The organism is Flagellimonas hymeniacidonis (assembly GCF_008040165.1).
Taxonomy (GTDB): Bacteria; Bacteroidota; Bacteroidia; order Flavobacteriales; family Flavobacteriaceae; genus Flagellimonas; species Flagellimonas hymeniacidonis.
Genome location: NZ_VRUR01000002.1, coordinates 1 through 461373 on the forward strand (window position 1 = coordinate 1; position 461373 = coordinate 461373).

Below are 461373 nucleotides of genomic sequence, written 5' to 3' on the forward strand. Positions count from 1 at the left end.
TTTCCATTCCGAACAGGGAAGTTAAGCCCGTTTGCGCCGATGGTACTGCTATACCAAGTGGGAGAGTAGGTCGCCGCCTTCCTTGAACGCCCTTTACATCACGTAAAGGGCGTTTTTTTTGTTCAGTAAATCAATTAAGTAAGAATTTACTTACAAAACACTTATATTTGAAATGCCTCAAGTGTAATTTTATTTCTTCAACTTATGCACATTATGATTATCTGGCAGATTCGCTATGGTATTTGGATTTGTAACCATTAAAACTAAATACTATGAGGAAACTATTACTATTGTTTATTTTATTCCTATCAATTTCATTGGCAAGAGCACAGTCATGTAATTGTGATGTTACGCTTACCGGACTATCAACATCAACCTTGAATCTAGTTTGGGCATCAAATGTCAGCTATTCTCCTGGGGACACAATCTGTATACCAGCTGGCAATTATGCTGGCATACGTTTTTATGATTTTGAAGGAACAGCGACCAACCCAGTAACATTTAAGAATTGTGGCGGGCAGGTTGTTCTAAATGAAACTGCTTATTCAGCCCTCGAATTTAAAAATAGCAAATACATTCATCTAACGGGTACAGGTGATGTGAACCATAATTATGGCATCAAGATAGAAGGAACCGGACCTTGGGCTATGGGCATGGTTTTAAGTGCGCTAAGTACAGATGTTGAAATAGATCATATAGAGGTTGCTCATGCTGGTTTTGCAGGGTTAATGGCAAAGACTGATCCCGATTGTAACAATACTGATACATGGAGGGTCAACGGTTTTGTAATGAAAAATTTAAATATTCATCATAACTATATTCACAATACTCACGGTGAGGGTATTTACATCGGTTTTACTTTAGGTTATAAACTGGATTCCGGGCGGAACTGTAGTGGTACCAAAGTCTATGGGCATTGGTTGGAAAATGTGGATATACATCATAATATAGTTGAAGATACTGGTTGGGACGCTATTCAATTAAATCTTGCCCACATTAATAGTAAGGTGAGAGATAATACAATTTATGATTATGGGACCAGAGGAAATTGGGGGCAAGCTTTTGCCTTGAGTCTAGGGGGTGGTGCTTATGAAGTTTTCAATAATCATATCGTCAATGGCCCTTTGGAAAAAGGATGGGGAATGCAAATAATTAATGGCGAAAGCGGGACAAAGGTTTATAATAATGTATTTGTAAAACCCAAAATGCACGGGATCTTTCTCCATAACAGACACGAATTTGAAGATTTAAATGTGGGTTATTATGTGGCAAACAATACTATAGTAGAACCGGAAAGAGCCGGAGTGCATTATAACACGACAGTTTTGCACCCTGTTGATCCAGCTGATTTATATAGGAATCAGAGTGAAGTTCCATCGTATTTTGTAAATAATTTGGTGGTTGATCCAGGATATGATTTTGAGGGAGGAAACACTTGGAAACAAAATCAGGAAAGTTATTTTGACTTCAATGAAAGGGATACAAGGGATAGTTTGTTAACCAATATCTATTCAAACATTATGACTCGTCAAATAGATACTTTAGGATTAACGGATGTCTTGAACAACGATTTTAGCCCCTCTTCTTCAGGTTCGGCTGTTGTTGATATGGGGTCGAGCATTACTTCATGGGGAATCACTTTTGATATGGATAATGCATCGCGACCTTCTGGCAGTGCTTTTGATGTGGGGGCCTATGAATTTCAATCTAGTGGAACTCCTTTGAAAGCGCAATTGCCTGAAGATGTTGAATTGTTTGATGTACTTGATGAAAAGCAAGCAGGGACATTATTCTACCCAAATCCAACAAGTTCATCGTTTAGATTGGAAAATAGTAAGTATCAAGATGCAATTATTCAATTAATAAATATGGAAGGAAGAATTGTTCATACAGCTAGTTATAAGATGGGTACCTCTTTTAATGTTGAAGAATACACTGCTGGGCTGTATTTTTTGAAATTAATTACCTTAGATGAAACCGAGGTACATCGCTTAATAATTAGATGATTAAAAACAAAAACTCCCCAAAATAATTCTTTGGGGAGTTTTCTATAAAGGGTTTGGTTGGGTATTTAATTTTAAATTCTTGGTAAATCACCATCACCTTTTAAAGGTAAATTTGATTTTCCCATCAGGAAGTTGTCTACATGGTGAGCGGCCTCTCTTCCTTCAGATATTGCCCAAACGATTAAGGACTGTCCTCTCCTTTGGTCACCAGCAACAAAAATACCTGGAACATTGGTTTTGTAATCTTTTACTGAGGCGCTAATATTGGTTCTGGCATCCATTTGTAAACCTAACTGTTCGGCTATAGTGGTTTCAGAACCTGTAAATCCTAGAGCTAGTAAAGCCAAATCGCAATCCCATTCTTTTTCCGTTCCTGCTACTTCTTTTAAGATAGGTCTTTGTCCTGGTACTTTTTCCCAGAAAACCTCAGATGTAACAAGGCCTTTTAAGTTGCCATTTTTATCTCCAACAAACTTTTTGGTTGAAATACTAAAGACACGTTCAGCACCTTCTTTGTGGGATGTGCTTGTTCTCAAGCGCATAGGCCAAAATGGCCATGGCTGCCCCTCAGGTCTTGCTGTGGTTGACTTGGGCATAATCTCAAAATTGGTTACTGAATCTGCTCCATGGCGAATTGAGGTCCCAATACAGTCGGAACCGGTATCTCCACCACCAATGACAATAACTTTTTTCCCTTTCGCTGAAAGCTCTTCACCTTTATATGGAATACCATCAACTTTTCTATTGTTTTGCGGAAGAAAATCCATGGCTTGTACAACGCCTTTTAAATCAGCTCCTGGTATGGGAAGTTTTCTTCTGACTGTGGCACCACCGCAAAGCACAATGCTGTCATATTCTTTCTGAAGCTCATCGGCTTTAATATCGACCCCTACATGCACACCGGTTTTGAAGGTAATCCCTTCTTTTTTCATGACTTTCAGCCGCCTGTCGATAACATTTTTTTCCATTTTGAAATCAGGAATACCATAACGCAACAACCCTCCAATTTTTTCATCACGTTCCAAAACAGTGACGGAGTGCCCTGCTCTATTTAATTGTTGGGCCGCAGCGAGACCTGCAGGGCCAGATCCTATCACAGCGACTTTTTTGCCAGTTCGGCTAATAGGTGGCTCAGGTTTTATCCAGCCGTTTTTAAACGCTGTTTCCACAATATTTTTCTCAATATTTTCTATGGATACTGGGTCTTCATTGATGCCCAGTACACAGGCTTCCTCACATGGAGCTGGGCATAACCTGCCCGTAAACTCTGGGAAGTTATTGGTTGAATGTAGAATCTTGGTTGCTTTCTCCCACTTTCCTTGATATACGGCATCATTAAAATCTGGAATGAGATTGCCTAATGGACAACCACTATGGCAGAATGGGATACCACAATCCATACACCGTGCACCTTGGTCTTTTAGTTCCTTTTCTTTTAAGGGAACTGTAAATTCCTTATAGTTTTTGATTCTCTCTTTAACAGGTGCATAGGCTTCATCCTTCCTGTCAAACTCCATAAATCCTGTCGTCTTTCCCATGGCTCAAATTATAAGGTTTGTAATTTTTCTTTTTCTAATCGTATCAATGCCTGGCGGTATTCCTCTGGAAAGACTTTTACAAATTTTGGCAAACAGTCTTCCCAATTTTCAAGAATATCTTGTGCCAGAGGGCTTAATGTGGCATTATAGTGATTTTCGATAAGCTCTTTTAACTGCTTAATATCATTGTCTTCTTCAACAGCCAATAAATTGAGCGTTTCCCCATTACATCTTCTCTCAAACAAATTATCCTTATCAAAAACATAGGCTATTCCGCCGCTCATTCCTGCACCAAAGTTTCTTCCAACAGCTCCTAAAATAACAGCAACTCCACCAGTCATATATTCACATCCATGATCACCAATACCTTCTACTACAGCTTTTGCTCCTGAATTTCTAACACAAAAACGCTCTCCAGCTTTACCATTTATATATGCTTCTCCAGATGTTGCACCATACAAGGTCACATTGCCGGTGATAATATTGTCTTCGGGCTTTAGTGTAGATTTATAAGGCACTTTAATAATCAATTTTGCTCCTGAAAGGCCTTTTCCAAGATAGTCATTGGTGTTTCCGTTAACAATCATGGTAAGTCCTTTTGTGGCAAAAGCCCCAAAACTTTGCCCGGCAGAACCGGTAAAATTCAGTTTTAATGTGTTGTCTGGTAATCCATCGGCACCATAAATTTTTGATATTTCATTACTCACAATGGCTCCTACGGCTCTATCCGTATTGTAAATTGGGAAATCCAAAGAAATTTTTTCTTTCCTGAACAACGCTGGATGGGCCTGAGCTATAATGTCAAACTCTATGGATTTTTCAATATTGTGAACTTGTTTCTGGGTGTTGTAGAATTTGGTTCCTTCGGGAACATCTACTTGATAAAGAATTGGACTTAAGTCGATACCGGCAGCTTTGTAGTGTTCAATAGCTTTTTTTCTATCCAATTTTTGTACTTGACCTACCATTTCATCAATGGTTCTAAAACCAAGTTTGGCCATAATTTCTCTAAGTTCCTGAGCTACAAAATACATGTAGTTGACTACATGTTCTGGTTTTCCTTTGAATTTTTTGCGTAGCTCTGGATTTTGAGTGGCGATGCCTACAGGACAGGTATTTAAATGACATACACGCATCATTATGCATCCTGATGCTACTAAAGGAGCTGTGGCAAATCCGAATTCTTCTGCTCCTAAAAGACAGGCTATGGCAACATCTCTTCCTGTTTTTAATTGCCCATCACATTCCAAAACTATCCGGTTTCTTAAATCGTTCAAAACCAGTGTTTGTTGTGCTTCGGCAATTCCCAATTCCCATGGAAGTCCTGCATGTTTTAATGAGGTTAGCGGTGATGCTCCTGTACCTCCATCAAATCCAGATATAAGAATAACATCTGCTTTTGCTTTTGAAACTCCAGCAGCAACGGTTCCAACACCTACTTCCGAAACTAATTTCACATTAATTCTTGCTTCTCTATTGGCTGATTTTAAATCATAAATCAATTGGGACAAATCCTCAATGGAATAAATATCATGATGTGGCGGTGGTGATATTAAACCGACATATGGAGTGGAATTCCTTGTCTTGGCTATGGCAGGATTCACCTTTGGACCTGGCAGTTGACCGCCTTCGCCCGGTTTGGCTCCTTGGGCCATTTTAATCTGAATTTCTTTTGCATTGGTCAGGTAGTCAGAGGTTACTCCAAATCTGCCTGAGGCAACCTGTTTAATAGCGCTGTTTTTCCAGTCACCTGTTTGATTTTTATAAAAACGAGCCGAATCTTCACCACCTTCACCAGAGTTACTCTTTCCACCAATTCGGTTCATGGCAATCGCTAAATTTTCATGGGCTTCCTTACTTATGCTTCCGTAGGACATGGCGCCGGTCTTGAATCTTTTTACAATTTCGGTCCATGGTTCTACTTCCTCAATAGGAATTGGGTCATAGTTTGAAAATTCAAACAACCCGCGGATGGTCATCAAGTTTTTTGATTGCTCATTAACCAATTTGGAATACTCTTTATAAGTATCCGGCTCGTTATTGCGTACCGATTTTTGAAGTTTGGCAATACTTAATGGATTGAACATATGTTTTTCACCATCCCTTCTCCAACGATACTCTCCGCCAATCTCAATATCAAGATTAGCTGCTAACTCCTGAGTTTTGAATGCTTTTTTGTGGCGTTTTGCTATCTCCTTTTCAATTTCATACAAACCTATTCCTTGAATACGAGTTGGCGTATTGGGGAAGTATTTGTCCACCACTTTGGTATTTATACCTATACATTCGAATAATTGGGAACCTCGATAAGAATTTAGGGTTGAGATTCCGATTTTGTTCATCACTTTTAAGATGCCTTTTCCGATAGCTTTGTTGTAATTCTTTATAGCTTCATCAAAAGTGTATTCTGTTATGTCGTTTTCTTCAATTTGTTCTCCAATGATTTCATTCACCAAGTAAGGGTTTATGGCACTGGCACCAAAACCGAAGAGCAATGCAAAATGATGTACTTCCCTTGGCTCTGCGGATTCAATAATAATACTGAGCTTAGAACGCTTGCCTAACCTGCTTAGCCCACTATTTACATACGAACATGCCAATAAAGCGGGAATTGCGGCCATTTCAGTACTCACCATTCTATCTGACAGGATTATGATATTGGCACCTTCATCGATAGCCGATGAAGCTTGGGTTAAAATAGCATCCAGTGCTTCTTCCAAGCCATTATGGCCTTTTCCAATTTCATACAGCATTGAAATAGAGACTACTTTGTAGTCTGGACTGGCATCGTAGTTTTTTATCTTATCCAAATCCTCTTTAGAGATAACAGGATTTTGAATCTTCAGTTTTCTGCAATGGTACTCTGATGTATCGAAAAGGTTTTGGTCACTTCCAAGTGTTAAACTAATATCTGTAATTAGTTCTTCCCTAATTCCATCCAAAGGAGGGTTCGTTACTTGTGCGAATAATTGCTTAAAGTAATTATAGATAAGCTGAGGCCTCTCCGACAATACTGCAATAGGGGTATCAGAACCCATAGAACCTATTGGTTCTTTAGCATACTTAGCCATGGGTAAGATGATGGTATTGATATCTTCCAAGGTATAACCAAAAGCAGCTCTTCTAGTTTCTATTGGGAATTCTCCATAAAAAACTGGGCAATCGTTATAAGGAATGTCCTTTAAATGAACGAGGTTGTTCTTTAGCCATTTTTTATATGGATGTTTTTTGGCTATAGTTTCTTTTATCTCCTCATCATTAATGATACGACCCTCTTCCATATTGACCAAGAACATTCTTCCCGGCTCAAGTCTGCCATGGAATTCAATATCTTCTGGTTCCAATTCGACCACACCTGTTTCTGAGGACATGATTACATATCCTTTTTTAGTGACAGAATACCTTGATGGGCGCAGTCCATTTCTATCTAAAACAGCACCTATGTAGTTCCCGTCGGTAAATGGAATTGAAGCAGGACCGTCCCAAGGCTCCATTAAACAGGAGTTATATTCATAAAATGCCCTTTTGGATTCTGACATTTCTGTATTCTTTTCCCAAGCTTCTGGAACAAGCATCATCATTACTTCTGGAAGGGAGCGGCCTGTCATTAAAAGTAGCTCCACGACCATATCCATACTTGCAGAATCCGATTTTCTAGGCAATACTACTGGAAGTATTTTTTTGATGTCTTCACCAAACCAATCACTTTTTAAAAGTTCTTCTCGGGATCGCATTCTGGATACGTTTCCTCTCAAGGTGTTTATTTCACCATTGTGGCACATGTAGCGGAAGGGTTGTGCCAAATCCCATGTTGGAAATGTATTGGTGGAAAAGCGTTGATGAACAAGCGCCAAACGTGTAACCACTCTTGAATCTAAGAGGTCTTCATAATACCTGCTGATATCGTGTGGAACCAAAAGCCCTTTAAAAATGATGATTTTGGTTGAAAGGCTTGGTAGGTAAAAGAACTGACTTTGTGAAAGTTTACTTTTAATAATGGCATGCTCGGTGATCTTTCTTGCAATGAAGAGCTTCAGATTAAATTGAAAATCATCAATAGCCTCACCTTTACCAACAAATACTTGTTTTACAAAAGGCTCCGTTTCGGCAGCAATTCTTCCAGGTACTGAACGGTTTACTGGGGCATCACGCCATCCTAATAGTTGTAATCCTTGGCTCTCAATATTTTCTTCGAAGGTTGAAATACAGAAATTTCGTTGATTTTCCTTTTGTGGAAGAAAAACATTGCTAACAGCATAATTCCCTGCTTCAGGTAAACTGAAGTCACATACTTCCGTAAAAAAATCATGTGGAATATCGATAAGGATTCCGGCGCCATCTCCTGTTTTACCATCAGAACTAACAGCACCTCTATGTTCTAGTTTGTCTAGTATTTCGAGGGCCTTATGAATAATGTCATTGGATTTTTTTCCTTTTAGGCTACAGATAAAGCCCGCACCACAGTTATCATGCTCAAATTCTGGGAGGTATAAACCTTGTTTTTCTAACGTCATCATTATGGTATTTCCTCAAAAATATCATTTTATATGAGTTATGTATAAGGTTTTTAAACTATTGTAATTAAATCATCAACGTATGGAATGAAACGTTAAAAAATATTCAAATCGAAAATTTAGGGAACATCAAATTGTGATAATCTCAAAAATATATGTTGAAAAAATAGTTTTAGCTCACTAACAGGGGTGGAAGTCTTGAAAGGTCAAATATTGCTATACAAAGCACCAAAAGTATAGGGAGGTAGTCAGCTAAAAACAAAAAATTTTAAATCAAGCCCTAATTTTTATAGGGTAAGATTTCACTAATCTTTTAGGATACTTCTGGAAATAACAATTTTTTGAATTTCAGAAGTGCCTTCATAAATCTGAGTAATTTTTGCATCACGCATCATTCTTTCGACATGATAGTCTTTAACGAAACCATTTCCACCATGTATTTGAACCGCTTCAACTGCAGTTTCCATAGCAACTTCGGAGGCATATAATTTAGCCATGGCCCCTGAAAGTGTGTAATCGTTTCCGTTGTCTTTATCACAGGCTGCTTGATACACCAAATGGCGTGCTGCTTGAATTTTGGTATGCATATCTGCCAATTTAAAGGCAATGGCCTGATGATTTGCAATTTCTGTTCCGAACGCTTTGCGCTCTTTTGAATATTTCTTGGCAAGTTCGTAGGCCCCGGTTGCAATACCAAGTGCCTGTGCTGCAATTCCTATTCTTCCTCCAGCAAGGGTTTTCATGGCAAATTTAAACCCGAAACCATCTTCACCGATGCGATTTTCCTTTGGTACTTTAACATCATTGAACAATAAAGAATGCGTATCACTTCCTCTAATTCCCAATTTGTTTTCTTTAGGCCCAATTTCAAAGCCTTCCATCCCTTTTTCAACAATAAGGGCATTGATTCCTTTATGTCCTTTTTCAACATCCGTCTGAGCTATGACTAAATAAACTTCCGCAGTTCCACCGTTGGTGATCCAGTTTTTTGTTCCATTAATAACATAGTGGTCCCCTTTGTCAATCGCAGTTGTTTTTTGAGAAGTAGCGTCACTTCCTGCTTCAGGTTCAGAAAGGCAAAAAGCACCTATTATTTCTCCAGATGCCAAACGAGTTAAATATTTTTGCTTTTGATTTTCAGACCCAAAAGTTTCCAAGCCCCAACAAACTAAAGAGTTGTTTACGGATACCACAACGGATGCTGATGCATCAACTTTTGATAGTTCTTCCATAACTAGGACATAGGAAAGTGTGTCAAGACCGCTGCCCCCATATTTTTCATCAACCATCATTCCTAAGAAGCCAAGTTCACCCATGCTCTTTACTTGCTCCGCTGGAAACTTTTGCGCATCATCCCGTTCTATTACTTCAGGTAATAATTCATTTTGAGCAAAATCTTTTGCAGCTTGTTGTATCATTAACTGCTCTTCGGAAAGTGTAAAGTCCATAAAATTGAGAAATAAATAAAAATACGATGCAAATATAGCTCTATGCTGGGATTTTTTTAGGAAATGGCACTAAAAATTGAGAATGATATAATGTTACTTGTCGATTTCTTGGGGAATAAAATTTTCTTAATATATTTCTAGGATTAAGATTATGTGGGAAAACTCATTTTGAATATCTTTAGCAAAGTAGATTGTTTTTTACAGACAATAAGTTTCACCTAAATTAACCAACTCACATGGAAACCATCCTCATTGCCATATTTGTAATTGGATACCTAGCGATTACCCTTGAACATAACCTTAAAATTGATAAGCTTATCCCTGCCTTGGCTATGATGGCTATTCTGTGGGCTATGATGGCTTTCGGCATCGATGGCTTTACAACTTGGTTTGATTCTGGTAAACATGCTTTAATGGATGGATTTTCCGCTCTGGGGCATGAAGATAAAATGCATGTTTTGGAGGAGACCTTACTGCATCATTTAGGAAAGACCTCAGAAATACTGGTATTCCTATTGGGAGCCATGACCATTGTTGAGATTATTGATTATTTTGATGGTTTTGCCACCATAAAATCTTTTGTTAAGACAAGAAGTAAAAGAAAGATACTTTGGATTTTTGCTTTCTTGGCCTTTATTCTTTCCGCTATTATAGATAATCTTACGGCGACTATTGTATTAATCTCCATCCTTCAGAAAATCGTTAAAGTAAGAAATGATAGATTATGGTATGCTGGTTTAATCATTATTGCTGCTAATGCAGGTGGGGCGTGGTCGCCAATTGGAGACGTTACCACCACCATGCTATGGATAGGAAATAAAGTAACCACAGGTAAATTAATTGGCTATCTATTAGTACCTTCATTAATATGTATGTTGGTTCCGACTTTTATTGCCTCCTTTTTACCGGCCTTTAAAGGAAGCATTGATGTAGAGGAAGCAGAGCCTGCCAAATCTAGATTTGGTGCAACAATGTTATATTTAGGCCTTGCTGCTATAGTTTTTGTGCCTATTTTCAAGACAATCACCCATTTGCCTCCATACGTGGGTATGATGTTATCCTTGGCCGTTGTTGCAACTTTTGCTGAAATCTACAGTAGTACTAAAATTACTATTTCGTCTGTTGATCAGGAAAGCGATGCGGAATCGCATCATAGTCCTGTGCATAGTGCTTTGACCAAGATTGAACTACCGAGTATTTTATTCTTCCTTGGAATTTTAATGGCTGTAGCTGCGCTTGAATCTTTAGGATTGCTATTTAATTTTGCAGAAGGATTAAAACAAGGTATTGGATTGTTGGGTACAGAGCTTCCTGGCACCGAGATTTCAGATTTGGTGGTCATCATTCTTGGTATTGGTTCTGCTGTAATAGATAATGTACCTTTGGTTGCTGCCAGTTTAGGGATGTTTTCCGAGCCAATAGATAATCCATTATGGCATTTTATTGCCTACTCTGCAGGAACTGGAGGAAGCATGCTTATTATCGGTTCTGCTGCTGGAGTTGTGGCCATGGGAATGGAGAAAATAGACTTCTTTTGGTATCTTAAAAAAATAGCATGGCTGGCATTCCTTGGATTTATAGCAGGGGCTATTTGCTTTGTTGTGATGCGATATTTTTTCTAAAAAATACTTTAGCTTAAAAATCTCCGTTATTATTGCAACTTAAATTGGGGATTTTATATGATTACTTTTCAAGATTTAGAAGAAGGGGCTGAGATGGGTGTATCTATTTCAGAAGAAAAAACCCTTTCCGTTATTGATTTAATTGTTAGTGGAGGAACGGGTAGTATCGTTATTATCATGGTACTTTTTGTACTTCTCTTTGTAGCCATGTACATTTATTTTGAACGCATTTTTGCTATTAAGGCGGCTTCAAAAATTGACAAAAACTTCATGAATCAAATTCGTGACCATGTCATGAATGGTAAACTGGACGCAGCTAAAATTTTGTGTGCACAAACAGACTCACCCGTAGCAAGATTAACGGAAAAAGGAGTATCTAGAATCGGGAAACCTTTGGATGACATAAACACTGCAATTGAGAATGCGGGTACTTTAGAGGTTTACAAACTAGAAAAAAATGTTAGTGTTTTAGCTACTGTCGCTGGAGCTGCTCCAATGATTGGTTTCTTGGGAACCGTAATTGGTATGATTTTGGCGTTCCATGAAATGGCAAGTAGTGGCGGACAAGCGGAAATGGGATCATTAGCATCTGGAATTTATACCGCAATGACCACTACCGTTGCAGGATTGGTAGTAGGTATTATAGCCTATATTGGATACAATCATTTGGTAAACAGAACAGATAAGGTGGTACATAAAATGGAAGCCAATGCGGTTGAGTTTTTGGATTTATTGAATGAACCTATTTAGAATTTCAGTATGAAACTAAAAGGAAGAAATAAGGTAAGCCCAGAATTTAGTATGTCATCGATGACGGATATTGTATTTCTGTTATTGGTATTTTTTATGCTGACTTCCAACGCGCCCAATGCTTTGGATTTACTGTTGCCAAAAGCTAAAGGGAAATCCACCAACACACAAAATGTTTCAGTAACCATAAACAAGAATCTGGAGTATTTTGTGAACAACGAACAGATAAACGAGGAATACATTGAAATTGAACTAAAAAAGGCACTTGAAGGTCAAGAAAAGCCAACAATCATTTTAAGGGCAGAGGAAAGCGTGGCTATTAAAGAGGCCGTAAACGTGATGGACATTGCCAACAGAAATAGTTACAAGGTTATCTTGGCTGTGCGGCCAAAATGATGTCATTTTTAGATACGAGACACAAGAAAAAATCATTTACGCTTACAACACTTCTGTTAAGCGTGCTATTGCTATTGCTATTTTATATTGGACTTACTTACTTAGATCCGCCCATTGAAAATGGAATTGCGGTCAATTTCGGCACCATGGATTTTGGCAGTGGTAAAGTACAACCCAAAGAAAAAGTTCGCTCCGAACCAAAAAAAGAAATAACCAAACCGGTAGAGCAGGTGCAGGAACAAGTTCAGCCCAAAGAAACAACTCCAGAAGCACCAGTTGAAAAGGTGCTAACCAGCGAAAACGAGGAGACAATCAAAATAAATCAGCAAAAAGAAGCCAAGCGCAAAGCAGATGAAGCTGCCAAAAAAGCCAAGGCTGAAACTGAGCGGATTGCTAGAGAGAAAAAACAAGCTGAGGACCGAAAAAGACAAGAACAAGAAGCAAAGAAAAAGAGTCTTGATGCCTTAATCGGTGGTATAGGAAAGTCTGATGGAAAAACTACTGGAAGTGAAGGAGATGATAACAAGGCTGGTGACAAAGGTAAACCCGACGGAGATCCTTATGCTACAAGTTCTTATGGAAGCCCAGGAAGTGGTAGTGGTACAGGAGGATATGGACTTAACGGCCGTTCTTTGGTAAACAAAGGCAAAGTGCAGCAAGAATGTAATGAAGACGGTACCGTTGTGGTTAGAATTGTAGTGGACCGGAATGGTAAAGTAATTAAGGCTACCCCTGGAGTTAAAGGGACTACCAATAATGCTCCCTGTTTATTGGCACCTGCGCGAAAAACTGCGTTTCTTCACAAATGGAATTTAGACTCAAATGCCCCATCACAACAAATAGGCTTTGTAGTAGTCAACTTTAAGCTCGGTCAGTAATTCTATGACTTATAAGGAAACTTTAAATTGGATGTTTCAACAACTTCCAATGTACCAGCAAAAAGGAGCTTCAGCACTTAAGGATAAATTAGATAATATCATTTATTTTTCTGAAGTCCTTGGGAGGCCTGAAAAGAAATTTAAAAGCATTCATGTTGCTGGGACCAACGGAAAAGGCTCAAGTAGTCATATGTTGGCTTCAATTCTTCAAGAGGCAGGATATAAGGTTGGACTCTATACCTCTCCCCATTTAAAAGATTTTAGAGAGCGTATTAAAATCAATGGGGAACCTATTGGCAAAAGGTGTGTAAAAGACTTTATAAGCAAGCACAAGGCATTTTTAGAGTATAATGAACTTTCCTTTTTTGAAATGACCGTAGGGATGGCGTTTCATTATTTTGCGGAGGAAAAAGTAGATATTGCTGTGATTGAAGTGGGCTTAGGAGGTAGGTTGGACTCCACAAACATTATAATTCCTGAAATTTCATTAATTACCAACATTGGATTAGATCATACTCAAATTCTGGGAGATACTTTAGAAAAAATTGCTTTAGAAAAGGCTGGAATTATTAAAAGAGACGTCCCAGTGGTCATAAGTGAATCGAAACCTGAGACGGAAGGAATATTTAAATTGATAGCGGCCCAGAAAAGTGCTAAAATAGTTTTTGCTGAAGAACTTCCAAATGAAAACTATGAAACAGATTTGAAAGGGAGTTATCAGAAAAAAAATATGAACGGTGTGGTTACTGTCTTAAAAGAACTGAAAGGCTTTGGGATAGAATCAATGCATATAAAAAATGGGCTTTTAAACTGTATTAAGAACACTGGCCTTTTAGGTAGATGGCAGGTTTTAGGAGAAAAACCTATGACGGTTTGTGATACGGCACATAATACTGAAGGGTTACGAATGATTTTGAGCCAGATAGACAAATATGGCGCGAAACAGATACATTTTGTCCTTGGTTTTGTTAATGATAAGGATTTAAAGGATGTGCTTGCATTGTTTCCAAAGAATGCTAAGTACTATTTTACACGACCAAATATCCCAAGAGGCTTGGAGGCGGAAAAATTAAAGCAGGCAGCAAGTGAATTTGGACTAAAAGGGAAAACCTATAAATCTGTCAAAGTTGGCCTTAAAAAGGCGTTGAACAATGCAAGGCTAGATGACTTTGTTTATATCGGAGGCAGTACTTTTGTGGTTTCTGAAGTGGTTTAAAGATTTTGTGTTTTTTTCTTTTTGCTAAACAAAAAATGATGCTATATTTGCACTCCCATTCAGAAAATGGAATGGGCGCGTAGCTCAGTTGGTTCAGAGCACCTGGTTTACACCCAGGGGGTCAGGGGTTCGAATCCCTTCGCGCCCACTAAAAAAAGGAGGCTTCAAAAAATTGAAGCCTCCTTTTTTTATATAAACGCTCACTTGATTTGGAAGTGATGTCTTTGTTGGCCATTTTGATTGATAATGTAGGCCTAAGTAAATATTTCAAGAGAGATGTATTGCAAAAAGTGCTGAAGAGATAATCATAACAAGGAGAAATTAAAATCAGAAAAACACCATTTATCTATCCTAATAAAATTAATAGATAAAGCAAATATTATACAAAAAAGGGTAAAGCTTCCCGAAGACATTTTACGTAAATCCTTATCGGATAGAACCGGAATCATTGGTTTTTATGGTAACTAGATGTAGTAAATAAATTTTAGAATGTCATGAAAAAGCTTTTTAGACATTTTTTTTCTACATACAATACTCAACCAGAGGAGTTTGGGAATACATCGGCAAACAAATATGTAAAGTCAGGTTTGTCACTGCAGGAAGCTTCCGAAATTAAGGAAAAAATTAAGCAGGCTTTTGAAAGAGATAAACTATATAAAAGCAATGCCATCGGCCTTAATGATCTTTCCTTACACATAGCAAAAGACCGATATAAAGTCTCCCAGGTACTCAATGAATACTTGGCGAAGAATTTTTATTCCCTGTTAAATCATTACAGAATACAAGAGGCCAAAGATTTATTGGTGTCTCAACCGTTCCTTAGCGTAAAAGCAGTAATGTATGAAGTAGGCTTCAACAGTAAAACTAGTTTTTATAGTGCTTTTAAAAAGGAAACAGGATTATGTCCCAACGACTTTCGTGTTTTGACCTCCTACGCTTCCTAACTTAAATAGGATTTTCTCTTCCTTTTCCTCTTAATTATGCTACTTAGAGGATTGTAAATTACAAATCAGTTTTTGGGAATTTAGCGTATAGTTTTTTGTGCTATTTAAAGCTACCAAACTTCACTCTCTTTATGCATTGCTATAGAGATTTGTTAAAATTTAAGAAACCTTTTTACTTAGAATTTGGGAATAAACAATTGTTAAAAACGGTACTCCCCGTTGGGCTAGTATTTTTTTGTTGTTCGGCCCGTTTTAGAAGTACCCTTTATGTTCAATCTTATAATTGTTTTGTTGTTGCAATTGTAAAGGTAAGGCGGTGAGAGGCCTTACTACCTTAAAATAGAGACTTTCCAATAAGTTTTGTTTTCGTAATAGGGAGTATTATTTGAATTAGCTATCAAACACCTTCTTCCGCCTGCCTTTCTCAGTTGCGCTAACTCATTAATTACTAACAAAACTTTTAACTCTATGAAAGTAAAGAAGCTATTTGGGACCCTCGTCTTAATGTTATTTTGTATAGCATTTGCCCGGTCTCAAGAAAAAACGATTACCGGTACAATCATTGACCAGACAGGAATACCACTACCTGGAGTCAATATTGTAGTCGATGGTACTACCAATGGGACACAATCTGACTTTGATGGTAATTATTCCATTGTAGCAAGTGTTGGTCAAACACTGGTGTACACTTATCTCGGTCAAAGGCCAGCAAGAAGACTTGTTGGTGCACAAAGTGTTATAGATATCCAAATGGAGGAAGATGCACAAGCCTTGGAAGAGGTTGTAGTGACGGCATTGGGTATTAAAAGAGAAAAACAAGCTTTGGGATACGCAGTTGCCGAAGTTTCTTCTGAACAACTGGAAGAAAAGGCCGAAGGAGATTTGGGAAGAGTCCTGATCGGTAAAGCATCTGGGGTTAATATCACTCAGCAAAGTGGTCTTTCGGGCTCTGGTACAAATATCGTTATTAGAGGATATAATTCTTTTAGTCAAAGTAACCAACCTTTATTCATTGTTGATGGAGTTCCTTTTAATGGAGATACTAACTCCTCGGGCAGACAAGGATCTAGACAGGATTTCATTAATGGGAACAACGGATCCAGCAGGTTTTTGGATTTAGACCCTAACAGTATAGAAAGTGTAAACGTGCTAAAAGGTTTGGCCGCATCTACACTTTATGGTTCTTTAGGTAGAAATGGTGTTATTCTAATAACAACTAAAGCAGGTTCTGGAGGGCAGGGTGCAAAGAAGACAGAGATCACTGTAAACAGTTCTTTGTTTTTTAATGAAATTGCCTCAACTCCAGAATATCAAAACCAATTTGGTAACGGTTTCGACCAGTCCTTTGGATGGTTCTTCAGCAACTGGGGACCTAGTTTTGATAGAGACGGAATCTCTGGTTGGGGAAACAGTACAGCTTTTGATGCCAATGGAACACTTCCACACCCATATTCAATTTCTGCTGCGGGACAACAGGCATTCCCAGAATTCGCTAACGCAAGATATGAATGGAGACCTTATGATAGCTTTGGAGATTTCTTTAAAACAGGAACGGTTACCAATCTATCTATAAATGCAAGTGGTAGCTCAGACGATGGTAAAGTATCCTACAATGCCAATTATGGCCATTTAAAAGATATTGGTTTTACACCTGGAAACAGCTTAAACAGGAACAATTTTGGTATCGGTGGTCGTGCTGTTCTTAGTAACAAATTCACCATATCTGGAGCATTAAATTTTGCAAGAACAAAGTTTATATCGCCTCCAGTGGCCTTGAGTCAAGGTAATGGAGCAACAGGCTCTGGTTCTTCCGTATTTGGAGATTTGTTCTTTACGCCTAGAAGTATTGATGTCGTTGGGCTTCCTTTTCAAAGCCCCATTGATGGAAGTAGTATTTATTATAGAAATGGTAATGATATTCAACACCCCTTATGGACCGCAAATAATGCGGGAACAAGGCAAGAAACCAATAGAGTTTTTGGTAATATGGGAATCCAATACCAGTTTAATGACAATCTAAACCTTATCTATAGGGTTGGTATTGACGTTTATAGTGAAAACAACGTGAATTTTCAAAATAAAGGAGGAATCAACGGAAATGTTCCACAACCTAGATTGGCCAGCGGTATTTATGAAACATGGAACAATACCAATACCATTTGGGATCATAATATTGCGTTCAATGGCGATTATGACATTACTGAGAAAGTTGGAACAACATTTAATGTTGGTGTTAATGGTAGACGGGAAATCTTTGACCAGAATGGTATCGCAAGTGACGCACAGCAAGTATTTGGAGTTTTAAGACACTTTAACTTCTTAAATCAGAATGAGATACAACAAACCTCTGAAAGAAATCTTGTTGGATTCTATGGTCAGGTAGAATTGGATTACGATAACTACGTATACCTAACCTTGGCCGGAAGAAACGATTGGGTTTCCAACCTTTCAACTGCTAACAGGTCACTTTTTTATCCTAGTGCAAGTGTTTCTTTTGTGCCAACAAAAGCTTTTGATGGCCTAAAGAGTGAAAATGTACTCAACTATTTAAAAATAAGAGCAGGATATGGTACTTCGGCTGGATTCCCAGATGCGAATTCTGATAATTTCCCAGTTTCTAACCGATTAGTGTTAGATACCCAAGATTTTCAAGATGCAACAGGAACCAATGTGGTGACCAATACGAGTCCATTAACACTTGGAAATCCAGATTTGAAACCTGAGCAAGTTTCCGAAATAGAACTTGGAGTTGAAACAAGATGGTGGGATGGTAGAATCACTTTAGATGCTTCGGTTTACGAACGAACTACCACAGATTTGATTGTTCAGCAGCCGTTAGATCCATCCTCTGGTTTCTTTAGAACCAATACTAACGTAGGTGAGATTAAGGGAGAGGGGATAGAAATAGATCTTGGACTTAACTTTTTTAGAAGTGCGGAAGAAGGTGGTTTTGACTGGAGCACAAACATCAACTTTACTGCTAATGAGTCTGAGGTTACCGACTTGGGACAAGAAACAGATTTGATAGTATACTCTGGTTTTGGCAACTTAGGAAATGCCGCAATAGAAGGGCAGCCTTTAGGAGTAATATACGGAACTCGTATTCTAAGAGATGCCAATGGTCAATTTGTGGTCAATAGTATTGGGGACTTTGTTCAAGATCCACAAGATGGGGTGATTGGTGATCCAAATCCAGATTTTGTGGCAAACATCAACAACACTTTTTCCTATAAAAATTTCAGTTTTGGATTCCAGTTTAACTGGACACAAGGAGGTGATATTTGGTCCAGTACAATTTCCACCCTACTGGGTAGAGGTCTTATTGTTGAAACACTTGATCGTGAAAATACATTTGTATTACCAGGTGTTCAAAGTGATGGTAGAGTCAATGACGTACAGATAAACAACTCAGATTATTTTTTCAATAACATTTTAGGGACTATTTCAGAACTGCAGGTGTTTGATGCTACAGTGCTTCGTTTACAGGAAGTTACATTAGGCTACTCTTTGCCCAAGAAGTATTTGAAAGACACGCCTTTTGGAGCACTTTCTTTTACTGTTTCTGGATTCAATCTTTGGTATGATGCGATTAACACTCCCAATGGTGCCAATTTTGATCCTAACACTTCTGGTACAGGGGTGGGTAACGGATTTGGTTTCGATTTCCTTAATGGACCAAGTTCAAGAAGATATGGATTCAGTGTAAAAGCAACATTCTAAGATGACAAAAAAAGATAGAAAAATGAAAATAAGAAGCAAACATATAGCAATGAGTCTATTTACTGGACTCTTGATGATGACCTCTTGCGAAGTCACTGAGCTAGATATAACAAACGATCCAAACTTTCTAACGCCTGATTTAGCAGCTCCAGATTTCTTTATTACTTCTATACAAGAAGATTTTGCTAGACAATTGGACGGTGATGTTTCAGGTGATCCAAATGATAATTTTGTGACCGGTGGTTTTCAATTCGGAGATGGCCTTTCACCTTTGGGTATGGAACTTACCAGAATAATGCAAATGTCCAGTAGAGATTATGAAAGTACCTACCAGGATAGTGATGTTGATGATGAATGGGATAATGCTTACCGAGGGATTCTTTTCGATATTAGATTGATGACCCCCTTGGCAGAAGAAGCGGGTCAAACACGTCATTTAGGGATTGCTCAATTTATTGAAGCATATACAATATCTTCTTTAGTAGACTTTTTTGGTGACATACCTTATACCGAGGCAGTTCAAGCTCCAGAGATTGTTAATGCAACTTTAGATAGTGGTGCATCCGTATATGAGGCAGCACTTGCACTTTTGGATCAAGCAATAATCAATTTTACCAATACGGCATCTGCCACACCTCCAACAGAGCTTTTTTACGGCAATGACTACACCAAGTGGGTTAAGGCAGCCAATACATTAAAAATGAAGCTTTACCTACAGACAAGGCTAGTGGACCCAGGCGCTATAGATGCCTTTAATGCAATAGTCAATTCTGGAGATTATATTACAGATACTGCAGATGATTTTGATTTTGTTTGGCCAGGTACAAGTGCTGCACAGCCAGATAATAGACACCCAAGATATGGACTGAACTACGTTTCCAATGGCCCTGGGGATTATGCTTCAAACTGGTTGATAAATAAAATGCAAACAACCAATGACCCAAGGATTAGGTACTATTTTTATAGACAGACCAATGAAGTTCCTGGGCAGGAGATTCCCGCAGATGAGCAAACGTTGAGATGTTCGTTGCAAACCCCACCATTGCATTACACTACGGGAGGCTTTACATTTTGTAATCTGCCAAATGGATACTGGGGTAGAGATCACGGAGATGATGAAGGTGCTCCACCAGATGGCCCCTTAAGAACAACTTGGGGGGTATATCCAGCAGGTGGTCGTTTTGACGATGATAGCTTTAGTCCTGTAGCACAGCCTACAGATCCATTATCTAATGGTGGCGGTGGTGCCGGTGTAACGCCAATCTTAAATGCTTTTATGGTTGATTTTTGGAGAGCGGAAATAGAATTGGCTCAAGGTAATGCCGCATTGGCACAAGGTTTCTTGGAAGCGGGAATGACAAAACAGATAGCAAAAGCAAGAAGTTTCGTATCAGTCGATCCTAATGCTGACCTTTCTTTTGAACCGTTGGCAACCGATGTAACAGACTTTATTAATGGAGTGGTTTCAGACTTTGGAGCAGCTTCTGGAGATGACCAATGGAATATTTTGGCAGAAAGTTACTTTGTAGCTCACTACGGAAATGGGATTGAGACATATAACTTCTACAGAAGAACAGGGTTTCCAAATAGTTTGCAGCCTAATAGGGAACTAGATCCAGGAAGTTTTCCGAGGTCTATGTTTTACCCTAACCAAGCAGTGACTTCTAATTCCAACATTACGCAAAAAGCAAATCTTGCGGTACAGGTATTTTGGGATAATAATCCAGCAGGACCTTCATTCCCTAATTCGAACTAATTAAAGCAATGACTGATAAAAATAATATTATGAAAAAAATAAGAACATACATATTATTCGCTATAGGGTTGATGACAGCTGTTTCCTGTTCGGAGGAAAAAATAGTGGATGACGTACAGGCAACCGTTGGACGTGGATTGGTACTTAGAACAGTTGCTAATTTAAGTACCACATATAACCTTCTCGAGCCTACCTCAACCTTTGGGGTAACTCTGGAAGCCCAGGATAGTGAAAATGGAGATTTACTGCAAGAGGTAAGAGTATTTGTTCAATTTGTGGATAACACCGTTGTTGGAGATAATGACCTCTCATCTGAGGAGGCATTGGCAAGTACAATTCCAGCTTCAGCCTTTAGTGATGGACCATTTGGTTTTCCTAGGGCAGATTTAGTGGTCACGTTGAGCGATGCATTAACCGCTGCCGGAACGGATTTTTCCATAGTTGATGGAGGAGACGCCATCAGTTTTAGGTTGGAAGCACAACTTACCGACGGTCGGGTTTTTACGAACAGAGCAGCAGGAACGGTAGCTAATGGATCTTTTTTTTCATCACCATTTGCCTACAGTGCTGGTATAAATTGTATTCCAACTTCCCCTGTTATTGGTGATTATGAACTTAATTTGGCAGATGAATTTGCAGATACATGGGATGGTGCATTTATTACGGTAACCATAGATGGAGTAGACACTGATTATACCATGGCCAACGGTTTGGCCACAGTTTCGTTCACTATCTCAGTACCAGCGGGGACAACTGAGCTCATATTTACCTATGTTGCCGGTGCTTTTGAAGAGGAACACACTTTTGAATTAATAGCACCTTCTGGTGAAACTGCTGCTTCTGGGGGTCCAGGCCCAACTCCAGGAGAGATTGTTTTAAATATTTGTTCATAGGGGTAGTACCTATTATATCATTAAAAAAAGGGTTGCTATAAGGCAACTCTTTTTTTTGTATATAAAACTGTGCTGAGTCCTATCTTTTTATTTGCTTTGTGGTATGATTTCCACAATTTGTAGAAAAGCCCATTTTAATGCAGCCCATAGACTGCACAATCCTAATTGGAGTGATGAGAAGAATGTAGAGATTTTTGGAAAATGCAATAGTCGCAACTATCATGGGCATAATTTTGATCTTGAAGTTAGAATTAGAGGAGAGATTGATCCAAATACTGGCTTTGTAATGGATTTGGCAGTGTTAGGAGCGCTTATAGCAGATGAAATAGAGGAGCGGTTTGATCATAAGAATTTAAATGAGGACTGTCCAGAATTTAAGGAATTGTTGCCAACAACCGAATACTTTGTAAAAGTGATTTATGATATCCTAAAACCTAAGTTGGACAAAGAACAATTACTTCATATTACATTGCATGAAACGCAAAAGAATTCTGCCGAATATGGAGATTGGTAACAATTTTACGATATTGCAGCCCTTTTGTTAATGGGATATTAGCTCAGTTGGTTTAGAGCGCTGCCTTGACAGGGCAGAGGTCACTGGTTCGAATCCAGTATGTCCCACAATTTCTTAGAAACTTACCGTACAGGTTTGGGATTTTCCAAACCATTTTACCCTATTTCTAGATGCTATTTTATAAATCGTATCCCTCACAATTCTTGGTACAAAGGCCAATAGGGCAGCGGGTAATCTCCATTTTGGGATTTTGGAGATAATCTTTAAAAAGCCATCTGAATGAGTGTGCTTTCCGTTTTCGTCAAACAAAATAACTGTTTCCAAATGACTTGTAGGGAAATCATATTGCTTAAGCAAATCTTGTCCTTGAGGCGATTGAAAGGGAACGAATTGAAAAATGTCCACGGGAGCAAACTTTAAGAGCCAACCTACCACACCATTGCATAAGTTGCATTCTCCATCAAAAACAATTACACTTTTTTCCATGACCTGTTTAGTTTTGTTTGTTATTGTGTCGAACAAAACCCGAAGACATTTCAAGTAATCTTGCTATAAACAATTGATATGTTGAATATTGTGATTTTTTTATGATTTTATCATAAAATATCCAAAACTCGTTCTAATGCCATCCCTCTAGAACCTTTAATAAGCAAAGCGCCCTTTTTAAGCCTGTTTTGATTCAGATGTTCTTTTAAATCATGAAAGGATTTGAACTTTTCATAGGAGGTTTTAGCTGCGAAGAAATTTTCACCCACAAAGAAAACATCATTAAAACTTAAATTTTTGGTCATATCAGCTATGGATTGATGCTCTTTTAAAGCATCTCTACCAAGTTCAAACATATCTCCAAGAATTAGTGTCTTGTTTTTGGCTTCCATGATTGCAAAATTCTCCAAAGCTGCCTTCATACTGGTAGGATTGGCATTGTAGGCGTCTAAAATTATCTCGAACCCTTTTTTATTTATTATCTGAGATCGATTATTCTTGGGTTGATAGGATTCAATGGCCACTTTGATTGCTTCCATGGGTACATTAAAGTATTTCCCCATAAGAATGGCAGCACTGCAATTGGTAAAATTATATTTGCCAATAAGTTGTGTTTCAATCGGAATACTTTCAACCTCAAGAGCGACAAATGGGTTGGCATCGATAAATTTGATGTTGTAAAATTGGTGGTCACTCTGACTAAAACCAATTCTTTTAGTGTAAGAACCCAGTTTTTGAAATTGAATAGGGTCATCGGCATTTAAAAAAACATGTTTTTTATTGGCAATGAGGTAATCGTAGAGTTCGCTTTTTCCTTTGATTACACCTTCAACACCCCCAAAACCCTCTAGGTGGGCTTTACCAAAGTTGGTGATGTATCCAAAATCTGGTTGTGCAATACTACTTAAAAATGCGATTTCCTTTTGATGGTTAGCTCCCATTTCCACGATTGCTATTTCAGTTGTATTTGTAATGGATAAAAGCGTCAAAGGCACTCCAATATGGTTGTTTAGATTCCCTTTTGTAGCGATGGTCCTATATTTTTTAGAAAGAACCATGTTTATTAGTTCCTTTGTTGTGGTCTTGCCATTGCTCCCTGTAATGGAAATGACCTTTGCGTTGCTATAGTTTCTATGAAATGTGGATAGTTTTTGAAGTGTTTGCAACACATCGTTTACAAGAATGCATTGTTCAGAAACCCTATGGTCTTCCTCGTCTATAATTACATAGGCAGCCCCTTTGGTTAATGCTTCCTTTGCAAATTTATTGCCATTAAAGTTGGGACCTTTTAAAGCAAAGAATAGACAGCTTTCAGTAATTTTTCGCGTATCGGTACAAATCGTAGGGTATGCTAAGAATAGTGCGTGCAGTTGTTCCAATGTCATAAATCGAAGATAAAAAAAAGCCTGATGCTAAATTAAGGTATCCATAAAATTGTTGGAAACCCTCATGATGAATTGTAATAGAAAATCAATTGATTTCCACAAACTGGAGTATGTCAGCATTTTTGGCCAAAACAACATAGTTCTTTTTTGAGATTTGCATAATGGACATATCTTTTACGTCGCCTGGAGCAAAGAAACCACTGTGTTTGGCTAAAATGGGATTAAAATTTCCTTTTCCATCTCCTTTTAGAAATAGGCCATGGCTTGCATCATTTCTTGGAGTTTCCACCTCCGAATTAAACAGATTGCCAGCAATTAATGCATCCAAATTTTCATCATGATCAAAGTCCTTAACTATAATTTGGTTGATTGATGACAATTGTGCAAGGTTTGGCAGTTTGTGCGGAATCATTTTTCCATTTTCGTTTTCGAGATAGATACTAGAGAATGATTTTACCTGATAATGCAAAGAATTGTCCAGCGTTTCTTTTGCATAAACGTCTTCCAAGGTTGCGTTTGAGAAAGATTCATAATCCTTGAATTTCTCTTTTATCGCCGGCATTTGTTGCGAAGTACATTCTCTTCCCCTTACTGGAAATTTTTCACCATAATTGTAATAACTTAGGACAATGTCGTTGGTGCTGTTTTTGTCAAAATCGTTAAAATAAACATCAAAAGTCTCTTCTTCGCTCGCTTTATACTTAAAGTTTTCTCCAAGATTTCCCACCAAATAATCCATATCACCATCTTGGTCAAAGTCACCTTGACTAATACTGAACCACCATCCTGAAGTATCACCAGTATTCCAACTGTCTGACACTTCGGAGAAGTAACCACCATCATTTTTTAATAGGGTGATAGGCATCCATTCACCGACTAAAATTAAATCTGACCAAGAATCGCCATCAAAATCTGTCCAAACAGCATCTGTAACCATTCCAACCTTATTCAGCATTGGAGCTATTTTTTGGGTCGCGTTCACAAATTGCACTTTTCCATGGTCGCTTTTGTTTTCAAGGATATAACTGTTGGCGGGGGATGGGTAATTGCCGGGCACCAAACGCCCACCTACAAAAAGGTCCAAATCACCATCTTTATCATAGTCGTGGCTATGCACTCTTGAACTACTGGTAATCATTGGAGGCAAAGCCTGAGTAGCTTTTTCGAAATCCCCTTTACCATTGTTAAGATATAATCTGTCTTGCAACTGGTCGGAATTGGGTGAAAATTCGTTTCCGCCACTGGCTATATAAATATCGTTGTCCCCATCGTTATCCGCATCGAAAATATGGATGCCCATATCCTCCGAACCACTGTCGATTGCGAAGGGTGAGGAATCCATTTTAAGAAAATGACCTTTTTTTTGTTGCAAATACAATGCGGTAGTGTTTTGTGAGGAACTACCCACTACAATATCATCCAATCCATCATTGTTTAGGTCGCCCGTTGCAATATTGGGTCCTAGCATAGATGTTTGATGAGGAAGTAATATTTCTTTTTCAAAATCATCGTAATAATTTTCGATATGAGCATGTTCCAAGATTGGTTTACTTTGAAAAAGTAGCGTTTTTTTTGTTTTTGAGTCAAAACTTTCAGAATCTAAAGCATTGGAGTATTCTACGATTAGATTTGAGTTGATATTTGCATTGCTCAATAATTCTTTCTTGGAATCTGGCCATACCACTATTATGGAATCAATACTTTTCGCCTTGCCCAATCCAAAATGAAGTTCAGGTGCCACGGAGGACTGAAATCCCCGGGTCAATGTCAATTCTTGATATTGTTGGGAGCCATTGGAAAATAGGGTCACTTTGGTACCCAATCCATATAGATTCTTTTCTGGGCCTTTTAATTTAATGGTGATATAGTTATTTTGGTCTGAGCTTTTGTTTTCGAATACTGAAGCAAAATCATCAATATTGTTGGTTACAATTTCCAAGTCTCCATCATTATCTAGGTCTACGTAAACGCAGCCGTTTGAAAAACCTTCAAATTCAATACCCCATTCCTTGTTTTTTCGCGATAAGGTTAGATCGCCATTGTTTTGGAATACATAGTTGTCGATTCTTTCGGAAGGTATGGCAAGACTTTTGGCGAGCATACTGTCTTTAGGGATTCCCTTTTTTTCAATTTCCAGAAAATAATCCCTATTGTTTATTTCCCGACGTGTACCGTTAGAAATGAAGAGGTCTTTCCAGCCGTCATTGTCCAAGTCTGCAAATAGGGGCCCCCAACTCCAATCCGTAGAAGATATTCCTGCAAATCTTGATATGTTGCTGAAATCAGGAAGTGAGTCATTTAGGTTTCCATTGTTCAACTGCAGAGTGTTTTGCATATACTGATAATGGAACCCGGCATTTACGGTGCTCCAAAACAGTTGCGGGTTCATACTTGCCATATTGGCTTTCGCTCTCCTATTGATGCTGGCTGTCATATCGACCTGCATGATATCTAATAATAAATCGTTGTTGAAATCGGCAATATCTGTTCCCATACCATAGAAGGAGTTGTTTTTGGTAGTTCTTCTCACTTGCTCCGAAAATGTTCCATTTTTGTTATTGATGAACATGTAATCGGGTGAACTAAAATCATTGGATACATATAGATCTGGCCACCCATCTTGATTTAGGTCTCCCACGGTGGCACTCAGAGATAGGCCGAATGTTTTTAGACCTGCCTCCTCCGTTACGTCGATAAATGTTCCGTTTTCATTTTTGAACAGCCTATCGGTTTCCAAAGGTTTGGGAAATTTTTGTTTGAATGCATAATGAAAATTAGGGGCGTTGAAAGGAGTGGGGGGGTAATTGGCTACATATAAATCCAAATCCCCATCTAAATCATAATCAAAAAAAGTACTTTGTACGCTATTGCTTGGGTCGTCAATTCCAAATTCTTCGGCTTTTTCAGTAAATGTATTATCCCCGTTGTTGATAAACAATTGATTCCTTTTGGGGCCAAATTTCCCGCCTACTGAGCAATAAATATCCAAAAGGCCATCATGGTTAACGTCTACCATGGTTGTGCCAGTATACCAACGGTTATCGCCCGATACTCCAGCTGTTTCAGATATGTCTTCAAATTGCAGGTTTCCTTTGTTCAAATACAATTTGTTAGGGACCATGTTTCCGGTAAAATATAAATCTACCAAACCATCATTGTTGATGTCTCCAGCTGATACACCGCCGCCCATATAAATGTAGGCATAGGTGAAGTAATTGAGAGAATCGTTTTCGATGAGATTGTTTGCAAAATCAATTCCTGATTTTTTACTTGTGACTTTTGAAAATAGCTTTGGCCCTACATCTTCCTGCTTTTTAGAGCACGAAAAAAATAAAAGAATTACCAAACTAAAATGTAAAAATTTCTTACCGTCAACTTTCTTCATCGAATTAACTATATTAAATTGGAAAACAGGGTTTTCACACCCTGTTTTCCCAATCAACTTAAACTTAATTAACTATTTAAAACTAACTCAAACTATTCTCTTACAATTAAAACCCTGGGTTTTGCTCAAGCACGCCACCACTTAAATCTATAGCATTGATAGGGATTGGAATTAAATCCATATTTGGTGCATAGGTACCTGCTTTAGTTCCAAAATTAGCAATGACACGAGCTTCATTGGTCACATAATTGTTGATTACATCTGGTGCAACTCCCCATCGTCTCAAATCGAACAAACGATGTCCTTCCATTGCCAATTCCAGACGTCTTTCAAAGCGAACCGCATTTCTGGCAAAGTCCTGATCTGGAAAAGAAGCATATGGCTCTATTTCATAATTTGCCGCATCTTGGAAAACTCCAGCTGAAACTTCTTCTTTAATGTATGTCATTGCCTTGGCTCTATTCCTCACTTCGTTTACATATCCGAGTGCCTTTGGCAAATCATTGTTTTCAACTGCAACTTCAGCAGCCATCAACAGTAAATCTGCATAGCGCATAATATGATAATTGATTCCGGAATGCTGTTGTCCCCAAGCTCCAGTGCCCACATTGCCATTCTCACCGGATTGGTACACATTTTTCTTAGGTAGATAAGGTCCAGAAATATCAGCAAAACTAGCTCTAATCCAATCTTTCCCAATATGAGGTCCATAACCGTTATAATCAATCCCTCTTCTACCTACTGTGTAATCCAATCTTGGATCTAGTGGTCCTGTATGTGGTGTAAATGCATCTTCACTTTCCACACCATAGTCATTATCCACATCGGTTTGATTGAAGGTATCTAACAATGGAAGTCCAGTACCATCTGTTTGGTATGCATTTACCAAATCTTGGGTAGGCTGATAGAATCCGCAGCAAGATCCAAAGGGTCCTGGGTTTGGAAAATTCAGTGTTCCTCCTCTGTTTCCGTTCAATGATTGCCCTGAATCCGTAGTAAACTGAATGGCAAAAATGGATTCTGTGCCATTATCACCGGTCAAACTAAAATTGTCTAAAAATTCAGTGTTCAAATCATATGGTCCATTTGCGATTACATCTTCAAACAAAGGTCCAGCTTGAGCAAAATCTGATTGAAACAGATGTGCTTTACCTAAAAATGCTTTAGCAGTCCATGAAGTTGGTCTACCGGCATCGCCTTGCGTAGCGGGTAAATTATCTACTGCATATTGAAGGTCTGCTTCAATTTGGTCCCAAATTGCGCCAGGATTAGGCTGGTTAAATTCCTTTGCATCAAAATTCTCATCGGAGATGTAAGGAACATTTCCATAAATTTTTTGAAGCTCAAAATTGAAATGTCCTCTTAAGAAACGGGCTTCAGCTAATTGCGCTGCAAAATCACCACCTTCAATAGAGTTGATCAAGGAGATTACCGCATTTGATCTATTAACTCCTGCAAACAAGCCATTCCATTTACCAAATATGTATGGATTTGCACTAGTCCAATCAAAGGTTTCAAGTAAAAACAAATCAGCTTGGTCACCATCTGTACTTCCTTTGTGAGCATCATCTGCAATAACATCGAACCACCAGTTGTCTCCACTTGCGGTCCACTCTGATGCACCTTGATTGTTACGAATTCCATCCAAAGTTGAATAGGCGCTGGCTAGCAACAAGCTAACACCTTGGGCATTTTTAAGGTCATCATCACTTAATGCCCCTACCGCCGGCACGTCGGTAAAACTATCACTACAACCCAATGCCAGTGCTATTAGGGTTGCAAAATAAAACAATCTCTTTTTCATTTTTTTAGAATTTTGTATTAACACCTATAGTAAAAATCTGTGATACTGGGAATGTTTGAAAATCAATTCCCAAGGATAGGTTATCATTTGAAATTACTTCGGGATCAAATCCTTCATAATCAGTTATGGTAAACAGGTTAGTTCCTTGTAAATAAAGTCTGAACATGTCCATACCCAATGCACCTGCAACCTTTTCTGGGAAGGTGTATCCTACTTGTAGATTCTTCAAACGTAAAAAGGATGCGTCCTCAACAAAATATGAATTGGGCTGTGTTTCCGCATTGGTAATGGTTTGACTCAATGCCGGTAATGTGGCATTAGTATTTGAAGGGGTCCATGAATCCAGTACCCTTGTACTTCTATTTCCATTGAAGAAGGTCGGGAAATCAGTAAATATCTTTTCATAGTTATACACATCGTTCCCTTGCGAACCTGAGAAGAAAAGTGAGATATCGAAATTCTTATAATCCGCATTTAAATTAATACCATAGGTAAAATCTGGATGCGGCGAACCTATAAAGGTACGATCGTTTTCATCATCTATAGACCCATCACCATTTACATCTCTATAGGTAAAGCGACCATTACCATCGAAACCGGTAACCTCTCTACCGTAAAAAGACGATATGGCCCTACCTACTTCTGTTCTGGTAACTGCACCTCCTCTAAGGTTGGTTCGTCCCACTTGAAAATCACTAATCAAGCTTTGTACTTCATTTTTGTATCTTGAAATGTTAGCTTGAATTCCATAGTTTAAACCATAACCTGTGGAATGCCTATACGTAATACCAAGATCAAATCCTGTGTTTTGAACATCTCCTAAGTTTACCAATGGAGCCGCAGCATCAATAGCTGTTGTGCTTATAAGACTGTTGTCTCTGGTAATTAAATCTTTCGTGTCTATATCATAAACTTCAAAAGAAATAGACAAGTCGTTGTCGAACAACCCTAATTCCACACCAAAGTTTGTGGCCTGGCTAGTTTCCCATTTTAAATCTGGGTTTCCAACCTGACTAAATAATACCCCAGTTGATATGGTGCTTCCATTAAAGGAATAATTGGCCAAACCTTCATTCAAGAAAGAACTATTGATGGTTGGATTGGCTATGGGTAAGGATTGGTTACCTAATTGCCCCCAAGAACCAATTACCTTTAAGCGGCTAACAATACCATCCTTAGGAAAGAAATCTTCATTGCTAATCAACCAACCTGCACTAAAAGATGGAAAAGTCTGGCTTTGGTTTTCCCCTAGGAAACGTGATGATTTATCGCGTCTAACCGTAACCGTACCAAAATACTTTCCTGCATAGGAATAGGTAGTTGTTCCAAAAACGGAGAACAAAGTCGTGCCCGCATCAAATGCAGTATCAACATTTGGAGTTCCTGTACCGTTGCTGATCAAATAGAAATCTGGAGACTCAAAAATGTATCCGTTACGACTAATTTGTTGTCCCTTACTTCCATCTTCAACAGCTTCTACACCTACAAGGACATTAAGGTTATGATCACCGAATGCCTTGGAGTAGTTTAGGGTATTGTTCCATGTCCAGTTGAAATTTTCAACTTTTTGAACTGCAAGGGTATTCGTACTCAACGGCTCAACGTGTTCTGGATCCAAAGCTTGGAAACGTCTACTATCGAATGTTTCAATATTTCCACTTATCGTTGTCTTAAAAGTAAGTCCATCATAGATTTCAGCGGATAGATAAACATCTCCAAAAACTCTAAGAATCTTGTTGAAGTCATCTCTTGCCCTTTCCAAGGTGGCCAATGGACTTCTGGAGTTACCTAATCCACCTGCTCCTGTACCAGCGATATTTCCGTTGTCATCTCTGGCAGGGATTAGTGGACTACTACGTAAGGCTTGGTTCACGGGAGTAAAAGCACCTGGGAACTCATCAATATTTCCTGCTGTATTAGTTCTTGCTCCGAATACACCGCGTTGAGTGTTAGAGAAGGAGGCACTTAAATGCTCACCAATAACTACTTTGTCGCTAATCTTAAATTCAGAGTTCAAACGGGTTGTTCCTTGTTTAAAACCTGTATTGATAAATACACCCTCCCTGTTCAGGTAGTTTGCAGATAAAAAGTACTTTCCGGTTTCATTTCCATTTTGAATAGAGATTGACGCGTTTTGTGTTTTCCCGTTTTGAGTAATCACATCAAACCAGTCTGTTCCGCCTGGAGCTACAGTTGCACTCACAGGTTCTCTAACTATGGGGTCGTATGAAGCTACTCTAGTATATCCCTGCAGTGCAGAAGGTACTACAGCGGATGCTCCACTTCCATACTGAGGGTGTGTAACGTCTGCGCCATCATTTGCCAAACTCTGGAAAATCATGTCTCCATGTTGTTGGGCATTTAACAGTTCAGGCACATTGGCCGCTCTTGAAATACCCGAATAAAAATCGAAGCTAACAATTGGCTTATCTTGATTATACCCGCCACTTTTGGTGGTTACAATAACAACTCCATTGGAGGCCCTTGCCCCATAAATAGCTGCAGCACCATCTTTCAGAACATTAATTTGATCAATGTCTGCTGGGTTGATACTATTCAAAACCGTAGGATTCTCAGTTTGAACCCCATCTATAATATATAATGGACTAGTATTATTGCTTGTACCAAAACCACGAATGGTAATCTTTGGAGCTGCTCCTGGACTACCGGAATTGGTGACCGAGACTCCTGTTACCCTACCTTCCAATGCTTCTGCGGCATTTACGATAGGTGCTTTGGTCGCTTCAGAAACATCTACGGAAGCAACTGACCCAGTAAGGTCGCCTCTAGTTTGAGAGGCATACCCAAGAACAACAACTTCCTCTAACAAACTGGCGTCTTCGGCCAAGGAAACATTGATAGAAGTTTGTCCGTTTACAGAGATTTCTTGTGCTGCAAAACCTATATAACTGAATACCAAAACGGCATTAGAGGCAGCATTTATGGTGTAATTTCCATCAAAGTCTGTTTGGGTACCATTGGAGGTGCCTTTTTCTATAACATTGGCACCAGGTAAAGGAGAACCTTGGTTGTCTCTAACCATACCTGTTATGGTAACCTGTAGTTCTTTGTTCTCAGTGTTTGTTTCGACAGACTTTAAAGGTTTCTTTACGATTACAACTTGTCTATCATCAATTTTAAAGCTCAAATCGGTTTTATTAAAAACCTTATTTAATATCTGTGATAGTTCAACATTTTTTAAGTTAAGTGTAACCTTCTTTTGCGAATCGATAATATCATCCTTATAGAAAAAGATGAACTCACTTTTGGATTGTATCTCTTTGAACAAATCCTCAAGTGTGGCGTCGTTAACGTCAATATTTATTTTGGTCTGTGCATAGCTTGTGTTCGCGTAAGCCGAACTAAGGCCTATGGCAATAAATAGAAGAAAAACTCTCATAATAGTCCAGAGATAAAACCTCAATGATATTATTCTCCCTAAAGGCTTAGGGTCATCAATTTTATTCATAATTTAGTTATTTGTTATTAATAATGTTGCTGAGAGGTCTTTTCAGCAATGTTTTTACTTTACCAGAAGGTGTTGGCGCATCTTCTGGTTTTTTTGTGTTAGTTTTTCATTTCATATACTTTTCGGTTTTTTTTAGTTTATTAATATTTGGTTGTCATTTAAGCTATATTCAAAATCCGATGTTTCTTTAATAATACGGATTACATTTTCTACATTTTCTTTTAAGTCGAGATAGCCAGAAAAAGTATGGCCTAACAATTCATTGTTATTGACCACTATTTCGATATTGTAGTAGCGAGAGAGTCTTTTCATAATGTATTCTAAGTCATCATTCTTAAAGATGAAAACTCCTTCTCGCCATGAAAAATATTTATCAACATCTACATTTTTGCTAAAAATGGAATTGGCACTTTTCCTGTAAACACTTTGGGTCCCAGGTAAGATCTTTAATGTTTCATTGCCTTTAAAAAAGGAATCTGTCTTATACTTTATCTGTACACTACCATTTTTAAGCGTAGTACTGATATTGTCATCATCATTATAGTTGCTCACATTAAAAAGAGTACCTAATACCTCAATTTCATGATTTTTGGAAAGAACTATAAATGGTTGTCGTTTGTTATGGGTGACATCAAAAATTCCCTCACCTTCCAAGTATACTTCCCTTCTTTTTTCATTAAAAACCACCGGATATACTAGTTTAGAACCAGAGTTTAGCCATACTTTGGTGCCATCAGCTAATTGGATTTGTGATCTTTTGCCATACGGCACTATAAGCGTATTGTATACAACTTCGTTATTCTTTGTATTTGCTTGGTTTAGTTTGCCTTCCTTTCCAATGATCACTTTTTCCCCAGTAGCGGAATATTTAATATTCGAATTATCTCCATCGATATTGACACTTTCACCTTCTTCGAGCACTAAAATAACATTGTCTGTTTGCTCGTCAATAGATATGTTTGAGTTCTCCACATAGCTTTCAATGGAGGCTGTCTGATAATTATAAGTGTAGGTGTAAATGCCAAATGCGAATAGGATTGCAATAGCAATTCCGGCGGACCTAAATCCGTATCGGGTATTTTTTTTATACCGTTGATATTTGAAAATAGAAGCTGTGATTCTTTTTTTCAAATGTTCTCGTTCTTCGATATTTAATTCGTGAGTCTTATTTTTTTGCTCCATGGTTGGTTTTGTCCTTTTAGATAGTCTAAACAGGCATATATGGTCCGAGTATAAATCGGGTACATATTAATATAAGCACCGTTTTATTGGTTTATAGACAATTTTTATTCATTTTTTTTGATAGAACCGTAATTACTGGATATTTTTTATTTAAAAAACATAATGTATAGTAATAAGGTTTTAGATGAAATTTTAATGAACCGAACAAATCAGGAGGTAATTTACCAGACGAAAGCAATTCGGAAATTCTAGGTAAAGAAAAGCACATGAACTATTTTTCCAAAGAAAAGAAGGATGGGCATTACCATGTTTTTACGTAGAGATTTTATAGCCCTGTAGATAATAGTTCTTGAGGTTTCGACGGAGACATCCATGATTTCCGCAATTTCTTCGTAAGGTCTTTCTTCCTTGTACCTGAGTTGGAGGCCTTTTAATTGTGTTTTGGTTAAAAAATCTGTGGCTTTTTGCCATACGGTGTTCTTTTTGGAATCATTCTCCATTGCAATCAACTTTTCTTCTGGTGATAAAACATACCGGACTGTGTTCAAATGATTTTCCAACGTTGCATTCTCAGCAAAATGAACTAAATTTTGCTTGTACTTTTTATTTACTTTCCTTCTAAGTGATTTTAATAAGTAGTATTTAATGTTGTCTGTTTCAGAAAGCTTTTCCCGGTATTTGTATAGGTCTAGGAAAAGATCGTGAATGCAGTCCATGACATAATCCTTGTTATGGGATATTTGGAAGCCGTAAGAAAAGAGCGTCTTTATGTATAGGTCATATAATTGACCCAAGGCAATTACATTGCCCTTTTTCATTTCACTCCAAAGTAGTTGTTCTTCCTTTTTTTGAGTCTCCAAAATCGGTTTAATTACGGATTAAGCCCTGAATATTTGTTCACGGATGTCTAAAAATATTTTAGATATCTAAACACTTAACTCCTATAAAAATTTTTATAAGAGTGATGCAGAATTGTGAAATTTGTATTGTTGTGGGATTAATCCATTTTAAGGATAGTGGACCGATCTGAATAGAATGTGTTTCTGATTTTTAATCATTTTGAGTTTGAGTTTAGTTTTGTAACCGTTTTAATATTCAAACAATCGAATTTTAGTTCAGAATAATTCGAAAATTTGATAGTAATAATACTAAAATTATGCAAAAAATGATATAATTGGCGCTTGATTTTGTTAAATTTTCAATACCTGTCAGCTGTTGAGCAACTCATGGATGTATGGTAAATCAGCCTTTGGAGTTTGTAATTTTGCTATTGTATTAACGGATATTCTATGTTTTTTAGGACAAAAAAAGCCCTGATTAAAATCAGGGCTTTTACTAAAAACTCTTTCAAGTCTTATTTTGCTTTTTTGTGTCTAATCGTTTTGTTTTTGGTTTTCGATTTAGATCCAACTCTAGACATTGCGCATCTAAACCCAACATCATCAGTAGCCATATATTGAGGCAGATATCTTCGTTGCGCTGGATCTAACCAGAACGCTCTATCTCTCCAAGAACCACCTTTGTATACACGTACTTCATCATTAATCAAAGAAGTTCTGTAGTTTGAGGTGTCATACTGACGGAGAATTTTACCTGTAGAATCCCGCTCAACTTTGTGTTTTGGTGAATCGTACATTTTTCTATTATCCGATTCATCACTGAACCTTTCAAAAAACCTTGAAGATCCTGGATCACCATCACGGTAACCACGGTTATCACTAGAATCGAAATTAGTTCTTAAGTAGGTTTCTTCTTCTGTTACAGCAACCATTTCTATTTCTCCTGGCAGATTCAAGGCAACGATTTTACCATTTGGAAGGGTGTCATACACAATTTCATCACTTTGTAAAACATTTACCTTTCCGTCTTCGCCTATCGCTTTTTTCAAGAAAATATTTCCACGATAATAGTTGAAGTCACTTACTTCATCATCAACAATTGGACGATAGACGTCAGCTACCCATTCGGATACATTACCGGCCATATCATACAAACCAAAATCATTAGGCTTATAAGATTTTACTTCAGCGGTTATATCAGCGCCATCATCCGACCATCCTGCGATTCCGCCATAGTCACCTTTGGCTTGTTTAAAGTTAGCCAACTGGTCACCACGACCTACACGCTGTCCATTTCTGGTATAATCACCTTCCCATGGATATTTTTTTCTACCTCTATAGTTATTGTATTCTCTTGAACCAATAAGAGCTTGTGCGGCATATTCCCACTCCGTTTCCGTTGGAAGTCTATATTCCGGCATAATGATGCCGCTACTTCTTTTGGCAAAGGAATTTATGGAATCTTTTTTCTGCTTCCCTTGTAAGGAATCTATTTGTCCACCATAAACAGACTCTGGATTGTTCAAATACGCTTCGGTGCTAAATGTTCCACCAATTTCGCCATTCAATACTTTATATTTTGCATCTTGAGCTAAGTAGCCTTCCTTTTCCAACATAGCCTCATTAACCCTATCGGTCCTCCATTCGGCATATTGAGAAGCTTGAACCCAATTTACACCTACTACTGGATATTCAGCATACGCTGGATGCCTCAAATAGCTATTGGTCATCGTTTCATTAAAGCCCAATCTGTTTCTCCAAACCAATGTATCTGGCAAAGCACCATGATAAATATTTTTATAGTTGGGGTTTTCTGGCGGATATACGGATTTTAAGTAATCCAAATATTCTAGATACATAACATTGGTAACTTCCGTCTCATCCATATAGAACGATTGCACATGCTGTTGCGTTGGAGTGTTGTTCCAATCATGCATAATATCATCTTGGACCTTACCTTTGGTAAATGTTCCACCTTCAATGAACACAGTTCCAGGAGGGGTTACCTGTTCCTTAAAATCAGAATTGTATTGGAATCCACCTTCTTTGGCATTTATCTTCCATCCTGTGGCTCTTGAAACATTCTTGGAAGAAGAGGACGAGGAATTTTTACAACTAGAAAAACTTCCTACTATAATAGCGAAAGAAAGTACAACTTTGATAAAGTGTTTTTTCATAATTTGGGCTTGAGTACTTTAAAAATTAGGGATTTTACCTCCTAAATACTTTAACTTGATTTGATTTTTAAATCCTTGTAATGGCATTAAAACGATGTTTTTACCATTATATTTTGTGCTAATAAAATAATTGTGATTACCACCATACAGTAACCAGCTACACTTTTAAACGCGAATGGATATAAAATAGTATGATAAAAGGGAGTTTTAACGATTTTATACTTCTGGTTAAGCCAATATTTACAGCATCATAGGAGTGCTCTCTTAAGAATTGGTTAAAAAAAAAGAGTTCCGTTACAAGAATTCATGGAAAAGTTCGTTTACATGTAATACGTCTAAGGATATTTTATGCTTTAGAATATTTTGGACCTCAACTTTTACTAAACGCTAAACGCTTAAAATGAAAAAGTTACTAATATTGGTAGTGTTTCTTATTGTGGCCCCACAAGTAAGTGCACAACAAGAAAGAGTAATTACAACAGCAGTCCCATTTTTAACCATAGCTGCGGATGCAAGAGCATCTGGTATGGGAGATATGGGAGTGGCAACATCTTTTGATGTATTCTCGCAGCAGTGGAATCCAGCAAAATTTGCTTTCGCAAACCAAAAAACAGGAGTAGGGGTCAGTTACACACCATATTTGGAGAGCATCGTTAACGATGTGTCCCTTTTAAATGCTAATTTTTATAACAAAGTCAACGATCGTAGCGCATTTGCTTTTAGTTTGCGCTATTTTGGTTTAGGCGAAATAGAACTTCGTCAGACAATTGATGAAGATGCTACTTTGGTAAAACCAAACGAGTTTTCAATTGATGGGTCGTATTCTTTAAAATTGAGCCAAACCTTTTCGATGGCTGTAGGTGGACGATTTATCAGTTCAAACCTTAGATTCCAGGATGGAACACAAGATTCGCAAGCGGCTAATGCCTTTGCTGTGGATATAGCAGGTTTTTTCAGATCAAGGGAAATCGCCTACAATAGTTTTGATGGTCGCTGGAGAGCTGGCTTCAATATTTCTAATCTTGGAGGTAAAATTCAATATGATGCTGGAGGACAAGAAAACTTTTTGCCCACTAATTTAAAGTTTGGTGCTGGTTTTGATTTTATTCTAGATCAAGATAATATTCTAGGACTTCATACAGAGTTTAATAAACTTTTGGTGCCTACCCCAAGAGATTTTACGGGAGACGGAGCCATTACGGCTGAAGATAACAATGAATACCAGCAAATAGGTTTCTTAAGCGGAGCCTTTGAATCATTTGGAGATGCTCCAGATGGTTTTGCAGAAGAATTAAAAGAAGTTACATGGGCACTAGGTGCGGAATATAAATATCAAGAGGCTTTTATGCTTCGTGCTGGGTATTTTAATGAAAATGAAGAAAAAGGAGCAAGACAGTTTTTCACTCTAGGAGCTGGATTTCAGTTTAAAGCAGCACAGATAGACCTTTCGTATTTATTTTCTACCTCACAAGTTAGAAATCCGTTGGAAAACACATTACGCTTTTCACTTACCTTTAATTTTGGTGAAGAATTTGTCAACGATTAGGTATATAAAACATAAAAGAAATAAGAAAACCTGTCAATTGACAGGTTTTCTTATTTTTGGTTAATACCATCAAACTGAATGAAAAAACAAAAAATTGGCTTTGAACTTTCTGTTTACGATAGAAAGGAAGATCTGTCACAAATAGAGCAAAAATTGTTAAGTGAAGCTGAAGAAGCCAGAGAGAATGCATATGCTCCCTATTCAAATTTTAAGGTAGGAGCTGCTGTTTTACTTGAAAATGGAGAAATTGTTATTGGTAACAATCAAGAAAATGCCTCGTATCCTTCCGGACTTTGTGCAGAGCGTGTTGCCATATTTCAGACAGGAGCAAAATATCCAGGTGTTACCATAAAGTCCATTGCTATAAGTGCTACTTCGAACGATTACGTGGTAGATAAGCCTGCCGGACCATGTGGTAATTGCAGACAATCTATCATAGAATATGAGCAAAAACAAAAATCCCCTATTTCCCTATTGCTTAGTGGGGAAAAAGGTCAAATTTTCAAATGTGATTCGGTCGCCGATATTTTGCCATTGGCGTTTAGTAATTCATTTTTGACCGATTCTTAAACCAAATCTTTTTACAAAACAGATATATATGTATTTTTGCTTTTCTCCGACGCTGGGGAATTTCATATAATACAACTGTTGATGAGAAAAATTACCAAAGAAGTTTACTTAAAATGGTATGAGGACATGTTGTTCTGGAGAAAGTTCGAGGACAAACTAGCCGCAGTATATATACAACAAAAAGTTAGGGGCTTCCTTCACTTATATAATGGTCAAGAAGCTGTTTTGGCGGGTTCATTGCATGCAATGGATTTAACCAAAGATAGAATGATTACGGCCTACAGAAACCATGTGCAACCTATTGGTATGGGGGTAGACCCAAAAAAGGTAATGGCAGAGCTTTTTGGAAAAGTGACCGGTACATCCAAAGGGAATGGTGGTTCCATGCATATCTTTTCCAAAGAACATCGTTTTTATGGAGGCCATGGAATAGTTGGAGGACAGATACCTTTAGGAGCAGGATTGGCCTTTGCTGATAAATATTTTAAGAGAGACGCTGTAACCCTCTGTTATATGGGAGATGGCGCCGTTCGTCAAGGTTCGTTGCACGAAGCTTTTAATTTGGCTATGCTGTGGCAATTGCCAGTAGTTTTTATTTGTGAGAACAATGGCTATGCTATGGGGACCTCAGTAGCACGTACATCTTACTCTACCGAAATTTGGAAGCTTGGATTGGGGTATGAAATGCCATGTACCGATGTTGATGGAATGGATCCTTCAATAGTTGCCAAAGAGGTAGATAAAGCTATTGAACGTGCCCGTACAGGAGGTGGCCCAACATTCTTGGAGATGAAAACGTACCGCTATCGAGGACACTCCATGTCCGATGCACAGCATTATCGTACCAAAGAAGAGGTTGAAGAATACAAAAAAATTGATCCTATAACTCAGGTAAAAGATGTGATTCTTGAAAAAGGCTATGCCTCAGAAGATCAGATTAAGGAAATTGATAAAAGAGTAAAGGATTTGGTGTTAGAGTGTGAGAAATTTGCAGAAGAGTCAGATTACCCTCCATTGGAGCAGATGTACGACACCGTTTACGAACAAGAAGATTATCCATTTTTACAACATAAACTATAAAGTAGATGGCAGAAGTAATCAACATGCCTAGATTGAGTGATACCATGGAAGAAGGAACCGTGGCAAAATGGCTCAAAAAAGTGGGAGACAAAGTAGAAGAAGGCGATATCTTGGCTGAAATTGAAACCGATAAGGCTACAATGGAATTTGAATCCTTCCATGAAGGAACATTGCTTCATATTGGCATTGAGGAGGGAGATGGAGCCCCTGTTGATTCACTTTTAGCTATTATTGGTGATGCAGGAGAGGATATTTCTGCATTATTGAGTGGTGGTGGGGCCCAACCTGCTGCTGAAGAAGTGGTAAAATCTGCTGAAACAGCAACTGCTCAAGAAAGCGCTCCCGTAGCCGTAGCGGCAAGCGTTGCAGATATTCCTGAAGGTGTAGAGATTATTACCATGCCGAGGTTGAGCGATACTATGGAAGAAGGAACTGTGGCTTCTTGGTTGAAAAAAGTAGGAGATGCTGTAGAAGAAGGAGATATTCTTGCGGAAATAGAGACCGATAAGGCTACAATGGAGTTTGAGTCTTTTTATTCAGGAACATTATTATATATAGGAATACAAGAAGGGGAGTCCGCTCCAGTTGATGAAGTATTGGCGGTGATAGGCCCTGAAGGCACAGATGTAAATGCGGTGCTAAGTGCTTCTTCGAGTGCTGGATCAGCCGAAAGTACATCTTCGACAAGTGTGGAGACTGCAGAGGCACCAAAGGAGCAAGAAAGTGCTCCTGCGGTAACTGCTTCACAAAATGGACAACGTATTTTAGCATCACCTTTAGCTAAGAAAATAGCAAGCGATAAAGGAATCAATTTAGCTAACGTTGCTGGTTCTGGTGATCAAGGTAGAATTGTAAAACGTGATGTTGAAAACTATCAACCTTCGCAAGCTCCTTCGACACCTGCAGTAGAAGCACCTGTTGAAACAGCAACGGCAACACCAATGGCACCTATCAGCCTTCCTGTTGGTGAAGAAAGTATGGAAGAAGTGAAAAACTCTTCAATGCGTAAGGCCATAACCAAACATTTAGGAGCTTCTAAGTTCAGCGCACCTCATTTCTACCTTACTATTGAGGTGGATATGGATAACGCAAAAGCATCTCGAGCTCAAATCAATAACTTACCAGATACTAAAGTATCTTTCAATGATATGGTGTTGAAGGCTTGCGCCATGGCACTAAAAAAACATCCGCAAGTAAATACTACTTGGACAGATGATGCAACGATTTATAAGCATCATATTCATATGGGTGTTGCCGTGGCTGTTGATGAAGGTTTGGTGGTACCGGTGATAAAATTTGCCGATCAACTTACGCTTACCCAACTTGGGGCTTCAGTAAAAGATTTAGCAGGAAGAGCAAGATCAAAGAAAATAAAACCAGATGAGATGGATGGTAGTACATTTACCGTATCCAATTTGGGAATGTTCGGTATCCTGGAATTCACCTCGATTATTAATAAGCCAAATTCAGCAATTCTATCCGTAGGAGCAATAGTAGAAAAACCAGTGGTTAAAAACGGTGAAATTGTTGTTGGAAATACTATGAAGGTAACTTTAGCCTGTGATCACAGAACTGTAGATGGTGCTGTTGGAGCCCAATTCTTACAAACGCTTAGGGCGTATCTAGAGAATCCAGTGACCATGTTGGCATAGCTGTATTTTCAATATGGTTTAGTACATAAATTATAAGCATCCTTTTAAGGATGCTTTTTTTATCTTTAGAAACATAAATCAAGAAAAATGAATAAAGCTTTAAGCTTCTTAGTGATAATATTACTGCTAGGATGTGGTTCGGCGCGAAGAGCTAACACTGTTGCTGTCTCACAACCAAAATTGCCACAAGCTCCAGAAGGTGTCAAAGGAAGTATCGCAGAAGAATCTTCAAAAAAAGTTGGAAGCTCATTTTCAGATACTGAACGGATTGGAGCACTAATGAATTATTTAGCTTCGGACGATTTAAAAGGCCGAGATTCTGGTAGTGAAGGCATAGAAATGGCTGCCAAATACATTGAAGAGTATTTCAAATCCTATGGCATTGCACCGTATTTTGAATCGTACAGGGATACTCTTTCCAATTATAAAAAAGCATCCTATAATATTGTTGGGTTTGTTGAAGGAAGTGACCCAACGTTGAAAAATGAATATATTCTAATTGGGGCTCATTATGATCATATAGGAATCATCACTCTGGACAAAGGAGATGCCATTGCCAATGGAGCCAACGATAATGCATCTGGAACGTCAACTGTGATGGAATTGGCTCGTTATTTTGGGACAAAAAAGTCAAACAAGCGAAGCTTGATTTTTGCCTTGTTCAGTGCTGAAGAAAAAGGGTTGTTGGGTTCTGAGCATCTGGCTAAAAAACTGAAGGCGAAGGATTTGAATTTGTATACAATGCTCAATTTTGAAATGACTGGAGTTCCTTTAAAAGGAAAAGATTATTTTGTCTACATCACCGGTTATAAGAAATCCAATCTGGCTGAAATTAGCAACGGTTATGCTAAAGAAAACCTTGTAGGATTTTTGCCAACAGCAAGAGAGTATAGTTTGTTTCAACGATCGGATAATTACCCTTTCCATAAAGAATTTGGAGTGCCATCCCACACCTATTGCACTTTTGATTTTACCAATTTTGACCATTACCATAAGGTTGGAGATGAAAATAGTCTGATGGATTTTGACCATATGGCGACCTTGGTCAATAAGATGGTACCTGTTTTGGAAGGCATTGCGAATGCGCCTACACAAGAAATAAAGGTAAATTAATTTATCATCCTAAGCTTGTCGAAGGAGTAAAACAGAGACTTTTTGCATGGCAAATATTATCATAACAGGAACAAGCAGAGGAATAGGGTTGGAAATGGTCCGCCTGTTTGCCCAAGAGGGACATCAGGTTTTGGCACTTTCCCGAAATGAAAGGCCTGTAACAGATCTAAAGCTACCCAGTGTACATGCTTTTTCTTTTGATTTAGGGGCGCCTAATGACTTTCAGAAAGTAACACATTTTCTAGAAGATTGGGATACTGTAGATGTACTTATCAATAATGCTGGAAGTTTGCTAAACAAACCTTTTTTGGAGACGTCCCAAGAGGAATTTGAGGCAGTTTACAAAGTAAATGTATTTGGGGTTGCTGAAATGACCAAAACCGTATTGCCAAAGATGGGAAAAATGGGACATGTGGTTACCATTAGTTCCATGGGAGGCGTGCAGGGCAGTATGAAATTTCCAGGGTTATCCGCATATAGTTCAAGCAAAGCTGCTGTTATTACTCTTACGGAGCTCTGGGCAGAAGAATTTAAAGAGTCCGGCCCTAGTTTTAATGTATTGGCCTTGGGAGCAGTACAAACAGAAATGCTGGAAGAAGCCTTTCCTGGGTATCAGGCTCCGGTAACCGCTTTGGAAATGGCCACCTATATCAAAGATTTTGCCTTAACTGGGCATAAATTATACAATGGGAAGCTATTGCAAGTGTCCTCTTCAACACCTTAGTTTTTATTTCACTTCTTTTTTCTTATAGATATAAAAATCAGCAAACGAAGTTATTTTTTTATTTTTTTCGTCGAAAGGAAATTTATTTGGAATATGCTCGGTCAACTCAAAATCAGGCTTGTTTTGGGTTACCCAATCCGTAAACTTTCTATGTTTTACATGTACCGCTGCTTTTTCATTTTCTGAGGTATTGGAAGAGTAGACAATAACATATTTTGAAGATGCATTGAATAGATTGTTCATGTATTGAAAAAAGGTTTCATCTTCAATTAAGTGATAGATTACATCTAGACTAAGCGAAAGGTCAAAGGTTTGTTGCTTGTATTCACTAACATGAAAGAACGAGCTGGAAGTATCATCTTTGAACATTTCCTTGCACTTTTCAATAATAGTGTTGCTTACATCATAAGCGGTATAAGATTTAAATTTGAAAAGCTTCAATTGGTTTCCATCGCCACAGCCAAATTCCACAATGGTTTCTATATTGTTCTCAGCAACAAACGAATTAATAATTTCCGCTTTAAATTCTGCTAGTCTGTTGTAAGATCCTGCTCCTGAATTGCCGCCAATCTTGTAACGGTCTTCCCAGTATTGTTTGGAAGTTTCAAATTCAATGTTGGTTGGATCTTTTTTTTTTCAGAAGAGAAGAAAGCACTCGTGATATTTTGCTCATGTTTTTTGGAACTTTCCGATTTGGGGTTACTTGAGGCAAAGTAGCTATACTTATTATCCCTTGCAAATAGATTTCTTGTTATTTTCAATGCAACTTAGGTTGTAAGATGATTCGTAAATGAACTATTTTTGACTTGATGGATAACGTCCTGCAAAAATACCTTCCCGAGAGAGCGATAGCTCCTTGTTTTCATTTAATTCAACAAAATGAGGTACACCTTAAGATTGTCAACCATAGGGTAACAAGGCATGGGGATTATAGAAGATTGCCCAATGGATTGCACCAAATAACGGTTAATGCTTCGCTGAACAAATACCGATTTTTAATTACGTTGGTGCACGAAATTGCCCATCTGGTGGCTTTTGAAAAATACGGGCGTAGAATTAAACCCCATGGATTGGAATGGAAACGTACTTTTCAGCATTTAATGGTTCCTTTTATTCGCCCAGAGATTTTCCCATCCCAATTATTACCGATAATAGCCAGCCATTTTAAAAACCCCAAGGCGAGCAGTAGTACGGACGCACGTTTATCCATAGCATTAAAAGCTTTTGATCCAGAAGAAAGAAAAGGTAAATATGTTTACGAATTGCCTATTGGAAGCACTTTTAGATTGTATAATGGACGCTTGTTTAAAAAAGGAAAAAAAAGAGTAAAGCGATATGAGTGCATCGAATTATCCACGGGTAGATTATATTTGTTCCAACCCAATGCGGAGGTCGAATTGATTCAAGATGCGCATATAGAGCCACCATTTTAAAATAAAAGACACAAGACTAGCATGAACAAGAATTATTATGCCGTTTTAATGGCCGGGGGTGTAGGTTCCCGATTTTGGCCGGTGAGCACATCAGCATATCCCAAACAATTTCATGATATGTTGGGAACAGGAAAGACATTGATTCAGAAAACTTTTGATCGCCTAAATCGATTCATTCCAACAGAGAATATCCTTATCCTTACCAATGAAAGGTATAATGGTTTGGTATTGGAACAATTGCCAATGGTAAAACAGGAGCAGGTTGTTTTGGAACCTGAAATGCGGAATACGGCACCCTGTATTTTATATGCCTCACTAAAAATCCAGAAAATGAATCCGAATGGTGTTATGATCGTGGCCCCTAGCGATCATTGGATTGAGGACGAACTGGCTTTTGAAGAGGACGTGAAAGCTTGTTTTAATAAATGTGAAAAAGAGGAAGTGCTTTGCACGCTGGGAATTCAGCCAACATTTCCAAATACTGGATTTGGATACATAGAATTTGAAAAAGGAAGTGACGAGAAACTAAAAAAAGTGTCTCAATTTCGTGAGAAACCTGACTATGAAACCGCTAAAGAGTTCCTTGCTCAAGGTAATTTTCTTTGGAATGCAGGGATATTTATGTGGAGCGTAGCTACTATTGTAAATGCTTTTAAAAACTATCAACCTGATCAATATAAACTGTTTCAAGATGGAATTTCATGCTATAACACTGCTGAAGAGCAGTCTTTTATACAGGAAAACTATGCCAAGGCAGAAAACATTTCAATAGATTATGCTATATTGGAACAGTCCAAATCTATTTATACGCTGCCTGCTACTTTTGATTGGAATGATTTGGGAACATGGGGTGCTTTATATGATAAATTGGATAAAGATGATGCCGACAATGCTGTTGTAAACAGCAAAGCCCTTTTACAAGATGCCAAAGGAAATATGATTAGATCTCCCAAAGACAAAATTGTTGTGGTGGACGGATTGGAAGATTATATTATTGTAGATAAGGAAGAGGTTTTACTCATCTACCCAAAATCCAAACAACAAGATATTAAAAAAGTGCTAGTCCAAGTTAAAGATGAATTTGGAGAGCAGTATACATAACATATGAGTGAATATTTGTTTGATGGGGACAAGACACCCAATCAAGATAGTGGCGAAGAAGTAAAAAAGGATTTTAAGGGCCTTTTGGGAAGCGTTAGAAGGTTTCTTTCGGACCTTTTGGAAATACGTACCAATACGGATGCTGCCGCTACAAAAGAATCCATAATTGCAGATATTCCCTTTAAAGGGCATACCTCTTGGATTCTTATCTGTTCCATTTTTATAGCCTCTATTGGGCTTAATGCCAATTCTACTGCAGTTGTTATTGGAGCGATGTTAATTTCACCCCTGATGGGCCCTATTTTGGGCATGGGGCTTTCTTTGGCCATAAATGATATTGATACGCTGCGGAGGTCTCTTAAGAATTTTACTGTGATGGTGGTCTTAAGTGTGGTTACGGCATTCTTGTTTTTCTATTTGTTTCCACTTCGCGATGAATCCTCAGAGCTTTTAGCAAGAACTAAACCAGATATCCGTGATGTTTTAATTGCCTTTTGTGGGGGTCTGGCCCTTGTAATTGCTCGTGCCAAAAAGGGAACTATTGCCAGTGTTATCTTCGGGGTTGCTATTGCAACAGCACTTATGCCTCCCCTTTGTACGGTAGGTTTTGGTCTCGCCATTGGTAAGCCTTGGTATGCGGCAGGGGCTATGTACCTGTTTACTATAAACACCATCTTTATTGGTTTAGCGACCTTTTTGGTCATTAAATTCTTACGATTCCCTATGGTGCGCTATGCCAATTCACAACGAAGGCGATTCATAGCCAGAGTAGCTTCCATAACAGGGATTTTGGTTATGATTCCGGCAGGATTTACATTTTATCAGGTTTTTCAGGAGTCATTGTTTAAAAAGCAGGCACAGGAATTTTTAAGGGAGACCATTGAAGTGTATCAGTTTAATTCTTCAGGGCGATATGTAGATAATTTGACCAAATTGGAGTACGTACAAGATGGAACACCATTAATAGAACTGGTCTGTATGGGAGATGAATTGATTCCTGAGAATATCATCAATACTTGGCGGGTTCAAAAAAATGAATACTCTAGGTTGAAAGATGCTGAGTTTCGAATTTTGCAAGGAGGGAAGGATGATTCGGAGGAGAAATTTAATTATGTAAGTGAGCTTTATGAGAAAAATAAGGCCGAATTATTAAACAAAGACGAGCAAATACGTTTATTGGAAGAAGAACTGGCCAGTTTAACCAAGAATGCCGGAAAACAGATTCCGTTTAACAATATTAGTGCCGAGACTAAAGCAAATTATACAAATATTGAAGGCTTGGGCTTTTCGTATCAAATACAGACCGACTTTAAAAAGCAAGATACCGTTCCTGTTTTTGAAGTGAAATGGAAAGATGGAATCAGACAAAATCAGAAAGAGGCGGATGTCAAAAAAATGACGGCTTGGCTAAAACTGAGACTTCAGGACTCTACCCTTGTGGTTAAGGAAGTAGAGTAAATATCAATTTCGTTCCTCAATATACATCTGGCGCACTTTTTTAAAGAGTTCCGAAGAGTATACAAAATTGGTCACAGCCTCATTGTCGGTTTTAAAAATTTCTTTATTTGTGCCCTCCCATTCCTTGAAACCATCTTTTAAAAAAATAATCTTTTCACCAATTTCCATTACAGAATTCATATCATGGGTATTGATAATGGTAGTGATGTTGTATTCCTTGGTAATCTCTTGAATTAGATTATCTATTAAAATAGCTGTCTTAGGGTCTAAACCTGAGTTGGGTTCATCGCAAAACAGATATTTGGGATTCATAACAATGGCTCTTGCAATGGCAACCCTTTTTTTCATCCCCCCAGAGATTTCCGAAGGAAACTTTTTATGGGCATCAATAAGATTCACCCGTTCCAGTACAAAATCTACACGATCTTGCATTTCTGCCTTAGATTGTTTGGTAAACATGTCTAATGGGAACATCACATTTCCTTCAACCGTCATCGAATCAAACAATGCGCTTCCTTGAAAAACCATGCCCATTTCTTGTCTTAAATCGCGCCGTTCACTGTTAGAAAGCTCAGAATAAAATTGGCCATTATAACAAATCTGGCCTTCTTCAGGTTCAAATAATCCCAAAAGACATTTTAAAAAGACTGTTTTTCCCGAACCGCTCTGCCCAATGACCAAATTGGTCTTTCCGTCTTCAAAAGTGGTGCTAATGCCCTTAAGTACATGGGTATCTCCAAACGATTTATGAACATTTTCGACTTCAATCATCAGCCTAACATTAATTGTGTAAGTATATAATTAAGAATAATGATGATAACACTGGTCCAAACAAATGAGGTGGTACTGGCTTTCCCAACTTCCAAAGCTCCCCCACGCATGTAAAAACCATGATACGATGGAACCGTGGCAATCACAAATGCAAATACAAGCGTTTTGATAAATGCGTAGGTTACATGGAACGACTCAAAGTCTAGCTGTAATCCCTTAATAAATTCTCCGCTGGGAGCATAGCCACCAAAAACTGCAGCAACCCATCCACCTAAAATACCAACATACATAGCAATTGCAACGGCAAAAGGATACATGAACATGGCGATTATCTTAGGAAAAACCAGATAGTTTAATGAATTTACACCCATGACCTCCAAGGCATCTATCTGCTCCGTAACCCGCATAGTGCCAATACTTGAAGTGATATACGAGCCTACTTTTCCCGCCATAATGATGGAAGTGAAGGTGGGCGCGAATTCTAATATTACAGATTGTCTTGTAGCAAAACCGATAAGACTTTTGGGCAAGAACGGGCTATTTAGATTTAAAGCAGTCTGTATGGTAACAACTCCTCCAATAAAAAAGGCGATAAAAATGATAATACCCAGAGAGCCGAATATCAACTCATCGATTTCTTTTAAAATCCGGGATCTCATGATTGGCCATTTGGTTGGTTTTTTAAATACTTCCCATACCATGATGAAGTATTTTCCAATCGCTTCAAGATAATTCATGCACTAAAAATAGACTTGCGACCATAAAAGTAAGAATATTGCAGTGCATTTAACCTTCATTTAAAAGATTAAAAGGTATAAATGAATAGTTTTGCTTTTGTTTATTCAAATATTATTCATGAAAAGAATCGACCTATTATCTCTTTTGTTAACCCTTCTAGTGGCAGGGACATCTGTAGCACAGCGTAAAGGGAAGAATTTACCAACACAGAAACCAGTAGAAATTGCGCAATCCCCTAAATTGGTAGTGGGAATTGTTGTAGACCAAATGCGATATGATTATTTGACCCGATTTTGGAACCACTATGGGCAGGGCGGATTTAAACGTTTAGTGGGTGATGGATTTAATTGTAAAGACCATCATTTTAATTATGCCCCAACAAGTACGGGACCGGGCCATGCTTCTGTTTATACTGGGACAACGCCAGCAACCCATGGAATTATTGGAAATGATTGGTATGATAAAATCCAGGATAAAGAGGTCTATTGTGCTGGTGATGATAACTACAAATCTATAGGCACCTTCTCCGATGCTGGAAAAATGTCTCCACATCGTTTAATCACTACTACCATAACAGATCAATTGCGATTGCATACTCAGAAAAGAGGGAAAGTCATTGCAATTGCTTTAAAGGATCGAGGTGCTGTATTACCAGGGGGACATACTGCCAATGCGGCTTATTGGTTTGAAGGAGGAGACTCCGGCCAATGGATCAGTAGTTCCTTTTATATGCAACAACTTCCAAAATGGGTGGTTGATTTTAATGCTTCTACCAAGGTAGAGGATTATAAAAAACCATGGACAACCCTGAAAGATATTAATCTGTATTTGGAAAGCGGACCAGATAACAATAGGTATGAAGGGGTGTTTGAAGATGAAACCACACCTACATTTCCGCATAGTACTCCAAATCTGTTGAGCAAAACCAAGGATTTTGAAATTTTAAAATATACGCCCTATGGAAATAGTATTACCGCAGATTTTGCTTTAGAAGCGCTTGAAAAAGAAGATTTAGGTACAGACGCAATAACCGATTTTTTGGCTATCAGTTTTTCTAGCACTGATTATATTGGACACAAATTTGGGGTGAATTCCAAGGAAGTTCAAGATGCGTATTTACGATTGGATCTTGATTTGGAAAGAATACTAAAAACATTGGATGCAAAAGTTGGGGTTGGACAATATACCGTCTTCTTAACGGCAGATCATGGTGCTGTTCATGTGCCAGCTTACCTAAAGGATCAAAAAATACCAGCTGGGTACCTTGATCAGGAGGCGGTAAGAACGAAATTCAATGAATTTTTAAAGTATAAATATGGTACTACGGATGTAGTAAAAAGAATAAGTGATTTTCAAATTTTTCTAGATAGAAAAGTGATTCATAATCTAGACATGGATTTGGATGATGCCCAGGAAGAAATTGCTTTTGAATTGTTGGGTTACGAAGGCGTAAATGAAGTCTATACGGCATATCAACTGTGGAAGAACGAGTATACCTCAGGCATTCCATATTTATTGCAGAACGGTTATAATCAAAAGAGGTCTGGGGATGTGTTAATGGTACAAGCTCCTGGGTTTGCACATTATGCATCAACCGGATCTACCCACGGCTCCCCTATGATCTATGATACACATGTGCCTTTATTGTTTTATGGAAAAGGAATAAAAAAGGGTAGTACAGCCAACCGTACGGAAATTCCTGATATTGCTCCTACTGTTGCCACTTTATTGGGGATAGCATTTCCAAATGGAACTACCGGAAAGCCTATTGCTGAGGTGTTGGAGTAAAAGACCACTACTTTGACTTACACATGTCCAATTAGTTTTGCTTCAATCCATTTTTTATAGATGAAAAACTCAACTAATGGTAAACCCATAATTCCTAATAATAGGATGAGAAGTGATTTTATCATTGATTGATATTGATAATCTAACAAAGAGACAAACCATATTGTTAGTCTGTCTTTTATGGCCAATTCAATATCGTTATGTCCGATGTCAAGCAAAAAATCTATTGCTGTACTAAACTCTTCATAAGATATTGATTCCATAATCGCATAATCGCCTGTTTTATGATGACTAAGCAGTCCATAAACACATATTTTGTAAATGTCTTTCTGGTATTTTTCGACCAGATAGGTAGTGGTTTTGTTGTTGCTTTTGTCTATTGGAGAAATCCCACTATCTGGATCCAATAGTTTATTTTTCATAGATTCGGCAAACCAGTTGGAGCCTTTCGTGGCATCTTTTGCCGCTATTTGCATCCATTTTAGAAATTCACTTTTACTTTGTTCTGATTCAAAAGCTAAACCAAGAGTTTGTTCATATATACTCGTTACAATCCGGGATTTTTCTTTATTTAAAACCACATATACTCCTCTTAAAAAACCAATTTGGCCAAAAACGTAAAGACATACACCAATGAGTATTGGGATGTATAGTTTAACTGCCCAATTGTAATATTTGGGTATTCTTTTGAAAACTCTTTTCTTGGATAAAAGAATAACGAAAATAATGGATAGAAGAAATCCGACGATTACAAATAGAATCGTATTTAACACTAATGTGCCCATGTGGGGGAGTATGGTATCTTTGGTAATTTCCCAAATTAAGCCCCATTCAATTTTTCCTATGTCATCCACATTTTACTTTTAGGCTATCGAGATGCAATCTTAAGATGCGGTTCTATTCTCAAGCATCCTTGCAGTTGTAAGTTAATCCTCTGTTCAATCTTTAAATCAAAACTAAGATGATCTTTGAGCCTAGTGTTTTTGGCATAAAGAAATATTTAATCTTGCTTGACCTAAAACCTTTGGATAAAACTAGTACCATCTCAGAAAATATTTCCCCAAAGTTTATGGATTATTGTTTTGGATTTACCAATGGTCAATTTTGAAAATGGTGTTCCTAATGGAACTACAGGGAAGCCTATTGTGAAGGTGTTGGAATAAAAAAGATTTTTAGCACCCCGAGGGAAGTGTAAATTTTATTATTTTGGATGTAATTTGACCAGTTTTATCTGTCAGATTAATTTTTAAGAATATCCTGCTTATGGATACTCCACTTGGATATTCGTTCACGTCTTTAATATCAGAGATTAGATTGCTCCATCGCTCCCCACATTTTTCACGTACCACGGCTTTTAATTCGGACATATCTATGGGAATGAATTTATCCTCATTTATCCATGGATATTTTAACGTCGTAAAACTTTGGCCAGTTTTATTGTAAGGAATTTTTATCCATTCGGAATAATAATGCTTCCATTCCGTTAAGTCGCAATATGCGCCTTCATTACCTTCACCCATAATAAAGACACTGTTTTCGTATTGCTGAAAAATTTCGATTGATTTATAGTTATGGGTTATAATTTTTATGCGTTTGTTTTGAGGATTGCCTCCAAATTCAAAATCCAAATAAACATGGGCTATATCCTTATGGGTTTCCTCAAATGCTTCAAAATATATGTCTTCCATCACCAAGGTAAAATCTTCAAACATAATCACCCCTTTTTTGGTTAAATAACCACTGAATACATAACCGGACAAAGATTCTGAATTTGCTTCAATACCCACTACTTTAAGCCATTGTCCGTAAATAGCTTCACCATTGTCCCAAATGGTGAGTCGAATTCTAGTATGTTCCAACACTTCAACCTTTTCATCATAATCAAATTTGCCTAGTCTTTCGGATTCTTTATCAGGACTTTTCCTTACAATTAAGCCATTGGGTGCATCAACATGAAATATGTCTTGTCCGTAAAAGGTACAGGAAAAGAGTATTACATATAATTGTACTGCTAATTTTCTCATTGTAAATAAAAGTACTTTCTTTTATGGTCATCAAGTGTGAAAATTGATGGATGCCTATTTTGGGCTGATTGATGCCCATTTAGGGCAATGCCCTATATGAATAGATTCTAAAATTGAAGAGAAGAATTTATAGCACCTCAGGATTAACTATAAAAGGCACCTCTCCTTTTTCATAAAAACTGATAATGTTAGTAGCTGCCATTTTAGCCATTTCTTCCCGTGCAGTAATAGTAGCAGAGCCAATATGGGGCAGTACACATACATTTTCCATAGTCAGAAGCGGATTATTCGGTTTCATGGGTTCTGGATTGGTCACATCCAGACCAGCTCCCCAAATATTGCCATTATTTAGCGCATCGATTAAATCTTTTTCGTTATGAACTCCTCCACGGGCTGTATTTATAAATAATGATGTGGGCTTCATTTTTTCAAAAACCGATTTATTGAAAATGCCTTGAGTTGAAGGTGTTAGGGCACAGTGAACAGAAATCACATCACTTTGGGATATCAATGTATCAAAATCAACCAATTTAGCTTCTATTTGGTCTTCTGCATTTGGATTGGCAGTTCTGTTATGGTACAGGATTTCCATATTATATGCCCCTTTGCATCGTTGAGCCATAGCCATGCCAATTCGTCCCAACCCCAAAATTCCAAGTGTTTTATCTTTTAGTTCCAAACCCAGATGTCCTACAGGATCAAAGTAACCCCATTTGCCATTCTTTATTTTTTGGTTCATAAAAAACATTTTGCGTGCGGTTGCAATCATCAATCCAAAGGCGATATCTGCGGTGGCTTCAGTCATGGCATTGGGGGCATAACCAATGGGAATTCCCAATTTTGTAGCCTGTTCAACGTCTATATTGTCATAACCAACAGCATATTGAGTGATGATATCCAAATGCGAGCAGGCATTTAGAAAAGTACTGTCAATCTTATCTGTTAAAGTGCAGAAAAGCGCATTGCAACTTTGGGCAGCTTCAATCATCTGACCATATGGCATGGGCTGTTCTTTGTCCCAAGCTATGACTTCATAACCAGCATCTTCTAAAAGTTGTGTTGCCAGTTTTGGAAAAATTCGGGTTAGGAGTACTTTTTTCTTGGTCATTCTTTTTTTGGATGGATTTTAGTCTAAAGGTATCAACTAGAATTTTTAAAAGCGCTTTTACATGATATTTTTAAATAGAAGAACTTTTTAATACTATTTTGGTAGTTCAAAAGCATTTTCCAGTAAGTCTGGGGTCAAAGTATATTCATAAACACGAGTGTCAATTTCTGAGAAAATAGTTTTTTCTTTATCTAGTCTTGTGAAAATTTTAGCATCCTCAATAAAGCAAAGTCCCTCTACATGAACAATCGAACCATGGCAACGGTAACCTTGGTTTGTGTTGGGAATTCTAATTTCAAGAAACCCTCCGCAGAGACCTGTAGGGATACTTGGAGAAGTGCTATATGAACATTCAAATGTACCGTTATTTGGCACTAATTCTGTTCGCCCAAAATCTGAAGTGATCTCAATTAAAGTACCAGTTTTATTTTTCAGAATGTACGTATAAATATATGTTTCATCCGAAGTATCTATTATAATACCACATGAGAGGTAAAGGACCATTTTGGTTAATATGATATATTTCTTGATCATTTTATATGGGTTTTATACTATTTCTACCAAGAAGATATTCATACAAACAAAAGAAATGACCAAGAATTGACGAATGAGTGGTTTAGACTGATTGATGTAAGAAACAAGTTGGATTTTCCAACAGAGCTAAAAGGAAATCAAATTATTTTAGTAAAAATTCCTTTCCACCGATATTTTCGGATAAAAGCGCCCTCATTCTTAGTGACAAATCTTGGAATCCGTCGTATCATAGCTCTTAGGTAACCCAAAATTATTTGAAGATATAGTCTTAGACTTTTTGCCTGCCATGCCATTTTTAGGGCAGCTATTTTGGTCAAAACAATGCCATAACGCATTTTGTAGAGTGCTTTACCTTTAGTTTGGTAGTTTTTGGTGCTGTATCCGTGACCAGTAGGGCGTAGGTGCTTTATTTTTAATGTGGGGTCGGTTAAGGTCTCAAAATCATGATACTTGGCAAGTAGAATGTCTACCGTATCCCATCCAACACCAGGGCGTAGTCCCTCAATTTTATTAAAACAGGCTTTGTGGTATAGTTTTATGGGCCCCCTAATATGGTTCTTGTCCGCAATGGCTTCATACACCCAATCATCATCCTTTTTAATATAGAGTAGACCAGAACACATGCCCAGTTTCCAATTGCTTTGAAAATGGTTCAGGATAGATTCAAAATAATTTGGAGGCAGTATAATATCAGCATCAAACTTGCCTATCAAGTCATAATCCGAAACGTGCCGCAGGCCAAAATTGAAAGTATCCACTACTTTTTTACCAGGAATATGTTCATCCACTGAACTTCTTTGTAATACTGTTATCCAACTATACTTTTTTGCATAATCGGATGCAATTTCAAATGTGCGATCACTAGAATTATCATCTACCACAATGACTTCATCTGGAATATGAGTTTGGTCAGCAAAAGAGTCTAAGCATGCCGAAAGATAGGATGCTTCGTTATGGGCAGGGATGATAATACTTATTCGCATATGCTAGCGCTCTGCATAAACAATATAATATCTTGGAGTAAAGAGGCGCAATAAGGGCCTTATGCCTATCTTTTTGGTAGGGTTGGTCCATTTGGCTGAATCTTTAATAGTCCAACCAGCTTTTTCCAGAAGCCAGTCAAACTGCCAATCCTCAAACTCATGGTAGTGTCTGTCCCATGGGTCTGTTTTACTTCTGTATGCTGACGAAAACCATAGTCTCATGGGAATGCTGGCTACGAGCTTCTTTGCTTTTGCGTCCTTCAATACATTAAAAGGAGCTATTAAATGTTCAAAAATTTCGAAAGCAGTTATTACCTCAGCATCGGAAGCGCTAACTTTTTCAAAATCGATATCCAAGTCTTCCCCACCAGTATTCTCCACCTGATATCCATGGGATTTCATAATCTCAGAAAATGGATTTTCTACCCCTAAATCCAAAATAGATTCGGAAGTGGAGATATGTTTTTGCAAAAATGCTAGGGTATGTCGGTATCTTTTATTGGGAAAATTGTTTTCGTACATCTAATATTTGTAAACCATGGCATTGATATTCATACCAGCGCCAACGCTTGCAAATATAATAACATCTCCCTTTTGTAGTTGGTGATTTTCAAGTTCTCCGTTCCTAACCAAATCATATAGGGTGGGTATGGTAGCCACAGAACTGTTACCCAATTTATGAATGCTCATGGGCATAATGTCCTCTGGGATGGCTTTCCCGTATAATCGGTAAAATCGTTTAACAATCGCTTCATCCATTTTTTCATTGGCTTGGTGAATAAAGATTTTTTTCACTTCATCAATGGGAACACCACTTTCATTTAAACAGTCCGCCATGGCCTGAGGCACATGGGTACAAGCAAATTCATAGATTTTACGGCCGTGCATCTTTATATAGCGGGTGTTCGGACAGCCTTCGTTATTATAGGTTTTATCAAAATATAAGTAAAATGCTTCCCCATTGGCATGGGTGACCGAGTCGTGGGATAAAATTTCACCTGAATCAGGATTGGCTTGTAAAATGCATGCACCAGCTCCATCGGAATAGATCATGCTATCACGATCGTGTTGATCTATGACTCTGGAAAGTGTTTCTCCACCAATGATTAAGCATTTTTTAGCCATTCCACTTTTGATGAACGCATACCCTTGAATGACTCCCTCTATCCAGCCTGGACACCCAAAAATCATGTCATAAGCGACACATCTTGGATTTTTGATTTTCAGCAAATGCTTAACCCTCGTAGCCAAACTTGGCAAGGTGTCTCCTTGAATTTCACCATGATTGAGGTCGCCGAAATTATGAGCGAAGATGATATAATCCAATTCTTCCTTGTCTATTCCAGCATCTTCAATGGCTTTTTCAGCAGCAAGGTACCCTAAATCCGAATTTTTAAGCTCTGGCTTTGCGTACCGTCGTTCTGCAATTCCGGTTATGGATTTGAATTTTTCAATGATAACTGTATTGTCATGACCAAAGGCAGTACCATCCGTTCCCAAAAAATCATGCTCTAAAAAAGCTTCATTTTTTGTAACAATAGATGGAATATAGCTTCCTGTGCCCGAGATGCCAATTTTCATGTGGAGGTTTTAAGGGTACAATTTAAGGTATAAAAAGGCTAGCTGTTATGCATGCATAATATACCCTACGATGTCCAAGCTAACTTTTATTTCAGATTGCATATAAAAGCGCCTTGGTCTGTAGTGCAAATCAAGGCGCTTTAGTAGTATGAATAGGGGCTTAGCTATACTTCTGCGTAGGCTTCAATTGGGGCACAGGTACAGATTAAATTACGATCCCCAAAGGCTTCATCCGTTCTCCGTATGGTAGGCCAGAATTTGTTCTCCAGAACATAAGGTAACGGAAATGCAGCTTTTTGTCTGCTATAGGGGTAATTCCATGAATCGCTTGTAATCATTTCCAAAGTATGAGGTGCATTTTTGAGCACATTATTTGGCTCATCCTGGCTAGCTTCATCAATTTCTTCACGGATAGAAAGCATGGCGTTACAAAACCTATCTAATTCTGCAAGACTTTCACTTTCTGTCGGTTCTATCATAATGGTTCCAGCCACGGGAAAAGATACCGTTGGAGCGTGAAATCCATAATCCATTAGTCGTTTGGCTATATCTGTTACCTCAACGCCATGGGCCTTAAAGGGTCTGCAATCAATAATCATCTCATGTGCTGCTCTTCCTTTTTCACCAGCATAGAGCACATCAAATTTTCCTTTGAGTTTGTCTTTGATGTAGTTGGCATTTAAAATGGCAATTTTAGTGGCATCTGTTAACCCTTCTGCCCCAAGCATTTTAATATATCCGTAGGAAATTAAACAAGCCAAAGCGCTTCCCCAAGGAGCTGCTGAGATGGCCGTAATGGCTTTTTCTCCACCAGTTTCTACCACTGGATTGGTGGGGAGAAATGGTTTTAATTGCTCAGCTACACAAATAGGTCCTACTCCGGGGCCACCACCACCATGAGGAATAGCAAAAGTCTTATGAAGGTTTAAGTGACAAACATCAGCTCCAATAGTTGCGGGATTAGTCAGTCCTACTTGGGCGTTCATATTGGCACCGTCCATATACACCTGTCCACCGTGTTCGTGAATCAATTTGGTGACATGAACTATAGAGGATTCAAAAACCCCGTGTGTTGAAGGGTACGTTACCATCAGCGCGGCAAGATTTTCAGAATGGAGCTGCACTTTTTCTTCTAAATCTGCGACGTCAATGTTTCCTTTTTCATCCGTTTTGGTCACCACTACTTTCATGCCGGCCATTACAGCCGAAGCTGGATTGGTACCATGTGCAGATGCTGGAATGATACAGATATTTCGATGATCTTCGCCTCTAGATTCGTGATAAGCTCTAATGGTCATTAAGCCTGCATATTCACCTTGCGCTCCAGAATTTGGCTGTAAGGAAGTAGCTGCAAAACCGGTAATGGTGGTCAATTGTGATTCAAGTTCTTTAAGAACTTCTTGATATCCTTCAGCTTGATTTAAGGGCACGAAAGGGTGAATATTGCCCCAATTTGCCCAGCTTAAGGGAAGCATCTCCGAAGCCGCATTAAGCTTCATGGTGCAACTTCCCAAAGAAATCATGGAGTGGTTCAATGCCAAATCCTTACGTTCTAATTTTTTGATATAACGCATCAATTCTGTCTCGGAATGATAAGAATTGAAAACTTCATGTTCCAAAAAAGGCGTTTGGCGTTGAAGTGTAACCGGAATCGCTTCTTTAAGTTGAGTGGTCTGCGATATATCCTTTGAAATACCCTGAGATTCTGTAAAACAGGAAATCAGAAGTTTTAAATCATTATTCGAGAAAGCTTCATTCAAGGAAATAGATACTGTTTCCGCATCGATATAATTTAAATTTATTCCTTTGTTCTCCGAAACTTGTTTTAGTTGTTCAGCATTGGAAATATTAACTTCTATAGTATCAAAAAAAGCAGAGTTAGTTTGTTTAAAACCAAATGTTTCAAGGGTTTGGGCTAGTGCCTTAGTCTGAGTGTGAACTTTATTTGCAATATATTTTAAGCCATTTGGACCATGATACACAGCATACATGCCTGCCATGACTGCCAATAAAACCTGAGATGTACAAATATTGGAAGTGGCTTTATCTCTTTTTATATGTTGTTCCCTAGTTTGAAGGGCCATACGGAGGGCAGGATTACCATCAGTATCTTTTGTTACCCCAATAATTCTTCCGGGAATACTTCTTTTATAGTCTTCTTTTGTGGCAAAAAAGGCTGCGTGAGGGCCGCCATATCCTAATGGAATTCCAAAGCGTTGTGTGGTACCCACGACTACATCAACGCCCCATTCCCCAGGTGGGGTTAGCAATACCAAACTTAAAATGTCTGCAGCTACCGCTACTTTTATATCATTGGCCTTCGCTTTTTGAACAAACTCAGCATAATCATGAACTTGGCCATGCTTCCCTGGATATTGTAACAGCGCTCCATAAAACTCGCTCGAAAAATCAAAATCTTCGTGATTTCCCACCACCAGTTCTATATTCAAGGGTGTTGAACGTGTCTGTAATAAACTGAGGGTTTGTGGAAGCACTTCTTCGGAAACAAAAAACTTAAGGGCTCCGTCTTTTTTCTGTTGTCTGGATCTAATATCGAACAGCATGGTCATTGCCTCAGCTGCTGCGGTACTCTCATCCAATAAGGAGGCATTTGCCAATTCCATTCCCGTTAAATCGCAAACCATGGTTTGAAAATTTAACAACGCTTCTAGTCGCCCTTGAGCAATTTCAGCTTGGTAAGGAGTATAAGCCGTGTACCAGCCCGGATTTTCAAGGATATTTCTTTTGATTACAGAAGGTGTAAGGCTTTCGTGGTACCCTAAACCTATATAGGTTTTGTACACCTTGTTTTTTTCTGATAACCCTTGAATGTGGTTCAAAAACTGATGCTCGCTAATACCTGGAGGCAGTTGTAACGGAGCTTTTAGTCTGATGTCATCTGGGATGGTTTCAAAAATCAATTGCTCCATGTTTTCCACTCCAACGATTTCGTACATGCGTTGGAAGTCTTTTGCTGTAATGCCAATATGCCGAGAGGCAAACACTTCTGTATTCATATTAAATCTAATAAAGTGCACAAAATTAGGGATAAATTCAATGAAAATTGACAATTTTGATTGTTGTCAAATCAAAGTTGTTAACTACAAATGAACCTTTTTTGGCAATAGGAATATTTTGTTCAATGAATGGTTTAAAAGTTTTATTCAATTTTTATCTGGACGCCAGTATTCATGTGGCTTTATCAGTGATTTCCCTGGCAGCAATTACCTCTGTATTGTTAAACATTCCAGTTAATTTATTTCTAATTGGCTTCATTTTTTTTAGCACGATTGTGTGCTATAATTTTGTGAAATATGGTGTGGAAGCCGAAAAGTATCTCATTGTATCCAATGTTTACCATAAAAACATTCAAGTTTTCAGCTTTATCAGCTTTTTGTTGGCAATATATTTCTTAGCGAATCTTGATAGAAAAACATGGCTTGTTGTAGCTGGATTGGGATTAATATCAACACTATATGCCATTCCATTTTTACCTAAGGCCAAGAATTTAAGGAGTCTTGGAGGGTTTAAAATTTATGTTGTGGCTGTGGTATGGGTAGGATTTACTTCATTCTTGCCAGTATTGGACTTTAAAATGCCTCTTACGTATGATTTGTGGGTGCTGTTTGCTCAAAGATTTATCTTAGTGTTAATCCTCATTCTACCTTTTGAAATTAGGGATTTACAGTGGGATGATAAGAAACTAAAGACTTTGCCGCAAGTATTGGGCATTCAAAAAACAAAGATGATAGGGTTTGTATTGATTGCCCTATTTTGCCTCCTTACGTTTTTAAGAGATGAGGTTGCCCCATTGGAAATTATCATGCGATTATTTCTTGGAAGTCTTTTGATGGCAGTCTTTCTTTTGAACAATACCTTCAAAACCAATTACCTAGTTTCCTTCTGGATAGAAGGAATACCGATACTATGGTTTGGAATATTCTATAGTTTGGAAACGTTTTTTTAAAGATGCTTTTTTAAGTCTTTACGCATACTCTCTTTATCACTTTCTGAAAGCGTATTGAGATTTGCACGGTCGCAAAGAGAGGTCAACATAGTATTTTGTTTCGTGAATTTTGCACAAGTCCTGCACATTAAGATATGCACTCGAAGCTTAAAAAGTTCCCAAGAACCAGCTTCTTTGTATTGTGATCTGTTACATATATTCGAGGCCTCCTCGCATGAAATCTTCATAATTAATACCAATTTTGATTTAGACAGCCCATAAGGGCAGTTCGCGCCCTATGGATCATCACCCATAAGTTGGACGGATTAATTCCTAATTCATTACAAATATCTTCAGTGCTCATTCCTTGAATGGTTTTCATGTTAAAAACCAATGACTGCTTCTTGGGTAATTTCGAAATACATTCTTGAATGGCCAACCCTAATTCTTCATTTTCCAGCGTATTGTCACCATCTCTGCTAAAAGGGTCCGCAACTTGCTCCTCTAACCAATCCCCATCAGAGTCTGTGTTCGCATTATAATTCATGCGGACTTCAGCTTTTCCCTTTTTAGAGTTTATTTTTCTGTAATGATCAATCACTTTTCTTTTTAAGATAGCGATAAGCCATGTGCGTTCTGCTGCATCCCCTTTGTAATTTTTTGCGGAGTTTAGTCCTGCAAAAAAAGTTTCTTGCACTAAGTCCTTTGCAATTTCTGCATCACTCACACGTGCTACCGCATAGTTGAACAGATAATCTGCATATTGGTCTACCCAAGTTTCGGGTTTAAGTTCGTACGCTGCCATATTTTTTTCAAGAAGTACCAAATGTAATAGATTTTAGTTAATGATTTCATGCTTTGTCTATTACAAACGACCTTAAAAAGTATCACGAAAAGTTCATGATCTTATACTTTAAACAAAGATTAACAAAATGAAAATCAATATAATTGGGTTTATCCAGCCTTTTTGATCAAACCAGCACGCTCCAATAATGGCTCAATTCTAGGCTCAGCACCCCTAAAACGTTTGTAAAGCGTCATCGGATTTTCTGTTCCCCCTTTGGAAAGCACATGCTCTTTAAATTTAGCGGCAATTTTCTTATTGAAGATTCCATTTTCCTTAAAATAAGCGAAGGCGTCCGCATCTAAGACCTCAGCCCATTTATAACTGTAGTACCCTGAGGAATATCCACCTTGAAAAATATGTGAAAAAGCGGTGCTCATACAAGTTTCAGGAGTTTCTGGGAATAGATTTGTCCCTTCAAATGCTTTTATTTCATAAGCTTTCACGTTTTTAATTTCAGATGGATTGGTGCCATGCCAAGCCATGTCCAAAAAACTAAAACTTAGTTGCCGAAGTGTTGCCGTACCTTCTTGAAAAGCAGCAGATTCCTTTATTTTTTGAACCAGTTCCATTGGAATTAATTCCCCCGTTTCATAATGAAAGGCAAACAATTCCAAAGCTTCTTTTTCATAACACCAATTTTCCATAATCTGGCTGGGTAATTCTACAAAATCCCAATAAACTGATGTTCCAGAAATACTCGGATAGGTTGTATTGGCCAACATTCCATGTAAACCATGTCCAAATTCATGAAAAAGTGTGGTTACCTCATTAAAAGTGAGCAAGGAAGGCTTTGTGGTCGTAGGCTTTGTAAAATTACAGACGTTGGAAATATGGGGTCGATTATTTTTTCCATTTAAAGTGTACTGGGGTTTGTATGAGGTCATCCATGCCCCACCTCTTTTTCCTGGTCTAGGATGAAAATCAGCATAAAAGAGTGAGACCAAATTTTCAGCATTGTCATACACTTCGAAGGTTTTTACCTCATCATGATATTTTTCAACATCAAAAACCTCTTTAAACGTAAGACCAAAAAGTTTTTCAGCTACTTTAAAAACGCCATCAATTACATTTTCCAGTTTAAAGTAAGGTTTCAATTTTTCGTCATCCAAGTTGAACAACTTTTGTTTCAGCTTTTCCGAATAATAAGCACTGTCCCATTTTTCCAATTGCTGAATACCGTCCAGTTCTTTCGCAAACTCTTCTAACTCTACAAACTCTCTTTCAGCAGCAGGTTTAGCTTTTTCCATAAGTTCCGTTAAAAAGGTCTGAACCTTCTCTGGAGTTTCAGCCATGCGTTCCTCCAAAACAAAATGGGCATGAGTTTCATACCCAAGCAAATTAGCACGCTCGTGTCGAAGAGAGACAATTTTCAATACGTTTTCTTGATTGTCCAGTTCGTCTGCATGAAATCCTTTGCTCCCAAAGGCAAGCGATAATTTTTTGCGGAGGGCCCTTTTCTTTGCATATTTCATAAAAGGAATATAGCTTGGGTAGTCTAGGGTAATCAACCAGCCTTCCTTGTTTTTTGATTTGGCCAATTGGGCAGCTGCTTCTTTCGACCCTTCAGGTAAACCATCCAAGTCTTCTTCCTGGGCCAATAACAACTCATATTTGTTGGTTTCAGCTAATACATTTTTTCCAAACTGAAGTTTTAATTTGGATAGTTCTGCATCAATTTCACGAAGGCGTTTTTTTTCAGAATCGTCCAAATTAGCACCATTTCTACTAAAACTCTTATATCTTTTTTCCAGTAAGGTTTTTTGCTCTGGGTTAAGTGACAAGGTATTTCTTTGCTCGTAAACTGTTTTGACACGTTTAAAAAGCGCTTCATTAAGCGTGATGTCATTACTGAACTCTGATAGCAGGGGAGAGACTTCTTGCGCTATTTTTTGAATTTCTTCATTGGTTTCCGCGGAATTCAAATTGAAAAACACACTGGAAATACGATCTAATTGTTGTCCTGAAAAATCCAAAGCCTCCAACGTATTCTCAAAAGTGGGAGCTTCAGGATTTTCTACAATGAGATCTATTTCCTTTCTAGCGTTTTCTATAGCCTCAAGAAAAGCAGGTTTAAAATGTGAATTGTTGATCTGTTCAAATGGGGCTTTGTCAAAAGGGATAAGTAGGGGATTGTTCATTGTATTCTAAGCTATTTTTTATTTCGGATTTCTTCAGCGCCTTTAATGACCTTTTCTTTGAGGCCTTGTTTGTAGACTTCAATTTTGTCCAAAACACATTTATCTGCACTTCCAATAATTTGAGCAGCCAAAATACCAGCGTTTTTGGCGCCATTCAATGCAACTGTGGCCACGGGAACACCTCCGGGCATCTGAAGAATGGACAGAATGGAATCCCATCCATCAATGGAGTTGCTGCTTTTTACAGGAACTCCAATAACAGGCAAAGGAGATAGCGAAGCAACCATTCCGGGAAGGTGTGCCGCGCCTCCAGCACCGGCAATAATGACGGAATAGCCATTTTTATGGGCGTTTTTACTAAAATCAAACAGCTTTTCCGGGGTTCTGTGTGCAGAAACAATATCTACATCAACCTCAATATCAAAACCTTTTAAAATATCCACTGCATCTTGCATAACGGGAAGGTCACTGGTACTGCCCATCACTACGGCTACTTTGCTCATATGGTATTGTTTTTATTTCTGTTAAGAATGCTAATAACTAATCTTTTTACGGTTTCCATTTCTTCTGCATTGCTCGAAGCGATAAATAAAGTCAAACTTGCTAATGCTTCATTGCTTATAATAATTTCTCCTTCTTCGTTGAACAACAACTTGTTAGATTCTAAAAACATTAAAAAACATGCTGCTGCAATCCTTTTGTTTCCATCGGTAAAAGCATGATTTTTGACAATCAAGTATAGTAAAGTTGCGGCTTTTTCCTCAAGACTTGGATAAAAATCTGTTTCTCCAAATCCTTTTGATATTTGTGCTAATGCACTTTTGAAACTTTCATCCTTTTCAAAACCAAAAATATCAGAATTAAATTCAGTTTTCATTTTATTCACTAAATCTTGATATTCGGATTCTTTGGGATAAATAGGTGTTCGTTTGGTGAGACCTTTACTATCAAGATTTTCATGGTCATAATCATCTAATAATAGCAGTCCTTTAGAGAACAGATTCAGATATTCGTAACCTTTTTTACCAGCTTTTTCTTCAATGGCTCTTGTTACTATCCGAATACTAGAGCGTAAAAAATGAATTTCTTCTTCTTTTTCGGCAAGTCTTCTTTGGTTGATGGCATAACCTTTTATTAAATAATCTTTTAATTTCTGATTTGCCCATTGCCTAAATTGTGTGCCACGATTCGATTTTACTCGGTACCCAACAGAAATGATTACATCAAGATTGTAAAGATCAATTTTTCTTTCTACTACTCTTCCCCCTTCATTTTGAGGAACTGTTGCATTTTTTGCAACAGTTGAATTGAAAAGAAGTTCTTTTTCAGAAAATATATTCTTAATGTGTCTTGAAATAACAGATTTATCTCGTTCGAATAATTTGGCAAGTTGATTAATGGAAAGCCACACAGTATCTTTCTCAAGATTCACCTGAATCTCAGATTTACCATCTTCAGTTTTGTAAATCTCAATATTGTAAGACATCAACTATGATGAAATAACTTTAATCGTTTCTTTTACTTGTTGGGCAACTTTTCTGGCCCTATTCATATCCTCATCAACAATGGTAACATGACCCATTTTTCTAAAAGGACGGGTCTGTTTTTTTCCATATATGTGTGGGGTTACACCTTCCATTTGCAGAATGGAATCTATATTTTGATAGGAAACAGCTCCTGTATGGCCTTCGGCACCAACCAAGTTCACCATTACTCCGGCTACTTTACTGTTCGTTTTTCCTAAAGGCAAACCTAGAATGGCTCTTATGTGTTGTTCAAATTGATTGGTATAACTAGCTTCAATACTGCAGTGACCACTATTATGAGGTCTTGGTGCTACTTCGTTGACCAAAATTTGGTTGTCTTTGGTCTGAAATAATTCTACAGCAAGCAGTCCTATATGTTCTAAATGTTCTGAAACTTTTAAGGCTACCGCCACTGCCTTTTGCGCAATAGAGTCCTCAATACGAGCTGGACATATCACATATTCCACCTGATTCGCTTCAGGATGGAATTCCATTTCTACAACAGGGTATGTACGTACCTCTCCATTCGTGCTTCGCACAACAATAACGGCCAATTCGTTTTTAAAATCGACCATTTCCTCGGCAATACATTCCAGATTGGGCAGTCCTTTTAAATCCTCAATTTTGCGGACTACTTTAACCCCTTGCCCATCATAGCCAAACTGTGCACTTTTCCATACAAATGGAAACTGTAAGCCTCCATTGGAGATGCTATCTTCAATTTCTGAAGTATATGCGAATCGGGTAAACGGAGAAGTGGGAATGTCATTATCTGTGTAAAACAGCTTTTGTGTTGCCTTGTTTTGAATGGTACGCAGTGTTTTTGTGGGGGGATACACTTTTACACCTTCTTGCTCCAATTTCTCTAAGGCGTCCACATTTACATTCTCAATTTCAATGGTCAAAACATCTACATCCTTTCCAAAGTTGTAAACGGTATCAAAATCTAACAAACTGCCCAAGACAAATTCATTGCAAGCTATTTTGCAAGGGGCTTCGTTAGAGGCATCCAATACTTTGGTTTGAATGTCCCATTTTCGGGTCTCGTAGAGCAACATTTTGCCCAATTGTCCACCACCTAAAATACCTAGTTTAAAATTGGAAGAGAAAAAATGCATCTATCAGTAAATTGGAATGAAAGCAAAAATACATGAATTCCCCGAAGGGATAAAAGCTTAGCGGGTAAAGCGCCACTAAAATGTTATCTTTGCCAACCTAATAAAATTGATGATAAGTTGATTAAGCTTCATGACAAGGTTTTTAAACCGTATTTAGGGGAGGATGAAATTTTGGGAGCCGTGAAAAAAATGGCTACCGAAATAGCTGAGGATTATAAGAATGAAGTTCCCATTTTTGTAGGAGTGCTCAATGGCGCGTTTATGTTTGTTTCAGATTTTTTGAAAGCATACCAGCACCCTTGTGAGGTTTCCTTTGTTCGTCTAAGTTCCTATCACGGTCTTACCTCCACAGGGATTGTAGAAACCTTATTGGATGTTCCTGAAAATATTGAGGGGAGAAGTGTCATTATTTTAGAGGATGTTATTGATACGGGAAGAACTTTAAAGCAGTTAGTGCATTTGTTCTCCCAAACCAATGTAAAAGAATTTAAGGTAGCTTCCCTTTTTTATAAGTCAGAGGTATACTCAGGGGAATATTCCATTGACTATATAGGGCTGGAAATCCCAGATAATTTTATTGTGGGATATGGCCTGGATTATAATGAATTGGGAAGAAATTTAAGAGAAGTTTATCAACTAAACCAGACAGATATGATCAACCTAGTGCTTTTTGGAAAGCCAGGAGCGGGTAAGGGGACCCAAGCAGGGTTTTTAAAGGAAAAATACAATTTAAAGCATATTTCCACCGGGGATGTTTTTAGGTACAACATAAAAAATGGAACAGAATTGGGTCTATTGGCCAAGTCTTATATGGATCGCGGGGATTTGGTTCCAGATGAGGTTACCATTGATATGTTAAAGGATGAAGTTGAGAAAAATCCAGAAGCCGCGGGCTTTATTTTTGACGGTTTTCCAAGAACCGCTGCCCAGGCAGAAGCTTTGGACAACTTTTTGCAATCTAAGGATATGCAGGTAAATGCTACCATTGCTTTGGAAGCTGAGGATGATATCTTAGTGTCTCGCTTATTGGAACGTGGAAAGGAAAGTGGTCGTACAGATGATCAAGATGAGAGTAAAATTCGCAATAGGTTTGATGAATACAATCAAAAAACGGCGCCTTTAAAAGCGTATTACGAAAAACAAGGAAAGTTTCATTCGGTAAATGGAATAGGGGAAATTGAAGAGATAACGGGACGGTTGAGTGTAGTGATTGATGGACTTTCTTGATTTTGGACTAAAAATCGAAAGTAGGTTTGGATTTACAACCAATTTTAAAAAATGATTTGGTCCGTATAAGGCCACTATCACCCAAAGATTTTAAGAAGCTTTACCAAGCTGCTTCTGATGATTTGATTTGGGAACAGCATCCAGATCGGGATAGAGGAACTTTGTCGGGATTCGTAAGTTTTTTCAGCGAATCATTGAAATCCAAAGGAGCCCTTTTAATTGAAGATCAAAAAACTGGAATCACCATTGGAAGTTCTAGGTATAAAATATTACTCGATTACAATGGGGCAGTCGAGATAGGATGGACATTTTTGTCCCGAAAGTATTGGGGAGGAACATATAATGCTTCCATTAAGGAATTAATGGTGCATCATGCCTTTAAATTTGTGTCTCAGGTTATACTTTTTGTAGATAGCGATAATCTTCGTTCCCAAAAAGCGATAGAAAAATTGGATTTCATCCGTAAAGATCAGCTGATCATCAACAGAGGTTCTGGGCAAGCAAAAAATGATATGGTTTATAGTATAAATAGAGTGCAATAACTAAGGAAAAAGAACGTGACTGAAGGTAATTTTGTTGATTATGTAAAAGTACAAGTGGCCTCAGGTAATGGGGGCAAGGGCTCTGTGCACCTACATCGGGAAAAATATATTACCAAAGGAGGACCAGATGGAGGGGACGGTGGCCGTGGCGGTCATGTTATTGTTAGGGGCAACAGCAATCTTTGGACGCTCGTCACCTTTAAATTTAAAAAGCATTTCAAGGCAGGTCACGGAGAACACGGCAGTAAAAACCGAAGCACAGGAGCCGATGGTAAGGATGTATACATGGATGTCCCGCTAGGAACTGTGGTAAGAGATACTGAAACCAATGAAATTCTATTTGAGATTACGGAACAGGGAGAGGAAAAAATAGTAGCTCAAGGTGGAATGGGAGGCCGTGGCAATTGGCATTTTAAGAGTGCCACAAACCAAACGCCAAGATATGCACAACCTGGAATTCCAGGTGAAGAAGCCCAAGTTACCTTGGAACTTAAAGTGTTGGCAGATGTTGGGCTGGTTGGCTTCCCAAATGCTGGAAAGTCAACACTACTTTCTGTAATAACTTCAGCAAAACCTAAGATTGCAGACTATGAGTTTACCACGCTAAAGCCCAATTTAGGAATCGTAGAACATAGAAATTTTACAAGTTTTGTGATGGCTGATATTCCTGGGATTATCGAAGGAGCTGCTGAAGGAAAAGGCTTAGGCCATTATTTTTTGAGACATATTGAACGCAACGCTTCCTTACTTTTTCTAATTCCTGCGGATAGTAAGGACATTTCCAAAGAATACGAAATATTGTTGGATGAACTAAGACGTTACAATCCAGAGTTGCTGGACAAAGAAAGATTGGTGGCCATTTCTAAAAGCGATATGCTGGATGAGGAACTTATGGCTGAAATGAAGGTGGAATTGGACAAAGATTTAAAAGGCACCTCTTATCTTTTTATTTCATCCGTTGCGCTACAGGGCATCCAAGAACTCAAGGATAAACTGTGGGCACTTTTGAACGAATAATCCTTCAAATCCTGCTTCTGAAACCAATTATTCATTAATTTTAAAGGGATACTTTAATTGAAATGAGATATCTTTTTTTAATACCACTCTTCCTTTTACTCAGCTCTTGTAGTGGGGTTAGGGTGAATTATGACTATGATAAGGCTACTGATTTTTCTAATTATACAAGCTATAACTACTTTTCAGATATTTCATCCGGTCTTAGTGAACTGGATGAGAAACGATTGATGCGGGTTTTGGATTCCACACTACAGGCAAAAGGGTATCTTTTGGCGGAGGAACCAGACTTTTTTATCAATATTCTTAGTAATGAGTATAGAAACGCTCCCAATAATGCTGTAGGAGTTGGGGTTGGTGGAACGGGCAGGAATGTTGGTGGTGGGGTTTCTGTCGGATTACCTTTAGGTAATTCTGGAATTCAACGGCGAATACAATTCGATTTTGTAGATGCCCAAAAAGACGCACTTTTTTGGCAAGCTTCCAGTGAAAGTGGATTCAGGGAAAATGCTTCTCCCAGTGTGCGTGAAGATAGGCTGAAAGCTGTGGTGAAAAAGGTATTCTCCAAGTTTCCTCCGGAAAGGAAATAGTCTCCGCTTACCTAGACCAATTTACCGCTCGTCATATTCTACAATCAAGGAATTTTTCCTTCAACTATTTTTGGTGTGATTAAAATGTAACAAATGCTTTTTAATTGAGTCTTATTTAGAAGATTAACTTCTATTATTCAATCAGAAACTATTAATTCAAACACTTATGAAAACAACATTAAATTTTAGCACCATTTGTGGAGCAGCCCTGTTTTTACTGATGGGGGCAACCACACATGCGCAAGAAAAAACACTTCCTGGGAATCCGAGCTTGGTAAGTTCAGATGATGAACTTATCTCACTTGCTTCCTTGGATGAAGGAGATTATAGATACACTGTTTCGGACTATTTTGCCAATCCAAAGGCATTTACGTTCAGGTTTTCACCAGATGGTAAATATTTATCGTATCGTGAAAGTGATGAAAATGGAAAACAACATATTTACGTTAAAAGCCTTGCAACAAATCAAATTAAAAGAGCCATTGAAGAAAAGGATGAACTGGTAAGATCGTATGGCTGGTTAAACAATGAAAGACTGTTCTATTCCATGGATAAGGGTGGTGATGAAAACTATCATATTTATGCGGTGGATTTAGACGGAAGCGATTTAAAAGACCTAACTCCTTTTGATGGGGTTCGGGCTCAATTTACAGAATTGCTCAAGGAGGACAAAAATCACATTATTGTTTCTCTCAATAAAAATAACCCACAGGTATTTGAGCCTTACAAAGTGAATCTGGATAATGGAGAGCTCACTCAACTTTACACCAATGAGGATGCTGCCAACCCGATAGCGGGATATAATTTTGATAAAGATGGAAACCTTAAGGCATTTGCTAAAATCAGAGATGGTGTGGAGCAAGATATATACTATGAAGATGGGACTGGTGGGTATACGACAATTAAAAATCTGAATTGGAAAGATGCCTTTAACATTCTTGACTTCAACTATGGTACTGAGAACCCTCACGATGCCTATATTCTATCAAACCTAAGCAGTGATAAATCGGAAATAGTGCTTTATGATTTAAAGGAGGATAAAGTAATTGAGAAGATCTTCAGCAATGATCAGTATGATGTTCAAAATATGGGGCTTTCCAGAAAGAGAAACTATGAAATAGATTATTTCTCCTATGAAGGTGAGAAAAGTATTATGGTTCCTGTTAGCGATGCATTTAAAAAGTTGGATGCCAAGGTCAAAAAGGAACTTCCAGGTAAACAATATAGCGTTTTGGATACCACAGATGATGAAAACCTATATATGGTCTACGTGGACAGTGATCGATTGTATGGAGTGTATTATTCATACAATGTATCGAAAGATGAACTTACGGAGTTGTATAATACCATGCCACAGCTTAAGGAAGAAGACATGTCCGAAATGCGACCCATTACCTTTAAAAGTAGGGATGGAATAACATTGCATGGCTACATTACGCTACCAAAAGCGTCGTTGGCAGGAGAAAAAGTGCCTGTTATTGTGAATCCTCACGGAGGACCACAAGGAATACGTGACTCATGGGGTTTTAACCCAGAATCACAATTATTTGCTAGCAGAGGATATGCAACGCTACAAGTCAATTTCAGAATTTCTGGAGGTTATGGACGAGAATTTTTGGAATCTGGTTTCAAACAAATTGGGAGAAAAGCGATGGATGATGTGGAAGATGGCTTAAAATATGTCATAGATCAAGGCTGGGTGGATGCAGATAAAGCAGCCATATATGGAGGTAGCCACGGCGGATATGCAGTGCTAAGAGGTTTGACCAAAACACCAGATTTATATGCTTGCGGAGTGGATTATGTTGGCGTTTCCAATCTTTTCACCTTTATGAAGACCATTCCACCATATTGGAAGCCCTATTTAAAGATTATAAAGGAAATTTGGTATGATGAGGATGTGGCCGAGGAAAAAGTAATTATGGAAGAAGTATCTCCGGTGTACCAGATAGAAAAGATTAAAAAGCCTTTGTTTGTAGTTCAAGGGGCTAATGACCCAAGGGTTAATATAGACGAATCGGATCAAATTGTGAGTGCTTTGAGGGGTAAAGGCTATGATGTACCTTATATGGTTAGATATGATGAAGGCCATGGTTTTGGTAAGGAAGAGAACCGAATAGCGCTATATAAAGCTATGATGGGCTTCTATGCAAAACATTTAGGGAAACAAGAGATACCTACTCCACTTAAAGACTAGCAGAAATTGTATATAAAGAATTAATGAAAGGAGCTTTTAAAAGCTCCTTTTTTTGTTTGGTAAAAGGCTATAGAAGTCAGAATTACCGTTCGAGCTTTCAATTTTACCACTGGTCATAATCTACTTTATTTCTGTAGGAATGCAAGGTATTTTTGGGGTATAACAAACAAAACAAATACCAAATGATAGCTCTAGCAAAATTAATTATCACATTACTCGTAAATATTCTTGTTTAATTAAATCACAAGTTCAAGCTTAAATATATCAACAATGAAAAAATTAAACACATCACAAAAAATAGTATTGATTTCAGGAATTATAGGAGTGCTCATTGGCATTTACGGAAAATATGATGGTTGGTTATATGATGACTATTTTATATTCTTTTACACGGGCATATCGCTTATATGGGTAGCTTTTTTAAGAACAGACAGAAGATGTCACAAAAACTCTAGAAAAGCATCAAGAGAAATAGCTGAATAGGAATCATGGAGCCATTTGCCATGAAAGAAGAACAAAGGCTTACCACCCTATGGCAAAAAACTATATTTGAAAAAAATATTGATACACGTTAATGGAATTAACCCGTAAAAAAAGTAATTACAGTTTTTGGATTCTTCAACTTCTTGGTTGGGGATTCATCAATATGATTTCAATTTTTGCCCTAAAGAAAATAAGTACTGAGTTGCTTATATATTCCATAGTATTTGGCATGTTCATCGGGATTTTTTCAACTTCCATTTTACGTTGGTATTTAAAAAGGAATATTCAATTCGATTCTTTTGGTATTAAAGAGCTCATAAAAATAGTTGTCTCTTTTTTACTTGTGGCTGCACTCTTTGGGGCGATGAACTATGGGTTTGGTTATTTCTATGCCAAATTTGGGCCGGAACTATCAGAAGCCGAAATTCAGATGTTCAATAATTATGATAAAGTCTGGATACAGGTATTCAATGCTCTTTTCCTAATAGGAGCATGGACTGTTACATATTTAGCAATTAAGCTATTATTGAAATTAAATAAAAACCGAATTGAAAGGTTAGAACTAAATACCCATCTTAAACAGGCCCAACTTAATACCCTAAAAGGACAGATCAATCCGCATTTTATGTTCAATAGCCTTAACAATATAAGAGGGCTAATGTTGGAAGATGTAGATAAATCTCGGGAAATGTTGACCAAACTTTCTGAAATACTCCGGTATTCTTTGAGCAAGAATAATATTAATGCCATTGCAGTCGAAGAAGAGCTGGAAATGGTTGACAATTATATAGATCTATCAAAAATTCAGTTTGAAAACCGATTGGAGTTTGTGAAAGAGGTAGATAAAGATGTATTACAGCTTCAAATACCACCCATGATCATACAGTTGTTGATAGAGAATGCCGCTAAGCATGGTATTGCTAACTTAAAACAAGGAGGTCGAATCGTTTTAAGCTTAAAACAAGAGGGTGAACTTTTGGTCATAGAAGTTAGAAATACAGGAAAACTCCAAATTGGAAAAAATACGACCCAGTTAGGGCTAAAAAACATTCGGCAACGATTAAAATTACTATATGCTGATAAGGCATCCTTTAGCTTAAATGAGATTGCCGATGAGGTGGTGGCGAACATAAAAATCCCGCTGGCATGAAAATTAAAGCAGTAATTGTTGAAGATTCCAGGTTGGCCAGAAATGAGTTAAAAGAACTCATTAAAAAGCACGAAGAAATTGAACTGGTTGGAGAGGCAGAAAATGTGGACTCAGGATATGAACTCATACAGAAGGAGCATCCAGATTTGTTGTTTCTGGATATAAACATGCCAGAAAAAGACGGTTTTGAGCTACTTGAAATGCTTGATGAGGTTCCCATTACCGTTTTTACCACAGCCTTTGATGAATACGCCATTAAATCATTTGAATACAATGCGTTGGATTATCTACTTAAACCTGTGAACGAAAAACGGTTTGCAAAAGCATTGGAAAAAGTTACGACCCAGCTAAGTGGAAATAAAGAAGAAGTTGCCACTACCAAAAAATTGTCCGAAAACAGTCAAATCTTCATTAAAGATGGAGAATCTTGTTGGTTGGTAAAAGTTGGGGATATTTCTCATTTTGAGATTGTTGGAAATTATACCAGAGTATTTTTCGATAAGAAAAAACCATTGTTATATAAATCACTTAATCAGGTTGAGGAAAAACTGCCAGAACAGTCTTTTTTTAGAGCCAATCGCCAGCAAATTGTAAATACCAACTTTATTGAAAATGTAATGCCATGGTTCAATGGCAAGCTGAAACTTCAGATGAAAAATGGGGAAGAAGTGGAAGTGTCCAGACGGCAATCTTATATTTTTAAGGATAAGATGAGTTTATAATCAAAAAACGGAGTAGAAAAAAGGCCTTCTTAAGAAGGCCTTTTAAATTTAAGCTCTTAAGAGTTCCTTATATCTGTCTTTATATCCCATAAGAACAGCAATATTCAAGACAAGTAATATTAGAGCTCCCATAATATCTGCTGGGGCCAATGTTGCATGAAACAGTACAGCATTTACAGAAACACTCATAAGAATAACGGCCATTAGTGCGCCATACTTATTCAGAATAAAAGCCAGTCCAGCCAAAATTTCTATAATACCTACGATTTTAAGAAGATGGGTTGGGCCAATGCCAGCAAAGTAGTTGCCAGCTAGTTCAGGCATTTCCCCAAATGGGATAAACCCAAAGAATTTATTTAAACCAAATACTAGGACAAATAGCCCTAAAAGAATACGGGCTACTAGGAAAACTTTTGAATTCATGTGTTTGAATTTAGTGGTTAAGCAATAAAATTAACCAAAAATTAGGAATTTGATAATTTATACAGAGCAAAATTCGATAATTGACAGATATTGAATTACAGTGATTTAAGCAATCCTCCGTCAATGGGGATATTGATTCCTGTAATGTATGCAGCTTGCTCTGAAGCCAAAAAAGCTACCAAAAAGCCATATTCCTTAGGATCTCCAATGCGTTTCATTGGCACTTGGGCTTCCATGTTAGCTTTTACCTCTGAAGCAGATATTCCTAGTTTTTCAGCTTTTTTGCTGTTCAGTTGCGCTATTCTATCCGTATCAAAGTATCCCGTAAGAACGTTGTTGACGGTAATTCCGTCTTTGGCTACATCAAAAGCCAAGCTTTTTGCCCAAGTCACTACTGCTGCTCTAATAGAATTTGATAATGCCAAATAATTCAAAGGTTCTTTAACAGAAATGGATGCCACATTGATTATTCTTCCCCATCCCTTTTTTTGCATGTTTTCTACAGCAAGCGCTGTGGTATAAACAACAGACTTGAATAAAAGATCAAAAGCTTGTTGATAATCCTCTACCTTTTTTTCCAAAGCTCCGCCGGCTGCAGGCCCCTGCGTATTATTTACTAAAATATCAATGGAATGTTGATTAAAAAAAGAGCGCATGGTGCTCTTATATGTTTCAAAATTGGAAAAATCTACAACGAGATATTGATGTTTTTGACCTTGATCAGATGGTAACAGTGAGATTATGGCCTTCATTTTTTCTTCGTTCCTAGCCATAAGGGTTACGTTTGCCCCGCTAGCGGCCAATTGTTTTGTAATGGCTTCACCAATTCCTTTGCTGCTACCCCCAACCAATGCGTTTTTGCCTAAAAGTGTAATATTCATAACTACTTATATTCTTCTCTTGCAGGACTAAAAATATCCATCAATTTACATGGGGTGAGTGCCTTTCCACTGTGTGGCACATTAGACGGAATTATGACGATGTCGCCGGGGTAATAAATGGCCGTTTTTCCTCCAAGGGTAAATTCAAAATTCCCTTCCAGAACATGCATAATTTGTTCGTGCACATGGTTATGCTCAGGTACTTCTGCATCTTTTTCAACATCCCAAAATGCCCAGGTCATAGTTTCACTATGAACCATTTTTCCATGGTATCCCGGCATAATTTCTTTTGATTGAATTTCAGATAAGTTCATTGCATTCAATTTTGTTCTAAGATAGAGATTAATAAGATGAAATCTTAGTTTGTATTGACTTTGCCAATGTCTATTTTTGAGATATAAATTGTAACAATGAAAATCCACTTTATTGCCATTGGCGGAAGCGCTATGCACAATCTAGCCCTTGCTTTGGAACACAAAGGATATACTATTACGGGAAGTGATGACGTAATTTTTGAACCGTCAAGAAGTAGATTGGAAGACAAAGGATTGTTGCCCACTGAATTTGGATGGTATCCGGAAAAAATTCACGGGCAATTGGATGCGGTTATTCTTGGGATGCATGCCAAACCGGATAACCCTGAGTTACTAAAAGCACAAGATTTGGGTCTAAAGATTTACTCTTATCCTGAGTTTTTGTATGAGCAGTCTAAATATAAGACAAGGGTAGTAATTGGTGGCAGTCACGGTAAGACCACTATTACCTCAATGATTCTTCATGTGTTGGATTATAATGACATTAGTGTGGATTATATGGTAGGTGCACAATTGGATGGTTTTGACAGAATGGTGCACCTTACTGAAGAAAACGATTTTATTGTTTTGGAAGGGGATGAATATTTATCCTCTCCTATAGATAGAAGACCTAAATTTCATCTATACCAACCTAACATTGCTTTGTTGAGTGGTATTGCATGGGATCACATTAATGTGTTTCCCACTTTTGAGAATTATGTGGAACAGTTTCAGGTTTTTGTAGACAGTATTGTACGTGGAGGCAGCATTACATATAATGAAGAAGATGCAGAGGTGAAAAAAGTGGTAGAGGCTACAGAAAATCAGATTCGGAAATTTCCATATGGTACTCCCAACTATAATGTTGTGGATGGAACAACATTTTTGGACACTCCTGAAGGGGAAATGCCTATGGCTGTCTTCGGAAAGCACAATCTAAATAATTTAGCCGGAGCCAAATGGATATGTCAGAACATGGGGGTAGATGAGGCAGATTTTTATGAGGCAATAGCTTCTTTTAAAGGAGCTTCAAAAAGAATGGAAAAAATTGCTGAAGGAAAGGGAAAGGTTGCTTTCAAAGATTTTGCACATTCTCCAAGCAAGGTTAGAGCTACTGCAATGGCAGTTAAGGAACAATATCCCAAACGCAAATTAATAGCATGTTTAGAATTACATACCTATAGCAGCCTCAATTCTGAGTTTTTAAAAGAATATGATGGCGCCATGGACGCTGCTGATGAAGCCGTTGTTTTTTACTCTCCAGATGCCGTAAAGATCAAGCAATTAGAAACGGTTACAACTGGACAAATTAGGCAAGCGCTAAACAGGGAGGATGTTACCATTTTTACGGACCCTGCTCTGTTTCAGGGTTATCTGTTTAATCAAAATTTTGACAATGTAGCACTACTTTTAATGAGCTCTGGTAACTACGGAGGGTTGGATTTTGAAAGGGTAAAGTCTGTTTTTCAATAAGTACCTTTTTAAGGATTAATCCGCAAATACCTCGTAGTGCGTTACTTTTTTAGGAAAATCCAATAAATAATCTTTGTCTTCGGGATAGTATTTTGCTTTTTCATAATCTTGTCCGGCAAAGTTTCTAATAACTTCCATGTTTTCCCAAAAAGTTATCAGATTGAAATAGGCGTGATTTTCGTCGGTTCTTTTTAAAAAAGTAAGCTTTATAAAACCATCTGTTTTTGAATAGTCGGGTATGGCCCGCGCCTTCATGAAATCTGTATATTCTTCCAAATGTTCAAGCTTTGTATGTCCTTTCCAAATTCTAGCAATCATTTATTTAGTTTTTATAAGTAATCTACTGAGATAGTTTGACCTTAGTTTAATTGATGCCTTTTTTAAAATCCTCTAAGATTACATCAAGTTCTAGGTCATTCAGAATTTCATTTTTATCAAAACCTAAAGATACTGCTTGGTTTAATAGGTCAATAGCTTTTTTAGACATGTGTTTCTTAACATAGAACAAGGAAAACTGATAATAGCTCCATGAGTAGTAGGGGTCAAAAATGACTAATTCATCAAATATTTTTTGTGCCATATCATACTTTTCCAAATGAATATAACACCTGATAAGGTTGGCATAAGGAACTATCCAATGATGAACCTCAAAACTCTTGTTGAAACATTCAATTGCTTTTTGATAGGACTTCAATCCAGCGTAACAACATCCTTTAAGATTATACAATCCTTGAGGGTTTTCCTTTGCTCTGGCAAAAGAGGCATACTTTTCTAGGCAGTTGAGCGCTATGGCATAGTGCTTTGCGTTGATCAATTCCAAAGCAATGTTTTCATACGGGACAGCTTCTTCCTCTTTTTTGATTTGAACCAGTTTTTCAATCAAGATGTATATCTGTTCCCCATCATCTAATTTCGCATAGGTATAGATAAGCGTAAGATGTATAAAGGGTAGATACTTCTGATTCTCCTTTTCTTTTTTGAATAATTTCCAGCTCAGAATTAACTGACCCAATGCTTCAACCGTTTCATAGTCCTTATAAAGATTGTACAGTTCACCTAATAGCGCTATGGCGTTATGAACATCTGGAATATCATCTTGAGGGGTAATTGTTTGCAAAGCTCTTTTAGGTTGGTTCAGTTTTAATAGGCAATAAGCGAGTAATCTTGTGAATTCATAATCAAGTTTAGGCTCATTTCCGCATTCTATAGCTTTTTCAAAACTTGCAAGTGCCTGCTTAAAATTGCCAAGACCCACTAAAGCTTTTCCTTTTAAGGAGAGCCATTCCTTTAATGGCCTTTCTTTAAAATTTGAAGCTCCTTTTTTAATAAACTTAAGAGCTAATTCATAGTCTGCGTGTTCGGATTGATTTAAAGTGTAGTCGATACATTTAGTTAAGGTTTTGTATGGCAGGGCATCGCCCTTAAGCAAATCCCGAAATACCTTTTTTATAGGCTGTTTGTCTTTTACATCTTTAAATTCATGGATAAGGGATGTCAGTTCCTCCAAATTCTGGGGCAGAAATGAATGTTTGGAGTATTGGGAAAGAATGCGCTCAATGGCAACATTCTTTTCTTCTACCTGCTGTATCTTTTTGCTTAACCACGCCTCATACCATTCAAGGAAGTTGTTGGCCTTAAACAAGAATCCCTCATCGTCTACGGTTAGATTTATCCAGATCTGCCCTTTATTCTTGCCACATACTATCAATCCATAGTATGTACCACATCCCCCATTTCCAACACATAACAACCCATTTTCCGATGCATCATAAAGTAAGCTAGCTTCTGTATCCTCTTCATCAAGAATCTTATCCACTCTATCAGTAAAGGCATCAAAGTCCTCTTCTTGACTGTTATGTTTAAATATGCTATTGAACTCATCTGGGTCTACCCAAGGCATATGCAACTCTGGATACGTACTATTCACCTTAAGTGGTAAAACACCGGTTCCTGGGCCTAAACCTCCATTGCCAATTTGCAATAAAAAACCTCTATATCCCTCTGGTAAAGTAATGCGATGTCGTTCTTCAAATGCGAGAACTTCTTTTTCTTTTAAAGGTAGGTATTGATAGTTTTCAATTTTATACAAGTATTGCGAGTTTGCAAAAATCAGTTTTCTTAAATAGTCAATTTTTTGTTTTATTTCGAGGGTCATTTGTTGGGGTGATGTAATTAATATGAGTGATGATATAAATGTTCTTCTCCATTGCTTTTCAATAGATAGATTTTGTTCTTTCTTTGGGCAACTAGCCCATTTTTAGCGATAAAATCATAAGATTTTCTAGATGTAGCCCCATTTTTAAACAACAGCTTGAATCGCTTTTTTTTTCGGAAAACTCCCATTGCATTTGGTAGAGAAATGTCAAAACGAATACAGGCAAAACGGCTTTCTTGTATTTTTTTCCCGTCTTCAAAGTAATGCCATTGCCTTCCTTTTTTAAGGGCTGTTATGGGGTATATATAATGCGGATATTTTTCTGAATAATATGCTTTCTCGAAAATGGGATCGACTAAAACATTGCCTAGCAAATCAATAATTCCAATTTTTTCTTTTTCAACCACGAGTATAAATTTTGGATTTATGGCAATGATATCGTCATAGGCAGGTGCTATCTGTACCTTCTCTTTATTTTTGATACCATACTTCCCATTTTCACCTTTAAAAATCTGAAGCTTGGGAAGTGAAGGTTCTTCATTCTTTAGATAATTATTGGATGCTGTCCCAGTTTTTAAATCAAAGGCTAGGTCTTCAAAGATTACAATATGACACTCTTCAGGAAAAGGAGCCAATTCAAAAGTCTTATATGTTGGCTGTATTAGAAACTTGCCATATCTATCAATAATGCCATATTTTCCATCCAATTTTACCAAAGCGCCTGATTTAAAAAATGGATAGGCAATGTCAAATCCTTTGGGAAACAATTTTTTATTTTTATTTACATCCAAGAAGTACATTTCCCCTTCTTGTTGAATAGGAAGGATGCCCTTGTCGGCAAGCAAGAATTGGGCATCCAATGCTTCTACGTTTATTTGGCTATTCCATTGCGCTTTCATAAGCGTCACCATTGAAAGAAGAATTATTAAGCTTATCCTTTTTTTCATTTTTTGGCGAATACCATGTTTTATGCTGTTAGTTGATTTGCCAACATCTGAGGCTGTATGGCAAGATGTTTTGAAAATAAGAAAAGCAACAAGGCAAAAAAAGAGTGATCTGACAGGTGATAGTTGCCAGTTGACGAAAGGTCTTTGTTATCAGCTAAAGGTGGTGAAGATAAAATACTATAAAGAAGATACTCTAATCAATAAGTTTTGAAAAAACTGAGCTAAGCTCCAAATTGTCTTAAATGATGATCTAGATGTTTGTACTGCATTTGACCCCATTGCTCATGTGTAAAATGCCCAAAACCTGGGTGTGGTTCCCAACTTTTTCTGTTTTTTTCAAGATGAAAATCACTTACCGCAACTACAAGCTTGGTTTTTTCTGGAGTAAAATCTTTTTTGTCGACAACCTTAAAAGGTTTGGCAGTAGGTAGGTTGGGCTTCCATAATTTGTCGTCATACATTCCTTTTTTAAAACTTTTAAATAGTATCTTCATCAACAGATTTGGCTTTTTCATTGTATACCTGCCCAAGGCAAGATTTAATGGAAATTGACAATGGTGCAACATTTGTCCAACCTCCATTTTACCCCATTGTCCAGTACTAGATTCAGACAATTTATCTATTCGGTTTAATATTTCGGAGTGGGTCTCACTATCAAAAAGAGATTTCATTTTGGAAAGGATTAGAATAGAAAATTACATAAATTAATCAGCTATATTTAAAGCATGCAAGAAAAAATAGCTTCTTTTTCCATTAAAAATTGGGCGGATGATGATAGGCCACGGGAAAAATTGGTTCAAAAGGGACGTTCAGTACTTTCAGATGCAGAATTAATTGCCATTTTGATAGGGTCTGGCAGCAAAACTGAAAGTGCGGTACAATTATCTAAACGCATTCTTGCATCGGTAAACCATAACTTAAATGAACTTGGTAAACTTTCCATAAGTCAATTAATGCAGTTTAAAGGAATTGGAGAGGCCAAGGCAGTATCCATTGCTGCAGCCTTGGAAGTGGGCAGGCGTAGAAGGGGTGGCGATACCCGAAAAATAGCTAAAATCTCTGGAAGTAGGGATGCATTTGAACTATTGTATCCATTAATGGGTGAATTAGAGCATGAAGAATTTTGGATTGTTTATCTTAACAATTCCAACAAGGTGATTCACAAATCCCAATTGAGTAAGGGGGGGATCACAGGAACCTTGGTGGATGTGCGTTTGGTACTAAAACAAGCACTGGAACTTGGGGCAATAGGAATTGTTTTGGCTCATAATCACCCTTCCGGAGCGTTAAAGCCTAGTGCCGCCGACAAACAGATCACTCAAAAACTTAAAATAGCCTCTGAAGCATTGGATATTAAAATTTTAGATCATTTAATTTTAACCCAACATGATTATTTAAGCTTTGCAGACCAAGGAATTCTTTAGTTGACCAACCCATGTTATTAATTTTTACGCATAAAATCACAAACCGCCTCACCTATACCGCAAAGCAGATTTTCGGAAGGATTCTTGGCATTGAAATCACATTTACCACTAAGGTTGAAGATTTTATTAAACATACCGGCCCCAAAATAACGTATTCCAAACAACCTTTACAGAACGAGTTTTTTATACGTAGCAACGACCTGCTTTTTGAACAGGGAATCAATGATTTGGACATTAAAATTGGTGATTGGGATGGAATCCCATGCTTTTTTTCTTCTGGTGAAAAAAGTGCTATTCCCTATGATGTTTTCTCGGCGAGCTTTTTTCTTTTAAGTAGGTATGAGGAATATCTTCCACACGTAAAGGACAGTGTTGGTCGGTTTCCTGCTAAAGAGAGTTTGGCTTATCAGCATAAATTTTTAGAGCTTCCGGTGGTTGATCTATGGGCATACAAACTACTGAAGTTGCTTAAGGAACGTTTTCCTGACTTACAGCACAAAAAACGAGCATATAATTTTACTTCCATTATAAATGTAACTACCTCTCATTGTTATGCGCTTCGAGGCTTTATACGAAGCTTGGGAGGATTCTTTATGGATGTGGGCAACTTCAAGTTTAGACGCATGTTCCGACGGATATCGGTGGTTTTGGGGGCAAGAAAAGATCCTTATGATAATTTTCAGGAATTGATAGAGATTCATAAAAAGTTTCCGATAAAAACGATGTTTTTCTTTCAATTTGCCAAGTATTCCGCTCATGACAAAAACATTTCTCCAAACAATAACAAGTTCGGATATCTCATTAAGTCGGTTGCAGATTATAGTGAAGTATCATTGAGTACTTCGTTTTTATCCTCAACGGATAAAGTGGTTTTAAAAGAGGAGAAGAGATTACTTGGCAATCTGATTAACAGACCGATTAACTACTCAAGATTAAGATATAATCGCGTAAATGTTCCGAGTACATATAGAAATCTTATAGAAACTGAATTTACAGATGATTTTTCTATGGGATATACCCATGAAATAGGATTTAGAGCAGGTACGTGTACTCCGTTTTATTTTTATGATATTAATATGGAGGTAAGGCAGCCACTAAAAGTTCATCCGTTTGCGGTACACGATTATGCTTTGGTAAACAGCAAAAAGAAGGAAGAGATTTTTGCAAAAATGGACAAGGTGTACGAACTGGTACAACAGGTAAATGGAAGTTTGATCACTGTTTTCTCCAACGAATTGTTGGGAGGAAATCATAAACTAAACTGGTTGGAACTTTATCAATCCTTTTTAAGGCGTTATTATGTTTAAAGGAAGGATTACGGATATTTTCTTTGATTTAGATCATACCCTTTGGGACTTTGAAAAGAACTCAGCGCTTACTTTTGAAAAAATTTTAAAAGAAAACAGGATAGATGTTCCTTTAGAGGATTTTCTTAAAACCTATATCCCCATAAATCTCGAATATTGGAAATTATATCGTGAAGATCAAATAACGAAATCAGAATTAAGATTCCAGCGCTTGAAGAAAACTTTTGATGCCATTGATGCTCCGGTTTCAAATTCATCAATAGATAAATTAGCACATGAATATATCGCACATTTATCCTCTTTTTCATATTTGTTTCCTCATACGATTGAAGTTTTGGACTACTTAACCCCAAACTATGCACTTCACATCATCACTAATGGATTCCAAGAAATTCAAGAAAAGAAACTTAAAGGTTCAAATATTCATCATTACTTTGAGCATATAATAAATTCCGAAACAGCAGGGGTGAAAAAACCTCATCCGTATATCTTTGAATTGGCACTTTCAAAGGCCAATGTTGCTGCAAATAATGCACTCATGATTGGAGACAGCATAGAGGCTGATATTATAGGAGCAAAATCGGTAGGATTCCACGTACTTCATTTCAATGCGCATAAAGAATCGAAACACGATTTATGCAAAATCATAGATAATCTTATTGAAATAAAAAGCATTTTATAGAGTTATAATAGGGTGCAGTATTGGCCCCGATGTTTTTATTGCAAAATGTTTTTGAACCTATGAAAAGATTACTTGTGCGCCATATTTTGGCAGCCACCATACTGGCTATGTCGCTATCATGCTCCGAGGAACAGGATTTTGACCAGTTTGATGATTTAAGCATAACACCCACTGTTGCTTCCAGTCTTTTATATTTAGAATCAGATGAGGAATTCATTAACGATGCGTCTGTAGCTACCACATTCTATTCTCAAACCTTCAATTTTGATGCCTTTAGCGAACAATTTGTTGCAGAAAGATTGTTAGAAGGAACAATATTCTATGAATTGGAGAATACCACTAGTAAAAGATTGAATATTGCAATTGAATTTTTAGATGAAGCTGGGAATGTTTTGGATACAGAGATATTTAATATCGACCCTGAACCTACACCAACACAATCCATAGCAATAGTATATGGATCTGGAGGCAAAAGTTTAGATATTTTAACAACTACTTCAGCATTAAGAGTAATAGGCTCCAATTTAGGGGATTCCACTAGTGTTTCTAACCAGCAGGACCCTAAAGTAATAGTAAGGTCAGCGGCCGAATTTTTATTTCGTCTTAAATGAGGTTAGGCAGGATATTTATTTTAACCACGATTTTTGGGGTGACTTCTTTGTGGTCACAAAATAAACAATTGCTGTATGATTTCTATGAGATACCACAATCATTGATGGTTAATCCTGGTGTTAAAACTTCAGAGAAATGGCATACAGGAATACCGTTCATATCTGGGCTTGCATTTCAAGTGGGAACTAGCGGAGTTACTGTAAACGATCTATTTGCCAATGATGGAGTGGATTTTACCACCAAGGTTAGGGAACGTCTCATAGATGGTATGCGACGGAAAGATGATTTCAGTACCACAAGTCAGATAGAAGGCTTCAATATTGGATTCAGAGGCAAAAACAGGCCAGATGATTATTATTCCTTTGGAATATATGGAGAAACGGACATCATCGTCTATTGGCCAAAAGATTTGGCAATTTTAGCGTTTGAAGGGAATGGCGGAGATAATATTGGAAGAAGTTTTGACCTTGGAGATTTAAGCCTAAGAGGGGAGATGGTCAATGTTTTCCATTTTGGAATTAACCGAAAAATGAGCAACACGCTTACAGTAGGGGCACGAGCAAAAGTATATTCCAGCATTTTTCAATTTCAATCCACCAAAAATTCAGGGTCTTTCAGAACCACGCAAGGTCAGGATAATATCTTCAATACAAGTATAGTTGCTGATATGCAGCTTCAAACGTCAGGTGTTGAAGGTATTGTGGATATCTTGGAAGAAGACACATCGACTACCCAGAAAGATTTAACGAGCTTATTTGCTAAAAGAGTGTTGTTGGGAGGCAATCTGGGGCTTGGCTTTGATGCAGGATTTAGTTATAAACTTAATCCACAAACAACGATTACTGGAAGTGTGTTGGATGTTGGATTTATTTATAATTCCAAAGATGTTAAAAATTACACCTTAAGAGGAAATGCAAGCAATGAAGGGATTACGGTCATCTTACCAGAAGACATTACAAGTCTGGGGAACGATTTGTGGCAAGATTTAATAGATGATATTGAAGAATCGGTGCCTTATGAGGAGAACGATTCCGGATACATTTCTTTTAGGCCTGTTAAAGCGTATGGGTCTATACGTTATGATTTTGGTCAAGATGAAGGTTCCAATAAAGACTGTGCATGTCCTGTTAACATTAGTAGTGGCCAAAATGATGATTTTTATAGAAACAGTGTAGGGGGGCAGCTATTTATGATGAAAAGACCTAGGGGAGTGCAAGCGGCTTTAACTGGTTTTTATCAAAAAAGGCTTGGTAGAACAATGTCTCTTAAAGCAACATATACAGCAGATAAATATTCGCTGACAAACATTGGACTGGGCTTAAATCTACAGGCTGGACCAGTTAATTTTTACATTTTAGGAGATAATCTTTTAGGATATAGAAATATCGCCGATAGCCATTATGCTTCTTTACAGTTTGGATTTAATATTATATCTTGGAACGATAATTGATTATCTGTTCTATATGAAATCTAGACTATTATTTTTATTGGTATTATCAGTGTGTTTAAGCGGTTCTGTATACAGTCAAATGAATGATTATAAGTATATCATAATCCCAAAGAAGTTTGATGCATATAAAACACCAAACAAGTACCAAACAAGCACTACTATAAAGTATCTTTTTAAACAAAGAGGCTTCAATGCTGTATATGATGATGCCCTGCCTGATGATTTAAGCAATAACAGATGCCTTGGGCTATTGGTAAACCTAGAAGATACTTCAACCCTTTTCAATACCAAAACTACGTTGGTTCTTAGAGATTGTCAGTCTATTGAGATTTTTAGAACCACTGAAGGTAGGAGCAAGATTAAGGAGTTTAGAGCTGCTTATACAGATGCGCTTAAAAAATCTTTTAGCTCTTTTGATGGTATGGAATACAAATACACTCCAAAAGAGAAAGAGGAGAAAAAAGAAGTTGTTGAAGAGCCGATTACCGTGAGTTTTAAAAATGATGTAAAATCGTTGGAAGAAAAACCAAAGGAAAAAATGGAGGTGCAAGTTGCAACACCAGAAAACCAAAGTTTTAAAAGTATGGAACCCGTTTCGTCCAACATTAAAAGAGCAGATGAAGTAGCAGAACCAATATCTTCTGACATTTTATATGCACAGCCTATTGAAAATGGCTACCAACTGGTGGATAGTACCCCTAAGGTTAGATTGAAACTGATTAACACTTCCGTTGAGAATGTCTTTTTGGTAGACTATGAAGGGAAAAATGGCGTGGTTTTAAAGAAAGGAGAAAAGTGGTATCTGGAATATTCGGAAAACGGCAGTAAAAAATTGGAAGAGCTTAATATCAAGTTTTAAAACTGATATTTACCTTTCCACCGGTTCTTTAAAAAATCTTTCATTGCCTTTTCTCTAGGATTTTCACCTGGTCTATAGAATGTGGTTCCAGAGATTTCTTCTGGTAAAAATTCAAAATCAATGAAATTGTTTTCATGGTCGTGCGCATAATCGTACCCCTTGCCATACCCTAAATCTTTCATCAATTTTGTAGGAGCATTTCTAATAGCCAATGGTACGGATAAATCTCCTGTCTCCCTTACTTTTTGTTGTGCTTCCTTAATGGCAACGTAACTTGCATTGCTTTTTGCGGAACTTGCTAAATACGTAGCACATTGACTAAGAATTATGCGTGCCTCGGGGTATCCAATGGTATTTACAGCTTGAAAAGCCGAAGTAGCCAGCACCAGTGCGGTAGGATTGGCATTTCCAATATCCTCAGAAGCCAAAATGACCATTCTACGTGCAATGAATTTCACATCTTCACCACCCTCAATCATCCGTGCAAGCCAATATACAGCAGCATTGGGGTCACTTCCTCTAATAGATTTAATAAAAGCTGAAATAATATCATAGTGCTGTTCCCCAGTCTTGTCATAGAGCACAGTGTTCTTTTGTACCTTACTTATGACTAGGTCGTTTGTAATCGTTATTTTTTCTGATGTTTCAGAATTGATGATAAGCTCAAAAATATTAAGCAACTTTCTTCCGTCCCCACCAGATAACCGTAATAAAGCCTCGGTTTCCTTCAGAGTTATTTTTTTTGACTTAAGGGTGCTGTCCGTTTGCATTGCCCTTTCCAAAAGTGCTTCTAAATCTTCCTTTTCAAACGGATTTAAAATGTACACTTGACATCTGGATAAAAGCGCGGGGATAACCTCAAAGCTTGGATTTTCTGTAGTAGCGCCAATAAGGGTTACCCACCCTTTTTCAACGGCTCCCAATAAAGAATCTTGTTGGGATTTGCTGAACCGATGGATTTCATCAATAAACAAAATTGGATTTTTCGAAGTGAAAAGCCCACCGCTTTTTTTCGCTTTTTCAATAACCTCTCTTACATCCTTTACACCGCTACTTATAGCACTTAGCGTATAGAAAGGTCTTTCACTTTCGTTGGCAATAATATTGGCTAAAGTGGTCTTTCCTGTACCAGGAGGACCCCATAAAATCAAAGAAGGAATTATTCCCTTTTTAATTTGATGCGTTAAAGAGCCATGCTCACCTACCAAATGGTTTTGGCTTATATAGTCCTCTAGGGTTTTGGGACGGATGCGCTCTGCAAGAGGTTCATTCATACAGATAAAAATAAGACAAAATTATAGGATGAAAAGACTATGTTGATGATCTTTCATTTTGTAAGTAAGTTGCATAGAACCTGACAATTTGTGTAAATTCATCTGTATGGACAGGAAATTGTAGATAAAACACTGTTATGTCAGAAAATAGTCATTTCAAATTTTCCAATTGGATTTTACTAGCCCCTTTGTTGGCTATGTTGCTTATTTGGACAGTATTCTGGATTGAGGTTCAATTTGGACTTAATTTGAATGAATATGGTATTTATCCAAGAAGATTTTCTGGTTTAAAAGGGATTCTGTTTAGTCCATTTATTCACGGATCGGTGGAACATTTATACAACAACACCATTCCGTTGGCTGTTTTAACAGGATTCTTGGTCTATTTTTATAGACAAGCCGCTTTACAGACACTTGTTTTGGGTCTTTTTATTTCTGGACTTTTAACCTGGTTGATTGGTAGGCCATCATATCACATAGGTGCAAGTGGTATTATCTATGTCTTAGCCAGTTTTATATTTTTTAAAGGCGTCTTTGCTAAGCACTTTAGGCTAATTGCCCTGTCCCTTGTGGTAGTTTTTGTATATGGGAGTATGATATGGTACATTTTTCCTGTAAAAGACAATATTTCTTGGGAAGGACATCTTTCAGGTTTTATAACGGGGTTTTTACTGGCATTAACTACAAAAATTCGCGTTCCAGCTGAAAAAAAGTACACCTGGGAAAGGGAAGATTATAATGAAGAAGAAGATCCGTTTTTAAAACATTTTGATGCGGATGGAAATTTTATCGAAGCAGAAATGGATGAAACACCCACTCAAGAAGGAATAAAAATTACGTACCACTACAAAAAAGACGAGAACAGATAAATAGTTATTGCATTCGCTGTCGCACCACTTCGTATAAAAATACCCCGCAGGCCACTGATACATTAAGGGAGCCTATTTCTCCCAAAAGAGGAAGTTTTGCTTTAAAATCCACCAGATTAAGCACAGAAGCTGAAATTCCCCTATCCTCTGCACCCATGATAATAGCACAAGGCGTATTAAAATCCAGTGTATAAATAGTGTCCTCAGTTTTTTCAGTTGCGGCTATCACTTTTATGTCTGAAGATTGCAAATAGAATATGGCATCTTTAAGATGATCTACTTTGGCTATAGGCACTTTAAATGCCGCCCCAGCTGATGTTTTTACCGTGTCATCGGTAATTGGTGCCGCCCCACTTTTAGGGATGATAATGCCATCAACACCGCTGCATTCTGCGGTTCTAATTATGGCGCCAAAGTTTCTAACATCTGAAACCTGGTCTAAAAGCAGGAACAATGGATTTTTCTTCTCTTGAAGTATCTTCTCAACCAAATCCTCAAATTTTTGAAATGCTACTGGCGAAATATTGGCAACTGCGCCCTGGTGGTTGTTTTTGGTTAGTCTATTTAATTTTTCAATAGGGACGTAGGAACAGCTAATGCCATTTTTACGAATGACTGTTTCCAATTCTTTGAACAAATCTCCGCCAAGCCCTTTTTGAAGAAATATCTTGTTTATGGGCTGTTGCGCTTCAATGGCCTCAATTACTGCCCGAATTCCATAAATTTGGTTGTTCATAGTGTAGCTTTAAATAAACTCAAGATTAAGGTTGAGCAGTATGTTATAAAGAGATTTTATGAATGGCCAAAGGACCATTGTTCGCTGTATTAATTAAAAAACGCTCCTTTTTGGCGTTTGAAATGATTTCAATGCTTTTGACATTTCCTTCTAAAAATAGACCAGACTCTTGGTGCGAAAGCACCTCATAGCCGTCTTTGCCATTTGATAAAAGAATTAAGCCAGAAATGGCATCTAGTCTAGGGGTTTCTACCTCTGTTTCATAAATATTCCCAGCAGTGATTACATCCTCAACCCCATCGTTATTTACATCAAGAAATACACAATCTAATAGGGGGAAAGACTGGATTTTGGCAGGCAACACCTTTTTTTCAAAACTAAGGCCTCCTTTATTAATCAAAATCACCGATTGAAATTCAGTAACGCTGCTTTCATAGGATGTATTTAATTTTTCTCCATAGATGTCAACCAAACTAGCATTGGCAAATTCTGTATAGGTTTCAAATTTTTCCTTTATAAATGGCATTTGTTGGGAGGAACATTCCCTACCACGTACCGGCACGTAGGTACCATTGTATTTTTTGCTGAGTACAATATCATTTGTGCCATTCTCATCAAAATCGGCAGCGTAAATTTTAAACGGTTTTTCTGCGGAAGCCTTAAATTTTATATTTAATCCAGCATTTCCAATAATGTAATCTTTTAAGCCATCGTTATTGACATCTGTTTCATTTACCGAAAACCACCAACCTTTTTCTTTTAAAGTAGTATTGTCTTCAGTTATGTTTGAAAAAACACCCTGATTGTTTACAAAAACACCAATTCCTGTCCATTCACCCACCACAATAAAATCTTCCCAGCCATCATTATTGATATCTGTGGTTTGTATGTCATTGATAATCCCGAAATCTTGCAATGCGGGTGCGATTTTTTCGGTGGCATCTATAAGCTCACCATCGATATTTTCAAAAAGAGCGGATGATTGGTGATTTGGATACTTCTTTGGTATAACCCTATTTCCTATCAATATGTCGCTGTCCCCATCCTTATCAAAATCGATGATAGAGACAACTTTTCCGTTTTTGGGAAATGAACTTAAAGCGTCGCTTTCCAACCTTGAAAATTGCCCTGAACCGTCATTGATATAAATTCTATCCGTGTGATATGATGAATGCTCTGCAAATTCATTTCCGCCACTTACTACATAAAGGTCTAAATCTTGATCCCCATCAAAATCAAAGAAGAGGGACTCCATATCCTCATAATTAGCGTCATTGGCTAGGGAAGGGGTATTTAGATTTTTAAAACCAGTTTTTGTCTGTAAATAAATCTGTCCAGGTTGCCCGGATGCACCACCCACATGAATATCCATTAAACCGTCTCCATTAATGTCTCCCTTGGTTATGAAAGGACCTAAATTGGACTGCTTATATGGAAGCAGGATCTCCTCTTCAAAATCGTCATATGCGTTCTCTTTGTGCACAAAGTCCAGACCAATAGTTTTGGTATTGATTTTTTCAAACAATTTTCCAGGTTGTTTTCTTGTATTTTCATAGGAAACAGCATCACTTTCCAAAAAAGAAATAACTGTGTTGCTAGGCACATTAAACTTCTGCTCCATTTTCCCAGATTTCCAATATACGGTAACGGTGTCTATGGTTTTGTGGTCGCCAATTCCGAAAAGTGCATTGTTTTCTTGTGATGACCGATACCCTCGAACTCTTTTTATTTCGATTGTTTGAGAGTTGTTGGCATATGCTATTTGCACTTTGGCAAATTCTTCAGATGAATCACCATTAGCGTTAACTTTTAAATAGTTGCCACGTTTTTCTTCAACGGATTGGTTTTGATAAAGAAAGGCAGTTTCATCCATATTGTTAATCACCAAATCCAGGTCGCCGTCATTGTCTAAATCCCCAGAGGCTGCTCCATTGCTAAAAGAGAAATCACCCAAGCCCCAATCGGAAGAAATGTTACTGTAACTCAAATCAGATGTTCTTTTGTACATGATGTTCGGCAACTTTTCCGAAGGCATAGATTCATATAAACGGCGCTTTACATCTAAAGGAACTCTGGAACCATATTTTTGACGAGCTTCAAATACTTGCCTTTGTAAGTCGTTATCCAACGCATAACGTCTGTACCCATTTGTAATGTGAATTTCCTTATAGCCATCCAAATCAAAATCGTTCATTAAAACAGACCAACTCCAATCGGTGTTGGCAACCCCAGAGAGCTGGGAAATATTATTGAATTTTGCTCCTCCAATGTTCTTTTGCAGGGAGTTATACATATACTGGTATTGAAAATCGGCTTTGTTCACTAAATAATCAAACCTTCCTGTGCTCATGGAAGCCATTAAAGTTTTAGATCTTACGTGATCATTGGCAGCCATATCCAATACAAAGATGTCTTGCAAATTATCATTATCCAGATCGGCAATATCTATACCCATCCCATAAAAGGAAATTTGATTGGTGGACTCCTTTATTTTGTCTGAGAACGTACCATTTTTATTGTTGATGTAAAGCACATCTGGAAGATAATAGTCGCTAGCCATGTAAATATCCATCCACCCATCTTCATTGATATCTGAAATGGATAATCCCAGTCCAAAAATTGGTTTTTCCAAGCCAGCATTTTTTGTGATATCTACAAACTTTCCATGATCATTGCGATAGAGATGGGAAGAATTAAAATAGACGTTATCCTGATTGATTTTGACGTATTTGTTGAGACTAATGGGGTCAAGTCCGTAAAGTTCGTTTTCATTCATGACCAGGCAATCTAAATCACCATCTTTGTCGAAATCGAAAAATGCGGATTGTGTACTGATTCCCATATCTGCAAGTCCATATTCTTCTGCTTTTTCCTCAAAAGCTCCATTCTTTTGATTAATAAAAAGTAAGTTCTTACGGTTCTCTCGAGTATTTGGACCTCCTTGGGACACATAAATATCCATCCATCCATCATTATTGATGTCAACAAAGGTGATGCCGTTGGACCATTTTTTACCATCATTTATATTAGCACCCTGCGTAGCATCTGTAAATTTCAGATTTCCTTCATTGAGGTATAATTTGTTGGGCACTTGATTACCACAGAAGAAAATATCTAGAAGGCCATCATTGTTTAGATCTTCGAGGCCAACACCTGCCCCGTTGTAGAAATAATCATAATCAAAAAGGTTTTCCATGCTACCCACATCATGGGTAATGGTATTTGAGAAGTTAACGCCACTTATATCAGAGGACACCTTTTTAAATAATGGATGTTCTTTTAGGGTTTTGCTAGTAGTGTTTGAAAGTGTGTTGTTCTTTTCAACCTTACCGCAACTAATCACCAGGAGTACTAGAAATACTATGGAAAACGACTTGACCATCGGCAAATATAATTTTTTGAATGAAATATAATACATTAATTCCTATGAGAATAGTAATAGGAAGATTGCATTTTGTTAAATGATGTGCAAACTGAGAGCACTATAATTTAAGTCGGTCGTGAACTGGAAAACTAATCGTATTCATGTTGAAAAATAGCGTTAAAATGTATAACAAAAAAAATGGGCATCTTTAAAGATGCCCATTTTTGGATACTTAAAAAATAGTATTATTCACAAACAGCTATACCAACTGTTCCAACTACTGGTCCTAAAGGACCACCAGCATCAGCTGCAGCTTGGTTTCCATTTGGATCAGCTATGTTGTAAGAATGCTCTTCTTCAAAGTTACCTGGTGTATAGGTAACTTCCAATGAGGTAGCACCTTCAGGCACAGTGAATTTAGCATTTCCTGAGGACCCGTTAAGGATTGTATAAGATGTGGCACTACCACCATCAATAGATACATCAATAGAGGCTCCATCCCATCCATCACCAAAGCTATCAAAGAAGTTGATAGTGTATTCTCCTGGGAATGGTGCAGTAGCGTTCAATAGTGTACATTCCAATACATTGATCTGAGCATAGTACTCTGTACCGGGCTCATCTGTAGTAATCAGTCTACCGTCTGCTGTTTCAATTTCAAAACGAAGGTTAAATTCATCGTTAAGTCCTAAATCAGCAAAAGTCAATGTAGCTCCATAAAGCTGAGCAAGCGTACGTGTGAAATCCACAGTCCTTACACCATCTTCAGAGGTAAGGCTAGAAATATCATAAGTAGCTTCCACAGTTTCCGCTTCAGAAAGGTCTGGATCACCTTCTAAAATAGTCCTGTCCACAAACTCTCTGTAGATAGTCAAAGTATTAAGCAAAGCTCCATCCGCTCCATCATCTATTCTTATTTGAACAGAGTAATCATCATTAGTAGCGGTAGGCGCGATATTGATACCGGTCTTATCCGCAACGTTGATACCATCGTTCAAGAATGGTAATAGAAAGCTTACACCATCACTAACAGTCTCTGTGTAACGGTAAGGAGAACTAAAGAAAGATCCACCACTAACGTTACCGGTAGTATCTTCATTTTTAAATGATCTACCATCGGTAAGGAAAAGTTCCATATCCACAACAAACTGATCACCAGGCAATACTTGGGTAATGTCTAATCCCAGAGCGGTAAGAAACTCTGCCAACGTAAGGCTATATTCAAAACTTGGAAGCCCATCAGTTTCACCAAACTCTGTAATAGTAGTTAGTGCTCCAGAAGTAGAATCATCATCACCATTGTTGTCTACAAAACTTCCTGTAATCTCAACACGATCTAAAAGGTCTCCACCTTCAGCGTCTTGTTCTTGAATACTAAAGGATATAGGGGCAGTGGTATCAAACATATCCAATGAACCAGTTTGAGACAAGGTTCTTAAGATAGCTCCACTCGTTACGTCTTCCTGCACCCCTATGGTGATCTTGTCGTCCTCCTCACATGAGGCAACCAAGATAGCCAAGGCAAACAGGGCGTACATCTTAAAATTTTTCATGAAATTAAATTTTATATTCATTGCTCTTTTTTTTTAGTTTGCTGCAGGGGCAGTTGCGTTCGTATCCCAGAATACTGGTTGCGTCTGATCCGTTTTTTGCGTGATATTGGAGTTGTTGTTCACCGCGTTAGCTGGATAGTACATAGATCGGATAAACACTCCTGGATCTGGCTCCAAGTTAGGCTGTAAGGTAGTAGGGAAACCTGTTCTTCTGTAGAAGTTATAAGGTTCAACACCGTTACCAAAGTGCGCTATAAAAGTTTGCTCTCCAAGAATATCCCACTTACCACTAGTGTCGGCATCATCAAAATCGATACCAAGTTGCGTGCTATAAGCAGTAATATCACCAGCAGAAGGCTCAAAAGATGTATCTGCACCAGCTGTTCTTCCTGAAAGGAAAGCTTGAACTTTAGCAACAGACTTATCCAAACCAGCTAACATAAACGTACGAGCACCTGGCTCATCACCAGCTACCATTGCCATTTCAGCTCTCATAAAGTCAACACCAAAGGCTGTCAATAGGTTTGTGATACCAGTTCCACCACCACCTGAAGATGGACCAATAGCCTGGAAACTGTCATCATCAAATCTACCACCTACTGGGTAAGTACCATAGGTTGTTCTTAAAAGACCATCTGGTGGAATACCATCAGCCTCACCGTGAGCTCTACCCCAGAATCCGTTTGGTAGGTAACAGAAGTCACCACCAAAACCTGCATCTAGATAGTGCTGAGGAGGAGTTTCCAAAGAACAGTTCAATAATTCTTCATTAGGAGCGATACCAGCACCTGGAACCGCATCTGTCTGTCTGTAGAAATAGTAACGAATTCTTGGGTCACTTGAAGTGTCCATCAATTGCATTAACCAGTTTGACATATATTCTCCAGCACCAGCAGCTTGATAGTTGATACCATATCTTGGATGTCTTGTATCTGGCTGCGTAGCACTAGTTGCTGGCCAAGCCCAAAGGAAGTCATCCGCGGTACTTTGAATATAGTTGCCGCTGTTTATGATTGCATTAAAGCTAGCAGCAGCACCTGAATCTACCAATCTACGTTGAACATAGATTTTCAACTTCAGCGTATTTGCAGCTCTTTCCCATTTGTCGTAATCATTTCCATAAAAGAAATCTACGGCAGGATCTGCAGATGGAGTGCTATTAAAATTCGCAATAGCATCATCTAAAAGAAGCAACATGGCATCGTAGATGCTAGCTCCAGAATCCACTGCTGGATTGAAGTTTGCTTCTGCTCCCTGAACTATTTCAGAATAAGGAACATCACCAAAGAAATCAACCATGCTGACCATAAGGTATGCTTCAATAAACTGTGCAATACCAATATGTCTGGTTTGTTCCGCTTCAATTGCTAAAGGAGTCATCGCACGAATATCTGCAAGAACACCTCTATAGGCATTAATCCACTCATCGTTCATGTCACTGTCTTGGTAAACACTGGTATAGTTTCTACCATTCATGTTTACAACACGTGTCATTTCCATCCCTAACTCATTGAAACCATCACCTGTGGTGTTACCACCAGATGCCCAGTTATCGTTAAGGTCAAAATCTGCATCCCCTTCAAACTGTCTTACAAAGTCTTCCTGAATAGAATTTAAGAAGAAATCGACACCCGCTTGGTCTGGGGTCAGCGCATTTGGATCCGCTGTAATGTCGAGCTCTGTGGTCTCGCAGGAAGTGAATGCAAGCAATCCTCCCAAGACCGTCAAAGTCATATATCTGTTTATGTTTTTCATTATTTTCATTATTATTTTTCTTTTTCTTAGAATGATGCTTTTACACTAAGTCCGTATCTTCTTGAACTTGGTCCATTAAGGAAATCAAATCCAAAACCGTTACCTACACCAGTACCTGATGTATTTGGATCAAAGTTTGCTCCTTTAGGAGTATTGATAGCTCTGTACCATAGGTTGTTACCAGATACCGTGAACGAAAGAGATCCAAATGGTGTTTTGTCCAAAAATTTAGATGGAAGGCTGTAGCTTAAAGAAGCTTCTTGTAACCTAACTGTTGTAGCGTCATACACTTGCAATTCGCTAGGACCAAATAAAAGGTTACTAAAGAAATAAGTAGAGTTGTTGATCTGTCTGTTGTTGACATTGCCATTGGCATCAACACCAGGAAGGATAAACGTGTTTTCTCTATCTATAGTTTCAGTGATCAATCCTCTACCTAACAATGTTGAAATTGTAGAAGAATAAATATCACCACCTTGGGTATAGTTCCACTGGAACGCTAGGGTGAAGTTCTTATAAGAAAGACTGTTTCTTACGTTTGCTACCCAGTCTGGGTTTGGATCACCAATGATACCATCGTTTGGTGCTTGAACGTAGTTACCATCTGCACCTACAACAAAATCACCGTTAGCATCAGTTAAAATCTTACTACCGAAGAATACCCCTAATGGCTCTCCTTCAATAGCAGCGTTACCTAAGTTAGAAAAACCAGAGTAAACCACCTGATCTGTATCCAATCCTAAATCCACTACGGTAGTTTCATAGGCAGTGAAATTCAAGTTGGTCGACCAATCAAAACCACCTTCTTCTTTGGCTCTGATCCAGTTAACACCTAAATCAATTTCCACACCTTCTGATTCAATCTCACCAATATTGGTTGCAGTTACTGTAAATCCAGTTGCTGGATCAAGAGGTCTGTCCAATATCAAATCATTGGTTTTTCTTTGGTAAATAGAAGCATCTAATGTGATTCTGCTATCCCACCATCTAGATTCGATACCAATTTCAATCTCTTCCAGTGTTTCTGGTTGTAGATCTGGATTACCAAGGCGAATACCTGTAGTATTGGTTACAATGTTTCTTCCAGATGAATCTTGAGCATCTTGAGTATCCAATGTTAATGTACTTGCAATTGGATAATTGGAAGTACCATCAAAGTTTGCAGAAACTCCTATACCACCACGAATCTTCAAGTAGTTTAATACGTTTTCGGATTTAAGCCCATCAATGGCTGCAGTCGGAATAAAAGACAAACTAGCAGAAGGGTAGAACTGAGAACGGTTCTCTGTTGAGAAGTTGGATACCCAGTCATTTCTACCAGCAAGTGTTACGTATAAGAAGTTGTCGTAATCGAAATCTGCTTGAGCATAAACCCCTGCAATGTTTCTTTCATTAAATGTTTGAATCTCATTTTGGTTCAAGAAGTTGAAGTGTCTCAACACTCCAAATACTTGCTGACCATCACTGGCAACACCATTTTGATCGAATATCTCACGTCTTGTGGTTGCACCAACGTTGAACGTTGAACCAATTTTTTCAGTGATATCAAAATCACCGTTCAATACCAAGTTATGGTCCCAAATAGTATTGGTGTTGTTCCATGTTTCATAAACACCACTAGCAAGTCTTACATCTCCAGAGTTACTGTTGATTCCTCCTTTATTTTGGAAGTTGGTGTTGTTCTCACTATAGACATCGATACCAGCACGGTAAACAAGATTAAGATTATCATTGATCTCATATTGAACAGTAGCCTGACCAAAGACCCTGTTGGTCTCTTGGTTTGTTTCCGCATTGTTCACTGTCCAAAGTGGATGCTGTATAGAGTTGTTCTGTCTGTAGTAAACACTACCTCCAGTAATAGGATCCTGGAAAGGAAGTCCCACAACATCGATACTCCTTGGAGTAAACCAAAGATCACCAAATATAGAAGAACCTGTACCCGTAGCACCATTACCTTGACTTAAGGCAACTGGAGGCGATACAAACTTGGTTCTTGCAAAGTTCAACGTACCATTTACAGTAAACTTGTTAGATAATATTGCTCTACCACCTACGGATAGTGTATTACGAGTAACACCGTTGTTAGGAGTAAAACCATTATCCTTTAAGTAACCGTAGTTCATGTTATATCCAATCTTTCCATCATCAGATGTTCCTCTTACGTTTACAGAGGTATTGGCAACAGTACCTGTTTTAAAGAAATTCTTTACACTGTCATATGGTCTCCACTCGTACAATGCTCCCTGAAATTCTGGGAAAGCTGCTTGAATGGCAGCAGTTGATGTAGAATATGGGTGCTGTAAGAATCCTGGAGTACCAGAAGCCGTACCGTTGATGGCGTTTTGTTGCCCCCAACCTGAAGGACCACCTTCTTCGAAAGCAGGACCCCAGTTACTGAAGAACCATCCGAAGGACTGGTCAAAACCATTACCATAAACATCTTGATATTCTGGCAACGAAGCAATTTCGTTGAAGAACATTGAAGAGTTAACAGTGATTTCTGTCTTTTTTGGACCTTGCTGGGTTGAACCACCTTTGGTAGTAATAAGGATTACCCCGTTACGACCTTGAGATCCATATAGTGTTGCAGCTGCAAGTCCTTTAAGAACGTTTACGCTTTCAATACTGTTAGGATCCAAATCCAAGAATCTACTGGAACCGTTGTTACCGTTAATGAAATCTTGACGAGATCCATTTCTACCCGAAGGGTTGGTATCAGTACTAAAAGGAACACCATCAACAATAAATAACGCCTGGTTACTACCACTAAATGTTGTTTGACCTCTAATAATGATATTGGTACCAGAACCAGAAAGACCACTCTGCTGTGTAATCTGAACCCCAGAAGCTTTTCCTTGAAGAACACGCGCAACATCACCTTCAGGACGTTGTTCTAAATCTTCGGAACCAACTTCGGTTACAGCGTAACCCAATGCTTGTTTCTCCCTTTTGATACCAAGAGCTGTTACCACAAACTTCTTCTAGGGCCTGTGCATCTTCTTCCATTTGAACGTTAATAACGCTCTCCGCACCAATAGTCCTTCTTGCAGGCTTTTGCCCGATGTAAGTAAAAAGTAGTGCTTGACCTTGACTTGCGCTGATAGCGTAATTTCCGTCAAAATCTGTTTGAGTACCGTTAGTGGTACCTTCAACGACAATATTAACCCCAGGCAACGGAAGACCATCGGAATCCGTAACTGTACCTGAAATCGTCTTGTCTTGCGCAAACGAAATTTGCACAACAAACGCCAATAACAGCGTTAACAATCCATTAAGTTTTGTTCTCATTTTAAAATTATTTGAATTAGCTAGGCGCTAAAATCATAATTTCATGTTAATAATCCAAACTAATTTTACTAAAATTTTAAGACAAGGTTTGTAAATGCACTATCCGCAAAATGAATATCCATAATTATTAACCTCTTAATTGATGAGATGTAAAATTGTTAAGAATGCAAATATTGCAGCAACAAATGTTAGAAATAATACACGAATGAGTTTGTTTATGGGGTTTAATGCCTTGGAATCTACGTTGGATAAATTTTGAAGACCAACAGTGTAACCTCGATTTTTGAAAAGATTTATATGTGGGTATAGAATGCCAAATTTTATTTGTAATTTATACCTTAATATATTATAAAGTGATTATGAAGACTTTTTTAGTGGGAATTACTTCCTTTTTTTGGTGCATTGGCCTAATTGCCCAGCAAAGTGCAAATGTGCAACCAGGTGTTGTTAGTTCATATCAAAAAGGGTTACAGGGAATCGGGCCCGACTTTGGAAATAATCCGGCTTCAGAGAATTTTTATAATCAAATGCGGGATAAGCTGGCCAATATGGGGATAGAGCAACGTATTGCATTGGACGATATTGAAGGCTCAATATATTTAAATGAAGACTTTGTTCTTGGTAAAGTTTTTTTCAACACCGATGAGGAGGCCAAGATGTATTTGCGTTATAATGCATTTAACGATGAATTTGAAATTAAAAAAACACAGCTCGAGGAAGAGGTGACCCGAGCGTTATTAAAGAGTGAAGAAATATCTTGTTCTCTAGGGAACAATACCTATAATTACTTTTCATTGGTGAATGAAAAAGGTGAAAAATCTATGGGGTATCTAAAAACGATTTACACCACCACCAACTACAAATTATTAGAGCAAAGAAATAAGTTGTTCAAAGAAGGTAAGCAAGCTAAAACCTCACATGCGGTTTCTTTTCCACATAGATTTGTAGATGAAACCAATTATTACATTTCTGTTGATGGTAGTGCTCCAGTTTATGTCAGTTCCAAGAAAAAGGAATTGATCTTTTTATTTAAGGCAGAACATCAAGAGGAGGTTAAGGGGTTTTTAAAGAAGAAAAATATTGATTTAAAAAGTAAAGATGGCCTTATTAACCTAGTCGCCTTTAGTGGAACATTGTAACAAAGGGCAGTGGCTTTTTAATTTTTCAATAGCTTAAAATGAGGGTGAATTGACCCTTAGTATTCAACTCTATTTTAGTTTTTTAAGATTGATTGGAAATTTAATCTATCAAGATTTGAATTATTCCGAAATATCACTACATTTGCAGCCCTCAAAAAGAGGGTTGTTTACATTTTTAATAGAAATTTTAATGCCAACAATTTCACAATTAGTACGAAAAGGAAGAGTCACAATTACCAAGAAGAGTAAATCGGCTGCTTTGGATTCGTGTCCTCAAAGACGAGGGGTATGTACGCGTGTTTATACGACTACACCAAAAAAACCAAACTCTGCAATGCGTAAAGTTGCAAGGGTGAGGTTAACAAATGGTAAAGAAGTTAACGCATATATCCCTGGTGAAGGTCACAACCTCCAAGAGCACTCGATAGTATTGGTTAGAGGTGGTAGAGTAAAGGATTTGCCAGGAGTTAGATATCATATCGTCCGTGGCGCATTGGATACTGCAGGTGTTGCAGGAAGAACACAACGTAGATCTAAATACGGTGCAAAACGTCCTAAAAAATAAGAAGAGATGAGAAAAAGACAGGCGAAGAAAAGACCATTGTTGCCAGATCCAAGATTTAACGATCAGCTGGTAACGCGTTTCGTGAACATGATGATGTGGGATGGTAAGAAATCAGTTGCTTTCAAAGTTTTTTATGATGCAATTGATATCGTTGAAGAGAAAAATACTGACGAAGAAAAAACTGCTTTGGAGTTATGGAAAGATGCACTTTCCAATGTAATGCCACATGTTGAAGTAAGAAGTAGAAGAGTAGGTGGTGCTACATTTCAAATTCCAATGCAAATCCGTCCAGATAGAAAGATTTCTACTGCAATGAAATGGTTGATTAGTTACTCTAGAAAGCGTAATGAAAAATCTATGGCGCAAAAATTAGCTGCGGAAGTTTTGGCTGCTGCAAAAGAAGAAGGCGCGGCGGTTAAGAAAAGAGTAGATACTCATAAGATGGCGGAAGCCAATAAAGCATTCTCTCACTTTAGATTCTAGTTGGTAAAATGTCAAGAGATTTAAAATTTACAAGGAATATAGGTATTGCAGCGCATATTGATGCTGGAAAAACCACTACTACAGAGCGTATTCTTTTTTATACCGGTGTAAGTCACAAAATAGGTGAAGTACATGATGGCGCTGCCACTATGGACTGGATGGAGCAGGAGCAGGAGCGTGGTATTACCATTACCTCTGCTGCAACTACTTGTACATGGGAATTTCCTATAGAAAATGGAAAGCCTACAGAAGATACAAAAGGATACCACTTTAATATAATTGATACTCCCGGACACGTTGATTTTACCGTAGAGGTGAATCGTTCATTACGTGTTTTGGATGGTTTAGTTTTCTTATTTAGTGCTGTTGATGGTGTTGAACCTCAATCGGAAACAAACTGGAGGCTAGCTGATAACTATAAAGTTCCACGTATTGGCTTCGTAAATAAAATGGACCGTCAAGGATCTAACTTCTTAATGGTTTGTAATCAGGTGAAAACAATGCTTGGTTCTAATGCAGTTCCAATTGTATTACCGATAGGAGACGAGGCCGATTTTAGAGGAATTGTTGACTTGGCAAAGAATAGAGCAATTGTATGGCACGATGAGAACTTTGGTTCCACATTTGATGTTATCGATATCCCTGAGGAGATGCAAGCGGAAGTTAAGGAGTATAGAGCTGCCTTAATTGAAGCTGTTGCAGAATATGATGAGGAGTTGATGGAGAAATTCTTCGAAGATGAAGATTCTATCACCGAAGAAGAAGTGCATGCTGCACTTAGGGCTGCTGTTATGGATAGGGCTATCATTCCTATGGTATGTGGTTCTTCATTCAAAAACAAAGGAGTTCAATTCTTATTAGATGCTGTTTGTCGTTACTTGCCATCTCCCGTAGATAAGGATGATATTGTAGGTACCGATCCAAATACTGGTAATGAGATTACTAGAAAACCAGATCCAAAAGAGCCATTTTCAGCTTTGGCGTTTAAAATTGCTACGGATCCTTTTGTGGGTCGTTTGGCATTCTTTAGAGCATATTCTGGCCGTTTGGATGCAGGTTCATATATATTGAATAACCGTTCAGGTAAAAAAGAACGTATTTCCCGTATTTACCAAATGCATTCCAATAAGCAAAATGCTATTGATTACATTGAAGCTGGTGATATTGGTGCTGCTGTAGGATTTAAGGATATCAAGACTGGTGATACCATGTCTGCGGAAAAACACCCAATTGTGTTAGAGAGTATGGATTTCCCTGATCCTGTAATCGGTATTGCAGTTGAGCCTAAAACTAAGGCTGATGTGGATAAATTAGGGATGTCTTTGGCAAAATTGGCTGAAGAAGATCCTACATTCCAAGTAAAAACAGATGAAGCATCGGGTCAGACTATTATTTCTGGTATGGGTGAGCTTCACTTAGATATTATCGTTGACCGTTTACGTCGCGAATTTAAGGTTGAGGTTAACCAAGGTCAACCTCAAGTGGAATACAAGGAAGCGATTACGCAATCTGCTGATCATAGAGAAGTCTACAAGAAGCAGTCCGGTGGTCGTGGTAAATTCGCGGATATTGTCTTTACTATGGAGCCAGCTGGTGATGAAGTAGTAGGATTGGAGTTTGTAAACACAATTAAAGGAGGTAATATTCCTAAAGAATATATTCCATCAGTAGAAAAAGGATTTAAGGAAGCCATGAAGAATGGTCCTTTAGCTGGATTCGAAATGGATAGTATGAAGGTTACTTTAAAGGACGGTTCTTTCCACCCTGTGGATTCAGATTCATTATCCTTTGAATTGGCTGCAAAAATGGGATACAAGGCTGCTGCTAAGTCTGCAAGATCAGTGTTGATGGAACCTATCATGAAAATTGAGGTGTTAACACCTGAAGAAAACATGGGTGATATTGTTGGTGACTTGAATAGACGTAGAGGAACTATTAGCGATATGAGTGATAGGGCTGGTTCTAAAGTGGTTAAAGGTGAGGTGCCTTTATCAGAAATGTTTGGTTATGTTACATCATTGAGAACATTGTCTTCTGGTAGAGCAACATCAACTATGGAATTTTCGCACTATGCAGAAACTCCAACCAATATTGCAGAAGAAGTTATTAAATCAGTAAAAGGAGTAACCGCTTAATTTTTCAGCAAGATGAGTCAAAAAATTAGAATAAAACTTAAATCTTACGATCACAATTTGGTGGATAAGTCTGCTGAAAAAATTGTAAAGACAGTTAAGACAACAGGTGCTGTGGTTACGGGTCCAATTCCATTGCCAACGCACAAAAAGATATTTACAGTTTTGCGTTCACCTCACGTGAACAAGAAATCTAGAGAACAGTTCCAATTAAGTTCTTACAAAAGACTATTGGATATCTATAGCTCTTCATCAAAAACTATTGATGCTCTTATGAAGCTTGAGCTTCCTAGCGGTGTTGAGGTTGAGATAAAAGTGTAAGTTATTAAACTGCCTTGTTAAAAAGGTGGTGGACATGTCCTGAGCGTTTCGCGAGGGAAAAATGGTGAAAGAAAAAAATCTGGGTCAGAGGATTTTCTTGGCCCAATTTTTTTGCCAAGAAATTGGCGTAACAAAAAGTAAACAATTAATAATTATAAATATGTCTGGGTTAATAGGAAGAAAAATCGGTATGACCAGCATCTTCGACGAGAATGGAAAGAATGTTCCATGTACCGTTATTGAGGCTGGACCATGCGTGGTTACCCAAGTCAGAACCGAAGAGGTCGACGGGTATAGTGCCCTTCAGCTTGGTTTCGATGACAAGGCAGAAAAACGTGCAAACAAGGCTGAGTTAGGCCATGTTAAAAAAGCAGGTGCTTCTCCTAAAAAGAAAGTCGTTGAGTTCCGAGATTTTGAAGGTGAGTTTAAATTGGGAGATACTTTAAATGTAGAGCTTTTCACTGAAGGAGAGTTTGTTGATGTTATTGGTACATCAAAAGGTAAAGGTTTCCAAGGTGTTGTTAAAAGACACGGCTTTGCCGGTGTTGGTCAAGCAACCCACGGTCAGCACAACAGATTAAGAGCCCCTGGTTCTATCGGTGCAGCATCGTATCCTGCTAGAGTTTTCAAAGGAATGAAGATGGCAGGTAGAATGGGTGGTGAAAGAGTAACAGTTCAAAACTTGAGAGTATTGAAAGTGGTTCCTGAGAAAAACCTTATCGTAGTAAAAGGTGCGGTTCCAGGCCATAAGAATGCTTACGTAACAATTGAGAAGTAATGAAGGTTGCAGTTTTAGATATTAAAGGAAAAGAAACAGGGAGAAAGGTTGACCTTTCTGACGATGTTTTCGCTATAGAACCTAATGAGCATGCCATCTATTTAGATGTGAAGCAATATTTAGCGCACCAAAGACAAGGTACTCACAAAGCAAAAGAAAGAGCTGAGATTGTAGGGAGTACCCGAAAGATCAAAAAACAGAAGGGAACTGGTACTGCAAGAGCTGGTAGTATTAAATCTCCAATTTTTAGAGGTGGTGGTAGAATTTTTGGCCCAAGACCAAAAGATTATGTCCAAAAATTGAACAAAAATGTGAAGCGTTTGGCTCGTAAATCAGCCTTGACATTAAAGTCAAAAGAGAAAGCTTTGGTAGTGGTTGAGGACTTCAATTTTGAAGCGCCAAAGACCAAGGATTTTAAAGCATTTTTAGCCTCTCTTGGAATAGAAAATAAAAAGTCTCTTATAGTGTTGGGCGATTCAAATAATAATGTATATTTGTCGTCGCGCAATTTGGAGCGTTCCGAAGTTGTAACTAGCTCAGAATTAAGTACTTACAAGATAGTTAACGCTGGAAATGTAGTATTGACTGAAAGTGCTTTGGAGGGAATAGAATCGAACCTAAAGAAATAAGAAAATCATGAGTGTGTTGATAAAACCAATCATTACGGAAAAAATGACCGCGGACAGCGAGCTTTTCAATCGTTATGGTTTCTACGTTGACCCAACGGCCAACAAGCTTCAAATTAAGGAAGCTGTTGAGACTACTTATGGTGTTTCTGTGGAAAAGGTGAGAACCATGAACTATGGTCCAAATCGTAAGAGTCGTTATACAAAAACAGGAATCCAACACGGAAAAACAAATGCTTTGAAGAAAGCAATTGTTGACGTAGCGGAAGGTGATATTATTGATTTTTACAGTAATCTATAAAGACGAGAAATGTCAGTTAGAAAATTAAAACCGATAACCCCTGGACAGCGTTTTAGAGTAGTGAACGGATTTGACGCGATCACTACTGATAAGCCGGAGAAAAGCTTGCTTGCTCCGATAAAAAAGTCAGGTGGTAGGAACAGTCAAGGAAAAATGACCATTCGCCATAGAGGTGGTGGGCATAAAAGAAGGTATCGTGTTATCGATTTTAAAAGAGATAAGCAAGGTGTTGATGCTAAAATTGTATCAATCCAGTACGATCCCAATAGAACTGCATTTATCGCTTTGGTTGAATACAAAGATGGTGAAAAGAGATATGTAGTGGCTCAAAATGGAATGCAAGTAGGTCAGAAAATATCTTCTGGTACAAAAGCAGCTCCAGAAATTGGAAATGCACTGCCTTTAAGTGAAATTCCATTGGGTACTATTATTTCATGTATCGAATTAAGACCTGGTCAAGGAGCTGTAATGGCAAGAAGTGCAGGTACGTTTGCGCAGTTAATGGCAAAGGACGGAAAGTTTGTTACCATTAAATTGCCATCTGGAGAAACTCGTATGATTTTAGCCAATTGTTTGGCTACTATTGGAGCTGTTTCCAATTCTGACCACCAATTGTTGGTATCTGGTAAAGCGGGTAGAAGCAGATGGTTGGGTAGAAGACCAAGAACTAGACCAGTAGCCATGAACCCTGTTGATCACCCAATGGGTGGTGGTGAAGGAAGGGCTTCTGGAGGTCACCCAAGATCTAAGAACGGTATTCCTGCTAAAGGATTTAGAACACGTTCCAAGACTAAAGACACCAATAGATATATCATAGAACGTAGAAAGAAATAAAAGAAAAGTAAATGGCACGTTCATTAAAAAAAGGACCTTACGTTCATCATAGTCTGGAAAAGAAAGTCCAGAATAATATAGATTCAGGTAAGAAATCAGTTATCAAAACATGGTCTAGAGCCTCAATGATAACTCCAGATTTCGTAGGACAAACCATAGCGGTACACAACGGGAGACAATTTGTTCCTGTTTATGTAACAGAAAACATGGTAGGTCACAAGCTTGGAGAATTTTCACCTACGCGATCTTTTAGAGGTCATGCAGGAGCTAAAAACAAAGGTAAAAAGTAAGTAAGCTATGGGAGTTCGTAAAAGACAAATGGCCGAAAGGTTAAAGGAAGAGAAAAAACAGCTTGCTATTGCAAAGTTGAACAACTGCCCAACGTCACCAAGAAAAATGCGTTTGGTCGCTGACTTGGTAAGAGGAAAGCAGGTAGAAATGGCACTTGCAATTTTGAGGTTCAATCCAAAAGAAGCTTCAAGAAAGTTGGAGAAATTATTACTTTCTGCAATTGCTAACTGGGAAGCTAAAAATGAAGAAGCTAGCATTGAAGATGCTGACCTTATCATTAAAGAAATCCGTGTGGACGGAGGAACCATGTTGAAAAGACTACGTCCTGCACCACAAGGAAGAGCACACAGAATTAGAAAACGTTCCAACCATGTTACCATGATCTTGGAAGCTAATAACAACGTTCAAAGCTAGAGTATAATATGGGACAAAAGACCAATCCGATAGGAAATCGCTTAGGAATAATCAGAGGATGGGAATCTAACTGGTACGGCGGTAAAGATTACGGCGATAAGCTGGCTGAGGATGATAAAATAAGAAAATATATCCACGCACGTTTGGCAAAAGCCAGTGTGTCTAGGGTAATTATTGAGAGAACCTTAAAATTGATTACCATTACCATTACTACGGCTAGACCTGGTATTATTATTGGTAAAGGTGGACAGGAAGTTGATAAACTTAAGGAAGAGCTTAAGAAAATCACCAACAAAGAGGTTCAAATCAATATTCATGAAATAAAGAGACCTGAGCTTGATGCCAATTTGGTTGCTGCAAGTGTTGCAAGGCAAATTGAAAGCAGAATTTCATACAGAAGAGCTATTAAGATGGCCATTGCAGCTGCAATACGTATGAATGCTGAGGGAATCAAAATTCAGATTTCTGGACGTTTGAACGGAGCTGAAATGGCGCGTTCCGAGTCTTACAAAGAAGGAAGGATTCCATTATCAACCTTCCGTGCGGATGTAGATTATGCTTTGCATGAAGCGCATACGACTTACGGGAGATTGGGAATCAAAGTTTGGATCATGAAGGGTGAGGTTTATGGTAAGAGAGAGCTTTCCCCATTAGTAGGATTGTCCAAAGGTCAAGGAAAAGGCGACAAACGAGATGGTAAGAAGCCACAACGTCGTAGAAAGTAATAAGATAAAGTAAAGGTAAAATGTTACAGCCAAAAAGAACAAAATTTCGTAAAGCCCAGAAGGGGCGTATGAAAGGGAATTCCCAAAGAGGACACCAGCTTTCCAATGGAATGTTCGGTATCAAATCCTTGGATTCACATTTCATTACTTCCCGTCAAATAGAGGCTGCGCGTATTGCTGCGACAAGGTATATGAAAAGGCAAGGTCAGTTGTGGATCAAGATATTCCCGGACAAGCCTATCACAAAAAAGCCTCTTGAAGTACGTATGGGTAAAGGTAAAGGTGCTCCAGAATATTGGGTGGCCGTTGTTAAGCCCGGAAGAATCATGTTTGAGGTAGCAGGTGTCCCTATGGACATTGCAAAGGAAGCCTTAAGGCTTGCTGCGCAGAAGTTACCAGTGAAAACTAAGTTTATTGTAGCTAGGGATTATTCCGCTTAATTTTTAATTGAAAAGAAGATGAAACAAGCAGAAATAAAAGAACTTTCAATTGAAGAGCTAAAGGAAAGGTTGACTGAGTTTAAAAAGCAGCATGCAGATTTAAAAATTGCGCATTCAGTTACGCCATTGGAAAATCCTTTGCAGATAAGAAAGACAAGAAAGACGGTGGCAAGACTTGCAACAGAATTAACAAAAAGGGAATTACAATAATTGGTTCTGCCTTATGGAAGAAAAAAGAAATTTAAGAAAAGAAAGAATTGGCGTTGTTACCAGCAACAAAATGGAGAAATCAATAGTGGTTTCTGAGGTAAAGCGTGTAAAACACCCAATGTACGGGAAGTTCGTTCTTAAGACCAAGAAATATGTTGCCCATGATGAAAAGAATGATTGCAACGAAGGTGATACCGTTAAAATAATGGAAACCAGACCATTGAGTAAGACAAAATGTTGGAGACTGGTTGAAATCCTTGAAAGAGCTAAATAATTATGTTACAGCAAGAATCTAGATTAAAGGTAGCGGACAATACAGGGGCAAAAGAAGTTTTGACCATCCGTGTACTTGGAGGAACAAAAAGAAGATATGCTTCATTGGGTGATAAGATTGTGGTTACCGTTAAGGAAGCTGCTCCCAATGGAACAGTAAAAAAAGGTTCTGTTTCTACAGCTGTTGTGGTGAGAACAAAGAAAGAAGTAAGAAGACCAGATGGTTCTTACATCCGTTTTGACGACAACGCTTGTGTTTTGCTGAATCCGACAGGAGAAATGAGAGGAACTAGGGTTTTTGGACCAGTGGCCAGAGAGCTTAGGGACAAACAGTTCATGAAAATTGTTTCACTAGCTCCAGAGGTGCTTTAAAAGAAATTTCAGAAAGATGAAGTTGAAAATAAAAACAGGGGATACGGTTAAAGTCATTGCGGGAGACCACAAAGGCACTGAAGGCAAAGTACTTCAGGTTGACCGTGAAAAGAACAAAGCTATCGTGGAAGGGGTAAATACCGTTTCAAAACACGAGAAGCCAAGTGCAAAAAACCCTCAAGGTGGAATTGTAAAGAAGGAAGCTCCCATACATATCTCCAACCTATCGTTGCTTGATCCAAAATCTGGTGAGACTACGCGTATAGGATATGAGGTAAGAGATGGAAAGAAAGTTAGGCTTGCCAAAAAATCCAATGAAGTAATTTAGTTATGAGTTACATTCCAAGATTAAAAACAGAGTATAAGGAGCGTGTGGTAAAAGCACTATCCGAGGAATTTGGTTATAAAAATGTAATGCAAGTTCCTAAATTGGAAAAGATAGTAGTTAGCCGTGGAGTTGGTGCTGCTGTATCTGACAAGAAACTTATTGATCACGCTGTGGACGAATTGACCAATATTACTGGTCAAAAAGCAATAGCTACTCTTTCTAAAAAGGATGTCGCAACATTCAAACTAAGAAAAGGTATGCCAATTGGTGCCAAAGTAACCTTAAGAGGAGAGCGTATGTATGAGTTCTTGGATAGATTGATTACATCTGCGTTGCCTAGGGTACGTGATTTTCAAGGGATAAGGGCTACAGGTTTCGACGGAAGAGGAAATTATAACCTTGGTGTTACTGAGCAAATCATTTTCCCTGAAATCAATATTGATAAAATCAACAGAATTAACGGAATGGATATCACATTTGTTACTTCTGCCGATACAGATAAAGAAGCAAAATCATTGTTAACCGAATTGGGATTACCCTTTAAAAAGAACTAGTATGGCTAAGGAATCAATGAAAGCCCGTGAGGTAAAAAGGGCTAAAACGGTAGCAAAATATGCTGAAAAGAGAAAAGCTTTAAAAGAGGCTGGTGATTATGAGGCTTTACAAAAGCTTCCTAAAAACGCATCTCCAGTGCGTATGCGAAACCGTTGCAAACTAACTGGAAGACCAAGAGGATATATGAGAACATTTGGTATATCTAGGGTTACTTTTAGGGAAATGGCCAATCAGGGCTTGATTCCAGGTGTTAAAAAGGCAAGTTGGTAAACAGATAAAGAAAAGAAATGCTTACAGATCCAATTTCAGATTATTTGACCAGAATTAGAAATGCCAGTAGTGCAGGTCATAGGGTAGTGGATATTCCCGCTTCCAATCTAAAAAGACAGATTACCAAAATATTGTTCGATCAAGGATATATTTTGAGCTACAAGTTCGAGGATAACAAAGTTCAGGGGAACATAAAAATTGCCTTGAAGTATGATAAGTTTACCAAAGAGCCAGTGATTAAAAAATTGCAAAGGGTAAGTAAACCTGGATTGCGTAAATATGCAGGTTCAGATGAATTGCCAAGAGTTCTTAACGGATTGGGCGTTGCTATAGTTTCAACATCCCATGGTGTTATGACAAGCAAACAAGCAAAGCAAGATAACGTAGGTGGCGAAGTATTGTGCTACGTTTATTAATTGAGTAAAGAGAAAAAAAATGTCTAGAATAGGTAACAATCCAATTACAATTCCAGAAGGTGTCACTGTAGAAGTGAACGAGAATGTAGTTACCGTAAAAGGTAAATTGGGAGAACTTTCCCAAGAATTTTCAGGGATTGCGATAAAGGTTGAAGATGGAAGTGTTCAATTGAGCAGATCTTCTGATTCTAAAGAGCATAAAGCAAAGCATGGACTTTACCGTTCATTGGTCAACAATATGGTTGATGGTGTGTCTAAAGGATGGACCAAAGAGTTGGAACTAGTTGGTGTAGGATATAGAGCAAGTAACCAAGGACAAAAATTGGATTTGGCTTTAGGTTTCTCACACAATATTGTGTTGAATATTGCTCCAGAAGTAAAAATTGAGACGGTTTCTGAAAAAGGTAAGAACCCAATCGTAAAGTTAACGTCTCATGACAAACAATTGGTAGGTCAAGTTGCTGCCAAGATCAGAGCTTTCCGCAAGCCAGAACCGTACAAAGGAAAAGGTATCAAGTTTGTTGGTGAGCAATTAAGAAGAAAAGCAGGTAAATCAGCATAATAAGTAGCACTATGGGATTATCTAAAACGGATAGAAGATTACGAATCAGAAGAAGAATACGAAAGATTTCTACTGGTACTGAAGCAAGACCAAGATTGTCTGTTTTCAGAAGTAACAAAGAGATATATGCTCAATTGATAGATGACAACAAAGGAGTTACTTTGGCTGCTGCATCATCAAGAGACAAAGATGTAGAAGCAAAAGGGACCAAAAGCGAAGTAGCTACCCAAGTTGGAAAAGCGATTGCAGAAAAAGCAATAAAACTTGGTTTTGAAGCTGTAGCTTTTGACAGAGGTGGAAACCTTTATCACGGTAGAGTAAAATCATTGGCTGAAGGAGCTAGGGAAGCAGGACTTAAATTCTAATATAACTATGTACCAGAAATACAAAAACGTAGAAATAGTTAAGCCAGGTGGACTGGAGTTGAAAGATCGTTTGGTTGGAGTCCAAAGGGTTACTAAAGTTACCAAAGGTGGTAGAGCATTCGGATTTTCAGCAATTGTTGTTGTTGGGGATGAGAATGGTGTAGTAGGGCATGGTTTAGGAAAGTCTAAAGAAGTTGCTACAGCGATTGCTAAAGCAATTGAAGATGCAAAAAAGAATTTGGTTCGTATTCCTTTAAATAAGGGTACGCTACCGCATGAGCAAAAAGGAAAATATGGTGGAGCAAGAGTTTTCATTAAGCCTGCTTCACATGGTACCGGGGTTATCGCCGGTGGAGCTGTAAGAGCGGTATTGGAAGCGGTTGGAGTACATGATGTATTGTCAAAATCCCAAGGATCTTCCAATCCACATAATGTTGTTAAAGCTACTTTTGATGCCCTTTTACAATTAAGAGGAGCACAAACTGTGGCCAATCAAAGAGGTATTTCTTTAGAAAAAGTCTTTAAGGGATAAAAAATAGGTTGACAGTCTATAGTCGATAGTAAATAGTGGCTTTTCCAACCGAAAGTGAAACCAGAGATAACTAAAGACTAAAGACTAAGGACTAAACACTGATAAAATGTCAAAGATTAAGGTTAAACAAGTAAAGAGCGCTATCAAGAGGACTCAAAACCAAAAAAGGACTTTAGAAGCTCTTGGTTTGCGCAAGATTGGGCATGTTGTTGAGCATGATGCAACGCCTAATATCCTTGGAATGATAAATAAGGTAAAACATTTAGTTTCCACAGAGGAAGCTTAAAATATAACGGTACATGGATTTACACAATCTTAAACCAGCAGAAGGCGCTGTTAACAGAGATGGAAAACGTTTAGGACGAGGAGAAGGTTCTGGAAAAGGTGGAACTTCTGCAAGAGGTCATAAAGGTGCAAAGTCTAGATCTGGATATTCCAAAAAACTTGGTTTTGAAGGCGGACAAATGCCTTTACAACGTCGTGTTCCTAAATTTGGTTTTAAGAACATCAATAGAAAAGAATATCAAGGTATCAATTTGGGCAAATTGCAAGAATTGGTAGACAATGGTACTATTAAGAAAGAAGTAACCTTGGATATTCTTGTGGAGAACCGATTGGCACATAAGAATGATTTGGTGAAAATTTTGGGAGATGGTGAATTAAAAGCACCCCTAAAAATTTCAGTACATAAATTTACTGCTTCTGCTAAAGCAGCAATTGAAGCCGCAGGCGGTGAAGCAATAAGTTTATAAGAAGAATAGCATGAAGAAATTTGTTGAGACCATATCAAATATTTGGAAAATTGAAGAACTAAGACAGCGTATAATTATTACGTTAGGGCTGTTATTGGTTTATCGTTTTGGTGCCCAAGTGGTGCTTCCAGGTATTGATACTTCCCAATTGGCGCAATTAACCTCTAATACCGAGCAAGGTATTTTAGGGATTCTTAATGCTTTTACAGGAGGGGCCTTTGCAAATGCTTCAGTATTTGCACTTGGTATTATGCCGTATATCTCTGCATCTATTGTGGTGCAGTTGATGGGAATTGCAATTCCATACCTGCAAAAATTGCAGAAAGAAGGAGAAAGTGGAAGAAAAACAATAAATCAGATTACACGATGGTTGACCATTGCAATCTGTATCGTTCAAGCTCCTGCGTATTTGTTTGGTCTTGGTGCACTTGGTGTTCCAGATAGTGCCTTCATATTAGGAAAAGGTTTGGATTTCATCATTCCTGCAGTAATTATATTGGTGACCGGTTGTGTGTTTGCCATGTGGTTGGGAGAGAAGATTACAGATAAGGGTATCGGTAACGGTATTTCCCTCTTGATCATGATAGGTATTATAGCAACAATGCCACAGTCTTTTGTTCAAGAATTTATTTCAAGAACTGCCAATAACACTGGGGGTATCATGTTCATACTAATCGAAGTGATCATATGGTTCTTGGTTATTTTGGCAAGTGTACTTTTGGTAATGGCTATTCGCCAGATTCCAGTACAATATGCGAGAAGAACTGCTTCAGGCGGATATGAGAAAAACGTTATGGGTTCTAGGCAGTACATTCCACTTAAGCTTAATGCTTCTGGGGTAATGCCAATCATTTTTGCACAAGCAATTATGTTTGCACCTAGTTTACTGGGTAGAACTTTTAATGATACAGCAGTAGGGCAATGGATGGAAGTGCAGTTTGCGGATATCTTCGGATTGGCGTACAACATCTTATTTGCAGTTTTAATTATCATATTTACCTACTTCTATACCGCTATTACGGTTCCTACGAACAAAATGGCAGATGATTTAAAAAGAAGTGGTGGTTTCATACCGGGTATTAGACCAGGAAAAGAAACTGGAGATTATTTAGATAAAATCATGTCATTGATAACCTTGCCCGGTTCCGTTTTCTTGGCACTCTTGGCAGTATTACCTGCTGTTGTGGTAAAGTTGATGGATGTACAAGCAGGTTGGGCATTGTTTTATGGAGGTACATCACTATTAATTATGGTGGGTGTTGCAATTGACACGGTACAGCAAGTAAATTCTTATTTGTTGAACAGGCATTACGATGGTTTGATGAAAACCGGAAAAAATAGAAAAGTAGCATAATTTATGGCAAAGCAGCCAGCAATAGAACAAGACGGAACTATAATTGAAGCATTGTCAAACGCGATGTTTAGAGTTGAATTAGAGAACGGTCATGTTGTTACGGCACATATCTCTGGGAAGATGCGTATGCACTATATTAAATTACTTCCTGGCGACAAGGTAAAACTTGAAATGAGCCCATATGATTTAACAAAAGCAAGAATTACTTACAGATACTAATACGATGAAAGTTAGAGCATCAGTTAAGAAAAGAAGTGCCGAATGCAAGATAGTACGCAGAAAAGGCAGATTATACGTAATCAACAAAAAGAATCCTAGATTTAAACAAAGACAAGGGTAATTATGGCAAGAATCGCAGGTGTAGATATACCTAAACAAAAGCGTGGAGTTATTTCACTTACCTACATTTACGGAATTGGTAGAAGTAGGGCCCAAGAGATTTTGGAGAAAGCCCAAGTAAGTGAGGATACTAAAGTTTCAGATTGGAATGATGATGAAATAGGAAGAATCAGGGAAGCTGTTTCCTCTTTCACTATTGAAGGTGAACTTCGTTCAGAAACACAATTGAACATCAAACGTTTGATGGACATTGGATGTTACCGAGGAATTCGTCATAGATCTGGCTTGCCACTTAGAGGTCAACGTACCAAAAACAACTCTAGGACTAGAAAAGGAAAAAGAAAAACAGTTGCTAACAAGAAAAAGGCAACTAAATAATAATTAAGTAGTCATTAGTATTTAGACGTTAGAAGAATCTGTTTGAAATGTAAAAGTCTAGGATTCCAATAACTAAGAACTAACACTAGAAACTAAAAAAATATGGCAAAGGCAAGTACTAAAACAACAAAGAAGCGCAAAGTAGTTGTAGAATCTACAGGTGAAGCACACGTTACCGCGTCATTTAACAATATTATTATTTCTTTGACCAATAAAAAAGGAGATGTGATCTCTTGGTCTTCTGCTGGTAAACTGGGCTTTAGAGGTTCTAAAAAGAATACTCCTTACGCTGCTCAAGTTGCCGCTGAAGATTGTGCTAAAGTTGCACATGAAGCAGGTCTTAGAAAAGTAAAGGTTTTTGTAAAAGGACCTGGAAATGGTAGAGAATCTGCTATCCGTTCTATCCACAATGCAGGAATAGAAGTTACAGAAATAGTTGATGTTACTCCGTTACCACACAACGGTTGTAGACCTCCAAAAAGAAGAAGAGTTTAATTATTAATTATAATGGCCCAAAAGGGTCTTCACACGAAAGTGTACTAGAGATTATCGAAGGATAAGCCTTAATTCATAATCACACTTTCAAAACTAAAGAAGATGGCAAGATATACAGGACCAAAATCAAAAATCGCTAGAAAGTTTGGAGAAGCGATTTTCGGAGACGATAAAGCCTTCGAAAAGAAAAGTTACCCTCCAGGACAACACGGAAACAACAGACGCCGTGGTAAAAAGTCTGAATACGCAATCCAGTTAATGGAAAAGCAAAAAGCCAAGTATACCTACGGTATTTTGGAAAAACAATTTAGAAACCTTTTTGACAAAGCCAACCGTAGCAAAGGAGTTACTGGTGAGGTTTTACTTCAGTTATGTGAATCCCGTTTGGACAATGTGGTTTATAGAATGGGACTTTCTTCAACAAGAAGCGGTGCTAGACAATTGGTTTCGCACAGACATATCATTGTAAATGGTGAAATAGTAAACATTCCTTCATACTCCCTAAAAGCTGGTGATGTAGTTGGAGTTAGAGAAAAATCTAAGTCCGTACAAGCTATACTAGATTCATTGGCCAATAACAGCAGTGTTTACGAATGGATTACCTGGAATACTGAAAAGCAAGAAGGTTCTTTTGTAGCCGTTCCAGAAAGAATGCAGATTCCTGAAAATATCAAGGAACAATTAATCGTCGAGTTATACTCTAAATAAAATCAACATTAATCCAATATGGCATTACTAAATTTTCAGAAGCCCGATAAAGTTATAATGATAGATTCAACCGATTTCGAAGGGAAATTTGAATTTCGCCCTTTGGAACCCGGTTACGGATTAACAGTTGGAAATGCGCTAAGAAGAGTTTTACTTTCCTCTTTGGAAGGTTTTGCAATTACTTCTGTTCGTATAGATGGAGTTGAACATGAGTTTTCTGTTATTCCTGGCGTTGTTGAAGACGTTACAGAAATGATATTGAATCTTAAGCAGGTTCGTTTCAAAAGACAGATTGATGATGTTGAGAGCGAAACAGTTTCTGTTTCCGTTAGCGGAAAAGAACAATTGACTGCCGGAGATTTCCAGAAGTTCATTTCAGGATACCAAGTATTGAATCCAGATTTAGTGATCTGCAACATGGATCCTAAAGTAAATATTAACCTAGAGGTTATTATCGAAAAAGGACGTGGATATGTTCCAGCAGAAGAAAACAAAAAATCCAATGCCCCATTGGGAAGCATTGCGGTTGATTCTGTTTACACTCCAGTAAAGAATGTAAAATACAGCATCGAAAACTTTAGGGTAGAGCAAAAGACCGATTATGAAAAATTGGTTTTTGAAATCTTAACAGATGGTTCTATCAATCCTAAAGATGCATTGACCGAAGCTGCTAAAGTTTTAATTCACCACTTCATGTTGTTCTCCGATGAGCGTATTACATTAGAAGCTGATGAAATCGCACAGACGGAAACATACGATGAGGAATCATTGCATATGCGTCAATTGTTGAAAACCAAATTGGTAGACATGGACTTGTCCGTAAGAGCTTTGAACTGCCTTAAAGCTGCTGAAGTAGATACTTTGGGAGATTTGGTTTCTTTCAACAAAAATGATTTAATGAAGTTCAGAAACTTTGGTAAAAAATCATTGACCGAACTAGAAGAGTTGGTTATCAACAAAGGTCTTCAGTTTGGAATGGATTTATCCAAATATAAATTGGACAAAGATTAAGTAATCATATTTTGCTCCTCGTTTTTACGAGTCAGGTAGCAAGATGATAAAACAAAAACATGAGACACGGAAAGAAATTTAATCACCTAGGAAGAACAGCTGCCCACAGAAAGGCAATGTTGGCCAATATGGCATGCTCCCTAATAGAACATAAAAGAATCAACACCACGGTTGCCAAAGCAAAAGCATTGAAGCAATTTATAGAACCGTTGATTACCAAGGCCAAAACAGAGAATAATCAGACTACAGAAAAAGGCACGCACAACAGAAGGATTGTTTTTAGCAACCTTAGAAGTAAGTATGCCATCACCGAATTGTTCGGAACTGTAGCTGAAAAGGTTGGAGAAAGGCCTGGAGGATATACTAGAATCATCAAGTTGGGTAACCGTCTTGGAGATAACGCCGATATGGCGATGATAGAGTTGGTCGATTTTAACGAACTCTACAATGCTGGCAAACCTGCCAAGAAAACGACTCGAAGAAGTAGAAGAGGCGGAGGTAAAAAAGTTGAAGCAGCTGCTCCAGTTGCTGAAACAAAAACAGCAGATGATTCAGAAGAATAACAAGATGTTATTAACTATTAGATAATTAGAAAAAGGATAAGTGAAAACTTATCCTTTTTTTATGTTTTTTTGTCAAACTCGAAATTAAAAATCGCAATGAAGTATCACACAAAGAAAAAAGCACTGTTATTATTGGCTGATGGTACAATTTTCTATGGCAAGGCCATTGGGAACAAAGAAGGTACCGCAGTGGGCGAAGTATGTTTCAATACTGGAATGACAGGCTATCAAGAAATTTTCACAGATCCATCCTACTTTGGACAGTTAATGGTGGCCACCAATGCCCATATTGGTAATTACGGAACCAATGTAGACGAAGTGGAATCAGATTCCATTAAAATTGCCGGACTCATCGTAAAAAACTTCAGTTATGAGTATTCTAGACCGAGTGCAGATATGAGCCTGTTAGAGTTTTTGGATAAAAATAACCTATTCGCCATTTCTGATGTGGATACCAGAGCTTTGGTAAGCTACATACGTGATAATGGAGCTATGAACGCTTTAATTTCTACACGGGTGGATGATATAGATGCGTTAAAAGAAGAGTTGAAAAAAGTACCTAGTATGGAGGGATTGGAACTTGCATCAAAAGTTTCAGCCAAAGAACCATATTATTATGGTGAAGAAAATGCTCAATACAAGATTTCTGCCTTGGATATTGGCATCAAAAAGAACATACTTAGAAACTTGGCCAAAAGAGGCGCATACATCAAAGTGTTCCCATACAATACCCCATTTGAAGAAATGAAAGAATGGAATCCTGATGGGTATTTTGTTTCAAATGGACCTGGGGATCCAGAACCGTTAACCGATGCTATTGAAACAACTAAAGGAATGATAGATTCCAACAAGCCTTTATTTGGAATATGTCTTGGCCATCAAGTATTGGCCCTTGCCAATGGCGTTTCTACGTATAAAATGCATAACGGACACAGGGGAATCAACCATCCAATTTTAAATTTAGTAACTGGTAAGGGAGAAATAACATCCCAAAATCATGGTTTCGCAGTCAATAGGAAAGAAACTGAAGCCAATAAAGATTTAGAAATTACACATGTACACCTTAATGATAAAACGGTGGCAGGGATAAAAATGAAAGATAAAGATGTGTTTTCGGTACAGTACCATCCAGAAGCGAGTCCTGGACCACATGATGCAGACTACTTGTTCGACCAATTTTTTGAAGCAATCAAGACTAGTCGTAACTAAAACGTTGTAGTGGATTTTTAGGTAATTATCAGTGTTTTATGCGTAATATCATAGAGCAAAGAGGGTCTCCTTTTGTATCTTTGCCGAATTAATTTCAACCATAAACATTAAGTTCAGATGAGCATTATTATCAATATTCATGCAAGACAAATTTTAGACTCAAGAGGTAATCCAACAGTAGAGGTAGATGTAATCACCGAAAATGGAATTTTGGGAAGAGCTGCAGTGCCATCTGGCGCTTCTACAGGAGAGCATGAGGCTGTTGAGCTCAGAGATGGAGGTGACACTTTTATGGGAAAAGGAGTTGGCCACGCAGTGAACAATGTCAATACAACGATAGCGGAAGAATTGGTGGGCACGTCTGTGTTTGAGCAAAATCATATAGATGAGACTATGATTGCTTTGGACGGAACTCCAAATAAATCCAAATTGGGAGCTAACGCCATCTTAGGAGTTTCACTTGCAGTTGCAAAAGCTGCTGCAAATGAATTGGGAATGCCGTTATACAGATATGTAGGAGGTGTGAGCGCCAATACGCTACCAGTTCCTATGATGAATATCATCAATGGAGGGTCACACTCAGATGCTCCAATTGCATTCCAAGAATTTATGGTCATGCCGGTTAAAGCAAATGACTTTAGCCATTCCATGCAAATGGGGACTGAAATTTTCCATAACCTAAAAAAAGTACTTCATGACAGAGGATTAAGTACAGCAGTAGGAGATGAAGGTGGATTTGCGCCAAATTTGGAAGGTGGAACAGAAGATGCTTTAGATACCATTGCAAAAGCTGTTGCCAAAGCAGGTTACAAATTAGGGGATGATGTAATGATTGCATTGGATTGTGCATCAGCAGAGTTTTTTGTAGATGGTAAATACGATTACACCAAATTTGAAGGGGATAAAGGAAAAGTAAGAACATCCGAAGAGCAAGCTCAATACTTAGCTGACCTTTGCGAAAAATATCCAATCATATCCATCGAAGATGGAATGGATGAAAATGATTGGGACGGTTGGAAAATGTTGACAGATAAAGTTGGTGACAAAGTACAATTGGTTGGTGACGACTTATTTGTGACCAATGTAGAAAGACTATCCAGAGGAATTGAAAATGGCATAGCCAACTCAATCCTTATCAAAGTAAACCAAATTGGAACTTTAACAGAGACCATAGCTGCCGTAAACATGGCGAAAAATGCAGGTTATACTTCCGTGATGTCTCACCGTTCTGGAGAAACAGAAGATAATACTATTGCAGATTTGGCCGTAGCGTTAAATACAGGACAGATTAAAACAGGTTCTGCGTCACGAAGTGATAGAATGGCAAAATACAATCAATTACTCAGAATAGAAGAAGAGCTGGGGAGCACTGCATATTACCCTCAAGAAAAAGCATTCAAAATCAACTAATTTTTAATGATTTTTTAGCATTATAAAAGCCTTTCCAAAATGAGAAAGGCTTTTTTTTGTTCACTAATAAACTTTGGTTAACTTGATTGGATAAACCAAATTGCCTAATAAGACTTGCCTAATGAATAATTTCCTTTTTGTTGCCGCTGAAAATGATGCCTTGGCCAATTGTAAAGCGGGGGGTATGGGTGATGTGGTCCGGGATGTGCCCAGGCAAATTTCGGAGCGAGGAGATAGGGTTCATGTAGTAGTGCCTTCTTATAGCAGGCTTCACCAAGATGGTGTCTTTAAAACCACCTTAAACTTTAGTTTAAGGGGATTGGCATATACAGCAGAACTCTATGAGGTAAAACCAAAGAAGGAATACCCCAATATTATTCATTATGTCATACATCATCCAGAAATTGAAGCAGGTGATATTGCCCATATTTATCATAACGACCCAGAAGAGCCCTTTTTCACAGATGCCGTAAAATACTTCATTTTTTGCACTGCGGTGGCTGAAGCCATAAAAGAAAAAGCTTTTGGAAAGTTGGATATTGTTCATTTGCATGATTGGCATTCCAGTTTATTTCTTTTTTTAAGAGCGTACCACAAGGACTATAAAAAAATCAAGGACATTCGTGTTGTGTATAGTATTCACAACCTCGCAATTCAGGGGATACGCCCGTTTAAAGACAATTACTCATCCCTACAGAACTGGTTTCCTGATATAACCATTGATTATATGGCCTTAATGGATTATCGCTACCAAGATTGTATCAATCTTATGGCGGTAGGAATTCGCTTGGCAGATGCAGTTCACACGGTTTCCCCTTCCTATAAAGATGATGTGCTACTGCCTAGTTCCCCTCCAGAATTTATTGGCGGAGAAAGTCTTGAAAAGGATTTGCAAAAGGCGGAAGAAGAAGGAAGGCTCTTCGGAATTTTAAACGGCTGCAATTACAAAAATATCAATAAAGAAGAAAAAGGGTTTATCTACAGAAATACGGTAAAGGCACTTTTTAGATGGTTGCAGGAAGAATCGAAAAAGTACAAGGCGGATTTTCTTGCTCATACTGGCGAGAAAACCATGGAATATGTGGATAACAGACCCAAATTTATTGTTTCAAGTGTTGCTAGGTTAACAGAGCAAAAGTTTTACTTTTTCAAAAGATCACCAGAAGCGTTTGTGGCTATCTTGGAAAAATTGAAGAAAGTAGACGGCATTTTCATGCTTTTAGGCACGGGAGCTCCAGAATATGAAGAACTCTTTAGAGAATTGAGTTATAAACATAAAAACTTCATTTTCACGAATGGCCAATCGGAAAACCTGATAGATTCCATTTATTTGGAATCTGATCTTTACTTCATGCCAAGTCTTTTTGAACCATGTGGAATAAGTCAAATGTTGGCAATGCGTAATGGAAATCCATGTTTAGTACATCATACAGGAGGATTAAAGGATACTGTAACACATATGAAAACAGGATTCAGTTTTGATGGGGATACCTACGACGAAAAAATTAAAAACATGTTAGAGTGTTTTGATGTAGCACTCGATGTGTATGCGAATGACAAGCCGACTTGGAAAAAAATGCAAACAGCTGCAAAAAAAATGCGGTTTACATGGGAAAAATCTGTAGACAACTACTATAAATATTTATATAATTTTAGTTAGCTACAAGCATCATTTGCGACCTATATAACTTATGGTAAAGTACACCATAATTGAGGTTTGGAAAATTGTTAATGGCAGTGCTTTTTCGTAATTTTCCGTTTCTATTTTATTAATCTATTAAATCATACAATGTCTGACAAAGCGATACTTGAATATGGAGGTGAAAAATACGAACTGCCTGTTATCAAAGGTACTGAGAATGAACTGGCTATAGATATAAAAACCCTTAGGGCAGCTAGTGGAATTGTAACTATTGATCCAGGATATAAGAATACAGGTTCGTGTGAGAGTGCAATTACTTTTTTAGACGGAGAAAAGGGAATTTTACGTTATCGTGGTTATTCCATTGAGGATTTGGCAGAGAAGGCCGATTTTTTAGAGGTAGCCTACCTTTTGATTTTTGGAGAATTACCTAACAAGGAACAGCTTACTACCTTTCATAATGATATTAAAGAAGAATCTCATGTAGATGAGGAGATGAAAAAGATTTTGGATGGTTTTCCGAAGTCAGCGCATCCTATGGGAGTGCTTTCCTCCTTAACAAGTGCTTTGGTTGCTTTTAACCCAACTTCTGTTGACGTTTCTTCGGAAAGTGCGATGTACAAATCCATTGTGCGTATTCTGGCTAAATTTCCAGTCCTAGTAGCTTGGGCACAACGAAAAAAGAAAGGATTGCCACTGGACTATGGTGATGATACTTTGGGTTATGTGGAAAACATCCATAAAATGATGTTTAAAAAGCCGAATCAAGAGTATAAGAAGGATACCATAGCCATCGACGCATTGGATAAGCTATTAATTTTACATGCAGATCATGAGCAAAACTGTTCTACGTCCACAGTGCGGATAGTGGGGTCTTCCCATGCAGGTCTTTTTGCATCGCTTTCTGCGGGCATTTCTGCACTTTGGGGACCATTGCATGGTGGTGCAAACCAAGCTGTATTGGAAATGTTGGAAGCCATTCAAGAAGATGGTGGCGATACCAAAAAGTATATGGCAAAAGCCAAGGACAAGAACGATCCATTTAGATTAATGGGCTTTGGTCACCGTGTATATAAGAATTTTGACCCAAGAGCTAAGATCATTAAAAAATCAGCTGATGAAGTACTAGGAAGCCTAGGAATTGAAGACCCCATTTTGGACATAGCCAAGGGACTGGAAAAGGAGGCTTTGGAAGATGAATATTTCGTAAAAAGAAAGCTGTATCCCAATGTGGATTTTTACTCTGGGATCATTTATCGTGCATTAGGAATTCCTACAGAAATGTTTACGGTAATGTTTGCTTTGGGAAGATTACCTGGTTGGATTGCCCAATGGCGTGAGATGCGTCTTCGTGGGGAACCCATAGGAAGACCAAGACAGATATACATTGGTGAAAACCTTAGACCTTTTGTAAAAGTCGATAAGAGGTAAACAGAGGTACTGAATACACATTATAAAAAAGAGTGGCTATTTAATAAATAGCCACTCTTTTTAGGTATTACAACTTTGCAACATTGTCAGAATCCAAATTCAGGGATTTATCTTGGTCATAACATATTTGCATAATTCCTAAATGGTAATATATTTCAATTTCAGATAAGGATTTATCACTGATTTTGGTTTTACAGCGCTCATATTCCTTATGCAAGAATTCATGGGCATCAATAGTACTTAGATTTTTGACCGTAGAATCTAAAGACAGTCGGTACTTTTTTAAGCACCCATTTACTTCATCTATAAAAGCATTTTGATCTATTAAGGCTAGTTCGGCTTTACTTTTTGAGAACCTGGGGGAATTCTCCATATTAATACAATCGGAGTATTTTGTAGCATAGTCAGCGTCTTCATTTTCATTAATATCAGACTTCTGCAAAAAATAGTTTTTACCAGAAAAAGAGTTCATAGATACCAGTCCAACACCAATCATCGCAACAAGAAGAAAAGGGAGAATAGCTTTTTTCATTCTAGAGGTTTTTGCTTGAACTAAAAGTAATAATATCTTATTAAATTGCATTACTTTTCCATACAAATTGATAAAATATTTTTAATATAAAATACTAATAACCAGATACTTATTAAAATTATGGGAATTCATAATTTCATTTGTAAAAAGCCCTATTTTGATTGACTTTTTTTATGCTTTTCTAAATGGAAAATATCTAGTAAAGCACTAGTTTTGCCATAGAATTTTTAAGGTTTTCCTCCAATTACAAATTGGATGACACTTTTGGTTTGAAAACAGAAGATATGATGCAATTGCATATTGTAGATGAAACAAGTCCGCTTAAGGCGGTAGTTTTAGGAACTGCAGAAAGCTGTGGTCCAACCCCCACTGTTGAGGAAGCGTATGATCCAAAATCATTGGAACATATCCTTGCGGGAACATATCCCAAAGAAGCTGATATGGTGAAAGAGATGCATGCTTTTGCCAAGGTTTTTGAAAAACATGGAGTTGAGGTCTTTAGGCCCTCAATTTTAAAGGATTGCAATCAAATTTTTTCTAGGGACATTGCCTTTGTAATAGAGGATAAACTATTTCACTCCAATATTTTGCCCGATCGTGAAAAGGAATTTGAAGCCATTCAATATATCTTGGATAAAATCGACCCAAACAAGATCATTCGCCCACCGGAGGAGGTGCATATTGAAGGAGGCGATGTTATGCCTTGGAACGATTATATTTTTATCGGTACTTATACGGGGGAAGATTATCCAGACTATATTACGGCCAGGACCAATAAAGAAGCAGTGGACTATATAAGAGAGCAGTTTCCCAATAAAAAAGTAAAGTCTTTCGAACTGCGAAAATCCAATACCATTGCCAAAGAAAACGCTTTGCACTTAGATTGTTGCTTCCAACCTATTGGAAAAAACAAAGCTATTTTACACAAGAATGGTTTTTTGGTAGAAGAAGAATACCAATGGTTGGTTGATTATTTTGGAAAAGAAAACATATTTGAAATCACCAAAGATGAGATGTACCATATGTTCAGCAATGTGTTTTCAATTTCTCCAGAAGTGGTTGTTTCAGAAAAGAATTTTACCCGTTTGAACCATTGGCTAAGAGCACAAGGCTTTACTGTTGAGGAAATTCCATACGCCGAAATCGCCAAACAAGAAGGACTTCTTCGCTGCAGTACTTTACCATTAATAAGAGCATAAATTAATCGTTTCGATGCAAGTAACCAATACCATTTTAATGATTAGGCCCGTCAATTTTAGAATGAACGAGCAGACGGCCGTAAACAATTATTTTCAAGAAGAATTAAGTATAAATAATGACGAAATCAACATGAAAGCTCAAAAAGAGTTTGATGATTTTGTGACCAAGCTTAGAGATTATGGGGTAAATGTTATCGTGGTTGATGATAAAAAAGAGCCAGACACCCCAGATTCTATATTTCCAAACAACTGGATTTCGTTTCATAACAGTGGAACCGTTTGTGTGTACCCCATGTTTGCAGAGAATCGCAGAAAAGAGCGTAGAGAGGATATTTTCGATATTTTGGAAGAACACGGTTTTAACATAAATAATGTTGTGGACTACACCGCTGCTGAGGAAGAAGATGTGTTTTTGGAGGGCACGGGCAGTATTTTAAAGGATAGGATAAACCAAAAAGCATATTGTGCACTGTCGGAAAGAGCCCATGAGGAGCTTTTTATCGAATTTTGTGAAGATTTTGATTGTTTTCCGGTCATATTTACTGCAAATCAAACTGTAGATGGGGAGCGACTACCTATCTATCATACCAATGTAATGATGGCTATGGCTGAGACTTTCGCCGTAATCTGCTTGGATACCATTGACGATAAAAAGGAGCGAAAAAATGTGGTGGAGCATTTAAAAAAAGACGGTAAGGAAATCATTGACATTACCGAAGAACAGATGTACCATTTTGCAGGAAATATGCTTCAAGTTATTGGGGCAAATGATGAGCGTTTTATGGTAATGAGTTCCGCGGCGTACCATAGTTTGGACAAGTCCCGAAGGGAAGCCATCGAAAGGCATTGTAACATTATCCATAGTCCTTTGGATACCATTGAAACCTGTGGAGGAGGTTCTGCCCGTTGCATGATGGCGGAGGTGTTCTTGCCAAAGACTTAAGCCGTTACCTTGAACTGGTTCAAGTCTCATTTTTATCGAATGCCGAAACAAGTTCGGTATGATAGCAAGGGAAAATTTTGAAACCGTTCCTTTGTTGATTGATGGGCGGCTGTCATTTTGAGTGGAATTGAAAATGGTAATTACTTGCCTTAATCAAATCAAGCTGTCATCCTGAACCTGTCAAATAAAATTACTCCCCCTCAACCACAAATTCCCGTATGGCCTGGTTGGGTTCCATAATGGTATAGCCTTTCCAGAACTCAGGATTATAGGCTGATAAATAGGTAGCCTTTATGGTTTCATCCTCTTTTAAGGCTTCAAAATTGGCTTTGGACAATACATCAGAATCAAAAACTACCAGTTCGTATTTTTCAGTATTATAGTTGACGATATCCAAGGCAAGGGAGAGTTCGTTCTGTTTTCTGCGACCCTTTACATGTTTGTTCTTCTCAATCACCTTTAAGGGGCGGTCAACTCCCATTTTTCGTCCAAAGGTGAAGTTCATAAACTTTAGTTTATACTTATCTCCATCAAACTTGGAGAAAACCGTACTGCCAAAATATTTCAGCTCTTGGTAGCTAAAGCCCAATAGCTTAATGCTTTTGATGGTTTTTATATTTTCATAGTCCATGCGCATAATGGCAAAATTCTCGATGTTCACAAAGAGCTTGCCCTTGAAATCAGCACGTCCCTTTGGGGCAAAGCCCACCACGTACACCCCTTGGTTTTCCAGTTCAGAATAGCCCAAAAGTTCATACTCATAGCGGTGCAGCTTTTTGGCCACATCTAATTTGGACTTTCCAAAAAACTGGTCGGTAATCTCACTTAAAATATATTTGCGGTTCCCCAAAAAATCACTTTTTTCAGGCTTCTTCAGCTCGCCCTCCAGTTCATCGGTCTCTTCTTTCTCCTCAAAAATGGAATCCAATGGTACTTTTTCGCCAAAAATCCCCGATTTTATCTTTAGATACGAATCTGGTTTTACATTGGCCCTAAAAATGGCTTCCATTTTGTCGGACAGCGCTTCCATAGATCCCTCGTTACTTTTGTCGTACAATTCGGCCGCTTTTATAATCTCCAATTTATTCTCTTCCCCGTTTTGATAATAATCGCCTAAAGTTTCTGTGTAATAGGAAGAATTTCTTGGGAGAATGGAAACGATGCTGTCAATCAAATGCTTGTCTAGCTCGGCAATGGTGGATTTTTTGAATTCAATCCCCATTTTCTGCACCGTATTAAAACTAGATTGCCTTAAAAAGAAGCGTTGTTTTAGGGGTGCTTTGTTATAATTTGTGGGGAGTCGGTCTTCAACCCGTTCCATAATCTCGTCTACATCCAATTCCTTATCAAACAAATAAACTCCGCTCAGTTCAATGGCTTTGGGAGTAATGGTGATGATGCTGTCTTGCAGTTGCGCTAGGGTGAATCCTGTTTTTTGATAGCCCATGGAGGAGACATAAATGGAATCTTGCTCAGCAATTTCTTGGTCCAATACAAAACTGAAGCGGCCTTCTTCATTGGTGATAACTCCTTGATGAGCCCCATATTGTATAGTGGCATAAGGGATACCTTTTTGGGTTTTGGCATCTACCAATTTGGAACTAATGGTCTGTGCAACAACGGCACCGCCCATACAAAGTGAGATACAGAAAGAAAGTATTGATTTACGCATAGACGTTGATTCGTTATTTTGATTGTGAGCTTTTTTATATAGACAACACAAAAGGCAAAATGGTTGCATTTAGTGTAGACGAATTTTATGGGAATTTGTAACAAGGATTGTTCCAAAAACTAGCTTTTGGCCAGATTCCTAATCATACCACTAAAAATAAAATAGTGAAAAGGGAGTACGCTATACCAATACAATCGACCTCTAAGTCCTTTTGGTCTAAAGGTGGCAATTTGATGCAACGTATTTTGTTCATCAATTTTAAATTCTAGCCATGCTTCCCCAGGCATTTGCATTTCGGCAAAGAGCAATAGTCGTTTTCCCTTTTTATCTGCCAAAAGGACTCGCCAGAAATCTAATGCATCCCCTGGAAATATTTTATCTGGATGGGTACGGCCACGTCGCAGTCCTGGACCTCCGTTGAGTTTATCCAGAAACCCTCGAATTTTCCAAAGCCAATTACCGTAATACCAACCTGTTTCCCCGCCAATTTTCCAAATGTTGCTTAAAGCATGATGATTGTCCTTTACTGTAATGGACTTTATATCTTGCAAGACTCCATATTTAGGGACTTGAATGTATTTTTCTAAATCTTCATGAATTTGCCCACTTGCAATACTGTCTTTCCAACTACTAACAACCAAGTTTTGCTCAATTTTTTTGAAGGCCATTTTTATTGCTGCTTCGTAGCTGTGGGTTTCAATGCCTAGGAGTTGTTGCAATCGGTTGTCCTTGGCAACAACTTCCATTTTCATGCTATCTACAAGGTTTATTGCCAACTTATAAGAGGTCGAGGTAACAAAATAAAGCCAATAGGAAGATAGTTTTGGTGTCATGATTGGCACAGTTAAAATCCAGTTTTTAAAGCCACGAATTTTAGCATATTTATGCAACATCTGTTTGTATGTAAGTACATCGGGCCCACCAATATCAAAGGATTGGTTGTAGGTTTTAGTATTTCCCAAAACCCCGGTCAAAAAGTTAATAATGTCACGGATGGCAATGGGTTGCGATTTGGTCAATACCCATTTAGGGGTAATCATTAAGGGAAGTTTTTCACAAAGATCACGTATGATTTCAAAAGAAGAGCTTCCCGAACCTACAATAATCCCAGCACGTAATACAGTAAGGTTAAAATTGCCTTGGTATAAAATGGTTTCCACGTTCTTTCGCGAGCTTAGATGTTTAGATAGCTTTTCCTCGTTAACAATCCCACTCAAATAAATCACTTGAGTTACATTGGTTTTTGAGATTAGGGAATTAAAATTCTTGGCGGCCAATGCTTCCTTTTCATCAAAATCATCTATGGAAGAAGTCATAGAATGGATAAGGTAGTAGGCAACATCTATATTCTTTGGTATGCGTGTCTTTTGTGATTCCTCTAAAAAATCAATTTCTATAATTTGAATCTGTTCTCTTGTCTTTTTATCTACAGACAAGCGTTTTTGATCGCGTACCCCACAGATAACCTCATGCCCTAGTTCTAGCAAACGGGGCAATAATCGCATACCAATATAACCGTTGGCTCCAGTGAGAAAAATTTTCATTGTTTGGAAATGGTGTACATCTTATAGATATATAAAAATGGAAGTAATGCAACCACTATCCATGATCCCAATAAGAGTTGCACATCCAGAGTGCCTACAACCCCTTTTATTTTTAGGAGCATAATGAGTGTGGTAAGCAAAAAGGCAACAACGGAAGCTAGATTCATTGCTGCAATCATCCGCAGCCCCAATGCGTATAGTTTCGGTGCATTTTTCTCGGTAACTTTTACAGGGAAATTCATATAATAGGGTTTCATTTTAGTAACAAAAAACCCTAATCCAAAATATAGCGTAGCACTGATGATCGGGATAATCCAAAGGACAGATTTATGGCCGTACCCATCTACTTCACCCTTTAGATTAAAATGCGTTGGGATGGTATCTGGGAGGTCATAATAAAAAACAAGGACCAAAAGTACATTTAGAATGACAATGATCCATCCTAGCTTTATCAGTTTTTTGTCAGCGGGACTTGGCTTTACTTCAATTTTCGGTTTTTTGCTAAACATGATCCTTGATTACTTTGTTGCGCAGTTTTTATGCTACTTGTTCCACACTACGGATTTTACTGTAATTAAAGTTAGGCTTTTTTATGTTTTAAAGATCTTCTAAGGAAGTGGGAGCGTTATCCGCTTTGTAATCCAATAGTTTCTTAAAATATTTTTGGATGGCCTTGTTGTCCGATTTTACCTTTATAAAATAGCTATCCTTGTAAATGGAATAGACGGCAAAATCGCCTTTGTACAAGTTTAGTTTATAATAGGGAATGACCAGACCATACGTTTCCAGCAAAGACCTAAACCGAACAATGATTCCTTTTGGACGCATTTCTATATTGCATGTGTTCAGGTTATTGTCCAGAATCAGTAGATTTTGGATTTCAACACTTGTTTCAGTAATAAAAAGTTTGGGTGAGCCGATTCCGCCTAAAGCAAAACGTTGTTTTAAGGTAAAAGGCATGCCAACAGCTTCGTCAATTTTTCTGCTGATTTTTTTATCATTGTACGATACATTTAGAAGCATGCCTAAAATTAACCAAAACCATGTGGATTACTACTTCACTTTTTAGTTAAAGTGTAAGAATTGATTAGTTTTGCACCCTTAAATGCCGTGTATTAATGAATATTCAACAGGTACTTACCACCACAGTTAAAGCAGCTGTTTCTTCCATTTATAATGCAGAACTACCTTCAGTAGAGTTTCAGCCCACCCGTAAAGATTTTGAAGGGGATATTACTGTGGTCGTGTTTCCTATGTTGCGTGTGGTAAAAGGAAATCCCATGGAAATTGGAACCAAGATTGGGGAGTATTTGCAGGAGCATGTAGGTGAAGTTGCAAAATTTAATGTGGTCAAGGGCTTTCTAAATATTGTCATGGAAGATGGATTTTACCAGGATTTTTTCAAATCTATTTTTAATGAGGAGGATTACGGTTATGTAAAAACGGATACTACCAATGCGGTAATGGTCGAATATTCTTCTCCAAATACCAACAAACCGCTGCATTTAGGTCATATCCGAAACAATTTATTAGGGTATTCGGTATCTGAAATTTTAAAAGCTGCCGGAAATAAAGTGTACAAAACCCAGATTATCAATGATCGCGGTATTCATATCTGCAAGAGCATGTTGGCCTGGCTGAAATTTGGGAATAGCGAGACTCCGGAGTCATCTGGATTGAAGGGTGACCATTTGGTAGGGAAATACTATGTAGCGTTTGATAAAGCCTATAAAGAACAAATAGCCGAATTGGTTTCTCGAGGAATGGAAAAGGAGCAAGCAGAAAAGGGGGCTCCAATTTTGCTTGAAGCTCAAGAAATGCTTCGTAACTGGGAATCGGGTGATGATGAGGTAGTGGCGCTTTGGAAAAAAATGAACGGCTGGGTGTATACCGGTTTTGATATCACCTATAAAAATCTAGGAGTTGATTTTGACACCCTATACTATGAAAGCAATACCTATCTTTTAGGTAGGGATGTGGTAAAAGAAGGTCTGGAAAAAGGCATTTTCTTTAGAAAAGATGACGGTAGCGTCTGGATAGATTTGACAGATGAAGGGTTGGATGAGAAAATTGTACTTCGCTCTGATGGTACTGCGGTATATATGACCCAAGATATTGGAACCGCCATTCAACGGGTAACCGATTTTCCAGATATTAATGGAATGGTATATACTGTAGGCAATGAGCAAGACTATCACTTTAAGGTGCTATTTCTTATTCTTAAGAAGCTGGGATATAGTTGGTCTCAGCAACTACATCATTTGAGTTATGGCATGGTGGACCTTCCCAGTGGTAAAATGAAGAGTAGGGAAGGTACTGTTGTGGATGCAGATGATTTAATTGATAACATGGCACAAACCGCCGCGGAGATTTCTGAAGAATTGGGCAAACTGGAAGGCTACACCACTGAAGAGAAACAAAGACTTTATAAAACCATAGGTCTTGGAGCTTTAAAATATTATATCCTTAAGGTGGACCCCAAGAAAAGGATTTTGTTCAATCCTGAAGAATCTGTGGATTTTCAAGGGAACACAGGACCCTTTATTCAGTATACCTATGCTAGAATACAGTCTATCCTTAGAAAAGCCGATTTCGATACTTCTACAGTGTCGGACATTACATTTGAACTGCATGAAAAGGAAAAGGAATTGCTAAAGCAACTTCAACTTTTTCCAGAAACGGTTCAATTGGCGGCAGAAAATTATAGCCCGGCCCTAATTGCCAATTATACTTATGATTTGGTAAAGGAATTCAACTCTTTTTATCAGCAAGTATCGATTTTAGGAGAGGTAGATGCGGATAAAAAGTGCTTTCGTGTACAATTATCCAAAAAAGTAGGAGAAGTGATTCAATCCGCTTTTAAACTTTTGGGGATTGATGTTCCTGAACGGATGTAATGGAAGTGGGGCTGTCCGAAACTCAAAAAGAAATCGCTGCACTTGTTTTGGCAGTAGGTTTACTCTATGTGTTTGCCCGTGTCGGTTACCAGTATTTTTTTGGTGAAAGATTTACTTTTTATAACATTTTTCACCCAGTTAGAAGAATTACGGCCAAGGAAAGGCAGTTTATAACTGAGTTTCTCATCCCTTTTCAGCAATTTAGTGTTGAACAGAAACGAACTTTTTTGAAAAGGTTTGCCTGGTTCAAATCTAAAAAGGCTTTTGTTTTTTATGGTGAGATAGCCAATAGTGAAGAAATAAAGGCCTACGTTTCGGCCTCAGCAACCTTGTTGACCATGGGAATGCGGGATTTTAGGTTTGAAAGATCGATTACAAGAGTCATTGTTTACCCTAACACATATTATTCGCGAATTGGAAAAAACCATCATATTGGGGAGTTTAATCCGAACCTAAAAATATTGGTGTTCTCGGCTGAGGATTTAGAAAAGGGCTTTAAAATCCCCAATGACAACTTAAATTTGGGCATTCATGAGGTAGCCCATGCGTTGATGTTCGAAACGAGAAGTAAATCCAGTTGGGAGGCCAGACGATTCAAAGTAGGCTTGGCACAAATCAAAAGAATATATGATCAAGCTGATTTTCAGAAAGATTTGAAAAAGTCGACCTATTTTAGAGCATATGGCAAGAAAAATTTCTATGAGTTTTTTGCTGTTATTATGGAAAATTTTATCGAGAGTCCGGCGGAGTTTTCGAACAAATACCCCGATTTGTACGATACAATACGAAGAATGCTGAATTTTGACTTTAATGAGCCTCACTGGAGGCTTAAAAAGTCACCCTAAAGCTAAAATTGGGTGTAATACCCAAAGAAATGCTTTCTACCGTTTCAATTTCATTGTCCTCTGTAACCCTGTAGTATTTGTTCAAGCTGTTTTTTCGGTTGGTCATGTTTAGCAAAGAGATTCCTGCATTTGCTTTGATTCGTGGGCTGATGTCAAACTTGTATATCGTAGAAGCATCAACTCTAAGGTATTCGGGTAACCTACTACTATTGGGAGATTCATAGTTGATACGTGCCGGAAATACCGACGTATCCAGTGCCATATCTCCTTCTTGAGGTTCTGTAAATGGCTTTCCTGAACGATAATTGAGCCCCAAACTTAGTTTAAGATCTTTGTAGGTATAGGTGCCTGCCAGAGTAAGGGTGTGTCTAATATCAAGATTGTTAGGAAAATTGTTAGGGTCTATTGCGTCAAAATTGTAATCGTTTTTATTGTATGTATAACTCAACCATGCACTATAATTATTTCCCTTTTGATTGATCAAGAATTCCATGCCTTTAACATCATAGCTACCTATCTCACCATTAAATTGATTTTGGTTTTGAAATCCTTGTGTACTGGTACTGATTCCGTCCACTTTTTTGAAGAAACCTTCCACGCCCACATAAAAACTATTCTTATCATAGTTGATGCCTATGGAGCCTTGCTTACTTTTAGTAATGGGTAGGGTGCTGTCATCAGATAAAATCCATCTCCGTTTTTCTATACCTAAGAAGTTTTGTTCTAAATCTATGATTTGGTTGGTAGTTTGACTTTTAAACTCTCCCAAAACCTCTCCTCTAAGATGATTTGCAAGTCTAAAACTGAGGTTAAGGCGAGGTTCAATCAAGAATTCTGAAAACGTACCCAGGTTTTCTATGTAATTGAGACGAACGCCTGCCTTGCCCCTAAATTTGTTTCCATCTGTACTATATCCAATCTCTGTGTGTGGGGCGTGAATTCTAATAACGCCTTTTATTTCACTGTCAAAAGGTGGCCGGGTAAGAATTGTAGTGTTGGTAATGCCTGTTTCTATGTATTGATAGCCGTTGTTCCAATTCAGATTTTCATTTAGGTTGTAATCTGTGTTTAATTTGACAGCGTTTTCGATAACCTGATTATTTTGGAGCAACAATTGAATTTGATTGCCAAAAAGGTTTTGGGCATCTAGATTGTACCGCGAATAATAGACATTTACGTTGGAAGAAAGCCTATCGGTCCATTGACTTTGTAATTGCCCCCCAAAGGACAGATTGGTTTGATTTAGAATGCTATTTGTGGTTTCTAAATCGGTCAAATTGGTTTCTGTATAATCAAGACTATTGGTAATACTGATAAAATTCAACCTGAATTTGTGCTGGTCATTTACATCATACAGTAGTTTTCCCGTGAAGTCGTAAAAGAAGAAGTTTTCATCCCTTACAATATCATCATCTACGGCAATATTATTTTGATTGGTCACTTCGCTATCTTGAAATGCCCGGTCAAAAAATTTGTTGTAGGTAGGGGTGTTCAAAAAATCGGTGGTGGAACGTCTGGCAGAAAATTGTAATCCAAGCTTTTCTGTAATGGGAATTTGGCCGTAAACGTCACCGCTAATGAAGTTAAAACCTGCTCCACCAGTAAGATCTGTAGATAGCTCATTATTGGTTTCCATTTGAATAACACTGCTTACACCATCACCAAAGACCGCTGGAGTACCATTTTTTATCACCGTAATTTTATCGGTCAAATAAGGGTTGAAGGCAGAAATCAACCCAAAAAAGTGCCCAGATTGATACATTTTAATCCCATTCCATAAAATTAGGTTCTGGTCATTGGTACCGCCACGCACATTAATGTCCGATACGGTTTCATCAATACTCTTAATGCCAGGAAGTGCTTGAACGGTCTGTAAAATATCAGGCTCTATTAAACCAGGTAAAATTCCAAAATCGGCAGTATTCAATGTAATACTTGCATCAGATTCTTTAATGATACCTGTGGTAAGAAATTGGTATACAATGACTTCTTTTAACTGCTCATAGTGTTGAGCTAAAAGAATTTTTGGGCAACCGCCATCTTTTAATAAGCTTTCAACTGCAATATATTTGGTATTATACCCTAAGTATCTAATTTTTAAGGTGGCATTTCTTGGAATATCCCTCAACGAAAAACTACCATCCCCAGCGGTGGTTATGGCTATTTCTGTTTCAAATACCTCTATGGTAGCACCGGAAATGGTATTTTCTGCGAAATTGTCCAATACTTTTGCGCATACCGTAACCAAGGTACTTTTGGTCAGTGTATAATAACGGTCGTTAAGCTTTTCCGTCTTTATCTGTAATTGGGTTTGAATGTGTTGTAGAATATCATCCAATGCCACTAAATTTTGGGGTATGGTAATGCTAAAACCTTCCAAATCTTCATTGATGTATGAAAATTTGATATCGAATTTATCCTCTAAGGTTTTTATGTATGGTATAAGCGCAACTGGAGCGTCCTGTTTTTCCTGTGCATAACTATGGAAATTCAGGAGCAATAAAAACCCAATGAAGAGGCCAAAATGGCTGCTACGGAGTTTTTTTAGCATAGAAAAGTACATTATCACCCTCAAGTTTAAAATTAATTCGAGATGGGGTACTTATACTTTTTAACGCCATATTTAAGTCAGTGTTGCTAAAAGTTCCGGTAAATAACAGATTTCTATCAACATTTTGTGAATTTACCTCAATATTGAACTGTCTTTCCAACTCTGCAAAGACATATCCCAGAGGAATACGTTCAAAGGAACTTTCATTATTAACCCATGTGGGTTGTGAGGTGTTTGGTGCGGTTGTATCTACTATTTTTCCGTTGATGACCATAAAAGAGCTACCAGCGGGTAATTTGGTTTCAATATTGTTATACGCTACGCTAACAAGACCTTCAAAACAAGTTACTTCAAAAAAGCCTTCCCTGTTTTCCACATTAAATTGGGTTCCTAGCACAGCAACAGTTCCATGTGTTGTTGAAACAGTGAACTTTTTACCTTTGGCAACTTTAAAGAAAGCTTCGCCCTTTAGAGTGACATTTCGTTTTTCATCCCAGTTTTTTTCACTGAAAGATACTCTGGAACCTGCATTTAGAATGATTTCAGAATTATCTGGTAGAATTACTTCTGAGCGTTCGGCAAATTGGGTGGTAACGGATTCATCTAGAGTACTGATGTAGAAATAAGAGCCAGCAATCAATACTGCAATAGCCGCGGCAACACGCAGGAATTTCTTGAACGGATTAAGGGCAATAACTTTTGGAGCATTGCCAATACGTTCTTCTTTTAATTGTGTTAAAGCTTGGTCAACATCAAATTCAGGAGCTTTCAAAGTGCTTGAAACTTCCTTTAATTTCTGATAAGAAGCATATTCGGCGGACTTTTTAAATTCCGCTAGCTCCTTTTCAGAAAGCTCTCCGCTAAGCCATTTTGCCAAGTAATTTTCTTGCATGATTTCTATGCTTTACAGTTAAATAACAACTATGTTTTAAAAAACCCTACTTATTCAATTTACAATGAGCAATATACAGTGTTCAATATAGGTTAATACAATTGTTTACTGTCCATTGTTAATTGAATATTGTTAGATTCCATCAATCTGCTCTCGTAATGCTTTTAATGCCAAATGCATTCGTTTTTCTATAGCCTTTACACTTACACCTTCCATTTCTGCAATTTCTGCATATTTCTTTCCATCTATCCTATTTAATAAAAAAGTAGTCCTTTGATTTTCTGGAAGATTGTTCAACGCATTGTCCAATTTTTGTTGGTATTCTTTTTCTACCAATAAAAATTCTGGCGACTCATTTGAAATTTCTAAGCTTGGCTTCGCATACTTTAACCTAACCTTTTCAGCTTTGATGACATTTAAGTAGGTATTACTGGCCACCGTATATAAATACGACTTGGCTTTTTCTGGTAAAACCTTTGCACAGTTCTCCCAAAGTTTCACAAAGGCTTCTTGTACGGCATCATGTGCCTTCTCTTCATTGCCAAACTTATAATATATATAATTGAAAACCGTTTTGGAATTAGCCTTAAATATTGAGCTAAAGACCTGCTCTTCGCAAACGTTGTTCATTTAGAAGGGTTTGTCATTTACCCAAAGATATTTTAAAAATTTTAAGATAAAGTAGGGTTTTTTCTTTGAGAGTTGTTTTAGGATTGAATTGTAACCCAAAAAATCCAAATCGTTATGAAAAAGTTGATAAGTAACTTAATGTACGCTGGCCTAGCAATGCTGGCACTTAACTTTACTTCATGTCAAGAAGAATTTGAAGAAGTGAATGGTGGAACTAACGCTGAGACCATTCAAGCAAACTCCACTACTGCAGACTTAATCGAAAAAACATCATCTAATGATGGTTCTTTCGATAATATTGTGGATGGTGCTAGCTGTTTTGCTTTGAAATTCCCTTATACTGTTGAAGTCAATGGAATTCAAGTCACAATTGATTCAAGAGAAGATCTTCATACTATAGAAGATATTTTTGATGAGGTTGATATAGATGAAGATGTTTTAGAGATTTTTTTCCCTATTACGATTACTCTTGCTGATTTCTCTGAAATTGTAATTGAGAATAAGGAGCAGTTAAGAGAATTGGCCGAAGCTTGTTTAGAAGGTGGAGCAGATGATGACATTGAGTGTATTGACTTTGTTTATCCAATCACCTTATTCACGTTCGATATCAACAACCAACAAACAGGAGAAGTTGTTGTAGAAAGTGATGAGGATTTAAGAAAATTCTTTGATGGATTAGAAGATAACGATCTAGTAAGTATTCAATTTCCTTTGACTTTAAAGAAATTTGATGGAACTGAGATTATTGTAGATAGCAACGGTGAGTTGGCCAATGCCTTGGAAATGGCCAAAGATGAATGCGATGAAGATGACGATGATGATTTTAACGATGACGATTTTGATGAAGAGCGTTTTGATTTTTGTTTAACGCAGTGTCCATGGGAAGTTCGTGAACTTGTTAGAGATGAGGTTAACCAAACCGATCAGTATTTAGAATATATCATGACCTTTATGGATGGTGGAACAGTAACCGTAAAAGATAGAGAAGGAAATGTGTTGAATGGTACTTGGAGCTCAAGCTTTACCGATCGTGGTCCACTTTTAACACTTGAATTCGATGTCTTGGTAGACTTTAACTTAGAATGGTTGGTTTATGAAATAGGTGATCATACTATTAAGCTTTATGCTGAAGGTGGAAACAAGATTATCATGAAGCAACTTTGTGAAGATGATATCCCAGGACCAGATACTTTAAGAGAAATCTTAAAAGAATGTGAGTGGATCATCAAGAAGGTTAAGAACCAAGGAGAAGAAATTGATAGACTTCTAGGATTCGAATTTAAATTCATGGCAGAAGGTGTGGTTACCCTAAGTAATGGTATCACAACTTCAGAAGGAACATGGGAAGTAGGATTAAATGATGATGAAGTGCCTTCGCTGTTAATTACTATAGGAGATGAGCCTGGAGTAAGTTTTGACTGGCCTCTAAGAGATCTTGATGATCATAGATTGAAATTTGAAGTTGAAGAAGTTGACTATGAATTGGTTCTGTTGCGAGTGTGTGATGATAATAATGCCGATGGAGATGTTGTTGAGATTAGAACTGCTCTAATGGATGGTGCTTGGAATGTAGCCCAGTATAAAGAGGATGATGTGGATAAAACAAGTGAGTTTGCTGGATTGGATTTCTATTTCAATGAAATGCACCGTGTACAAGTAGATGAAAACGATAACCCAATCATTGAGGGTCTATGGAGAGTAATCAGAAATCATGATAATGAGTTGAAGTTCTTCTTGAATTTTGCTAATGATGCCAAGTTTGGAGAAATTACAGATGACTGGTATATAGCATCTGTAAGTGCCAACCGCATAGAATTGGTCCAGGAAGATGAAAATTCTACGGAAACCCTGGTTTTTGAGAAACCATAAAAAATTTTCCCAATCTTTTTTTGAAAAGGACGGCTATCCCCAAAGCCGTCCTTTTCTTTTTATTCTTAAATTTGTCCTTCTTCAAAAATGACGTGAGCATATGTTCGATAATTTAAGTGAAAAGCTGGATAAAGCGTTCCATGTCCTTAAAGGCCATGGACAGATAACCGAAATCAATGTAGCCGAAACCCTAAAAGAAGTGCGTAGGGCTTTATTGGATGCGGATGTCAACTTCAAAATCGCCAAAGAATTTACCAATAACGTAAAGGAAAAAGCTTTAGGTCAAAATGTATTGACCAATTTACAACCTGGCCAACTCATGGTCAAGATTGTAAAAGATGAATTAACCCAATTGATGGGAGGCGATGCCGAAGAAATAGACCTTTCAGGAAATCCATCGGTAGTATTAATGTCTGGTCTTCAGGGGTCAGGTAAAACAACCTTTTCGGGAAAACTTGCCAATTACCTAAAAGCCAAAAAAAGTAAAAAACCACTTTTGGTTGCTTGTGATGTGTATCGTCCAGCGGCAATAGATCAATTGCACGTTGTAGGAGAGCAAATAGGTGTGGAGGTTTACTCAGATAGGGATAATAATGACCCAGTTGCCATTGCAGAAGCAGGTGTAAAGCATGCAAAAAGCTTGGGCTGCAATATAGTCATCATAGATACTGCGGGTCGTTTGGCAGTGGATGAACAAATGATGACGGAAATTGCCAATATCCATAAAGCAGTTACACCACAAGAAACCTTATTTGTGGTAGATTCCATGACAGGTCAAGATGCCGTAAACACAGCAAAAGCCTTTAACGATGTCTTAAATTTTGATGGGGTCATATTAACCAAATTGGATGGTGACACCAGAGGTGGTGCGGCCATTTCTATAAAATCCGTTGTTGATAAGCCAATCAAATTCATTGGTACTGGAGAGAAAATGGAAGCTATTGATGTCTTTTATCCCTCTAGGATGGCAGACAGAATTTTGGGAATGGGAGATGTGGTTTCCTTGGTTGAACGTGCCCAAGAGCAGTTTGATGAAGAACAAGCCCGAAAAATTCAGAAGAAAATTGCCAAAAACCGCTTTGGTTTTGATGATTTCCTAAGCCAGATTCAACAGATCAAGAAAATGGGGAACATGAAAGACCTTATGGGCATGATTCCTGGAGCTGGTAAAGCCTTAAAAGGATTGGATATAGATGATGATGCCTTTAAACATATTGAAGCCATTATCCATTCTATGACACCAGAGGAACGCTCAACACCCTCAAAATTGAATGCAAGTCGCAAAAAGCGTATTGCAGCGGGAAGCGGCCGTACCATTCAAGAAGTCAATCAGTTGTTGAAGCAATTTGAGCAAATGAGCAAGATGATGAAAATGATGCAAGGCGGTGGCGGTAAGAAAATGATGCAGATGATGCAGAACATGCGATAATCAAACTACATAAACCATTATAAATCAACCACCCTAATGGAAATCCTTGACGGAAAGAAAATATCAAACCAAATAAAAGACGAAATAGCTATTGATGTAGCCCAGATGAAAGAGAGAGGAGAAAAAGTACCTCATTTGGCAGCTGTTTTGGTTGGTAACGATGGAGCTAGTTTAACTTATGTGGGTAGTAAAGTACGTTCTTGTAAAAAAATAGGCTTTGAATCTACTTTAATACACTTGCCAGAAGAAACTACTGAAGAGGCACTATTAAAGCAAGTTGAGGCCCTAAATGCCAATTCAGATATTGACGGATACATTGTGCAATTGCCCTTACCAAAGCACATAGATGAAGAGAAAGTGCTTATGGCAGTTGACCCAGATAAGGATGTTGATGGTTTTCATCCCACCAATTTTGGTAAAATGGCCTTGGACATGGAATCTTTTATATCCGCTACACCATTTGGGATAATGGAGCTATTAAAACGTTACAATGTGGATACTGAAGGCAAACATACTGTTGTAATTGGACGTAGCCATATTGTAGGAAGGCCCATTAGCATTTTGATGAGTCAGAAAGGGAAAGCTGCTAACGCAACAGTTACATTGACCCACAGTAGGACCAAGAATATTGAAGCCTTTACCCAAAAAGCTGATATCATCGTCTCTGCTTTGGGAGTGCCCAACTTCTTAAAAGCGGAAATGGTCAAGGATGGAGCCGTGATTATAGACGTGGGCATAACCCGCGTACCCGATGAAACCAGGGAAAGAGGCTATTACATTACAGGCGATGTGGATTTTGAAAACGTAAGTAAAAAAGCTTCCTATATTACTCCAGTGCCAGGAGGCGTTGGCCCAATGACCATAGCAATGCTTTTAAAAAACACGCTATTGGCAAGGGAAAGGCATCAAGTAAAAAATACCTAGCCGTTAATTTTCTTTTTCAGGATAGTCCAATACTTTTTCTTGCTCATCATTTGGAGTGATGATATCCAGGTCGTTATCGCCCTCGTCATTGGTACAGCCAGATAAGGCCATCGAAGCGAATAATACAGTGATTAACAATAAGACTACTTTCATCATTTGGTAATTTAGTAGGTATGGTACCCTATGATTTATAGCTATATAACGATCTTTTGATGCTAATTAGTATCTATTTTTGGTTGTGATGTGAAATGGTTTGAACGCCCATTTAAAATCAGTATCTTTTAGTCAAATTCCAAACCTATCATGAAAAACTACCTTCCCATATTCTTTTGTCTTGTACTTTTCTTGAATTCATGTGGTAAAAATCAAAGCGCCAATAGTATTCTGGTTTCCTTTTCTGGAAATGCAAATGAAAGTGCTGTGGATGGACGTCTTCTTTTAATGCTTTCCACAAATGATGAAAAAGAACCTCGTTTTCAAATCGGTACCGGATTGGATGCCCAATTGATTTTTGGGATGGATGTAAGTGGCATGCAGCCAGGAGAGGAAATCATTTTTGATGATTCCGTGTTCGGATTTCCATATCCCAGTTTAAACGAAGTGCCCCCAGGAGAGTATAATGTGCAAGCACTTTTACACACCTACGAAACCTTTAACCTATCCACTGGACATACCGTTAAATTACCCATGGATAATGGGGAAGGACAACAATGGAACAGGTCGCCAGGAAATCTGTATAGTGAACCTTTTAAGATTACAATTAAGGAAAATGGTGTCCAGAATCTACACATTAGCATGGATAAGGTCATTCCACCCATTGAAGAACCAGTGGACACCGAATGGATAAAACATATAAAAATAAAATCCGAAAAACTATCTGAATTTTGGGGAAGGGATATGTATTTAGGCGCTCATGTTTTGCTTCCAAAAGGTTTTGAAGAACATAGAGAGGCCAAATATCCATTGATGATTTTTCATGGACATTTCCCAAATGATTTTGGCGGTTTTAGAACTATCCCACCTGACCCAGATACTAAACCAGAGTATTCAGCACGTTTTAATGTGGAAGGCTATAACATTATACAACAACAAGAAGCATACGATTTTTATAAAAGATGGAACGAACCTGATTTCCCTCGATTTTTAATCATTGAAATACAGCACCCAACCCCATATTATGATGATTCCTATGCGGTGAATTCGGCCAGCCAAGGTCCATATGGCGATGCCATTACCCACGAATTAATTCCACACATAGAAAAAGAGTTTAGGGGAATAGGAGAAGGTTGGTCCCGGTTTTTGTATGGAGGTTCTACAGGAGGCTGGGAAGCCCTTGCCGTGCAGGTAAAATATCCAGAAGAATACAATGGTTGTTTTGCTGCATGTCCAGACCCAATTGATTTTAGAGCCTATTGTCTTACTGATATTTACGAGGATGAGAATGCATATTATTATAAAAGCGACCATAAAGAGGTGGAAGTACCTGCTCATCGTGATTATTTGGGCCATATTCAGAGTACCGTTCGCGAAAACAATCATTTAGAGTTGGTTTTGGGAACAAAATCACGGTCAGGTCAGCAGTGGGATATTTGGGAAGCTACGTACTCTCCCCAAGGAGAAGATGGTTATCCAGAAAGGCTTTGGGATAAAATGACAGGAGAAATCAATCCAGAAGTAGCAAAATATTGGCAAGACAACTTTGACCTTAGACATATTTTAGAACGCGATTGGGACAAACTGGGAGAAAATCTCAAAGGAAAAATCCATATTTATTGCGGAGATATGGATAACTACTATTTAAATAATGCTGTTTATTTAATGGAAGATTTTTTAGAGAATACTACTGATCCCTATTATGAAGGTGAAGTGCTATATGGTGATAGAGCGGAGCATTGCTGGAATGGTGATCCTGAGTTACCCAATCATATTACTAGAATGCGTTATAATACGATGTACGTTCCTAAAATAATGCAACGAATTGAGAAAAGTGCGCCAGAAGGAGCCGATCTTACAAGTTGGCGCTATAAGTAAATAATTCAACTATGGCAGGTGTTATAAGAAATAAAATAGCATGGGTAGTATTTGCCTTTTTGGCGATGGGGGTAGGACTCTATCCATTTGCATATTGGTTTACTTCGGAGAAATTTGGTCTGCTGTATAGCAAAACAGCGGAATTGTTGGCAAATGAAATCTGGAATGTTGGCTTTTATGGGCATATCACTTTTGGAGCCTTTGCACTTATGAGTGGGTGGTCACAGTTCAGCAAGAAAATAAGATCTAAAAACTTAAAACTACATCGTAACCTAGGGAAAGTATATGTTTTTTCGGCATTACTGAGCGGAATATGTGGTGTTTATATTGCCTTTTTTGCCACAGGAGGCTTAATTACCTCACTAGGATTTCTTTGCTTAGGTATTATTTGGCTTTATACCACTTTAAAAGCATATTTGGCCATTAGGGCAAAGGATTTAGCACTGCATCAGGGTATGATGATCTATAGTTATGCTGCCTGTTTTGCGGCTGTTACATTGCGCATTTGGTTACCACTTTTAACAATGGCCTTTGGAGAATTTCTAATAGCCTATAAGATAGTAGCTTGGCTTTGCTGGGTTCCTAACATGATATTTGCCTTTTTCTGGGTAAAAAGAAAGGGGATGAATCTAGTTTAGTTACTTGGCAAACAATTGGGTCATATCCTTAAAGGCTTTAAATTCCAATGCATTGCCAGCTGGATCCAGAAAAAACATGGTAGCCTGTTCTCCAACCTCACCTTCAAATCGAATATAAGGGTCAATAACAAATTCAATTCCCTTGTTTTTAAGGCTTTCAGAGAAAGATTTAAAAGTATCCCAAGGCAATACCACCCCATAATGTGGTACAGGAACATTTTTACCATCCACAGGGTTGGTATGCAATGCTACATCAGATTTGGGTTTGTAATGAATCACCAGTTGATGTCCAAATAGACTAAAATCTACCCAATGATCGCTGCTCCTACCTTCTTCACACTTTAAAACATCTCGGTAAAAAACCCTACATTCATCCAAGTTGTGAACAGGAATGGCAATATGAAACGGTGTTATATTTTGCATCATACATTAAAAGTATATGCTGGCTACCAATCTTGCAAATTCCTATGGTTTAATTTTATGTATGATTGTAGACCACAACGGATAAAATGACATTCATAGTTTGGGTAATGTTGGTAGTCTATATAATTTTTCATAAAAAAAGAAATGTAATTACCTTAGTAATCAATACAATATCAAATTGAGAAGCAGTAGTATGAAAAAAATAGCATTCCTAGTAGCCTTGGTAATTTTTAGTTCTTGTAAAACGGACACTAAAACAAAAACTGAAGAAACAAGTGCAGAAGAAGAAAAAGCCAAACCTAATGATTGGGTATACTTGTTTGATGGGACAAGCACCAAAGGATGGAGGGCATACAATGGTGATGCACTGCCACCAGGCTGGATTATCAAGGATAGCACGTTGACGTTTGACACGGAATTAGGATTGGAGCAAGATTACGAAGGAGGTAAGGATATTATTTATGGCGCTGAAGAGTTTGATAATTTTGAACTATACTTAGAATGGAAATTACCAGAAGGAGGTAACAGCGGTATCTTTTACCACCTTAAGGAGGGATATGATGGTCCACCGGAGGTTTCACCGGAATATCAATTGATTGATGATGAAAACTATGCCAGAATCCATGATTTAACCGCATACAACACTAGTCTTGGATACACTGAAAAACCAGAAGAATTAAAGCCCTTACAAAAAACAGCCTCAGATTACGCAATGCATCCTGCGGACCCAGCAAAAAAGACCTTAAATCCGGTAGGGGAATGGAATTCTTCGAAGATTGTTTTTACCGAGCAGAGAGTTGAGCATTGGCTTAATGGAAAAATGGTTTTGTCCTTTGTTCCTTGGGATGAGGCTTGGTACGAAAAGAAAAATTCAGATAAATGGAAAAATAGCGTCGATTATGGAAAATATAAGACCGGTTATATTGGATTACAGGATCACGCTAGCCCCATATGGTTTAAAAATATAAAAATTAGAAAGTTATAATTTAGATATGAAAAAAAGAGACTTTTTAAAGACTACCGCAATAGCTTCATTGTTGGCATTATTACCATCAGGAATGTTGGCTTTTAAAGGAAACAAAAGATTAAGAACAGCCCATATAGGTGTTGGCAATATGGGTTTTGAAGACTTAAAAGCGATATCATCCCATAGTTTGGTCGATGTAGTAGCGCTATGCGATGTGGACTCAAATAATCTGGACGCAGCAAAAAAAATACATTCCAAGGCCAAAACTTTTTCAGATTATAGAGAAATGCTGAAGGTCATGGGAAGCGACATTGATGCCGTTATCGTATCAACTCCAGATCATACACATGCACCAGCTTCATTAATGGCCATGAATATGGGCAAACCGGTGTACTGTCAAAAACCGTTAACACACCATGTTTCAGAAGCAAGGGCAATGCGAAAACTTGCATCTGAAAAGAACCTTGTTACCCAAATGGGAATTCAGGTGCATTCTTTTTACGATTACAAATTGGCCACATTGCTCATACAATCAGGAATTATAGGGAAAGTGCATACAGTACGAGCTTGGTCACCAAAAGATTGGGGTTATAATGGCCCTGCTCCCGAAGGAAGTGACCCAATACCTGAAACCTTAGATTGGAATCTTTGGTTGGGAACAGCAGCTGAGCGGCCCTATAAAGAGGGATATTATCATCCAGGAAATTGGAGAAAACTAATGGATTATGGATGTGGGACTCTTGGAGACATGGGCGTGCATATTTTTGATACTCCTTACAATGCACTTCAGCTAGATGTACCTTTTACAATTAAAAACGAATGTAGAAAGCCGACTGGGTTTGGGTTTCCTGAAAAAAATATAGTGACTTATGAGTTTCCTGGCACCGATTATACCGCAGATAAACTAAAATGGGTGTGGTACGATGGCCCCGGAGCTCCAGAAATGCACGAAGACCTAAAATTACCAGGTGCAGAGGAGAGTTCAGCAAAAGAGAAAACATCCGAACAATCCATGGAGGATAAAATGTCGCTCGATAGTAAGGAAGCTGGCGATGGGAAATTACCAGACCAAGGAGCCATGTTCATAGGTGAAAAGGGACGTTTATTATTGCCGCACTTTATGCAATTGCCCAAAAAGATTGTCGATGGGGAGTATGTCGATATTTCCAAGGAAATTGCCGAAGTAATGGAAGCGAATAAAATGGGAGAACCAATTCGAAATTATGAATCGGAGGGGCCAAAGCACTACCATCAGTTTGTGGATGCTTGTTTGGGTAAAGACAGTTGCACCGCCCCTTTCTCTTACGCAGCCAGGTTAACGGAAACAATCCTTTTGGGAGTTATCGCCGGACGTTTTCCCAATAAAACCTTGCATTGGGATAGTGAGAATGCCAAATTTTCCGAGGAGGAAGCAAATCAATATTTAGAATCACCCTATCGAGATTTCTAGCATTTGACTACGCTTTCAAAAAAGAGATAATTTGATTGTTTACGTCCTCTTGGTGCATAGAATGCCCTAAACCTTCGGTAGTGATCAATTTGCTTCCCTTCCAATTGGAGTGAACTTGTTCTGATGCATGATAGGGCGCAATGGCATCCAGTCTATCATGAAACAACAACCCTTTTTTTGTATTGGTTTGTGCAAATTTTGAAGTGGAAAAATCACGAATGTGAAACCCAAATCGATTCAGGATATACTGGTCTAGGTATTTCATAAATCGATCACTGAATTTTAGAAGACTTTGATAATGCCCCATGATTTCATGAAATTCTGAAGGAGCACCTATCGTAACCATTTTTTCGACTTTCGGATTAGGATTTTTGTATTCATTGTACATTAATGTCATGCCACCCACAGAATGTCCAACAAGATATTGTGGGTTGTATTTGTTGATCATATGGTGCAGGACTTCCTCATATAGGGGCACATATAAAATTTTACCGGAAGAATGTCCATGCGAAGGAGCATCAAAAGCTATGATGTTAAAATCTGCTTCTCTTAGTTTTTGGATGAGATTTCGCCATCTGAAAGTATTACTCTCCCAACCATGCACTAATAGCACAGTTTCTTTTTTTCCGGGCCAGTGATAAGACTGTAGTTTATGCCCGGCAGCCAATTCGGTTTCATGTTTGGCCTCCTCCAAATATGCAGCTTGTTGTGGAAGGACCCTGCCTTTTCTTACCGTGCAAAACAAAACAAAAGCTTTATGAGCGGCTTTTTTTGAGTTGAAAAGGGAGTATACATTAAAATATTGCCCGAAAGCCAGTGGAAGTAATTTGGTAATTAGTTTTTTCATATAGTTACTTTTTGTAACTTACTCTTTAATTGAAACTAAAAGTACACATTCATTTTAAAACAAAAAAGAGGTCACTCTTTAAAAACCAAGTATAAAAATGGAAACTGTAGCTGATAATCAGAATGTTAAGACAGTAAAAAAATTAGAAAAAATGTTCGGTCATATCGATTATAGACACCCTCCTGAGCTTTGCCCAGTTAGAGATGTGATGTCTGTCGCCTCTGATCAGTGGAGTACTTTGATTATTCTTTGGTTGGGTTACTTTCCAGTGTTGCGTTTCAACAAACTCAAGAAATTTGTATATGGTATCTCCAATAAGGTTTTAAGTCAACGATTAAAGGTTTTGGAAGCTGATGGATATATTGAAAGAAATGCGTATCCCGAAGTGCCAATTAGGGTAGAATATAGCCTTACTGAGTTTGGTCAATCATATGTGGAAAAGCTATTGGAGCTAACAGAGTGGATGCAAGCCAATAGTCCGAAGGTACTTGCCAATAGAGAAAAATATGGATTGCTTTAATCTTTTAACCTGTTCCAGATATCGATATACATTTTCCAATCGTTTCCAACCTTTTTCCAAACGACAACATATTTCCCTTTCCAGCTAGAAATAGGTTCCTTCCCTTTTTGACTGGTGCCATGGTAGTATCCATAATCATAGGCATAGTCACCTGTAATTTTTATTCCTGAAGTATCCATGCCATGAGACAAAATTTTGGTGTCCTTTCCCGATATCCAACGCGCTTTAATATCCTCTCTTCCTTCAATTATGGGAACTCCTAAAGGAATGAATTTGGCATCTTGGGTATAGCTATTAGCCATTGCATCGAAATCTTGGGCAATGAAGGCCGTTGAGAACCCCCTTGATGCAGCAATTATTTTGTTTTTTTCGTTCTCATCGTCATTTGAAATTTTGCCATTTGAACAATCAATCCTCCACGTGGGAAAAACAACAGATTCGGTCTTATCTACCCATTCGCCGACCCATTTAAAACCGTTAGCATCAATATCGTAGAAGGACAATCGGTAAAAACCATCCGTTCCATTTGGTGCTTTCTGTTCCCGATACAATACAATTTTACCTTCTTCATTTTTATTTCCTTCCCAAGTACGCAAGGTGGTTGAAACGGCTCGCGTGCTGTAATAATGAACGTACCATCGGAGACTATCGGGGCTAAATTGGCGAATACTACCAGAATAGGTTTTGTCTTCCTTTAAGGTTTCATCTTGAATGGCCATACCATTCATAATGTATTTAAAACGCCAAATCATATCAACCGGTTCCGCCCAGGTTTGATCAGCTTTTCTGGTTTCGGATTTACAGTTGCATTCCCCGATCAATGGAGCAAAATCCAATACCTCTTTTGGTGCATCAGGATTTGGAAGTCCAAATGGGTGCTCTACGGATGGTTCAAAATCATACTGCGCAGCCATTAGGAAGGGGAATAGAAAGAGCGTTAAAAGGGTATTGGTTTTCATTTGGATGGATTTTACCATCAAATTACCCAAATGGACTAAAGCGACAACTTCCTTTAGGAATTAATTAACAAAGGCTATTCCCACCCCAGCATCAGATACTTTATTTTGGCGTTGTCTGGTATTTGCACCGCTTCAATATTGGTGTTGTTGTATCTTAGGTTAGATGGAAGTTCGGTTTTATCAATGGTGAAGTACAGATTACTTTCCTTGGGGAATATGACAATGCTATTAATGGTGGTTACAACCTTTTTGATGGGATATTTTTTTTGGATCTCACCAAAGGTGCTGGCTAGGCTAATTCCTTTGTCGGTTTTGTATCGCGAATCGAATACCCTAACATTCTCAACGGTAGCTGTACTATCGGTTTTAGGGGTAAGTGTTAAAAGATGCTTCCCACCTTTTTCATGAATTTTAATTTTTTTTCCTTTGGTAGTGTCCATCACCACTGAATCTTGAGCAAAAACAATCTCTAAGTCATCAACTTCAGTTGATTTTGACAGATGTCCAACGGCATTTTCGGTAATTAAAAACGAAATGTCTTTTTCAGCACATTGCGTCAATACTAGAAATAGGCCTAGTGCTATGACTTTGTATATTTTCTTCATATTGATTATCGGATGACTTTTTTAAGTACTCCAAGCACTCCACGAATAAAGGTAGCGCTTGTTAATACCTTAACAACGGGATTCATTCGCGTGCTTCTTCGGGTAGATGTGGTTCTTTTGGATGTTGTTTTTCGTTCCTTTTCTTTTTCAGCTTCTTTTTCTGCTTTTTCAATTTTTTCGTTCAAGATTTCATAGGCGCTTTCCCTGTCTATATCTTGATTGTATTTTTTTATAAGTTTTGATTTTCCTAGTGCTTCTTTCAGTTCGGTATCCGTCAGTACATCCATACGACTCATAGGAGCTCTTAGCATGGTGGCTGCAAGCGGTGTAGGTCTTCCCTTTTCATCTAAAGCAGAAATAAGCGCTTCCCCAATTCCCAAGGATGTCAATACCTCTTTGGTATCATAGAATGGTGAATCTGGATAGTTTTCCGCAGTAAGTTTAATGGCTTTTCTGTCTTTGGCAGTAAAGGCACGCAGTGCATGCTGTACTTTAAGTCCTAATTGTGCTAGTACATCATCTGGAACATCAGTAGGGTTTTGCGTTACAAAATATAGCCCAATACCTTTAGAGCGAATAAGTTTTACAATACTCTCTATTTGATCTAGTAGGGCCTTGGAAGCTTCTTTGAAAATGAGGTGCGCCTCATCAATAAAAAGAATCAATTCTGGACTGTCACTATCACCTTGTTCAGGAAATGTGGCATAGATTTCGGCCAAAAGACTGAGCATAAAGGTGGAAAAGAGCTTGGGCCTATCCTGGATATCGGTTAGTCTAATAATATTGATATACCCTCTTCCGTTTTCATCAATACGGACCAAGTCTTCTACTTCAAAAGATTTTTCACCAAAGAACAAATCAGCTCCTTGTTGTTCCAATTCTATGATCTTCCTTAAAATAGTACCGGTAGAGCTCGTGGAAATACGCCCATATGCAGACTGAAATTCTTTTTTTCCTTCGCCTGTTGCATATTGCAATACCTTTTTAAAATCCTTTAAATCGAGCAGAGGTAATTTGTTGTCATCGCAATACTTGAAAACCACCGCTACAATACCTTCTTGGGTAACCGTTAAATCCAGAATTCTAGAGAGCAATACCGGGCCAAACTCCGATACGGTGGCCCTAAGGCGAACTCCATTCTGTTCGGAGAGTGACATGATTTCAACAGGGAATCCATTGGCTTCAAAAGGAAGTCCAATTTTTTCATGACGTTCATCTATTTTAGGGTGTCCAGGGCTGGGTTGTGCTATACCACTGAGGTCACCTTTAAGGTCCATGAGTAAAACCGGAATCCCTTTATTGGATAAGTTCTCAGCTATAACTTGTAAGGTTTTTGTTTTTCCCGTTCCCGTAGCACCTGCGATTAATCCATGTCTGTTTAGGGTTTTCAATGGAATTTTAACATAGGCGTTGGTCACCGTTTCTCCATTGAACATTCCTGTTCCCATGATAATATAATCACCTTTGGTGGTATATCCTTTTTCAATATGTTGAAAGAATTCTTCTTTGGTACTCATGGAGTTCAATTTCCGATAAAAATAGGGTAATTTTAAGCAAATTTAAAAATCAGAGTATGAAACGAGTTCAAGGTCTTTTTCTTTCCATTTTGATGGTTGGAGTAATATCCAGCACGTATTCTCAAGAAAATACAGAAATCATTTTCCACAAGCCAGCAAATCCTGAGCGGGCAAAAGCCCCCTTTAGTGAAGCTGTTCAGGCTGGAAACCTTTTCTTTTTAGCAGGACAGATAGGCATGGACCGTTCTATTGGGGAATTGGCTACTGGAGGGATTCAAGGCGAAACAGAACAAACTATCAAGAACATTCAAGGAGTGTTACAACATCATGGATTGTCATTGGACAATGTAGTAAAGTGCACTGTGATTCTTAGCGATATTAAAGACTTTAAAGCTTTTAATGAAGTATATATCCAGTATTTCACCAATAAACCGGCCAGAACAACTTTTGCGGCCAAAGATCTTGCTGCGGGAGCCAAAATTGAGATTGAAGTAATGGCAATTAGATAGGTTTTAAGTCTAGGTCTAAGATGAACTAAGTCCTATCTTTGCAAAATGGTAACAACGCAGGTAATGGATTTGGTGAACAAGGGCACGATGCTTCCATTAATGGAAGAGTTTTACACCATCCAGGGAGAAGGCTATCATAAAGGCACGGCAGCATATTTTATTCGTGTGGGTGGTTGCGATGTTGGTTGTCATTGGTGCGATGTAAAGGAAAGCTGGGATGCTGAAATCCATCCGCCAACTGCTATTGAAAGTATTATTGACAATGCTTCTTCTTATTCTGATACCATAGTAGTTACTGGTGGAGAACCTTTAACATGGGATATGGGCCCCTTGACTTCTGGATTGAAGACCAAAAACCTCCAAATTCATATTGAAACCTCTGGAGCGTATCCGTTAACTGGAGTTTGGGATTGGATTTGCCTATCTCCCAAGAAAAATAAACTTCCTGTTCCAGAAATATACGATAGCGCAAACGAACTTAAAATCATTGTTTATAACAAACATGATTTGGTTTTTGCTGAAGAACAGGCAGCCAAAGTGGGTAAAGATTGTATTCTGTATTTGCAACCAGAATGGAGCGTTCGAGAAAAGATGGTTCCAATAATTGTAGACTATGTTATGCAAAACCCACAATGGAAAGTCTCCTTACAGACCCATAAATATTTGAATATTCCTTAGGTTTTATTGACTTATCGGCCTCCGTTGCTTTGTAAGTCTAAAATGCATTCTGCGTCGAGTACCGGAACTGCAGCAGACCCTTTGGAAGCATTACTTTCCATCATTTTCATCATTGGCACACCAAATTGAAGTTCAGCACGCATCAGGCAACCTGTTACATTACAATGGTTTTCAGCATCGGGATCTTCATGGTCATTTACCGGGTCCGTGCCCAAATTAACCAAACCGAACAGATGCCCAAACTCATGGTTTAATGTTGCGGTTTCAACATCGGTAACAGTAATTGTATTGCTTCTGCTAGCTAAATCCCGTATAGTAGATTCATAAATAATCATGGAAGTATTTCTGTAGACAGCGCCCAAAGTTACTAGGCCTTCATCCAGGTCATCCCCATCAGATGGCGAGTCGGCAAAATAAATATAGATTGCCAAGGTTCTTCCATCATTGTAGGAATCACGATTATCACTTTCCAAATCCGCAATTTCTTCTAGTGTCAGTGACTCTTCATTTGGAGAAGAAAGATTGTTGAAGATAAACTCAATATCTGTTTTAAAAGTTCTTTCCCTAAGATAATCTTCAAAATTTGCCACTGTTTGTCCAGTAGGTTGAAATCCGTCGACATAATCAATTTCAATCAACAACTTATCAAAGTTGGCATTGGATAAAATGTCATTTGCTGAAGAACCAGTTGCCTGGAGGTTTGCAGTTTTGTCAACATTTTGAGGATTAGGAGGGTTTTCTGAGTCTTTAGAGCAACCCAAAATGATTCCTAGACAGAATAAGGAGTAAATCGCGATTTTCTTTTTCATGATAAATCTATATCTATTTAAAACGTGCTTTGGCACATTCTATTATTGTCTATTTGAAAGTTTTGCTAAATAGTCGTAATGTTCGCCAGATATTACAAGCTCACAATTCATGCCATTCGCTAAACAAGCGTTTTGCAAGGTATTAAAATCAACATAAAGCCAGTAAAATGGTTCACTTTTTTGCTTTTTATATTCCATAGTAAAGGTCACTTCCCCATAATAGTTTTCACTATTGGGAATCCAAAAACCGCCGTCTTCGTCTTGATCGAACATATAGATAATATCGCTTGAATCCAACAGAATTTGTCCGTTGGGATTAAGAAGAGATTTTAAGTGATTAAGGAAAGTGCCCAGGTCAAATAGTTTGCCAGCTAAACCAATACCGTTCATGAGCAAAAGAATGGTGTCAAATTTAGATTCACTGTACGCTAGAATTTTTTTGTTTACCGTATGCTCAACACCTCTAAGATTGCAAACCTTTATGGCTCCTTTTGAAGCATCCAAGCCCGTTGTTTCAAATCCTTTTTTTTGTAGATATAGAACATGGTTTCCAGCACCACAGCCAACATCCAAGACCTTACCGGTAGCAAGTTTTAATGCTTTTTGCTCTAGAGGGGGCATTTCTTTAAAATCCCTGAACAAATAGGGAAGCGGAATACTATCCTCTTCATCGAGGGATGAATAGGTTTTAATATCCTCTGTATAATTATTGGAATGATAATCTAATAAAGCTTGTCCAAAAATATCCACTTCACATTTTTATGGGCATGGCAAAAATGAGACTTTAATTGCAGATAAGGGTTTAAATGAATTGTGTTTTTTATGTTTGCCATGTATGAAAGAGGAACTGGAACAATTGCCAAGGAGGGCCAAGGAAAAAAAAGCTGAAAACAAGAAGTTTTTTGCAAAGCTGAGGAAACGACCTCCCAAAAATTTGGATTACACCATGCAAGAGCTTCATACGGCGGAGTTTGAAAGAACCGATTGCCTTAGCTGTGCCAATTGCTGCAAAACAACAGGACCTCTCTTTACAAATGCAGATGTTGAGCGAATTTCGAAGCACTTTAGACTAAAACCTTCACAGTTTATTGATCAGTATTTGAGGTTGGATGAAGAAAATGATTATGTGCTGAAAAGTATCCCTTGCTCTTTTTTGGGTACGGATAATTATTGTTCTATTTACGAGGTGAGACCAAAAGCATGTAGAGAGTTTCCGCATACAGACCGCAAAAAATTTCATCAGATTAGTAATTTGACGCTGAAAAATGTAGCAATTTGCCCTGCAGCGTTCAATATCGTGGAGGAAATGAAAAGAAAAATAAAGCTTTAATGATTTCTTATATTTGAGAATATGGAGCAACTCATCGCATACTTTGAAAATATTCCTGCACTGCATAGGAGCCTTATTCTTGTTGGTGGAATCACTTTTTTTTGGATTTTGGAAGGCATCGTTCCCCTTTTTACCGTTTCGTACAAAAAATGGCGCCATTCTGTGCCTAACTTTTTCTTTACCGTGACTACAATTATTGTGAATTTCCCTCTAGCTTTTCTATTGTTGAAAACATCGGATTGGTCTGTGGAAAATCAATTTGGAATACTGAATTGGTTACCGGAAATGCCTTTTTGGCTCTATGTTGTTCTTGGAGTGATGCTCTTGGATTTAATTGGAGCGTATACGGCGCATCTGGTTGAGCATAAGGTAAAACCACTGTGGATGGTACATTTGGTGCATCATTCAGACCATAACGTAGATACCACAACGGCAAATCGTCATCATCCATTGGAGAGTTTAATTCGCTACACGTTTACGCTAATTGGTGTTTTTATTGTTGGTGCCCCAATTGGGATTATTATGCTATATCAGAGTTTGTCAGTTGTTCTTTCACAATTTAACCATGCCAATATTCGGTTGCCCAAGAAAGTGGATAATGCCATAAGCTGGCTTATCGTAAGTCCGGATATGCACAAAGTACATCATCATCATAAATTGCCCTATACAGATTCTAACTATGGCAATATTTTCTCTATTTGGGATAGACTATTCGGAACCTTCATGAAAATGGATGTTGATGCAATTGTTTACGGTGTGGATACTTTTCCAGATGAAAAAGAAAATAGTAGTATTATAGGCTTGCTGAAACAACCTTTTCATAAATACAGAAGACCTACCACTTCAGAGCCTAAGTAAAAACGCTTTCGCAAACCTTTAATATGATGCACAAAGAGATAGATATTCCCTGTAATGATGGATTTGTGCTTAAAGGGACTATTTATTCTGCTAAACCTGATTTAAACAAAAGGAAAGTACTTATCATTAACTCGGCTACTGCGGTTAGTAAGGATTTGTATAAAAATTATGCCTTGTACATGTCAGATTATGGTTTTGATGTTCTTACCTATGACTATCGGGGTATTGCAGCTTCAAGGCCAAAAAAATTAATAGGTTTCCAAGCTTCTTTTTCAGTTTGGGGGCGAAAAGATTTTACTAGTGTATTACAATACGTAAAAGAAAACTATCCAAATCATTCAGTCTTGATTTTAGGTCATAGCATTGGAGGAACCATTATTGGAATGTCCAAAGACTGCTCATTAATTGACAAGATAATTAACATTGGTGCCCAAACTGCCTACTATAAGGATTGGGATACTCAAAAGCAGAAACTTTACTTTTTATGGCATGTGCTTTTTCCGCTGCTAACAAAGGTTTTTGGGTATTTTCCTGGCAAGCGACTTGGTCTTTTAGAAGATGTTCCAAAGGGAGTTATAAAACAGTGGCATGCTAGAAGAAAAATTCATAACATGACCGAACAGTTGAACAAAAGTGGTCAAAAAGTGTACTATCATGAGTTTTCTGGTAAACTCTTGACCTTGGCAATTGAGGATGACCCCATTGGAACAGAAAAAGCCTTAAAGAGAATACATGATGTATTTAGTTCGGCTGATAAAAGAATTGAACTTGTAAAACCAAAAGATATTGGTGCTGAAAAAATCGGTCACTTTGGGTTTTTCAGCAGAAGGTTCAAAACCACGCTTTGGTATAAAACAGCATTGTACTATGATTCTGTTCAAAGTTCTGTAAAACGTTAGCGATGCTATTCGTAGATTAAATATTTAGCTCTTATTTTTTTAAAAGCTTCCAGGTCTTCTTGCCAAGAAGCTTTTATTTCTAATTCGGTTGACCCAGCCTCAATTTGCTTTTGTAATTCTGGAGTGCCAGCATGTTTGGTGAAAGATTTGGTAATAAAGAATTTTGATTTGTCAGGAGTGTTTTTGTAAGCATCTAGCAACCATTGTAGCGAAACAGATTCCATTCGTTCAGATTGGGATAAATCCTTTCCAAAAGACCTTTTACCTTCCTCTTTTGGGTGTTTGGAACCAAAATTGGGTTTAGGCGTGTAGATGAAATCATATTGAACACTATCCAAAAAGGAAGCGCCGTACCGTTGAAACTGAAATTCGGTGCCACGTCCTGCATTTACGTTAGTGCCTTCAAAAAGGCCAAGACTGGGGTAAAGCGTAATGGAAACATCGTTAGGGAGGTTGGGTGAGGGTCTTATAGGTAAATGATATTCAGACTCATGAGAATAATTTTGCAATGTAATTACTGTCAAATCCACTTTCTTTCCACTTTCCAACCATTGCTCTCCATTGATCATTTGTGCATATTCTCCCATAGTCATACCGTATACCAAAGGGATAGTTGTCATACCCAAAAAACTGGTATGTTCCTTTTTCATCGTTGGGCCATCAACGTAATGCCCATTAGGATTTGGTCTATCCAAAACTAGAATAGGAATATCGTTTTCCGCACAGGCATCCATGACCAGTTGTAAAGTAGCAATGTAGGTGTAGAACCTCACCCCAACATCTTGAATGTCAAAAACAACAAGATCCAGACCATCCAATTGTTCTTGAGACGGTTTTCGGTTTTTCCCATATAATGAAACAATAGGGAGTCCAGTTTTGGTATCCAAGCCGTCCTTAACCAATTCCCCAGCATCTGCTTTTCCCCGAAATCCGTGTTCTGGAGCAAAAACTTTGCTAACATCAACCTGCAATGAAATTAAAGAATCCACCAGATGTGCATACCCATTTTCTTTAAAGATTACACTGGTTTGATTTGCTACAATTCCTACGGACTTGTCTTTTAATAAAGGTAAATATGTCGTTGTCCTATTAGCGGCAACGCTAATTTTAAGAAGGGAATCGCTTTTGACGCTTATTGCGGCGGTATCAGTTTTTTTTTCTTGTCCACGACATGAAGAAACCAACAAAACCAACAATAAAACTGTACTTTTGAATATAGATAAAATGGGCATTCGTTGAATTTAGAATTGTTTATTGCCAAGCGCCTGATTACAGGGAAGGAGCATAAAATTAGTATTTCCGCCCCTATAATAAAAATTGCCATTGCAGCTATTGCAATTGGTATTGTGATGATGCTGATCGCCATTGCTACTGGTGTAGGGCTAAAACATAAGATTAGAGAAAAAGTTGCAGCCTTTAATGGCCATATTCAAATCTCTAATTACGATAATAATACTTCAGACGTTTCGGTTGCTCCAGTTTCCTTGATCCAGGATTTTTATCCAGAATTTAAAGATATCAATGGTATTTCCCATGTACAGGCCGTGGCCACCAAAGGTGGAATTATTAGAACAGAGGATACATTTGAAGGGATGTTGGCCAAAGGAGTGGGCCAAGATTACAATTGGACAGTCTTTAAAGAATATATTGTTGATGGGGTACTACCAGATTTTTCAGGAAAACTTAACGATGAGGTTTTGATTTCGAGAATGATGGCAAATCGGTTACAACTTAAGGTTGGAGATTCTTTTTTCTCCTTTTTTCTGAAAGAAGGGGATGCATCCAAAGTACCTAACAATAGAAAGTTCAAAATTACAGGGATTTATGACAGCGGTTTTGAAGAGTTTGATGCTACCTATGTATTTGTCGACATTAGGCACATTCAAAGAATGAACAAATGGGAAGCAACTGAAATTGGAAATTTTGAAGTTTTTATAGAAGATTTTGACCAACTTGAAGAGAAGAGCAATGAAATCTATGGGAAAACCCTTGCTGATTTAGACACACAAAATATTAAGACCAAATACTTCAGGATATTTGAATGGATAAATCTGTTCGATTTCAATATTGCGCTCATCATTGGAATAATGATTATTGTTGGAGGAATAAATATGATTACTGCACTTCTTGTTCTTATTTTGGAACGAACTCAAATGATAGGTGTATTAAAGGCATTGGGTTCTGAAAACTGGAGCATCAGAAAAGTGTTTCTATACAATGCTACGTATTTAATTGCAATCGGGTTGCTTTGGGGTAATGGTATTGGTCTGGGTTTACTTTATCTTCAAGATAAATTCCGACTGTTTAAATTTCCAAATCCAGAAGAGTATTACATTGAGTACATTCCGGTACATATTGATGTGCCAACGATACTCCTTTTAAACCTCGGTGTGATGCTATTGTGTTTAGTGATGTTATTATTGCCATCTTATATTATTACCAAAATAACTCCTGTTAAGGCGATAAAGTTTGAATAGGCAACAGAAACTTTAAGGGTCTTTTTAGGCTCTGTTGGGCCAACCACCCAAATCAAAAAACTATCTTTGCCGCGATTATGGAATATGCAAATAACATTCTTGAGACCATTGGGAATACTCCTTTGGTGAAACTCAATAAACTAACAGCAAAGCTTCCCTGTTTAGTGCTGGCAAAATACGAGACGTTCAACCCTGGAAATTCGGTTAAAGACCGCATGGCACTGCAAATGATTGAAGATGCAGAGGCCTCTGGAACCTTAAAACCTGGAGGTACTATTATTGAAGGAACTTCGGGCAATACCGGTATGGGATTGGCTTTGGCTGCAGTAGTCAAAGGCTATAAAATGATTTGTGTCATCAGCGACAAACAGTCAAAGGAAAAGATAGATATTCTTAAAGCGGTAGGGAGCGAGGTTCATGTTTGCCCCACAGATGTAGCTCCAGAAGATCCTAGAAGCTATTATTCCACTGCAAGGCGTTTAGCTACAGAAATTCCAAACTCATGGTATGTTAACCAGTACGATAACCCTAGCAATGCCAAGGCTCATTATCTAAGCACTGGACCAGAGATTTGGGAACAAACGGATGGTAAAGTGACCCACTTTGTTGTAGGTGTCGGCACTGGCGGAACTGTTTCGGGAGTTGGTAAATATCTTAAAGAACAAAATCCCAATGTCAAGGTTTGGGGAATTGATACCTACGGTTCTGTATTCAAAAAATATCATGAGACTGGTATTTTTGATGAAAACGAAATCTACCCTTATGTTACCGAAGGGATTGGGGAAGATATTTTGCCAAAAAATGTTGATTTTGATATTATTGATGGCTTTACCAAGGTAACCGATAAAGATGCAGCGGTCTATACACAGCGTTTGGCCAAGGAAGAAGGCATGTTTTTAGGGAACTCTGCAGGAGCTGCCATAAAAGGGTTGTTGCAATTGGAAGAACACTTTACAAAAGATGATGTTGTTGTAGTGTTGTTCCATGATCATGGCAGTCGTTATGTAGGTAAAATGTTTAATGATGATTGGATGCGTGAGAAGGGATATATCGAGTAAAATTTGGTAAATTCATCTCAAATTAAACATTATGCCTATCAAGCGTTTTTTTACCCTTTGTTTCTTATTCTTTACAGTTTCTTTTTCTGCCCAAAATCTTTCTAAAACAGAAAAGAAGATTATTGCTTCAATAGAAAAAAACAATGCAGATGCCATTACTTTTTTGGAAAAGGTTGTCAACATAAACAGTGGAACGCTAAATGCCAAAGGAGTTAAAGAGGTAGGTATGGTTTTTAAAGATGCTTTTGAAAGTATCAATTTTGAAACCAAATGGATTGAAATGCCTTCCGAAATGAACCGCGCGGGGCATTTGTTTGCCGAAACCTCTGGTAAAAAAGGCAAAAAACTATTACTCATTGGTCATTTGGATACGGTTTTTGAAGAAGATAGCCCTTTTCAGAAATTTAAAATGGTCAACGATAGTATTGCTCATGCTCCTGGGGGAAATGATATGAAGGGTGGAGATGTAATAGTACTCTATGCCCTAAAGGCATTGCATGATAACGGATTGTTAAAAAATGCTCAGATTACTGTCGCATTTACCGGTGATGAAGAAAGTACAGGAAAACCGCTGACAGTTAGTAGAAAAGACTTGGTAGAGGCGGCCAAAAAAAGTGATATTGCTCTAGGATTTGAAACCTCTACGGGATTTAACTACGCTACCGTAGCTAGAAGAGGATCTTCTGGATGGGCTGTTGAGGTAGAGGGAAAAAGAGCACATTCCTCAGGGATATTTAGTGAACGTACTGGTGCAGGAGCTATTTTTGAAATCTCACGTATTCTACATGAATTTTATACAGAAGTAAAGGGAGAAGATTTATTGACCTTTAATCCGGGTACGCTGTTAGGAGGTACGTTTGTGAATTTTGATAGTGCTACGAGCAAAGGAGATGTTTTCGGAAAAAGCAATGTGGTGGCCCAAAAAGCAATGGTAAGAGGTGGTTTGCGTTTTATTTCAGAAGAGCAAAAAGAAAGGGCGAGAGCGAAGATGAGGGAAATAGTATCCAACAGTCTCCCTCACACATCAGCAAAGGTGACATTTACAGATAGTTATCCAGCAATGAAACCTACAGAAGGAAACAATGGTCTTTTGAGTATTTTGAATGATGTGAGTTTGGATTTGAATCAGGGCGAAGTACTTGCTTATGACCCTGGCAAAAGAGGTGCTGCAGATGTATCTTTTGTTGCTGAATATGTTGATTGTTTAGATGGCCTTGGTACTATGGGTTCTGGGGCACATACCCCTGAGGAAACAGTAAATCTCAATACCATTGAAGCATTGACCAAACGAACGGCAATCCTGATTTATAGACTCATTAATACCAAATAATGGTACAGCTCAAAAGGGGAAATTGTACTGCTGGAATTGATAAAGGTGAACTTATAAGCTTCATATTCGAAGAGCATGAGTTTATTCATCAAAAAGGAAGCCCTGGGTGGCGAAGTGCGGATACAGAAATGTTTCCGATTATTGGTCCATTAAATGAAACAGGCTTTAGGGTTCAGGTACCAAGAGGAAGCGGGGCCATACAAGATCAGCATGGATTGTTGCGGGAATTGGAGTATGAATTGATTTCCCAAACGGGCACTTCAGTCATCTTCAGAAAAGAATATGAGATGGGAACACGGGTGAGAAATTCCAAATTCCCAGAAAAATCAGATAAAGAATGGTTGTTTTGGCCATACAGTTTCACTTTTGAAAAATCCTTTGAGTTAAAGGAAGATAATTTGGAAATCACTTTCACTATTTCTGGCGAACGGGATATGCCCTTTATGCTGGGATACCATCCTGCGTTTAAACTTCATACGGATAGCCCCACAATTTTTACGAATGACAGGAAAATAACCTTGGATGAGGTGTTGGTTGTGGGAAGTAGAGCCCTACAAGTTGAAAATTGTAAATCCATTACCTTAAAAGATAAAAAGGATATTAAAATTGAGATTGAAGGTTTTGAACATTTTATGTGTTGGACAGAGGTTAAAAATATGGTCTGTATTGAACCCATTACGTTTTATCCCTATGCGATTGCGCAAAGAGAGTTGCATACCGGCTTTCAATATCTCGCTGATGCTGACGCTGTTTTTAAGGTCACCTTAAAAGTCTGATAGGCTAAAAAGTTAAAAAAATCACAATTTCTTAATAAAAAGTAGCATATTTCTTACTAACTTAGAGTTATCTCTTAAGGTGGATACCTTTATTTAATCCATCTTATAGATTGCACTTTTCCAAGGGAAACAATACGAATTCGAGTACTACGAATTCCGGTATAGGGGCCATATCAATATAAACCGATTACCTACGTTATGGATATTATATTTCCTTATATTTTGCTAGCTGCCCTGATTTTTGTCGCGTGGATTGTTTTTATGATTAAGATGTATCGCAGGATTAAAAAGTGAGTTGACCAGCTACATGCTAAACATTACAACACAAAAGATTCCAGTTTTGGCAATAAAGATTCTACAATTCTTTGTGCTTCCAACGTATTTCTTTGTGGAACTATAAAGGCCTCTATATCTGCTAGCGAAGAAACTTCTAATTGCTGATTGATAAACCCGTACCCCCTGTACATACCTTCGGTGATAAGAACAACCGCATTTTCATCTTCATTTCTACCTTTTTCCTTAATAATTCTTACTTCTGATTGTATGGCTTTCATACTAGTAATGGCAGCTTCAACTTTTTTGTTGTACTCGTCCACGAGTTCTTCACCACGACATACCCCTTCACATGAGGTTATCTCGTGGTGGGAACAAGCCGCATTCGTCTGTTGCAAATGACAATATTTTGGGCAGAGTGCAAATGCTTTGCATATTTCCTGTAAATAAGCCCTGCAATCTATTTGGTTGTAGAATATTTTAAGTGGATTAGGAACACCTTTTATTGTATTAAAGGCTAGGTGTACAATTCCTTTTCTGTCCTCATAAGCAAATATGGCATACTGCCTTACAATTCGTTTTTGAGCGCTATTATATGGTGGAAAATGTTTTTTTATTTCAGCTGATTCCATGAGTAGTGCCACAAGTTCGCTGCCTGAAAGCTTGAAATCGATATCTGCAGTTTCACTACACATTCGGATTTCCTTGGTGCTCTTATCATAAAAGTGCCCCAAGACCCTTTTTTTAAGGTTTATGGCCTTGCCTACATAAATAATTTCACCTTTCTGGTTTTTAAAATAATATATGCCTGGCTTTTGAGGGATTTTATCGAAAACCGATTTGGATAGATGGGGAGGTAAGGTTGCTTCTTGATTTCTGGCATTCAAAAATTTTTGAAAAACTATTTCTGAATTGGGTGTTTTATGCAGTTTTTGAAACAATAAGACTGTAGCGTGTGCATCGCCTCTAGCCCTGTGTCTGTCTTTTAGTGGAATGTCAATGGCAGAACACAATTTCCCCAAACTATACGATTGTAACCCTGGGATAAGTTTACGGGACAAACGAACGGTACATAGTTTTTTTCTGGTAAAATCAATACCTAGTTGCCTAAATTCTTCTTTGATAACACCGTAATCAAAATTCACCGCATGTGCTACAAAAATACTGTCCTTGGTGATCTCAAGTACCTTAGCTGCAATTTCGGAAAAAATTGGTGCGTTTTGCACAAGCTGGTCATCAATACCGGTGAGGCCAGTTATAAAATATGGAATAGGGCATTGTGGATTTACAAGAGAGGTAAATTCGTCAACAATTTGCTCACCATCATATTTAAAAATGGCAATCTCTGTAATCTTATTGCCTTTAATGCCGTTACCTGTGGTCTCTATGTCTATAATGGTGTACAAATCCTAAAAACAAAACTTGATTGAATTTATGGATAATGTAAAAGGCGACCAAATAGAGGAGTAGTTTTAGGCTGAAGATATTAGAACTTTAGTGCCAAATTTATTGGTCGGAAATTATAATAGTGTTTCCCTACCAATAACCGCCATAATAAAGAAAACGGTAATAGAAATAATCAAACAGCTTATAGCAGCGGTTGTATTTTCTGGAATAGAAAACTCTTTTTTAATGTTATTAAGTATTGCTTTCATTGGGAACTTCTTTGAGACAAAGTTGGGAAGACCTAAGATTTTGTCATAAAGGAATCGACAAAGGAAAAGAAGATAGGATAAATAGTAAATGAAACTGGTTTTATCGAGAAACATGGTAGTTTGACCAATTTTTTGAACAGAAAATATATTCAAAAGGAATCAGAGAACCTATCTATATGCGAATTAAAAGAAATAAGCCACCAGAAGATGGCTTAAAAAGTGGAGCCGGGGAGAGTCGAACTCCCGTCCAAACAAGCAAAGTCAATGCTTTCTACATGCGTAGTCCTTGTTTAGTTTTCGATGCACAACCGACCAAAGACCGCCTATTGTACACTTAGCTTCTTAAAGTTTTAGTGGTATTGCCAAAGCGAACAATACCCTTATGTTGACTTTTATGGTGCTCCAAAACAGATCGCCGTCAACAAGGGCTATCCAGGAACATCTCGCTTCCCTACCTAGTAGGGACGAGGCTAAATCCTACTATAATTCAGATTAAGCGGCAAGAGCGTAATTATTATCGCCAATTAAAAGTGTGGAAAATGAGATTAACGAGCTGTATCCCAGCGCTCGACATGCTTACATTGCCATTGGTCTCGCTGTCAAAACCGGTCGGCCCCATAATTCAAAGAACAAATATGGCGTTCCCTTTTTACAAAAGGTCGGGCTATCGGCTGTACATGGTACCTGCCTCTATCCCTAACGCAGCGTGCAAAGGTACCCCAAAAAGTATTCCAAAAAAAGTTTTGAGCTACAACCACTAAATGTTATTATTGTAACAATAACGAATTAACAAGTTATATAATTAATGAAATTCGGAATCATTAGAGAACGTAAAAATCCACCAGATCGTAGGGTGGTATTGTCCCCATTAGAATGTAAAAATGTCCTTTCTACCTTTGCTGATGCAGAAATCATGGTAGAATCATCGCCCATAAGAGTCTTCACAGATAAAGAATATGAGGAAAAAGGAATTCCTGTGGTAGAAAACATGGATGGGTGCGATGTACTCCTCGGAGTAAAAGAAGTGCCAATAGAAGCGTTGATTCCCAATAAAAAATATTTCTTTTTCTCCCATACCATTAAAAAGCAGCCTTACAACCGTCCACTGCTAAATGCTATTTTAGAAAAGAACATAGAACTCTATGATCACGAGGTCATTACTAATACCTCAGGACAACGTTTGGTTGCATTTGGCCGTTATGCAGGAATTGTTGGAGCGTATAATGGAATCCGGGCCTATGGCCTAAAGTTTGATTTATTTAACCTGCCAAAGGCAGAAACCCTTAAAGATCAACAAGCATTGATTGCAGAACTTAAAAAGGTGAAATTACCTAATATTAAAATTCTACTTACTGGTAGAGGTAGGGTAGGTAATGGATCTAGAGAAATGCTGGATGCCATGGGTCTAAAAAAAGTGAATGTTGCCGAATACCTAAAAGATACATTTAACGAGTCTGTTTACTGCCAGATAGATGCATCAGAATATAACAAACGAAAAGATGGGGTACGTGGAAACAAAGCCGATTTCTTTGCTAATCCAGAAGAGTACAGATCCAATTTTTTCCGTTTTGCAGAAGTAACAGATTTTTATATTGCAGGTCATTTTTATGGAGATGGAGCCCCCTATTTGTATACTCGAGAAGATGCAAAGCATCCCGATTTTAACATAAAGGTCGTGGCAGATGTAAGCTGCGATATCGATGGTCCGGTGGCAACAACCATTCGGCCTTCCACTATAGCAGAACCCATTTACGGATATGATCCTATTGCCGAAAAAGAAATCAATTTTAAAGATACTAATGCTATAGCTGTTATGGCGGTAGATAATTTACCAGCCGAATTGCCAAGAGATGCAAGTAATGGTTTTGGAGAAGCTTTTTCTAAGCAAGTTATCCCTGCTTTTTTTAATAAGGATGAAGATGGTATTCTGGAACGTGCAAGAATGACGCAAAATGGAAAGCTGACCAAAAGGTACGCTTATCTCCAAAAATACGTTGATGGGCTAGAATAAAGTAGGGTTGGTCGAACAGTAAAGCAACACCGTTTGCCAGAAGACATTTTTTCTTATCTTGTCTGTCCCTTATAACCAAACTAGTGAAATTCAATTGGGTAATTTCTGGAGATACCAATCCAACTATTAAAAAGGTCTGTATCGATTTGGAATATCGTTTACGGCCTAGAATAACTAAATTTTTGTTGTCGAGATTGGATAACGAATGTGATGGAGATTTTTCAAGTTTTCATTTTGATGTGGACATTACAAACCAATGGGTTTGGATATCAGAAAAAACACCTCATGACTTTATAGAAAAAATAAAGACAGATTTTGACAACGAAATCAATGGTTCTGCGCTTTTCTCCGTTGCTTAGTCATTATCAACTATAATCGGCCATTGAATGATAGGGTGTTTCTTGGGAGCAACATACGCTTCCAATGCCTTTAATTTCAATTCGATAGCATCTAGCTTTTCCAAAGTTTTTATCTGAATGATCTTTGTTCCTCCTGCGGGAACGGTAAAAACTGGTGAACTGGAGTAAAAGGTATAGGGCATTTGATTTTCAAACAGAAGATCAGTACTTGAAACATTCTTTAAAGTGACCTTTAAAATAGAAGTGTTATCGATATAAGTAGCTTCCTCTACAGTGATGCAGGCTTTTAATAAGGGAGTCAAATGCTCTTCTTTTCCAACCATAAGCGAATTAAAAACTGCAACGGTCCTCCCTGCAAACAGCGCTTCCTTTAAAGCAGCTTCCGACCTTTCTTTTGCAAAAACCAATGTAATGGGCCTACTATGGCCTTTTTCAGTATAGTCCCAATCAATTAAATCATGAACATCACTGGTTCCCATGATGGTTAAGTTGTTTTCCAAAGCGAGCGCGAAGGATTCAGCTGCATAATCGCCAGTATTTATGACCTCAATACCATGTAATTCTCCATTCTTAATTCGGTCTTTCTGAAAATTACTCAAATTGGGATTTCCGTTAGGATTTTGTGGATACCAAGCGGGATGATTCCAAAATACAAAAGCACCTTGTTTTTTAGCAGTAGCAAACGAGTCTTCTGCATCTTCTTCTAACAATTCATTGGCATCAGAGATAAAAATGGCATTGCTATGCCCAATAGGGGCACTTCTTGTAATTTCTGACCCATGAACAATAATTAAATCATGATTCTTGGCTTCTTGTAATGCCAATTCAAAAGAACGGTTTCTATCTGGATGAGGAATATCTTTTAAATGAGGTTGATACTCCAAATGCTCGGTTAGCGAGATTACGTCTAAATTGTCTCGTAGCGCTTCCATCACCCTAATGGTGGGCCAGACATTTCCATCTGAGAAAACGGTATGTTGGTGTAAATCAGTCTTCAAAGTGGTATAACCGGGAATATCTGGAAAAATAATGGCACCAGTGCTTTTATGGGAATGTTCTTGGGCAGTTAACACAACAGAAAAAAGCAACGTAAAGAAGAATGGATGGAATTTCATAAGTGTGGTTTTCTCAAAGTTATAAAAACTACCATGTAGCAAAGGAGATAAAAAGTTTTTTCTTGATTAAGAAACGGTTATTAATAAGAAGTTATACTTTAAATACTCATTCCTTAACCCAACGAAGTACGGAGAAAACCATCCAAAAAAACGTTCCGAATGCAAACGTCATCAGCCATACTTTGGAGTGTCCCAAGCTTAAAATTATTTCATTGGATAGCAAATGGGGTTGCGCTACTATATCCCATGAGTTAAACCGAAGGAAGCGACCCACATAAACACCATATCCGCTCAACAAACAAATACCAAAAACACTGAATAGTGCCCATCGTTCTTGCAAGTGATCACATAAGAACTTGAATACGTCAATTAGAGATAGAATTCCTAAAATTAATCCGTTATAAGCAAAAACAAATACAATGAAAAGATCAAACCACTTCCAGAAAGAATATTCATTATGTAGATGTATGAGATCCGTAATAATGTAAGGAGCATTTGGAATGAGGCTCAACCAAATTAAAAATAATATGGAACGGGTGCGGTTTTTAATTTTTTTATAGGGATACCAAAACATTGTTTGGGTAAGTATGTATGGCAAAGCAGCTAAGAACAGGTTCCAAATTAAGAAACCGTAAAAAGAGGAGCCTGTAAATAAGGCCCTGATCAATACTAGTATTGTTGCAAATAGCAAAGAAAAAAGTAGTGTTCTGTAATGCACTAGTATAAATAACAAGTGTCTAATCATGATGTGTATTTAAAAGCTGTTGAAAAAGCACTGTTCCAGCTAATCTGGAACAGTGCAATGATCTGCTAGGCCGGCGGTTGGCTTCCTGACCAATCAATTTTTCTAGAAGTGAACATGATAATGCTCAAAATGATGAACAGGCCAATGCTTCCAACGAGCAAGGCATAATCTTCCAATTGAATGATGACAAAAATGAACGTGTATAGACTAAACATGGACCCTAAAACCAGTAAGGTGAACTTTGCATTTTTAAGAATGGACCTTGAGTAGATGGTAATCAAGCTAACGACAGATACGCCAGAAACCAGATAGGCAAACAAGTAATTTTGATGCTCAGAAATGGAAATCAATAAGGTATAGAACATAACCAATGCTAGGCCAATCATTAAATATTGAAAGGGATGTATGGCTATTTTACTGCTGATTTGAATCAACAGGAAAACCAAGAGTGTTAGCCCAATAATCATGAGTCCGTATTTACTTGTTCTTTCAGTCTTTTGATAGTCATCAATTGGGACCAAAAACTCAGTTCCAAAAGAGAAATCGGATAAATCAGGTAAAGAATCAAAAAAGTATTGTCCAAACCTGCGATTGGTTTCCAGAACCTTCCATTTGGCTTCAAAACCATTGTCTGAAATCTTTTTGTCTTCAATATCTGGTAAAAAATTACCATTAAAACTGGGGGAATGCCAATTAGACTTCATGAATACTTGGGTTTCTTTTCCAATAGGAATAAATTGAAGTGTTTGACTCCCGTTGATTTTAAAATTAGATGCGAATGCAAGTGGGTTTTTCTGTACTGCTTCTAAGTTTTCCAAAAAACTGGATTCCAAGGTGTTCATATAAGAATTATCAAATTTGGGCTTAAGTGCGTATTCTTTCTCTCCCAATTGGATTTTTACAGTATTTCTAATCCCTTTTAAATTGCTCGTTTTAAATAGTACAGTGGCTTTGTTCCATAGGATATTTTCTTTGGCTATTTCTTTTTCAGAAAAATCTAGACTATCGAAGGTTCCATTCAAATGGGTATCGGCTGTATATACTGCAGACTCATAAATACCACGTTTCAAGGGTTGGGTTTGTACCGAAGCATCAATGTCCAGTTCCTGCGGAAAGAAATAAGCCACATGCCTTACGGCTTTTTGACTTTTTAAGAATGTCTTGGTTTTTTCGTCAAATAACTTTTCTTCTACAAATACGTTGTATGGGATTTTTAAAATAGGTCCGTTGAGGACTACTTGGTTTCCCCATTTGGTGTTTATTTCATCTATTACCTGAGTTTGCCTGTATCCTCTTTCTCTAATAAGGTCCTTTACAAAACTAAGTGGGATCAATAAAATTAGAATTAAGAACCCTACGGTTAGCATTTTAGCTGAGATTGAGTTTTTGAACCAGTTACCGATTTTTCGTTTCTGTGTTGTCATAAAATATATTTAAAGTACTTTGAATTTCAAAGTGAATGAATAAAAAAAATGATTATTGATTTTTGATTAAATTTTCTAATGCTTCTATATGTTTTTTAAAGGATAATTTGCCAAGAGGTGTGGCAGTATATCGCGTATTAGGTTTTTTGCCGATAAAAGACTTTTCTATTTTTATGTATTCCGCTTTTTCCAATGTTTTGGTGTGGCTTGCCAAATTTCCATCCGTTACATTGAGCAGTTCTTTGAGCCTGTTGAAATCGACTTCTTGGTTAACCATCAATATGGACATTATACCCAAGCGGATACGATGATCAAATAATTTATTGATGTTGTCAATAAGACCCATGTTACGCTTTTTCTTCCTTGAAATAGATAAGACTGCCGTATATAATATGTAAAACACCAAACCCTAGTATCCAGAACCAAAATCCATAGCCAGGGAGTGCTGCACAGATTAGCCCTAAAATGATTTCGGCATATCCTAAATACTTTACGTTACCAATGGTGTACTTAGAGGCATTTACCAATGCCAATCCATAAAAAATTAGCATTAAGGAGCCAGTAAGTCCATAATGTTGACTGTTTAATTTTATTAAAATATAAACACCTCCCGTAACCAATGGAATCAAAAAGTTGATGAGCAACCGTTTACTAGTTTCGTCCCATACCTTTTCATTGTTTTTTCTTGCCTTTTTGGAGGTCAATAAATAGGCTGTTACCAGGCTTAACACTGCAACAGCAATTAAAACACCAATAATCATTCTAAAGTTCCAGCTATGTAGGACCACATAATCTCCTTTAGGTAAAAGGAACATATAAGTCAGTATTGCACCTGTTATGGCGTAGATGCCAGCAAGGATTCCAGAAAGGCCGCTAAGTGAGATAAATCGGGAGGACCGATTCATCATGTCCTTGATTTGGGAAATGTCTTCCAAGTATTTTTTTGATTCCATTTTAAAGTACTTTGAAATTCAAAGTTAAAATATTTTTCGTTTTACAACAGTTTTATTTTAAAAATTAGATGAATTACATCTTATTTTTGATTTATGAACCCAGCGGAAGACTATATTCTAAATCAAGAAGAACCCTTTAAAAGTATTTTATTGCAGCTACAGGTGCTCATTGAAACCACTATTCCAGAGTTGGAGTTGAAATTTAAATACAGAATTCCATTTTATTATTTAGAGGGCAAGCCATTTTGCTATTTAAATGTGTCGGCTAAAAAAAAGTATGTGGATGTTGGGTTCTGGAGTGCTGCCCATATAACTGCACATCTTGATAAATTGACAACGGATGGAAGAAAGGTGATGAAATCCTTGCGTTATACCACTTTGGAACAAATAGATGGTCAAGTTTTTGTTGAAGTCTTACAAGATGCCTTTAGTGTCAACCACAAAGGGTTTTGGAAATAGAAAATTCTTCTAGTACAACAAAGAAGGATTTTACATCCGAAGGTATTAAATTCTTATATTTATTGGTGTTGTAGAAAGTTAACGTTAGAACAGGACTCAAAGCGATAGATTAATGAAACGAAGGTCTTTTTTGGAGAAAGTTGCGCTTTCGGGTGCACTTGTCGGAATTGCCCCGACCATTTCATGTACCAATTCCAAAGGAAAGCTGAAAATCTTGGTATTGGGTGGAACAAATTTTTTGGGCCCAGCCATAGTTAATAGTTGTGTTGCTAATGGACATGCTGTTACACTTTTTAATAGAGGAATAACCAACCCAGACCTTTTCTCTGGTATTCTCCCTCAGATTAAAGGGGATAGGGAAGATGGCAAAAACTGCTATGAGCCCTTGCAAGAAACCCACTGGGACGTTGTGTTTGATGTTTGGCCCCAACGCGCCAAATTGGTGGAAGAAGCTACGGAAGCATTGAAATCATTTGCCAAACACTATGTATTTGTTTCCAGTGTTGCAGTTTACAAGGATTTTAATGAAGCGGGAAGAAATGAAGATGATTCAGTTTTAACTTTACCAAAAGATAAATCTACTTGGAGTTATCCTGAGGAAAAAATAGCCTCTGAAAATTTTGTCGTCAAACGTTTTCCCAAAAATCACACTATACTTCGTCCTGGGCCTATAAAGGGATGGAGAGACCCTGCCCATGATCTCTTATACTGGATTTTAAAATTGCAACGAGATCAGAATGTTTTAGCTCCTGGTTCAGGAACTGACCCCCTTCAGTTTATCGATGTAAAAGATGTAGGAAGATTTGCAACAACTGCATTAGAAAACAAGCTCTTTGGAGTTTATAATTGTGTTGGACCGACCAAAGAGACGCTTAACTGGAAAAATTTCCTTGAAACGGCAAAATCACATTTAAACTCGAAATCAAACTTATTTTGGTCGAGTAGAAAGTTTTTGGAAACTCATCAAGTCTATCCCTGGGATAGCCTTCCACTGTGGGCTCCCACCTCTGACGACTATTTTATGGAAGTGAGTAATGCCAAAGCTGTTGCAGCGGGATTTAGTTACACCCCAATTGAGAAAACATTAGATGATTGTCTGGCTTGGTGCAATAGACAAGGGGAAATTGATATGGTTTTTGGAACAGGGAATGACCCCATTGGAATTACACATGAAAAGGAACTTGAGGTAATTTCAGGAATTGTGAAAGAAGCGCAAACAAATGAATAGATTAGTTGCTCAAAAGTTAGATTTTAAAGACCTACAACAACTTTTCTGAGTGCAACCAAGTCACCAAGCAATTTTTCTAGTAAACTCAAATCTAACATATTGGCACCATCACTCTTGGCATTAGCAGGGTCAAAATGGGTTTCCATAAAAAGTCCGTCTACACCTGCGGCAATACCTGCACGGGCCATAGTGCCAATAAGAGCGGGTCTACCTCCGGTAACACCAGAAGATTGATTGGGCTGTTGCAAGGAATGTGTAACGTCTAACACAACCGGAGCATATTGCTTCATAGTGGGGATACCCCTAAAGTCAACAACCATATCTTGATAACCGAACATAGTACCTCGGTCGGTAATCCATGCTTGGTCATTACCAGAATCGGTAACTTTTTTAACGGCATGTTTCATGCTTTCAGGAGACATAAACTGTCCCTTTTTTAAATTGACGGTTTTGCCTGTTTTGGCTGCAGCAACCACCAAGTCCGTTTGTCTAACCAAAAAAGCAGGAATTTGAAGTACATCAACATATTCGGCGGCCATTGCCGCATCTTGTTCAGTATGTATATCCGTTACCGTAGGAACTTTAAAAGTTTCCGATACTTTTCTAAGGATTTTCAAAGCTTTTTCATCGCCAATACCAGTAAAAGAATCGATACGGCTACGATTCGCTTTTTTAAAACTTCCTTTAAAAATATATGGGATTTCCAGTTTGTCCGTAATTTCCACTGCTTGTTCCGCAATGCGAAGTGCCATATCTTCTCCCTCAATGGCACATGGGCCTGCAAGCAAGAAAAAATTATCACTTTTTGTATGTTTTAACTGGGGAATTACGTCTAATTGCATCAATACATGTTTTGGCAAAAATACTATTTTGAGAAAGTATTTGTTATAACAATACCAAATTAACCTACAAATGCATAGAACTATCCTTTTGGCAATGCTACTTTGCAGCTCCTTAATGCACGCCCAGTTTGGCAAAAACTGTGAGGTAAGGCAGTTAAAACTTAATGTTTTCAATCCCGGTTTGGAATATGAAATGGCACTTGGCGTAAATAGCACTTTGGATTTTAGGGTAGCATGGCAGGTTGCTTTGGAGCCTGCAAGCTCACAACCTCTTGAGAACTATGATTTTTTTCCGGCAATCACCGTTCAAAATAGGTATTACCATAATTTTAATGGTAGGCAACGAAGTGGACGACAGATTTATGGTAATTCTGGAAATTACGTAGCTCCCACTGTGGCTTTATTTTCACCAGGAGATAGAGTAGTGGAAAATAGGTTGGTTGATGGAATACACGCCTATGGTGGATTAGTTTATGGAGTTCAGCGAAGCTATAATTCTGGATTGAGTTTTTCTATTGATGCTGGAGCAGCATATTATGCAGGACCTTTTGAAGGTGGTATTCATCCAGTTGTTAATTTAAGCTTGGGGTGGATTATTAGCGAGAAAAGATGGTGTGTTGGAAGATAATTGGAATGCCCTCAAAATCAATAAGATAAAAATAACATTTGATAGTGCTAACAAGAGGAAAATAGCAGTATCTTTGCGGGCTTAAAATTTTAGATTATGTCCAAAATTAAGAATATTGCCATCATTGCACACGTTGACCACGGTAAAACAACCTTGGTTGATAAAATCATGTTTCACTGTCAGTTGTTCCGGGACAATGAAAATAAAGGTGATTTAATTTTGGATAATAATGATCTAGAACGCGAACGCGGAATAACCATTGTTTCTAAAAATGTTTCCGTTGTTTACAAGGAAACAAAAATAAATATTATTGATACCCCTGGTCACGCCGATTTTGGAGGTGAGGTAGAACGCGTGCTTAACATGGCAGATGGAGTGCTACTATTGGTAGATGCTTTTGAAGGGCCAATGCCACAAACCCGATTTGTATTGCAAAAAGCAATCGATTTAGGGTTAAAGCCGTGTGTGGTGATCAACAAAGTGGACAAGGAAAACTGTACCCCAGAAGAAGTACATGAAAAAGTCTTTGACTTAATGTTCGAATTGGGAGCCGAAGAATGGCAGCTTGATTTTCCAACAGTATACGGTTCGGCCAAGCAAAATTGGATGAGCGAAGATTGGGAAAAACCTACTGAAAATATTGAACCATTGTTAGATATGGTAATAGAGCATGTCCCTGAGTTTAAACCAGAACAAGGTTCAACACAAATGCTGATTACTTCTTTGGATTTTTCTTCTTTCACAGGACGTATCGCTATCGGTAGATTGCAACGTGGCACTCTAAAAGAAGGCCAGCAAATTTCTTTGGTCAAAAGAGATGGAAGTATCGTAAAAACCAAAGTAAAGGAACTTTTTACTTTTGAAGGTTTAGGTCGTAAAAAAGTACAAGAAGTAGTTGCAGGAGATATCTGTGCCATTGTTGGGATGGAAGGTTTTGAAATTGGAGATACTGTTGCCGATGTTGAAAATCCAGAGAAACTAAAGACCATAGCTATTGACGAGCCTACCATGAGTATGCTATTTACCATAAATGATAGCCCATTTTTTGGTAAGGATGGAAAATTTGTGACCTCAAGACACATCAAGGAACGTCTCGAAAAGGAATTGGAGAAAAATTTAGCACTACGTGTTAATGAAACAGATAGTGCAGATAAGTTTATGGTTTTTGGACGTGGGGTACTTCACCTTTCGGTTTTAATTGAAACCATGCGAAGAGAAGGATATGAACTTCAGATTGGACAGCCACAAGTAATTATTAAGACAATTGATGGAGTAAAATGTGAACCAGTTGAACATTTGACCATTGATTTACCGGAAGATGTATCTGGAAAAGCTGTGGAAATGGTATCCATTAGAAAAGGAGAAATGACCAGTATGGAAGCCAAAGGTTCTCGAATGCTGTGTGAATTTATAATACCATCAAGAGGAATTATTGGTCTTAGAAATCAGTTATTGACAGCCACTGCAGGTGAGGCTATTATGGCACATCGGTTTTTGGAATATCAACCATTAAAGGGAGATATTGCACAACGGATAAATGGTTCGTTGGTTTCCATGGAAAATGGTACTGCTATTCCTTATTCTATTGACAAATTACAGGAAAGAGGAAAGTTCTTTATTGATCCAGGTGAAGACATTTATGAGGGCCAGGTTATCGGGGAGAATTCTCGTGGAGATGACATGACCGTGAATGTAACCAAGACCAAAAAGTTGTCAAATGTACGTTCTTCAGGAGCAGATGATAAGGCTAAAATTGTACCCGCAATAAAGTTTTCATTGGAAGAAGCCTTGGAGTACATCCAGAAAGATGAATATGTAGAGGTGACTCCAAACCATATTCGACTTCGAAAAATCTTTCTAAAAGAAGTAGACAGAAAAAGGAATAAAATCGATTAGCTATTCTGCTTTAAATGACCGTGGTGGTGCTCTCGTAAACAAGCGATAGCTGCGCCAATAATACCCGCATGGTTCATTAGCTCTGCTTTTACTACTTCTGTTTCTATGGTAAGTAAATGATTGAATTCAGCCCATTTTTTTGATGTACCTCCACCTACTATAATAAGGTCGGGAGCTACAATCAACTCCACATATTTTAGGAATTTATTGAAGCGTTTACCCCACCTTTCATAGGTAAGCCCTTCCTTTTCCTTAGCTGATGCAGCAGCCCACTGCTCAATTTTTTTATACTTTTTATAAGGAATTTGACCAAGTTCAAAGTTTGGAAGCAGTACTCCATTAAAAAATGCACCACTGCCCAGTCCAGTACCTACGGTAATCATAATAACCAGACCTTCTTGACCTTTTCCAACACCGTAATTCATCGAGGCATAACCTGCGGCATCAGCATCATTTAATACTGTAAACTCCTGCCCGGTGGCTTCAGTGAACAACTCGTCAATATTTACCCCAACCCAGCTGGGATGAAGATTTCCTGCCGAAATACAAACACCATTCTTTACAATGGTTGGAAAACCACAGCCAACAGGGCCACTATAGTTAAAATGGTCAACAAGCTGTTTTACAACTTCAGCCATTTCTTCAGGTTTTCTTGAATTTGGGGTGGGAATCCGGTGTCTTGCCGTTAACATTTCTCCGGTTTCAGCGTTTACTAGTGCTCCTTTAATACCAGTTCCGCCGATATCAATACCAAGAATTTCCATAAATGGGACGAAAATTTAATTTTAACAAATAAACAAAAAACTTTGAGAGTCAAAAAGTTAACCCGTTAACAATATTAAATAGTTTTCAACGAGTTTTGTCAGAAGGTTGAATGAAGTAGTCAATGGAGTTAAGGGTATGGTTTGGATCAATGCGATCTAGAATCTTATCTATGAGTTTTCCAAATCCCGTTAATGTGCCTAACTGCTTGTTCTTGCCTAGCGCACTTGAAATGGTTTCATCACTATTGCCAAAAGCATATCCATCATTGGTAATCCAGAGGGCATTAAAGAGATGCTGCATCAAAACATTTCCCAATTGATCTATGGAAATCGCAATTTTTAAGGAAAACTCACCAATTCCTTTTAAGCCGTTGGTAAAAAGTTGCTGAAACAACCCATAAATAAATCCTAAAGGGCCTGTTAATACTAGCAAAACTATAGAAATGAGGAAAAGAAGAATACCAATTAATGGTTTGGATTTTTTACTTCTGCTACATTCCTGTTTTTTTAGAATCATGGTTACATAGCTTTTTGAATGACCTCAAAAACTTTGCTGCCATCACATTTTAGCGTTTTGTGTGGATATTTTAGTATAAGGGCATAATCGTGGGTAGCCATAATTATGGTGCGACCATTTTGGTTGATGTCTTGCAAAACCTTCATCACTTCCACGCTGGTTTGGGGATCAAGATTTCCTGTAGGCTCATCGGCAAGAATTAGCTCAGGATCATTTAATAATGCTCTGGCAATGGCAATACGTTGCTGTTCTCCCCCAGAAAGCTCATGTGGAAACTTAAAACCTTTTGTTTTCATGCCTACTTTGTCCAATACCTCTTCAATTTTCGAATCCATTTTCGAAGCATCTACCCATCCGGTTGCTTTAAGCACAAAGCGCAGATTGTTATTGATGTTCCGATCAGGGAGCAATTTAAAATCCTGAAAAACAATGCCTAATTTCCTGCGTAAAAAAGGGATGTCTTTTTCTTGAAGTTTCTTTAAATCGAAATCAACCACACTGCCAGTACCTTGTTTTAGTGGGATATCTGCATATAGTGTTTTCATAAAACTACTTTTACCACTGCCCGTTTTTCCTATTACATAAACAAACTCACCTTTTTTGACTTCTAAAGTGATATCGTTTAAAATGAGGTTTTCATTTTGAAAAACGGCAACGTCTTGTAATTTTAAGATAGTCTCGAGCATGATTTTAATTCAAATACCAAACAAAAGTATCTGAAAATATGCTAAATCGCATCAAAATTATTCGTTAAAGAATGTTTTGAATGCATGGTGTTGGCATTATCGTTTCCAAATTTTAGTGTTTAAATTTAAATCTTCCACTATGCCAATAGCGTTCGTAATATCCTCATAAAAAAGTTCAAGAGCATCGGAAGTAATTAGATTTTTGCTTTCGTTGAGGCTGAAAAACCCATAAGGATGTTCTATGGCCATATACATTTTGTCATTCTTAAAAGAAAGCATCATAGAACTACCTACTTTCCGCTGTAAGGCACAAATTCTATTCATTAGGGATGGAGATAAAATATATCGTGCTTCAACCTGATCGGTGCCGTACACCACAAATTCCTTTTCAAAGGTGGGATCCTCCAAATTGACCAATCTCTCTTTCCTAAGGTTCAAGGATTGTAAAGTCTTGGCCAAATAACTAATTCTTTTCTCAAATTTATCGGGTAAGATCAAAGTGGTCCCATTCAGTCTTTTGTTAAAGTCCACCATGGCAAACATCCCAGTAAAATCAGGTATAACAAGAGTCATGGTTCTTTTTGAAAACCATGATTTTATGTATTTGTACATTAAATGGAAATGAATCAAAAAGGGAAAGTATGTTAAATATGAAGTATATAAACTTTGATTAAAAACCCTAACGTCTCCTATAGAAATGATAGTGTCACCTATTTTTCATGATAGCAAACCAAAATTTAAGTTATAGACCTTCTCGTACTTACCGTATCGATTGTTTCTTGGTACTTGGCGGTATGTTCGAATCAATTTACTATCAATTATTTCTTCGGATGTAACCTGTTTTCGTTCATAAAACTTGAAACCAGGAGCTATTTTGTTTAAAATAGTCTTTAAAATTTTTCTCTCCGATGTTTTGAATTTTTTTTTGTGAATGTTTGGGACAATAAGGATTACATAGAATAAAACGAAGGATGCAAAAATAATCGCATACACGGAAAATGGTGAAATTTCCGAGACAGCTTTGGTGGCCCATTTTCCAAATTGATAATTAAAAAAATATGAAAAAAAAGGCGAGATAAACAAGCTCAAAAAGGTTGTTAGTATGAACAGAGAGCTTGCTTTTTTATAAAAGTGATATTTTTTTCTAGCTTTCTCTGCTTCCTGTAATATAGGCAAAAGCTCTTTTTTGATGTTTTGAAAATCAGTCATATCGGAATTTGATTAAAAGGAAATGACAGGAGGTTTTGTTTCGGATGGGTCGATTTTGAACAAGAGTTTTTGTTTGTACCCCATGAGTTTGGCAATAATGTTGGATGGAAACATTTCAATGGCATTATTGAAATCATTTACGGCTGCATTGTAGGCTCTTCTGGCTGCAGAAAGTTGTTCTTCCACCTCATTTAAACTTGCCTGAAGTTGAAGGAAATTTTCACCGGCTTTTAAATCAGGGTAGGCTTCCACAGCAATGTTTAATTTGCCTAGCATGCCATCCATTTTGTTTTCTAGAACTACCCTTTGGTCACTGTCAAGATTATCATTAATGATTTGTTCCCTGATTTTGGTGATTTCGGTCAGTGTTTCCCGTTCATGTTTCATATAGCCTTTTACTGTGCTGACCAGACGTGGGATTAAATCTGTTCGTTTTTTAAAGATGACGTCGATACTGCTAAAAGCTTCGAGCACCTTGTTTTTCTTGCTTATGAGATTGTTGTAAACAAAAATCAACAGCAATAGTGGAATAGCTATCAAAAAGAACAAATAGGACATATGTTAAGATTAAAGATTACAGCTTTTTACCGTAGCCAAGAAAACCAATGGGCAATGTATACTGGCCCGATATTGCGAGGTTTTTGATGCAATGGTCATAACAATAACAATGAGATGATTTTCCACCTACTGTTTTGTTTTGGACCTTTCGAAGTGTTGAGGTAGATTAACTTCGTGATTAAAACTAATAATTTCTATAATTTCATTGGAGAAATATTGATGAATTAGCCTTCTCAGTTTACGTAAACATACTTTGGCCTAAATTTTGACGTTATATAAAAGTCAATCGAGAACAGCGTAGAACACTATGAATCGAAAAAACCTCCTTTTTTCCCTGGTTTTCTTGGGAATTATTTTTCTTTCTTCAGCACAGAAAACCAAAATCTATTCACACGAGAAAAAAGCTTATCAAGATGCCCTTGCTTTGTACAACAATCAACAATACCAAGCATCACAAGCTATTTTTGATAAGGTCAAAGTTGAATCCAATGATGGAGAAACACAAGCCAATAGCGCATACTATTCTGCCAACGCCGCCATTCGTTTAAATCAGCGTGGTGCTGATAAAATGATGGAGGATTTTGTGGACAGATATCCTACTTCTACCAAGCGTAACTCTGCTTTTTTAGATGTAGCCGATTATTATTTTGAAACGGGAAAATACCCTTACGCTCTTAAATGGTATAAAAAGGTGGACCAATCCGCCATGTCTAATAGTGATAAGGAACGTTTTAACTTCAATAATGGGTATGCACTCTATGCCTCTAAAAGACCAAAACAAGCAGAACGCTACTTGAGTAAGGTGAGCAATTCGCCAAAATATGGATCACAGGCCAAATATTATTTGGGATACATCGCGTATGAGCAAGACGATTATGATGAGGCCAGCGCTCGGTTTGACCAAATAACAGATCCAGAATTACTCAATGAAAAGCTATCCTATTATCAAGCAGACTTAAACTTTAAACTGGGCAATTTTGAGGAAGCCATTGCCATGGCAAAAAGGCAATTGCCAAAATCTGATCGTAAGGAGATATCAGAACTAAATAAGATTATTGGAGAAAGCTATTTCAATTTAGAGCAATATGATGAAGCGATTCCGTATTTAAAAAAGTATCGGGGAAGACGTGGAAAATTAAGCAATACGGATTACTATTTTACTGGATACAGCCATTATAAACAAGGTGATTATGAAGGCGCCATTCAGCAGTTCAATAAAATTATTGGGGGCACTAATCGCGTTTCGCAAAATGCCTATTATCATTTGGCAGAATGTTATTTAAAGCTGGATAAAAAGCCGGAAGCACTTAATGCTTTTCGGAATGCTTCGCAAATGGATTTCAGTGCTGAAATACAAAAAGATGCACTGCTGAATTATGCCCGTCTGAGTTATGAAATAGGAAACGCTTACGAGCCGGTTCCGCAGGTAATGACAGCTTATCTGGATAAATACCCTAAAGACGAGCACCAGCAGGAAATTCAAGAGTTGTTGGTAGATTCCTATATTACTTCCAAGAATTTTGAGGGAGCCATGGTGCTTTTAGAGGAAAACAAGGAGTATGCTAGTAAAGAAACGTATCAAAAAGTTGCTTTCTATAGAGGGGTAGAATTGTTTATAGATGGAGATTATGAACCAGCCTTGAAACGATTTTCCAAATCTTTAAAGAATGCGGAAAACAAAAATTTTGAAGCACGTGCCTTATATTGGAAAGCTGAGTCTGAATATCGATTAAATAGATTTGATGAAGCGCTTGTTGATTTTGTTCAATTTCAAAAATTGCCTGCTGCCAAAGAGCTGCAAGAATATCAGGATTTGGATTACAATCTGGGGTACTGCTATTTTAAGCTAAAGGATTATGGCAATGCTATTTCCTATTATAAAAATATTACCTCTGGAACAGGGGACAGCGAAAAACGGAACGATAGTTATCTGCGTTTGGGTGACAGCTATTTTGTGACCAGTAAATACAAATTGGCGCAATCTGCTTATACAGAGTCGGCTAAATTGAATGGCCCCGAACGAGATTATGCAGCATTTCAAAAAGCGTTATGTAGCGGGTTTTTGGGAAATAATTCTGCTAAAATTGATGGATTGAATCAATTTTTGGTGCGCTATTCCAAATCCTCCCTTAGAGATGATGCGTTGTTTGAACTTGGTAATTCCTACATAAAAACCAATAAAGAATCCATGGGTTTACAAACCTATGACCGCCTTATCAACGAATTTTCAAGAAGTAAGTTTGCGCCTCGCGCGATGTTGCGTCAGGGATTAGTGCACTATAATGCAAGTAGAAATGACCAAGCATTAACGAAGTTAAAAGCGGTTGTGCAGAAGTATCCAAACACCCAAGAAGCCAAACAAGCCGTTGCCACGGCCAAATTGGTGTATGTGGATGAGGGTAGGGTGAGCGAATATGCATCATGGGCCAGAAATCTAGATTTTGTTGAAGTTACGGATGCGGAATTGGATAACGCCAGTTTTGAAGCTGCAGATAGAAAGCATGTGGAAGGAAAAACAGAAACCGCTATTCGAGCTTATGAAGATTACCTGAAAGAATTTCCTAATGGGCTTCATGCACTGCAGGTGAATTTTAATTTGGCCCAACTTTATTTTTCAAAAGGAGATAAGGATAATGCCCTACCTAAATATGAAACGGTTGCAAATAGCGGGAATGGAGAGTTTACAGAGCAGGCCCTTGCCCGTGTCTGTGAAATCTATGTGGGCAAGCAAGATTATTCAAAAGCGTTGCCTTATTTAAAGCAACTTGAAAACACTGCGGAAATCACTCAAAATAGAACCTTTGCCCAATCAAACTTAATGAAGGGTTATTATGGCCAAAAAGACTATGGACAGACCATTGCATATGCGGAAAAGGTGCTAAAAGCCCCAAAGATTGACAATCGTATTAAAAGTGATGCGCAAATTATGATTGCCCGCTCTGCCATTGCAACCAAAGATGAAGCATTGGCCGCTACAGCCTACAAAGAAGTAAAGAAAATAGCTGTTGGTGAGATGGCTGCGGAAGCTTGGTTTTACGATGCGTATTTTAAAAATAAGAATCAAGATTTTGAGGCATCAAATACAGCAGTTCAAAAATTGGCAAAAGACTATTCTGGATATAAACAGTGGGGAGGAAAAGGACTGATTATAATGGCCAAAAACTTTTATGCCCTACAAGATGCCTTTCAGGCCACTTATATTTTGGAGAGTGTAATTTCCAATTTTTCAGAGTACGATGAAATTGTGGCCGAAGCGAAAGGAGAACTTTCCATAATAAAGTCACGAGAGGCGCAAAGCAATTCTTCAGTAGATCCTAATGGGAACTAAATCAAGAGAACACATGTACAAGAACAGCTATATAATTTCAATTCTATTTTTGAGCCTTTGGGGAACTGTTTCAGCTCAGGAAACCGATGATATAGGCACTGAAACGGTTACTGTTGTTAAACCGTATTCCCCCACTGTTTCAGATGTCTTTAAGATAAAATCGAACCCCAATCTGAATGATTCCATTGTGCTTCAAAAGAAAAAAATAAACTACAGTATTTTTTCGGTGCCCGTAGCCTCGACCTTTACTCCAGCTAAAGGAAAGGCCTCTAGGGTTAAAAAAACACCTGCACCAACCCTATATAATTCGTATGCATCTGTGGGCTTGGGAAATTTCAACAATGCTCTAGTAGATTTATATACCAGCAGAGAGTTTAACAGAGGAGAGGATTTATTGGATTTTGGATTAAGCCATCATTCTTCTAGAGGAGCTATTGAAACCACACCTTTGGATGCTGATTTTTACAACACAAAGTTTGATGTATCCTATGCGAGAAAAGATAGGGATATGGAGTGGGGTGGTAGTATTGGGCTTCAACATCAATTATATAATTGGTATGGTATTGAAAATGGGGCTTTTGATGACGCTACCGTTGCTTCCATTGATGAGAGACAAAACTATTTTAGTGCCCAGGCCAAAGCACATTTAAATTTGGAAGATTCTTTTTTTAAAAAAGGGAATATTTTGCTAAGGCGATTTTGGGATGCTACCGAATCTGGGGAAAATAGGGTGGTCATTAACCCGACCATAGAATTACCCATCACGGAAGAGTTGATTACCATAAATACCAAGCTGGATTACGTAAGCGGGAATTTTAAAAATGCATCCTTGAACAACACCGTTAATGATACCGAGATAGATTACAGTCATTTTCAGGCCAGTATAAATCCAAGCCTTTTGATATTGAGAGATGACCTCACGCTCAACTTGGGTGCCAATCTTGTGTATGGAATGGATACAGAAAACAGTGACAGCAACTTTTATATTTATCCGGCGGTTACAGCTTCTTACCGATTGTTGGATGAGGCCGTTATAGCGTATGGTGGGTTAGAAGGTGAGCTCAAACAAAATTCATATTATGATTTTGTACAGGAGAATCCCTATGTTTCTCCAACGCTTACCATTCAGCCTACAGACCAACAATACGAAGGTTATTTAGGTTTAAAAGGACAATTATTATCTAATGTAGGATACAACATCAAAGGGTCTTATGCTGCTGAAAATAGAAAACCCTTATTCTTTTTAAATCCTCAAAATTTGATACGGACAGATGAGAAGGGATATTTCTACGGTAATTCATTCCAAGTATTTTATGATGATGTAAAAACCTTGGGGATTTTTGGCGAATTGAATATTGATGTAAACCGAAACTTCACTTTGGGAATCAATGCGGAATTTTATGATTATGATACCGAAACGGATAATCCTGCTTGGAATCTGCCAAGTATTAAAGGGTCTTTGTTTATGGACTATCAAATAGACAAGCAATGGTACTTTGGAGCTAATTTATTTTATGTTGGGGAGCGAGACGATCTTATATCCAATGCTTTGGCCAATACGCCTCCAAATTTATTTCCATCTACTGTAGTGACTTTGGATAGTTTTTTTGATGCCAATGCCCATGTAGGATATCGCTTTAACGAGCAGCTTTCAATTTTTGTAAAAGCTTCCAATATTGCTAACAATGATTATCAGCGTTGGGCCAATTTTAGGGTTCAGGGCTTTCAGGCTCTTGCTGGAGTTTCGTATAAGTTTGACTTCTAATTTGTAAGTAAATACACAATAAACTATAGCGAAAATCGTTATGATTTGAATGTCAACTTGTTTTTTTGAACATCTTGGCAGACCCCAATTGAATTGGAAGTCATGCGATTACGATTCATCTACATAGTGTCCTACTTCACTTTTACCCTGATTTCTTCATCAATGGTAGCACAAAACCTTGTACACAATGGTGGCTTCGAGGATTTTGTGGAATGCCCTATTAAAATGAGTAATTTAAACAGGGATGCAGAGTTTTGGAGTGCACCAACCCTTGGAACTACCGATTATTTTAATGAATGCAGTAAAACCAAGTTGGGAATCCCCGTGAATTTTAAGGGAAAACAAGAAGCTTATGAAGGCAATGGCTATGCTGGATTATACCTCTATGCCCCAAAAGATTACAGAGAATATATTCAAGTGCCGTTATCCGAAACCCTAAAGAAAGGGCATCGGTATAAATTGAGTCTTTCCTTAAGTCTTTCCGAGAAATCGGATGGAGCCGTTATGGATATTGGTGCTATTTTTTCAGAACATCCTTTATCCATACATACCAAAAGGCAACTTTCAAATGCGGTGCTATCATCAGAAAGTACTAAAACTACTCATGCAAAACAGTTTTCAGCTACCGGCTTTTATGATGATAAAAAGGAGTGGATGCGGGTAAGTCTGGATATTGTAGCCAAGGGATTTGAAAGTATACTAGTTCTCGGTAATTTTAAGAGCAATGGGGGAACCCATTATTTGGATTTTGAAAAAGCATCGACTACTACCGAAGGTTACTCTTATTATTATCTGGATGATATTTCTCTTGAATATTTAGGCCCGGATTATAAGGCAAATCAAAGTTATGTGCTCAATCATGTGAATTTCGACTTTGACAGATTTGAGCTTGAACCAAAGGCAAAGCAAAGCTTGAAAGATGTATATAAATACCTTAAAAAGAATCCCAATTTAAAGGTATCTATCAGTGGACATACTGACGACTTGGGTTCAGAACAATACAATGATGTATTATCCAGCCAAAGAGCTAAGACCGTTGCCAAATATCTAATGCAACTAGGACTTCAAAAAGGCCGTATCACCTACGCTGGATATGGCAACAAGGTTCCTTTAGATAGCACACTTTCCGATAAAGCACGTAGAAAAAACCGCCGCGTGGAATTTGTGATGACCGAATTTGTTGACGACGAATAATATTCTATCCGTAGAAAAGTTGATAAATCAATTGAGAAAAACAGAGGTACTGGCCAGAAGATCTTCCGATTTGGGAAACAAAATTGCTTTGTTCCAAGAATCCCAGTAAAATTTTTGGTGCAAGCTAGAACTACCATCCAATAGTTTCTTTATATCGGCATCATATTCCAATACAATATTGCCCGTATTACCACCACTTAAAACAAAAAAGGACTCTGGTTTATACCCTTTAGAGCTAATATTAATTTTCCAATGAAAATCTTTTTCACTGCTTAGCGTAAAAGAACCATCATAATCGGTATAGGTAATGCTGTCCGTTGCATTTATCTCAACAGCGGCTCGGTAAACAGGAAATCCAAGCTGATCAACAATTTTACCCGTTATCTTATTTTGACCAAAACCAAAATAAGGAACTAGGGATAATACCAGCATATAGGTCACTATGCGCATCATAGTAAGATTTGGACTATAGTAACGAATTTTATCGCAAGTTAGTATCACAGGAATGATGAAAATGGTAACATCAAAAAATATAATGTAGAACAATAAGGGCTAAAAACCCACGTTTATATAGGCGGTACGAGAACCTATAAATCAAACTAAACTATGGTATATAAGGCTACTCGTATTTTTTTATCTCTCAGTTTTTGCTTTCTGCTAGGGAACTCAGTTTTTGCACAAAATTTGATTCTAAACCCCAGCTTTGAAAATTATAAAAACTGCCCTCAAAACATTACCAATTTTGGCAGCTTACTTGAAGACGTTTCCTTACCATCGTCCAGTTCAGGTGACTATTTTAATGCATGTGGTTCAAGTGATTTTGGGATTCCGTCCAATTTTAAGGGCTCACAGGAAGCGACAGATGGTTCCGGTTATGTAGGACTCTACTTTTATGCATTAAACGACTATCGTGAATATATTCAGTTGAACACGAGTAGAACGCTTAGAGAAAAGCACCCCTATAAAATCTCTTTGCAATTGAGTTTGGCCGAGGCATCTAGTCTGGCATTAAAAAATATGTCAATTGTACTGATCAATAAAAAAATTAAGCTTCCCAACAGTTCAGCCTTGACCGGTTCACGTATAGATTTACAAGAAGATGTTGCTTTTTATGAAGTAAAGCTAAAACCAAATAAATCATTGGCAAACAAGGATGAATGGGTTACACTGACTGCAGAATTTGAAGCCAAAGGGTTTGAAAACCATATCATCGTTGGTAATTTTGATAACAATGTAGATACAACACTTTTGGAACATGAAGGTCCAGTATTATCTGGCGATTTCTCCTATTACTATGTTGATAATGTAGTGCTGGAGGAATTGCCAAGGGTAAACTATGAAAAGGATAAAATTTATGTTCTAGAGCGCAATCCGTTTGAACCAAAAGGGTACGAACTGGATGCTGAAGCGGTTGCAAGCGTTAAGAAAATATTCAAGTACCTCAAAGAAAATGCAGAGGTGCAAATGAAGATTACAGGTCATTCGGACAATGTAGGGCAGCCTGGATACAACAAATTCATATCTTCTTTAAGAGCAAGGGCCGTTGCATTGTACCTTAAAAACTTAGGTATTGAGGACAATCGTATTGTTTGGGAAGGTGTTGGCGATACCAGGCCACTTGGAAATGGAAAAATCAAAGAAGATCACCTTTCTAATCGTAGGGTAGAGTTCGTTATGACCGAGTTTCAAGATTAATAGGGCTTGCCAAACAATTAAAACTTCGTATTACGTATGCATTTTTATATTTTTGAAGGAAACCTTCAAAAATGAACAAGCTTTTTCTTTCTACTATTATCCTGCTTTTATGTGTGTCTTGCACCTCAAAAGAAGAGGTTGATTTAATTGTCTCCAACGCCAATATTTATACGGTTGATTCAGGTTTTTCCAAAGTAACCTGCGTAGCCATAAAAGATGGGGTATTTGTCGCTGTAGGCGATGGCAAAGACATTCTTCAAAAGTTTCAAACAAAGAAAGAGGTAGATGCCCAAGGAAAGACCATTGTCCCAGGATTAATAGATGCCCATTGTCATTTTTATGGTTTGGGGCTTAACCAACAAGTTGTAGATTTAGTCGGAACCTCCAGTTTTGAAGAGATTGTGGATAAAGTTTTAGTGTTTCAAAAAGAAACCCCTGCCAATTTTGTCCGAGGTCGAGGATGGGACCAAAATGATTGGGAGGTAAAGGAATTTCCAACAAAAGATAAGCTTGATGAGTTATTTCCTGATACTCCGGTTGTTTTGGAGCGTGTAGATGGCCATGCCTATTTGGTCAATCAAAAAGCATTGGATTTAGCTGGAATTACCAAAGAGACATTGGTAGAAGGAGGGGAAATTGTCAAAGATGAGCATGGAAGCATAACAGGGGTATTGGTGGATAATCCTCAAGGAATGATAGATGCCATTGTTCCAAAACCCAATAGAGAAACCCAAATCCGAGCGCTAAAAGATGCAGAACGCCTATGTTTTAATTACGGTTTAACTACGGTAAATGATGCTGGATTAAATAAATCCACTATTGAACTTATAGATAGTTTGCAACAATCCGGTGAATTGGCCATACGACTATATGCTATGGTAAGCAATACTTCCGAGAATCTTGACTATTATCTAAATAAAGGAATTGTAAAGACTGAAAAGCTTAACGTACGATCTGTTAAAGTCTATGGAGATGGTGCTTTGGGGTCTAGGGGAGCTACCCTTAAAGCTCCATATTCCGATAAAGAAGGTCATTTTGGAGCTATGGTGACCCCTGTGGATAAAATTGAGGCACTGGCGGAGCGAATTGCTACTACTGAATATCAAATGAATACCCATGCCATTGGCGATTCGGCCAATATTGTGGTATTAAGAGCTTATAAGAAGGCATTGAAAAATAAGCAAGATAGACGGTGGAAGGTGGAACATGCGCAGGTTATTTCAGAAACAGATTTTGATTATTTCAAAGACGGAATTATCCCCTCCATTCAGCCAACACATGCAACGAGCGATATGTATTGGGCAGGAGACCGTTTGGGCGAAGAACGTGTTCAGGGAGCTTACGCTTTTAAAACATTGTTGGAAAAAGCCGGTATGGTAGCTTTAGGAACCGATTTTCCCGTGGAACAAGTGAATCCATTTTTAACCTTTTATGCTGCCGTGGCACGTCAAGATGTAGAAAAATACCCAGAAGGAGGTTTTCAAATGCAAGATGCACTCTCTAGAGAAGAAACTTTAAAAGGAATGACTATTTGGGCAGCCTATTCCAATTTTGAGGAAAACGAAAAAGGAAGTATTGAGGTTGGCAAATTTGCAGATTTTGTCATTTTAAGTGATGATATTATGACCATGCCAGTGGATGACATTCCCAATCTAACAGCTCAACAGGTTTTTGTTGGAGGGAAACAAGTAAAATAAAAAAGGCGGGCCAATTGGCCCGCCTTTTTTGCATTAAAATTATAGTGTTTAAAGGGCAATTGGAAGAGAAACACGTGTAGTTCCCCATCCCATAACCATATTGCCACCAGCTTCGTCAAAAGCAATAGAAAATGCTTCCAAAGATTCGCTATCTGTGCTTGCTTTTGCTTTAACCCTGGCTACATCCCCTGCACTGTCGTAAGAGTATGCTCCCCATTGATTCAGGTTACTGTTTAAAATTACGGTCCATTCACTATCCCCTGGAATAGTAAATAATGCATATGTACCAGCCTTTACAGCTTTTCCACCTACAGTGGCATCCTTGTAAAAAGTAATTTCCGCAGCTTCATTGGCACCTGTTCTCCAAACTTTGCCAGCTGGAGCTAATTCAGAAAGACTTCGTCCTTTTAATTGGGGACGGCTATAAATTACGCGCACTGCTTTATCAGAAACTCTGTAACTAGCTGGGAATGCTGCAATATCGGCAGGACTTTTATCCAAGCCGCTAAACTTTTGAGCGGTTGCTTCCGTAGAAAAAACCAAGGTTAAGGTTAAAAAAGTAAGTAAGAATACATTTCTCATGATTATGATTTTAGTTGTCCTCAAAACTAATGTGTTATTGATTGAGGTTTTTATAAAGAGACGTTAAAATTTAAGAACCTTTCAATGTGTATGGTATTTATCAATTTTTAAATCAAATACTTACTTTTTATGTTATAATGTTAATTTTTAGTTGTTAAATGTAACTAATAATTACAATAATATTTTATTATTGATACCTTAATGCAATATTTGTATTGAAATTATTATAAAAAAATAAAGATATGTGCGGAATTGTATGCGCGTTTGATGTGAAGGAGAGTACAAAAGCGTTAAGGCCCCAACTTTTGGAAATGTCCAAGAAGGTAAGGCATAGAGGTCCAGATTGGAGTGGAATTTATTCAAATGATAAAGCAATATTGGCTCATGAAAGATTGGCAATTGTTGACCCTACATCAGGGAAACAACCGTTATTCAGTGCTGATGGAAAAGTTGTTTTGGCGGCTAATGGCGAAATATATAACCATAGGGAATTAAGAAAACAATTTGAAGGGAAATATGAATTCAAAACCCAATCGGATTGTGAAGTCATTTTGGCACTGTACCAAGAAAAAGGTGCTGACTTTGTTGATGACTTAAATGGAATTTTTGGTTTTGCTATTTATGATAGTGAAAAGGATGAATATTTTATTGCTAGAGATCATATGGGAATCATCCCATTATATATAGGATGGGATAAAAATGGAACTTTTTATGTGGCATCGGAGCTTAAAGCATTGGAAGGAACCTGTTCCAAAATAGAACTATTTCCTCCGGGCCATTATTTACTAAGCTCAGAGGGAGAGTTTAAGAGATGGTATCAGAGAGATTGGATGGACTATGAGGCAGTAAAAGAAAACGAAACAAGTATTGCAGAGATTAGGGATGCCTTAGAGGCAGCAGTGCATCGTCAATTAATGTCAGACGTGCCATATGGAGTATTATTATCAGGTGGATTGGATTCCTCGGTAACCTCAGCTGTTGCTAAAAAATATTCGCAAATGCGTATCGAATCTGATGATACTAAAGAAGCTTGGTGGCCGCAGTTACACTCTTTTTCGGTAGGACTGGAAGGATCTCCTGATCTGGCAGCAGCGCAAAAAGTAGCGGAACATATCGGAACCATTCACCATGAAATAAAATTTACCATTCAAGAAGGCTTGGATGCCATCAAAGATGTTATTTATAACCTGGAGACTTATGATATTACCACCATTAGGGCCTCCACACCTATGTATTTAATGGCAAGAGTGATAAAGTCCATGGGTATAAAAATGGTATTATCAGGGGAGGGTGCAGATGAATTGTTTGGTGGATACCTTTATTTCCATAAAGCGCCAAGTCCAAAAGATTTTCATGAGGAAACCGTTAGAAAGTTGGATAAGCTTCACATGTATGATTGCCTTAGAGCTAACAAATCATTGGCGGCTTGGGGCATAGAGGGCAGAGTACCGTTTTTGGATAAAGAATTCATGGATGTTGCTATGAGAATCAACCCAAAAGATAAGATGATCAATGGGGAGCGTATGGAAAAATGGGTTGTGCGTAAAGCGTTTGAATCCTATTTGCCACAAAGCGTAGCATGGAGACAAAAAGAACAATTTTCAGATGGAGTTGGGTACAGTTGGATTGATACCTTAAAGGGATTGGTGGAAGTAGAAGTTAGTGATGAGCAATTGGCAAATGCGCACTTTAAATTCCCAATTCAAACCCCAACATCAAAAGAAGAATATTACTACCGTTCCATTTTTGAAGGACATTTTCCTTCAGATGCAGCCGCATTAAGCGTTCCACAGGAACCTTCAGTAGCGTGTAGCACAAAGATTGCCTTAGAATGGGATGAGGCGTTTAAAAACATGAATGATCCTTCAGGGCGGGCTGTGGCCAACGTTCATGAAGATGCGTATATAAAATAACCAATCAACCAAAAATAGATGTAGAAGGAAGATGCAGTTTTGTTTCATTTTCAATTAGTCAGAAAAGCCCCTTAATTAAGGGGCTTTTTGAATAAAAAAACTTTACTTTTTCCCACAAACACAGCGTATATTTTTCCACATAGTTTTGTTGATAACTTAGGGTGTGCAAATAGCTTCAAGTGCCTTATTCCACTGGGTATTCCTTATATTTGTAAGATTTGAAAATTTCAAGGCTAATTAAGAAAATATATGAGCGAAGAAGCTAAAAAAAATCAATATTCAGCGGATAGTATCCAGGCCCTTGAAGGGATGGAACATGTGCGCATGCGGCCTTCCATGTACATAGGAGATGTTGGGGTAAGAGGACTGCACCATTTGGTGTATGAAGTAGTCGATAATTCCATAGATGAAGCTATGGGAGGCTATTGCGACTCCATTGAAGTTATCATTAATGAAGACAATTCCATAACCACCAAAGATAACGGTAGGGGGATTCCCGTTGGATTGCATAAAAAAGAAGGAGTTTCTGCCTTGGAAGTGGTAATGACCAAGATTGGTGCCGGTGGTAAGTTTGATAAAGACTCTTATAAGGTTTCTGGGGGTTTACATGGTGTAGGTGTTTCTGTTGTCAACGCTTTATCCGTTCATTTAAAAGCTACGGTATTTAGAGAAGGAAAAATATGGGAGCAGGAGTACGAAAGAGGTAAAACCCTATATCCGGTTAAAAGTGTAGGGGATAGTAAAGAGAATGGAACTGTGGTAACTTTTATGCCAGATGAGACCATTTTTACCCAAACCATAGAATATAATTACGAGACTTTGGCCAATAGGATGCGCGAGCTCTCCTATCTGAACAAGGGAATTACGATTTCTTTAACGGACAAAAGAAATAAAGATGAAAAGGGAGAATTTATCTCCGATACATTTTTTTCCGAAGAAGGATTAAAGGAGTTTATCAAATTCTTGGACGAAACCAGAGAACCACTCATTCAGAGTGTAATCTCCATGGAAGGTGAAAAGAATGGTATTCCTGTTGAAGTGGCCATGATATACAATACTGGCTTTTCAGAAAACCTACATTCCTATGTAAATAACATTAACACCCACGAAGGAGGAACCCATTTATCTGGTTTCAGAAGAGGATTGACCAGTACTCTTAAAAAGTATGCTGATAATTCAGGATTGCTGGACAAATTAAAGTTTGAAATCTCGGGGGATGATTTCCGTGAGGGATTAACGGCTATAGTCTCGGTTAAGGTAGCTGAACCACAATTTGAAGGTCAGACCAAGACTAAATTGGGAAATCGTGAGGTGACCAGTGCCGTAAGTCAGGCAGTTTCTGAAATGTTGACCAACTATTTGGAAGAACATCCCGATGATGCCAAACAAATTGTCGAAAAAGTAAAATTGGCAGCACAGGCCCGCCATGCAGCGGCCAAGGCTCGCGAAATGGTACAGCGTAAAAACCCAATGAGTGTTGGAGGATTACCTGGAAAGCTTTCAGATTGTTCCGAACAAGATCCTACAAAATGTGAAGTGTTCTTGGTAGAGGGAGATTCCGCAGGTGGAACTGCAAAACAAGGAAGAGATCGAAATTTTCAGGCAATTTTACCGCTTCGAGGTAAAATCTTGAACGTTGAAAAAGCCATGCAGCATAAGGTTTTTGAGAATGAGGAAATTAAGAATATTTACACGGCACTTGGTGTGACTATTGGTACCGAGGAGGATAGCAAAGCTTTGAATCTTGAAAAATTGCGCTATCACAAGGTGGTAATCATGTGTGATGCGGATGTGGATGGTAGCCATATTGAAACCTTGATTCTTACCTTCTTCTTCCGTTATATGAGAGAATTAATAGAAGGAGGCCATGTGTACATTGCTACCCCTCCATTATATCTTGTAAAAAAGGGAAGTAAGCGAAGATATGCTTGGACCGATGCTGAACGTGATGAAATCGTAGCATCCATGAATGGCGGTGCCGGAATTCAAAGGTATAAAGGTCTTGGTGAAATGAATGCGGAACAATTATGGGATACTACCATGAACCCTGAGTTCAGAACACTTCGTCAAGTAGCCATTGATAATGGAACCGAATCGGATCGTATCTTCTCCATGTTAATGGGTGATGAGGTACCTCCAAGACGTGAATTTATAGAGAAAAATGCTGTCTATGCGAACATAGATGTATAGATAATAGCTGTTTCACAACAAAAACTCGCCCTGTAAGAGCGAGTTTTTTAGTTTTAGGAAAAATTTTACAAGATGAAAAGAATAATTCTATTGTTCGCATTATGTAGTTTTTCCTTAGGGATGGCGCAATCTAATTTAAATGATCTTTTTGCTGCTGGTCTTAATGATGCAGAGCGGTATACAACTGACTGGTTGGCTCCAGTTACCGAGGCAGGGGTTTATAGCATCTCCAATGGATGGTATAATTCCGCAGATGCTAAACCATTGGGTGGATTTGAAATTTCCATCATTGGTAATATCACTGGCTTTAAAAACAAAGGGGATAAAAAGGCTTTTACGCTCAACACAGCGGATTACGAAAACCTCCAATTTGTGGACGGCAGTACTTCCAAAGAAGTGGCAACGGCTTTAGGTGATATTGAAGGTGTCCGTGTGTTTGTAGAGGCAGAAATTGCACCCGGAATTACTTCTAGAGAAGAATTTGAATTACCCTCTGGACTTTCATCAGAAGACATCAATTTCGTGCCTTCAGGATACATTCAGGCTAGTGTTGGTTTAATAAAAGGAACAGAGGTAAAAGCACGCTTCTTGCCTAAGATAAATACAGATGATGTTAAGATTGGTCTCTTTGGTTTTGGTGTACAACATGATTTTACCAAACACCTGCCTGCAGACAAGTTGCTACCTGTTGCTATATCAGCCGTTATAGGATATACCAACCTCAGTGGTGAATATGATTTTAGTGATACTGATATCATTGATGGGGAAAATCAGCGGATTGATACAAAGTTTAGTTCATGGAATTTTGCTGCTGTCGTTTCTACCCGTCTGCCAGTAATCAACTTTTATGGAGGATTAGGATACATCACAGGAAAGTCAGATACAGATGTTTTGGGTACATATACCGTTACTTCAGGACCTTTCCAAACAACATACGAAGACCCGTTTGCCATTAGCAATCAGGTAAGTGGGGTGTCAGCAAACATCGGAACAAAATTGAAATTAGGCTTCTTTAGAATTAATGCCGATTACAACATTGCTGAGTTCAGTACTTTTACCTTTGGCGTCAATTTTGGATTTAGATAGGATATACAATAAATATATATGTAAAAGGCCCCAATGTAAGTCGGGGCCTTTTAATTTTCATATGGTGCGTCTTCCAATTATTCCCTGGTGGCGAAGACAGAACCATTCTCCAAGGCTAATATTTCAGGATTGTTGGTTTCTCTCAGATTTACAATAACATCCGTGATTTCTTCATTGGAATAAATAATAGTGTATACACCATTATCTTCAGACCATTTAAAATCGGTGTAAAATGTAATGCCGGAATTAGTATAGCTTTGGTATCTACCTAGGTATACATCGTTAAAAATCCATTCTTCTCTTATGGTTTCTCCGTTTTTGCTGTCAAGTGTGGAGTCACTTCGTACCCAGATGCCCAAAATAGGGTCATTGTTTTCTGGAATGCTCGTACAGTTGCTAATTGCTATGATACAGACAATCGACAACAATGAAAAGAACTTTTTCATAGGTTAAGTAGGTTAAAACGTGATTCGGGACTATTATAACGCTGATTCATGAAGAACTATTGTTGGTAATTCGATGTATGGCACCATTGACTATATTTCTTCGTTGAACTACTCTTTTTATTAACATTAGATATATTTTACCTACAATACGACAGTAAAATAGATATCACCTAAAATGCCAAAAATCAGTTTTTTTCTTACCTAAATGCCTTATTTTTGAGCGATTATAATTTAAACTTAGAAAAATGAAAGTTACCGTAGTTGGAGCAGGTGCAGTAGGAGCTAGCTGTGCTGAATATATTGCAATGAAGAATTTTGCATCTGAAGTGGTTTTATTGGATATTAAGGAAGGCTATGCCGAAGGAAAAGCCATGGATTTAATGCAAACAGCTTCCTTAAATGGATTCGATACCAAAATAACAGGAAGCACCAGTGATTACGCCAAAACTGCCGGTAGCGATATAGCCGTGATTACCTCCGGAATCCCAAGAAAGCCTGGAATGACAAGGGAAGAATTGATTGGAATCAATGCTGGAATCGTAAAAACAGTATCCTCTAGTCTGTTGGAGCATTCACCAAATGTAATTTTAATTGTTGTGAGTAACCCAATGGACACCATGACCTATTTGGTGCATAAAACTACGGGTTTACCAAAACACAGAATTATTGGAATGGGGGGAGCTTTAGACAGTGCTCGTTTTAAGTATAGATTGGCAGAAGCGTTGGAAGCCCCGATTTCAGATGTAGACGGGATGGTCATTGGAGGTCATAGTGATAAAGGAATGGTGCCGTTGATTGGTCATGCCACCAGAAACAGTCTAAAAGTTTCTGAATTTTTAAGTGATGACCGTATGCAACAAGTAGTAGAAGATACTAAAGTAGGAGGTGCAACATTAACCAAATTATTAGGGACAAGCGCTTGGTATGCTCCCGGAGCAGCGGTATCTGGTTTGGTGCAAGCGATTGCCTGTGACCAAAAGAAAATGTTCCCTTGTTCCACCTTTTTAGAAGGGGAGTATGGCCTTAACGATATTTGCATCGGAGTACCTGTTTTGTTGGGAAGAAACGGCATAGAAAAGATTGTTGAAATTGAATTAAGTGATGCTGAAAAAGCCAAAATGCAGGAAAGTGCAGAAGGCGTTAAAAAAACCAACGGATTACTTCAGCTATAATTTTGGATTCAAATAACGATTTAAAATAAATGGGCAGAGGAATCTGCCCATTTGCAATTCCCCTAAAATCTATTGGCAAATCTTATGGGAAATGATATATTTGCACGCTGTTTAAGAAAACTTCTAAAAATTTAATAATCAATGCAAAATAAAGGACTTATAAAGCTTTTCGCGCTTCTTTTTGGTTTGGTAAGTATTTATCAGCTTTCCTACACTTTCATAGCAGGTAAGTTGGAAAAGGATGCTGAAACGTTTGCCGTTAACCAAATTTCGGAAGCTGAGGAAGACTATGTAGCAAAGCGTGAGGCTTTAGAAGCATCATATTTAGATTCCATTGGTAGCAATCCAGTATTGGGCTATACCAGTTATGACGATGCAAAGAAAAAGGAGCTAAACAAAGGATTGGACCTTAAAGGTGGTATTAATGTTACCCTTCAAATTTCTGTAAAAGACATTTTAAAAGGGCTTGCGAATAATACCAAAAATCCTATTTTCAATAAGGCTTTGGCAGATGCGGACAATGCATCCAAAAATAGCCCAGACACCTATTTGGAATTGTTTTTTGATGCCTTTGATAATATAAAGGGAGATACCAAATTGGCTTCTCCAGATATATTCGCCAACAAGGGATTAAGTGATGTTGTCAATTTTCAAATGACTGATGATGAGGTAAAACCTATCATTAGAACAAAGATTGACGAATCCATCGTTTCAGCTTTTGAAGTACTTCGTGAACGTATTGATGGTTTTGGAGTAACACAACCTAACATTCAAAGAGAAGGAAATTCAGGGCGTATTTTGGTTGAATTGCCTGGAGCAAGAGATATCGCTAGGGCCCAAGAATTATTATCAAGCACGGCGCAGTTGGAGTTTTGGGAAACTTACCCGCAAAGCAATCAAAGTTTAGGTAGCTTTTTTGTCAACGCAAATGAAAAGCTAAAGGAAATTTTAGAACCTGTTGAAGAAGAGGAAGAAATTGCTACCCCAGAATCTGAAATCGATTCGCTGTTATCCGATGTTGCTCAAGATTCTTTGGATTTAACAGCACAAGTGAATCCACTCTTAGGGAAATTAATTCCAGCAAGTCCAGGAAGTCATGCCATTGCCCGTGTATTGGTAACGGATACTGCCGAGGTTGGCGGTTACCTTAGAATGAGGGAAATAAGAAGACTTTTGCCTAACGATATTCAATTCACCAAGTTCCTTTGGGAGAGATCGGCAAAAGATTCAGAGGTGGCTGAGCTATATGCTTTAAAATCCAATAGAGACAATACACCTAGAATTAGTGGAGATGTTGTTTCAGATGCCCAAGATACTTTTGATCAGTACAACAAGCCTGCGGTAAGCATGACTATGAATACCAGAGGGGCTAAGGAATGGGAGAAGTTGACAGGAGATGCCTTTAACAACCAGACTGGAATTGCTATTGTGCTGGATAACAAAGTGTATACGGCACCAGGCGTTTCCACAGGACCTATTTCAGGTGGACGTTCAGAGATAACCGGAACTTTCACAGTAAATGAAACAAAAGATATTGCCAACGTACTACGTGCTGGTAAGTTACCTGCTTCCGCAGAGATTATTCAATCGGAAGTTGTTGGTCCATCCTTAGGGCAAGAAGCTATAGATAGTGGCTTTATGTCTTTCTTGATTGCCATGGCGTTTGTACTGGTATGGATGGTATTTTATTACGGAAAAGCAGGGATTTTTGCTGATATCGCGCTGATATTGAACATCCTTTTAATCTTTGGAGTCTTAACAAGTTTAGGAGCGGTATTGACATTACCCGGTATTGCCGGTATCGTATTGACCATTGGTATGTCTGTGGATGCAAACGTGCTGATTTTTGAGCGTATTAAGGAAGAATTGGCGAAGGGCAAAGGAAAAGCTCAGGCCGTAGCAGATGGTTTCAGTAATGCATTATCATCTATTTTAGATGCAAATATCACTACTGGACTTACCGCTATCATTCTTTTCATATTTGGTTCAGGTCCTATAAAAGGATTTGCTACCACCTTATTGATTGGTATTGTAACCTCCTTATTCACGGCGATTTTTATCACACGTTTATTAGTAGACTGGTATGTAGCCAAAAAGGGAAGAAGCTTGGATTTCTCTACGGGAATAACCAAGAACCTGTTCAAGAATATGAACATCAATTTCTTGGGCAAACGTAAGATTGCATATGTTATCTCATTTATTCTAGTTGGTGTTGGAGTGTTCTCATTGTTCACCACTGGCTTACAACAAGGGGTTGATTTTGTCGGAGGACGTTCATATCAAGTCCGTTTTGAAAAGGCGGTTAATCCATCAGAAATTGCATCAGAACTAAATACCGTATTTGGTAGCGGAACCAATGTAAAAACCTTTGGAGAAGCCAATCAGATTAAAATAACTACACCATACAAAGTGGATGTGGAAGGTATTGAAGTAGATAACGAAATTCAGAATAAACTATACACATCACTTCAGAAGTACTTACCAGACGGTACCTCTTTTGAAGACTTTACTGTAGGGGCTTCTGAAAAATCGATTGGGATATTGCAATCTGTAAAAGTAGGACCAACGATTGCAGATGACATTAAGAACAATGCCTTTTTGGCCATTATTGGTTCTTTGGCGGTAGTGTTCCTTTATATCTTATTGCGATTTAGAAAATGGCAGTTCTCTTTAGGTGCTGTTATTGCGGTTTTTCATGATGTAATGATTGTTTTGGGAATCTTCTCTTTAACAGGTAGCATTATGCCATTTAACATGGAAATTGATCAGGCCTTTATAGCAGCAATTTTGACGGTGATTGGATATTCCTTGAATGATACGGTGGTTGTATTTGACCGTATTAGGGAAATTGTGAACCTAAAAGGCTGGAACAATGGCGACAATATTAATCAAGCATTGAACAGCACATTGAGCCGTACATTGAATACTTCATTAACAACCTTAATCGTGTTGTTGGCCATCTTCACTTTTGGGGGAGAGAGCTTGCAAGGATTTATGTTTGCAATGATTGTAGGTGTAATTGTGGGTACCTATTCATCCGTATTTATTGCAACACCTATCATGTTTGATGCACTAAAGAAGAAAATAGCAGGTGCTAACGAATAACAGCACTTCTCATATAGTATAAAAAAGGCCACTCATTTGAGTGGCCTTTTTTATTTGTGGTTTTACCCCATATAGTTTTTGTCGATATAATCAATTGCTTGTTTTTGAGTGAGCACTGCAAAGTTTCTATACCTGTGGTGAACATCTACAATCTCATCCAAGGCTTTTTGCACCAATTCCTTATTTTCCCATGAGTTCAAATCCTTGACAACAGTTTCCAAACATCCTTTTTTATAGGCAATCTGTCCAAGAACATGAATTAAGGTGTTTTTTACACGTGCTGTCCCATCATGCTCCAATGCTCTTAGCAACGGGAGAATGTCCTTAGGATGTTTGCGTCCTCTTAGTTCTATGCCGTGACAGATCTCTCTCCTGACCTCTTTATCTGGGTGATGAAGGTATTTCTTTGCCCAGTTCAAAACCGGCTCTGGATTTTGCTCCCCCATCTTTTTAATGGAACCAATTACTGCGTTTCTAACCGAATGATGGTCATCAAACAAGCCTTTATCGAAAAAATGGGCTACCACTTCAAAATTTGTTTTCCCGAGCTCTCCAGCAGCATTAATGGTGGTCTGCCTTACCTTTTCAAGGTCAGATTTTAATAGTGTATTGAGCAAATTGATAATGGTAGACGTACTTGCTTTAGCCGATTTGTGAATTTTACCAATAGCCAAATATCCTGACTTTCTAATGTAGGTATCCTCATCAGAGAAGTACCTGAGAACGGCATTTTTTTGACCATTATGAATATCTTCCAGAATTTCTGATTCAATAGCTTGAACCAACTGCACCCTTTCCTTCTTTGATAAATCGTAAAACCCCATTCGTGGATCAGATTACTTTGGAGGTAAAGACATAACGTATTCAAACCCTTTTTGAAGGTATGTTCCCAAGGTTTTTGAATCTTTGAGCAAAGCATCCGGAATCAACACATACTCTCTCATGGTTGCTCCATGGGATTTAAAAGGTTTGGCACCATAGGCCTTATCAAATGCAATGGTATCCGACTTAGAAAGCCTAATCCCTAATTCATCGTCTTTGTTTATCAAAGAAAACATATATCCGTTGGCCGAGGTATAGGGCATGGTTTTCCCTTTTCTATCAAAATTTGGATTTGCCTCAACAATGGCATCATATATTTTTAGAATCTTCTCCCTCATTAGCCGAATTATTTTAGATTTTTTGCCATAGCCTGAAATTTAAAATGTTCTTCTCCAATTTGAAAATCGTGATCACCAATGGTCTCAAAATCATTTTTTTCATAAAAACTAATGGCCCTGCTATTACTTTTCAATACGGAGAGCCATATTTTTTCGGAATCACTTGCCATGGCTTTCTTAAATAATGCATCTTGAAGTTCACGACCAACCTTTTTAGACAAAAAGTCTTTGAGCACATAGATTTTTTGAAGCTGACATACCTTTCCGCTGGCTATAAAGGGAGATGGTGAGTCTAACTTTAGTTTGGCATAACCTACTGGAAGTTCATCAATATATGCTAACCAATAAACCGTATTTGGTTTTTTAAGACTCTTTTTAAGTTTTTGAACATTAAAGGTCTGTAACAGATAGTCCTGTAACTCCGTTTTATTTTTAAAATAGTGCGCAAATGTCTCTGTAAAGGTAAATCTAGCCAGTAAGGCTATATGTTGGGCATCTGCAGCTGTCGCTTCAACTATTTGCATGGGTTGTTACTTTTCCAATGGAACCATTCGAATTCTCTTCCAAAATGTAATCATATTGGGGCTGTAATCCAATTTCTTTTCTATGTGAGACAAAAATAATGGCAGTTTCACTTTCTTCCGCAATTTTATTGACCAAGGCAATAAACAGCGAAGCGTTGGCATCATCCAATCCTGCGGTGGGTTCATCTAAAATTAATAAGGGAGGATGTTTTACCATGGCCCTTGCTGTCATGATTAATCTTTTTTCACCAGGAGTAAGTTCTAAAAATTGCACATCCTTTTTCTCATACATGCCTAAAAGCTTGAGCCATAATACAGCACAGCGTTTTTCTTGATCAGAAGGATTGTTATATAAGCCAACGGAATCGTGAAATCCTGAAATGATCATATGTTCAAGGGTGTGGTATCCCCGAAATTTGTCGGTCATCGCCGGAGTAAAATAGCCAATTCTTCTCTTAAGGTCCCAAACACTCTCTCCACTTCCTTTTTTTTGACCAAAAAGAGTTAGGTTTTGTCCATACCCTTTATGGCTGTCTCCTGTAATCATGGATAACAAAGTGGTTTTTCCGCTTCCGTTGGGGCCAATTAATTGCCAAAACTCCCCTTTTTTAATAGACCAATCAATTCCGTTTAAGACCTGACGACCATCAAAACTTACAGAAACATTTTTGAAGTTAATTAACTCACGAAGGTCAACCTTAATAGGTTCTATAGGTGGGGGAATCGCATTTGAAAAATGGATATTCTCTTTTTTATTTGCTAGCCAAAACTCCTTAGGAGTGGCATATTTTATTAGTTCTCTACCATTCAGCTTGAAAAAATCTGTAGTTATGGGTAAAATATCGTCCAAACGACTTACCAACTGTATTAAAATGGTTGATTGGGAAATGGCAATCAATTTTTCCTTTAAAGTAGATTGAGTTGCAGCATCCAGATTGTCAAACGGGTTGATTAATACTAGAAAATCTGGTTTTTGCGAAAGGAGATAAGCAAGCAAAGCTTTTTTCTGCTCCCCACTGCTCATTGATTTAAGAGATTGTTGGTTTGCCTTGGTAAGTATCTTTAGATCGTGCCTTTCCTCTTCATCCATAAACCGGTATATTTCGGATCGTGAGAAGAGTAAGCCAGACATGGAAGTGAACTTTTCAAGACCTTTAATGATATTCCCGGTCAGGAGGTTCTTGACCAAGAATTTGGTATGTGAGCCATTATTGGTGAGTATTGCGTAGTTTTTGGGTTGGTCCATACCACAGAAAAGTATTTCAAAATAGAGATTATCCTTGATTTACCCTAAAAATATGCACAGGATTATCTTTATAGGTGGTGGTTTTGTCTAAGTGCATGCCATTTTTAATAGCCACTTTTCGGGAGGGCATATTGTCAATATGGATTATGGATATCAAGGATTTGGCAAAACCTTTTTCAAAGGCAAAAGTCTTGCATTTATGGGCAGCCTCAAAAGCAAAACCTTGTAGCCAATATTCAGGTAGAATGGAGTAGCCAATCTCTAATTCTTCTATTGAATCTACAGTTTGAACAAGAAGCCCACACATACCAACAAGCTGATTTGTTCCTTTTAAGGTGAGGGCATTCATGCCCCCCAAGCCCATTTCATAACGTTCGAAAACACGTGAAAACTGTTCTTTGCAGGCAACTACCGGGTCTTTTGGTAATCCATCCCAATGTTTTGTAGACAGTGGATTATGATAAAATGGAAGCCAATCGTTAAAATCTGATGGTACTATTTTACGAAACAACAATCGTTCTGATGCCTGATGTTCTAAAAGATACTTTGACATTTAATCTTTTGTAAAGGAAACCACATCACCAATTTCCAATCCCAATTTATCCGAAAGACCGGCATTGATTTCAAAAACATATTTTATGGGAACTTTTGAAGAAAGACCAGTTTCATCAAAAGGTTTGGCATTTTTTTGAAAACTGACAATGTTCAAATTTTCATCAATATAAATGATATCCAAGGAGATTTCTGTATTCTTCATATAAAAAGAATGCACGGCCACATCAGGAAAAATAAATAACATGCCTTGATTCTCTTTCATGGAATCACGATACATTAACCCTGTTTGGGTTTCATATTCAGACTCGGCAATTTCAATATCGAAATGTGCAAGTGCCGTCTCCGTATCTGGTTTTGAAATGGTAAGTACCCCTTCTTTTGTAAAGTTTATGGTTTCGGTCTTTATTTCTTGTTTGGTCTCTGTTTTGCAGGAACCAAACAGGATAATAATTACTATAAAAAGACTAGAAATCAAACGCATAGCTAAGCTATTTTAGTGGTGGGTCTGAACATAAAGTATAGACCAACTAGAATCATGGGAATACTCAACCATTGTCCTGTGGTTAGAAGCCCTAAAGATTCTTCAAAACCACCTTGACTCTTTTTAAAATATTCGACTACAAAACGAATGGTCCAAAGGCACACCATAAACAAGCCAAAAAGGTAACCGGTTTTGTTCTTTTTATCCGTTTTCCAATAGAGGAGGTATAATAGTATAAATACGAAAAGATAGCATACTCCTTCATACAACTGCGCGGGATGCCTGAATGGAATGGATTCCAAAACTTCAGCAAATTCAGGATTATGTTCTATGGTTTTGTAGGCCGCACTGGCTGTTTTTTCCTTGGTTAGCGCCATGGCCTTGTAAGCAGGCATATCATCTGAATCTCGGATGAATCTAGTGGCAAAAGCAAATGATTTGTCCACAATTTTTCCATTGATTTCTGAATTGAAAAAATTTCCAATTCGAACAAAACAGGTTCCAATGGCGGAAGCAACTACCATTCTATCCAATAACCATAGCATTTTAATGTCTTTCCATTTCCTGCAATACAACCACATTCCAATAATGGCGGCAATGGTTGCACCATGACTGGCCAAGCCTGTAAACCCAGTGAACTCGTAGCCGTTTATAAAACCAAATAAGGAACCATCCCCACTTTCTCTAATGGGTAATAGAATTTCAGCCAAATGGTTTTTATAATAGTCCCAGTCGTAAAAAAAGACATGTCCTAAACGTGCACCCAACATAATGGAAACTACACCATAGATAAAAAGGGAATCTAATTTTTCCAAAGATTTTTTCTCGTTCAGGAAGATTTTCTTCATGATATACCAGCCTACTACAAAGGCGGCTATCCATAGCAGGTTATAATACTTGAGTTGTATAAAACCAATTTTGAGCAGAGTGTCGTCTGGATTCCAATTAAAACCTAGGAAATACATGTATAAAAATTTTGGTCTAAGATACTTAATTAGATCTTAGACAGCTTTGCTTTTAATTGTTAGATTTTGCATAAAAATGCAAGCAAATTAAAATGATTCTATATCCTGCAAAAGGAAGAGGCTATGGGACAGGGTCGTACCCTTTGCCACCCCACGGGTTACAGCTAAAAATTCGTTTGGTGGCCAACCATCCCCCTTTAAAGAGACCGTGTTTTTTTAGCGCTTCCAACGCGTATGCAGAGCATGTAGGAGAGTAGCGGCATGTGGCCGGGGTGTATGGAGAAATTAATAGTTGATATGCTCTAACCAAAAAAACGAAAGGAGCAATAAGGACTTTTTTGAGTAAGCTTCCTTTTTGTTCCATGTGTTTTTGCTATTGTTTTAATTGATGCTGAATGTAGTTCCGTCTTTTCCATCTTTAAGTTGAATGCCCAAAGCGGTTAGCTCGTCCCTAATTTTGTCTGAAGTGGCAAAATCCTTGTTTGCTCGTGCCTGATTACGCAGGTCAATAACCAAATCCATAACGCCATTCATTGCACTGGAATCATTTTTGCTTGCAGCCTGGTTTTCCAATCCTAAAATATCAAAAACGAAATTGTCCATGGTATTTTGAAGTAGGGTTTTATCTTCTTGCGAGATGGTTTCCTTTCCTTCTTTGATAAGATTGATGTGTTTTACGGCATCAAAAAGATGTGCAATTAAAATAGGGGTATTGAAATCATCATTCATGGCATCATAACACTTTTGCCTCCATGCAGGAATGTCAAAATTGGAGGTAGCTTCTGTAGTGATACTTTCAAGATTTTTTAATCCGTCCATTAATCTATGATATCCTTTTTCAGAAGCTAACAGGGCATCATCACTTAAGTCCAGAATACTGGTGTAATGTGCTTGCATCATAAAAAATCGTACTACGGAAGGTGCATATGCTTTACTAAGAATATCATTCTCACCACTCATTATCTCCGCTGGATAAATGTTGTTGCCTGTGGACTTGGACATTTTTTTTCCGTTTAAGGTCAACATATTGGCATGCAACCAATATTTTACCGGAGATTTCCCCTTACTGGCTTCAGCTTGGGCAATTTCGCATTCATGATGCGGAAATTTCAAATCCATGCCCCCGCCATGAATATCGAACGTTTCTCCCAAATATTTGGTGCTCATTGCGGTGCATTCTAAATGCCATCCCGGAAAACCATCTCCCCAGGGGGATGGCCAACGCATAATATGTTGCGCTTCTGCTTTTTTCCATAGAGCAAAATCTTGTGGATTTCTCTTCTCATCCTGTGCAGTAAGCTGTCGGGTATTGGCAATCATATCTTCCAGCTTTCTACCGCTTAGTTTGCCATATTCATTTTCTTCATTGAATTTTATGACATCAAAATAGACAGATCCATTGATTTCATAGGCAAAGCCTTTTTCCAAGATTTCCTTGATAATTTCAATTTGTTCAATGATATGTCCCGTTGCGGTTGGTTCTATGCTCGGAGATAAAAAGTTGAATTTTTGCAATGTTTCATGAAAATCCACGGTATACCGTTGTACCACTTCCATAGGCTCAATCTGTTCCAATTTTGCCTTTTTTGCAATTTTATCCTCCCCCTCATCCGCATCGTTTTCCAAATGGCCTGCATCCGTAATGTTACGAACATATCGTACTTTAAAGCCCAAATGCTTAAAATATCGGAAAATCATATCAAAAGACATAAACGTACGGCAATTGCCCAAATGGACGTTGCTATAGACGGTAGGGCCGCATACATACATGCCGATATGGCCTTCATTTATGGGTTGAAAAAACTCTTTTTTTCCTGAAAGTGAATTATGTACTCTAAGGCTTTGGTTCTTATAAAGCTGCATTGAAAAATGTGAAATTAAAAGTCGGTATCTAGATTGATGTAGTCCAAAAATTCTCTTCGAATGGCTTCGTTCTTAAATTTTCCGCCATATTCTGCGGTTACCGTGCTGCTTTCAATATCACGGATTCCTCTAGAATTTACACATAGGTGTTTGGCATCAATAACACAGGCCACATCTTCTGTTCCCAATACTTTTTGAAGTTCTTTTACAATTTGAATGTTCAATCTTTCTTGAACCTGTGGGCGTTTGGCATAATAGTCTACAATGCGGTTCATTTTGGATAGGCCCACAACGGTACCGTTGGAAATATAGGCAATATGTGCCCTTCCGATTATAGGCAATAAATGATGCTCACAAGTGGAGTATAGAACGATATTTTTTTCCACCAACATCTCTCCATATTTGTACTTGTTTTTAAATGTGGAGGATTTTGGTTTTCTTTTGGGATGCAAGCCCCCAAAAATCTCTTTAACGTACATTTTGGCTACCCTTTTTGGAGTGCCATTCAGGCTGTCATCATCTAGGTCAAGACCAAGGGTTAGCATAATTTCGCGAACGCTTTTTTGTATTCTTTCAATCTTGTCTTCATCGCTCAATACAAAGGCATCTTCCCTAATAGGGGTTTCTGTTGAGGAACCAACATGGTCGTTGCCTCTTTCTTCATGCTGTTCTTCCAAAGCCTGCTCTAGTTTCATTTCCTATTTCTTCAAGAAAGCAAAGATATACATTAATAGCCTATTTAACATCTGGTATATATAGTTTGACAACATAAATTATTGTTAAGGCAAAAGCTAGTTTACTTTTATAACACCCAAACTTACAACCCCTTATGGTGAGATTGATCGTAAAAGTTTTAGTGGTTGTTTTCTTTTGTCAAATAACACACGCCCAAGTCACTGCAGATTGTGGGAGTGCTGTTCCTATTTGCAATAATACCCCAATAAATGGAGGCGCTAATGGTTATGGTGCTGATGACTTTAATGGAGCTACCTCAAGTGGCTGTTTGGAACAGACACTTTCAGGAAGTATAGAATCAAATTCGGCCTGGTACAGATTTAGGACTACAGCTTCTGGTCAATTAGGGTTTAATATTGGGCATAATAATACTGAAGATTGGGATTTTGCTCTTTATAGAGCTACAGATTGTAATAATTTAGGAGACCCAGTTCGCTGCAATTTTTTTGATAATAGTGACTTTAAGAGCTTTATTGGCGTAGGAGAGGACCCGACAGGGGACCAAAACTCTGTACATTTTGAAGATTGGCTAGATGTAAATGCAGGAGAGGATTACTTCTTGTTCATCAATAATTTCAGCAACCTAAATTCTGGCTTTTCCATTCAGTTTACCGGAAATATTTTTGTTACAAACCCAACAGACGCATTGGATTGTTCCATTATAAGCAATCTTTTAGGTTCGCCTATAGCGGCATGCCAAAACGATATTGTTGTTCTAGATGCTACAACGACTGGGGCAACTGGCTATACATGGTATCAAGACATCGGGGCTGGTTTTACAGCGATATCAGGCGAGACCAATCCTACTTTAAACGTTTTAACATCGGCACAATATCGCGTGGTTGTTACAACAGCTACGGGTTCAATTATAAGTGATGTTCAAGTAGGATTCAATGCAATTCCGACTACAGGAACAATGATTGATGAAGTTTTGTGTAATACTACAGATATGATGTTTAATCTGGAGATGAAAGATGGCGAAGCATTCGGTGCACAAAACCCTGATGATTTTATCATCAGTTACCATAGCTCTCAAACAGATGCAATGATGGGGACAAACCCATTGCCAAAACAATATTCAAAAAGCCCAGGACAGGAAACTATCTATGTAAGAACAACCTCTTTAACCAATTCTGATTGTTATGATGCATCTGAAAGCTTCATATTCAATGCGGTTGAGACGCCAGAGCTTGTTTTTCCAGATGAAATAACCATTTGTGAAGGAGCTACAGGGGTAGTTATCGGCGAAACTGCGGGCAATCCTTCTTTTACATACGTTTGGAGCACAGGAGAATCAACACCAAATATTAGTGTTTCCCAAGAAGGTGATTATACACTCACAGCTACCAATATTGCTGGTGGACTGCAATGTGAAGCGCAAAGAACAGTTTCTGTAAGGGCTTCTGTTTTACCTGCAATCTCAGATGTTGAAATAGAAGATTTTCAGTCAAACAACAAAGTGACTATTCTTACCGATATAGAGGGAGATTTTGAATACAGAATGGATAGTGGGCCCTTTCAAACAAGCCCTGTTTTTGATGATGTACTCGCTGGAATGCATACCGTAACCATGCGAGATGTGTTTGGTTGCGGAGAAGTAACCGAAAATATAGTGGTGGTTGGATTTTCACCTATTTTTTCCCCAAATGGAGATGTATTAAATGAAAGCTGGCATATAGATGGGTTATCCGTATTAAACTCACCCATCGTTACCATATATGATCGCTATGGTAAACTTATTAAAGAAATGACGGAGTTTAGCCCTGGCTGGGACGGAAGCTTTAATGGAAAGCCCCTTCCTTCTACGGATTACTGGTTCAAATTATCCTATATCGATAATGATGGAAACAGGACATATGCCAAGTATCTTCAGAACCATTTTTCCCTTAGAAGATAACAGAATGTGCATTTTATCGATTAAGTGTAGTTTTTTTCGGTTGAAAAATACTAAAACCATGTTTTGGGCAGTTATACAAGTTAGATTCTAGAATAACTTTTTAGCCCCAAATTCTATGAGAGCTCTATTTTGCGCTATCTGTTGTTTTTTACTTCTATCCATAGGCGTAAATGCCCAAAACTCCCCAGATTGTAGAACTGCTATTCCCGTATGCGCGGATGCACCCATTTTGTCCACTACAGATGGTAGTGGTGATATTGATGATTTTGATCCGGATGTAATTACTGAAACTGGATGTTTGGAAAAAGGAAGCGTAAGTTCTGCAAATATTGAAAATAACACCTCTTGGTATGTTTTTAGGGCAGGAACTGACGGTCAAATAGGTTTTGATATTGAAGCACTTCCCGTAATTGCTAATGGAATTGTGACTTCTGAGTTAGATTTTGCACTTTATGGTCCTTTTGACCAAACTACAGGGCAGAATTTTTGTACCATCGTTGGTAATGGAACAGCGCAGCCCATTCGTTGTAATTACGAAGTAAATGACACAGGTTTCACGGGCATTGGTGTAAATCCTGTTGATGGACGTCTTGGAGCGCCATTTGTAGTGGGAAGTCAGAACACCTATGATGAATGGTTAGATGTGACCGCTGGAGAAATTTATTATCTTTTTATAAATAACTATAACACCAATTTTAATGGTGATGCCGAACCTTTCTCATTAACATTTACTGGAAGTTCTGTTGATGCTGATCAGAATACAGCTTTGGATTGTACACTAAGAGATGAATTCTTGGGATTGGATATTATTGCTTGTGAAGGAGACCCAGATATTGTGTTAAGTGCATTAAATTCACCAGCTGGACCAGCAGTTGCCAACGTTACTTGGGAATTGGATGCGGATGACGATGGCACGTATGAGACGGTGCTTGCCAGTGGCCCCACAGAGACAGAATTTACAGTGACTAGTCCAAATTCTGGACGGTACAGGGTGACCATTGAAACCACTTTGGCCACCATTATTACAGATGATATTTTAATCACATTTTATGGTGTTCCTGAGCTGCAAGAAGTTCGTGTAATTGATGATTTGGTCAACAGCGATCAAACGGACCCCTATAATATTGAGATTATTCCCGTGGGTACTGGAGATTATGAATACGCCATAAATGATGGGGAATTTCAAGATGATCCGCTGTTCTTTGATGTTCCACCAGGAGTAAACACTGTTATCATTAATGATAAAAATGGATGCGGCACTACAGAGCCTATTGAATTTTTGGTCGTAGGATATCCTAAGTTTTTCACTCCAAATGGCGATGGCATACACGATAATTGGAATGTGCTTGGCGTAGAAGTCCTTACGGACCCTACAGTATATATTTTTGACCGCTACGGAAAACTATTAAAAGAATTGGGTGTCGGTAGTGCTTGGGATGGTACTTTTAATGGTAGGGAACTACCTTCTTCCGACTATTGGTTCCGATTGGACTATGATCGTGATGATGCAGGTGTTTTGGTTGCCCGCTCTGTTCGCAGACACTTCTCTCTAGTGAGGTAAACAAAAAAAGGCCAGACTTTCTCTGACCTTTCTTCTGTATTTTTTTGATAAAGCTTAGAACTTCACGGTATACCCTAAGGTAATATTGGTGTTTATTCTATTGATCATCGCTGAGCTGTTGATTCCAGATTCAAAAAGTAAGGTGTTTACATCTTGTTCTGTTCGGTTTACAGCTAAATCCAGCCTACTTCCTCCAAAATTATAACCAATTCCCCCAGAAAATCCCGTTAAATCGCCAATAATGTCACCACTTTCATATGGACTTTCCTCGTATCTATATCCCGCGCGAAGGCTTACTTCATCAATTCTAAATTCACCTCCAAGACGATACGTGTTTACAACTCCCAGCTGGCTGGAAATAAAATCATTTTCTGTTGCAAAACTAGGGTCAGCCGTAGGGCGAAGCTCAGCTTGTGACATGTCTTGATATCCATAATCAAAACTCAATAAACCATCTTTTCCAAAAACTACCGCAACGCTTCCGGTAAGTTTGGCGGGAGTTTTTATTCTGTATTCTTCAAATAAATTTATAATGCCAAAGTCTATGAAATCGATATCAGATTCAGCAAGTGTAGAATTAATGCGTTGGGATGTATCATCGGTAAGCTCATACCATGTTGGAGATTGATAACTACCTCCTACGCGAATATTGTCGTTCAATTTTGCTATACCTCCCACACTAAATGAAAATCCATAGCCTTCCGTATGAAGAAGATTGTCAAAAGTGGTAAACTGCACAGGTGAATCCGCATCATACCCACCTTCATTCAAAAGTGTGACCCTGTCGTACAGCACATTGTGAAAGTTCAAGGACGCACCCAAGTATAAATTCTCTTGATACTGCCCCGCAAAGTTTAATGTAAACTTGCTGTTATATCCTGTTGTACTCTGTAAATACTCTTGATTTACGCTACTATACTGCGCATTTGAAAAGTAAGATGTATTGGCGTCATCATCCACGGTGGGTTCTATAAGACCAGCTTGAAAACCAAGGAACGCCTGTTGGGCTCCAAAACCAAGATTAGCTCCTATATCCAAATAAGCATCCTCAATAAATTCTCCCTGCTGTATTCTTAGGTCGCCAAGCGCCTGTCCTTGAGCAAAATTCAAGAAATAATTATCAATTCCTTGCGTGGTATTCCCAACAACACGGAACTCGTTATCAAAATTTTCTGCAAGATCATAGTTGAATGCCAGCGCGATTTTTTTCCAGGGACTATCTGATGATTTAAAGACAAAAACACCGCCTAGCTGATTCAACTCTACCGAATTAATGTCCGAATTACGTAGGCTATTTCCAAAAAGAGCATCATTGCTTCTATTGTAATTGGATCCTGTAATGGTAAACTGACTATGATTGAAAACAGCAGAGCCAGCAGGGTTTACATTTAGGGAGGATAAATCTCCTCCTAATGCTCCAAAAGCTCCTCCCATGGCCTGAAATCTGGCAGTACCTTGGATATTTTCTGTGCTATAGCGCAATACATCGTTAATATTCTGTGCGCTCACAAAAACACATGACAATACCATTATGAAAGTTGAGATTCTTTTCATTTCTCTTGATTTAGTTTAAATGATAAATTTTGTGGAATTTAGTGTCTTCTACTACTTCTTCCTGATGACGACGACCTTGAAGAGCCAGAAGATCTACTAGAACTTCCGGAACTTCGGTAGCTTCCAGAACTTCTTGAGCTACTTCGCGAACTTCTATAGCTTCCGCTACTTCTAGAACTTCTGCTAGGACTACTACTTCGGTAACTTCCAGAGCTTCGCGGAGTACTTGATCTTCTATAATTACTGCTTCGGGGTGCTGTTCTACCTGAAGACTGATAACTCCTTGTACTTCTTCCAGATGTTCTGTACCCTGAAGAATTTCTATTTACAGTGCCACTTCTATAGGTGCGACCACTTCTTGTAGCTGGTGACGAACCATAAGAACGATTGGTTCTTGAGTTACTATAACTAGGCGAAGTTCTGGTACTTCTGCTGGTTCTGTAACCTCTGTTTCGTGCTATTGCATCTGCACTGACTGATCTTCGTGCAGTTGTTCCGCTCCTATAGGTCCTTGAACTTCTACCTGCGGAAGCACTTCTGCTTACACTAGATCTATTTGCGCCTGTTCTATATCTAGACGAGTACCCGCTTCTTCTTGATGCCAAGTTAGATCGCCCTCTTAAAGTTGTCCCAGGAATTACATTGTTGGAATATCCTCTTCTACTTCTGTTATAAGCATATCCTCGGTTGTAATACCCTCTATTGAATCCTCTGTTATAGCCTCGGCCATAATAACCACCCCATCCATATCCAAATCCTCCGTAGCCCCAGTAAGGATAGCCAAAGCCACCACCCCATCCGTAACCACCGGCCCAGCCCCAGCCAAAGCCGCCACCCCAGCCAAAGCCACCGCCCCAACGGTTCCATCTCCATGGGTTGTTCCAGCCGTATCCCCAGCCAAAACCACCCCAGCCCCAATTGTTCCATAACCATGGGTCGTTCCAACCAAAGCCACCCCAGCCCCAGTTGTCATATACATTTATAGATACGCTTGTTGGATTGTCGCCCCAGCCTGGATTTCCAGAATAGGTATTGTTGTTTACAAAGTAATCGGTTTGTTCACCTAAAGGAATGCTATCATTTTCAACTCCACTAGAGTAGCTATCAACATCTGTGAAAATTTCTTCCTCTAAAATTTCATCATATTCATTGGCCTTTTGCCCAAAATAATCGCCATAAATATCATTTTCTTGTTTTTCAACCCTAACCGCTTCAGCAGATTTTTTTTCTACACGAACTGTTCTATTGCCGTTGGAGTATATTCCATCGTCATCGTAGTAAGAAGACTGTTGGTATGTACCGCAAGAGGCCAATACTAGAAGGGCCATAGCCGATATGGAAAGAATTTGAAATCTGGGGCGGAGTAAAGACTTTATCATCATACAATTTTTATTGTTGAACATACTAAAAATAGTTAGTTTTACCGAACTATTTTTGAAGATAAAGTCACAAGTTTTGTGCCAAACTATTGTAGATGGGTAAAAATTTAACGAGTAGGAGCGAGGATTATTCCAAATGGTATAATGAACTTGTAGTAAAAGCGGATTTAGCTGAGAATTCAGGGGTAAGAGGTTGTATGGTGATTAAACCGTATGGATTTGCCATCTGGGAGAAAATGCAGGCGCAGCTGGATAAAATGTTCAAAGAAACAGGTCATGAGAATGCATATTTTCCTTTATTTATTCCAAAATCGTATTTAAGCAAGGAAGCTAGCCATGTGGAAGGTTTTGCCAAGGAATGTGCTGTGGTAACCCATTATAGGTTAAAAAATGCAGAAGATGGAAGTGGAATTGTTGTAGATGAAGATGCCAAATTGGAGGAAGAGCTTATCGTAAGACCGACATCAGAAACCATTATTTGGGATACGTATAGAAAATGGGTGCAGTCGTACCGTGATCTACCATTATTAATAAATCAATGGGCCAATGTAGTACGTTGGGAGATGCGTACACGATTATTTTTACGTACCGCAGAATTTTTATGGCAAGAAGGACATACTGCACACGCAACAAGAAAGGAAGCTGTTGAAGAAGCTGAGCAAATGATGCATGTATATGCGGAATTTGTAGAAGAACATATGGCTGTACCTGTAATAAAAGGCACAAAAACAGAAAGTGAGCGTTTTGCCGGGGCTGAAGAAACCTATTGTATTGAAGCTTTAATGCAGGATGGAAAAGCCCTTCAGGCTGGTACTTCCCATTTTTTAGGTCAAAATTTTGCAAAGGCTTTTGATGTAAAATTTGCGAGTAAAGAAGGGAAACAAGAATATGTTTGGGCAACTTCTTGGGGTGTATCAACCAGACTTATGGGTGCTTTGGTTATGACCCATAGTGATGATAATGGACTGGTATTGCCGCCAAAATTGGCACCAATTCAGGTGGTAATTGTACCTATTTATAAGGGTGAAGAACAACTGGATGCCATATCGGAAAAAGTAGAGCCTTTAGTAAAAGAACTTCGTTCAAAAGGAATATCAGTAAAGTATGATAAAAGAGATACCCACAAACCAGGTTTTAAGTTCAATGAGTATGAGCTGAAAGGAGTTCCTGTGCGGTTGGCAGTTGGACAACGAGATTTGGCAAATGGCACTTTTGAGCTCGCAAGGCGAGATACGCTCGAAAAAGAGTCCGTAAAAGCTGAAGATGTTGTTGCTAGGATTGAAACCTTAATGCACGAGATTCAGGATAACATTTATAATAGAGCACATGCATATAGAGCAGAACATATTACCGAGGTTGATTCTTATGATGAATTTAAGGTATTGATTGAGGAAAAAGGTGGCTTTATTTCTGCCCATTGGGATGGTAGTTCAGAAACAGAAGACAGAATAAAAGAAGAGACCAAGGCTACAATTCGTTGCATTCCATGGAATGTGGAAGAGCAGGAAGGTAAATGTATGGTGACAGGAAAACCATCGAGCCGAAGGGTACTGTTTGCCAAGGCGTATTAAAAGGGAGCAAAAAATAATACTTACTATTGCAAGACTTAAAAATAGTTGTATTTTTGCATCCGCAATTATGCACCCGGCCCGTTCGTCTAGGGGTTAGGACGCCAGGTTTTCATCCTGGTAACAGGGGTTCGATTCCCCTACGGGCTACAAAGTTCAGTGAAATAATGGGTTATAATTAGTTAGAAGTATATAGAATGGAAACATTTTTTTATCACTTTTGATTTTTTATTACCTAAATGGCCCGTTCGTCTAGGGGTTAGGACGCCAGGTTTTCATCCTGGTAACAGGGGTTCGATTCCCCTACGGGCTACAAGTAATATTAAAAAATATAGTAAAAGGAAAAGTTGAAATATTGGATAGTACCAATTTTAATTTTCCGTCATTCATTTTAAACAAGTACAATGGCAAATCATAAGTCAGCATTAAAGAGAATTAGAAGAAACGAAGCAGTTCGCTTACGCAATAGGTATCAGCACAAGACCGTTCGTAATGCTATTAAAAAGCTACGAAATGAGGAGGATAAAAAAGCTGCCGAAACTCTTTTGCCAACAGTTGTTGGAATGATAGATAAGTTGGCAAAACGTAACATTATACACAACAACAAGGCTGCAAACTTGAAAAGTAAGTTGATGAGCAAAGTTGCTGCAATGTAATTTAGCCTAGCACAGCATTAAAAAGCGCCCCTTTTTAAGGGGCGCTTTTTGTTTCTGTATTGTTACTTTGGAGATTTAATTTCCCTTTAGTATTGCCGTGTTCCTATAGTTGGGAAGATCTTTGTACCAGTCTTTTCTACTTTCTCCACCAGATAAAGCCCATTCTTCAAAATAAAGATATCCCTTGTTTATAGCTTCTTTTTCCTGTAAAAGTGGAAAGGATTCAATTACATTAATAGCCCAGGGAAGACCATTTTCAGTGGTGTAATTACCATTGATGTCGGCTATATTCCCCAAGACTTCTGGCTGGGAGTTGCCTAATGTTGTTGGCTCGCGGTTGGCCAAATGAATCTCTTTTTCTCTTTCTCCATTGGCCACTAAAAAGGGGTTAAAAGGAGCAAAATCCAATGATGTGTTGGAAATAGGGTTCACCAACAAAAGACTGACTTTGTTTTCTTGATTTACAATGATGGAATGATCATCAAATAATGGAATTACAGTATGTTCTTGTTCTAATTCGGTTCCGTTACCAGCAAGATCAAATACGTTTCTATCTAGAATTTGGCCGCTTGTAGAAGCTACATTATTTGGGCTTAATCCTTCTATTTCAAAAGCCATACTATTTACAAAACCAGCTCCATCTGCCGTGACAACATAATTAAAATCAATAGCAACAATTTGGTTACTGGAATTAAAGATTTTAGCTATAGAGTAGTCTATTGCTGTGTCATTAAAATCATAATCTCCTAAAAAAGGCCAGAGATCTTCAAAAATCAATGAAGCTTTTGTAGAACTGGATGGATAGGTTATGGAATAGGCCCGTGTTGCATCCTCGGGATATTCATCTACAGAATCTGTTACCCCATCCCCATCTTGGTCGTTGCAAACTTCAACTTCGGAAAATGTAAACCAATTTGAGTCGTTTTGGGAATTACTTGTTGGGTCATCCACTCTTCGCCAAACAATTCTATCAAATGTGCCTGAAACTGCAGAGATTAAAATGGAGCCATAACCATCTCTATAATACCTCCCTCTTGATCTTGAATCGGTGTCTTTAAGTATTCTTCCAGAATCATCGTAAAAGAATTCACTACCTCCAGATAGTAAGGTTTCTGCATGCTGATCACCCACAAATTGATACATGGAGGCATCAACGCTTCTAAAGTGCATAAGAAGATTTTGTACCGGGGTATCCAAAACCATTTCAAATTCTACATAACCATCAGAATCATTATTTGTATCAATTTTGGAGCTTATCCAGAAATTAAAGCCTGAAAATGTGAAAATAGGAGTGGAGAAACCAGCTCCGGCTAATGAAAAACGATTTTTAAGCTCAACACCATCAACTGAAGTGGCCGTAATGATTCCGGTTACTCCTTGTCTGGGAAATTGAATGTTGGAAATCGTATTGATATTACCATTGCTTGAAACTATGGTGTTATTGAGATTTACATAAAATCGTTGACCATAAACATTGGCACAATCGGTGCTTAGTTGATTTTCTTCTTCTGATGTTTTAGAAACGGTTTTTTTGCCTGTGGGGCCATTGTATGTGTAGGAGGCGGAGTTTTGTAATACGGGAACCACAAAATCATCAATATGTTCATTTGACTTTCTAATTATAAATAGATTATCTATGAATGATGATAGGGTTACACTTTCTTGGATGGCACCATTGAAGGGTAACCTTTCAAATAGCTTATTGGGGAGAGGTCCTGTAATACTATCTAAACTGTTGATTAACTCATCGCTGTATGCATACACTTCATAAAGTGTATTTGGAGAATTATCGGTTATATTTACTGATACAACGGTCTCTGTTTTAAAATCAAAATCTGAGGGAAACTTTAAATCGGTCAAGATAGGACCTTCAATTTCCAAAGAATCATTACTTATTGATTCAAGATAATTATTGTATTTTTCTTTTAGACAACCTTGGGTTAGTAAGGCTATTATGGAAATAAGAATTATTCTAAAAATTCTATTCTCCTTTTTCATAGGTAATATTTTCATTAAATGAACGAAAAAGCTTACATTAATTACTTATTTTGTCGATGAACAACATTTCAAAGTTGTAAAAGCAGTTAAAAATGTGGTGAAGTGAGTCGTTGTCAACGGCCTCATTGGGCCATGAAGAAATAATGAAATAAAAAAACGCTCCCATTTCGGAGCGTTTTTTGCTTACTTATATATCTAAATTAATCCAGCAAATCTGCTTCGTTTCTGTATCCTGTTGAATCCTTGTACCAATCTTGAAAAATAGTTCCTCCAGAAGTGGCCCATTCGTTAAAAAAGTTATAGGCCTGATTCACGGGAATATTTTCCTTTGGCGGTCTAAAATTATGCATAACGTTGATGGCCCAAGGTAATCCAGTATCGGTTTTATAGTTTCCGTCTATATCTCTATTTATGCCTTCTACGCTGGTATCATTTACACCTAAGGTGGTTCTGAACCTGTTAGGCAAATGAATTTCCTTGCCTCTGTCTCCATTCACAATTAAGAATGGGTTAAATGGGGCTATGCCCAACTGAGTGGTTGTAATTGGCGTTGTGAATACTATAGAAACCGTAGTAGGTACATGCAACATGGTGTGGTTATTATCAAATAGTATGATAACAGCTCTATCTTGTCCTTCTTCCACTCCGTTTGAGGCCGCATTTATAAATCCTTCCGTCAAGACGGTTCCCGTTACAGATTCGATTAGACTTGGCGCAACACTTTCCAATTCAATTCCGAGAGCATTAATGAGTCCGGCTCCATCAGCGGTCACTTCAAAATGCATATCTAACTGTACCGCCATGTTATCGGCATTTAAAACAGCGACAAATCTGTAGTTAACTGCAGTATCGTTAAAATCATAATCCCCCAAGAATGGCCATAAATCTTCAAAGGCCAGTGTTCCCCAACCATATTTACTTGGTGTAAATTGTTCAAAAGCCTTGTCCGCATCATCAGGGAATTCATCATTGCTATCCGTAATTCCATCACCATCTGTGTCTGGATCTATGGTAACTTCGTCAAAAATCCTAAATGTGGTTAGGTCGTTTATCGCTCTATCATAGGTTACACCAGAAGTGGAATTGGGACCATATCGATATTCCCAACCGCCTGTCTGTGTATCCATAACGATAAGATTACTATTTCCATCATTATTGGCGAGCCATAGTTCTTGATTAGAATCGAATGTCATTGAGGTGGGTTCAAACGGCAAATCTTCACCGCTAATTCTAATGGCATCATAATCTCCGTCGGAATTTAGGTCTAACCTGTACAATCCAGAAAATGAACAGATAAATATGGTACCGTCATCGGCAAATGCCATATCTCCTCCTTGTTTTTTGTGAAGACCTTTTATTTTCCAGTTTGAGAGGATGTTTGCATTTTGGGGATCAATAGTGAATAATTTTTCACCCGTTGAAAAGTACAAAAGGCCATCTTGTGGATTAAAATCTAATCTAGGTCCTCCTTTTCCAACATCACCTATTGTGGTCCAGGTGTCGTTTATAATATCATATTTCATAAGTGGGTAAGGCTTGCTCCTACCAATTGAGTACAGCATATTATTTTGTTGGTCAATAGCTGCTGTCCAGCTGCCCATAGGCATGTCGGAGATAAAAGTATAAGCCCCGGTCACCGGATCCACTTGAAATAGGTCCCCACCACCGTTAACACAATACAGGTAATCTTCTACCATTGGTTTGCCTGTTGTGGCTCTTTTTCCACTTTCAGGTGAGTAGGTGTAAGTCACCAGTTCAGATGCTATATTTACGATAGCAGAGGAGAACTTAAACCCTTCCTTTCTTCGGATATATAATTTCTCAAAATAATCGGGTACTACGAAGGAATGTTCAATTTTACCGCCTGAAGGAACTCCACTGAAAATAATATGGTTGAGATTATCTACTGAAATATCAAAATCTGTTTCTTCCTCATCCTCTTCATTTAAGTAGGTTATTTGTTCACCTAACACCACTTCATCATTATAGGCATATACATCATACCTTACATTTGGAGTATTATCATTGATGATTAATCTCAACTCTTTTTTCGTCGTAAAGTCAAAGTCTGTCGGTATTTGCAGTTCTGTAATTTCTAACTCGTCTATCGGAACTTCCTCAATAGGAGGGTCTGTTTCCCCTTGGGGGTTAGGATCTACAGTATCATCGAAGCTATCTTTTACACATGAGGTGTAGGTTAGCGCAGCTAATAAGCACAGCGTAGATAAAACAATTTGGGACGTTTTCATCTTTGTCATTTTTAATTGGATTTCCCATCCAAATTTTGGATAAAACTAAATACAGTCAAATAGTTATTGCTTCAGAATCAGTTGGGAAACCATTTGATGTCGGTAAACAGTATTCTTTCTTCGATAAATAAAGCTGTGACTATTCGCTCGAAACATGAACGAAAAAGCCTACAAAAATGTATATTTTATCGATGAACGGTAACCAAAAGTTGTGAAAGGAGAAAGATTTGTGGTCTGCAAAAAGACCTAAATTGATTATCTAAAGGCTTTTCTCTTGCCCATGAGCAGACCCACAATAAAAAGAAAGTACATTAAGACAATAAAAGTCAACAATGTAATCCGAAGATGGTATTGAACTGAGATACTGATATTAAAATAATCTGAAAGTAACAGAAAGGGAAAGAATGTGTAAAAAACGAATAGACCAATGCTTACCCAATAGAGTAAATTGTTTTTTTGGGGATATGGATTGTTTTCTATTCGTTTTTCCTTAAAATAGAGTACAAGGGCAAATATCAGAACCAATGACCCAATAATATGTGCATACTCTAGTTGCTCGTGCAATGGGTTTTGAAAAAAAACATTGATTAAATAAGACAGGCAACACAGATATGTGCCGTATATAATCATTTTTTTTGAAAACTGCTTTTTAATGGTCATCCAGTAAACCCAATAAAAAAATAGAAAAGTTATTATTTGGTACACATTGTAGATGATTACATTGTGCCAATCATATCTACCATCTGAGAAAAATTGAAAATCTTGATGGTTTTTAATAAAATAACCCAAGAGCTCAGTGAAAAAAGTATAGATGATAAGTATAGGGAGGTATTTTAATACCGTATCAAAATACCTTCTATATCTATATACAGCAACCAGCCATGTAACAAAATAGATGGCAAGGAAAAACTGGTTTTTTAGAAAAATGATGAGCTCTTGGATCATAGAGAATTAAAAATCACCTTTTGGTGGAGGTCCGGAATTTCCATGATTCATATTCAAGCTTTGTCCTGCAAATAGTGCCGGTGGGGCAGAAAAGTTAGGAGCAAAACTTGCATAAGATTTGCCATTTTGTTCAGAAGTTGAGCCTATACCTTTCGCATCTACAGCATCTTTAATAAGTTTTGCTTTTCCGTCCTCACCTATATAAAACCCATAATCTGTGCCATCAACCTTCATGGTTGGAAGTATAATGATTGAATTTTGCCTAGGGTGTATTACTTTTTTCCCATCTGGGAATCTTTTCTTATTGGGATAATTGGCGTAATAAAAACGAATTGTTGAAATATCAACCTTGGCATCTTTTGCTTCTTGTTCTATAAATGCAATATATTGTTTGATGGTTTTAAAGTCCCAAGAAGCAAATCTGGCAGCTTTAAAATTTTCGTCATCATTTTCTTCTGCCTCATATGATTGTATAAGCTCTGCCCGATTTTTTGAATAGTTATCGTACAGCTCTTTTGATGTTTCTAAGGAAATAATTTGTTTTGGTGGTTTTACGCGTTCTTTTGGTTCTTCGTGTGGTTCTTCTTTTTTTGGTTTTTCTTGGCAAGCTCCCAAAAACAGAAGCATGGCACCTAGAATGAATGGGGTTACTTTTTTGGTGTTTTTCATTTTATAAGGGTTTTAGTGTTCATAGTATGGGGAAACTGCATTAAAGATATGTTTTTTCTTCAAAATGGGACACAAAAAAAAGCCCAATGAAATTGCTCAAAGGGCTTAAATATAATGTGTTTGCAAGTTATACCTACATAAAATTTAATTGTTCATGGTCAACAAAAACTCTTCGTTGTTTTTTGTTTGCTTTATGCGTTGCTCCATAAATTCCATTGCTTCCACTGGATTCATATCTGCCAAATACTTGCGCATGATCCACATACGTTGTATGGTGGTTTCATCTAATAATAAATCATCTCTACGTGTGGAAGAGGAAATAAGGTCAATGGCAGGGAAAATTCTACGGTTGGAAATTCGTCTATCCAATTGTAACTCCATATTACCAGTACCTTTGAACTCCTCAAAGATGACCTCATCCATTTTAGAACCAGTTTCTGTTAAGGCAGTCGCAATGATAGAAAGTGATCCACCATTTTCAATATTTCTCGCTGCTCCAAAGAAACGCTTTGGTTTGTGCAGTGCATTGGCATCAACACCACCACTCAAGACCTTGCCAGAGGCGGGCTGAACGGTATTGTAAGCTCTAGCCAAACGCGTAATGGAATCTAAAAGGATAACTACATCGTGTCCGCATTCTACCAAGCGTTTTGCTTTTTCCAATACAATATTTGCAACCCTAACATGTTCTGTGGCTTCTTTATCAAAAGTAGAAGCAACTACTTCACCACGTACATTACGTTGCATATCTGTAACCTCTTCTGGTCGTTCATCAATCAAAAGAATAATCTGGTACACCTCGGGATGATTCGCAGCAATTGCATTGGCGATATCCTTCAGTAGCATTGTTTTCCCAGTTTTAGGCTGCGAAACAATCATACCACGTTGTCCTTTTCCAATAGGGGAAAACAAATCCATTATCCGTGTGGACAATGTGCTCTGTCTTTCCGCCAGTTTAAACTTTTCCTTGGGGAACAAGGGTGTAAGGTGTTCAAAGGAAACCCTATCTCTTACAACTTGCGGATCTAAACCGTTTATTTTGCTGACCTTAATAAGAGGGAAATATTTTTCTCCTTCTTTGGGAGGTCTCACATTACCAAGTACCGTATCTCCTGTCTTTAAGCCAAACAATCTGATTTGGGATTGAGATACATAGATATCATCGGGAGAAGACAGATAGTTATAATCTGAAGAGCGTAAAAAGCCGTAACCGTCTTTTACATTAATATCCAGAACTCCTTCACTTTCAATTATGCTATCAAATTCAAACTCAGGTTCTTTATACCTGTTTTTTAAATCCTTGTCAAAATTGCTGCTCTTTTTTTCGTGGCCGCTATTTCTCGGGTGCGGGTTATTTCTTCTGTTGTTGTTTTGGTTTTTTTGAGGTCCGTTTTGTTTATTGGACTCTCTTACGTGTGGTTGTGCAGCAGGGGTGCTTTCTTTTTTCTCAACCGCTTCAGGAACGGCTTTAACCTCTTGCTTTTCTGCCACAGTTTCTTTTTTTTCTGGTTTTGGTCTGGGAGCTCTTGCTCTTTTTGGTTTTGGAGCTGTCGTTTCTTGAGGGGCTACAGAACTTTCCTGAACCACTTTTGGGTTGGATGCCTGTACATCCAAAATCTGGTAGACCAAATCCAGTTTTTTAAGTGCTTTAAATTTTGGCACACTAAGGCCTTTTGCAATTTCTTGCAACTCAGGAAGCTTTTTAGCTTTTAGATCTGAAATCTCGAACATTAAGTAATGAATAAATTAGACTTGTATAATGTATATAATTGAAGTAAAAAGTTATTGGGGTACTACAATAGGAAGATATCCTTTAGGTAAGTGCTTCGCTAATAACGACACAAGTATACAAATTATTTTCAACAATAAGTGGTCATTTACCGAAAAGACACCTATTTTTGCCTTCCAAAATCAATTTATAAGATGATTCAGCGCATTCAGACTTTTTTTTTAGTGTTGGTTGCAATTATTGCTGGTGGATTGCCGTTTGTATTGAATTTATGGATTGATGCTGAAGGAACTGAATTTTTTGCACAACAAGAATTGTGGATCAGCTTGGTTTTATACCTATCTGCAGCTTTGGCGCTTATTTCGGTTTTTTTGTATAAAAACAGACAAAATCAATTTGTTGTAAACAGGTTGAATATGATATTGAATCTTTTTTTACTAGGATTTTTCGTTTATCGATCGCTAAACTTATCCGGAGAAAGTGAAATTTCTGAGAAGGGTATTGGGATGCTGATTCCTGTATTTTCTATCGTTTTTCTGGTTCTGGCCAACAGAGCCATCAAAAAGGATGAGGATCTTGTAAAATCTGTTGATCGCTTGCGTTAAACCTAACATCTTAGTAGTATTAGTGCGAAAAAACCCCGGCCTAGGCCGGGGTTTTTATTTTGATAAACACTTGGATAAAACCTACTGCATTAGAGTTGCTTCGGTAAATCCATTTCCAAATTTTATATCAGATAGGGTTTGCACAATACTCGGCTCCTCTGCATAACCTTCTTTATTAGGCATAAAATAAGACCGCTTTGTAGAAATCATTTGGCCATCAATATCTTCATACTCATAATTTGCAATGATTACAGGTTCTTCTACTCCTAAGAAAGGCAGTGAAAAATAAAAACGATCAACCAATTTAGTCTCAGGATTTACGTAAAGGATATAAATATCGTTTTGTTCCTTACCGGTTACTTCTGCATCATAGGTAACATGAACCTTATCATAGGTGGTTCCGTTATACTCTTCAGCGCCCATATATTTAGCTATAGTACCTTTATTGTTTAGCTTGTAAGGCATTGTAAACCAATAATAATTCGCAGTTCTAAGAAAATTTCCCAACCCTATAAACTGAGGATCTTCAGATTTTTTTCCATCTACCATCACTACAGTTTGTTCACCATCATAATATTGAATTACTTCCCCTTCCTTATCCGGCATTACATTAATTTGATGCTGACTGTACTTTCCATAAGAAGCTTCCGAATTAAAAATATAACGCTCTATGGAAACATCTGCTTTTCCATTAGATGGGTATCTATAGTCATAAGTGTATTCTACATCTCCTTTTTTCCAAAGGTCATTCCATCCTCCATGAGCATGCGCAACAGATGCCAAAATGCTTTTTGGGTCATTGGTGTCATAGACGGGTGCTTTGGAAACTTTCATCACCGTTTCCTCTACAGCGGCCTCCGCTTTTTTTGCTTTTTCTCCACAAGAAGCTAAAAATAAGAGTCCTGCAATGGTTAAAAGTTGTAAACTAGTTGTTTTCATGTTGTTGTAAGATTGTTTTCCGTTTAGACGCAAGTTACCCCAACTTCTTACTTTTAGGACTTATCCTTTATAAATCAATTTTTTCTTTAAAACCGGCAATATTGTACCCCTGCTGAATTACTTCTCTGTATTGATTACTTTCTTTATTGAGTAGTGGGTTGGTATGGTTAAAATGAATGAAGTGAATTTTTCTCTTTTCGTTTTCGGGTAGTTGTTGAAAAAGGTGTAGACTCTCAACGACAAAAGGATGTGGTATTTCGGAAATGTCCCTGTTGTTTATTTCAGCACCATCATAAAATGATGCATCCAAAAAGGCATAGTCAACAACCTTTATTTCATCAATAATGTTTTTCTCCCATTTAGACCATTTGTCAATATCCGGAATGAACAATGCTGTTTTGCTGGGACCAATAATTTTAAACCCTACCGTTTCTGAGTATTCGTCCCTATGCGGCACTATAAATGGAATTACACTAAGGTTTGACGTAAGTTGAACTCTCATTTCGTTCTCCATTTCCTGGATTGAAATATTTTCCAGTGTCACCAATTGATTCCAAGGTCCGTTGCTCTCAAGAAAAGATTTCATCTGCGGCATGGCATAAACAGGAACTTGTTTGGCGCCCAACGCTTCGCGTCCAAAATATTGAAGACCCGTATAATGACCAATATGCGCATGGGTTAAAAATATCCCGTTTGGAGTCTCGGTCTCCTTTTGGGTAAACTCCTTTAAACTCTTCATTTGTGAAGTAATGTCTGGAGTAGCCTCAAACAAATAGGATTTTTCTTTTTCATGATCCACAACACCCAAGGAAACTACTTTCCTGCTTGCATCTGGGTTCGAGAACAAGGCTGCACAGCATTCCCTTTTGCATCCGATATGCGGACTTCCTCCATCTTGCACAGTACCCAGAATATACAAGGAAACCGCTTTGGTGTCTGCCTCGTTTTCAGAAACAACCGATTTTTTTGAAGGTGACTTCCCATTACAGGCTACCAAGAGCAGAATTCCAAGGAGGAGATAGTTTTTCATATTATCTTGAGCCTAATTCAATTACTTCCAAATCTGATATTTTATCACCATGAATTTTAAATCTAAGCATGGTCCTCATATGATGGAACCCATATTTTCCACAAGCTCCAGGATTCATATGCAGCAGGTTTAACTTTTTATCATTCATCACCTTCAAAATATGGGAATGCCCGCAGATAAAAAGGTTAGGAGGGTTTTGTTTTATTTCCTCCTTTACCCGGATGTTGTATTTAGGAGGATAACCTCCAATATGTGTAATCCAAACATCCACTTCCTCACAAAAAAACCGATTGTGTTCGGGAAATTCCTTTTGAATAACATGGTCATCGATATTGCCGTAAACCCCACGTAATGGTTTGATTGCTTTTAGTTTATCGGTAACACTTAGGTTACCAATGTCTCCCGCATGCCAAATTTCATCTGCTTCAGAAGCATACTTTAAAATAGAAGCATCCATATGTCCGTGAGTATCCGAAAGCAGTAAAATTTTGGTCATAACGCTAAAAATATGCTAAAAAATGATGGGGAAATTTCTATTGGATGGGATTCAAGTATCTTTAACATCTTAAAAATAAGGGATTCAATTGAGATATTTTATCCGATTTTCATATTTCGGAAAGACCTACCACGGATGGCAAAACCAACCCAACGCTATAACGGTTCAAGAAGTGTTGGAAAAAGGACTGTCTACGCTGTTGCGAGATAAAATTGAAGTTGTTGGCGCCGGAAGGACGGATGCTGGGGTACACGCCCGGGAAATGTTTGCCCATTTTAATGTTGACCAAATTTCAGATAGGGTAGAACTGGTTCGTCGTCTCAATGCCTTTCTTCCAGAAGATATAGCGGTAAAAGAAATTATTCCGGTTAATGAAGATGCCCATGCCCGATTTGATGCTACAGAGCGCACCTATGAATACTGGGTTGTTCAAGAAAAGAATCCTTTCTACACAGATACCGCACATTTCGTAAAACAAATCTTGGAGGTTCAGGCAATGAACAGGGCAGCATCTTTTCTATTAGCGCATTCAGATTTTGAATGCTTTTCCAAGTCCAATACAGATGTGAAGACATTTAATTGCGACATTAAGCATGCCGCCTGGGAAAAAGGAAAAGATAAATTGGTCTTTACTATTAGTGCAGATCGCTTTCTTCGTAATATGGTAAGGGCGATAGTGGGAACCTTGCTAGATGTAGGAGCCGGTAAAATGAGCCCTGATGAAATCAATGCTATTATAGCGAGTAAGAATAGAGGAAAGGCAGGAGTTTCTGTGCCAGCAAAAGGATTATATTTGACAAAGATCGTATACCCAAAAAGCGTATTTAATGAGCAAGAATGAGGAAATAGGAAGAGCGTTTGATTTTGGTTTGTTCAAGCGCGTATTTGCGCATACCAAACCTTACAGAACCATTTTTTGGCTTGTTGCCATCGTAGCGATTCTATCCGCTGCTTTTGCCGTTTTGACTCCTATTCTTGTGAGAGATATTATCAATGAGGCACTTTCCAATAAAGATAGCGAGAAACTGGTTTTCGTGGTATTAGCGATGTTAGGAGCCTTGTTTGGACAGGTCATTTGTCAGCTTTCCTTTAATTATTATGCAAACCTATTGGGAGAATCCGTAATAAAAGATATTAGGGTAAGGCTTTTTCAGCGTATGATGGGTTTTAAAATGACCTATTTTGATAATTCTTCCATTGGGGTATTGGTGACCAGAGCAGTGGCAGATATGCAGCGTATAGGGGAAATATTTAGTCAAGGCTTTTTTGTGATTGTGGCCGATTCCTTAAAAATGCTGTCCGGAGCAGCCGTGATGCTATACATTAATTGGAAATTAGCATTGATTGTCTTTGCTATTTTGCCCGTGATTCTTGTGGCTACAAGATTGTTCCAACAGGCCATGAAGGTTGCCTTTATAGAAGTACGGGCCCAAGTTTCCAATTTAAACTCTTTTGTTCAAGAAAGAATAGCAGGAATGAAGATTGTTCAGCTCTTTAATAGGGAAGAGATTGAAAAAGAAAAGTTTAGAAAAATCAACGAAAAACACCAAAACGCTTGGTTAAAGACGGTTTGGTACAATTCCATCTTTTTCCCCATTGCAGAGATTTCGTATTCCATTGGAATTGGCTTAGTAGTGTATTTTGGAGTCATCCAGAACATTGAAAACGTAGCATTGAACGATACAGGTTCTATCTTCGCTTTCTTTTTCTTGATGGATTTGTTATTTCGCCCATTACGTCAGATTGCAGATAAGTTCAATACACTTCAGATGGGTATGGTGGCAGCCAATAGGGTATTCGGAATTTTGGATACAGAAAGTCATATCCCAGATGAAGGTAAATTGGAAAAAGACGATGTTAAGGGAACTATCGCTTTTGAGAAGGTGCACTTTGGTTATGTTGAAAACGAAGAAGTTTTGCATGGAATTTCCTTTAATGTAAAAGCAGGGGAGACTGTTGCGATTGTAGGGGCAACTGGTGCGGGAAAATCTACTATTATTAATCTGCTCAATCGCTTTTATGAGATTAATTCAGGCACTATTTTGATTGATGGGCACAACATTCGAGATTATTCTTTAAGGTCTCTTCGTTCTAATATTGCTATTGTGCTTCAGGATGTTTTCCTTTTTGCGGATTCTATCGCGAATAATATTTCACTTCGTGAAACATCAGTTTCGGTGGTTGACATTGAGAAAGCGGCCAAACAAATTGGAGTACACGAATTTATTTCGAGCCTTCCTGGAGGTTATCAGTATAATGTAAAAGAACGTGGTGCTATGCTCTCCAGCGGACAGCGTCAATTGATTGCTTTTTTACGTGCGTATGTGAGCAACCCAAGTATTTTAATTTTGGATGAAGCGACTTCATCCGTAGATACATATTCGGAACAGCTTATTCAACAGGCTACAAACAAAATTACCGAAGGGAGAACTTCCATCATCATTGCGCATAGATTGGCGACGATTAAAAAAGCGGATAAAATCATTGTAATGGATGCTGGAGAAATTGTTGAAATGGGTACCCACCAAGAGCTTCTTAAACAAGGTGGTTACTACAGTGATTTATACGAAGCGCAGTTTTTGGCAGAGGAGGTTGCATAGGTTATTTTGGAGCAAAATCCTGTAATGAAGCTTGCCCAGTTAGTATGGTTAGGAGTACCGCAACAATACCTATACCCATCATTAGAATGAGTAAGAAGAACAAATAAATTACTGCCCGCCAAAAAGTACCCCAAAATTTAGTCTGGTGCATTTTTCCCAGAACGATAAACTGATAGGTTACCACCATGAATAAAAAGACAAAATTGAAAATGTCGAATTTAATTGGGAAAAGGCCTAAGACAAGTATGTAAAGAACCACTTGCACATAGGATGTTTGTCCAATAATGTAAGCATTGGCAACAAGGTGTTCGGTATAGTTAAACCTTTTTTTTCCTCTGAACAACATCCAAGAAAGTAAGGCATACAAAGGCATGATCATATAAGACATCAACCCTTGATAGTCGAACATAAAATTCATTTCTCGCGTGTCCGTGTCAGAGAAACTACTTTGAGTGAGATTTAGGTGATAGACATTTCTAAGCACAAAAAACATAATACCCGATAGGGTAACCGCAATGGCAAAAAAGCCAATGGGATTCATATACTTTTTTCGTGTACCTGAAATGAATTCCAAAATAACTATTTCCGGTCTGGAAAATAGATGACGAATAGTTTTTAAAAAGGTGTTGTCCAAATTGAACACTTGAACACTTAAATCTTGAAATATATTTTTTAAAAAGAGTCGGTTTTTTACAACTTTTGCACCGCAATTTGGACAATAACTAAAATCCGTTTTTAGAGAATTGCTGCAGTTTTTACAGTCCATCTATTCCAAATCCTTTTTAATAAAGCTTACAAGTTCATCCAGTCCTTTATATGGCGCAAACTCTCCATTTTTTATATAAGAAATAGAACCTGTTTCTTCACTAACCACCAAGCAAATAGCATCTGTTTTTTCGGTGATACCCACAGCTGCCCGGTGTCGCAACCCAAATCGCAAAGGAATGTTCCTGTCATTGGAAACGGGCAAAATCACCCTTGTAGCGGTGATATAATTATCCTGAATAATAGCTGCCCCATCGTGGAGAGGACTGTTTTTAAAGAATATACTTTCTAAAATGGGTTGAGTAATTTCAATGTTCATGGTATCTCCCGTAGATTTAATAAAATCTAAGGTGTTGGTGCGCTCAATAACAATTAAGGCGCCCGTTTTGGTGCTTCCCATTCTTTCGCATGCGGCAATTATAGCATCCACATCAGTATCAGAAGGCATGGCTTCCTGTTTCAAGAATTTAAAGTGACGGATAAAATTACGTTTGGAAGCAAAATTTGTAGAACCGATCATCAACAGAAATTTTCTAATTTCTTGCTGAAAAACTATAATAAGCGCAATAAGACCAATGTTCATGAATCCACCGACCATGCTGCTGATCATTTTCATCTGAAGCAATTCTGTGAGTTTCCAAAGCGCCCAAACAATTACAATACCAATAAAAATATTGATGGCCACGGTACCTTTTACTAATTTGTAGATGTAGTAGAGTAGTGCGGCAACAAGTACAATGTCTATGACATCTGTGATTTTAAATTCAAGAAAATTCAGAAAATCCAACCGCGGTGTTTTTGTAAAATTAGCAAAAATAGAAGAACCAGAAATTAAAGGGCGTTAGCTTTTAATACCTCAACCAGTTTTATGCATTCCATGGCCTCTTTTATGTCATGTACCCGTAAGATATTTGCTCCTTTTAATAAAGCAATGGTGTGCAAGGATGTTGACCCGTTCAATGCCTCTTTTGGTGAAGCGCCTAGGATTTTATAAATCATGGATTTTCGACTTAATCCAATCAAGAGAGGGACATTAAAACTTTTGAACAAATCCAAATGATTTAAAAGTGTATAATTCTGTGCTGTTGTTTTTGCAAAGCCAAACCCTGGATCTATGATAATATCATTGATTTTTTTGGAAGTGGTCTCATTTATTTTTTTAGAGAAATAGAGCATTAAATCTTTCAATAAATCGTCATAGACTGCCTGTTTTTGCATGGATTGCGGGGTGCCTTTTAAGTGCATCATAATATAAGGCACCTGATGTTCGGCTATAATATCGAACATATTCGTGTCCAAATTCCCAGCAGAGATGTCGTTGATCATGGCTGCACCTCTTTTAAGGCTCTCTGAAGCCACATTTGCCCTAAACGTATCTATGGAAACCAGAGTTTCGGGAAAGTTGTGTAAAATCAACTCCAAAATGGGGAGCATTCTTTTTAATTCATCCGCTTCAGATACATGTTCTGCCCCTGGTCTGGAACTGTAAGCGCCCATATCGATAAAAGTAGCGCCATTGGTATGCATGCTTTCAACCTGCTTTAGAATAGCGGTTTCATCTTTGTACTTTCCTCCATCATAAAATGAATCAGGGGTAAGGTTGAGAATCCCCATTATTTTTGGCGAACTCAGATCAATCAGGTTTCCTTTGCAGTTTATAGTCATAAAAAATACCTGCTTTGTTGGGTTTGATTATCTTTGGCGAAGTGCTTTTTAAGCATTTTAGTTTGGACGAAATTTACGCAAATTAGGAAGAATACATGCAGCAGACCTCCCAACAATATGATGCAGTGATCAACACCTGCAGGGAACTATTTCTTAAAAAGACCAAGGATTATGGTACGGCTTGGCGAATATTAAGGCTTCCTTCCCTAACCGATCAGATTTTTATAAAGGCACAACGCATTCGAAGTCTACAGCAAAATGAAGTGCGTAAGGTAGATGAAGGAGAGCAATCTGAGTTTATTGGGATCATCAATTATTCCATAATGGCGTTGATTCAATTAGAAAAAGGTATTGCTGAACAGCCTGATTTAGATGCCAAAGAAGCTATTTCGCTTTATGATAAAGAGGTATTCACCACCAAAACCTTGATGGAAAATAAAAACCACGACTACGGTGAGGCATGGCGAGACATACGTGTTAGTTCGTTGACCGATTTGATTCTTCAAAAGTTGCTTAGAGTAAAGCAGATTGAAGACAATTCAGGAGCCACTTTGGTAAGTGAAGGCATAGATGCCAATTATCAAGATATTGTTAACTATGCGGTATTTGCGTTAATCCATTTAAGCGAAAAATGATGAAGTATTTGGTATGGATTTCTAGAATTTTTGTTGGAATCTTATTTATTATAAGTGGTCTTATTAAACTTAATGACCCTGTTGGTTTCTCTTTTAAGCTTGAAGAATATTTTAGTCAAGGGGTACTGGACCTTCCTTTTTTAATGCCCATGGCATTAGGAATTTCCATTTTTGTAGTGATTGTGGAGGTGCTTTTAGGTGTGTTATTGCTCATTGGGTTTAAACCAAAATTTACAGTTTGGAGCCTCTTGTTGATGATAGTTTTCTTCACCTTCCTAACATTCTACTCAGCCTATTTCAACAAAGTAACAGATTGCGGTTGTTTTGGTGATGCAGTAAAACTAACCCCATGGGAATCTTTCACAAAGGATATTGTTCTTTTAGTATTGATTCTTGTCCTGTATTTTGGGAGGAAATATATCGAACCACTGTTTACATCAAAAATAAACTGGGCCATAGCTGGAGTAGCTACCATTGTATGTATATTGTTCGCAAATCATGTATTAAACCACCTTCCTTCTGTAGATTTTAGGCCTTATAAAATAGGAGCCAACATTCAGCAGGGAATGAGTGTTCCTGAAAATGCACCTAAAGCCATTTATGAGTATGCTTGGCGTTTTAAGATGAATGGAGATGAGAAGATTGTGGTCACCAATGGTGAATACCCAAAGATTGATGGGGAATTTATAGATGTAGAGACTACTGAGATTCAAAAAGGATACGAACCTCCGATACATGATTTTACCATTGAAAGGGAAGGGCAGGATATGGCCTCCGAGATTTTGGAGGAGGATAATTTAGTCATGGTTATCGCTTATGATTTGGCTAAGAGCAACAATGACTTTTTCTCAGAGGTAGCAACCGTTACTTCCAAGGCTAAGGAAAAAGGCTATACCGTGGTAGGTATGTCTGCTTCTAATAATGAGCAAGCCACTGCATTAAAGAACAAATATAATTTGGACTTTGATTTTTATTTTACTGATGAAACCACCCTCAAAACCATTGTTCGTTCCAATCCAGCGATCTTGGTGTTGAAAAAGGGTACGATTATACAAAAAGTACATCATAACGACTTAGATCAATTAAACTTCTAAATACAGTATCAAAAAAACCAATACCATGAGAACCAAAATAGTTGCTGGAAACTGGAAAATGAACAAGAATCTTGATGAAACGGAAGCGTTGTTGTCAGAGTTATCTGCAAAACTGCCCGATACACATGCAGAGGTGATTGTAGCCCCAACATTTCTGAATCTGGTTGCCGCCCAAACAAGCTTGCAATCATCTGCGATAAAAGTAGCGGCCCAAAACATGCATTTTGCAGAAAGTGGTGCGTATACCGGCGAAATTTCTGCAGATATGCTTTTAAATATTGAAGTGGATACCGTAATTATTGGGCATTCAGAGCGCCGTTCACTTTTTGGGGAAACAGATGATTTGTTGGCTAAAAAAACTAAAACTGCCTTGGATAAGGGAATGACCGTTATTTTCTGTTTTGGAGAAGAACTTGAAGACAGAAAATCCGGAAATCATTTTGCGGTTGTAGAGAGTCAATTAAAAAATGCACTGTTTGATTTGGATAATAGTGCTTGGAATAATATTGTCTTGGCATATGAACCCGTTTGGGCCATTGGAACAGGAGAAACCGCAAGCCCAGAGCAAGCCCAGGAAATGCATGCTTTCATACGAAAAACTATTGCTGAGGCATATTCTACATCCATCGCCGAAGAAGTTTCCATTTTATATGGAGGGAGTGTAAAACCATCAAATGCGGTAGAGATATTTTCAAAACCAGATGTTGACGGTGGGCTTATAGGAGGAGCATCTTTAAAAGCGGATGATTTTACTGCAATTATTAAGGCAATTTAACATACAATACCAATTTTGATTTATATTGAATATCACTTCAACATAGTTCCAAAACAACCTGCAACGGATATCTTGATTGCCGAGTTGGGTGACGCCGGTTTTGAAAGTTTTGTTGAAAATGAATCAGGATTATTGGCTTATATTCAAAAAATAGATTGGAAAGAAGATATTTTGGATGACTTGCTCATAACACAAAACACTGATTTTAAAATTTTCTGGTCAAGCAAAGAGATTGAACAACAAAACTGGAATGCTGAGTGGGAAAAGAATTTTCATCCCATTAAAGTCGATGATAGGTGTGTGGTGAGAGCTCCTTTTCATGATGCTGAGGATGTGGAATATGATATTATCATCGAACCTAAAATGAGTTTTGGCACAGGCCACCATGAGACCACATATATGATGTTACAACACATTCTGGATACGAATTTTGAAGGAAAATCTGTGTTGGATATGGGCTGTGGTACCGGGGTTTTAGCAATTTTAGCCAAAATGAAGGGTGCTGGTGCTACAGATGCCATCGACATTGACGAATGGTGTTTTTTGAATTCCAAGGAGAATATTGAAAGAAATAACTGTGGATCCATTCAGGTGTATCAAGGCGATAGCGGTCTTTTGAAAGGCAAAAAGTATGATATTATCATAGCTAATATCAACAGGAACATTTTGTTAGAGGATATTCCGGTCTACGCAAATTGCCTAAATTCTGGAGGACTCCTTTTTTTAAGCGGGTTTTATTTGCAGGATTTAGATGCAATTTCCTCAAAATGTGAAGCATATAATTTGAAATTTGAAAAAAAACTGGAAAAGAATAATTGGATTTCGGTAAAATATGTAAATTAGAATTCAATAATTCCATTATCATGGGAACCAAGGAAAAAGTATCAGAAGAATTACTTGTAGAAGAGGTAACCGCAAAGCAGAGCGAAATTGTCCTTTTTAATGATGATGTAAATACTTTTGACCATGTTATTGAAACATTGATTAGTGTTTGCGAACATACTCCGGAACAGGCTGAACAATGCTCTTTAATTGTACATTATAATGGCAAGTGTACGGTTAAGACCGGCGAATATACCGATTTGAAACCCAGATGCTCTCGATTGCTCCAGGCTGGGCTTAGCGCGGAAATTGTATAGCCTCTTTACAGCAAAAACGGTTTATATCACCTAGAATTTTAGCAGTTCATTTTTGTCCCAAAGACCCCAATACGCTCCAACATCACCTTCGGCACCAACTTTCCAAGATTCATCAAAAGAAGAGAAGTAGAATACCTCAATATCGTCTTCAGCGGCCCATTTTTGGGTATTCATAAAATATTTTAAGGTGTTTTCATGTGATGGGAATGCGCCTTCAAGACTGGAACCTTGAGTAGGCCAACCCGTTTCGGAAATAATCACTTTTTTGCCATTGGCAGCCTTAAGTACTCTTTGATACATATCCTTCATGTATAACAAGGAATAATCCATATCGCAGCCTTCCCAAAAAGGATAACAATTGGCTAAAATAATGTCACAAGCCTCGGTTATTCTTTCACGCTCTGTAAACTCGTAATAGGCGTCAACATACCCTACCGGAATATTGGGGAGCGCCTGTTTCACTTGACTCATGAAATCAAGAAGCTCATCTTCATTTAGGTCCCCACGTAGCATTACTTCGTTACCCACAGCAGCAATATCAACATATCCTTCTTTACCAAGTTGAATAAGATTTTCAATTTCCTGCTTGTTAACTTTTGGGTCATCACCTAACCAAGCACCTACCATGCTTTTAATGCCGTATTCTTGTGCAATGCGAGGAATGGCCTCATTCCCTTCAGTGCAAGAAAAAGAACGAATCCATTTGGTATAGGGCTTTATGATTTCCATCCGCCTACGTATTTGATCTTCGGAAATCTGATCTCCTGGTTTTTGACCTTCCATATAAGGACTAAAACATAATCCATGCATTCCTTGTTCCAAAACCCCTTTGCAAAGACTTTCCAGTTCGCTTGTAGTTTTGCCTGCATAATCAAGGGCAGCTAGTGCCAAAAACTTTTCTTTTCTTGATGACGACATAATGTTCTGTTATATTGTATTATTAGGTTTGTTCAAATTTAGCTTAAAGTTCACCTCTACGTTTTACGAATTCAGCTTTAATTTCTCAATAGATTCATCCTTAGTGCGGTATGTACTAAAAAACTCCTCTACAGTTTTTCCTTGAATAAATCTTAAGGCGCTCCACTTCCTTGGCTCCAGCAGGTATTTCTTCTAGCTTTAAACCCGGGTAGTCATCTGCTTCTTTCCATTTTTCTATGGTGGAACTAAAAAATGATGAGGCGGTAGCATCTGCTTCATAAATAATCAAATCATAGGCCTCTCCCTTGTCTCCACCAAAACGGGTAACGACCTGCCATTCGCCTTCTCTTTTGTAGGAAGTATTAGTATGGTCAGATTGTGGATAATATCTATCATCAGTGGGTCTAATAATTACCCAAATATCCTTTTTATGGGATTCGGGATAAACTCCCATTGTTAGAATCCGACAATCCACAGAATCTTTATCTATTGGAGAAACAACTTTTACGGCATTAACCGGTCCGTCAATCTTTAACTTTTTTCCTATAGAGACTTGTTCAATTTGGCTATTATAATTGACTAAATCTGACGAATAACTCCCGTAGATCATCATTAAAACACCAAGGATTCCTAAAGGTATTCCTAGCTTAGAACTACCTTTTTTACTTGCGAGCAGCGCAATCAAGATAAATAAGACTCCTATTATTAGTATTACTATTTTGGTTGACATTTTATTATTTTTTTAGTTATATAAATTCATTTAACAATTCAACATTGTTATAACACGCCTCTTCTTTCTTCCAATTGAGCTTTAATGTCTTTTGCTCTTTCTTCAGACAGGCTGTATTTCCACATAATCCAAATAGCCAAAGCAGCCGTCACTATAGGTATAACTATATCGGCGATACGCAACTTTGTTAAAGTATCAACTGACTGGGTAGCTGCGTTTCCGTCAAACCCTATTACCTTTAATACTAGGCCCCCTAAAACTAGAGCCAATCCTTGTCCAAGTTTTACAACCCACCAATATAATGCTCCAAAAGTTCCTTCCTTTCTTGGCATACCATTAACCAGTTCATCTAAATCACAAACATCAGCGGTCATACTCATCATTAGAGTGAATAAACTTCCTAAACCAAATGACATTAAAGGAATTGGAATAAAAGAAAGCCAAATATTGTCGGGAGTAAAAGCCCACCACTTCATAGCATATCCAATTATAGAAAGGGCCGTTGAAATAATAAAAGCTTTCTTTTTACCCCATTTTGTTGCCATTTTTGACACAATTGGAATCACTAGAAATGCTGAAACCAAAGCTCCAACAGAACTAAACCAGGCAGGCCACGTGGAAGTAGCTTCATAACTACCGTTAAAAATGTAAAAAACAAAAATAAAAAAACTGAAAGATGCTACTATTTGGTAACCGTTAAATACTAAAAAGGTAGCACCGCATAATTTCATAAAGGGTTTATTCTTTACAGCCTCTTTTATGCTGATGAATAAATCTTTTAAATTACTAAATACGGAGGTAAGGGTTAGTTTTTTTCTATTTCCCATATGAGAAGCATCAATACCTCTACAAAAAATAGCTGGCAAAAGGCCTAGAAGCAAACAAGCTACACCAACATAAATTGCCATGGTTCTTACCCCTTCAGCTTGATTACTAAAAAAATCTGGGTCTGCAATGATTACCCAAAACCAAGGTACAATTACCCAAGCCAATAGACCAACTGTTTGTGAAAACGCCATTAAACGCGTTCGTTCGTTGTAATCTGAAGTCATTTCATAGCCCAAACCAACCAAAGGTGTTGCAAACATGGTGTTTCCAATAAGAAAAACCATAGACATAATTAAGAAGTACCAAAAATTGTAGTCTGCCGAATTGTTTTCATCAAGTTGCCAAAGCAGAACAAATGTAATGGCACTTAAAATGCCTCCAACAAAGATATATGGTCTCCTTCTACCCCATTTAGAACTGGTATTATCTGAAATGAATCCCATAATTGGATCAGTAACCGCATCAAAAAATCGAGGTAATCCACCTAAAAGCCCTGCCAAAAAAGGATCCATGCCAAAAGCAGTGAGCAAGAAGAACATAAAAAACCCTAAGGCCCCTGGATATAGGTTCAAAACCAAATGACCTGCTCCAAAGGCTGCTTTTTGCCCAAAAGGGACTCTATCTTTTTTAGCTGTTTTTACAATTGACATAATCGTTTTGTTTTAGTTAGTATTAGTTGGTTTTTTTACGACCACGGTTTGTATGGCTTGTGCACTTATGGATATGTGTTGCGTACGCTCTCCCATAATGAGCTCGAAATTCTTGGCCTTAGTATCTTGATTTAAGAGCACTACGACTATTGAACCATCTGGATTTTTAGCAGCAGTGGCCATTAATGAATGATCGGAATTTTCAAATCCAATTCTTACGGCTCTTGGTCTTATAAATTTACTAAAGTGAGCTAAGGTGTGGTATATTGGTGTAAAGTATACTTCGTCTTTTTCAGGATCTACAATTACGGGTGCCACACACCAGTTTTTAAACCAGTTTGGCCCTCCTTGTGTATCCAAAACCATATTCCAATCTATCCAACCATCTACCCAATTGTTAAGGCAACCAATAATATCGCGAGCATAGCGATACACCGGCGCGTATTTCGGGTGAAGGTGTTTTTCATGTTCTGGAGCCCAATCCCATCCCCAGTCTGTAGCCTCTTTGGACCAATACCATTGGTCATCCTTCCATTTAGGAACTTCTGCATCTACGCATGCCTCTGATTGGATTAGATGTTTGGTAGGAGCTGCATTGTGGGCAAATTGCAATGATTCTGGAAACCAGTCGTAGGTGCTCGCATACCAATGAATTGCAGTGCCGTCAAAATATTTAGAAGAGGCTTCGTCTTGGAACATTACTTTGACCCATTCTTCTAATTCCTCACCTCTATTTTGGTCGTACCCCAATATTTTTACGTCATGATCATCAGCTTCCAACTTAGGGCCTAGATGATGTTTTACAAAATCTGTCATCTCTTGTGGGCTGTAATGCATGCTCTCCCAGTTGTTATTGTTGCCTAAGGGTTCATTTTCTACCGTGAATCCCCAAATATCAATACCTTCCAATTTATAGGCATCTAGGTATTTTGAAAAGAACAGCGCCCATGTATCGTAATATTCTGGCAATAATTTACCACCTCTCCAATCGTTATTGTCTTTCATCCATGGTGGCGCTGTCCAAGGGGAGGCCAGAATCTTAAAGCCGTCTTTGGATGTGGCCATGGCCTCTTTAATAAATGGAATGATATCATCCCGATCTTCTTCAATAGAAAAATGTTTTAATTCGGTATCTCCTTCAACCGGTGCGTAGGAATAATTGCTCACAGAGAAGTCGCAAGAGTTCATATGCGTTCTGGTCAAGGAGTATCTTGCTCCTTCATTTCCAAAGTAAGCATCAATTATTTTTTTACGATTTTCTTTGCTCAGTTGATTCAATAGGTATGCTGAAGCTTCTGTAAATGAACCCCCAAATCCAGTGATGGTTTGAAAATTTTGCTCTGGAAGTAATTTGAGTTGTGAAGCAACTCCTTCCCCTTCAAATGCTGTTACAGCTTTTAATTTATTCCCATCTGCTGAAGTTTCATATACCTCAATTTCTAATTTGTTGTCTACGCTACAAGCGCCGAGTACCACGGTTAATGCCACTATGCAATTAAATTTGTTAAACGTTTTCATTGTGTTCAATTTTTCCACTTCATTGGAGTTCTTTCTTACTCCGCCACAGCCTGTTCTCTTTTCAATGGGGGAACTAGCACATCATTCATCAAGGCTTCCTTATCACCATTATAGGTTTTGGTGATTGGTTTTCCATTTCTTGTCAGGCCATTAAAAATCCCTTGATCTACCATATCCCATAGGGCGTATTTTGCCTTGCCATCTATGGTGATCAAACCAAAATGATTCTCAGAACCTTGCTGGTTATGGGCATCTTTCCATCGTTCATTAAAAGCTTCAAAGTAGAAGCAAGAAATACCATTGGTATTTGTCCACTCACGAATATGATTGTGGTAGGCAGCTTCTTTGTATTCATCGGTGGCTTTTGAACCTGTAGGGCCATAATGACCATTTGAAATGGTTGCCCATCCTGTTTCACCAATATGAATGGGTTTGTCAACACCTAAACTTTTTGCATACTCTGATACTGCTTTGTACTGCGACTTGGCAAATTCTTTTGCACGAAGCATTGCGGCATCTATTTTTTCGATATCTGAAAGCTCCTCTTCCTCATCTGGAACCCCCCAAAACTCAGGATTATAATGTGAATTGTGGTATGCATAAGTGTGCATGGAAATGTAATCCACAGCCTTTATTAGGCTTTCAAGGTCTTCGGTATGATAGCTTTCCTCTCCACCTCCCCAAGAAGCAAAGTCGTCCGAACTTGTAATCCATAAATCCTTTGGAAGTTCTCCATTTTTCTTCAATTCTTGAAGATGATTCACCCATTTTAAGATAACACTAGGTTGCACATAATAACTGGTTGCCCATTTTACCATGGCTTCATTGCCCACCGCAATAATTTTTACAATATCTGGGTATTGATTTGCTAAGGCCACTGCTCTTGCAATTTCTCCTTCATTTTGCTCGCTTTCAACATCGTGGTCCGGAGTTTCCCCAGTCCATGCATTTTTGCAATCTATCCATGCACCAAGCATAACATACATTTCAAAATTGGAGTCCTCCCTCTTTAGCTCACTAATTGCTTTCAGCAAGTTGGAAGCTTGTTGCAATTGCACATTATAGGTCCGCAAAATTTTAATGCCCATTGCAGACAATATCTTCATATCCTCTTTTAACTCCTTTATGGTAGGCTGAACGTCACGGGTAGCTGCCCTATACCCTCCATAGGATATGGCCAAATAATCAGGATTGCCTAAAATATCTTTAGCTGTCACTTCTTTTTTTGTTTGGGGTTGATTTTCTTCTGTTTTGATTGATTTTTCTTTACATGAATGGTTCGCTATTAAAACCATTGCTGTAACTATTATTTTTAATATTGATTTCATAGCACTTTTTTTGATTATTTCAATAAATCTGCATGTACATGTATCCTATTTTTTGAAATGTCATTACTGTAACCCAAATCCATAGGAAAACAAAGGTGTACTAGTATCGTCCCAAAAATTTGGCCCATATTTCCCTTTATAATCTTCAACAGATTTTGGCCAAGAATGGGGTAACTTTCCTTTAAAACTATAATCGCCAAATAGCACCTCGGCAACACCATCACCTTCCGAACCCAGTAACCAAGCTGCAACAAAAGCATCCGATTGCTCAATTTGTTTGGTAGTCACTAACGGACGTCCGGACACAAGTAGCACGACTACTTTAATTCCTTTATCTGCATATGCATTAACATAATTTTGATGTGCTTGGGTAAGCGTTAATTCATATGTATCAATTTCACCTCCAATATCACCGAAGGCTTCGGCATAGGGAGTTTCCCCTACAACGATAATGGCAATGTCTGCATCATCGTGATTTCCTGTGGCATCTGCATCATAAACAACTTTTCCCGTTGCCATTTTTTCAATCCCTTGCAAAATAGTAGTGGCACCTGCATAATTTTCAGTAGAACCTTGCCAATTTATGGTCCAGCCTCCCGACTGTAAGCCAGCATTATTGGCATGCTCACCAACCACAACAATCTTACGCAAGTTCTTGTCTATTGGGAGTGTGTTTTTATCGTTCTTTAATAGTACCAGCGACTCTCTAACCGCTTGTCTTGCTATATCCCTATGTTCCTGGATTCCAATTTTGTCGATTAAGGTAGCATCGGGAAAAGGGTTCTCGAAAACACCCAATCTATATTTTTGGCGTAATATTCGGCGTACTGCATCATCAATCCGTTCTTGGCTTACATGACCACTTTCAACACCATTTTTTAAGCCTTCCAAATACATTTCCAAATCACCTTCAACAGCCATGATAACATCTACACCTGCATTGATCACATCATTTTCACCAAATCTTGAATAGCCTTTCCAATCAGACACCATGATTCCATCAAACCCCATAGCGCCTTTCAGCATATCCGTGATTAAAGGCTTATGTGCGTGCATTGGATGTCCAGACATAGAATTAAATGATGCCATGACTGAACCAACACCCTCGTCTACAGCAACTTTATAGGGAGGCAGTAATCTTTCTTGTACTTCTTCTGGACTCAGTGAGGAATCTCCGCCTTCCATACCATGATCTGTTGCTCCATCACCAATAAAATGCTTGGCGGTTGCCATAACCGTATGCTTGTCAGATAATGTTCCTTGCAGTCCTTTGACAGAAGCTTTGGTGAGCATTTCTGTTAATTCTGTGTTTTCTGAAAAGGCCTCATATACCCTTCCCCATTTTTCATTATAGGGGATGGCGATACAGGGAGAGAAAACCCAATTAAAGCCTGTAGCTTGCGATTCAATTGCGGTTATTTCAGCGGCGCGCTCAACTAATTTTGCATTTCGGGTTGCACCTAAACCAATGTTGTGTGGGAATATAGTAGCTCCCTCATAGGTGTTTTGACCATGTACTGCGTCAACGCCAAATAATAACGGAATTCCCAATCTAGTGGACAGTGCTAGCTCTTGTAATTTTGCGAATTTGGCTTGCCACTCGGCAGCGCCATTTCCGGGCAAAGGGCCTTGCGTATGTATAACAGAACCGATAAATTTTGTTGCAATGTCATTCTCTTCAATGTCATCAAAATGCCTCACCTGGGTCATTTGACCAATTTTTTCTTGCAAGGTCATCAATGCCAGTAAAGAATCTATTTTCTGCTCTATAATTAAATCAGCACTATTTTCTTTGTCCATCTGTTGTTCTTTACAAGATGATAAGCAGCAGATACAAATTATCAGTAGTTTAATACTAATGGTTAAAGATTTTGAATCCATCTTAAAGCTGCTTCTTTGACCTCAACAATTGTTGTTGTAATCGTACCTATTCCTTCAAACTTTTCAGTTTATAACAGTGTCCAAAATCTATTGGCCTGTACAATGGAATTGGTTAAAAAAAGGCTAGCAAAAAATTTGCTTGATGCTAGCCTTTTTTCTCTATTCATAGTTGGAATGCTTTTTTATTCAAGAATTACATCATCTATATAATAGGTTTCTGATGAAGATGTCGGTTGATTTCCGGTATCAAAATCAGGTATTATAACTATAGAGTTGTAGATGTTTGGGTTGAAATCCACAGGGACTACAGCTCCAAAATCAAAGGTTAATTCCACCCATTCATTTGCGTTTGTGACTGTTTGCTGTAAGCTGTAATTTGGAATGCTTCCAGGATTAGGTCTGGATTGCAATTCGAACTGAAACACTACATTGGCCTTAGTTGAATACACTTTAACCTTAAATGTTCTTGTTGTAGTCATATCCAATGGCGTAGCAAAAACATTTTCCATTCCGCCATAAAACTCAGTTCCTGAAGGCTTGTTAAATGTGTAAACGTTAGATGAAGTATTGATTCCCCCTGAAACGGTATTAGAAGTAATAGAACCGTTGACACTTGCTGGCTCAAAAACACCTCCAAACTCTTCTCCACTTTCAAAATCTGCTGGTAGAGAGGATAATGGTGTAGGACCACTGCTAGGTGTGCCATAGACCATCAGATCATCGAAATAGTATGTACTGCCATCGGCCACGTTGAAGTTGAAGAAAATCACCATCTTATCGAACTGTGGTGTCGGTGTCGCATCAAAATCAAAGGTCAGTTCTTCCCAATCGTTGGTGACACTCGTGGTCGCCAGAACCTCCGCAAAGTTGCCGGAATTGCCGATCTCTTCCAATTTCAGCAATACTGGGGTATTCGGAACAGGGGACCAAACCTTCATTCTTAAACCTTCGACTGCGTTAAAGTCCAACTTGGCGGCCAGGTCGATTTGGATATTATCGAACGGGGAATTGTTTGCCCTTACCACTTGACCTACTTTACACGAGGTGTTCACCGGACCATCAAAGTCTGGGTTATCAATCCATGTGAAAGAAGCATTGTCCTCTATCACGGCAGGTGTGTTGGTCTGCCAGGTAATGTTCAAATCTGCAGCAGCTGTGGATTCTCCGGTTTCGGGAACACAAGCACCCCCGCTAGGTGTACCATAGACCATCAGGTCATCGAAATAGTACGTACTGCCATCGGCCACGTTGAAGTTGAAGAAGATCACCATCTTATCGAACTGTGGCGTCGGTGTGGAAGGAAAATCGAAAGTAAGTTCTTCCCAATCACTCGTTACACTGGTTGTAGCTGTTACTTCAACAAAGTTGCCAGAATTCCCGATCTCTTCCAATTTCAGCAATATTGGGGTATTCGGAACTGGTGACCAAACCTTCATCTTTAATCCCTCGACCGCGTTAAAGTCCAACTTGGCGGCCAGGTCGATTTGAATGTTGTCGAACGGGGAATTGTTTGCCCTTACCACTTGACCTACTTTACACGAGGTGTTCACCGGACCGTCAAAGTCTGGGTTATCAATCCATGTGAAAGAAGCATTGTCCTCTATCACAGCCGGTGTGTTGGTCTGCCAGGTAATGTTCAAATCTGCAGCAGCTATGGATTCTTCGGTTTCGGGGGTACAGGTTCCGCCACCACCTGGGGTGCCATAGACCATCAGGTCATCGAAATAGTACGTACTGCCATCGGCCACGTTGAAGTTGAAGAAGATCACCATCTTATCGAACTGTGGCGTCGGTGTGGAAGGAAAATCGAAAGTAAGTTCTTCCCAATCACTCGTTACACTGGTTGTAGCTGTTACTTCAACAAAGTTGCCAGAATTCCCGATCTCTTCCAATTTCAATAAAATTGGGGTGTTGGGAACAGGGGACCATACTTTCATTCGTAGTCCCTCAACTGCATTGAAGTCGAATTTATCGGCCAAATCGATTTGAAGGTTGTCAAATGGAGAGTTGTTGGCCCTTGTTACCTGTCCAACTTTGCATGAGGTGTTCACTGGACCGTCAAAGTCAGGATTGTCCACCCAAGCAAAAGTTACATTATCCTCTGTCACGGCCGGTGTATTGGTCTGCCAGGTGATGTTCAGATCTGTTGCGGAAATAGATTCTTCCGTTTCCGCTGTGCAGGTTCCACCGCCGGTACCGGCCCCCACCTGTTCAATGTTATCTACAAAGAAAGTACCCTCAACTCCTGGGTTTGTATTGAAGCCAATGAACAATATCAATTTACCATATTGACCATCTGGAACAATAGGTTGGCCGTTTTGGGAATCACCTTCTATAAAGCTGGCTACTGCATCAGCGGCAAAGTCAAAACTTAAAGTTTCCCACCCCGAACCGGTATGGGTAGCCCCGACCTCTACATCGCGCGCTCCATCTGCACCATCCTCAAACTTGATCAAAACAGCGATTTCTGTGGATGCGAATAACTCCAATTGAATAGTCTTGTTAGCACCACTAAAGTCCACTGCTGGTCCTAAAGGGAATTGCACATTTTGGAATTGACCACCACCGGTTACCATTTGTCCAACATTGGTGTCGTTTCCATTGCCATTTTCGGGGTTAGTCTCTACCGTAAATCCGATGTTGTCACCTACAATGATATCATAATCCACATTGGTGCCATCAAAATCAATGGGCAATGTGAGCGGCGTAGGAGGATCCGGTATAGTAATAGTCAGTTCATCTTCAAAAGTACTTGAAGCACCGGCAACATTAGATGCGGTAAGTGTAACGGTATATGTGCCCGAAGTATAGGTTTTTATAGGATCTATTTCGGTAGAAGAGGTGCCATCTCCAAAATCCCATTCAAAATTTTGGGCATTTTCAGATATGTTAATAAAGGATACCGTACCTGAATCTTGAATAATAGTCTGTGTAAAGCCCGCAACCACCTCTGGCAGGGAATTTCCCTCGTCATCTTCTTCACATCCCAGAAAGGATATTGCCAAGATCAATACGGATAGTATCTTGATATTTTTGAGTAATAGTTTCATAATCTTTTTCGTTTTAGTTAGTTTAATCTGCGTTATTTTTATATACCCTCACATAGTCCACCAACATGGTTTGCGGGAATTCGGTTTCAGCGTTTGGAGACCCTACAAAAGTGCCTCCAACAGCAAGATTCATTAGAATATAGAATGGCTTATTGAAGACCCATTCTCCAGTTACATCTTCAGGAGTAATTTGATTGTACAATACATCGTCTACGTAAAAATTCACAAACTCAGGACCCCATTCAATTCCGAAGATGTGGAAGCCTGTATCAAATCGGTCGTTCTCCAACGTATACTCTTTGGAAATTGCTTCTCCGCCGGAGTAACCAGGACCATGTACGCTACCTATCAAAACAGTAGGATTTTGTCCTCTATATTCCATGATATCGATTTCTCCAGCTCCAGGCCAGGGATTTTCGTCTATGTCCGCCCCAAGCATCCAAAAAGCAGGCCAGATACCCTGTCCAAAAGGCAAACGAATACGTGCTTCGAAACGCCCATACTGTTGCTCAAACTTATCTTTTGTCAATAACCTTGCTGAGGTATATTGGGAATTTTCAAAAGATTCTTGTCGAGCGGTAATTAACAATATTCCGTTTTGTATCGTTACATTGTCAGGACGATCGGTATAGTATTGTAATTCTTGGTTGCCCCATCCATTTTCTCCAGTTCCGATATCGAAACCCCAAACTTGGCTGTTTGGTGCTCCGTCAGTATCAAAGTTTTCGTCTAACACTAAATTTGTAAAAGTTGCCACTGTCTGAGTTTCGTCTGTTGAACAACCGGAAATAGTCCATACCGCCATAATGATAAGGCATTTTAGAACTGTCGATTGTATTGTGTTAATTTTAAAATATTTCATGTTCATAATCATTTTTTTTCGATGTTGATTAAATGATCTCATTATTCGGTATAGAAATAAATGTTATCAAATATGAAGTTTGGACCGCCGACTAGTATTAGGCCGCCCAGATTGTCCCTTTGAGCAGTTAAGTCTCCATCAAGAGGGATATCAAAAGAGGTCCATTGGCCAACAGTCAATCCAGTTAGATCAAACCTAAGGTCGACATCGTCACCAATTGGGTTTCCTGTATTGACATCTGTTTCAATCATTTGATTGGCTCCCGCGTCCCTGATTTGAAGTCCGACTTCAGTTCCACCCTCTTGCACATATACATCTACATGCATGAAGGTTAAACCGGAAGCATCAACAGTGTTATCGAAAATGATTCCCGTAAAGTTGTTGTTGGTATAAGCCAACACATTGTCACCATTGTTGTTTGTTATAACAGTTTCTGTAGTAGACCCTCCAAAACCGGGAGCAAAATTGCTGGATGTATCCGCTGTATACGCCTCACTGAAAATTGATTTTACGTTGGCTGCCGGCCTTGTTGGGGTCGGAGCTAAAGCTAAACTACCAGCAGAGGTAACTTCCAAGGAGCCCGAAGCACGAACCCCTACCAACTGTGCAGTAATATTTGCAGTACCTGTGCCAATGACCGAAACTTGACCGAGTTCGTTCACAATGGCCACGGAATTATCCGAAGAATTAAAATCGAAATAGGATGGTGCCGCAATTACTGTTTGGTTAATCCCAGATTCCAAATTAAAGGTCTGAGTCAACCCATTAACCAAGAGGTTGGACCCGGTAAAGGCCTGTTGTACAACATCCACCCCGTTTAAAATAGCAGGGCTTGGTTGCGCTATCGTTCCCAATTTTTCAAAACGTAACTCATCTATCCAAAAAGTATACCCAAAACCACCGGTAGTTTGCGTCCCTGCAGAGAAAAAGAACATTCCTCTTTCCTGTATCAATTTTGACGGATCTGGAATAGGAATGATAATTTTTCGCCAATCGGTAGATAACCGTATGTTCTGGGCAGTTACTGCAAATTTGTTTTGACCAAAATCGGTTCCAAAGCCTACTTCCCCTATGGTAGCGGTAGTAGAACCTTTAACATAGAAGGTCAAGGCATCAAAACCTGTTAAGTCCCTACCAGCACCACGATCCAGGAAAATACCTCCAATAAATCCACCATCAGGGTCATCTGGAGCGGGCACATCAATTCGTATAGAAGATGACCCTTCAAAAGCCACGTTATCATCAGTACCAAAGCCTTCGGGATTAGCACCTTCATTTGGATCAAAAGAATCAAAGAACTCATCCGTAAGTCCTACAGGAGCATCTGTAAAAATGTCTCCATTGGCAGAAAATGTGGCAAATTCCACATCATCTGAAAAGTCTCTTTCACAACTACTGAAAAGCGCAATGCCCAAGGTCAGAAGAAGTATAAAATGTATGTTGGTATATTTTTTATTTTTCATTTTTCAATCTTTTTATTTCCCGATATTGATATGTACGTAAGTCATAATCTCCCACTCGTTACCATTACCAAATCCAACTGGACTTACAATAGGTTCTTGTGAAAAAGTGTTGGGCGGTACCGCGTTTGGCAAATAACGTGGTGAAAACTCATTTAATGACCTCCATGTACCACGGATTCCTATTTGTGTACTTGGCAAAATAAACCAGTCTGGTTTGCCAAGAGTTGTAGAGATATCCAACATCAGTTGCACAGGGTATGTTAAGTTAAAATCTCGATGGTAATCAAATGGTCCCCAATCGTTGATTTTTTGTGTGTACTGTACTTTCCATTTCTTATAGAGCATTCGGACATCTCCGCCAAAACGTTTTATCAATCGATCACTATCTCCGTTAGCTTGCCCGTTGCCATAGTAGAAATTTCCAATTAAACCGAAATCCGAACCAAGTTTGGATACCATTCTGGAATGGACTTCCCATAAATCTTCAGCGGGAACCGAATTTGGGAAAGCAAAGAAGGTCCTGTCGGCGTTGAAACCAATATGTGAATCAATGGTCGTAGGAAGGTGGCGGTATACAAACCCTAAGTTCATAGCGAACTTAGCATCTTCTGACCTATCATTATCCCACTCGTACATCCAAGTACCCGGGGTAGGGTCGAAAGTCAAGAGAATCTCACCGGCAGTGGTTTCTCTGTTAGCTCGAACGGAAAAGGGATCATCAAGATTGTTTCTTAACCTACCAGGGCCCTGCACATCTTGTGGCATAGCCTCTACCAATGGTTTTTGCCACATGAAATTGGGAGCAATTTGAAAATTTCCTGCGGCTATGGTAAATCCAGAAAATACACTGGTTACATTACCACTTCCAGTATCCCTTAATTTCCAACCGGTAAAAGTCATCGTTTGGTCAGCACCACCATTGGCGGCAAGTCCCATAATTGCCCCTTGACCGTACCAATTGAATTTTCCACCTTCGTAAGTAAGCTTAGCTTTACCGCCCCAGTTATCACTTGATTGAATCCTATCTTCAAAAACAACATAATTTCCAGGCGTACCCCTAACATCTTGAAATGAGGTACCGTTCAAAGGGCTTCCAGCCCAAATTCCTCCCAGCATAACTCCAAATTTGCCGAACTCCCTTTCAATAGCCAATGTGGCCCTTTCGGTCGGCCAAAATGGGATTACACCACTTCGTACTTGATTTGCATCCAAGACCCGACGTCCATTTTCATCAAAAACCAGATTGGTTTCAAAGTCTCTATGGTAAATACCGGTTACATCAAATTTCCCAATATGTTTTTTGTACTTGAAAAGCATTGTAGGGTTTGCACCCCACCATAATTGAGGACCAATAGCCGCTTTCAATCCTTTTAAAGGGCCCTTTCCGTCAATTTCCATTCCTAATATTTCACCATTGTAAATATCAAGGTTAGGGCCATAGTTGGCCTCTGGATACAATCCAAAAAAGTCACCTTCATAACCCCAATGATAATGACCTGTTCTATAGAAGCCTTTTAGATCAAATTCTTTGGCGTTCCATTCAAACTCTGCTTGATATACCCGAATTCTATTTACATCCGAAACAATTACGTCTCCTTGGTCAGTACTCACATCAATAGGACGGGAGTTATTCTCATAAAAAATCTCATTGATTGGGTTTCGCGCCACATTACCAACAACATTCATATTTACCTCTGCTCTCATGTTAGGTGCAGGGTTTCCTTCTACTCCAATAAAATACGACTGCATGTGATCGAATCCTAACTGATTTGGAAAGGTGTTAGGGTCGTCCGGGTCAGGAGTATCCGGAGTCGTAATTAAACTACCTCCAGTACTGAAGGTTGAGAACTTTGCTTGAAGGTTGCTGATGCGAAGCAGGTTACTTTGCTCTCCATTTAATGCTGCTTTATCACCCCGTGCCTTAAGCACAGCATCCATTAACTGTATGTTCTTAAAATGATTGGTTACAAAATCTAGATTTACACCTTCTTCATATGGATTTAATTGATGCGCATCTTTTAGTGCATAATAGGCTGCCCTTGGATAAAGGTCGTATAGCCCTCTAGGGTTGGTAGCGCCTTTGGCACAAATTCCAAACCATTCCTCGTTCATGTTATTTGCTCCTGGGGCGGCGAGATCTCTCGCATATCCACCATTGGACCATGAGGCGTTGTTATCATGCACATCGGCATTTTTTCTATCATCAAAACCAAATTTCCACCAACCATCACTAAATTGGAAAGTGAAACCTCCAATTGAATTGTTAGCTTTTCCTAGACCAGCGGCATTTTCATAGATCTCTTTCCAGTTTTCTACCATATAGTATGCCTGTGAATATTGATCCTCCTTGTTTTCAATAGCATTAAAAGCATCAGCTCCAAACTCGGTGAACATCACTGGCTTGTTCAATTTTTCTTTTACTACTTCAAACATGTCTCCAAAAGAAGCCCCTCGATAGGTATTGGTTCCATAGATATCCACATCTTTACATTCTTCTGCAACGATATCAATGAACAGCACATCACCATTACAAATAGCTACAGGATGTGAAGAATCCATAGCCTTCATTTTTTTAGCGGCTTCATTCATCAATCGATACATAGGTCTTCCTCGACTTTCACCTATAAAATTTATTCTTCCTTCATCGTCTGGAAAATCTTCAGTTTCTGCTCCTGCCCAGAATAATCCATAGTTATTTTCATTACCCAATAAATAGAGTAGGAGTCCTGGTGTGTCTTTATAACCCTTGACCAACTCTTCCATTTCGGACATTAAAAACTCCACAGTTGTAGGGTCATCATAAATGGTAACTGGAGTCCATACGCCATTTAATGTTAATCCGTAGCGACCAAACGAATGATTAAGCATGGTGTAGATGCCATAGTTCTCATAGATATACTGTATCCATTTTGCGGGGACGCCAGTATATTGGCGAATAACATTGACCCCCATGTTTTTCAGGAGGGACATTTCAGTGTCAAGACCTGCCTTGATGATGTCATCTGGTTTTTTCCAGAACGCCGCGTTCACTGTATTGGTGCCAATTGGAATATAATCCCAATTCATCCCGTTCATCATAAAATCCTTTCCATTGACCACCAATTTAGTTCCGTCATCATTGTTTACAATGGAAACCTTATCGGCTTGGGCGTAGATACCGGTCGTAAACAATAAGAGTAGTAATCTCAGTAAATTGTTTTTCATAGTAATGTTTAGTTTTAGTTTGATGTTTGCTAAAAAGAAAATGTGGTATGTCGTTTCGGTAAAACAAAACTTTTGAAGAAATGGGGAACTTCCTTTTTTTGCGAACGGTTAAACTTATCTTAAAAAAATGCGAAGTCCTTAAAAAAGACCTCAACAAAAAATATACATGCTAAAAAAAGAATGTTTTTTTTGATATATTGATAAATACACTGATTTTACAGGGCTTCCAGGACCATGTGAATATTCCTACTCTAAGCCAAAATTTGAGTTTGTATAGGTATTGTTGAGGTAAATTGGACTTTCTGTAAAGAAATTACAGTTTAAGAATGTAGTTGACTAGGTTGTCATCATGCGATAAGTCCATTTTTTTACGAAGTCGGTACCTTTTTATTTCAACACTACGTGCCGATATATTGAGCAGAGGAGCTATTTCTTTCGAGGATAAATTAAGACGCAAATAGGCACACAGGCGTATGTCGTTAGGGGAAAGATTTGGGTGCGCCTTTTTTAGTTTTTTCAAGAATTTTCGGTCTGCATTGTTAAATGCTTCTTTGAACAGTTCCCAATCATCATTTTGATTTAGGCTTTTATCAATAATATTAATGATTGGTCTTACAGAGCTTTTGTCCTCTACATTGGATAGGAGTTGTTCCTTAACTTTAGACAACAATTCATTCTTTTTAATGATGCTTAAGGTAGAAGCAGCCAATTCATTGCTCTTGCTTTTAAATTCTTCTTTAAGCTGCTCGTTTTTAATTTTAATGATTTCTTTTTCATTTTGGGCCTTCGCCAATTCCATTTCACGCTTGTTTTTTTCTATCAATTTTTTTTGACGTTTGTGATAATAACGCCTGTACGAGTTGTGAATAAGAATTGATCCCAAAATGAAGGCAAACGCATAAAGACCCAACAATAGGTTGGAGAAGTACCATGGCCTGTTTATTTTAAAATTATAGCTGGCAATATTGCTTGATAGCTTATCGCCAATTTTTGCCCTAACCTTAAAAGTATAGTCGCCAAATGGAAGGTTTTCAAATGTGGTGAATGACTGCTGCGACCAATTACTCCATTCTGGATAAATACCCAAAAGCTGAAATTGGTAATTGGGTTTTAAATATTTGCTGAAAGCAGCAGCGTAAAAGGATATTTGAAGGTTGTTTTCATGATTTTTAAAGTTTCCTTTGAGCGTTTTGCTCAGTAAGTTTTTTTCACTTTTATGTTCATTTTTACCCCCTTTTCTAATATTTCCTAGGTTAACATCGAATTCCCTTTCTCGATAATCATCGATATCAACTGTAATGAACCCTGAGCTAGTGCCAAATAAATATTTCCCATCCTCCTCGAGTCCCGTTGCACTTTCGTACCCTACGATGCCACTTCTTATGTTTTCGGTTAAGGGAAGCGAGTTAATAATAGGTGTGCTTGCTAGTTTCCCTTCTGAGATAAAGTGAACATTTGAGTTTGTAAACACCCACAAATAATCACTTTTATTATCCACAATCATTTTGCCAGAAACATAATCATCTTGGGTATAGACTTTGCTTAGCAGTGAGTCTTTGACAAATTTCTTGCTATCACGGTCATATTTTAGAATCCCTTTTTTATACGAGTATAGTAAATCATCTTTGTATTTTATGATTCCAGAATTAGAACCACGAATCAGTGTATCAATCGTAACATTTTGCACTTTGGAAAATGCGCTGTCCACTTCTATCCTAAATACACCTTTGTATTCATGATTGACAAAAATGTCATCATGGTATGTTTCAAAATATCTGGAGGAGTGGTTAAATCCTTCAATCTTATTCTTAAGTTGCCAAAACCCATCCAACTTTTCTAAAATATATAAGCCATCGTAATTTCCTTGTAGCAGATAATTATCACTATCGTTTAAGCGGCTTACCTTCCAAGTGCCTTGAATGCCGGCAATCTTTTTGGCCTTATTTCCATCAATAATAAATGTCCCAGTATGGTGACCACAGAACAAGGTTTCTCCAATGGTGTTCAAAGACCACACTTGACCTTGTGTACCTTGGATGAATTTAAAATCAACATCCAATGCAATATCTTTATAAAAAAGCCCTTGATTTGTTCCCAAATACAAAATGTTATCCTTAAGCGCAGCGGTATACACACTTCCGGCAACACCTCGGTTATCATGGTACACCTTAAAAGGGGATCTAAGGTTGATGTAGCTTATTCCATTATCCAATCCAAGCCAAAGGTTATTGTCAGCGTCCTCAAATAATGATAGTACCGTATTGTTTCGCAATCCTTTTATTTGATCTATATGGTAGAGTAGGGTCCCATTTTGATCAATATGAACCAAACCATGGGAAATGGTCCCCAAAACAAAGCTTTTGTCTTGCAATAGGAGCGCACTGTAGATACTAACATCAGATAACAATACATCTGCACTTATATTCCATTTGTTCAACGACTGGCCTTGGGCAGTATAGAAACCATTGTGTCGTGTTAAAATTAAAAGGTCATTTTCCCTTGGGAATATATTTATAACCTCATCTTTTTTAACAACTTCGTCATCAAAGACCAAGATTTTTCTACCATTTTCAATTTTGAATATTCCTTGATTTATGCTCTGAAAATAAATAGTTTGATCCACCTTGAATATTTTGAACAGCGATGTTTCGGAATCAATAACATTTACTGAATGGTCAGTTACATTATAAATGTAGATTCGATTCAAAGACTGAAAAACAATCCATTGACCCATATCGAGAATACCCCAGAACTCCTCATCTTCCAACAGGTCTTTTTTCAGCTTTGTAGATAATGAGGTATAGTTGAGCATTCCAAGATCATCTTTTTGCCAATAGCCAAATTCCATATAACTACCTGTATAAATCTTATTGCCCACTACTTTTACTGACCTCATAATGGTCTCATCTGGTGATGGAAAAAGCGCCCATTCCGCACCATTGTACTCTAAAAGCCCTTTACTATTGGCAACATAAACTACTTTGTTTTTGGATTGAGAGATGGCCCAATTTTGATTTTCGGCTTTGTAATCGGAAGGAGAATAATTCTGAATTGGGGGAAGTTCCTGTGCTGATAGAGAGAGGCCAATAACTAAGGCAACCTGGAAAAATATTTTCTTAGCTTTATTCACGAGGGTTTAACTTGAATATAACAACTATGCGCATTAATGCGTACAGATAAATAAATACAAAATCAATAAGGATATTCCCAAACTAGGGTATGCTGTTGGCAATTTTTCCTTTTTCATCTACTTGTAAATTAAGCAAAATGATTGTATCGCAAGAATATCTGTGCTTTTTTTATATATAAAACCCATTTTATGGTTAATTGGCCAAAAATGAACTTTAGCTGTCCCTTTTAATCTAATATTTGTGGCGTTTTGGAATGGATAGGGTATTTTTCAAAAAGTATAATTACAGGTGCACATACTTAAAAAAGAAACAAATTCTTTATACCGGTCATGATGATTAACGTATTCATTTGAAGTAACTTTGCTTGGAGAGACCAATAACCAAACCTTTAAATTTTCTTACCTAAAAGATGGGCGAATTTTTTAAAGCCGAATTAAAAGATCGTTTTTTAGAATATGCTTTGGGGCGCAGGGATTATTTTGAAATCCAAGTGCTTTATGATGAATTTTTGAGTCCGGGGTATAACTTGGAATTTGTAGAGAAGCTGGTCAAGGAAATTCAAGATTATGATTCCAATCTTTTGGATATTATGAGTGGAAATGGTGCGGAAATTTTTATGTTGGCCTCCACACCAAATACCCATCTTTTTATAAACGATGGCGGGTTCAAGGATATGCACATTAAGGAAGAAGAGAAGTGGGATGTTTTTTTAGATCAGGTGTCTAACAACCGCAAGCTGTCCAAGGATGAAAGAAAGTTGTTAAAAAAGAACTCTCCTGTACTTAAAAGAGAAAAGAAAATATTGATTCTACTTATTTCGGCCATTGTAATCAGTTTTTTATTTACACTATTCAGCATTTTAAAAGGGATGTTGTTAGAACCTGAGTATGTTCCCGTGGATGAGTTCGAACGCAAAATGGAACAGTTTCAAGAGCAGTATATTCAAGAAAATGAACGGTTGATCCAAGAATTAAGAGAAGCTCAAATGGTTATAGATTCTTTGAAGACCAGTAGCTCGAATTAGATTCCATAATGATCAAATACTTCTTTTAATAGCTCGTTTACCAGTTCATATCTTAGTAAAGGGCCGTCATCAGACCTACTTTGATTGTTCAACATGGCAATACTGACATCACTAATGGGGTCAAAAAACATATAAGACCCATAACCTCGCATACCACCAGTGTGTCCGTAGGTAGATCTACCATGAAATAGTACTTCCCGCGTTCCTAGTCCATATGACACAAATACTTTATCAGGAATATCAAAATGAGGAGTCATCATTTGGATTCTTGATGCATCGGAAACCGCATTGCCATTATACAGGTGTTGTGCCCACATAGATAAATCTGAGGCCGTAGCAAATACATCAGCGGCACAATAAAATATACTATGATATGCGGGGCCAAACTCACTTGCGATATCTTCTAGAGTTCCATCATCATCGCTATCACGCCATGGTGTGGCAATATCCCCTTCAATGGCTTCATTGGTTCCAAAATAAACATTGCCCAGACTCAAGGGTCCCCAAAATTTTTCGCGCATGACCTCACCAACTGTTTTTCCGGTGGAGGCTTCAATAATTAGTCCCAAAAGCAGATAATTAGAATTGGAGTATTCATGTCCTACTCCTGGTTCATCTACTGGAGGGCCAATAAAGCCTACCAAGGTAGATTGAGGAATGGGAGTTTGTAAATCACTTTCTGCCATTGCCCAAAGATTATCGTACATATAACCAAACAAGCCGGAAGAGTGTGTTAATAGTTGATAAACTGTAATGGAATTGTCTACATTTTCAGAACTTATATCCAACCAATCAGCTATGGTGTCCTCTAGATTTAAAATACCTTCATCCACAAGCTTCATAGTTGTGGCGGCTACAACCGTTTTGGTAATACTGCCAATTCCAAACCTCATATTACCATTAATGGGAACCCCCAGTTTGGATATTCCTCCTGTAAGACTCAAGTGTTCTTGATTACCAACCCTAATAGAAACAGCAACTCCAACCAATTTATCCGTATCGTTACCCACCTTTTCGTCAATAATTGCCTGAAGCTTTTCTTCTATAGTTAGTTCAGAAACTGGATTTGGATTGGGATCTGGATTGGAATCTGAGTCAGGAGTAGGGTCATCACTGCCCGAAGAACAGCTAATACCCACCATTAAGATTAATAAGGAAACAAATGGGTATATTTTTTTTCTGAAGTACAACATAATTTCAAGCATTAGTCAATCTGAGCTAACACCCAATATACAGATTATTACACAATTACCAAGGTTTAACAATTGGCTGAATCGTGTCTTAGATACTACCCATTTTGTATTTTAACGGGTCTTACAGAGCTGTTTTTGTAGAATAATGCGTATTTGATAGCGCTTTTAAGGTATTGGCTGCTTGTTCAGCGGTAATATCACGTTGTGGATTTGCAAACATCTCGTAGCCTACCATAAATTTCTTCACGGTTGCTGAACGTAGAAGGGGTGGATAGAATGACATATGAAAATGCCATTCAAGATGTTCCTTTCCATCTGTAGGCATTTGGTGAATACCTGCGGAATAAGGAAAAGACATCCCGAAAAGATTGTCATATTTTGTAGTTAGTAATTTAATTATTTTCGCAAAAGAAATCTCCTCGTCCTTGTTGAGTTGTCCAATATGTTGATAATGTTTTTTAGGAATTATCATAACCTCATAAGGCCAGGTAGCCCAAAATGGGACGAGCGCTACAAAGTCTTCATTTTCCTCAATCACTCGTTCTCTGGTTCTCAATTCTTGCTTTAGATAGTCTTCTAAAAGACTGGTCCCATTTGTTTTGAAGTAGTCCTCTTGTTGTTTGGCTTTTTTTCTCGGTTCTTCTGGAATAGTGGATTGCGCCCATATTTGTCCATGCGGATGTGGATTGCTACAGCCCATGATATCTCCTTTGTTCTCAAAAATCTGGACGTAATTGATTTCTTCTATGGCACCCAGTTCTTCATACTCCTTTTTCCACAATTTTACCACATCTGTAATGGCATCAACTTTCATTTCTGGAAGCGTAAGGCTATGATCGGGGGAGAAACAAACCACTTTACAAATACCTTGTTCTGCTTCAGCTTTAAGAAGACCTTTATCATAATTTTCTTTTTTTCCATCCATCAAAATGGCACCAAAATCATTTTGAAAAGCAAAGGTGTTTTTGTAGTCTTCATTGATAGACCCGTTGGCCCTGGTATTTGTAGGACACAGGTAACAAGCAGGATCATATTTTGGGCGTTGGTCGGAGTTGGATTTTTCGGTTTTCCCCTGCCAGGGTCTCTTGGTTCTGTGTGGCGAGACCAATATCCACTCTCCGGTTAGGATATTGTATCTTCTATGTGGTTCTGATAACATATTTGATAACTAATTCACCTGTTTAACCCCATCTCCAATTGCTACCGTAAATGGGCTTAATGAGGTATTGAATTTTGAGTAAAACGCCGAAGAAGATTCCTCTATAAAAGAATCTATACGGTCTTTATGGACCAAATTAATCGTGCATCCACCAAAGCCACCACCCATCATTCGCGCTCCTATCACCCCTTCATATTCGTATGCAAAGTCTACTAGAAAATCAAGTTCATCACAACTCACTTGGTAAAGATTCTTAAGTCCTTCATGTGACTCGAACAACTGCTGTCCAAACATCTTAAGATTTCCATTTTCCAACGCCTTACTGGCAGAAATTGTCCTGGCATTTTCCTGAACCACATAGAGCAATCTATTTAAAGTCTTGGAAGCTAGCTTTGATTTAAATTCCCTGACAACCTCTTCTGGGACACGTGCCAATACATGATATTTGGGATATTTTTCTTGTATGGCTTTAAAGCCGGAATCACATTCTTGTCGTCTTAAATTGTACTCACTAGTGGCCAGATTATGTGATACATTGGTATTTAAGAGTACAATGGAATAGGGTTCAATATTTGCTGGGATGTACTCAAAAGATAGGTCAGTACAATCCAACCGTATAAATTTTCCTTTCTTGCCTCGGACCACAGCAAATTGGTCCATAATCCCACATTTGGTTCCTACAAAATGATGCTCGGCCTCTCTAGCAATGGTAATAATCTCATCATCTGAAAGTCCTATGGAAAAAAGAATATCGAGACCTTTAGCAATACCGCATTCCAATGCAGCGGAAGAACTTACCCCTGAACCAATGGGAAGTTCACTTTCCACAGTGCAGTCAAAACCCTGAATTTTGTTGGGATATGCTTGTTCTATAAAATGGACAACACCTAAAAAATAATTATGCCATTCTTTTTCGCTTATTTCAACTTTATTCAGATCAATCTCAAAGTAATCTTTATAACTTTTGGAATAGCAATTGCATCTAGAGGTTCCATTTTTCTTAAAACTCAATCGGACTTTTAGATTAATAGCAGCAGGAAGGACTTGTCCTCCGTTATAGTCTAAATGCTCACCTATTATATTAATCCTTCCTGGAGACTCTATAATCACGTCATCTCTATGGAACGTAGTTTTAAAACTCCTTTTGTCCGTCACGCTTTTCATGAAAGTTTATTAAAGAAAATTTGAATGATTTTCAAGCTCTTTGTTTAATTTCATTCTTTAATTTGTCTACCTAGTATTTTTACAGTTTACATAATCTGAATTATAACTAGGAAACATATTTTATTATAATTAAAATCCTAAGCCCATTCATTTTCTTAATAAATTTCATATGGTCTAAAAGATAAAGTATGTACTTAATACCATTGCCGTTATAATAAGTCCAGCCAAAAGGCCATACTTCCATGGCGTGGTATCGATTTCTTCTGTTATAACCTCTTCCACTGCTGTGGTTATTGGTTTTAGCTTACCCATCAATAGCATAAAGCCTACATTTATTACAAATAGAATGCCCATAATATGCAAGAAATGTGGATATGCCTCAGCCTTAATTATACTTAATGCTTTTGGATCTGTAATACCATTCGCTGCCGCCTCAGCAAGTGCGGCATCCACCATCATTGGGCTTATTACAAACTGACTTATTAAATACATAACAACCCCAACTGTCAAAACGATTTTGGCACCAAGGGCTGGAACTTTTTTGTTATAGATGCCTACTACCACGACAGCAAAAATGGGTACACTCAAACTTCCCAGGGATTCTTGTATGTATGCAAAAAGCCCATCTGGAGCCGAAGCTATAAATGGCGCAATGAACAATGAAACAACTGCTAATACTAATCCGAATTTTTTTCCAGCTTTTACCGTTTGTTGTTCAGAAGCATCTTTTTTGAAAAATTTGAAGAGATCAAAACCAAATAAAGTAGCACTACTATTTAAAAGACTATTAAAAGAACTCAACACTGCACCAAACAAAACCGCAGCAAAGAAACCTAATAATGAAGGTGGTAAAACTTTTCTAACCAATTCTGGATAAGCTAAGTCGGCATTTGCAAGGTCTCCCTCAAAAACATGCCAAGCGATGACCCCTGGAAGTACCACAATTATTGGAATCAAGAATTTTACCAAAGCTGCCAAAATAACCCCTTTTTGCCCTTCTGCTAGGCTTTTAGCACCAAATACACGTTGCAATATGGACTGATTGGTTCCCCAGTAATACATTTGGGCTAAAATCATTCCAGTAAATATGGTGCCAAATGGGATAGATGAGTCTACTTCTCCTTTTAGGTTGAACTTCTCAGGGTTGGTATCCCAAAGTATATTTAAACCTTCTCCCATACTTCCATCACCGATGAGTTTTAACCCAAAATAGGGTATTAAAAAACCTCCAATGAGCAATCCTATAGCATTTATCAAATCGGATACTGCTACAGCTTTTAATCCTCCAAAAATTGCATAAATTGACCCAATAACACCTATACTCCAAACACAAACCCATATGGTTGCGTTTTGGCTGATTCCTAACAAACTAGGTAAATCAAACATGGAACTGAAAGCCAATGATCCTGAGTATAGAATTGTTGGCAATAGTACTAGACCATAAGCGAATAGGAAAAGTACGGACAACATGGCCTTGGTCTGTGTACCGAATCGGTTTTCTATAAATTGGGGAATTGTGGTGATACCACTCTTCATATACTTAGGCAACAGTATAAGTGCTGTTAATATCATTGCAATGGCCGCTAAAGTTTCCCATGCCATAACTAAAACACCTTCGGTAAAGGCCTGCCCATTAAGTCCAACTATTTGTTCTGCAGAAAGATTGGTTAGTAGTAATGAACCGGCTATGGTAATGGCACCAAGGCTTCTACCTCCAAGAAAATAACCATTGGCAGATTTTTCGTTTGTACCTCGTGTTGCCCACCATGCTATGATTGCAACTAAAAGCGTAAAGCCCACAAAGGATAAAATAGATGACATTCCCATAATTTTTGTTTTAGTTATTCAATTGGTTTCATCTGTACCAATCCACATATGGGAATTTTCAATGTATTAATTCCTTCCTCTAAATAGATTGTTCGCTGTTGCACGAGCGTACCGTCGCAATTGTACAGAGAACAATTATACTCACTATTACCGTGTTTTACAACAATAATCACATCTTCAGAGGGTTTTGCATTTATAATATCTATTTTTTTTTGAAGTTGGGTAAGTTCTAAAAATTGGTTTTCAAAGACACCTAGAATTATTTTGTCTTCTTTTTCTACCTTTTGTACTGGGTAATTGGAAAGTGGGGAGGAGGGCAAGTATTCGCCTTCCAGTAACACATTGGAATTTTCATTCCAGTACCTTGTGTAAAACCGAATCATATCCAAATGAGCTTTTGGCGCTTCGCTGAGCATAACTGAAATTTGGGGTACGCCGAAGAGCGTATTTAAATAATGAAGTGCAGCGTCTTGCACGGTTTCATCAAAATGCCAAGTAACCATATCGGAATGGACTGCAGTATCACCACATAACATTTTAATATCGGCAATTCGTACGCGGTTCATGGTATAGTCCCCGGGACAATCAAAAGCACGGAGCATATTGCCATATTTCCGCATGGCTGGTCCAGTATACTTTTGCCGGAACTCGATGAATATGTCGGGTCTTACTTTTTTCACCTCAATGATTACTTTTGTGAGCAATGCATCTACAGCCTCATTGATTGATGAATGGTCACGGTCATTGTTAGTATCGAAAGGGGTTTCTTTATAGCTCTTAAAATCATCTATAAAATCAAGTTTTAATCCATCTAGATTCCAATCCTTAACCGCATTTACATAAATACTGACCAAATAATCCCTGACCTCGGGATATCTTGGGTCAAAAACGGGAGCCCACCTGTGGTTTTCGGTTAAAAATTTACCTTTGAACCTTTGGTAAGCCTTTGATTTTCTGCCACAAAATGGAACAGAATACCATATTCCCACCTTCATGCCCAAATTTTGTATTTCTTTGACCAACCTGCCCATATCGGGGAATCGTTCTGGAAGCCAATCACCAGTGTAATCATATCCGCGGTTAGTGTCATTTGTCTGCCAACCGTCATCAATAATGATGGATTCAAATCCTAAATCTTTTGCAATTCGACATTCTTTAAGCAATAAATCTTCATCAAGGTTTTGATGAAATTGATACCATGTTGAGTATAGAGGTTTTTTGGCTATTGCCGGTACCGAAGTTGGCTTTAGGTTTTCATACCCTTCCCACCACTTTGAAGTTTCTTTTAAAGATTGGGAAAAATGGATTTTGCGCTGATCTATGCGAATATCTGCGCTAAAGTTTTTAATAGGGTATTTGCATTCGGTAAAGAATGTAAAATGGCAATAGAAGTGGTTATCTTCCTCGCGATATTTGGCAGCCATTTCAACACTATTTATTGCATTGGAGCAAGAAAAGCATAATATGTTTTCATCATTGCTACCGAAAAGAGAAATTACAGGAGCATCAATAGATATTTTTGATTCATGGTTCTCAAGTTCCCAGTCAGCTTCTATTCTTTTTGAAAAATCTGCAGTTGGTTTCCAAACTCCTTTAACCTGGGTGGCAGGTATTCTCCATTGAAGATTTAGCGGTTTTGGAAAATGTCCGTCATGATTCTGATATTCAAGTCGAAAGACTTGTAACGCACCTTCATCTTTAATCAGTTCTAAATTAGTTGAACCATTATTCTCGTTAATATTAAAAATCGGGGAGTCTTTTTCTTTTTCTGGTGTACTTACAATCATCTTTCAAAAAAATTAAAACTTTTCCATGACATGTCCAACGTCAAAGCATCGCAATTAACTAATAGCTGAGAAAAGCCAGATAAAATTTTATCTGGCTTTTACACTTCTGAATTTAAACTAACTTAAACTAACTCAAACTATATTGTTTACTACTTCTTAAAACAAATTAGTTGTTGAGGCTGAACAAAACTTCACAACAACAATGCTTTTTGAGATAGAAATACTATGATATAGTATGCTATTCACCAAAGGTAATAAAAAAACTGAGACATCATCATGATGATATATCTAAAAATATGATTATGATAATTATTAAGTAAAGTTTTCTGATTTTAAAAAATGCAGGGTTTTATACGGAACCCCTATCAATTAGGTAAGAAGGGGTGATTTTTTGGGTAATCTCACCACCTTTTACGTGTAATGCAGCTTGGATACCCATTTCACTAAAGTCCGTCGATATCGTGGTAATACCGCCCGATATGAATTTTTTAATAATATGATCATCATGGGACAGAATGCCAACATCTTTCCCTAAAACATACTTTTTATCTGTGCAATCTTTTAGTATATCCCATAAAAAAGAATCATTTGAAGCAAAATACAAATGATCTTTCTTTAAAATAGATAAATCGTATTTCTTTTCTATAACCCCCTTCACATTGTGATCCGATAAGAACTTTTCAAAAGCATCTATAACACTTTTGGGAAGATCCGAATCTTCATCTACAAACAACACAAACAGTTTGTACTTTCTTATTTTTGGGAGTAACTTTAATAACTTGTTATACGTTGAATTCCCAAACTCTTGACTGATATAGGAGTACTTCTTTCCTGGCTGAACAAACCTATCAACAACAAGTAACTTATCTGGAGAAAAAGACCCCAACAAAGATTTTGCAATTGGGTGTGGTATAGGGGCGACGACATAAAAACCATATTTGCCCTTAATATTCATCAAGGTGTTTTCAAATACAGATAGGTTATTGTGATGAAAGAAAACATCTATTTGAAAACGCTCTCCCAACTCCCCTCGGAAAGCGTCATAGAACTCCTTTTGAAAACGCTGCAATGAATAAAGAAGCAAAGCGATCCTTCTCACCATCTTTGTTTCTTTGCTAACAATAAAATATCCTTTGGCCTTTTTGGACTCTACAAGCCCTCTGCTCTTTAATTCTTCATATGCACCAACAATTGTTTTTCTGGCATAACCAAGCTCAGCAACCATTTCATTTATTGATGGTAATTGATCCTGTCGTTCTAAAACACCATCATCAATAGATTCGATAATACCCAGTACCAAATGTTCATGTTTCGTCAAGTCGTATTTTTCTTGGTACTTATTTATTACATCTACCACTGTCATAGTTCTAACTTTCTAGATATTTCCCTCTCTAATAATCAGAGCAATATAAGCTTAACAATATTAAATATCAATTCTCCGTCCATTTGAAATTCAATTTCAGATGAAAACTGGTTTTGTTAATTATATGAACAGCACTTCGCTCATACCGTAAACACTTGTCAAATCTTCTTAAACCACTTTTTGTTTAAATGTCTAAAATGACAATAATACAACAAAATGTATCTTATTTTGTTAAATCCATTATTTTCTGCCCCTGACTTTTAAATATTAAAAATTTTGTTTTACATTTGGATAATAGCACACTATATCATAGTTAAATGATTTTTTCAACAAAAAACCTTGTTTTAAGGAGTTTTAAACTTAGCTATAGTGAGTTATTGACCTTAATAGGATGATTATTTCACTGTTCATTAACTAAACTCAATTAAATTAATTCAATAACCAATTTTAAAGATTATGAAGCAAACTTTAACTAAACTTAAGACGACTAAATCGGGCTTTTTTGCACTGATAGTTCTTCTTGTTTTCGGAATGCAGACATCGTTCGCACAGACAACGGTATCTGGAGCGATTGCCGATTCTGAAGGTCCTTTGCCAGGAGCTAGTGTTGTGGTTAAGGGTACTACAACGGGAGCTGTTGCTGATTTTGATGGGAATTACACCATTGAAGTTCCAGAAGGTTCCAATACTCTTGTTTTCTCTTATGTGGGATATGGACCTCAAGAAATTGATGTTGATGGAAGAACAACAATAAATGTTACTTTACAACCTGACGCCCAATCGTTGAGCGAGGTGGTGGTTGTAGGTTATGGTACTCAACGAAAAGCTGACCTTACTGGTGCCGTAAGTTCTCTTAATGCTGTTGAAATTGTAAAACAACCTATTGTAAGTGTGGATCAAGTGTTGGCCGGTACCCTTTCTGGTGTTAATATTACCAACAGGAGTGGTGACCCAGGAGCTCCTATTAGCGTTAATATTAGGGGTGTTGGAACATTAAGTGCAGATGCCAACCCGCTTTATGTAATTGATGGTGTTCCACTAGTAGGGACCAATAACATAACGGTAAATACATCATCCACTACGGATTCAAATCCATTAGCAAGTATTAATCCAAGCGATATTGAATCAATAGATGTTTTAAAAGATGCGGCTTCTGCGGCTATTTATGGTGCTAGAGGTGCTAACGGTGTAATTATCATTACCACTAAAAAAGGAACTAGAGGAGACCCAAAAGTAACCTACGATGGTTACATATCTTCTGCTTCTCCAAGAGAAACACTGGATGTTCTTAATGTTCAGCAATATATTGGCGTCCAACAAGAATTGGGTAGAGACTTTTCGGCTTTTAGCGGACAACCCAATGTTGATTGGCAAGATGCCATTTTTCAAGATAGTTTTGTTCAAAATCATAACGTTGGTGTTAGCGGTGGAGGTGAAAACGGGACATACTACATTTCCGGTTCTTTTCTTGATAACGAAGGTATACAAAGGGCCCAATCATTTAAACGATATTCTTTAAGAGCGAATTCTGAATTTAAAGTTGGGAAACGATTAAAGTTTGGTGAATCCTTACAGATAAGTCAAAGTGATCGATTAACCCAGAGTGAAGGAGCCTTAAATGCAGGTTTCAATGCGGCGTTAAATGCACCATATTTCCAAGTATTTGGCGATGGTCCGTTTGGTTATAACTTAGCTAATCCAAGCACACTAGGCGGTGCTACAGGAGCTAACCTGGTACAGTTGACAGATCAAAGAATAAACGAGACTACCATTCAGAACAGGAAAGTTTTAGGACACTTTTTTGGAGAATGGGAAATCATTGATAATTTAAAATTTAGACCTTCTATTGGTATTGATTACAATGTAGGAACTGGAGATTTCTTCCAAGCTGAGACCACATTTGATGGAAATTCTACCAGACAATCCTTACTTGTACAATCACGGCCAATAGAATTGACGTTAACTACCGGTGCTACGCTTTCTTATGATAGAACCTTCGGTGATCATAATTTTGGAGCATTAATTGGTTTTGAACAAACGAAATTTAGATTTGACAAGGTGAGATTGCAGGGTAGAAACTTGTTTAACGATAATTTCGCAGGTAGTGGTACAACAGTTGCAGGAGCAAATGAAGCCGATCTCTTTACCTTACAAGGTGTTATTGGGCGTTTGACCTACAATTATAAAGGAAAGTATTTGGCTACCATTAATGTTCGTCGAGATGCTACCTCCAAGTTTGCGGAAAATAACAGAGATGATATTTTCCCTTCAATATCTGTAGGTTGGAGAATCTCTCAAGAAGATTTCATGAGTGATTATGGTTTTATAGATGATTTAAAGTTGAGAGTAGGTTATGGAGAATTAGGAAACCAAAACCTTGGGGATGGAACAGCCAGAACATTTCCTTTCCTTACTACATTAAACAACAACATATTTTATGTATTGGGAGATGATCAAGGAACGGTAGTTGGTCCTGCGCCAACCACATTTGCCAATCAGCAAATTGGATGGGAAACCTCAAAGCAGATCGATATAGGATTGGATTTTAGCTTACTTAAAGGTAGGATTACCGGGGTGTTTGATTACTTCAAGAAAACAAATGAGGATGCATTAGTAAACTTGCCTCTTCCATTTGCAAGTGGATTCTTTTTGCCTGCCCCTACAAATGCGGGTGAAATTACCAACTCGGGTATTGAACTTGCTTTGAATTATAAAGACAAAATTGGAGACGATTTTGAATATGGCGTTGGGTTCAACATCACAACTGTGAAAAACACGGTTCAAAGTTTAGGACCGGTTAATGCGATAATTACGGGTGTAGGAGGTGCACAATCCCATAGAACCATTGTTGGAGAGAGCTTAGGTCATTTCTTTGGATATAGAACAGATGGTTTATACCAAAATGACGCGGAAGTCGCTGCAGCGCTTCCAGATGCCAATGGTACTCCCTCTCCGGGAGATATCCGATTTGTGGATGTAAATGGCGATGGTAGAGTAGATGCAGGAGATAGAACCATACTAGGTAGTCCTTATCCTGGATTCTTTTATGGCTTAAATCTTCAAGCCAAGTACAAGGGATTTGATTTTTCAGCCTTGCTGAGAGGCGTTGGAGATAGGCAGATTTTCAATTCATCAAGAATAACATTGGAAGGATTGACGGGAACTAACAATTTCAGCACTCAGGTATTAAACCGATGGACGGGAGAGGGTACAACCAATTCCAGTTCTAATCCAAGATTGGCTGGCCCAGGAGACCCAAATGGAAATAACCGTATCTCTGACCGTTTTATTGAAGATGCAGACTATCTGAGAATTCAGAATATACAGCTAGGGTACACGATACCTAAAGACGCATTACAAAGTTGGACTAATAATTTTGTGTCCAATATGAGATTTTATGTAAGCGTACAGAATCTAGCGACTTTCACCAACTATTCAGGTTTTGATCCAGAAGTTGGTAGGGCCCAAAGTTTCCAAAAAGGTAATAACCCGCTTGCAACAGGGCAAGATGATGGACAGGCTCCTTTGCCCAGGATAATTCAATTGGGATGGTCAGTTAGTTTTAACTAAAAAATTGTTATTTTAAAATAAAAGAAAAATCATGAAAAGTAAAATTTTATTTCTTGTCGCTATCTGTACGTTGACAGTCTTGTCATGCGACGATGAGCTAGATTTACAGCCTTTAGATAGTATTACTATTGATACATTTTACAATAGTCGTGCGGATTTTGACGGCGCAATCTTTGCAGCCTATTCATCCATACAGGATTTTTGGGGCACAAGTACCGAAACATTATCGGAGAGAGGTGAGTATTGGAAATTGTCAATGGTGATTACGGATGATGTTGCAGCCGATCCAGTGACTAGTGATCAAATCTCTATAGACGTTGACAACCTGCAAATAAGGGCAGCAGATGTTCCATATGCAGCGGTGTACACACAGATTTACGAGGGAATTTTTCGCGCGAATCTGGTGTTGGGGAATTTGGATGGCGAAAATGAGTTAACAGCAGAGGACAAAACCGTTTTAGAAGCTGAAGCAAAGTTCTTAAGGGCTTGGTTCCATTTTCAAGCAATGAAAATGTTTGGAACTCCACCTATAGCGCTGGAAGTTTTAACAGACATTAATAATCTAGCATTGCCAAATGCCACGCAAGATGATTTGTATACAGCCATTCTTGGTGATTTAGGTACAGCCGCTGCGGGTTTACCAGATGCTTGGGATTCCAGTAATACAGGGAGAGCTACATCTTGGGCCGCAACAGCCTTAATTGGAAAAGTGAATGTGTTCAGAGAGGATTGGCCAGCTGCCACAACAGCGCTTGCCAATGTTGTCAACAATGGCCCATTTAGCCTAGTTCCCAATTACGAAGATGTTTTTGCCTTTACCAATGAAAATAACTCAGAATCTATTTTTGAAATTCAATATGGTGGGCCACAGTCCGATGACAACCTTTGGGTTTTTGATGACACTCACTCAGAAAATTTCAAAGCATCACAAGGTACAGGCCGCGGTTGGTACTGGGATGCTGGAAATGGCGCTCCGGGCGGTAAATTAGGTTGGTGGGCTCCCACACAGGATTTAGTAGATTCTTTTGAAGCTGGAGATACTAGATTACCCACTATTCTATATCAAGATGGTGATATGTATTTCACAACATTCGAATCTTTACCCTATGATACGGAATGGTCTTCAACAAATTATACCTTAAAAAAGTATCGTGGTGAAATAAACACAGTTCCAGGAAATCATGCCCCTAACCAACAAGCAGACTTTAATAATGAACGTTGGATGCGTTTAGCAGAAGTAAAATTGTTATATGCTGAAGCGCTTATTAGAGGTAGTGGAGACTTGGGAGTTGCAAGAACACAAATAGATGACATTAGAACTAGAGCTGGCCTTGCTGCCACTACTGCCGCAGATGGAGATTTGTTGACTGCTATGATGCAAGAAAAAAGAGTAGAGTTGGCTTTAGAGCCACATCGATGGTTTGATATTGTTCGCTGGGATTTAGGACCAACAATTTTTGGAGGCGATTGGGATCCAAGGTATGAGGTGTTCCCATTCCCTCAATCAGAAGTGGATAGATCTGATGGTCAGTTAAATCAAAATACAGGGTATTAGATAAGAATCTTATTATTAATCATATTAGATTAAAGTATTTTAAGGAATCCAATTAAATTTATGATTGGATTCCTTTTTTTAAACCATTTATGCAAATGCCTTTTAAATACCATATTTGGCTTCGTTCAGTCTTAAGTATCTTGACACCAGCTTTACTTCTCATTTCATGTGAAGAAAACAGAGGCAAACTGTTTCATGATTTATCACCAAAGGAGACAGGGATAACTTTTAGCAACGATTTAGTAATTGGAGGTGAGCCAAGTGTGCTCGAATTCGAATATATGTATAATGGTGCGGGTGTCGCTGTAGCAGATTTTGACCAAGATGGTATGCAGGACATTTACTTTACGGGTAATATGGTCAGCAATCGTTTGTACCGCAATCTAGGGGAGTTTAAATTCCGGGATATTACGGAATCTGCGCAGGTGGGGACCACAGGTTGGTCAAATGGTGTTGCTATTGTGGATATTAATCAAGATGGATTTCCAGACATTTATGTTTGCAGGGGAGGCCCAAGAGGTTCCTCAGATGAAGATCGTGCAAATCTTTTATTTGTGAACAACGGAATGAAAGATGGCAAACTGTCCTTTACGGAAGAAGCAAGTAAATGGGGTATAGCCGATAGTAGCTATTCCGTTCAGTCCAACTTTTTTGATTATGATGGTGATGGCGATCTGGATATGTACCTTCTTAGCAATGCCTTGGTGGATTATAATAGAAACACTTCGCGCCCAAAAGACTGGTCGGGCAAGGCCCCTTCCGTAGATAAACTATTCAGGAATAATGGGGATGGCACTTTTACAGATGTGTCCAAGGAAGCCAATATCCTTATGGAAGGTTTCGGTCTGGGTGTGGAAGTTTGTGATATCAATCAAGATGGTTGGGTGGATATCTACGTATCAAATGATTTTCTAACAGACGATTTCCTATATATAAACCAAAAGGACGGAACATTCAAGAATGAAATTTTTGAATACATGGGCCATCTTACGTTCAATGGAATGGGTAATGATATTGCAGATATCAACAATGATGGTCTAATGGATGTAGTAGTCCTGGACATGCTCCCGCCCGATAATAAAAGATGGAAGTTGACCATGATGGGCAATAACTATGATGAACATCAGAATGCCATTTCCAATGGATACCAACCGCAATACATTAGAAACACCCTCCAATTGAATAATGGAAATGGCTCGTTTAGTGAAGTTGGACAAATAGCAGGGATATCTGCTACGGAGTGGAGTTGGAGCGCCTTACTTTCTGATTATGACCACGATGGAAAAAAGGACTTATTTGTCACCAACGGTTACCGTCAAGACATCACCAACTTGGACTTTATGGTGTATGGCAATACCATTTTGTCCATGGGTTCCGAAGAGGCCAATAGGGCAAAACGCTTGGAGGAACTAAACAAATTACCCGGAATAAAACGATCCAACTATTTGTTTAAAAATGACGGCGAACTACAATTTAAGGACATATCAGAAGACGCTGGAATTACAAAACCCACTTTTTCAAACGGTGCGGCCTATGCAGATTTTGATAATGATGGTGATTTGGATTTGGTGGTCAATAATATTGACGACCCAGCAAGCATATTAAGGAACAACACCAGTATTGACAGCACACAATCGTATTTAAAATTACGTTTTAAAGGCAATAGTCCAAACTTGGAAGGAATCGGAAGCCAAGTTGAACTTTATTATCAAGGAAACCTTCAAAAGCAATATTTTACACCGTACCGGGGATATCTTTCTTCTGTGGAGTCTAGTCTTCATTTTGGTTTAGGAAACACTAAAAAAATTGATAGCGTCATCATCACATGGCCAAATAAGATGCAGGAAATCCTGAAAAACATTGCTGTCAATCAAGAATTGGTTGTTCATCAAACTAACGCACAAACCCTTCATAAGAATAATCCGAAAAAGACATCAAGACTATTTAAAGAAATCGATAGTATTGGTTTGGAATTCACACACCACGAAAACGATTTTGTTGATTATAAAATTCAACCCCTTCTACCACACATGCACTCAAAGAATGGACCGGGTATGGCGGTGGGTGACGCTAACGGTGATGGACTTGAAGATGTTTATATAGCTGGGGCTTCCGGGCAAGCTGGGGTATTAAAAATGCAGAATAAGGATGAAAAGTCTTTCTCGGAAACTGCTTTTCAAGAGACAGACCATGAAGATATGGGCGCTTTGTTTTTTGATGCAGATGCAGATGGCGATCAAGATTTATACGTGGTAAGCGGAGGATCATCCGCAGTAAAGGGTAGCATCCCATATCAAGACCGTATCTATGAAAATGATGGTACAGGAGCATATTCAATAGTGGATGCTTTACCTAAATCTTTGGTAAGTGGATCTGTAGTAACTGGTGCCGATTACGATAGAGATGGAGATATAGATCTTTTTGTTGGAGGTAGAGTGCGACCAGGAGAATATCCGCTATCACCAAAAAGCTCGGTATTGAAAAATGAAAGCTCCATCGGAAATATCAAATTCAGCGAAGACAAAGTCTTTTCAAACAACTCTGCTGAACTGGGAATGGTTACAGCAGCACTTTGGACTGATTTTAATAATGATTCTTGGATAGATTTAATCGTTGTTGGAGAGTTTATGCCCATTCGATTCCTCAAAAATAATGAAGGTAAGCTTGAAGAAATCACAGAGCAAATTGCATTAAAAGGAACCAACGGTTGGTGGAACAGTATAACATCCGGCGATTTTGATAACGACGGGGATAGTGATTATGTGCTTGGAAATTTTGGCCTGAACAGTCGCTATAAAGCAAGCGTAACCGAACCACTTTGCATCTACGCCAAAGATTATGATAAGAATGGTCAAATAGACCCCGTAATGTGCCATTATATAGATGGGAAAAATTACATAGCACATTCTAGAAATGACCTTATTGACCAAATCAACGCAATGCGGGTTAGGTTTAGAACGTATAACGATTATGCAGAGGCAACTTTTGAAGAATCATTTGCTGAAGGGGAACTCTCAGATGCCCTCATTGTTAAAAGCGAAACCTTTGCCAGCAGTTATCTGGAAAACTTGGGCAATGGAAAGTTTGCATTAAAACCTTTACCTATTTCCATGCAAACGGCTCCCATGTATGGGATAAACGTTGGGGACTATAATCAAGACAATCATCTGGATATTTTAGCGGTGGGCAATTTTTATAGTGGAGAAGTCTTTAATGGTAGATACGATGCATCAATCGGGTGGCTCATGGCAGGAGATGGCAGGGGCGGTTTTGAATCCATAAAAGTGGATGACAGCGGATTCTTTGTAAGAGGTGATGCCAAAAGCCAAGCCAATCTATTCACCAAGGATGCTGAGCTGGTGCTATCTGGAATCAACAATGATGAATTAAAAATTCATTCAAGAAAACTAGGCAATCAGTTTATATATCAATCGAATCCACAAGATGCTTCACTCACCATTCATTTTGAAGATGGTTCCATACAAAAAAGGGAGTTGTATTATGGTTCGGGTTATTTATCACAAGGAAGTCGTAAGCAACTAATACCAAAAGATGCCGAATATATTGTTGTAAAAAACTTTGAAGGAGTTGAAACAAAAATTGATGTAAGAGAATGAAAAAGAATGTCATACTTGTCTTTATCTATTGTGTGCTTGCATATATCGTTTCTTGCAAAAAAACCGATAATTCAAAATTTCACTTGCTAAGTGCATCAGAATCGGGCATTGACTTCAACAATAAAATAGTTGAAAATGACAGTATCAATGTGTTCAACTTCATGAACATTTATACGGGTGCGGGCACTGCTGTTGGCGATATTAATAATGATGGATTGGTAGACGTTTACTTTAGCGGTAATATGGTTTCAGGTAGACTTTACCTCAATAAAGGAAACATGAAATTTGAGGATATCACTGAAAAATCTGGACTGATCAACAATCGTTGGGGTACTGGTGCTGCCATGGTCGATATTAATCAGGACGGATTTTTAGACATCTACATATGCGTATCTGGCAGCGCCCAATTAGCAGAACGAGCCAACATGCTTTACATCAATAACGGTGACAACACCTTTACTGAAAAAGCCGCTGAATATGGTTTAGATGATAAGCGTCAATCCATGCATGTAGCCTTTTTTGACTATGATAAGGATAATGACCTAGACATGTATCTTTTAGTCAACCCAGCTGCATATGAATACAATGTAAATATCAGCAATCCAAGAAAATTGGATGGCTCATCTGTAAGCAATGATCGGTTGTATAGAAATGATGGTAATGGAAAATTTACCGATGTTTCGCTAACATCGGGCATTCTTGTCGAAGGCTACGGATTGGGCGTTGGTATATCTGACATCAATAATGATTCATGGCCAGACATATACATTTCCAATGATTTTGTGGGCAACGATATCTTGTATATAAACCAAGGTGATGGAACCTTTAAGGATGAGTTGGACACGTATCTAAAACATACCTCTTATGCGGGAATGGGTAACGATATCTCAGATATTGATAACAATGGTAGACCCGACATAATGGTGTTGGATATGCATCCTGAAGATAACCTGCGACAAAAATTGATTATTTCCTCTACTGGATTTGACCGGTTCAACCTAATGCTAGATGCTGGTTATTCCCCACAGTACACTAGAAATACGCTCCAATTGAATCAAGGTGAAGGAAAGTTCAGCGAAATTGGCTATTTGGCCGGAGTAAGCAGCACAGACTGGAGTTGGAGTGCGCTCTTGGCTGACTATGACAATGACGGTTTTAAAGATTTATATGTTACCAATGGATTTTTAAGGGATTTAGGGAACCTGGATTACATTCACTATCAAAACAGGAGCAATAGCCCTATGGGTGATAGGGAAACAAAGATTAAGGAAAAACTAAATTCCATTCATAATTTGCCCCGTGCCGAATTGGTGAACTATGTATTTAAAAATAATGGCAATACCACCTTTGAAAACACATCCGAAGGATGGGGGATACGTGATAAAAGTTGTTCCAACGGTGCGGCTTTTGCAGATTTGGACAATGATGGTGATTTGGATTTGGTTGTGAACAACGTAAACCAAAATGCTTTTGTTTATGAAAACACTACTAAAAAGGAAGAAGGGAATTTTCTACAAATAGAATTAAAGGGCAATAAAGGGAATCTTGAAGGAATCGGTTCTCGGATTAAGGTTTCTTCAGAAAGCAATGATCAATATTATCAACATTACTTAAGCAGAGGTTATGAATCCAGTGTTGACCCAACTGTTCATTTTGGGTTAGGCCAAGATACAATTGTCACAAACATAGAAGTTTGGTGGCCCGATGATTCCTATCAAAAAATAACCGATGTAAAATCCAACCAAAAACTCACCCTTAGACAATCAGAAGCCAAGAAAGTTGATTCGATTAAGAAGATTCCGCCTATGAAAGCGAATCAATGGTTTACAGAAATCACGGATTCCCTTGGCATCGATTATTTTCAAAAAGAAGATCCAATCGTGGACTTTCGTATTCAACCTACACTACCCCACATGCATTCTCGTGGTGGACCTGGTATAGCGATTGGTGATGTTGATTCCAACGGAATGGAGGATTTTTATGTGGGAGGGTCAGCAGGATCAACCGGACAAATATACTTGCAAAAAGAAGACGGTTTCAAGAACACCTTTATAGGCTACGAAGAACGTTTAAGGGAAGATATGGGCATGCTATTTTTTGATGCTAATGGAGATGGTCATAAAGATTTATATGTGGTAAGTGGTGGTATCCCTACTTCTTACAAAGACGATGTGTATCATGACAGATTGTACGAAAACGATGGAAAGGGAAACTTTTCACTGACCAATGCGTTACCCGTTGTTAGTATTAGTGGCTCATGCGTAACCGCATCTGATTTTGACAAAGATGGGGATTTGGACTTATTTGTTGGAGGCAGGGTCGACCCGGGTAATTACCCCATGCCAGCAACCAGCCAGTTATATGAAAATATATCAACGGGAGGCAAATCAAAATTCAGGGAAATAGGGAAAAGCATTCAACATTGGGAAAAATTGACCATGGTCACTTCCGCTATTTGGTCCGATTATGATAATGACGGATGGTCTGACTTGATTGTCGTAGGTGAATTCATGTCCATTACCCTTTTTCATAATGATAAGGGGAAGTTGAGACTCGTGGAAAACCCAATTGGACTTGAAAAATCAGAAGGCTGGTGGAATAGTATTTCAAGTGGTGATTTTGATAACGATGGAGATATGGATTATATCGTTGGAAATTTGGGCTTGAATACCAAATACAAAGCTTCAAAAGATGAGCCATTATGCATCTATGCCAAAGATTACGACAAGGACGGTAGAGTTGACCCAATTATATGCTATTACAATGATGGTGAAAATTATATTTCCCATACCCGAGATAAACTAATCGAGCAAATCAATGCTATGAGAGGCCGTTTTCAAACCTATCAATCCTATGCAGAAAAAACTTTTAAAGAATCTTTCTTGCCAGAAGAATTGGAGGATGCCTACGTGGTAAAAAGTCATGTATTTGAAAGCTCTTATGTGGAGAATTTGGGAAATGGAAAATTTCAACTGACCGCATTACCTCTGAGTGCACAAGTTGCCCCAACTGAAGGATTAGTGGTTGAAGATTTTGACCAAGATGGCAATATAGACCTTTTGCTGACGGGTAATTCATACGTAACCGAAGTCTCAAATGGCCGATATGATGCCCAATACGGCACACTTCTAAAAGGAAATGGCGATGGAACATTTGAATATCTTGAATTAGCAGAAAGTGGACTTGTAAACAATTATGATTCAAGCGGGCTTGCACAGCTGAAGAACAAGAATGGTACGTCTTTCATTATCATTGGAAACAACAGTGGACCACTAAAAGTGTTTGAATCCCAATTCAAGGATACGAAATTGAAATTTCTTGATGTAGAGGATGATAGTATGCATGCGCTCATCACTTTTACAAATGGGAAAAAACAGAAGCTGGAATTTCAATATGGGTCAGGTTACCTATCGCAACATTCAAGAAGGTTATCCATAACCCATAACATAAAACAAATAGACGTAACTAACTTTAAGGGCAACACAAAAACAGTTTATGAAAATGATTAAGTCATATATTATAATGGGTATAGTGACTGCATCACTAATAATCTCTTGTGGTGAAACGCATAACCCAGAGGAATTGAATGCCTATTTTGAAAATAGCGTTACAGAGTATAATCGAAAACTTACCGATGTTATTGTAGCGGATATTTTTACACCTCCCGTAGCAAGCAGAATTTATGCCTATTCAAATATTGCGGCATACGAGGGCATTCGCTTTAGGGATTCCACAAAAAAATCACTCGGCGGACAGTTAAACGACCTAACCCTTACCGCATCACCAGACTCTAATAAAGAGTACTACTATCCCTTAACCTCTATGATCGCTTTTCTTAATGTGGCCAAAGTATTGGTTTTTGATATAGAAAGAGTGGATAATTTACGCATTGACCTTTTAAAGGATGTGCAAGAAATTGGTATTGATAAAGAGATTTATGAAAACTCCATTGCATTAGGAGATGCTATCTCACAAGAAATCATTGAACGAGCAAGCACAGATGGTTATTTACGTCGTACTGCACTGCCCCGTTATAGTGTGAATAAAGATCCAGGAAGATGGAAACCAACCCCGCCCGACTATATGGAAGCCATAGAACCGCATTGGAATACCATCAAACCCTTTGTGTTGGATTCTGCAGGTCAATTTGATCCAGGTCTACCCACAAGTTTTGATATTTCTGATAGCTCTCAATTTTACGAGGAAGCCCAGGAAGTGTACGAAACGGTAAAAAATGTAGATGCAACCCAATTAGAAATAGCAAAATTCTGGGATTGTAACCCAAATATTTCAACTACCAAAGGTCATGTGATGTACTTTCAACAACAAATTTCACCCGGTGGGCATTGGGTTCACATTGCTGCCCAGGTCTTGGAAGAGCAAAAAACAAATGCCGTGGATGCCGCGGCGGTACTTGCCCAGACAAGTGTGGCAATAGCAGATGCTTTCATCAGTTGTTGGGACCAAAAATATAAAAGCAGCCTTACCCGACCTGAAACTTTTATCAACGAGCATGTAGATCCAGATTGGAAACCTATTTTACAGACCCCTGCTTTTCCAGAACATACCTCTGGACATAGTGTAGCTTCTGCTGCTGCGGCAACGGTATTGACCAAACTGATAGGTAATAATTATGCGTTTATCGATTCCACGGAGGTGCCTTATGGATTACCTCCAAGAAAATTCAATTCATTTTTTGAAGCATCGGAAGAAGCAGCAATCAGTAGACTTTATGGCGGCATTCATTATCGTCCAGCTATAGAGTTGGGAGTACAACAAGGTAAAGCTGTCGGGAATTATGTGAATGAACAAATAGATTTGGACTGATATGTAATCATATTAACAACCAGTAATACTAAATAAACCAATTAAAATCTTGACTATGGAACACACAACCTCAAAACGTTTATTTTCCTTGGATGTGTTCCGAGGAATGACCATGTTCCTACTCATCGCAGAGGCTGCTGGGTTCCACCATTCTTTTTACGAGCTGGTCAAGGATACTCCATTTCTTTCTGGCTTAGGGCAGCAATTACATCATCATCCTTGGCATGGGTTTCGTTTTTGGGATCTTATTCAACCCTTTTTCATGTTTATCGTGGGGGTGGCTATGCCATTCTCTATCGGAAAACGCTTAAAAACGGGGAACAGAAAAGCTGTGACACGTCATATTCTTCAACGTTGTTTCCTATTATTTGCCTTTGGGGTGTTGCTGCATTGCGTATACAGTCACGCATTGGTTTGGGAGCTTTGGAATGTATTGGTGCAGTTGGCATTTACTATTTTAATCGCCTATGCGATTATGAATTTATCGAACCGTAACCAACTACTAATTTCGATAGGTCTTTTAGTCCTAACAGAATTGCTTTACCGTTTTTATGACCCAGCAGCCCCCTTTAACAATGGAGCAAGTTTTGGTTCTTTTATGGATCGCGTTTTTATGGGGAAAATTAATGGTGATGGCTGGGTGACCATCAATTTTATCCCTACCGCCGCGCATACCATTTGGGGTGTAGTTTGTGGACGACTTCTTTTAAACAAGAGTGAATCTTCACAAAAGTTGAAAGCATTTGTGCTCTGGGGAAGCATCGCCATGGTTTTAGGAATAGCATTGGATATTCTGAATATCACACCCGTTATAAAAAGATTGGCCACTAGCTCATTTACATTGCTATCAGGTGGAATAGCTGTCTTGGTACTTACGCTGTTTTACTGGTATATTGATGTAAAGGGAAATGCAAAAAAATGGATGCGATTTTTTTCTGTAGTAGGCACCAATTCCATTTTTATATACCTATTTGCTGAAACGGTAGGTATACAGTGGTTTAGAGGTTTCGGTAAAATCTTTACGCATGGAATTCTCAATCCTTTGGGAATGGGAGAACATAGCATTATGGTGATCAATTCACTTTTTGTGCTTTTGATTTTTTGGTACTTGACATATTTCTTGGATAAAAAGAAAGTCTATTTCAAGGTGTAAGGGAACCAGCGTCCTCATCTGTTTATTTACATAAACAAATAGTAAAATATTAAACAAAATTGAAAACCTATTTAAAATGAAATATTTTATAACAATTCTATGTATTGCGATGACTGCGTTTTCTTGTAAAAAGGAAAAAGCTGTAAGTCTTTTTAATGGACAAGATTTAAGTGGATGGCATGTTGATGTTCCTGAAATGGATACCATCCCAAATACCATAAATCCATTTATAATACGAACAGGCATGTTGGTAAGTTTGGGAACTCCACGAGGTCACCTCATCACCGATGATGTTTATAAAGATTACAGATTAGAAGTTGAATATCGTTTCGCCGGCGAACCGGGTAACTGTGGCGTATTGGTCCATGCCTCAACTCCAAGGGCATTGTACAAAATGTTTCCAAAATCTTTAGAAGTACAAATGCAGCATGAGGATGCTGGTGATTTTTGGGTTATTGTAGAGGATATAGAAGTTGATAATATGGTGGAACGAAGAGGACCAAAGAAGGAATGGGGAATTACAGAAGGTAAAAAACGAAGAATTATTAACCTTACAGATGGTTCTGAAAAGCCTTTGGGTGAATGGAACACCATGATTATCGAATGCCTAAAAGATAAGATAAAAGTTTGGGTAAATGGAGATTTGGTCAATCATGGATTTAATGCTACAGTTACTAGTGGTCAAATTGCAATCCAAGCGGAAGGTTCCGAAGTAGAATTTAGAAAAATAGATATTTCACCCATAACCACTTTATCAAAATAAAGCGAATGATTAAAAAGAATAGTATTTTAATATTCACTTTTATACTTTTTTGTCTTTTAAGTTTTGGACAGGAAAGCATAAAAATCATTGATGGAGAAAGATGGTGGGGAGGAGCTGTAAATGATGGAATAAAAATGCCATTTGAAACTGGGTATGCATACGATATGTATGGAAACCTGCAAGGTAATCAAGCGCAACCTTTGTTATTGTCTAACAAGGGAAGAGTAATTTGGTCTGAGACTCCTTTCAAATTTTCTTTTTCCAGTGATTCGTTGATAATTAAAGGAAGTGGTGAAATTCTTGTTGAAGAGGGAAACCATAACTTGAAAGGTGCCTTTGGCTTTGCTTCAAAAAATTACTTTCCGGCAGATGGAAAAATGCCAAATGCCTTATTGTTTGAACAACCTCAATATAATACATGGATTGAACTGATCTATAACCAAAATCAAAAAGATATTTTGGCCTATGCTCACGCCATTATCGATAATGGTTTTCCACCAGGGGTATTGATGATTGATGACAATTGGCAAGAGGCCTATGGTAAATGGAGGTTCCATCCGGAGCGATTTCCCTCGCCAAAATCCATGATGAAAGAATTGCATGAACTAGGGTTCAAAGTTATGCTTTGGGTCTGCCCCTTTGTGAGTCCAGATACCGATGTGTTTAGAAGTGCTTCCAAACAAGGGCTTTTTCTTAAGTATCCCAAAAATCAGGCTGTGGCAGGTTCTCCTGTTTCCTACTTTGGCAATGTGGCCATGATCGGTTGGTGGAACGGGTATAGTGCCCTTTTGGATTTTTCCAACCCCAATGCACAAGAATGGTTCAAAAAAGAATTGCAATACTTGGTTGATGAATATGAAGTTGATGGTTTTAAACTGGATGCTGGTGATGCAGTCTTTTATCCGTCTTGGTTAAAGAGTCACCAAAAAAAAATATTGCCCAATGACCATACCGAGTTATTTGCCAAAATCGGGCTCGATTTTCCGTTAAATGAATATAGAGCCACTTGGAAAATGGCAGGCAAACCTTTGGTCCAAAGACTTCGAGATAAAGGTCATAATTGGAATGACCTACAAACTTTGATACCTAATATCACTGCACAGGGATTAATGGGATACGCGTTTACTTGTCCTGATATGATTGGAGGAGGTGAATTCAATTCTTTTTTGAATACCAAAACCATAGACCAAGAATTGATAGTTCGTTCTGCCCAAGTGCATGCCTTAATGCCCATGATGCAATTTTCGGTAGCCCCTTGGAGGATACTGGATGATCACTATTTAAAAGCTGTAAAAGCATCAATTGAGCTTCGGAAAAAATTCACACCCCTGATTTTGGACCTTGCCAAAAATGCTGCTAGAACGGGAAAACCAATTGTCAGGAATATGGAGTATGTGTTCCCAAATGCTGGATATGAGAATATCCAAGATCAATTCTTTCTTGGAGATAGCATTCTTGTAGCACCTATTCTAAAAAAAAATCAAACCAAACGTTATGTATGGTTGCCCAATGGGAAATGGAAAGGATTTAACGGAAAAACGTATAACGGAGAAAAAAAAATTGAGGTATCGGTGAATTTAGCTACCGTCCCTTTTTTTGAGAAAATAAAATGATTCATAAACAAAATATAGTACTAGTCGTATTACTGATATTCACCATATCAGTAATAGCCCAAAAAAGTGATAAATATTCACAAAAATTACCTGCAACAACATTGAAAATTGAAATGGTTGCAATTCCTAGTGGTTCTTTTAACATGGGAAGTCAAGACAGTGAGGAAGGAAGGGATGAAGATGAAGGGCCACAACGAAAAATGGATATTGAAGGTTTCTGGATGTCCAGTTATGAGATTACGTGGGAACTCTATAATCTTTTTTTACAACGTGAGTTGGACAATGTGGTATTTGCTGAGAAAGGCAAAGAAGTAGAAAAAAAAGTAGATGCCGTAGCTGGTGCAACCATCCCATATGTTGATATGAGTTTAGGGATGGGAACTGGAAAAAACTTGCCCATTGGAAATGTAACACAATTAGGGGCTTCAAAATTTTGTGAATGGCTTTCCGCAATTACGGGGGTCTTTTACCGATTACCCACCGAAGCCGAATGGGAATATGCAGCTAGAGCTGGAACTGCAGGTGCCTATTCTTTTGATGATGATGACTCTATAGAGGAATATGCCTGGTTTTCAGATAATAGTGGAGCAACCTACCATGAAATTGGCAAAAAAAAGCCAAACCCATGGGGATTATATGATATGTATGGCAATGTTGCGGAATGGACCTTAGATCAGTATAATGCGAATACCTATACAGAAAGTACAAGTATCTATATCCAAGTTGAAAAAGAATATCCCGCGGTAATTCGTGGAGGATCATATAAAGATTCTCCAGAAATGTTGCGCAGTGCATCAAGAGCATTTTCAAAACCTGTTTGGAAACAGCGAGACCCACAATTCCCAAAAAGCAAATGGTGGCACACCGATGCTCCTTTTGTAGGTTTTAGAATCATAAGACCATACATGACACCAAATCAAAAAGAGCAAAATAGCTATTGGCTTGGGAAAGAATAGCAATAACAACTTTGAAAACACATAAGAAGATGAAAAAAGACAAGACCTCAAAAAGACAAAACACCCGTAGGGATTTTGTTAAAAACACTACCCTTTTATCCGCAGGTATGCTATTGCCAACATTAGATGTTGGGGCAATGGCCAATGTATTTGAGAACAAAACATTAAAGCTTGCACTCGTGGGTTGTGGTGGCCGTGGTTCAGGCGCAGCTGATCAAGCTCTACAAGCCGATGACAATGTTGAATTGGTGGCAATGGCCGATGCTTTTGAGGATAGACTCACCAGCAGTTTTAACAACTTAAGTGAAAAATATGCTGGCACTGGCAAAATCAAGGTAAAAGAGAAAAACCGTTTTGTTGGCTTTGATGCCTATAAAAAAGCAATTGATTTAGCTGATGTTGTCATTTTAGCAACGCCACCTGGTTTTAGGCCACAGCACTTTGCCTACGCCGTTGAAAATGACAAACATGTGTTTATGGAAAAACCTTTGGCCACGGATGTTCCGGGAATTCGGAAAGTTTTGGAAATGGCAGAAGTGGCCAAATCCAAGAAATTGAACGTTGTGGTTGGTCTACAGCGCCATTATCAGGAAAATTACCTGCAAACATTGGATTTGCTTAAAAATGACTCTATAGGTAAGATAGTTTCTGGTCAGGTCTATTGGAACAGTGGTGGTGTTTGGGTTAAACCAAGAAAACCAGAATATACTGAAATGGAATACCAAATGCGTAATTGGTATTATTTTAATTGGCTATGCGGAGATCATATTTTAGAACAGCACATACATAATATTGATGTTGCCAATTGGTTTATAGGTGAATACCCTGTTTCTGCTCAAGGCATGGGTGGGCGTTTGGTACGTACAGGTAAGGAATATGGAGAAATCTTCGATCATCATTTCGTAGAATTCACATACCCCAGTGGTGCCGTGGTGGCCAGCCAATGCAGGCATCAACCAAATACGATGTACCGAGTGGGAGAAGCATTCCAAGGTACAAAAGGTACCGTAGTGACCAATGATGCAGGGACAGCTAAAATCTTCGATATCAATGGAAAAGAATTGCATTCCATTTCAAATAGCGAAGGACATAACCCATACCAGGAAGAACATAATAGACTTTTTGCTTCTATAAGAAACAAGGAAGTCATAAACAATGGTGAATATGGAGCTAAAAGTACAATGACCGCAATATTAGGGCGGATGGCCACTTACAGTGGTAAGGTAGTAACATGGGAAGAAGCTATGAAATCTGAATTGAGTTTGGTTCCAGAAGAGCTTTCTTGGGATGCAAACCCACCTGTTATGCCCAATGATGATGGTTCTTATCCAATTCCAATACCTGGTAAGACCGTTGTACTATAAACTATTTTGAAATTATTAAACATAGCCCAACTATACGTAAAACTCATTCACAAAATCAAAATAATTCGTTTAACTTCCTGCTCTTGCTTTTTAGCCCTAAAAAGTAAAAACAAAGAGGTGGTAAAATGGAAATTAGGTTTCAATGTATCTACATCTGGTATGACACGCCTAACAAAAAACTAAGATGGAAAAAAAGTCGATTAAAGCTGATAAGTTAATTCACAGCGCTTTACCTATTTTATTTTTGTTAGGAATGATTGTTTACGGCTTAGTTCTAAGGCCGTATTTTTTTAACCAGTCCGTAATTCCTTTGGAAATCATTTTCCTTAGCTCTTCTTTTTTCGCGGTGACCCATTTAATCTATTTGGGGTTTTCATGGGATACCATTCTGGCTAATGCAGTTAAAAAACTAACCAAAGGTTTACCCACTATTCTCATCTTATTCGCTATTGGAATAGTAATAGGAAGTTGGATTGTTTCTGGGACGATACCTATGTTCGTCTACTACGGAATTCAATTGGTCAACCCAGACTATATTTATGTATTGGCCTTCATTATACCTATCTTTTTTTCGATGTTCACTGGAACCTCTTATGGCTCAGTTGGTACAATAGGGGTTGTAATATTAGGGGTGGCAACAATAATAAATGCCAATCTTGCTATCGTTGCAGGCGCCGTTATTGGTGGGGCTTTCTTTGGCGATAAAATGTCTCCACTATCGGATACAACCAATATCGCAGCTTTAGCAACTGGGGTGGATTTATATGATCATATTAACTCAATGCTTTATACCACCCTGCCTTCTGCAATTATTGCTGCTGTTATTTACACGATTTTAGGTTTTGTGTACCCTGCAGAATCAGTTGTAGGTGATTTTGCCGAATTGGAAACCACGCTTACAGCCGTCACTTCTATTTTCAATTTCAATATTTTACTTCTTCTACCTGTTTTAATTGTTTTGATAGGCTCGTTTAAAAAATTACCAACAATTCCTGTGCTACTCACCTCTTCATTAGTGGCCTGTGTTTTTGCACTGCTCTTTCAAGGCTATGGCTTTGAAGACGTAATTCAATCTGTTTATAAAGGTTTTCATACCAACATGGCAGTATGGCAAGAAACCGTTCCGGAAAATATTAGTGTTCTATTTAATCGCGGAGGTCTTTATGCTCTAAACGATGCTATTATAATAGCACTTTTTGTTTTTTTATTTATTGGTATTCTTGATACCAATAATGCCATTCCTAAAATTGTCGAAAAAGTATTTTCATATGCTAAAACCAAATCATCAGTCATATTATCATCCTTGGCAGCTGCCGGAATAACCAACGGAATGACAGGGAATCAGTATGCTACCAGTTTTATTGTTGGAGAAGCCTTTAAAACGAAATACGATGTACTAGGAATCAATCGAAAAGTGCTAAGTCGTTCACTGGAAGATTATGGAACAATGATAGAAAGTTTAGTGCCATGGCATCCAACAGCGTTGTTCATGGTTTCTGTTATGGGTGTAGCCGTAGGAGATTATTGGTATTTTCAGTTACTTAGTTTAATAAATCTTATTATAGCTCCCTTAATTGCTATTTTAGGCATAGGATGTTTTTACAAAAAAGGCAATTCGGTAAATGAAGAAAAAAAATAACCAAAAACATAATAATAGCCCTGAGGAGCTTTCATATGAAGGGGCAATGGTCACTCCAATATTTCAAACATCCAACTTTTCATTTGAAAGCTGGGAAGCCATAAGTAATGCTTTTGACCATAGAACCAAAAGTTTCATTTACTCAAGAGGTAATAATCCCACTGTGGAAGTTGCCCAGAGAAAGTTGGCGGATCTTGCAAGGGGAGAAAGAGCTCTTTTGTTTGGATCAGGAATGGGTGCTATTTCTGCTGCAGTATTGCATTGTGCGCAAAAAGATGGACATATCATAGCGATAAAAAATATTTACGGCCCAACCAACAATCTTCTTTATACTTACTTGAAAGATAAAATGAACGTTTCCATCACTTTTGTCTCAGGAGTTGAGTTGGGTGAATTCGAAGCTGCTATTCAAGCAAATACTAATCTTATCTATTTGGAAAGTCCATCTTCTGGTATTTTTTCTTTACAGGACATTCCTACAGTAGCTGCTTTGGCTAAAAAAAATGATATCAAAACAGTAATAGACAATACTTGGGCAACGCCATTTTTTCAAAAACCTCTGGAAATGGGAATAGATTTAGAGGTGCATTCCTGTTCTAAATATATTGGAGGTCACAGTGATGTAGTCGCTGGTGTGATTATAGGAAGCGATAAATTGATTGGTGGAATCTTTGAAAAAGAGTATGAATGGCTTGGGGCCCGCATTGCCCCGGCAGAGGCCGCCTTAATTACTAGAAGCATAAAAACCCTGCCTCTTAGAATGAAAGCGCATGAAGCTAATGCATTACAGGTGGCGACATTTCTGGAGAATCATCCAAAAATAGTCAAGGTAAATTATCCAGGTTTAGAGAGCTTTGAACAGTATGATTTAGGAAAAAGACAGATGAGTGGTAATTCAGGTTTATTATCCTTTCGTCTAGCTACAAATGATTTAGAAAAAGCCAAGACCTTCTTTAATAATTTAAAGAAGTTCCGAATAGCAGTCAGTTGGGGTGGTTATGAAAGTTTGATTTATGCATTGGCCATTAGCTATGTCAAGGAGATGACAAGGGAACAATTTGCATCCACCGGTCTTACCTATGGGGATATGCGATTATCAGTTGGTTTGGAAAACGCAACCGAATTGATTCTGGATTTAGAGCAGGCTTTGGAGTTGATTTAGCATGAACTAATAACTATCCTTCATCCAATTGTAAGGTTTTCTTTTTATCCAAAGCCCTCTGGTAAAATCAGGAAAATTTTGTGGTTCCCCATTGTTTTCAATAGATACTTCGGACAATGGTGTTACTGCGCTCCAAGCAGCAGCATCATATGCGTCCATAGGTGGGGCAATGTTTTGCTTTGCAGATTCCACAAAGGCATTCATTACAAAAAAGTCCATCCCACCGTGACCAGAACCTTCAGCATACTCTCCAAACTTTTTCCATAATGGGTGGTCATATTCTTTAAGCCATGAGGTGGCCTCATCCCATTGGTGGGGCTCCGATTTGCCTTCTACATAAATCCGGTTTCCATCTACCTCCCATAAACCGTTTGCCCCTTGCACACGAAAACCTAAGGAGTAGGGCCTAGGTAAATTACAGTCATGGGTGATTATAATGGTTTCTCCCCTAGCTGTTTCAATGGTTGAGGTGATTACATCCCCTTGCTTAAATTTCACCTTGGCGTTTGGATGATTCTCCCCACCGTGTTTTACCACATAGTTATGCAATCCAATCGCTTTTGAAGCATAGGAACTCATCGAAACAAATCGATTTCCTCGGTTGATATCCGCCATTGCTGCTATTGGACCCAAGCCGTGGGTGGGATAGACATCTCCATTTCGCTTTACAGAATGTTCGGTTCTCCATTTAGCTTCAGAAATAGCTTTCTCACCAAATTCAACTCCTCCTCCATAAGGCTGTTGGCCATTATTGAACTTCACTTCTCTTAAATCATGTTGGTAACCGCATCTAAAATGAACTGTTTCACCAAAAACATTCTGTTTTACCATGTTGAGAATGGCCATAACATCCCTCCGATAGTTTACATTTTCCAGAATCATCATGTGGGTACCCGTTTGCTCATGGGTATTTACCAAATCCCAACATTCTTCCAACGTATTTGCGGCGGATACTTCCACACCCGCATACTTTCCAGCTTTCATCGCATCAACGGTCATACGAACATGCCACAACCAAGGAGTAGAAATGATTACAGCATCCACATCTTCTAATTCCAATAGATTCCTATAGTCGTAGTCATTTTTTCCAAAAACCTTAGGTGATTTACCGCCTCCAGGTTTAATCATTCCCTTGGCCAAATCTATTCTGGCAGGGTCGATATCGCAAATAGCCGTTACCTCAACATCTTCTCTCAATAGGATATTAGTAAGATGGTTTGTACCTCTTAGACCAACACCGATAAAACCAACTTTCAATTTATCTTCAAACTTGCTAGAGACAAAACCTGAAGCAATATTTGGAGCAAGTACAACCCCGGCTCCCAAAATTGAACTACTTTTTATAAATTTTCTTCTTGAATTCATGGCTTATTGGTGTTTTTGTTTTGTTTAAATCATTATGCTCTAGTATTGTTCTATCTAAAATTCAATCTGTATTAGACCGATGATCGCTCTACATAGCTTTTGGCATTTTCGGAGTTTACAATTCCAATAGGCAACAACTTTTCCTTAGGTAATACCTTTTTGAACAATAGATTTTCAATTACATATCTTAATCCTAATGAGGCCTGCATTTTAGGATCTTGGTGAATTAAAAAATCAATTATTCCTTTTTGAAGGTATTTTAAATTTTGATCAAGTAAATCATAGCCAATTAATGAAATCTTATTGTTATCGATTGAATCTAAAACTTTAGCTACTTCATAAGCTCTTGAGGTAGTGACAAAAATACCCTGCAAGTCCTTATGCAACTCCAGAAACGAAACCAGTTTTGTTTTAAACTCCTCGGTCATTAAGGTGATGGTTAAAGGAGAATTCAATCCATTCTCCATGCAATATGCGGCAAACCCTTGCTCTTTTTCGCGCATATGTCTTGCATTCTCATAAGATTCATTAATATGAACAATGGCAAAATTGCCTTTATCCGAACCAGACATATGAAGAAGTCTTCCTGCTGTCTTCCCGCTAAGAACCAAATCTTGACCAACATAAAGGTCAATGTTGTTAGATAGAGGACTATTAAAAGTGCCCAAAAGTATATCAGTATTGCCTAGCTTTTCAAGAATACTATTTGTTTCACGGTCAAAAAGAGGAACAAAGAACAAAGCATGTACCCCATCTCTATACGCCTTATGTCCCAATTGAAGAAATGACTTAGGTTTGAACGGGTTGAAATAGTATATGATCACATCTACAGTGAAAGCACTATATTCTGAAATTACTTCTTGAAGCCCTTCCTCACAAGGTCGCCAAAAAGGATCTAAGTCGGGATTGGGCAGTAAGACACCTATTTTATGGATAACCCCATTTTTAAGGGTTTGGGCAATAGGATTAGGTTTGTAATCGAGTTCCTTTATGGCAGCCATTATTTTTTCCTCAGAAGCCTTTGAAACCCTCCCTCTTTTGTGTAACACTCTATCCACTGTCCCTATTGACACCTCAGCTTTTTCTGCAATATCCTTGATAGTGTGTTTAGTTCTCATGGAACCAAAAATAGTAAAAAAGTTGTATGGATTTTAAAAAAATGTGTACGTTAACATAAATATGCGTGTACGACAACACTTTTTTGATATATTTGCTTTGATATTTGTGTTTAATAGCATGACTTGTATCACTTGATTTCAATAATCTTTATATTTTTTAATCCCGTTTATGGCTTTAGAAAAAATTGTTTCATTGGCCCCTGGTAGAACTTGTCTTTTTGGAGATCATCAAGACTATCTAGAATTACCGGTCATTGCATGTGCTATAAGCCGTCACATCACACTAACAGCTACTAAAAATGATACCCAGGAATTCATTATTCATAAACCAGATATTAATGAAAGAAGGGTTATTGATATATCGGAACCAATAGTAAAGATTGAGAAGGGGGACCACTTATTGACCGCACTTGCAGTTGTAGCTCGGTATGGGTGCATACCAAACAAGGGGTATGACATTCATATAAGTGGAAATGTAGCCATAAATGCAGGGACATCGAGCTCATCTGCAGTAGTAGTAGCTTGGATAAAATTTCTTTTGCTGGCTTTTGGATGTAATCAAAAAATTACTAAAGAGCTCGTTTCTAAAATTGCTTATCAAACCGAAGTGGAATACCACAATTCGCCAGGGGGGAAAATGGATCAATATAGCATAGGGCTAGGAAACATTATGTTCTTGGAAACTGATGCCAAGGCGAATTATGTAATATTTAATAAACCTTTAAAAGGATTAATAGTCGCTGAGTCTGGTATACCCAAACAAACTACAGGAGTTTTGGGTGAATTAAAAGAAAAAGCCCTCCTGGCGGTGCATAAGGTAAAAGGAAAAATACCCTCTTTCGAGTTAAAAGAGGTAACAAAGACTGATTTGCCTAGGTATCTTAATTATGTGTCAGACGACTTAAAAGTATTCCTCTCGGCTGCAGTGTTAAATCATGATATTACCCAAAGGGCGGTTAAAGAATTTCAAAAGGAAACATGGTCAGTAAAATCAATTGGTGCTTTAATGACTGAACACCATGAGATACTCAAAGATTATTTGAAACTGACCGTACCAAAAATTGACGCAATGATAAACACAGCTATATCTGCTGGAGCTTTAGGAGCTAAAATAGTTGGCTCTGGACGCGGAGGCAGCATTGTAATTCTTGCCAAAGCTGGAGAAGAAGAAAAAATCATTGACGCATTGCTAAAAGCCGGTGCCAAAGACGCCTATAAGGTTCAGGTAGATCCTGGAGCAAGAATAATAGAACCCAAAGAAATACACTCATGAAATCACATACAACTTTAATAATTCTTGCAGGTGGTGCGTCTTCAAGAATGAAAAAGACTGACGATTCCAATCAAGGAAATTTAACACAGGAGGAGATCGCACAGGCCAATGAACGCAGTAAAGGATTAATTTCAGTTGGAAAGGATAAAAGGCCTTTTATGGATTATCTATTAAATAATGCGCAAAAGGCAGGATATAAATACATCTATATTGTCGTTGGGGCAAACGCTACTTTATTCAAAGAATATTATGGGGGTAAAGATGGCGAGAACAAATTTCACGGATTATGGATATCCTTCGCAACGCAGCACATTCCAAAAGATCGGGTAAAGCCATTAGGAACATCGGATGCAGTTTTTCAGGCTGTAGAACAGTACCCAGAATTAAAAATGGCGACCTATTCCGTATGCAATAGCGATAATTTATATTCTGTTGAGGCCCTAAAAGCACTTAGGGAAACCGACAGTCCAAATGCGTTTATAAGCTATGATCGAGATAGTCTTGAATTTACCAAAGAAAGAATCTCCCGTTTCGCATTGGCTAAGCTAGATCACAAAGGTTATCTACAGCAAATTGTTGAAAAACCAGATTTAAATTTGATAGATAGTTACAAGGACAAGGAAGGCAAATTAAGGGTAAGTATGAACATATTTAAGTTTGATGGCATCATGTTTTATGAATACCTGAAAAATTGCCCGCTTAACGAAGTAAGAAACGAAAAAGAATTGCCTACTGCATTATTGAATATGATTCAAGACTACCCGGGCACCGCTATTGGCATTCCTTTTTCTGAGCATGTGCCTGATTTAACAGCTAAATCAGATATTATAGCCGTAAAGCAATATTTAGAAAAAAAACATGAAAAACTAGATTGGTAATGAGTAAAAAAAACAATGTAATTCTGCTATTTTTTCTTGTAGCGGGAACCTTATTTGCCCAAAAAAAAGAACAGAATTTTGAGTTAGCTGGACAAAAGGTTCAATTAACTGGGGAGTTTGGGGATTTTGAAACTGAAACTACTATCGAAAAATTGAGTGACGGTCTTGAAATCCTAACAATATCCCTGACACACCAAAAAGGAGCGACTCCTCCCGAATTTTCCCTCAAATGGAAATTACCTTCAAGTAATATCGCTGGGTATTGGAGCAGTGCTGCATTCAATGATAAAACGATAGGTCCTAGTTGGGCACCTTCCTCAGTTCGATCCATGTTGGCCAAACAAGCTCCTGTGATAACCCTTTTTGGTCATGATGATAGCAATCGATTGACTTTTGCAGCTACTGAAGCGCTAAACACAGTTGTTTTGAGTTCAGGTGTTAAAGAAGAAGACGGACTTGTTTATAACGAGATCACCTTCTTTTCGGAAAAGCATCAATCGGTGACGGATTATGAGGTTAAAATACGTTTTGATGCAAGACCAAAATCATATTCAAAGACCTTAGAGGAGGTAGCAGATTGGTGGTCTTCTTTTGATCAATTAATGCCTGTTGAAGTTCCCGAAGTAGCCCGAAAACCGGTTTATTCTAGCTGGTATAGCTATCATCAGAATGTAACGATGAAAGATTTGCTTGCAGAGTGTAGACTTGCCAAACAAATGGGTTTTGAATCCATTATTGTGGATGATGGCTGGCAAACCCTAGATAGTAATAGAGGTTATGCTTTTACAGGCGATTGGGAACCAGAACGGATTCCAGAGATGAAGGAGTTTGTAAAAGAGGTGCATGAGCTGGGTATGAAGTTTATTTTGTGGTACGCCGTTCCGTTTGCTGGCGAAAACTCAAAAGCCTATGAGAAAATGAAAGGAAAATTTCTCAGGTATTGGAATGGGCAGGGCACTTATGTTTTAGATCCTAGATATCCTGAGGTAAGACAATTTATTATCAAAACCTATGTAGATGCTACTAACAATTGGAATCTAGATGGTTTTAAATTGGATTTTATAGGAAGGTTTATTGCGGATGAGGACACCAAATTTACAACCGATGATGGGCGTGACTATGCTTCCGTTAATGAAGCTACCGATGTATTGATGACAGATTTGATAAAATCACTTCAAGAAATCAAACCAGATATCATGATTGAGTTCAGACAGCCTTATGTTGGCCCAGCCATGCGAAAGTATGGGAATATGTTTCGCGCTACGGATTGCCCAAATCTTTCATCTGTGAATAGAATCAGAACCTCAGATTTAAGGCTATTGAGTGGTTCAACGGCAGTTCATTCGGATATGTTGATGTGGCATTATGATGAACCCGTTGAAGTGGCGGCACTTCAGATGTTAAACGTGCTGTATTCCGTACCACAGATCTCAGTTAGACTAGAAGATATTCCCGAAGACCATTTTAAGATGATTAAATTCTACACCGATTATTGGCTTAAGAATAGAGCGGTACTGTTGGATGGTGATTTTCACCCAACAAGCCCATTGACCAATTACCCCATGCTTGAAGCAGCCAAAGACAAAAAAAAAATAATTACTGTCTTTAATGACCAAATTGTAGATATAGATGTAGCAAAATTTGAAGAGATTGATATAATCAATGCAAAAACAGCTGCTAGAATAGTAGTTGTGGTCAATGGAAAATCGAAAAACTTCCAGTATACCATAATGGATTGTCTTGGTGTGGAAACAAAAAAAGAAGCCCTAGAATTGTCCGACGGGACCTATTCTTTTAATGTCCCAGCTTCAGGATTAATTTCTTTTAAAGCGACCAATTAAATGATGACTATGAAGATTTACAAGAAATGGCAGGCAAGATTCTTATTAACAGTTTTGACGACAATATTGTGTATTTCATGTGCTGAGAAAAAACAATCAACGGAACCTGAATCCCGCCCAAATATTTTATGGATTTTTCTTGAAGACACCGCTCCCTTGTTAGGCGCATACGGAACAACTATTATTTCAACTCCGAATATTGATAATCTTGCAAAACAAGGTGTTGTATACACCAATGTTTTTATGCCTGCACCTGTATGTTCGCCAAGTCGTTCCAGCCTTATTACCGGGGTGATGTCTACCACCACGGGAACACATAACCATCACAGTTCTAGAACAGAAGAATCGGCAATTTATTTACCTGATAGTTTAAAAACTATTCCAGAAATTTTTAAGCATGCGGGATATTTCACCTTCAACAACGGTAAAGATGATTACAACTTTATGTATGATAGAAAGGACCTGTACACCCAAGATTATAAGTTGCATCCACTATATGGCAAAAGTGGAGTGCATTTAAACCTGAATAGCCTAAAGAATCAACAGCCCTTCTTTGGACAAATACAGTTAAAGGGAGGGAAAGAGATATTTTCCAATACTTTTAAGGACAATGTAAATACCCCAGTGGATCGTTCAAAGATAGTACTGCCTCCATATTTACCAGACCACCAAGCAATTGTTGAGGAATATGCCAATCACCTTGATGCAATTCAAATAACGGATGAAAAAATTGGGGAAATCATCAAGGATTTAAGCGATAATGGCTTGTTGGAAAATACCATAGTGTTCTTTTTTTCGGACCACGGTATGAGACTGACCAGAAACAAACAATTCTTATATGATGGGGGTCTACATGTTCCACTGATAATTGCCGATTTTACCAATAAGGTTGACAGGTTAGCACCTGGCATGGTCAAGGAAGATTTAATAAATGGATTGGATATTGGTACCGGATCTTTGGCCTTGGCCAATATTGAGATACCCAGTTATATGGAGGGGCAAAATATGTTTGCAGATACATATAAAAGAGATTATGTTATTTCTACCAGAGATCGCTGTGATTTTACCATTGATAGAATTCGTTCAGTACGCTCAAAGGAGTATAAGTACATTCGCAATTTTAAGATTGATAGACCTTATACGCAACCTACGTATATGGATTTCGATGGTATTGAGTTCGTTAAAGTAATGCACCAATTGCATAATGAAAAAAAATTGAATCAGATACAAGATAGGTTTATGTCGGACGAACGACCAGAGGAAGAATTGTACCATCTACCGAGTGACCCTTTTGAACTGAACAACCTAGCAAAAGATGCTAAATATGCTAACGTATTAATGGAATATGCTAGTGTTTTGGATGATTGGATTCTTGAGACCGATGATAAAGGGCAATATCCAGAAAATGAAGGAAATTTAAAATTGATGTTGGGCATATGGGGCAAGCATGCCATAAATCCTGAATATGATGCCATCCGAAAAAAGTATCCAGATCTAGAAGGCACCCTAATCTCTTTAAAGAGTACACCTGCCAAATTGGTTAAGATTGATGAGTAGCACGTAAGTAAGAAACCATTTGGTTGACACACGTAAATGAAAAGTGGTCCCTAGATAGAAAGATTCTTGTTTAAGAGAAAACAAAAAGGAGTTCCAAAGCAAAACTATGTGAACTCCTTTATTTTCAGTGACCTCGACAGGATTCAAACCTATCTTGTAAGTTATAGTGTTTTTAAGGTGTTTAAGAATGTCAAAGAATAAGAGGTAACTAAATAACTCCCTTTTTCATTGAACTAGATTGTTGTATAATGATTTTCAATCAAGATAAAGGTATGGATTTATCTCATCAAAATGATATAAAAAAAATGAAATATAACGGATTATGATAACTGATTACTTTTTATAAAATAATTGATATACTCGGGTATCAATGTGCCTAAATAATAAGGTAAATTCATAAGTAAGTATCTAGTCCCATTAGGTGTTTTTGTTTCTTGTATGGAAAACTCACCTGCATATATTCTGATAGCGTAAGGATGATTGGTACGCTCTATAAATTGATGAAGTGATTTTAAAGAACCTGTACTTCCAGATTTAATTTCAATAGGGATTACCTTTCCGCCCATAGCATAAACTAAATCAACTTCTGAAGATGCTTGTTTCTTTTCTCTAACCCAAAAATTAGGAAGTTCAGATGTATTACTTTGAATAGAAATTAATTCTTGTGTGATGATATGAGGTATAATAGCTCCCTTGTAACTTTGGCTTAAATCTTCCAGCATTAACATTTCTGCACTAATACCTAATATATGGTTAAGTATTCCTGTATCTAAAAATTGTAATCTAGGCGATTTTTTTAGGTCTGGAATTATTGGTAATTCAGTAGTAGTAGTAGGATAAATAAGCTGAATGATTTTAGCTTGATGTAAATTTCGCATAGCTTCTCCAACCTCTCTTGACCTATAGTTGGAATTACCGAAATTTTGAAATTTTATACGTTCATCAACTGAATATGCAGCTGTAGCCATAATATGTTTAAGCACATTCTTTGCTGTGGTATTTGTTGTGTATTTTTCAGAATCACTAATATAAGAACTCCAAATACTTTCATATATGGAAGATAAATCAATGACACTTTTAGTATTGACATATTGGCCAACTACCTCTGGCATTCCTCCTATGATGGTATATTGATTGAATAAATCAAGCAAGGTTTTATGTGCAACAGATTTTATAGGAATATTTTTTAATTGTTCCAGACTTGTATGATGACCAATCGCTTCTAAATATTCTATAAAATTAAAAGGGTAGAGATATAAAAAATCGACTCTTCCCACAGGAAAACTTTGAACATCTTTAAGAGCAAATTCAAGTAAAGACCCCGCAGCTATTACATGAAGTTCTGGAGTTTCTTCATAAAAATATCGTAAGAGCTGTATGGCTTTCGGCTGCTCCTGTATTTCATCAATAAAGAGTAATGTATCGCCAATATCTTTAGAAATAATATTATTAGAAATAAACAGAGCTTCAATAATAGTCTGTACATTATCTGTTTGCTCAAAGTACTGACGATCTACTTTTTTCTCTAAGTTAAGATGTATTGTGTGCTTATACGTTTTTGCAAATTCATTGACCAAAGTGGTTTTGCCAACTTGTCTTGCACCCCTGACGATTAAAGGTTTTCGGTTGGGTTTGCATTTCCACTTATGTAATTGTCTTGAAAGGTTTCTTTTTAGTGTCAAAATGATATTTTTTGCAACAAAGTAAATGCAAATATATTATTTTATTGTAACAAAGTAAATGATGATTTGATTGAATTTTGTACTAAAGTAAAGAATGGCATTAAAATTTGATTCCTCTCCCTTCCATTTTAAGCTTCCCATAGTGTTTTAATTCACTTACGGAGCCCTCGCCTCTACATTTTTTTGTCAGCAAAACAACAACATTCAGTTTTGAACTACGGCATAAACCAGGCTCATACTTCGCACTTTTTATACGTCTTATCAAACCTGAATATTAAATCAGACAGAGCATCAAAAAAGGTAACAACGAAGGCTCTATGGGAAGTAAATCAAAGTATCGAATTATGAAATCATCTCAAAATATCCAAAAAGGAAGTGAAAATAAAAAAATCAAAAAGGAAAACACTCTGGATATAATAAGTAAATCACTTAAAAGAAAATGAATATTAATTTTTAAATATATAGTTATGAGTAGTATTAAAAATCACGTACAATTAATTGGGAATGTTGGGCAAGAGCCTTCAATCACTAAACTAGAAAACGGAAAGAAAGTAGCTCGTTTTTCGTTAGCCACAAATGAATATTACAAGAACTCTAAAGACGAAAAGCAAACCGACACTAATTGGCATGCCATTGTGGCTTGGGGTAAAACGGCTGAAATTATAGAGCAATATGTAGGTAAAGGAAAAGAGATTGGAATAGTCGGAAAACTTAAAACTAGGAGCTACACCACAGATGACGGAAACCAACGCTATGTTACCGAAGTGGAAGCAAATGAAATTCTACTCCTAGGTAGTAAATAAAAAAGAAAGAGGGCAACTCCTGGTAGTGTGTGCCCTCTTTTTTCATTATTAATCTCTTAAAAAAGAAACAATGAAAGACAAAGTTAATGAAATACAAATAAGCTACAAGGATAGAATTAGCATATCCAAATCACCTAGCATCAAAAGTTCATCTGATGCTGCAGAATTACTATTCGAGTATTGGGATAAGGACACCATAGCACTATATGAAAACTTTAAAGTAGTCCTTTTGAACAACTCGAATAGGGTTAAAGGGATTTATGAACTTTCAAAAGGTGGGATTACAGGAACTCTAGTGGACATAAGAATCTTATTTGCCACAATATTAAAATCCCTAACTGTGGGGATTATTTTATCACACAATCACCCATCGGGAAAATTGCAAGCAAGTAATGCTGATATTCAATTGACCAAAAAAATACAGAAAGCAGCTCAGTTTTTTGACATAGCAGTTTTGGATCATGTAATCATTACTCCAAATGGCAACTTCTATAGTTTCGCTGATAATGGAATATTATAAATGGATAGTTATGATTTACATAAAATTTCAGGATCTAAGCGAAGAAAAGCAAGAGGAACTATTGAAGGTTTCTAGAGAGCATGTTACCTATCTTTTTGGAGATTCCATTAAAAAATATGTGGACAAAACAGGAGCAGATTTTGAACGTTTGATAGATGAGGAAACCATTAAAAACCTCTATACCTACGATTACTTTTTTAATATCTAAAAAGCTAAAACAGCACAAAAAGACCTTTCTATTATGAAGGGTCTTTTTTTAGTTTAAACCCTTAAATTTTGTAACTTCATCAAGCTGATATATAGCAGGTTTACTGTATGGTCGATGACTATTTTGATTTGACTTTCCTAAGACCATACAGATCAAAAACAAATAATAAAGGAATCGTATTCCGATAAAGAGCAATTGTCCTTTTTGGTCAAATTGTGTGATTTTTTGTCCCGTTTTCGGGACGAAAAGGAGCAGCAAGAGGGTAACACGCATAGCGATGTTACGAATTATAAGTATTTGAAAAACAGTTAGATATAAATTTAATAAACCGAAATGTTTTTTGGATTTGCAGCAAATTGCTTCAGAACTCCAACGAATAAGCATTTTTTTACAGCAAAAAAGCATGGAAGAATTTTCAAAATATGACTTTTCGGCGATTAACATCAAGAAAAAAGTAGCTGTTAGATTTAGAAAGTTTTCCAAGGAAATTTCAAAGTCCAATACAGAAGCATTAGCAGCGATGCTTAATTTTTTTGATTGGAACGACCTTTCCCCACACGATAACTTGGGTGTTAAAAATGAGCGAACCAATAAACGGATAAATGCAGTAATTGCCATTCTTAAGAACATTGAAAAGCACCAGACCAAACCGATGAATGCCATGTTGCAAACCCTATTTGAAGAAACCACCAATCTTGAAAAAGAAGAGGAATCTTTTGGTTTTGAAACTCCCCTAGTTACTTCGGAGAACGAAGAACTGGAGTATTATCGTGAAGGATATTATAACCTTAAGGAAAAGTACCACACATTAAAACTTCAGATGGATGATATCCTGTCAAAAGTAACTTATGTGAAAAGTAATTTTGGTAAAGGTTCTTTCAAATTAGATATAGACATAACAACCTTGGAAGAATTAAAAAAACAGTTATAGATGTACATCACCATTTCCCCTCAAAAAATCAGTGGAGACTATTCGCAAAGCGTTGGTGATTTTGTCTCCTATCTTGAAAAGGAAAATGAAGGAAAACCCATTGCGGAGCAGGAACACTTTTTTAACCAATACGGTGAGGAAATCACGGGTAGTGAAGTCATCAAAGAAATTGATGGCAATACTGCCAAACTTAAAAAGAAGGAGCCCAAGTTTTATTCAATCACCATAAATCCTAGTATAAGGGAGTTAAAACAATTACAAGACCCCAAAAGAGATTTAAAAACCTATACCCAAGAACTTATGAAAGATTATGCCAAGGCATTTCATAGGGAAATCAATGGAAAGGAAGTATCTGTAAATGATATTAAATATTTTGCCAAAATTGAATATCAACGATCTTTCAAAGGAACGGACAAAGAGATACAGGAAAACCAACCCTACGCTACAAAAATATTGTCGTTCAAACATGAAATTCGAGCTATCGAGGAAGGTAGGAACACGGGAAACATCAAAAAACTGGAAAACCAAATTTCTCGACTTGAAAAACAGGCCCCGCATCAACAAAATGGGAAACGTATTGTTAGAGGGATGCCCAAAGAAGGATCACAGACCCACATTCATATTATTGTAAGCCGAAAGGATATGAGTAATTCAGTAAGCTTGTCCCCAGGAGGCAAACATAAAGCTTCGGAAGTAATGATGCACGGTAAAATAGTAAAGCGGGGGTTTGATAGGAATGGATTCTTTGCAGCCTCAGAAAAGACGTTCGATAAGTTATTCCATTATAAGCGAAATTATGTGGAATCCTATAAGGCAAGAAAAACACTTTTAAAGAACCCCAAAATCTACTTTTCAGTCCTATCAGGATTGCCAACCAATGAAAGAGCAGTAGCCTACAAGCTACTTTCAAAATCCGGAGTTCCCACTATGAACATACCAACAAATAAATTGCAATTGACAGTAAAAGCCATTAAGAAAATAAAACAAGGTTTTGACAAGGCCATTCAATCCAGTTCCATAGGTATATGAATGCTTCATTGGCTCATATCGTTCTATGCACAATCATTCCCCTGATTACCCTTGCTCTTCTTTTCTATGTCTTTTTCCATACGGAAAAATCCGAAATGAAGGACAAGAAGTATCGAGTACCGTTTAAACTGAAAACTGGCAAATTTCAAATTGGGAATGTTAAAAGGGGAGTTTCTATCATTGGTTCTGCAGGTAGTGGAAAAACGGAGAGCGTTATTTACAATTTTCTGAAACATTTCAGTAAACATGAATTCTGTGGTATCATACATGATTATAAAGATTTTGAGCTGACTGAGATTGCCTATCCGCTTTTTAAAGACAAAGAGGTTAAATTTTATACCATATCATTCGATGAAATCCATTTTAAGGTCAATCCAATTGCTCCAAGATACTTGCCAAATGAAGAAAGTGTCAATGAGGTATCAAAAGTGCTAATTGAAAATTTATTGGAACAAAGCCTTTCGGAAGCATCAGGGAGTAATAAATTCTTTTCGGACGCCGTTGAAGGTTTGTTGAGTGGATTGATTTGGAAATTAAAAACAGCACACCATAAGTATTGTACATTACCTCATTTGATTGCGCTTTTTCAATCGATGAACACTAAGAAATTAGTTGCTTTTTTAAGTTCCGATTTGACTTCAAAAGCGATGGCTAGTGCCTTTATAAATGGTATCGAATCAGAAAAGCAGACTGCTGGTGTAAAAAGCACCTTGGCGAATGCCCTCAAGAAAATTAGTTCACAGAAATTGTTCATGATACTCTCGGCAGATGAAGTTCCATTAGATATTAATAATTCCAAAAGTAAAGGAGTTATTTCTGTTGTAAATAAACCACAATATGAATCAGCATATTCCCCAATCATTGCCACGATTATGCATACGGTTATAAAACAAATGAGCGTGAGAAATCAAGAATCTTCCTTTATATTAATGGAAGAAGCCCCAACAATCAAATTACTCAATATGCATCGAATTCCCGCAACCTTAAGGAGCTACGACATTACCACAGTTTATGTTATGCAAGATAAAATCCAAAACGATATGCTATATGGAGAGAAAGCAAGTAAAGCTATTCTAAGTAATTTGTCGTATCAGTTTTTTGGAAAAGTAAATGATCCTGATACAGCTAAATACTACGAACGGTTCTTCGAGATTGTAAAGAATCCGACACGAAGCATTAGCAAAGGAACTGGTCTTTCTTGGGATGCTAGGATTACCAAAGGGGAGAAAGAAGCTCCAAAACGTAGAGCGGATCTTTTTTTTAGATTAAAGCAAGGTGAATTTATTGCTTTTGCAGATGGGAAAGACAGAAAAATTAGATTCAAATTATTGAATATCGTTAAATTAAAGCCCGAGCCTAGACTAGTATTCACTAAAGAAGAACTCGACCTGAACTATCAAAGGATAAATAGAGATGTCAAAGGAATTGCTGATAAAAGCGTTAATACTTCATATAAGGGACCGGATAGGCGTCTATTATAACATTGTTTGGTTTTGTTGAAATGTTTGATAAAAAAGGAAAAGTATTTCAAAAATTGTCAAGTAGAGAGGGCCTTCTAGAAAATAAAACTTTTGCTCAGCTTAAAGAATTTAGCTACAAAGTAATTGTAGCCTTACCTTTTTTAGGACATCGCTAAATTCATAAAAATACCTTTATCGTTGACCGTTTCGGGGAAGAATTCTTCCCCGAAACGGTCTATGTATTCTCTCGGTGGCATATCCCCTAATGATGAATGGGGATGTTTCTTATTGTAATCCAGGAACATTGAGAAGTTATGATATTGCCACTATTTACGTGATGCTGGATAAAACTCAAAATGACATGGTTTATGGAGATAAGGCGAGCAAGGCGATTTTGAGCAATCTATCGTATCAATTCTTTGGAAAAGGGAATGACCCGGATACGGCCAAATACTTTGAACGCTTTTTTGAACTTATTAAAAATCCTACAAAAAGCGTTGGTAAGGGAACGGGTCTTTCGTGGGATGCCAGAATTACAAAAGGAGAAAGGGAAGTGCCAAAGCGAAGAGCAGAAATTTTATTTCGTTTAAAATAGGGAGAGTTTATTGGCTTTGGTGATGGAATAGACTACATGTTGCAATTCAAAAAGCAGTTTATCATAAAGCATATTCCAAAGAAAGAAAACTGGATGAAGGATGAAGAAATAAAACTAAATTTTTCTAGAGTATTTATGGAAATCCGGTCAATCTTCAATTCACAGATAGTTGCTGTTCACTATTCTGTTTACAAAATATTCAAGGCTTTTTAATTAAATCGAGTAAGGAAATTTCCTTTTTTATTTATGGGTAGATTGAAAGAAGGTGAGTAAGGTATCTTTAAGTTTAAGATTTGCCCTATCATTACGGAACACCGTAATTCCCATACTTCATCTTTTTTGCCGACAAAGAAAAGCGGCAATGGTGTTCGGCTACGAGTTAAAATCACGTTCTTCGAAGATATGGAATGATCTTGCGCCAAAATCTATTTTCTTCTAATGGGTGTATCATTTTATGATATTTTAACAATTCTGTTTTAATGGATGTTGTTCAGAGGAGAGCATTACTAGAAAATCCAGATACACAATGAAATATATTATTACTTTTCTGATTCTCTTCAATCTTAATCTCAACTGTTCAATTGCACAGGAAACAAGCGGACCTTTACCCGTTGACCTCAAAGTAAGAAAAGGGGTGTTGAAAAATGGTCTTACCTACTACATCTATCCAACAGATGTGATTAAAGATGCCGCAAGCTACTACATCATACAAAACGTGGGATCTGTACTCGAAAACGAAGATCAAAGGGGACTTGCACATTTTCTGGAGCACATGGCCTTTAATGGAACAAAACACTTTGAGGGAAAAGGTGTTTTAAACACGCTGCAAAAGCACGGTGCTGTCTTTGGAAAGGATATCAACGCATATACCTCCTTTGATGAGACAGTTTATAATATAAACAACATTCCTGTCAAGGAATCGCTCATCGATACTTGTTTGTTGATCGTGCGTGACTGGGCGAACGATCTTTTACTGACCGATGAAGAAATAGATGCCGAGCGGGGTGTAATTCAAGAGGAATGGCGAACCCGACAATCAGGCCACATGAGAATATTCGAGAAGCAACTCCCGATAATGTCCAACCATACAAAGTATGCAGATAGAATGCCAATAGGAAAGATGGAAGTAGTCATGAATTTTGATCCTAAAGTATTACGACAATTCTATCAAGATTGGTATAGGACGGACCTACAGGCGATAGCGATTATAGGCGATGTGGACGTAGATATGGTTGAGAAAAAGGTAAAATCACTTTTTGCTGATATCAAAGCGGTCGAAAACCCCCTTGATCGAGTTCTTATCGATATTCCGAAAAATTCTGAAATACAGTATGTTTTGGCAACGGACAAAGAAGTGAAAACCTCACACATCACTTTTGGCGTAAGGCACCCCAGAAAGAACAATACGAAAGATAAGCGGGGAGACTTTAAGGACGAATTGGTAAATAAAATAGTTACAAGCCTCTTATTCAAAAGACTGGCCGAGATTTCACAGAATTCCAGTTCTTCATTTCTGCAGGCAAGTATGGGCTTTGGTGAACTATTGAGAAATAGCAATGCACTCTTTGTTGACATCGACCCTAAACCTAATCAACAGGAAGAAGCCTTTCGATCCGTTATGGACGAGATCACAAGGGCGTATCGGTACGGATTTTTGCCCCAAGAACTAGAAAGGGAGATAGCAAACCAAAAAAAAGACTATGAAAATCGTATCAAAAAGCTTGGAGATCGCGAAATCTGGAGGTTGGCAGAACTGATAAAGCAGGATTTCCTAAAGGGAAAACAGATAAGGGATGTGGAAAAAGAATATGATATAGCCAAAGGGATTATGGAAGGCCTTACTGTCGACTATTTGAAGAACCATTTCAGAAAACTGCTTACCCAAGAAAATAGGTTTTTGGCAATTACTGGTGTCGAGGGAGAGCAAAACCTTTCCCAAGAGAAAGCAAAAGAAATCATCTATGCCTCTGAGAGAAATGACTCCCTTCAGCCTTACGTAGAAAATCCGATTAGCGATGATTTGGTTGCAGAGTCTGAAATTGTGGCTGGTTCAGTATTGGCTGAAAGTGTAAACAAAGAAATAGGCTCCACCACCTTTGAATTGAGCAATGGGGTGAAAGTGCATTACAAATTTGCAAATGAAGAGGAGAACAGCGTAAGTTTAAAAGCAACAAGTAACGGAGGATTGTCGTTACTGTCCGATGACGAGTTGACATCTGCGAGATTTATAAATTATATGTTACCTGAATTTGGTCTTGCATCATACTCAAAAACAAACCTTGGAAAAGTTTTGACAGGTAAAACCGCTAATGTACGCTTTTCTATAAGTGAACTAGGTGAGCATATCAATGGATCTTCGGTGACAGATGATGTGGAAACTATGTTTCAATTGCTATACCTACATTTTGTCAAGCCGAGATTTGACAAAGAAGCATATGAGGCATATATGGACAAGGTAGATAATTACTTAGCCATGCGATCTTCCAACATCAACGAAAAAATAGTGGATAGTGTTACAGTAACTGTATATGGAAAGAATAACCCGCAAAAGCCGATTTTCGATGAAAATTATGTGCACCAAGTGGATTTAGGGAAAATGGAGCGACTGTATCGGGAAAGGTTCAATGACCCTTCTGATTTCGAATTTTTTATAATAGGTGATGTGCCAATTGACAATTTAAGAACGTTACTAACGAAATATATTGCCAGTATACCCTCTACAGGCATCAAAGAAAATTGGAAACCCTATAATGATCAATGGGTAGACCGAAAAATCCAAAAAAAGATTGTTCTTGAAATGGAAGATCCAAAAAGCTCGGTCAGGATACAATACAGGAACACATATGAACATACGTTGCGAAATGAACTCTTGGCGAGAATTTTTGGGGATATATTAAAACTTAGGTATACAGAGACTCTTAGGGAAGAAGAAGGGGGCACTTATGGAGCATCTGTCCAATCATGGATTTCTAAACGACCTATAGGTCAGGCTTTTGTCAAGGTTTCATTTGACTGCAATCCCCAGAAGGTAGAACAGTTGAAGAACATAGCCAGCAATGAAATACGAAAAATTGCAGAGGGTCAGGTTTCAGAAGTCGATCTAAGAAAAACCTTGACCAATTATCTTAAGGAGAGGGAACAGGCAAAGAGCAAGAACAACTACACCATGAACCTACTTTATAATTATTTTTGGGAAGGTTACAATATGAATCTGCCAGAGAGTTTTGAACATATCGTAAAGGGTATAACAACAAAAGATGTAACCGAATTTGCCAAAAATATGTTAGATGGGGCAGAATCTTATGAAATAATCTTTAACCCAAAAGTGTAACTTGTTATTATATAATTCATTGGCTGAATAAAGGGCAAACTTTACTGGTGAAAAACTAGATAGATTATTTTGTCACTCTTTTTTAGGTTCTTGCTATATGGAAACCTAACTTACCGGTACAAGGGCAATACAAATTAGGTGCCATTTTTTTGAAGAATCCTTTTGGTATTCCATCAAGAAAATTGAATACAATATCGCTGTTTGATACCGAAGCTTTTCGTCAAAATTGCTTCTTAATAATAATAAAAAGCGATTTGCCCAGTTTTAGCTTTATATCAACCTACCTGAACAAAAATGTACTGACATCATAAAAGAAGTTGGGGCATTTAAGGAAAATTTCATAATAAAAACCCATCTAGACTCCCCGATGTATTCAGCTACGGCACTGCCGCTTGAGAGAACCAAAAACCTTTTCCATAAATTGATAAAGGCTTACTGGGCTATATCCTAGGCGATGAAAACATCATAATATGTTTCAAAAAAATCTCAATGCTTCTTCCTCACTATTAATCAAATCTTTTATGGCGGTTATGCCATCGCTATAATGCATTGGGTTTCTTTGGTTTTAGAATTAATAATGAAGAAAAAACTTTTTCAAGGGTGAACCCTTTTTATAAAGTATTTACAATGAATGACATACAAGACTATGTCGATTTGTAGTATAGAAAGAAGAATTGATGGGTATAAAGATGGTGCGGTGGTTTTGATATTCTGTTTTGGGAAATTAAAACAAGAAAAGCAATATAGTATTAATCAAAAAGGAAGAGATATGAACTTGTAAGGAGCTGTATGCCACAAAAAAAGTCGGAGGATACGTCACTATTCTCCGACTGGGCCAAATGACTATTTAACTAATCACTTAGAAACACTTAAAAATATGAAAAAACCGATTAAACGCATATTTTCCAATGCGTTAAAACTGACTTATTATCAAAAGATGCGCCTAACACTAATGCTCTTTCCCTTTATTCTATCTGCAATGCAGGCCGGCATTGTCAGTCCTACAAGTGAGAAGGTGACCGTAGTGGTTGAAAATATGAGCGTAAATGAAATTCTAAACGACATTGAGTCCAATAGCTATTTTAACTTCATATACAAGAAGAAAGATATAGACTTGGAGCGAAAGGTCACCCTTCAATTGGAGGAGGAGGAAATACAGACGGTATTGAACACACTATTTATGGGAACCGGGGTCGAATATCTTGTGGAGGGCTTTCAAGTCATTTTGAGAAAAGGTAAGGACAGCAGACCCTCTGGATCATTACAAACCGTGATTTCCGGTAAAATCGTGGATGGTGATGGGTTGCCGATATCGGGTGCCAATGTGCTGGTGAAAGGTATCGCCAGGGGCGTGCTTTCGGATTTTGACGGCAATTTCAGTATAACCGCGAGCGTAGGGGATGTCCTGGTCTTTTCCCATATCGGGTTCGTCACACAGGAGATAAGGGTCGATAACGACGCACAGATCATTGATATGGTGATGGACACGGATGTCCAGAATCTGAATGAGGTTTTCGTGACGGCGTACACGGGTTATCAGACCGTCACAAGGGAGAGGGCAACAGGAGCCTTCAATGTCATCAACAAGGGCATCGTCAAGAACACGGTGACCCAGAGTATCGGTAGTATACTTCAGGGCATTGCCCCCGGCATTCAGATTTTTGAGGATGCAGGCAGATGGGGATATAGATAATATTGCCATCAAGGACCTCCAAGTTCGGAGCTAGTTGATTTAATTGAACCTGGTGACGTACGTTCGTTGTTCTTTGTGGAAGATTTATATGTTCAATTTGGACCCCAGTATAATGAATTTCCACATATAGGATACGTCAAAGAAGGCGTTTTTTCCGTAAAAGGGCTTTCGGTACCTAAAAGTTTTTTGACCCGGGCCGAATGTAGGGCCCGTCGAGGGGACATTGCCGGGGCCATGGCCGATTTGGAAATGGTTCGGGTCAATAGGTTTTATACCGACATGTACAGACCCTTGCCCATACCTGCAAATGAAAAAGCTGCAGTCGAGGAGATTATCGATGAAAGGAGAAGGGAATTCCCGTATAGTTTGAGATGGATTGATATCAGAAGATTAAACAATGATCCTTTGACTGATCCAATAATCATCACTAGAGATTTCTATGAAGTGGCGAATAGTATTGTCAATCGCGATGTGATTACAACTTATACCTTGGAACCCAGCGACCGAAGATATGCTCGTCCAATTTTCGATGCAGTCATTACTAACAGCCAAGGACAAACAGAGCAGAACACGTACTGAATCGCAATTATGGTCCATGGGTGGGGTATGTTTTGACCGGTAGCCTTAAGTAGGTTATTGCAAAAATCATTACACTACCTCAATAAGTACATGAGTTTAAATTAGAAGGTGTTTGGCTTTATTTAAAGCCAAACACATTTTTTCATAGCTTTTAAGAAACCTATTTTTATGATGATGCCCAAGCACATCCTTTCAATGGGAAATAAATATAGGTGGTCTCTACGAATTAGTAGATTTCAGATAACTCCTGAAAAATATGTGAACCCCTTTTTCAGGTTGTCAGCTTTTTGATGTCCTCAAATCGGTAATTGTAAGCTCCTTGAATTCCTTACCGTAAAATTCTTTTTTTTAGGGAAAAGCACTTGCTATAGAACAAACAGCCTTGAAATTTATGTCTGAGTAAATGTAACAATTCCAAACACTTCCCAATCAGAACGTTCCTGAAACCAAGTCAAAGGACCTTTTTCGCCAACAACCTGTCCCCAGTTTTAATTGTGTAAAAGGAAATCCCAAGACAACCTTCTCCTCCAAAGAACGTTTTCGTTATCAACCAATTGTATTTAACTCTGTAGCTAGACGTTAGTATCACCATAGTAACCTCAACTACCGCTTGTTCAAAATTTGAATTCATAGGAAATTCGAGAAATAGTAGGTGCAGGTTTCCGATTTAGCGGGGATTCGCAATATTCATGGCTAATTATATCTATATGTTTCTAGGGCGAGATGGCCACCTAGTAAAAGAGATAGTTCTTCTCAGAAGTACTGTTAGAACAATCATTGCCGATTTCTCAAATGCTTTCCGTATTTTTTTATAGGCGATTCTCATCTGACTCTCAACAGTCTTGGTTGATATTTGTAGTTTCTCTGAAATCTCCTTATGGGAAAAGCCTTGCATTTTACTCATTTTCAAAATTTTGCGACAGCTTGGAGGAAGTTCTTCAATAATATCCTTTAACTTTGCTATACGCATTTCTTGATGACTATGTTCTTCTTCAATTCGGTCTCTAAGTCCAAGTTCCCATAGCTGTTTCAATAGCAAGGAATGTTTCTTATTTTTTTTCAGGGTGTCAATATATCTATTTCTGGCTATAGAATATAGATAGTTTCTGGGAGAAAGAGTAGGGTCCAGTCTTTGGCGGCTTTCCCAGAGATTGATAAAAGTTTGCTGTACTATGTCTTCGGCAGTGTATACATCTTTGCACAAAGTATTTACATATGCAACCAATCTAGTATAATAGATTTCAAAAAAAAACTTCAGAGCCTCTTTGTCACCTTTGATCAAATCCTTCACTGCGGTGATATCATTCTCATATTTCATAGAGCTTATTTTGAGTAACGCATTCAATAATAAGAAAAAAAAATCTTCTTTTTTTAAGGGTATATTAGTTTTTTGAAGCATTTATAATAAATACTTACAAAACAATGATAATTTGTTGTATTGAATCATGAATTTTATGAAAGAACTGATTGAAAAATTGTTGCAGGGAGATATAACGCACGAGGAGCTCCAAATATTGAGGGAAGCATTGAATAAGTCTCGTAACCTCAGGAATTTCGAGGGCTACTTACAAAGAGAATTTGATTTGAACCTTGCGTTGCTTGATATTAATCTGGAAAGCGCTTTTTCAAGATTGAAGCTTAAGACTGGAAAAAGAGATTTCAAAAGCAGAAGAAGGCATTTATCTCCATATCTGAAGTATGCAGCTGCTCTTCTATTTTTCGTAGCCTTGGGCTTGACACTGAGACTATTTTTATGGCAAGCTGAAGCCAATGAACGATTGGTTCCGAAAAATGAGAGTGTGCTTTTGGAATTGCACGATGGCCGAATTGATACAATTGACGTCAATCAAAGTAAAAGCATGAAGAGCCAAAACGGTATTTTAGTGGCCAGGCAGGAAAAAGACCGAATTACCTATGAAAATTCCGATACCAAAGAACTCTCCTTTAACACGATAAGGGTGCCCTACGGAAAGCGGTTTTCGGTCAATCTATCTGATGGTACCGAGGTTTTTCTGAATTCTGGATCTTCACTTAAGTATCCAGTATCTTTTTTGGATACAGGTCAACGGAGCGTTTTTGTGAAAGGCGAGGCTTATTTTGATGTTGCCCCGGATGCATCCAGGCCTTTTATTGTTCGCACCGATTTGACCGAAGTGAAAGTCTTGGGTACGCGTTTTAATGTTTCCGCTTACGAGGAAGATGACTTTATTGACGTTGCGCTAGTAGAAGGGGCTGTGAACCTGAGACCTTTGAGTGGTGCAAAAAAAAATACATTAACACCAATGAATCCAGGTCAATTAGCTCGATTTGGGAAATTAACGGGCGAAATCAGCTTGGTTGATGTTAATACAAATTTATATACGATGTGGATGCAGAATAGGTTGGTTTTTAGAAACCAAACATTTGACGATATCCTGAGAAAACTAGAGCGGCACTACAATGTCGATTTTGAAAATCATAATGAAAAGTTGGGTCGGGAAGAGTTCAATGCAACTTTCTACAGGGTAGGTGTTGACAGTGTACTGAATTACTTCAACAAGGCCCATGAAATCGATTTTAAGATTATGAACAACAAGGTCATCATTGATTGATGTCAACCATGTTTAGAGGTTTATGGGTTATTCAATATCCAGCAGAATAAAAATATAGTATTAATCAAAAAGGAAGAGATATGAACTTGTAAGGAGCTGTATGCCACAAAAAAAGTCGGAGGATACGTCACTATTCTCCGACTGGGCCAAATGACTATTTAACTAATCACTTAGAAACACTTAAAAATATGAAAAAACCGATTAAACGCATATTTTCCAATGCGTTAAAACTGACTTATTATCAAAAGATGCGCCTAACACTAATGCTCTTTCCCTTTATTCTATCTGCAATGCAGGCCGGCATTGTCAGTCCTACAAGTGAGAAGGTGACCGTAGTGGTTGAAAATATGAGCGTAAATGAAATTCTAAACGACATTGAGTCCAATAGCTATTTTAACTTCATATACAAGAAGAAAGATATAGACTTGGAGCGAAAGGTCACCCTTCAATTGGAGGAGGAGGAAATACAGACGGTATTGAACACACTATTTATGGGAACCGGGGTCGAATATCTTGTGGAGGGCTTTCAAGTCATTTTGAGAAAAGGTAAGGACAGCAGACCCTCTGGATCATTACAAACCGTGATTTCCGGTAAAATCGTGGATGGTGATGGGTTGCCGATATCGGGTGCCAATGTGCTGGTGAAAGGTATCGCCAGGGGCGTGCTTTCGGATTTTGACGGCAATTTCAGTATAACCGCGAGCGTAGGGGATGTCCTGGTCTTTTCCCATATCGGGTTCGTCACACAGGAGATAAGGGTCGATAACGACGCACAGATCATTGATATGGTGATGGACACGGATGTCCAGAATCTGAATGAGGTTTTCGTGACGGCGTACACGGGTTATCAGACCGTCACAAGGGAGAGGGCAACAGGTGCTTTCAATGTCATCAACAAGGGCATCGTCAAGAACACGGTGACCCAGAGTATCGGTAGTATACTTCAGGGCATTGCCCCTGGCATTCAGATTTTTGAGGATGCAGATGGGAATATAAACCCCGAGGATATTGCCATCAGGGGGGTAGGCACGATCAATTCTTCAAGGCAACCCCTGATTGTTTTGGACGGTTTTCCGATAGAAGGTGGGTTTGATTTCATCAACCCCAACGATGTCGAAAGCATCACCATCTTGAAGGATGCGGCAGCAGCTTCAATTTGGGGGGCTAGGGCCGGCAACGGGGTGATAGTGATCACCACAAAATCAAAAAATTTCGAACCGGGCTTCGATATAGACTTCAGTACGTTCGTAAAGTTCAGGGGAAGGGTAGACCTTCCTTATAACTTGGCCAGACCCAGCGCAGCTGCAGAGGTTGAATGGGAAAGAAGATTAGCCGAGATAGGCGGTCAAAGATATCGATTCCCTAGCTTAGATAATATTAGCCCCAGTTCAGCCACAGTCAGCACAACTGCGGCGATTCAAGCATTTGCTTTAGAAGAGGTAAATCCTCAGGCAGGTTCCGCACTTCTTCAAGAATTTAGCAACAATAATTTTTACGAAGACCTGAATCGATATATGCTGACAAATCCAATCAACAGGCAATATAACCTATCCATCAACAGCAGGAGTGAAAAGAGTGCCACAAAATTTTCATTGCTTTATGACAATAATATCGGGGCCTTTATAGGGGCTGAAAACAATAAGCTGTTACTCAACCTCTCACAACAGTATAAGATCAGCGAATGGATGGATTTTGATATTACGGGCGTATATTCAAGGGATATTGAAAAATCAAGGAATGTTGACTTAAATATATTGAACAGTTTGAGCACTTATGAGAAGTTGCTTAACGAAGACGGCTCATACGCCCCGGTTGTGTATACACTCGGAATTTCTCCAAGTTTACCCATATTCGTTGGACAATTTGGGACTTTACCTGGGTTAGATACTGGGTTTTGGGATTTTTTCATCGACAATGTTTCAGGTATTCCTGTTAGTGACCTGAACTATAATCCCTTAAGGGAAGCCAGAAATACGGAAAGGGAAACAATTAGAAACTTGTTCAGGGTAAATGGTGCGCTTAACATCAAACTTGCGCAGGGCATAAATTTTAAACCCAGCTTCCAATACGAAAATCTTAATATATACAATTCTTCCTTTTATGGTGAAGAAAGTATAACAAATCGTGCTTCTCTGGTAAACGCCATAGATTTGAACAGTTTTGACCCTGTGAACTTAACTGTGGGTCCAAGCAATCTGCCTCAAGGCGATATTTTAGAACAAGGATGGACTAGGGCTCAAACATTGACTTTTCGAGGTATTATGGACTTAAACCGCACATTTTGGAAGAAACACAGATTGAGTGCCTTGTTAGGGGCCGAATATATTACATCTCCTACCGAAGGATTCAATGATGTGGTGTATGGCTATAACGCTGAGACCGCGACATCTATAGACCCAAACACTTTGGCGAGAGGGAGTTGGACCAATTTTTTGACTCCTGCGGATACCCGTCCGATAATAAAATCTGGTAATAGGTTTGCTTCGACCGATTCTAGGACTGCTTCTTTATTTGGTAATATGTCCTATACCTATGACGACAAGTATATTCTCTCTGGAAGTGTCAGAAGAGATGGAGCCAATGTTATTGTCGAAGACAATAGAAAACGATATGACCCAATGTGGTCCATAGGGGCAAAATGGAACATTGGTCAGGAATCTTTTATGAAAAAGGTGGATTGGGTAAACCAACTTGATTTAAGGCTTACTAATGGGGAAAGTGGCAATATCGTTAACGAAGCTGCTACAAGAGCGGTACTTGTAACTTTTGGGTTCACCAACCCTTTTGGAGATCAGCAATTTTTTGTTCAAGACTTCGGGAACCCCGATTTAAGATGGGAAAGAGTGAACACCTTAAACGCAGGGGTTGACTTCTCAATATTAGGAAATAAAATATATGGATCTGTTGATTATTATGATAAAAGAAGTTACGATTTGATTGCTCAAGTTTCTACTTCCGAAACCTTAGGTCGTTCATTCGCAGTTTTCAATGTAGGTGAAATGGAAAACAAGGGTTTTGAGATAGAGCTAAATGCTTTGATAAATTTTGGAAAGGATTTTAGTTGGTTGACCAATGCGGCCTTTTCTTATAATGATAGCGAGGTTACAAGCTTGTTTCTTGATTTTATTGCACCCGATGATATAACTAGATTTCCATACGTGGAAGGGAATCCATTTCAACCCATATATGTATACGAATATGCCGGTGTGGCCGATAACCCTTTTGATCCGGAGCTACCACCTGTCGGTGTTATTCAGGGACAGGATGGGGAGCAGTACTTTATGAACCAGTTTATTCAGAATGGAGCTGATGGAAGGGATGTTCTAAAGTATGCGGGAACTCGGGTTGCACCTACGGTAATTGGTTGGAATAATAATTTTTATTACAAGGGCTTTTTACTTAGAACAAGGTTGACCGGAAAGTTTGGGCACAAATTTGTTCGACCAACTTTTGAAACCTCTTTCTTAAATGCGAGTCAAAAATATAAGACCCATGAAGATTTGGAATTGGTCCTGTCTGGAAGACACGAAGAAGCTGGTCTCCCGCCGCTTGTATCAGAGGGTGCTGATTCCAGTTATGGGCGTTATTCTAGATATTTACCTTTTTTAGATACTTTGGTTGAAGACGCTGGTCATATTAGATTTAGGGAGATTTACTTAGCGTATGACTTTCCACAGACGACATTGTCAAAACTTGGGATTTCAAATCTCCGATTTTTTGCCCAGGCCGAAAACCTAGGGAACATCTGGACAGCGAACAGTAGGGGACTCGATCCAGAATATCTTCCACAGCAAACCAGAAGGATTGAGAAAGCTATTTCTCTTGGACTAAATGTTGGTTTTTAAAAGATTGATTAAGAATCGAAAAAATAGAATACTATGTTTTCAAATATAAAAGAAATGAAAAAATTATTGATTTTAATGGGATTTTTATTCATGTTGATATCCTGTTCAGAGGACTTCCTGGAGGAGCCGCCCTCAAAGAATAATTCGCTGCAAATCAAATCAGTAGAACAGTTAGCGGGAATTTTGAACAATAATGTTTTTACAGAAAATATTTTTGCAGATGCAATCAACGTCTATTGTACAGATAACACTGAAATTCCTACCCAATTGTTCGATGCAGCTCAGGGAGAAGGATTTAGTCCTGAAGATTTTGATCAATATACTTGGCAGACAACTATAGAGAATGTGTCAGAGGCCGTTTACCTCCACCATTATTTTATTATAGCGCAAATGAACGTTATTCTTGAAAATATTGATAGGTCTGACGTGGAAGGTGATGACATGGAGCGAAGAGAGGTTAGAGCAGAAGCGTATTTGAGAAGAGCTTGGAGTTATCTTCAACTAGCATCGGTATATACGCTGCCCTATTCAGAGGCCAATTTAGAAGAAATGGGACTAGTTTTGAGGCAGACCACTTCCCCTACTGAAAGTCAGATAAGATCAAATTTAAAAGATACCTATGACTTCATAGAAGCTGATATTCTTGAAGCCTTAAAACACCCAGTATTGGAACATAGGGAAGGTGGCAGATGGCGATATACCAAACCGGCTGCTGATGCCCTTGCGAGTCGATTTTACCTAATTACTGGGGATTATGAAAAGGCCGAAGAGCACGCTTCAGCTGCACTATCTGCTCATTCGACTATGTTGGACTATCAAAATGAAATTTTTGAACTGGGCGCCTTTAATTTCGGTGATGGATTTGATGTGGTCTATCCAAGTAGTTTCTTTCATTTCAATTCAACAGATTACAACTCGTTCCATCGGGATTACTTTTTTAGTCAGGCGAATACCAATTTTAGGATTAACACCCCACCAAGTCAAGAGTTGATTAGCCTGATTCAACCCGGGGATATCCGATCGTTTTTCTTTGTAGAGAATGGTCATATGTGGGTTTCCAATCGATATGCTGATTTCCCCTACTTTACATACGTTAGACAACCGTTTGTCAGAATGCAAGGGCTGTCGGTTCCAGAATGTTATTTGACCAGGGCTGAATGTAGGGCACGTCTTGGTGATATCGGTGGTGCTATGGAAGATTTAGAGGTGGTTCGAATCAATAGGTTTCGGTCAGACATGTACAACCCATTGCCAATACCTGCCACTCCAAAAATTGCAGTAGAGGAGATTATTGATGAGAGAAGGCGTGAATTTCCCTATAGTTTGAGATGGATAGATATAAGGAGATTGAATACGGATCCTTTGACGGACCCTATAACCATAACCCGTGAGTTTTATGAGGTAAGCAATGGATCTGTTAGTAGCAATAGTGCCCCAAGGACATACACTTTAGAGCCCAATGACAGAAGATATGCACGTCCATTGGCACCAAATACAATATTTAAAAGTCAGGGTCAGACAGAGCAGAATACATATTAAACCTTTAAAAAATAAGCAAACGATTTGGTAAGGTTGGGCTCGAGAGAATTTTCGCCGTAATTAGGCATCTCGGCCCATTCTCCTTAAATAGTAAATCTTTAGTATGATAAATAGAAATTGTACGGCCATAAAGGCATCTTGGCTCAGAGTGGTGATTATGCTGATTACAATTGTTCCCTTTTTAGGATGTAAGAACACTGATGATGGGAATGAATACTTCGTTTTTAGCGGACAGATTTCAGGATTTGACAAGGGCGAAATAAAAATAATGACACCGGATGGAATTTCGAAACAGATAAAACTGGAAAAAAATGGAAGCTTTAGGGATACTCTTGAACGAAAGAATTCTGTCTATTTTGTCCACGCGCCAATGTTTAAGGAGATATATAGTGGCAGCAACGGAGGAGAGTTGAGATTTCAAGGAACTTTTGGAGATGGTGAATTGAAAAATTATAGTTTTTCAGGTGATAACGCATCCGAAACGCGTTTTTTGAATAAATGGTGGTCCTCTCAAAAACTCAATAGTATTTTGAATTATCATAATCAAGATGAAATACTCAAAGGCGAAAAGCGTTTTTTTGAAGAGGTCGACAAGGCCCACGCTTCCTTGATTGATTACATTGACGATAGTTCAGACTCATTGCCCACCATACTTGTGGAGACCAAAAAAGCGGAAGTGAACTATGCGCGCCTTGTTGCTTTAAAAATGTTTCGCGATTCTTACGGCAGTCTAACAAACAATAAGGATTTTCAGGTTTCTCAAAAGCTGTCAAGTGAGCTAACAAACTTAGACAAGGTAGATGAAAATGGGTATTTCAATAGCCGGATTTACAACACTTGGATTACTAACTATTATTCAAATAGACCATACGAAAGAAACCTGCTTAAGGACAGTGCCACCAGTTTGTTAGCAGAGTACAACAAAAGTGTTCTCAACAATGTGTATAATGAAAGGGTGAGGGACAGAATGCTTTACAATGGTGTCAAGGATTTGCTAACTTGGAATGAGAACACCGAAGAGAATATTGAAGAGGCACGTAAACTTTTTCTTAAGAGCGTCACCAATGAAGAAATGGTTGCTGAAATTGAAGAAAGGTTTGAGAATGCCTTAAGGATTGTACCTGGTAGACCGTCTCCTAAATTTTATTCCTATGACAATCATGCCGGTGGGAAATCATCTCTTGACGACTTTAACGGTAAATTGGTCTATATAGATTTTTGGGCTACTTGGTGTGGGCCCTGTAAGCAACAATTTCCCTATCTAAAGGAAATTGAAGAAGAGTACCATGACAGAAATATCGAGTTTGTGAGCATTTCTCTGGACAAAGAGGAAGACCGGGAATTATGGATGAAAATGGTTAATGAGCTTGAACTAGGAGGAGTGCAATTATTGGCGAACAAAAACTTTGAGGGAGAATTTGAAAAAGCCTATCTGATAAAAGCCATACCAAGATTTGTCCTTTTGGACCGGCAAGGCTACATCATTGACTCAAATGCACCTCGTCCTTCTGATTATGACGCGATAACTACGCTTTTCAAGGAGAACGGGGTTTAATAATTTCAAGAAATAAGAAATAAAACTTTTAAGCATATGGAACTTATAATATCTAAATTGAATATCTGTACTTTCTGCAAGTCTCTGATGAAGCGGATCTTGCCTGAAACGATATGTTTTTTTCTTTTGACGCTTTTTTTGTGCCTTGGAGGCTGTAAAGACCAAAAAGGGACAGAAGAAATTGAAGAAGCGGAAAAATACTTCGTAATTAGTGGATCTACCACAAATGCGGGAGAAGTAGGCGACCTGATTGTGGGTACTGGAGCAGACGGTACAGAAATCGCGATAGCTGTAGATGAAAATGGGTTTTTTAGAGACACCCTGAAAATTACTAAGGGAATATACAATCTTCAACACCCTTTTTATAGGAGTTTCTATGCCCTCGACAGTGGGGAGCTTAAGATGGAAATTGGAGAGCATGGTATAGGCGATGTGCCCTTTTCTGGAAATGGAGTTGAAGAAGCTCAGTTGATACAAGAATTCACTAATAAAAGATTGGACGTAGAATATCCAAAATTTAATTTATTGTGGAAAGGAGGTCTCTTAAAGGGCGAGTCCACCTACAAAGAAACCGCGAAGGAAGTCCATGAAGAATTGACCTCCTTTGTAGAAGATAAAAGAGACTCGATAGCCAACATTGGTTTCATTGAGATCTTGAAGAAAGATATCGATTATATGTATCTGTGGACCATAAAAGATTTTGAGAGAAGGTATAAAAGGGAATCTTCCGATTCCACTTTTAGGGCTTCAAAAGGCTTTCTCTCTGATTTGGCAAGCCTGAATCTGGATGATGTTGACCCCACGTCCTATTTTACCAGCGAATACTATAGAAAATTGGTGGACAGCCATTGGTACGATAAGTCGATAAAGCGCATGGAGGCGACAAAAGGAGAGAGTTTAGGAAAGGTGTACAATGAGCTTGTCTCGCAGCACATAAAAAACGAGGAGGTAAAAAATGGCATGTTATTAAAGGCTAACCTTGAGTTCATTACTAGGGCAAACTCCAAAAACGACCTCCATTTCATTTATAATTCTTTTGTTGAATGCTCTACCAATGAAGAACATATCGATAAGATAACCCCCATGTACCAGACTGCATTGAACATGGTAAAAGGCAGCCCTTCCCCAAAATTCTACGACTACGAAGACTATAGTGGAGGTGTCGCTTCCCTTGATGACTTTAAGGGGAATTTAGTGTACATTGATATCTGGGCCACATGGTGTGGACCATGCATACGTGAATTCCCCTATCTTAAGAAGTTAAAAGAGAAATATGACGATAAGGGTATCACGTTCATGGGCATTTCACGGGATGATGTGAGGTTTAGGGACAAATGGAAGGAAATGATTAAAAAAGAGGGCCTTAAGGGCGTACAATTATTGGGTGGTAGCAAAGATGATGATTTCATAAAAAAGTACCAAATTCTTACAATTCCAAGATTTATACTTTTGGACAGGGAGGGAAAGATTATTGATTCAAATGCCCCAAACCCATCGGATTGGAACAAAATCACCCAGCTTTTGGATCGGTACATCGTTAGTGGAGCTTAGACTTTTTCGATGATATATATCATCGGTTCGTTGAAAGAATCGTGAAATTGTTTGATAAATCAGATGGTGTTCCCTTTTACAGCGAAATGTCCATGATGAAATTTAACATGTTAATACTCTGAAAACAGGTCATCGTTAGCTACTATGGGATTATGATTTAGATTATATGCACATTACACTTCTTCTCGGCCCATACCGCGATTTCAGTGATAGCTTCGGATAGGTATTAATTAATATCGTGTTAAAATAGTCGCAGTTTTAATGGTTTTTAACACAGCAAGTTCCACCTACCAAAGTCAATTTGCTATATCAATTAGAGGTTAATAACAAACAAAAACTTTGAAAATACAACCATTGATTGAACGATGGTTGATTATGATTGATGGGGATTGCCCCGGTTGGTTACCGGGGCAATTAATGTTTAAAAACATAAAAAATGTCAAGTAAAAACAGATACATAAGAAGGGATTTAGAGGCTTATTTCGGACAATTTAAGATAGGAGTAATTGGAGAAAGAAATTGTATTAAAACTCCAAACGGAATAAAACATGTAATTTATTCCGATTGGATTGCAAGTGGGAGACTATATGACCCTATAGAGCACGCCATGCAAACATTTGTAGGGCCAATGGTAGCCAATACCCACTCATTCTCGAGCGAGACAGGAAAAGCATCGACCTATGCCTATAGATATGCCCGGGAAATCATAAGGGAGCATGTCAATGCGAACAAAGAAGATATCTTGGTTACTACGGGAACGGGAATGACCGGAGCGTTGGTAAGATTGCAGAGGATTATGGGCCTGCGGGATGCAGTATCGCCAAGCAAAAAATCAATAATGCCAGATAGTGAACGCCCTGTGGTGTTCATAACCCATATGGAGCACCACTCCAACCATGTATCGTGGATGGAAACCTCCTCTGACGTGGTCATCGTACCGTGTGGTGAGAATGGACAGGTTAGTCCTTTAAACTTGGAGAAAGAACTGGTCAGGTATAAAGATAGGAAAGTCAAGATTGGTGCGTTCACGGCCTGCTCCAACGTCACTGGTACAATTGTCGCATATAGGGATCTGGCTAGGCTAATGCACAGGTATGACGGATACTGTATTATGGATTTTGCGGCCTCCGCTCCTTATGTGGACATTGATATGCACCCTGCTGACCCAGAGGAAAGACTGGATGCTGTTCTTTTTTCCCCACATAAATTTTTAGGAGGCCCAGGAAGCTGCGGGGTGTTGGTATTCAACAAAGCGCTGTACAAGAACGAGGTCCCGGACGTACCCGGAGGGGGAAATGTCAGATGGACAGATCCATGGGGGAATTATGCTTATTTTGATGATATAGAGACAAGGGAAGATGGTGGTACCCCCGGTTTCCTTCAGACCATTAGGGCAGCTATGGCCATTAGGCTTAAGGAAAAGATGGGGGTGCGTAATATGGAGAAAAGGGAGGGTGAGCTGCTAGCCTCTTGCTTTCAAAAGCTTTCAACGATTACCGGTCTTAAGCTTCTTGGAAGTACTTCTGACAAACGAATAGGATGCGTCTCGTTCACGGTTAAGGGCATCCATTACAATCTTATGGTACGTTTATTGAATGACCGTTTTGGCATACAGGTCAGGGGCGGATGGTCCTGTGCCAGCACCTATGGTCACCATCTATTAGGTTTGGACAGGGAAGCATCCAAAAGAATTATGGAAGCCATTTCTAATGGAGACTTAACCAACAAACCTGGTTGGGTACGCTTATCCCTACACCCAATTATGACTGACATTGAAGTTAATTATATCTGCGGTGCCATCTTTGATATTGTGAAGAACATAGATGTTTGGGGAAAAGAGTACCGTTACAATTCCAAGACCAACGAGTTTGAACATCTCGATTATAATGACCGTAAATTGATTGAAAGTATAAAAGGGTGGTTTGATTGACAAAAATTAATAATGTCCATAAGTTTCGTGCAGTAGATTGGGTTGCCTGTTTGGGTATTTAAGTAACCGTAGAAGAATAATGGGATCAGATAAGTAGCGAGCGATAAAGTTGATAGACAAAAATTTTAAAAGAAAAAATAATTGTTCGGAAATTAAGTGAAAACCTTTAAGGGTAATCTAAAGTTAATCAGTATTAACTATTATTAGTATTACAGGAAATTGTGCTGAATAATAGCCTTAACACATTTTCACAGTAATTAATTATTTGAATTAGTCAAAACAAAGGGTTGAAGCTTCAACCCTTTGTTTTGTCCAAATATGATTTGACAATGAAAAAAACACTGGTTTACGTTCTGTTTATTCTTTCGACAGCTAAAGTATACTCCCAAATTTATAACCCGGTCGACTGGTCAACCTCCGTTAAAAAAATCTCGGATACGGAATTCATTTTAATTTCTGAGGCTAGCATACAATCAAACTGGCACCTTTATTCCCAGGATGTACCGCTGGATGGTCCACTACCTACTAGTTTCATGTACGATGACGGTTCAGGTGAGTTCAGTCTAATCGATGGAACATTAGAAGAGGAGGGCCATGTGAGTTTTGATTCCATTTTCGAAAAGGAAATCAAGTATTTTGAAAACCATGCCGTCTTCAAGCAAAAAATCATCTTGGACAAGAAGAAGGTTGGTGAGATAAGAGCAGTTGTGGAATTTATGGTTTGTGACGATACACGCTGTCTGCCGCCAACCGAAGTTGAACTAATATTTAATTTGGGCGACAAAGAAGGGAGCGGGGATCAAAACCTAAACGATTTAAACAGTCAAAATGATATTATTGCAAACGACTTAAACCCTTATTCCACTGACCGGGGCAGAGGTATTTGGACTGTGTTTTTCATCGCCTTCATTTCTGGATTTGCAGCCTTGCTGACCCCGTGCGTGTTTCCCATGATACCTTTGACGGTAAGTTTTTTTACGAAACAGAGCAAGAGCAGAAGTAAAGGAATAAGGAACGCTATTTTATATGGTATCTCCATTGTGGTCATTTATGTACTCTTGGGGAGTGCGGTAACCGCTGTTTTTGGGGCGGATTCTTTGAATGCCCTGGCTACCAACGTTTGGTTCAATATCATTTTCTTTGTGCTGCTCGTGGTTTTTGCTATTTCTTTTTTAGGGGCCTTTGAAATTACATTGCCAAACTCTTGGGCCAATAAAGTAGATTCCAAAGCGAATAAAGGAGGTTTGATAGGCATATTTTTCATGGCTTTGGCCTTGGCAATAGTCTCTTTTTCCTGTACAGGACCCATAGTGGGCACCCTGTTGGTGGAGGCCGCATCAAAGGGAGGACTAGCCCCTGTGATTGGCATGTTAGGATTTTCCTTGGCTATTGCACTTCCTTTTGCACTATTTGCGGCATTTCCGGGATGGCTGAACTCACTGCCTAAATCGGGAGGCTGGCTAAATACGGTGAAAGTAACGTTGGGCTTTTTGGAACTTGCACTTGCATTTAAGTTCTTGTCCCAAGCAGATTTAGTACTACAGATGCACTTATTAGAACGTGAGGTCTTTATAGCTATTTGGATTGCTATATTCGGGGTCATGGCCCTTTATCTTTTTGGAAAGATTAAGTTGCCCCACCATGCCCCTCTGACACACATCTCCGTTGGCAGGTTAGGACTTGGTCTCTTGATACTTGCATTTACGGTTTACATGGTTCCAGGTCTATGGGGGGCTCCCCTTAAATTAATAAGTGCCTTTCCACCGCCATTGGAATATAGTGAGTCACCTTATGGTGTTGGCTTTTCGAAAAGTACCTCCAATAATCAGTCATCGCATATAATGTCCGAAGGTGACCTTCCAGAAGGAGGGCATTTGTTGCCTCCCCATGATATTTTAGCCTTCAATGATTATGACAAAGGGCTTGCGTACGCTAAAAGAGTGGGGAAACCCGTAATGCTGGATTTTACCGGTTGGGCCTGTGTAAACTGTCGAAAAATGGAACAGAATGTATGGCCGGAACCAAGAATCTTGGAGTTTTTGAAAAATGAGGTCGTACTCATATCACTGTACGTAGACGATAAGCGCCCTTTGGCCGTGGAAAATCAGGTTGAATCTGAACTGAGGCCAGGAAGAAAACTTAAGTACATCGGTCAAAAGTGGAGTGAGTTGCAGACCATCAAGTATAAGGCAAACTCACAACCATTTTATGTGTTGATGGACCACGAAGAACAAAACCTCGTTGATCCTGTCGCGTACACGCCAAGTGTTGATGAATATTATGAATGGTTGGATAATGGAATAAGCAATTTCAAAAATATAAAAGTAAAAAAATGAAAAAAATAATTTTTGCAATCTTAATAGTAATAGCATTGGCCACATTTGGCTGTGAACATGAGGCCAAATTAAAAAATTATGTAACTCTTTCGGGAAAAATTCTCAATAGGGAATCAGACTCCATACAGATTTTGAATCTTGCGGGGAAACTGGTAAAAACCATTCCCATAGCTGAGGATGGAAGCTTTGTAGATACCCTGAAGCTTAAGGAAAAGGCTTCAGTGCATAAAATCTTAAACGGTACAAAAACATTCTTTAATTTCTTGGACAACGGTTATGACCTAAATCTGACTGTAGATCTTGATGATGTAAAAGAATCGTTACGTTTCGAAGGTATCGGCGAAGAGGAGAATAATTTTTTGTTGCAGGGGGGAGGCTTTTTTCATGTTTTACCGATAGAAGAAAAGGATTATGAATTAGAACCGGACGAATTTTCCAGTTTGATGGAGAACGCGATAGAAACGCTGACAGATAATTTGGAAAACACACCAGGTCTTGATTCCACGTTCATAGCGTTACAAAAACAATACATTCCTGTAAATGAACATCATCACTTTTTGTATTACGGAATAAAAAATTTGGACAAAATCCTTCCAAAAGGGGAACCTGCACCAAAATTTAAAGATTATGAAAACTACCTGGGAGGTACTACATCAATGGAAGATTTTTTGGGCAAACATGTTTATATCGATTTTTGGGCGACATGGTGCGTTCCATGTATCGCAGAGTTTCCATATTTAAAAAAACTAAAAGACAAATATGGGGGTAAAGTGGATTTTGTAGGTATTTCCTTAGACTATCCCAGTGACAAAGAAAGATGGAGGGAGTTTTTAGAAAAGGAAGCATTGGAAACTGTACAGGTATTTTCTGATGAAGGCTTTGGTTCTCAGATTGTTAAAGATTATAGAATACCCTCAATACCAAGATTTGTCTTTATTGACCCTGAAGGCAATATTGTCGATCCAAATGCACCCCGGCCCTCGGAAGAAGCACTGATTACCAAGTTGTTTGATGAAAATCTTGATTGATTGAGAGGTGCTGGGAAAGATGGCTTAAAAGGTGGACCACCCTACTACGGTAAAATTAAAAAGATTCCTTTTGCTCAGGTAAAACACTGAAGCCAAATTTGGGGTTCTTTAAGAGTGCTGTCTAAAACAAATTTGCGAAGTTCCAGAGTTTAGTTATCTGAAACTTCGCATTTTCAATTCAAATATGAAGAAAAATAGTATTTTCTTTTAGATAATTATTGATAACTTTTTAAAACTCGAAAATCATCATATTCAAGCAACCATTTATTTTCGTTTAAAACCCATTTCTCTTGAAATATTTTTCCCTCCCCAATGTTCATTGACCAATTGGAAGATATCATCGCACGGTCCTTACCAAATGCTTCAAATACGGGATTATTATAAATCAGATTTCGTGCCCCATTCTTGATTAGTCCATCCCAAAACTGGTATATGCCCTCTTGTCCTGTTACCAATTCAAAAGGATAGGGGCTCAAATTGGCATCAGGGGTATATCCGCTACCACATATTTTAGCCTGCTGTGAATTGAAACCATTGATCCATTCCATGGATGTCCTTATGACCTTTTCAAGGACTTCGTGGCTGGCGGTCGATTTTATAGAATTTTCCTCCGGCATCTTGAATTGTTCAAGCATCTCAAAATCATCATTGGTCAAAAGCCAGCGTCCATTTGACTTCTCCCATTTTTCCATGTAAATAATGCCCCGACCGATATTCATCCTCCAATCAGCCGACAAAAATGCCAATTTTTCATCGACCACTTCAATCTTTACGTTTTCATAAACAAGATTTGAAGCGCCCTTATCAACAAGATCTAGCCAAAACCCGGAAATTTCATCAAATCCCTTTTTCGTTCCAAAAGGTGTGGCTCGCATGGCTGCATCTTTGTCATATCCATTTGCGCATTCCAGAGCATTCCCTTCATTAAATTGATTGATCCATTTCTTGCTAGCGGCAAGAACCTCCAAGGCGGTTTTGTGATGGGCCAATGGGCTAAGCTCTGAATAACTTTGACCAATATTTTGTCCCTGCCCCTCAACATGTTGAGGCATGTTCAAGATCAGCATCGTCAAAACAAAAAATCTCAACAAGCCATTTTCAGTACTTATCCCTTTGGTTTTTTGTTGAAGGAATAGAATTAGTGAAGATTTACGGGGAATCAAAGATTGAAACATCTTAGAAAAATTTTTAGTAGGTTTTCTGGCCTCATCTCTTTTTTTTATGGGCTTCAACAATGCGGGCGTTTTGATTGATAATTTGTTATGTAAAGAATTTAAAGAAGTCTTCATAATGTTTATATTTTAAATATTAGATTACAAAGAAATCGGTTAATTGTCATAAAAACCTGTGACTTTTGGCACAAGCAGGCTTCAAGTCAAAATTTTTATAGTCTTTTGTCCCAAAACGATTTTTTTCTCTAATTCGATTTTTTTTAATAACCGAGAAACTACTTCCCTAGTTGTACCGAGCTCTCTTGCCAATTGAGCATGTGAAAGTTGCACAATATTTTGGTCGGAATTTTTGATGAGATAGTCCAATAGCCTTTCTCTAAGTGGGTCGAAAGCTAGCTTGGAATAGTTGAAAATAAGTTCACTATAGCTATGTCGAAATGTATCGATAGTGAAATTGTGCCATGATTTGTATTCAAAGCTCCATCCATTTACCTTATGAACAGGTATGTTCAGTATTGTTGCGTCCGTTTCGGCAACGGCATTGACGTTACTTTTACAGTTTCCAAAGCATGCAGAAAGTGATAAGGTACATGTTTCCATAGTTTCAAGGTAATAGATAAGGATTTCCTTATCTTCATTTTCTTGATATACCCGTACACGCCCTTTAATTACAATTTTCAACAGTTTTATATAACTGTTCTCCTTTATTAAGTAATCGCCTTTTTTTAAATAGGATATTGAGGAGTATTCCATAAGTTCATCAATCAATAGTTGTTCATTGATATTATGGAATTTTATAAAGTCGTAAAGTATATCTCTTTCGCTAAGAATCATTACCTATATAAGAAAAATTTATTGTATCTGTTTCAGACCGTTCAAATAATCTTGGATATTATAAAAGAACATAACGTCAAAGATAAGTAGGATAAACACCAATATCGCAATGGGAAGGTATCCAAAAACTAGGCAGCTCATTATTGCCATTAGTTCAGTCCAGATAAAGAGTCTTAAAATGGCCTTACTTCTGTTATTTTTTTTGTGCTCTTCTTTTTTACCCAATGCCCCTTTTTTTAGGATCAGAACGGATTTAATCCATAAGAATAGAAAAGCACAGATTAAAAAAAGAGCAGAAATCCTTGTGAACAAACTGCTGAAACCGAAAAGTTCAATAAGTCCCCAAACTCCTAAAAAGCTTATAATTCCTTGAATCAATAGCTTTTGTTCCTTCTTTCGTTGTTTAAAAAAGGAAATAGCACCTACTTTATAGATATCATTACTTTTAAAAATGATGTTTCCAGATAAATCCTCATTGATAGATTTAGCTATTCGGGTAGCTACAATATCTGTGTAAATGGGCCTGTAGATTAAGTTTTTTTCCGAAAGTAAGGCGAATAGACTTAACACTGGAATGCTGATAAATTCTTTTATCCTGATAGGTTTCCTGTCTAAATCCGCATATAAAGATGGTCTGTAAATACATAATTTTTCGAAACCTAATTCAGTAATGGCTTGTTCCATTTTGAATTTGGTCTGAAGGTAAAGTCCATTGGCATTTTCGGTAGCCCCTAAAGAGCTGATGACATGAAACTCGTTGATGCCCTGCTTCTTGGCCCATATGGCAATATTTTTTACCAGTTCATAGTCCACTTTTACAAAAGCCTCTGTAGAACCGGCTTTAGCCCTAGTTGTTCCAATGGTGACAATTGCCGTATCACCTTCAAATGATATGTTTTGTAAATTATTAAAATCGATAATAACTTGCTTTTCTCCTCGGTTAGAAAATCTTTTCTTACGTTCAAAACTTGTGACGCAATGCCCGGAAATCAATAATTTTTCAATTGTCTTACCGCCCACTTTACTTGATCCACCAAAAAATGCTATTGTTTTTTTCATCGTTTTACTTGTTAATGATCATTGCTTTTCCAAGAACTAAAAGTCTATGAGGGCTACATGCCATCACCTACTTTAAACGTTCAATCGTAACACACTTTTTTTCAAAAAAATAGATTTGTTGTTCTACCTGATCCGTTAGAAAGCTTGAGTAGTAATTTTTTACTTTCTTGACAATATGGTCCTCTCCTGTGTCTATGTCCATTTTGATTATGTGAAATTCGCCATCTTTGTCAACGACAATAATTTGATTGCCATCATTTTTTCGGCCAGTTTCAACGCGACTAAAAATGGAGCTCATGTTTGAGTCCAAATCTAATCTGTTCAACGTGGTCAAACTGTCCAAGGAACCTTGATAGGACTGATAGGTGCCCAAGACGCTGGATGATAAGTCGGTCAGTGGGCCCAAATCCTTAGAAACCAAAACGGTGTTCAAGGTTCTGGTCATCTGGTTTCCTACGAAGCCCAGTGCTGATGAGTATATTCCGAAACCTTTACTTCCTAATGATACTAAGTCTGAGAATATACTATGATTTGACGAAACGGGATATTCCTTTTCATAACCCAAGTTGCCAGATAAATCGATAAAATAAAACAGATTGGCCCCATATAAAAAATAGCCATTTTGTCTTATTTTCATACTTGGCACATAATCTTTGAAAGCAAACTTTTCAGTCGAAATGGGTTCGTCCAGGGTACTTAGATTGAAGATGTAAAAGATATTGCTGGCATATACTTGTACAGCATCGCGCTTTCTATCCTTCCAGACCCTAAAATGATTCTCGCTCAATCCTAAATTCCTTCCAATGAAACCCGTCGGATTCAAGATTACATCCTGCTTCCAGATCTTGTTTCCACTTTCGATTTCTACGGCATTCGCAAACGAGGGAGTGATATAAAGTGCTCGCTGTCCATCTACGATGATATATAGCGGGTTTTCTTGTGGACTATGGGTAATTTTTATTTTTTGTTGCCAAGCAGTTTTGCCATTCTCGCCAATTTTCACCAAAAAATTGTCTTGAACCACCAAATAACCCCTACCGAGAGGTACAATCTTTTTTATTAAGGGCAATGGATTTGATTCATCCCATTTTTTCATTCCACTTTTGACATCTACAATATCAAAACCTTTAGATGTAATGGCTATCAACTTGTCCTTGTCCAATCTTGTATCAACTACATTGCCAGTGATTCTCACTGGGTCATTCCATAGTATTTCCTGCGTTTTCGTGTCAAACGCAGTAATAATAGTTTCTTCATTTAACTTTTCGGCCTTGAGAACGTTGGAAAAAACAAAAAGAGTATTTTTAGAGCTGTTCATGGCGATGTTGCTAATGCCCGCTCTTTCGAAAAGGGCTTTTCCGGTTTGGCCATCAATTTTAATCAGCTTTCTGTTTTTGAGCCAATAGATGTTCTGTTGGCTATCCATAAGAATTTTTTCGTCATCGAAAAAGGTACCCTTTAAAGACTTGAAAAACTCTAATTCAGGGGTATTCAAAATCCAGAGTGGCTTACCAGTTTCATAGCTGTACAAAGAAATCACAAAGTCTTTGTCCATAAGTCCATCCACCAAAACCGATTTTTTCTCGGGAAGTATCATGGTATTGTATACAGCCTTGAAACCTTCTTTTTCGGAATCGAACAACATTTGTCCGGTGACAACGTTAAGCAACTTTTTGGATGCCCCCTTGCTCCTGAGCGCTCTCGAAAGAAATCTCGAATTAATGAGGGCCTTTTTCTCAAAGAGCACAATAGGTGTATAGGGTATCTCAGAGTAAGATGAAAAACTTACTTTCTTTAAACCCTTGTTTTTCCATGACACCTTTCCCGTTTTGGTATCAATCCCATGAACGGCATCGCCCGCTTTTAACAGCAAAGTGCCCGTATAGCTATTGATTATCTTCTCCTTTATTCTGTGGTCAAATTCAATTCTGTTTTGTGCTGCTGCACACGTTATAAATATTATTGCTATAAAAAGGGAGATTTTATTGAGGGCCATAGAGATTTAATTTATAGGGATATTCAAAATCTGGTTTAACCTAGGCTATCAAAATCAATCAATTTTTGCTTGGGGAAAGCATGGCATCACATGAATTGACTTCAATATATATTGCGGGAATCCGTAATTTCAATTCTCTTATATGCACTTATTTTTAGAGGAACAACGCAATTTGTACTTTCATTTTTTCCAAATTAATTTTCTTATTCGAGTATACGCCGGAAAAAAAGTTGAAATATTAGTTTACTAAATTGCTTGCGCTAAGATGAATTATGTACAAGCCACTTGAAGAGGTTGCCCAGCAATTGGTAAATACCGAGCAACCTTAAATCCAATGGTCAACAATTATGAATGATAAGCAACAAAAGGTGTAACTTATTCATGCCATTCCACAAACCGCTCCCCCTTTGGTTTTTGTCATATAAATCTTATATCAGCTTAGGCTTAAACTATCTAAGGGCCAAGTTTCTCTCATTATATGAACTTACTGACTTGCACCCTTAAAGGGATTCCATTCACTATCCACCTCCATTATATTATTGGCCTCGGCATAGGAATTGTATAGCGTTTTCATATTTTCCAAGCGCTCAGGTTGGTCTCTTTCAAGAGGTACCGTTTCCGATGGGTCCTCAACTATATTGTAAAGATGCCATTCACCGTCACCGAACATGCCTGTACGAACTTTTATGGCCTTATAATCACCTTGGACTACATAACAATTACCAAACAATTCAAAGGCGTACCAGTCTTTTTCAGTTCTAACTTGGTTCGATTTTTTTTCTAGGAACGGTTTGATGCTTACGCCACTAGGCGCCACTATTTTTCTTCCCTTATACTCGGTTTTTGGGTGTTCTATTCCTGCATAATCCATGATGGTCATGGGGATATCCTTAACGGAGGCAGTGGCACTTGAAATTTCACCTGCCCTTTCATAACCCTCGGTGAATCCACCTGGGGGAACTATCATCATGGGCACTCTAACACCTCCCTCTCCAATAAACCATTTCCACCATTGCAGACCACCCGTTGCGGCATTAGCCCAGGATACTCCTATAGTATGGATGGAATTTGCAGTGCCTATAGCCTCAAAGCTTTGGTCAAATTGAGATTCAATCCACTTGGCCATTTCAGGATTTCCTGTTTTAGGGTGGGTAGCTTCAAAGCCTTCCGGGCCATTATCTGTAAGATAGATAATAAGGGTATTATCAAGTTGGCCTGACTCTCTCAAATAATCGATTATTTGCCCTGTTCGACGGTCCTGATCTTCTATCATTGCAGCATAGGTTGCCATGACCCTTGCCTGTATTTTTCTTTCATCTTCGCTTAATTCCTCCCATTTGTGGGTTAATGGATTAGATGGGGCCTCATTTGCGGATTTTGAGATGAGCCCATGCTTTTTCAGACTTTCATAGCGTTGCTGTTTCAAGCCCTCAAAACCTAGATTGAGATAGTCTTCATAGTATTTATCAACGAGTTCTGGGGGAGCTTGAATAGGAAAATGTGCAGTGGTAAACGCCATGTACGCAAACCAAGGTTTATTTTTACTTTTTCCATCCCTTATGAAATCAATCATTTGATTTGTGTAGATTTCACCAGAGTATACCCCTTCTGGACGGTCATAATGTTCACCATTTAAGGTCCAGTGTTCCTTTCTCTTGACGTTTAGACCATTAGGGTCCTTAAAGTCAGGTGTCATGGCCAAATCGTTCCAGTGATTCGATCCTCCTGAAAGTATTCCAAACTCTTTGGTAAATCCCCATTCCAATGGAGTGCCCCCTCCGATTTCCTCTTCCCCACCGAGATGCCATTTACCTGATTTATATACTTCATAGCCAGCATCATTCAATAGCTCAGAAATGGCTACTGCGTTTTTTGTAAGGTAAGATTCATAGCCAGGTTTTCCTCTCGTGGGGGGATAAACCGAATAATCAAAGGCACCAAGGCCCACTTCAATATTATTACAGCCCGTCAACAGCATGGATCTGGTAACACTACAGACAGGGGATGCACGAAAATTTGTGAACCTCACGCCACGCTCGGCCATTAAATCCATATTGGGGGTCTTGATTTCTGATCCGTAGGCCCCCAAATCTCCAAATCCTATATCATCACCAATAAGTAATAAAATATTGGGCTGGGATTGCGCTAATGTTTGTGGTGTCTCGGTATGCTTGCTTTTTTTTCCAAATGCTAAGAGCAAAATGACCATTACAGATAAGGTTAGTAGTTTTTTCATCGTCGTATGTGTTTTTAGGTTTAATATTAATTCTATTTATATAGGTCAATCGTTGGGATTCCCATTATTAATACGATTACAAAGGCTTAAAATCTAAATTCCAAAATGATAATGTGTCCGGTATTACCTTCTTGGTTGGGATTGTCAAAAAAGTTTTCCAGTTTGTACCCTAAACCAAGTTCGTTCCCATTCCTAAATTCCCTAATGAACCTTAACGCATATTCTCGTGAACTGGGGAATCTTTCCCCTAAAGCGGGATCTCTGAGAAAAAACCATTCTATATTGCCCCAGACTCTCCAGGCAGTTCCCTCCTCTTCACTTTCAGCAAGGGTATACAGGGTTCCAATTCTATATCTCAATCTTTGATAAGACTCATTCTCCGTCTCCCCTTGGGTGTACAAAAAACTTCTCCATTCTGTCCGGAGTCTTTGGGCCACCGAGAGCCTATCTAACAGAGGAAGATTAAATCTCACCGCTATATGGGGTCTTAATTCAAAGAAATTGTCTATTTCACTGTTAAAGGTGAAAAAGCCAGCGAATCCTCCAATAATAGACCATTCGCCAAATTTCCTGTTTAGGGTGGCATTTGCTCCCCATCTTCGCCAACCGGCCTCTTCCTCATACAGGTTCTTCCAGTTTCCGGTAATATCCAAAGCCCATTTTTCACCATCGTACACCTCATGTCTGAGTTCTATCTCATGAAAGAATTCGTCTTGGGCATGAATCTGTAAATGGACTAAAAGGGTAATTAAAATTACAGTTGAAAAGCGCATTTGAATCATAATTTGATTTACATCTGATTACGAACAAGGCTCATAAATCAATTTGCCAAAATGTATTCTAATAAACTATTTGTAAGCACTGTTTTTAATGATTAATCTGATTTTCTTATCAACCTTAGGCCCATTAGTCCGAATCCCAATTCCAAGACAAGATAAACGACCAATAGCCAATGCGGGATGCCATCTATGACCAGACTTAGTACCCTACCTGCCGCCAATCCCAACATGAACACAACTAGACAGTACATGGCCGGTCTTCTAAACTCTTCTTTTGAAGCCCCTATGAACCAAATGACTATTTGACCAAAATAGAGCCCCATTATGGCCCTCATTATATGTTTTAGATTTATGCTTTCGGTCGAAAAATCATAGAGTGGCGTAAGGGTTTTTTCGGGAACAAGACCGTACCCTAAAGCAATAGGTATGAGGCCTATGGCCGCGAGTGTCAAAATAGTCTTCTGAGCTTTTTGATTTGTCATTTCGAAGGTGTTTAATTATTTTAATATCTATTCAAGGTGCCATTTAAAATTCCACACCCATGTGGATTGTTTTTTGGGTAATCAAAGAATTCTTTTTTTTACCCTTAACTCAAATAATATATTTATTGACTTAAATCAATAAATTATTGTTTTTGAGATTACTAACTATATGTACTACTATTTTTATACTTAAAACCCTTAAAAATTTTGGCTTTTTTTCGTACAAAGATTGAATAGGGTATTGATAAATTGGAACAAGTGGAAAAATCCCGATTTATTTTAATTAAGTACCAACACTAGGGATTTATAGTTAACAGGTGTTTTTTTCATTTTTTACCCCATAGATTGGACATTTCTTACTTCTTGGCGAAATTCCGATCTAAGTACGGCAATTGCCCGGTAGATAAGTTTGTAAGTTGCCTTGGTCGTTATTTTTAAAGTTACTGCGACATCTTCGATGGGCAAATCGCTGTAAAACCTTAGTTTGATAGCCTGAAGTTGTCTTTCGGTCAATAATTTTTGGGACCTTAACAGTAAACGGCGGTTTTCATTTTGCTTCTCATCTCCTTCCAGCTTAGTTTCTTGGGACATTTCAGATTCTAAACCACCTAACGAGATCGGTCGTTTTTCTTTAACTATGGTTCGCCTTATTTTTCGTTTCAGGCACTTAAACAAATACGGCTTTATGACCTTGATTTTAGTAAGTGCCCGATTTTTCCAAAACTGTAAAAAAAGTTCTTGAATAGAATCCTCGACTAAATCCTTATTGCCACAGATGCTCATTCCAAAGCCATGAAGGCTTTGGAAAAGATTTTGAAATACATAGGTGTAAAAACTCTCGTAATCTTTAAAGTTTTCAAATGACAGCAGCTTTTCTCCCTTTATTTGACTAAGGGCTTCAAGGTCAAGCCCTGAATTTTGATATTTGGTATTCATATTCAAATATGAACAAGGTGATTATTAGTTATTAAATTACTGAAAATAGTGTTAGGAGAATATTAATCTTCTTTAATGTAGAATTGAACTTATGTTTACCTTTTTGTCGGTTCTGGCAATCAAATTGTATTCATCGTTTTTTGATGCATAACCGGATTCTATCAATGGGTGTTTGGAATCTAGGTCCAGACAGCTTTTTTAGGATGTTTAGATTGATTTGCACTCGATAAATTATGACAAGTTTACTGCTTTTTGTTAGGAAGAATAGGTTTTATATTTGATGACTCTGACTAAATCTTTAATATTGGAATTTCGTACCAAAGCTATATCGAACCCTAAATATCTTTGCCTAACATGAGAAATTACCTATCCTCCAAGCACTATTACCTATGGATTGCTCTACTATTGGTTTTTTGCAAGGAAAACCGAAAGAATTTGAATGAAAAAGTAAAGCGATTCCCCGTCCTTATTGAAAAACCTGATCATGTAGATACCCCTGAAGGGATGGTGTGGGTACCAGGAGGGATTTTGATACAGGGAGCTGTATCCTCTGATTCTTTTGCAATGAATCATGAAAAACCACGACATGCTGTAGCCGTAAATGGTTTCTTTATGGATATTACAGAAGTGACCAATTCACAATACGCCCATTTTGTTAAAGAAACAGGTTATATCACCATCGCGGAAAGAAATGTAGACTGGAATAAAATGAAGCACCAGTTACCAGAGGACACTCCAAAGCCTCATGATTCTCTTTTACGACCCGGATCTTTACTATTCAAAGTCCCCGATGAAAAACCAAAAAACTTAGAGGATTATTTGCAGTGGTGGGAATGGAAAGTTGGTGCTAATTGGCGAAACCCAAAAGGATATGGAAGTGGTTTAGAAGGAAAGGAAAAACTGCCCGTGGTGCATATTGCTTATGAAGATGCCGCAGCATATTGCCGGTGGGCCGGAAAGAGACTGCCCACTGAAGCTGAATGGGAATGGGCCGCAAAAGGAGGTTTAAAAGAATCCATCTTTACTTGGGGGAACGATTTTAATATACTCAATTTGCATGCAAATACTTGGAGTGGTGAGTTTCCCATGAAAAATGACCTAAAAGACGGTTTTGAAAACAAGGCGCCGGTAGCTTCTTATCCACCAAATGGCTACGGACTTTTTGATATGGCGGGAAATGTCTGGGAATGGACACAGGATTGGTATCATACAGAGTATTATCAACTTATGGCAATGAAAAATGATACTTCCTTTAATCCCACAGGGGCCGATAGGCCATTTAACCGATATAATCCCCTTGCAAGGGAAAAAATCATTAAAGGAGGTTCATTTCTTTGCAATGCCTCCTATTGTGCAAATTTCAGGATATCCGCTCGGATGGCCACCGAAATGGATTCTGGGCAAGAGCATATAGGTTTTAGAACAGTTTTGTCAGTATCCAAATGAAATTGTACGTGTCCCAAGAACGATTCGCAAGAACCTCTAATCATACTCAGATATTTGTACAGTATTTTAGATTAATCGTTTTTACTTTTTATTGTAATGAGTTTCAAATCTCATTCTCAAGACGAGTTTTTTAGCGAAGCAACTTTTAAGATCAGTCTCTTCCAAAACAACAACTATACCCTAAATCTTTTTTTCCTAAACGAAAAGTACCCGGGTAAAAAATGGTGCGGGTACTATTCGTTCGGAACAATCTTTACAAATTAGTACTCGCTAAGAAGCTCAATTAGTATTTCTGCAACTTTCTCAGGTTGTGAGAAATTTGGCGTGTGGCTTGAGTTTAATGTATAGGATTTTTTCACATTTCCTTTATACATTGCCCGCTGTGCAGTTAGCGGGATAGCTCTGTCTTCCGTGCACTCAATGTAATATTTAGGAATTTGGCCATAGTTTTTAGCGGTTATCTGTAATTCGTACATCAAGGGAGCTACCGGTTCCGGGACAATAAAAGCTTTAGCTGCATCAAAGGCTTCTTTAGGGATATCGTGTGCAAATGCATTTTGTATTTCTTCTTCTTTGACCAAGGCATGGGTTTTATCTTCTGAAAAATAGAAGTTTTCCACGGCCTTAGAGTCTTTAAAGCTTTGAACAGTACCCAAGAAGGATTCGCCGTTGCGCAGTAAAAACGCGGTTAAATACACCAGTTTTTTTACTTTATGGGGCCTTAGCTCCGCCACCCTGCTCACGGTAATTCCATTAAAACTGTGACCTACCAACACCACTGGCTCCATTTGCTTGTCAAGAATAGTGGTTATCGTTTTGACATAATCATCCATTGTTATATTGGTCGGGGTGCTACTATTGTTTCCGTGCCCAGGCAAATCTGGTGTTATTACCGTATGTCCCTTCTCTTTTAGGATATCACTTACATTTTTCCATTGCCATCCGCCCAACCAGGCAGAGTGTACCAACACGTATGTTTCTTTATCGTTCATGTTTTTTGTTTTTTTGTTTTTACAAATAATTCTTTTACTTTAAAAAAGTCTTTTCTTTCCGCCAAAGGATTTTGAGGTTTACCATAGTATCAATACTCGTGGTATTGTTTTTATGAAATTCAAATTGATTTATGTTGGGCTTCAGAACTGCTTTTTATGGATCGGTGTTTTTAGCCTAGAGTACAGGTCCAATAGATTTACAATAGGTGGATAATAGTCTTATGTCATAATTTTCGTTTTGATTTATCAATTAATAATAAAGCAAATTTAAAACGGGAAGTCAATTACAACCTGTACCTTTTGACACAAGTAAAATATAAATTTCAGAATTGTAGATTTAGAGAAGTTCAATCTGTTTGAACCTAAGTTTTACCTGCCCTGATAACTCAAATTGCTTTAAGATTTTCGAAACTACTTCTCTTGTGGTTCCTATCTCTTTGGCCAATTGGTTGTGTGAGAGGTTAATAACGGTGGAATTGTTGTTTTTGGAAAACCCTTGTAAATAATCTAACAATCTTTTATCAATCTTGTTAAAGGCTATACTTTTAAAGCTATGGAGCAAATCTTCGTAACTAAAGATGAATGAATCGGTAGTGAACTGGTTCCATGATTTGTATTTAAAACCCCATTCAGAGACATATCTAACGGGAATTTTGACAATGGTAGTCTCTTTTTCTGTTTTGGCATTTATGAGACTTTTACAATCTCTAAAAGTAGCCGAAAGGGACAACACACAAGTTTGAATTGGATTTACATAATAGAGTAGAATTTGTCTGTCCTCACTTTCCTGCCATACTCTGACTTTTCCTGAAATGACCAGAGCCAGCCATTTTATATATTTATGTTGTTCAACAATGAAAGAGTCTTTTGATAAAGTTTGTACGATTCCTACCTTTAAAATTTCTCTTTGAAGATTTTCCTCTTTTATCTTTAAAGCACCAAACAGTTGTTCAAATTCGCTCATAATTGGCGTGTCTTGTTTTTGATGAAAAAAAATTCGTTCCTTATTAGTTAAGGAAAAATCCAACGTTCATTCGACAAGGAAATTTTCCGTGAACGGAAATAGTATTTACATCAGAAGAATTATAGATTTTAATCTTTTCTAATCGGAAAAATAATTGTTTTAAAATAGATATCAAGAATACGGGAAAATAAATAAAGAATTTCTCGATTTTGTGAAAATCTATTCCTAGACCCCGGATTTCATACTTATTGGATTGCTTGATTCTAGTTCCTTTATGGTACAAATCACAAATAAATGTTTTTATAAAAACACCAGATCTAAAAAAAGTTTTTTGGTTTATAAGGGTTTTAATTTGAATATCAGTAATAGGGTTAGAATAATGAAAAGCTTTGCTTCTTGTTGAGCTTGAATTGTTGTCTGACTTACGGTTTAGTTGGTTTAAAATTTGAGTTAGTTAGATTGGGGTGAAGATATGCTGATGGTACATAGCATCACATTTCTCGCCCCTTTTTTATTGAAAATTTGAACAATATTTTTTATGAGTGCCTACAGCCGAGTGTGTATTCAAAAGTTTATGGGAATAACTTTCCTTTTAAATATTATCTAAGCAACATTAAAAAGCAATGAAAAAAATTAGTGACAAAAAAAATATCATTTTTCTTGATAAAATAGATATTAAAGACTTATCCAAGGTAGGAGGGAAAAACGCCTCATTGGGAGAAATGATTAAAAATTTAAATGATAAAAACATAAAAGTACCCCATGGATTTGCTGTCACGGTTGATGCATTCGATGAATTCATTAAAGAAAATCAACTGAAAGAAAAAATAGAGGCTGCCATGGCAAAAGTCGACGTATCCGATATAGTTAGTTTGAGAAAAACGGGTTCTGAAGTTAGAAAACTAATTTCCAATGGAAGATTTCCTATTTCAGTAGAAAAGGAAATTTTAAAATCTTATTATGCGCTTTCCGAGTTTTATGGCCAAGAAGCCACAGACATTGCTGTGAGGTCTTCGGCCACGGCTGAAGATTTGCCTGAGGCTTCATTTGCAGGCCAACAATCCTCATATCTCAATATTAGAGGGGGAGAAATGCTCCTTACTGCGATAAGAAGCTGTTTTGCCTCACTTTTTACTGACCGGGCAATTTCTTACCGCTCTTCCAGAAATTTTGACCATTTTTCGGTGAAACTATCCGTCTGTGTGCAAAAAATGGTCAGGTCGGATTTGGGCACGTCGGGTGTAGCTTTTTCACTGGATACCGAAAGTGGTTTTGAAGATGTCATTTTAATCAGTGGAACCTATGGATTGGGAGAATTGGTTGTGGGAGGTGAAATCTTGACGGATGAGTTTTTGGTTTTCAAACCGGGTCTAAACAAAGGCCATCGATCCATTATTGAGAAAAAAATGGGTCGTAAAAATTATAAAATGGTTTATGGGAGCAAGCCTTTTGAAGCTGTGCGAAAGGTAAGGGTAGATCAGGCACACCAGAGCAAGTTTTGTCTGGATGATGAGCAAATACTAAGACTGGCCAAATGGGTAAATGAAATAGAGAAGCATTATACAGCCGTTCACAATAGATGGTGTCCTATGGATGTCGAATGGGCAATTGATGGCCTTACCAATGAACTTTTTATCGTTCAGGCGAGGCCTGAAACTGTTCATTCACTACAACATGAAGAGGTTCTTAAAGAATATAAAATTGAAAGCGGAACTTTGGCAGAAAGCCACATTTTGGAGGGTGTGGCGGTCGGAGATAAAATTGGTGTCGGTAAGGCTCGACGAATCTTTACCCTGGATGGTAGGGATGGGAGTTCTGATGAAACCGAATTCCAAGAAGGAGAAGTTTTGGTTGCGGAAATGACAGACCCGGACTGGGAACCTCTAATGAAAAAAGCATCTGCAATCATCACCGAAAAGGGAGGAAGAACCTGTCATGCGGCAATCGTCGCTAGAGAGCTCGGAGTACCAGCGGTAGTAGGGGTTCTCGATGCGGGCAATCAACTTGAAAATGGACAGATGGTATCCGTTTCGTGCGCCGAAGGAAGTATTGGAAAAGTTTATAATGGTAAAATCGATTTTAAGGTGCTGGAAACGTCCTACACTGAATTTCCTTCAGTCAAAACTCCAATTTTAATGAATATAGGATCTCCGGATTTGGCATTCCAGTATAGCAAAGTACCGAACAATGGGGTGGGGCTTGCCAGACAAGAGTTTATTATCAATAATCATATAAAAGCTCACCCTTTGGCTCTTCTGAATCATAAAAAATTGAATGACAAGGATTTAACGGAAAGAATATCCCGATTAATAGTAGGTTATGATTCAGAGCAGGATTTTTATATCAACAAATTGGCACAGGGAGTCGGAAAAATTGCCGCTGCGTTCTATCCGAAAATGGTAGTGGCCAGATTGTCCGACTTTAAATCAAACGAATACTACAATCTTTTAGGGGGTAATCATTTTGAGCCCGATGAAGAGAATCCAATGATTGGTTGGAGGGGTGCTTCAAGATATTATTCCAAAGAGTTTCGCGAAGTATTCGAATGGGAGTGTACCGCGCTTGTTAAGGCGAGAGAGGAATTTGGATTGGACAATATTGCCATAATGGTCCCTTTTTGTAGGACTCCAGAGGAACTAAGTAAAGTTTTAGACATTATGGCCAAGAATGGACTTGAGCGTGGTAAGAACGGATTAGAGATATTCTTGATGGCTGAATTACCTTCCAATATACTCTTAGCCAATCGATTTGCCACCATGGTTGATGGTTTTTCCATTGGGTCAAATGACTTGACGCAACTTGCACTTGGTTTGGACAGAGACTCGGTTTTGGTCGCACATCTGTATGATGAACGCAACGAAGCTGTGAAGATGTTGATAAAGATGCTTTTGTCTACAGCCAAAGCACATGGAAAAAAAGTAGGTATTTGCGGCCAGGGTCCTTCAGATTTTCCAGATTTTTCCAAATTTCTGGTCGAAGAAGGCATTGACTATGTTTCCGTAAATCCAGATTCAGTCTTTAAAACCTTAAAAGTTATAGCGACATCAGAAACAACATAGAATTCTATTGGTTATTAAGTTTAGATATTTTAAAATCAATGGATTGGAGGAAAAACCATTGTGCGATTTTTTTAAATCCGGTAAGTGCAAATTAAAAGGTGCAATAAGTGAACGGGCAGAATACAAATCATGGTATCTCACAGAAACGAGATGGTTTTGGTGATGATGGGCTGGTTGTACAATAGGATTTTAGATATAAAATGCTATCAGAATTGTACTTGCTAAAAGTTTGTTCTTTTGATTTTTATGGTCGGAACTTTGAGAAAGTAAAATTAATGGCTTACCAACATATTCATAGTAATAATCCAAACCGGCTAGAATATGTTTTACACATCGATCATAAACGAATTCAATGTAAAGTTAGAGCGCTTAGAGGTAAGTTATGAAACGGAACTTAAAAAAGCGGCAGCTGGCATTCGAATTGCATCATGGGCATTGGATGCTTTGAAAGAGCAGATTGTGGGTAAAGGGTTTGTTTCTTTACAAGAAGAGATAAGTTTTTTCCGAACCGTAAAGTGTGTACCTATGAAATACCTAATTCACTTTACCGAAATACGCTCTTGCGAACTTCGCATGCCTAAATCAGACGTAAAGGCAAAACTGGCCTTTTTGGATAAACAAATCGAAAAGGTCAACCAGTTCTTTGGAAGGCACACAGAATTTCTTCTATATATGGAGCAGGGCTATTCCCATTTCGATGAATATTATTTTACCCGAAAAAATTTACATAACAATCCTGTGGTAAAAAGCTATCCCTATTATAAGGACTCAATCTTTAACACATCCCATGATGAAATATGGGCAAGAATCAAGGGACTTGCCATGTATGCCAATTATTTAAGGAAAAAGAAGGAACAACTCACTTCTAAGCTTCAGAAATCAGGATTTGACAAACTAAAGTGGACCGGAAGTTATGCTGCATTTGTGGAACTGGTTTATGGTCTTCAGGCAATAGGTTACCTCAATCAAGGCAATCACAATATTAAATTGATTATGGAGGTTCTGGGTGAAGTATTGCAGGTACCGAAAGGAAATCATTCCCGCACGTACAACGAGTTGAAATCAAGAAAAAGCTCTAGGATTAAGTTCTTTGAGGAAGTAGGTGAAAAGTTACTGGATAAAATGGATAATGAGGATGGCCTAAATGACTAAGAAAAACCAAACTCGGTCTTAACTCGGTTTTCATGAAGTTACAGTTATTTTTTGCTTTAACCGCAATCTAAGCTACTTAATGAAGCCTCAATTTGTATTAAATCTATATAAATTCAAGAAATGTTAAAGTACAACCTTACTTGGTTAAGACTCTGATGGATTACCATTTAGTACTCACAAATTTGTAAGACGAAAGTCAAATCATAGCAAAGCCGTCATTTAAAAAAGAAAACCTTGACGGCTTTGTTTTTAAAATTGAAACAAATGGGTGCAACAATTATTACCACTGAAGATCTTAGAGAGTTTAAAATGGAGCTACTCGATGACATTAAACAATTACTAAACAATCAATCTGGTCATTCTTCTAAAAAATGGTTAAAGTCCCCGGAAGTTAGAGAACTTTTGGGCATCTCTCCGGGTACGCTACAAAACCTTCGAATCAATGGTACATTACCCTATACCAAAGTAGGTGGTGTATTGTACTACGATTATCAAGAAATCATGCAAGTGTTGGAAAAGAACAGGATTCATAATAAGTTTTAATCCGCTTTGGAAGACATAAACTATATCAAGCATCTGAATGGTGTTTTCCTTCAATTCTCAATAGATACTCGCTTAAATCCAACACATATAAGCTTATACGTGGCATTATTCCAAATTTGGAATACTCACTTTTTTAAGCAAGAGTTTTATATAAACCGAGCGGAAGTAATGGAATTTTCAAAGATTGGTTCAAAATCTACCTACCACCGTTGTATTAAGGAATTAAGTCATTGGAAGTATTTGTTGTATACACCATCCCACAACCCATTTAAGGGAAGTAGAATCAAGATGTTCAATTTCGGGACAAGTACCGAACCAGCTCTGTACTCAAGCCGTACCAAAATCGAGACAAGCAATGGACAAGCATTGGTACCTATAAACAAACATATACAAACTATAGAAAACAATAAAAACTTAAACAAACGGCAAATTTTAGAAAATTCAAATACTGAAAATGAAGAAAACCATTTGGCAAGTGTCCCATATCAGGACAACCTAAAGACCAGTTCAGATAAAAACTATGATGAACCTTTATGAGCAACCCGAAACCACATATTATTATTGAAGGAGCTGTGCAGTATTCTTTGGGTACGATGCAAGGCAATCAAATTTTGTATGATTTTGATAAAATGTTAGTGTATCTGGATGCTAAAGGAAAGTTGTTGTTTGGGAAGAAATTCAAAATTTACAAGGAAGACAGAGACATACTCTACAAACTATGTCTGTATTTTATTCAGGATAGAATTGCCTGTAAAGAGTTTGGGATTGATATTGATAAAGGCATTTTACTTTCTGGTCCTGTGGGGTGTGGCAAGACCTCTTTGATTCGTTTATTCAAATATCTCGTACCGCACCGAAAACCTTATGAAGTTATTCCAACCCGAAATATTGTTTTTGGGTTTAACCACCTTGGTTACAAAATCATTGAAGATTATGGAAATGGCCAGTTCTTCTGTTTTGATGATTTAGGTGTCGAACCTATGGGCAGACACTATGGTAAGGACTGCAATGTGATGGGGGAAATCTTGCTATCTCGTTATGACCTATTTCTAGAACGAAAAATAAAAACTCATGCTACTACCAACCTTAATGCTGCGGAACTTGAAGAAAGATATGGGAATCGTGTTCGTAGCCGTATGCGACAGCTTTTTAATTTGGTGGCTTTTGATAGAGGGAGTAAGGATAAGAGAAAGTAATCAATAGAAATTAATAATTACTATTGTTAAAATCATATTTTAAAAACTTAAAAATAAGGGATGTTCTGACTTACTTAGTTAAGCCATCTATTATATCTTGTTTCGGCAAATGAAAGATTGTAGTTAATTTTTGTGTTAAGTCTTTGCTACTAAGAAAATTCTTTTTTGAGTTTAACATAACCCTTACCTTTCTTTTTCTAAGATGAGAGAGAATTAAATCCGTTGGATATTCCAAGATTTTTTTAACTAATCCCGCAGAACTAGCATAAGTCATTGGCTCTAGGATATCGGACAAACCTGATATTTCAATGGTGGATTTTCTAAATCCATTAGTATGATTTGACCATAGTTCATTCGCCAACCCTTCGATGGTTTTAACTAGTTTAAGTTTCTTCTTTAAACTAAGTTCAGAATCAAAAAGCATTTTTTCTATTTCAACCATTTCCTCTCTAAATTTCTTATAAGATGTTCTTAGTTCCATAGCAACTTTCAAAAAATCTTCAGGATTATTGGAGTTCATAACGATTTCGCTTGCTATAGGTGTGTAAGGAAAAACTGTTGAACCTCCAATTGTTGCAAGACGTTCGACTTCTTTTAATGCACCATCATTGAGTGATTTCTTGAGATAATTTATAACTCCTGTTTGTGTTTTTCGTTCATTTTCTTCAATTGTTTCAATTAAATAAGTATTCTCTTCTGCTAAAATATAGGGCAACTCAAATTGCTTGAAAGCTTCATTTAGATAGAGAGTATTACCTATATCTTCCCCCATTTGAATTAAAGTTAACTGATGTACAACTTCTTTATCTCTTATTTTCGAATATTGTCTAAAAACTACTTCTTGAGCCTTAGAATAATATTGTTTTAAATCTTTATTGTAAGGCAAATATTTTTCGATGACTTCTAAATCATCTTTGTACTTACATGCTGGTAATCGACCAGATAATAATATGCCTTGTTTATCGAGAAAATTAGTCATATTCTCATCCAGATTGAGGTCACCCTTTACCTTGAAGCTATACAATGGAGGTGGAATGAGTTCATCATCAACTCTAGCGCTTAGGTCTGTCTTTGGTTTGTAAGAAATTAAAAGTCTATTGTTTAGTACTACTAACTCTAGAAAATCCAAATACCGTTTTAATAGAGTAGAATCAAATAACTGATTTTTAGCAGATGTCGTTACTATGGCATCTGCCCAAGGCAACATTTCAGGACTCAGCATTATGTCGCCTTTTTGTATTGTTAAATTTGGTTTTTCGATTTTTTTAGACATACAATATTTAATTTATTCTTTCATTAATAAAAATATACTATGCAAATAATAGGTGATCAACTAAAAATTTATTTGAATATAGACTGAGCATCTCTATGTTTTTTTATCGTTCATTTACATCACAATGTTTTTTCTAAATTATAATTTCCCCTATGGGGTTTGGTGGCGATGGATTATCAAAACTTCTAATATTATTTATGGCTCTAACAGATTTATTAAATTCCCCGATATAGCCTCTAACATCCAAAGGAGTTCTAACTTCTTCGGAAGGCTCATGTATTGTAGATTCTCCAGAAACTTTGTTATGCACCTCCATCAAAGTATTGTAATCATTAATGTCCAATTGCCTAAAGCTACGCCACTCTTTAATTAAATCGTTGTTTTTATACACTTGTCGTTTAACATCATTCAGTACAAATCGTTCAAAAAAGTTGTTTATAGAGGTTCTTAAATGCTTATCGGCTTCTCTAATATTTCCGGCTAATAGATTTTGTCTCAAAACTTCAATTCGTTGTTCCCAACCCAATGTAAAAAACATTACATCTTCTATAATTTGCCCAGGTTTCAATATGTGCTCAATGAGATAATATGAACTGCATTTATGGGTATTACCTGTACCGACATTATACCCAATGCATTGATTGGATTCAGGTTTTTCAGCACATAATTCACATTTTCCTTTATTTATAGGCTTACCTCCTAAAGATTTTTGTATTAAACGATGATAGAACTCAAAATGATGTGTAAATACAATAACCTGATAATTTTTACTTAGTTCAATAATTTTTTCTACTACTTTGTATATATTGGATTGATCCAAACTAGTTACTGGGTCGTCCAAAACGAGAATTTTGTTATCATCGAATTCTAACTCAGTCAACCAGTCACAGAAGGCATAAATTTTAGCTTCTCCTTCGCTTAACACATCAGATATTTCAAATTGATGGTCAGTTCCTTGAATTTTGGCATCAACTTTACTTTGTCCACTTGGGTTTGAAAATGGTCTATTAATACAATCCCTTTTAGGTAATTCAAAATATTCCAGATTATCGTTAAAGGTGACTAAATAATTTTGTCTTATAAGTTCGTTCTCTACTCGACCTTTATCTCTAGATATTTTTGTCCTGTAACCTGCAAAATGATTATTGGCTTCTGTATATTTTTGGTTTTCTGATAACAGGCCAGAAAGTGTAGAAATTAGTTCCTTTTGATTGCAACAAAACTCATAATCTTCAATAGTATTTAATGCGTCCAATGCAGTTTTTTTGCTCTTTTCTATCTCCAAAAGCTGTTTCTCGAAGGATTTTATTTTACCACTAACTATATTGTTTTCTGATTGAGCAACATAAAACAGTAATTCATTGTAATTCCATAATAAATCAAAAGAGTTTAAAGTATCCTTTAACTCTTCAATCTCTTTATCAATAGCAGATAGTATTGAACAATCAAAGGCATTAGTATGTAAACTATCTAACTGAACTTGTTTTTTACTAACTAAGTCATAAATACCCCCTACACTCGTATAGTTGTAATCAGGAGTTTCTTTGTCAACTGCAATTTGTATTCTTTCCCTAAAGCTTTTTAGCTCTACATTAAGTCCATTAATTTCTTTACTTATTTCATTATCTATCAGCGAATGTATTTCTGATATCAACAGCTTATTTTCCTCTGGTAAGTTTTGGTTACAATAGAAACATTTTTCTACACTCTGTGGATAATTTTGATGACCAAAAACTAAAGCAGTTTCTGTTATCTTTTTAATCAACTCTATATAATTATCTCGATTTTCCTCAGAATTAAAAAGCAAATGGTATTGTTCAAGTTTTGAAAAGTCCAAACTATTTTTTAACAGTGTAACACGTTTGATTTTTTCCTTTATTACAATTAATTCAGAGAAAATATGTGTTTTTTCAGATGTAATATTTTGAATATTAGTAAGTATAGTACCTTGAGCTTTTAAGGCTTCAATTTTAGTAGTCAGGTCTGAAACCGATACTGTAGAGTTTTTTTGTAAGCCTTCCTTTTTTGATTGATGGTCATCTGTTAATTCAAGTGTAGATAAACTAGTGTAGAGGTTCTTAAGAGTTTGATGATTGGTTAAATTATTCTGAATTTGTTTCTTAAAGCCATCATCTTTTTCGGATTTCAACCCATTAAGTAGTGTTTGTAATCTAGAGTTGTAATCTCTACTAATTTCCGCAATTTTTGTTGTTACTTTTAATCCTACTTTGTCGACTGCATTTCTCAATATATCATAATGTCCCAGTTTATATCTATCAACACTCCATCCAGTATCTTTTTTGCTTAAAGAACTGTTGAGGATTTTCCTGTCACAAAACTTCATTGAAGCGTTTATTTGATTTCCTGTTGTCCAATTATAAGTTTGTAATTCAGAACCAGGAAAATTGGTCGAAAGTCCTTTTTTTTGAAAGGCAAGATGCTTTTCTTTATCTACAAAATCGAATTTTGCAGAAGTTGTATTGGTAGAAGGAGAATAAATATTTCCTTTAATATTCTGGGTTTTTTGGAAAGCATCTTTCAAGGCTTTAAAAAAACTTGTTTTTCCACTTCCATTTTTACCATAGATAACCGTTAATTCTGGACTAAAAACTATTTCCTTTCCATCATATAGCCCCTCAATATTTAAATTTTCATATAGTCTATATAATGTTTTTGCATTGTCCGGGCTCACACTAGAAACAGTTAGATGCAGCATATCTTCTGTTGTATCCTGTGATGTTATTTTTCCAAATGCAATTTCTATGTCTTCATCGGTTATTTCTCCGTTTTGACATATCTTGTTTTTTAGTTCTGTAATCCACTCGATTTGTTCAAATGACAATCTGGATAAATGATATATAGCGTTGCTCATATTGGTTTTTGTTAAAAGGGAAACATTTAAAATTTCCCATTAAAAAACTGACCGTGTAATTACAAACGGTCTCTTTTTATTAAAAAAATCTGAGGGAGATTATTATTTGAATAATAACTACTCAAATATACATTTTTTAACAAGATATAGATTACGTAAAAACATATTTAAAATAGGAAAAGAACTCTTCATAATCCAGCATTTGAATAATCTTTAACCCCCATCAAGATAGCCAACGCCATAGCCTCAACATTTTTAGTTTCTAAAAAATAATTAGCTTCGTCAGTATTGGACATAAACCCCATTTCAACAAGTATGGAGGAACAATACGGAATAGTTTCCCGTAACACTTGAAAATTGGCAATCTTTACACCCCGCTTTTTAAAACCAAGCTTTTGGGTGCTTTCATTCAGAATAGAAACCCCAAGAGCGACAGAAGTTTTGCTATTTGGATTCTGTGAATTATGCACATAAACTTCCATTCCTCTAGAATTGGTTTGAGAAGCATTACAATGCAATGACACAAATGCATCGGCTTTTAAACTTTTGGCCAATCTACTTCTATCCGATAAGGAAATCAATGTATTAGTATATCGGGTCAGATAGATATCCAATTCATTATCAAAAAGGTATTTGTTCAGGTTTAGAATCTCATGGGCAACCTTCAAAACCACATCTTTTTCAAAAGTGCCATTTACACCTATAGCACCTGAATCAATTCCACCGTGTCCAGGGTCGATAACTACAATTTTTTTCTGACCAAAAACGAAACACATTTTCAGTAGTAAAATCACAAAACTGACGTTTTTGAGCGTCGAACGATTCAAAAGTTTTAGAGTTATCAACATAAGTGCTTCAATTTTTAATACGATTTGATGTCAATTCATAGCATTGAAAATCAATCGAATATAAATAATATTTTGTTCACAAAATACTGATTATCAGTGTTTTGATATTCAATATAGTGTATTTTTCAAACAACGAAATCCAACAAATTTTAAATCAATTTCGACATGAAAAAATCACTATTCCTGACCGCTTTTTTATTTCTTATTTCCAATACCATTTTTGCTCAAATTGGAGGTATTGAAGATTCCGTTAACGATGTTTCCGATACTATAAGAGCCATTTTCCCGATTACCTTGGGAGTTATCTTTCTAATAGGCTTCCTCTTCAATGCAGGACACTTTTTTGGCGAAAATGCAGACCTTAAAAAAGGAATTACCCGTGTTCTGGTATTCGTACTTATTGCGGGTGCAGTCGTAGGCATCTTTACATATCTCATAGGCATCGTGGTATAGTATGAAACGCTATGAAATCTATAAGGATATTAGAAAGCGAGCTGTGATTATGGGATTGCCTATATCATTGTTCGCTTTGATGATGACATCGGTCATCGGGTCATTGCTGTTCATCATCTTTTCCTTCAGCTTTTTAGTAATCATATCAATATTCCTATTTAACGGAGGTCTATATGCCGTATTGACCCAGCTGACCAAACAGCCTGCATTACTCCATTTCAAAAAAGTATTCCCAAAAACCATCAGCAACAAGAAGTTAAGTCCATTATCCTATGAAGAAAATTAACCTATCCGCATACCATCCTATTTTGAGCATTGAAAATCACATCGTGTTTGCCAATAATGGGAATGTTGTACTATGCTACAAAGCAGACCTACCTGAAATTTATTCCCTATCTGAAAAGGATTTTGAAGATATACACGGTTCTTGGTTTCAGGCTTTCAAGTCGTTGCCAACGAGTACCGTCATACACAAACAGGATATTTACAGGAAAACCGATTTTGATACCAGTTACATACCAAATGATAGTTTTTTAGAGAAAGCAACTTATAATCATTTTAAAGGTCGAGAGTGTCTAACGCATCAATCTTATTTGTACTTCACACTGCCTTTAGATAAAGCATTGAATGCTTCAAAGTTTACCAATCCGTTCCGAAAAGTGGAAAAGGGCATTCACAAACAGCTGGACCATAACGTTCAAGAGTTTATTGCTTCAGTAAATGATGCGGTTTCCTTTATCAATAACAGCCGCAGGGTGTCCCTGAGACAATTAAATGAGAACGAAATCTTAGAGCTTACAAGTACATACTTCAATGGGTTTAATGAGGGATTTGATACCGATATTCAATTAAAGAAATCAGCGATTGAAATTGGGGAGAACCATTTTGATGTGTTGGCTGTAAATAGCGAACTCTGTTTTGGTGATGCGGTACAAAGCAGTAAGACCAATGACAAATTCACTTCAGATGATTTTGTATTCCATCAGGGCTTTATTGACGGATTGGGATTGAACCTGAATGAGAACCATATCATCAACCAAATCATTTACCTAGATGACAAACATAAATGGAGAAAACTACTGGACAAAAAAATTGAAGAACTTAGCAAGAGTTCCAACTTCGGAACACAGAACAAAGTCATTCAAAGGAAGATTGAAGCTATTGTTGCTAAAATTAATGAGGACGACAGTTCAAGAATTATACGTGGGCATCTCAACATTGTTTTCTGGTCGCCAGAAGCCCAACAGCTAAATAGTATTGCTTCAAAGATTAAGACCGAATTTAAGGAGCTGGACATTGTACCTTATTATCCAAAAGGCGAAGAAAGAAAGCACTACTTTCTCAATTCCTATTGTTGTTTTAGTTCCAATTTCTCTAATGAAGATTTATACGTCACCGATTTAAAACATGCGCTGTGCTTGTACCTCAACAACAGCAATTATAAGTCAGATGAGCAGGGCATCATTTTTAATGATAGGCAGTATAACATTCCTGTTTTAAAAGATGTATGGGATGAACAAAAGAAGCGAATTAAAGCTCGGAACTTCGCCATTTTTGCCCCAACAGGAGAAGGAAAATCTTTTCTAGCAAATAATATTCTTAGACAATACTTCGAGGCCGACGTGCGGCTGGTCATTATCGATTTGGGAGGCTCATATTCCAAATTCGCAAAGCTTTACCCCAATGACCATATCATCCTACGCTATGAGCAGGGAAAGAATTTGGGCATCAATCCTTTTTACATTTCCAACGAAGCGGATTTGACCCCTGAGCGATTAGAAGACCTCGCCATTTTCCTATTGGAACTATTAGCTGAAGGTAACCAGGTTTCGAAAGCCAAAGAAGTAGCCATTAAAAAAGTCCTGTTGCACTATTACAAACACATCCGATTAAATCATTCGCTAGCGTCTTTGTATCAGTTTATAGATGATAAAACAGATAGCCTCATAGAGGCTCTTAATATCAGGGAAGAGCATTTCAGTGTTTACAATTTTCTGCATATCCTTTCTGAATATGTGGATGGCGGACTTTATAGCTTCCTCTTCAATGTGAGCGAGGACCAAACCTATAAAATTGAGGACAAGCGTATGATTGTCTTTGAACTCGATGAAGTTAAGGACAACAAGGAAATCCTTTCTGTAATGCTGAAGCTCATAAAATCAGCTATCCAAAGAACTATTTGGCGTAATCGTTCCGAACGTGGAATCATCCTGTTCGATGAGTTTGCCAAACAGCTCAAATTCGATAATGTTCTGGAAAGTGTGGAATTCTATTATCAAGCTATCCGAAAACAAAATGGGGCTATCGGCATCATTCTGCAATCCATCAATCAATTGCCGAACAATTCCACATCGGCAAGTATTCTTGAAAATACACAGGTCATTTATAGCCTAAGAAATGAGAAAGGTTATGAAGAACTAAAAAACAGGCTTAACCTGTCTAGCCACGATTTGAATCAATTAAAGTCCATTCGCAATAATCTTACGGGAGATAGAAAGTACACGGAGATGTTCATCAAGATTGGAAAGGAGAGCAACATCTTTCGTCTTGAAGTGCCTAAAGAAGTGTATGCCGCTTACCTCACAGACGGCAAAGAAAGCGACCGCATAATGCGGATTTATGAAAAAACAAATGACATGGAAGAAGCCATAAATACATTCATTAAACAATTATAAATCTAAAAAACGAAAATCATGAAATTAAAAATCAAACTTTTAGGAATAGCCCTAACCTTTGCCCTTTTAATGCCAGCAGGCGCTGCCTGCCAAGGAATGCCGGTGTATGACAACACGAACTTTATCAGTTTTGCCAAATCGTTGATTGAATCTGCAAAACAGACTTCACAACTCCTTAAAACGGTACAGTTTCTTAAAACTCAAAAAGAAAATATCGAGAAAGTCAACAATGTAATTAAGCAGTTAAAAGCAGTACGTGATATAGCAAGGAACAATCAAAAATTATTTGATATGGTACAGAACGATTTAAGGGAAATTTTGAACTCTCCCTATATCAAATCTGATGAAGTCAATAGGGTTTCAGAATCCTTTAATTCCATAATTGAAAGCTCTTTGGAAGGATTGGATTATATCGACCAGATTCTTTCCAGTAATAATCTTAAAATGACCGATGCCGAACGTGCAGAAGTTCTGAAAGGTATAGAGTTACAATCTAAGGAAATGGTGGCTGAAATTGAGGCCAAGACCAAACGCTATCGTGAGATTATTGCCTTTAGGGAAATGCAAGATAAAATCAATAACAGGGAAACCAATTACTAATGGCGGGTATCTTTTTGGGTATAGGATTAGAATATGTTGATGCGGTTTTTACCACTATCAAAAACAGTGACTTTTCTCAGTACACCATTACTGGAATGAAGACACTGGCCATTCTATTCTTTTTAATCAATATCCTGAAAAAATACAATGAGGGTGTAGCTAATAATGAGGGATATACCTGGGGATTAACTCCGGCAGAATTGGCAAAGAATTTTGCAGTCGTCATTTTGGTCATCTTTTCTACACAGGTATTGGATGTTTTTGATACCATTCTGGTGGCCATCGAGACCCAATACCGAGACACGGCTCCTGCACTCCTCCCGTTACAGATGCAAGATATCGATTTGGAACAGGATGTGGGCGCATTGGAAGCCGCCAAAAAGGCAATGGCCATGTTATATGAAGCTCTGGTAACTCCTTTATATGGATTGAAGATGTTGGCTTTTATCATTGGGATATTCCTATGGTTATTGGATTTGTTTATCTATCCCTTATTCTTGGCAGAACGCTACTTTTTACTTGGTATAATGCAAGCATTTTTTCCATTGGTCATCAGTCTGGCGGTATTTGAAAAGTTTCGTTCACTGGCCTATAATTTTTTCAAACTATATGCAGGAGTATATATGCTAGTACCTGCTTTTTTCCTGGTCAATGTTTTTGTAAACAACCTGTATACAGAAATCAATACCAATTTTTGGAATAGTCTTTTTGGAACCGATTGGGGAAGTACATTTTTCGCACCATTACTTCAATTTGGTTCTATCGGGTTTATCGTTTTATTAAAATTCAAACTCTATCGCAGGGCAACATCATTTGTCTTTAAACTCTTTTCCGCCTAATCAATTATGAAAACACCATATCAAAATATTTACAACGTACTCCGCTTGAACCGATTCATTGTTCTAGCGGTAATCATTGGGGCTGTTTTAACCTGCATTGTTTCAGTACTCATGGTTATAAAGCTTCACAAAGAATCTGTCAATAATGCCTTTGTGGTCAATTCGGATGGAAGTGTCATTCCCCTTAAAATGGTACAGCAAAACGAAAATATAGAAGTAGAAATATTATCACATTTAGAACAGTTCCATACCTATTTCTACCACATCGATGCGAGCAATTATGAAAAGAATCTGGAGAAAGCTTTATGGTTAGGAAATAGTTCTGTAGATGCATTGTACAGACAGAAAAAAGCTGATGGTGTCTACAACCGATTATTACAATATTCCTTAGTGCAAAAAGTATTGAAAATTGAATCAAAAATTGATATCCAAAAAGAACCTTATCGATTTGAAACCACTATCATTTTTGAAATCAATCGTGGGTCGATAATCGACATTTATGAATTGACTACATCTGGAAACATTATCCATGTAGATAGAAGCTTTCCCAACAATACCCACGGATTATTGATAACCAACTTTTTTGAAAACAAGCTGAAAAAACTAGATAATTATGAAGATAGAAAAGAATAAAATCGTGTTCGCTGCCGTCATTTTGTGTGTAGTACTCTTTATTGGTTCCTATGCCGTCATTGCATTGGGAGATGAAGAAGAACCAACTATTGATAACAACCAGATTCCAGTTCCAGAATTGGGTGATGCCCAAAAAGAATATGATTCCAAGTTAGAAGCTCTGGATGACCTTAAAGAAGTAAGACAAACCAATGCGCCGAGCATTTATGATGAGCGTCTATTGGATTCTACTGGAGTCTATGACCCCGATTTATTGGATAAAGAAAAGATGCGGATTGTGGATAGCATCTATAATGAAGGGCGTATCAGTTATTCCGACAGGAGCTTTAGAAAACCCAAGGTTAAAATTGAGCAAAAGCCACTACAGAAAGATTCTATTTCTAAAATAGCTATGAAAGAAGGGCGTATTGTCCCTAAAGAGTTGGGATTGGAACATCAACTGTTTTTTGCTTCCAATCCATTGGAAAATGTAAACCTCATAACCCAGAATACTGATGCCTTCATTTATGTTCGAGTAGATGGAACACAAACGGTTCGAAACAATTATCGTTTGCAAATGCGTCTAACCAAAGATGCCCTCATCAATGGCATTACTGTTCTAAAGAACACACCCATTTATGGTTTTGTGAGCTTTAAACCTAATCGTACCATTATAGAGATTCAAAACATCAATCATAAATCTGTTAAGCTGAATGCTTTTGACCTTCAGGACGGAAGCGAAGGCATCTATATTGAGAATAGTTTTAGAGCTGAAGCGAGGCAAGAAGTGGTTGGGGATATTGTAGATGATATCAATATTGTAGGTGTTCCACAAGTAAGCGGTATCAAAAGGATATTTCAGCGTAACAACCGCACTGTAAAAGTTACGGTAACCGATAATTATCAACTCATTCTAAAAGCCGATAATCGGCAATAATTAAAACCCTTTAATCATGAAAATATATATCATATTCATACTAGCCATATGCTCAAACTATGTAAATGCACAACAATCACTAGATACAATTTATGCCAATGAGAAAAAAAATGTTGCCTTATTTTTCCCCGAACCTATTCGCCAAGGGATTACTGGAACATCCAATTTTGTCTTTACTTATAACCGAGAAAAAGAACAGTATTTTGGATTGTTGCAAGCCACTCCAGGAGAAGAAAGTAATTTGTTGACTGTGATTAAAAATGGTCAGGTCTATTCTTATATTTTGAAATATAAAGAGCAGTTGCAAAAACTCAACTACTTTATAACTACTAAAGAAAGTATAGGGAGTGAACGACCAGTGGTCTTAAAACAAAAGCAAATAGTTCGACCACCCGATAGAATAGACTATTTCAAAAAATTCAGTAATCATTTGTTGAAATCAAATTCTGGTTCTATCGCAACCAAACGAAAAAAAGGTATCAAGTTGCAGTTGCAAGAGATGGTTTATAATGCTTCGGAAGTCTATTTGGTTCTAGAAATTAAGAATAAGTCCGAAATTAATTTTGAGATTGATTATTTAAACATCTATAAAGTAAACGGCAATAAAAAGCGTAAGGCTTCCTATCAGAAACTGTTTATGAAAGCCGATTATACACATGAAATACCCAATACCATTAAAGTAGGGCAAACTAATAGATTTGTATATGTGCTACCAAAGTTTGTATTGGGTGATAATGAAAAGTTGATGATGGAAATGAGTGAAGAGAAAGGGAGTAGGAAAATAGTATTAGAAAATTAAAAAAAAATGCTTTTGAATTTCTCAAAAGCATTTTCTATTTAAGCTACTATTTTTAACTAGGTATTATGCGATATTCGAAGTTCATTTTTATCCAGAGCCTCTATTTTATTTCTTAACGCTTTCATATCCTCACTTATTTTTCGTTCAACGACCCTAGCATAAACCTGAGTAGAAGCAATTTTTGAGTGTCCTAATAATTTTGAAACTGTCTCTATTGGAACACCATTGCTCAATGTGACAGTAGTGGCAAACGTATGTCGAGCCATATGAAACGTAAGATTCTTTTTTAGACCACAAGCTTCGGCAATTTCCTTTAAATACAGATTCACTTTTTCATTCGTAATTACCGGAAATAAAGTCCCCGTTATCTCGGTCATTGGATGGTTTTCGTATTTAATAAGCAATTCTTTTGACTTTCTAAGAAGTGGAACTTTCACTGATGATTTAGTTTTTTGACGATTTGTGAATATCCAATCGTTCCCATCTATTCCTTTAAGAATATTATTACTTGTCAGGTTCATTATATCTATATATGCAATTCCTGTATAGCAACTAAAGATGAACAAGTCTCGTACTCTTTCTAATCGAGCAATCGGAAAATTATAGGTTTCAATATTTGACAGTTCGTTTTCAGTTAAAAATGGTCGCTCTCTTTTTTCATAAGTTGGTTTCCATCTAACAAACGGGTCCCTTTCTATCCATTCAATATGATACCCTAGTGTTACAATTTTTCGAAATCTTTGTACATGTTTCATAACAGTGTTATTGCTCATAGCCTTATGGTGGCCCTTTGGCCAATACGTATGCAGAAAATTGGCAAAATCGCTTATAAATTTAAAGTTCAAATCCTTTAAGTAGATGTCAGAAGTCTTTAAAACATTGTTCAAATATCTATTGATATACCCTTCAGTTACTCCAAAGTTTCTTAGCGTACCTTTTGCTAATGTTTTTTGAGTCTTATTGTTATGATATTCGAGGAGATTTTGGAGTGTTTTTGAATTTCCTCCCTCGCCAAGGTAATTTGCCTTAATCAATTTAGCAGTGATTAACTCCCTTTTAAATTTTAAGTCTTGATAACATTGAAAAAGCTGGGTTTGGACTTGTTTTAGATACTCGTTTATTTGTTTGGCTTCATTTGAAGTGCCTTTAGCTTTTTTCTTTTTAACATCCCAAAGTAGTAATGGAATTCTTCTTTTGAGGCTAATGTCAACTCTTTTACTATTTACAGTTATTCGAGCGTAGAGAGGCGCTTCGTCACTAATAGCTTTAGATTTTTTGACTAAAAAAAGAATTGAAAAAGTGTTTTGTGTACGCATAGTTGTCGTCTTTAAATTATTAAATATTTATCGAGACGAAAGTCAAATCAACTATTCTAATTCAATAAACCAATTTGATAAAATGTGACCTAAGGTCACATTTTTAAAAAAGGTACCTTTTAAGGTCACATTTAAAGTCAAATCAATTCAAATCTTATGTACTCCTAAAAACTTGAAAACCATGTAAATCATAAGACTTACATGGTTTTGTTACTAATTTGCATTAGTTTTAGTGACCTCGACAGGATTCAAACCTGTAACCTTCTGAGCCGTAATCAGATGCGCTATTCAGTTGCGCCACGAGGCCTTTTTAATGGGGTGCAAATATATTTCTTTTTAAATTTACGACAAAACCTCATAACCAAAAATAATGGATTTTGAACCCTACATTCGTGATATAGAAAACTTTCCAAAACCCGGAGTTGTTTTTAAGGATATCACCCCCCTTTTAAAAGATGCCAAAGCACTTACAGCTGCTTGCCAAACCCTTTGTGATATGATTGTAAAACATGATATAGATAAAGTTGTGGGTGTGGACAGCAGGGGTTTTATTTTTGCCCCCTTAATTGCCTCAAAATTGAATGCTGGTTTTGTTCCAGTACGTAAAAAAGGGAAACTGCCCTATACAACCATTTCCGAATCATATGAACTGGAATACGGCGAGGATACACTTGAAATCCATACAGATGCCATACAAAAAGGTGAAAAGGTGTTGGTACACGATGATGTATTGGCAACTGGAGGAACTGCAAGTGCAGTTTGCAAACTGGTAGAGAAATTAGGTGGAGAGGTAGTACAGTGTAATTTTTTAATTCACCTTACTTTTTTAAATGGGTCAAATAAGCTGAATGGGTATGATATAAAAGCGCTGCTTGAGTATTAGTCCAAGGCTTTTATAGTAACAAAATAGCGCCAACCAATAATGGCTAATTGAAATTTAGATGCTTTTGACAAGTCTAACCCTTTTTTAGAGTAAGAGGGGAGGATAGCTTTGTTGATTTTGGCCAATAATTTGTAGAACATGGGTTAAGGTGTTGGTAAAGACAAAGATAACCAAGTTTCTTAAAGCATAAAAAGGGCCGCTATAAACGGCCCTTTTTAATAACTAACTGTTTTCTTTAATCCAATTATCTATTTTACTCTCTAACAATGCCAGAGGAACGCAGCCCGTTTCTAAAACTTGGTTATGAAATTGGCGAACGTCAAAATTGTCTCCTAAAGCAGTTTTTGCCTTTTCTCGTAATTCTATGATCTTCAACTGGCCAATTTTATAGGATAATGCTTGTCCAGGATTTGCCATATAGCGTTCAATTTCTGAAACGATACTAGCCTCAGATTCTGCTTCATTATCCAAGGAATATTGAATGGCTTCCTCACGTGTCCATTCTTTGGAATGCAAACCAGTATCCACGACAAGACGTACCGCTCTGTGCATTTCAGCCCCAAGCATACCAAAAAGCTGGTAGGGATCTGTATACAGCCCTAACTCAGTGCCTAAAGATTCACTATATAGTGCCCATCCTTCGCCATAGCCACTATACCAAAGTGTTTTTCTAAACTTTGGAAGCTCATCGCTTTCCTGTGTCAATGAGATTTGATAGTGATGCCCTGGAATAGCCTCGTGAAGAAACAAAGATTCATCTGAATACACATTATATTTTGATACCTCTGGAATGGGAGTATAAAAAATACCAGGACGTGTGCCATCTAAAGAACCGGGATTGTATTCCGCACTTGCAGACTTTTCCCGAAATGCTTCTGTACGACGGACTTCAAATGGTGTTTTTGGTTTTACATCAAATAGTTTTTCTATCTGAGGCTTCATGCGGTCATGAATGGCATTGAAGTTATCAATAACCTGCTGCGGATCTGAATATGGCATCAACTCTTTGTTATTGCGCACAAAATCAAAAAAAGCTTTCAAATCTCCTTCAAAACCTACCTGTTCTTTAATTTTTTCCATTTCGGAACGAATCCGTGCCACTTCGCTCAGACCCAAATCATGAATCTCAGCAGCGGTCATGTTGGTCGTGGTATACTTTTTTATTTGATGTGCATAATATGCATCACCATCAGGTTCTCCTTGTATTCCACTAGATTCACGCCCTGCTTTTGAATATTCATCACTCATGAAATCATGCAACTTTTGGTAGGCAGGAATTACCTTATTATTCACCATACTCTTATATGCTTCGGCCAAAGTAGCTTTTTCATCTTCAGTGAAACTGTCTGGAAGGTTTTTTATGGGTTGATAAAAGAGATGTTTATCTAAGTCCGTTGCCGTAAGGGATTGTAATTGTGGCAATACTTTTTTGATTAAAGATTTTGGAAGAACATGGCCTTTGGCCATTCCCTCTCTCATTTTTTCTTCCGCACTGGACATCCACTCCAAATAGCCATCCACTCTTTTCATCCAGTTTTCATAATCCTCAACGGTTGCAAAAGGTTGTGCGCTGGAACCACTGGCCAGTTGTCCCATAAATAGGTTAGGGGACCACATTTGATCAATCGGGGTAAGATTTGCATTAAAGTTGAACTCATTTAAGTTGATATCGCATTCCCAGGCCAAAATAGCCTTGCTCATTTGCTCACTTTTGGTAAGACTCTCATCTGAAAAAGTTGCTAGCTTATTTTTATAATTTTCAAAGTGGGCTTTTGATTTTGCAGCAAACTCATCAGAAAGAAAATTCGTAAAAACATCATCATAACGATGATCACCAGCAGTTGTAGCATTTAATGGATTCAATTTCAATCCATCTTCATAATAATTGTCCAATAAAGCTGCAAAATCTGCACTAACATTAGAGGATTCTTCTTTTTTAGGTTCCTGTTTACAGGAATGCAAAGCAGTAATCGTAAGAAGTAAAAGTGTTATTTTTTTCATCAATTTAGACAGGATTTGTTATAAAAATGTAAAATAGGCATATCAAATAAAATGTGAACACATCGAATTGCTAAAGTTTTCTAAAAAAGAGTCCAAGCAAGACGGGGTTTTGAATTAAAGGCCCACTATCAATCCTTGATTTATTCTTTTAAAGTTTAAGTGATTTTAGAATAGCAGAGCCAATAAAGTCCGCATGGAAATTTTCACTCAACAGAACTCTAGGTACACTCATTCAAAGACGAATCAGACTCGATATTCATTTTTTGAACGGATTACCTTGTCTAGATTCAACAAAAATTAAAACTTTTAAAGATGAAGACAACATTGAAATTTCTATTGGTACCCGTCTTGGCGATGGTGGGGATAGTATTTTATATTGCACTAACAGCCTCTAAGCCAAAGAGAACGATACAACCAGAAAAGGGTTGTGTATTTATGACTGTCATGGGCGAACAATCGTCCAAAGGATTTGATCGATTTAGATCTGATGAGAACATACAATTAGCTGTTCGAGATGGGCTTCAATGGTTGTCCAAGGCCCAGTTGCCCAGTGGTGGGTATGGAGCGGGAAGCCATTCAGCGCAACATATTAGAGACCCCCATGCTGTAAAGGGCGACCCGGCTACTACTGCCATAGTGGGGATGGCTTTGTTAAGGAGTGGCACAACTCTGGAAAAAGGAATTCATGCACAAAACCTTAAAAAGGCACTAGACTATATACTGAAGACTATTGAAAGTGCAGCTAATGATGACCCGTTTATCACAGAAGTGAGAAACACTCAAATACAATCGAAACTAGGTCAAAATATTGATGCTGTTTTAGCAGCCCAGTTCCTTTCCAATGTTCTGGATAGGGATTTGAAAGGAATGGACCGAAAAAGAATTGCACGTTGTTTGGATATCTGTATTGCCCGAATTCAAGATGGGACCGATGAACATGGAAAACAAAGGGGAGCTGGTTGGGCCGGAGTCTTACAAAGTGGAATGGCCAATAGTGCTTTGGAATCTGCCCAAGCCGTTGGTGTTGAGGTTGACGAAGTGGTTTTGGAAAGATCCAAAAAGTATCAGAAACAGAATTATAATGAAGAAGATGGTTCGGTTAAAACAGATGAAGGGGCTGGGATCATACTATATGCGGTGAGTGGAAGTGTTAGGGCAAGTGCTAAAGAAGCTCGGAAAGCCAAAGCAGATATAAAGAAAGCCAAAGCTGAAGGTAAGATAGCTCAGGATGCAGAAGTAAATGCGGAGACGCTTGAAGAAATAGGATATGTGCGTGGAGATGCCCAGAAATATGGAACCGCCTATAAAGTATACGAATCTGCAAAGAAAACGGCTCAACGTGATGATGTGCTGGATGGTTTTGGAAACAATGGAGGAGAAGAATTCTTAAGTTATTTGCAAACTGGTGAGTCGATGTTGGTGAGCAAGGATGAGGACTGGAAAAATTGGTATGACGATATGAGCGGGCGTATTCTAAAAATTCAAAATGAGGATGGTAGTTGGAATGGCCATCATTGTATTACCAGTCCTGTTTTTTGTACAGCTACAAGCCTACTTTTATTAACTGTAGAGGAAGACATTACTTTTTTGCAAAAAATTGGAGCCGAAGAATAAACAACAACTTTATAAAGTTTAAAAGCCCGGTCTTTGGCCGGGCTTTTCCTTTGGTTATTTATTGGTATTCTTCTCAATCATTTTTTTGGCAAGTTCAGCACCAATGAGTGATTGAAGTAGGTTGCTGTTATTTTGCTTTTGGTCACCACCTTCAATAAATATTTCGGGTAGCCTAAGCTCCTTCAGTTCACGTGCTACGCCTACAGAGGTTTTATAGTCCCATTCTGCTCGCTCTTGAGGCGTTAAACCGGCACTAACCAATTTTGCATTTTGATAGGATTCTGCATCAGCGGCTACTTTTTTACTCAATGCCTTGAACTTCTCCACTTCAAATTGCTTTTTCTCCTTAACAAGGTTAAATTCTGCAACTTTGGCCTCGGTTTCAGCCGCAATGGTCTTCTGTATCTGCTCTTTCTCTAAACGAGCTCTTTCCGTGGCTTTGTCAGCCTCACCACGAGCCTTTTCTTTTTGAGCCCTATAGAATTCTCTTTCGGCTTGTTGTTTTTCTAATTGGGTCTGCGCTACTTCTTCTTTTTGTAATTGCAATCGCTTGTCAAAGGTACTTTCCCAATCAATTTCAGTTACAACGGCTTGTATCACGGTTAACCCATAGGCTTTAAGCGAGTTGCCTTTTTCGCGAACAGGTTCGCCATTTCTAATTTGAATTCGAAACCGTTTATGTTTGGTCTCTTTATTCACTATCGTTCTAACAGTGCTGCTATCACCAATGATTTCGCGAGTTTGATTATCTGCATACTCCTCCAATACATACATTCCGTTTTCCAGTTGATCTTTAAAATAACGGTCAAAGTCCGAAGCTTGACCAGAGATGTAATCCTGGGCGTCCATAAGTTTGCAGGTGTTTTTTATGGATTGATCAATATTGGGGATGATCCTAGATCGTATCATGTTTTTTTCCGTTTTATTACGGTCTGCAACGGATAAAAACTGTGATTCATCTTCGGTGTTTATACTTATGACCACAGAAGTGGCTATTCTGGCTTTTACCGCATCACTAAAGGCCCAATATTTAGCGGCATCCACGTTGGCGTACTCGCTTTGCTCGCCCAGATCTCCTTCATTGTTAGGAATTACATATTTAATGGGCAACTCAAACTGAATAGGAATTAGCCTTCCCCACATTTTAGTGTGTATTCCCTGTCTAAAAACTGCTTTCTGCCCGCCCCACGGATACTGTACCGCATAAGCAGTACCAGGTTCTGCATAAAAGAAAGTTCCAGTTACAATGCTAAGTACGATTCCCATACCTATTATTTGAAGGCTTCGCTTTGTAGAAAACCATTGCAATAATTTTGCATTTTTAAAAAGTGGTTTTGTAACCAGTGTAACAATTCCTAATAGTATAATCAGTATTCCAAATAAAGTAATCATAGTGATTGGTTTTAAAGGTTAAACAAAAATGAACTCGATGAGTTGTATAAGCAACATTACCATAAACTTGACTATTGTAATCATTGTGTTGATTGATTTTTAGTGTTAAAAAATTGTTGTGAACCAGTTACATTTTTTAATATAAAATGAGAATTATCATGTCTCCAAATTTTTGGAGCAGAATCAATACAATTGAATACAAGATTGTAGGTTTAAAAATGAGATAGCATTTAGAATTTATGTGACCTTCTTGATGTAAGTATTAAATTGAAAGATAAAAAGTACATTTAGGTAATAAAATATAATAAATGTAGAGGTGTTTTTGGTTCAATTTTGAAAACCAAGGGGCTTTTCGTTTAAAAAATGACTGATTTTGGTGATTTCGTTTCGTGGGCTGAAAACCGAAATCAATTTTCAGTAATATTTTTTTGGAAGAATTTGAATGATTTTTACACTGTATATTTTTTTCACTTCAAATGTTTCGAGGAATAAATCTTCATCTATATTTACACCAAAATCTAATTGTTGGGAAATCTACTTTTTATCATTCTTGGTCTTACACTTCTTATTGTAGGAGGAAATTGGTTGTTAAAAGCTGCGGTAGCTTTGTCGCTTAGATTGGCAATTCCAAAAATTGTAATCGGAATGACGGTAGTTTCTTTTGCCACTTCCGCTCCAGAGCTTATTGTAAGTATAAAGGCTGCACTGGATGGATTCCCTGATTTGGCCTTAGGAAATGTAGTTGGGTCTAACATTGCCAATTTAGGACTGGTATTGGCCATTACGGTTTTACTTGGAAGTATTGATGTTCGAAAGAGTTTTTATACTACAGATTGGCCTGTAATGATAGTGGCTTCATTACTTTTTGTTGGCTTTATTTATTTTGATGGCGAGCTTCAACAATACGAAGGTATTATCATGGTCGTTTTTCTGTTTCTGTTTCTTGTTTACCTGCTCAGATTTCAGAAAACAGCTGTGGTAGACGAAATGCCAGAAGATGATATCCCTTTACCATTATATAAAATCGTAATGTTTTTGGGGATAGGGGGTACTGCACTATGGGGTGGTTCTGAGTTATTGATCGATGGTGCTGTTGGAATGGCATCTTCCTTTGGTGTAAGCGATAGAATTATTGGAATCACAATAGTTTCAGTTGGTACTAGCATTCCTGAATTAGCAGCCTCCATTATTGCAATTTTGAAGAAGGAAAAAGCGATTTCATTAGGTAATTTAATCGGCTCAAATATTTTTAACCTTTTGGCAGTATTGGGGATAACCTCGATAATTACTCCAATAACTGTGGTTGATCAAGGATTGCTTTCTAATGATATTTTCTGGATGCTGGGAATTTCTTTTCTTATACTTCCTCTGGTGTTCTTCCCAAAAGGATTGCGTCTAGGGTGGAGGGATGGTTTAATTTTGATATTATTCTATATCGTTTTTGTATACCTGACCGTAAAGTAAAAGCCGCCCAAAAAGGACGGCTCTTAAACTATTAGCAACAATTAGTTTATACTATACATCAGCGGACTTCACTGTTTTGATAATCCTACCTGCAATTTTGTAAGGATCACCGTTAGAAGCTGGTCTTCTATCTTCCAACCATCCTTTCCAACCTTTTTCTACGGTAATGATGGGGATTCTAATAGATGCCCCTCTATCTGAAACGCCGTAAGAGAAATCGGATACGTGGGCGGTTTCATGTAATCCAGTCAAACGCTCATCATTAAACTCTCCATAAACATCTATATGTTCCGCTGTAACGGGCCTAAACGCTTCGCAAATTTTCTCATAAATCTCTTTGGAACCACATGTTCTTAAAGTTGTGTTTGAGAAGTTGGCGTGCATACCAGAACCATTCCAATCTCCTTTCACTGGTTTTGGGTGGTATTCAATATAATAACCATGTTTTTCTGTCAGCCTGTCCAATAAGTAACGCGCAACCCAGATTTCATCACCTGCTTTTTTGGCGCCTTTGGCAAATAATTGAAACTCCCATTGTCCTGGAGCAACTTCTTGGTTGATACCTTCAAAATTCAATCCAGCTTCAATACAAAGATTTGCATGCTCTTCAACAAGATCTCTACCCCAAGTGTATCTACCTCCCACAGAGCAGTAGTATTTACCTTGTGGCCCAGGGAATCCACCACGTGGAAAACCTAACGGTAAATCGGTTTTTGTATCCATCAAGAAATATTCTTGTTCAAATCCGAACCAAAAATCATCATCATCATCATCAATAGTGGCTCTTGCGTTAGAAGGATGTGGAGTACCATCAGCACTTAAAACTTCTGACATTACCAAAAACCCATTTTTTCTTACCGGGTCAGGAAAGATGGCTACAGGTTTTAATAAACAATCAGAAGAGCCTCCTGATGCTTGTTCGGTTGATGAACCGTCAAAAGACCAAATTGGACAGTCTTCCAATTTTCCGCTAAAGTCGTTTTCAACCTTGGTTTTACTTCTCATGTTTTGAGTTGGCTTGTGACCATCTAACCAGATGTATTCTAATTTTGACTTACTCATAATTGTGGTAGTTATTTGTTCTCAAATTTACAAGCAACAAAAATATATTTTTCATTTGATAATATCCATTTTAAAGGGTTAAAAAAACAAACAGATAGATAAAATTTGGATTACCCCTACTTTATAGGGGGATAAATGAAAAAAAACTAATATTTCCTTCATATATTATTAAATTGTTAATTGTAGTTTTGCAGTATAAATGTGTTAAATAGTGTTAATTATGAGATTTGAAGCCTTAGAAGAAAGCCGAAAAAGAACCTATCCCAATGTGGAAGAAACCGGTAGAAGGTCTGAATTATTTGGACAAAGTGTTTTTAATGAAGACAAAATGCTTCAGTTTTTAACCAAGGAAGCTTTGGAGAAAGTAAAATCCGCCATTTTTCAAGGAAGTAAAATTGATAGAAAAATAGCAGATCAGGTGGCTGAGGGAATGAAAGCATGGGCATTGTCCATGGGAGCTACGCACTATACACATTGGTTTCAGCCGCTAACAGGCTCAACGGCAGAAAAACACGATGCTTTCTTCGATATCCTTTCTGATGGAAGGGCCATGGAAAAATTTGGAGGTGCCCAACTAGTGCAGCAAGAGCCAGATGCTTCCAGTTTTCCAAGTGGTGGTATTAGAAATACTTTTGAGGCGCGCGGATATACTGCATGGGATCCTACGTCTCCGGCATTTATTTATAAAACGACCCTGTGTATTCCAACCATCTTTGTGGCCTATACCGGTGAGGCTTTAGACAATAAGGCACCTTTGCTTAGAGCATTACACGCAGTAGATGAGGCTGCAACAGGGGTTGCCCAATATTTTGATAAAAATGTGCGCAAGGTGCACGCAACATTGGGTTGGGAACAAGAGTATTTTTTAGTGGATAAAGCTTTGATACAATCGAGATTGGACCTTGTGATGACTGGAAGAACTTTGGTGGGCAATCCCGCAGCTAAAGGACAGCAATTAGATGATCATTATTTTGGGGTAATCCCAGCTAGGGTACTGAGTTTTATGAGTGATTTGGAAAAACAATGTACCAAATTGGGAATTCCGGTTAAAACAAGGCATAACGAAGTCGCGCCCAATCAGTTTGAACTGGCCCCAGTTTTTGAAGAAGCTAACCTATCTGTAGATCACAATCTATTGTTGATGGATGTGATGGAAGAGATTGCAGATCGACATAATTTCACAGTACTTTTTCACGAAAAACCTTTTGCAGGAGTAAATGGGTCAGGAAAACATAACAACTGGTCTTTATCCACAGATACCGGTGTTAATTTGCTCAGTCCAGGTTCAACCCCAATGAAAAACCTGCAATTTCTCGCCTTTTTTGTAAATACCATTAAGGCGGTGGATACCTATGAAGAGTTATTGCGCTCTTCTATCGCATCTGCTAGTAATGATCATAGGTTGGGGGCCAATGAAGCACCACCTTCCATTATTTCAATTTTTATTGGAAAACAGTTGAGTGATGTTTTGGATGAACTGGAAGGCGTTTCCAAAGGGAAATTATCTCCTCAAGAGAAAACCGAACTCAAATTAAACGTAGTAGGTAAGATTCCGGAGATTTTATTGGACAATACCGATCGTAACCGGACATCTCCATTTGCTTTTACCGGTAATAAATTTGAAATGAGAGGCGTGGGCGCTAAAACCAATTGTGCCAAACCTATGACTATTTTAAACACGATTGTTGCCAAACAACTCACAGACTTTAAAAAAGAGGTTGATGCATTGATAGACAAGAAAAACCTTAAAAAGGATGAGGCTGTTTTTAACGTGCTCCGAGAATATATCAAAACTTCAAAGCGGATTCGTTTTGATGGAGATGGCTATGGTACAGAATGGCAAGATGAGGCTAGACGACGAAAACTGAGTAATAATAAAAACACTCCCGAAGCTTTACAGGTACTTACTTCAAAAGATAGCATTGCCCTTTTTAAGGATATGGATGTTATGAGTGAAGTGGAGCTCAAAGCGCATCAAGAAGTCGAATTGGAGGCCTATATTCTTCACTTACAAATTGAAGGTAGAGTGTTAGGTGAAATGGTGTATAATCATATCATTCCAGCAGCCTTAAAATATCAGAATGTGCTATTGGAAAATGTAAAAGGACTTAAGGAGGTGTATGGAGCTGCCTATAACAAGGTTGCAGAAAGTCAGCTTAATATTTTAGAGCAAATAGGAGAACATATGGCGGTTATCAAGAAATTGACCGATGAAATGACTGCCACGAGAAAACGGGCAAACGGATTATCTACAATCAATAAAAAAGCACAGACATACTGTAATGATGTAAAACCTTATCTTGAATCCATCCGTGAGCAATCTGATAAATTGGAAAAATTAATTTCTGATGATTTGTGGCCTTTTACAAAGTACAGAGAATTGTTGTTTACCAAATAGTGAATAGTTTAAAATGCCTTTTGGCAAAAGAGCCATTATCCTTTGCGTTAATTGATGGCTTTCTGCTATTTTTGCCCAAAACATAGTTAATGTCCTCAGACACCAGTAAGAGATATGCCCAACGAGGGGTTTCAGCATCAAAAGAAGATGTGCATAATGCCATTAAGAACATAGACAAAGGGCTTTTTCCTAAAGCTTTTTGCAAAATAGTTCCTGATTATTTAACAGGTAGCCAAGAACATTGTTTGGTGATGCATGCAGATGGTGCGGGAACAAAATCTTCCTTGGCTTATATGTACTGGAAAGAAACTGGTGACGTCTCTGTCTGGAAAGGTATTGCCCAAGATGCGCTTATCATGAATGTTGATGATTTAATTTGTGTGGGCGCGGTAGATAATATTATGTTGTCTTCCACCATTGGGAGAAATAAAAATCTGATTCCGGGGGAAGTTATTTCTGCCATCATCAATGGAACTGAAGAGCTGATAGCAGATTTGAAAAAACACGGAATGACCATCCATTCCACTGGTGGAGAAACAGCAGATGTAGGGGATTTAGTGCGAACAATTATTGTTGATTCAACGGTTACAGCGCGACTTAAAAGAGATGATGTAATTGATAATGCAAATATAAAAGCTGGCGATGTTATTGTTGGTTTGGCTTCCTTTGGCCAAGCAAGCTATGAAACCGAATACAACGGAGGAATGGGTAGTAATGGACTTACTTCGGCAAGACATGATGTTTTTGGAAAGTATTTGGCCGAAAAGTATCCAGAAAGTTTTGATGCATCGGTCCCAGAAGAATTGGTGTATTCTGGAAATACAGCTTTGACGGACACTGTTCAAGATGCTCCTTTGGACGCAGGAAAATTGGTGTTATCGCCCACCAGAACCTACGCTCCGATTATAAAGAAAGTGTTAGAGCAGTATACCTCGGCACAAATCCATGGAATGGTGCATTGCAGTGGAGGAGCACAAACCAAAATTCTTCATTTTGTGGAGAACCTTCATGTCATAAAAGACAATATGTTTTCCATTCCGCCGCTCTTCAAATTAATTCAAGAGCAATCCGGTACAGATTGGAAGGAAATGTATCAAGTTTTTAACTGTGGCCATCGAATGGAATTATATGTAGATGAGCATGTTGCGGAGGATATCATTACCATCTCAAAGACTTTTAACGTAGATGCGCAAATTATTGGTAGCGTAGAAGATTCTGAGCAGAAAAAATTGACCATCAAAAGTGAATTTGGACTCTTTGAATATTAGCATACGATTCAGCATAATTTAACGTTCTTTCTATAAACCCCGCGCTATGGAAAGAAAAGAATTCTTAAGAAGTTTAGGAGCAAGTGCTGCATTTGCCCTAACATTCCCTTGTTTACATGGATGTTCATCCGATTCTGAAGACCTGGAACAGTTCCCGGAACCAGACGGAGTGGACTTTACCGTAGATTTAGATGCTGCTGAGGCGGCTCCTCTTGCAAACAACGGCGGCTTTATTTTAGTGAAATCCGATCAAAACTTTAATTATACAGATATTGTTGTTGCCAGAAACTTGGAAGGGAATCTAATCGCTGCAAGTCAAATCTGTAGTCATCAGCAAACTGAAGAGGTTCGGTTTATTTCAGAAGATGGAGGGATTTTTAGATGTTCTACCCATGGTTCAAGATTTAGTCAAACAGGAACGCCTTTAAATTCGGTGACCAGCAATCCATTACGTGTTTTCAATACAGAGCTTAATGGGACTACACTTCGAGTTTTTGAATAATCTTTTTTAAAATTGAATAAATGAAGCACTTATTTTTTATAGTATGCTGTCTTTTTTTTGGTTCACTTCATGCGCAGCAATGGCAGGAGAGTTTTGATGATGCCGTGAAACTGGCCAATGAAGAGGATAAGCCTATTGTCTTGGTGTTTTCTGGTTCAGACTGGTGCCCTCCGTGCATTCGATTGAAACGGAATATTTTGGATTCAGAAGATTTTAAGGCATATGCTTCATCACATTATATCATGTATAATGCAGATTTTCCAAGAAAGAAGAAGAATCTACTTCCCTTGGACAAACTGAATGCGAATAAGTCTTTGGCAGAAAAATACAACCCAAAAGGACACTTTCCTTTAGTTGTGGTCATGAACAAACAAGAAATGGTTTTAGGCAAAACAGGTTTTGATAGGAAAGCCTCACCCGAAAAATATATTTCTAAGCTGAACAGTTTTGTAAAATGAGAGTACTCCCTGTTCTTGTTTGCAGCTTATTTTTTATGCTGTCCAAAGGACAGGAGCCAAAAGATGTCACGGTAAAACAGACATTGAAACTTATGGGCACCCGGTTTGAAATAACCGTTATTGCACCTAATGAGGACATAGGATATATCAATATAGATGAAGCCATTTCAGAAATAAAGCGGATTGAAAAAATCATTTCGTCATGGGATGATGCGTCTGAAACCTCATTGATTAACAAGAACGCTGGTATTAAACCAGTGAAAGTATCTCTCGAACTTTTTCATTTAATCGAACGAGCCAAGAAGATTTCAGAAATTACTGATGGTGCATTCGATATTTCCTATGCATCAATGGACAAGGTTTGGAAGTTTGATGGTACAATGGGTAAGGCCCCTTCAGAGGCCATAATTAAAAGTTCTATTTCAAAAATAGGACACGATAAGATCATTCTTGATGCCGATAAACAGACTGTGTATTTGGCTGAGCGAGGTATGCGGATTGGCTTTGGGGCTATTGGAAAGGGATATGCCGCAGATCGCGCCAAAGAACTTCTAGTGTCCAAGCAAGTAAAAGGAGGCATTATAAATGCATCGGGAGATTTAACTACCTGGGGAACCAAAGCAACAGGTGAAAAATGGTTAGTAGGTATCGCCAACCCTTTGAGCAAAGAAAAAGTTTTCAGCTGGCTGCCTGTGGTGGAATCTTCTGTAGCGACATCTGGAAATTATGAGAAATACATCGTATTGAATGGTGAGAAATACTCTCATATTATTGATCCCAGAAGCGGTTATCCCACAACGGGAGTACATAGTGTTTCAGTTTTCGCAAAGAATGCGGAACTATGTGATGCTTTGGCTACAGCGGTATTTATTATGGGACGTGACAGTGGTATTCACCTGATCAATCAAATAGATGGTGTTGAGGTTGTTGTAGTCGATTCAGATAATAAGATCCATAAAAGTTCAGGAATTCTTTTTGATAAAAATCAGTAAATTTAGAATTATGCAAAAACTTCTTTTCCTCTTGGTATTGTTGATTTTTTCAAGCTCCTGTGTTGCCGTTCGGGAATATGATAAGGTCTATCTCAATGATATTGAAATGCAGCTTGGTGCAAGGGCATCGGAGCGTTTTGAGACCAACTTCCAAATATATAGGGAAGCCTCATCTGGTGCTAATGGAGGTAAAACAGGAGGTGGTTGTGGCTGCAATTAAAAAAATGAATTCAAATATTGACGGTTTGACCCTTCAAACTTCTTTAAAAATAAAGTACACCCTTATTTTATTTCTTTTTGTTGCTGCGGGGTGGGCACAACAGACCAATACTTCCTATACAAAAAGAGTGTTGGAAGCCAGTGAAATAGATATGCTGTTCAGCTATTATAGCCAAGATGGGCAAAATGCGGCAGTTACAGGTGGAGAGGGAACCGAAGAGCTTACGGATGCCACATCGACCCTGGTTTTGCGCCTACCTATGAATGAAAATGATGTACTTACAGTAGATGTTGGACTATCTGCGTATACTTCGGCATCTTCAAGTAACGTAAACCCTTTGGATGGAGGTAACATTAATGCGACGCCTTTTGATGCATCTTCTGGGGAATCGAGAAAAGATCTACTGGCCTATATAAACCCAAGTTATCAGCATAGTTCAGAGGATAGAAACGCTATTTGGAGTGCCAACGCCTATTTTTCGACTGAATATGACTATTTTTCTATTGGTTTTGGAGGTAGTTATTCCCGACTTTTCAATGAAAAAAACACAGAATTGACCATAAGTGGTAATGTCTTTTTGGATAAGTGGAATGCCATTTACCCAATTGAATTGAGAGAGGGTTTCTTTGATGACCGGATTACAGGAAATGGGACCTACAATCCAAACTTCAACGTATTTGAAAAAGAGAATAGGAATTCCTATTCGGTATCATTGAGTTTTTCCCAGATTCTAAGCAAGAAATTACAAGGTGCACTTTTTGTGGACTTTGTTTCACAAAATGGATTGCTGAGCACCCCTTTTCAACGCGTTTATTTTGGAGATGCTGAAGACTTCTTTATTGATGATTTTCAGTTAGCGGATGATGTGGAACAGCTGCCAGACAACAGATTTAAGGTCCCTTTCGGGGGTCGGCTCAACTATTATGTCAATGACCTTTTGGTATTGCGGTCTTATTATCGCTTTTATTGGGATGACTGGGGTATTACCTCGCACACGGCAAGCATTGAAGCGCCATTTAAATTAACGGATAAGTTCACCTTGTATCCATCATACAGGTATTATACCCAATCTGAAGCAGATTATTTTTATGCAAAAGAAACTGCACTTTCTACATTCGATTTTTACACTTCGGATTACGACTTGTCTAACTACAATGCGCATCAATATGGAGGAGGAATTCAGTATAAAGACATCTTCACGAATGCTAAAATCTTGACTTTTGGTTTAAAAACCATCGATTTGCGCTTTAGTCAGTATGATAGAAGTGATGGTCTTAATGCTTCAATTATAACCTTGGGAGCCACTTTTGTGGGTAATTAAGAGGTTTTCGTAAAAATTCAATCCAATCAAAAATCGTAAATTCGCAATCCTAACGCGGATTGATTTATGCTTGACAAACTCAATATAGTAAAACAACGTTTTGATGAGGTTTCCGACCTTATTATTCAGCCAGATATCATCACTGACCAAAAAAGATATGTAAAGCTGAATAAGGAATACAAGGACTTAAAAGTGCTTGTGGATAAACGTGAAGAATATATAGCTTTCACCAATAATATTGCAGAAGCCGAAGAAATTATTGCAGATGGTAGCGATACTGAAATGTTGGAAATGGCCAAAATGCAGTTGGAGGAGGCAAAAAGTGGATTGCCGAAATTGGAGGAGGAAATTAAATTTTTACTGATTCCAAAAGACCCTGAGGATGAAAAGGACGTGGTGATGGAAATTAGGGCTGGAACGGGTGGAGATGAAGCTAGTATTTTTGCTGGAGACCTTTATCGCATGTACTCCAAATATTGTGAGTCAAAAGGATGGAAAACAAATATTATAGATTTAAACGAAGGTACCAGCGGAGGCTATAAAGAAATTCACTTTGAAGTGAGTGGAGAGGACGTATATGGCACGTTGAAGTTTGAGGCTGGTGTGCATAGGGTACAACGCGTTCCACAGACAGAAACCCAGGGGAGGGTACATACTAGTGCTGCTACAGTAATGGTGATTCCAGAAGCGGAGGATTTTGATGTTCAAATTGAACCCAAAGATGTAAGGATTGATTTTTTCTGTTCGTCAGGACCTGGGGGACAATCTGTAAACACTACGTATTCTGCCGTAAGGCTTACACACATTCCAACGGGATTGGTGGCGCAGTGCCAAGACCAAAAATCCCAACATAAAAACAAAGAAAAAGCATTTAAAGTGCTGCGTTCAAGGTTGTATGATTTGGAACTGGCGAAGAAACAAGAAGAAGATGCGGCCAAACGTAATTCGCAAGTAAGTAGTGGGGACCGTTCTGCAAAAATAAGGACGTATAACTATCCGCAAGGTAGGGTCACGGACCATAGAATAGGCTTAACGCTTTACGATTTACAGAATATCATCAACGGAGATGTGCAAAAAATTATTGATGAATTAATGCTGGTTGAGAATACGGAAAAATTAAAGGAAGCCTCTGAAATTTTCTAAAATCAGTTTAACAATTCACCATAAACTAGCCATAGGTTCTAATGTTATCGAGAACGCTTTTTAAATGAAAATAGACCAATTAATTGCTCAAATTAGAGAGAAGAAAACCTTTCTATGTGTTGGATTGGATACGGATTTGGATAAGATTCCGGAGCACCTGCTTAAAGAGGAAGACCCCATTTTTGCATTCAACAAGGCTATTATAGATGCTACGCATCAGTTTTGTGTGGCCTATAAACCCAATATTGCATTTTATGAGGCATATGGCCTAAAAGGGTGGAAAGCTTTGGAGAGAACCATGGAATATTTGAATACGGAATATCCAGAGGTTTTCACCATTGCAGATGCAAAGCGAGGTGATATTGGCAATACTTCAACCAGATATGCAAAAGCATTTTTTGAAACACTAAATTTTGATTCAATTACCATAGCTCCATATATGGGGAAGGATTCCGTGGAACCCTTTTTAGCGTTTAAGGACAAGCATACTATTTTGTTGGCATTGACCTCCAATCAAGGAGCTTTTGATTTTCAGACTAAACAGGTTAACGGTCAGGAATTGTACAAAGAGGTATTAGCGACTTCAAAAAGCTACAAAAATGCAGAAAATCTAATGTATGTGGTTGGGGCAACCAAGGCGTCATACCTGTCTGAAGTAAGACAAATAGTTCCGGAAAGTTTTCTTTTAGTTCCTGGGGTAGGAGCGCAAGGGGGCAATTTACAGGAAGTCTGTAAATATGGAATTACTAAAGATATTGGCTTGTTGGTGAATTCCTCCAGAGGAATATTATATGCTTCCCAAGGATTAGATTTTGCCAAGATGGCTGGGGATAAAGCAAAAAGTATTCAGAAGGAAATGGAGATTGAATTAAATAAACTAGACGTTTAGTTTAAGCAAGATTTTCCAATATCTTTTTAATTGCTTCAGCTTTTCTATTAAAAAATTCACCAAGATTGGTGTTTATGTACGTTGCATCTGCAGCCTTTTCAATAAAATTTTGATACCTGTATTCCAAAATAGAAATGGCATGGCTTCCGCTGGTGATTGGAGTCACTGCTCCAACTCTACAATACTGATTTTTCATTTTATAAGATTTGTTATACCAAAGATACGTTGAAATGTCAGTTCTGGACTATGCTGAAGATGTGTATACGTCTAGAAATCAGGTACTTTATCTAAAATTTAACGAAATCTGGCCCCCAACCTCAGAGATCTTAGCATTTCTTAGTAAAAAATTAACGTACATTTATAAAAAACAGCTTTGCTTCATTACACCATATACCGGCACGACGTTTCTGAAGATTGGGTGACCTTTGTTCATGGAGCTGGTGGAAGTTCTACTATATGGTATAAGCAGCTAAGAGATTTTAAAAAAAACTTCAATATCCTACTATTGGATTTAAGGGGTCATGGAAATTCCAAACCCCATATAAAAGACGTTTTTAGCGAAAAATATACCTTTGATTCCATTACTGATGATATTGTTGAGGTGTTGGATCATGAACATATTGAATCCTCTCATTTTATAGGGATTTCACTAGGCACTATTTTGATTAGAAATTTGGCCGAAAACTACAGTGACCGAGTAAAAAGTATGGTAATGGGTGGAGCCATAATGAAGCTTAACTTGCGTTCTCAAGTGCTTATGCGTCTAGGAATAGTATTTAAATCTATAGTTCCCTATTTGTGGTTGTATAAGTTTTTTGCTTTTGTCATCATGCCCAACAAAAACCATAAAGAATCTAGATTGCTGTTTGTTAGGGAGGCCAAAAAGCTGTATCAAAAAGAATTTATTAGATGGTTTAAATTAACATCGGAAATTAATCCCTTACTTCGATTTTTTAGAGCGGTGGATATTAAGATTCCAACCTACTATATTATGGGAGGTGAAGATTATTTATTCCTGCCAACAATTAAAAAAGTGAGCAATACCCATACAGAATCTACCTTGTATGTTATTGAGAATTGTGGACACGTAGTGAATGTAGAAGCCCCTTCAGTTTTTAATGAAAAAGTAATAGACTATTTACAAAACTTAAAATAAGACAGATGAAAAAACCGATTACAGTACTGATGTTTTTGGCTTTCTTTTTTGTGAATGCCCAAAATGATGCTTCCTGTACCTGTTGCTCCGAAAATCATATGGCTTTTGACTTTTGGGTAGGAAATTGGGAAGTCACCAATGCAAATGGCACCCCAGCAGGAACAAGTAAAATTAGTAAGGAAGAGGGAAACTGTACTATTAGGGAGAACTGGACAAGTGCAAGCTCAGGATTCACAGGGACAAGTTTGAACTTTTTCAATACCACTACTAAGCAATGGGAACAACTTTGGATTGATAATGCAGGGACTTTTCTAAAGCTTAAGGGAAACCGGGTAGGAAATCAAATGATACTCTCTTCTGATGAGTTTAAACAAGATGACGGGAAATTGTATAAAAACAGAATTACATGGACCAAAAATGAAGATGGAACGGTAAGACAACTTTGGGAGGTACTTCAAGGAGAAAAAGTAACGAACACTGCTTTTGACGGATTGTATAAAAAAAAGTAAAACAGCCCAAGGTATGGTATTGCTGACTAATTCAAATATGTACCTAATATAACCGAAGAATATGTGTAAGGTGGTCCAGATGGGCTGTTTCAAAATATAAGATAGTCAACCATGTCCCGTTTACGGCAAACCCTTATCAACCTTTACCTTACCGATTTAAGCTTACCCAACTTACTTAAACCTGTATCACATTTTTTTGAAATTCCGAAGGCGTTAATTGGGTATCCTTCTTAAAGGCCTTGTTGAATGTTACCTTATTATTATACCCTACTTCATAAGCTACATTAATAATGTTCAGTCTCCTAGATTTGTCTTGCAAAAGCAATTGTTTGGCCTCATTGATTCGGTACATATTTACAAACTCGTGAAAACTCACCTTAAAATGCTCGTTGATTATTTGTGACGCATTGTGACGGGTTGTATTGAGTTTTTGGGCTACCATATCTAAATTGATATGATTTTCTTTGTAAATCTTGTCCACGGCAAACAGATACACTAGATTTTCTTTCAATTCATGCGATAGACTTGGAGTGAGCCCCGATTTTTCATATTTCGGGAATAATCTATTTCTGTATGCATAAGCACCACTAAAAACGTCTGGTTGTATGTTGGCAGAATATCCTACATAAATAACCATTAAAGCCATAGCTGCTATTGAAGTGTCAAATAAAATGCCAGAGGTATACCCGTTAATGATTACCAGCCCATAGGCTGAGTAGGTTAATACATACGAAATATGTATGTGATATACGTTTTTCTGCCATATCTGATTCTTTGAATCCAAAAGCTTTTCTCGCTTACTTTTTAAATAGACCTGTCTGATGAAATAGCCATAGATAGTAAGGGAAATAATTTTTAGAACCACCAATAAAAAAAGTTTGGCAGAGTCTTGTGGGTTAAGCCCATTTTGAAGCCTGGTAAGCATAAGCTGAATCTTGCTTTCCCCAGAAAATAGATACACATTAAAAGTTAAATAGCTTAGTAGAATTATAGTGGGTATCAGATGAAGAATATCTGAACGTTTAAAGGTGTATTTCTCGGAAATGTTTTTGAAGTAGAAAAATAGTAAAGGGCCATATAAAAAGGAGGCCCATGTGGACATTAAATAGGTATGGGGATAAGCAAACATATAATTTGCTCTATTTATGCTTAAATGCAGAATAAAAAAGGAATGAATAAAAATAAAAAGGGCAATCAGAATTCTCGATGTAGGATGAATCTGTTTGTTTAAACTAATAAGAAACACTACATAAAACCCAATCAAGGCAACAAATAGGTAGAGCAATGACCAAGTGGTAACTTTTGGGATTACTTTTTCAAAAATCCCATTAAATTCAGCAGATTCGCGAATGGGATCAAAGCCTTCATTCAAGAGAAAATTGGGATTAAACTCCAACTGAAGATATTCATTTAGATTATCTATAGATTCTGGAGGATTTTCAAGAGCGGCTTGACTTAAAGCAATTTTCTTGAGAACATGGGTTTTTTCAATGTTTGGGTTGTACAGGTTCTTCTCATAGATTTTTATAGCTTTTTTATATCTATGAATGTTGTAGTAGTAATCTGCCCATTCCAAAGAATCTTGAAGGACAATAGGGGTTAGTTTATCTTCAAATTCGGCATTGTTTTTGTTTGTCTTTGCAATACAAGACAAGCATAGAAGAAAAAATAGAAAAACAAGGGAGCCTGATCTTCTCATTTAAGTTAGTGAATTAGCCTTCTTTGAAATTAGTGAATAAACCAACTTGAAATGTTAAATAAATCTTAAAAACCGTAATCCCCGATAATAGTTTACCTTTTGCCCTTTTTTTTGATTTCTAATTTTGATGCCAATAAATGGTTGATTAGTAGTAATTTGTACAAATGAAAAAACCGGTGCGTACACCGGTTTAAACTAACTAACTCAAAAAAATGCTAACTCAGATAATTCGTTGCAAAACTCTTATTCCACCTTTTTGTAAAGGTTAATTTAATATTAGGAATATGTTATAATTGCTTTGGATTATTGTGATAAAAACGATATTCGTTCTTATTTATTGCATAATTAAGAAAAAATTATAATTAATCTTGCAAAGCAAACACCTTTTTTAACAATTCTGTAGTTCTAGATCCAATTTTAGTCCTAATTTCTTTTTCTTCGATGGCAATCATGGTATAGACACCATCCAAGGCTTCTTGGGTTGTATAATCCGTTAAATCTGGATTTACATCAGTGGTAAGGGGTAGTTTATTGTACCTAGTAATAATTTTATTCCAAATTTGGTCAGCTCCCACTTTCTTAAAGGAATTCTTGATAATGGGATTAAACTTATCATACAATTTAGTTTTGGTGTTTTGCTCTAAATAAACAGTAGCGGCATTATCATTACCTAATAAAATTTGTTTCGCATCTCCAAAGTTTATACCCTTTACGGCATCAACAAAAATGGGTGTTGCTTCTTTTACAGCATCTTCGGCAGCTCTGTTGAGAATACGAAGGCCTTCATCAGCTAAATTTCCTAAACCAACATCTCTTAAGGTTTTGTCAACTTTTTTTAACTCATCAGGAAGTAAAATTTTCACCAATTCATTTCTAAAGAAGCCATCTTTAATCGCTAATTTATTGACCTGTTTTTCAATTCCTAGATTTAACGCATCACGTAATCCTTGGGCAATTTCAGCATTTCCAATACCTGTAGTTTGTGGTAGCTGATTTACAACTTGTTGTAGTTCTGTACAACCAACTAGCTGAAAAACAGCAAGAATAAGCAGTATTCGTTTCATGTTTATACTTTTTATAGTTACTGTGAAAATACTGCTAATGACCAAAAAATCAATTTTTTGGAATGGATATTTAAGAAAATATCACGGTCTTATTGTTGTAAACAATTGTTTTTCTGGCCACATGTAGCTGAACAGCACGAGATAATACAATTTTTTCCAAATCTCGTCCTTTGGCAATAAAATCCTTGATGGAATGAGAATGCGAAACTGTGGTGACGTCCTGTTCGATAATAGGCCCGGCATCAAGTTCAGCCGTTACATAATGACTTGTTGCCCCGATAATCTTGACACCTCTTTCAAATGCTGCATGATAGGGTTTCGCGCCAGCGAACGCCGGCAAAAATGAGTGATGAATATTGATAATTTTCTGTGGGAAAACATCTATTACTTTCGGAGATAAAATTTGCATGTATCTGGCTAAAACAATAAAATCTACCTGGTGCTCCTTTAATAAATCCAATTGCTTCTCTTCAGCGATAGCTTTAGTTTCTTTTGAAACCGGTATATGGAAGTATGGAATCTGAAATTGGTCAGCTATATATCTTAGATCATCATGATTGCTGGCAATAAAAGGGATATCCACTAACAACTCGCCAGAATTATGTCTGCTTAACAGGTCATAAAGGCAATGATTGTATTTAGACACAAAAATGGCCATTTTCGGTTTTGTTCCATCTTTATAGATATCCCAATGCATATCATATTTATTGGCCAACCTTTCCTCAAATTGGGTTTTAAAAACTGATAATTCAATATGGTTTTCAAAATCACTTTCCAAGCGCATGAAAAACACTCCTGCTTCCTTGTCAACATGTTGATCCAGATAAATAATGTTTCCTTTTTCTCCATGAATGAAATGGGTCACTGAACTTATAATTCCAGATTGATCTGGACAATGGATGAGTATGGTGAGTTTCATGGTGATTATTTAATGGGATAAAATTATGATATTCAAAAAAAGTAACTCAAAGGCCAAGTGATTTTTATAAAATTCTAACTAAAATCAATTATAACTTGCATTTTCTGTAAATTGCGTGTCTAAATCAGACCCTTTTTTGTCAATGGAGCAAATAAACCCATATCAGCCCAAAAATAAGATTAGAATAGTCACCGCAGCATCGTTGTTTGATGGTCATGATGCCGCCATTAATATCATGAGAAGGATTATACAGGCCACGGGTGTTGAAGTTATTCATTTAGGACATGATAGGAGTGTTGCAGAGGTAGTGAATTGCGCTATTCAAGAAGATGCAAATGCCATCGCAATGACGTCATATCAAGGAGGACATAACGAATATTTCAGGTATATGTTCGATTTGCTTCAGGAAAAAGGAGCAGGTCATATTAAAATATTTGGCGGCGGGGGCGGCGTTATTCTTCCTAAGGAAATAGAGGAGTTGATGGATTATGGGATTGAACGGATTTATTCACCGGATGATGGCCGGGAAATGGGGCTTCAAGGAATGATTAATGATTTGGTAAGACGTTGTGATACCAAAGTGCCAAGTTTAGTACTTCCAAAAGGAAAAAAAATCCAAGATTTACTCCTAAGTAGAAATGAGAATACATTAGCTCGACTGATTTCTTTAGCTGAAAACAGGCATGAAGAATTTGAGCAATATCAAACAGAAATAAGCACTGATAAAAATCAAACCCCTGTTCTTGGGATAACGGGAACTGGTGGAGCTGGAAAATCTAGTTTGGTAGATGAGTTGGTCCGACGTTTTTTAAGTGACTTCCCGGACAAGCATATTGGTATTATTTCCGTAGATCCCTCCAAAAGAAAAACTGGGGGTGCTTTATTGGGTGATAGAATTCGGATGAATGCCATAAACAATGAAAGGGTCTATATGCGATCCTTGGCAACAAGGCAATCCAATTTGGCATTATCCAAACATGTGTCCGAAGCAGTTCAAGTACTTAAAGCCGCACAATTTGATTTGATTATTCTAGAAACATCCGGTATTGGCCAATCAGATACCGAAATTCTTGAACATAGTGATGTTTCATTATACGTAATGACCCCCGAATTTGGGGCCGCTACGCAGCTTGAAAAAATTGATATGCTGGATTTTGCGGATGTAGTGGCCATTAATAAGTTTGATAAAAGAGGGGCTTTGGATGCGCTTAGAGATGTGAAAAAACAGTATATGCGCAACCATGGTCTGTGGGATGTAAAACAAGATGACCTTCCAATTTTTGGAACAATTGCTTCCCAGTTCAACGACCCTGGTATGAATACTTTGTACAAAGTATTAATGGGTACATTGGTTTCAAAAGCTGGCTCCACTTTGGTTTCAAACTTTGAGGTTATTCATGAAATGGGAGAAAAGATATTTGTAATTCCTCCGGCAAGAACAAGATACCTGTCCGAGATTGCAGAGAGCAACCGTTCTTTTGATGCGAAAGTAGAGGATCAAGTTAACATTGCACAACAGCTGTATGGTATCTTTTTAACCATTGCATCAGTTGTAGGTTTGGATTTAGGGAAAGCCGAAAAACACCTCTTAACTAAATCTGGATTGGATGAAAAAGCGATTTTGGTTTCTGCCAAACAAGAAAGTGATAAAGATTTTCTATCCCTTTTGATTAAAGAATTTGACAAGGTTAAAATGAATCTTGATCCTCATCATTGGGAAACAGTTTTAAAATGGAATGAAAAAGTAAATAAATACAAATCCGAACTTTATTCTTTTAAGGTAAGAGGAAAAGAGGTTAATATTAGAACACATACCGAATCATTGTCCCATAGCCAAATACCAAAGGTGGCATTGCCAAAATATCAAGCTTGGGGAGATGTTTTACGATGGAGTTTACAAGAAAATGTACCTGGTGAGTTTCCGTATACCGCTGGACTGTATCCTTTTAAACGTGAAGGGGAGGACCCAACAAGAATGTTTGCGGGAGAAGGAGGTCCAGAGCGAACCAACAGACGTTTTCATTATGTAAGTCTGGATATGCCGGCAAAACGCCTTTCTACCGCATTTGATTCTGTTACCCTTTATGGAAATGACCCAGACCATAGACCAGATATTTATGGAAAAATAGGAAATGCAGGAGTTTCCATCTGCTGTTTGGATGATGCCAAAAAATTGTATTCAGGATTCGATTTAAGTAACCCAATGACATCGGTGAGTATGACCATAAATGGGCCAGCACCGATGCTTTTGGCATTTTTTATGAATGCTGCTATTGACCAAAATTGTGAAAAGTATATTAAAGAAAATAACCTCCAAGAAGGGGTAGAACAAAAAATTTCAGCACTTTTCAAAAAGAAAAAAGAGGCAAGACCTTCGTATTTTGGCAAACTTCCCGAAGGGAACAATGGACTTGGTCTTATGCTGTTGGGCGTTACCGGAGATCAGGTCCTACCCAAAAATGTGTACCGTGATATTAAACAACAGACTCTTAACCAAGTTAGGGGAACGGTACAGGCCGATATTTTAAAAGAAGATCAGGCGCAAAACACCTGTATATTTTCAACAGAGTTCGCGCTAAGACTAATGGGTGATGTACAAGAGTATTTTATTGAGCATCAGGTTAGGAATTTCTATTCTGTCTCCATTTCTGGATATCACATTGCAGAAGCTGGAGCGAACCCGATTACCCAACTTGCCTTTACACTGTCCAATGGCTTTACCTATGTGGAGTATTATCTAAGCAGGGGAATGGATATTAACGATTTTGGCCCTAACCTTTCCTTCTTTTTTTCTAATGGGGTGGATCCAGAGTATGCTGTAATTGGCAGGGTTGCAAGAAGAATTTGGGCAAAGGCCATGAAAGAAAAATATGGCGCCAATCCACGGGCACAAATGTTGAAATACCATATACAAACCTCAGGTAGAAGCCTTCATGCCCAAGAAATCGACTTTAACGACATCAGGACAACATTGCAAGCGCTTTATGCTATTTACGATAATTGCAATTCCCTTCATACCAATGCTTATGATGAAGCTATTACAACACCAACTGAAGAATCGGTGAGAAGGGCGATGGCTATCCAGCTGATTATCAATAAAGAATTGGGGTTGGCTAAAAATGAAAACCCGATGCAAGGTTCTTTTATAACCGAGGAGTTAACGGATTTGGTTGAAGAAGCCGTATTGTTGGAATTTGATAGAATTACCGAACGTGGTGGGGTTTTGGGAGCCATGGAGACGATGTACCAGCGTTCCAAAATTCAAGAAGAAAGCTTACATTATGAAACACTAAAACATTCTGGTGAATATCCTATAATAGGAGTGAATACCTTTTTAAGTTCTAAAGGGTCTCCAACCATATTGCCTGCGGAAGTCATTCGTGCTACAGAAAAGGAAAAGAAAAATCAGATAGGAACGCTGCAAAGTTTACATACTAGGCATAAAACTGATGCTGAACTTCAGCTTACGGCACTTCAACAAAGCGCTATAAACAATGAAAATCTTTTTGAGAAGCTAATGGAGGTAAGTAAATACTGCTCGCTTGGACAGATCACCAAAGCATTATTTGAAGTGGGAGGGCAATATCGCCGTAATATGTAAATGCTGATTCAAAAGTAAAATGGATTAGTCACTTCCATTTTGGAAAGACTTTCTCCACTTTTTAAATGAAGTTCTAAAGGTCTTAATTTCCCTTCTTAAAAGGTTTAAATACTCCTTTTCTTTAACCCCATCCCTTTCAAGACCATTACAATAGGCCAAAATATTACGGGTCATGATATTGATGAAAGTCAAGCTTTTCATTCGTACAGAATACGAGTTACTCAAGGCGGCTTGTTCAACTTCCTTGGTAATAAGTACGGCATCTGTCATCAAGGATTGCGTTATATCGTCCCTAAAACTGTCGTATTTTGTGAAGGCCAAGATGTCCTTGTTATGGGAAAAATAAGCAGCAATAGCTTCGCTTAAGTCGCGTAAGGCTATTGATTTACGATATACACCCAGAGAATTTAACGAATTTCTCTCCATTTTTTCAAAGCAATTTGTAACCATAAAATTACATCTGAAAAAGATATTGTACCTTTGTTTTACAAAGTAAAAAAGAGTAATTGCTTTTGAATATTAATTAAAAACTGTTTTTACTTTAAATATGAAGATAGATGGTTTAAACTGGGAAATCTTGGGCTATTTGCAGCAAAATGCAAGGGAATCTTTTGCGAATATAGGCCGTAAAGTAGGGTTAACACCACCTGCTGTGGCCGAACGGGTAAAAAAGATGGAAGACCTTGGGATTATTGAAAGCTATGGTGCGAGCGTTTCATATGCCATGGCTGGCCATCAGCTAAAAGCTATTATTATGTTGAGGGCATTTATGGGCAAGCTAAAACCGTTTTTAAGCAAGGTGAAATCGTTTGATGAAGTGGTCAATTGCTACCGAATTACGGGAAACGAAAACATTATTATGGAGGTGGTCTTAAAAGATCAGTCGCATCTAGAGAAATTTATTGATGAATTGATCGTTTATGGTGAATGTAGAACACATATAGTCTTGTCTAACATTGTAGCCAATGCTCCAATTAAAAATGGTAAGGTTTACTAGGTATTTTAGATTATTTTTAAAGGACCACAAAAACTTTTCTTTTTGGCCAGATTTTTGTTGTTGAAGAGTTATGAAAAAAAAATATGCTATACTTTTTCTTTCCGCAGTTTTCTTGCAATCTGCGTTAGCCCAACAATTAGTTTTAAAAAAAGGAACAATTCTAGAGGCTTTGCCCGTCAATGATTCGGTTGCTACAGATACCTATTCACTTTATTTACCAACGAATTTTACCACGGATAAAAAATGGCCCTTATTATTGATTTTTGATTTAAATGGAAAGGAAAAACAAGCATTATCTATGTTTGTTCAGGCTGCAGAAGCAGAAGGATATATATTGGCTGCACCTCAAATTTTGGATAGTGTCTCGTTGTCCAATAGTATGATCAAAACAAGTAAGGTAGTGCAAAGAGTGGCTAACATTCTCCCTATTCATAGATCTAGAATATACACTGCCGGGGCCTCCTCAGGTGCCCGTTTTGCGAATTTAGTTCCAGTGTTTATAAAAGATGTAAAAGGTGTTATTTCTATTGGAGCATCTATTGCTAATACGGATTTGCTAAGCGTAAAACGTCCGTTTCATTTTGTTGGTATGACCAATAAGAATAACTACAACTTTACGGAAATGCTAGCTATAAAAAAGGTTTTGGACCGATTCAGATTTCCGAATCAAGTACTGATATATGAAGAACAAACCGATTGGCCGAGTCTTGATTATTTAAAAAAAGCATTGCAATTATTTACCTTGTCTTCAATGGGTAAAAGGGTAATTGCAAAGGATTCTGTATATGTTGAAAATGCTTTCCAAGAAGACATTGCAAAAGTGAATCAGCTAAAAAATACGCAAAAATTGCTGCAAGCAGAGCAGTATATGAGCGAGATGATGGCCACCTATGGAGTTCATAAGAACCTGGATTCTTTACGGGCGGTCCAGAGAGATTTACGTCGAGATAAGGTTTTTAGAGGGATGAAAAGAGCCGAAAATGCAGCTTTTTTTAAGGAAACCTTGCTAAAGGAAGATTATCAATATTATATTGAAGAGGACGTGGTAACCCACAATTTCAATAATTTGGGTTGGTGGAACTATCAAAAAAGTGAAATAGATAAATTCATCTCTGGGAGTAATCGCTATGAGAAAGAAATGGGGAATAGACTCCTTGGGTATGTAAATGCTTTGGCTGAAGATAATATTGATATCGTAAATTCCGAATCTTTGATAGATGAAGATGCGTTGGCGCTTTTATATATGCTAAAAACAATATTGGAACCGCAAAATTTTGAGTTTTATCTGAAAATAATATCACTGAGTGCAAAAAATGAGGATTTTGGAACAGCTCTCTTTTACTTGGAAGAAGCCCTAAAAAATGGATTTAAGGATATGGATACATTGTATAAGTTGGAAAATACAGCCTTACTTAGGATAACGCCAAAGTTTAATAAATTGGTGTCCAAATATTTAAAGGATGCCCGTTATGATATTATTGAAGAATAAGATTAGGCACATTCTCTAAGTCCCAATCAATAACCAAGCCTCCAGCCAGAGATTCGGCAATTTCCTTTCCATAGAGGTATTCGCACAAATAGAGCGCAGCTTCGAAACTTTTAGCTCCTCCCGCAGAAGTGATAAATTTTCCATCGTGAACAAAAAGCACACTGTCTTTTACCTTAAGTTGGGGGAACATGGCCTTGTATTTTTCAATATCGCTGGGAAAGGTTGTGGAAACTACATCGTCCAAAACCCCAGATTTGGCAAGAACAAAAGCGCCATCACAATGTGAGGTGACAAAAAGCGCATCTTTACTTACCTTTTCAACAAAGGCTATCATAGTGCTGTCCTCCAAATCCGTATCTAAATGATGTTCCGCGCTAGGTACCACTAGGATATCAATTTTTGGAATGGAATCTTGCGTATAATCAAAATCCGGGAGAATCCGAACTCCTTCAAAGGAGGTGATGGGATTTATGGTATTCGCAACCGTAAACGTGTTCATTGCCTTTATGTTCTTTCTGTACTGGGTATGCTGAAAGATATCATAAGGAGCGGTAAATTCGGTGTTGTACACGCCATCCATAATTAAAAATGCAACATTGTACCTGTTAGGGGCCAGTTCTGGAAATTCCCTTTGCGTAGTTAATGCGATATCTCCATCCTGTTTTATTTGTATGCAAGAAATGGAGAATACAAGAAGTGTTAAAACACCTAGTTTTTTTAGCATGGATAAAATATTTTGTTTGGGAGATGGTACTAAGGTACTATTAAGAATGATTTCCGCTACTTTTACCACAAATAATTTATGTGGATATGAAAACAGGGATGCTGACTTTAGTGTTTTTAGTTTTGGCTTGTGGCCCAGATAAAAAATATCATACTTCAACTAAGGAGGTGAAGTCTAAATCAATAAGGGTAAACGAAATAATGGATTTTCAACGTGAGTTGAATGCCACTTTCAAAAACCCGGAAACATCGCCATTACCTGACAGATTTAGAAAGGATTTTGAAGGTTTGGATTTTTTCGAACCGGATACCACCTACATCATTGAAGCAAAATTTGAACGTACTCCAGATGCAGTTCCTTTTTTATTGGATACAACCACTGATGAAAAAACAGAAGAGGTTGTTTATGGTATTGCTCATTTTGAATTAAATGGCACCCAACATCAATTGGAGATTTATCAGACCCCAGCTTTGCTGTCCCAAGAAAAATTTAAAGACTACCTCTTTTTGCCTTTTTTAGATAATACTAATGGTAGTGAAACGTATGGAGGTGGACGCTATATTGATTTGACCATTCCTGAGGGAGACACTATTCTAATTGATTTTAATAAGGCCTATAATCCATATTGCGTGTACAATAAAAAGTACTCCTGCCCTCTAGTGCCAAGGCAAAATTATTTGAGAACTAATGTGAGAGCAGGAGTGAAAGATTTTGTTAAGGATTAAAAAAGCCTTAATCCATTTGGAAAAAGGCTTTCTATTAGCATTAAAAAGTATTTTTTGGGTCTAGAAAGAATATATAGCGGCAAAAAGAACTGAGGCTAAGCTTCCTGTTGGAGCTAGATCATTATCGATAAAAGCATCTTCTGAAGCACTATCCAACCGTATTTCAGGTTTTAGGATTAAATCCCCAATAGTTGCACTTCCAGTTAATGTCACTGCCAACACGCTTGAATCTCCATCGGCGTCTGAAGCTCCAATTGCTCCAAAGAAATCGCCTTCCATAAAGTATTCTCCACGAAGACCAATAGTAAAGTTTTCTGAAGTAGCCAGTTGCGGGTACAATGCCACACCTGTAAAACTTCCTCCGTCATCTTCTTGACTAAAGTGTGCTGCATTTATTCCTAAAAAGAAATCTTCAGACAAATCAAATCCACCTGTATAATCAACTTCAAAACCACCTTGACTGTACAAGAAATTTAAGAATTGTCCTGAATATCCCAATTGTGCACCAACGGCATAATCGCCTGTGCCGTTAAGTTCGGTTAAATCCGTAGGATTCATAACAGCAAGCATTGCCGACCACTCGTTTCCTAAATCAAAGTCTGCCTTTAAACCAGTATGGCTAAAAGGGCCGTAAGAAAATAAATAGGATGTGCTATAGTTGAAATTAGCTGCAGGAGAAATTACTTCGTACCCTAAAAAGGTGTTGAAATTACCAAAAGTCAAGGTTACTGCATCACTTACATTCCAGTATACATATAATTGATTAATGACCTCACCAGTACCACCTCCGGCAGAGTTCAAATATTGTGGTGAGTTAAATGTTGCATCTGATCCTCTTGGGCCGAAAACCAAATCAGCCACAAACCCAACTTTTTCACCTTCATACGCGGCGATTACATTGGCCATACCTAAAGAAAACCCGTCTAAATTGGCAAATGAAGACCCAGGGGCTATGGCATCTTCACCGTTGGGTGCAGTAAGGTTGGTTCGGTAATACGCATCAACTGTTCCACTAAATTCAAATTTTGGTTTTGATTCTTCTTCTTCCTGTCCAAAAGCAGTTAGTGATAACAAAGCCAAAGCTGCAAAAGCTAAATTTTTTATGTATTTTGTGTTTATAATCGTTTTCATAATCTTAATTATTTAGGTGCTCTTATAAAGAGCTTTAATTTTTAATTGAGTATTGTAGTTGAAAAGGTTATTTAACGGAGCGTTCTGCCAAACGCTCCGTTTCCTTTTTATATGTTAGTGTTGATTCATTCTAAAATCTGCGTAGGCATCCATGCCGTGTTCGTGGATATCCAAGCCTTCCAATTCTTCTTTTTCGGAGACTCTTAAGCCAGCAACTTTCTTAATGGTGAACAATATGATAAATGCAGTAAGGGAGCAGAATACTGCCGCCGCACCAACACCAGCCAACTGTACTAGGAACTGATCCACCCCAGCAAGTTCTCCAAATATGCCTACCGCCAAGGTTCCCCAGATACCGCAAATTAAGTGCACTGCTACGGCACCTACAGGATCATCAAGCTTAAGCTTGTCGATAAGGGCGACTCCGAATACGATGATGATACCCGCTAGAAGTCCGATAATTACTGCCTCGTTGGGAGACATTTGATCTGCGCCTGCTGTGATACCTACCAATCCTCCAAGAATACCATTCAAGAACATGGTTAGATCAAAGTTCTTGTATTTGATCCATGAGGTTAAGAATGCTGAAACTCCGCCTGCTGCTGCTGCCAAACATGTGGTTACCAATACCAATGAAGTGCCCGCTGGATCTGCTGAAAGTACGGATCCACCATTAAACCCGAACCATCCTAACCAAAGGATGAGAACACCTGCTGCTGCCAATGGCAGGTTGTGACCAGGTATAGCTTTTGGTTTTCCATCTTCTCCAAATTTTCCAATTCTAGAGCCTAAAAGATAGATGGCAATCAAAGCTCCCCAACCGCCTACAGAGTGAACCAGTGTGGAACCGGCAAAATCATAGAACCCTTCTGCATCTCCATAAGATAATGAAGAAAGGAATCCACCACCCCATTGCCATGAGCCCACTATTGGGTAGACAAGGCCTACATATATAATTGTAAAAATCATAAAGCCACCAAGTTTAACCCGTTCGGCTACTGCTCCAGAAACAATGGTTGCTGCGGTTGCGGCAAACATTCCTTGGAACAAGAAATCTGTCCACCAAGTGTAACCTCCATCTGCATAGTCTGGGGTCATTCCGCCTTCAGGCGCTGCAATTCCAAAACCTGCGAATTTAAGAAAGCCCATATCGCCGTCCTCAAATCCTGGATACATTAAATTGAATCCGCCTATATAATATAATAGGAGTCCAACACATATAATAAATACATTTTTGAATAAAATGTTTACCGTATTCTTTTGTCTGGTAAGGCCAATCTCTAAGAAAGAGAAACCCAAGTGCATAAAAAACACTAGAGCGGTACAAACCATCATCCATACGTTATTCGCTGTAAATAATCCTGCGTCCATAATCTTTAAATATTGTTAGTTAGTTTAGTTGATTAGTTTATTCCGGCGCTCCCGCTTTCTTTTGTTCTTACTCTGTATGCTTCAATAACATCGGAAACAAAGATTTTCCCGTCCCCTACATTTCCTGTGGAAGCAGAATTCAATAAGGTTTCTACGGTGCGGTCCAAGAAGTCATCTGATACTACAATGACCAAGTACCTTCTCTGTATATCTGAAGTACTATAAGAAATACCTCTATACACATGTCCTTGTTTTTCATTACCTACTCCCGTTACATCCCAGTAACTGAAGAAGTTTACCTCAATCTCATGAAGTGCTTTTTTCACCTCATCAAATTTTGATTTTCTAATAATTGCCTCGACTTTTTTCATAATAAATAGTTAATTGATGAGCCAAATATATGTTAATTCATTTAAGACCATAAATATTTAGGGGTCATTGATTCAATTTTTATAGTTTAAAAAAAAATACCCCTATAATTTTAGGGGTATCTAATAATAAATATGATATTATTGGATTTTTAATGATTTTTTACGCAAACGATGGCTGCATGTCAACGATTTAAAGCACAAATCATCGATTTTGATGAAAAATGTTTAATAACCAACAAATGGAATTATGAAAAACTGATTTTATAACTACTCTCCAAGTTTTGAGAGCCAAAGGCCAAGTGCAACGGCCAACACACCCACTACAACACTAGCAATGGTGTACACAGAGAAATGAAAAAGTTCACTATTTTTTAGTAGACTGTGCTTTTCAAAAGCAAAAGCGGAAAAGGTGGTAAATCCGCCACAGAAGCCGGTAGCCAAGAACAATGAGTTGTTCACAGACAGTAAATTGTTACGTGAGGACAGTCCTAGAACAATGCCAATAAGAAGACAGCCAAACATATTGACCAAAAAAGTACCTAAGAAGAAATTTTGTAGTAAAACATTTAAAGGCTTTGATAAAACGTAGCGAAGAACACTACCCAATCCGCCGCCTAAAAAAACAAGTAAAGCCTGCTTCATACCCTAAAGGTACAAACTAAACAGCTTTCTTGTATTCAGTCTCAGAAGACTCACGAGGCAGAATTTTTGTAAGCGCTGTATCTGAAGCTTTTCGAGCAGAGTTTTTAGTCTTGTTACTGGCTCCATTAACACTAAACACTAGCAGGATTGCATTAATTGCCAGTAAAATGAATAAAATGCTTAAAAATGTTGTCATTGGAGGTTGCCAAACTATAGTTAAACAAAAGTACGGCTTTTCCTATAGTCTACGAGTTGCTCTCTGATAAAAGTTGTAAAATGCTTGATTTTTGTAGGGAAATCAATATTGTTGTTAATTTTTAAGAAAGTGCTTAACTAGGAACAGGAATATTATGAATGTGATAAAAGAAATCAAAATCCATTTTACCCCTTTATAATTTTTTTGGTGAGTGGATTTGTCCTTTCTGTACATCGACGCTATAATGACAATAAAAACTACTACAAATAGTGCCGCAAAAATTAATTGTCCTGAGCTGAACATATTTTATATTTTTATGCAAAACTAAAGCAATTCAAGTATAATGGAAAGTAAAATAAAGGCAGTTGAACTGTTTCATAACTCTTTTGGACTTGGTGTGTCCCAAAAACCCACAGCCAATTTAGGTACTGACAAAAACCTACTTCGATTCAATCTTATGGATGAAGAAAACAAAGAGTACCTAGAGGCTGCAACTAATAATGACCTTATTGAAGTAGCCGATGCTTTAGGGGATATGCTATATATTCTTTGCGGTACCATTTTGGAACATGGAATGCAATATAAGATTGAAGAAGTGTTTGAAGAAATTCAACGAAGTAATATGAGTAAGCTGGGGGAAGATGGCAAGCCCATTTATCGTGAGGACGGAAAAGTGCTTAAGGGCCCCAACTATTTTAAACCGAATATTCAAGGGGTATTGGATAAATAAAAAAGGGCGTCTTAGACGCCCTTTTTTATTTATACTTTGTACCGCCAGCCAAATTTATCTTCAGCTCGGTTGTATTGAATATCGGTAATTCGCTTTTTTAGTAAAGAAGCATAGCTATTTGTCAGTTCAGGCAAATCATAGTCGGTTTCTTTATAGCCAAAACCAGCAATAGGTGATACCACCGCAGCTGTACCAGCACCAAACATTTCCTTTAGACTTCCATTTTTAGCTGCTTCAACAACTTCGGTCACTGAAATTTTTCGAACTTCAGTCGCAATTCCTTCATCTTCTGCAATATCCAAAATACTCTTACGGGTAATGCCGTCCAATATACGATCACTGGTTGGCCCTGTTATTAAAGTATCGTTTATCCGAACAAATATGTTCATTGCTCCAGCCTCCTCAATATATTCATGGGTATTGTCATCGGTCCAAATAACCTGATTGTATCCCTTATCTATCGCCAATTGCGTTGGATAAAACTGTCCGGCATAATTTCCGCCAGCCTTAGCGTAGCCAACACCTCCATTAGCGGCTCTTGAATAATTCTCCTCGATCAGTACTCTTACCTTACCTGAAAAGTATGCGCCTGAAGGGGCACAAGCAATAATAAATTTATATTCATCTGCTGGTGAAGCATGAAACCCCGTTCCCGAAGCCAGGATAAAAGGTCGCACATATAAAGAACTTCCAGGGTTTTGCGGAATCCAATCACTATCCAATTGTAAAAGCGTAGTGAGTCCTTCCATAAAATATTCTTCAGGAAGTTCAGGTATGGCAATTCGCTTGGCCGATTTGTTCAATCGTTTAAAATTTTCTAATGGCCTAAATAACCAGATGCTGCCTTCATCGTCCTTATAGGCTTTCATACCTTCAAAAATGGATTGCCCATAATGGAATATTTTTGCGGAAGGATCCAGTGTCAAAGGCTGATATGGCATTATCTTGGGAGCATTCCACTTCCCGTCCTTATAATCACAGACTAGCATATGGTCGCTATAAACACTACCAAAAGGGAGATTGTCAAAATCAACCTCATTGATTTTTGAAACTTTTGCTTTTTCAACCATCACAGTATTTGTCATTGTTCCCATGCTTAAAGAATTTGAACCGATAAAATTAAACATTACGCAATAGCATTGCTTACTTTTAGATTAAAATTAAGCAGTTTCCGTCTGAAATTTTAAGATTTTCCCAATCTCTGATGGATTTAACATTTTTAATGCATCTTGTTTAAAAGATGGCAGAAAATGATGGCAATTATTGGTAATTATAGGATACAATATTTTGAAAAGAAGAATAATAGTAACAGGCGATGGGTCAAAAACAATCCAAATTGAAGATTGGGATGAACAATATCATTCCAAACATGGAGCTATACAAGAGGCCTATCATGTTTTTATAGAGCACGGATTGCGACTATTTAAAGACACTCATGTGCATTTGTTGGAAATTGGCTTTGGTACAGGGCTGAATGCACTGATCACACTGTTGGAAATGAAAAAATTAAACCTACAATTAGACTATGTTGGCGTTGAGGCATTTCCCGTTTCTTTGGAAGAAGTTGCAGCTTTGGATTATTGCTCCCAGTTGGATGCGTTAGACACTCAGGAGTTTTTTCAAAAAATGCATGATTCAACATGGGAAGAACGTATTTCCATTACCAAGGATTTTCATCTTACAAAACAGATGAAAGATTTTAAATCGATAAATGACATCAATCTGTTTAATCTTATTTATTTTGATGCCTTTGGCGCCAGGGTCCAACCTGAGTTATGGACAGAGGAGATTTTTTTTAGAATGTACCAGGCCCTTAAAGACGATGGGGTGCTAGTGACCTATGCAGCTAAAGGTAGTGTAAGAAGGGCTTTGCAAGCTGTTGGATTTAGGGTTGAAAGATTGCCCGGACCACCTGGGAAACGCGAAATGTTGAGGGCAATTAAAATTTAGGATTTTACTAAAGCAGTGTTAATTGATCGCTCCATATTATCATAAATTTGTTTAAAGTTTAAACAATTGTGTTAAACCTTAATTAATCCCTGAAAAACAGTGGTTTAATCCGTTAAATTTGTTTCAAAATGATTGTATGAAGGTGTTGATTACAGGTGCTACGGGATTAGTGGGCAAAGCCATAGTAAAGGCGTTGCACGAGAAAGGCATATCTGTGAATTATTTGACCACAAAAAGACAAAAAATAGGTTCGGCCAAAGATTTTAATGGTTTTTATTGGAATCCATCCAAAGGTGAAATAGATGTATCCAGTTTAGAGGGTGTTTCCGCGATAATAAATCTTGCTGGAGCCAGTATTTCCAAAAGATGGTCCTCAGCTTACAAGAAGAAAATACTTTCCAGTAGAATAGATAGCTTACGAACTCTGCGCAAAGCACTTGAGCAGATTGATTCCACTTCAATAAAATCTTTTGTTTCAGCTTCAGCGATTGGGATTTACCCCAATTCCCTTATCAATTATTATGATGAAAATGAAGCGGAGGTTGATGATAGTTTTTTAGGTGAGGTCGTAGAAAAATGGGAAAGTGAAATAGATACATTCAATACCTTTAATTTTAGTGTTTCCAAAGTTAGAATAGGTATTGTGCTATCAGTTTTGGGAGGAGCATTGCCTAAAATGGCACGACCTATTCAAAACTTTGTTGGGGCAGCCTTCGGAACTGGAAATCAATGGCAATCCTGGATTCATATTGAAGATTTAGCACAGATTTTTGTTTTTGTACTGGAAAATAAACTTGAAGGAGTTTTTAATGCAGTAGCTCCAAATCCAGTAACCAATGCGAAGATGACCAAGGAATTGGCCAGAATTCTCAATAAACCTCTAATCCTCCCGAATGTACCCGAGTTTGCAATGCAGCTTATTTTGGGTGAAATGTCATACCTGCTTTTTGCAAGTCAACGTGTTAGTTGTAAGCACATTGAGGAAAAAGGGTTTATTTTTCAACATCCCAATATAGGTGCTGCTTTTGAGAACCTTTTTTCACCAGGAAAAAAGGACAACGAATCACAGATGACTTCTATGAATAAGGAATTTGTTTAGCATTATTTAATAAAGGTATAAATAGACCCATCCGCCTATGGCGGATTTTTTTATGATTTCTTGTGACATTTTGACATTTTTAGACAATTGGCAGTACTTTTGCCACTTCAAAAAAGGAAATAAAATAAACGGTATATGAGCAAGAAAAGTAAGGTTGAGGAAATGGACGGGGAGTTGAATGATTCCCAAATAGTTGAAAATCCTGAACTGAGCAAGGAAAGCACGAATACAGAAAATGAGGTAGGAGCAGACACTGAAGCTTCTGTAGAAGATCAATTGCGTGGAGATTTGGCGAAGGAAAAAGACAAGTTTTTAAGACTTTTTGCAGAATTTGAAAATTTTAAAAAAAGAACTTCAAAAGAACGTATGGATCTTTTTAAAACTGCCGGTCAAGAAGTGATTGTTTCCCTATTGCCTGTTTTAGATGATTTTGATAGGGCACTTAAGGAAATTTCTAAATCTGAGGATAAAGAAATGTTTAAGGGAGTGGAGCTCATCAGTAATAAACTCAAAGAAACTTTAAAAGGAAAAGGCTTAGAGCAAGTGGAAGTTGGAGAAGGTGATGTTTTCGATGCGGAGGTTCATGATGCAATTACTCAGATTCCGGCGCCTAATAAAAAGATGAAAGGCAAAATAATAGATGTGGTCGAAAAAGGATTTAAGCTTGGAGATCGTATCATTCGACACCCGAAAGTGGTCGTTGGTAATTAAGAATTTATGAAGGAAGACTTTTACGAAATATTGGGCGTATCCAAAGGAGCATCTGCAGCTGAAATTAAAAAGGCATATCGGAAAAAAGCCATTGAATTTCACCCAGATAAGAATCCGGGTGATACCAAGGCCGAAGAAATGTTTAAAAAAGCAGCTGAGGCCTATGAAGTTTTAAGCGACCCAGATAAACGTGCAAAGTATGACCAATTTGGTCACGCTGCCTTTGAAGGTGGAGCTGGTTTTGGCGGTGGAGGCATGAACATGGATGACATTTTCAGTCAGTTTGGAGATATTTTTGGAAGCGCTTTTGGTGGCGGATTTAGTGGTTTCGGAGGTTTTGGCGGTGGACAACGCCGTGTAAAAGGAAGTAATCTTCGCATAAGAGTAAAATTAACATTGGAAGAAATTGCCAATGGTGTTGAGAAAAAAGTAAAGGTCAGGAGAAAGGTACAGGCAGAAGGAGTTACGTACAAAACATGCCCAACATGTAACGGAAGCGGACAGGTCACGAAGATTACCAATACGATTCTTGGGCGAATGCAGACTGCGACTACGTGTAATACATGCGGAGGAGCTGGTCAGTCCATTGATAAGAGGCCTAGCGGAGCAGATGCACAAGGGTTGAAGACGGAGGAGGAAACGGTTTCCATTAAAATTCCACCAGGTGTTGAAGAAGGCATGCAATTAAAAGTTTCCGGTAAAGGAAATGGAGCCCCAGGAAATGGAATTCCAGGGGATTTATTGGTAGCCATAGAAACCGTTGAGCACGATACGCTAAAAAGAGAGGGTGATAATCTTCATTACGATCTATATATCAGTTTTTCGGAAGCCGTTTTGGGCAGTTCAAAAGAGATTGATGCCGTGGGAGGGAAGGTGAGAATAAAACTAGAGCCTGGAATTCAATCTGGAAAAATACTAAGATTAAGAGGCAAAGGAATATCCAGTATTAATGGGTATGGTAGCGGTGATTTGTTGGTACATGTGAACGTTTGGACCCCACGAGAACTCAATAGGGAGCAAAAAGAGTTTTTTGAACGCATGCAGAATGACGAAAACTTTGTGCCAAAGCCTGAAAAATCGGATAAGTCCTTTTTTGAAAAGGTTAAAGATATGTTCTCCTAGCGCATAAATGCTTTTCTGTTTAAATAAAAAACGTATATTTGAAACTGATGTTGGGAAACCAGCATCTAATTTTCTTTTTCATAGCAATTTTTTTCCCATCCTTGATTTTTTAAGGGTGGGTTTTGTTTTTAAAGGCGTAGTGGTCTTTTTGGGCAAATACATATCTTTGAAAAAATTGTTTAAATGGATAACATCCTTGTTGCCAAAAACGTCTCCAAATCCTATGGAGATTATACTGCATTGAGCAACATCTCACTTGAAATCCCAAAGAATTGCATTTATGGGCTTTTGGGCCCTAATGGGGCTGGAAAGACCACTTTTATTCGCATCATAAATCAAATAACCTACCAAGATTCAGGAGAAGTTTTGTTTAATGGGAGCCCCTTACTGCCGGAACATGTTTCGCTTATCGGATATTTACCAGAAGAAAGAGGACTTTATAAAAGCATGAAAGTAGGAGAGCAGGCGTTGTATCTGGCCCAACTTAAAGGTCTTTCCAAAAGCGAAGCCAAAAAAAGATTAAAATATTGGTTTGAACGCTTGGATATTGGCGACTGGTGGAATAAAAAGATTCAGGAGCTTTCTAAAGGAATGGCCCAAAAAATTCAGTTTATTGTAACGGTTTTACATGAACCCCAATTGCTAATTTTTGATGAACCTTTTAGTGGATTTGACCCTATAAATGCAAATATTATAAAGGATGAAATCCTACTGCTCAAGGAGAAAGGGACCTCTATTATATTTTCTACCCACCGGATGGAGTCTGTGGAAGAACTTTGTGATCATATTGCCCTAATACATAAATCAGAGAAGATTTTGGACGGTAAACTCTCCGAAATTAAAAAAGCATACAAAAACAATATCTTTAATGTTGGCTTGGAAGTAGCACAAGAAGGAGAAGAATTTTTAAAAATCCTTGAAGAACGTTATCAAATTTTGACTTCAAGTTTTGATCCAAATGAAAAACAATTGGATTTTACCGTCCAACTGCCATCTAACAACACGGCTAAGGTTTTGTCCGACTTATCAAGTAAAGCAAATGTCAATCGCTTTGAAGAAACCATTCCTTCAGCCAATGATATCTTTATTCAAACCGTAAATAATAAGGAAAATGATAGATAAGCTGGGGCTAATTATTAAACGGGAGTATTTGGCCAAAGTGAGAAATAAATCGTTCATCATAATGACGATTTTGAGTCCTATTTTAATAGTGGGAATGATTGTGCTTATTGCTTATCTCACCAAAATAAATGACAGCGAGAAAAGAGTCATTTCAGTACTAAATGAGAGCCAATTTTTCAAAACGGAGTTTAAGGCTACGGAAAGCATGTCTTATGTGCTTTTTGAGAATATTTCACTACAAGAAGCTAAGGATTCTACAAGTTCATTGGGATACTACGGATTACTACACCTCCCCAACAAATCACAAATAGAGGGGGTTGCCAATGCCTCATATTTATATACTAAGGATAATCCCAACACTAACATTACACAGCGTTTGGAAGGTGTTTTTCAGAAAAAACTACGACAAAAAAGACTTGTAGATTTAGGAGTCTCAGTTGAGCAGTTTTCAGCGGTGGAAGAACCTTTTGAAATTAACTTGGCGACTTTTGAGGGCGCAAAAAGCGTTAAAGGGATTAATGAGATAAAGGTATGGATTGGTGGTTTGTTTGGCTACGCAATTATGATGTTTATCATCATATACGGAACCTTTGTAATGAGAAGTGTTATTGAAGAGAAAACCAGCAGAATTATAGAAGTGATTATTTCATCTGTCAAGCCCTTTCAATTAATGCTGGGTAAAATAATAGGGACGTCCCTAGCTGGGATAACACAATTTGTTATTTGGATTATCTCTGCCTCGCTATTACTATTTCTTGTTGTGTTGTTTTTAGATATTGACTTGGGCGCTATGGCTACAGAAAACACCATGACTCGGGGAAATATGAATGCTGTGGGTCAATTTCCTGCCTCGCCAGATAGCGACATGATGTTGTATGCCATGGAAATCATGAATATTCCTTGGGCACTTTTGATAAGCTCTTTTTTAATCTATTTTATTTTAGGATATTTTATTTATAGCTCTATTTATGCTTCAATTGGTGCGGCTGTGGATAACGAAACGGATACGCAACAATTTGTTTTTCCAGTAATTTTACCCTTGATGTTAGGCATTTATGTGGGATTCTTTTCTGTTTTTGGAAACCCCCACGGACCTGTGGCGGTAGGATTTTCCTTATTTCCGCTAACATCACCAATAGTGATGCTGATGCGACTTCCGGGGGGAATTGGAGAAGGTGGAGTACCTTTGTGGCAGTTTATACTGTCCATTGTTTTACTTATCATGGCATTTTTAGCCATTGTATGGTTAGCCGCCAAAATTTATAGAGTGGGCATATTGATGTATGGTAAGCGACCTACATATAGGGAATTATTTAAATGGTTACGATATTAAAGAACTATGCAAGAAGAAACCAGCGAAATAAAGGAAATTATCCGAGAAGATATTTGGGGATCTATTAAGGATTTTATGAATCTTGGCATCCACCTTGGAGAAGGGGAGAAATCCATTCACCTTACAGTTGGTCTGTTATTGCTTTTGACTATTGCCTTTATCGTTACAAAATTCCTGCTTAAATGGTTGAGATATCTATTCACCCGCAAAATGGAGCAGGAGGATAAACAGAAATTTTCCAGTGTTTTTAAGTTTATCAATTATGTAATTTATCTGGTGGTGGTCCTGGTCACATTAAGTGCAGCTGGGATAGATATCACGCTTATCATTACCGCGTCGGCGGCACTCTTCGTAGGATTGGGATTGGCACTTCAAGAATTATTCCAGGATATTCTTGGCGGTATTTTTATTATAATAGATAAATCCCTTCAAGTAGGCGACATTGTTGAGGTAGATAGTAAAGTGGGTAAGATTTTTGAAATTAAATTGAGAACTACAAGGGCGATTACTCGAGATGATAAGGTAATTATTATTCCAAATCACAAATTCATTAGCGATATCGTTCATAATTATACCCAAAACCATAGAACCACTCGAGAAAGCGTAAAGGTTGGTGTGGCATATAGCAGCGATGTAGATTTGGTTACCAAATTATTGGAAGAGGTGGCCGCTGAACAAAGACAGGTGCTAAAAAACCCAAAGCCTTTTGTGTTGTTTGATGATTTTGGAGATTCGGCACTGCATTTTTCCCTTCATTTTTTCACCAACGATAGTTTTGGTGATCCTAAAATCAAAAGTGATATTAGATATAAAATAAATACGAAGTTCAAGGAAAATAACGTTAGCATTCCGTTCCCGCAACGAGATGTTCACATCATGCAGCATCAAAAACCTCAAGAGAAATAAAAACCGCTACATATCATAAAGTAATTTGGGCACTAAGTTTAACCCTTGGTATGCTCTTTTATCATTCAGGAACTTGTCAAAGCTCGGATATTTTTAAGTTTGAATACCTTAATATCCCAGAAAATGATACTGGAATAAAAACGCAACGTTATAAAGCGCTTTTTAACTTGCCCATTAAGTTGAATGAAAAGAAGGATTACCTCATTACGGGTTTGGAGTATAATAAATTGGATGTGGGATATTCCCAGAACTTTCCTTTTGATCAAAGCGAATTGATTCGATTTCACGTTGTGGATTTAAACCTCGGATTCATTACCAAATGGAACGAAAATTGGAATTTTGTAACAATAATAACACCAAGGTTTGCATCAAATTTCACCAGCGGCACCATAACTGACGATTTCTTTTTTAATGCCACAGCAACCTTATGGAAAGAGAATCAAAAAGCAGAAAAACCCTTTAGAATTGTGCTGGGATTGTCTTATAATAGCACCACCGGTTTACCCATCCCATTGCCTTTGATTAGTTATTACCGAAGGTTTCATCCAAAATGGTCCTATACATTGGGTATTCCCAAATCTACATTTAAACACCATGTTGCCAAAAAACACACTTTGGAAATGGCATTATTATTGGATGGGTACTTCATAAATATCCAAAACAATATTCCTTTACAGAATAATCAAGTGGGGTCAAAGATTTCTCTTTCAGCTTTAATTGGAACATTGGGTTATCAGTACAACATATCAAAACGCATGTCCATATATGCAACAGTAGGTAGATCTTTGGTTCAAGAAGGAAAACTACGAAGCGATGATAGAAAAGATGTTTTTGTATTAAATGACGAAGCAAATATCTATATTAGAACAGGCTTCAAAATTGGAATTTTTTAAATAGGAAAGTATGTCAAAAATATTGGTAATAGAAGATGAATCGGCAATCAGAAGAGTGTTGGTCAAGATTTTAAGCGAAGAAAGTGATTCCTATAATGTAAATGAAGCAGAGGATGGGTTAAGGGGGATTGAAGCAATTAAAAAGGAAGATTTTGATTTGGTACTGTGTGATATTAAAATGCCAAAAATGGATGGGGTAGAAGTCCTTGAAGCAGCCAAAAAAATAAAGCCAGAGATTCCTTTTATTATGATTTCTGGACATGGAGATTTAGATACAGCGGTAAATACGATGCGTCTTGGAGCCTTTGATTACATTTCTAAACCACCAGATTTAAACCGATTGTTGACCACTGTTAGGAACGCGTTGGATAGAAAGGAGCTGGTGGTTGAAAACAAAATTTTGAAAAAAAAGGTCTCCAAAAACTATGAAATGATTGGGGAGAGCGATGAGATAGGTGTTATTAAGGAAATCATTGAAAAAGTGGCGCCTACAGATGCGCGTGTGCTTATAACAGGCTCAAATGGTACAGGAAAAGAACTGGTGGCCCACTGGTTGCACGAAAAAAGTCCAAGGTCATCAGCTCCATTTATAGAAGTTAACTGTGCGGCAATTCCTTCGGAATTGATAGAAAGTGAACTTTTTGGTCATGTTAAGGGGGCGTTTACGTCGGCTGTAAAAGATAGAGCGGGTAAGTTTGAGGCCGCAAATAAAGGAACCATTTTTCTGGATGAGATAGGAGACATGAGTTTGTCTGCCCAAGCTAAAGTGCTTAGGGCACTTCAGGAAAGTAAAATTTCAAGAGTAGGCACGGATAAGGATATTAAAGTAGATGTTCGCGTTTTGGCCGCCACGAACAAAGATCTTAAAAAGGAGATAGAAGAAGGTAGGTTTCGCGAAGATTTATACCATCGTTTAGCCGTTATTCTCATTAAGGTTCCCGCTTTGAATGATAGGCGCAACGATATTCCTATGTTGATTGACCATTTTTCCCAAAAAATAGCCTCGGAACAAGGAACTACACCCAAAGATTTTTCGAAGAAAGCTCTTGAATTATTAAAAGGGTATGACTGGACAGGAAATGTTCGTGAACTACGCAATGTAGTGGAACGATTAATTATACTTGGCGGTAAAGAAGTATCCGAAGAAGATGTAAAACTATTTGCAAGCAAATAAGTTAATCTATCGAGCACTCCCCTAATTTCACAAGAGCATCTTGTGTAATGGTTTTAACTCGCTGATGATACTGCTTTTTTGGTTCAGATAGTTCTGTGTTTAACAGAATAAGTCTGGCTTCTTCATGAATTTTAGAGATAAACCTAGAAGCTTCTTGGCATTCCACCCCTTTCACCACTTTATCCAAAGAGGTCTCAAAACCCAATAAACAGTCATGTACTTTTTGACGTAAAAGTTCACCTTGGGGCAATAGAATACCACCTTGACTATGTATAGCATCTTTAGTATTTAAAACAAGTGTGGCATTGCCATAAGAACTTGAGAATTCCTGTTCAAAGATTTTAAGCACTTTAATACCTATCTCTGTACTTTCCAATGCCCTGTGCAAGGATTTTTTAGAAGTTTCCTGAGATTCTGCTATAGTAGCTTTTTTAAGATGGGAGAGGGTTTTTTCAAGACTTTCAATGGTGCCTTCACATCCGCAATCTATAAAGTTAAATTTGGTTTTTTCAATACTGTTTAATGCCTTGTATGCAAAATACTTGGACATTTCAAAATCATCTGCAACTATAGCGGCTTGCGTCTGACTTTTTATGTATTCCAAATTGGAATTAGCATACTCACATGCATTCCGAGTAGTGAATGAAGTCATTAATAATAGGCTAAGAACGCCTATAATAAAGACTATAAAGAGAATAATCTTTTTTGTTTTCATAACGCTAGATTTGGGACTTTGCGTCTTATGTTTCCTACTAAATTACAGGAAGAATCGTTTGGAAGTAAAAAATAATCGATAAAACACGATCTAAAACTATAAGATGTAAAAAGGATCGTTGAACTGCAGTTTTTAAGGGATGGTTGAATGAATGACCAAAAAAGGCTATATTCATTCTTATGGAAAAAGTGGAAATAACCTCCTATCAAATAAAGAACCCCATAGAATTGTCGAAGAAGAGCACCTATGAGGATTTTAATAAGTCAGAGAAGGAGCTAAAAAAGGATTTAGAGCATATTAGAGAAGATTTGGGCAAGTTTCAGGACATGCTGTATGCTCATGGAAAATATGGAGTGCTAGTATGCCTACAAGGAATGGATACTTCCGGTAAGGATAGCCTAATTAGAGAAGTTTTTAAGGATTTTAATGTAAGAGGGGTAGTAGTACACAGTTTTAAAGTGCCCACCGAACTGGAATTGAAGCATGATTATCTTTGGCGCCACTATATAGCTTTACCGGAACGTGGAAAGTTCAGCGTGTTTAATAGAACACATTATGAAAATGTATTGGTTACCAAGGTGCATCCTGGATATATTCTCGGAGAGAATATTCCGGGGATTGAATCTGTATCCGATATAGATGAGGCTTTTTGGGAAAACAGATATCGACAAATAAATGATTTTGAAAGGCATATAGCGGAAAACGGCACCTTGATATTCAAATTCTTTCTTCATTTATCCAAAGAAGAACAGCGTCAGCGATTATTGAGAAGATTACGATTAAAAGAGAAAAACTGGAAGTTTTCTGCAGGAGACCTCAAAGAACGAAAGTTGTGGGATGCCTATCAAACCTGTTATGAAGAAGCCATTAACAAAACCTCAAAAGAGCACGCTCCTTGGTATGTAGTTCCAGCTGATAATAAAAAAGCCGCCCGTGTAATTGTTGCATCCATTTTATTAGAAGCGTTAAAAAAACATAAAGATGTGCAAGAACCAGAGTTGGAGGAAAAAATAAAGGCTAATTTAGAAAGCTTTAAACAAGAATTGGAAAAAGAAAACGAATGAGAACAACCTTACTTTTAGTCTTTTTATTGGCAAGCACCCCTTTTTTCTCACAATCTGATGATGAAAAACAACTAAAGGCAATTTATGACCTCGCCCTGACCAAAGGAAAAGCCTATGACTGGCTAAATCACCTATCGAATCAGATTGGAGGCCGGTTATCTGGATCTGTACAGGCCCAACAAGCTGTGGACTATACAAAGGGACAATTAGATTCTATGGGACTGGATAGGGTATGGTTACAACCCGTAATGGTGCCTAAATGGGTGAGAGGCACCCCTGAGTTTGCCTATATAGAAACAAAGCCAGGACTCACTACCAATGTTCCCATTTGTGCCCTTGGCGGATCAGTGGCAACCCCAGATGGTGGGTTAAAAGCCAATATCATTGAAGTACAGGGCATAGAAGATTTAGAAAAGCTGGGGAAAGAAAAAATATCAGGCAAGATTGTTTTTTACAATCGACCTATGGATCCAACCCAAATAAGCACATTTGCGGCCTACTCAGGCTGTGTGGACCAGCGATATGCTGGTGCAGCAGAGGCAGGAAAATATGGAGCGGCAGGGGTTATTGTGCGTTCCGTAAATTTACGTTTGGACGATTATCCCCACACCGGCTCTATGAGTTATGGAGATACTCCAGTTGCCAGTCGTATTCCAGCTGCAGCGATCAGTACTAATGCAGCGGAACTACTAAGTACTACACTTAAACTGAACCCAAACATAAAGTTCTATTTCAAACAAAATTGCAAGCAATTTGAAGATGTGGAATCCTATAATGTTATTGGAGAAATCAGAGGAACGACCTATCCAAATGAAGTTATGGTGGTTGGCGGACACCTAGATTCTTGGGATTTGGGAGATGGATCTCATGATGATGGTGCTGGCTGTGTACAGAGTATGGATGTGCTACGCTTATTGAAAATATCTGGATACAAACCAAAACGCACTATTCGAGCGGTATTGTTTATGAATGAGGAAAACGGACTTCGCGGTGGAAATAAATATGCAGAGGTTGCACAACGTAAAAATGAAAAACATGTATTTGCCTTGGAGAGTGATTCAGGCGGATTTACGCCAAGAGGCTTTTCTTTTGATTGCTCTGAGGAAAACCTAAAACAAGTGCAGGGTTGGAAAAGTTTATTCGAACCTTATTTGATTCACATGTTTGTTAAAGGCTATAGTGGTGCGGATATAGGCCCATTAAAGAGTGAAGGTTTGGTTCTTGCAGGCTTACGGCCAGATTCCCAGCGCTATTTTGATCACCATCATGCAGAAAATGACACTTTTGAGCATGTAAACAAGCGTGAATTGGAATTGGGGGCGGCAACCATGGCCAGTTTGGTGTATTTGATGGATAAATATGGAACTATTCCATCCACAAAGATTAAAGGATAGAGAAATTTTATAATAGTTAAGTCAGTTTTGTTTATAACGGATGCACTAATGCTTTGGCAAATTCAAGTACGGTGTCTTTATCAAAACAATTACGAGCTCCGTTATGTGCCTTGCCGTTAACTTCTACATAAACGGTGAAAGTACCTTTGACTGTTTGTATGATCGCTGAGTCCAGTTCTCCAAACTGAACAGAGATAAGAGCAAAACCATCATCACCTATATCATCAGCGACTAAATAATTGCCCAGTGCAACTGCATCTGCTTCTTCTTGATTAAATGCTTGCTTGGCGGCAACTTCTGAAAAATGATTGTACACTCTAATGGAAACAAGATCATCAAAGGGGTAGGTATCATCATTTTGGTCAGCGTTGCAGATATCTACGGGGATGGTATTAAATTCAAAATGGCCCGCAGCCAGACCACAAAAATCATTCATCCTAACGTTGGCCCAATATTCGGAACAGTTGAGACTGTTTTCAGGTTTTTGTTGGCTATTGCCTTTACAGCTGATTAGTAATGTCAACAGTGAGATTACTAATAAAGGATATTTTTTCATAACTATGAATTTATGGATAGATTTTGCTCTAAAGGTCGGAGGTTCTTAAAGTTACAAAAAATTGATGTATGCAAAAAAAACCTTATTATAAAGCGATTATCGGAAGTTAGTTTTCCAAAATAGCTCAAGAATTCAATTTGCAAATTTGATAAAAGTCCAACACTTAAAAAACTGTATCTTTGCGCCCTAAATTCGAGAAATCGAATAATCAAATAATAAAAGCAATGCAAGAAGGAATCTACGCAAAATTCAATACAACAAAAGGGGAGATTTTAGTAAAATTGACTCATGATAAAACCCCAGGGACTGTGGGTAACTTTGTGGCCTTGGCCGAAGGGAATATGGAAAATAGTGTTAAACCACAGGGAAATCCTTATTATAATGGGTTGAAGTTCCACCGAGTAATCGCCGACTTTATGGTTCAAGGAGGATGTCCTCAAGGAACCGGAACAGGTGACCCAGGTTATAAATTTGATGATGAATTTCACTCAGAGTTAACGCATAGCGGCCCTGGAGTGTTATCTATGGCCAATGCTGGACCGGGCACCAATGGAAGCCAGTTTTTTATCACGCATGTTGCGACACCTTGGTTAGATAACAAACATACCGTTTTTGGTCATGTGGAAAGTGGGCAAGATATAGTAGATGCTATTGCTCAAGGAGACGCTTTAGATACGTTGGAAATTGTTAGAGTTGGAGCAGAAGCAGAAGCGTGGAATGCCATAGAAGCTTTTAGAAATTTTGAAGGTGCTCGTGAAAAAAGAATTGCAGAAGCCAAGGCGCAAGCAGAAGCAGAAATGGAAAAATTGGCAGCAGGATTTGATACTACAACGAGCGGTCTACGCTATAAAATGATTCAACAAGGAAGTGGTACTCAAGCAGAAAAAGGGAAAACTGTTTCTGTTCATTATGAAGGGAGCTTAACCAACGGACAGGTATTCGATTCTTCTTATAGTAGAAATCAACCTATCGATTTTACTTTGGGAGTTGGGCAAGTGATTCCAGGCTGGGATGAAGGAATAGCTTTGCTAAAAGTAGGAGATAAGGCACGTTTTGTAATTCCATCGCAATTGGCATATGGAAGTGCTGGTGCCGGAGGTGTTATACCGCCAGATGCTACCTTAATATTTGATGTGGAGTTAATGAATGTAAAATAGGCTGACTAATAAAACCTATTTCCTATAAGATAAAAAAGCTTCCAAATTTGGGAGCTTTTTTTATTTTGATCTATTTACACTTACCAATAACAAACAAAGGTTAAGGGCAAGTAATAAAAGCAATACGACAAAAAAGGTGCTCATTTGTTCAAGATTTTGTTTCTGGGGAACTTATCTTTATAACAACCGAACGCAGAAATACCCTACTATATTGTCTTAGGATATTTTCCTTTTATTAGAGATTAAAAAATCTGTAGACTAAAAACTACTTTTTAGAACTGTTTACACTTAGCAGCAGCAATACAATATTAATGGCGAGCAAAACGGAAAGGATTGCAAAAAAGGTATTCATAGTGTTGTCTGTTTAATGGTTGCTGGGGAACAAGTTTGTTTAAGCTTTAGATTATGAAATGGCAATTGGTTGCGTAATCTTTAAACAAAATTGTAAACAAAAAAAACCCCGAGCTGTGCTTGGGGTTTTGTTTTATAAAAAAGTGTACTGTAACCTTAATCTATAACTTGTACGTTTACGGCGTTCAATCCTTTTTTACCTTGCTGTAGTTCGAATTCTACTGCGTCACCTTCTCTAATTTCATCGATTAAACCTGAAACGTGTACGAAGTGATCTGTGTTTGAACCTTCTTCAGTGATAAAGCCGTAGCCTTTTGAATCGTTGAAGAATTTTACTGTTCCTTTACTCATTACTAAATGTTAAATAATTAAATGAGCCGCGAAGGTACGTTTAATTTATGTAGATATCGTTTTTTTTCCCTTTTTTATTTTCTGATATTGTGATTATGCCGTTGGATCTGGGGTTAAACGCAAATAAGGTTTTACTTCTTCTACACCTTTAGAAAAGATTTCTTTGGCCTCTTCTGTTGGTATTGCGGGACTAACCACAACCTTTTCGCCATGTTCCCAATTGGCTGGGGTAGCCACTTTATGATGGGCAGTTAGCTGTAAGGAATCCACAACACGAAGTAATTCATAAAAATTACGCCCTGTGGAAGCTGGATATGTCAAAGTCAGTTTTACCTTTTTGTCTGGACCTATGATGAATACTGACCTAACTGTAAGCGTATCATTGGCGTTCGGATGAATCATATCATACAAGTCAGATACTTTTCTATCCTCATCTGCAACAATGGGAAAATTGACAACTGTATTTTGAGTTTCGTTGATATCCTTGATCCATTCCGCATGAGACTCTGCTCCATCAACACTCAAAGCCATCATTTTTACATTTCGTTTTTCAAATTCTCCCTTAAACTTGGCAGCTGTTCCAAGTTCTGTGGTACATACTGGAGTAAAATCTGCTGGATGTGAGAACAAAATTCCCCATCCATCACCTAAATAATCATAAAAATTGAGAGTTCCTTGGGAAGTTTCTGCTGTAAAGTCTGGGGCTGTATCGCCTAATCTGAGTGTTGCCATGAATACTATTTTAAGATTGAATTTTTATTGACATACAAATTTAATGGATCATTAACATCCATGATTTTATGGCCGTTAAAAGTGTATTAAAGTTTTATTTTTTCAAATGATTTTGGTCATGTTTCTTATCATGTACAACATCAAAGTTTGTTATTTTTAACCTATGGAAAAAGATATTTTAGAAAAGCTTCGGTATCCTATAGGTACTTATGAAATTCCTCAGCCAATAACCAAGAAGCATTTGGAAGATTGGATTGCTATTTTAGAGCATTTACCTCAAAGATTGGCAGATATGGTTACACCGCTATCTGAAACCCAATTGGAAACCCTATACAGGCCAGAAGGTTGGACAGTAAGACAAGTTGTGCACCATGTTTCGGATAGTCACCATCATAGCTACATACGATTTAAGTGGGCGCTTACGGAAGATAATCCAATAATCAAACCCTATATGGAAAAGGGCTGGTCCAACCTGTTCGACGCAAAATCTGCTCCAATACAAATGTCCCTTGATCACTTAAAAGCAGTGCATGCCAAACTGGTGTATCTTTTAAAAGGACTTTCACCAGACCAACTGCAAAGAAAGTTTACGCATCCGGATGGTAATGAAGAAACAACACTAGAAGAAAATGTGGGCCGCTATGCTTGGCACGGGAGTCATCATTTTGCGCATATTGAGAATCTGATCAAAAGAGAGGGCTGGTAGCCTAAAGCACCTTGGTTAGCACCCACATCGGTTTCTCTGCACGAACAGCCCCAGGGATTGTAAGCTCGCTTTCTTTTTTTATTTGAAATCCATTTTTTAAATAAAATTGGATAGGTCCTCCTTTCTGCATGGTATCCAACCAAAGGATTTTCTTTCCCATATCTTTAGCATATTTTTCAATCAGTGCTAGTACTTTTTTCCCCAAACCTTGACCAGAATACGCTTTTAAGAGGTATATTTTTTGAGCGAGCAAAGCTTCCTGGGCACTATATTCATCCAAGGGTGAGTTTAATACCAATTTGACAATGCCAGCTATAGATTTGTCAACCTTTATCAAGAAGAGTTTCAAATTATTGTCTTGTATATCCTTGGAAACCACTTTCTGGGTAAAACTACGACTGATATACGGATTGGGGTTTCGACCTTCCCAAAGATGTAAATAGTGTTCATTATATGATTGTGTGCCTACTTTAATATAGTCAGATATTGTGGCTTCAACTAAAGGTTCTAGAATTGCTTCCATACTCTAAAGATTATGGGTTTTCGCCCCCTTCCGGACCATAAAATAATACCCAAGTGGCAAAATCATCTGTAAAGTCCTCAAATCGATGCACTACTCCGGCAGGAACAAATAAGAAATCACCTGGAGCAACTGCTGTTCTTACACCATCATTTAAGAATTCGCCTGATCCAGATACAACAATATAAACTTCGTCTCTAGTGTGTGGTTGTTGTAAATCCACTTTATCTGGTTTATACATTTCAACGGAGAGGGTTCCATGCTCAAATAGCGTAATAAAAGGGGATTCTTGCGCTGCAAGCTTTTTAAGTGCCTCTTTAGGATTGATTTTCATCTTTCTATCAAAAGTTAGTTTATCAAAATCAGTTTTTATTTTTTGTCCCGAAGAATCGCTAGATATTTAGTCCAAGGGCCAACTTCAATTTTATAATTCTTTGCCATTACCCGTGTTATTTGGTTGATATGCCCCAAATCATGCACTACCCAAGTTGCCAAAAGTTGTTTAAGTGTCACCTCGCCAAACTCAGGGTGTATCCCTTTTCGTTCTAGCGTTTGTTCATCAATAGATAAGGCTTGCAACTTTTGAATGTTTTCAGTTCTCAATTCCTCAAATTCGGCAAGCAATTGTTTCAAAGTTCTACTACTGCTATTTTTGAGTTGGGCAAATCTGTCGAAGGGTACAAAGGCTTTGTCTTCGTTCTCACCTAGAATAATTAAAGCACGGGGAATCCAATCAGTTTTCTCACCATGAATTAAATGTCCAACCACATCATATGGGCTCCAGGTATCCACGCCTTCGTTGGTTTTTATCCATGTTTCTGGAAGGTCCTTCAGCAAATTTGAAATGACTGAAGGTGTTTTGGTGAGTATCTGTATGCTTTCCGTTATATTAAACTCCATTTATTTAAATCTTGAGTCAACTGGTTACCCATTTTATATTGCAACCAATACTAGGTTTTTGATCTTCGGCAATTTGTTCCCCGTTTAAAAGTGCTTCTATGGCACTCCGGAGATCTATTCCGGTTAAAGAAAGTTCATTTCCTGGCCTGGAATCATCCAATTGTCCACGATATACCAATTTCAAATTCTCATCAAACAAATAAAAATCGGGAGTACAAGCTGCATCGTAGGCTTTGGCTACTTCTTGGGTTTCGTCATATAAATAAGGAAATGAATATCCGACCTCCGCAGCTTTTTGTTTCATTAAATGTGGAGCATCTTGGGGATAGTTGATGACATCATTGCTAGAAATTGCAATAAACCCAATTCCTTTATCCTTATATTCCTTGCCAAGTTTTGAAATCTCTGGGTTTACATGAATTACAAATGGGCAATGATTACAAATAAACATGACAACAGTTCCCTTTTTGCCCTTTAAGTCCTCAAGAGTATATGAGGTATTGGAAACCGTATCTATCAGCATGAAAGAGGGCGCTTTAGTTCCCAATGGTAACATATTGCTAGGAGTTCTAGCCATGATTTTGATTTTCTAAGTTAAACTATTCTAGGTTCCATATTTTGGTGCAAAATGACGTGGATTCTACATCATCTGCCCGAAGAAAATAGCGTTCATCAACAACTTATTGGTGCCATACCAGAAAGCTCTGAAGTTTGTGTTGTCCGTAAAAAGTATGACTCTACCATTGCCCATTCTTTTTGCTTTAAATGGAACACTGTTTTTAATCAGTTCTTCATTTTCCTCGGAAATATAACCACTCAACAAGGGGTCATTAGTGTATTGAATTGGATTGTCATAGCTGTTTTTTTCAGGTTTCAGATATATGTTTGTATTTCTGAACATGGCTATCCGATTATTTTTGTATCCAAAATTGATAGGGTGGGAGCGGTCGAGTTTTGCTTCAAAAATAGCTCCTCCGGTGACCTGTGCTCCTGTAAAATCACTTTTTTGGTCAAAAGCGATGTTTTTGGCAACAAGGGTGTCTTTTTTCATTTCGAGCTTCAAGAACTCATTTTTTTCAAACCATTTGGCCGTATTTCTGTACCCGATAACTGTCCCGCCATCTTTCACCCATTTTTTTATTTTTTCGGCTCCTTCTTTATTCAAGATTTTATCGCCCCATCCACTGGGCAAAATGATATCAGTGTACTTGCTCAAATCTGCAGTATTAAAATATCGGGTGTCGATTTTGGTGATTTTCATGTCATAGCGTGTATCAAATAAGTGCCAGATTTCGCCAGCATCATAAGATCGTACCCCATCACCCACCAGAATAGCAACTTTTTGTTTTTTAATAGGATCAAAATCATTGCTTCCCAAATCAATTCCTTGTGTGAGACCCGTTGAAACCGCAGTGATTTTTATCTTGCTTTCTTGAGCTACATCAGTTAGAAAATCATATAAATCATTTGGATTCAGCTTCTGATTTTGGACGGGAACCATAATGGTTCCGTAATCGTATTGTTTGCCTTCTAAAGTAAAAGGGGATTTGGCTGTTTTTGCACGCAATCCCTTTTCCAGAATTTTATTCAATGCTTTTGGGGTGTAGTATTCATGCCATTCAAACAAATAGGCATAATTACTTTTTTTGGAGACTTCACCCATGAGAGCCTTAAAATCAACCACCTCTGGACCTGCATTGGAAAGTGAACTTACATTCGCATAATCCACATTGAATGCCAACGGAAAAGTCCATGCGGAAATATCATAAAAAAGACTGTCTTGGAAGGTTGTCCTTTTCTCGAACATGGCATTAATCAGTCTTGGATTCTTTTGATTCATAGGAACCACATAGCTATACCCTTTTTTATAGGTTTTTCCTGAAATAGTGGCATCTGAAGCCAATTCATGGAACTTTATTTTATGCCTGTTTAAGATTTCGGCCAAATGCCATGTCTTGGATGCATCTTTGCTGTCACCAAAAATGATGGCTTTGGTTCTGCTTCTTGAACCCTCAGCACGCATATCGCTATAAAACTTCTGTTGGTAATTCAATATTTTGGTGCGCATGTTCTTAGCTGCCTCAACTGTTGACAATGCCGTTGTAAACTGGTTTCTTATTGTGAAGGGAAAGGTTAGCGTGCCATTTTCACTTTCTTGGATATGGCCTCTAGAGCTGCCTTGCTCAAAAAGAATGCCTATACTCCCGTTGACATCTGGGAAAGTGGACCCTTTGCCGTAGTAGTAATCATCATAATTTTCTTCGGAATAGTAAAGGGAACCAATTTTATCAAGTGCTTTGGCATGATAGGTTGCAATTTCTTTTGTTAATTCTTGGTTGGCCTTCGGCGTTAATGGATTTACCCTTGTTGGTTCTCCGGGTTGAAAGAAAAAGGTGGAATTTGTACCCATCTCATGATGATCGGTTAGAATATTGGGAAGCCATTTATGAAAAGTGGCAATTCGAGCTCGGCTTTCTGGTAATTGCACTGGAAGCCAATCTCGGTTCATATCAAACCAATAATGATTTGTACGACCACCTGGCCATACCTCGTGATACTCTCTTTCGTTTGAATCTGGATTGAGATTCTCACTTCTGTTGGTATTGGCCCAATAGGCGAAGCGTTGCAATCCATCTGGATTAAAACTGGGATCTAAAAGAATCACGGTGTTTTCTAGGGTTGCATCAATTTCTGAACCCTGCGCTGCAGCAAGGTAGTAGGCGTAGGCCAGGGAAGCATTGGCACCACTTGCTTCGTTTCCATGAATGGAAAAGCCTTGATAGACCACTATGGGCATATCTGAAGTATTTAGGCCAGCCTCTCCATCTGACAAGGCAATATGTTGTTGTCTTATGTTTTCTATGTTTTGATGGTTTTTGGGAGAAGTAACCGTTAAAAGAAGGACAGGTCTACCTTCAAAAGTTTCTCCTCTATTTTCAATAGTCATCCTATCGCTTGAAGCGGCTAGCTGTTGCATATAAAACACCAATTTGTCGTGGGTTACGTGCCATTCTCCGACTTCGTGACCTATTACTTCTGATGGTTTTGGGATATCTGGATTATAAGAAATACCATCTGGTAAGTAATAATCTAATGTTACATTTTGTGCGGAAAGGCTAAGGCAGAACATCACAAAAAATAGGACGCTAAATTGTTTCATAAAATTGTGTTTGAATTAGTCGATGTTAAAAATAAAAAACGACCTGCATTACACAGGCCGTTTTATGGTTTTTTTAAAGATTTTTAAAACTAGATATCATCAAAATCAACATCTGTGAAGTTACCTGTTGCGGTTCCATTTTCACTAGGACCATTCTCACTGGTATCGTTTTCTTCTTCTTTCTTAAAATCTTTCTGGTGTCTTTCTGAGATTACTTCTTGACCTTTTTCATCGATAATGTAATCCATCATTTCCTCCATTATCTCTCTAAAAGCTGAAAAATCTTCTTTGTAAAGGTAGATTTTATGTTTTTTATAATGGAAGGAACCATCATCGTGAGTGAATTTCTTGCTTTCAGTAATTGTTAAATAATAATCACCTGCTTTGGTACTTCTAACATCAAAAAAGTAGGTTCTTCTCCCTGCCCGTAAGACTTTGGAGTAAATTTCTTCCTGATCCATTATATCTTTATCGCCCATATGGTCTAGTGTGTGTATTTAGTGCAATGATGAATAATTCTACCAAAAATGTAAAAAAAAAGCTAATCCAGCAACTTTTTTCCTATTCTTTCTCAGAGAGTTGGTTCAAGTAGAGTTCCTTATAATACCCTTCGACATTGTTCAATTCTTCATGGGTTCCCTCTTGTATAATGGCACCGTTTTCTAGCACAATTATCTTATCGGCATTTTTAGCTGATGAAACTCTATGGCTCACAATTAAGGTGGTTTTATCTTGGGATACCTGCTTTAAGTTGTTGAGTATTTCCTCTTCAGTTTCAGTGTCCACCGCAGACAAACAGTCATCAAATAGATATATCTGTGGATCTTTTAATAGCGCTCTGGCTATAGAGACTCGCTGTTTTTGACCACCACTAAGGGTAATACCCCGTTCCCCTAGAATAGTGTTATATTTTTTGGCAAAACCTTCTATATTTTCGTGGACTACAGCTTGTTTTGCAACATCAACTATTTCTTCCAATGAGGCATTTTCATTTCCAAAACGAATATTATTTTCAATGGTATCTGAAAAAAGAAAAGCATCTTGAGGCACGGCACCAATTGAACTTCTTAGACTATTAAGGTTCAATTGTTGCACAGGAACTCCATCAACCAATACTTTTCCTGAAGAAACGTCATATAAGCGCGCTACTAAATCAAGTATTGTCGATTTTCCTGACCCTGTTTTTCCTAGAAACGCAACAGTTTGTCCTGCTTTTATGTTGAATGAGATTTTATTGAGTGCTGTGATATTGGTATCGTCATAAGTAAAGGTGACATCCTTAAACTCAATATTTCCTGTAATTGCCGTTGATTGCGCAACCTCGTTTTTGATAGTGGGTTCCACTTTTAAAAATTCATTGATTCGCTTTTGAGAAGCTTCTGCCCTTTGAATAATGGAAGTTAACCATCCTACGATAGCGACAGGCCAGGTGAGCATATTAACGTATAAAATAAACTCGGCAATAATTCCTATTGAGGCTATTTCTCCACTTATGAATTGTTTGCCCCCTATGTAGATTACAAAAATATTACTGATACCGATCAGCAAAATCATTAGCGGGAAAAACCAAGCATTTACCTTGGCTAAATCCATGCTAATATTTTTTCCATCTACCGCCAAAGTTTCTAGCTCGGCATTTGTTTTTGGTTCAAGTCCATAAGCTTTTATCACCGCTACTCCAGAGAAAGATTCTTGTGTAAATGTTGAAAGCGTGGATAGGAACTCTTGCACTTTGGTGCTTCGTTTATGAATTATTTTACTGATTTGGTATATTAAAACAGATAAAATAGGTAAAGGAAGTAGTGTGTAGGCTGCTAAAGTGGGCGCTTTAATGAACATTAAAGGAATTAAGCAGGCGAAAAGCGTAATAGTCTGGATACCATACATGATTGCAGGACCTCCATACATACGCACTTGGTTAATATCTTCACTGATTCTATTCATTAAGTCCCCAATTCTATTTTTCTTATAAAAGTTGAGGTTCAGCAATTGATAATGATCAAAAACCTCATTTTTTAGATCATATTCGATGTAGCGTGAAACATTAATGATCGTTTGTCGCATTAAAAAAGTAAATAGACCAGACAGCAAAGCTGCCCCAACAATAATAAGAATATACCCGAACAGCAGTTCTCTGGCTTCAGACTTGGTAATGGTCTCTGCGATAAATCCTTCTATGGCCTGAATGGATTTATTTACGTAAGATGGCATTATAAGCGAAAAAACACGGGCAATGATGGTGATTAAAATCCCCATAAATAGCTTAAACCAGTATTTTTTAAAGTATTTGTTAAGGTGTTTTAGTTCCTTCATAAGAGGGAATAGCTAGTTTTTTGGAAGTTGTTTTTTGATGGCAATTCAGCAAATATATACGATTACCCACAAAGTAAATGTTATAAAAGTGATAAGAAAACAACTTTGATAGGAAGGATTAAAATATAAGATTACTTTTGCGCAGTGAAAGCCAATCAATGACTTTAAAAGTTCTTTAAAATGCTTACCAGAAGGCATATCAGAGTAAAAGTAATGCAATGCATTTATGCATTGATCCAGTCCAAAGACGATTCTTTGGAAAAACAGGAAAAGTTTCTAAAGGTGAGCATAGAGAATATGTATGTGCTCTATTTGCTGATTTTGAGCTTATTGGCCGAGTTGCATCGCATGGCCGAAAAGCATGCAAAGCACGCTACAACAAAATACTTGGCAACCGAAGAAGATGATTATCCAAACCAAGAAAAGTTTGTCAATAATAGACTTCTGCTTCAAATTTCAAAAAACGAATCCCTTCAAAAAGAATTGTCCAAAAGAAAATTGAACAATTGGTATTTGAATGAGGAATACGTGAAAATCATCTATAAGGAGGTCATTGCAAGTGACATCTATAAGAACTATATGAATGATGGCAAAGATGATTATGAAAATGATAGGGAAGCAGTACTCCAGCTATATAAGAACATAGTCGCCCCGAACGAAAAAATATACGAATACTTTGAGGATGACAAGCTTACTTGGGTAGATGATATTCCTATTGTCAATACTTTTTTGATGAAAAGATTGCGCAAAGCGAATGCCAAATCTGGCGATAATTTCTTCCTACCTGCGTTATTAAAGGACCAAGAAGATATGGTTTTTGCAAAGAATCTTCTTACCAAAACATTGCTCAACGATGCCAAATGGGAAAAAGAGATAGAGGGTAAAACTCCGAATTGGGATAATGATCGTATTGCAGAGATTGATTCAATTATCTTAAAAATGGCAATATGCGAACTACTTAACTTTTCATCTATACCAGAGAAAGTAACCTTAAATGAATATTTGGAAATTGCAAAGGAATACTCCACTCCAAAAAGCAGCATTTTTATTAATGGAGTTTTGGATAAATTGGCAAAGGAGTATAAATCGGAAGGAAAACTACAAAAAATAGGTAGGGGTTTACAATAAACAATATTTGATTAATTTTGGAAAAATAAATTTTTAGTATGAAAAAAATAACAACAATTTTTAGTTTGATTATGGCTGTTGCCCTTGTTAGTGTTTCCTGCAAGGATAAAGCCTCTAGTAAAATAGTTGCTGACAATGTTGAAAGTGCTACAGATAGAGATGAAGCACAAAAGCAGCTTCCCGTTATGAGTTTTGAAAAATCAGAGCATGATTTTGGAACAATTGCCCAAGGTACTGCGCAAGAGACCATATTTAAGTTTACCAATACTGGTAACGCACCTTTGATTATAACGGATGCTAAAAGTAGCTGTGGTTGTACGGTTCCAGAATATCCAAAAAACACTCCAATTGCACCTGGCGATTCAGGAGAGTTAATGGTAAAATTTAACGGTTCAGGTCAAAACCAGGTTACCAAAACCGTTACCGTTACGGCCAATACAGAAAAAGGAACTGAGCTTTTGAGAATCAAGGCCTTTGTTAATCCAAAGGAGGCTCAACCAGCTGGTCCTGTTAAATAGCACTAAAATCTAGATGGAAAATATTGGACAGTTTTTACCACTGATATTGATTTTCGTGGTCGCATATTTTTTTATGATCCGCCCACAGATCAAGCGTCAGAAGGATGAGAAAAAATTTACTTCAGAGCTTAAAAAAGGAGATAAAATAATAACCAAAAGTGGACTCCACGGAAAGGTTGTGGAATTAAATGACAAGGACTTTTCTTGTGTTATTGAAACCATGGCTGGTAGGTTAAAATTTGACCGCTCTGCCATTTCAATGGAAATGAGCAAGAAATTGACCGCTCCTGTCAAGAAATAAGCTTAGCACAAATCTATTTTAGACGAGCCTCTTGAAATTTTTCAAGAGGCTTTTTTGTATCTTTTGGGAAAATCCAACCGAATGGCAACAAGAAGAGAATTCGTTAAAAAAGGTTCACTTGGCCTAATGGGCTTGGGTGCTCCGATGTTTTTCCCAGTTGAACTCTTAGCGAAAATCAGAAAGAATGTAAGTCCCAATGACAGGATACAAATAGGGGTTATTGGTTGCAAAGGGATGGGTTTTGCTGATTTGATATCCACCTTGAAAATATCAGAAACCGAAGTTGTCGCGCTTTGTGATGTAGACGAGAACGTGCTGCGCTCTAGGACAGAAGAATTGGAAAAAGCAGAAATTAAGAAGCCAAAGTGGTATTCGGATTATCGAGAACTGTTGGATGATAAGGATGTAGATGTGGTTATAATAGGAACACCTGATCACTGGCATTGTTTGCAATTGACAGATTCCATAGCCGCAGGTAAAGATGTGTATTGCGAAAAGCCTATTGCAAATTCAATCGCAGAGAGCAAAGCCATGTTAGATTTTGTACATGCTAATGATCGGATGATTCAAATAGGGCAGTGGCAGCGCAGCCAACCTCATTTTGTGGATGCTATAAATTATGTGCATTCTGGTAAACTTGGAAAGATACGTTTAGCAAAAGCTTGGGCATATCAAGGGTGGATGAAACCAGTTCCTAACATTGGTGATAGCCCGATTCCTAAAGGTGTGGATTATGATATGTGGTTGGGCCCTGCTCCAAAAAGACCCTTTAACAATAATAGATTTCATTTTAATTTTAGATGGTTCTGGGATTATGCGGGAGGATTGATGACGGATTGGGGGGTGCATCTGATTGATTATGCGTTATATGGAATGCAAGCATCTACTCCAAAAGCTGTAATGGCCTTAGGGGGTAAATTTGCTTATCCAAATGATGCTTCTGAAACACCAGACACATTACAAACTGTATACGAGTACGAGGATTTTTCAATTCTTTGGGAGCATGCTACGGGAATTGATGGCGGGAATTATAATCGTAACCATGGCATTGCATTTATTGGAAACAATGGAACTTTGGTCCTAGATCGAGGGGGTTGGGAAGTGATTCCTGAAAATAATCGCCCGGACTGGAGTACAGATTTAGGCCCCAAAATTGAGCAAGTTCCCTTGCAAACTAATCAAGGCAATGGATTGGATTTACATACATCCAATTTTATTGAAGCAGTAAAAACAAGGGATGCTTCTTCACTCACAGCTCCAATAGAAGTTGGGTATAATACAGCATTAGTTTGCCATATGGGGAATATCGCCTTTAAAACAGGAACTAAAGTAAGCTGGAACAAAGAACAAAATGTTTTTGACAATGACATGGCCAATGGTCTTATAACACCAACATATCACAACGGATGGGAACTTCCTAAGGTGTAATCCAATTATCTATAAGCGTCATTAAGTCCAACTCCATTTGCTATCATGGGAAGTATTTTCTCCAATCGCCTAATTTTTGTTTTTTCTTGTTTAGCTTCTAAAATATAATCACAATATTCTTTTTGCTTATATGGTGATAATGCTTCAAAAGCTACCTTAAGCGTATTGGTTTTGCTCAATTCTGTCTTCAGTAAAACAGGTATGCTTGTTAACTTTTCATTTTTTGAGTTAACAATTTCCTTTCCGTTTTTCTGATTCTCTATAGATTCAACCATATATGCAAGGACCGTGGTATTATCAATATCTTGTTCATTGGAAAAATACCAATGGCGCATGCCTTTAGTTTTACCTTCCTGTGCATTCCGCAATACCTTTTTTGGGTCGGTTAAAAAAACACCATTATAGAACCATACTCCAAAATGGTGCTTAAATCTGCAGATGCCGAACACATTTTTACCATTAACGGTATATACCGGAATGTTCCATTTATAATCTTCTACACAATCAGTTTGTAAAGCGATTTCCCGCAGAATTTGAATTCCTGCTCTAAAGTGATGTTCTTTCTGGTAGTATACATTAAGTTTCTCCAATTTTTCCATATTACTTTATTTGAACAGCGGTTAGCTCACAAATTTTCACAATTACCTGAACTGCTTTTTCCATGCTTTCCAATGGTACGTATTCATACTTTCCATGAAAATTATGCCCTCCAGCAAAAATATTAGGGCAAGGAAGTCCCATAAAACTTAATTGAGAGCCATCAGTCCCTCCACGGATTGGCTTTATGATAGGCTCAATGCCTAGAGATTCCATGGCTTCCTTTGCAATTTCAACAATATGAAAAACGGGCTCTACCTTCTCTCGCATATTGCGGTATTGGTCTTCAATGTTTAATGTGATATAGTCGCCATATTTCTTTTGCAGCTTTGCTGTAATATCATGCAATAGTTGTTTTCTAGCTTCAAAATGCTCCTGATCATGATCTCTAATAATGAGTTGTATCTCGGCACTTTCAATTTCACCTTTAATGCTATGCACGTGAAAAAAACCTTCTCTGTCCGATGTTTTTTCTGGCACCTCTCGAGGTGGTAGAAGGCCCAAAAATTCATTGGCGATTCCAATGGCATTCACCATCTTGTTTTTAGCATATCCCGGGTGTACGCTTTTCCCTTCAATCTGTATCTTGGCACTAGCGGCATTAAAGTTTTCAAACTCCAATTCCCCAACCTGACTTCCATCCATGGTATAAGCCCAAGCTGCGCCAAACTTTTCAACATCAAATTTATGGGCGCCACGTCCAATCTCCTCATCTGGGGTAAAGGCAATTCTTATTTTACCATGCTTAATTTCAGGATGTTGCACCAAATACTCCATGGCCGTAACAATTTCTGCAATACCAGCCTTATCATCTGCACCCAAAAGGGTAGTACCATCTGTGGTAATCAATGTTTGACCTTTATATTGCAACAAATCCTCAAAATAATCTGGAGATAGCACGATTTCCTTTTGTTTATTCAAGATAATTTCTTCCCCGTCATAGTCTTTTACAATTTGCGGCTTCACATTTTTACCGCTAAAATCTGGAGTGGTATCTATATGGGAAACAAAACCTATAGTGGGCACCTTTTTGTCTATATTACTAGGAAGTGTAGCCATGATATAGGCATGTTCATCTATGGAAACCTCTTGCATTCCGATTTGATGAAGCTCCAACACCAGTTTTTTTGCCAAATTCCATTGTTTTTCTGTACTGGGCGTGGTTTTAGAGTAGGGATCACTCTGTGTATCAATAGCAACATATTCTAGAAATCGAGGTAGTAATTTTTCCATATCGTGCGTTTCATCAAAAATAACGTTTATTCAATCGTGATTTTAAGAAAAAGCAGTGGGTAAAAACTATCTTACCCCACACTGAAAACCAAACCATTGAAGCCAATTATTTTTTATATCTCTTTAATCTCCTGCTTTTTTAGTGCTGCGCAAGAAGAATGCTTCTTGGGAATAGGAGGGCAAGACGATGAAACCATTGTTGCTGTCTTTCAGCTTAATGATGTACAATCGGAAAAATTAAAGAATTGGGGAGCCGAACTTAAGATTAGGAATGGAATTTTAAAAGACCAGGCTAAACACCTCTTAAATAGACATGCGCAGAGTTCCCCAGAGGATTTAATGACAATGTCTTACAAATACAGGGATATTTTAGACAGTATGAAACAAAACTCTCGTATGCTCGACCTGCGTTTATTGGCCATTTTTAATGACAACCAATACAACCTTTATATAGAACTTTGTGAACAAATTACCTTGCGTCCTATCTATGTAGATAGGTCGGTTGACGAAAAATAGTGAATTTGTGAAATTCTGTAAGCAGAGTTTATATTTTTGTCCAAAATTTTTATAGATGTACAAGTTCTTCATCCGCTCAATCCTCTTTCTATTCGATGCAGAAACGATACATCACTTTTCCTTTGGTGCCATTAAAATACTATCCAGAATAGGAGTAAACCGAATTTTCAGAAAAACACTTGCTGTAAACGACCCAAGATTAGAGCGAGAAGTGTTTGGATTAAAATTTAAAAATCCGGTTGGTCTTGCTGCAGGATTTGACAAAGATGCCAAACTCTATAATGAGCTTTCAGATTTTGGCTTTGGTTTTATTGAAATAGGAACTTTAACGCCAAAACCCCAAGAGGGAAACCCAAAAAAAAGGTTATTCAGGTTGTTAGAAGATCAAGCGATTATCAATCGGATGGGCTTTAACAATAAAGGCGTTTTTGAAGCTGTGGAACAGCTTAAGAAGAAACATAGAGTGCTCATTGGAGGTAATATTGGAAAAAACAAGGTCACCCCAAATGAAAATGCCATAAAGGATTACCTCATATGCTTTGAGGCTCTTTTTGAGCATGTGGATTATTTTGTGGTAAACGTGAGCTCTCCCAATACACCGGGACTTAGAGAGTTACAGGACAAAAAGCCTTTGACCAAATTATTGAAAAAGTTAAAGAATCAAAATGGGAAATTGGCAAAGAAATACCAATCAAAGGAAAAACCCATCCTATTAAAAATCGCACCGGATTTAACAGAAGATCAGTTGATGGACATTATTTCCATTATGGAAGATTCTGCGATTGACGGAATTATAGCAACCAATACAACTATTTCAAGAAAAGGCTTAAAAGCCCATCTTACCTTGGCAGAGGAAAAAGGTGGTCTCAGTGGAAAACCATTGGCCAAGAGAAGCACAGAAGTGATTCGGTTTTTAGCAGAAAAAAGCAACAAAGCGTTTCCAATTATTGGTGTTGGCGGCATACATTCGGCCGAAGATGCTCTAGAAAAGTTGGATGCGGGCGCCGACTTGGTGCAGTTGTATACGGGTTTTATATATGAAGGACCTGCACTTATCAAAAAAATAAATCAGGCTATACTCGCAAAGGCCTAATTCTATATATATCATGAAAAACATTATTTGTACATCCGTAACGTTGCTAGTTGCGGTGGTAATACTTGCGCAAAATAAAAGGGAACCAAAAACAGCATTCGCAAAAATGTACCTACCTGTTTGGATGGAGGCACAGAAGCATTGTTTGGAAGTCGCCAATGCCATGCCTGAGGAATTATATACATACCAACCAACAACAGAAAGCAAAACATTTGCTGAGCAAATGGTGCATATTGGGTATACCATAGAATTGCTTACCAAGCGTTATGTGCAAGGAATGGAAGTAAAGCCAAATACTCCTGATGCTTCCAAAATGAGTAAAACAGAAATTATACAGCTCTTGAAAAGAGGATTTTCCTATACCACTGAAGTGATTTATGATATTGAACAATCCAAATTAGACGAAACATGTGTAATGTACCACAGTGGAAATACGGTAAGCAGGGCTTTTGCATTTTTTTATGTACAAGATCATTTAACCAACCATAGGGCCAAGGCCAATCTCTACCTTCGAATGAATCGCATAGAGCCACCAGCATACACTTGGTAGAATACTCAACCTTGTCGCATGTATAATTTTGTAATTTCCCCTGCTAAACTTGTACATTTTGAATTATGACACGCTTTTGGTATTTGTAATGGCATCGGCAGCACTTGCCATTTCGCCGGGACCAGATAACATTTTTGTACTCACCCAGAGTATCTCCAATGGGGTAAAATCAGGATTGGCAACGGTAGCTGGGCTGGTAAGCGGATGTCTTGTGCACACTACCTTGTTGGCTTTTGGCATTTCTGAAATCATTAAACGGAGCGATTCCCTTTTTTTTGGCATCAAGCTTTTTGGAGCCGCCTATCTTATATATTTGGCCATAATGGTCTACAGAAGCGGTTCTGCTATTTCTTTAGATCAGAAAGTCAATCCCGCAAAAGGATTATCCAAACTGTTTTGGAAAGGATTCACTATGAATGTGCTTAATCCTAAAGTGACCATTTTCTTTTTAGCTTTTTTCCCAGGATTTCTTTTTAGCAATGAACTAAGCACCGTAACGCAATTCTATGTACTTGGGTTGCTTTTTATGTTGTCGGCCTTTGTTGTTTTCAGCACTATCGCGTTCCTGGCCGGAAGTATTTCCAGCTATCTTTTAAAATATCCAAATACGGGTATTTACCTTAAGTGGTTGCAGATTGTAGTTTTCATTGGGATTGCCATTTACCTATTTCTATCGGATAAATAGTGTTAATTTTACAGGCAACCTATGTCAAAAATCAAACTCATAGAATGTCCAAGAGATGCCATGCAGGGCATAAAAACTTTTATTCCAACAAAGGAAAAAGTAAAGTACATTCAATCCCTATTGGGTTGTGGTTTTGATACTATTGATTTCGGAAGCTTTGTTTCTCCGAAAGCTATTCCACAAATGGTTGATACAGGCGATGTTTTAGCGCAGTTGGATTTAACCAAAACGAAAAGCAAACTGTTGGCCATTGTGGCCAATACAAGAGGTGCCAATGATGCTGGTCAGCACGATGCCATTGATTATCTAGGGTATCCATTTTCCATCTCGGAAAACTTTCAAATGCGTAATACACATAAGACCATTGCGCAATCTGTGGAAACCCTAAAAGGTATTTTAGAGATAGCGGATGCTAAGAACAAAGAGGTAGTGACGTACATTTCTATGGGCTTTGGAAACCCTTACGGGGACCCTTGGAATGTGGAGATAGTAGGTGAATGGACCGAAAAACTGGCAGCTATGGGAGCAAAAATTCTATCCCTATCAGATACAATTGGGAGCTCTACACCAGAAATTATAGACTATTTGTTTTCCAATTTAATCCCCAAATATCCAAATATCGAATTCGGAGCGCATTTACATACAACGCCAACCAAATGGCATGAAAAAGTGGATGCAGCCTATAAGGCAGGGTGTAGGCGTTTTGATGGTGCAGTGCAAGGTTTTGGAGGATGTCCTATGGCAAAGGATGAACTTACCGGAAATATGCCAACAGAGAAAATGTTATCCTACTTCACTACGGAAAAAGCAGATTCAGGGGTTAACTGGATGGTTTTTGAAGCTGCCTATAATAAGGCCACGGAACTCTTTTCCGTCTATCATTAAATCCTTTAAATACTGGGAAAGAGTTTACCTAAATGTTAAATATTGGATTCTATTTAAATTAAGTCTAAATAAATTTGGTCTATTCTGATAGTAGAAATATATTTGCCCCCTCATTTATTTAAAACCAATCTAAATAATAATAAGCAATACAATGAAGCATTTTGTTTTCCTTTTTTCATTTTTATTTTCATCATTAATTTTTGCTCAAACCCAAACTGATTCCATAACATTAGACCCACAAAAACAGATAAATGCTGCACAGCGTTTACTTTCGGGCAATTATGCTTCTGCTGTTACGGTAGGTGCTTATGGTGAAATGCTATACAACCAACCTGAAGGAGGGAATGGTGAAATAGATGTACAGCGTCTAGTCGTTCTTTTCGGATATCGTTTTGATGATCGCACCCAGTTTGTAACGGAAATTGAATTTGAACATGTTGAAGAGGTATTTGTAGAACAAGCTTTTGTAAACTATAATGCAGCACCAAATTTTAATGTTCGTGGTGGTTTAATGTTGGTGCCCATGGGTATTGTGAATGAATTTCACGAACCAACAACCTTTAACGGAACAGAAAGACCTGCGGTGGATAATGTTATAGTACCTACAACCTGGAGAGAGCTTGGAGTAGGGGTGACCGGAAGGTTTAACAATATTTCGTTGGGATACCAAGCATATCTTTTTAATGGCTTCAAATCTGCAGAAGCAGATGGCGAAGGTGGAATTACTGGGATTCTAAGAGGTTCCAATGGTTTACGTAGCGGACGCCAAAAAGGGATTAGGTCCACAATAGATAGCCCTAATTTTTCTACAAAGTTGGATTATTATGGAATTCGTGGGTTACGTTTAGGACTATCAACTTATTTTGGAAGAACACAGGCAGATGATGATATTGAAGCGGCTGATGGTTCTGATATTGGAATTGCTATGGTTGGTTTAGATGCCAGATACGCATATCAGCGTTTTACAGCAAGAGGACAATTTATCCATGCTTCACTTTCCGATACAGAAGCATATAATACCTTAACAGGAAGGGATTTGGGAAGTGCTCTGCAAGGCTGGTACGTAGAAGGTGCCTATAATCTTCTTCCAAGAGGCAAAAGACAAAAACTTTTTGCCTTTACGCGATATGAGAAATACGATACACATGCAAATACAGATGGAGCTCTAGTTGAAAACGAAGCATACGACAGAACAGATGTAACCACAGGATTAACGTACCATATTGCTCCAGGTGTTGTCATTAAAGGCGATTACCAGTTTAGAAGCAATGCTCAGGATGACAGCGATGTTACCGATAGACTTAACTTTGGAATAGGGGTGTGGTTTTAACCACACCTTTTATATAATTGTTAATGCAATCTTTACCTTATTTTTATTCATAATAAGTCTAAATTAATATATATATTTGGGGGATGAAATTGGTAAAACCATACACTTTTATACTTGCTTTGTTTCTTCTCGTAGGATTTGGTATCCCAAAAGGGGTACAGAAAAGAGTGAAAAAAGAGGTTGAGAAAACTTTTGAAGTGGCCGACTTTACTATGGATTCCATTACCGTTCCAAATGAGTTGAATGAAGTACTTCCCACCAAAATTTCAGGATCAAATTTGTACCGGGTAAACGATACAAATTCACTTCTCGGATATGTTTTTGTGGATCAAGCGCCTAGCAAAACTGCAAAATTTGACTATTTAGTGGTTTTTGACCATGACCTAAAAGTGATAAACTCCAAGGTTTTAATTTATAGGGAGGAGTATGGCGGTGAAATAGGAAGCAAAAGATGGTTAAAACAATTTCTTGGAAAAACAGGTGGAGATAGGGTTAACTGTGAGACCAATATTGATGCCATTTCAGGTGCAACCATTTCCGTGCAGTCTATGACAAAATCCATGGACAACCTCTTTCAAACTATTGGTATCCTTCAGGAAAAAGGGAAGTTGTAATGAATTACAATGGACTTTTGACCACCTTTCCAAAGGAAATTAGACTTTTTATAGCCGTATTTGTTGTGATACTTTCCATAGGTTTTTTTACAGGACTCCTTTTCGTAAAACAGACTGATTCTGAAACTCCGGCCGGTGTGGAAGAAAATTATTTGGGCAACGAGCAAGATGTAGATGCCACTATAATGAAGTTCAAAAAAGGAGACCGTGAAATGCTCACCATTGTACATACCCATATCCTATCCATGTCCTTTGTCTTTTTTTTGTTGGGTGGACTAGTTTGGATTACGAGGTTTCCGAAGAAATGGAAACTCTTTTTAACCATTGAACCTTTTCTCTCTGTGCTATTGACCTTTGGGGGAATATATTTGATGTGGAAGGGAATTTTATGGCTAAAATATGTGGTGGTTTTTTCTGGAATTTTAATGACGATAACCTTCACGTTTTCTGCGCTACTTGTGTTTATCCAATGTTTTAGAAGTCAGAAGTAGTTAAATCCAATTCACTTTTTAATTTCCTCCCTACTTTTTAGAAACTAGTTTTCAATAAACCTGTAATTAATATCCTTATAATGAAGTATATCTATTTCGGGTTTTTCAGTAGATAGCAGATTCTTTATTTCATAAACTTCTTGTTTGCTCACCAGTATTATAAAATGATTTTGGCCTACGGAAATGGGAATTTTACGCTCATGAACCCAATATTGAAGCTCTTTTTCCCAATAGCCAACATCCAATGATTTCACATAAGATGTGAAGGCGTTCAACTCCCATTCGTAAAACTCAAAGCACAGATTATTAAAAACCAGTTGAAACAACTTACTGCGATTACAAAAGCTTAGCATGCCATTTTTAGTTTGGTTCAATACTACAATAGAGGAGCACATAATTCTTTCATTTAAAAAGATAAAGATATTATTATTTATAATAAGTCTAAATAAAAATAGAAATAATATTTGAACGAATACCACACATAGAATTTTTGAATTAAAATATGGTATATTTGCACGCAATTAATCCGTAATTGCAATGGAAGCCCACCTTAACAAAATTCTTGGCGAAGGTTTAACGTACGACGACGTACTACTTGTGCCAGGATATTCAGAAGTACTCCCGAGAGAAGTTAATATTCAAACTAAATTTACTAGAAACATTACCATTAATGTTCCTATTGTTTCTGCCGCTATGGACACGGTTACCGAGTCTCAAATGGCCATTGCTATGGCTCAAGAAGGTGGTATTGGCGTTTTGCACAAAAACATGACCATAGAACAACAGGCCATTAAGGTAAGGAAGGTGAAAAGGGCAGAAAGTGGTATGATTATGGACCCAGTTACGCTCCCATTGAATTCTATAGTAGGGGATGCCAAAGCCAATATGAAGGAGCATAGCATTGGCGGAATCCCAATTGTTGATGAAAATAAAAAGCTCATTGGGATTGTTACCAACAGGGATTTGAGGTTTGAGAAAGATAATGATAGACCTATTTCTGAGGTAATGACTTCTGAGAATTTAGTTACCGTTGGCAAGGGAACCTCATTAGGAGATGCCGAGGTCATTTTGCAGAAGAACAAGATTGAAAAACTTCCTGTTGTAGATGATAATGATGTGCTTGTTGGACTTATCACATTTAGAGATATCACCAAATTGACCCAAAAACCTAGTGCAAATAAAGATCAGTACGGTCGTTTACGTGTTGCCGCGGCCATTGGGGTAACTCCAGATGCAGTGGATAGGGCAGGGGCCTTAGTTAATGCGGGTGTAGATGCAATTGTAATTGATACCGCGCATGGTCACACCAAAGGTGTGGTAAACGTATTAAAAGAAGTTAAAAAAGCGTTTCCGAAATTAGAAGTCATTGTTGGTAATATTGCCACTGGTGAAGCCGCGAAGTATTTGGTTGAAGCCGGAGCGGACGCCGTTAAAGTGGGCATTGGACCAGGATCTATTTGTACAACTCGCGTAGTAGCTGGAGTAGGATTTCCACAGTTTTCAGCCGTTTTGGAAGTGGCCGCAGCTATAAAAGGTACAGGAGTTCCGGTAATTGCCGATGGAGGTATCCGCTATACTGGTGATATTCCCAAAGCTATTGCCGCGGGAGCCGATACGGTTATGTTAGGCTCTTTGTTAGCAGGAACCAAAGAATCTCCAGGAGAAACCATTATTTATGAAGGTCGAAAATTTAAGTCGTACCGAGGAATGGGGTCTGTGGAAGCAATGAAAGAGGGAAGTAAAGACCGTTATTTTCAAGATGTGGAGGATGATATCAAAAAACTGGTACCTGAAGGTATTGTTGGCCGCGTTCCCTATAAAGGAGATTTGTATGAAAGTATGCACCAATTTATTGGTGGATTAAGAGCTGGTATGGGTTATTGTGGTGCCAAGGATATTAAAACGCTCAAAGAATCTGGACGCTTTGTTAAAATTACCTTTAGCGGGATTAATGAAAGCCATCCCCACGATGTGACCATTACCAAAGAAAGCCCTAATTACAGCAGGTAATTGTTAATTTCATTAAAAGAATAACTTTTCATTTTGTCTAAAACTCTTTTGTATCTGGAAGATTAATGGTATTCTTGGATTACCAATTTAATTTATCATGTTCAGGCAACCCTCTATTATCTTTCTTTTTCTAATCTTTTTTAGTTGCAGCAGCGATTCTAGCAGTCCTAATGAAATGGTTGAGATAGATCTTCCATCAGTGAACACGGATGCAGCTAGAAACATTACAACAAATTCTGCTGAAGTTGATGGAACCATTACCAGCGATGGTGGTGGTCAAGTAACAGCAAGGGGATTTGTATGGGATACTGGTTCAGGTCCAATGCTGGATGATAGTAAAACTACCAATGGGACAGGAGAAGGAACTTTTAACGTTACCATGTCTGATCTTGAAGAGAACACTAAATATTTTGTAAGGGCCTATGCTACCAATGCTGAAGGGACTACTTATGGAAATGAAATTACATTTACCACTTTGAAGAATACCCCAAAAACTTTTAATGGAGATGTTTATTTAGGGTCACAAGAAGATGTGGAAAGTTTTGGGAGTCAAGGTTATAGTGAAATAACAGGGATTTTGACAATTGGTTCAAACGTTTTTTGCTGTTCTAATATAAGTGATCTAAATTTTTTATCAGATCTAGAATCAATTGGAAGTGATCTGTTGATACGTTACAATGATGTGCTAAAGAATATTGATGGTTTGAATGGACTTGTTGGAATTGGAGGGAGATTGATAATTAGGAACAACTCTGATTTGGAAAACATACAAGGACTTTCAAATTTGGTATTTCTTGGTGGGGGTATTTATTTGAGAGATAATAATTCTCTGGCGAGTATTTCTGGAATTTCAAGTTTTCAAGAGATTAATGGTGATTTAGAGATACATAGGAATGACAATCTTAAAAACCTAGATGCTCTAGAGAATTTAAGAGTAATAAAAGGAATTCTACAGTTATGGGGGGGGCAAATAGAGGATATTTCTGGACTCAATAATCTGGAAACAATAGGAGGAGACTTTTGGATTACACAAATGGATAAACTCAATGAAATAATTGGCTTTGATAACCTAATCTCAATCGAAGGAACTTTGTATATATCTAGCAATACAAATTTGGAAAAGGTCCAAGGATTTTCAAATTTAAGTTATTTGGGAGGAGTATATCTTGATGGTGGAGGTACATTGTCTGAACTTATTGGGTTTGAGAGCCTGAATTCGATTGAAGGTGATTTTTATGATTCTGGATATCCTAATCTAGTAGATTTACAGGCATTTGAAAATTTATCCGAAGTAATTGGGAATCTTCGGTTTAGAAGAACAAGCTATACAAATGTTGATTTTCTTTCTAACCTTGTTCATGTTGGAGGTAATTTAGAATTTCACGAAAATTATGGGTTACCTACTATAATATTGGAAAATTTGCAAACTGTTATGGGTTCTCTAACCATATCTGGAGGAAGCAATGAATTTAACTTGGATAGTAGTTGGGGGCTTACACACATCGGTGAAGGATTAATCATCAATGATGCCAATTCATCTAATATAGTTAATGGTATACCGGGTGCAATCGGCTTGACAAATCTTAAAGCATTTGAAAATTTGATTGAAGTTAATGGGGATGTGGTAATTAGTAAAAACGAAAATTTGGAGGATTTTTGTGACCTACAACCTTTATTGTCTAACGGTTTTAGTGGAACTATAAATATATTCGAGAACGCCTACAATCCTACCAAGCAGGATGTAATTGATGGTGATTGCAATTTTATCCCATAACCATTACTTCCCTGCATAGGTATTCCAGTCCTTATCCTTATAGATATTATCACCAAAATAGCGTGCTATTTGCATAAATGGCTTTACTTTCTGATATCCAGGAACTGGCGAAAGCATATTTAATTTTTCATCTAAAAATACAACCGTGGGATAACTCATTTTACCCTGTAAAAGCGCAGCTGCAAACTCATGGTAGCCCCTTCTTCCTGAGGGAACAAACTTGAAGGTCTTTCCTTGAAAATCAATTGGGTCTTTACCTTCGGCATCTAGCTTTACCATATAAAAATTCTCCTTCATATACGCCGCAACTTCGGGGTTTTGAAAGGTGTCTTTATCCATTTTCTTGCACCAGCCACACCAGTCGGTGTATACATCGATGAATATTTTTTTAGGTTGGGCATCGGTTTGGGATAATTGCACAGCCTCTTCCCAGCTAACCCATTCCACACTTTGTGCTTCGGATTGAAATCCAACTAAAAGAAAAAGAAATAGACTTATTTGGGTTAAGTAGGTAAAAACTGCTCGCATCGTTCCTTGTTTTTGAGGGTTTAGTCTTACGACTATTACAAAACTAACGAAAATTGTGCCAAAATAGTATCTAGCTTAATAGTTCCAAGATTATGATAAGAGCACCCAGAAGCAGACATAGTGGTGAATAATACCGGGTGTCCAAAGCAGAAAATTTACTGTTCTTGGCGGATTTAAAAAAACCAACGTATTTAAAATCACCTAAAGCACGAATAATGAATAAAATTCCAATGCCAATAGGAACGTAGTGCATCCAATCAGTTTCAACATAGACTATTTCCTTATTGATAAAGACAAAGGCGAAGAAAAGCAAAACAATGCCTACAAATGCAGCAGCAAGCTTTCCTGGGGATTTTACTTTATTGCTTGTTTCTTTAGTGGGAATGACCTTTGAGGGGTCTTTTATGCCAAATACAGCCCAATAAAAATGCAATCCAGCTAAAAAAATAAAAGTTATGGATATTAGCATGGATAAAACTCCCATACTATTTCACAACTGCTTTTTCAGAGACCTCAAACAATTCTTTTACATCCACTTGATTTCGAAGAATATCATCAAAAGTTTCTCTTTTACGAATTAAATGCGCTTTTCCATTGTGCCAAAGTACTTCGGCAGGTCGGTAGCGTGAGTTGTAGTTGCTGGCCATGGTAAAACAATAGGCTCCTGCATTTTTAAAGCACAGAATATCTCCCTCAGAAATTTCATTGATTCGGCGGTTGCTACCAAAAGTGTCTGTTTCGCAGATATACCCCACAACAGAATAGTATCGTTCTCGCCCTTTTGGATTGGAGATATTGCTAATTTGATGTGAAGCTCCGTACAACATTGGTCTAATTAGATGGTTGAACCCAGAGTCCACACTGGCAAAAACAGTGGAGGTGGTTTGTTTTACAACATTGACCTTGGCCAAAAAAGACCCTGCTTCACTTACCAAAAACTTACCTGGTTCAAAAGCTAAGGTAAGCTCTTTTCCATAATCTGCACAAAATTCATTGAATCTGGTCGTTAATTTTTTTCCTAATTCCTCAACATTGGTTTCAATGTCACCAGCTTTATAGGGTACTTTAAACCCACTTCCAAAATCTATAAAATCAAGAGCTTTAAAGTTTTTTGCAGTTTCAAACAAGATTTCAGAAGCGTATAGGAATACATCAATATCTAAAATATCACTTCCTGTATGCATATGGATCCCGTTGATGTTCATTTGTGTTAAATCAACAATGCGCAGTAAATGAGGAATCTGATGGATGCTAATACCAAATTTGGAATCGATATGTCCAACAGAGATATTGGAATTGCCACCGGCCATTACATGTGGATTTATACGGATGCAGACGGGAACATCAGGATGTTTGCTACCAAACTGCTCCAAAATGGAAAGGTTGTCAATATTTATTTGGACACCAAGAGCTGAAGCCTCTTCAATCTCTTCGAGAGAAACACCATTAGGGGTATAAATAATGGATTCAGGCTTAAAACCGGCCATAAGACCTAATTTTACTTCTTGAATTGAAACGGTATCCAAGCCGCTGCCCAAATTGTTCATTAGCCTAAGAACGGAAATATTGGAAAGAGCTTTGGCCGCATAATTTAGTCTCAAGCTGCTGACCCCTTTAAAGGCTTTTGTTAGGCGTTGGTACTGTGCAGCAATTTTTTCTGCATCATATACATATAAAGGTGCTCCAAATTGCTTTGCAATGTTCAATAAATTTTGCGAATCCATGTACTAAAATCTTTAAAACAAATCTACAGGAAGCTAGGAAGTTGCACAAAAATAATATACTTAATAATAATTATTTAACAAATTGTTTTAAAAATAACAATTCTTAAAACGTATAAACTTGTCCTTTTAAACTTCGCATTGTACATTTAGCTCAAATTACAATGATGAGATTACCCCTATTCCCATTGCAATCTGTATTCTTTCCTGGAGAGACCGTGCCCTTGCATATCTTTGAGGACCGTTATAAGCAGTTAATTAATGATTGCAGACAGGAAGCAGTTACATTTGGCATTCCTGTGTTTATCAATAATACTATTGTCTATGGTACTGAAGTACAGCTGGTGGAAGTGGTTACCACTTATGAAAGTGGCGAAATGGATGTGGTTTGTGTAGCAAGGCAAGTATTTAAAATTCTCTCTTTTGAAAACCAAATGGAAGGGAAATTATACGCCGGGGGAGATGTGGAGTTTTTGGATAATAAGAATGATGCAGATGAAGGGCTTAGAAAGGAAGTGTTAGACCAAGTTGAAAAACTCTATGGGCTTATGGAGGTGCCTTTTACCAAAATATCTCCCAAACAATTTAATAGCTATTCACTGGCTCATAAGATGGGACTTTCTTTTGAACAGGAATATGAATTGCTTCAAATTTCAAATGAAACAGACCGTTTGCTGTTTATAAAGAGCCATTTAGACACTACAACTTCTGTGCTGGGCGAGGTAAATCGTACTAAGGCTATCATTGAATTAAACGGACATTTCAAGAACTTTGATCCGCTGGATTTCAAAAATTTTAAGGCGTAGTTTTTCAACCTTTGCTAGCAGTATTTTAAGTTGTAATATCCATTTGGTCTGTCAAATTGGAATTCAGCTTTAATTATTCTTTTTTCACCATCAATTTGTCAATGTCGTTTTCTATTTTTGTCCACAAATTAAAGTTAGTTCACAGATGAATCTTCATGAATATCAAGGGAAAGAAATTTTAGCCAGCTTTGGAGTTAGGATCCAACAAGGATTAGTTGCACGTAATGCAAAAGAAGCAGTTGATGCTGCAAAAAGACTTACGCAGGAAACTGGCACTGGATGGCATGTAATTAAAGCACAGGTTCATGCTGGTGGACGTGGTAAAGGTGGTGGTGTAAAGCTTGCCAAGAACCTTAAAGAAGTAGAAGAAATAGCTGGAAATATAATAGGTATGAATCTTATCACGCCTCAAACTTCAGCAGAAGGTAAAAAAGTACATCAGGTGCTTATAGCTGAGGATGTGTATTACCCAGGCGATAGTGAGACCAATGAATTTTACATGTCTGTGTTGCTAAATAGGGCTACAGGCAGAAATATGGTCATGTACTCCACAGAAGGAGGAATGGATATTGAAGAAGTTGCGGAAAAGACCCCGCATCTGATTTTTACCGAAGAGATTGATCCTGCAACGGGATTAATGCCTTTTCAAGCGCGTAAAATTGCCTTTAATCTGGGACTATCTGGTACCGCTTTCAAAGAAATGACAAAGTTTGTTTCATCACTTTATAAGGCATATGTTGAAAGTGATTCAAGTATGTTTGAAATCAACCCAGTTTTGAAGACATCAGATGATAAGATAATGGCAGTAGATGCTAAAGTGTCCATTGACGATAATGCGCTGTATAGGAGAAAAGCATATGCCGAAATGAGGGATTTACGTGAGGAAAATCCAATTGAAGTTGAAGCGCGCGAGGTAGGGTTGAATTATGTGGATTTAGATGGAAACGTTGGCTGTATGGTAAATGGTGCAGGACTTGCCATGGCAACCATGGATTTGATAAAAATGGCAGGCGGAGAGCCCGCTAATTTTTTGGATGTTGGTGGTACCGCCGATGCAAAAAGAGTTGAGGAAGCCTTCCGTATTATTTTAAAAGACCCTAATGTAAAGGCAATTCTAATCAATATTTTTGGTGGTATTGTTCGATGCGACAGAGTTGCACAGGGTGTTGTAGATGCCTATAAGAACATGGGAGATGCTATTAAAGTGCCAATTATTGTAAGATTACAAGGGACCAATGCAGAGCTTGCCAAAGAAATTATAGATAATTCTGGTTTAGCGGTGCATTCAGCAGTACAATTCCAAGAAGCCGCCGATAAGGTAAAAGAAGTGCTGGGATAGAGCAGATTCATTACAAAATTGTAAGGCAACGTTGGTAAAACGTTGCCTTTTTTATTTCCATCAAAACACATTCAACAAGAATACCTGTCCCTTTTGTACACTAAAGCAGGTTGTTTTGGAGTTATCTTATTGAAACTTAGCCTAAAACCACAACAATGGGGACGTACGAAGAAAAACTAAGCATACTTTCTCAAATGATTGCGTTTGCCAGAGTGGACTATTCCCTAAAAGATTCTGAATATGACTTTCTGTTGGGCGTGGCTACAAATCTTGGTGTGGACAAGAGCACCTTTGATGTTCTTTTAAAAGAGAAATCCCCTAAAGTTGTTTTAAAATCCCAGGCAGAGCGCATTGTGCAGTTTCACAGGTTATTGCTTCTTATGAATATTGATCAAGAACAACATGAGAAAGAGATACGAACGCTTCACAATATTGGCCTTTCTATGGGGCTTCCTCCATCAGCAATAATGCAGGTTTTGGAAGTAATGCATAATTACCCTAATAAGGTTGTACCTCCAGATGTGCTTATCAATATCTTCAAAGCGCACTACAACTAAGACATTATGTCATGTTTTAATGTTAAATAAATGTCAAAATGGCACTAATTTTGTAATGGTATACCATTTGACTATGGTAAGGTGATTTTAATGTTTAATATAAATGAATCACCATGAGTATAGTAAAAAGAAATAATCTGTTTTTTCCAACCCTAATGAATGATTTAATGAAACCTGACTGGTTTGGGGGTATGGAAAATTGGAACACCGACCTACCTGCGGTCAACATCAAAGATAATTCTGAAGGTTTTGTTTTGGAACTGGCAGTTCCAGGAGGTAAAAAAGATGATTTTAAGGTAGAAGTGGATAACGATCTACTGACAATTTCAAGCGAAGTAAAAACTGAAAGCAAAGAGGAAAAAGAAAATTACACAAGAAGGGAGTTTGCATTTTCATCTTTTAAGAGAGCCTTTACATTGCCAGAGACCGTTGATGGTACTAAAATTGACGCTTCTTACGAAAATGGAATTTTAAAACTGAGCTTACCTAAAAAAGAAGAGGCATTGCCAAAACCAAAGCGATTGATTACAATCGGATAATCTTACAATTTAAAACACCACTTTTTGGTGTTTCATGATGGTTGGTTAGTTTGATAGCGCGCTTCTGCATTATTTGCATGAAGCGCGCTTTTTTATTCTTGTTCTTGCAGTACTTTTATTTCATCTCTTAGTTTGGCAGCTTCCATAAAGTTTAGCTCTTTTGCTGCTTTTTCCATTGCTTTTCGTTTTTCCCGTATCATTTTTTCCCTTTGATCTGAAGTAAGATATTCCAGGTCCGGTTCAGCGGCGCGCAATTCCTCTTTTTGGAAGTGATAGGTAGAAACAGAGTTTTTGGCCAAAGCACTATCCAGATTTTTTTTCAGAGCTTTTGGAATAATGTTGTTTTCAGTATTATAGGCCATTTGTTTCTCCCTTCGATAATTGGTTTCATCTATGGTTTTTTGCATGCTAGCTGTTATCGTATCAGCATACATAATGGCCTTTCCATTTAGATTACGAGCAGCCCGTCCAACAGTTTGTGTTAGGGAGCGATTGCTTCTCAAAAATCCTTCTTTATCGGCATCTAAAATGGCAACCAGCGAAACTTCAGGTAGATCAAGTCCCTCCCTTAGTAGATTAACACCTATCAATACATCGAATATTCCCTTTCTTAAATCTTGCATGATCTCCACCCGTTCCAAGGTGTCTACATCACTATGAATATAACGGCATCGAACATCAATTCTAGCGAGGTATTTTGCCAATTCCTCGGCCATGCGCTTTGTCAAGGTAGTGACCAGAGTTCGTTCATCTTCTTCCACCCGTTTTTGGATTTCTTCCACGAGATCATCAATTTGATTTATACTGGGTCGTACCTCAATAATCGGGTCCAGAAGCCCGGTTGGTCTAATCACCTGTTCTACATATACACCTTGGCTTAATTGCAATTCATAATCGGCAGGGGTGGCACTTACATAAATCACCTGATTCTGAAGCGTCTCAAACTCTTCAAATTTGAGTGGTCTGTTATCCATTGCTGCTGGGAGTCGGAACCCATATTCCACCAGGTTTTCTTTTCGGGAACGGTCACCCCCGTACATGGCATGCACTTGAGGGATGGTCACATGGCTTTCATCAATGATCATTAAAAAATCATCAGGGAAATAGTCCAATAAACAGAAAGGCCTGGTCCCCGGTTCCCTACCATCTAAGTACCTAGAGTAATTTTCAATCCCTGAACAATACCCTAATTCCCTAATCATTTCCAAATCAAAATTGGTTCGCTCTTCTAAACGTTTTGCCTCAAGCGGTCTACCAATTTCTTTGAAATAATCGATTTGCTTCACCAAATCATCTTGGATTTGATGAATTGCATTTTGAAGAATATCTGGTGAAGTGACAAACATATTGGCAGGATAGATATTCAGTGAATCATAGATTTCAATTACTTTATTGTTAAAGGGATCCAGCGCTTCAATCTCCTCTATTTCATCTCCAAAAAAGTGAACTCGAAATGCATAGTCCGCATACCCAGGAAAGACATCTACGACATCACCCTTAACCCTAAAATTGCCATTTCTAAAATCGGCAGTAGTTCTAGAGTAAAGACTTTGTACCAATTGTTTTAAGAATTTTGTTCTGGAAATCACCTGATCTCTATGAATGGAAATCACATTTTTTTGAAACTCTACGGGATTTCCAATGCCATATAAACAGGATACGGAGGCAACCACCAAAACATCCCTACGCCCAGATAATAGGGAGGATGTGGCGCTGAGTCGCAATTTCTCAATGTCTTCGTTTATGGAGAGGTCTTTTTCAATGTACAGTCCACTTGTAGGGATATATGCTTCCGGTTGGTAGTAATCATAATACGAAACAAAATACTCAATGGCATTGTTCGGAAAAAACTGTTTGAACTCAGAATATAGCTGAGCAGCAAGGGTTTTATTATGGGCAAGGACCAGCGTTGGACGTTGTACTTCTTCCACAACATTGGCAACGGTAAACGTTTTTCCAGAGCCGGTTACACCGAGAAGTGTTTGATGTGGCTCTTTTTCTGTTATACCATCAACGAGTTGTTTTATGGCTTGAGGTTGATCTCCTGTTGGACGGAATTCTGATACTACTTGAAACTTCATTTTTTAAAATTACGAAGCAAAAAAGTACTTGGAAAGAAAAATGTTATCGTCTTAGTGCAAAATGGCCTTTAAATTCTCTATTGTCTATTCCGATGGCCCTGAACCAATAATCCGTTGCGGGTAATGGCCTTCCATTGAAGATACCGTTCCAGCCAATGGAATCCGTATTAATTTGAGAAAGTAGTCGGCCAAACCTATCGAATATGGAGATGGAAACAATCTCAACGGATTCGGCATTGGGAGGTGGTTCAAATTGCCAAAAATCATTAAAACCGTCTCCATTGGGAGTAAAGAATTTTGGAAAGCCTTCAGAAATTAGATCTTGCTCAACTTCTTGGGAAAGAATACAGCCATCCTCATTTTTATCTCTTACATAAACGGTATTATCGCCTAGAGCAACATTGGTAAATACATTACTATCTTGATATGGCCCGTTAATGTCATTTAAAGCAAAATCATACTGACTATCGCCAGAAATGTTTACCGACAATCTAAGGTTGTTGCCATCTCTTTCCACATCTATTGAATTGATTATTGGTCCGGGAATAATATTAACAGTGAACTCCTTGGATGTAGTACAGGGAATGTTATTACCGTTTGGATCAGCAAAATTTGTAACGTCCAGCCTGTAAAGACCACCTTCAGAAATCAACACATCTGGTGTCTCGGACAACAATGATATTTCCGTACCTCTTGATGTAATAAGTGCCCATCTATATGTTTCTGCTAAAGTGCTGGTGAATAATGTTATACCTGGAGAGTTCTCGCATAATGAGACAGTATCTGGAAAATCCAATTCTGGAAACAAAGTGACGAATTCTCCTGAAATACGATCCAGAAAAGGTCCACAGCCAATTGCAGTGGAAAAGGTCTCTTGTACACAGTTTATTGCCTCTCCTAAATCATTAAATGGGATTATAGTAACAAAAAGTGTTCTATTAGGTTCAAATTCGAGAACCAAAGTTCGATTATTGGAAAAAATTCCGTTCTGCAAAATATTATCATCATCTGGAGTTGTTCCTATAGAAACTTTATAACCTGTTGCCCCTGGAACTGGAACCCATTCCAAAATTGGTGTTAAAGGAACATTAGAATCGCCATTTCTTGGAGATAGTAATGTAGTACAGGCAAGGTTGAGCACAACATCTGCAGTGGTAAATGATTGATCAGTGCATCCGATGGATTGTCCAAAAGCATTAAACGAACGTATTCTCACAAAAATTTCTGTATTCGTGGGTAGATTAGCAGGAGGGTTGACAAAAAGTTGATTCCCTGGATTGTTAAAAGTACCAAGGTCATTATTGCCTGGTGAAGTACCAAGGTCAATTTCATACGACGAAGCTCTTGGCGCATAGTCCCAGGAAATATTTGTTGCTGCATTTACATTGGTAGCACCGTTTAGAGGATTACTTAGATTGGCACAGTCGGGAACAGTAGATATGCTTTCTGTGGTAAAAGGTATACTGGGACAGACAATATCTCCTTGGTTATCAAAAAAGAAAAGGGTAATGGTAACAAATATTTGCGTGTTTTCGGGAAGGCCGAAAGGAGGTGTATAAAAGGTAGCGCTTCCAACTAGCTGATTGGAAACGAGATCATCTCCACCAGAAATAGTACCTAGTGAAATTCTATATCCTGGAACACCTGGAACTTCTTCCCATACAATTGTACTCTCCACCGGCACATTTGCTGATCCTGCTATAGGATTCAGCAATGTGGGACAGCTTTGAGAGCATACCAAAACTGGGGTTAATAAAAACCCTACTATGTATAGCAATTTTTTTAACATTTGATTAAATCAAACACTATAAAGTAGTAATTTCTGTAATCAAAAACTACCGTTTTAACGCAAAATGGCCTTTAAACACCCTGCCATCTTCTAGGTTTACTTTAAACCAATAATCAGAGGCGGGTAATTCATTATTATCAAAAGTTCCGTTCCATCCTTGGGTCTTTGGGCTTACCAATGCCATAAGCTTTCCAAATCGGTTGTATATTGAAATGACACTTTCTGATTGAAACTGCTCATTTATACCTATAATTTGCCATGAATCGTTTACACCATCGCCATTAGGCGTAAAGAACTTGGGATACCCTATTACCGAAACTACTTCTTTTGAGATGCCACATCCATTTTTGTCTCGTACATAAACTGTAATAAAGCCGGGAAGAATGTTTTCAAAAATTGGCGAATCTTGATAGAAGAAACCATCTATTGAATATTCATAATCTCCATCACCAGAAACTGTAATTTCAACCATGTTGTTTTCGGAAATATCTTCCACAAGAACATCATCGATAACGGCAATATTAGAAGGTAAAACATCAAAACTAGCTTCATTAAAACACTCAAAAACGCCTTCATTTGTGTTATAACGATACCCTACCTCCAGAACATAATTACCAATTTCAGATATTTGTAAGCCTTGTTGATTACCAACTTGTATTGGGGAAGCTGCAGTAGTTTTGAACCATCTATAAATATCAAAACCTGCTGGGGCTTCAATGGGAAGAGGAGGTCCATCCGTGCACCACACAATCTCGCTGTCAAATGTCAATGCCGGAGTTGGATTTACAATTAAATTGATTTCATCAATATCTTCACATTCGTTGGAATCCTCTATTCTAACGTAGATGGTTGTGGACGATGTACGATAATCACCCGATACTGGGTTTTGTTCTAGGCTGACATCCTCCAAGGTTGTGTAAAAGGCAATATCAAGGTTCGGGTAATTTAGTTCTCGAATGCTTTCTAAATCAAAAACACCTTCTTGGATTTGGTCTTCTGGATTATCGCCACAGGCATAATATGTTTGCTGGTCTTCTGGCAATAAAATGACAGAACGAATTTCCAATTCCAACTCTCCGCTATTTTCACATCCATTTTGATCTATTACTTTATAATAAATGGTTTGATTAAATGGCGTTGTATTGGAATAACCAACTGGATTTGGAATAGGATTGTTGGAGCCTAAATCTGAAAGAGATTCATAAAAAGTAAAGCTGAAATTAGAATTAAACGAAGCTTCCTCCAAGTTAAAATTGGTAATACCATCAATAGCGCTACTGGTATCAACATCGCACTGTGCCAAAAAAAGCGAGGGTGCATCAGGAAGCGGATTTACAGATATAAAGGCTTCCCCAATTATAGGGCATTCACCGGGGTCATTAAAGATAACTTCAAGACTGTAACGCCCAGAATCCGAAAACATGGCTGGATTTATGGTTAATGTATTTGTCGAAATACCCAATGGGTTTCCATCTTTTTCCCAGTTATATGTGGCATTTGGAAAGTTTTCAGCTTCCAAGGTAAATTGGTCACCTACACAAACCGTAAGTGAAGAACTTGAGGAACCATCAGCATTTTTAATCAAATCAATCCTATCAAAAAAGGATTGTATAAAAGGAGGTAAGCCTTGCGTAGCGTTTTGACCATTTAAAAAAACCGCATTATGTCTATAGGTCGCTGCATTGCCCAATTCATTTGGATTTTCTATTACACCCAAATACGGAGTTCCGGTGAGGTAGTTTTCAGCAATTGTCCTGTAAATTTTACCATTTTGGCCAAGCTGTAGGGCACCTCTGTAGATGGGTCTTCTGTCAATTTCAACTTCAGAAGCTGAAATGTTCGAGGCGTTCAGATCATATTGCAAAAGGGATGAGGAATGCCCCCCCACTTGAGCTGCTGGGGCATTGTTTGAGGTGTGTGCATATAAAAATCTTTGATTTGGCGAAAACTCGATGCCATAGGGAAATTTGTTTGGCGCTGTTACCAATATCTGGTTTTGATTGGATAAAATTCCCGTGTCCACATCAAAATCATATAAATAGAGCCCTGATGCTGAATTGGCACTTGCCAATGTTTCACCATCTGGAGAGAATTTCATGTACCCTCTGGAATCTAGCACTTCTAAATCATCAAACTTACTGTTTACAGGGGTAGTATTAACCCCAGCTGATGTTACTTCGAAAGCATGATACGTATTGAAAGGCCCTGTATTCGAATTTTCAGGACCAAGAGTTACCACCCAAATAGACTTGTCCAAGCAATTTTTTAATACTGCAGTAACTTTTTCTGAACAGAATCTTAAAAGGTTGATATTTTTTTGGGTTACCGCGCCATTACCGCCATTCAAAGAAAGGTCTACAACGGAATAATTTAATCCGCGATTTGGATCTCCTTCAAATACAGAAGTGTCCACGGTAAAAATATACAGGATGTTGGGGTCATTTGGTTTTTGAACAATAATTGCAGACTGGGTGCTGGAAGGATCTCCGTAAAGTTTAAATCCGTTTTCTATTAGATTATTGTCCCTACCATATACATTGATACCATCTGTATATAACAATAGATTGCCGTCGGTATCAGATATAGAAGCACAACCTTCAAAAGTATTTAAGCGCCCTCCATCAAGAGCGGTTACGGTTCCATCATTGTTAAATCGAATTCCCGCACCATTTCCAAAATACCAATTAGATGTCTCTCCTTGCCCAAAACTAGCCAAGGAAAAGAGGCAGGAAAGAAGTAAATAATGGTATTTTTTTAGCATTCTACGCGAAAATAGTACCTGACAAGATACTATAAATCACGCTTTTTCAATAATGCATAGGATAAATAGATAAAAAGAGCAGTCCAAAAGATGACAATTAAGAACTCATACCAATATACATTGTAGTCAAACCTCATGTTTTCCCCAATCTGCTCCCCTATGTTTTGTACAGCTGAAAGTCGAGTAAAAGGCTCTTTTATGAGGTTCATCATGGATTCAAGAGGAAAGAAGTCTTTGATGAGTTTCGCATTTGGCCAACTCATTACCTTCCAACCCAACAATCCAAAAATCATTTGTTCAAAAATCACCCATAGAACTAAAAATCCCAGTGCAAATGCTGATCGTTTTACAAAAATTCCCAAAAACAAACAGAACGAGAAGAACCCAACCAGTTTTATAAAAAAGGCCAGTAGAAACTCCAAATCTGAAAAAATAATGGAGAACTCATTATAGTCAGAGTAAATAAGACCCAAAACCATGGATACTACAAAGACAAATACGGTAGAAATAAGAGAGAATGAAACTACCGTAAGAAATTTTGAAAGAATAAATTCTTTTTTGGAAAGACCATCTATTAAATTCTGTTTAATGGTTTTATTACTGTACTCATTTGCCATCATGGAAACAATTACTATGGCTAAAAAGAGTTTGAAAATGGCTGTAACAAAAGTGTTAAAATGCCAGATGTATGGAAAGTTAAAAATGCCTTGATCAGCTAAGTGAAATTGTACAGGCCCAATGTCAAACTTTATTGCAGCAATCAGTGCAATTGACGTTAATAGAAGGAAGTAAGATGTAATTAATATTTTACTTGCCCTGTTATTCCAAAGTTTTATAAATTCTATGTGTAGTAAGCGTACCATGTGTCTTCTAGTTGTTTTTGGTCAAGGTTAAAAATTGCTCTTCCAGACTCTCTTTCCGCTTCACTAAATGGGAAAGCACCATGCCTTTATCAAATAGCATTTTGTTGAGTTCTTCGGCATTCATTTCTTCTTTTAAGAATGCGGTCAACGTACCATTTTCCCTTGATATTTTTCCAAAACTTGCATTCTTTTCCAAAAGGGCTTGTAGCTTTTCCATGTCCGCTGTGCGTAATTCAAAGAAACCATGGCTGGCCAGCATACCATCCACAGGACCAGAGTATAATTTTTCTCCCTTGCGAAGTATTACCACATGAGAGCATACTTTTTCTACTTCATCCAACAAATGTGAAGCCAGCAGAATTGTTGTGCCTTGCCCAGCAATTTTCTTTATGATTTGCCTGATTTGATGGATACCTTGTGGATCTAATCCATTGGTAGGCTCATCTAGGATAAGAATTTCGGGATCGTTTAATAGGGCAGAAGCAATGGCCAAGCGCTGTTTCATACCCAATGAATAAGTCCTAAACTTGCTGTCTTTACGCTCCCAAAGCCCAACAAGTTGCAGTTTCTCCTCAATTTTAGTTTCTGGAACCTCTTTAATTTTACAGACCAATTTTAAGTTTTGTATCGCGGTCATGTACGGATAAAAATTGGGTCGCTCAATTATGGCGCCCACTTTTTTGAGAGCGTCGTGGGTAGAAGTATTGCCTTCAAACCAGCTAAAGTCTCCAGAAGTTCTATTTACAACATTTAAAATAATACCCAAGGTAGTGGACTTGCCACTTCCATTAGGCCCCAAAATGCCATAGACATTGCCTTTTTCTATAGTAAAAGACAAATCTTTTACAGCAGTAAGGAAGCCGAACTTTTTTGTTAGATTGTTTACGGTCAGTATTGTCTCCAAGTCGGAATCGTTTTTTGATTTGTTTATAGTAACTTGACGAGGTATTAAGCAAATTGTTACAAAATAGGGAAAGAATGTCTGAGGAAAAATTAATGTCCAAGAAAAAGCCCGCTTATCCAGTAAACAAAAAACTGGATAGCTATCTGCATAAGTATAGCAGGAAAATTGAGATTCCTATTTTTTATGAGGACCTTTTACGTTTTTCCGGCTCAGTGGTAGTTTATGATTCCGATGGAGAAGATACCCTTTGGGTAAGGGTCTACTATTCAGATTTTGAACGGGAGGAAATTGATTCAAGCTTAAAAAAAGTATATTCCATTCTACATTCTGATGGAAGCGACAGTATTTTAGAATATTTAAATATTGACGCAGTGGATTACTGCACTTTTGGAAATTCTAAACCTTTCAGAATAAAAGTACGGAACATCCTAAATGATAACTACACCTATTTTTATGTAAAAAAGACTGATGCATCACGAATTTATGGCTTAGAATTAGAGCACATGCTTTCCCCTTACAATCTTAATTTTTTGGTTTGTGGAGATACCTTAATCGAGGAACACATCGCTGGAATTCCTGGTGATGTATTTATTAAAGATTTTTTACCTAAATGTTCGGAGCCTGAAAAAGCACAACTGGCCAAAGAATTTGTAAAGTTCAATGAGCGTTGTATGATTCGGTTATTGGGTGATATGCGTTCTTATAACTACGTTATTGTACCGACCCATGATTTTGACCATGTAGTCTATAAGATCAGGGCCATAGATTTTGACCAACAATGTTTTGAAGGGAAATTGAAGGTGTATAGACCTCAGTTCTTTAAGGAAAATTTTCTGATGGTGGAGTTGGTGCGATCTAAATTGCAAAAACACTCTGTAGATCAATATAAAATTGAAGAGCGCTCTATTGTTGCCAAACGTATTTTGAGTTCAGAAAACAGGATAGAGCGGCTGGTCGACATTTCCAAAATGGATCATATTTCTTTGGAGGAAAATATTGAGCAATTAAAACTTCAGATCTATGAGCTTACAAAGGATATGGACTTCAAGAAATGCACTACAATGGGTGAAGTACTATCCCTTGCACTCGATTTTGTAAAACGAAATTATCAAGATGTAAATATGAAACAAATCTTGGATAACCAACCTTAACTCTTTTGCTCTTTGTTAAAGTATACTAGATAATAATACATTTGCCGCTCTTCGTCCCAGCCCTTTTCCACAAATTTTTGGGCAGATTCAGGATTTATAAAATCCATTTTTATCTGAATATTGGTATCCAAATTAATAACGTTCTTTATCTTTTTTCGAGCGTCAGAAACCGCTTTATTGGCAATGTCAAAATTGGAAACGTCTTCAATACTGAACTTGGGGCCTTTTTCAACTTTGTAGTGTTTAAATTCGGGTATAAGCTCTGGATTCTCCATAACCTCATTTAAAAAAGAACTTTCTTCAAAAGCATCATTTTTCGCAAAATGGTTCACTGCTCGGTTCATGAAAAGTACTTCTTGCTGTTTGTCTTCCGCAGGTAGCACTACATCCTTGGCAAAATTTTGACAGAACTTCAGGTAGTTTTTAGTGTAAAAATTCTCATCGGTCAAAGGAGAAAGTTCGAGAAAGTTCTCTAACCAATATTTTGCATCGTACCGATTACTATCCACAGACAAAACTTTGTATCCCTCTTCCTTGCCCACATTAAACACAATACACCCCTTATCCAATTTATTAATGTTGATGCCTTGACGAATCAAAATCTCCAAATTCTGGTCCTTTTCCTTGAACTGAAGAAAGTCGTGTTTTAGTTCACTTTTAAAGATTCCGATGGCCTCCGTTTTTTCATTGTCAATAACCATATCGGAAAAATGCACTACATAAACTTCTCCTTGTTTTATATGAGGATGGTTGGACTGCTCAAAAAGATGCGTGGTGATTTTCTTGGAAATTGAATGGGATTTGGAAGTATCTTCAAAAAGTTCTGAAACGGATTTATACACTTCGTTGAATTCGAGGTCCACTTCATGCGAGAACTTGAAATAATTTTCTTCTTTTTCCCTGAATGGCTTAAAAAAATATTCCTTTAAAAGCCCAGACATTTCATCATTTAATGAAAAGGGTTCTTCGGATAAAAAAATGGGCTCGTTTTTACTTTTATTCCCTACGCGGTGCAGGGATACACTTTCAATTTGGGCTTGATATAGGTTTAGCATATTTTTAGGTTAAAAGTTGAAGGGTATTGGCAAAATTTGATTCGTGGATTAATTCCAATTTTCATCGAAATCCAAATCGTCGTAACTATCGAGAGAATCATCGAAATCGATGGATGGTTTTGATTCAAACTTTTTTTCTGGGGGTGAATCGGGCAATTCGCCAAAACTGAATAATAAATTAGGATATGTTCTACCATTTTCTTTGGGGACAATATCGGCCAATTCAACAAAAAATGTCCACATGCTAAAGAAATCATAGACGTAAATCATTTTTGGATTCTGTTCGGTAATGACATCATCTAGAATAGTTTCATTCATAAGCCGCACATCGGAACCACTTTCACTCATATCAAAAAGTGCTATTTCCTCATCTTGGTTCCATTCTTCGTCACAGGTATAAAAAGAGGCCATTTCACTGCCGCCAAAGCCAAAAGCCTGGGTAATGGCGTTATGAAATTCTTCCAGAGTACTGTTATCCTCTAGTTCAATATCTCTAAAGATATCTTCCTCGGCATCAAGAATAATCCTGATTTTGTAAATCATTCAGCAAAAAATTAAAGTGCAGGCAAAGTTACGATAAATAGTGTTTTATTTAGTGAATCTATGCAAAGTAAAGGTCATGGCTGCTAATAGAAAAAAGGCTCCAATTTGATGTGCAATTCCCAACCACAGTGGCACGGCTAAGATTAAGGTGAATACCCCAAGTAAAAATTGCAGTGCAACTAAAACAAGCAATACGTTTATACCATTTTTTTGCAAACTGGAAAGTGTGATTTTTCGGGTTCTGTGCCAGATAAGCGCAATTAAACCAACAACTGCATAGGCAAGATACCGATGTACAAATTGGACTCCACTTTTACCTTTTATAAAGTTATTGAGTACAGGTTGCTGTTCTATAAGTACGGTTTCATGCATCAGTTTACCCTCACTCATTAATGGCCAGTGGTTGTGTATAAATCCAGCATCAAGTCCCGCTACAAAAGCTCCCCAAATAATCTGAATGACTACAACGACCAAACTTAATCTAATGAAATTTCTTGTGCCTTTGTCTACTTCTTTTTTTGTGGGATACATTAAATCCAAAGCCACCCATAGACTATAGGCAAATGTTAAAAATGCTGTAGTTAAATGCGCAGCAAGCCTATAATGGGAAACGTCTGGGCGATCTACCAACCCACTTTTTACCATATACCACCCTAAAAACCCTTGAAACCCGCCTAGTACCAGCAGTACAAGGCATTTTTTAATGGTAGATATGTCTAGTTTTTTGGTAAATATAAAGTATAGAAAAGGTAAGATAAATACAATGCCAATAAACCTGCCTATCACCCTATGTAACCATTCCCAAAAGTAAATGCTTTTAAAGTCTTCAATGGTGAAATGGTAATTCAGTTTCTGATATTCGGGGTACTGTTGATATAGTTCAAATGCATCTTGCCACTCTTGCTCATTCATTGGGGGTAAAGTGCCACTGATTAGCTTATAATCAGAAATGGAAAGTCCAGAATGGGTCAGTCTGGTAATACCACCTACCAAAACCATGATAAAAATTAAGGCGCAACCCAATAACAACCAGTAAATTACACTTCTGTTTGTTTTCATGATTAGTCGGATTTCAAATTCATTTGTTTCCCCTTTTCCAACATAAACTGATACGCCGCTTCGTATTCATTCGGGATTTCCCCTTCTAAAATGGCTTCTTTAATGGCATCCTTTATAATTCCTATTTCTTTGGATGGTTTTAGATTGAAAACCTGCATGATTTCTTCTCCAGATACGGGAGGTTGAAAATTACGGACATGGTCTCGCTCTTCAACTTCAATTATTTTTTGTCGAACTGTCTGAAAGTTGTTCTTATATTTTCGTTGTTTTCTAGGATTTTTTGTGGTGATATCGGCTTCACACAAGGTCATTAAGTCCTCTACATATTCACCAGCATCAAAAACCAAACGCCGAACGGCAGAGTCCGTTACATGCTCTTCGGAAAGGATAATGGGCCTGGAACTCATCATTACCATTTTTTGCACGAATTTCATCTTGTCGTTCAAAGGCATCCGTAACCTCTTAAAGAGTTTATATACCATTTTAGAACCCACAAATTCATGTGCATGGAAGGTCCAACCAATTTTTTTATGAAAACGCTTGGTAGGTGCTTTACCAATATCATGCAACAAGGCTGCCCAACGTAACCAAAGGTTGTCCGTGTTTTCTGAAATATTATCGACTACCTCTAAAGTATGCCAGAAATTATCTTTATGCCGTTGACCTTCAATTTCCTCGATGCCCTGCAATGCAGTAAGTTCTGGAAGTATAATTGGTAATAAGCCCGTTTGATGTAAGAGCTTAAAACCGATAGAAGGTTTTTTACTCATTAAAATTTTATGGAGTTCGTCAACAATCCGTTCCTTCGATATAATTTTTATTCTATCCTTATGTTCTGTGATGGCTTGCAATGAGTTCAACTCAATTGTGAAATTCAATTGGGTCGCAAATCGGATAGCGCGCATCATACGTAGGGGATCGTCTGAATAGGTTATTCCAGGTTCCAATGGGGTTTTAATGCGCTTTTTCTCTAAATCGCTAATGCCACTAAAAGGATCTAAGAGCTGTCCAAAGGTTTTACGGCCAAGCGCTATGGCCATTGCATTGATGGTAAAATCACGTCGGTTTTGATCATCTTCCAAAGTACCATCTTCAACTATAGGCTTTCTGCTGTCTCTGTGGTAACTTTCTTTTCTCGCCCCAACAAACTCCAATTCTAAATCTTGGTACTTGATCATTGCGGTGCCAAAATTTTTGAAAATGGAAACCTGAGGATTTCCCTTGAGCTTGGAAGCCACTTTTTTAGCGAGTTCAATACCGCTTCCAACCGCCACGATATCAATGTCTTTTGGAGTTCCTCGCTTTAGAAAATAGTCACGCACAAATCCTCCAATAACATAAGAATCCATGTTCAATTCTTCTGAGGATTCTCCGATAAGCTTAAAAATGGGATGTTGTATTGCGTCTTTATGGAATTCCTCCGTCATTTTATTCCCGAATTACCTTCACCTGGCCATCATTGCTAAGCTTTATGATGGATGAAGGAGAAGGATTTTTGTTTTCATCAGGCAAATTTACCACATAGTCTACTCCTTTTAAAATTTCCGAGCTGATCTCTTTAAATTGTTTTGGGGTAGGCTTTCCTGAAATATTGGCCGAGGTGGATACAATAGGTTTTCCAAATTTATTTATAAGGTATTGGCAAAACTTATCTGAAGCTACTCGAATGGCAAGTGTGTCATCTTCTGCGACTAGATTTTTTGCAACATCTTTTGGCTGATCAAACACAATAGTGGTAGGTTTTTCGGCCAAGTCCATAATGTCATAGGCAACATCGGGCACTTCAACAACGTGACGCTCTAACATGGCTTGGTTGGCTACGAGACAGATGAGCGCTTTGCTGTCGTTTCTGTTTTTTAACTGATATACCTTTTTAACCGCCTTTTCATTTGTGGCATCGCAACCAATGCCCCAGACCGTATCGGTTGGATACAAAATTAAATTACCTTTCTTAAGTTCTTTTATGCAGTGGTTGATTTCCTCAGTCAATTTATTTCAAATTAAAGTTAAAATGGTCATCCAATGCTTGCCACTGAACCTTGTTTTTATCTTCGGTGATATTGGTTTTTTTTAAAGATACTTTTTGTGATCCCCAAATTGGGATAGGTTCTTTTCCATTATTTTCTGCTTGTATAGATTTGGTGCCTTTTAAGAGGGCCATGGCTTTAAACCATAGATCATCTGCTTTTGGAGCAAGTTTCATATAAAGGTTACGATCATAAACCTGTTCATCCAAAGAATTGATAGGGTAGAGCGTACCACCAGCACCTATGGGTAAGGTACTGTTTTCATTTTCACAGACTTTATCTCCAGAATGCCATTCTTTATATGACAATAATTTGCCAACATTATTATAAGTAATGCATCTTGTTTGATTTCCGATAATTTCAGTAGGATTTTTTTGGTGGGCTTCGTATAGTTTGGGTAACCAATTTTTTCTATACATCATATCATCATCGCAAGTAATAATAATAGTGTTGGAAAATGCGCCAAGGGTTTCAACTAGTTTTCTATGTGAGCTAGTGTATTTTGAAAATTTTATTGAAAACAAATCGCTGGTTAAATCTGATAGTTTTTTTGGAATACTATTTTTCAAATCTTCATGTAGCCATAGAATTATTCGTTGCGGCAAAATATCTTGATTTAAAATACTCCTTATAGTGAGGTCCACAATATTCAACCTAGATGGGATTGAAGCTAATGATACGATAACCGGAATCTGACTTTTTCCCTCTAAGAAACCCTTCATTGAAGTAGTGGATAGTTTGATATGATGAAAAAGAGAAATAGGGATTTCCTTTACTTTCATTGAATGTATTTAAAATGCAAAATTAAGGATATGCGATAATATTTAATATTTCTATTTTTGCCATGATGAACGAAGACAAAAAGGATAGTCCTAAAATATCAATTATAGTAAGTACTTATAATTCTGAGGAATGGTTAAAAAAAGTGCTTTGGGGTTTTAATTGTCAAATCTTCAAAAATTTTGAAGTTGTCATTGCGGATGATGGCTCGGGTCCTAAAACAAAAGAACTTCTGGATACAATGTCCAAAGAAGTCTTTTATAAAATAGTTCACGTTTGGCAAGAGGATGATGGTTTTCAAAAGTCTAGAATTCTTAACAAAGCAGTAAAGGCATGTAACGCAGAGTACATTATCATGACCGATGGGGATTGTATTCCTAGAGAAGATTTTGTGGAAGTGCATTATATAAATAAGGAAAAAGGATATTTTATTTCTGGTGGATATTATATGCTTCCTATGAATATTTCCAAAATGATTACCAAAGAAGATATTCAAGAGCAAAACTGTTTTAAGATTCAATGGTTGAAAGAAAAAGGAGTCCCAAAAACCTTTAAAAACAATAAGCTAACAGCGAACGGATTGATATCGAAGTTCTTGAATACGTTCACCCCTACAAATGCGAGTTGGAATGGTCATAATTCATCTGGTTGGAAAAAAGATATTCTAAACGTGAATGGTTTTGATGAACGAATGCAATACGGAGGTCAGGATAGAGAATTGGGTGAGCGATTATTCAATTTTGGACTGAAATCAAAACAATTACGATATAGTGCGGTTTGCGTGCATCTTGATCATAAGAGAGGTTATAAGACGCCAGAATCGATTGCTAAAAATATGGCAATTCGAAAGGAAACTAGAAATCAAAAACAAGTTTGGAGTCACTATGGCATTACCAAATAGTAGGTAAGCTCGTTTTTCTTCTCCAATTTTTTTAATTCACGGTATCTTTCCAAAACACCTAAGGCGTTCAAATATGAAATGGTAAGACCTTTTTTCCCATCTAAAAATCCAAGCCTTATAACAAAGTGATTAAAAAACTTCCAAAAAGGTTTTAAAATCATAAAAACATAATTGAACTGTTTTTCTCTATAAAAAGCCTCTTTTGCCTTTAATTGGCCATAACGAAGCATTTTGCCTTTATAATCTTGGTAGTCTTTATAGCAATAATGGGTGAGTTTTTCTTTTAAAATGCAAGAGGTTCCGTCCACATCCAAAGTTTCGTGAACTATTTTTCTATCAGTAAACCTAGCTTTACTTTTTCTAAATAACCTGTGATTCTTATCCGTTTGCCAACCACTAAAATTCAAAGGGGTATCTTGAAACATAAACTTACGATAGAACCAATAGGCTTCGCAAGCATTAGAATCATTTATTGTTTCGGTGATCTCTCTTTGTAGCTTATCACTAACAACTTCGTCCGCATCCACAAACAGTACCCAATCATTTGTAGCCTGTTTAAGGGTAAATGATTTTTGAGCGGTAAAATTCTCAAAAGGGTTTTGAATTACTTTTACTTTAGGATGCTTTTGAAGGTATTCGTAGGTGCCATCAGTACTAAAGGAATCAACAACGATGATTTCATCTGCAAACGCGATGGAATTGATACATTTTTCAATGTAGCCCATCTCATTGTAAGTTATGATCAACGCGGATAATTTTTGCTTTGGGGTGCTCAATCCATCCATATTTATTGGTATGCTTATTAGGTATTTACAAAATTATAACAAAAAAAATCAGAGAAAATTGTTTTTAGGGGTATTTTTCTTACACAAGTAATATTTTAGGATATCCCATATTTTTCCTGAAATTTTTAACGTATAGGTTGTTGTTGAGCTTAAAAGATGACAAATAGAAAATAGGTTGCTTTAATTTGGAAAGAAAAATTAAGTGTGTTTCTCATCCAGTATCGAAACTTTTTGAAATGTAAGGTGAAAACTGGTTGCGAAGGTGCTTAAACAGCAACATTATGCTCTCTAAGAGCATCGTTTAAAGAGGTTTTTTTGTTGGTGCTTTCCTTTCGTTTTCCAATTATAAGAGCACAAGGTACTTGGAATTCCCCAGCAGCAAATTTTTTGGTATAACTCCCTGGGATAACAACAGACCTAGCCGGAACCCTCCCTTTAAGTTCAATGGGACTGCTACCGGTTACATCAATTATTTTGGTAGAGGCGGTAAGTACAACATTAGCACCTAAAACGGCTTCTTTTTCAACGCGCACACCTTCTACAACAATACATCTGGAGCCAATAAAGGCATTATCTTCAATGATAACAGGAGCTGCCTGCAGTGGTTCTAGAACACCACCAATACCTACACCACCACTAAGATGGACATTTTTACCAATTTGGGCGCAACTGCCCACGGTGGCCCAAGTGTCCACCATGGTTCCTTCATCCACGTAGGCACCAATATTTACATAACTGGGCATTAAAATGGTTCCTTTGGAAATATAGGCACCATGTCTCGCAACTGCATGAGGTACAACGCGTACACCTTTTTCTTTATACCCTCTTTTCAAAGGAATTTTATCGTGATATTCAAAAATGCCAGCTTCCAGAACCTCCATTTTTTGGATTGGAAAATAAAGTACGACAGCTTTTTTCACCCATTCGTTGATTTGCCAGCCATCCGCAGTTGGTTCCGCACATCTCAATTCACCAAGGTCTATAAGGTTAATTACTTCTCTGATTGCATTTTGAATCGTTTCGTCTTTTAGTAAATCCCTGTTGTCCCAAGCATTTTCAATGAGTGCTCTTAGCTCTGTCATTTTTTTTAAAATTTTAGCAAAGATAATCTGCTCATTAGAATATTGCGGACATATTTTAAAAGCATAACATTTTTAGGTTTATTTTTGCGAAAAATTTATACTTGGCAAGAATTTTAGCTTTGGATTATGGAAAAGTAAGGACTGGAATCGCAGTTACAGATGAATTTCAAATAATTGCGTCTGGTTTAACTACTGTGGATACCAAAGATTTGATGTCATTTCTTGTTAAGTATCTTGAGAATGAATCCGTAGAAAAGTTTGTAGTAGGGTTGCCAAAACAAATGGATAACACTCCATCAGTATCAGAAGAATTGATTCAACCCTTTTTAAAGAAATTGTCAGCAAAGTTTCCAATCATTCCAATTGAAAGGCAGGATGAGCGGTTTACCTCAAAAATGGCATTTCAGTCGATGTTGGATGGTGGGATGAAAAAGAAAAAACGCCAAAACAAGGCTTTGGTTGATGAAATTAGTGCCACGCTAATTTTACAGGCCTATTTAAATAGAATATAAAATATGATTTTGCCCATTGTCGCTTACGGGGAACCCGTTTTACGTAAAGTTGGAAAGAATATTACTTCTGATTATCCAAAACTGGAAGAATTGCTTGCTAATATGTGGGAGACCATGTATAATGCACATGGAGTTGGATTGGCAGCTCCCCAAATTGGGCTTCCCATACGCTTGTTTTTGGTTGATACTTCGCCCTTTTCAGACGATGAAGACTTAACCAGCGAACAGCAAAAAGCATTGAAGGATTTTAAAAAAGTATTTATCAATGCGAAAATTGAAGCAGAAACGGGTGACGAATGGGATTTTAATGAGGGTTGTCTAAGCATCCCCGATATTCGTGAGGATGTAAAACGTAAGCCAGAAATCACAATAACATATTTGGATGAAAACTTTAAAGAACACACAGAAACCTATGATGGGCTTTTGGCAAGAGTAATCCAACATGAGTACGATCATATAGAAGGTGTTCTTTTTACGGATAAGCTTTCTTCATTAAAAAAGCGGCTTTTAAAAAGTAGATTGGATAAGATTTCCAAAGGTAAAATCGATGTGGATTATAGAATGAGGTTTCCCAATATCAAAAAAGGACGTTAAAAAAAATGCAGTTTGCGATAAAAGCATAATTTTGCGCGCATAAAATAAAAAAGATGGCACTGGACAAGATTTTATCAATTGGAGGTAAACCTGGACTTTTTAGGTTGTTGACCCAGACAAGAACTGGCTTTGTGGGTGAATCCCTTTTAGATGGAAAACGCATAACAGTAGGAATGCGCAGTAACGTGAGTGTTTTATCTGAAATTGCGATTTATACTTTGGAAGAAGAAGTTCCGCTTAAGGAAATTTTTCAAAAAATAGTAGAAAAGGAAGGTGGAAAGAAAACCACAATAAGTCACAAAGCTGAGAAAATAGAGCTTGAGGAATATTTCTTCGAAATTCTACCCAATTATGATGAGGATAGGGTGTATGCCAGTGACATAAAAAAAATCATTCAATGGTATAACATACTTATTGATAATAAAATCAATGATTTCTCTACTACTGATGAAGAAGCTATAGTTTCTTCGGATGAGGAAGAATAAATATTACTCTTCCCAATCTATTTGTTCAGCGGGATAATAATTTACATTCATGCGTTTTAGAAACGGCACTTGCTTAACTAAGCGCTCCTTGTATTCCTCCCAGTTGAGATTTTCAGAAGCTGACCAAGCCAATTCTGCATAACCGATGGCTCTCGGGAATGCCAGATATTCCATCTCTTCACTATTTGAAATGGTTTCGGACCAAAGTGGCGCTTCTATACCTAAAATACTTTCTTTGGGCAACCCCTCAACATAGGTTTCAGGATTCCATTGGTAAGCTACGTCTACTGGAATAAATCCAGCCCATGTTAAACCAAACTTGGAAAGTGAATCATATTTCATATCCAAATACGTTTTTTCGCTGGGCGACAATATGATTTTAGAACCTGTGGATGCCGCTTTTATGGCATTGTGAGGTTCATTCCAAAGCTGTATAATGGTCGATGCTCCTATTTTTGCCTGGGCAATTTCATTCCAACCCACCATTTGCTTACCATGCTTTTGTACTATTTTTTCAACTTTTTCTACAAAGAGGATATAATCTCCTTTTTTGGTGGCATGACTTTCATCACCTCCAATATGAAAATATGGGCTAGGTGATATGGAGGAAATTTCCCTGATAACATCATCTAAGAAAGTATAGACCTCATCTTTTTGAGCATCAAAAGTGCTAAAACCTACCTGTGTGCCTGTATAGGATTTTAGGGGCTTTCCATTGCCATTTAAAAATGGATAACTTAAAGAAGCAGCATTAGTATGGCCTGGCATATCTATTTCTGGAATGATGGTGATATGTCTGTCTTTTGCATAATCTACCAATTCCTTATAATCTTCTTGGGTATAAAACCCTCCAGCTCCGCCACCGACCTCGGTGGCTCCACCAACCTGTGTTAGTTTTGGCCATGATTTTATTTCAATTCGCCATCCTTGGTCATCAGAAAGGTGAAGATGCAGTGTGTTGTATTTATAATAGGCTAAAAGGTCCATGAATCTTTTCACCTCATCAACAGTGAAAAAGTGCCGGGCTACATCTAGCATAGCACCTCTATACTCAAATTTTGGGTCATCTAATATCTTACCAGTTGGAATAGGCCATAATGGATAGGTTGTTAGGGTATCGTTGCTCTGTTCTGGAATAAGTTGACGTAGGGTTTGAATACCTCTAAATGCTCCGGCTGCTGTCTTGGCATTTAAAAAGATAGAATCTTTTTTAACATAAAGTTGATAGGATTCTGGCTGTTGTAAATCTTCACTTTCAGATTGATTGATATAAATAAAACGTTCCGCAATTTTTTCGCCATTGGTGTTATTTACAGCAATGTCCAAACCGGTTTTGGCTTTCAGCTTTTCCGATAGAAAATGCCCTGCTTTTTCAAAGCCTTTATCATTGGGCGAAGTATAAATAATGGTATTTTTTGCTAGCCCAAATGCACTACCGGTTGGAACTACCTTTACCGGTTTTGGAATTAAAGCAGCCTTGGAAAGGTCCGTTTCGGGAAAGATAATTTGTTTTTTTTCAGGCTGACAACCGGAAATGGAAATAACTACAATGAAAAGTAATGCGACTCTTAGTGACATATTATAAGGTGTTCTTATTTACATAATCTTTTAAAGCTTCATACCATAGCTCATATCCCATGGTATTCATGTGGAGCCCATCCTCAATAAAAAGATTCCTTTTAAGCTTTCTTTTATTGAGCATAGTATTCCATACATCTGCATAATAAACTCCATTTAAACTTGATGCCAGTTTAAGGAGCTTTTTGTTAAGCCTTTTGTATCTGCGTTTTAAATGCCATCTGGCTATGCTTGGTTTAGCAGAAATCAGTACAACTTCCAATGCTGGATTTTCTTTGTGCAAGTCTTCCAAAATATCTTCCATGGTACCTATAATGGCTCGTGGGGTTCTTTTTGAACTGATATCATTATCTCCTTCATATATAAAAACCCTTGATGGTTGATAATTAAGAATTAACTCGTTTAAAAAACGCTCTAAATCCGTTGATTGTGAACCACCAAAACCTGTATTTAGAATTTGTTTGTCGGGAAATCGCTCCTGTAAGTCATTCCATAACCGTATGCTGGAACTCCCAGTAAAAACTAAGGTTTCTTTGGAAGAATCCCAGATGGAATCCGTCTTTTGTTGGATTGCTTTCACCTCATCTGCAAAAGGTAATTTTTCCTGTGCACTTAAGCTGACTACAAAAAGAAGTAACAAGTATCTCATTTAATAAAATTAATCTTTTGTAAAAGTTCCTGTTAATCCCTCTTGTGAATTTGTTCCAACCATCACAGAAAACTCACCTGGTTCCACCACATATTGATATTGATGATTATAGAAGCCAAGTTCTTTATCGGTAAGATTAAATTCTACATTATGGGAAGTACCTGAAGGGATACTGATTTTCTGAAAACCTTTTAGTTCCTTTACAGGTCTTGCAATACTGGCGGTTTTGTCATGAATGTAAAGTTGTACAACTTCTTCACCATCTGAATCTCCTGTATTGGTGATTGTAGCAGAAACCTTAATACTATTCTGATCGGAATCATCAATCTGAAAATTTGAATACTCAAACGTAGTGTAACTCAATCCATAACCAAATGGAAAGAGGGGTTCATTTTTCTCATCGGAATAATGAGACCAAAAAACGTTGGCCTCTGGATTTGGTCTTCCTGTGCTAAAATGATTGTAATAAATTGGAACTTGGCCTACACTTCTTGGGAATGTCATTGGAAGTTTACCACTTGGGTTGTAATCACCAAACAGCACTTTAGCAATGGCGTTGCCAGCCTGAGAACCTAATTGCCATGTTTCCAAGATTGCTGGAACGTTTTCTGCTTCCCAATTGATGGTCAACGGGCGCCCATTCATTAATATTAGTACGATGTTTTGATTTACTTCATGCACTGCCTGCAATAATTCAAGCTGCACCCCTGGCAAATCAAGCTTTGTGCGACTTCTGCCTTCTCCGCTTTGAAATCCATGTTCGCCTAAAACCATAAGTACGATATCTGATTCTTTAGCCAATTCAACTGCTTCATCTATTCCAGTTCTATCCGTCTCATTAACTCCAACCTCGTTAAGAAAGTTGGCACCTTCATGAAATATTTTTGGACCTTTTGCATATTTAAAATCTTCGGTATAAGCCTTTAATCCTTCAATTACAGAGACTCCAGAATTATCATCTGAACCTAAGCGCCAACTGCCAAGAGGACTATTTTTGTCATCTGCCAATTCACCAATTACTGCTATTTTTTGCTGGTCTTTTTTAAGGGGTAATAAATTATGTTCGTTTTTTAATAGCACAATGGATTTCATTGCCATATCCAAAACGCTAGCATGATTGTCCTTATGGTGCAAACGTTCTTTTTCCCTTTCTTCATTACAATATTTATAGGGGTCATCAAACAGCCCTAATTCAAATTTTACTTTTAAAATTCGACGAACAGCATCATCAACCAATGTCTCATCTACTTTACCCTCCTTTACATTTTCAACCAAATGTTTTACATAAGCATAAGACTCCATGTCCATATCAGAGCCTGCCTTTGCACCCAATTCGGCAGCATGTTTTAAATCTTTGGCAAATCCATGTGGAATCATTTCCATAATAGAAGCCCAATCCGAGATAACGAAACCTTCAAACCCCCATTTTTCTTTTAGAACATCACGCTGAAGAAAAGAATTACCAGTAACTGGGATTCCGTTAAGAGTATTAAACCCATTCATAACCGTTTTTACGTCTGCATCTACGGCTGCTTTAAAAGGAGGTAATATGGAATTATAAAGCGTAGCAGTTCCAACGTCCACTGTATTGTAATCCTTACCTGCTTCTGCAAAACCATATCCGGCAAAGTGTTTGGCACATGCCGCTATCGTATTTGGTTGTGACAAGTCGCCTCCTTGAAACCCTTTTACTCGCGCTTTTGCAATGCAAGTCCCTAAATAAGTATCCTCTCCGGCACCTTCCATAACTCTTCCCCATCTAGCATCTCTAGAAATATCTACCATAGGGGCAAAAGTCCAGTTAAGCCCAACCGCAGATGCTTCTTCCGCGGCAGTTCGTGCAGATTTTTCAATAGCTTCCATATCCCAGCTTGCAGCTTCAGCCAAAGGAATAGGGGCAAGTGTCTTATACCCATGGATTACATCGTAGCCAAAGATCAAGGGGATTCCTAATCTGGTCTCTTCCACCACTAACTGCTGTAATTTTCTGACCTCTTCTGTACCCACCACATTTAACATGGAGCCTACAAGGCCATTTTTAAGGTGTTGGTATTTTACCTCAGCATTTCCACCATGGGGAGCCGGACCTGTTACATCCCAGAATCCGTTATATTGGTTCATCTGCCCTACTTTTTCTTCAAGGGTCATTAATTTTATAAGTGAATCTACCTTTTGATCTATAGATTTTTCCTGCGCCATAATAGTACTCAAATTGATGGATGCAAAGTAAAGGGAAAATATTAGAAGATAATTGGCGCTAGCTATCATGATTTCAAAGTGTTGAAAAATAATTTACAGTCTCCAAAAATATGGCTTAAATCCATCATGCTCTAAGATAAGGTCTTTGTACTTTTAGATAAAATTTTATAGATGAATGCAAGACCTGAGCAGCTAAAGGCATTTGACCGGCTGCTGAATATAATGGATGAACTTCGCGCAGAATGCCCGTGGGACAAAAAGCAGACATTGCAGTCCCTTCGTCACTTAACCATCGAAGAAACTTACGAACTGGGTGATGCTATTTTGGAAAATGACTTGGATGAGGTAAAAAAAGAGCTAGGAGATTTATTACTACATATTGTGTTTTATGCCAAAATTGGTTCAGAAACCAAGGATTTTGATATTGCCGATGTGGCCAACGGAATTTGCGAAAAACTGATTAATAGGCATCCACATATTTATGGGGATGTAAAGGTCGAAAATGAGGAAGAGGTAAAACAAAATTGGGAGAACATAAAACTTAAAGAAGGCAAAAAGAGTGTGTTGGAAGGAGTCCCCAACAGTTTACCTGCATTGGTGAAAGCTAATAGGGTTCAAGAAAAGGTAGCCGGAGTTGGTTTTGATTGGGAACACCCCGAACAGGTATTTGAAAAAGTGAAGGAAGAACTTTCTGAGTTTCAGATAGAAGTTGAACAAGGAAATAAAGACCGGGTGGAATCAGAATTTGGAGACGTGCTTTTTTCTATGGTCAATTACGCACGTTTTCTGAATATAAACCCCGAAAATGCCTTGGAACGAACCAACAAAAAGTTTATTAAAAGGTTTCAATACTTGGAAAGTAAGGCAAAAGCATCCGGGAAATCATTAAAAGATATGACCTTGGTAGAAATGGATATTTTTTGGGAAGAAGCTAAAAATCTATGATGATTTTTTGTTTGCCAGTTATCAAAAAACTAACCATTGAATAGTCTAAATATCTAACCAATCCAGTTATCTTTACGCTCTTTTAAATTTTCACTTTGCTACAGAATTATACCAAAGAATTCCGCTACAACTTAAAATTGGCTTATCCTGTGATTCTGGGCATGTTAGGTCATACGTTTGTGGCCTTCGCCGATAATATTATGGTTGGGCAACTAGGTACTGCGGAGTTGGCAGCTGTTTCACTAGGTAACAGTTTTGTATTTATAGCAATGTCTTTAGGAATAGGGTTTTCCACGGCGATAACCCCATTGGTTGCGGAAGCGGATGGCGCAGGGAACAAGACAGATGGTAAAAGTGCACTAAAACATGGTTTGGTGCTATGTACGGTATTGGGACTCTCTCTCTTTGGAATCATATTACTTTGCAAGCCTTTTCTATATTC

At 37.9% G+C, this 461373-nt stretch carries 411 protein-coding genes, 5 tRNA genes, 1 rRNA gene, 1 other RNA gene and 1 pseudogene (1 of these 419 only partly in view); 236 read left to right on the forward strand and 183 right to left on the reverse strand.

The window, feature by feature from the left end; genetic code table 11:
• Both rrf and FVB32_RS08875 read left to right on the forward strand, forming a co-directional pair.
• A 5S ribosomal RNA gene (rrf, locus tag FVB32_RS08870) occupies positions 1 to 82 on the forward strand; the annotation flags it as partial.
• 190 nt (positions 83 to 272) lie between these two features.
• Positions 273 to 2006 carry a T9SS type A sorting domain-containing protein gene (locus tag FVB32_RS08875; protein ID WP_147743456.1) on the forward strand — a complete coding sequence of 578 codons (1734 nt, stop codon included), beginning with the start codon at positions 273 to 275 and terminating at the stop codon, positions 2004 to 2006.
• Positions 2007 to 2077: 71 nt separating this feature from the next.
• On the opposite strand, the gene FVB32_RS08880 is transcribed toward FVB32_RS08875, so the two are convergent.
• The 3 genes from FVB32_RS08880 to FVB32_RS08890 all read right to left on the reverse strand — a co-directional run bounded on the left by FVB32_RS08880 (position 2078) and on the right by FVB32_RS08890 (position 9506).
• A complete protein-coding gene (locus FVB32_RS08880; protein ID WP_147743457.1) occupies positions 2078 to 3544 on the reverse strand; it encodes a glutamate synthase subunit beta in 1467 nt (488 codons plus the stop codon).
• An 8-nt stretch (positions 3545 to 3552) separates the two neighbouring features.
• A complete protein-coding gene (gltB, locus tag FVB32_RS08885; RefSeq protein WP_147743458.1) occupies positions 3553 to 8058 on the reverse strand; it encodes a glutamate synthase large subunit in 4506 nt (1501 codons plus the stop codon).
• 305 nt (positions 8059 to 8363) lie between these two features.
• On the reverse strand, positions 8364 to 9506 hold the full coding sequence (locus FVB32_RS08890) for an acyl-CoA dehydrogenase family protein (RefSeq protein WP_147743459.1): 1143 nt from the start codon (positions 9504 to 9506) through the stop codon (positions 8364 to 8366).
• A gap of 236 nt (positions 9507 to 9742) precedes the next feature.
• Between FVB32_RS08890 and nhaD the strand changes: the two genes are divergently transcribed.
• The 12 genes from nhaD (at position 9743) to FVB32_RS08950 (ending at position 22302) form a co-directional block, all read left to right on the forward strand.
• Positions 9743 to 11128: a sodium:proton antiporter NhaD gene (nhaD, locus tag FVB32_RS08895; protein WP_147743460.1), complete on the forward strand. Its 1386-nt coding sequence runs from the start codon at positions 9743 to 9745 to the stop codon at positions 11126 to 11128.
• Positions 11129 to 11185: 57 nt separating this feature from the next.
• Positions 11186 to 11878 (forward strand): MotA/TolQ/ExbB proton channel family protein, encoded by a 693-nt coding sequence (locus FVB32_RS08900; protein WP_147743461.1) that lies wholly within the window; start codon positions 11186 to 11188, stop codon positions 11876 to 11878.
• A gap of 9 nt (positions 11879 to 11887) precedes the next feature.
• Positions 11888 to 12274 carry an ExbD/TolR family protein gene (locus FVB32_RS08905; RefSeq protein ID WP_055396910.1) on the forward strand — a complete coding sequence of 129 codons (387 nt, stop codon included), beginning with the start codon at positions 11888 to 11890 and terminating at the stop codon, positions 12272 to 12274.
• Positions 12274 to 13152 (forward strand): energy transducer TonB, encoded by an 879-nt coding sequence (locus FVB32_RS08910; protein WP_147743462.1) that lies wholly within the window; start codon positions 12274 to 12276, stop codon positions 13150 to 13152. Before FVB32_RS08905 ends, FVB32_RS08910 begins: the two co-directional genes overlap by 1 nt.
• Before the next feature lie 4 nt (positions 13153 to 13156).
• Entirely contained in the window at positions 13157 to 14368 is a 1212-nt protein-coding gene (locus tag FVB32_RS08915) for a bifunctional folylpolyglutamate synthase/dihydrofolate synthase (RefSeq protein WP_147743463.1), read from the forward strand.
• A 73-nt stretch (positions 14369 to 14441) separates the two neighbouring features.
• A tRNA-Val gene (locus tag FVB32_RS08920) sits at positions 14442 to 14516 on the forward strand.
• A 346-nt stretch (positions 14517 to 14862) separates the two neighbouring features.
• Complete coding sequence (locus FVB32_RS08925; RefSeq protein WP_147743464.1) at positions 14863 to 15312, forward strand: helix-turn-helix domain-containing protein; 450 nt, start codon at positions 14863 to 14865, stop codon at positions 15310 to 15312.
• Positions 15313 to 15780: 468 nt separating this feature from the next.
• Entirely contained in the window at positions 15781 to 19032 is a 3252-nt protein-coding gene (locus FVB32_RS08930; RefSeq protein ID WP_147743465.1) for a SusC/RagA family TonB-linked outer membrane protein, read from the forward strand.
• A gap of 22 nt (positions 19033 to 19054) precedes the next feature.
• On the forward strand, positions 19055 to 20788 hold the full coding sequence (locus FVB32_RS08935) for a SusD/RagB family nutrient-binding outer membrane lipoprotein (RefSeq protein WP_147743466.1): 1734 nt from the start codon (positions 19055 to 19057) through the stop codon (positions 20786 to 20788).
• A gap of 29 nt (positions 20789 to 20817) precedes the next feature.
• Positions 20818 to 21681, forward strand: coding sequence for a hypothetical protein (locus tag FVB32_RS08940; RefSeq protein WP_147743467.1), 864 nt, complete (start codon positions 20818 to 20820; stop codon positions 21679 to 21681).
• Between the two features lie 103 nt (positions 21682 to 21784).
• Positions 21785 to 22195 (forward strand): 6-pyruvoyl trahydropterin synthase family protein, encoded by a 411-nt coding sequence (locus FVB32_RS08945; protein ID WP_147743468.1) that lies wholly within the window; start codon positions 21785 to 21787, stop codon positions 22193 to 22195.
• Between the two features lie 32 nt (positions 22196 to 22227).
• Positions 22228 to 22302: transfer RNA gene (locus FVB32_RS08950), tRNA-Val, on the forward strand.
• A gap of 7 nt (positions 22303 to 22309) precedes the next feature.
• On the opposite strand, the gene FVB32_RS08955 is transcribed toward FVB32_RS08950, so the two are convergent.
• The 8 genes from FVB32_RS08955 to gldJ form a co-directional block, all read right to left on the reverse strand.
• On the reverse strand, positions 22310 to 22681 hold the full coding sequence (locus FVB32_RS08955) for a thiol-disulfide oxidoreductase DCC family protein (protein WP_147743469.1): 372 nt from the start codon (positions 22679 to 22681) through the stop codon (positions 22310 to 22312).
• 110 nt (positions 22682 to 22791) lie between these two features.
• Positions 22792 to 24066 (reverse strand): UDP-N-acetylmuramoyl-tripeptide--D-alanyl-D-alanine ligase, encoded by a 1275-nt coding sequence (locus FVB32_RS08960; RefSeq protein ID WP_147743470.1) that lies wholly within the window; start codon positions 24064 to 24066, stop codon positions 22792 to 22794.
• Between the two features lie 85 nt (positions 24067 to 24151).
• The gene (locus FVB32_RS08965; RefSeq protein WP_147743471.1) at positions 24152 to 27451 is read right to left on the reverse strand and encodes a VCBS repeat-containing protein; all 3300 of its coding nucleotides are present in this window, start codon (positions 27449 to 27451) and stop codon (positions 24152 to 24154) included.
• A gap of 106 nt (positions 27452 to 27557) precedes the next feature.
• On the reverse strand, positions 27558 to 29255 hold the full coding sequence (locus tag FVB32_RS08970; RefSeq protein WP_147743472.1) for a RagB/SusD family nutrient uptake outer membrane protein: 1698 nt from the start codon (positions 29253 to 29255) through the stop codon (positions 27558 to 27560).
• A 4-nt stretch (positions 29256 to 29259) separates the two neighbouring features.
• Positions 29260 to 32724 carry a TonB-dependent receptor gene (locus tag FVB32_RS08975; protein ID WP_147743473.1) on the reverse strand — a complete coding sequence of 1155 codons (3465 nt, stop codon included), beginning with the start codon at positions 32722 to 32724 and terminating at the stop codon, positions 29260 to 29262.
• Positions 32725 to 32856: 132 nt separating this feature from the next.
• Positions 32857 to 33906, reverse strand: a complete 1050-nt coding sequence (locus FVB32_RS08980; RefSeq protein ID WP_147743474.1) for a FecR family protein — start codon at positions 33904 to 33906, stop codon at positions 32857 to 32859.
• A gap of 248 nt (positions 33907 to 34154) precedes the next feature.
• Positions 34155 to 34766 (reverse strand): RNA polymerase sigma factor, encoded by a 612-nt coding sequence (locus FVB32_RS08985; RefSeq protein WP_147743475.1) that lies wholly within the window; start codon positions 34764 to 34766, stop codon positions 34155 to 34157.
• Positions 34767 to 35260: 494 nt separating this feature from the next.
• Complete coding sequence (gene gldJ, locus FVB32_RS08990; RefSeq protein ID WP_147743476.1) at positions 35261 to 36922, reverse strand: gliding motility lipoprotein GldJ; 1662 nt, start codon at positions 36920 to 36922, stop codon at positions 35261 to 35263.
• A gap of 400 nt (positions 36923 to 37322) precedes the next feature.
• Here gldJ and porV point away from each other — a divergent pair, with 400 nt between their 5' ends.
• The 6 genes from porV to FVB32_RS09020 all read left to right on the forward strand — a co-directional run bounded on the left by porV (position 37323) and on the right by FVB32_RS09020 (position 43607).
• The gene (porV, locus tag FVB32_RS08995) at positions 37323 to 38468 is read left to right on the forward strand and encodes a type IX secretion system outer membrane channel protein PorV (RefSeq protein WP_147743477.1); all 1146 of its coding nucleotides are present in this window, start codon (positions 37323 to 37325) and stop codon (positions 38466 to 38468) included.
• 78 nt (positions 38469 to 38546) lie between these two features.
• Positions 38547 to 39038: a cytidine deaminase gene (cdd, locus tag FVB32_RS09000; RefSeq protein ID WP_147743478.1), complete on the forward strand. Its 492-nt coding sequence runs from the start codon at positions 38547 to 38549 to the stop codon at positions 39036 to 39038.
• An 81-nt stretch (positions 39039 to 39119) separates the two neighbouring features.
• The gene (pdhA, locus tag FVB32_RS09005; RefSeq protein ID WP_147743479.1) at positions 39120 to 40118 is read left to right on the forward strand and encodes a pyruvate dehydrogenase (acetyl-transferring) E1 component subunit alpha; all 999 of its coding nucleotides are present in this window, start codon (positions 39120 to 39122) and stop codon (positions 40116 to 40118) included.
• A 5-nt stretch (positions 40119 to 40123) separates the two neighbouring features.
• Entirely contained in the window at positions 40124 to 41770 is a 1647-nt protein-coding gene (locus FVB32_RS09010) for a pyruvate dehydrogenase complex dihydrolipoamide acetyltransferase (RefSeq protein WP_147743480.1), read from the forward strand.
• 87 nt (positions 41771 to 41857) lie between these two features.
• A complete protein-coding gene (locus tag FVB32_RS09015; protein WP_147743481.1) occupies positions 41858 to 42883 on the forward strand; it encodes a M28 family metallopeptidase in 1026 nt (341 codons plus the stop codon).
• A 46-nt stretch (positions 42884 to 42929) separates the two neighbouring features.
• Positions 42930 to 43607: an SDR family NAD(P)-dependent oxidoreductase gene (locus FVB32_RS09020; protein WP_147743482.1), complete on the forward strand. Its 678-nt coding sequence runs from the start codon at positions 42930 to 42932 to the stop codon at positions 43605 to 43607.
• Between the two features lie 3 nt (positions 43608 to 43610).
• On the opposite strand, the gene FVB32_RS09025 is transcribed toward FVB32_RS09020, so the two are convergent.
• Positions 43611 to 44078 carry a methyltransferase domain-containing protein gene (locus tag FVB32_RS09025; protein ID WP_262712961.1) on the reverse strand — a complete coding sequence of 156 codons (468 nt, stop codon included), beginning with the start codon at positions 44076 to 44078 and terminating at the stop codon, positions 43611 to 43613.
• A gap of 338 nt (positions 44079 to 44416) precedes the next feature.
• On the opposite strand from FVB32_RS09025, the gene FVB32_RS09030 reads away from it, so the two are divergent.
• The 3 genes from FVB32_RS09030 to FVB32_RS09040 are packed head-to-tail and all read left to right on the forward strand — an operon-like array spanning position 44417 to position 47599.
• Positions 44417 to 45040: a SprT-like domain-containing protein gene (locus tag FVB32_RS09030; RefSeq protein ID WP_147743484.1), complete on the forward strand. Its 624-nt coding sequence runs from the start codon at positions 44417 to 44419 to the stop codon at positions 45038 to 45040.
• Between the two features lie 21 nt (positions 45041 to 45061).
• Positions 45062 to 46141: a mannose-1-phosphate guanylyltransferase gene (locus FVB32_RS09035; RefSeq protein ID WP_147743485.1), complete on the forward strand. Its 1080-nt coding sequence runs from the start codon at positions 45062 to 45064 to the stop codon at positions 46139 to 46141.
• A 3-nt stretch (positions 46142 to 46144) separates the two neighbouring features.
• Positions 46145 to 47599, forward strand: coding sequence for a DUF389 domain-containing protein (locus FVB32_RS09040; protein WP_147743486.1), 1455 nt, complete (start codon positions 46145 to 46147; stop codon positions 47597 to 47599).
• Between the two features lie 3 nt (positions 47600 to 47602).
• Here FVB32_RS09040 and FVB32_RS09045 read toward each other — a convergent pair whose 3' ends face one another.
• Both FVB32_RS09045 and FVB32_RS09050 read right to left on the reverse strand, forming a co-directional pair.
• Positions 47603 to 48370 (reverse strand): ABC transporter ATP-binding protein, encoded by a 768-nt coding sequence (locus tag FVB32_RS09045; RefSeq protein ID WP_147743487.1) that lies wholly within the window; start codon positions 48368 to 48370, stop codon positions 47603 to 47605.
• Entirely contained in the window at positions 48370 to 49107 is a 738-nt protein-coding gene (locus tag FVB32_RS09050) for an MlaE family ABC transporter permease (protein ID WP_147743488.1), read from the reverse strand. Before FVB32_RS09050 ends, FVB32_RS09045 begins: the two co-directional genes overlap by 1 nt.
• A gap of 118 nt (positions 49108 to 49225) precedes the next feature.
• Here FVB32_RS09050 and pafA point away from each other — a divergent pair, with 118 nt between their 5' ends.
• The gene (gene pafA / locus FVB32_RS09055) at positions 49226 to 50896 is read left to right on the forward strand and encodes an alkaline phosphatase PafA (protein ID WP_147743489.1); all 1671 of its coding nucleotides are present in this window, start codon (positions 49226 to 49228) and stop codon (positions 50894 to 50896) included.
• Positions 50897 to 50913: 17 nt separating this feature from the next.
• On the opposite strand, the gene FVB32_RS09060 is transcribed toward pafA, so the two are convergent.
• The 8 genes from FVB32_RS09060 to gcvP all read right to left on the reverse strand — a co-directional run bounded on the left by FVB32_RS09060 (position 50914) and on the right by gcvP (position 60143).
• Positions 50914 to 51750, reverse strand: a complete 837-nt coding sequence (locus tag FVB32_RS09060) for a hypothetical protein (RefSeq protein ID WP_147743490.1) — start codon at positions 51748 to 51750, stop codon at positions 50914 to 50916.
• Between the two features lie 318 nt (positions 51751 to 52068).
• Positions 52069 to 52920: an SH3 domain-containing protein gene (locus FVB32_RS09065; RefSeq protein WP_147743491.1), complete on the reverse strand. Its 852-nt coding sequence runs from the start codon at positions 52918 to 52920 to the stop codon at positions 52069 to 52071.
• 127 nt (positions 52921 to 53047) lie between these two features.
• Positions 53048 to 54028, reverse strand: coding sequence for a 2-hydroxyacid dehydrogenase (locus tag FVB32_RS09070; RefSeq protein ID WP_147743492.1), 981 nt, complete (start codon positions 54026 to 54028; stop codon positions 53048 to 53050).
• Positions 54029 to 54121: 93 nt separating this feature from the next.
• Positions 54122 to 54562: a hypothetical protein gene (locus tag FVB32_RS09075; protein ID WP_147743493.1), complete on the reverse strand. Its 441-nt coding sequence runs from the start codon at positions 54560 to 54562 to the stop codon at positions 54122 to 54124.
• 137 nt (positions 54563 to 54699) lie between these two features.
• Positions 54700 to 55545: a glycosyltransferase family 2 protein gene (locus FVB32_RS09080; RefSeq protein WP_147743494.1), complete on the reverse strand. Its 846-nt coding sequence runs from the start codon at positions 55543 to 55545 to the stop codon at positions 54700 to 54702.
• Positions 55546 to 55548: 3 nt separating this feature from the next.
• The gene (locus FVB32_RS09085; RefSeq protein ID WP_147743495.1) at positions 55549 to 56067 is read right to left on the reverse strand and encodes a methyltransferase domain-containing protein; all 519 of its coding nucleotides are present in this window, start codon (positions 56065 to 56067) and stop codon (positions 55549 to 55551) included.
• Entirely contained in the window at positions 56068 to 57126 is a 1059-nt protein-coding gene (locus FVB32_RS09090) for a 3-oxoacyl-ACP synthase III family protein (RefSeq protein ID WP_147743496.1), read from the reverse strand.
• 164 nt (positions 57127 to 57290) lie between these two features.
• Positions 57291 to 60143 carry an aminomethyl-transferring glycine dehydrogenase gene (gcvP, locus tag FVB32_RS09095; RefSeq protein ID WP_147743497.1) on the reverse strand — a complete coding sequence of 951 codons (2853 nt, stop codon included), beginning with the start codon at positions 60141 to 60143 and terminating at the stop codon, positions 57291 to 57293.
• A gap of 125 nt (positions 60144 to 60268) precedes the next feature.
• On the opposite strand from gcvP, the gene FVB32_RS09100 reads away from it, so the two are divergent.
• A complete protein-coding gene (locus FVB32_RS09100) occupies positions 60269 to 61093 on the forward strand; it encodes a UbiA prenyltransferase family protein (RefSeq protein WP_147743498.1) in 825 nt (274 codons plus the stop codon).
• Here the strand turns inward: FVB32_RS09100 and FVB32_RS09105 are convergent.
• The 6 genes from FVB32_RS09105 to FVB32_RS09130 form a co-directional block, all read right to left on the reverse strand.
• The gene (locus FVB32_RS09105; protein WP_147743499.1) at positions 61090 to 61320 is read right to left on the reverse strand and encodes a hypothetical protein; all 231 of its coding nucleotides are present in this window, start codon (positions 61318 to 61320) and stop codon (positions 61090 to 61092) included. The two genes, FVB32_RS09100 and FVB32_RS09105, sit on opposite strands and share 4 nt — an antisense overlap.
• A gap of 2 nt (positions 61321 to 61322) precedes the next feature.
• Positions 61323 to 61877 (reverse strand): sigma-70 family RNA polymerase sigma factor, encoded by a 555-nt coding sequence (locus FVB32_RS09110; RefSeq protein WP_147743500.1) that lies wholly within the window; start codon positions 61875 to 61877, stop codon positions 61323 to 61325.
• Between the two features lie 149 nt (positions 61878 to 62026).
• The gene (locus FVB32_RS09115) at positions 62027 to 64057 is read right to left on the reverse strand and encodes a M3 family metallopeptidase (RefSeq protein WP_147743501.1); all 2031 of its coding nucleotides are present in this window, start codon (positions 64055 to 64057) and stop codon (positions 62027 to 62029) included.
• Positions 64058 to 64068: 11 nt separating this feature from the next.
• Positions 64069 to 64560 (reverse strand): 5-(carboxyamino)imidazole ribonucleotide mutase, encoded by a 492-nt coding sequence (gene purE, locus FVB32_RS09120; RefSeq protein ID WP_147743502.1) that lies wholly within the window; start codon positions 64558 to 64560, stop codon positions 64069 to 64071.
• The gene (gene rhuM / locus FVB32_RS09125; RefSeq protein ID WP_147743503.1) at positions 64557 to 65543 is read right to left on the reverse strand and encodes a RhuM family protein; all 987 of its coding nucleotides are present in this window, start codon (positions 65541 to 65543) and stop codon (positions 64557 to 64559) included. The genes purE and rhuM overlap by 4 nt, the downstream gene beginning before the upstream one ends.
• A 3-nt stretch (positions 65544 to 65546) precedes the next feature.
• Positions 65547 to 66701, reverse strand: coding sequence for a 5-(carboxyamino)imidazole ribonucleotide synthase (locus tag FVB32_RS09130; RefSeq protein WP_147743504.1), 1155 nt, complete (start codon positions 66699 to 66701; stop codon positions 65547 to 65549).
• Positions 66702 to 66818: 117 nt separating this feature from the next.
• Between FVB32_RS09130 and FVB32_RS09135 the strand changes: the two genes are divergently transcribed.
• The 8 genes from FVB32_RS09135 to FVB32_RS09170 all read left to right on the forward strand — a co-directional run bounded on the left by FVB32_RS09135 (position 66819) and on the right by FVB32_RS09170 (position 74626).
• Positions 66819 to 67928: an adenylate kinase gene (locus FVB32_RS09135; protein ID WP_147743505.1), complete on the forward strand. Its 1110-nt coding sequence runs from the start codon at positions 66819 to 66821 to the stop codon at positions 67926 to 67928.
• 26 nt (positions 67929 to 67954) lie between these two features.
• Positions 67955 to 68470, forward strand: a complete 516-nt coding sequence (locus FVB32_RS09140) for a GNAT family N-acetyltransferase (protein WP_147743506.1) — start codon at positions 67955 to 67957, stop codon at positions 68468 to 68470.
• 15 nt (positions 68471 to 68485) lie between these two features.
• Entirely contained in the window at positions 68486 to 69487 is a 1002-nt protein-coding gene (gene obgE, locus FVB32_RS09145; RefSeq protein WP_147743507.1) for a GTPase ObgE, read from the forward strand.
• A 62-nt stretch (positions 69488 to 69549) separates the two neighbouring features.
• Positions 69550 to 70074: a DUF4136 domain-containing protein gene (locus FVB32_RS09150; protein WP_147743508.1), complete on the forward strand. Its 525-nt coding sequence runs from the start codon at positions 69550 to 69552 to the stop codon at positions 70072 to 70074.
• Between the two features lie 166 nt (positions 70075 to 70240).
• The gene (locus FVB32_RS09155; protein WP_147743509.1) at positions 70241 to 72271 is read left to right on the forward strand and encodes a S9 family peptidase; all 2031 of its coding nucleotides are present in this window, start codon (positions 70241 to 70243) and stop codon (positions 72269 to 72271) included.
• 270 nt (positions 72272 to 72541) lie between these two features.
• A complete protein-coding gene (locus tag FVB32_RS09160) occupies positions 72542 to 72754 on the forward strand; it encodes a hypothetical protein (RefSeq protein WP_147743510.1) in 213 nt (70 codons plus the stop codon).
• A 91-nt stretch (positions 72755 to 72845) separates the two neighbouring features.
• Positions 72846 to 73904 carry a sensor histidine kinase gene (locus FVB32_RS09165; protein ID WP_147743511.1) on the forward strand — a complete coding sequence of 353 codons (1059 nt, stop codon included), beginning with the start codon at positions 72846 to 72848 and terminating at the stop codon, positions 73902 to 73904.
• The gene (locus tag FVB32_RS09170) at positions 73901 to 74626 is read left to right on the forward strand and encodes a LytR/AlgR family response regulator transcription factor (protein ID WP_147743512.1); all 726 of its coding nucleotides are present in this window, start codon (positions 73901 to 73903) and stop codon (positions 74624 to 74626) included. The genes FVB32_RS09165 and FVB32_RS09170 overlap by 4 nt, the downstream gene beginning before the upstream one ends.
• Positions 74627 to 74674: 48 nt before the next feature.
• Here FVB32_RS09170 and FVB32_RS09175 read toward each other — a convergent pair whose 3' ends face one another.
• The 3 genes from FVB32_RS09175 to FVB32_RS09185 form a co-directional block, all read right to left on the reverse strand.
• The gene (locus FVB32_RS09175; protein WP_147743513.1) at positions 74675 to 75049 is read right to left on the reverse strand and encodes a DoxX family membrane protein; all 375 of its coding nucleotides are present in this window, start codon (positions 75047 to 75049) and stop codon (positions 74675 to 74677) included.
• Positions 75050 to 75144: 95 nt separating this feature from the next.
• Entirely contained in the window at positions 75145 to 75930 is a 786-nt protein-coding gene (locus FVB32_RS09180; RefSeq protein ID WP_147743514.1) for an SDR family oxidoreductase, read from the reverse strand.
• 2 nt (positions 75931 to 75932) lie between these two features.
• Positions 75933 to 76244 carry a cupin domain-containing protein gene (locus FVB32_RS09185; protein WP_147743515.1) on the reverse strand — a complete coding sequence of 104 codons (312 nt, stop codon included), beginning with the start codon at positions 76242 to 76244 and terminating at the stop codon, positions 75933 to 75935.
• A gap of 96 nt (positions 76245 to 76340) precedes the next feature.
• Here FVB32_RS09185 and FVB32_RS09190 point away from each other — a divergent pair, with 96 nt between their 5' ends.
• Positions 76341 to 77696 (forward strand): UDP-N-acetylmuramate--L-alanine ligase, encoded by a 1356-nt coding sequence (locus FVB32_RS09190; RefSeq protein WP_147743516.1) that lies wholly within the window; start codon positions 76341 to 76343, stop codon positions 77694 to 77696.
• Between the two features lie 15 nt (positions 77697 to 77711).
• Here the strand turns inward: FVB32_RS09190 and FVB32_RS09195 are convergent, their stop codons facing one another.
• The 4 genes from FVB32_RS09195 to FVB32_RS09210 all read right to left on the reverse strand — a co-directional run bounded on the left by FVB32_RS09195 (position 77712) and on the right by FVB32_RS09210 (position 81469).
• Positions 77712 to 78014 carry an antibiotic biosynthesis monooxygenase gene (locus FVB32_RS09195; RefSeq protein WP_147743517.1) on the reverse strand — a complete coding sequence of 101 codons (303 nt, stop codon included), beginning with the start codon at positions 78012 to 78014 and terminating at the stop codon, positions 77712 to 77714.
• Between the two features lie 46 nt (positions 78015 to 78060).
• Positions 78061 to 79851 (reverse strand): SMI1/KNR4 family protein, encoded by a 1791-nt coding sequence (locus FVB32_RS09200; RefSeq protein WP_147743518.1) that lies wholly within the window; start codon positions 79849 to 79851, stop codon positions 78061 to 78063.
• A 17-nt stretch (positions 79852 to 79868) separates the two neighbouring features.
• Entirely contained in the window at positions 79869 to 80798 is a 930-nt protein-coding gene (locus tag FVB32_RS09205; protein ID WP_147743519.1) for a WG repeat-containing protein, read from the reverse strand.
• A gap of 221 nt (positions 80799 to 81019) precedes the next feature.
• Positions 81020 to 81469 (reverse strand): DUF1569 domain-containing protein, encoded by a 450-nt coding sequence (locus FVB32_RS09210; protein ID WP_147743520.1) that lies wholly within the window; start codon positions 81467 to 81469, stop codon positions 81020 to 81022.
• Between the two features lie 54 nt (positions 81470 to 81523).
• On the opposite strand from FVB32_RS09210, the gene radC reads away from it, so the two are divergent.
• The 6 genes from radC to FVB32_RS09240 all read left to right on the forward strand — a co-directional run bounded on the left by radC (position 81524) and on the right by FVB32_RS09240 (position 87132).
• The gene (radC, locus tag FVB32_RS09215) at positions 81524 to 82222 is read left to right on the forward strand and encodes a RadC family protein (RefSeq protein WP_147743521.1); all 699 of its coding nucleotides are present in this window, start codon (positions 81524 to 81526) and stop codon (positions 82220 to 82222) included.
• Positions 82223 to 82233: 11 nt separating this feature from the next.
• Positions 82234 to 83529, forward strand: coding sequence for a polysaccharide deacetylase family protein (locus FVB32_RS09220; RefSeq protein ID WP_147743522.1), 1296 nt, complete (start codon positions 82234 to 82236; stop codon positions 83527 to 83529).
• A complete protein-coding gene (locus FVB32_RS09225) occupies positions 83522 to 84211 on the forward strand; it encodes a YjjG family noncanonical pyrimidine nucleotidase (protein WP_147743523.1) in 690 nt (229 codons plus the stop codon). The genes FVB32_RS09220 and FVB32_RS09225 overlap by 8 nt, the downstream gene beginning before the upstream one ends.
• Positions 84212 to 84270: 59 nt before the next feature.
• Positions 84271 to 84822 (forward strand): hypothetical protein, encoded by a 552-nt coding sequence (locus FVB32_RS09230; RefSeq protein ID WP_147743524.1) that lies wholly within the window; start codon positions 84271 to 84273, stop codon positions 84820 to 84822.
• Positions 84819 to 86273 carry a DUF5723 family protein gene (locus FVB32_RS09235; protein WP_147743525.1) on the forward strand — a complete coding sequence of 485 codons (1455 nt, stop codon included), beginning with the start codon at positions 84819 to 84821 and terminating at the stop codon, positions 86271 to 86273. Before FVB32_RS09230 ends, FVB32_RS09235 begins: the two co-directional genes overlap by 4 nt.
• 79 nt (positions 86274 to 86352) lie before the next feature.
• The gene (locus FVB32_RS09240) at positions 86353 to 87132 is read left to right on the forward strand and encodes a hypothetical protein (RefSeq protein WP_222707960.1); all 780 of its coding nucleotides are present in this window, start codon (positions 86353 to 86355) and stop codon (positions 87130 to 87132) included.
• Here the strand turns inward: FVB32_RS09240 and FVB32_RS09245 are convergent.
• On the reverse strand, positions 87129 to 88406 hold the full coding sequence (locus FVB32_RS09245; RefSeq protein ID WP_147743527.1) for a replication-associated recombination protein A: 1278 nt from the start codon (positions 88404 to 88406) through the stop codon (positions 87129 to 87131). The two genes, FVB32_RS09240 and FVB32_RS09245, sit on opposite strands and share 4 nt — an antisense overlap.
• A gap of 137 nt (positions 88407 to 88543) precedes the next feature.
• On the opposite strand from FVB32_RS09245, the gene FVB32_RS09250 reads away from it, so the two are divergent.
• Entirely contained in the window at positions 88544 to 89275 is a 732-nt protein-coding gene (locus FVB32_RS09250) for a rhomboid family intramembrane serine protease (protein WP_147743528.1), read from the forward strand.
• A 4-nt stretch (positions 89276 to 89279) separates the two neighbouring features.
• On the opposite strand, the gene rlmB is transcribed toward FVB32_RS09250, so the two are convergent.
• The 6 genes from rlmB to FVB32_RS18010 all read right to left on the reverse strand — a co-directional run bounded on the left by rlmB (position 89280) and on the right by FVB32_RS18010 (position 99974).
• The gene (gene rlmB / locus FVB32_RS09255; protein ID WP_147743529.1) at positions 89280 to 90011 is read right to left on the reverse strand and encodes a 23S rRNA (guanosine(2251)-2'-O)-methyltransferase RlmB; all 732 of its coding nucleotides are present in this window, start codon (positions 90009 to 90011) and stop codon (positions 89280 to 89282) included.
• 43 nt (positions 90012 to 90054) lie between these two features.
• On the reverse strand, positions 90055 to 93393 hold the full coding sequence (locus FVB32_RS09260) for a VCBS repeat-containing protein (protein WP_187269542.1): 3339 nt from the start codon (positions 93391 to 93393) through the stop codon (positions 90055 to 90057).
• Between the two features lie 227 nt (positions 93394 to 93620).
• Complete coding sequence (locus FVB32_RS09265; protein ID WP_147743531.1) at positions 93621 to 94928, reverse strand: hypothetical protein; 1308 nt, start codon at positions 94926 to 94928, stop codon at positions 93621 to 93623.
• 33 nt (positions 94929 to 94961) lie between these two features.
• Positions 94962 to 96683, reverse strand: coding sequence for a SusD/RagB family nutrient-binding outer membrane lipoprotein (locus tag FVB32_RS09270; protein ID WP_147743532.1), 1722 nt, complete (start codon positions 96681 to 96683; stop codon positions 94962 to 94964).
• A gap of 26 nt (positions 96684 to 96709) precedes the next feature.
• The gene (locus FVB32_RS09275) at positions 96710 to 99658 is read right to left on the reverse strand and encodes a SusC/RagA family TonB-linked outer membrane protein (RefSeq protein WP_317132205.1); all 2949 of its coding nucleotides are present in this window, start codon (positions 99656 to 99658) and stop codon (positions 96710 to 96712) included.
• A complete protein-coding gene (locus tag FVB32_RS18010) occupies positions 99567 to 99974 on the reverse strand; it encodes a carboxypeptidase-like regulatory domain-containing protein (RefSeq protein ID WP_317132206.1) in 408 nt (135 codons plus the stop codon). Before FVB32_RS18010 ends, FVB32_RS09275 begins: the two co-directional genes overlap by 92 nt.
• Positions 99975 to 100333: 359 nt before the next feature.
• On the opposite strand from FVB32_RS18010, the gene FVB32_RS09280 reads away from it, so the two are divergent.
• The 37 genes from FVB32_RS09280 to FVB32_RS09460 all read left to right on the forward strand — a co-directional run bounded on the left by FVB32_RS09280 (position 100334) and on the right by FVB32_RS09460 (position 124198).
• Positions 100334 to 101113, forward strand: a complete 780-nt coding sequence (locus FVB32_RS09280; protein WP_147743533.1) for a hypothetical protein — start codon at positions 100334 to 100336, stop codon at positions 101111 to 101113.
• Between the two features lie 190 nt (positions 101114 to 101303).
• Entirely contained in the window at positions 101304 to 101678 is a 375-nt protein-coding gene (gene rpsL / locus FVB32_RS09285) for a 30S ribosomal protein S12 (RefSeq protein ID WP_031445118.1), read from the forward strand.
• Positions 101679 to 101684: 6 nt separating this feature from the next.
• Positions 101685 to 102161 carry a 30S ribosomal protein S7 gene (rpsG, locus tag FVB32_RS09290; protein WP_055397037.1) on the forward strand — a complete coding sequence of 159 codons (477 nt, stop codon included), beginning with the start codon at positions 101685 to 101687 and terminating at the stop codon, positions 102159 to 102161.
• An 8-nt stretch (positions 102162 to 102169) separates the two neighbouring features.
• On the forward strand, positions 102170 to 104296 hold the full coding sequence (gene fusA / locus FVB32_RS09295; RefSeq protein WP_147743534.1) for an elongation factor G: 2127 nt from the start codon (positions 102170 to 102172) through the stop codon (positions 104294 to 104296).
• 12 nt (positions 104297 to 104308) lie between these two features.
• Positions 104309 to 104614: a 30S ribosomal protein S10 gene (gene rpsJ, locus FVB32_RS09300; RefSeq protein ID WP_007094989.1), complete on the forward strand. Its 306-nt coding sequence runs from the start codon at positions 104309 to 104311 to the stop codon at positions 104612 to 104614.
• Positions 104615 to 104774: 160 nt separating this feature from the next.
• Positions 104775 to 105392 carry a 50S ribosomal protein L3 gene (gene rplC / locus FVB32_RS09305; RefSeq protein ID WP_147743535.1) on the forward strand — a complete coding sequence of 206 codons (618 nt, stop codon included), beginning with the start codon at positions 104775 to 104777 and terminating at the stop codon, positions 105390 to 105392.
• Positions 105392 to 106021 carry a 50S ribosomal protein L4 gene (gene rplD, locus FVB32_RS09310; RefSeq protein ID WP_147743536.1) on the forward strand — a complete coding sequence of 210 codons (630 nt, stop codon included), beginning with the start codon at positions 105392 to 105394 and terminating at the stop codon, positions 106019 to 106021. Before rplC ends, rplD begins: the two co-directional genes overlap by 1 nt.
• 7 nt (positions 106022 to 106028) lie before the next feature.
• Positions 106029 to 106319: a 50S ribosomal protein L23 gene (rplW, locus tag FVB32_RS09315; RefSeq protein ID WP_147743537.1), complete on the forward strand. Its 291-nt coding sequence runs from the start codon at positions 106029 to 106031 to the stop codon at positions 106317 to 106319.
• Between the two features lie 9 nt (positions 106320 to 106328).
• Positions 106329 to 107153 carry a 50S ribosomal protein L2 gene (rplB, locus tag FVB32_RS09320; protein ID WP_147743538.1) on the forward strand — a complete coding sequence of 275 codons (825 nt, stop codon included), beginning with the start codon at positions 106329 to 106331 and terminating at the stop codon, positions 107151 to 107153.
• Positions 107154 to 107164: 11 nt separating this feature from the next.
• Positions 107165 to 107443 (forward strand): 30S ribosomal protein S19, encoded by a 279-nt coding sequence (rpsS, locus tag FVB32_RS09325; RefSeq protein ID WP_055397047.1) that lies wholly within the window; start codon positions 107165 to 107167, stop codon positions 107441 to 107443.
• Between the two features lie 7 nt (positions 107444 to 107450).
• The gene (gene rplV, locus FVB32_RS09330; RefSeq protein WP_147743539.1) at positions 107451 to 107858 is read left to right on the forward strand and encodes a 50S ribosomal protein L22; all 408 of its coding nucleotides are present in this window, start codon (positions 107451 to 107453) and stop codon (positions 107856 to 107858) included.
• 8 nt (positions 107859 to 107866) lie between these two features.
• Positions 107867 to 108583: a 30S ribosomal protein S3 gene (gene rpsC / locus FVB32_RS09335; protein WP_147743540.1), complete on the forward strand. Its 717-nt coding sequence runs from the start codon at positions 107867 to 107869 to the stop codon at positions 108581 to 108583.
• A gap of 20 nt (positions 108584 to 108603) precedes the next feature.
• The gene (gene rplP / locus FVB32_RS09340) at positions 108604 to 109023 is read left to right on the forward strand and encodes a 50S ribosomal protein L16 (RefSeq protein WP_055397052.1); all 420 of its coding nucleotides are present in this window, start codon (positions 108604 to 108606) and stop codon (positions 109021 to 109023) included.
• An 18-nt stretch (positions 109024 to 109041) separates the two neighbouring features.
• On the forward strand, positions 109042 to 109233 hold the full coding sequence (gene rpmC / locus FVB32_RS09345) for a 50S ribosomal protein L29 (protein ID WP_147743541.1): 192 nt from the start codon (positions 109042 to 109044) through the stop codon (positions 109231 to 109233).
• A gap of 13 nt (positions 109234 to 109246) precedes the next feature.
• Positions 109247 to 109507 carry a 30S ribosomal protein S17 gene (gene rpsQ / locus FVB32_RS09350; RefSeq protein ID WP_121850002.1) on the forward strand — a complete coding sequence of 87 codons (261 nt, stop codon included), beginning with the start codon at positions 109247 to 109249 and terminating at the stop codon, positions 109505 to 109507.
• A gap of 2 nt (positions 109508 to 109509) precedes the next feature.
• Positions 109510 to 109878 (forward strand): 50S ribosomal protein L14, encoded by a 369-nt coding sequence (gene rplN, locus FVB32_RS09355; RefSeq protein WP_055397059.1) that lies wholly within the window; start codon positions 109510 to 109512, stop codon positions 109876 to 109878.
• 16 nt (positions 109879 to 109894) lie between these two features.
• Positions 109895 to 110206, forward strand: coding sequence for a 50S ribosomal protein L24 (rplX, locus tag FVB32_RS09360; protein ID WP_147743542.1), 312 nt, complete (start codon positions 109895 to 109897; stop codon positions 110204 to 110206).
• Positions 110207 to 110208: 2 nt separating this feature from the next.
• Positions 110209 to 110760, forward strand: coding sequence for a 50S ribosomal protein L5 (gene rplE / locus FVB32_RS09365; protein WP_147743543.1), 552 nt, complete (start codon positions 110209 to 110211; stop codon positions 110758 to 110760).
• Between the two features lies 1 nt (position 110761).
• Complete coding sequence (gene rpsN / locus FVB32_RS09370; protein ID WP_055397065.1) at positions 110762 to 111031, forward strand: 30S ribosomal protein S14; 270 nt, start codon at positions 110762 to 110764, stop codon at positions 111029 to 111031.
• 17 nt (positions 111032 to 111048) lie between these two features.
• Positions 111049 to 111447: a 30S ribosomal protein S8 gene (gene rpsH / locus FVB32_RS09375; protein WP_147743544.1), complete on the forward strand. Its 399-nt coding sequence runs from the start codon at positions 111049 to 111051 to the stop codon at positions 111445 to 111447.
• Between the two features lie 19 nt (positions 111448 to 111466).
• Positions 111467 to 112009 carry a 50S ribosomal protein L6 gene (gene rplF / locus FVB32_RS09380; protein ID WP_147743545.1) on the forward strand — a complete coding sequence of 181 codons (543 nt, stop codon included), beginning with the start codon at positions 111467 to 111469 and terminating at the stop codon, positions 112007 to 112009.
• Positions 112010 to 112020: 11 nt separating this feature from the next.
• Positions 112021 to 112374: a 50S ribosomal protein L18 gene (rplR, locus tag FVB32_RS09385; protein WP_147743546.1), complete on the forward strand. Its 354-nt coding sequence runs from the start codon at positions 112021 to 112023 to the stop codon at positions 112372 to 112374.
• Positions 112375 to 112381: 7 nt separating this feature from the next.
• Positions 112382 to 112906, forward strand: a complete 525-nt coding sequence (gene rpsE / locus FVB32_RS09390; RefSeq protein WP_147743547.1) for a 30S ribosomal protein S5 — start codon at positions 112382 to 112384, stop codon at positions 112904 to 112906.
• A gap of 106 nt (positions 112907 to 113012) precedes the next feature.
• Positions 113013 to 113192 carry a 50S ribosomal protein L30 gene (gene rpmD, locus FVB32_RS09395; RefSeq protein WP_055397075.1) on the forward strand — a complete coding sequence of 60 codons (180 nt, stop codon included), beginning with the start codon at positions 113013 to 113015 and terminating at the stop codon, positions 113190 to 113192.
• A 13-nt stretch (positions 113193 to 113205) separates the two neighbouring features.
• Positions 113206 to 113658, forward strand: a complete 453-nt coding sequence (rplO, locus tag FVB32_RS09400; RefSeq protein WP_147743548.1) for a 50S ribosomal protein L15 — start codon at positions 113206 to 113208, stop codon at positions 113656 to 113658.
• A gap of 10 nt (positions 113659 to 113668) precedes the next feature.
• Entirely contained in the window at positions 113669 to 115012 is a 1344-nt protein-coding gene (gene secY / locus FVB32_RS09405) for a preprotein translocase subunit SecY (RefSeq protein WP_147743549.1), read from the forward strand.
• A gap of 3 nt (positions 115013 to 115015) precedes the next feature.
• Positions 115016 to 115231, forward strand: a complete 216-nt coding sequence (infA, locus tag FVB32_RS09410; RefSeq protein WP_014031991.1) for a translation initiation factor IF-1 — start codon at positions 115016 to 115018, stop codon at positions 115229 to 115231.
• Positions 115232 to 115235: 4 nt separating this feature from the next.
• On the forward strand, positions 115236 to 115352 hold the full coding sequence (ykgO, locus tag FVB32_RS09415; RefSeq protein WP_073370549.1) for a type B 50S ribosomal protein L36: 117 nt from the start codon (positions 115236 to 115238) through the stop codon (positions 115350 to 115352).
• 2 nt (positions 115353 to 115354) lie between these two features.
• Entirely contained in the window at positions 115355 to 115729 is a 375-nt protein-coding gene (rpsM, locus tag FVB32_RS09420) for a 30S ribosomal protein S13 (RefSeq protein ID WP_147743550.1), read from the forward strand.
• A 102-nt stretch (positions 115730 to 115831) separates the two neighbouring features.
• Positions 115832 to 116224 carry a 30S ribosomal protein S11 gene (rpsK, locus tag FVB32_RS09425; RefSeq protein WP_147743551.1) on the forward strand — a complete coding sequence of 131 codons (393 nt, stop codon included), beginning with the start codon at positions 115832 to 115834 and terminating at the stop codon, positions 116222 to 116224.
• Positions 116225 to 116326: 102 nt separating this feature from the next.
• Positions 116327 to 116932: a 30S ribosomal protein S4 gene (rpsD, locus tag FVB32_RS09430; protein ID WP_147743552.1), complete on the forward strand. Its 606-nt coding sequence runs from the start codon at positions 116327 to 116329 to the stop codon at positions 116930 to 116932.
• Between the two features lie 18 nt (positions 116933 to 116950).
• On the forward strand, positions 116951 to 117943 hold the full coding sequence (locus FVB32_RS09435; protein ID WP_147743553.1) for a DNA-directed RNA polymerase subunit alpha: 993 nt from the start codon (positions 116951 to 116953) through the stop codon (positions 117941 to 117943).
• 59 nt (positions 117944 to 118002) lie between these two features.
• A complete protein-coding gene (rplQ, locus tag FVB32_RS09440) occupies positions 118003 to 118506 on the forward strand; it encodes a 50S ribosomal protein L17 (RefSeq protein ID WP_147743554.1) in 504 nt (167 codons plus the stop codon).
• A gap of 96 nt (positions 118507 to 118602) precedes the next feature.
• On the forward strand, positions 118603 to 119715 hold the full coding sequence (gene carA / locus FVB32_RS09445) for a glutamine-hydrolyzing carbamoyl-phosphate synthase small subunit (RefSeq protein WP_147743555.1): 1113 nt from the start codon (positions 118603 to 118605) through the stop codon (positions 119713 to 119715).
• Positions 119716 to 119832: 117 nt separating this feature from the next.
• The gene (gene eno / locus FVB32_RS09450; protein ID WP_147743556.1) at positions 119833 to 121125 is read left to right on the forward strand and encodes a phosphopyruvate hydratase; all 1293 of its coding nucleotides are present in this window, start codon (positions 119833 to 119835) and stop codon (positions 121123 to 121125) included.
• A gap of 121 nt (positions 121126 to 121246) precedes the next feature.
• Positions 121247 to 122785 (forward strand): glycogen synthase, encoded by a 1539-nt coding sequence (locus tag FVB32_RS09455; protein ID WP_147743557.1) that lies wholly within the window; start codon positions 121247 to 121249, stop codon positions 122783 to 122785.
• 129 nt (positions 122786 to 122914) lie between these two features.
• On the forward strand, positions 122915 to 124198 hold the full coding sequence (locus FVB32_RS09460; RefSeq protein WP_147743558.1) for a citrate synthase: 1284 nt from the start codon (positions 122915 to 122917) through the stop codon (positions 124196 to 124198).
• 67 nt (positions 124199 to 124265) lie between these two features.
• Here the strand turns inward: FVB32_RS09460 and FVB32_RS09465 are convergent, their stop codons facing one another.
• Positions 124266 to 124730, reverse strand: a complete 465-nt coding sequence (locus tag FVB32_RS09465) for a hypothetical protein (RefSeq protein WP_147743559.1) — start codon at positions 124728 to 124730, stop codon at positions 124266 to 124268.
• Between the two features lie 284 nt (positions 124731 to 125014).
• Here FVB32_RS09465 and FVB32_RS09470 point away from each other — a divergent pair, with 284 nt between their 5' ends.
• Together FVB32_RS09470 and ctlX are read left to right on the forward strand one after the other, a co-directional pair.
• Positions 125015 to 125929 (forward strand): dimethylarginine dimethylaminohydrolase family protein, encoded by a 915-nt coding sequence (locus FVB32_RS09470; protein WP_147745041.1) that lies wholly within the window; start codon positions 125015 to 125017, stop codon positions 125927 to 125929.
• A 13-nt stretch (positions 125930 to 125942) separates the two neighbouring features.
• Positions 125943 to 126872: a citrulline utilization hydrolase CtlX gene (gene ctlX, locus FVB32_RS09475; protein WP_147743560.1), complete on the forward strand. Its 930-nt coding sequence runs from the start codon at positions 125943 to 125945 to the stop codon at positions 126870 to 126872.
• A gap of 190 nt (positions 126873 to 127062) precedes the next feature.
• Here ctlX and FVB32_RS09480 read toward each other — a convergent pair whose 3' ends face one another.
• The 4 genes from FVB32_RS09480 to FVB32_RS09495 all read right to left on the reverse strand — a co-directional run bounded on the left by FVB32_RS09480 (position 127063) and on the right by FVB32_RS09495 (position 131111).
• Positions 127063 to 128544 (reverse strand): peptidase associated/transthyretin-like domain-containing protein, encoded by a 1482-nt coding sequence (locus FVB32_RS09480; protein ID WP_147743561.1) that lies wholly within the window; start codon positions 128542 to 128544, stop codon positions 127063 to 127065.
• 119 nt (positions 128545 to 128663) lie between these two features.
• Positions 128664 to 130088, reverse strand: coding sequence for an SDR family oxidoreductase (locus FVB32_RS09485; RefSeq protein WP_147743562.1), 1425 nt, complete (start codon positions 130086 to 130088; stop codon positions 128664 to 128666).
• On the reverse strand, positions 130085 to 130597 hold the full coding sequence (locus tag FVB32_RS09490; RefSeq protein WP_147743563.1) for a DUF1648 domain-containing protein: 513 nt from the start codon (positions 130595 to 130597) through the stop codon (positions 130085 to 130087). Before FVB32_RS09490 ends, FVB32_RS09485 begins: the two co-directional genes overlap by 4 nt.
• A gap of 88 nt (positions 130598 to 130685) precedes the next feature.
• Positions 130686 to 131111, reverse strand: coding sequence for a hypothetical protein (locus FVB32_RS09495; RefSeq protein WP_147743564.1), 426 nt, complete (start codon positions 131109 to 131111; stop codon positions 130686 to 130688).
• A gap of 95 nt (positions 131112 to 131206) precedes the next feature.
• On the opposite strand from FVB32_RS09495, the gene argS reads away from it, so the two are divergent.
• Both argS and FVB32_RS09505 read left to right on the forward strand, forming a co-directional pair.
• Positions 131207 to 132985 carry an arginine--tRNA ligase gene (gene argS, locus FVB32_RS09500; protein WP_147743565.1) on the forward strand — a complete coding sequence of 593 codons (1779 nt, stop codon included), beginning with the start codon at positions 131207 to 131209 and terminating at the stop codon, positions 132983 to 132985.
• Complete coding sequence (locus FVB32_RS09505) at positions 132985 to 133830, forward strand: zinc-dependent peptidase (protein WP_147743566.1); 846 nt, start codon at positions 132985 to 132987, stop codon at positions 133828 to 133830. The genes argS and FVB32_RS09505 overlap by 1 nt, the downstream gene beginning before the upstream one ends.
• Here FVB32_RS09505 and FVB32_RS09510 read toward each other — a convergent pair.
• The 3 genes from FVB32_RS09510 to FVB32_RS09520 all read right to left on the reverse strand — a co-directional run bounded on the left by FVB32_RS09510 (position 133814) and on the right by FVB32_RS09520 (position 137903).
• Complete coding sequence (locus FVB32_RS09510) at positions 133814 to 136381, reverse strand: TonB-dependent receptor (protein ID WP_147743567.1); 2568 nt, start codon at positions 136379 to 136381, stop codon at positions 133814 to 133816. The genes FVB32_RS09505 and FVB32_RS09510 overlap by 17 nt on opposite strands.
• Positions 136362 to 137273 (reverse strand): FecR family protein, encoded by a 912-nt coding sequence (locus FVB32_RS09515; RefSeq protein WP_147743568.1) that lies wholly within the window; start codon positions 137271 to 137273, stop codon positions 136362 to 136364. The genes FVB32_RS09510 and FVB32_RS09515 overlap by 20 nt, the downstream gene beginning before the upstream one ends.
• 132 nt (positions 137274 to 137405) lie before the next feature.
• Positions 137406 to 137903, reverse strand: a complete 498-nt coding sequence (locus tag FVB32_RS09520) for an RNA polymerase sigma factor (RefSeq protein WP_147743569.1) — start codon at positions 137901 to 137903, stop codon at positions 137406 to 137408.
• A gap of 114 nt (positions 137904 to 138017) precedes the next feature.
• Between FVB32_RS09520 and FVB32_RS09525 the strand changes: the two genes are divergently transcribed.
• The 3 genes from FVB32_RS09525 to folD all read left to right on the forward strand — a co-directional run bounded on the left by FVB32_RS09525 (position 138018) and on the right by folD (position 142125).
• A complete protein-coding gene (locus tag FVB32_RS09525) occupies positions 138018 to 139772 on the forward strand; it encodes a hypothetical protein (RefSeq protein ID WP_147743570.1) in 1755 nt (584 codons plus the stop codon).
• Positions 139773 to 139872: 100 nt separating this feature from the next.
• A complete protein-coding gene (gene ffh / locus FVB32_RS09530) occupies positions 139873 to 141201 on the forward strand; it encodes a signal recognition particle protein (protein ID WP_147743571.1) in 1329 nt (442 codons plus the stop codon).
• A 36-nt stretch (positions 141202 to 141237) separates the two neighbouring features.
• Positions 141238 to 142125, forward strand: coding sequence for a bifunctional methylenetetrahydrofolate dehydrogenase/methenyltetrahydrofolate cyclohydrolase FolD (gene folD / locus FVB32_RS09535; RefSeq protein ID WP_147743572.1), 888 nt, complete (start codon positions 141238 to 141240; stop codon positions 142123 to 142125).
• Between the two features lie 3 nt (positions 142126 to 142128).
• Here the strand turns inward: folD and FVB32_RS17735 are convergent, their stop codons facing one another.
• The gene (locus tag FVB32_RS17735; RefSeq protein ID WP_187269543.1) at positions 142129 to 142281 is read right to left on the reverse strand and encodes a hypothetical protein; all 153 of its coding nucleotides are present in this window, start codon (positions 142279 to 142281) and stop codon (positions 142129 to 142131) included.
• Positions 142282 to 142428: 147 nt separating this feature from the next.
• Between FVB32_RS17735 and FVB32_RS09540 the strand changes: the two genes are divergently transcribed.
• Both FVB32_RS09540 and FVB32_RS09545 read left to right on the forward strand, forming a co-directional pair.
• Positions 142429 to 144156: an alpha/beta hydrolase-fold protein gene (locus FVB32_RS09540; RefSeq protein WP_147743573.1), complete on the forward strand. Its 1728-nt coding sequence runs from the start codon at positions 142429 to 142431 to the stop codon at positions 144154 to 144156.
• 11 nt (positions 144157 to 144167) lie between these two features.
• Complete coding sequence (locus FVB32_RS09545; protein ID WP_147743574.1) at positions 144168 to 144794, forward strand: DUF2306 domain-containing protein; 627 nt, start codon at positions 144168 to 144170, stop codon at positions 144792 to 144794.
• Here FVB32_RS09545 and FVB32_RS17740 read toward each other — a convergent pair whose 3' ends face one another.
• A complete protein-coding gene (locus FVB32_RS17740) occupies positions 144795 to 145217 on the reverse strand; it encodes a VOC family protein (RefSeq protein WP_187269611.1) in 423 nt (140 codons plus the stop codon). It lies immediately after the preceding gene.
• A 193-nt stretch (positions 145218 to 145410) separates the two neighbouring features.
• On the opposite strand from FVB32_RS17740, the gene FVB32_RS09550 reads away from it, so the two are divergent.
• Together FVB32_RS09550 and FVB32_RS09555 are read left to right on the forward strand one after the other, a co-directional pair.
• Positions 145411 to 146202 carry a 3-keto-disaccharide hydrolase gene (locus FVB32_RS09550; protein ID WP_147743575.1) on the forward strand — a complete coding sequence of 264 codons (792 nt, stop codon included), beginning with the start codon at positions 145411 to 145413 and terminating at the stop codon, positions 146200 to 146202.
• A 7-nt stretch (positions 146203 to 146209) separates the two neighbouring features.
• Positions 146210 to 147634, forward strand: a complete 1425-nt coding sequence (locus FVB32_RS09555; RefSeq protein ID WP_147743576.1) for a Gfo/Idh/MocA family protein — start codon at positions 146210 to 146212, stop codon at positions 147632 to 147634.
• 7 nt (positions 147635 to 147641) lie between these two features.
• Here the strand turns inward: FVB32_RS09555 and FVB32_RS09560 are convergent, their stop codons facing one another.
• Positions 147642 to 148481 carry an alpha/beta hydrolase gene (locus FVB32_RS09560; protein WP_147743577.1) on the reverse strand — a complete coding sequence of 280 codons (840 nt, stop codon included), beginning with the start codon at positions 148479 to 148481 and terminating at the stop codon, positions 147642 to 147644.
• A 97-nt stretch (positions 148482 to 148578) separates the two neighbouring features.
• Between FVB32_RS09560 and FVB32_RS09565 the strand changes: the two genes are divergently transcribed.
• On the forward strand, positions 148579 to 149001 hold the full coding sequence (locus FVB32_RS09565; RefSeq protein WP_147743578.1) for a winged helix-turn-helix transcriptional regulator: 423 nt from the start codon (positions 148579 to 148581) through the stop codon (positions 148999 to 149001).
• Here FVB32_RS09565 and FVB32_RS09570 read toward each other — a convergent pair.
• The 3 genes from FVB32_RS09570 to FVB32_RS09580 all read right to left on the reverse strand — a co-directional run bounded on the left by FVB32_RS09570 (position 148998) and on the right by FVB32_RS09580 (position 152082).
• Positions 148998 to 149960 (reverse strand): YybH family protein, encoded by a 963-nt coding sequence (locus tag FVB32_RS09570; protein ID WP_147743579.1) that lies wholly within the window; start codon positions 149958 to 149960, stop codon positions 148998 to 149000. The two genes, FVB32_RS09565 and FVB32_RS09570, sit on opposite strands and share 4 nt — an antisense overlap.
• 74 nt (positions 149961 to 150034) lie before the next feature.
• The gene (locus FVB32_RS09575) at positions 150035 to 150565 is read right to left on the reverse strand and encodes a DUF1131 domain-containing protein (RefSeq protein ID WP_147743580.1); all 531 of its coding nucleotides are present in this window, start codon (positions 150563 to 150565) and stop codon (positions 150035 to 150037) included.
• Positions 150566 to 150570: 5 nt separating this feature from the next.
• Entirely contained in the window at positions 150571 to 152082 is a 1512-nt protein-coding gene (locus tag FVB32_RS09580; protein WP_147743581.1) for a helicase HerA-like domain-containing protein, read from the reverse strand.
• A 56-nt stretch (positions 152083 to 152138) separates the two neighbouring features.
• Between FVB32_RS09580 and FVB32_RS09585 the strand changes: the two genes are divergently transcribed.
• Together FVB32_RS09585 and FVB32_RS09590 are read left to right on the forward strand one after the other, a co-directional pair.
• Positions 152139 to 152591 (forward strand): RidA family protein, encoded by a 453-nt coding sequence (locus FVB32_RS09585; protein WP_147743582.1) that lies wholly within the window; start codon positions 152139 to 152141, stop codon positions 152589 to 152591.
• Between the two features lie 45 nt (positions 152592 to 152636).
• A complete protein-coding gene (locus tag FVB32_RS09590; RefSeq protein WP_147743583.1) occupies positions 152637 to 153269 on the forward strand; it encodes a 7-carboxy-7-deazaguanine synthase QueE in 633 nt (210 codons plus the stop codon).
• Between the two features lie 11 nt (positions 153270 to 153280).
• On the opposite strand, the gene FVB32_RS09595 is transcribed toward FVB32_RS09590, so the two are convergent.
• Positions 153281 to 154078 (reverse strand): hypothetical protein, encoded by a 798-nt coding sequence (locus FVB32_RS09595; RefSeq protein ID WP_147743584.1) that lies wholly within the window; start codon positions 154076 to 154078, stop codon positions 153281 to 153283.
• A gap of 42 nt (positions 154079 to 154120) precedes the next feature.
• Positions 154121 to 154828 (reverse strand): class I SAM-dependent methyltransferase, encoded by a 708-nt coding sequence (locus FVB32_RS09600; RefSeq protein ID WP_147743585.1) that lies wholly within the window; start codon positions 154826 to 154828, stop codon positions 154121 to 154123.
• Between the two features lie 85 nt (positions 154829 to 154913).
• Here FVB32_RS09600 and FVB32_RS09605 point away from each other — a divergent pair, with 85 nt between their 5' ends.
• The 3 genes from FVB32_RS09605 to FVB32_RS09615 are packed head-to-tail and all read left to right on the forward strand — an operon-like array spanning position 154914 to position 157165.
• Complete coding sequence (locus tag FVB32_RS09605) at positions 154914 to 155408, forward strand: YkgJ family cysteine cluster protein (protein ID WP_147743586.1); 495 nt, start codon at positions 154914 to 154916, stop codon at positions 155406 to 155408.
• Positions 155409 to 155429: 21 nt separating this feature from the next.
• Positions 155430 to 156266: a sterol desaturase family protein gene (locus FVB32_RS09610; RefSeq protein ID WP_147743587.1), complete on the forward strand. Its 837-nt coding sequence runs from the start codon at positions 155430 to 155432 to the stop codon at positions 156264 to 156266.
• A 23-nt stretch (positions 156267 to 156289) separates the two neighbouring features.
• Positions 156290 to 157165, forward strand: coding sequence for an alpha/beta hydrolase family protein (locus FVB32_RS09615; protein WP_147743588.1), 876 nt, complete (start codon positions 156290 to 156292; stop codon positions 157163 to 157165).
• A gap of 5 nt (positions 157166 to 157170) precedes the next feature.
• Here the strand turns inward: FVB32_RS09615 and FVB32_RS09620 are convergent, their stop codons facing one another.
• On the reverse strand, positions 157171 to 158397 hold the full coding sequence (locus FVB32_RS09620; RefSeq protein WP_147743589.1) for an exo-beta-N-acetylmuramidase NamZ family protein: 1227 nt from the start codon (positions 158395 to 158397) through the stop codon (positions 157171 to 157173).
• A 3-nt stretch (positions 158398 to 158400) separates the two neighbouring features.
• Between FVB32_RS09620 and FVB32_RS09625 the strand changes: the two genes are divergently transcribed.
• From FVB32_RS09625 to FVB32_RS09640, 4 genes are all read left to right on the forward strand, one after another.
• On the forward strand, positions 158401 to 159642 hold the full coding sequence (locus FVB32_RS09625; protein ID WP_147743590.1) for an ABC transporter permease: 1242 nt from the start codon (positions 158401 to 158403) through the stop codon (positions 159640 to 159642).
• A 77-nt stretch (positions 159643 to 159719) separates the two neighbouring features.
• Positions 159720 to 160700: a PLP-dependent cysteine synthase family protein gene (locus FVB32_RS09630; protein WP_147743591.1), complete on the forward strand. Its 981-nt coding sequence runs from the start codon at positions 159720 to 159722 to the stop codon at positions 160698 to 160700.
• Positions 160701 to 160731: 31 nt separating this feature from the next.
• Complete coding sequence (locus FVB32_RS09635; protein ID WP_147743592.1) at positions 160732 to 162030, forward strand: M20/M25/M40 family metallo-hydrolase; 1299 nt, start codon at positions 160732 to 160734, stop codon at positions 162028 to 162030.
• Positions 162030 to 162806: an aldose 1-epimerase gene (locus FVB32_RS09640; RefSeq protein WP_147743593.1), complete on the forward strand. Its 777-nt coding sequence runs from the start codon at positions 162030 to 162032 to the stop codon at positions 162804 to 162806. Before FVB32_RS09635 ends, FVB32_RS09640 begins: the two co-directional genes overlap by 1 nt.
• 317 nt (positions 162807 to 163123) lie before the next feature.
• Here FVB32_RS09640 and FVB32_RS09645 read toward each other — a convergent pair whose 3' ends face one another.
• From FVB32_RS09645 to ssrA, 3 genes are all read right to left on the reverse strand, one after another.
• A complete protein-coding gene (locus FVB32_RS09645; protein ID WP_147743594.1) occupies positions 163124 to 164485 on the reverse strand; it encodes an exonuclease domain-containing protein in 1362 nt (453 codons plus the stop codon).
• A gap of 114 nt (positions 164486 to 164599) precedes the next feature.
• Positions 164600 to 164734 (reverse strand): hypothetical protein, encoded by a 135-nt coding sequence (locus FVB32_RS17950; protein WP_262712964.1) that lies wholly within the window; start codon positions 164732 to 164734, stop codon positions 164600 to 164602.
• Between the two features lie 217 nt (positions 164735 to 164951).
• Positions 164952 to 165351: a transfer-messenger RNA gene (ssrA, locus tag FVB32_RS09650) on the reverse strand.
• Between the two features lie 188 nt (positions 165352 to 165539).
• Here ssrA and FVB32_RS09655 point away from each other — a divergent pair.
• Positions 165540 to 166745, forward strand: coding sequence for an NAD(P)-dependent oxidoreductase (locus FVB32_RS09655; protein ID WP_147743595.1), 1206 nt, complete (start codon positions 165540 to 165542; stop codon positions 166743 to 166745).
• A gap of 83 nt (positions 166746 to 166828) precedes the next feature.
• Positions 166829 to 167104 (forward strand): hypothetical protein, encoded by a 276-nt coding sequence (locus tag FVB32_RS09660; protein ID WP_147743596.1) that lies wholly within the window; start codon positions 166829 to 166831, stop codon positions 167102 to 167104.
• Here FVB32_RS09660 and FVB32_RS09665 read toward each other — a convergent pair.
• The 5 genes from FVB32_RS09665 to FVB32_RS09685 form a co-directional block, all read right to left on the reverse strand.
• A complete protein-coding gene (locus tag FVB32_RS09665; RefSeq protein ID WP_147743597.1) occupies positions 167101 to 168219 on the reverse strand; it encodes an Sb-PDE family phosphodiesterase in 1119 nt (372 codons plus the stop codon). The two genes, FVB32_RS09660 and FVB32_RS09665, sit on opposite strands and share 4 nt — an antisense overlap.
• 106 nt (positions 168220 to 168325) lie before the next feature.
• Positions 168326 to 168964 carry a DUF1361 domain-containing protein gene (locus tag FVB32_RS09670; protein WP_147743598.1) on the reverse strand — a complete coding sequence of 213 codons (639 nt, stop codon included), beginning with the start codon at positions 168962 to 168964 and terminating at the stop codon, positions 168326 to 168328.
• A 65-nt stretch (positions 168965 to 169029) separates the two neighbouring features.
• Positions 169030 to 170388 (reverse strand): cell envelope integrity protein CreD, encoded by a 1359-nt coding sequence (creD, locus tag FVB32_RS09675; RefSeq protein WP_147743599.1) that lies wholly within the window; start codon positions 170386 to 170388, stop codon positions 169030 to 169032.
• 52 nt (positions 170389 to 170440) lie between these two features.
• Positions 170441 to 170734, reverse strand: coding sequence for a winged helix-turn-helix domain-containing protein (locus tag FVB32_RS09680; RefSeq protein ID WP_147743600.1), 294 nt, complete (start codon positions 170732 to 170734; stop codon positions 170441 to 170443).
• Position 170735: 1 nt separating this feature from the next.
• Positions 170736 to 171341: a hypothetical protein gene (locus FVB32_RS09685; protein WP_147743601.1), complete on the reverse strand. Its 606-nt coding sequence runs from the start codon at positions 171339 to 171341 to the stop codon at positions 170736 to 170738.
• A 93-nt stretch (positions 171342 to 171434) separates the two neighbouring features.
• On the opposite strand from FVB32_RS09685, the gene FVB32_RS09690 reads away from it, so the two are divergent.
• Together FVB32_RS09690 and FVB32_RS09695 are read left to right on the forward strand one after the other, a co-directional pair.
• Positions 171435 to 171800, forward strand: coding sequence for a DUF1801 domain-containing protein (locus tag FVB32_RS09690; RefSeq protein ID WP_147743602.1), 366 nt, complete (start codon positions 171435 to 171437; stop codon positions 171798 to 171800).
• 112 nt (positions 171801 to 171912) lie between these two features.
• Positions 171913 to 173028, forward strand: a complete 1116-nt coding sequence (locus tag FVB32_RS09695) for an NAD-dependent epimerase/dehydratase family protein (protein ID WP_147743603.1) — start codon at positions 171913 to 171915, stop codon at positions 173026 to 173028.
• Between the two features lie 23 nt (positions 173029 to 173051).
• On the opposite strand, the gene kdsA is transcribed toward FVB32_RS09695, so the two are convergent.
• Complete coding sequence (gene kdsA / locus FVB32_RS09700; protein WP_147743604.1) at positions 173052 to 173870, reverse strand: 3-deoxy-8-phosphooctulonate synthase; 819 nt, start codon at positions 173868 to 173870, stop codon at positions 173052 to 173054.
• A gap of 70 nt (positions 173871 to 173940) precedes the next feature.
• On the opposite strand from kdsA, the gene FVB32_RS09705 reads away from it, so the two are divergent.
• Complete coding sequence (locus FVB32_RS09705) at positions 173941 to 174498, forward strand: hypothetical protein (RefSeq protein ID WP_147743605.1); 558 nt, start codon at positions 173941 to 173943, stop codon at positions 174496 to 174498.
• 96 nt (positions 174499 to 174594) lie between these two features.
• Entirely contained in the window at positions 174595 to 176394 is a 1800-nt protein-coding gene (gene typA / locus FVB32_RS09710; RefSeq protein WP_147743606.1) for a translational GTPase TypA, read from the forward strand.
• Here typA and ppgK read toward each other — a convergent pair.
• The 5 genes from ppgK to FVB32_RS09735 form a co-directional block, all read right to left on the reverse strand.
• Positions 176391 to 177158, reverse strand: a complete 768-nt coding sequence (gene ppgK / locus FVB32_RS09715) for a polyphosphate--glucose phosphotransferase (protein ID WP_147743607.1) — start codon at positions 177156 to 177158, stop codon at positions 176391 to 176393. The two genes, typA and ppgK, sit on opposite strands and share 4 nt — an antisense overlap.
• Positions 177159 to 177243: 85 nt before the next feature.
• Positions 177244 to 177675, reverse strand: a complete 432-nt coding sequence (locus tag FVB32_RS09720) for a hypothetical protein (RefSeq protein ID WP_187269544.1) — start codon at positions 177673 to 177675, stop codon at positions 177244 to 177246.
• Positions 177676 to 177677: 2 nt separating this feature from the next.
• Positions 177678 to 178361, reverse strand: coding sequence for a cell division ATP-binding protein FtsE (locus FVB32_RS09725; RefSeq protein WP_147743608.1), 684 nt, complete (start codon positions 178359 to 178361; stop codon positions 177678 to 177680).
• Between the two features lie 96 nt (positions 178362 to 178457).
• Positions 178458 to 178934 (reverse strand): DUF3137 domain-containing protein, encoded by a 477-nt coding sequence (locus FVB32_RS09730; RefSeq protein WP_187269545.1) that lies wholly within the window; start codon positions 178932 to 178934, stop codon positions 178458 to 178460.
• Positions 178935 to 179582: 648 nt separating this feature from the next.
• Positions 179583 to 180128, reverse strand: a complete 546-nt coding sequence (locus FVB32_RS09735) for a LemA family protein (protein WP_147743610.1) — start codon at positions 180126 to 180128, stop codon at positions 179583 to 179585.
• 307 nt (positions 180129 to 180435) lie between these two features.
• Between FVB32_RS09735 and FVB32_RS09740 the strand changes: the two genes are divergently transcribed.
• The 3 genes from FVB32_RS09740 to FVB32_RS09750 all read left to right on the forward strand — a co-directional run bounded on the left by FVB32_RS09740 (position 180436) and on the right by FVB32_RS09750 (position 186415).
• A complete protein-coding gene (locus FVB32_RS09740) occupies positions 180436 to 183456 on the forward strand; it encodes a tetratricopeptide repeat protein (protein WP_147743611.1) in 3021 nt (1006 codons plus the stop codon).
• A 13-nt stretch (positions 183457 to 183469) separates the two neighbouring features.
• On the forward strand, positions 183470 to 185221 hold the full coding sequence (locus tag FVB32_RS09745) for a TonB-dependent receptor (protein WP_147743612.1): 1752 nt from the start codon (positions 183470 to 183472) through the stop codon (positions 185219 to 185221).
• Positions 185222 to 185323: 102 nt separating this feature from the next.
• Positions 185324 to 186415, forward strand: coding sequence for an OmpA family protein (locus FVB32_RS09750; protein WP_147743613.1), 1092 nt, complete (start codon positions 185324 to 185326; stop codon positions 186413 to 186415).
• 27 nt (positions 186416 to 186442) lie between these two features.
• Here FVB32_RS09750 and FVB32_RS09755 read toward each other — a convergent pair whose 3' ends face one another.
• Positions 186443 to 186868, reverse strand: a complete 426-nt coding sequence (locus tag FVB32_RS09755) for a carboxypeptidase-like regulatory domain-containing protein (RefSeq protein ID WP_147743614.1) — start codon at positions 186866 to 186868, stop codon at positions 186443 to 186445.
• A gap of 231 nt (positions 186869 to 187099) precedes the next feature.
• Between FVB32_RS09755 and FVB32_RS09760 the strand changes: the two genes are divergently transcribed.
• Both FVB32_RS09760 and FVB32_RS09765 read left to right on the forward strand, forming a co-directional pair.
• Positions 187100 to 188110, forward strand: a complete 1011-nt coding sequence (locus tag FVB32_RS09760; RefSeq protein WP_187269546.1) for an OmpA family protein — start codon at positions 187100 to 187102, stop codon at positions 188108 to 188110.
• A gap of 71 nt (positions 188111 to 188181) precedes the next feature.
• Entirely contained in the window at positions 188182 to 189807 is a 1626-nt protein-coding gene (locus tag FVB32_RS09765; protein WP_147743616.1) for an amidohydrolase, read from the forward strand.
• A gap of 48 nt (positions 189808 to 189855) precedes the next feature.
• Here FVB32_RS09765 and FVB32_RS09770 read toward each other — a convergent pair whose 3' ends face one another.
• Positions 189856 to 190389, reverse strand: coding sequence for a DUF2911 domain-containing protein (locus FVB32_RS09770; protein ID WP_147743617.1), 534 nt, complete (start codon positions 190387 to 190389; stop codon positions 189856 to 189858).
• Between the two features lie 242 nt (positions 190390 to 190631).
• On the opposite strand from FVB32_RS09770, the gene asnB reads away from it, so the two are divergent.
• The 3 genes from asnB to FVB32_RS09785 all read left to right on the forward strand — a co-directional run bounded on the left by asnB (position 190632) and on the right by FVB32_RS09785 (position 195578).
• Positions 190632 to 192302 carry an asparagine synthase B gene (asnB, locus tag FVB32_RS09775; RefSeq protein WP_147743618.1) on the forward strand — a complete coding sequence of 557 codons (1671 nt, stop codon included), beginning with the start codon at positions 190632 to 190634 and terminating at the stop codon, positions 192300 to 192302.
• 249 nt (positions 192303 to 192551) lie between these two features.
• Positions 192552 to 194492: a DNA topoisomerase (ATP-hydrolyzing) subunit B gene (gene gyrB, locus FVB32_RS09780; RefSeq protein ID WP_147743619.1), complete on the forward strand. Its 1941-nt coding sequence runs from the start codon at positions 192552 to 192554 to the stop codon at positions 194490 to 194492.
• Between the two features lie 72 nt (positions 194493 to 194564).
• Positions 194565 to 195578 (forward strand): DUF6588 family protein, encoded by a 1014-nt coding sequence (locus FVB32_RS09785; protein ID WP_147743620.1) that lies wholly within the window; start codon positions 194565 to 194567, stop codon positions 195576 to 195578.
• A 77-nt stretch (positions 195579 to 195655) separates the two neighbouring features.
• On the opposite strand, the gene FVB32_RS09790 is transcribed toward FVB32_RS09785, so the two are convergent.
• Positions 195656 to 196024, reverse strand: coding sequence for a hypothetical protein (locus FVB32_RS09790; protein ID WP_246139863.1), 369 nt, complete (start codon positions 196022 to 196024; stop codon positions 195656 to 195658).
• A gap of 245 nt (positions 196025 to 196269) precedes the next feature.
• On the opposite strand from FVB32_RS09790, the gene mdh reads away from it, so the two are divergent.
• Together mdh and secDF are read left to right on the forward strand one after the other, a co-directional pair.
• Positions 196270 to 197196, forward strand: coding sequence for a malate dehydrogenase (mdh, locus tag FVB32_RS09795; RefSeq protein ID WP_147743621.1), 927 nt, complete (start codon positions 196270 to 196272; stop codon positions 197194 to 197196).
• A gap of 141 nt (positions 197197 to 197337) precedes the next feature.
• Complete coding sequence (gene secDF / locus FVB32_RS09800; RefSeq protein WP_147743622.1) at positions 197338 to 200301, forward strand: protein translocase subunit SecDF; 2964 nt, start codon at positions 197338 to 197340, stop codon at positions 200299 to 200301.
• A 62-nt stretch (positions 200302 to 200363) separates the two neighbouring features.
• On the opposite strand, the gene FVB32_RS09805 is transcribed toward secDF, so the two are convergent.
• From FVB32_RS09805 to folE, 10 genes are all read right to left on the reverse strand, one after another.
• Positions 200364 to 201125 (reverse strand): HEAT repeat domain-containing protein, encoded by a 762-nt coding sequence (locus FVB32_RS09805; protein ID WP_147743623.1) that lies wholly within the window; start codon positions 201123 to 201125, stop codon positions 200364 to 200366.
• Positions 201126 to 201137: 12 nt separating this feature from the next.
• Positions 201138 to 201461 carry a TfoX/Sxy family protein gene (locus FVB32_RS09810; RefSeq protein WP_147743624.1) on the reverse strand — a complete coding sequence of 108 codons (324 nt, stop codon included), beginning with the start codon at positions 201459 to 201461 and terminating at the stop codon, positions 201138 to 201140.
• An 8-nt stretch (positions 201462 to 201469) separates the two neighbouring features.
• Positions 201470 to 201985 carry a GNAT family N-acetyltransferase gene (locus FVB32_RS09815; RefSeq protein ID WP_147743625.1) on the reverse strand — a complete coding sequence of 172 codons (516 nt, stop codon included), beginning with the start codon at positions 201983 to 201985 and terminating at the stop codon, positions 201470 to 201472.
• Entirely contained in the window at positions 201972 to 203231 is a 1260-nt protein-coding gene (locus tag FVB32_RS09820; protein ID WP_147743626.1) for an ATP-binding cassette domain-containing protein, read from the reverse strand. The genes FVB32_RS09815 and FVB32_RS09820 overlap by 14 nt, the downstream gene beginning before the upstream one ends.
• Positions 203232 to 203259: 28 nt before the next feature.
• Complete coding sequence (locus FVB32_RS09825; RefSeq protein ID WP_147743627.1) at positions 203260 to 203784, reverse strand: GNAT family N-acetyltransferase; 525 nt, start codon at positions 203782 to 203784, stop codon at positions 203260 to 203262.
• Positions 203785 to 204267, reverse strand: a complete 483-nt coding sequence (locus tag FVB32_RS09830) for a DUF192 domain-containing protein (protein ID WP_147743628.1) — start codon at positions 204265 to 204267, stop codon at positions 203785 to 203787.
• A gap of 2 nt (positions 204268 to 204269) precedes the next feature.
• Positions 204270 to 205232 carry a prolipoprotein diacylglyceryl transferase gene (lgt, locus tag FVB32_RS09835; protein WP_147743629.1) on the reverse strand — a complete coding sequence of 321 codons (963 nt, stop codon included), beginning with the start codon at positions 205230 to 205232 and terminating at the stop codon, positions 204270 to 204272.
• 121 nt (positions 205233 to 205353) lie between these two features.
• Entirely contained in the window at positions 205354 to 205596 is a 243-nt protein-coding gene (gene yidD / locus FVB32_RS09840) for a membrane protein insertion efficiency factor YidD (RefSeq protein WP_147743630.1), read from the reverse strand.
• Between the two features lie 17 nt (positions 205597 to 205613).
• Positions 205614 to 207095, reverse strand: a complete 1482-nt coding sequence (gene cysS, locus FVB32_RS09845) for a cysteine--tRNA ligase (protein ID WP_147743631.1) — start codon at positions 207093 to 207095, stop codon at positions 205614 to 205616.
• 14 nt (positions 207096 to 207109) lie between these two features.
• A complete protein-coding gene (gene folE, locus FVB32_RS09850; RefSeq protein WP_147743632.1) occupies positions 207110 to 207790 on the reverse strand; it encodes a GTP cyclohydrolase I FolE in 681 nt (226 codons plus the stop codon).
• A 134-nt stretch (positions 207791 to 207924) separates the two neighbouring features.
• Here folE and FVB32_RS09855 point away from each other — a divergent pair, with 134 nt between their 5' ends.
• Positions 207925 to 209727 (forward strand): T9SS type B sorting domain-containing protein, encoded by a 1803-nt coding sequence (locus tag FVB32_RS09855; RefSeq protein ID WP_147743633.1) that lies wholly within the window; start codon positions 207925 to 207927, stop codon positions 209725 to 209727.
• A 115-nt stretch (positions 209728 to 209842) separates the two neighbouring features.
• Complete coding sequence (locus tag FVB32_RS09860) at positions 209843 to 211288, forward strand: T9SS type B sorting domain-containing protein (RefSeq protein WP_147743634.1); 1446 nt, start codon at positions 209843 to 209845, stop codon at positions 211286 to 211288.
• 54 nt (positions 211289 to 211342) lie between these two features.
• On the opposite strand, the gene FVB32_RS09865 is transcribed toward FVB32_RS09860, so the two are convergent.
• Complete coding sequence (locus tag FVB32_RS09865; RefSeq protein ID WP_147743635.1) at positions 211343 to 212842, reverse strand: OmpP1/FadL family transporter; 1500 nt, start codon at positions 212840 to 212842, stop codon at positions 211343 to 211345.
• 38 nt (positions 212843 to 212880) lie between these two features.
• Entirely contained in the window at positions 212881 to 214245 is a 1365-nt protein-coding gene (locus FVB32_RS18015; protein ID WP_147743636.1) for a hypothetical protein, read from the reverse strand.
• A 71-nt stretch (positions 214246 to 214316) separates the two neighbouring features.
• Between FVB32_RS18015 and proS the strand changes: the two genes are divergently transcribed.
• The 4 genes from proS (at position 214317) to rpsT (ending at position 216445) form a co-directional block, all read left to right on the forward strand.
• A complete protein-coding gene (proS, locus tag FVB32_RS09875) occupies positions 214317 to 215792 on the forward strand; it encodes a proline--tRNA ligase (RefSeq protein WP_147743637.1) in 1476 nt (491 codons plus the stop codon).
• Between the two features lie 75 nt (positions 215793 to 215867).
• Positions 215868 to 215939: transfer RNA gene (locus tag FVB32_RS09880), tRNA-Glu, on the forward strand.
• A 91-nt stretch (positions 215940 to 216030) separates the two neighbouring features.
• Positions 216031 to 216102 (forward strand) — tRNA-Glu (locus tag FVB32_RS09885).
• A gap of 91 nt (positions 216103 to 216193) precedes the next feature.
• Positions 216194 to 216445, forward strand: coding sequence for a 30S ribosomal protein S20 (gene rpsT / locus FVB32_RS09890; RefSeq protein ID WP_073175882.1), 252 nt, complete (start codon positions 216194 to 216196; stop codon positions 216443 to 216445).
• A 75-nt stretch (positions 216446 to 216520) separates the two neighbouring features.
• On the opposite strand, the gene FVB32_RS09895 is transcribed toward rpsT, so the two are convergent.
• The 5 genes from FVB32_RS09895 to rho form a co-directional block, all read right to left on the reverse strand.
• Positions 216521 to 218443: an LruC domain-containing protein gene (locus tag FVB32_RS09895; protein WP_187269547.1), complete on the reverse strand. Its 1923-nt coding sequence runs from the start codon at positions 218441 to 218443 to the stop codon at positions 216521 to 216523.
• Positions 218444 to 218643: 200 nt separating this feature from the next.
• Complete coding sequence (locus tag FVB32_RS09900; RefSeq protein ID WP_187269548.1) at positions 218644 to 220692, reverse strand: LruC domain-containing protein; 2049 nt, start codon at positions 220690 to 220692, stop codon at positions 218644 to 218646.
• A gap of 255 nt (positions 220693 to 220947) precedes the next feature.
• Positions 220948 to 221637 (reverse strand): hypothetical protein, encoded by a 690-nt coding sequence (locus tag FVB32_RS09905; RefSeq protein WP_147743640.1) that lies wholly within the window; start codon positions 221635 to 221637, stop codon positions 220948 to 220950.
• 6 nt (positions 221638 to 221643) lie between these two features.
• Complete coding sequence (locus FVB32_RS09910; RefSeq protein ID WP_147743641.1) at positions 221644 to 222306, reverse strand: hypothetical protein; 663 nt, start codon at positions 222304 to 222306, stop codon at positions 221644 to 221646.
• A gap of 144 nt (positions 222307 to 222450) precedes the next feature.
• A complete protein-coding gene (rho, locus tag FVB32_RS09915; RefSeq protein ID WP_147743642.1) occupies positions 222451 to 224037 on the reverse strand; it encodes a transcription termination factor Rho in 1587 nt (528 codons plus the stop codon).
• A gap of 192 nt (positions 224038 to 224229) precedes the next feature.
• On the opposite strand from rho, the gene FVB32_RS09920 reads away from it, so the two are divergent.
• Positions 224230 to 224640, forward strand: a complete 411-nt coding sequence (locus tag FVB32_RS09920; RefSeq protein WP_147743643.1) for a DUF4293 domain-containing protein — start codon at positions 224230 to 224232, stop codon at positions 224638 to 224640.
• Positions 224641 to 224721: 81 nt separating this feature from the next.
• Here FVB32_RS09920 and FVB32_RS09925 read toward each other — a convergent pair whose 3' ends face one another.
• The 3 genes from FVB32_RS09925 to FVB32_RS09935 form a co-directional block, all read right to left on the reverse strand.
• Positions 224722 to 225579 carry a DUF6503 family protein gene (locus FVB32_RS09925; RefSeq protein ID WP_147743644.1) on the reverse strand — a complete coding sequence of 286 codons (858 nt, stop codon included), beginning with the start codon at positions 225577 to 225579 and terminating at the stop codon, positions 224722 to 224724.
• Positions 225580 to 225646: 67 nt separating this feature from the next.
• Positions 225647 to 226609 carry an MBL fold metallo-hydrolase gene (locus FVB32_RS09930; RefSeq protein ID WP_147743645.1) on the reverse strand — a complete coding sequence of 321 codons (963 nt, stop codon included), beginning with the start codon at positions 226607 to 226609 and terminating at the stop codon, positions 225647 to 225649.
• A 1-nt stretch (position 226610) separates the two neighbouring features.
• A complete protein-coding gene (locus tag FVB32_RS09935; protein ID WP_147743646.1) occupies positions 226611 to 227105 on the reverse strand; it encodes a metallophosphoesterase family protein in 495 nt (164 codons plus the stop codon).
• 88 nt (positions 227106 to 227193) lie between these two features.
• On the opposite strand from FVB32_RS09935, the gene truA reads away from it, so the two are divergent.
• Both truA and FVB32_RS09945 read left to right on the forward strand, forming a co-directional pair.
• A complete protein-coding gene (gene truA / locus FVB32_RS09940; protein ID WP_147743647.1) occupies positions 227194 to 227946 on the forward strand; it encodes a tRNA pseudouridine(38-40) synthase TruA in 753 nt (250 codons plus the stop codon).
• Entirely contained in the window at positions 227933 to 229705 is a 1773-nt protein-coding gene (locus tag FVB32_RS09945; protein ID WP_147743648.1) for an ABC transporter ATP-binding protein, read from the forward strand. Before truA ends, FVB32_RS09945 begins: the two co-directional genes overlap by 14 nt.
• A gap of 1 nt (position 229706) precedes the next feature.
• On the opposite strand, the gene FVB32_RS09950 is transcribed toward FVB32_RS09945, so the two are convergent.
• Genes FVB32_RS09950 through folP form a run of 3 tightly spaced genes read right to left on the reverse strand, consistent with a single transcriptional unit; the run spans position 229707 to position 232135 of the window.
• Positions 229707 to 230471, reverse strand: a complete 765-nt coding sequence (locus FVB32_RS09950; protein ID WP_147743649.1) for a DUF3667 domain-containing protein — start codon at positions 230469 to 230471, stop codon at positions 229707 to 229709.
• Entirely contained in the window at positions 230472 to 231257 is a 786-nt protein-coding gene (cdaA, locus tag FVB32_RS09955; protein ID WP_147743650.1) for a diadenylate cyclase CdaA, read from the reverse strand.
• 44 nt (positions 231258 to 231301) lie between these two features.
• A complete protein-coding gene (folP, locus tag FVB32_RS09960) occupies positions 231302 to 232135 on the reverse strand; it encodes a dihydropteroate synthase (protein ID WP_147743651.1) in 834 nt (277 codons plus the stop codon).
• A gap of 95 nt (positions 232136 to 232230) precedes the next feature.
• Here folP and FVB32_RS09965 point away from each other — a divergent pair, with 95 nt between their 5' ends.
• From FVB32_RS09965 to FVB32_RS09985, 5 genes are read left to right on the forward strand one after another with little or no spacing between them, the layout of a single operon-like run.
• Entirely contained in the window at positions 232231 to 232770 is a 540-nt protein-coding gene (locus tag FVB32_RS09965; protein WP_147743652.1) for a DUF1599 domain-containing protein, read from the forward strand.
• Complete coding sequence (locus FVB32_RS09970) at positions 232770 to 233864, forward strand: BT_3928 family protein (protein WP_147745043.1); 1095 nt, start codon at positions 232770 to 232772, stop codon at positions 233862 to 233864. Before FVB32_RS09965 ends, FVB32_RS09970 begins: the two co-directional genes overlap by 1 nt.
• 25 nt (positions 233865 to 233889) lie before the next feature.
• On the forward strand, positions 233890 to 234639 hold the full coding sequence (gene tpiA / locus FVB32_RS09975) for a triose-phosphate isomerase (RefSeq protein WP_147743653.1): 750 nt from the start codon (positions 233890 to 233892) through the stop codon (positions 234637 to 234639).
• A gap of 6 nt (positions 234640 to 234645) precedes the next feature.
• A complete protein-coding gene (gene prmA, locus FVB32_RS09980) occupies positions 234646 to 235482 on the forward strand; it encodes a 50S ribosomal protein L11 methyltransferase (protein ID WP_147743654.1) in 837 nt (278 codons plus the stop codon).
• Positions 235483 to 235502: 20 nt separating this feature from the next.
• The gene (locus FVB32_RS09985; protein ID WP_147743655.1) at positions 235503 to 235778 is read left to right on the forward strand and encodes an ATP-dependent Clp protease adaptor ClpS; all 276 of its coding nucleotides are present in this window, start codon (positions 235503 to 235505) and stop codon (positions 235776 to 235778) included.
• A gap of 30 nt (positions 235779 to 235808) precedes the next feature.
• Here FVB32_RS09985 and FVB32_RS09990 read toward each other — a convergent pair whose 3' ends face one another.
• The 11 genes from FVB32_RS09990 to FVB32_RS10040 all read right to left on the reverse strand — a co-directional run bounded on the left by FVB32_RS09990 (position 235809) and on the right by FVB32_RS10040 (position 255340).
• A complete protein-coding gene (locus tag FVB32_RS09990; protein ID WP_147743656.1) occupies positions 235809 to 236696 on the reverse strand; it encodes a glycoside hydrolase family 17 protein in 888 nt (295 codons plus the stop codon).
• A 115-nt stretch (positions 236697 to 236811) separates the two neighbouring features.
• Entirely contained in the window at positions 236812 to 237426 is a 615-nt protein-coding gene (locus tag FVB32_RS09995; protein WP_147743657.1) for a hypothetical protein, read from the reverse strand.
• A 47-nt stretch (positions 237427 to 237473) separates the two neighbouring features.
• Complete coding sequence (locus tag FVB32_RS10000; RefSeq protein ID WP_147743658.1) at positions 237474 to 238904, reverse strand: MFS transporter; 1431 nt, start codon at positions 238902 to 238904, stop codon at positions 237474 to 237476.
• A gap of 12 nt (positions 238905 to 238916) precedes the next feature.
• The gene (locus FVB32_RS10005) at positions 238917 to 240422 is read right to left on the reverse strand and encodes a glycoside hydrolase family 30 protein (RefSeq protein WP_147743659.1); all 1506 of its coding nucleotides are present in this window, start codon (positions 240420 to 240422) and stop codon (positions 238917 to 238919) included.
• A gap of 35 nt (positions 240423 to 240457) precedes the next feature.
• Entirely contained in the window at positions 240458 to 241750 is a 1293-nt protein-coding gene (locus FVB32_RS10010; protein ID WP_147743660.1) for a glycosyl hydrolase family 17 protein, read from the reverse strand.
• A gap of 63 nt (positions 241751 to 241813) precedes the next feature.
• A complete protein-coding gene (locus tag FVB32_RS10015) occupies positions 241814 to 243550 on the reverse strand; it encodes a glycoside hydrolase family 3 protein (protein WP_147743661.1) in 1737 nt (578 codons plus the stop codon).
• Positions 243551 to 243813: 263 nt separating this feature from the next.
• Positions 243814 to 246681, reverse strand: coding sequence for a PKD domain-containing protein (locus FVB32_RS10020; RefSeq protein ID WP_147743662.1), 2868 nt, complete (start codon positions 246679 to 246681; stop codon positions 243814 to 243816).
• 22 nt (positions 246682 to 246703) lie between these two features.
• Positions 246704 to 247486 carry a glycoside hydrolase family 16 protein gene (locus FVB32_RS10025; RefSeq protein WP_246139864.1) on the reverse strand — a complete coding sequence of 261 codons (783 nt, stop codon included), beginning with the start codon at positions 247484 to 247486 and terminating at the stop codon, positions 246704 to 246706.
• A gap of 98 nt (positions 247487 to 247584) precedes the next feature.
• Complete coding sequence (locus tag FVB32_RS10030) at positions 247585 to 249006, reverse strand: glycosyl hydrolase family 16 (protein ID WP_147743663.1); 1422 nt, start codon at positions 249004 to 249006, stop codon at positions 247585 to 247587.
• Between the two features lie 12 nt (positions 249007 to 249018).
• Positions 249019 to 252210 carry a glycoside hydrolase family 2 TIM barrel-domain containing protein gene (locus FVB32_RS10035; protein WP_147743664.1) on the reverse strand — a complete coding sequence of 1064 codons (3192 nt, stop codon included), beginning with the start codon at positions 252208 to 252210 and terminating at the stop codon, positions 249019 to 249021.
• A gap of 313 nt (positions 252211 to 252523) precedes the next feature.
• Complete coding sequence (locus FVB32_RS10040) at positions 252524 to 255340, reverse strand: helix-turn-helix and ligand-binding sensor domain-containing protein (protein ID WP_147743665.1); 2817 nt, start codon at positions 255338 to 255340, stop codon at positions 252524 to 252526.
• A gap of 410 nt (positions 255341 to 255750) precedes the next feature.
• Here FVB32_RS10040 and FVB32_RS10045 point away from each other — a divergent pair, with 410 nt between their 5' ends.
• Entirely contained in the window at positions 255751 to 256365 is a 615-nt protein-coding gene (locus FVB32_RS10045) for a hypothetical protein (protein ID WP_147743666.1), read from the forward strand.
• Here FVB32_RS10045 and FVB32_RS10050 read toward each other — a convergent pair.
• The 6 genes from FVB32_RS10050 to FVB32_RS10075 all read right to left on the reverse strand — a co-directional run bounded on the left by FVB32_RS10050 (position 256362) and on the right by FVB32_RS10075 (position 264858).
• On the reverse strand, positions 256362 to 257558 hold the full coding sequence (locus FVB32_RS10050; protein WP_187269549.1) for a serine hydrolase domain-containing protein: 1197 nt from the start codon (positions 257556 to 257558) through the stop codon (positions 256362 to 256364). The genes FVB32_RS10045 and FVB32_RS10050 overlap by 4 nt on opposite strands.
• Before the next feature lie 121 nt (positions 257559 to 257679).
• Positions 257680 to 258717, reverse strand: coding sequence for a UDP-glucose--hexose-1-phosphate uridylyltransferase (locus FVB32_RS10055; RefSeq protein WP_147743668.1), 1038 nt, complete (start codon positions 258715 to 258717; stop codon positions 257680 to 257682).
• A gap of 9 nt (positions 258718 to 258726) precedes the next feature.
• Positions 258727 to 259881, reverse strand: coding sequence for a galactokinase (gene galK, locus FVB32_RS10060; RefSeq protein WP_147743669.1), 1155 nt, complete (start codon positions 259879 to 259881; stop codon positions 258727 to 258729).
• A gap of 174 nt (positions 259882 to 260055) precedes the next feature.
• A complete protein-coding gene (locus FVB32_RS10065; RefSeq protein ID WP_147743670.1) occupies positions 260056 to 261702 on the reverse strand; it encodes a solute:sodium symporter family transporter in 1647 nt (548 codons plus the stop codon).
• Positions 261703 to 261722: 20 nt separating this feature from the next.
• Positions 261723 to 263495, reverse strand: a complete 1773-nt coding sequence (locus tag FVB32_RS10070) for a glycoside hydrolase family 36 protein (protein WP_147743671.1) — start codon at positions 263493 to 263495, stop codon at positions 261723 to 261725.
• Between the two features lie 349 nt (positions 263496 to 263844).
• The gene (locus FVB32_RS10075) at positions 263845 to 264858 is read right to left on the reverse strand and encodes a winged helix-turn-helix domain-containing protein (RefSeq protein WP_147743672.1); all 1014 of its coding nucleotides are present in this window, start codon (positions 264856 to 264858) and stop codon (positions 263845 to 263847) included.
• Positions 264859 to 265314: 456 nt separating this feature from the next.
• Here FVB32_RS10075 and FVB32_RS10080 point away from each other — a divergent pair, with 456 nt between their 5' ends.
• From FVB32_RS10080 to FVB32_RS10135, 12 genes are all read left to right on the forward strand, one after another.
• Positions 265315 to 268428 (forward strand): SusC/RagA family TonB-linked outer membrane protein, encoded by a 3114-nt coding sequence (locus tag FVB32_RS10080; protein WP_147743673.1) that lies wholly within the window; start codon positions 265315 to 265317, stop codon positions 268426 to 268428.
• 31 nt (positions 268429 to 268459) lie between these two features.
• Positions 268460 to 269983, forward strand: coding sequence for a RagB/SusD family nutrient uptake outer membrane protein (locus FVB32_RS10085; protein WP_147743674.1), 1524 nt, complete (start codon positions 268460 to 268462; stop codon positions 269981 to 269983).
• A 95-nt stretch (positions 269984 to 270078) separates the two neighbouring features.
• Positions 270079 to 273600: a VCBS repeat-containing protein gene (locus tag FVB32_RS10090; RefSeq protein WP_187269550.1), complete on the forward strand. Its 3522-nt coding sequence runs from the start codon at positions 270079 to 270081 to the stop codon at positions 273598 to 273600.
• Entirely contained in the window at positions 273597 to 277109 is a 3513-nt protein-coding gene (locus FVB32_RS10095; protein WP_147743676.1) for a VCBS repeat-containing protein, read from the forward strand. Before FVB32_RS10090 ends, FVB32_RS10095 begins: the two co-directional genes overlap by 4 nt.
• Complete coding sequence (locus FVB32_RS10100) at positions 277102 to 278427, forward strand: vanadium-dependent haloperoxidase (protein WP_187269551.1); 1326 nt, start codon at positions 277102 to 277104, stop codon at positions 278425 to 278427. The genes FVB32_RS10095 and FVB32_RS10100 overlap by 8 nt, the downstream gene beginning before the upstream one ends.
• A gap of 55 nt (positions 278428 to 278482) precedes the next feature.
• Positions 278483 to 279580, forward strand: coding sequence for an acyltransferase family protein (locus tag FVB32_RS10105; RefSeq protein ID WP_246139865.1), 1098 nt, complete (start codon positions 278483 to 278485; stop codon positions 279578 to 279580).
• A 76-nt stretch (positions 279581 to 279656) separates the two neighbouring features.
• On the forward strand, positions 279657 to 280343 hold the full coding sequence (locus tag FVB32_RS10110; RefSeq protein WP_147743678.1) for a 3-keto-disaccharide hydrolase: 687 nt from the start codon (positions 279657 to 279659) through the stop codon (positions 280341 to 280343).
• Between the two features lie 5 nt (positions 280344 to 280348).
• Positions 280349 to 281956, forward strand: a complete 1608-nt coding sequence (locus tag FVB32_RS10115; protein WP_147743679.1) for a glycoside hydrolase family 31 protein — start codon at positions 280349 to 280351, stop codon at positions 281954 to 281956.
• Complete coding sequence (locus FVB32_RS10120) at positions 281953 to 282912, forward strand: formylglycine-generating enzyme family protein (RefSeq protein WP_147743680.1); 960 nt, start codon at positions 281953 to 281955, stop codon at positions 282910 to 282912. Before FVB32_RS10115 ends, FVB32_RS10120 begins: the two co-directional genes overlap by 4 nt.
• Positions 282913 to 282941: 29 nt before the next feature.
• Complete coding sequence (locus tag FVB32_RS10125) at positions 282942 to 284276, forward strand: Gfo/Idh/MocA family protein (protein ID WP_147743681.1); 1335 nt, start codon at positions 282942 to 282944, stop codon at positions 284274 to 284276.
• Positions 284277 to 284460: 184 nt separating this feature from the next.
• Entirely contained in the window at positions 284461 to 285915 is a 1455-nt protein-coding gene (gene nhaC, locus FVB32_RS10130) for a Na+/H+ antiporter NhaC (protein ID WP_147743682.1), read from the forward strand.
• Positions 285899 to 287077, forward strand: coding sequence for a trans-sulfuration enzyme family protein (locus FVB32_RS10135; RefSeq protein WP_147743683.1), 1179 nt, complete (start codon positions 285899 to 285901; stop codon positions 287075 to 287077). The genes nhaC and FVB32_RS10135 overlap by 17 nt, the downstream gene beginning before the upstream one ends.
• 6 nt (positions 287078 to 287083) lie before the next feature.
• On the opposite strand, the gene FVB32_RS10140 is transcribed toward FVB32_RS10135, so the two are convergent.
• A complete protein-coding gene (locus FVB32_RS10140) occupies positions 287084 to 288442 on the reverse strand; it encodes a Gfo/Idh/MocA family protein (RefSeq protein ID WP_147743684.1) in 1359 nt (452 codons plus the stop codon).
• Between the two features lie 71 nt (positions 288443 to 288513).
• On the reverse strand, positions 288514 to 289560 hold the full coding sequence (locus tag FVB32_RS10145) for a LacI family DNA-binding transcriptional regulator (protein WP_147743685.1): 1047 nt from the start codon (positions 289558 to 289560) through the stop codon (positions 288514 to 288516).
• Between the two features lie 169 nt (positions 289561 to 289729).
• On the opposite strand from FVB32_RS10145, the gene FVB32_RS10150 reads away from it, so the two are divergent.
• The 4 genes from FVB32_RS10150 to FVB32_RS10165 are packed head-to-tail and all read left to right on the forward strand — an operon-like array spanning position 289730 to position 295109.
• Positions 289730 to 290833, forward strand: coding sequence for a GHMP family kinase ATP-binding protein (locus FVB32_RS10150; protein WP_147743686.1), 1104 nt, complete (start codon positions 289730 to 289732; stop codon positions 290831 to 290833).
• Positions 290830 to 291711: a sugar phosphate nucleotidyltransferase gene (locus FVB32_RS10155; protein WP_147743687.1), complete on the forward strand. Its 882-nt coding sequence runs from the start codon at positions 290830 to 290832 to the stop codon at positions 291709 to 291711. Before FVB32_RS10150 ends, FVB32_RS10155 begins: the two co-directional genes overlap by 4 nt.
• On the forward strand, positions 291711 to 293552 hold the full coding sequence (locus tag FVB32_RS10160; protein WP_147743688.1) for a glycoside hydrolase family 36 protein: 1842 nt from the start codon (positions 291711 to 291713) through the stop codon (positions 293550 to 293552). The genes FVB32_RS10155 and FVB32_RS10160 overlap by 1 nt, the downstream gene beginning before the upstream one ends.
• A 9-nt stretch (positions 293553 to 293561) precedes the next feature.
• Positions 293562 to 295109 carry a sulfatase family protein gene (locus FVB32_RS10165; RefSeq protein WP_147743689.1) on the forward strand — a complete coding sequence of 516 codons (1548 nt, stop codon included), beginning with the start codon at positions 293562 to 293564 and terminating at the stop codon, positions 295107 to 295109.
• 320 nt (positions 295110 to 295429) lie between these two features.
• Here FVB32_RS10165 and FVB32_RS10170 read toward each other — a convergent pair whose 3' ends face one another.
• Positions 295430 to 296791 carry an ATP-binding protein gene (locus FVB32_RS10170; protein ID WP_147743690.1) on the reverse strand — a complete coding sequence of 454 codons (1362 nt, stop codon included), beginning with the start codon at positions 296789 to 296791 and terminating at the stop codon, positions 295430 to 295432.
• Between the two features lie 467 nt (positions 296792 to 297258).
• Here FVB32_RS10170 and FVB32_RS10175 point away from each other — a divergent pair, with 467 nt between their 5' ends.
• The 11 genes and pseudogenes from FVB32_RS10175 (at position 297259) to FVB32_RS10220 (ending at position 307940) form a co-directional block, all read left to right on the forward strand.
• Positions 297259 to 297594 (forward strand): single-stranded DNA-binding protein, encoded by a 336-nt coding sequence (locus FVB32_RS10175; RefSeq protein WP_147743691.1) that lies wholly within the window; start codon positions 297259 to 297261, stop codon positions 297592 to 297594.
• Between the two features lie 70 nt (positions 297595 to 297664).
• Positions 297665 to 298114: a JAB domain-containing protein gene (locus tag FVB32_RS10180; RefSeq protein WP_147743692.1), complete on the forward strand. Its 450-nt coding sequence runs from the start codon at positions 297665 to 297667 to the stop codon at positions 298112 to 298114.
• Positions 298115 to 298124: 10 nt separating this feature from the next.
• Positions 298125 to 298322, forward strand: coding sequence for a hypothetical protein (locus FVB32_RS10185; RefSeq protein WP_147743693.1), 198 nt, complete (start codon positions 298125 to 298127; stop codon positions 298320 to 298322).
• A gap of 403 nt (positions 298323 to 298725) precedes the next feature.
• Positions 298726 to 299253, forward strand: coding sequence for a BfmA/BtgA family mobilization protein (locus FVB32_RS10190; RefSeq protein WP_246139866.1), 528 nt, complete (start codon positions 298726 to 298728; stop codon positions 299251 to 299253).
• The gene (mobB, locus tag FVB32_RS10195) at positions 299254 to 300282 is read left to right on the forward strand and encodes a MobB family relaxase (RefSeq protein ID WP_147743694.1); all 1029 of its coding nucleotides are present in this window, start codon (positions 299254 to 299256) and stop codon (positions 300280 to 300282) included.
• Positions 300279 to 301763, forward strand: a complete 1485-nt coding sequence (locus FVB32_RS10200; protein WP_147743695.1) for a type IV secretory system conjugative DNA transfer family protein — start codon at positions 300279 to 300281, stop codon at positions 301761 to 301763. The genes mobB and FVB32_RS10200 overlap by 4 nt, the downstream gene beginning before the upstream one ends.
• A 274-nt stretch (positions 301764 to 302037) precedes the next feature.
• Positions 302038 to 302550, forward strand: a pseudogene (locus tag FVB32_RS10205) (TraM recognition domain-containing protein); the annotation flags it as partial.
• Positions 302551 to 302863: 313 nt separating this feature from the next.
• Complete coding sequence (locus FVB32_RS10210; RefSeq protein WP_147743696.1) at positions 302864 to 305668, forward strand: M16 family metallopeptidase; 2805 nt, start codon at positions 302864 to 302866, stop codon at positions 305666 to 305668.
• Between the two features lie 631 nt (positions 305669 to 306299).
• On the forward strand, positions 306300 to 306449 hold the full coding sequence (locus FVB32_RS17820; protein WP_222707961.1) for a hypothetical protein: 150 nt from the start codon (positions 306300 to 306302) through the stop codon (positions 306447 to 306449).
• Between the two features lie 96 nt (positions 306450 to 306545).
• Positions 306546 to 307361, forward strand: a complete 816-nt coding sequence (locus FVB32_RS10215; protein WP_147743697.1) for an STN domain-containing protein — start codon at positions 306546 to 306548, stop codon at positions 307359 to 307361.
• A 75-nt stretch (positions 307362 to 307436) separates the two neighbouring features.
• Entirely contained in the window at positions 307437 to 307940 is a 504-nt protein-coding gene (locus tag FVB32_RS10220; protein WP_187269552.1) for a RagB/SusD family nutrient uptake outer membrane protein, read from the forward strand.
• Positions 307941 to 308643: 703 nt separating this feature from the next.
• On the opposite strand, the gene FVB32_RS10225 is transcribed toward FVB32_RS10220, so the two are convergent.
• Positions 308644 to 309258, reverse strand: a complete 615-nt coding sequence (locus FVB32_RS10225) for an RNA polymerase sigma factor (protein WP_187269553.1) — start codon at positions 309256 to 309258, stop codon at positions 308644 to 308646.
• 136 nt (positions 309259 to 309394) lie between these two features.
• On the opposite strand from FVB32_RS10225, the gene FVB32_RS10230 reads away from it, so the two are divergent.
• From FVB32_RS10230 to FVB32_RS10265, 8 genes are all read left to right on the forward strand, one after another.
• Positions 309395 to 310531, forward strand: a complete 1137-nt coding sequence (locus tag FVB32_RS10230) for a FecR family protein (protein WP_187269554.1) — start codon at positions 309395 to 309397, stop codon at positions 310529 to 310531.
• A 188-nt stretch (positions 310532 to 310719) separates the two neighbouring features.
• The gene (locus FVB32_RS10235) at positions 310720 to 314376 is read left to right on the forward strand and encodes a SusC/RagA family TonB-linked outer membrane protein (RefSeq protein ID WP_147743701.1); all 3657 of its coding nucleotides are present in this window, start codon (positions 310720 to 310722) and stop codon (positions 314374 to 314376) included.
• Between the two features lie 54 nt (positions 314377 to 314430).
• Positions 314431 to 315915 (forward strand): RagB/SusD family nutrient uptake outer membrane protein, encoded by a 1485-nt coding sequence (locus FVB32_RS10240; RefSeq protein ID WP_187269555.1) that lies wholly within the window; start codon positions 314431 to 314433, stop codon positions 315913 to 315915.
• 103 nt (positions 315916 to 316018) lie between these two features.
• Positions 316019 to 317470, forward strand: a complete 1452-nt coding sequence (locus tag FVB32_RS10245; protein ID WP_147743703.1) for a TlpA family protein disulfide reductase — start codon at positions 316019 to 316021, stop codon at positions 317468 to 317470.
• An 87-nt stretch (positions 317471 to 317557) separates the two neighbouring features.
• Entirely contained in the window at positions 317558 to 319021 is a 1464-nt protein-coding gene (locus tag FVB32_RS10250; RefSeq protein ID WP_187269556.1) for a TlpA family protein disulfide reductase, read from the forward strand.
• A gap of 436 nt (positions 319022 to 319457) precedes the next feature.
• The gene (locus FVB32_RS10255; RefSeq protein WP_147743705.1) at positions 319458 to 320951 is read left to right on the forward strand and encodes an aminotransferase class V-fold PLP-dependent enzyme; all 1494 of its coding nucleotides are present in this window, start codon (positions 319458 to 319460) and stop codon (positions 320949 to 320951) included.
• A 329-nt stretch (positions 320952 to 321280) separates the two neighbouring features.
• Positions 321281 to 323287 (forward strand): protein-disulfide reductase DsbD family protein, encoded by a 2007-nt coding sequence (locus FVB32_RS10260; RefSeq protein ID WP_147743706.1) that lies wholly within the window; start codon positions 321281 to 321283, stop codon positions 323285 to 323287.
• Complete coding sequence (locus FVB32_RS10265) at positions 323284 to 324315, forward strand: TlpA family protein disulfide reductase (protein ID WP_147743707.1); 1032 nt, start codon at positions 323284 to 323286, stop codon at positions 324313 to 324315. Before FVB32_RS10260 ends, FVB32_RS10265 begins: the two co-directional genes overlap by 4 nt.
• 215 nt (positions 324316 to 324530) lie before the next feature.
• Here FVB32_RS10265 and FVB32_RS10270 read toward each other — a convergent pair whose 3' ends face one another.
• From FVB32_RS10270 to FVB32_RS10305, 8 genes are all read right to left on the reverse strand, one after another.
• Positions 324531 to 325604: a hypothetical protein gene (locus FVB32_RS10270; protein WP_147743708.1), complete on the reverse strand. Its 1074-nt coding sequence runs from the start codon at positions 325602 to 325604 to the stop codon at positions 324531 to 324533.
• Between the two features lie 81 nt (positions 325605 to 325685).
• Positions 325686 to 326321, reverse strand: a complete 636-nt coding sequence (locus FVB32_RS10275) for a Crp/Fnr family transcriptional regulator (RefSeq protein WP_147743709.1) — start codon at positions 326319 to 326321, stop codon at positions 325686 to 325688.
• Positions 326322 to 326339: 18 nt separating this feature from the next.
• Positions 326340 to 327380, reverse strand: coding sequence for a Rossmann-fold NAD(P)-binding domain-containing protein (locus FVB32_RS10280; protein WP_147743710.1), 1041 nt, complete (start codon positions 327378 to 327380; stop codon positions 326340 to 326342).
• Between the two features lie 67 nt (positions 327381 to 327447).
• Positions 327448 to 329376 (reverse strand): PQQ-binding-like beta-propeller repeat protein, encoded by a 1929-nt coding sequence (locus FVB32_RS10285; protein ID WP_147743711.1) that lies wholly within the window; start codon positions 329374 to 329376, stop codon positions 327448 to 327450.
• A 484-nt stretch (positions 329377 to 329860) separates the two neighbouring features.
• On the reverse strand, positions 329861 to 331612 hold the full coding sequence (locus FVB32_RS10290) for an arylsulfatase (protein ID WP_147743712.1): 1752 nt from the start codon (positions 331610 to 331612) through the stop codon (positions 329861 to 329863).
• Positions 331613 to 331698: 86 nt separating this feature from the next.
• Positions 331699 to 332385, reverse strand: a complete 687-nt coding sequence (locus FVB32_RS10295) for a hypothetical protein (RefSeq protein ID WP_147743713.1) — start codon at positions 332383 to 332385, stop codon at positions 331699 to 331701.
• Between the two features lie 101 nt (positions 332386 to 332486).
• Entirely contained in the window at positions 332487 to 332873 is a 387-nt protein-coding gene (locus tag FVB32_RS10300) for a DUF4345 domain-containing protein (RefSeq protein WP_147743714.1), read from the reverse strand.
• Between the two features lie 333 nt (positions 332874 to 333206).
• A complete protein-coding gene (locus FVB32_RS10305; RefSeq protein WP_147743715.1) occupies positions 333207 to 333809 on the reverse strand; it encodes an RNA polymerase sigma factor in 603 nt (200 codons plus the stop codon).
• A 354-nt stretch (positions 333810 to 334163) separates the two neighbouring features.
• Between FVB32_RS10305 and FVB32_RS10310 the strand changes: the two genes are divergently transcribed.
• Positions 334164 to 335255: a formylglycine-generating enzyme family protein gene (locus FVB32_RS10310; protein ID WP_147743716.1), complete on the forward strand. Its 1092-nt coding sequence runs from the start codon at positions 334164 to 334166 to the stop codon at positions 335253 to 335255.
• A 260-nt stretch (positions 335256 to 335515) separates the two neighbouring features.
• Here FVB32_RS10310 and FVB32_RS10315 read toward each other — a convergent pair whose 3' ends face one another.
• Entirely contained in the window at positions 335516 to 336247 is a 732-nt protein-coding gene (locus tag FVB32_RS10315) for an alpha/beta fold hydrolase (RefSeq protein ID WP_147743717.1), read from the reverse strand.
• A 337-nt stretch (positions 336248 to 336584) separates the two neighbouring features.
• On the reverse strand, positions 336585 to 337211 hold the full coding sequence (locus FVB32_RS10320; RefSeq protein ID WP_147743718.1) for a Crp/Fnr family transcriptional regulator: 627 nt from the start codon (positions 337209 to 337211) through the stop codon (positions 336585 to 336587).
• A gap of 623 nt (positions 337212 to 337834) precedes the next feature.
• Between FVB32_RS10320 and ppsA the strand changes: the two genes are divergently transcribed.
• The 5 genes from ppsA (at position 337835) to FVB32_RS10345 (ending at position 343161) form a co-directional block, all read left to right on the forward strand.
• Positions 337835 to 340270, forward strand: a complete 2436-nt coding sequence (ppsA, locus tag FVB32_RS10325) for a phosphoenolpyruvate synthase (protein ID WP_147743719.1) — start codon at positions 337835 to 337837, stop codon at positions 340268 to 340270.
• A gap of 321 nt (positions 340271 to 340591) precedes the next feature.
• Positions 340592 to 341422 carry an RteC domain-containing protein gene (locus tag FVB32_RS10330; protein WP_147743720.1) on the forward strand — a complete coding sequence of 277 codons (831 nt, stop codon included), beginning with the start codon at positions 340592 to 340594 and terminating at the stop codon, positions 341420 to 341422.
• Positions 341423 to 341686: 264 nt separating this feature from the next.
• Positions 341687 to 341965 (forward strand): helix-turn-helix domain-containing protein, encoded by a 279-nt coding sequence (locus tag FVB32_RS10335; protein ID WP_147743721.1) that lies wholly within the window; start codon positions 341687 to 341689, stop codon positions 341963 to 341965.
• Positions 341966 to 342133: 168 nt separating this feature from the next.
• Complete coding sequence (locus tag FVB32_RS10340) at positions 342134 to 342502, forward strand: hypothetical protein (RefSeq protein WP_317132208.1); 369 nt, start codon at positions 342134 to 342136, stop codon at positions 342500 to 342502.
• Complete coding sequence (locus FVB32_RS10345) at positions 342499 to 343161, forward strand: ATPase (protein WP_147743723.1); 663 nt, start codon at positions 342499 to 342501, stop codon at positions 343159 to 343161. The genes FVB32_RS10340 and FVB32_RS10345 overlap by 4 nt, the downstream gene beginning before the upstream one ends.
• Before the next feature lie 70 nt (positions 343162 to 343231).
• On the opposite strand, the gene FVB32_RS10350 is transcribed toward FVB32_RS10345, so the two are convergent.
• The 3 genes from FVB32_RS10350 to FVB32_RS10360 all read right to left on the reverse strand — a co-directional run bounded on the left by FVB32_RS10350 (position 343232) and on the right by FVB32_RS10360 (position 348100).
• On the reverse strand, positions 343232 to 344434 hold the full coding sequence (locus FVB32_RS10350; RefSeq protein WP_147743724.1) for a hypothetical protein: 1203 nt from the start codon (positions 344432 to 344434) through the stop codon (positions 343232 to 343234).
• A gap of 133 nt (positions 344435 to 344567) precedes the next feature.
• Positions 344568 to 347306, reverse strand: coding sequence for an AAA family ATPase (locus FVB32_RS10355; protein ID WP_147743725.1), 2739 nt, complete (start codon positions 347304 to 347306; stop codon positions 344568 to 344570).
• Between the two features lie 188 nt (positions 347307 to 347494).
• Positions 347495 to 348100, reverse strand: coding sequence for an N-acetylmuramoyl-L-alanine amidase family protein (locus FVB32_RS10360; RefSeq protein ID WP_246139867.1), 606 nt, complete (start codon positions 348098 to 348100; stop codon positions 347495 to 347497).
• A 219-nt stretch (positions 348101 to 348319) separates the two neighbouring features.
• Here FVB32_RS10360 and FVB32_RS10365 point away from each other — a divergent pair, with 219 nt between their 5' ends.
• The 8 genes from FVB32_RS10365 to FVB32_RS10400 are packed head-to-tail and all read left to right on the forward strand — an operon-like array spanning position 348320 to position 355069.
• Positions 348320 to 348607, forward strand: a complete 288-nt coding sequence (locus FVB32_RS10365; RefSeq protein WP_147743727.1) for a hypothetical protein — start codon at positions 348320 to 348322, stop codon at positions 348605 to 348607.
• Position 348608: 1 nt separating this feature from the next.
• Entirely contained in the window at positions 348609 to 348893 is a 285-nt protein-coding gene (locus tag FVB32_RS10370; RefSeq protein ID WP_147743728.1) for a hypothetical protein, read from the forward strand.
• Complete coding sequence (locus tag FVB32_RS10375; protein WP_147743729.1) at positions 348880 to 351282, forward strand: TraG family conjugative transposon ATPase; 2403 nt, start codon at positions 348880 to 348882, stop codon at positions 351280 to 351282. The genes FVB32_RS10370 and FVB32_RS10375 overlap by 14 nt, the downstream gene beginning before the upstream one ends.
• Before the next feature lie 18 nt (positions 351283 to 351300).
• Positions 351301 to 351882, forward strand: a complete 582-nt coding sequence (locus FVB32_RS10380; protein ID WP_147743730.1) for a conjugal transfer protein — start codon at positions 351301 to 351303, stop codon at positions 351880 to 351882.
• Positions 351882 to 352721 carry a hypothetical protein gene (locus tag FVB32_RS10385; RefSeq protein ID WP_147743731.1) on the forward strand — a complete coding sequence of 280 codons (840 nt, stop codon included), beginning with the start codon at positions 351882 to 351884 and terminating at the stop codon, positions 352719 to 352721. The genes FVB32_RS10380 and FVB32_RS10385 overlap by 1 nt, the downstream gene beginning before the upstream one ends.
• Positions 352722 to 352727: 6 nt before the next feature.
• Positions 352728 to 353354, forward strand: coding sequence for a conjugal transfer protein TraK (locus FVB32_RS10390; protein WP_147743732.1), 627 nt, complete (start codon positions 352728 to 352730; stop codon positions 353352 to 353354).
• Entirely contained in the window at positions 353335 to 354270 is a 936-nt protein-coding gene (traM, locus tag FVB32_RS10395) for a conjugative transposon protein TraM (protein WP_147743733.1), read from the forward strand. Before FVB32_RS10390 ends, traM begins: the two co-directional genes overlap by 20 nt.
• A gap of 16 nt (positions 354271 to 354286) precedes the next feature.
• A complete protein-coding gene (locus FVB32_RS10400; protein WP_147743734.1) occupies positions 354287 to 355069 on the forward strand; it encodes a DUF4138 domain-containing protein in 783 nt (260 codons plus the stop codon).
• Positions 355070 to 355125: 56 nt separating this feature from the next.
• On the opposite strand, the gene FVB32_RS10405 is transcribed toward FVB32_RS10400, so the two are convergent.
• Positions 355126 to 356385, reverse strand: coding sequence for a site-specific integrase (locus tag FVB32_RS10405; protein ID WP_147743735.1), 1260 nt, complete (start codon positions 356383 to 356385; stop codon positions 355126 to 355128).
• Positions 356386 to 356618: 233 nt separating this feature from the next.
• A tRNA-Arg gene (locus tag FVB32_RS10410) sits at positions 356619 to 356692 on the reverse strand.
• A 63-nt stretch (positions 356693 to 356755) separates the two neighbouring features.
• Here FVB32_RS10410 and FVB32_RS10415 point away from each other — a divergent pair.
• Positions 356756 to 357268, forward strand: coding sequence for an adenine phosphoribosyltransferase (locus FVB32_RS10415; RefSeq protein ID WP_147743736.1), 513 nt, complete (start codon positions 356756 to 356758; stop codon positions 357266 to 357268).
• On the opposite strand, the gene FVB32_RS10420 is transcribed toward FVB32_RS10415, so the two are convergent.
• Together FVB32_RS10420 and FVB32_RS10425 are read right to left on the reverse strand one after the other, a co-directional pair.
• Positions 357265 to 357408, reverse strand: coding sequence for an SsrA-binding protein (locus FVB32_RS10420; protein ID WP_147743737.1), 144 nt, complete (start codon positions 357406 to 357408; stop codon positions 357265 to 357267). The genes FVB32_RS10415 and FVB32_RS10420 overlap by 4 nt on opposite strands.
• Before the next feature lie 82 nt (positions 357409 to 357490).
• On the reverse strand, positions 357491 to 359269 hold the full coding sequence (locus tag FVB32_RS10425) for a DUF885 domain-containing protein (protein WP_147743738.1): 1779 nt from the start codon (positions 359267 to 359269) through the stop codon (positions 357491 to 357493).
• Between the two features lie 312 nt (positions 359270 to 359581).
• Between FVB32_RS10425 and FVB32_RS10430 the strand changes: the two genes are divergently transcribed.
• Positions 359582 to 360883 carry a prenyltransferase/squalene oxidase repeat-containing protein gene (locus FVB32_RS10430; protein ID WP_147743739.1) on the forward strand — a complete coding sequence of 434 codons (1302 nt, stop codon included), beginning with the start codon at positions 359582 to 359584 and terminating at the stop codon, positions 360881 to 360883.
• A gap of 54 nt (positions 360884 to 360937) precedes the next feature.
• Here the strand turns inward: FVB32_RS10430 and FVB32_RS10435 are convergent, their stop codons facing one another.
• Positions 360938 to 362275 carry an SPFH domain-containing protein gene (locus tag FVB32_RS10435; RefSeq protein WP_147743740.1) on the reverse strand — a complete coding sequence of 446 codons (1338 nt, stop codon included), beginning with the start codon at positions 362273 to 362275 and terminating at the stop codon, positions 360938 to 360940.
• Between the two features lie 525 nt (positions 362276 to 362800).
• Between FVB32_RS10435 and FVB32_RS10440 the strand changes: the two genes are divergently transcribed.
• A complete protein-coding gene (locus tag FVB32_RS10440) occupies positions 362801 to 363739 on the forward strand; it encodes a calcium/sodium antiporter (protein WP_147743741.1) in 939 nt (312 codons plus the stop codon).
• 51 nt (positions 363740 to 363790) lie between these two features.
• On the opposite strand, the gene FVB32_RS10445 is transcribed toward FVB32_RS10440, so the two are convergent.
• A complete protein-coding gene (locus FVB32_RS10445) occupies positions 363791 to 364801 on the reverse strand; it encodes a glutamine synthetase beta-grasp domain-containing protein (RefSeq protein ID WP_147743742.1) in 1011 nt (336 codons plus the stop codon).
• 220 nt (positions 364802 to 365021) lie between these two features.
• Between FVB32_RS10445 and FVB32_RS10450 the strand changes: the two genes are divergently transcribed.
• The 9 genes from FVB32_RS10450 (at position 365022) to pyrF (ending at position 373992) form a co-directional block, all read left to right on the forward strand.
• Complete coding sequence (locus FVB32_RS10450; protein WP_394348886.1) at positions 365022 to 367199, forward strand: glutamine synthetase III family protein; 2178 nt, start codon at positions 365022 to 365024, stop codon at positions 367197 to 367199.
• 89 nt (positions 367200 to 367288) lie between these two features.
• Positions 367289 to 368467, forward strand: a complete 1179-nt coding sequence (locus FVB32_RS10455) for an AIR synthase related protein (protein ID WP_147743744.1) — start codon at positions 367289 to 367291, stop codon at positions 368465 to 368467.
• 46 nt (positions 368468 to 368513) lie between these two features.
• The gene (locus tag FVB32_RS10460; protein WP_147743745.1) at positions 368514 to 368969 is read left to right on the forward strand and encodes a QcrA and Rieske domain-containing protein; all 456 of its coding nucleotides are present in this window, start codon (positions 368514 to 368516) and stop codon (positions 368967 to 368969) included.
• Between the two features lie 20 nt (positions 368970 to 368989).
• The gene (locus tag FVB32_RS10465) at positions 368990 to 369427 is read left to right on the forward strand and encodes a thioredoxin family protein (RefSeq protein ID WP_147743746.1); all 438 of its coding nucleotides are present in this window, start codon (positions 368990 to 368992) and stop codon (positions 369425 to 369427) included.
• Positions 369424 to 370419, forward strand: coding sequence for an FAD:protein FMN transferase (locus FVB32_RS10470; protein WP_147743747.1), 996 nt, complete (start codon positions 369424 to 369426; stop codon positions 370417 to 370419). Before FVB32_RS10465 ends, FVB32_RS10470 begins: the two co-directional genes overlap by 4 nt.
• Positions 370420 to 370429: 10 nt before the next feature.
• Positions 370430 to 370639, forward strand: coding sequence for a DUF4266 domain-containing protein (locus FVB32_RS10475; RefSeq protein ID WP_147743748.1), 210 nt, complete (start codon positions 370430 to 370432; stop codon positions 370637 to 370639).
• 4 nt (positions 370640 to 370643) lie between these two features.
• A complete protein-coding gene (locus tag FVB32_RS10480) occupies positions 370644 to 371960 on the forward strand; it encodes a DUF3570 domain-containing protein (RefSeq protein WP_246139868.1) in 1317 nt (438 codons plus the stop codon).
• A gap of 66 nt (positions 371961 to 372026) precedes the next feature.
• On the forward strand, positions 372027 to 373103 hold the full coding sequence (gene prfA / locus FVB32_RS10485) for a peptide chain release factor 1 (protein ID WP_147743750.1): 1077 nt from the start codon (positions 372027 to 372029) through the stop codon (positions 373101 to 373103).
• A gap of 64 nt (positions 373104 to 373167) precedes the next feature.
• Positions 373168 to 373992 (forward strand): orotidine-5'-phosphate decarboxylase, encoded by an 825-nt coding sequence (pyrF, locus tag FVB32_RS10490; RefSeq protein WP_147743751.1) that lies wholly within the window; start codon positions 373168 to 373170, stop codon positions 373990 to 373992.
• 1 nt (position 373993) lies between these two features.
• Here pyrF and FVB32_RS10495 read toward each other — a convergent pair whose 3' ends face one another.
• Positions 373994 to 374188 carry a hypothetical protein gene (locus tag FVB32_RS10495; protein WP_147743752.1) on the reverse strand — a complete coding sequence of 65 codons (195 nt, stop codon included), beginning with the start codon at positions 374186 to 374188 and terminating at the stop codon, positions 373994 to 373996.
• Between the two features lie 177 nt (positions 374189 to 374365).
• On the opposite strand from FVB32_RS10495, the gene FVB32_RS10500 reads away from it, so the two are divergent.
• Together FVB32_RS10500 and FVB32_RS10505 are read left to right on the forward strand one after the other, a co-directional pair.
• Positions 374366 to 375148, forward strand: coding sequence for an alpha/beta fold hydrolase (locus FVB32_RS10500; RefSeq protein ID WP_147743753.1), 783 nt, complete (start codon positions 374366 to 374368; stop codon positions 375146 to 375148).
• 5 nt (positions 375149 to 375153) lie between these two features.
• Positions 375154 to 375657: a hypothetical protein gene (locus FVB32_RS10505; protein WP_147743754.1), complete on the forward strand. Its 504-nt coding sequence runs from the start codon at positions 375154 to 375156 to the stop codon at positions 375655 to 375657.
• Positions 375658 to 375832: 175 nt separating this feature from the next.
• On the opposite strand, the gene FVB32_RS10510 is transcribed toward FVB32_RS10505, so the two are convergent.
• The 3 genes from FVB32_RS10510 to purU all read right to left on the reverse strand — a co-directional run bounded on the left by FVB32_RS10510 (position 375833) and on the right by purU (position 379339).
• Entirely contained in the window at positions 375833 to 377356 is a 1524-nt protein-coding gene (locus FVB32_RS10510; RefSeq protein WP_147743755.1) for a helix-turn-helix domain-containing protein, read from the reverse strand.
• A gap of 362 nt (positions 377357 to 377718) precedes the next feature.
• On the reverse strand, positions 377719 to 378420 hold the full coding sequence (locus tag FVB32_RS10515) for a DUF4197 domain-containing protein (RefSeq protein WP_147743756.1): 702 nt from the start codon (positions 378418 to 378420) through the stop codon (positions 377719 to 377721).
• A 70-nt stretch (positions 378421 to 378490) separates the two neighbouring features.
• Positions 378491 to 379339, reverse strand: coding sequence for a formyltetrahydrofolate deformylase (gene purU / locus FVB32_RS10520; RefSeq protein WP_147743757.1), 849 nt, complete (start codon positions 379337 to 379339; stop codon positions 378491 to 378493).
• A 142-nt stretch (positions 379340 to 379481) separates the two neighbouring features.
• Between purU and FVB32_RS10525 the strand changes: the two genes are divergently transcribed.
• The gene (locus FVB32_RS10525; protein WP_147743758.1) at positions 379482 to 382940 is read left to right on the forward strand and encodes a methylmalonyl-CoA mutase family protein; all 3459 of its coding nucleotides are present in this window, start codon (positions 379482 to 379484) and stop codon (positions 382938 to 382940) included.
• 24 nt (positions 382941 to 382964) lie between these two features.
• On the opposite strand, the gene FVB32_RS10530 is transcribed toward FVB32_RS10525, so the two are convergent.
• Positions 382965 to 383366 (reverse strand): hypothetical protein, encoded by a 402-nt coding sequence (locus FVB32_RS10530; protein WP_147743759.1) that lies wholly within the window; start codon positions 383364 to 383366, stop codon positions 382965 to 382967.
• A 121-nt stretch (positions 383367 to 383487) separates the two neighbouring features.
• Between FVB32_RS10530 and FVB32_RS10535 the strand changes: the two genes are divergently transcribed.
• Entirely contained in the window at positions 383488 to 383937 is a 450-nt protein-coding gene (locus tag FVB32_RS10535; RefSeq protein WP_147743760.1) for an Lrp/AsnC family transcriptional regulator, read from the forward strand.
• Positions 383938 to 384007: 70 nt separating this feature from the next.
• Positions 384008 to 385426 (forward strand): alpha/beta hydrolase, encoded by a 1419-nt coding sequence (locus FVB32_RS10540; protein WP_147743761.1) that lies wholly within the window; start codon positions 384008 to 384010, stop codon positions 385424 to 385426.
• Here FVB32_RS10540 and FVB32_RS10545 read toward each other — a convergent pair.
• A complete protein-coding gene (locus FVB32_RS10545) occupies positions 385413 to 386150 on the reverse strand; it encodes a DJ-1/PfpI family protein (RefSeq protein ID WP_147743762.1) in 738 nt (245 codons plus the stop codon). The two genes, FVB32_RS10540 and FVB32_RS10545, sit on opposite strands and share 14 nt — an antisense overlap.
• A gap of 86 nt (positions 386151 to 386236) precedes the next feature.
• Here FVB32_RS10545 and FVB32_RS10550 point away from each other — a divergent pair, with 86 nt between their 5' ends.
• Positions 386237 to 386875 carry a DUF1684 domain-containing protein gene (locus FVB32_RS10550; protein WP_147743763.1) on the forward strand — a complete coding sequence of 213 codons (639 nt, stop codon included), beginning with the start codon at positions 386237 to 386239 and terminating at the stop codon, positions 386873 to 386875.
• A gap of 60 nt (positions 386876 to 386935) precedes the next feature.
• Here the strand turns inward: FVB32_RS10550 and FVB32_RS10555 are convergent, their stop codons facing one another.
• From FVB32_RS10555 to crcB, 4 genes are all read right to left on the reverse strand, one after another.
• The gene (locus FVB32_RS10555; RefSeq protein WP_147743764.1) at positions 386936 to 388006 is read right to left on the reverse strand and encodes an outer membrane beta-barrel protein; all 1071 of its coding nucleotides are present in this window, start codon (positions 388004 to 388006) and stop codon (positions 386936 to 386938) included.
• Positions 388007 to 388120: 114 nt separating this feature from the next.
• Positions 388121 to 389377 carry an ammonium transporter gene (locus tag FVB32_RS10560; protein WP_147743765.1) on the reverse strand — a complete coding sequence of 419 codons (1257 nt, stop codon included), beginning with the start codon at positions 389375 to 389377 and terminating at the stop codon, positions 388121 to 388123.
• 32 nt (positions 389378 to 389409) lie between these two features.
• The gene (locus tag FVB32_RS10565; protein ID WP_147743766.1) at positions 389410 to 389748 is read right to left on the reverse strand and encodes a P-II family nitrogen regulator; all 339 of its coding nucleotides are present in this window, start codon (positions 389746 to 389748) and stop codon (positions 389410 to 389412) included.
• 267 nt (positions 389749 to 390015) lie between these two features.
• Positions 390016 to 390390: a fluoride efflux transporter CrcB gene (gene crcB / locus FVB32_RS10570; RefSeq protein ID WP_147743767.1), complete on the reverse strand. Its 375-nt coding sequence runs from the start codon at positions 390388 to 390390 to the stop codon at positions 390016 to 390018.
• 539 nt (positions 390391 to 390929) lie between these two features.
• Here crcB and FVB32_RS10585 point away from each other — a divergent pair.
• A complete protein-coding gene (locus FVB32_RS10585; RefSeq protein WP_147743770.1) occupies positions 390930 to 391316 on the forward strand; it encodes a pyrophosphohydrolase domain-containing protein in 387 nt (128 codons plus the stop codon).
• A gap of 29 nt (positions 391317 to 391345) precedes the next feature.
• On the opposite strand, the gene FVB32_RS10590 is transcribed toward FVB32_RS10585, so the two are convergent.
• Positions 391346 to 392410 carry a branched-chain amino acid aminotransferase gene (locus tag FVB32_RS10590; protein ID WP_246139869.1) on the reverse strand — a complete coding sequence of 355 codons (1065 nt, stop codon included), beginning with the start codon at positions 392408 to 392410 and terminating at the stop codon, positions 391346 to 391348.
• Positions 392411 to 392603: 193 nt separating this feature from the next.
• On the opposite strand from FVB32_RS10590, the gene mnmD reads away from it, so the two are divergent.
• The 9 genes from mnmD (at position 392604) to FVB32_RS10635 (ending at position 401626) form a co-directional block, all read left to right on the forward strand.
• Positions 392604 to 393266 (forward strand): tRNA (5-methylaminomethyl-2-thiouridine)(34)-methyltransferase MnmD, encoded by a 663-nt coding sequence (gene mnmD / locus FVB32_RS10595; protein WP_147743771.1) that lies wholly within the window; start codon positions 392604 to 392606, stop codon positions 393264 to 393266.
• A gap of 136 nt (positions 393267 to 393402) precedes the next feature.
• The gene (locus FVB32_RS10600) at positions 393403 to 394365 is read left to right on the forward strand and encodes a TIGR01777 family oxidoreductase (RefSeq protein ID WP_147743772.1); all 963 of its coding nucleotides are present in this window, start codon (positions 393403 to 393405) and stop codon (positions 394363 to 394365) included.
• Positions 394366 to 394500: 135 nt separating this feature from the next.
• Entirely contained in the window at positions 394501 to 395076 is a 576-nt protein-coding gene (locus FVB32_RS10605) for a nucleotide exchange factor GrpE (RefSeq protein WP_147743773.1), read from the forward strand.
• Positions 395077 to 395082: 6 nt separating this feature from the next.
• Positions 395083 to 396198, forward strand: a complete 1116-nt coding sequence (dnaJ, locus tag FVB32_RS10610; RefSeq protein ID WP_147743774.1) for a molecular chaperone DnaJ — start codon at positions 395083 to 395085, stop codon at positions 396196 to 396198.
• A 183-nt stretch (positions 396199 to 396381) separates the two neighbouring features.
• Complete coding sequence (locus FVB32_RS10615) at positions 396382 to 397320, forward strand: ABC transporter ATP-binding protein (protein WP_147743775.1); 939 nt, start codon at positions 396382 to 396384, stop codon at positions 397318 to 397320.
• The gene (locus FVB32_RS10620; RefSeq protein WP_147745047.1) at positions 397313 to 398653 is read left to right on the forward strand and encodes an ABC transporter permease; all 1341 of its coding nucleotides are present in this window, start codon (positions 397313 to 397315) and stop codon (positions 398651 to 398653) included. Before FVB32_RS10615 ends, FVB32_RS10620 begins: the two co-directional genes overlap by 8 nt.
• 6 nt (positions 398654 to 398659) lie before the next feature.
• Positions 398660 to 399559, forward strand: coding sequence for a mechanosensitive ion channel family protein (locus FVB32_RS10625; protein ID WP_147743776.1), 900 nt, complete (start codon positions 398660 to 398662; stop codon positions 399557 to 399559).
• A 50-nt stretch (positions 399560 to 399609) separates the two neighbouring features.
• Positions 399610 to 400452, forward strand: coding sequence for a DUF6268 family outer membrane beta-barrel protein (locus FVB32_RS10630; protein ID WP_246139870.1), 843 nt, complete (start codon positions 399610 to 399612; stop codon positions 400450 to 400452).
• 10 nt (positions 400453 to 400462) lie between these two features.
• The gene (locus FVB32_RS10635) at positions 400463 to 401626 is read left to right on the forward strand and encodes a sigma-54-dependent transcriptional regulator (RefSeq protein WP_147743778.1); all 1164 of its coding nucleotides are present in this window, start codon (positions 400463 to 400465) and stop codon (positions 401624 to 401626) included.
• Between the two features lies 1 nt (position 401627).
• On the opposite strand, the gene FVB32_RS10640 is transcribed toward FVB32_RS10635, so the two are convergent.
• A complete protein-coding gene (locus FVB32_RS10640) occupies positions 401628 to 402341 on the reverse strand; it encodes a hypothetical protein (RefSeq protein ID WP_147743779.1) in 714 nt (237 codons plus the stop codon).
• 179 nt (positions 402342 to 402520) lie between these two features.
• Here FVB32_RS10640 and FVB32_RS10645 point away from each other — a divergent pair, with 179 nt between their 5' ends.
• Entirely contained in the window at positions 402521 to 403405 is an 885-nt protein-coding gene (locus tag FVB32_RS10645) for a PPK2 family polyphosphate kinase (protein ID WP_147743780.1), read from the forward strand.
• On the forward strand, positions 403402 to 404799 hold the full coding sequence (locus tag FVB32_RS10650) for a M28 family peptidase (RefSeq protein WP_147743781.1): 1398 nt from the start codon (positions 403402 to 403404) through the stop codon (positions 404797 to 404799). The genes FVB32_RS10645 and FVB32_RS10650 overlap by 4 nt, the downstream gene beginning before the upstream one ends.
• Positions 404800 to 404830: 31 nt before the next feature.
• On the opposite strand, the gene FVB32_RS10655 is transcribed toward FVB32_RS10650, so the two are convergent.
• On the reverse strand, positions 404831 to 405355 hold the full coding sequence (locus FVB32_RS10655) for a hypothetical protein (protein ID WP_147743782.1): 525 nt from the start codon (positions 405353 to 405355) through the stop codon (positions 404831 to 404833).
• A 224-nt stretch (positions 405356 to 405579) separates the two neighbouring features.
• On the opposite strand from FVB32_RS10655, the gene FVB32_RS10660 reads away from it, so the two are divergent.
• Positions 405580 to 406512 carry a peptidylprolyl isomerase gene (locus FVB32_RS10660; protein ID WP_147743783.1) on the forward strand — a complete coding sequence of 311 codons (933 nt, stop codon included), beginning with the start codon at positions 405580 to 405582 and terminating at the stop codon, positions 406510 to 406512.
• 507 nt (positions 406513 to 407019) lie between these two features.
• Here the strand turns inward: FVB32_RS10660 and FVB32_RS10665 are convergent.
• A complete protein-coding gene (locus FVB32_RS10665) occupies positions 407020 to 407214 on the reverse strand; it encodes a cold-shock protein (protein WP_055397609.1) in 195 nt (64 codons plus the stop codon).
• A gap of 93 nt (positions 407215 to 407307) precedes the next feature.
• Positions 407308 to 407946, reverse strand: a complete 639-nt coding sequence (locus tag FVB32_RS10670; protein ID WP_147743784.1) for a peroxiredoxin — start codon at positions 407944 to 407946, stop codon at positions 407308 to 407310.
• 163 nt (positions 407947 to 408109) lie between these two features.
• On the opposite strand from FVB32_RS10670, the gene FVB32_RS10675 reads away from it, so the two are divergent.
• Positions 408110 to 408652 (forward strand): YfiT family bacillithiol transferase, encoded by a 543-nt coding sequence (locus FVB32_RS10675; protein ID WP_147743785.1) that lies wholly within the window; start codon positions 408110 to 408112, stop codon positions 408650 to 408652.
• A 1-nt stretch (position 408653) separates the two neighbouring features.
• On the opposite strand, the gene FVB32_RS10680 is transcribed toward FVB32_RS10675, so the two are convergent.
• The 7 genes from FVB32_RS10680 to FVB32_RS10710 all read right to left on the reverse strand — a co-directional run bounded on the left by FVB32_RS10680 (position 408654) and on the right by FVB32_RS10710 (position 415545).
• On the reverse strand, positions 408654 to 409175 hold the full coding sequence (locus FVB32_RS10680; RefSeq protein ID WP_147743786.1) for a GNAT family N-acetyltransferase: 522 nt from the start codon (positions 409173 to 409175) through the stop codon (positions 408654 to 408656).
• Positions 409176 to 409185: 10 nt separating this feature from the next.
• Positions 409186 to 409506, reverse strand: a complete 321-nt coding sequence (locus FVB32_RS10685; RefSeq protein ID WP_147743787.1) for a cupin domain-containing protein — start codon at positions 409504 to 409506, stop codon at positions 409186 to 409188.
• Between the two features lie 35 nt (positions 409507 to 409541).
• Positions 409542 to 410072: a DinB family protein gene (locus FVB32_RS10690; protein WP_147743788.1), complete on the reverse strand. Its 531-nt coding sequence runs from the start codon at positions 410070 to 410072 to the stop codon at positions 409542 to 409544.
• Between the two features lie 16 nt (positions 410073 to 410088).
• Entirely contained in the window at positions 410089 to 410649 is a 561-nt protein-coding gene (locus FVB32_RS10695) for a thioredoxin family protein (protein WP_147743789.1), read from the reverse strand.
• Positions 410650 to 410712: 63 nt separating this feature from the next.
• Positions 410713 to 413232 (reverse strand): M14 family metallopeptidase, encoded by a 2520-nt coding sequence (locus tag FVB32_RS10700; RefSeq protein ID WP_147743790.1) that lies wholly within the window; start codon positions 413230 to 413232, stop codon positions 410713 to 410715.
• Positions 413233 to 413321: 89 nt separating this feature from the next.
• Positions 413322 to 413711 carry a PUR family DNA/RNA-binding protein gene (locus FVB32_RS10705; RefSeq protein ID WP_147743791.1) on the reverse strand — a complete coding sequence of 130 codons (390 nt, stop codon included), beginning with the start codon at positions 413709 to 413711 and terminating at the stop codon, positions 413322 to 413324.
• 82 nt (positions 413712 to 413793) lie between these two features.
• Complete coding sequence (locus FVB32_RS10710) at positions 413794 to 415545, reverse strand: ABC transporter ATP-binding protein (protein ID WP_147743792.1); 1752 nt, start codon at positions 415543 to 415545, stop codon at positions 413794 to 413796.
• Positions 415546 to 415725: 180 nt separating this feature from the next.
• Between FVB32_RS10710 and nusB the strand changes: the two genes are divergently transcribed.
• From nusB to FVB32_RS10730, 4 genes are all read left to right on the forward strand, one after another.
• Positions 415726 to 416673, forward strand: a complete 948-nt coding sequence (gene nusB / locus FVB32_RS10715; RefSeq protein ID WP_147743793.1) for a transcription antitermination factor NusB — start codon at positions 415726 to 415728, stop codon at positions 416671 to 416673.
• A gap of 38 nt (positions 416674 to 416711) precedes the next feature.
• Positions 416712 to 417191: a DUF1573 domain-containing protein gene (locus FVB32_RS10720; RefSeq protein WP_147743794.1), complete on the forward strand. Its 480-nt coding sequence runs from the start codon at positions 416712 to 416714 to the stop codon at positions 417189 to 417191.
• Positions 417192 to 417204: 13 nt separating this feature from the next.
• Positions 417205 to 417492, forward strand: a complete 288-nt coding sequence (gene yajC, locus FVB32_RS10725; RefSeq protein WP_147743795.1) for a preprotein translocase subunit YajC — start codon at positions 417205 to 417207, stop codon at positions 417490 to 417492.
• An 81-nt stretch (positions 417493 to 417573) separates the two neighbouring features.
• On the forward strand, positions 417574 to 418920 hold the full coding sequence (locus FVB32_RS10730) for a Gfo/Idh/MocA family protein (protein ID WP_147743796.1): 1347 nt from the start codon (positions 417574 to 417576) through the stop codon (positions 418918 to 418920).
• 5 nt (positions 418921 to 418925) lie between these two features.
• On the opposite strand, the gene FVB32_RS10735 is transcribed toward FVB32_RS10730, so the two are convergent.
• Together FVB32_RS10735 and pepT are read right to left on the reverse strand one after the other, a co-directional pair.
• Complete coding sequence (locus FVB32_RS10735) at positions 418926 to 419519, reverse strand: YdeI/OmpD-associated family protein (RefSeq protein WP_147743797.1); 594 nt, start codon at positions 419517 to 419519, stop codon at positions 418926 to 418928.
• A gap of 1 nt (position 419520) precedes the next feature.
• Positions 419521 to 420750, reverse strand: coding sequence for a peptidase T (gene pepT, locus FVB32_RS10740; protein WP_147743798.1), 1230 nt, complete (start codon positions 420748 to 420750; stop codon positions 419521 to 419523).
• A 96-nt stretch (positions 420751 to 420846) separates the two neighbouring features.
• Between pepT and FVB32_RS10745 the strand changes: the two genes are divergently transcribed.
• The 8 genes from FVB32_RS10745 to FVB32_RS10780 all read left to right on the forward strand — a co-directional run bounded on the left by FVB32_RS10745 (position 420847) and on the right by FVB32_RS10780 (position 426914).
• Positions 420847 to 421266: a hypothetical protein gene (locus FVB32_RS10745; RefSeq protein WP_147743799.1), complete on the forward strand. Its 420-nt coding sequence runs from the start codon at positions 420847 to 420849 to the stop codon at positions 421264 to 421266.
• Positions 421267 to 421321: 55 nt separating this feature from the next.
• The gene (locus tag FVB32_RS10750; RefSeq protein ID WP_147743800.1) at positions 421322 to 422359 is read left to right on the forward strand and encodes a quinone-dependent dihydroorotate dehydrogenase; all 1038 of its coding nucleotides are present in this window, start codon (positions 421322 to 421324) and stop codon (positions 422357 to 422359) included.
• Positions 422360 to 422372: 13 nt separating this feature from the next.
• Positions 422373 to 422909 carry a DinB family protein gene (locus tag FVB32_RS10755; RefSeq protein WP_147743801.1) on the forward strand — a complete coding sequence of 179 codons (537 nt, stop codon included), beginning with the start codon at positions 422373 to 422375 and terminating at the stop codon, positions 422907 to 422909.
• A 58-nt stretch (positions 422910 to 422967) separates the two neighbouring features.
• On the forward strand, positions 422968 to 423594 hold the full coding sequence (locus tag FVB32_RS10760) for a LysE family translocator (protein ID WP_246139871.1): 627 nt from the start codon (positions 422968 to 422970) through the stop codon (positions 423592 to 423594).
• 21 nt (positions 423595 to 423615) lie between these two features.
• Positions 423616 to 424479, forward strand: coding sequence for a hydroxymethylglutaryl-CoA lyase (locus FVB32_RS10765; RefSeq protein ID WP_147743802.1), 864 nt, complete (start codon positions 423616 to 423618; stop codon positions 424477 to 424479).
• Positions 424480 to 424630: 151 nt separating this feature from the next.
• A complete protein-coding gene (locus tag FVB32_RS10770; protein ID WP_147743803.1) occupies positions 424631 to 425809 on the forward strand; it encodes a hypothetical protein in 1179 nt (392 codons plus the stop codon).
• Positions 425810 to 425892: 83 nt separating this feature from the next.
• On the forward strand, positions 425893 to 426423 hold the full coding sequence (locus tag FVB32_RS10775; RefSeq protein ID WP_187269557.1) for an FMN-binding protein: 531 nt from the start codon (positions 425893 to 425895) through the stop codon (positions 426421 to 426423).
• A complete protein-coding gene (locus FVB32_RS10780; RefSeq protein WP_147743804.1) occupies positions 426423 to 426914 on the forward strand; it encodes a hypothetical protein in 492 nt (163 codons plus the stop codon). Before FVB32_RS10775 ends, FVB32_RS10780 begins: the two co-directional genes overlap by 1 nt.
• Positions 426915 to 426958: 44 nt before the next feature.
• Here FVB32_RS10780 and FVB32_RS10785 read toward each other — a convergent pair whose 3' ends face one another.
• Positions 426959 to 427309: a DUF6686 family protein gene (locus FVB32_RS10785; protein ID WP_147743805.1), complete on the reverse strand. Its 351-nt coding sequence runs from the start codon at positions 427307 to 427309 to the stop codon at positions 426959 to 426961.
• 142 nt (positions 427310 to 427451) lie between these two features.
• On the opposite strand from FVB32_RS10785, the gene guaB reads away from it, so the two are divergent.
• Together guaB and FVB32_RS10795 are read left to right on the forward strand one after the other, a co-directional pair.
• Entirely contained in the window at positions 427452 to 428924 is a 1473-nt protein-coding gene (gene guaB / locus FVB32_RS10790) for an IMP dehydrogenase (RefSeq protein WP_147743806.1), read from the forward strand.
• Between the two features lie 97 nt (positions 428925 to 429021).
• Positions 429022 to 430698: a leucine-rich repeat protein gene (locus FVB32_RS10795; RefSeq protein ID WP_147743807.1), complete on the forward strand. Its 1677-nt coding sequence runs from the start codon at positions 429022 to 429024 to the stop codon at positions 430696 to 430698.
• A 3-nt stretch (positions 430699 to 430701) separates the two neighbouring features.
• On the opposite strand, the gene FVB32_RS10800 is transcribed toward FVB32_RS10795, so the two are convergent.
• The 3 genes from FVB32_RS10800 to lysA form a co-directional block, all read right to left on the reverse strand.
• Positions 430702 to 431226, reverse strand: coding sequence for a thioredoxin family protein (locus FVB32_RS10800; protein WP_147743808.1), 525 nt, complete (start codon positions 431224 to 431226; stop codon positions 430702 to 430704).
• Between the two features lie 70 nt (positions 431227 to 431296).
• Entirely contained in the window at positions 431297 to 431710 is a 414-nt protein-coding gene (locus FVB32_RS10805; protein WP_147743809.1) for a DUF3995 domain-containing protein, read from the reverse strand.
• A gap of 1 nt (position 431711) precedes the next feature.
• Positions 431712 to 432950, reverse strand: coding sequence for a diaminopimelate decarboxylase (gene lysA, locus FVB32_RS10810; RefSeq protein WP_147743810.1), 1239 nt, complete (start codon positions 432948 to 432950; stop codon positions 431712 to 431714).
• 161 nt (positions 432951 to 433111) lie between these two features.
• On the opposite strand from lysA, the gene FVB32_RS10815 reads away from it, so the two are divergent.
• The 4 genes from FVB32_RS10815 to FVB32_RS10830 all read left to right on the forward strand — a co-directional run bounded on the left by FVB32_RS10815 (position 433112) and on the right by FVB32_RS10830 (position 436188).
• Positions 433112 to 433753, forward strand: coding sequence for an LON peptidase substrate-binding domain-containing protein (locus FVB32_RS10815; RefSeq protein WP_246139873.1), 642 nt, complete (start codon positions 433112 to 433114; stop codon positions 433751 to 433753).
• 145 nt (positions 433754 to 433898) lie between these two features.
• Positions 433899 to 435092, forward strand: a complete 1194-nt coding sequence (sucC, locus tag FVB32_RS10820) for an ADP-forming succinate--CoA ligase subunit beta (protein WP_147743812.1) — start codon at positions 433899 to 433901, stop codon at positions 435090 to 435092.
• 155 nt (positions 435093 to 435247) lie between these two features.
• Complete coding sequence (locus FVB32_RS10825; RefSeq protein WP_147743813.1) at positions 435248 to 435649, forward strand: TerB family tellurite resistance protein; 402 nt, start codon at positions 435248 to 435250, stop codon at positions 435647 to 435649.
• Positions 435650 to 435762: 113 nt separating this feature from the next.
• Positions 435763 to 436188 carry an Hsp20/alpha crystallin family protein gene (locus FVB32_RS10830; RefSeq protein ID WP_147743814.1) on the forward strand — a complete coding sequence of 142 codons (426 nt, stop codon included), beginning with the start codon at positions 435763 to 435765 and terminating at the stop codon, positions 436186 to 436188.
• Between the two features lie 92 nt (positions 436189 to 436280).
• On the opposite strand, the gene uvrB is transcribed toward FVB32_RS10830, so the two are convergent.
• The 5 genes from uvrB to FVB32_RS10855 are packed head-to-tail and all read right to left on the reverse strand — an operon-like array spanning position 436281 to position 444586.
• The gene (uvrB, locus tag FVB32_RS10835) at positions 436281 to 438269 is read right to left on the reverse strand and encodes an excinuclease ABC subunit UvrB (RefSeq protein ID WP_147743815.1); all 1989 of its coding nucleotides are present in this window, start codon (positions 438267 to 438269) and stop codon (positions 436281 to 436283) included.
• 43 nt (positions 438270 to 438312) lie between these two features.
• Positions 438313 to 440046 (reverse strand): T9SS type B sorting domain-containing protein, encoded by a 1734-nt coding sequence (locus tag FVB32_RS10840; RefSeq protein WP_187269558.1) that lies wholly within the window; start codon positions 440044 to 440046, stop codon positions 438313 to 438315.
• A gap of 58 nt (positions 440047 to 440104) precedes the next feature.
• Positions 440105 to 442819 (reverse strand): T9SS type B sorting domain-containing protein, encoded by a 2715-nt coding sequence (locus FVB32_RS10845; RefSeq protein ID WP_147743817.1) that lies wholly within the window; start codon positions 442817 to 442819, stop codon positions 440105 to 440107.
• 29 nt (positions 442820 to 442848) lie between these two features.
• A complete protein-coding gene (locus FVB32_RS10850) occupies positions 442849 to 443682 on the reverse strand; it encodes an ABC transporter permease (protein WP_147743818.1) in 834 nt (277 codons plus the stop codon).
• A 7-nt stretch (positions 443683 to 443689) separates the two neighbouring features.
• Positions 443690 to 444586, reverse strand: coding sequence for an ABC transporter ATP-binding protein (locus FVB32_RS10855; RefSeq protein WP_147743819.1), 897 nt, complete (start codon positions 444584 to 444586; stop codon positions 443690 to 443692).
• Positions 444587 to 444660: 74 nt separating this feature from the next.
• Between FVB32_RS10855 and FVB32_RS10860 the strand changes: the two genes are divergently transcribed.
• Complete coding sequence (locus tag FVB32_RS10860) at positions 444661 to 445737, forward strand: hypothetical protein (protein WP_147743820.1); 1077 nt, start codon at positions 444661 to 444663, stop codon at positions 445735 to 445737.
• On the opposite strand, the gene FVB32_RS10865 is transcribed toward FVB32_RS10860, so the two are convergent.
• The 6 genes from FVB32_RS10865 to FVB32_RS10890 are packed head-to-tail and all read right to left on the reverse strand — an operon-like array spanning position 445734 to position 451203.
• Positions 445734 to 446792 (reverse strand): nucleoid-associated protein, encoded by a 1059-nt coding sequence (locus FVB32_RS10865; protein ID WP_147743821.1) that lies wholly within the window; start codon positions 446790 to 446792, stop codon positions 445734 to 445736. The two genes, FVB32_RS10860 and FVB32_RS10865, sit on opposite strands and share 4 nt — an antisense overlap.
• Positions 446793 to 446840: 48 nt before the next feature.
• The gene (locus FVB32_RS10870; protein WP_147743822.1) at positions 446841 to 447335 is read right to left on the reverse strand and encodes an IS1096 element passenger TnpR family protein; all 495 of its coding nucleotides are present in this window, start codon (positions 447333 to 447335) and stop codon (positions 446841 to 446843) included.
• 45 nt (positions 447336 to 447380) lie between these two features.
• Positions 447381 to 448394 carry a COX15/CtaA family protein gene (locus tag FVB32_RS10875; protein ID WP_147743823.1) on the reverse strand — a complete coding sequence of 338 codons (1014 nt, stop codon included), beginning with the start codon at positions 448392 to 448394 and terminating at the stop codon, positions 447381 to 447383.
• 2 nt (positions 448395 to 448396) lie between these two features.
• A complete protein-coding gene (locus FVB32_RS10880; protein WP_147743824.1) occupies positions 448397 to 449821 on the reverse strand; it encodes a CCA tRNA nucleotidyltransferase in 1425 nt (474 codons plus the stop codon).
• A gap of 1 nt (position 449822) precedes the next feature.
• A complete protein-coding gene (locus FVB32_RS10885; RefSeq protein ID WP_147743825.1) occupies positions 449823 to 450383 on the reverse strand; it encodes an L-threonylcarbamoyladenylate synthase in 561 nt (186 codons plus the stop codon).
• Between the two features lies 1 nt (position 450384).
• A complete protein-coding gene (locus FVB32_RS10890; protein WP_147743826.1) occupies positions 450385 to 451203 on the reverse strand; it encodes a zinc-binding alcohol dehydrogenase in 819 nt (272 codons plus the stop codon).
• A gap of 65 nt (positions 451204 to 451268) precedes the next feature.
• On the opposite strand from FVB32_RS10890, the gene FVB32_RS10895 reads away from it, so the two are divergent.
• On the forward strand, positions 451269 to 452102 hold the full coding sequence (locus FVB32_RS10895; RefSeq protein WP_147743827.1) for a glycosyltransferase family 2 protein: 834 nt from the start codon (positions 451269 to 451271) through the stop codon (positions 452100 to 452102).
• On the opposite strand, the gene FVB32_RS10900 is transcribed toward FVB32_RS10895, so the two are convergent.
• Both FVB32_RS10900 and FVB32_RS10905 read right to left on the reverse strand, forming a co-directional pair.
• Complete coding sequence (locus FVB32_RS10900) at positions 452084 to 452887, reverse strand: glycosyltransferase family 2 protein (RefSeq protein WP_147743828.1); 804 nt, start codon at positions 452885 to 452887, stop codon at positions 452084 to 452086. The genes FVB32_RS10895 and FVB32_RS10900 overlap by 19 nt on opposite strands.
• A 266-nt stretch (positions 452888 to 453153) precedes the next feature.
• Positions 453154 to 453969 carry a 2,3,4,5-tetrahydropyridine-2,6-dicarboxylate N-succinyltransferase gene (locus FVB32_RS10905; protein WP_147743829.1) on the reverse strand — a complete coding sequence of 272 codons (816 nt, stop codon included), beginning with the start codon at positions 453967 to 453969 and terminating at the stop codon, positions 453154 to 453156.
• 101 nt (positions 453970 to 454070) lie between these two features.
• Here FVB32_RS10905 and ruvX point away from each other — a divergent pair, with 101 nt between their 5' ends.
• Genes ruvX through FVB32_RS10920 form a run of 3 tightly spaced genes read left to right on the forward strand, consistent with a single transcriptional unit; the run spans position 454071 to position 455560 of the window.
• Positions 454071 to 454481 carry a Holliday junction resolvase RuvX gene (ruvX, locus tag FVB32_RS10910; protein WP_147743830.1) on the forward strand — a complete coding sequence of 137 codons (411 nt, stop codon included), beginning with the start codon at positions 454071 to 454073 and terminating at the stop codon, positions 454479 to 454481.
• A 3-nt stretch (positions 454482 to 454484) separates the two neighbouring features.
• Positions 454485 to 455075, forward strand: a complete 591-nt coding sequence (gene def / locus FVB32_RS10915) for a peptide deformylase (protein ID WP_147743831.1) — start codon at positions 454485 to 454487, stop codon at positions 455073 to 455075.
• 53 nt (positions 455076 to 455128) lie between these two features.
• Positions 455129 to 455560 (forward strand): DUF5606 family protein, encoded by a 432-nt coding sequence (locus FVB32_RS10920; RefSeq protein ID WP_147743832.1) that lies wholly within the window; start codon positions 455129 to 455131, stop codon positions 455558 to 455560.
• Positions 455561 to 455563: 3 nt separating this feature from the next.
• On the opposite strand, the gene FVB32_RS10925 is transcribed toward FVB32_RS10920, so the two are convergent.
• Genes FVB32_RS10925 through bglX form a run of 3 tightly spaced genes read right to left on the reverse strand, consistent with a single transcriptional unit; the run spans position 455564 to position 459986 of the window.
• A complete protein-coding gene (locus FVB32_RS10925) occupies positions 455564 to 457138 on the reverse strand; it encodes a family 20 glycosylhydrolase (protein WP_147743833.1) in 1575 nt (524 codons plus the stop codon).
• A gap of 1 nt (position 457139) precedes the next feature.
• Positions 457140 to 457787, reverse strand: a complete 648-nt coding sequence (locus FVB32_RS10930) for a GDSL-type esterase/lipase family protein (RefSeq protein ID WP_147743834.1) — start codon at positions 457785 to 457787, stop codon at positions 457140 to 457142.
• Positions 457788 to 457796: 9 nt separating this feature from the next.
• Entirely contained in the window at positions 457797 to 459986 is a 2190-nt protein-coding gene (gene bglX / locus FVB32_RS10935; protein WP_246139874.1) for a beta-glucosidase BglX, read from the reverse strand.
• Positions 459987 to 460157: 171 nt separating this feature from the next.
• Here bglX and mazG point away from each other — a divergent pair, with 171 nt between their 5' ends.
• Entirely contained in the window at positions 460158 to 460931 is a 774-nt protein-coding gene (gene mazG / locus FVB32_RS10940; protein ID WP_147743836.1) for a nucleoside triphosphate pyrophosphohydrolase, read from the forward strand.
• 95 nt (positions 460932 to 461026) lie between these two features.
• Positions 461027 to 461373 carry the 5' portion of an MATE family efflux transporter gene (locus FVB32_RS10945; RefSeq protein ID WP_147743837.1) on the forward strand. The gene runs 1021 nt beyond the window's last position, so the window shows 347 of its 1368 coding nt (coding positions 1–347); it begins with the start codon at positions 461027 to 461029; the stop codon falls past the right edge of the window.

Coding starts and splice junctions, on each gene's coding strand:
- sucC (WP_147743812.1), top strand. CDS start 433,899: ATGAATCTTCATGAATATCAAGGGAAAGAAATTTTAGCCAGCTTTGGA.
- FVB32_RS10370 (WP_147743728.1), top strand. CDS start 348,609: ATGAAACGCTATGAAATCTATAAGGATATTAGAAAGCGAGCTGTGATT.
- FVB32_RS10845 (WP_147743817.1), bottom strand. CDS start 442,819: ATGCTAAAAAAATACCATTATTTACTTCTTTCCTGCCTCTTTTCCTTG.
- FVB32_RS10000 (WP_147743658.1), bottom strand. CDS start 238,904: ATGTCAATTGTAAAAACAGCTAAAAAAGATAGAGTCCCTTTTGGGCAA.
- FVB32_RS10340 (WP_317132208.1), top strand. CDS start 342,134: ATGGAATTTTCAAAGATTGGTTCAAAATCTACCTACCACCGTTGTATT.
- FVB32_RS08955 (WP_147743469.1), bottom strand. CDS start 22,681: ATGGAAAAAAGTGTAATTGTTTTTGATGGAGAATGCAACTTATGCAAT.
- dnaJ (WP_147743774.1), top strand. CDS start 395,083: ATGAAGGAAGACTTTTACGAAATATTGGGCGTATCCAAAGGAGCATCT.
- FVB32_RS09190 (WP_147743516.1), top strand. CDS start 76,341: ATGAAAATCCACTTTATTGCCATTGGCGGAAGCGCTATGCACAATCTA.
- FVB32_RS10380 (WP_147743730.1), top strand. CDS start 351,301: ATGAAATTAAAAATCAAACTTTTAGGAATAGCCCTAACCTTTGCCCTT.
- FVB32_RS10480 (WP_246139868.1), top strand. CDS start 370,644: ATGAATTCAAATATTGACGGTTTGACCCTTCAAACTTCTTTAAAAATA.
- FVB32_RS08970 (WP_147743472.1), bottom strand. CDS start 29,255: ATGAAAAAGAGATTGTTTTATTTTGCAACCCTAATAGCACTGGCATTG.
- FVB32_RS09150 (WP_147743508.1), top strand. CDS start 69,550: ATGAGATATCTTTTTTTAATACCACTCTTCCTTTTACTCAGCTCTTGT.
- purE (WP_147743502.1), bottom strand. CDS start 64,560: ATGAGCAAAGTAGCCGTAGTGATGGGCAGTACCAGTGACCTTCCCGTT.
- FVB32_RS10905 (WP_147743829.1), bottom strand. CDS start 453,969: ATGACAGAGCTAAGAGCACTCATTGAAAATGCTTGGGACAACAGGGAT.
- FVB32_RS09495 (WP_147743564.1), bottom strand. CDS start 131,111: ATGCTTCTAAATGTATCGTACAATGATAAAAAAATCAGCAGAAAAATT.
- FVB32_RS10800 (WP_147743808.1), bottom strand. CDS start 431,226: ATGCGAGCAGTTTTTACCTACTTAACCCAAATAAGTCTATTTCTTTTT.
- carA (WP_147743555.1), top strand. CDS start 118,603: ATGAAGTATCACACAAAGAAAAAAGCACTGTTATTATTGGCTGATGGT.
- FVB32_RS09865 (WP_147743635.1), bottom strand. CDS start 212,842: ATGAAAAGAATCTCAACTTTCATAATGGTATTGTCATGTGTTTTTGTG.
- FVB32_RS09235 (WP_147743525.1), top strand. CDS start 84,819: ATGAGGTTAGGCAGGATATTTATTTTAACCACGATTTTTGGGGTGACT.
- FVB32_RS09905 (WP_147743640.1), bottom strand. CDS start 221,637: ATGATCCAAGAGCTCATCATTTTTCTAAAAAACCAGTTTTTCCTTGCC.
- FVB32_RS08925 (WP_147743464.1), top strand. CDS start 14,863: ATGAAAAAGCTTTTTAGACATTTTTTTTCTACATACAATACTCAACCA.
- FVB32_RS09910 (WP_147743641.1), bottom strand. CDS start 222,306: ATGAAAAACACCAAAAAAGTAACCCCATTCATTCTAGGTGCCATGCTT.
- FVB32_RS08930 (WP_147743465.1), top strand. CDS start 15,781: ATGAAAGTAAAGAAGCTATTTGGGACCCTCGTCTTAATGTTATTTTGT.
- argS (WP_147743565.1), top strand. CDS start 131,207: ATGAATATTCAACAGGTACTTACCACCACAGTTAAAGCAGCTGTTTCT.
- FVB32_RS09470 (WP_147745041.1), top strand. CDS start 125,015: ATGATGCAATTGCATATTGTAGATGAAACAAGTCCGCTTAAGGCGGTA.
- FVB32_RS10890 (WP_147743826.1), bottom strand. CDS start 451,203: ATGAAAGTAAAGGAAATCCCTATTTCTCTTTTTCATCATATCAAACTA.
- rpsT (WP_073175882.1), top strand. CDS start 216,194: ATGGCAAATCATAAGTCAGCATTAAAGAGAATTAGAAGAAACGAAGCA.
- FVB32_RS09615 (WP_147743588.1), top strand. CDS start 156,290: ATGATGCACAAAGAGATAGATATTCCCTGTAATGATGGATTTGTGCTT.
- FVB32_RS10505 (WP_147743754.1), top strand. CDS start 375,154: ATGAAAAAACCGATTACAGTACTGATGTTTTTGGCTTTCTTTTTTGTG.
- typA (WP_147743606.1), top strand. CDS start 174,595: ATGTCCAAAATTAAGAATATTGCCATCATTGCACACGTTGACCACGGT.
- FVB32_RS10920 (WP_147743832.1), top strand. CDS start 455,129: ATGGCACTGGACAAGATTTTATCAATTGGAGGTAAACCTGGACTTTTT.
- FVB32_RS09250 (WP_147743528.1), top strand. CDS start 88,544: ATGTCAGAAAATAGTCATTTCAAATTTTCCAATTGGATTTTACTAGCC.
- FVB32_RS09465 (WP_147743559.1), bottom strand. CDS start 124,730: ATGAAAAAAGCTATTCTCCCTTTTCTTCTTGTTGCGATGATTGGTGTT.
- rpsE (WP_147743547.1), top strand. CDS start 112,382: ATGTACCAGAAATACAAAAACGTAGAAATAGTTAAGCCAGGTGGACTG.
- FVB32_RS10160 (WP_147743688.1), top strand. CDS start 291,711: ATGAGTAAAAAAAACAATGTAATTCTGCTATTTTTTCTTGTAGCGGGA.
- bglX (WP_246139874.1), bottom strand. CDS start 459,986: ATGGCGCAGGAAAAATCTATAGATCAAAAGGTAGATTCACTTATAAAA.
- FVB32_RS10150 (WP_147743686.1), top strand. CDS start 289,730: ATGGCTTTAGAAAAAATTGTTTCATTGGCCCCTGGTAGAACTTGTCTT.
- FVB32_RS09570 (WP_147743579.1), bottom strand. CDS start 149,960: ATGAAAACCAATACCCTTTTAACGCTCTTTCTATTCCCCTTCCTAATG.
- FVB32_RS09550 (WP_147743575.1), top strand. CDS start 145,411: ATGAAAAAAATAGCATTCCTAGTAGCCTTGGTAATTTTTAGTTCTTGT.
- FVB32_RS10705 (WP_147743791.1), bottom strand. CDS start 413,711: ATGGGCGATAAAGATATAATGGATCAGGAAGAAATTTACTCCAAAGTC.
- FVB32_RS09695 (WP_147743603.1), top strand. CDS start 171,913: ATGAAACGAAGGTCTTTTTTGGAGAAAGTTGCGCTTTCGGGTGCACTT.
- FVB32_RS09170 (WP_147743512.1), top strand. CDS start 73,901: ATGAAAATTAAAGCAGTAATTGTTGAAGATTCCAGGTTGGCCAGAAAT.
- FVB32_RS10475 (WP_147743748.1), top strand. CDS start 370,430: ATGCAAAAACTTCTTTTCCTCTTGGTATTGTTGATTTTTTCAAGCTCC.
- FVB32_RS10275 (WP_147743709.1), bottom strand. CDS start 326,321: ATGATTCTTAGCGAAAGAGATATACTTTACGACTTTATAAAATTCCAT.
- FVB32_RS09560 (WP_147743577.1), bottom strand. CDS start 148,481: ATGAAAAAACTAATTACCAAATTACTTCCACTGGCTTTCGGGCAATAT.
- ffh (WP_147743571.1), top strand. CDS start 139,873: ATGTTCGATAATTTAAGTGAAAAGCTGGATAAAGCGTTCCATGTCCTT.
- FVB32_RS10645 (WP_147743780.1), top strand. CDS start 402,521: ATGGAAAAAGTGGAAATAACCTCCTATCAAATAAAGAACCCCATAGAA.
- FVB32_RS10675 (WP_147743785.1), top strand. CDS start 408,110: ATGGAAAAAGATATTTTAGAAAAGCTTCGGTATCCTATAGGTACTTAT.
- FVB32_RS10625 (WP_147743776.1), top strand. CDS start 398,660: ATGCAAGAAGAAACCAGCGAAATAAAGGAAATTATCCGAGAAGATATT.
- FVB32_RS09265 (WP_147743531.1), bottom strand. CDS start 94,928: ATGAAAAATTTTAAGATGTACGCCCTGTTTGCCTTGGCTATCTTGGTT.
- yidD (WP_147743630.1), bottom strand. CDS start 205,596: ATGGAACAAAAAGGAAGCTTACTCAAAAAAGTCCTTATTGCTCCTTTC.
- FVB32_RS09185 (WP_147743515.1), bottom strand. CDS start 76,244: ATGAACTTATCTGAAATTCAATCAAAAGAAATTATGCCGGGATACCAT.
- porV (WP_147743477.1), top strand. CDS start 37,323: ATGAAAAAGTTACTAATATTGGTAGTGTTTCTTATTGTGGCCCCACAA.
- FVB32_RS10175 (WP_147743691.1), top strand. CDS start 297,259: ATGAGTAGTATTAAAAATCACGTACAATTAATTGGGAATGTTGGGCAA.
- rpmC (WP_147743541.1), top strand. CDS start 109,042: ATGAAACAAGCAGAAATAAAAGAACTTTCAATTGAAGAGCTAAAGGAA.
- FVB32_RS09575 (WP_147743580.1), bottom strand. CDS start 150,565: ATGAAGAAAATATACAAAGTCATAGCACTAGGCCTATTTCTAGTATTG.
- rpsK (WP_147743551.1), top strand. CDS start 115,832: ATGGCAAAGGCAAGTACTAAAACAACAAAGAAGCGCAAAGTAGTTGTA.
- FVB32_RS10540 (WP_147743761.1), top strand. CDS start 384,008: ATGAAAAAAAAATATGCTATACTTTTTCTTTCCGCAGTTTTCTTGCAA.
- FVB32_RS10295 (WP_147743713.1), bottom strand. CDS start 332,385: ATGCGCTTTTCAACTGTAATTTTAATTACCCTTTTAGTCCATTTACAG.
- rpmD (WP_055397075.1), top strand. CDS start 113,013: ATGTCAAAGATTAAGGTTAAACAAGTAAAGAGCGCTATCAAGAGGACT.
- FVB32_RS08980 (WP_147743474.1), bottom strand. CDS start 33,906: ATGGAGCAAAAAAATAAGACTCACGAATTAAATATCGAAGAACGAGAA.
- FVB32_RS09490 (WP_147743563.1), bottom strand. CDS start 130,597: ATGTTTAGCAAAAAACCGAAAATTGAAGTAAAGCCAAGTCCCGCTGAC.
- FVB32_RS10880 (WP_147743824.1), bottom strand. CDS start 449,821: ATGACGGAGGAATTCCATAAAGACGCAATACAACATCCCATTTTTAAG.
- FVB32_RS10615 (WP_147743775.1), top strand. CDS start 396,382: ATGGATAACATCCTTGTTGCCAAAAACGTCTCCAAATCCTATGGAGAT.
- FVB32_RS09590 (WP_147743583.1), top strand. CDS start 152,637: ATGGTAACAACGCAGGTAATGGATTTGGTGAACAAGGGCACGATGCTT.
- FVB32_RS17820 (WP_222707961.1), top strand. CDS start 306,300: ATGACATACAAGACTATGTCGATTTGTAGTATAGAAAGAAGAATTGAT.
- rho (WP_147743642.1), bottom strand. CDS start 224,037: ATGTTCGAGATTTCAGATCTAAAAGCTAAAAAGCTTCCTGAGTTGCAA.
- FVB32_RS10830 (WP_147743814.1), top strand. CDS start 435,763: ATGAGTATAGTAAAAAGAAATAATCTGTTTTTTCCAACCCTAATGAAT.
- FVB32_RS10695 (WP_147743789.1), bottom strand. CDS start 410,649: ATGGCTAGAACTCCTAGCAATATGTTACCATTGGGAACTAAAGCGCCC.
- FVB32_RS10250 (WP_187269556.1), top strand. CDS start 317,558: ATGAAGCGGATCTTGCCTGAAACGATATGTTTTTTTCTTTTGACGCTT.
- FVB32_RS10345 (WP_147743723.1), top strand. CDS start 342,499: ATGAGCAACCCGAAACCACATATTATTATTGAAGGAGCTGTGCAGTAT.
- rpsG (WP_055397037.1), top strand. CDS start 101,685: ATGAGAAAAAGACAGGCGAAGAAAAGACCATTGTTGCCAGATCCAAGA.
- nhaC (WP_147743682.1), top strand. CDS start 284,461: ATGGAAAAAAAGTCGATTAAAGCTGATAAGTTAATTCACAGCGCTTTA.
- FVB32_RS09050 (WP_147743488.1), bottom strand. CDS start 49,107: ATGAATTATCTTGAAGCGATTGGAAAATACTTCATCATGGTATGGGAA.
- FVB32_RS09505 (WP_147743566.1), top strand. CDS start 132,985: ATGGAAGTGGGGCTGTCCGAAACTCAAAAAGAAATCGCTGCACTTGTT.
- FVB32_RS08945 (WP_147743468.1), top strand. CDS start 21,785: ATGATTTCCACAATTTGTAGAAAAGCCCATTTTAATGCAGCCCATAGA.
- FVB32_RS09970 (WP_147745043.1), top strand. CDS start 232,770: ATGAAGTATTTGGTATGGATTTCTAGAATTTTTGTTGGAATCTTATTT.
- FVB32_RS10050 (WP_187269549.1), bottom strand. CDS start 257,558: ATGTTGTACTTCAGAAAAAAAATATACCCATTTGTTTCCTTATTAATC.
- FVB32_RS10415 (WP_147743736.1), top strand. CDS start 356,756: ATGGATTTTGAACCCTACATTCGTGATATAGAAAACTTTCCAAAACCC.
- infA (WP_014031991.1), top strand. CDS start 115,016: ATGGCAAAGCAGCCAGCAATAGAACAAGACGGAACTATAATTGAAGCA.
- FVB32_RS09920 (WP_147743643.1), top strand. CDS start 224,230: ATGATTCAGCGCATTCAGACTTTTTTTTTAGTGTTGGTTGCAATTATT.
- asnB (WP_147743618.1), top strand. CDS start 190,632: ATGTGCGGAATTGTATGCGCGTTTGATGTGAAGGAGAGTACAAAAGCG.
- FVB32_RS09105 (WP_147743499.1), bottom strand. CDS start 61,320: ATGAAGATTTCATGCGAGGAGGCCTCGAATATATGTAACAGATCACAA.
- FVB32_RS09155 (WP_147743509.1), top strand. CDS start 70,241: ATGAAAACAACATTAAATTTTAGCACCATTTGTGGAGCAGCCCTGTTT.
- FVB32_RS09030 (WP_147743484.1), top strand. CDS start 44,417: ATGGATAACGTCCTGCAAAAATACCTTCCCGAGAGAGCGATAGCTCCT.
- FVB32_RS10600 (WP_147743772.1), top strand. CDS start 393,403: ATGAAGGTGTTGATTACAGGTGCTACGGGATTAGTGGGCAAAGCCATA.
- FVB32_RS09950 (WP_147743649.1), bottom strand. CDS start 230,471: ATGGACTGTAAAAACTGCAGCAATTCTCTAAAAACGGATTTTAGTTAT.
- FVB32_RS09860 (WP_147743634.1), top strand. CDS start 209,843: ATGAGAGCTCTATTTTGCGCTATCTGTTGTTTTTTACTTCTATCCATA.
- FVB32_RS10590 (WP_246139869.1), bottom strand. CDS start 392,410: ATGGGAACAATGACAAATACTGTGATGGTTGAAAAAGCAAAAGTTTCA.
- FVB32_RS10285 (WP_147743711.1), bottom strand. CDS start 329,376: ATGGCCCTCAATAAAATCTCCCTTTTTATAGCAATAATATTTATAACG.
- FVB32_RS09705 (WP_147743605.1), top strand. CDS start 173,941: ATGCATAGAACTATCCTTTTGGCAATGCTACTTTGCAGCTCCTTAATG.
- pyrF (WP_147743751.1), top strand. CDS start 373,168: ATGAAAATAGACCAATTAATTGCTCAAATTAGAGAGAAGAAAACCTTT.
- secY (WP_147743549.1), top strand. CDS start 113,669: ATGAAGAAATTTGTTGAGACCATATCAAATATTTGGAAAATTGAAGAA.
- rpsS (WP_055397047.1), top strand. CDS start 107,165: ATGGCACGTTCATTAAAAAAAGGACCTTACGTTCATCATAGTCTGGAA.
- FVB32_RS09730 (WP_187269545.1), bottom strand. CDS start 178,934: ATGACTCTTGTTATACCTGATTTTACTGGGATGTTTGCCATGGTGGAC.
- galK (WP_147743669.1), bottom strand. CDS start 259,881: ATGAAAAGCGTGACGGACAAAAGGAGTTTTAAAACTACGTTCCATAGA.
- rpsN (WP_055397065.1), top strand. CDS start 110,762: ATGGCTAAGGAATCAATGAAAGCCCGTGAGGTAAAAAGGGCTAAAACG.
- guaB (WP_147743806.1), top strand. CDS start 427,452: ATGGAAGCCCACCTTAACAAAATTCTTGGCGAAGGTTTAACGTACGAC.
- pepT (WP_147743798.1), bottom strand. CDS start 420,750: ATGGAAAAATTACTACCTCGATTTCTAGAATATGTTGCTATTGATACA.
- FVB32_RS09655 (WP_147743595.1), top strand. CDS start 165,540: ATGAAATTCGGAATCATTAGAGAACGTAAAAATCCACCAGATCGTAGG.
- FVB32_RS10710 (WP_147743792.1), bottom strand. CDS start 415,545: ATGAAGGAACTAAAACACCTTAACAAATACTTTAAAAAATACTGGTTT.
- FVB32_RS10015 (WP_147743661.1), bottom strand. CDS start 243,550: ATGGACAAAGAAAATAGTGCTGATTTAATTATAGAGCAGAAAATAGAT.
- FVB32_RS10255 (WP_147743705.1), top strand. CDS start 319,458: ATGTCAAGTAAAAACAGATACATAAGAAGGGATTTAGAGGCTTATTTC.
- FVB32_RS08965 (WP_147743471.1), bottom strand. CDS start 27,451: ATGAAGAAAGTTGACGGTAAGAAATTTTTACATTTTAGTTTGGTAATT.
- FVB32_RS08960 (WP_147743470.1), bottom strand. CDS start 24,066: ATGACATTGGAACAACTGCACGCACTATTCTTAGCATACCCTACGATT.
- FVB32_RS10420 (WP_147743737.1), bottom strand. CDS start 357,408: ATGTTCTACAAATTATTGGCCAAAATCAACAAAGCTATCCTCCCCTCT.
- FVB32_RS10115 (WP_147743679.1), top strand. CDS start 280,349: ATGATTAAAAAGAATAGTATTTTAATATTCACTTTTATACTTTTTTGT.
- rplQ (WP_147743554.1), top strand. CDS start 118,003: ATGAGACACGGAAAGAAATTTAATCACCTAGGAAGAACAGCTGCCCAC.
- FVB32_RS09895 (WP_187269547.1), bottom strand. CDS start 218,443: ATGAAAAAGGAGAATAGAATTTTTAGAATAATTCTTATTTCCATAATA.
- FVB32_RS10355 (WP_147743725.1), bottom strand. CDS start 347,306: ATGAGCAACGCTATATATCATTTATCCAGATTGTCATTTGAACAAATC.
- gcvP (WP_147743497.1), bottom strand. CDS start 60,143: ATGAATACAGAAGTGTTTGCCTCTCGGCATATTGGCATTACAGCAAAA.
- FVB32_RS10330 (WP_147743720.1), top strand. CDS start 340,592: ATGTTTTACACATCGATCATAAACGAATTCAATGTAAAGTTAGAGCGC.
- FVB32_RS10385 (WP_147743731.1), top strand. CDS start 351,882: ATGGCGGGTATCTTTTTGGGTATAGGATTAGAATATGTTGATGCGGTT.
- secDF (WP_147743622.1), top strand. CDS start 197,338: ATGCAAAATAAAGGACTTATAAAGCTTTTCGCGCTTCTTTTTGGTTTG.
- FVB32_RS09815 (WP_147743625.1), bottom strand. CDS start 201,985: ATGCAAATAGTTGAAGCGACAGCTGCAGATGCCCAACATATAGCCTTA.
- FVB32_RS10895 (WP_147743827.1), top strand. CDS start 451,269: ATGAACGAAGACAAAAAGGATAGTCCTAAAATATCAATTATAGTAAGT.
- FVB32_RS10545 (WP_147743762.1), bottom strand. CDS start 386,150: ATGCTAAAAAAACTAGGTGTTTTAACACTTCTTGTATTCTCCATTTCT.
- FVB32_RS09785 (WP_147743620.1), top strand. CDS start 194,565: ATGAAAAGAATAATTCTATTGTTCGCATTATGTAGTTTTTCCTTAGGG.
- gldJ (WP_147743476.1), bottom strand. CDS start 36,922: ATGAAAAAACACTTTATCAAAGTTGTACTTTCTTTCGCTATTATAGTA.
- mdh (WP_147743621.1), top strand. CDS start 196,270: ATGAAAGTTACCGTAGTTGGAGCAGGTGCAGTAGGAGCTAGCTGTGCT.
- FVB32_RS10690 (WP_147743788.1), bottom strand. CDS start 410,072: ATGGAGTTTAATATAACGGAAAGCATACAGATACTCACCAAAACACCT.
- FVB32_RS10210 (WP_147743696.1), top strand. CDS start 302,864: ATGAAATATATTATTACTTTTCTGATTCTCTTCAATCTTAATCTCAAC.
- FVB32_RS10020 (WP_147743662.1), bottom strand. CDS start 246,681: ATGAAACTATTACTCAAAAATATCAAGATACTATCCGTATTGATCTTG.
- FVB32_RS10065 (WP_147743670.1), bottom strand. CDS start 261,702: ATGTCATCTATTTTATCCTTTGTGGGCTTTACGCTTTTAGTTGCAATC.
- FVB32_RS09280 (WP_147743533.1), top strand. CDS start 100,334: ATGAAGACTTTTTTAGTGGGAATTACTTCCTTTTTTTGGTGCATTGGC.
- FVB32_RS10095 (WP_147743676.1), top strand. CDS start 273,597: ATGAAAAAGAATGTCATACTTGTCTTTATCTATTGTGTGCTTGCATAT.
- FVB32_RS09065 (WP_147743491.1), bottom strand. CDS start 52,920: ATGAGAAAATTAGCAGTACAATTATATGTAATACTCTTTTCCTGTACC.
- FVB32_RS10605 (WP_147743773.1), top strand. CDS start 394,501: ATGAGCAAGAAAAGTAAGGTTGAGGAAATGGACGGGGAGTTGAATGAT.
- FVB32_RS09825 (WP_147743627.1), bottom strand. CDS start 203,784: ATGTCAAAGTATCTTTTAGAACATCAGGCATCAGAACGATTGTTGTTT.
- FVB32_RS09040 (WP_147743486.1), top strand. CDS start 46,145: ATGAGTGAATATTTGTTTGATGGGGACAAGACACCCAATCAAGATAGT.
- FVB32_RS09545 (WP_147743574.1), top strand. CDS start 144,168: ATGGCAGGTGTTATAAGAAATAAAATAGCATGGGTAGTATTTGCCTTT.
- FVB32_RS10190 (WP_246139866.1), top strand. CDS start 298,726: ATGGAAGAATTTTCAAAATATGACTTTTCGGCGATTAACATCAAGAAA.
- FVB32_RS17950 (WP_262712964.1), bottom strand. CDS start 164,734: ATGAAAGCAATACTTAATAACATTAAAAAAGAGTTTTCTATTCCAGAA.
- yajC (WP_147743795.1), top strand. CDS start 417,205: ATGGAAAATATTGGACAGTTTTTACCACTGATATTGATTTTCGTGGTC.
- FVB32_RS09665 (WP_147743597.1), bottom strand. CDS start 168,219: ATGAAATTCCATCCATTCTTCTTTACGTTGCTTTTTTCTGTTGTGTTA.
- FVB32_RS09810 (WP_147743624.1), bottom strand. CDS start 201,461: ATGAGGGAGAAGATTCTAAAAATATATGATGCCATTGTTGAGGCAAAT.
- FVB32_RS10110 (WP_147743678.1), top strand. CDS start 279,657: ATGAAATATTTTATAACAATTCTATGTATTGCGATGACTGCGTTTTCT.
- FVB32_RS10090 (WP_187269550.1), top strand. CDS start 270,079: ATGCCTTTTAAATACCATATTTGGCTTCGTTCAGTCTTAAGTATCTTG.
- ppgK (WP_147743607.1), bottom strand. CDS start 177,158: ATGGAAATTCTTGGTATTGATATCGGCGGAACTGGTATTAAAGGAGCA.
- FVB32_RS09805 (WP_147743623.1), bottom strand. CDS start 201,125: ATGGGGTTTTACGATTTATCAAAGAAGGAAAGGGTGCAGTTGGTTCAA.
- FVB32_RS10925 (WP_147743833.1), bottom strand. CDS start 457,138: ATGTCACTAAGAGTCGCATTACTTTTCATTGTAGTTATTTCCATTTCC.
- FVB32_RS10770 (WP_147743803.1), top strand. CDS start 424,631: ATGAAGCATTTTGTTTTCCTTTTTTCATTTTTATTTTCATCATTAATT.
- FVB32_RS08940 (WP_147743467.1), top strand. CDS start 20,818: ATGAAAAAAATAAGAACATACATATTATTCGCTATAGGGTTGATGACA.
- FVB32_RS10215 (WP_147743697.1), top strand. CDS start 306,546: ATGAAAAAACCGATTAAACGCATATTTTCCAATGCGTTAAAACTGACT.
- cdd (WP_147743478.1), top strand. CDS start 38,547: ATGAAAAAACAAAAAATTGGCTTTGAACTTTCTGTTTACGATAGAAAG.
- FVB32_RS10430 (WP_147743739.1), top strand. CDS start 359,582: ATGAAGACAACATTGAAATTTCTATTGGTACCCGTCTTGGCGATGGTG.
- rplF (WP_147743545.1), top strand. CDS start 111,467: ATGTCTAGAATAGGTAACAATCCAATTACAATTCCAGAAGGTGTCACT.
- FVB32_RS10805 (WP_147743809.1), bottom strand. CDS start 431,710: ATGGGAGTTTTATCCATGCTAATATCCATAACTTTTATTTTTTTAGCT.
- rhuM (WP_147743503.1), bottom strand. CDS start 65,543: ATGTCTTACAATATTGAGATTTACAAAACTGAAGATGGTAAATCTGAG.
- rpsD (WP_147743552.1), top strand. CDS start 116,327: ATGGCAAGATATACAGGACCAAAATCAAAAATCGCTAGAAAGTTTGGA.
- FVB32_RS10720 (WP_147743794.1), top strand. CDS start 416,712: ATGAAAAAAATAACAACAATTTTTAGTTTGATTATGGCTGTTGCCCTT.
- FVB32_RS10450 (WP_394348886.1), top strand. CDS start 365,022: ATGAGATTTGAAGCCTTAGAAGAAAGCCGAAAAAGAACCTATCCCAAT.
- FVB32_RS09245 (WP_147743527.1), bottom strand. CDS start 88,406: ATGAATGAACCTCTTGCAGAGCGCATCCGTCCCAAAACCCTAGAGGAC.
- FVB32_RS09130 (WP_147743504.1), bottom strand. CDS start 66,701: ATGCATTTTTTCTCTTCCAATTTTAAACTAGGTATTTTAGGTGGTGGA.
- FVB32_RS10100 (WP_187269551.1), top strand. CDS start 277,102: ATGATTAAGTCATATATTATAATGGGTATAGTGACTGCATCACTAATA.
- FVB32_RS10245 (WP_147743703.1), top strand. CDS start 316,019: ATGATAAATAGAAATTGTACGGCCATAAAGGCATCTTGGCTCAGAGTG.
- FVB32_RS10550 (WP_147743763.1), top strand. CDS start 386,237: ATGAAAACAGGGATGCTGACTTTAGTGTTTTTAGTTTTGGCTTGTGGC.
- FVB32_RS10735 (WP_147743797.1), bottom strand. CDS start 419,519: ATGGAAAAATTGGAGAAACTTAATGTATACTACCAGAAAGAACATCAC.
- FVB32_RS10465 (WP_147743746.1), top strand. CDS start 368,990: ATGAAGCACTTATTTTTTATAGTATGCTGTCTTTTTTTTGGTTCACTT.
- FVB32_RS10755 (WP_147743801.1), top strand. CDS start 422,373: ATGAAAAACATTATTTGTACATCCGTAACGTTGCTAGTTGCGGTGGTA.
- FVB32_RS10165 (WP_147743689.1), top strand. CDS start 293,562: ATGAAGATTTACAAGAAATGGCAGGCAAGATTCTTATTAACAGTTTTG.
- tpiA (WP_147743653.1), top strand. CDS start 233,890: ATGAGAACCAAAATAGTTGCTGGAAACTGGAAAATGAACAAGAATCTT.
- FVB32_RS09210 (WP_147743520.1), bottom strand. CDS start 81,469: ATGAAATCTCTTTTTGATAGTGAGACCCACTCCGAAATATTAAACCGA.
- FVB32_RS08935 (WP_147743466.1), top strand. CDS start 19,055: ATGAAAATAAGAAGCAAACATATAGCAATGAGTCTATTTACTGGACTC.
- creD (WP_147743599.1), bottom strand. CDS start 170,388: ATGACAACACAGAAACGAAAAATCGGTAACTGGTTCAAAAACTCAATC.
- rplP (WP_055397052.1), top strand. CDS start 108,604: ATGTTACAGCCAAAAAGAACAAAATTTCGTAAAGCCCAGAAGGGGCGT.
- FVB32_RS18015 (WP_147743636.1), bottom strand. CDS start 214,245: ATGTTCAACAATAAAAATTGTATGATGATAAAGTCTTTACTCCGCCCC.
- rplW (WP_147743537.1), top strand. CDS start 106,029: ATGAGTGTGTTGATAAAACCAATCATTACGGAAAAAATGACCGCGGAC.
- FVB32_RS09540 (WP_147743573.1), top strand. CDS start 142,429: ATGAAAAACTACCTTCCCATATTCTTTTGTCTTGTACTTTTCTTGAAT.
- mobB (WP_147743694.1), top strand. CDS start 299,254: ATGTACATCACCATTTCCCCTCAAAAAATCAGTGGAGACTATTCGCAA.
- FVB32_RS18010 (WP_317132206.1), bottom strand. CDS start 99,974: ATGAGAACAAAACTTAATGGATTGTTAACGCTGTTATTGGCGTTTGTT.
- FVB32_RS08975 (WP_147743473.1), bottom strand. CDS start 32,724: ATGAATAAAATTGATGACCCTAAGCCTTTAGGGAGAATAATATCATTG.
- FVB32_RS09820 (WP_147743626.1), bottom strand. CDS start 203,231: ATGGACCAACCCAAAAACTACGCAATACTCACCAATAATGGCTCACAT.
- kdsA (WP_147743604.1), bottom strand. CDS start 173,870: ATGCAATTAGACGTAATTCCCCAGTTAAAACATACAAAAAGTGATAAT.
- FVB32_RS10300 (WP_147743714.1), bottom strand. CDS start 332,873: ATGACAAATCAAAAAGCTCAGAAGACTATTTTGACACTCGCGGCCATA.
- FVB32_RS09195 (WP_147743517.1), bottom strand. CDS start 78,014: ATGATTGCTAGAATTTGGAAAGGACATACAAAGCTTGAACATTTGGAA.
- rplO (WP_147743548.1), top strand. CDS start 113,206: ATGGATTTACACAATCTTAAACCAGCAGAAGGCGCTGTTAACAGAGAT.
- FVB32_RS09220 (WP_147743522.1), top strand. CDS start 82,234: ATGTTATTAATTTTTACGCATAAAATCACAAACCGCCTCACCTATACC.
- FVB32_RS10155 (WP_147743687.1), top strand. CDS start 290,830: ATGAAATCACATACAACTTTAATAATTCTTGCAGGTGGTGCGTCTTCA.
- uvrB (WP_147743815.1), bottom strand. CDS start 438,269: ATGAAGTTTCAAGTAGTATCAGAATTCCGTCCAACAGGAGATCAACCT.
- rpsH (WP_147743544.1), top strand. CDS start 111,049: ATGCTTACAGATCCAATTTCAGATTATTTGACCAGAATTAGAAATGCC.
- nusB (WP_147743793.1), top strand. CDS start 415,726: ATGCTTACCAGAAGGCATATCAGAGTAAAAGTAATGCAATGCATTTAT.
- FVB32_RS09160 (WP_147743510.1), top strand. CDS start 72,542: ATGAAAAAATTAAACACATCACAAAAAATAGTATTGATTTCAGGAATT.
- FVB32_RS09585 (WP_147743582.1), top strand. CDS start 152,139: ATGAAACGAGTTCAAGGTCTTTTTCTTTCCATTTTGATGGTTGGAGTA.
- purU (WP_147743757.1), bottom strand. CDS start 379,339: ATGAAACTCACCATACTCATCCATTGTCCAGATCAATCTGGAATTATA.
- FVB32_RS09515 (WP_147743568.1), bottom strand. CDS start 137,273: ATGCAAGAAAATTACTTGGCAAAATGGCTTAGCGGAGAGCTTTCTGAA.
- FVB32_RS10315 (WP_147743717.1), bottom strand. CDS start 336,247: ATGAACGATAAAGAAACATACGTGTTGGTACACTCTGCCTGGTTGGGC.
- FVB32_RS09595 (WP_147743584.1), bottom strand. CDS start 154,078: ATGAAAAAGAAAATCGCGATTTACTCCTTATTCTGTCTAGGAATCATT.
- folD (WP_147743572.1), top strand. CDS start 141,238: ATGGAAATCCTTGACGGAAAGAAAATATCAAACCAAATAAAAGACGAA.
- FVB32_RS09270 (WP_147743532.1), bottom strand. CDS start 96,683: ATGAAAAACATAAACAGATATATGACTTTGACGGTCTTGGGAGGATTG.
- FVB32_RS10080 (WP_147743673.1), top strand. CDS start 265,315: ATGAAGCAAACTTTAACTAAACTTAAGACGACTAAATCGGGCTTTTTT.
- FVB32_RS10070 (WP_147743671.1), bottom strand. CDS start 263,495: ATGATTGTAAGTACACCAGAAAAAGAAAAAGACTCCCCGATTTTTAAT.
- FVB32_RS09750 (WP_147743613.1), top strand. CDS start 185,324: ATGCGATTACGATTCATCTACATAGTGTCCTACTTCACTTTTACCCTG.
- FVB32_RS10730 (WP_147743796.1), top strand. CDS start 417,574: ATGGCAACAAGAAGAGAATTCGTTAAAAAAGGTTCACTTGGCCTAATG.
- FVB32_RS09180 (WP_147743514.1), bottom strand. CDS start 75,930: ATGAATATTACACTTTTAGGCAAAAACGCATTGGTTGGGGGTAGCAGC.
- FVB32_RS10660 (WP_147743783.1), top strand. CDS start 405,580: ATGCAAGAAGGAATCTACGCAAAATTCAATACAACAAAAGGGGAGATT.
- FVB32_RS09110 (WP_147743500.1), bottom strand. CDS start 61,877: ATGGCAGCGTACGAACTTAAACCCGAAACTTGGGTAGACCAATATGCA.
- FVB32_RS09900 (WP_187269548.1), bottom strand. CDS start 220,692: ATGAAAACGTCCCAAATTGTTTTATCTACGCTGTGCTTATTAGCTGCG.
- FVB32_RS10930 (WP_147743834.1), bottom strand. CDS start 457,787: ATGAGATACTTGTTACTTCTTTTTGTAGTCAGCTTAAGTGCACAGGAA.
- rlmB (WP_147743529.1), bottom strand. CDS start 90,011: ATGAACAACCAAATTTATGGAATTCGGGCAGTAATTGAGGCCATTGAA.
- traM (WP_147743733.1), top strand. CDS start 353,335: ATGAAGATAGAAAAGAATAAAATCGTGTTCGCTGCCGTCATTTTGTGT.
- FVB32_RS10630 (WP_246139870.1), top strand. CDS start 399,610: ATGCTCTTTTATCATTCAGGAACTTGTCAAAGCTCGGATATTTTTAAG.
- FVB32_RS08910 (WP_147743462.1), top strand. CDS start 12,274: ATGTCATTTTTAGATACGAGACACAAGAAAAAATCATTTACGCTTACA.
- FVB32_RS10565 (WP_147743766.1), bottom strand. CDS start 389,748: ATGAAAAAAGTCGAGGCAATTATTAGAAAATCAAAATTTGATGAGGTG.
- rplR (WP_147743546.1), top strand. CDS start 112,021: ATGGGATTATCTAAAACGGATAGAAGATTACGAATCAGAAGAAGAATA.
- FVB32_RS09455 (WP_147743557.1), top strand. CDS start 121,247: ATGAATAATTTCCTTTTTGTTGCCGCTGAAAATGATGCCTTGGCCAAT.
- FVB32_RS09115 (WP_147743501.1), bottom strand. CDS start 64,057: ATGAACAATCCCCTACTTATCCCTTTTGACAAAGCCCCATTTGAACAG.
- FVB32_RS08905 (WP_055396910.1), top strand. CDS start 11,888: ATGAAACTAAAAGGAAGAAATAAGGTAAGCCCAGAATTTAGTATGTCA.
- FVB32_RS10640 (WP_147743779.1), bottom strand. CDS start 402,341: ATGAAAACAAAAAAGATTATTCTCTTTATAGTCTTTATTATAGGCGTT.
- FVB32_RS17735 (WP_187269543.1), bottom strand. CDS start 142,281: ATGATGAAAGTAGTCTTATTGTTAATCACTGTATTATTCGCTTCGATG.
- cysS (WP_147743631.1), bottom strand. CDS start 207,095: ATGCAGCTTTATAAGAACCAAAGCCTTAGAGTACATAATTCACTTTCA.
- FVB32_RS09520 (WP_147743569.1), bottom strand. CDS start 137,903: ATGAACAACGTTTGCGAAGAGCAGGTCTTTAGCTCAATATTTAAGGCT.
- FVB32_RS10515 (WP_147743756.1), bottom strand. CDS start 378,420: ATGAAACGAATACTGCTTATTCTTGCTGTTTTTCAGCTAGTTGGTTGT.
- rplB (WP_147743538.1), top strand. CDS start 106,329: ATGTCAGTTAGAAAATTAAAACCGATAACCCCTGGACAGCGTTTTAGA.
- FVB32_RS09925 (WP_147743644.1), bottom strand. CDS start 225,579: ATGAAAACAACTAGTTTACAACTTTTAACCATTGCAGGACTCTTATTT.
- FVB32_RS10230 (WP_187269554.1), top strand. CDS start 309,395: ATGAAAGAACTGATTGAAAAATTGTTGCAGGGAGATATAACGCACGAG.
- FVB32_RS10495 (WP_147743752.1), bottom strand. CDS start 374,188: ATGAAAAATCAGTATTGTAGAGTTGGAGCAGTGACTCCAATCACCAGC.
- FVB32_RS10290 (WP_147743712.1), bottom strand. CDS start 331,612: ATGAAAAAACTACTAACCTTATCTGTAATGGTCATTTTGCTCTTAGCA.
- lgt (WP_147743629.1), bottom strand. CDS start 205,232: ATGTATTTCCTAGGTTTTAATTGGAATCCAGACGACACTCTGCTCAAA.
- FVB32_RS10785 (WP_147743805.1), bottom strand. CDS start 427,309: ATGTGCTCCTCTATTGTAGTATTGAACCAAACTAAAAATGGCATGCTA.
- pdhA (WP_147743479.1), top strand. CDS start 39,120: ATGAGAAAAATTACCAAAGAAGTTTACTTAAAATGGTATGAGGACATG.
- FVB32_RS10665 (WP_055397609.1), bottom strand. CDS start 407,214: ATGAGTAAAGGAACAGTAAAATTCTTCAACGATTCAAAAGGCTACGGC.
- FVB32_RS10280 (WP_147743710.1), bottom strand. CDS start 327,380: ATGAAAAAAACAATAGCATTTTTTGGTGGATCAAGTAAAGTGGGCGGT.
- FVB32_RS10795 (WP_147743807.1), top strand. CDS start 429,022: ATGTTCAGGCAACCCTCTATTATCTTTCTTTTTCTAATCTTTTTTAGT.
- FVB32_RS09610 (WP_147743587.1), top strand. CDS start 155,430: ATGGAGCAACTCATCGCATACTTTGAAAATATTCCTGCACTGCATAGG.
- FVB32_RS09985 (WP_147743655.1), top strand. CDS start 235,503: ATGGGAACCAAGGAAAAAGTATCAGAAGAATTACTTGTAGAAGAGGTA.
- pafA (WP_147743489.1), top strand. CDS start 49,226: ATGAAAAGAATCGACCTATTATCTCTTTTGTTAACCCTTCTAGTGGCA.
- FVB32_RS10005 (WP_147743659.1), bottom strand. CDS start 240,422: ATGAAAACGTTTAACAAATTTAATTGCATAGTGGCATTAACCGTGGTA.
- FVB32_RS09580 (WP_147743581.1), bottom strand. CDS start 152,082: ATGAGTACCAAAGAAGAATTCTTTCAACATATTGAAAAAGGATATACC.
- FVB32_RS09640 (WP_147743593.1), top strand. CDS start 162,030: ATGGTACAGCTCAAAAGGGGAAATTGTACTGCTGGAATTGATAAAGGT.
- FVB32_RS09085 (WP_147743495.1), bottom strand. CDS start 56,067: ATGTACGAAAACAATTTTCCCAATAAAAGATACCGACATACCCTAGCA.
- radC (WP_147743521.1), top strand. CDS start 81,524: ATGCAAGAAAAAATAGCTTCTTTTTCCATTAAAAATTGGGCGGATGAT.
- FVB32_RS10470 (WP_147743747.1), top strand. CDS start 369,424: ATGAGAGTACTCCCTGTTCTTGTTTGCAGCTTATTTTTTATGCTGTCC.
- FVB32_RS10030 (WP_147743663.1), bottom strand. CDS start 249,006: ATGAAAAATAAAAAATATACCAACATACATTTTATACTTCTTCTGACC.
- gyrB (WP_147743619.1), top strand. CDS start 192,552: ATGAGCGAAGAAGCTAAAAAAAATCAATATTCAGCGGATAGTATCCAG.
- FVB32_RS09990 (WP_147743656.1), bottom strand. CDS start 236,696: ATGTCGTCATCAAGAAAAGAAAAGTTTTTGGCACTAGCTGCCCTTGAT.
- FVB32_RS10445 (WP_147743742.1), bottom strand. CDS start 364,801: ATGAGTAAGTCAAAATTAGAATACATCTGGTTAGATGGTCACAAGCCA.
- FVB32_RS17740 (WP_187269611.1), bottom strand. CDS start 145,217: ATGCAAAATATAACACCGTTTCATATTGCCATTCCTGTTCACAACTTG.
- FVB32_RS10240 (WP_187269555.1), top strand. CDS start 314,431: ATGAAAAAATTATTGATTTTAATGGGATTTTTATTCATGTTGATATCC.
- FVB32_RS09460 (WP_147743558.1), top strand. CDS start 122,915: ATGTCTGACAAAGCGATACTTGAATATGGAGGTGAAAAATACGAACTG.
- eno (WP_147743556.1), top strand. CDS start 119,833: ATGAGCATTATTATCAATATTCATGCAAGACAAATTTTAGACTCAAGA.
- FVB32_RS10435 (WP_147743740.1), bottom strand. CDS start 362,275: ATGATTACTTTATTTGGAATACTGATTATACTATTAGGAATTGTTACA.
- FVB32_RS09635 (WP_147743592.1), top strand. CDS start 160,732: ATGCCTATCAAGCGTTTTTTTACCCTTTGTTTCTTATTCTTTACAGTT.
- FVB32_RS10305 (WP_147743715.1), bottom strand. CDS start 333,809: ATGAATACCAAATATCAAAATTCAGGGCTTGACCTTGAAGCCCTTAGT.
- FVB32_RS10425 (WP_147743738.1), bottom strand. CDS start 359,269: ATGAAAAAAATAACACTTTTACTTCTTACGATTACTGCTTTGCATTCC.
- ykgO (WP_073370549.1), top strand. CDS start 115,236: ATGAAAGTTAGAGCATCAGTTAAGAAAAGAAGTGCCGAATGCAAGATA.
- FVB32_RS10405 (WP_147743735.1), bottom strand. CDS start 356,385: ATGCGTACACAAAACACTTTTTCAATTCTTTTTTTAGTCAAAAAATCT.
- FVB32_RS10650 (WP_147743781.1), top strand. CDS start 403,402: ATGAGAACAACCTTACTTTTAGTCTTTTTATTGGCAAGCACCCCTTTT.
- FVB32_RS09260 (WP_187269542.1), bottom strand. CDS start 93,393: ATGGTCAAGTCGTTTTCCATAGTATTTCTAGTACTCCTGGTGATTAGT.
- FVB32_RS10085 (WP_147743674.1), top strand. CDS start 268,460: ATGAAAAGTAAAATTTTATTTCTTGTCGCTATCTGTACGTTGACAGTC.
- FVB32_RS09175 (WP_147743513.1), bottom strand. CDS start 75,049: ATGAATTCAAAAGTTTTCCTAGTAGCCCGTATTCTTTTAGGGCTATTT.
- FVB32_RS10460 (WP_147743745.1), top strand. CDS start 368,514: ATGGAAAGAAAAGAATTCTTAAGAAGTTTAGGAGCAAGTGCTGCATTT.
- FVB32_RS10335 (WP_147743721.1), top strand. CDS start 341,687: ATGGGTGCAACAATTATTACCACTGAAGATCTTAGAGAGTTTAAAATG.
- rplV (WP_147743539.1), top strand. CDS start 107,451: ATGGGAGTTCGTAAAAGACAAATGGCCGAAAGGTTAAAGGAAGAGAAA.
- FVB32_RS09765 (WP_147743616.1), top strand. CDS start 188,182: ATGAACAAGCTTTTTCTTTCTACTATTATCCTGCTTTTATGTGTGTCT.
- FVB32_RS10455 (WP_147743744.1), top strand. CDS start 367,289: ATGTCCTCAGACACCAGTAAGAGATATGCCCAACGAGGGGTTTCAGCA.
- FVB32_RS10025 (WP_246139864.1), bottom strand. CDS start 247,486: ATGGCGGTATGGACTATTTCCGGTTGTTCAACAGACGAAACTCAGACA.
- FVB32_RS09100 (WP_147743498.1), top strand. CDS start 60,269: ATGAATGGTTTAAAAGTTTTATTCAATTTTTATCTGGACGCCAGTATT.
- rpsL (WP_031445118.1), top strand. CDS start 101,304: ATGCCAACAATTTCACAATTAGTACGAAAAGGAAGAGTCACAATTACC.
- FVB32_RS10135 (WP_147743683.1), top strand. CDS start 285,899: ATGAAGAAAAAAAATAACCAAAAACATAATAATAGCCCTGAGGAGCTT.
- rpsJ (WP_007094989.1), top strand. CDS start 104,309: ATGAGTCAAAAAATTAGAATAAAACTTAAATCTTACGATCACAATTTG.
- ctlX (WP_147743560.1), top strand. CDS start 125,943: ATGCAAGTAACCAATACCATTTTAATGATTAGGCCCGTCAATTTTAGA.
- FVB32_RS10670 (WP_147743784.1), bottom strand. CDS start 407,946: ATGGCAACACTCAGATTAGGCGATACAGCCCCAGACTTTACAGCAGAA.
- FVB32_RS10585 (WP_147743770.1), top strand. CDS start 390,930: ATGGAAAGTAAAATAAAGGCAGTTGAACTGTTTCATAACTCTTTTGGA.
- FVB32_RS08880 (WP_147743457.1), bottom strand. CDS start 3,544: ATGGGAAAGACGACAGGATTTATGGAGTTTGACAGGAAGGATGAAGCC.
- FVB32_RS10750 (WP_147743800.1), top strand. CDS start 421,322: ATGTACAAGTTCTTCATCCGCTCAATCCTCTTTCTATTCGATGCAGAA.
- FVB32_RS10530 (WP_147743759.1), bottom strand. CDS start 383,366: ATGGAGAGAAATTCGTTAAATTCTCTGGGTGTATATCGTAAATCAATA.
- FVB32_RS10655 (WP_147743782.1), bottom strand. CDS start 405,355: ATGAAAAAATATCCTTTATTAGTAATCTCACTGTTGACATTACTAATC.
- FVB32_RS10145 (WP_147743685.1), bottom strand. CDS start 289,560: ATGAGAACTAAACACACTATCAAGGATATTGCAGAAAAAGCTGAGGTG.
- rpsC (WP_147743540.1), top strand. CDS start 107,867: ATGGGACAAAAGACCAATCCGATAGGAAATCGCTTAGGAATAATCAGA.
- FVB32_RS10125 (WP_147743681.1), top strand. CDS start 282,942: ATGAAAAAAGACAAGACCTCAAAAAGACAAAACACCCGTAGGGATTTT.
- FVB32_RS09855 (WP_147743633.1), top strand. CDS start 207,925: ATGGTGAGATTGATCGTAAAAGTTTTAGTGGTTGTTTTCTTTTGTCAA.
- FVB32_RS10120 (WP_147743680.1), top strand. CDS start 281,953: ATGATTCATAAACAAAATATAGTACTAGTCGTATTACTGATATTCACC.
- FVB32_RS10400 (WP_147743734.1), top strand. CDS start 354,287: ATGAAAATATATATCATATTCATACTAGCCATATGCTCAAACTATGTA.
- FVB32_RS10860 (WP_147743820.1), top strand. CDS start 444,661: ATGTCTGAGGAAAAATTAATGTCCAAGAAAAAGCCCGCTTATCCAGTA.
- FVB32_RS10105 (WP_246139865.1), top strand. CDS start 278,483: ATGGAACACACAACCTCAAAACGTTTATTTTCCTTGGATGTGTTCCGA.
- FVB32_RS10320 (WP_147743718.1), bottom strand. CDS start 337,211: ATGAGCGAATTTGAACAACTGTTTGGTGCTTTAAAGATAAAAGAGGAA.
- def (WP_147743831.1), top strand. CDS start 454,485: ATGATTTTGCCCATTGTCGCTTACGGGGAACCCGTTTTACGTAAAGTT.
- rplN (WP_055397059.1), top strand. CDS start 109,510: ATGTTACAGCAAGAATCTAGATTAAAGGTAGCGGACAATACAGGGGCA.
- FVB32_RS09620 (WP_147743589.1), bottom strand. CDS start 158,397: ATGCCCATTTTATCTATATTCAAAAGTACAGTTTTATTGTTGGTTTTG.
- FVB32_RS09745 (WP_147743612.1), top strand. CDS start 183,470: ATGTACAAGAACAGCTATATAATTTCAATTCTATTTTTGAGCCTTTGG.
- FVB32_RS09435 (WP_147743553.1), top strand. CDS start 116,951: ATGGCATTACTAAATTTTCAGAAGCCCGATAAAGTTATAATGATAGAT.
- FVB32_RS10375 (WP_147743729.1), top strand. CDS start 348,880: ATGAAGAAAATTAACCTATCCGCATACCATCCTATTTTGAGCATTGAA.
- FVB32_RS09755 (WP_147743614.1), bottom strand. CDS start 186,868: ATGATGCGCATAGTGACCTATATGCTGGTATTATCCCTAGTTCCTTAT.
- fusA (WP_147743534.1), top strand. CDS start 102,170: ATGTCAAGAGATTTAAAATTTACAAGGAATATAGGTATTGCAGCGCAT.
- FVB32_RS08890 (WP_147743459.1), bottom strand. CDS start 9,506: ATGGACTTTACACTTTCCGAAGAGCAGTTAATGATACAACAAGCTGCA.
- FVB32_RS09205 (WP_147743519.1), bottom strand. CDS start 80,798: ATGAAAAAAAGGATAAGCTTAATAATTCTTCTTTCAATGGTGACGCTT.
- FVB32_RS10225 (WP_187269553.1), bottom strand. CDS start 309,258: ATGAAATATGAGAATGATATCACCGCAGTGAAGGATTTGATCAAAGGT.
- FVB32_RS10815 (WP_246139873.1), top strand. CDS start 433,112: ATGATGAGATTACCCCTATTCCCATTGCAATCTGTATTCTTTCCTGGA.
- FVB32_RS09630 (WP_147743591.1), top strand. CDS start 159,720: ATGGAATATGCAAATAACATTCTTGAGACCATTGGGAATACTCCTTTG.
- FVB32_RS09510 (WP_147743567.1), bottom strand. CDS start 136,381: ATGCTAAAAAAACTCCGTAGCAGCCATTTTGGCCTCTTCATTGGGTTT.
- rplD (WP_147743536.1), top strand. CDS start 105,392: ATGAAGGTTGCAGTTTTAGATATTAAAGGAAAAGAAACAGGGAGAAAG.
- FVB32_RS10055 (WP_147743668.1), bottom strand. CDS start 258,717: ATGTTATCAGAACCACATAGAAGATACAATATCCTAACCGGAGAGTGG.
- FVB32_RS09670 (WP_147743598.1), bottom strand. CDS start 168,964: ATGATTAGACACTTGTTATTTATACTAGTGCATTACAGAACACTACTT.
- FVB32_RS08900 (WP_147743461.1), top strand. CDS start 11,186: ATGATTACTTTTCAAGATTTAGAAGAAGGGGCTGAGATGGGTGTATCT.
- FVB32_RS09200 (WP_147743518.1), bottom strand. CDS start 79,851: ATGACCCTCGAAATAAAACAAAAAATTGACTATTTAAGAAAACTGATT.
- FVB32_RS08875 (WP_147743456.1), top strand. CDS start 273: ATGAGGAAACTATTACTATTGTTTATTTTATTCCTATCAATTTCATTG.
- rplC (WP_147743535.1), top strand. CDS start 104,775: ATGTCTGGGTTAATAGGAAGAAAAATCGGTATGACCAGCATCTTCGAC.
- FVB32_RS10635 (WP_147743778.1), top strand. CDS start 400,463: ATGTCAAAAATATTGGTAATAGAAGATGAATCGGCAATCAGAAGAGTG.
- gltB (WP_147743458.1), bottom strand. CDS start 8,058: ATGACGTTAGAAAAACAAGGTTTATACCTCCCAGAATTTGAGCATGAT.
- FVB32_RS10865 (WP_147743821.1), bottom strand. CDS start 446,792: ATGCTAAACCTATATCAAGCCCAAATTGAAAGTGTATCCCTGCACCGC.
- FVB32_RS10035 (WP_147743664.1), bottom strand. CDS start 252,210: ATGAAAAACAATTTACTGAGATTACTACTCTTATTGTTTACGACCGGT.
- FVB32_RS10010 (WP_147743660.1), bottom strand. CDS start 241,750: ATGAAATCAATATTAAAAATAATAGTTACAGCAATGGTTTTAATAGCG.
- FVB32_RS10045 (WP_147743666.1), top strand. CDS start 255,751: ATGGGCGAATTTTTTAAAGCCGAATTAAAAGATCGTTTTTTAGAATAT.
- FVB32_RS09240 (WP_222707960.1), top strand. CDS start 86,353: ATGAATGATTATAAGTATATCATAATCCCAAAGAAGTTTGATGCATAT.
- FVB32_RS10700 (WP_147743790.1), bottom strand. CDS start 413,232: ATGAAACAATTTAGCGTCCTATTTTTTGTGATGTTCTGCCTTAGCCTT.
- proS (WP_147743637.1), top strand. CDS start 214,317: ATGGGTAAAAATTTAACGAGTAGGAGCGAGGATTATTCCAAATGGTAT.
- FVB32_RS10180 (WP_147743692.1), top strand. CDS start 297,665: ATGAAAGACAAAGTTAATGAAATACAAATAAGCTACAAGGATAGAATT.
- FVB32_RS10525 (WP_147743758.1), top strand. CDS start 379,482: ATGGAGCAAATAAACCCATATCAGCCCAAAAATAAGATTAGAATAGTC.
- FVB32_RS08915 (WP_147743463.1), top strand. CDS start 13,157: ATGACTTATAAGGAAACTTTAAATTGGATGTTTCAACAACTTCCAATG.
- FVB32_RS10235 (WP_147743701.1), top strand. CDS start 310,720: ATGAAAAAACCGATTAAACGCATATTTTCCAATGCGTTAAAACTGACT.
- FVB32_RS09740 (WP_147743611.1), top strand. CDS start 180,436: ATGAATCGAAAAAACCTCCTTTTTTCCCTGGTTTTCTTGGGAATTATT.
- rplX (WP_147743542.1), top strand. CDS start 109,895: ATGAAGTTGAAAATAAAAACAGGGGATACGGTTAAAGTCATTGCGGGA.
- FVB32_RS09965 (WP_147743652.1), top strand. CDS start 232,231: ATGCAGCAGACCTCCCAACAATATGATGCAGTGATCAACACCTGCAGG.
- FVB32_RS10075 (WP_147743672.1), bottom strand. CDS start 264,858: ATGACAGTGGTAGATGTAATAAATAAGTACCAAGAAAAATACGACTTG.
- FVB32_RS09525 (WP_147743570.1), top strand. CDS start 138,018: ATGAAAAAGTTGATAAGTAACTTAATGTACGCTGGCCTAGCAATGCTG.
- FVB32_RS09720 (WP_187269544.1), bottom strand. CDS start 177,675: ATGATTCTAAAAAAACAGGAATGTAGCAGAAGTAAAAAATCCAAACCA.
- FVB32_RS09225 (WP_147743523.1), top strand. CDS start 83,522: ATGTTTAAAGGAAGGATTACGGATATTTTCTTTGATTTAGATCATACC.
- FVB32_RS09790 (WP_246139863.1), bottom strand. CDS start 196,024: ATGAAAAAGTTCTTTTCATTGTTGTCGATTGTCTGTATCATAGCAATT.
- FVB32_RS09930 (WP_147743645.1), bottom strand. CDS start 226,609: ATGAAAAACTATCTCCTCCTTGGAATTCTGCTCTTGGTAGCCTGTAAT.
- ppsA (WP_147743719.1), top strand. CDS start 337,835: ATGAAAAAAATTAGTGACAAAAAAAATATCATTTTTCTTGATAAAATA.
- FVB32_RS09685 (WP_147743601.1), bottom strand. CDS start 171,341: ATGGAATCAAAAAAATACTTGGAAGACATTTCCCAAATCAAGGACATG.
- crcB (WP_147743767.1), bottom strand. CDS start 390,390: ATGAAGCAGGCTTTACTTGTTTTTTTAGGCGGCGGATTGGGTAGTGTT.
- FVB32_RS09015 (WP_147743481.1), top strand. CDS start 41,858: ATGAATAAAGCTTTAAGCTTCTTAGTGATAATATTACTGCTAGGATGT.
- FVB32_RS10510 (WP_147743755.1), bottom strand. CDS start 377,356: ATGAGAAGATCAGGCTCCCTTGTTTTTCTATTTTTTCTTCTATGCTTG.
- FVB32_RS09995 (WP_147743657.1), bottom strand. CDS start 237,426: ATGTCAACCAAAATAGTAATACTAATAATAGGAGTCTTATTTATCTTG.
- FVB32_RS10555 (WP_147743764.1), bottom strand. CDS start 388,006: ATGAAAACGATTATAAACACAAAATACATAAAAAATTTAGCTTTTGCA.
- FVB32_RS09035 (WP_147743485.1), top strand. CDS start 45,062: ATGAACAAGAATTATTATGCCGTTTTAATGGCCGGGGGTGTAGGTTCC.
- mazG (WP_147743836.1), top strand. CDS start 460,158: ATGAATGCAAGACCTGAGCAGCTAAAGGCATTTGACCGGCTGCTGAAT.
- rpsQ (WP_121850002.1), top strand. CDS start 109,247: ATGGAAGAAAAAAGAAATTTAAGAAAAGAAAGAATTGGCGTTGTTACC.
- FVB32_RS09680 (WP_147743600.1), bottom strand. CDS start 170,734: ATGGGTCTTATTGACAACATCAATAAATTATTTGATCATCGTATCCGC.
- FVB32_RS10270 (WP_147743708.1), bottom strand. CDS start 325,604: ATGAAGACTTCTTTAAATTCTTTACATAACAAATTATCAATCAAAACG.
- FVB32_RS09075 (WP_147743493.1), bottom strand. CDS start 54,562: ATGATCAAGAAATATATCATATTAACCAAAATGGTCCTTTACCTCTCA.
- FVB32_RS09555 (WP_147743576.1), top strand. CDS start 146,210: ATGAAAAAAAGAGACTTTTTAAAGACTACCGCAATAGCTTCATTGTTG.
- FVB32_RS10350 (WP_147743724.1), bottom strand. CDS start 344,434: ATGTCTAAAAAAATCGAAAAACCAAATTTAACAATACAAAAAGGCGAC.
- FVB32_RS09230 (WP_147743524.1), top strand. CDS start 84,271: ATGAAAAGATTACTTGTGCGCCATATTTTGGCAGCCACCATACTGGCT.
- FVB32_RS10850 (WP_147743818.1), bottom strand. CDS start 443,682: ATGGTACGCTTACTACACATAGAATTTATAAAACTTTGGAATAACAGG.
- FVB32_RS09165 (WP_147743511.1), top strand. CDS start 72,846: ATGGAATTAACCCGTAAAAAAAGTAATTACAGTTTTTGGATTCTTCAA.
- FVB32_RS10200 (WP_147743695.1), top strand. CDS start 300,279: ATGAATGCTTCATTGGCTCATATCGTTCTATGCACAATCATTCCCCTG.
- FVB32_RS09945 (WP_147743648.1), top strand. CDS start 227,933: ATGAGCAAGAATGAGGAAATAGGAAGAGCGTTTGATTTTGGTTTGTTC.
- FVB32_RS09830 (WP_147743628.1), bottom strand. CDS start 204,267: ATGCGTTTGATTTCTAGTCTTTTTATAGTAATTATTATCCTGTTTGGT.
- FVB32_RS09045 (WP_147743487.1), bottom strand. CDS start 48,370: ATGATTGAAGTCGAAAATGTTCATAAATCGTTTGGAGATACCCATGTA.
- FVB32_RS10680 (WP_147743786.1), bottom strand. CDS start 409,175: ATGGAAGCAATTCTAGAACCTTTAGTTGAAGCCACAATATCTGACTAT.
- FVB32_RS09770 (WP_147743617.1), bottom strand. CDS start 190,389: ATGAGAAATGTATTCTTACTTACTTTTTTAACCTTAACCTTGGTTTTT.
- rpsM (WP_147743550.1), top strand. CDS start 115,355: ATGGCAAGAATCGCAGGTGTAGATATACCTAAACAAAAGCGTGGAGTT.
- FVB32_RS10825 (WP_147743813.1), top strand. CDS start 435,248: ATGGGGACGTACGAAGAAAAACTAAGCATACTTTCTCAAATGATTGCG.
- FVB32_RS10535 (WP_147743760.1), top strand. CDS start 383,488: ATGAAGATAGATGGTTTAAACTGGGAAATCTTGGGCTATTTGCAGCAA.
- FVB32_RS10365 (WP_147743727.1), top strand. CDS start 348,320: ATGAAAAAATCACTATTCCTGACCGCTTTTTTATTTCTTATTTCCAAT.
- FVB32_RS09735 (WP_147743610.1), bottom strand. CDS start 180,128: ATGTCCTATTTGTTCTTTTTGATAGCTATTCCACTATTGCTGTTGATT.
- FVB32_RS10775 (WP_187269557.1), top strand. CDS start 425,893: ATGAAATTGGTAAAACCATACACTTTTATACTTGCTTTGTTTCTTCTC.
- FVB32_RS10265 (WP_147743707.1), top strand. CDS start 323,284: ATGAAAAAAATAATTTTTGCAATCTTAATAGTAATAGCATTGGCCACA.
- FVB32_RS09080 (WP_147743494.1), bottom strand. CDS start 55,545: ATGCGAATAAGTATTATCATCCCTGCCCATAACGAAGCATCCTATCTT.
- FVB32_RS09605 (WP_147743586.1), top strand. CDS start 154,914: ATGAAAGAGGAACTGGAACAATTGCCAAGGAGGGCCAAGGAAAAAAAA.
- FVB32_RS09690 (WP_147743602.1), top strand. CDS start 171,435: ATGAACCCAGCGGAAGACTATATTCTAAATCAAGAAGAACCCTTTAAA.
- FVB32_RS09480 (WP_147743561.1), bottom strand. CDS start 128,544: ATGCGTAAATCAATACTTTCTTTCTGTATCTCACTTTGTATGGGCGGT.
- FVB32_RS09020 (WP_147743482.1), top strand. CDS start 42,930: ATGGCAAATATTATCATAACAGGAACAAGCAGAGGAATAGGGTTGGAA.
- FVB32_RS09725 (WP_147743608.1), bottom strand. CDS start 178,361: ATGCTCGAGACTATCTTAAAATTACAAGACGTTGCCGTTTTTCAAAAT.
- FVB32_RS09565 (WP_147743578.1), top strand. CDS start 148,579: ATGGAAACTGTAGCTGATAATCAGAATGTTAAGACAGTAAAAAAATTA.
- FVB32_RS10185 (WP_147743693.1), top strand. CDS start 298,125: ATGATTTACATAAAATTTCAGGATCTAAGCGAAGAAAAGCAAGAGGAA.
- FVB32_RS10390 (WP_147743732.1), top strand. CDS start 352,728: ATGAAAACACCATATCAAAATATTTACAACGTACTCCGCTTGAACCGA.
- folP (WP_147743651.1), bottom strand. CDS start 232,135: ATGACTATAAACTGCAAAGGAAACCTGATTGATCTGAGTTCGCCAAAA.
- FVB32_RS10560 (WP_147743765.1), bottom strand. CDS start 389,377: ATGGACGCAGGATTATTTACAGCGAATAACGTATGGATGATGGTTTGT.
- FVB32_RS10310 (WP_147743716.1), top strand. CDS start 334,164: ATGAGAAATTACCTATCCTCCAAGCACTATTACCTATGGATTGCTCTA.
- FVB32_RS09935 (WP_147743646.1), bottom strand. CDS start 227,105: ATGACCAAAATTTTACTGCTTTCGGATACTCACGGACATATGGATGCT.
- lysA (WP_147743810.1), bottom strand. CDS start 432,950: ATGGATTCGCAAAATTTATTGAACATTGCAAAGCAATTTGGAGCACCT.
- FVB32_RS10780 (WP_147743804.1), top strand. CDS start 426,423: ATGAATTACAATGGACTTTTGACCACCTTTCCAAAGGAAATTAGACTT.
- FVB32_RS09070 (WP_147743492.1), bottom strand. CDS start 54,028: ATGACCAAGAAAAAAGTACTCCTAACCCGAATTTTTCCAAAACTGGCA.
- FVB32_RS09485 (WP_147743562.1), bottom strand. CDS start 130,088: ATGAAAATTTTTCTCACTGGAGCCAACGGTTATATTGGTATGCGATTA.
- FVB32_RS10875 (WP_147743823.1), bottom strand. CDS start 448,394: ATGAAAACAAACAGAAGTGTAATTTACTGGTTGTTATTGGGTTGCGCC.
- prfA (WP_147743750.1), top strand. CDS start 372,027: ATGCTTGACAAACTCAATATAGTAAAACAACGTTTTGATGAGGTTTCC.
- FVB32_RS10900 (WP_147743828.1), bottom strand. CDS start 452,887: ATGGATGGATTGAGCACCCCAAAGCAAAAATTATCCGCGTTGATCATA.
- FVB32_RS09090 (WP_147743496.1), bottom strand. CDS start 57,126: ATGAAAATTGGCATCTCGGGCACAGGAAGCTATATTCCATCTATTGTT.
- FVB32_RS09010 (WP_147743480.1), top strand. CDS start 40,124: ATGGCAGAAGTAATCAACATGCCTAGATTGAGTGATACCATGGAAGAA.
- folE (WP_147743632.1), bottom strand. CDS start 207,790: ATGAAACTAGAGCAGGCTTTGGAAGAACAGCATGAAGAAAGAGGCAAC.
- FVB32_RS10685 (WP_147743787.1), bottom strand. CDS start 409,506: ATGAAAATCAATCCTAAAGAGGCACTTAAAAAGCTTGCAGCGCAAGAA.
- FVB32_RS10140 (WP_147743684.1), bottom strand. CDS start 288,442: ATGAATTCAAGAAGAAAATTTATAAAAAGTAGTTCAATTTTGGGAGCC.
- FVB32_RS10765 (WP_147743802.1), top strand. CDS start 423,616: ATGTCAAAAATCAAACTCATAGAATGTCCAAGAGATGCCATGCAGGGC.
- nhaD (WP_147743460.1), top strand. CDS start 9,743: ATGGAAACCATCCTCATTGCCATATTTGTAATTGGATACCTAGCGATT.
- FVB32_RS10870 (WP_147743822.1), bottom strand. CDS start 447,335: ATGATTTACAAAATCAGGATTATTCTTGATGCCGAGGAAGATATCTTT.
- rplE (WP_147743543.1), top strand. CDS start 110,209: ATGAGTTACATTCCAAGATTAAAAACAGAGTATAAGGAGCGTGTGGTA.
- FVB32_RS10260 (WP_147743706.1), top strand. CDS start 321,281: ATGAAAAAAACACTGGTTTACGTTCTGTTTATTCTTTCGACAGCTAAA.